Genomic DNA, 323,924 nt, shown 5'->3' with positions numbered 1-323,924 from the left:
CTATATTATTCGGTATTAGCCCCGGTTTCCCGGAGTTATCCCAATCTGCAGGGCAGGTTGCCCACGTGTTACTCACCCGTCCGCCGCTAACTTGACCAGAGCAAGCTCTGATCAAATCCGCTCGACTTGCATGTATTAGGCACGCCGCCAGCGTTCGTCCTGAGCCAGGATCAAACTCTCCAAAAAGAAAGCTGACTTGCTCATTTGTTTCTTATTGAAAATGCGGGGTGCATTTCAATAAGAAGATAAAACTTAAAACGTTGACGTTTTTATTGATTTTGTTCAGTTTTCAATGTTCAATTTAATGTAGCGCCGTTAATTTCAAAATGTAAAACAGCGACTTTTAAATAATAACAGGTTGACCACCTTTCGTCAAGCATTATTATTTATTTCTCAAAGCCGCGCTTTCTTTCTCTCTCAGCGACGCTAATTAATATAACATGATCAAAATATCTAAGTCAACCTTTTCTCACGAAAAACTTTTAGTTCTTTTTAATTTGATAATAACGGTGGAACACACCTTGTCCTTTCGTTTGCACTGAAACGACTTGAACAAACTGACGGTCAATTAAATATTCCATAAGCGTTACAAGATCCACCGCATAATGAACCACTTCCTCTTGATTAAGCAGGTCATTAATACTCCACCATTCTTTTTCCTTCATCAAGCTCAGCAAATGCTCCGCCCCTCGCTTTGTTCGGGAGTGAATTAAAAATTCACTTGCTAAAAACAAGAGCTCCAGCCTTTTTTGCAGCGGCTCGTCACTTGTTAGCAGCTCCTCATACAGCTTGTAAATCTCCGGTTCGATATGCCGCACTTGATTCCAAACGGTTAATTCAGGATAAAATCCATTTTCGATAACTGACAGTCTTGCCAGGTGGTGAAGAGAATGAAGAACATGATTATAAGCATCTAAATAATGAGCATCGTTAAAAAACGCTTTTCCATCCGTGTAGCGTTTTATCAATTTAGCAAATTCAATCGTTATTTTAATTTTCCGGCCATAAAGAGGAAAGTCACGCATTTCTGTTTTTAACTCCTGCACGTATTCATTGCGGTCGAATACAATACGCCCATGGTAAAGCCATTCAATCACTTTTCGATTGGATCCTAAAAGAAGCCATTCTTTTAGTTGGGCTTCAGTTACAACGTACATAGCTGCTGTTTCTTCATTTCTGTCTACGTAATGCTTAATAAAAACGGGCTCCTCTGCTTCTTTTACAATGATCAGCAAAATAGAATCAAAGTTTTCAGTGAAAGCACGGTTTTGTTCGTTTTTCTGTACAGCTAATACCCCCAGTGTATTTTGCTGGCTGGTTCGTTCCTGATATAAAGGGCGCAATAAATCCTCCACTCGCTATTCCTCCAAACATTTAACATTCGTTTTGTTATGTTTCGACAAAAAATGTCGAATTCCTCCCACAAGCGTGAACGGATTATATGATATAGTGTTTGTTGGGAGGATGAAACGATGGCTAAAAAATATTCGAGTAAAATTAATAAAATCCGCACCTTTGCGTTAAGCCTTATTTTCATTGGATTTGTCGTCATGTACGGAGGTATATTCTTTCGCGAGAATTTTCTCGTTATGACGATTTTTATGCTGCTTGGCCTTGTTTGCATTGTGGCCAGTACGGTAGTTTATTTTTGGATCGGCCTTCTTTCCACACGGGCAGTACAGGTTGTTTGTCCAAACTGCGGGAAGCCGACGAAGGTGCTTGGGCGCGTCGATATGTGCATGTACTGTAATGAGCCGCTTACACTGGACGCTTCATTAGAAGGAAAAGAGTTCGATGAAAAGTACAACCAGAAAAAAAGCATAGATTCCTAGACAAAAAAACCTCCATCCCAAAAAGGGCAATGGAGGTTTTTTAGTGCAAATCTTTATGATTACATTCTGTGCATGTGCCGTATACTTCCATGCGGTGGTGGCTGATTTTAAAACCGGTCACGTGCGATGCAAGCTGTTCGACTTCATCGAGTCCAGGGTAATGAAAGTCAACAATTTTGCCGCATGACTCACAGATAACGTGATAATGCTCTGTTGTGACAAAGTCAAACCGGCTGGACGTGTCGCCGTAGGTCAGCTCTTTAACAAGTCCGACTTCCCGGAAAACACGCAAGTTATTATAAACGGTTGCAACACTCATATTCGGAAATTTTCCTTCTAATGCTTTATAAATGTCATCAGCAGTCGGATGTGCCATTGACTCGACGAGAAATTCAAGAATCGCATGGCGCTGAGGTGTAATGCGCACGCCGGTTTGCTTCAGCGTTTCAAGTGCATCCTTCAGCTGAGTATGAGATTCGTGGACATGTGTGTGTGACAATGAAATCCACCTCTTTTCTTCCTGAAAAGGATTATTACTTTGTAATCTTTATAAACAGTGTACAGCCAAATGAGCATCATTGTCAATGGGAAAGAAGAAACCGGCCTCCATGAGACCAGCTCCTCTCAGTACCCTTTTTCTACGTCAATAACGTTTGCGTAGTCTCCCCCATCGATAAAGCATCGCAAATTATGCACGAATATGTCCATCGCCCGCGGCACATACTGCTTTGTTACACTTGAAATGTGCGGCGTGACGGTAATGTTCGGGTGACGCCAGAACGGATGCGCTTCAGGAAGAGGTTCAATAGCGAACACGTCCAGGTACGCATGGGCAATCTCCTCATCGTTTATAGCCGATAAAAGAACAGTCTCTGATACGAGGTCGCCGCGTCCTATATTGATGAAGGCAGCTGTCTGTTTCATTGCTTCAAAATGTTCAGGCTGAAGCAGATCGACTGTTTCTTTTGTACTTGGCAAAACAGACACGACAAAGTCCGCTTCACGAACGGCAGCTTCCAGTTCGTCGATCGTAAAAATCTGATCGAATTCTTCTGCGTGGTGCCCGCTTTTATTGACACCAATCGTGCTCATACGAAAGGCTTTCGACAGCCTGGCGATTTCCTGGCCGATTGCACCTGTTCCAAGAATCGCGACTTCCTTGCCGCAAAGCTCTCCAAGCGGGAGCTGCTTATTCCACGTCTCTGACTGCTCAAGCGTCCGAAGCTCGGCAAAGCGCTTCACGTGATTCAGCATGTAGCCAAGCGTAAACTCGGCCATTGGAATCTTATGTATACCGCGGGCATTGGTGACAAGGATATCCCGTTCCTTTATTGCTTGAAGAGGCATTTCTTCAATACCTGCTGATGCGACCATAATCCACTTTAACGAGTGGCACTGGCGGATGATTTCTTCTGTTAAATCGGTGCCGAACGTAACAAGAATTTCTGCTTCCTCAATTGAGAGCACATCTTCTATCCCTTTGTAAAAAGAAAATGTTTCATTCGGAAATGTCGCTTGAATGTCCGACTGCATATCGCGAGACGGACGAAATGTGAACACAATATTCATCTTGAAATCCTCCTTAGCCTAACGCTTTAACCGCTTCAAGTGTCTCCTGTACATGATCCTTTACTCGCACTTTTCTCCACTCACGCACAACGACGCCTTCTTTATCAATTAAAAAAGTAGACCGTTCAATGCCCATATATTCTTTGCCAAAGTTCTTTTTCAATGTCCAGACACCGTACAAATTGGCTGCCACCTGTTCTTCATCAGCGAGCAGTGTAAAAGGCAGATCATGTTTTTCGATGAATTTTTGATGGCGCGCGGCCGGGTCCGGGCTAACGCCAAGAACGACTGTATCCTGTTCCGCAAACGCACTGTACTGATCACGAAAATCGCACGCTTCCGTCGTACAGCCTGGCGTCATGTCTTTAGGATAAAAATAAAGAACAATGTTTTTCCCCTTCAACTCGTCAATACTAACCATTTGCCCATCCTGGTCAGGCAATGAAAAAGCAGGCGCTTTCTTTCCAATTAATTCTGTCATCGCAATAATCCCCCTTTTCTTTTAGCGTAGCGAATCGTATGAAATTTCGCAACTGTCGTGTGATGCGTTGATTCCTTTTCTGAAGAGGTCTACAATGAAACAGAAAACCAATCAGGAGGCTACCTATTATGAATTTTACAAAATCAAAGGCGCTCCATCAAGAGGCGCTTGAACATATCGTCGGCGGTGTAAACAGTCCCTCACGCTCGTTTAAAGCGGTCGGCGGCGGATCACCGGTCGCCATGGCTCGCGGAGAAGGGGCTTACTTTTGGGATATAGATGGCAACCAGTATATTGACTACCTGGCGGCTTACGGACCAATCATTACCGGACATGCCCACCCCCACATTACAAAAGCCATTACAAAAGCCGCTCAAAACGGAGTGCTGTTCGGCACACCGACAGAGCATGAGGTTGTCTTTGCGAAAAAGCTGAAGCAGGCGATGCCAGCGCTTGAAAAGGTGCGCTTCGTCAACAGTGGAACAGAAGCAGTTATGACCACTATCCGTGTGGCACGCGCTTATACGAAACGCGATAAAATTATTAAATTCGCCGGCTGCTATCACGGCCATTCCGATCTCGTTCTCGTCGCAGCTGGAAGCGGACCGGCCACGCTCGGCACGCCTGATTCAGCCGGAGTACCGAAAAGCACCGCTCAAGAAGTGATTACGGTTCCGTTTAACGAAACAGCGCCTTTAGTAGAAGCACTGGAAAAATGGGGAGATCAGGTTGCAGCGGTTATGATCGAGCCGATTGTTGGCAACTTTGGCATCGTTGAACCAAAACCCGGCTTTCTGGAGGAAGTAAAACGGCTGACGCATGAAGCGGGCGCGCTGCTTATCTTTGATGAGGTCATCTCCGCTTTCCGCTTCACTTACGGCGGCGCACAGGACCTTCTCGGGGTGACACCGGATTTGACCGCACTGGGCAAAATCATCGGCGGCGGCCTTCCGATCGGTGCTTATGGCGGACGCGTCGATATTATGGAAGAAGTGGCTCCGCTCGGTCCGGCTTATCAGGCAGGGACAATGGCCGGGAACCCCGCTTCTATGCTGTCAGGGATCGCCTGCCTGGAGGTCATTGAACAGGATGGTGTTTATGAACAGCTTGATAAGCTGGGAGCCATCCTTGAACAAGGGCTGCTTCAAGCGGCATCAAAGGCCGGCATCCAGATTACGATTAACCGGTTAAAGGGTGCCTTGACGATTTATTTCACAGACGAAACCGTTGTGAACTACGAACAGGCTGAAGCAACAGACGGCGCGCTTTTTGCCAAATTTTTCAAAGAAATGCTGCACCGGGGCATTAATCTTGCGCCTTCGAAATATGAAGCATGGTTTTTGACCACTGCTCATAAAGAGGAAGATATTCAAAAAACAATTGAAGCGGCAGAAGAAGCCTTTGCTGCTTTACGTTAAATGAAAGGAAACGCCTTCACGAAAAAGGCGTTTCTTTTTTACTTTTCTGTCACTTGCAATGCCCTCTGTTCCGTTGTATAGTACAGTTTGTTTCAATCGCATTAATTTGCGGTAAATACGAAGAAACCCTACTATTTTCAGAAAGGACTTACCTATCACATGAAGCTTGGTGCCCGCATTTTCAAAACGGGAATTGCCATCGTTTTAGCTCTTTATATTGCTCAGTGGTTTGAGCTGCCATCACCTGTTTTTGCTGGTATCGCCGCTGTTTTCGCGATACAGCCGAATATATACCGTTCTTACTTAACCGTTGTTGAACAAATCCAGGCAAACGTCATCGGGGCGGCGATCGCCATTCTGTTCGTACTCGTTTTCGGCAATCATATTATTATCGTCGGCCTCGCCGCCATCATCGCTATTATTGTTCTTTTAAAATTTAAGCTTGAGAAGTCAGTCAGCATCGCGCTTGTCACGATTATTGCCATTATGGAAGTGCAGAATGACCAGTTTGTGCAGTTTTCGATGATTCGAATGTTCAATATATCCATCGGTGTTTTGTCTTCTTTTCTCGTCAATCTTATTTTTCTCCCGCCTAAATACGAAACAAAGCTGTTTGCTTCCCTTAATCAGCTGAGTGAAGAAGTATTGAAATGGATTCGAATCACATCCAGAAATGCGTCGGAATCTCATTTACTGAAAAAGGACATCAGCCGTCAGCGCGAGAAATTAATTAAAATTGATAACATGTTCCTTCTTTACAAGGAAGACCGGACGCCGCTTAAGAAAAACCTGCGGGCCAAGCAGCGTAAAATCGTTCTGTACCGCAAGCTGATTTTAACCACACGCCGGAGCATGGAAATCCTGCAGCGGCTGAACCAGTATGAAAATGAACTTCATCACTTGAATCCTGAGCTGCTGCGAACGATGCAGGATCATCTTGATTGCCTCGTCAGCTATCACGAGCACTTGCTTCTGCGCTTTGTCGGCAAAGCCAAAACGACGGAAACATCTGAAGTGCTGTTTGAGCCGTGCATGAACCGGGATGATTTTATGCATATGTTTACGAATGAAATTTACAACGAAAATAACCGGGAGCTCACTTCTTCCATCCACCTCCTTCATATCGTGTCTTCCATTTTGGAATACGGCGAAAAGCTTGAGCATCTGGATCATTTAATGACGAGCTTTTACAAATATCATAAGGATGATGAAGCACCTGAATACGAGGAAGAATGAAAAAACGATGCCAAAGCATGGCATCGTTTTTTTTATTGATCGAGCTGCTGCACCTGGAATAATTTCCAGTAGGCGCCTTGCTTTTTCATTAGTTCATCATGCGGTCCGTCTTCCACTACTTCCCCGTGGTCGATCACAACGATGCGGTCGGCGTGGGTGATGGTTGATAGACGGTGGGCGACGATAAAGGTCGTCCGTGTTTTTGCCAGTGCTTCTATGGCTTCTTGAATTAAATGCTCACTTTCCAGATCAAGAGCTGATGTCGCTTCATCTAAAATCAAAATCGGCGGGTTTTTCAGGAACACACGGGCAATAGCAACGCGCTGCTTTTGGCCGCCGGACAGCTTCACGCCCCGCTCCCCAACCTTTGTCTCATAGCCGTTCGGCAGGTTCATAATAAAGTCATGAGCATTGGCTGCTTTCGCCGCCGCAATGACGTCCTCTTCCTTTGCATCCGGACGGCCCAGCAAAATGTTTTCCCGTACAGATTCGCTAAAAAGAATATTATCCTGAAGGACCATGCCGATTTTATCCCGCAGCGAGCGGACATCAAAATCACGTATATCGGTCCCGTCCAGCAGAATGCTTCCTTCTGACACATCATAAAAACGGGGAATTAAGCTGACGAGGGACGATTTCCCTCCGCCGCTCATGCCGACCAGTGCGACGGTTTCTCCTGCCTTCACATGCAAATCAACATTCTTCAGCACAAGCTCTTCCTCTGCATCATAGCGGAATCCGACATGCTCAAACACAATGTCCCCTTTAACATTCCGGCACTCAACCGCACCCGGCTTGTCTTGAATGTCATATTTTTCGTCAAGCAGCTCAAACACACGGTCCATCGAAGCGATCGCCTGCGTGAGCGTTGTAGAAGAATTGACGAGTCGGCGCAGCGGATTGTACAAACGGTCAATGTATGCAATAAATGCCGCCATCGTTCCAACCGTTAAATTTCCGTCAATGACTTGAATTCCCGCGTACCCGATGACGAGCAGCGGTGCGATATCGGTCATCGTGTTGACAACGGCAAATGCTTTAGCGTTCCATGCGGTTTGATCAAGCGCTTTTTGCAGAAAGTTCCGGTTGTGCGTTTGAAACCGCTCCTGCTCCACCGGTTCAATCGCAAAGCTTTTAATGACCGGCATTCCCTGTACACGCTCGTGCAAATGGCTCTGCACTTCTGCCAGCGCCTGTGAACGAACACGCGTCAGGTGGCGTAAATTCCCGAAAAAATATCTGACGCTGAGTGCGTAAAATGGAAATACAACAAGCGCGACAAGCGTCAGCTTCACATCCATCGTCATCATAATGGCTGCCGCAATAACAATCGTCGCGGCATCGAGCCAGACATTCATTAAGCCGGTAATGACAAAGTTTTTCGTTTGCTCGACGTCATTGATCACACGTGAAATAACCTCACCTGCGCGTGTGTTTGCATAATATTTAAAGCTCAGCTGCTGAATGTGGGCAAACAGCCGGTCCCGAATATCATATAAAATTTTGCTGCCGGTCCATTGCGCAAAGTATTGCCGGTAATATTCAACCGGATACCGGACAACGATAAACAAAATCAGCATCAATCCAATTAGCCAGTAAAGCTGTTCTTTTTTATCCGCTGCACTCATCGACCCGCCGATAATATCATCAATGACATATTTAATTAAAATCGGCAGCAGCAGCGGAATCCCGAATTTCAAAATGCCGATCAGCAGCGTTCCGGCAATTTGCCACTTATATGGCTTGACGAACTGCATATACCGTTTTATAACGCCCATTTATTCCCCTCCTTGCTTCACCACGAAAAAGAACTGTCCTACAGCATCAGGACAGTTCTCCTTCATTTGCATAGCTGTGAGTATTTTCCGTACCACCGTTCAATAAATCCGGGCGAAAATGGCCCTTTCTGCTGTTCAATTAAAAACAAAAGGTGATCCATATTCCGGCGCAGGATTTTATCAATCACTCCCGGATAATTCATTTCCCGGCTATGCTGCCTGTATTCATCTTCATCAAGCAAAATGTACGTCATATCCGGAAAAACCTTCACATCAAGATCATAGTCAATGTACTTGAGCGCCCCCTGGTCAAACACGAATGGCGAGCTAATATTGCAATAGTAATGAATGCCATCCGCACGAAGCATGCCAATAATATTAAACCATTTACGTGTATGAAAGTAACAAATCGCCGGCTCGCGTGTGACCCACGTCCGTCCGTCCGATTCCGTTACAATTGTCCGGTCGTTTCCGCCAATGACAATATTTTCAGTTGCTTTTACGACAACTGTTTCTTCCCACACCCGATGAATGTGGCCGTTATGCTTGTAGCTGTGAATCTGCACCGATTCACCTTCTGCAGGAATCTCCATCGTTGTCCCCTACTTTCTAGCGTCACATGCTTTTTTATTCCCATTTTGCATGGACGGTAAAACGTTCATCTACCATTATAACGATTAATCCCTTAAATGAAAACAAATGACGCCCTGGAAGTCCGGGGCGTCATTTGTTTTCATTTAATAAGGTTTTGAAGAAGCATTTTTCTTGCGTGCTTCCGACTGGGCGTTTTGTTTTTGCACTTCCTGTACATTTGTTTCTGCCGCATATTCCTCTGCATACGCTTTAGATGGGTTTGCCGTCATATTACGTGCATTCCGGCGCATTTGAGCCGACCCTGCTCCTGCATTTTGAGCGGAAGCGGCGTTTTGCTGTTTTACCTCCTGGACATTCGTCTCAGAAGCGAACTCTGTTTTGTACTGCCCCTGTGCTGCAGCTGCATTTTGCTTTTTCACGTGGTTGATGTCTGTACCGGCTGCGGTTTTATTGCGATTGTTGTTCATCTTCTCACCCCTGCGGTTAATTTTTTTCATTGTGGCCTGTTGCTCTCCACGATGATTATATTGACCGAAAACGGAGAAGATTATGCGTAAGGATTTAAACGAGTAAGGAGCGCCCGCCATCAACGATAATGGTTTGACCCCGAATCATAAAAGCACCTGGCGACGCTAAAAAAAGGACGGTCTGGACAATATCATCTATTTCGACAATCCGTCCGGCCGGTGTATTTTCCTTTGCATCTGCCAATATTTCATCCCGATTGGAGAAATGCTTTAGTGCATCTGTATCAATCGCGCCACCCGATACTGCGTTCACGACAATATTCTTCTGCGCAAGCTCAACGGATAAATAACGTGTCAGCGCTTCTACAGCTGCTTTCGACACGCCGACAGCTGTGTAATTTTTCAAATAGCGGATCGCTCCGAGCGAGCTGATGCTAATGATAGAACCGCCGCCTGTCTTTTCCATCCGCTTCGCTGCTTCCTGTGCACAAAACAGCAAGGCTTTGCTATTAATGTCCATCGTCCAGTCCCAGTGCTTTTCTTCAAGCTCCATAATCGGGCGCTGCACACCGGACGCGGCGTTGTTGATCAATACATCAAGCCGTCCGAATTCCTGATCAATCGTTTCAAACATCTGCTTGATTTTAGACGTGTCGCCCACATTTGCTTTAATGACGAGCGCACGGCGTCCAAGCGCTTCGATTTCTTTTGCCGTTTCCTCTGCGGCTGTTTTGCTTCGTGCGTAATTCACGACAATGTCATACCCCTGCTCAGCAAGCGCCAGGGCAATTGCTTTGCCAACGCCTCGGCTTGAGCCGGTTACTAATGCTGTTTTCATGCTTCCATTCCTTTCACGTGCTGCCAGATTTTTTGGTGAGAAACAGAGAAAGCGTACGTTTCCACGTCCTCTTTTGAAACAAATTTTGTCCGGTCTTTTGCTGATTTCAGCTCGATTGTTCCAATATATACATCAATTTCCCACGTTAAATGAGAAAAGACATGGATAATTTCAGTGGATTTCTCTGACTGGATTTGAGCTGTCATGCCGAATTCCGCCTGGATGAACGACTCCAGAGCAGCTCTCGGATTGACGCCGACTGGCAACTCCACATTCGGAAATTGCCACAGGTTCGCCAGCAAGCCTTTTTTAGGACGCTTCTCAATGAGGACCGTTCCATCCGGCGCCTGGAGAACAACGGCGCCCATCCGCACTTTTTTGTCCGATTTCTTTTTTGTTTTCACCGGCAGCTCCCGCTGAACGCCTTGCTCAAATGCTTCGCAATGGTTTTGAACCGGGCAGAGGAGGCACGCCGGTGATGTTGGCGTGCAAACCGTCGCACCAAGCTCCATCAGCGCCTGGTTAAAAGAAGACGGGTCTTTTTCGTACATGACATGCCGGACTGCCTGCTCAAACACTTTCCGGGAAGCTGGCTTGGCAATATCGTCCCAGAGCGCGAGCAGGCGTGACATGACTCGCATGACATTTCCGTCAACTGCCGGTTCAGGAAGTCCGTACGCAATACTTAAGACAGCGCCGCCTGTATACGGACCGACGCCTTTTAAGGATAAAAATTCATCTTTGTCAGCGGGCACGGTACCGCCATAGCTTTCGGCGACCTCTCTGACCGCTGACTGCAGGTTTCGGGCTCGTGAGTAGTAGCCGAGCCCCTCCCACGCCTTCATCACTGCTTCTTCATCCGCATATGCAAGCGATTCAACAGTGGGAAACTGTTCCATAAACCGGTGAAAAAACGGGATGACCGTATCGACGCGCGTTTGCTGAAGCATAATCTCCGACACCCATATTTTGTACGGGTCACGCTCGCGCCGCCACGGCAGATCTCGTTTCTCTGCTTCATACCATGTAACTAAATCCTGTTGAAATTTGTTGACATTCATTTTATTCAATGCGCTGTTTTCCGGCAAAATTCTTTTCCTCCGCTTTCTGCATGTTACAATAGACTCGAGAACGGGAATACTATTGTCGTTAGATCTTTTCGTAAAGGAGGCTGTCCATTTGGATACTGGCACTCATATTGTCATGGGCTTTGCACTCGGGGGACTTGCGACACTTGATCCCGTTGTGGCTGCAGATCCTGTAACAAAGTACGCGGTCATGACGGCCGCCGTCATCGGGTCGCAGGCGCCTGATATTGATACGATTTTAAAACTCCGCAACAATGCGGTTTATATCCGAAACCACCGGGGAGCGACCCATTCGATACCAGCTGTACTGCTTTGGCCGCTGCTGATCACCGGCGCCCTGTTTTTTGTTTTTCCGGATGCCAATATGCTTCATCTCTGGCTTTGGTCGCAAATCGCTGTATTTCTGCACGTATTTGTCGATATTTTCAATTCATACGGCACACAGGCACTTCGTCCGTTTTCATCCAGGTGGGTGGCACTCGGCGTGATTAACACGTTTGATTCATTTATTTTTACGATGCATGTGATCGGGCTTCTGCTTTGGTGGCTTGCCGGCTTTGATCCGGCAATGACCTTTATCATCATTTATTCGGTGCTGTTTCTTTATTACATTCTCCGCTTTCAGATGCAGGCGGCTATTCGCCATTCGGTCCGCCGTTTAATTCCGGATGCGGAAGAAATCATTATCGCACCGACAATCCGCTTTAACCAGTGGCGCATCGCCGTAAAAACACCGGATCACTTTTATGTGGCAAGAGGCTTTCGCCGCTCTGTAACAATTTTGGACAAGTACAAGCGCGTCCCTGTACCGGACTCAACCCTCTTTGAAGCTGCGAAAAAAGATAAAAATCTAGGCGCATTTCTTCACTTTTCGCCTGTATACCGGTGGGAAATGGCCGAATATGATGATTGTTATGAAGTAAAGTTTATTGACCTTCGCTACCGCAGCAAGGAATACTATCCATTCGTCGCTGTCGTTCAGCTTGATTTGGATTACAATATCATCGGGTCCTACACCGGCTGGATTTTCAGTGAAGAAAAACTGCGCAAAAAGCTGACATTTCTTCCGGGTGATTAATGTACGGTATCGCTTGAATCATCAAGCAGATGCTTGTATTTCGGATTGCGGGCGGCGAATTCGTGGATATTGGTGCCGTAGCTGTCAATCAGCTGCGTCACCATTTTTTCTGTAAAGTCCTTGCCTCGGTAATCATAGCCTGCTTTTGCGTAGGATGTTTCAAAATCCTCCCATAGAAGCTCTACCCACGTGCGTGCGCGTGCAACTGACAGGCGGCTGTTTTTTTCAAGCAGCCGCTCTGTTAATTTCTGAAACGTTTCTTCCATCTTATGACACTCCTTTATTTAATAATGAAATCGGAATCCCCTCTTCCGCTCCATCCCCGTTTAACCGGTACCCCCAGGCGAATACGCCATTTAAATATGCCACTTTAAAGTATTGCCCCGGGTCCGTTTTCAGCTCGTACATTCTCCCCGGCTTGTAATCATCCGGATTCAGCAAATACGCCTGCGCCATCGACACACGCCGCTCGTACACGGCAAACTCGTTGACGATGCCAAGCTGTTCAGCTTTGCGTGCTTTTTCCCGGAGCTGTGCAATTTCCTGCTTCAGCTCCCCTTCACTCATTTCACTGTACCGCTTTTCCTGCTCCATGTTTATCTCTCCTCTTCCTCTAACAGCCGGTTAATTGCCCGGTCAATGTCCGTTAAGTCGAATCCCTTCCGGTAAAGAGCCGTTTTCATCTTTTGCCGGTATTCACGCGCTTCGAGTGCCCGGTATCTGCGATGCGCTTTTTCGGCCTGGTGCATGAGTGCTTCTTGTTCCGCTTCTTCGTCCGGCTCAAGGGCGTTGGCCGCTTTTTTCATCACAGCCGCCGAATAGCCTTTAGTCAAAATAAGCTGTTCGGCTTTTTTTTGCTGGAGAAAAGCTGAATCTTTCTTGTATTTTTTCAGCGCTTTTTCAAAGAGGACACCTGCTTTTTCAACCTGCGCCTCTACGGTAAACTGCTCCATCAGTGAAGCCGCTGTATCATCGCGGATTCCCTTTTCCTTTAATTCACGCAAAATGACAGCCGGGCCTTTTTCTGTCGTTTGAATCTGCGTTTTAATATACGCATCCGCAAACTGCTCGTCATTTAAATACCCCATTGCCCCAAGCCGCTCCATGATTTCTTCGTGCGCCTCTTGATCGATCTCTTTCTTTTTCAAGTAATCACGCACTTCTTTTTCAGACCGCATCCGCATAGACAGAAAGTTGATGGCTGTGTTAACACCCCGCTGAACACCGTCGCGAAGCCCAATGCGGGCAATATCTTCTTCTGTAAGCGTCTGCCCCTTTTTTAAGTTAAACTCAATGAGCACCGCTTCGTCCGCGCTGAACGCATATTGTCCGTCAATATCTATATTATAACGGTCCACTCGTTTTTGCTGTATGGCTATTTTTGTAATCACACCCACTTGATCTCCTCCATGGCACATTCGATTTGTTTGTTTAGTGAGCAGAACAGGTACACTAGTAATATAAAAAACTGGGAGGTCGTCATGATGAAAGCTGTTATTGCAGGCGGAACCGGATTCGTTGGCAAGGAACTTACCGAAGAGCTGATCCGCCACGGATACGATGTTACTATTTTAACGCGAAACACGGAAAATAAGAAAGAAGAAGCACACGTTCGTTATGTGAAATGGCTGTCTGCCGGTGCCAAACCCGAGGCGGCGCTTGAAGGAAGCGACGTTTTCATTAATTTGGCGGGAGAATCGATTAACAGCGGCCGCTGGACGGAGGAGCGTAAAAAACGGATTTTAAGCAGCCGCATTGCTGCTACACAGGAAATCGTTCGAATCATGAAGGAACTGAAGCAAAAGCCAAAGGTACTTGTAAACGCGAGTGCAATCGGTATTTACCCGATTTCTGAAACAAAAGCATTTACAGAAGCCTCTCCGGCAGCTGGTCACGGATTTTTAAGCAATGTTGTCGATACGTGGGAAAAAGAAGCCATTGAGGCAGACAAAGCAGGAATTCGAACGGTGCTGGCCCGTTTTGGTGTGATCCTCGGTACTGAAGATGGAGCGCTGCCCAGAATGGCGCTTCCATACAAATACGGTGCCGGCGGGAAAATTGGCTCCGGGCGGCAATGGATGTCCTGGATTCACGTGGAGGATGTTGCCCGGGCGATTCGATTTGCAGCTGAACATGAATCCATTGAAGGACCGATGAACGTGACGGCGCCCAATCCTGTCCGCATGAACGATCTCGGCAAGACATTGGCCAAAGTGCTCGGGAAGCCGCACTGGCTCTTCGTACCGGAGCCGGCTCTAAAGCTTGCGCTTGGTGAAATGAGCACGGTTGTCCTGGACGGGCAAAAGGTGCTGCCGGAAAAACTCACGCAAAACGGCTTCCAGTTCAGCTTCCCGCTTATTCGCAGCGCGCTCGATCATTTGTACAAGGAATAAATAAAAAAGAAGCCGCTCAGTCCACAATCAGGCGGCTTCTGTATTCTTTTGGCGGGATGCCATACTGCTTTTTAAACGTCTTAACGAAATAGCTTTTATGCTCGTATCCAAGCAGGTCAGCAATCTCTTCCACTGTCCGTTCTGTTTGGTCAAGCAGCTCTTTGGCACGGTTCATTTTTTCTTTTGTTACGTAGGCAATAAATGTTTCACCGGTTTGCTGCTTGTACAGGCGGCTGAAATAACTGGCATTTAAATGCAGGTGGTCGGCCACTTCCTGCAAGCCGATTTTCTGGTCAATGTGAAGACGGACATATTTTTGAGCTTTGGTAATTTCACTGTGAAGAGGCGCATCCAAACGGCTTTTTACGCAGCAACGCAATTCTTCAAGAGCGGCTAAAAGCGCTTCTTTCAAAGCCAAAACTGTCGGTGCCTGCTTTACATCCGGGTCCACACGGGCAGTCTCTCCGTTTGTTCCATACAGCGACCGGACCTTCATCTCTAAATCCACTAACAGCTTTACTGCCCAGCTGCGCGCAATGTCAGGATGCGGCTGCTTATCAATAAGCCTGCAAAACGTGTTCTCGGTCCATTCACACAATGCTTCCTCGCTTTCTTGAAAAAGAGCATGTTCCGCTTTTTGATAGCCATGATCATACGAGGAAAACCAGTCTGTTTCTTGAAACGGGACATCCACCACTGCTGCACAAGCTCCTTTCGCCAAATAAAAGCGCTGTTCCATGTGACCCAAAAGCTTTGCCCGGCTGTCACTATACAGCACAGTATGAGGCCGCGCCCAGCTGTTTATAAAATCGACCGACTGATTTTTCGCTATTTCCAAAAAGTACGCTTCTTCATAAACATACAAACGGCTTTTTTTTGGCATTTCTTCCTGAAGAACCGGCACTTGCGCCCAGGAAGCCTTTTCATCTGTAAATACGAAAGCAAACCACCGGTCTTGTTCCTGTTCCTGTTGGAAATAAGCAATCGCCTCTTCCTGTAGAGACGAGGCAGAACGAAGCTGCTCTTCATCAAGACGTTCTTTCACCCGATTCAGCAGCTCTTCTACACTATCTATTTCCATCGTTTCCTTCAGCATATAATCGAGCGTGCCAAGCTTCAGCGCCTGCTGAGCAAAATGAAATTCATCGTGACACGACAAAATCACACTTTGCACTGGACGTCCGCTTTCCCGTAAATAACGAATCAGTTCAATCCCGTTCATTCTTGGCATGCCGATGTCTGTGATCACCAAGTCGACTTGATCCTCTAACAGCTGCTCAGCGGCTTTTAAGCTGTCCCGAAACACATGAGTCAGTGAAAAGCCGTGTTCTTCCCAATCAATCATTTTCTCCAAAAAAGACAATACCACTATATCATCATCTACAATTGCGATCCGATACATGATCGTCTCCTCCTTTTCTAGGCAAGTGCAGCGAGATGCGCGTACCTCGTCCGAGCTGGCTGTTGATCTCCATTTGAACCTGACCGCCGTAAATCAAGCGAAGGCGTTCGTGCACATTGGCCGTGCCAATGCCACTAAAAGAAGAAGCGCGGTTTATGTCAGATGGCTCTTTCACATGAGACCGGAGCTGTTCAAGTGCATCTTCATCCATTCCAGCTCCGTCGTCAGAAATGTGAATAGTGAAAAATCCGGGCGATTCTTCCATCACGAAAATACGAATGGTGCCGCTCCGCTCGTAAAAGCCGTGAATGATCGCATTTTCAATGAGCGGCTGCAGGAGAAAGCGAGGCACCTCCTCTGATAAAAGCGATTCCTCTGCGCAGTCTGTCTCGAGCAAAACGCTGCTCCCATGCCGGAAATTCATCAGCCGCACGTACTCCTTCACCACAGACAGCTCCTCTTTTAACGTCAAAAACGGATTGTTCCGGTTAATGGTCATCCGGAGAAGTGTCGACAGCGAGTGAATCAGCTGCGCACTTTCTTTGTCACCGTTCATGGCAATATGAAGGCGGATCGCATTGAGCACATTAAATAGGAAATGAGGGTTAATTTGAGCCTGCAGAAGATCCAGCTCGGCCTGTCGTTTTCCTTCTTCCTGATCTTTAATCGTTTCAATCATGTCTTCAATTTGGTCCAGCATGCCATCGAACGTCCCAGAAAGCTCCGCGATGTCATGATCGCCACGGATGCCGGTGCGGACATGAAGATCGCCTTCCTTTACCCGCCGCATGACGCCGCCAATGACAGCAACCGGCTTTGTTATTTCCCGCACCAGCACGAGCAGCCCGATTAAAAATAGCAATAAAAAGACGCCTTGAATAAAAAGCGCTGCCCGCGTAATGCTGTTGATGGACCCGACTGTTTCCCGGTATGGAACGAGTGTCACAAGCTGCCAGTCCGTCGCGGCAAATGGCGTCGCCACCAGAAGGTGATCGCGCCCTTCATACGTAACAATGCCTTTTTTCTCGACTTCGAATGGCAGCGGTTTCAAAATAGTTTCTTCCTGTTCACTTGAAAGCACAATACCATCCCGATTGACGAGAAATAACTGGCGTCCGTCTTTGGAAAATGGGCGAAACGACTCGTTAATGAATTCTTCTCGTACACTGATGACTGTGTAGCCGTATGTGCGCTGGTATTCTTTTAATGCCCGTGCGATCGTAATCACATACGGAGACGAGTCCTTATGAGAGGCAATGTAATTTTCATGCGTGCCAATCCAATCGATTTGTGAAGAGCCTTCCCGCATCAGCTCTTGAAGCAGCGGCATCTTGTAAAAGGAACGCGGGTTGTATTCATACTGCGGATAGCTTGTGTAAGCTAAATCGTCGTTCAGCAAAATGGTCACGTAAGCAGGCGTTAACAAATGAGATGACGCTTCTAAATATTGATCGATTTTCAAATGATGAAGAGCATTTTTCGAGTCAAAGCGCGGGTCGTTTTGATCCAGCTGACGGTATTCCTTCAGCAGCGAAACGATGCCTGCATCCAACTGGAACATATTCGAAACGTACATCATATCATCAAACGACTGCCGTACAAGCGAGGAAACGGTCAGCAGGACATCCTCTGACTGCTTGACTGCTCTTTCTTCAAGCATCCCTTTCAGCAAATAGCTTGATAAAAAAAACATCATCGCCCATGGCAGCAGCACGAACAAAACAACAGCTGTCACAAGACGCTGCCGCATCGATAAATTACGCAGCCTCTGGACTATTTTCATATCCACGCCCCCTTTAACGAGCGAAAGTAGAGAAGGGCAGTCCTTCTCTACTCATCTTACCGCATTATTGGTTGGCGTCAACGACTGCTTGAACGCGCTCTTCCATGTTCTGGACCGTTGTATCCAAATCTTGCTCTCCAAGCAAATACAGCTCGGCTTCCGCATTCATTTCATTTAACGCTTCGGTAATGTAGCCTTTTGGTATAAACGTTTCCACTTTTTCTGTAGAAGACAGCACGTGCTTCAAGGACTCCAGATGGACCGCTTCAGGCTTCGGCGTATTCGCAATTAAATCTTCAAGAACTGTATTCGTATCCGCTCCTGTCCAAGACGGCACCCAGACGCTTTGATCGACAATTCCTTCTGTTGTCATCCAGCGAATAAACTTGTATGCCTCTTCTTTATTCTCCGAAGATTCAGCAATACTGATCAAGTCGCCGCCATAGACGCCACGGATCGGATCGCTTTCGCTGTTTTTCGGCCACGGTGCCCAGGCAATTTCAAACTCCGGCGTAAATTCACCCCATTCGGTAATCATAAAGCTTGCTGTAGGCACCATGCTGACTTCCTGAGCAAAAAACTGCTGACGGTAGTTCAGCTTTTGAGAAAGCGATTCTGACAACGGCACAGATGATTTGTCCGTTTGCTCTAAATCATACCGGAGCTGCAGAGATTCACGCAGAAGGGGATTCGACGCATTCGACGAACCGTCTTCGTTTAGGATCATATTTCCGGATGACTGCCCGTGCATTTTCACCATATGGTAAAAGTCGGGCCATGTATGGAAGTACGATCCTTTATGGTCGTCTGTCGTCAGCTTTTTCGCATATTCGCGGTACTCCTCCCACGTCCAGTCTGTTGGAATTTCAAGACCTGCTTCATCCAGATGTGACTTATTCATCATCACCAGGTTCACAACGCTTTTCATCGGAAGACCGTAGTAGCTGCCGTCAATTTGAGGGAATGCGTTATTGTATTCTTCATCCATCTCGACCCCCTCTTCCTCCATAAAAGAATCCACGGGTGCCACAAGACCAGCGTCCACTCGTTTGGCCAGTTCACTGGAGTTATTAAACATGAGCACATCCATTTGTTCACCGGCGGATGCCAGCAAGTCCAGCTGCTTTAAATAATCGGCTGCCGTCATGTTGTCAACAAGTGGAATCGACTCCACATCAATGTCTGGATTCGCTTCTTCAAATTTGGCAATGGTTTCTTCCCATTTGCCCACATCTTCCTTTACCCAGTGATGGAACTTGAGCGTCACTTTGCCATCGCTGTCACCATTTGAGCCGGATGATTCCTGTGACTCACCGCCGCATGCCCCCAATAAAAGCGCTGCTGTTGCCATCCATGTTAAGCCGATTCGTTTTTTCATGTTTACTCCCCCTGTTTGTCCATTTTGATTTTTGTCCGTCACCCTTTGACGCCGCCAAGCTGAATGCCTTCAATAACATGCTTTTGTCCGATGACAAACACAATTAAAAGCGGGACAATTGCAGAAACGGAGGCTGCCATCATCAAGGAATAAATGCTGCCGTGTGCATCAGCAAAAGCAGCGACACCGAGCTGAATCGTATATAAATGCTCCGACCGGAGAAAAATCAGCGGGTTTTGGTAATCGTTCCATGTCCAGATAAAGCGCAGAATCGCATAGGTCGCAATCGCCGGACGCACAAGCGGAAGGGCGATGTGCCAGAAAATCCGGAAGTGGCCGGCGCCGTCTATTTTTGCGGACTCAAGCATTTCGTTGCTGATGCCCATGTAAAACTGGCGCAGCATGAATGTACCGAATACACTAAAGCTGTTTAATAAAATCAAGCCTGTATGTGTATCATAAAGACCGATCCACCGGTACAGCAAAAACTGCGTGACAAGAAGTGTCTGGGGTGGAATCATGTAGGTCGCCAGCACAATAAGAAACAGTGCTTCGCGCCCTTTAAACTGGATTTTCGCAAAGCCGTAAGCAGCCAGCGCCGAAATGGTCACTGATGTAATGGTTGTCAATACCGATACTTTAATCGAGTTCCAGTAGTAAAGAAAAAACGGCAGGTTTCCTGTCCACACCTCCTGATAGTTTGCTGCGGCATTCCATGTGGCCGGAATCCATTGAATTGGAAATGTTAATACCTCCTCCTCCACTTTAAATGAAGCAGATATCATCCAGGCGAATGGCAGCAAAAACACAATGCCAACCACCGCCATCAGAAGTGTGACGAGCGCTTTTCGACGATCGACTTTATTCAGAATCGCTTCCATCTGTTCGTTCCCCCTTCAATTAATAATTCACCCATTTTTTCTGTCCGACAAACTGAATAATGGTAATGAAGATGATAATGATAAACAGCACTAAAGCGATCGCAGACGCATAGCCTGTTTTTAATTCAAGGAATGCCTGCTGATACAAATAAACGACCGGAGTCAGCGTAGAGTTCGCCGGACCGCCATTTGTGAGCACAATAATTAAGTCGAACACTTTAAAGCTTGAAATCAATCCAGTGACAAGCAGAAGAAACGTAGTCGGCGACACGAGCGGAATCGTAATCCGGGAAAACTGGTACCAGGCGCTCGCTCCGTCCATTTCGGCTGCTTCGTACAGCTCCGGGGCGATGCTTTGCAGGCCGGCCAAATAAATGATTAAGTTAAAGCCGATTGACGTCCAAATCATAATGATCATCACCGATGGCAGTGAAAACGCAACATCGGCAATCCAGCCCGGCGGATCGGCTACCCCCATCGACATCAGCACCTGGTTAATCGGCCCTTTTGTCGGATGGAACAAGACTTGAAATACAACCGCGACAGCGACTGTACTCGAAATGAACGGCATAAAGTAAATGACCTTAAACCAATCTTTCGCGTACACATATTTGTTAATAATGACCGCCAATGTCAGCGATATAAATAAGCCGACTGGAATGGCAAGAAGAAGCAGAAAATTATTGCCGAGCGATTTTAAAAACACGGCGTTTGAAAACAGATCGGTAAAGTTTTTTAAGCCAACAAACTCCGCCGCTTTGAATCCGCTTACAAAATTCCAGTTTGTAAAGCTCAGGACGATAGAAGCAATGATGGGGAAAATGACCAAAATCGATGTACCAATAAACATAGGTGCGATAAACAAGTACCCTGTGACATTTTCTTTCCAGCCCCCGTTCAGCGACGACTTTTTCTTTCTTGTTTTCACAGCCTGCACCTGTGTGGATTTCGCTTCTGCCTGCATGTTTTCACCTCGTTTGTGAATTTGTATCCTCATTATAGCTTTCTGAATATTTCGCGAACAATGCACTTTTTTTACCGAGATGAAACAATTTTGACTTGTTGAAAAAATCCGCACACAAACCGACTGCCCCTTTTTATAATAAGAAGTAAGAAAAGAAAGGGAGGCACATCCTATGCAGCTCGACCGCATTAGCACATCCGTTTTTCAAGCAAGCGTGTACTTATGGAAGTTGGCGTATATTAACCTCATTTGGATCCTGCTGACCCTCAGCGGGCTCATTGTCTTCGGTCTTTATCCAGCAACCGTTGCGATGCTGACTGTGATCAGGCAGCTTTCTGAACAAGAGGACCTGCCGATCTTCCGCACATTTTGGACCGCCTATAAAAAAGAATGGACCGCAGCGAATAAGCTCGGGTTGTTTCTGACGATCGGTCTCGCCGTTCTTTATGCGGATTCCGTTTTTTTCGAAGCAAAGCAGCATGAAGCCATTGGGCTTTTCTATTATCCGGCCGTGATTGCTTTTTGGATGCTGTTGATGACCGGCTGCTATGCACTTGCTCTGCAGTCCATGTACAAGCAAACAACCATTCAGCTGCTGAAAAACGGATTTTTGATGGCCATCTCCATGCCGGTTTCCACGTTCATGCTCATTACCGGTACTGGTGCACTGCTTCTGGCCATCAGCTACTTGCCATGGCTCCTTGTTTTTTACGCAGTCAGTCTATGGGGCTGGCTCCTCCACTTTGCTGCGGGAATGGCGATTGCGAAAACAAAGAAAAAACAAACGGTCCTGCAACCATAAATAGAGGCTCGGACATAACATTGAGGGTAACCATTGAACCCGAACGATCTAGTAGCCAAGAAACTTAATTCTTCTTTTTTCTAGAAAAGCAAAAGCAGGGGCACCGGGCTGCCGGTAGTGGTTCTAGAGGTGCAGCGACTTTATAAAAATTCTAATACAGATAGTGGTGGAAGTGATCGGTAACCGACATCATCTGACCGATAAAAAGCCTTTTCCGGTCAGATCGGCGCGTTTATCAGCCACTTCTTTTATTTTTATCAGCCAAAATGGAAAAACGATTATTCAATTTGAGGATGCGCATTACATCAGAAATGAGTGGTTCTTTTTCTACATAACGAAAGATGAATGAATCTATCTGCACTGTATATCACAAGGGAAAGACCGCTTGCACAATAGATTTCAAAATTAAAAAAACCGGCTTTTAAAAAAAGACGGCTCTTTCACTTATATGGCTATTGTCCACCTCAAAAAGATGACCGCCAACTCTACACTGCCGGCTTTCCGGCTTCAATGAGCTGCTTGTTTCGCATAAGGAAATAGGCGAGGAGGAGGATCAAGATGCCTGTTCCAATCAGCATCCATTCGATTTTGATTACATCTGACAGCGGGCCGAATAAAAGCATTCCGAGCGGCATCATGGATGTAGAGATCATGCTCATGACACCAAACACCCGCCCTAAATAAGCCTCCTCCACTTTTTCCTGAAGCAGCACGGTTGCAGGCGTATTAAAAAAGGGAACCGCCACACCAAACAGCGCCATGAAAGCCAAGTAAACCCAAAAATCCGGCACGACGCCCAGCGCCAGCGTGCAAACGCCCATGATCATACTGCCGAGCCCCAATGTATTGTTCTTGTTCCGAAAGCCGCCCCAAAACGCAATGACAGCACCCCCTGCCATCATTCCGATCGAAAACGCCACTTCTACTGCAGCAAGCTGCCACTCACCTCCATTAAAGCTGCGCGCCACTTGAAGCGGAGTTAAAAAAGCCGCCGGTGCCATCAGCACGAAAAAGACCGCAAAAAACAAAAAGAATGGCTTTAAAAAGGAGTGGCGGTTTACATACCTTAGCCCTTCCTTAAAATCACTGAAGTAGCCGGCTTCTTGTGTTCCTGCTGCTTTTTCATGAACGGAAACCTTCAAAAAGGAAAGTGTGACAATGGCGATGGCTGCTGTCGCTACATCCACAAAAAAGATCCACTCAAGCGGCATCATCCCCAAAAGAGCGGCGCCCACCATTGGCGAAGCAAACATAATCATCGCCTGAATGCTTCCATTCACTCCATTTACTTTAGTGAGCTGGTCTTTCGGCACAATCTGCGGCAAAATAGCCCCCACTGCCGGCATTTGGATACCGGACCCGAATGCCCGGACAGCTGCTATTGCAAACAAAAGCCAAATAGAATCAAAGCCCATTAAAAACAGAACAGCCAGGATCAAAGTAGCCACAGCAATCAAGCCATCCGCTGCCATAATAAGCCGCTTGCGGTTATACCGGTCCGCCCAGACCCCAGCAACGGGCGACAAAAGAAACGTTGGAATAAAACCGCAAATGATATACAGCGTCATCATCAAGCCGGATTGTGTCGTTAAGGTGATGTGCCACATAATCGCATATTGAACTAAAGACGAGCCAAAAAGAGAAATCGTTTGGCTGCTTAAAAACAGGATGATGTTCCTCAGCCAGTTTTCAGGTAATGCGGCGTTATTTGTGGTCATGGTTTTTACCCCTATTTCAAACTTTTTTTAATATTTGTTTCATTGCTTATTCGATTGGCATATTACCTGTTTTTAATCATTCTAGCTGATGAAAACTATTTTCGCGTTTTCTATTCGCCTTTGCCTGTCATCCTTTTGATGTCCTCAATTCGTGATTGTAGGACAACTGGATTTCCACATTTCGGGAGACTCGTTATCTCATTTTTGTCAGTTCATCTAAAAAAGCAGGGCGTTTTCTATATTGCTCCTTTAGCTTCGAAACGAGGATATTCTTTTTTTCAATCCCCGCCACTTTTTGATAATGGCTTATTTTCCTGCAAATGTCTTTGTATCGATTCCGGTTTGCCGCGGGTTTCGAGAGTGCTTCGATGTACGTTCTATACGTCGTCTCCACTTCATCAGGGTACAGTTTATGCAAACGATCCGCGTACGCTTCAATCAAAGGCGGCTGCTTTTGAACTACAGCAAGCAGTTCTTGATCATCTTGCTCTGTTTCAATTAACGTCAAAAATAACTCTCTTTGACGCCAGTCTCTTCCTGGCCGCAGCTCTTCTTTTAACCGCTGATAAAATGAATCAAAATCTGCTCCGGCGAATTTTTTTAAGTCTTCATAATACAAGAAGTCGCCTCCCATAAAAAGATCCTTCGCCAATTGTTTTTGCTCTTTAGGAAGGCCTTGCTGTTGATACGCGGCATAACGGAACGTTTTCCAATCTTTCACTAATCCCGCACGACCGTGATCAAGGCGTTCGCCTTCTCGAGCCAGCTCGATCACTTTTTGATAGTCCCCTTTTTTCAAGCATTCTTCTATCAGCCGTTTTCGGAATGATGGATAATGGAGCTTTTCTTTCACGAATTGCTGCTCTTCTTCTTTTGTACCATGCGTTTCAATCAAATAAAGCTGCAGCTTTAACAAAGATTCCTTCTCATAGCGGGCAAAATCGTTGTCTTCAAGTAACAACAGCATCGAATTCGTTTTCTGGTGCAAAACTTCTCTCAACTGAGGATTTCCTGCAAAACAAGCACAGCTGTATAACAGATCCATTTTAAATTCAGCCCAGCCCTCAAACAAATCATGATCCGCGTAAGACAGTATATGATAAAACAACTTCTTGCTGTTTTCTGCTTCGCTTTTTTTCAATTCTTTTTCTGCGATTTCTCGGATACGATCAAGCGTGTAGGAAACAAGCCAGCCCACATCACCGTCAGAATCATCCACATAGTCAAAGGCCTCAACCGCTTCTTCCAGCAGCACAAAAGCAATGTCCAGCGCAACAAACGGATTTTCCACCATTCCCGCTTTATCTGCCACTTCACTTAATTCTTTTGCAAAACCACTCGCTTCACGATAAGAAACAAACCCCCTCTGCATATATTCTCTTTTAATCGTTCTGATCATGGACCGGCATGTCTCAAGCTCTTGCTCTTCTGTTCCTGCTGCATATCGCATAATCAGCCGCTTTTTCAGTGCGTTGTTATCGCTTGCTAATTGCGTGACAATCTCCACTAACTCTTCTTTTGACAGCTGAGCCAGCACCTCTGCCAGCGTTGCCTTTTTTTCTTTTTTCTTTGTTTTTTCAAAACCTGAACCGCTCTGACTAATCATGTTTCTTAAATAAAAATACGCTGCTACTTCATGCTTGCATACGGGCCCAAACTCGTATGGACAATCGCATTCTGATGAATAAATATCTCCGCTTTCATTTATTTCCACTGATACTTCATATTCTGAACGTCCGTCTATATACAGGACATATTCTCCGTCATCGTATTCATCAATGTCTGATACGGCCCCTTCTAAATAGTAGGCACGCCCTCTTTGCAAAATGATATCCTCAATACTGTTTTCAAAATTGCGAATATTCACACGCTACCTCCATAAATAATGATATGATTTATGTACGCGGTATTTACTAGTATTTTTTGTACAATCTTATATCATTCGCTTTGCTGCATATTTAACTTTATTATATAACCGATCGTTAAGGAAGAGAATTATTCGGCAACTTAGCATGGGGAGAATTTCATAAAAAAAGAGCCTATTCACGGCTCTATTAGTATTTTTAATATTTGGGATTGACATTTAACTGTTCAGATAAATGATGCTTCTTCCAAAAGTAATTATCTCTATTATTATGCACGGCCACCGATTTTGCGCTGTACGAAATTGCGATAGTGCTCTATCATAATTTCTGTTTTTTGTGCGTTGCTATGCGGATGAAGCGACACGTATTGTGCCAGCTTTTTCGTTGCTTGTTTTTGTGATACCTCCGGATCATCGTCTACTGTCTTTGCAATTTTCCAGAACGTTTTATAAGTCGTATAGTTTTCAAGTACATCTAAAGTAAAACCTTCTTCAATTGCTTGCCGCATTGTATACTGATGGAATGCTGCTGGCTTGCCATCTGCACCCATTGTACCGAATTTCTCTAATGTCTTCGGCTTTGGTGTCGCCGTAAACGCAAAGATGGAGATTATTTGGCAGCATTTTTTCTGTTTTCCGGGAATTTTAGCAGTAAAAAAAGCACCTACACAATAATTTGTGCGGATGCTTTTTCATTGCTTGGAGAATTCATGAACGGCCATAAAGCTGCTCTACCAGCTTTTTTTTCTGTATTCGTTCTCTTCTCTTAACTTTTTGTGCTCTTTTGATACGAATTGTTTTTAATTAATTGCACTACTTCTTCAAATTTCAACTCACCTGTCACAAAATTCACGGTCATATCTGAAGCTTGTTGTTCATTCATCACACAAATACGTCCATTGATAAATAAAAAATAAGTCATACATGCAAAAGCTGTTCTTTTGTTTGCATTATAAAAGACGTGATTTTTAGCTAACGATTCAAATAAGGCCGTTGATTTTTCAAAAATATCTTGATATAGGGACTCACCGAACATTGTTTGAAAGGGCCTTTCTATCGCACTGTCTAATAAAGCAGGCTCTTTAACACCTTTCATTTCGCCTTTGCTGTATTCTTCAATTAAAAGTCGATTCAGCTCAACCGCAATGCCAGAAGACAATTTTTTCATCGATCCACCAGATCTTTAAATGTTTCATGATACAGCCGCTTAATCACTGAAAATGATTCCATGTCCAATTTTTCCTGAACTTCAATTTCTTCTTCACGCTGTTCTTGTTTTTGATCTTTTTCCATTTTATCTTTCAAAAAGAACACCTTCCTTTGTTATTTTTTCACCCCTTCAAATATAGCCTGACCACACACTCAACCTGCGCCGTCTGCGGAAACATATCTACCGGCTGAATGGAGTCAATCCGGTAAACGGACCCGAGCTCCACTAGGTCCTTCGCGAGGGTGGACGGGTTACAGGAGACGTAGACGAAGGTTTTTGGCTTCACTTGCTTGATCGTCTGGATCAGTTTCCGGTCGAGTCCTGTGCGCGGCGGATCGGTCACAAGAACGTCCGGCGTCCATCCTTTTTCTTTCCAGGCAGGGAGCCATTTTTCGGCAGGGCCGACTTCGTATTTGGCATTCACGCCGTATTTTTCGGCGTTAGCGCGGGCATCCTTGATGGAGGAAGAAATGGTGTCCATGCCGCGCACTTCTGCGGCGTTTTTGCCGATCCATAGTCCGATTGTGCCAGAGCCGCAGTACGCATCGACTACGTTGTCCTCTGGCTTTACGTCGGCTGCTTTTTTCACTTCGTCGTACAGCTTTTTCGTTTGTAACGGATTCAGCTGGAAAAACGAGCGGGCAGATAGCTTGTATTCAAACTCGCCCAGCTTTTCAGAAATGGTGTCACTGCCCGCAATGGTTGTTGACACGTCACCCATCACTAAATGTGTATTGCCGGAATTGACGTTATGAACAACGGATTTCACTCGCTGCTTTTGCTTCATTAAGCTTTCAGCAAATTCCTTCGCCTTCGGAAAGCGCTTGTCGCCTGTGACGATCACCGCCTGCACGTCGCCTGTTTCAAAGCCGTAGCGCACAACGATGGTTTTAACGCCTTGCTTGTTTTTGGCGCTGTAAACGGGGATCGACAGCTGGTTCATGATTTTCTTCGATAGACGGATTGTTTCGTCAATGATCGAGTGCTGCACGATGCATTCGTTAATATCGACGACTTCATTCGAGTTCGGGCTGTATAATCCGGCGATCATCCGTCCCTTTTCCACCCCTGTTTGAAACTGTGCTTTGTTCCGGTAGCGCCACGGGTCATCCATACCGATTGTATCGTGGATTGGCAGCTTCTCGATGTTAAAGGATGTATAACGCTCAAGCGCCTGGACAATTAATCCTTTTTTCTCGGTGAGCTGTGCTTTGTAGTCAAGATGCTGAAGCTGGCAGCCGCCGCACTTTTCATAAATAGGACACGGCGGTGTCACGCGGTCCGGTGATGGCTTGCGTAATTTTTTGATAACCGCCTCTGTAAATTTTGGCATGACCTTTACAGCTTCTGCGGTGATTTCTTCTCCAGGAAGGGCACCAGGGACAAAAACAGCTTTTCGCTTAAAGTAGCCGACTCCTTCTCCATTTATGCCGATTCGCTTTATTGTTAACGGAAACGTCTGTCCCGTTTTCATTTCAATTCCATTTTTCATAATCGTCACCTCACGACTAACTGTACCATAGAACCCCGCCAATCAAAAGAAGCCGGGGCAGTTTATGCGCCGGCTAAATGGTCCAGTGATTTAAAGGTATAGCCTTTCTTTTTCAGGTCGCGGATGACATCCGGAAGCGCCTCGGCATTATCTTTTGACACACTATGGAGCATGATCACAGCACCCGGGTGAATTTGCTTCATAATTTCGTTATACGCATAATCCTTTCCTTTCGGCTGGTCCGCATACCAGTCCACATAGGCCAGTGACCACATGACGTGAGTGTAGCCGGCTTTCTCGGCTGTTTTCAATACATTTTCAGAAAAAATCCCGCGCGGCGGCCGGACGTATGGTGTTTTTTTCTGCGCTGTTAATTTCGCCACCTGGTCCTCTACAAGCTTCATTTCTTCAATCACTGTGCTGCCTGGAACACTTGTCAAATCATAATGGTGCCAGGAGTGATTACCGATGATATGCCCTTCCTTAACCATTCGTTTGACGAGCTCCGGTGCGCTTTCCAGATAGTGCCCCGTGATAAAAAAAGCAGCCGGTACTTTCTCTTTTTTCAGCGTATCGAGAATGGTGTTTGTATGGCCATTTTCATATCCGTTGTCAAACGTTAAGTACACCACTTTTTTCTTCGGGCTGCCCTTATAAAAGGAATTGTATTCCGCCAGCATCTGATCCAATTGACCGCCCGCTTCCGCCGGGCGTCCATCCGCTCCTTTTTGAAATCCCCAGTGAATCGCTTCAGACGACACCGCAATGACCGGCAGCATAAACAGAAAGACAACAAATAAAATAAACTGTTTCATTTCAGCACCACCTTTTGTACATAAGATGTGCTGTATAAAACCATTTTAAACGTGGGAAGTTATTTCAATACGACGGCTCTGATGATTGGCGTGATTTTCATCGATATTGGCGTGATTCAGGGAAATCACGCCGACTCCGAACGAAATCGCGCCGTCGTAAGGGAAAATCGCGCCCACGAAAAAAGAAACGGTCCGCAGAAGCAGACCGTTCGATTATTCTATGCCAATTTCCTATTTATTCTTTAAGAAAAAACAGGTTCTTTAAACTTCGCTAATTTTTCAAGTGAGGATTTATCGACTTCTTTATGAAGGCTGTTTCCATGTGAATCCATTGTCACAACAGCTGTAAACCCTTCAACACGCAAATGCCACATCGCTTCCGGAATGCCGAATTGCATCAAGTCTACACCTTCCACACCTTTAATACAGTCGGCGTAATATTGCGCGGCTCCGCCGATCGCATTTAAATACACGCCGCCATGCTCGCCAAGTGCCTGAAGCGTTTTCGGCCCCATGCCGCCTTTGCCGATCACCGCACGAATGCCAAACCGCTTCATAATATCGCCCTGGTACGGCTCTTCACGAATGGATGTTGTCGGACCGGCTGCCTTGACGTGCCACTGTCCATCTTCATCCTTCATCATCACAGGGCCGCAATGGTAAATCACCTGGCCGTTCAAGTCCACGGGTGCACTGTCCGCTGTGCTTAAATGCTTATGAATCGCATCACGACCGGTGTACATCATGCCGTTGATCTGTACAACATCGCCGACCTTCAGCTCACGAATCTGTTCTTCTGTAATCGGAGCCTCCAAAGTAACAACACGGCTTTCCGACTTTACTTCCTGTTCTTCCGACTGGGCCGTGTCGAATGACACCTCTTCCCCGTCCTGATAAAACCATTCGCTGATTTCGCCTGTTTCTGCATGAACGGCTACACCAAGCCGGCGGTACGCCCAGCAGTTATACGCAACCGACACGAAAAAGCTAGCCGGGAGACGGTTCATGACACCGACCTTGCAGCCGAGAAGCGTTGTTTCGCCGCCAAATCCCATTGTGCCGATGCCCAGCTCATTCGCATGCTCCATCACATACTCCTCGAGCTTGCGTAAATCTTCGTGCTCATTCACGTCATCCACGCCGCGGAACAGCTGCGCCTTTGCCAGATCATATCCAGATGAACGGTCGCCGCCGATGCCAACGCCGATAAAGCCGGCAGAACAGCCCTGGCCCTGCGCCTGATAAACGGAATGCATAATGCACTTGCGAATTCCGTCCAAATCACGGCCTGCTTTTCCAATGCCGTCCAGCTCACACGGAAGGCTGTATTGAATGTTTTTATTTTCACAGCCGCCGCCCTTTAAAATAAGACGCGCGTCGATATAATCCTCTTCCCACTGCTCAAATTTAATGACCGGCGTTCCTGGACCAAGATTGTTGCCGCTGTTCGAACCATCCAGTGAATCAACTGAGTTTGGGCGAAGCTTGCTGTCTTTTGTCGCCTGTTCGATCGCCGCGTAAATAGCTTTTTGAATATGCAGCTGGTTCGCGCCGACCGGTGTTTTGATTTTAAACGTTGGCATGCCTGTATCCTGGCAAATCGGCGAAATGTTTTCGTCTGCCATTTTAATATTCGTCGTAATTGTATCAAGGCTCATCGCGGACCGTGTACCGGCATTTTCGCGCTCCTTCGCCCGTTTCACTGCCCGCCGGACATCTTTCGGCAGGTTCGTGGATGTTTCGACGATCAACGTGTACATGCTTTTCTGGAATGTTTCCAAATTCATAGTGCAGGTTCCCCCTCAGGATTTTTTCATATGTATTTGAACAATTCTTATTATACGCCTGTGCCAAAACGTTTAAAAGAAAAAATCGCAAACGGTTTCAATGAACGAAATCCTGGCTAACGCCGGTATGCCAGCAGAAGCGCTGATAAAATTGGCTGTATCGCCGGTAAATTTTTTCCGGCGGTACGCGTATGGATATCAGCGATAAATGGCTTTTTTCAGCGATCACTTCTCCTTTTCCGATTGCTTCTGGCAAAAAAAACACCTTGAACAGCCACAATGGCGTTCAAGGTGTTTTGCTTATTCGCGTCCGCGAAATTGCTCGCATTTAAGCTCTATATCATCGATCATCTCGATCAAGCGGTCAATATCCTCTACTTCCGCTTCTTCCGGATCAATCGAATCCAGCACTTCCATAAAAATGTTCAGTCGCTCCTTTAAGTACACGACCTGCTTTTCTTTGTCCTGAATTGGTTTCAAATCCGCCATTCCCTTCTATGCTTATAACAAATAAAATCCAATGCCCATAATGAGGTATGCCGCAAGAAGTGTCAACCCTTCAAACCAGTTTGTTTCGCCATCATTTGAAATGCTGATGGCAAGAAAAACCGCGGTAATCATCGAGACAAGCTCAGGAATCGTAAAAACAAGAGGCATCGGTGTTGGAAACAGCAATGAAATCAATACAAGCACCGGTGCGACAAACATGGCTACTTGAAGTGTCGAGCCGATCGCAATTTCCACGGCAATGTCCATTTTATTTTTCATTGCCATCAGAATGGCTGAAGCATGCTCAGCGGCATTCCCGACAATCGCGACAATAATAACCCCGATAAACAATTCAGACCAGCCAAACTGCTCTCCAACTGCTTCAAACGTGTGAACGAGACTTTCCGCTACATAAGCCACTGCAGCCGTTGCCAGCAGCAAAATCAAAATGGCTTTTTTCTTGTTCCATTCCGGCACTTCATCATGATGCCCTTCATTTCCTTCAGATGCATACACACCGCGATGAGTGACAAGCTTAAAGAACAAGCCGGCTAAATAGATGGCAATCATCACAACGGAAATGCCGATACTTAAGTTCAGCGTTTTCGCTTCCGTCATATTCATTGAAAAAATTTCCGGAATCACAAACGCGACCACCACCGCAAAAATAAGCAGCGCTGAATTGTGGCGGGCATCGTGGACACTAAAGGTTTGACGCTTGAATTTCATTCCCCCCATAAAAAAGGAAAGACCGGCAACGAGCAATAAATTACCAAGTACGGAGCCCGTTAAAGACGCCAGCACAACGCCGATGAGACCTGCTTTTAGTGCAAAAATAGAAATAATAAGTTCGACTGCATTTCCAAACGTTGCGTTTAATAAACCGCCAATCCTTGGTCCAACAACGATCGCCAGACTTTCCGTTGCTCTGCCCATGTAGCTTGACAGCGCAATAACCGTCGCACTGCAAATCACAAACATAACCACGCTCGGCCAGTGCAAAAGTGACCCTGCAATCGTCAGCGGGACACCCGCTGCAATCATAATTGCGAACACTTTTCCCATAATCCCACTCTCCATTAAATCAAAGTAACGAGCATAAGTACTTAATCATCATACCCGCTCTTTACTTTATTTAACACATTTAGTGACATTATTTCAGTTCAAATGTTTCTTCTACTTCAATAGAAGGAATCACGGACTGTACCATCGAGCAGTTTTTGCGTGTTAATTCAATTGCTTTGCGAACTTTTTCCTCCTTTAAGCCGGCCCCTTTAATAATAAAATGAACCATAATTTTCTCCACGCGGTCTGCAGCTTCTGAATTGCGTACGACATCTGTTTGGATCGTGATGTCTTCAATGTCAATCCGCTGCTTGGCAAATATTTTACGGAGTACTCCCCCGCTGCAAACAGCAACGGACGAAACAAGAAGCTGATATGGCCGAAACCCGTACGCCTCATCTCCAGAAATATGCAGTTCGCCGTATGGCAAATCCGTTGTAAAGCCGCCATCCTTCATTTTAAATTCCATTTATGAACACTTCCTTTCATTGATACTCCCTATTGTATCGAATCCCCTTCATTCCGCCAATAAGTGCCCCTTGCATCTTTCTAAAATTATGGTATGATTACTTTACATTATAATAATTATAAACTAAAAATAAGTTCATTCTAATTGAAAAACCTTTTCAATAAAGGTTTTGTTAATGATAATCAACGTCAATGGCTTGATTTTAATTCTCAATTAGATAAGGAGGATCACTTTATGACTGCATTGACTGAGAATACACTGCCGCGTGAAGGCTTGCTTCAAAAAATCACACCGCACCTTGAATTAGCCGCCGCTCTTTTTAGCGGCCTGCTTATTCTGGCCGGCTGGCTGCTTGATCGAAATGGCGCAGAGACCGCTTCGGTTTTCGTTTATTTATCTGCTTTTTTGATCGGGGGCTTTGCTAAAGCAAAGGAAGGCATTGAAGCAACGATTAAAGAAAAAGAATTAAATGTCGAAATGCTGATGATCCTGGCTGCTGCCGGCTCAGCGGCCATCGGCTACTGGACAGAAGGCGCGATTTTAATTTTTATTTTCGCCGTCAGCGGGGCTCTTGAAACGTATACGATGAACAAAAGCCAGCGGGAAATTTCGGCGCTCATGGACATTCAGCCGGATACAGCCCTGCTCGTTCGCGACGGATCTGAAGAGCATGTACACGTTTCCGAACTAACACGCGGTGACATTATTATTGTTAAGCCCGGCGAACGCGTTCCCGCGGACGGTCTTATTTCAAAGGGCCATACGACAATTGATGAAGCAGCGATTACGGGTGAATCGATTCCTGTTTCCAAAGAAGCCGGTGCTGACGTATTTGCCGGGACGGTTAATATGACCGGGTCCGTGTATATCGAAGTAACAAAAAAAGCAGATGAAACACTTTTCCAAAAAATTATCGAACTTGTGCAATCTGCTCAAAGCGAGAAATCTCCTTCACAGCAGTTTATCGAACGGTTTGAAGGCAGCTATGTAAAAGTCGTGCTCGTTATTGTTTCTCTTATGATGTTTTTGCCGCATTTCCTTCTTGGCTGGAGCTGGACAGAAACCTTTTACCGCGCGATGGTACTGCTCGTTGTCGCGTCTCCATGCGCCCTTGTTGCTTCAATTATGCCCGCTACCCTTTCTGCCATTTCGAACGGTGCACGAAGCGGCATTCTCTTTAAAGGCGGTGCCCATCTTGAGAACTTGAGCCACATCAAAGCAATCGCCTTTGATAAAACAGGAACACTTACACGCGGAAAGCCTGAGGTCACGGATGTTGTGATTCGGGGAAACCTACGCAGACAGGAGATTCTTCAGGCGGCTGCTTCTATTGAAAGCCGCTCAAACCATCCGCTCGCCCATGCTGTTGTCCGGTATGCGCAGCAGGAAAACATTTTGTTCTCTCCACCGGATCAGCTTGAAGATGTAGCCGGCTGGGGAGTAAAAGGAACCATTGGCGACAACGTATGGAAAATCGGCAAGGCAGCGTTTGTTGGCAAGGAAGAAGCAGCGGCGTTTGCTAATGGAGCGGCAGCCCAATTTGCGGAGGATGGAAAAACGACTATCTACATCGCCGATCAGGAAGGTATTGCTGCTGTCATTGCCCTGAAGGACATTATTCGGGAAGAAACGAAACAAGCGCTGAAAACTTTGCAGGACGAAGGGATTTTCACGATTATGCTGACGGGCGACAGCGAAAAAACAGCCAGAGCGATTGCCTCAGAAACGGCTCTTGGCTCTTATATTGCGGAGTGCCTGCCTGAACAAAAGGTGGATCATGTAAAAGAACTGCTGGAGAAGTACGGCACCGTCGCGATGGTCGGCGACGGCATTAATGACGCTCCTGCCCTTGCCACAGCATCTGTCGGTATTGCGATGGGAGAAGGATCGGATGTAGCACTGGAAACCGCAGACGTGATCTTAATGAAAAATGATTTGCCGAAAATTGCCGAAGCCATTCAGCTTTCTCGGAAAATGCAGCGGATCGTTAAACAAAATATTATCTTCTCCATTTCCGTTATTGTGCTGCTTATCATCTCAAACTTCTTTCAGGTGCTCGACCTGCCATTTGGTGTCCTCGGCCACGAAGGAAGCACGATCCTTGTGATCCTGAACGGCTTGAGACTCCTTAAAACATAAAAAACCAGCTTGAGGAAAGCCCTCAAGCTGGTTTTTTAATGAACTCCGCGCTTTTGGTCATTGCGCAGTGCGTTTATTTCACCGCCGACTAAAATAATCATCGCGGATAAGTACAGCCAGATCATTAGGACGATCACGCCCCCGATGCTTCCGTAGGTGGCGGAGTAGTTCCCAAAGTTGTTGACATAGAAAGAGAAGCCAAGCGATACAATAATCCATCCGAGTGTCGCAAAAATAGCACCCGGCAGCACTGTTACGTACTTCACTTTTAAATTAGGAGCCAAATAGTAAAGGCCCATGAACACAAGGAACAGAACCACTGGCGGAAGCAGGAAGCGAATCCACGTCCAGATGATTAAAAACTGATCCCCCATGCCGAGGAATTCAAAGGCAAACTCGCCAATTTGCTGGCCGAACACTTGCAAAATAAGCATAACGGCAATGATGATGATAAACGCGAACGTCAGCAAAATCGACAAGCCGCGCGCAACGTAAAAGGCTCTTGTTTCTTTTACGTCATAAGCATAGTTCAGCCCTTTAATGACCGCGTTCATCGCGTTAGATGCAGACCAGATCGTACCGAGAAAACCAACGGACAGCAGCCCGCCATTTTCGTTAGACGTCACTTCCTGCAGTGTATCCTGCACCAGGCTGAGCGAATCAGACGGCGCAAAATCCTTCACGACGTTGAATACCTCATTCGGATCAATCGGCAAATAGCCGAGCAATGTCACCATAAAGATCATTAGTGGAAACAGCGCCAGCAAAAAAAAGTACGCCATTTGCGCGGCTACTCCCGGAACATCAGAAGCCTTAATCCGCCGCAGCAGGTGTTTAAAAAAAATACGCAAATCTGTTTTTTTATCTGTTTTTTCAGCCAAAAATCTTCTCCTCCATTATGACGTCGGCGTTTGTGTCTGTTCTGCCGAAGCCGCTGGATTTTGTCCCTGCGGCGCAAAAGTAGATTTTGTTTCGTCGACAAGATCCTTTACTTCCGGTGTCAGGTCTTTTAAGTTATCTACTTTTCCTTTAATAAACGAAACATCCTCATTGATTTTTTGAGCTGTTTCCGTTGCCCGGTCAATCAATTCACGTGAGGAGGCGGTCAGCTGATCCGGATCTTTTGCCAGCGCGATTAAATAGCTTGCCCAGGAAGACATCTCCTGACGCGTCCCGCGGTCTAAGAGCGCAATAACGCCTCCTACTGCTGCTCCTGCTGCTACACTTGCGAAAAATTTACTTTTACCCATTGAATTGTCATCCTTTCTTTATCTCGATACCGTATTCTATTCGGCTTTATGAGCCTTTTTTCCTTTGTAGATGTTGAAGCTTTTCCCTTAATAAAAATAATTAAAACGCATATTTATAAAAAAGATGTTTTATTTAACCCGTGCCTGGCGATGTTTGATCGTCTTCACGAGTGAGGAGGACTGGCTTTGGGACAAGAACAGCTTCTGGAAATGTTGAGAACGATCAGTTCGTTTATTTGGGGGCCGCCTCTTTTAATTTTGATTGCTGGAACCGGCATTTATTTTTCTGTTCTTATTGGGTTTCTTCAAATTCGACTGCTGCCCTACTCGTTAAAGCTCGCCTTCAGCAAAAAACAGGACCAGCATGCGGAAGGGGATATTTCCCATTTCCAAGCTCTTATGACTGCGCTTGCGGCAACAGTCGGCACTGGAAATATTGTCGGCGTGGCAACAGCGGTCCTGCTCGGCGGGCCGGGTGCCCTTTTTTGGATGTGGATCAGTGCCTTTTTTGGCATGGCGACAAAGTATGCGGAGGCTGTCCTTGCTGTTAAATACCGTGTACAGGACGCGGACGGTGAAATGTCGGGCGGGCCGATGTACTATTTAGAACGAGGATTAAATCAAAAGTGGCTCGGTGTATTGTTTGCTTTGTTTGGCGCTGGCGCGGCGTTCGGCATCGGAAACCTGGTTCAGGCCAATTCTGTAGCAGGTGTCGTGCATTCGACTTTTCATGTACCTGCCTGGTTAACAGGCCTTCTTTTAACGATTTTTACCGGTCTTGTTTTGCTGGGCGGCATTCAAAGCATTGGCCGTGCTGCGGCATTTTTCGTTCCGGTCATGGCCGCTTTTTATGTGATCGCCGGCTTAATCGTTATCGCAATGAACATAGCGGACGTCCCTGCCGCATTAGGGCTCGTTTTTACCGATGCGTTTACAGGGGAAGCAGCGGCTGGCGGTGCCATTGGCGCTGTCATTCGATACGGGGTTGCGCGCGGCGTGTTTTCCAACGAAGCGGGGCTTGGGTCGGCTTCTATTGCGGCGGCGGCAGCAAAAACCGATCTGCCTGCACGCCAGGCGCTCGTGTCGATGACGCAAGTATTCATTGATACGATCGTCATCTGCTCGATTACCGGTTTAACGATCATTTTAGCCGGCCAGTACGATTCCGGATTAAAAGGGAGTGAGCTGACAACGGCGGCATTCAGCGAATTTCTCGGATCAGCGGGCGCTTACATCGTGGCGATCGGGCTGGTGTTTTTCGCTTCCTCCACGATCATTGGCTGGTCCTATTACGGAGAAAAATGCTTTTCCTATTTGTTTAGCAAAAAAACCGTCCGCTATTACCGCATCGCGTTTGTTTTAACCGTGTTCCTAGGAGCCGTAACGAGCCTCGAAACCGTCTGGACATTCGCCGATATGATGAACGGCTTGATGGCTCTTCCGAATTTAATCGGTCTCATTGGCTTGTCGGGTGTGGTTCTAGCAGAAACAAAAATCATCTTAAAGAAAATAAAAGAAGAAAAGCGGATTGTCTGACTCCTTTCCTCGCTTTGTTGACAAGTGCGGCAAAACATGGAATGATGAGAAAAAATGAAAAAGGTGACATACTCGTGGATTTAAGTGTACAATCAGCAGAAAATATTCAGTATATGGTGAATCAAATTACCGCTAAGCTGCGCATGGTCAATACAGGCGCGATCAGCCCGGAGCATTTCAGCACCTCATCTTATGAGGATTTAAAGGACATTTACGAGCTAGTGATTCGCAAGCAGTCGTTCAGCCCGAACGAGATGCAGGCCATTGCAGAAGAGCTCGGCAACCTTCGTAAATAACAGAAAGCACCCGCATTCAGCGGGTGCTTTCGTTTTCTTCAGCCTGAGGATCTTCTTTTTCTTGAATGTCTTCCGCTGCCTGGTCGGCTTCGGTTTGAAACTGGTCAATGTACCCGCCCAGTTCATTGGAATGCTGGTCCAGCTGAGAAGCAATGTGCGAAATCGCGTCAACCGACTGGTTTGTTTCCTGTACACTTGCCGCAGCTTCTTCAATACCTGCCGCCGATTCCTGAGAAACTGCAGCAATATTCGCGATTGCCTGGTTTACCTTGACCGTGTGATCCATGACGACATAAAGAGAGTCTGAGATCGATGTAATATTCGTGCTGACCTGGCTGATCCGCTCTTTCATGTCACTGAATTTTTCCCCTGTGCCGGTGATCTGGCTGCTTCCCTGTGAAACGAGCTCATAGCCGCTTTCAAGCGTGCTCACCGCTTCTGTTGACTCCTGCTGAACGCTTGCGATAATGTCATTAATGCCCGTGATCGATTGTGCCACCTGTTCGGCAAGCTTGCGGACTTCATCTGCGACAATCGCAAATCCTCTGCCATGCTCACCTGCTCTCGCTGCTTCAATAGCAGCATTTAAAGCCAGCAGGTTCGTTTGTTCCGCCACTTGTTTAATAATGCTGACAAGCTCTGTAATGTCCTTCATCCGATCATCCAGCCCTTTTACTTTCTCAAGAGCATTGGTCATATTTTGATAAATGGTATTCATCTGGTCAACAGAATTTTTCATTTCTTTTTCGCCTTCGACCGTTAACGAAACCATATCGGCCGCGCCCTGCTTTACTTCTTCTCCGCTCATAGCGGCAATCGAAATATCCTCTACAAACTTCCCGAACATTTCTGTTAATGTAGCTGCTGAGCGAGCCTGCTCTTCAGCGCCAGCCGACATTTGCTGCATCATCGCGGCAACCTGAGCTGTTTCCTGCTGAACGCGTTCGGACTGGCTATGAAGAGAAGAGCTTTCTACTTCCACTTTTCCGGAGATTCCCTTCATGTTCCCCAGCATTTCATACAGCTGGCCGTTCAGTTCATTGGCTGCTGATACAAGCTGCCCGATTTCATCCTTTGATGTCGTGTTGAGCGGTTCCGCGTGAATACGGCCGGCAGCCATTTCCTTCATCCGGATGCCTACTTGCTTTAAAGGACGCGTAATCGATCTGGCACTGCCCATGGCCAGAAGCAGACCAACAATCAGTGACAAAATAGCCAACACAAGGCTGATAGCCATTGAACGCTGTCCGAGCGCAATCACACTTTCGCTTTCAGCTGTGATCTGCTGGGCGTTTTCAGCTGATATATCTTCATTGTCCAATAATTGAGGCAGCGTTTCAGAAAGCAGATTTTCCGTATTTTGATTCAAGATGGAAATCGAAACGAAACTGACCGCCGAATTCAATATAGCCAGTGCAATTAACACACCAAAGCTGATTAACAGTTTTTTACGCAAGCTTTTCATCGATGACACCCCTTTAAAAGTAAGAAAAATAGAATAGTTCATACATCCTATTATACTATTATCTGGCATCAAAAAACGATAGATTTTCATAAAAAAAAGACCACAAATTTGTGGCCTTTCTCATAATTTATTTTGCAAGCAGTGCCAGTGCTTCCCGGTTAAATGCTGGAATGTCCTCCGGCTGGCGGCTTGTGACAAGCTGGTCCTGGCAAACCACGACTTCTTTATCGTGTACGTTCGCGCCGGCGTATTCCAAATCGACTTGAATAGATTTAAAGCCTGTTGCGTCACGTCCTTCAAGAGACTTCGCTGTAATTAAAAGCTGTGGACCGTGACAGATGGCGAAAACAGGTTTTTTCGCATCCATAAATTCTTTCGTGAACTGTACGAAGCGGTCATCTGCACGAAGCTGATCCGGTGAAAATCCGCCTGGCAAAAGCAGTGCATCAAAGTCAGCCGACTTCACTTCGTCGATTCCTTTGTCAATTGAAATCGTTTCTTCGCCTTGTTTGCCCTTCACTGTTTTCCCTGCTTCTTTTTCAATGTTGACCAACTCGTGTCCTGCCTCTTGAAACGCTTTCGCAGGCTCTGTGTATTCTACATCCTCGAACATATCTGTAATTAACACGGCAATTTTTTTACTCATAATAATTATATTCCCCTTTCGTTTTTGCATCTTCCTTTTTGTTTACAGTAGGAAGTTTACCCGGGGATCCATTCTTTAAACAAAAAAACAGAAAAGGAGCGCCTCCCTTTCTGTTACTGTGTGGCAGAATTTGTGGACTGCTCGGTTTCCCCCTGAGGCAAAATCAAGATCTCCACACGGCGGTTTTGAGCGCGCCCCGATGGCGTATCATTTGAAGCAATCGGCTGATATTCTCCATATCCCTTCGCACTAAACAGCCGTGGATCGAGCTGGTCGTTTTTCAAAATTTCTTTCATAAAGTTAACCGCCCTCATCGCACTTAGCTCCCAGTTCGAATCGAATTGAGCCGTGCTGATCGGCACATTGTCTGTATGTCCGCTAATGATGATGCTTCTCGGTATATCCATAATCAGAAGTTTTGCGATATCCTGTGCACTCTGCAGCTGCGCCGGCTGAATGTCCGATTCACCTGAATTAAAAAGAACATTGTCCCGAATCCTCAAAAGCAGCCCTTCCCCATTTAACGTTGTTTCCACTTTGTCTTGAAGGTTATTTTCTTTAATATAAGCCGTCATTTTTTCCTGCATTTCCTGCAGTTCTTTTTGATCGGCTGCCTTTAAGTTTTCCTGCTCCTCCGATTCCGACATAGATGGATCAGAAACGGGACTCGGAAAGTCAAGAACGCCACTGCCGCCCTCAAGCTCATTGTTAAATGCAGAAGCAATCGCCTGAAATTTCTGGGCATCAATGGAGCTGCTCGCAAAAAGAACAATAAACAAGGCGAGCAAAAGGGTCAGCAAATCGGCATAGGGGATCAGCCAGGACTCATCAACGTGCTCCTCATGCTTTTTATGCCGCTTACGCTTGGACATCTCCTTGTCCTCCTCCGCTTTCATTTAACAGCTTTTTCTTTTCATCTGCCGGTAAATAAGACGCCAGCTTTTGCTCTAAAACTCGCGGGGCCTCACCTTCGAGGATCGACAAAATGCCTTCAATCATCATTTCCTTTACCTTTGCCTCCATCGCCGATTTACGCTTTAATTTATTGGCAAATGGGTGCCACAGCACGTACCCTGTGAAAATCCCGAGAAGGGTTGCCACAAAAGCGGCCGAAATCGCATGTCCAAGCGCATCCGTATCACTCATGTTGCCCAGGGCCGCAATCAAGCCAATAACAGCACCCAGCACTCCGAGTGTAGGTGCGTACGTCCCGGCCTGCGTAAAAATAGCGGCTCCAGATAAATGACGATCCTCCATCGCAGCAATTTCCTCACTTAACACGTCCCGTATATAATCGGCACTTTGCCCATCAACCGCAAGGCTCATCCCATTTTTCAAAAAGTCATCTTCAATATCGTTCATCTTTGTTTCCAGCGAAAGAAGGCCTTCCTTCCGAGCCAGCTCAGCCCAGCCAGTGAATAAGCCGATGACTTCCTGAGGGCTCATTCTTTTTTGGTCCTTAAACAAGATGCCGAATAATTTTGGGACTTTTTTCAAATCAGAGCCCGGAAAAGCGATGGTAACAGCGGCTACTGTCCCCACAATAATAATTAAAAATGCGGCCGGGTTGACCAATACAGCTGGACTGACACCTTTCGCCACCATTCCAACTCCAACTGCAACCAGCCCTAAAATAATACCAATCAGTGAGGATTTATCCATAATATGCTAACTCCTTATTTTTCTAGACTTTAATTTTTCATTCTATTAAGAATATATATTACACGTTTCGACAAAGAAAGAGAATGACAAAACTGTTACATCTTTCTTTTAGATGGGTAAAAATTAATAAAATCTTATCATTAGATTTACATCTATTTGATAAAATAATGAGTATTCAAACAAGAACGAGGTCTTTTAACCTATGATAAACTTAACGATTCTTTTTTTCATTCTTATCCCTTCCGTGATAACATTCCTATTTTTGTCAAAAAGAAAGATTGTTAGCCGCCTTGCTCACACGGACCACCTGACCGGCCTGCCAAATCGCCGGAAGCTTGAGCCGTTTATTCAAGACAGAACCATCCCTCTTCGGCTTCCAGTTGCCGTTGTGGTCATTGATATTGACAATTTCAACTGGGTGAATGAACGATACGGCTACGAAAGCGGAAATGCACTTATTGTCGAATTTGCACAGCGTCTCGCCTTTCTTGCTCCAAAAAACAGCCTGGTGGCCAGAATAGAAGGAAACAAGTTTGCCCTGGCCATTCCGGGCACATACAGCAGACAGGAAATTCAAACGATGCTGTCTGAACAGTTTTCTCCGCTGCAAAATCTGTTTCACGTATATGGGGAACCCGTCCATTTAACCTTTTCAGCCGGTGTGGCACTGGCACCTGTGGATGGCCTGGATTGCCACACCTTGCTTCTCCATGCCGAACGGGCTCTTCGCCACGTTAAGCACCACGGCAAAAATGATATCGTTTTGTACCATCCTTCTTTTCAGCAGCAGGATTTTGAGCGGCAGCTGGCGATGAGCTTTCAAAGCGCCCTTCAAAACGGTGAATTTTATTTATGCTACCAGCCGAAATTCAACCTAAGAACGAATTCAATTGATTCGGCTGAGGTGCTTGTTCGCTGGGATAGCCCCATTCACGGTGCTGTTTCACCTGCCGTTTTTATTCCGGCGGCTGAAAAAAACGGTTTTATTTTCGATTTAACAAAATGGATTTTAGAGGAGTCCTGCCGGCAGATGCATCACTGGGTGCAGACGGACCACCCAATTAAGCGGATCGCGGTTAATATTTCGGCCCCATTGTTTTTATCGGACCGTCTCCCTGAAATGATTAGCAAAATTCTAAAGGACTTTCACCTTCCTGCAAGCCATTTAGAATTGGAGATAACCGAAACCGCCATTATGGAGCATTTTGATGAAGCCTTTCAAATTATTGCATTGTTGAAAAAGAAAGGCATTGCGATTTCGCTTGATGATTTTGGAACCGGCGTTTCATCGCTGACATACGTCAAAAAACTGCCGATCGATACATTAAAGATTGATAAATCCTTTATTGACGGCGTTCATACTTCCTTTGAGGACAAGGCGCTTGTGGAAATGATTATCCAGCTCGCCAAGCTGTTCAAGCTGTCGGTTGTGGCAGAAGGAGTTGAAAAGCAAGAGCAGCTAAATGTGCTGAAAAAGCTCGGCTGTGATTCAATTCAAGGCTACCTCATCAGCCGTCCTGAACGTCCGGAAGCATTATCCCTGTATAAAGACCGGTCAAAATACGGGTCATGAATAGGAACCGGGACATAGTAATGCGGATCAAAAAAGAAAGCCGAACGCATGCAAATTTGCACGATTGTCCGGCTTTCTCTTCTATTAAAAATATTTTGTTCCAAATTCCTGCTTCTTAAGCCTGAAGCGCCATTGCAGGGCCGAAGAACTCGTATTTCACGTCTTGTGCGTCAAAGCCAAGCGCCGTTAAGTGCTGAACAACAGCCCGCATAAATGGCACTGGACCGCAAACGTAACAAATGCTGTTTGAATCGATTACTTCGTTTAAAAAGTCCTTGCTAATGTATCCCGTTACATCACAGACGTCAGAATCATTCTTTTTCTCTTCGTATGCTGTGAATACTTTTCCATCTGTCAGCTGGCTGACGAGAGATGCCGCCTCACTGCCGAATGCATGCGCTTCTTTGTTGCGTGCTGCTTGAATAAACACCGTTTTCCGGCTTGGCTCTTCAGCTGCAATCGTACCAAGCATCGCCATCATTGGCGTCACGCCAACACCGCCGCCGATCAACGCGACGGGACGGCTTCCTTTTTCCAGATAAAAGTCTCCTGCCGGTGCACTTACTTCTATTGTATCGCCTTCATTTAGTCCATCATGAAGGAAGTTGGATACTTTGCCCTTCGGATCGTGGTCCGCCTCTTTTTTAACCGAAATACGGAATGCATTGCTTCCCGGTGCCTGTGACAGGCTGTACTGGCGGTTCACTAAAAACTCTTCTCCCGGAATGGCTGTCCGGATGGTAATGTACTGGCCTGGCAGATAAGCCGGGGCCGGTGAGCCATCCTTTGCCTTTAAATAAAAGGATGTAATAACAGAGCTTTCCTCCACCTTTTTATCGATGTAAAATTCTTTGAAATCCTTCCAACCGTTCGGCTGCTGCTCTGCTGCGTCATACATTTCTTTTTCCACATCAATGAATACTTGAGCAATCACACCGTAAGCTTCTCCCCAAGCCGCAATGACTTCATCGGTCGCACCGTCACCGAGAACTCCCTTAATCGCTTTTAATAAATATTCGCCGACAATTGGATAATGCTCCGGCTTAATGGCCAGACTGCGGTGTTTGTGTGCAATTTGCTTTACCGCCGGAAGAAGCACTTCCAGCTGGTCAATGTGCTTCGCTGCCGCGTAGACCGTATTGGCCAGTGCAGTCTGCTGTCGCCCCTGTGACTGATTTGCATGGTTAAAAATATTCAGCAGTTCGGGATGCGCCTCGAACATCGTTTTATAAAAATACGTGGTAATGGCAACGCCGTGTGTTTCTAAAATAGGAGCAGTTGATTTAACAATATCAATCGTTTTTTGTGATAGCACAATAATTCCTCCCGAGTCTTTTTAAAGATGTATTTTCTATACATCTTATTTATACGGTATTGAAATCGTAAAAACAATATATAAAATGTATGTTTAAAAAAATGTTCACAATTGCACAACTTTCTTTTTACATGCCATAATAGGTATATAGGATAGGTGAGAAAAAATGAAACTGACACTTTACACTGATTATTCGCTTCGAGTGCTTGTTTTTCTTGGTGCAAAAGAAAAAGGCGAATTGTCCAATATTAAAGAAATTGCCGACGCATATAATATTTCAAAAAATCATTTAATGAAGGTGACCCATGAGCTTGGCAAGCTGGGATATATTGAAACGATCCGCGGCAGAAACGGCGGCATCCGTCTGGCAAAGGAACCAAAAGAAATTAACATTGGCGACGTCGTCCGCAAAACGGAGGATGACTTTCATCTTGTGGAATGCTTTATTGATCCCGGCCGCTGTGTAATTACACCAATTTGTGGCCTTCGCCATGCTTTCGCCGAAGCATTGCAGGCGTTTATGGCAGTGTTAGACCGTTACACGCTGAATGATTTTTTAGCTGATAAAGATATGCTGCGGATCTTTTTGGAAGCCGATGCGCCCAGCACGTAAGAAAGCGGTTTTTTTGATACACTTAGGGAATAGTACACGATAAAGGAGATTGCCAATGACTACTTTCGAGGAACAATTAAACAAATATGCACAGCTTGCGGTGACAACCGGGGTAAATGTGCAGACGGGACAAACACTCGTAGTGCGCGCATCCATCGATTCAGCCCAACTGGTTCGTCTGATTGTTGAAAAAGCGTATAAAGCCGGCGCTAAACACGTTTATGTGGACTGGAGCGATGACACGGTTTCTAAATTAAAGTATACCCTTGCCCCCGACGAAGCATTTCATGAATTTCCGGAATGGAACAAACAGATGATGGAATCTCTTGCAGAAAGCGGAGCGGCGTTTATGTCCATCGTTTCTTCCGGTCCCGACTTGTTAAAGGGCGTAGACGGGAAACGGATTGGCGCCTACCAAAAAGCAGCTGGTGCCGCGATGAAAAAGTACCGCGAATACATTCAGTCCGATAAAGTCAGCTGGACTGTCATTGCGGCCCCTTCTAAAGACTGGGCCGATAAAGTATACGGCAGCCTGCCTGAGGAGGACCGGATTCCGGCTCTTTGGGAAGCGATCTTTAAAGCAGTTCGGGCCGATCACGATGACCCGGTCCAATCGTGGAAAGAACATGACGCACGACTTTGCGAAAAAGTAGCGGTGCTGAACGAGCAGCATTTCAAAACGCTTCATTATACTGCACCGGGAACAGACTTAACGATCGACCTTCCGGATACACACTTGTGGGTTGGCGCTGGCAGCACGAATGAACAAGGTCACAGCTTTATGGCGAACATGCCGACGGAAGAAGTATTTACCGTTCCGGTTAAAACGGGTGTCAACGGATATGTGAAAGCCACAAAGCCGCTCAGTTACGCCGGAAATATCATTGACGGCTTTACCGTTACATTCGAAAATGGCCGGATCGTGGATGTTGCGGCTGAGCAAGGGGAAGACGTTTTAAAACAGCTGGTCGACACGGACGAAGGTTCGCATTATTTAGGCGAAGTCGCATTAGTCCCGCACGATTCACCGATTTCAAATGCCGGTATTCTTTTCTTTAACACACTGTTCGACGAAAATGCCTCAAATCACCTGGCCATTGGCAGCGCCTATGCGTTTTGCATTGAAGGCGGCAAAGCGATGTCTCAGGAGGAGCTTGAGAAAAACGGCTTGAACACGAGCATCACCCATGTCGACTTCATGATCGGCTCGGCTGATATGAACATTGACGGCATCAAAGCCGACGGCACCCGCGAGCCCCTGTTCCGAAACGGCAACTGGGCGTAAAACAAAGCCGGTCGACTGCATTTAGCAGTCGACCGGCTTTTTTGCTTTCATCATGTAATCCTTACTTCCTTTACGGCGCAATTATGAAGAACACGGCGCATTTCCATGCGAATTGCGCCGTAATGCTGATAATTGCGCCGTCATTTAATTAATTGCGCGTTAATCGGCCCAGTTGCGCCATCCTTAAACGTTAAAAGCTGAACTCATTCAACCGGTTATAATATTTAATCAAAAATTCATAAAATAACTTTTCTGACGGTGGCAGCGGGCGTGATTTGGTCATAATAATGCCGACGGTTCTTGTGACGCGCGGCACGCTCACGGGAATGCTGACGGTTCCGGCCGGCGTCTGGTCAATGAGCAGCGTTTCAGGCAGCAGGCTGATGCCAAGTCCCGCCTCCACCAGCCCTTTAATGGTGTAAATATCTTCACTTTCAAACGCCACCGCAGGCTCGAAGTTCACCTGCCTGCATGCTTCAATGACGAGTGCCCGCATATCGTATCCTGTCCGGAACAGCACAAACTGATCGTCCTTTAAATCCCGCAAATTAATCGACACCTGCTTCGATAGACGGTGATGCGTTGGAATAAGCGCCCTCATATGCTCGGAGAAAAAAACATGGGTACTGATATCCGCAGTCGGCTCAGGAACCGGCGAAACAAATGCAAGATCGATTTCACCTTTCCCGACTAAATCGCGCAGCTCGCGGTTCGATCCCTGCTTAAAGTCAAATCCGACGTCTGAATATTGCGTGCGGAAAGCTGAAATCACTCGAGGAAGTGTTTTTGTCGCAAGGGAGTTCGGAAAGCCGAGGCGGATTTTTCCGGCCTCCGGGTTCAAGTAATCATCGATTGCCTGGACCGCTTTATCCATTGCCTCCATCGCAATTATGGCATGCTCATAAAAAATACGCCCGGCGTGTGTCAGCCGCACACTTCTTCCTTCCCGAAGAAACAATTCAACGCCCAGTTCATCCTCCAGCTTCGCAATTTGCCGGCTGACGGCCGACTGGGCAACATGAAGTCGAAAAGCGGCTTCTGTAACGTGCTCCTGGCGCGCCACTTCCATAAAATATTTTACTTGTCTCAGCTCCATTACTAGACACACCTTTCGATTCATATCAATTTGAGATGAATAAATGATTAATAATATATTGATTGTATCATTTATCGTCTTTACAATAAATATTAACAGAGAAAGATGATTTGAACGCGGAGGTGCACAACATGAATCTATACGGTTACCCAGAAAAACAGGGCTTGTACGACCCGAAAAACGAACATGACGCTTGCGGTATCGGATTTATCGCGAATATTAAAGGACGCCCATCCCACAAAATCGTGCAGGATGGTATTCATATGCTTTGCCGCCTAGAACACCGTGGCGGTAATTTAAACGGAACAACAGGCGATGGTGCAGGAATTATGCTGCAAATCTGCGATGATTTTTTCCGTAAAGAATGTGAAGGCTTGAACATTACATTACCTGCACCGTATGAATATGCAGTCGGAATGTTCTTTTTGCCGAAAAATGAAAAAGAGCGTGAGCAAATTCAAGTAGAGACAGAATTAATTGTTCACGAAGAAGGCTTAAAGCTTCTTGGCTGGCGAGACGTTCCGGTGAACCCGGAAGCAGCGGGACCGGAAGCACTTGTGATCGCCCCTTATGTAATGCAGCTTTTTGTCGAAAAAAGCCGTAAGCACGAAACCGAAAAAGATTTCGAACGCGCACTGTATATAATGAGAAAACGCATCGAAAATGAAATCGGCCATAACCCGGATGTAAAGGGAACGTTTTACATTCCAAGCTTCTCAACACGGACGATTATTTACAAAGGGATGCTGACACCTGAGCAAATTGACCAGTATTACTTAGATCTGGCGAAAGAAGAGTATAAATCAGCTTACTCACTCGTTCATTCCCGTTTCAGTACAAATACATTCCCTAGCTGGGAACGGGCTCACCCGTACCGCTACTTGATCCATAATGGAGAAATCAACACAAACCGCGGAAACGTCAGCTGGATGCAGGCTCGCGAAAAAGCCGGCTACTCGAAATTATTCGGTGATCAGTATAAAGACTTGCTTCCAATTATTGATACAAACGGCAGTGACTCGGCCATGCTTGACAATGCGGTTGAATTTTTAACGCTATCCGGCCGTTCATTGCCGCATGCAGCGATGATGCTTATTCCGGAGCCGTGGGATCGTGATCCGCACATGGCAGACCCGAAAAAAGCCTTTTACGAGTATCACAGCTGCTTGATGGAGCCGTGGGACGGTCCGACATCGATTTCGTTCACAGACGGACGCAAAATCGGCACAATCCTTGACCGCAACGGACTGCGCCCTGCTCGTTATTACGTAACAGATGACGACCATATCATCTACTCATCCGAAGTCGGCACGATCGAAGTGGATGAAAAGCGTATTGTGAAAAAAGAAACGGTCAGCGCCGGTGAAATGCTTCTCGTTGATTTAGAAGAAGGGCGCATCGTCTCTGATGAAGAAATCAAGCAGGAAATCACGACAGCTGAGCCTTACCGTGAGTGGCTAGATCATAATTTAACCCACATTACGGACCTTGAAGAAGCAGCGGATGCTGAACAAGAATCATTTAAAGAACAAGATCTGCTTGGCCTTCATAAATCCTTTGGCTACACGTATGACGAATTAACAAAACAAATCGCACCGATGGCAACGGAAAAAATTGACCCAATCGGCGCGATGGGCTATGACTCACCGCTGGCGGTGCTGTCTGAACGTCCACAGCTTTTATACAATTACTTTAAACAGCTGTTCGCGCAGGTTACCAACCCGCCGATCGACGCTATTCGTGAAGATAACGTTGTTTCTATGATGACACTTCTTGGCAACGAAGGAAATATTTTGACCCCTTCTGCCGAAAACAGCCGTCGAATCCGGTTGGAAACACCGATTCTTGGCGAAAAAGAATGGAATAAAATTGCCTACAATAAAAAAGCGGCCTTTAAAACAGCCACACTTTCTCTTTTATTTAATACAAAAGAAAAAGTCGATTTAGCGGCAACGATGTCACAATTGTTCGAGAAAGCAGATGAAGCGATCCAAAGCGGCGCGTCCATTCTGATTTTATCCGACAGAGGCGTGTCGAACAAAAAAGCGGCCGTCCCTGCTCTTCTAGCGGTCAGCGGACTGCACCAGCATTTGATTAAAACAGGCCGCCGCACGAATGTGAGCCTTGTGCTTGATACAGCAGAAGCACGCGATGTGCATCAGTTCTGCTGCTTGATCGGCTACGGTGCAGATGCCATTTATCCATATCTTGCGATCGCTTCATTGCGCTCAATGGTTGAAGATGGCACGATTCAAAACATGACGACGGAAGAAGCCGAGAAAAACTACAACTATGCAGCAACGAGCGGCATCATTAAAGTCATGGCGAAAATGGGTATTTCAACGGTTCAAAGCTACCGCGGCGCTCAAATTTTCGAAGCGGTTGGTGTGGGCCATGACGTGATCGAAACGTACTTTACTGGTACAACAACAGCTCTTAGCGGCATTACGTTAGATGTCATCGCGCAAGAAACACTGGCCCGCCACCATGAAGCATTTGGCAAAGGCGAGTTCAGTGATCCGACGCTTGACTCAAGCGGTGAGTTTGTTTGGAGACGGACAGGCGAAAAGCACGCGTTCAATCCGAAAACGATTCACATGCTTCAGCACGCATCACGGACAAATGACTACGAATTGTACAAGCAATATTCATCGCTTGTGAATGAAGAAAATATTATGTTCCTTCGCGGATTGCTTGATCTTGACTTTTCTGCCCGCCCGTCGATTCCACTTGATGAGGTTGAACCGCTTGAAAGCATTTTTAAACGGTTTAAATCCGGTGCGATGTCGTACGGTTCGATCAGTAAAGAAGCGCATGAATCACTGGCTATCGCACTGAACCGTCTCGGCGGGAAAAGCAACAGCGGTGAAGGCGGCGAGGATTCTGACCGCTATACGCAGGATCCGAATGGCGATATGCGTTCAAGTGCCATCAAGCAGGTTGCATCCGGTCGTTTCGGCGTAACGAGCGAATACTTGAACACAGCAAAAGAAATTCAAATTAAAATGGCACAGGGAGCAAAGCCGGGTGAAGGCGGACACCTTCCAGGCAAAAAGGTGTATCCATGGATTGCTGAAACACGCGGTTCTACACCAGGTGTGGGCTTGATCTCCCCTCCTCCTCACCATGATATTTATTCAATTGAGGATTTGGCGCAGCTTATTTACGATTTGAAAAACGCCAACCATAAGGCGCGAATTAATGTGAAGCTCGTCGCTAAAACAGGCGTCGGCACGATTGCAGCCGGTGTGGCGAAAGGCCTTGCAGATGTCATCCTGGTCAGCGGCTATGAAGGCGGTACTGGTGCCTCACCAAAAACGAGTATTAAACATGCCGGTATTCCGTGGGAAATCGGACTGGCTGAAACACACCAGACGCTCCTAATGAATGGCTTACGCGAAAAAGTAACACTTGAAACAGACGGCAAGCTGATGAATGGGCGCGATGTTGTGATGGCTGCCCTGCTTGGCGCAGAAGAATTCGGATTTGCAACAGCACCGCTTGTCGTTCTAGGCTGTGTCATGATGCGTGTCTGCCATATGGATACGTGCCCGGTAGGGGTTGCGACTCAAAATCCAGCGCTTCGTGAAAAATTCACGGGCGACGCGGATCATGTCGTGAATTACTTGACATTCGTCGGCCGTGAAATCCGTGAATTAATGGCAGAGCTCGGCTTCCGGACAATCGATGAAATGATCGGTCAGAAGCAAGTGCTGAAGCCGCATGCGCGGAAAGATCAGCATCCAAAAGCAAAATACCTTGACCTGTTCCCTCTTCTTTACATGACGCCGCTTAAGCCGGGTCAAAAGCAGTTTAAAACGAAGGATCAGGATTATAAATTAGAGCGCACCATTGACCGCCGTCTTCTCTTAGATGCTGTGCGTCCTGCGCTTGAAAATAAAGAAGTGGTGGAAGGCGAATTTGATATCGTCAACACAGACCGTGCAGCGGGTACCATTACCGGTTCAGCTGTCACGCTGGCACACGGCGCAGAAGGTCTGCCGGACAACACCGTTCAGTTCACGTTTAACGGCTCCGCCGGACAAAGCTTTGGTGCATTCCTGCCAAAAGGATTGACGTTTACCGTAAACGGAGATGCGAATGACTATTTCGGCAAAGGCTTGTCAGGCGGACGCCTCGTTGTCCGTCCACACAGTGACGCCAACCTCGTTCCGCATGAGCATGCCATCTGCGGAAACGTAAACTTATACGGTGCCACAAACGGCCAGGCCTTTATTAACGGACGCGCCGGTACACGCTTTGCCGTCCGGAACAGCGGTGCTGACATCGTCGTTGAAGGCATTACGGATCACGGCTGTGAGTACATGACAGGTGGACGCGTCGTCATCCTCGGTCAAACAGGCCGTAACTTCGCTGCTGGTATGTCCGGTGGGATTGCCTACCTGTACGCGCCAGAACGGGAACGCGCAGAAAGCCGCGTAAACCGCGAAATGGTGCTGACTGAATCACTCGAAGGCGCTCAGGAAGAATCCGAACTTAAAGCGCTCATTAGAAGTCACGTTCAATGGACAGGCAGCCCGCTTGCCGCTTCCATTTTGGAAAACTGGGAAACAGAAAAACACAACTTTATCCGTGTGATTCCACATGAATTTAAAGAAATGATGAAGTCCATTTCTTACTATGAGCAGCAAGGAATGAAAACGACTGATGCGAAATATGCCGCATTCACAGAGAAAAAAATGCCAGTCGTTGAAAACGCGTAAGAAAGGAGAATGAATTGATGGGGAAAGCTACCGGTTTTATCGAATATGAGCGTAAAACAGCTCCAGGACGCAATCCGGCTGAACGGACTAAGGACTGGAAAGAATATACGACCAAACTTCCTGAAAAGGAATTACAAATTCAAGGGGCCCGCTGCATGGACTGCGGGACTCCCTTCTGCCACACTGGCCAGATGATTGGAGGCACAGTATCCGGCTGTCCTCTTTACAATCTGATTCCTGAATGGAATGACCTTGTGTACCGCGGACACTGGAAGGAAGCATTGGACCGTTTGATTAAAACGAACAACTTCCCTGAATTTACCGGCCGCGTCTGCCCTGCTCCTTGTGAAGGATCGTGTACAGTGGCCATTAATGATCCGGCTGTTGCGATTAAATCGATTGAAAAAGCCATTATCGATAAAGGCTTTGAAGAAGGCTGGATCGCACCGAATCCGCCAAAACGCCGCACAGGCAAGCGCGTTGCTGTTGTCGGCTCAGGACCAGCAGGTCTTGCAGCAGCAGATCAGTTAAACAAAGCAGGCCACCTTGTGACGGTATTTGAGCGTGACGACCGGATCGGCGGCTTGCTCATGTATGGCATCCCTTCCATGAAGCTTGAAAAAGAAACAGTCGAGCGCCGCGTCAATCTTTTAAAAGAAGAAGGCATTGAATTTGTTGTGAATACAACGATCGGCAAAGACATTACGAAAGAGCAGCTGAAGGAAGAATATGATGCTGTGATCTTAGCTGCCGGCGCACAAACTCATCGTGATATCGCGATTGAAGGACGCGAAGCAGAAGGTATTCACCTTGCCATGGACTATTTAACAAGAAGCATTAAAGGTCTGTTAAACAAGTCTAATGAAGGCGTTATTTCAGCAGAAGGCAAAAACGTCATCGTAATTGGCGGCGGCGACACCGGTGCTGACTGTGTGGCAACTGCCATCCGTCAGGGCGCCAAGAGTGTTGTTCAGTTCGGCAAGCACGAAGCTCAGCCGATGGCACGTAAAGGCAATAACCCGTGGCCTCAGTACCCGAACGTATTCGAGCTTGACTACGCATATGCGGAAGCAGCTGCTGTATACGGCGACGACCCTCGTGAATACTTGATTGCGACGACAAAATTCGTTGCGGACGAGCATGGAAAGCTGAAAGAGCTTCACACGGTTCGCATGGAAAAAACGTATCTTGAAGACGGAAGCTACACGATGGAAGAAATTGAAGGCAGCGAGCAGATCTGGCCTGTTGAGCTTGTTTGTGTGGCAATCGGCTTCAGCGGAACTGATATGCCGCTTGCTTCCCACATGGGTGTAGACACAACAGCGCGCAACACGGTTGTGGCGAAATACGGCAAATACAATACAAACGAAGAAGGCATCTTTGCTGCCGGCGACATGCGCCGCGGACAAAGCCTTGTTGTTTGGGCAATTCATGAAGGACGCGAAGCTGCACGTGAAGCCGACCGCTTTATGATGGGCGAAACAAAACTTCCATAATGAAACACAAAAAGCTGTTCCATGCATAGTCATGGAACAGCTTTTCATAGTGTTGAAAAGCAGAGGGTTCTCATCTCTTTCTTTCCAATCAGAACGTATGACAATCTTTGGTTTTACGATCTGCTTTCCTCCCCTCCGAACGCGCAGTCCTGCTCGATGCCACCCGAACTGTGTTTGCGAAAGCACAGTGGCTTTGAAAAAGAGATGGTGACTTGCTTTTCATTGACAAAGCCTTTTTTCAACAGCTTTTTGTTAGTTTCTTCTTAAAAAATGCAAAAAGGTTTCGGCTGTTTTGGTCATAAAGGGAGCGTCCGGAATAATTGCGTAAAAGTTGCGCTCGTAATACAGATTGCCGCCGCCGACGATTTTTAATTTCTCCAGCTCAAGCTCGTTGCGAATGGTCCACTCGGACAGCAGCGCAACGCCAAGCCCTGCTTCCACCGCTTCTTTAATGATCTGTGTGCTGCCGAACTCCAAAATTTTTGCCGGGCGTATGCCATTTTTTGCGACAAACCAGTCAAACGCTTCCCTTGTCCCGGACCCCTGCTCACGGACAATCCACGTCTCTTCATTCAAATGGACGCGCTTTTCCGTATGTTCCTTTTTTCCTTTAATCACATACATTTTATCCGATGCAATTTTTTCCGCAATCAACTTATCCGAGGCGACTGTCCCCTCTACTACACCAAGGTCAATTTCATTATGAATGACTTTTTCAGCGATTTCCTGCGTGTTGCCGATTGTAATATACGGGTCCACCGATGGGAACTTCTCGAGAAAGTCCGCGACAATATGCGGCAAAATGTATTCACCGAAGGAATAGCTGGCCCCGACCGCAAGCTTCCCTTTCACTTCACCGGCCAGATCTTCCACGGCCTGCTTCATTTTCTCATTCAGTGTAAAAATTTCTCCGCCGTAATACGCCACAAGGCTTCCGGCTTTTGTCAGTCGGATTTTTTTGCTGGTGCGGTCAATCAGCTTAATGCCAAGCTCTTCTTCAAACGACTTCACATATTGGCTCACGGCTGGCTGTGTGATAAACAGCTCCTCTGCCGCTCTGGAAAAATTCATATGCTTGACTACCGTTAAAAAAACTTTTAATTTTTGCTCCATATTCGCCCACCATCATACGTGATTGCTTTTTATTTTTATTTCAGCTTCTTTCATTTTAGCACGAACGCGCATGAAAAAGGGATTCTGTACTTAAAGAACACAAACAAAAAAGCATTCAGCGTCCTTCTATGACGGCTGAATGCTTTAATTGATTTGTTGGAATCAGCCATTCTCCAATAACGGCTGAAAATAAGTATTTGTGGTTCGTCCAGCTGTTCTCCAATAACGGCTGAACAAGGGTCATAAAGCTGTCTCCATACAGCTGTCTGCCCGTTTATTTTTTCATCAAGCTGTAGAGTACTGCTTTTTGGGCGTGCATCCGGTTTTCGGCTTGCTGGAAAACCACAGACGCGTCTCCGTCCATGACGCCCGCCGATACTTCTTCTCCCCGGTGTGCTGGGAGACAGTGCATAAACTTGCAGTCTGCCTGTGCGGCTGACAGAAGCTTTTCGTTCACTTGATATGGTGCAAAGGCGTTTAAACGAACAGCGGACTCTTCTTCCTGTCCCATACTCGTCCAGACATCCGTATAAATGAAATCAGCACCCTTCACTGCTTCAATCGGATCTTCTGTGAAGGTGACGACAGCACCTGTTTTCGCGGCAAGTTCTTTTGTTTTTTCGATAACGCTGCTGTCTGCTTCATATCCCTTCGGTGCCGCAAGAGCAAAATCCATGCCCATCATAACGGCCCCGATCATAAGAGAGTGTGCGACGTTGTTGCCGTCACCGACATACACCATTTTACTGCCTTTAAAGCTGCCTTTATGCTCGTAAACCGTTAATAGATCTGCAAGTGCCTGGCATGGATGATACAAGTCTGTCAGTCCATTAATAACTGGAACGGACGCCGCTTCCGCCAGCGTTTCAATCCGGTCGTGGCCGTGCGTACGAATCATGATCCCATCCAAGTAGCCCGATAACACCTTGCCGGTATCCTCGATTGTTTCACCGCGGCCGATTTGCAGCTGGTCTGAGCTTAAGAACATACCGTTTCCGCCAAGCTGCAAAATCGCTGCTTCAAACGAAACGCGGGTTCTAGTTGAATTTTTTTCGAAAATCATGCCAAGAATTTGTCCCTTTAAGGCGTCGGCATATTTTTCTTTTTGTTTTTTCATATCATCTGCAAGTACGACAAGCGCCTGCACTTCTTCAATACTGAAATCAAGAAGCTTCAGAAAATCTTTTCCTTTTAAATCAAGCTTCGTTGCTTGCTCCATCGTGATCATGAACGTCACCCCGTGTTTAATATACTTATATTTATACACTAAAGAGAATTAAAATACAACTATTTTTTATTGAATGATGAAAAAATCTTTCTGATATCGCTTTCCTTCGGTATACTTTTTCATATGGAAGGAATAGGTGATCGATAATGAAGCAATCAAAAAAGATGGCGGACACCGTCACCATCAAATCAGCGCAGGTGTTTCCGCCCGATACAAACTATTATGGCACTCTTTTTGGCGGAAAGTTAATGGCGCATATTGATGACGTAGCATCGATTTCGGCTACACGTTTTGCACGCAACCCGACGGTGACCGCTTCTACAGACTCCGTTGATTTCATCAGACCTATAAAAGTGGGCGATACTGTGACGCTGAAAGCCATGGTTACACATACAGGCCGGTCCAGTATGGAGGTGTTTGTCCGTGTTACATCTGAAAACCTGGTGACGGGCGAGGAGGAAGTCGCCGCGATCTCCTTTTTAACGTTTGTCGCGATCGACGAAAACGGACGGCCTGTTGAAGTGGGAAGTGTCGTACCGGAATCAGAAGAAGAAACATGGCTGTTTCAAACCGCTCCAGGCCGGGCCGCTTACCGGAAAACGAGAAAAGATCATAGTAAAGAACTAGCTGCTTTTTTTAAAAAAATATGACATTTGCCCTCCCCGCACTACGTAACAAAATTTAAGTTTTCATGACAAGCCGCTTTGCTCGAATGAGTATACCGGCTTTTTCTTATGTCATGACTGTAACAAACCGACAATCATCTATTTGTCCCATGTACATGCATTCTTTTTCTTCCTTATAATGAGCGCAGGCGAAAAAATGCCGTTTGGAGGAATGGAACTATGTTGGGACAAGCTGAAATTGGAATTGACCTGGGGACAGCAAATTTGCTCGTTTACAGTAAAGATAAAGGAATTATTTTAAACGAGCCTTCGGTTGTTGCCCTTGATATGGATACGAAAAAAGTACTGGCTGTCGGAAAAGACGCCAAAGAAATGATTGGCAAAACACCTGGCCGGATTGCAGCTGTGCGTCCAATGAAAGACGGCGTTATTGCCGACTTTGACGTGACTGCGGAAATGCTGAGGGAATTAATGAGAAAAGCAGGCAAAGCGGCCGGATTTACGATTCGGAAGCCTACTGTTGTCGTCTGCACTCCCTCCGGCGCTACGAGTGTGGAACGCCGCGCGATTCAAGATGCGATAAAATCAAGCGGTGCCAAAACAGTCCACTTAATTGAAGAGCCGGTTGCCGCTGCGATCGGCGCGGATCTTCCAGTTGAAGAACCGATCGCCAACTTAATTGTCGACATCGGCGGCGGCACAACTGAAGTCGCGATTATCTCTTACGGCGGCGTTGTTTCGTGCAACTCAATCCGCCTTGCCGGCGACAAGCTGGATGAAGACATTATTCAATACATCCGCAAAGAATATAACTTATTAATTGGCGAGCGCACAGCGGAAAATGTAAAAATCGAGATTGGCTACGCGCCGATTGAGCATGCAGAGCTTCATATGGATGTGCGCGGACGTGATCTGGTGACAGGCTTGCCGAAAACCGTCAACGTCAGCTCGTTTGAAATTCAACGGGCGCTCCGCGAATCGCTTTTCGCTATATTAGAAACAATCCGCGTCACACTAGAATCGTCTCCACCCGAGCTGAGCGGTGATATTGTAGACCGCGGCGTCGTCATCAGCGGCGGCGGTGCTCTTTTGAACGGAATTCAAGACTGGCTTGCACAGGAAATTATCGTTCCGGTCCACCTTGCCCCGAACCCGCTCGAATCCGTCGCAATCGGCACCGGCCGGTCACTGCACGTGCTGAAAAAACTGCAAAAAGTAACATCCTGACACACAAACAGGCTGCCCAATTCGGCAGCCTGTTTTTTATATTATTAAAAAGCCATTTAGTTAAGTGGTGTACGCAGGGTCCTGGTAAAAGAAATTCGGTGACTTGACTGTATTGTCATACGCGCGGTGAAAAATCGGCGTGGCAGCTGGAGAAACAGGTGGTATGAGCCACGTCCAGTCACCTGTCACCTTCCGGCCCGCTGCTTCTTCATTTTGCTCAAAGATCAGGTGCTGTTTGGCAGCGGTATGATGATCAACAATCGTAACGCCCGCTTTTTTAAATGAATGCAGCACGGCTACGTTTAATTCGACCAGCGCCCGGTCCTTCCACAGCGCCGATGAATGCTTTGTATCCATCCCCATTACGTTTGCCACTGCCGGAAGCTGATCGTACCGGTCCTCATCCGCTAAATTACGCGCACCGATTTCAGTCCCCATGTACCATCCATTAAACGGCGCCGATTTGTAGTCAATGCCGCCGATTTGAAGACGCATATCCGAAATGACCGGGACAGGATACCACTTTAGCTGCAACGATTTAAAGTCGGTAAAATCGGGATGATCGATCTGAACCTCCTTTCGGCAATGAGCCGGGACATCTTTCCATACAGGCCGTTTCTTTCCCAGCTGTACAACCCACGGAAGCAAATCAAAATGAGTCCCCTCCCCCTGCCAGCCCAGCGATTCACATTGTTTTGTAAAGTCCTTGGAATGAGGATCGCCGCCATTCTCATATCCCGCATAACGAAACAGCTGATGGTTCCAAAGGCGCAGCTCTTCCGTTTGCTCCCCCGCAGGACGAAAAACCGTGATGGCAGGACGAATTTTTCCTTCATTGAACGCAAAGTCCGTATGACGCTCCAGTGCTGAAAAAACCTCATCTTCTGTCCTGGCTTCCCGCTCGTCAAATACATGAAGCGTCTGCCAGAACAGGCGGCCGATACACCTGTTGCTGTTGCGCCAGGCCAGCTTCGCCCCGTATTCCAGCTCCTCAAATTCATGCGTATACGTCCCTGTTTGCTCAATTTCCTTTTGAATGCATTGCAGCCTGTCCTTCGCCTTCGTTCCATCTCTGCCTGTTTCTTTATAAAAATCAATAATAAACTCATTTGCGTTTTGAATTAATTCTTTCGTCATCGCCATCCCTCTCTTTAAGAAAAGTATATCAATATTCATCATGATTTTCCTTGAACATTTACGTACAATCCATTATAATTTAGATAGTTAGACAATTATCTAAATAAAGGAGGCATGCATATGTCGGCCACGCTCGTTTTTAAAGCACTCGCAGATCCTACCCGGCGAGCGATTATCGATCTATTGAAAGAACAAGACATGACAGCGGGAGACATCGCCGAACAATTCAATATGAAAAAGCCAAGTATTTCCCATCATCTCAGCACGCTTCAAACAGCCGAACTCGTTTTATCTGAACGAAACGGACAGCACATTATTTATTCATTAAATACAACGGTTTTTCAAGACATTATGATGTGGATGATGAATGTATCCGGAAAGGAGAATGAAAAATGAAAGCCTATCGTTATGCTGGACTCATTATTATTGCTGCTTTTGTTATAAGCTTTATTGCTATCCCTTACCTGCCTGATCAAATCGCCATTCACTGGGGACCTTCTGGTGAAGCGGACGATTATACGTCGAAATGGTTTGGCGCCTTTTTTGGTCCCCTTATGCTGATCTTCGTCGGAGGCTTGCTTGCGGCAGCCCCAAAAATGGATCCACGCAAGCAAAATTACCCGAAATTTGCCGGGAGCTATCATGTGATCATCAATGCAACCGTCACTCTTTTGTTTATCGTTCATCTTTTAATTCTGGCGAACGGGCTTGGATATGCGGTTAAGATGGATGTGGCGATTCCGATTTTGATCGGGCTTCTGTTTATCGTTATCGGGAATTATATGCCACGTGTCCGTCCAAGCTACATGGTCGGCTTCCGTACACCGTGGACATTAGCTGATGACCGTGTCTGGACGAAAACACACCGGACCGGCGGCCTGCTTTTTGTGATTGGCGGGCTGATCATTCTTTTAACTGCTTTTATGCCTGTATCGTTACGGATCACAGCTTTCATCATCGTCGTTCTGTTTATTACCGTTATTCCGCTTGTTCAGTCGTATCTTTTATACAAACGATAAAATGTTCTTGACTGAACGTACTTGAAACGATATGATAATTTTAATTATTCATGCAATTTCATACCTAATTCTTATCGAGAGAAGCCGAGGGTACTGGCCCTGTGACGCTTCAGCAACCAGCCGGATGGTCAGGTGCTAAATCCAGCAGACTAAACTAGTCTGGAAGATGAGAAGGAACGGACAACACATACATGTTGAAAAAGCCTTCTTGCCATCAGGAAGGCTTTTTTCATTTTAATTCAGAGAGGATTCTGCGCCATGACACTGCTTGATAAGCTGAAAACAGATGTGCTGACCGCCGATGGGGCGATGGGCACCCTTTTATATTCATACGGGATCGATTTTTGTTATGAGGAACTGAATACTGAAAAACCAGAAATTATTGAAAAAATTCACCACGATTACATTAAAGCCGGGGCAGATGTCATTCAAACGAATACATACGGAGCCAATACACTGAAGCTGTCCCGCTACGGCATCGAAAACCGGGTGCGCGAATTAAATGAAGCGGCGGTGCAAATTGCCAAAAAAGCGGCCGCACCCGGCGGACAATTTGTACTGGGAACCATTGGCGGCGTTCGCGGCATCCGTAAAAGCACGGCTACCAATGAAGAAATTCTGGCTTCTGTCAAAGAACAAGCTGAAAGTCTGCTTTCCGGTGATCCGGACGGGCTGCTGCTTGAAACGTACTACGATTTCGAAGAGCTGTCTGCTTCTGTTAAGCTGCTGCGCCAGATGAGCGATGTGCCCATCATTGCCCAAGTGTCGATGCATGAGCCTGGTGTGCTGCAAAACGGGCTTTCGTTAAATGACGCGCTGCAGCAGCTTGAAGGCATTGGCGCAAACGTCGTCGGTGTCAACTGCCGGCTTGGCCCTTATCATACGATCCAGGCGTTTGAAGACGTCAAGCTTCCAAACAAAGCCTTTTTGTCGGCTTATCCGAATGCAAGTCTTCTTGATGTAGAAGACGGCCGGATTGTGTATGAGTCAGAAGCAGATTACTTTGGCCGTGCCGCTGTCCTGCTCCGCAACGAAGGGGTTCGCTTAATCGGCGGCTGCTGCGGCACAACGCCGAAGCACATTGAAGCAGCGAAAAAACGGCTGGCCGGACTTCCCCCTTTGACCGAGAAAAAAGTGAAAACGAAAAAGCCGATTGTCATTCAGGAAGCGGCTCCTGCAACAGACCAGTCCATTTGTGAAAAAGCAAAAACAGAACGGACGGTCATTGTCGAACTGGATACACCAAAAACATTAATGACGGAGCGGTTTATCGAAGGCGCCAATGCGCTGTACAATACCGGCATTGATGCGGTCACGATGGCTGACAACTCACTTGCTTCTCCGCGGATCAGCAATATGGCGATGGGTGCGACGCTGAAAATGAACCATGACGTACGGTCACTCGTCCACATTACGTGCCGTGACCGCAACTTAATTGGCCTACAGTCACACTTAATGGGGCTTGACGCGCTTGGTCTTCATGACGTGCTGGCCATTACCGGCGATCCGACGAAGGTGGGCGATTTCCCTGGTGCAACGAGCGTGTATGACGTATCCAGCCTTGAATTGATTCAGCTGATCAAACAGTTAAATGAAGGCATTTCGTTCTCCGGCAAGCCGCTGAAAAAGAAAGCGAACTTCTCCGTGGCAGCTGCGTTCAATCCGAATGTGCGCGTGCTCGACCGGGCTGTCCAGCGGCTTGAGAAAAAAATCGAGCACGGGGCGGATTATTTTATTACACAGCCGGTGTTCACAAAAGAGAAAATCATTGATGTCTATGAAGCAACAAAACACTTGTCAACACCGATTTTCCTTGGCATTATGCCGCTTACGAATATGCGGAATGCCGAATTCCTGCACCATGAAGTTCCGGGCATTAAACTGTCTGATGAAACGCTGGAAAGAATGCGCGCGTGCGGCGAGGATAAAGAAGCCTCGGCGAAAGAAGGCGTGAAAATTGCCAAAGAATTAATTGATACGGCGGCCGGGCTATTTAAAGGCCTTTACATTATTACGCCGTTTTTGCGTTATGATATGTCTATAGAACTGATTCATTATATAAAAGAACTGGATGCACAGAAAGAAAGCGGGGCTTTGCATGACCACTCATCGAATTGAACAAGAATTAAAAAAACGAATCCTCCTCATTGATGGAGCGATGGGCACGATGCTTCAAAATGCTAATTTAACTCCGGATGATTTCGGCGGCGACGAATACGACGGCTGTAACGAAAACCTTGTCCTAACAAGACCGGACGTCATTGAACGTGTTCACCGCGAATATTTAGAAGCCGGCGCAGATATTATCGCCACCAATACATTTGGCGGCACACCTGTCGTGCTGGACGAATACGACCTCGGCGACAAAGCGTATGAAATCAACCTGCGCGCGGTGCAAATTGCCCGCAAAGCGGTAGACGAATATTCCACACCGGAATGGCCGCGCTTTGTGGCCGGTGCGATCGGGCCGACAACCAAAACGCTGTCGGTCACGGGCGGCATTACGTTTGATGCGCTGGTCGAGAACTTTGAATTGCAGGCAAAAGCGTTAATCGAAGGCGGATCTGATTTGATCTTGATGGAAACAAGTCAGGATATGCTGAATGTCAAAGCCGGTACACTCGGCATCCGCCGTGCGTTTGACGCAGCAGGCGTAGAGCTTCCGGTGATGATTTCCGGCACGATTGAGCCGATGGGCACGACGCTTGCCGGGCAAAACATCGAAGCCTTTTACATTTCCATCGAGCACATTAAGCCGCTTTCTGTCGGCTTAAACTGTGCAACAGGACCGGAATTCATGACAGACCACATCCGCTCCCTGTCGGACCTGGCGACAAGCTACGTGAGCTGCTATCCGAATGCCGGGCTTCCGGATGAAGAAGGCAACTATCACGAGTCACCGGACTCACTTGCGCAAAAATTGTCAGCTTTTGCGGACAAAGGCTGGCTGAATATCGTCGGCGGCTGCTGCGGGACGACACCCGAGCATATTCGGGTTATGCGCGAGGCTGTGAAAGAAAAAACACCGCGTACATCTCCTGAGCATCCGCACGGCCATGCGGTGTCAGGGATTGAGCCGCTCCTATATGATGATTCGATGCGCCCTCTTTTTATCGGGGAACGGACGAATGTCATCGGCTCACGCAAGTTTAAACGATTGATTGTTGAAGGGAAATTTGAAGAAGCGGCTGAAATCGCCCGCGCACAAGTAAAAGGCGGCGCGCACGTCATTGATATTTGCCTGGCGAACCCGGACCGTGAAGAGCTCGATGACATGACCGAATTCATGAAGGAAGTCGTGAAAAAAGTAAAGGTGCCGCTCGTCATTGACTCCACAGATGAAAAAGTCATTGAAGAAGCACTGAAGTTCTCACAAGGGAAAGCCATCATTAATTCAATTAACCTTGAAGATGGCGAGGAACGGTTTGAAGCGGTTATGCCGCTCGTGAAGCAGTATGGAGCCGCAGTTGTCGTCGGAACAATTGACGAAGTCGGCATGGCCGTCACAAGGGAACGCAAGCTGGAAATCGCGATTCGCTCACATGACCTGCTCGTGGAAAAATGGGGACTTGCGCCTGAGGACATTATTTTTGATCCGCTTGTGTTCCCTGTCGGCACCGGTGATGAACAGTACATCGGGTCAGCTGTTGAAACGATTGAAGGCATCCGCCTTATTAAAGAACATTTGCCAAAATGCTTAACCGTTCTCGGGGTCAGCAACGTGTCATTCGGCCTCCCTCCTGTTGGCCGTGAAGTATTAAACGCCGTCTACCTGTATCACTGTACGCAGGCAGGGCTTGACTATGCGATCGTCAACACGGAAAAATTAGAGCGCTACGCTTCGATTCCAAAAGAAGAAATCAAGCTGGCGGATGAACTGCTGTTTACAACAACTGATGAAACGTTAGCGGTATTTACTGATTTTTACCGGGACAAGAAAAAAGAGAAAAAAGAAGAGGATATTCCTAAAACGGTACCGGAGCGCTTAAGCTACTACGTTGTGGAAGGAACAAAAGAAGGGCTGCTTCCAGACCTCGAGGCAGCACGCAGCATATACGATGAACCGCTTGATATCATTAACGGCCCTCTCATGAAAGGCATGGCAGAGGTCGGGCGCCTGTTTAATGACAATCAGCTGATCGTGGCAGAAGTGTTACAAAGCGCGGAAGTGATGAAAGCCTCTGTTGCGTACCTTGAGCAGTTCATGGAGAAAAAAGAAGACGACAACGGAAAAGGCAAAGTCGTATTGGCGACCGTCAAAGGCGACGTGCATGACATCGGCAAAAACCTCGTTGATATTATTTTAAGCAACAACGGCTTTAAAGTGGTGGATGTCGGCATTAAAGTGACACCGCAGGCATTAATTGAAACGATTCGAAAAGAAAAGCCGGACATGGTCGGCTTATCCGGCCTGCTGGTGAAATCGGCACAGCAAATGGTCATTACCGCACAGGATTTCAAGTCTGCTGATATTGACGTGCCGATTTTAGTCGGCGGAGCTGCCCTGTCGCGCCGGTTTACCGAAACGAAAATTTCGCCGGAGTACACAGGTCCTGTTCTGTACGCAAAGGATGCGATGGACGGCCTTGATATCGCCAACCGCCTGCAAAATGCCGAACAGAAGGTGACGCTGCTGCAGGAGCTAGAAGAAAAGAAAGACAAACGGAAAGAAGTCGAAGCGTACCGGGACGAGCGTAAGGAGCAGGCCATTGCAGCGGCACCGAAGCCGGTTAAAACCGTGCGCGAGGACGTCCAGGTATATGAGCCTCGTGATACGCGCCGCCGTGTGCTGAAGGACTATTCGATCGCTCACTTAAAGCCGTATGTCAACATGCAGACGCTCATTGGCCATCATCTTGGCATGAAAGGCAACGTGAAAAAGCTAATCGAAGAAAAAAATGAAAAAGCGATTCAGCTGCACGAAACCGTCACCGGCTTTTTAAACAACAGCTCGTTTAAAACGGCAGCGGTGTATCAATTTTTCCCAGCCCAGTCACAGGGCGATGATGTCATTATTTACGATCCAGCAGATGCCAAAACGGAAATCGAACGGTTTACCTTCCCTCGCCAAACGAAAGAGCCGTTCCTTTGTCTCGCTGATTACGTGAAATCGGTCGAAAGCGGCCAAATGGATTATGTCGGATTTTTCGTTGTAACAGCGGGTGCCGGTGTTCGTGAAGCCGCTATGAAGCTGCGCGAGGATGGGAAATTCCTCGACAGCCATGCGATTCAAGCCACCGCTTTGGAGCTTGCTGAAGGCTTCGCGGAGCGGATTCACCAGGAAATGCGCGACCAGTGGGGCATTCCGGATCCTGTAGACTTCACAATGCGCGAACGGTTTGCAGCGAAGTACCAGGGCCAGCGCTTCTCATTCGGCTACCCTGCGTGTCCGAACCTTGAGGATCAGGAGAAATTATTCGGCTTGATTAAGCCTGAAGAAATCGGTGTTCAGTTAACAGAAGGCTTTATGATGGAGCCTGAAGCATCCGTTTCCGCCATCGTTTTCGCCCATCCGGACGCTCGCTATTTCAACGTCCATTAAAACAAGAAAAAACGCCCTCCATTACGGACGGCGTTTTTCTTTTTCAAAAAATAAGATAAGCGACGGCAGCAGCAGCCCCCTCACAAAAAACGTATCGATTAAAATCCCGACGGCGACGATAAAGCCGAAGACAAACAGTACTTCGATCGGCTGTGTCATAAGAACCGCAAACGTAGCAGCGAGAATAATACCGGCTGATGAAATAACACCACCCGTTTTCGCCACAGCAATTTCCACTGCTTTTTTCACCGGATGCTTTGCCCGCTCTTCCTGATAGCGCGACACGAGAATAATGTTATAGTCGATGCCGAGCGCCACAAGGAACACGAAGGAGTACAGCGGCACCCTTGTACTGATCCCCTCTATGCCGAACAGCGTCTCCGTTAAAAACAAGCCAAGGCCGAGTGCAGATAAAAAGGACAGCACGATCGTCCCCACCATATAAAGCGGCATCTTCCACGAGCGTGTCAGCGCAATGAGCATCACGAACAGAAGAACGACTTCAATGATCACGATCAAAAGTAAATCGCGCTCATTCAGCTCACGGTCATCAAGCTTCTCGGCTGTTTCACCGGCAAAATAAAGCGATCCGTCTGAACCAGCCTCATCCAGTAAATTTTCTTCATTCGTGCGCAGCTCCGCCAGTGTATCGAGTGACGCTTCCGAATAAGGACTCGTTTCGAACTCCACCATCAGCTCATGCGCATTCCCTTCCGCCGTTGAAGCAGCCGGCACAGCTGACAGAACCCCTTCCTGTCCTCTGATCGCTTCTGCTACAGCTGCAGGATCGCCTTCCCCTTCATAGACAACGGTCGTTGGCGACAGGTCGCCTGCAGAGAATTTTTCCTCAATAATGTTATAGCCGACAAGCGATGGCATATCGTCCGGGAACGATTTTAATGTATCGAATTCATATTTTAAATTGAGCACATTTAACGATGACACGATCAAAAAGACGAGGACAATGCCGCCGGATAGGGCTGGTTTTGTCGTAACAAACCGCGCCACACGGCTCCACAGTCCATTTTCCTTTTCCGTTTCTTCTCCGAGCTTCGGTACACGCGGCCAGAACGAACGGCGGCCGAACAGCGTGAACAGTGCCGGTACGAGTGTGATGGAAGCCAGCATAATGACCGCCATGACCGTCGCAAAAAGCGGGGCAAAGTTTTGATAGTCACGAATGGCGGCGAAAAACAGAACGAGCATCGCCGCAAGCACCGTGCCTCCGGAGAAAAAGACCGGCTCCCCTGTTTCCCGCATCGCATATTTCATCGCATCAAATTTGTTTTCATGATGCTTCAGCTCTTCGCGAAAACGCGCCAGGACAAAAAGCGAATAATCCGTCACTGCCGCAAAAAGCAGAATGGTCATAATCGACAGCGCCTGGCTGCTCATTTCAAGGCCGGCCATTCCATACAAGCCCAGAATACGATCGGTCACTGCATACACAAGACCGGAAGCAAGCAACGGAATAAATGCCAGCAGCGGCGAGCGGTAAATGACGATAAGCAGAACCAAAATCAAGCCGACTGTGGACAAAAGAAGCACCACATCTGCGCGCGAAAACAGCGCTGTTGTATCGGTTGCAATGCCGGCTGGTCCTGTTACGTATACATCACTTTCTGACTTTTCTTTGGAAATGTCTGAAATCGATTCGATCCGGGGTTCGAAATCCTCGCTGTCAAACCCTTCCTGAAACACAATCGGAATCGCAGCAGCCGATCCGTCCTCTGACAAAAATTCTGCCTGGGCAGGCGGCGGCAGCTGGGCAAACGGCGCAATACTTGTAATGCCGTCCACCTCTTTTTCAATCGTTGCTAACGCTTCAGTGATTTGCGCTGTGTCTACTTCTCCATCTTCTTCGTTAAACACAACAATCGCTGGAATGCCCCCTTCATTTGGGAAATAGTCTGCCGCTTTATCCGCAGCTTCTCTCGAAGGCGCATCTTCCGGCAGCGATTCAAAGGCATTGGCGCCGTACTCGCGTGCGGCAGGCGCTAACACACTTAATAAAATAATGACAATAAGCCAGGCAGCCAGCACCGTCCACATGCCTTTTTTTGTGGCGACCCAATCCGTTAACGGCCAGAGCGCTTTTTTCATCTTGGTTTCCTCCTAAGCTGGGTGTGATGTCTTCATTTAAATCTATTTCTGACACATATGTCAAATTAAAAGTGTAAAAAAGGAAGCGTCAATGTGCTCCGCTTCCTTCGTACCATAATGTAAATAAATAATCTGCCCAGTCGTGCGGCGGCATCTTCAGCGTATTCGGAGTGTTAATCAGCCCGAAAAACAAGCTCGCCAGCACAAATACCGGTATATCCGATCGAATGGTGCCCTGCTTTTGTGCTTGATCAAACAGCCGGTCCAGCTGCCCTCTTAAATGCTTCAACATGGAAAGAACTTCGTCCACGTTTTGCGCCGCTTTTTTTGACTGGGTCACGTCCACCTTGCGTGCATCTCCTAAAAAATAATGCAGGTCTGCTTCCTCCATATACACACGAAGAAGCTGCTGCAGCGCTTGAATCGGATTCGATTCATCAATACTCCCCGTCTTCACAATCGCCCGAACCATCGCTCGCTTCATGACAGATGCAGCGACTTCTTCCTTGTTCGCATAATATTGATAAATTGTGCTTCTTGCTCCCGGCAAATGGCTCGCCAGCAGCTTTAAATGAAAACTGCTGTAGCCATGCTGCACGATAAGCGATTCGGCTGTATCAAGAAGTTCATCTTCTGTAAACGCCCGTTTGCGCCCCATGGCGACCCGCCCCTTTTACTTGTTGTTTCCCACAAGTGTATCACGGAGAGGACCATGCCTTCCACAACGGGCTTTTTCTCACGTTGTAGAAGAAAACGATGTTCTTAAGCCCAAAGTTTTTCCAAAGCAAAAAAAGACCTGACTCAACAGGTCTTTTGGATTAGATCGCTTCCGATACGGCTTCCCCGGCGCCTTCTGTCATCCATGGCGCGGCATATGAAAGAGCGGCTGAATCGATTTGCTCCTGTGGTTCTCCGTCCGTTCCGATGGTCATTTTCGAGTGGATAAAATACCGCTCCTGTCTGATGGTCTCAGCGAATATACCCGCTATGTGCTCCTCATCGTATAAGACCGCTTTCACTGATGCGCCTTTGATCAGCTTTAAATGCGGGAACTGTTCGGCCTGACGATAAAGTGCCAGCAGCACCATGCGATTCATTTGTCCATCCTGCTTATATAACGGCTTCATTAATAGCTGATGCACCTTTTCTTCTTCCAGAAAAAGCAGTAATTCCCGCATCGCCGGCTTAATGTGCCGGTCGACGTTGTCTAAAAGCTGCAGTTCATATAAAAGCTGTGAAAATGAGCTTTCGTTTTGTTTTTGCTGAATAGACTGATGGAAATTCGTGCTCCTCTCCAAAACGATAACGTCCATGCCCTGTTTCGCTAAAAAAAGCCCCATTATCATCCCAGCCGGCCCGTCTCCTGCAATACATACATCCGTCTCCAATGTCACAGCACCGGCTTGTTGATCGTTGATTGCAGTGATGTCCATTTCCATCTTCCTTTCCACCTATTTTGTCCTTCTTGTGGTTCTGGTTAAAGAATAATCAAAAACAACGGCGCTGTCACAAAAAATGTTAGAAATGCTCACAATAATTCTGAAAATTCAGATTCATCAACCTCTCATACCCATCAACATTATGAACAAACTTCATTCTCCATTTTTCTTTCGACGACAGCTTGCATTTTTAATAAACACCTGTTATGATAAGGAAGAATTATTTTTGTTCGGAAAAAAGTTGTTAAGTGATACACTTTCCATCTCGAAGTATTGAGCAAGGATAGTAACACAATGTGTGCACAGCACACGAGGAGGAAACACACATGGAACAAGGTAAAGTAAAATGGTTTAACGCAGAAAAAGGTTTCGGTTTCATCGAGCGCGAATCTGGAGATGACGTATTCGTTCATTTCTCAGCTATTCAAGGCGAAGGCTACAAATCTTTAGACGAAGGTCAAGCAGTAACATTTGATGTTGAAGCTGGCCAACGTGGACCACAAGCAACTAACGTAGAAAAAGCGTAATTTCACTTTTTATACATGACAGGCTCTCTTTTGAGGGTCTGTTTTTTTTTCGCACTAAAAAAATAAAAACGGAAAGCCCCCTGCTTGTAATAAGCAGAGGGCTGCATCAACATGGATAGTTAAATGGTATATTGAGTATACCACACTATCTCTGCCGCCGTGTGTTTATTTTCAATTGATGGCTTATACGCCCATTTTACGGCGAGAATTGGTCACCTTTTTCGTTTGCTGGCTTTGCATCTTTTTAGTTGAAGTGTCAAAGCTGCCGTTTCCTTTACCGCCTGCGTTTTGTGCTTTTTTCTCTTCCAGCTTTTTCATCATCGCTTCCTGCAGCGACATTTTTTTCTTTTCAGTCATCGTTTTCCCCTCCAACATTCTTTTTTACAGTGTATCATTTTTTTCTTCGTTTCGCTTTACTCATTAAAGAAATACTCTGCTCCTTCTTCTATTAAGCAGTGAAACGGCATAAGATCCATTCTTTTACGTTTAAGAGCTGGTCTTTTTGTTCAAATAAGAAGGAAGGAGGAATTCTTTTATTATGTCAACCATCTTAGTCACGATTGCCCTTCTTTTTATCGCTGGAAATTTATATTATTTTTTCACGAATAAAACGTATAAAAAAAGTCAGTTCAGCACGGCCTTGTTTCTCAAGCTGTTTTTTGTATTGCTTGGCGTCGCACTTGGCTTTGCCATCCTTTACTATGCCCTTTCCCTCCATACGGTTATTCTTCGCGTAAGCTCATCCACGGGGGAGCCCGCTGACGAATCCTTCTTTAATCTTCTTTACTTCAGCGGCGTCACTCTGTTGTCCGTTGGCTATGGAGATCTAATCCCGGTCGGCGCTATTCGCTTTTTCGCTTTGATCGAAGCCAGTATCGGCGTACTGCTTCCAACTGCTTATTTTATGAAGGCAATGGATTCATCTAAAGACAAATAAAAACAGTCAGACTTATGAAAAGCACATCGTTTGTGCTTTTACATAAACCTGACCGTTTAAGCATCGTACTGGGATTAAGCAAACCGGTAATAAAGAAGCAAGAATGTTGCCAGCACAAAAAGGAAATTCAGAAAAACAAAGATAAACTGGTCCAGCTTCGTTTTGTGCAGCTTGATCGGCGGATTGTAAAAAGACACTCCCTCAATGATGAAAATAATTAAAATAACGTGAATCATGAAATGGCCGATAATTTCAGTAAAGCCGAACAACATCGATGTCATAATAAACAGCACCGTCACCACAAGCCCAACAACCCGGTTTAAAATACCGACAACGAGCAGGTAGCCGACGACAAATTCAATAAACGCTGCCATGACAATAAACAGTGCCGGTTCAAATCCGAATGTTGGCACATGATGATTCGCGACAATATCGAGTGTCATCGTTGGATACACCCATTTTTCCACCGCCACCCAGCAGAGAGACAGCCCGGTTCCCAAGTATAGAAGCGGAAAGCCGCTGTTTTCAAACCGTGTTTTGCCAATAAGCAGAACGGCAATAATCGCTAAATAAAAGCCATAGTCCAGCATATGAAACACGCCGTTATGAGCCGTCACATAGCCGAACAGCACGAGCATGATGGCTGCACCGGCTTTTGTCGCCAGGTGATGTGGGATACACAAAAGCGCGATTGTCACCCAGACGAAAATGGCCACCGCTGTGTTCGTTACGTGAAACTCCGGCGCAAAAAGCGTTCCGTTCACGACTTGAATCATAAGGGCAGCAGCCGTTCCGTATTTCAGCAAGTAGCGGGAATACGGACGGAAGCGGGACAGCTGTTCATCCCATTTTCGGATGAGCGGCCAGCTGGCGGTTTTCGGAAGAACAATTGCCAGTACACCGAGCAGCACCGCAATCACCGCAGTTAACGTTAAAAAGAACGGCGATAAAATGTGTTCAATCGTTTCTTTTTGCGGCGCTACATTTGTGAACCATTTCACATGAGCTTGTGCAAAAAAAGGCGTAGCAACTACAACGAGACCAATAAGCAAAGCAATTATTTTTTTCATGACTCTATTCTCCTTATGAATAACTTGTTTATGATGTTTATACGTTTATCATACAACAGAAAGTTAAAAAAGGAGAAAAGGATCATGACATTTTTGTGAATAAATTCACAATATATGACTTCCAATGTACAACGCCTGCAAAAAGAACAGCAGCCCCCAAAAGCGGCTTGAAATACCGGTTAATGCCCTGAGCGAGGAAGCGTCGCCTGCTTTTAAAGGAGATCGGACGCTCAAATAAAAGATGACCCAGCTGCTTCGGATCGATTCCACGAGCAGAATAGCCGAAATAAGATACATGTAGCCGTGCTGAACAGGCGCCTCTCCATAAACGTATACAGCGGCAGTTCCAGCTAAAAATGCGGCAATCCAAAAAAAGCCGAAGCCATTTCGAACCCAAAGCAGCAAGCTCACCGCAAGAAGCGACATCAAGACAATGTACATCCCTTCTATGAACCCGTTCGTTAGGGCCCAGTAGCTGAGAAAAGCAGCGCCTGACGCAGCCGGGTATCCGGCAAGTGCTGTGAAAATAGCTGTGAAGCGGTTCGAATAAGAAGAATACGCAACACCGCTCGTGTCGCGGAACAAATGTATATGATAAATGCCACCGCCTGAGATCAAGCTGGCCAGCACGTGTCCGACTTCATGCAGCAGCGTATTCAGAATCCGGAAGTACTTGCCGGCAACAGGAATACTAATGAGCAGCACTGCAGCGGCAATAAATAAAATAAATTGTGTGATCGACATGTTTTCCCTTTCTGTACAGTCGTTTTCTTTTCTTATGTGACTGTTGATAAATATAAATCCAGCGTCTCGCTCACTTCGCTCTTGACCATTTCAATAAAGTCGTGAACCTCATTTGTCGTATGTGCTTTATCCAGTGCACTGTAGTAAGCAAGGCGCTTTTCCGCTTTTATAATGATTGGCGGATATCCTGACTTCATTAATTCCAGGTTTAATAGCAACCTTGACGTGCGGCCATTTCCGTCAACAAATGGATGAATCCCAACAAAAATCACATGCAATTGAGCAGCCCGCTCAACCGGATGAAGCTGTTGCGCCTCCCCTTCATACCATGCCACAAGCTCTTCCATCTTTTCTTTTAACAGAACTGGTTCAGGCGGCGTGTGCTCCGCCCCGGAAATGAACACCTGCTGATCACGGTACACACCGGCATATTCATCATCAATTCCTTTTAATACGAGACGATGAATATTTTTTATTTGCCATTCAGAAAGCGGCTCGCCTTTCGTGACAATTTCTTCCACATATTGAATCGCCTCTCGGTGATTAATGACTTCAAGGTGCTCGCGCATCGTTTTGCCGCCTACTGTGATCCCTTCAAGAACGACCTTTGTTTCTTTAAGCGTCAGCGTATTTCCTTCAATGGCATTGGAATGAAACGTCCATTCAAGCAGAAGCTTTTCCTTTAAGCTTTTTAATGTAAAAGCAGGCAGTGGCCGTTTTTCATCCAGCTGTTTCTTTTTTTCGTCAAGATCTTGAAACATAACAGTTGCCTCCTTTTTTCTATTACTTATCTCTTTCTCACTATACGAAACGAACGACTGCCGGTCAATGCGGCTGCTTTTCACACACTGAAATGCCTGCATACGCAATCGTGTACCCAGGCATTTCAGCTGCTTTCTTATTGTTTTGCCAGACTGCTTATTACTTCTGCGGCAACAAGGTCATTTGCTTTTGGCGTCATGTGGATGCCTGTCTTCGTCTCAATCAATTCACTTTTAAGCAGAATCTCATCAGTTGAGCCACCGGCTTTGTCAGTTAGAATCTTGTTAACATCCACAAGCTTAATAGCATTTTCATTAGCAACTTGCCGGATAATGTCATTGTAACTATTAATCCAGTTGCGTAAGCCGCCTTTATCAGCGTAGCGAGGTGTAATGTCGCTTCCCAGACTCTTCTGAAGATCATAGTAGATATTCTCAACGACTGGTGTATTGGTCATTAGAACTAGCTTGACTCCTCTTAGTCGAAGCTGGTAGATCATATAAACAAGATTGTTTCTAAAGTCTTCCTTGCTTACTTGCGGCTGACCATTAGGCTTGACTAAGGCATCATTAATTCCGAACATGATTGTTGCATATTCTGGCTTAAGATCAAGAACGTCCTGCTTGAAACGATCAAGACCTTCAAACGTTTCGTCTCCGTTGAATCCTGCATTATAGTCTCCCTCTTCTAAGCCAGCTCCGTATACAGCCGCTACTTGATCTGTCCACTGCTCATCAAGGCGTTCTGGAAACTGACTTTCGAAGTATTTCCCCTGCGTATTGCTGTCCCCAAACGCAACAAACCCAGACTTTGCTTCCGCTCTCAACGATTGATGAAACCCGTCAATACGATAGATCATCAGAGCCAATTGACCACGAGTAATGTCGTCGTCTGTTCCAAACTTTCCAGCAGTGCCTTTGACGACTCCTGCTTCGTGTAGCATGCTTACAGCTTCTTCGTAGCGAGATGAGACGTCTTTGAAGGGAAGAGTGATCTCCTTAGACGAGTGGAGTTCGTCCTTGAATGCGTTGTATATCATAATCGCTGCTTCTCCACGAGTAATGTTTAGACCAGCTCCGAAGTATGTATCGCTTTTACCGTTGAGAACACCTCTAAACTTAAGCGTCGATACAGTTTTGACTGCACGAGTCGGAAGATCCCTAAAGCCAGCTTTAGGTGCATTCGGATACATGGTGTTGATAGCTGTGAAAGTGCCTAATATCATAGCGGTATCTACACGCTTAATGTCCTCATTGACACCAAAGTTTGTATCAGACAGCCCTTTGGCGATAGCATTCAGCTCAAGGAATCTCACAGCCTCTTGATAAACTGTTCCATTCGCATCGGTGAAACCGGATAGTTCCAATCTCGTGTCAGTTTTATCCTCTTCTATCGGATCGGTGTATACTGGAATCTCTGGAACGAAATCATCTGGAACTTCCTCTGCAAACGCTGTGAAAGACGATGAAAGCATTGCTCCTGCTAATAACGATGTCGCTAAAACTTTAAATGGCTGTTTCATGGTTGATAACTCCTCTTATGTAATTTCCTAGGTTTCAATTATATCAAATAAACTAAGAAGAATTTTGGTTTCTTGAAAATTTTAGAAATCGTTTGTTTTTGCATGCAAATTGACAAAAAGAAAAAGAGACGCCTTGTTAAGACATCTCTCCATCACCCTTTACCGGTTATCGACCGTCTCAGGATACAAATCGTGATTCATCATGCGGTACTCCGCCATTTTCTCATACTTCGTGCCAGGCTTCCCGTAGTTTGTGTACGGGTCAATGGAAATCCCGCCACGCGGCGTGAATTTGCCCCACACTTCAATGTAACGTGGGTCCATCAGCTCCACGAGGTCGTTTAAGATGATGTTCATGCAGTCCTCATGAAAATCGCCGTGGTTGCGGAAGCTGAACAGGTACAGCTTCAGTGCTTTGGATTCGACCATTTTCACATCGGGAATGTAGCTGATGTAGATCGTGGCAAAGTCGGGCTGGCCGGTCATTGGGCAGAGTGATGTGAATTCCGGACAGTTGAATTTCACGAAATAATCGCGGTTTTGATGCTTATTGTCAAACGTCTCTAAAACAGACGGATCGTAGTCAAAAACGTATTTCGTCCCTTGATTGCCGAGTAGTGTAATGTCCTGCAGTTCTTCTTCTTTTCGTCCTGCCAAAGCAGACTCCTCCTTTAAGAGCAATTTCATTCCCATTATACCAAAGACGCTATACAATAGAGCAAAGGAGTGAGCTCATTGCACAAGATTTCTTCATACGCGGAATTTTCAGACGTTATTTCCTCTCGTGCAGCTGTTTTGCTTTATACGTCGATGCCTAACTGTTCAGTTTGTCATGCCCTGCTGCCCCAGGTGGAGGCGCTGCTCGCTCATATGCCGGCTGTTCATGCCATTCATGCGGACACGGCCGACATTCCCGAGCTTGCCGGCCAGCTGACCATTTTCTCGGCGCCCGCTGTTCTTTTTTTCATTCACGGGAAAGTGATTTTCCGCATGGCGCGTTTTGTCCCGATAGAAGAGCTTCAAGAAAACATCACGCAGGCGTTAAAAATGATTTGACAAAAAATTATGAAATGCTTCACAATATAATAGAAGATGAAAAAAAGGAGCGATTATTGATGTCTTTACTTGGTGATATTTTAACGTTTAACGAAAACTTTGTTGAAACAAAGGAGTATGAGAAATTTACAACGACTAAATTTCCTGATAAGCGTATCGTTATTTTAACATGCATGGATACACGTCTTGTGGAGCTTGTAACAGAAGCGATGAACTTTAAAAACGGCGACGTAAAGATTGTCCGCAATGCCGGCGCCATCGTAAATCATCCATTCGGGTCCATTATGCGCAGCTTGCTTGTCGCTGTTTACCAGCTGCAGGCGGATGAAGTCATTATCGTCGGTCACCACGACTGCGGGATGAGCTCGCTTTCAAGTGAAGTAGTGATTGATGCCATGAAGGAACGCGGCATTAAACAGGAAGTGGTCGACACACTGCGTAATTCAGGCATTGAAGTCGATAAATGGCTGAGCGGCTTTAGCAGTGTGGAAGAAAGCGTTGAGCATAGCGTGAATATGGTGAAGTCTCACCCGCTAATGGTAAATTCCATTCCGGTTCACGGCCTTGTGATCAACCCATCTACCGGCAAGCTTGATTTAGTCGTCGATGGATACAAAAAAGAAGCGGCGCTGTAAGCCGCTTCTTTTCTTATTTAAAATCTCTTGCAGCAAGCGGATTTCCGCCGCCTAACGTACCGCGTGCCTTGGTCGCGTTATAAAGCACCGGGTTGGATGCTGCTGGGTTTCGTACTGTATGTTTTACAGATGGGTCTTTTTCGTAAGTCGCATCCGATACGCGATGCGCTACCTGCGCCTCTGCCTCAGTTCCGGCTCCAAGACCGGCAAAGCCTGCGGCAGCAAGGCCTGTTGCGATAAATGTTTTCAATGTCCTCTTGCGTTTCATAAAATAAACCCTCCAGGAAATAGAATACTTGCTGCTTTTTTTAGCAGCCTGCTATATACATTCCTGTTTTCAAACGAAATAAACGATTTGGCGCACATTTGTGAATATCTTCCTGTATACCTGGCGGTGTGTTTAACCGACTTTTATCGTTCCGATGCCACTTTTTTCAACGGTTCTGTTTGATCTTTCCCATTTCTTACGTACCAAATGTACTTTCCTGTGTAGCCGTAAATGATGGCCAGTGCGATGGAGACGAAGCTCATCCACATAAACGGTACGTAGGCAAAGGTAGAGACGCCGAGGATGCCGGCCATGAAAATACCGTTGTCCGACCACGGCACCATTCCCGATGTCAGCGTCCCACCCACTTCTGAATTTCGAGCCAGCACTCTGCGGTCGATTTGAAGCTTGTCGTAGCTTTCCGCCATAATTTTAGGTGTTAAAATTAATGATACATACATGGCACAGCCGAAGACATTGGCTAAAAAAGCAACAATAATAGTGGAAAGGGTTACATTTCCGGCTGACGTTAAGCGGCGCTCAAATGATGACACGATGACTTTTAAAATGCCGAGATGCTCCAGCAGCCCGCCAAAGCCGAGTCCTAAAATAATAACCGCCACTGAGCCCAGCATACCGTTGATGCCGCCCCTGTTCAGCAGCGTATCCATAAAGTCAATGCCTGTATCAATCACATATCCGTTGTAAGCGGTTTCTAAAGCGTCCACAAAATTCATTCCTTGAAACAAGGCTGCCCATACGGCGCCGAACAGAGCACCCGCTGCGATCGTTGGAAGCGATGGCTTTTTCAGTGCCAGCATGACCAGCACAAAAGCCGCCGGGACGAGCATCCAAAGTTGAATATCGAATTCTTGATGCAGCGCCGCTTTTAAAAATTCGACCTTCTCCATATCCGTATTCCGGCCGCTGTACAAAAAGCCGGCGCCCGTAAACAAAATGGCTGTAATGATAAAAGCAGGAACATCAAGGTACAGCATGGCCCGCACGTGATCCATCACTTTGACTTTAGCCATAGAAGCCGCCAGTATCGTGCTGTCAGACAAAGGCGACAGCTTATCGCCAAAATAAGCACCTGACAAAACAGCCCCTGCCACGAGCGGAAGCGGCATGTCCAGCCCTTCACCAATCGCCATCATGGCGATCCCAGCGGTGCCGACTGTTCCCCAGGACGTACCCGTTGCCAGAGACGTAATGGAACAAATAACGAGCGTCGCAAGCAGGAAAATGCTCGGGTGAATAATCTCCAGCCCGTAAAAAATGAGCGTTGGAACTACGCCGCCGGCAATCCACGTCCCAATCAGTGCACCGACTGCGATCAAAATCAACACGGCTTCCAGGCCGTTATTAATCCCCTTTGTAATAGCGCCCTGAAGCTCGTCATAGCGGTGCCCGAGCCGTTTGCCGAGCACCATAACCAAAAACCATGATATAAAAAGCGCCAGCTGAATAGGCAGTTCAAAAACAGCTGTGAACGAAAAGACAATGGCCAAAAACAGTCCGAGTACGATGGCAATTTCCCACATATACGGCAATCTAGTGCTTGTGCTTGTGTTCGTCATCTTCCTTCTCCCCTTATCCCCATTAGTCTGTTTATTTTTGATTCATTAAATGACTGCCTGCGATGCCGGGCTTTGTCATTTCGTATGGATTCAAAATCTGATCCAGCTGATCCTCTGTCAGGACGCCTTTTTCCAGGCACAGGTCCCGGATGGCTCGTCCATTGAGCACTGCTTCTCTTGCAATGCTGGATGTCAGCTCATAGCCTAAATGGGGATTGATCGCTGTGATCAGCCCGACGTTCTGGTCTACATATTCTTTTAAACGCACTTCGTTGGCTTCAATCCCATCCAAACAAAACTCGGTAAAGCTGCGGAAGCCATTGTTCATAATGCTGATTGATTGAACAAGATTAAACACAAGCACCGGCTCCATGACATTCAACTCCAGCTGTCCGGCTTCAGAGGCCAGGCAAATCGTATGGTCATTGCCGATGACTTGAAAAGCAATTTGGTTAATCATTTCCGCCATTACCGGATTCACCTTGCCTGGCATGATGGATGACCCCGGCTGCCGTGCCGGCAAAATAATTTCCCCAAGCCCTGCGCGTGGTCCCGATGCCATTAATCTAAGATCATTTGCGATTTTCGACATGTTCATCATGCACACTTTTAATGCGGCGGACACTTCTGTGTACGCATCTGTGTTTTGCGTCGCATCAACTAAATGCTCGGCACTGATTAACGGAAGTCCGCTGATGGCTGACAAGTGCTTAACGACATTTTCGATATACACAGGGTCTGCGTTCAATCCGGTACCGACAGCTGTTGCCCCCATGTTCACTTCATACAAATGCTGTCTCGCCTGTGCAATGCGCTTTATGTCGCGCTCGACCACCCGGCTGTATGCTTCGAATTCCTGGCCAAGCCGGATTGGCACCGCGTCCTGCAAATGCGTGCGGCCCATTTTAATGACGTGGTCAAACTGAACGGCTTTTTTCCGGAATACGTGAAGCATGTGCTCCATCGTCAGCAGCAGCTGTTCAAGCAAATTCAATGTGGACAGGTGAATGGCTGTTGGAAATACATCATTCGTCGACTGCGACATATTCACGTCGGTGTTCGGACTGAGAAAACGGTATTCTCCTTTATCATGACCGAGCAGCTCAAGCGCCCGATTGGCGATGACTTCATTCGTATTCATATTCATCGATGTCCCTGCGCCGCCTTGAATCGGATCAACGATAAACTGATCATGCCACTGGCCCTTCAGAATTTCATCCGCTGCCTGGCTGATCGCTTCGGCTTTGTCCTTTTCAAGCCGTCTCGTATCCATATTGGCGATGGCGGCTGCTTTTTTGATCATGGTCAATGCTTTGATCATTTCCACGTGAATGCTGTAGCCCGTTATCGGAAAGTTCTCAACCGCGCGCAATGTTTGAATGCCGTAATAGGCGTCCGCCGGAATTTGCTTTTCACCGAGAAAGTCTTTTTCCACTCTGTACTCGATCGTTTGGTTCACATTCATTCCTGCTTTCGTGAGTAGTAGTTAAAACGTTAAATCGTTCGCAATCGGCGTTTCCATCCACTTTTTTACTTCAGCTGGATCACTCGTTTTCCCGAGCGCCCACATGAGCTTCGGCATTAGCGCCTCGGTGTTCATATTCCCTGCCCGAATCATGCCGCTTACCTGCCGGCCGACTTCGTACAACTCCATGTCTTCTCCTTCTTCGAGGCATTGAGTCGTCATGACGATGGACAGCCCTTGATCCGTCAGTTCATTCATTTTTTCTGCTATATTCCGTCCTTGAGAAGGAATACCGCCGCTGCCGTATCCTTCGATCACGAGCCCTTTATACATTCGTCCTAAAGCATCGAACATCTCCGGCTGGATTCCCGGAAACAGCTTAATAAGCCCGATCTCCGTGCACAGTGTATCCGTCAGCTCAAATGGCTGTTCACTTGCTTTCGGGATATCTCCGTTATAGTCAACGCCGTTGTCTGACACGGACGCGATATATGGAAAGTTAATGCTTTCAAATGCATCATAGCTTTTAGTTCTCAGCTTGACGGCTCTCGTTCCTTGAATCACACGGCCGTCAAAAACAACAAACACGCCTTCAGCTGGTTCACAGGCAAACCGGATGGCGTTTGAAATATTCCGTTTCGCATCGGTTTTTTCAAATGTAATCGGGATTTGGGACCCTGTGATCACAATGGGCTTTTTTGCTCCCTGCAGCATGTAAGAAAGAGCAGCAGATGTATAAGACATCGTGTCTGTACCATGTGTGAGGACGAAACCATCGTACTGGTCATACTCCTCATACACCGCTCTGGCCATTAAAACCCAGTCTTCCGGCTGTATGTTGGTGCTGTCGAGGTTCAGCAGCTGGCGCGTATCCAGCTGGTAGTCAAGCCTGCTGCCCGGGAGATGATGAAGAAACTCATCTGTCCCTAAACCTGGTGCCAGACCGTTTTCCCCTTCAGCGGAGGCGATTGTTCCGCCTGTTGTCAGCAATAGTAACTTTTTCATTGACTGTCACACCCTTCACCTATTGTTTTCTAATCCATTCATTTTTATAACTGAAATGAAAGCGTATTCTTATTCTTATTTTGTTCTCGTTACGCGAACTTAATTGTATTATAGTAACGGATCATCCAGAAATCAAGAGGAAAAGTTCTCGTTACGCGTACTTTTTTCTAGTTAAAAATGATATAATACGGGTAAAGGAGCGAGAAACGCATGAATTTAAACAGATTAATGGCACTGCGGAAAGAAAAAAGCTGGTCTCTTCAATATGTCTCTGACCAGCTCGGCATGGCGAAAAGTACATATGCAGGATACGAATCAGGCTATCGTCGTCCTTCTCTTGAAGCGATTACCGCAATGGCTGATTTGTTTGAAACGTCCGTTGATTATATTCTCGGCCGTATACCTGATCCGTTGACCCATTCCCATCAATCGGGCCCCACTAACGAAGAGCCTATTGAGCTGAGCACTTTTCCTGATGTCACCCTTTCTATAGATGATATCAACCTTTCACAGGATGACCTGTGTCAATTCGTCGCTTTTATTAGAGCTCGCCGGGAAATGGAGCAGTCCTGCCTAAAAAAAGATTCAGCGCTGTCAAATTAAACAGCAAAAAAGGCAGACATGTTAAGAACACATCTGCCTTTTTCATTTATTCTGTTTTATACTTGGCGATTCCAGTGGCGGTGTTCAGCAAGCGCCGTCAAGAATGCATCCGCATACTCTTTTGAAGGAGACGCTTCGGACACGACCCCCTCGTCCGCTGCCAGATCCGCAATCAGATCCACGCCATTGCCCGTAGCGCCGACTGTTTTGAAATGCTCGTACGCTTCCGTTAAAAAGGCTTTCGCCTGTTTTTTCGCTTTCGGATCTGATGTTAACCCGTCTGCTGCATATACGCCGTCAAACAGAACGGAATCAGCTGTCAGGAACGTGTGATCCACTTCAAGCTCTGAGCCGTCGTCGCCTTTAATCGTTCCTTGCTTCGAGCTGACAATTTCCGGACGTGTTCCGGCTTTTTCAAATGCTTTATAAATATCCGTCATCTCTTTGCCTGAGAAGCCCTCGCCGGCAAGCACCGCGATTTTGCGTGTCGCAACCCCTTTTACCTTATTCTTCTCCTGGCTTAACGCATCAGAAGATTTCGTTACAGTTGATTCTTCTACGTCAGAAGGGGCTTGTACGCCAATTGCTTCGGCTACCGTTTTAGCAAGCGCTACATTGACATTAGCGAACATATTGACCACCTGCTGGCGGACCTCCTTGCTGTTCACCTTGCCAAGCTCAAAGCTGAACGCTTCGATGATATGCTCTTTTTCCACGTCCGTCATGCTGTTCCAAAACAGAGTTGCTTGAGAGAAGTGATCTTTGAAGCTGTCACTGCGGCGGGCCACTTTACGCCCTTCTACTTTCTCCTGGTAATGCACGTAGCCGCCTTCTTCTTCCGTTGACGTCGCCGGTGTATTTTGGGCAAGCGAGTTTTTATGGTAGCTCACCTGGCCAACGTTGACCGTTTGGCGTCCATAGCCGTCCCGCTGATTGTTAAAGAATGGACAAACCGGACGATTGATCGGCAGCTCATGGAAGTTCGGTCCGCCAAGACGGATGAGCTGTGTATCTGTATAAGAGAATAGACGCCCCTGCAGGAGCGGATCGTTCGTGAAATCAATACCTGGAACGACATGTCCCGGGTGGAATGCAACTTGCTCCGTTTCTGCAAATACGTTGTCTACATTGCGATTTAATGTCATTTTCCCAATGATTTTCACCGGTACTTCTTCCTCCGGCCACACCTTTGTCGGATCAAGGACGTCAAAGTCGAATTTAAATTCGTCTTCCTCGTCAATCATTTGCACGCCAAATTCAAACTCCGGATAATCGCCCATTTCAATTGATTCCCACAAATCGCGACGGTGGAAGTCCGGGTCTTTGCCGGCAATTTTTTGCGCTTCATCCCATACGAGCGATTTGATGCCGAGAACCGGCTTCCAGTGAAACTTCACAAACCGCGCTTTTCCCTGCTCATTCACAAAGCGGAATGTATGTACACCGAAGCCTTCCATCATCCGGTAGCTGCGTGGAATCGCACGGTCAGACAAATGCCACATAATCATGTGCGCAGATTCCTGGTTGTTCGCAATAAAGTCCCAAAACGTATCGTGCGCGCTGGCTGCCTGAGGCATTTCATTATGCGGCTCCGGCTTGACTGCATGAACTAAATCCGGGAATTTGATCGCATCCTGAATGAAAAAGACCGGAATGTTGTTTCCCACCAGGTCGTAGTTGCCTTCTTCTGTGTAAAACTTTGTGGAAAAACCACGCACATCGCGCACAGTGTCACCTGATCCGCGAGAACCGGCCACCGTTGAATACCGGACAAAAACCGGTGTTTTTTTGGATGGGTCTTGCAGGAAGCCTGCTTTTGTATACTCTTTCATTGATTCATATACTTCGAAATGACCATGGGCTGCATATCCACGCGCATGAACGACTCGTTCAGGAATACGTTCGTGGTCAAAATGAGTCATTTTTTCACGGAAATGAAAGTCTTCCATTAATGTCGGTCCACGATCACCTGCTTTTAAAGAATGCTCGTCCTCTGAAATACGAAGCCCCTGATTCGTTGTCATTTTTTCTCCTTGATCCTTCACGCGGAACGAATCAAGCTGTTTGTTTTTGCTGTTTTCATTAATTGCCACGGTGTAGCCCCCTCTTTTCGGATAAGGTGAAAACTCATTCTTACATTACCTACCACTTATCAAGAGAACTAAAACAATTAATTTAGAATCATTTTAACTTTCAGCCTAAGTTCACAGAAATTTCGGCTTTTTAAGCTGCTTTCATTTAAATATTCCCTAAATATCGAGGCAAATAGGGAATATTTTCTTTTATTCACATCGTTTTTCTCAATAAATTAATCATCACTTTAGCGGATGTGAGGCATTCTTCCAAATGATACGATAAACGGGAAATAAACGAATAGGCGGTGAATAATGGAAAAGCTACGTCAAGGTTTACTATGGATGTTATTTATGAGCTTTGCCCTCCTGACAGATCAAGAACAGATTGTTTCAGCTCACGCTTCGACTGGAACGGTCACGGGGAACCATGTAAATGTAAGAGATCAGCCCTCTCTTAACGCGTCAATACTCGGAAAGGTGCAATCAGGAGAACACGTACGCATTCTTTCTTCTCAGGACGGCTGGATTCAAATCAACTATGGAGATGGAACAGCCTGGGTAAGCGGGCAGTATGTTCAGTCAGAAGGTACACGGCAATCAGCCGGTTCTGATTCATATATCCGGATTCAAACAGAAGGAACCAACCTGCGCAGCGGTCCTTCCACTTCCGCTTCCATTATCGTGAAAGGCTCCATTGGTGAGCGTTACCCTGTTTCAGGACGCTCCGGTGACTGGATTAAAATTCGGTTGGCAAGTGGAAATGAAGCGTATGTAGCGGGCTGGGTGGTTTCCTCTAACGAAAAAGCCGCTTCTTCTCTTGAAGGAAAATTGATTGTTCTTGACCCTGGCCATGGCGGTATGGATGGCGGCACGTCTGGATCAGGCGGGACAAATGAGAAGGATGTGACGCTGCAAACTGCTTTAAAGCTGGCAGATGAATTAACAAAAAGCGGCGCTACCGTCAAGATGACCCGTACCGGTGATCAATTTGTTCCACTTCCGGCACGGACAGCAGATTCTGGTCAGCATAAGGCAGATGCTTTTATTAGCCTTCATTATGATGGAACGACCAATCAAAGCGCTTCAGGCTTTACGACCTATTATTACCATGACAGCCATAAAGGGCTTGCCCGCTCCGTTAATCAAGGACTAGAACGATCCTTGCCATCGTCGAATCGCGGGACACGGACAGGAGACTATTTTGTTCTTCGGGAAAACGAGAAGCCGGCCATTTTGCTGGAGCTTGGTTATTTAACCAATCCGAACGAAGAATCCTCTATCGTGTCAGCTTCTTACCAATCAAAAGCAGCCGCCGGTATTCGCGACGGCCTAGCATCTTATTTTACATATTAACAATAGCTTGGGACAAGAGGTTCTGGATAGAAGAAAAAGCCGAATGATTAGACATTCGGCTTTTTTTGAGCTCTTCATGATGGTAAATCGTTTTTTAGTGACTGCGCTTGTGCCAACACAGAGAGGGCGGCTTCTGCAGGACTTCGCGTTCGGAGGGGCGGGCGGTGAGCTAACTTTTGTCGCTTGGCAGGAAAGCGGAGCCGGCAGCCCGGAGCCCCTGTGTGTGCTTTTTCAAGAAAAAAGAAGAATCAAGGGACAACCTCATTTGTTATGTCCTAGCCTATTTCGTTAATAAATTAATTCCATGATCTCATTTGTGGTCACTTGTCCGAAATAATGCTTCATGTCCAGTGTTTCCAGCGCCTGGCGGATTGCTTCTTTTTCGTGTCTTGTTCCGACTAGAGCCTGTTCTACTTCCGTTACATCACCCGCTCCGAAAAAATCGCCGAAAATGCGCGCTTTTTTGATTTCTCCTTTTTTCACATCCAGGCGGACATCGATCAAGCCAACGGGAAAGCGGTGAGACCGTTCGACGTTAAACGCGGGGGATTTTCCGTAGTTCCAGTCCCAATTTTGATAATGCTCTGCTGAAATGCGGTGGATCGCTTCCCAATCTCCTTCGGTCAGCTTGTATTCCTCCACCTCTTCGGCATCATTAAAAATCGTTTTTAATATAAATTGCTTGAATTCCTCAATCGTCATATCTCCGTCCACTAAGTCGGAAATGTTCGCCACGCGGCTGCGAATCGACTTAATTCCTTTTGATTCGATTTTATCCTTGCGAACCTTTAGCGCTGAAACCACCTGGTCCATATCCGTGTTAAAAAGTAGCGTTCCATGCGTAAACATGCGACCTTTTGTTGAAAACTGCGCGTTGCCTGAAATTTTAAATCCATTGGCTGTTAAATCGTTTCGTCCGCTTAACTCCGCCCTTAGACCGAGCTTGTTCAGTGCGTGGACAACCGGCTCTGTAAACTTACGGAAATTGTGAAAGCTGTCGCCGTCATCTTTCGTAATGAAGCTGAAATTTAAATTGCCGTGATCATGGTACACTGCTCCGCCGCCCGAAAGCCGTCTCACAACATGAATGTTGTGATCCTCTACATAATCCACATTGATTTCTTCGATTGTATTTTGATTTTTCCCGATAATGATCGATGGCTCATTAATGTAGAAAAGCAAATAGGATTCCTCAATATCCAGGTGTTTCACTGCATATTCTTCAATAGCCAGATTGATCCGTGGATCGGTTATACCGCTGTTGTCAATAAAAAGCATGGAGCACCTCCGAGTGTTTGTAGATCAAATGTAGCACAGTGAGAGTGGTTCTCAAAGAAAAAAGCACCCTCAGCCGGGTGCTTTACTTTTGACCGAAATCCATACGCTGATACCGTCCGCGGATGACTTCGTAAATGCCGTATAAAATAAGACCTGCCGCAGCGAGCCCGAGCAAAATTTGGCCAAACGGCTGGGAGGCAAGCTCCGCTAATGCTCCATCGAGGCCTTTTGATTCATCCGGATTTGCGGTGATGGCCGTGCGGATAAAGAAAAAGCCCATCATGGCGAGAACGATCCCGCGTGCGATTAACCCGGCTTTTCCCGCATTTTTCGCAAGCTTCAATTCCTTTTCATTCATTTCGTGTGTTTTAAAGTATTTCATGAATTTTTCTTTCGCGCCTTTGTACAGTTCAATTATTCCATAAACAAGAATGATAAGCCCAATCAGTCCCACAATCCATTGGCCAAACGGCTGGGCAAGCAATTTCGCGGAGATGGTTTTCTCTGAACTGCCTCCTCCTCCCGCGCTCATCGCAAGATTAAAAGCCGTCACGGCCAAGCTTCCATAGATCACTGCGCTGACCGCATAAGCAATTCTTTTTAAAATGCCTTTCGCATCCGTGCCCTCATGCTCCACATCTAAAATGGTTTTCACAAGCTCCCACATGACATAGCCGATCAGGCCGATACCAATAAGCCAAAGCAGCACCTTCCCGAACGGTTCATGGGCAACAGTGGACAGCGCACCGCTTGTATCGGTCGTCCCGCCTCCTACTCCAGCAGCCGCCATTAAAGCATAAATACCGACAAGTGCATAAACAGCTCCCTTCGCCATATGACCGAGCCGCCCGAAACGCCGCACCCACGGTTTTGCGTCGTGCGCCTTTGATAATACTTCACCTTTTGTGCTCATTTTATATCCCTCCCCGTATTTACGTCTTTCTCCTACCTTTCCCGCTTATTCTTTTCTTTTAAACTGGTATTTTTTTGACCGTCTGGACGATTCTCCATGTATACTAGCGATGGGAGGTTGTTCATATGGATAAACGATTTCAAATTGCCCACCGGGAGGCCTGGATCGGCATAGGACTTGCGCTATTTAATTTTATCTGGTGGTTTGGCTTTGCCTATGGCATGGGCGGGCGCAAAGTGGAGGAATACACCTTTATATTCGGATTGCCCGACTGGTTTTTTTACAGCTGTGTCGTTGGATTTATTGTGATGGCTTGTCTTGTCTGGCTTGTTGTCATCTTGTTTTTTAAAGAGGTTTCGTTTGAAGAAGGTGATGAAAAGTGAATCTGTCTGTTTTAGTGCCGCTTTTGCTGTTTCTCGTTCTTATCTTTTTTATCGGCTATTACGCCAGCACAAAGCTGACGGGCTCCACTCACTTTTTGAATGATTATTTTTTAGGCGGACGTGAATTGGGCGGCTTCGTTTTAGCGATGACGATGGTTGCGACCTACGGCAGTGCGTCTAGTTTCCTTGGAGGGCCCGGCACCGCTTATACGATGGGCTTTGGCTGGATTCTGCTTGCGATGACGCAGGTGGTGACCGGCTATTTTGTCCTCATGATTCTCGGGAAAAAGTTCGCGATTGTGGCACGGCTGTATGAAGCGGTGACACTCGTCGACTTTTTGAAAAAACGGTATGAAAGTCCCGCAGTTGTGATCCTTTCTGCTGCAAGTATCATTGTCTTTTTGTTTTCTGCGATGACGGCTCAATGGATCGGCGGTGCCCGCTTAATTGAATCCATCACCGGCATCAGCTATCACACAGCCCTGTTTTTATTCGCTGTCTCAGTTCTTGTGTATGTCACCATTGGCGGTTTCCGGGCAGTTGCGCTGACTGATGCGGTGCAGGGCGGCGTTATGGTCGTTGGCACGCTCATCCTTCTTGTTGCTGTTGTTCAAGCAGGCGGCGGGATTCCAGCGATCGTTCAAAGCCTGATGGCTGAAAACCCAAACCTCGTGACACCTTATGGGGCAGACGGCAATTTATCAGCGGCTTACGTCTCTTCCTTTTGGATTCTCGTTGGTGTCGGCGTTGTCGGTCTTCCGCAAATTGCGGTTCGGGCGATGTCATATAAAAATGCGCAGTCGATGCACCGCGCGCTTATTATCGGAACGATTGTCACCGGCGTCATTATGCTGAATATGCATTTAATTGGCGTATTTGCCCGTCCGATCTTGCCGGGGATTGAAATTGGGGATAAGGTTATTCCGCTTATTACGTTAGAGGTTTTGCCTCCGTGGCTTGCCGGCATCGTTCTGGCTGCCCCGATGGCCGCGATTATGTCGACGGTCGATTCATTGCTGATTCTCGTCAGCTCCACCGTCGTTAAAGACGTGTATTTAAATTACGTTAAGCCGGATGCCTCCGAAAAAACGATCAAACAAATCAGCTTCGGCGTCACTGCTTTATTGGGGACGGTTGTCGCTTTGCTGGCTCTGCAGCCGCCTGATTTGCTTATATTCTTAAATTTATTTGCCTTTGGGGGATTGGAAGCCGCTTTTATATGGCCGATTGTCCTCGGGCTTTACTGGACCTATGGAAACAAGTGGGGGGCTCTTTTGTCGATGATCACCGGCATCATATCGTATATTGTTATTCATTTTTACAACAGTACCCACGGAAACCTGCTTGACGTTCATACCGTGACGATACCTGTTGTTCTGTCACTCCTTTCCTATATCGCGGGAAGCCTGCTGATCGAGCGGAAAAAGTACTATTTTATCCCCCAACAAAAATAAGCGCCCTTTCGAGGTGCTTATTTTTGTTGAATCGACACACAGCTGCCGCCGCTTCGTTTTGATTTGTACAATAACCGGTCTGCTTCTTTCATCAAGCGATCCGCCTTTGTGATCGTTGTATCCACCAGGCCAGCTGACAGGGAAATACCATTCACATCCGGATCGGCATAATCGGCACTACGCCGGATGATTTGTTCGGCATACGGAAGCGCCTCTTCTGCCGACCTGTTTAAAAACAATACGCCAAATTCGTCACCGCTGAACCGGAAGCCGTATGCCCCCTCTGGAATCGTTTCATCAATGAGTGAAGACGCCTTCATTAAAATGAAATCGCCTTTTTCATGACCGAATTCGTCATTCACCTGCTTGAACTTGTCCATATCCATCATTAAAAACGCATGTGTGCCTTCATTCATCCATTCAGACGTCATGATCCGCTTCCAATACGTGCGGTTAAAGAGCCCCGTCAGGACATCATGGATGAGAAGTCTTTCCATATCAATGGCGTAGGATAAAAAGGACGATAGTTTTATGAGCGTCTGAAGCGTTTTATCGTCGTATTCATTCAACGAGGTGTTGATCGAGCAAAGAGTTCCAAATACAGAGCCATCATTTAACGTGATGGGCACTCCTACATAGGAACCGATATTCAAGGAATGCGTCAGTTCGAGGTTTTTCGTCTGTTGATGTTCTTTGGCATTGCTGACCAGTACAGGGCGGCTGCTCGTGTACGCCATTTGGCAGTACGTGTCCTGCATTTGCACAATGCGGCCGTTTTCAACGAAAATATCACTTTTCACCAGCGTTTTCAGCAGCTTCATCCGCTCGTTGTCAATAAAGCTTATATAAAAGGTCTGGTCGCCGATCAAGTCGTTCGCGATTGATAGAATATCCGTAAAAACCCGAGAAAAATCCGCTTCTTCCATCCATTTTTCAATCATTATTATCACCATCCATTCATTCAGGAGGTTATTCACTACCTTTAGTATACCGATTACATACAAAAAAGTCAGCCGCGATTGGCTGACTCAGGATCTATTATTCAAATAAAGAAAGAACTTGATTTTTGTACAGGCTGCACGTTATGTTTTCGTCATTCCTTATCCTCCAATCGCAATGGGCTGAACCTCAATCGCTTCTTTTTCAAATGTTTCTTTAATTAAACGGGCAAATGCCAACGCATGCGCTCCATCTCCGTGAATACAAACCGTATCTGCCTGGATAGCAACATCTGTCCCATCCGTGGAACGAACCTTGTTTTCCTTCACCATCCGAGTCACCTGAGAGAGGGCTGTTTCTTCACATTTAATCAACGCACCTGGCAGGCTGCGCGGAGTCAGCATCCCCTTCGCTGTATATGTACGGTCTGCAAATACTTCACTCGCTGTAGGCAGCCCCGCTTTTTCACCTGCCTCAATAAGCTTGCTTCCGGCGAGCCCGTATAAAACGAGCGATGAATTGATATCCTTGACTGCCGAGGCAATGGCCCGGGCAAGCTGTTCATCGGCGGCTGCCATATTGTAAAGGGCGCCATGAGGCTTTACGTGGCAAAGACGGCCTCCTTGGATTTCAACAAAGGCATTTAGTGCACCGATTTGATAAACGACGATCGAATACACTTCTTCCGGAGACAGCACCATATTCCGGCGGCCAAAGCCCTGCAGATCCGGCAGCCCGGGATGAGCGCCAATGGAAACACGGTGCTCAAGAGCCTGTGATACGGTTTTTTTCATCACATCCGGATCTCCTGCATGAAAGCCGCACGCAATATTCGCCGATGTGATGTACGGCATGATGGCTGAGTCCTGCCCTATGCTGTATGCGCCAAAGCTTTCACCCATGTCGCAGTTGATGTCTATTTTCATTCTAACGTCTCCCTTGATGATTAATTTTGAATGAGACCGCTTTTTTGATCATTTGAATAAACGTCTCTTGATTCATATAAAGCTGCTCAGCCCGCTTCCATGTGATTTGCTTAAAGCGTATTTGTTCCCCTGGCTTTAATTGTGCGACAGCCGGTAAATCGACAGAAGCTGCCTGTGCGATACGCGGATAACCGCCTGTTGTTTGATGGTCAGCCATGAGCAGAATCGGATTTCCGTCCTGCGGAACTTGAATCGTTCCTCCGGCTACTGCCTCCGATAAAAGATCAGCTGGCTCATTGAGCTCAAGCAAAGGTCCGGAAAGACGGTAGCCCATCCGGTCAGATTGGGGCGAAACCCGAAAACTTTTTTGAAAAAAAGCCGCCCTGCTGTCAGGGGAAAATCGGTCGAATTCCGGTCCCGGCATAACCCGTATCCTTTTTTGATGCCATGCGTGCTGTGGCCGCACATGCCAGTTTACAGCTGAGCACGATCCGCCCTTTTTCTTTTTTAAATAAAGAAATAGCGGGTGGTGGGAATGGTCGGCTTGACTGAATTCCAGCACATCGCCCACCTGCAAGGCCCGACCTTTGTGTCCTCCTACTTTCCCTCGCAAATACGTACTTTTGCTGTCCATTACTTCCGGCACCTCATACCCACCGAAAACAGCTACGTAGGCGCGGCAGCCCGAGCGGCAAGCGGTAAAATGAAGGATGCTGCCTTTTTCTATAAAAAGGGGCCTCCATAAAGGAACTTGCTTTCCCTCAATCACAGGATTCAGGTCTCCGCCAGTTATTGCGATGATGGCATCCCGCTCAAACGCCAAGGAAGTCCCCATCATGGTCACCTCTATCGCTGCTTCCCCCTCTTTATTTCCTGCCAGTATATTGGCCAGTCGTAAGGAAAGGGGATCCATTGCTCCACTGACAATCACGCCATGCTTTTGAAAGCCATGCCTGCCTAAATCTTGTATACTTGCTAACAAACCGGAGCGAATCACTTTTACACTCATTGGACGCCCCCCTGGTATTGCTCATATTCTTTCACTGAAATGGGCACAAACTTTAAAATATCACCAGGGGCAAGGAGCGTCGGTTCTTCCTGTTCAGGCGTGAATAAACGAACCGGCGTACAGCCAATTACCTGCCATCCCCCGGGGGTAGACAGTGGATAAATACCCGTTTGGCCGCCGCCAATGCCAACACTGCCTGCCGGAATTTCTGTGCGCGGCGATGTTCGGCGCGGAGTATGAATACGTTTAGATAAGCCGCCCATATAAGCGAACCCCGGTGCAAACCCGATCATATAAACAGGATATTCGCCCGCTGTATGCAAGTCAATCACGTCCTGCTCCGCAAGACCGTTATGCTCCGCTACAAAAGCAAGATCAGGCCCGAATCTTCCCCCGTAACAAACAGGCACTTCAATCCGTCTCTCTTGCTCTTCTTCTATATTAAGCCCCGTCAGCAGACTTTTAATATATTCCCGCACAAACAAATAAGGAGAAGCTTCCCTGTCACTATACGTCTGATGCACCGCACTTAAATCATAAAAAAGAGTCACGCTCGCAAAAGCTGCCGTACATTCAATAAATCCCCGGAACGGCCTTTCCTCGATGCGCTTCGCCAGCGCTCTCGCTTGTTTATTTAACACCGGGCTGATTTCCGTGCCAAATCTGACCGTCACTGCCGTCTCACTTAACTGGTAAATGTCCGCATTCAAAGCTGGTTGCTGGGTACTCGTCATAAGATCCACCCCTTTTAACAAATAATTGATTTCGTCCAATTCACCTTTTTCTCAGTATACCAGAAAGAACGTACGTTTGAAGAGAGAGCATGAATTATCCAAAAAAATTCATTCTTTACACTTTCAACCACTATTCTTTTAGTGTATTATTACACTTATAGATCCAATGAGTTGATAGTCTACTAACGAACAAGGACGGAAGGTGACGAAATTGATAACAAACAAATGGTTTTTTTATTTCATGTATGGCGGCATCATTCCTTTTCTTCTGGCATTCACTGCCGCTGCTGCACTGATGGTTCATGATAGTATGCTAGTCGTTTTCTCAGCTGTTATGGTAGTGGGCGGCTTAACGACTGGTCTTTGGATCGGCGCCAAAACGATGCTGCCAGTCCACCTCCCTATTTACCCGCTCGTCATCACGCTTGGACTGTGGGCAGTATTCATGCTGATCACGAACGGCTTTTACGGAGATGAGGCCTGGTTTTGGTTTTGTTTAGTCCATTTTTCTTTTTTTCCTGCATACTTTTTTTCTTCTCTTTATGGAGTGGGCTATTTGTTTATTTTGCTTCCAGTTTTATATGAGCTGTTCTTTTTAGTCGGCTTTCTCATCCGGAAGCCAAAATCGCTCACTCCTTCAATCAAGCACACGGCCATCCTTGCTGTTTTCGTCCTGTTTTTCTCAGGCATCGGTCTGGCTGTGACATCGGAGCGGATGCAAACCGTCCTGCCATCTCATGGGTTTGATTATGAGGGGGGAAACTCGAGCACAGATTTAACACCTTACAATGTCACAAACCCAGACAATGTATTGCCCCGGCTTGAAGGCAAATCAGATTTCTTTATTGAAACAAGACAAAATATGCTGACGCTTGATGGAGCAGAGGCCGCATTTCCTGTTTATTCCGCTTTTGCCCAGGCCGTTTATAAAAATGCCGCACAAAACAGCAACTTTATCACTTTTACAAACACGATTTTTGCCTATGAACGCCTGATTAATAAGGAGATCGATATTTATTTCGGTGCTGAGCCTTCAAACGCGCAGCTGGAGATGGCGGAAAAAGCAGGAGTAGAGCTTGTGCTGACCCCGATCGGCAAAGAAGCGTTCGTGTTTTTCGTCAATGAAAACAACCCGGTTCAAGACCTCACCATTGACCAAATTCGGTCAGTCTACAGCGGTGACGTCACGAACTGGCGGGAGCTGGGCGGAAAAAACAAACCAATTCTGGCTTTTCAGCGCCCTGAAAACTCCGGAAGCCAAACGTGGCTGCAAAAAATAATGAAAGACCGCCCGATTATGACACCGGTAAAGGAAGAGGTCCCTGCAGGCATGGGCGGGATTTTAGAGGAAGTAGCCAGCTACCGGAATTACGACCAGTCCATTGGCTTTTCGTTCCGGTTTTTCGCTTCCGGGATGCAGGACTATGACGATCTCCGTTTCTTATCGATCAATGGCATCGAGCCCGTGCCAGAGACCATTACAAACGACAGCTACCCTTTCACCGCCACATTATATGCCATTTCTTTAAAAGAAAATAAAAAGCCGTCCCTTGCGCCTTTTCTCCAGTGGATGCAAGATGAGCAGGGACAGCAGCTGGTTGAAGATGTCGGCTATGTGAAATGGACGGAATAAGTTAGGAGCAAATCGCTTCCGAACCGGCACAAATGATCTTGTTTCGCCCGCTCTGTTTCGCTTCATAAAGAGCATCATCCGCTTTTTCCAGCAGTTGTTCTGAGTTGAATTGAGTCGAAGCCGCGAGTCCGGCAGAAAACGTAATCGGAATGTCGGTGTCATTAATACAGATCGGTTTCGCAGCGATGGACGCCCGAATACGGTCAATCGCTGCTGCTGCATTATCTAGTGAGCACTCTGGCAAAATGACAACAAATTCTTCGCCGCCGTAACGAGCAACAATGTCTATACTGCGCAAATTGTGCATTAAATGCCCACTCACCTCCTGGAGCACCTGATCGCCGACAAGGTGGCCATGTGTATCATTTACTTGTTTAAAATGATCAATATCAATAAAGGCGAGAACGAACGGACCGTCTCCTCGCTGCCCTGTTAAAAATTGGTGGAAGTAGCTCATAAACGCACGCCTGTTATACAGCTTTGTCAGCGGATCCTTGCGGGCAGATTCAATTAAATTTCGCTTTGAAATGTATTCGTGATGCAAGTCATGAATCATCCAGACAATCAGGAGGCTGAGCAGTATATTCATTGGAAGCGCAACTGGTGTAACAAGAGCAAAATATTCATGAAACGGGATGATTCCCGCAAAAGCAACAAATACCACGTTCACTAGATTCAGCACAATGACCGTTAGTACGATCCGCTTGAAGAGCGGCCACTTCCGAGCAAGCAATCGAATCAGCATTCCCGCTGCCGCGATAGTCATCACATTCAGCATTCCGGCAACCGCTGCTTCACTCAACCCGAATGTCAGGCGGGCAAGTCCAATCCCAAATCCAACGATAAAAATAAACAAGGCATTTTTAGCGAATAAGGCCGCGATAATTACTGGAATAAAGCGTAAGTCAAAGATCACATTATCATCTAAATGAATGCCGAACAGCATGGATGTCCATCCTGAAAACACAGCCAGCCCTAAAAGAAGCAAATCCTTTGACCGCTGTGGCGCGTTCATTAAAAACTGTTTATAGATAAGACCGCTTATATAAATAATGGCGATCAATACCGATGCATTCACAATAAATTCCTTTACATCCAACATATGCGATCCTCATTCCTGATCAAATTCTTTTCTTTGCTCAAAAGAAACGTCCCAAAGATTCTTTGAGACGGATATAAACACATTAAGCTGTTTTATCTAACGGAGCAGCAGCCTTTTCTTTTTCAAGCGGGGTATCAAGCTCTACATTCAGCTTTAATGAATACCCGCAGCAGGAAGAAGCGCCGCCTTCATAAAACATTCTGGCCCACTCCAGCTGATCAGAGGCGCGAAAGTCATGTAAAACAAGCCGTTTATTCATGAAAAACCCCTCCTTTCTACTCATATACCCCCTCTCCATATTTTTAGTACTATCTGCTCAAAAAAAGCGAGAACTCCGGAGAGTTCTCGCTTTTTCCTTATCCGTTCCTTATTTTTTGCTCCGGTTCCTCAAAAACATCCGTATACTGTATGGCTTTGTTGCTGTAGCTGTCTTTCATTTTAAACATAAGCGCAAATCCGATCAGCCACCAGCCTGCGAATATGACCCATTCGTACGGCCAGATGAGGGCAGCCGGCATGCCTGGAAGATACAACGAAATAAAGCCGAGACTAAGAATAATTGCCATCCATCCTACCACGCTGGACTTTCCTGCCCGGAACGGACGCGGCATATCCGGTTCTTTTTTCCGCAGCTGAACAAAAGCAATCGCGACAATAAAATAGGCAATCACAATCGCCAGACCGCCTGCATCCACAAGCCAGACGAGCATCGGACGGCCAAGCAGCGGACTGACTGTCGCAAGTAAACCGATAAACAAAATGGCATTCGTCGGCGTATTGTATTTCGGGTGAAGCTTGCCGAACCAGGCAGGAATCATTTTTTTCTCCGCCATGGCGTACAGTACGCGGCTTCCTCCAATGATAAAGGCATTCCAGCTTGTGATGATCCCGGCGACACCGCCTAAAATCAATACGCTGGCAAACAACTGGGAACCGAATACCGCAGCCATCGCATCTGCAGTGGGAAGCACCGACGACGCAAGAGCTTCCTTATCCAGTGCTACACCGACCGCATACACAATCGCCACATACCAGACAATCGCAAGACTAACTGAAAAAACGAGCAGCTTGCCGATCGACTTTGGCTTCACGTTCATTTCCTCTGCTGTCTGCGGGATCACATCAAAGCCGACAAACAAAAAGGGTGTCATCACCAAAACGGTAATAATGCCAGCTGTTCCGTTTACAAACAGCGGCTGCGCGTTAGCGATCTCGCCATTAATACCAGCGCCGAAAATAAGCATCAGGCCGATCAGTGCAATGACGATCGTCAAAACCATTTGCAGCATAGCTGCTGACTTAATGCCAAACAGGTTCGTTACCGTTACAAAAATAGAGCCCGCGACCCCGACCAGCACCCAGGACAGGTACACATCGTACTCCATAATAGAATACATGTAGCCGACTTTGTAATTTGGAAAAATATACTCAATCACCGTCGGAAGCGCAACCGCTTCAAACGCAACAACGGAAATATAGCCAAGAGCGAGCGCCCATGAAGCAGCAAACGCAGCTTTTGGACCCACTCCTCTTAAAACATAGGACAGCGCACCGCCCGCTGTCGGCATGGCCGATGCCAGTTCTGCGTAAGTAAGACCGACAAACATGACCATAATTCCGCCAATAATAAAAGCAATGATGGCTCCTGCTGTCCCGGCTTCCTGCACCCACGTGCCGGACAGCACAACCCATCCCCAGCCAATCATAGCTCCGAACGCCAGAAATAATATATCAACAGTAGAAAGTACTTTTTTCAAATTTTGATCCTGTTTCATTCTTTGCAGCCCCTTTTGTATTCAGAATAAAAATTTCAGAATAATCAGAAAATATTTCCAGTGTGACTGCTGCTCCAAAAACAGCAGCCACTCTCTTTTTAGTTTTTATTCCATTCCTTTAATTCAAGCCGGCGCACACCGTGAACAACGGCCGGGTCATTTTCCGCGAGCTCACGTGCTTCTTCAAATGAATCCGCCCGGTACACGACCAGACCGCCTGAACCGTCAGCAAACGGTCCTCTCGCAAACACTTTTTCTCCCAGCTTTTCCAAATAGTCAAGATGCTGTGGACGAACTTCCTTGTTTTTTTCCGGATCAATCATGTGCAGCAGTGCAGCGTAATAAGCCAATGTTATTCCTCCATTCCATTCTGAATACTCTGTCAGTATATCAGAAAAAGCAGAAATCGTCGGCAGCGGCCCGTCACGAAAGGCGTAAAGAAACATACTTTATTTCGATATATTCCTCAATCCCGTAATGACCGCCTTCCCGGCCCAGTCCACTTTCCTTCCAGCCGCCGAATGGTGCCTGGCTGACGGATGGAAGACCATCATTAATGCCGATAATTCCGTATTCGAGCGCTTCGCTGATCCGAATGGCATCCGCAATGTTTTGGGTATAAACGTAAGCGGCCAGTCCGTAAGGTGTGTTGTTTGCGCGTTTAATCACTTCTTCTGCAGAGGTAAATACGGCAACCGGCACGAGCGGTCCAAAGGTTTCTTCCTTCATGCAAAGCATTTCGTCAGTTGCGTCTGTTATGACGGTTGGCTCAAAAAAGGCCCCTCCCTGTCCGTTCTCTGCTCCGCCTGCCAATACGCTGCCGCCGCGTTTTTTTGCATCCGCAACGTGCGCTTTTACTTTTTCAATCGCCGCCTCGTTAATTAGCGGGCCGATGTCGGTCTCGGCATCCAGTCCATTTCCAACCTTCAGCTTTTTAACCGAAGCGGCCAGCTTTTCTGTAAACACTTCTGCGCATTCTTTATGGACGAAAACACGATTTGTGCAAATGCATGTTTGGCCGGCGTTGCGGTATTTAGATGCCAGCAGTCCGTCAACTGCTTGATCCAAATCCGCATCCGGCATCACGATAAATGGAGCGTGCCCGCCAAGCTCAAGCGACAGTTTTTTCACGGTATCGGCTGCTTTTCTCATCAGCATTTTCCCAACGGCCGTCGATCCTGTAAACGAAAGCTTTCTCACGCGGCTGTCTTCCATCCATGCGTCGCCTATTTCAGCCGGATCGCCTGTTACGACTTGCAGAACGTCCGCTGGAATGCCTGCTTGATGCGCCAATTCAACGAGCTTCACGGCAGTTAACGGCGTCAGCTCAGCTGGCTTCACGACTGCTGTACAGCCGGCTGCCAGCGCCGGTGCCACCTTGCGGGTAATCATAGCCGCTGGAAAGTTCCATGGCGTAATCGCAGCAATAACCCCGACCGGCTGCTTTTGGACGAAAATTCGCTTATTCGGGTCTGACGAAGGAATCGTCTGGCCGTAAAGCCGCTTTCCTTCTTCCGCATACCAGGAAATAAAGCTGTTTGCATACCGGACTTCGCCAAGCGCTTCTTTAAACGGTTTTCCTTGCTCCATCGTCATTAACCTGGCAATGTCCTCCTCTGACTCAACAATCAGCCCGTGCCATTTCATAAGGAGGGCACTGCGGTCCTCGGCTGTCCGGGCAGACCATTTTGGAAAAGCAGCAGCAGCGGCGTCAACCGCCTGGACCGCTTCCGCCTTTCCCTGCTTCGGCACCGAACCGACCGTATGTCCCGTTGCCGGATTAAATACGTGCATAATAGACGCTTCTGCTATGTTCATCTGGATTCCTCATTTCTGTAATGATTGTTCTACTGCATAAACCGACGCCTGTAAAATGTGAAGCATTTCCTGCATTTCATTATTGGTAATTACAAGCGGCGGCGAAAACACGAGAATATCCTGACCTTCCAGGACAACAGCGCGGCAGATCAAGCCCCGTTTTGCTGCTTCAGCCAGTACACGCGGTGCCAGCGGACCATCTGCGCTTTCCTGTGAATGAAATTCAATCGCCCCCATCAGCCCAAGCCCCCGCACAGCTCTTATAATCGGATTCGCTGCTTTGATTTCTTCAAAGCCGTTCAGCATGTCAACGCCTCGTTTTTCAGCATTGTCTGCCAGTTTTTCACGCTCAATGATGTCAATATTTTTCAAGGCAACCGCACATGCCATCGGATGACCGCTATACGTGTAGCCGTGAAGAAGTGTTCCTGTGGAGAGTTCGCCTAGCTCCTCATAAAGCGCTTGAGAAAAAACAACTCCCCCAAGCGGCGCGTAGCCGCTTGAAACGCCTTTTGCGAAGCACATCATATCCGGCACCACACCGTAGTGCTCGATCCCGAATAACTTCCCAGTGCGCCCGAAGCCGGTAATCACTTCGTCCGTAATGAATAAAATGCCGTATTCATCACAAATGCTGCGAATTTCTTTAAAATAGTTTTCAGGCGCTACATGCACACCGCCTGCCCCTTGTACAGGCTCTGCAATAAAAGCAGCGATTGTCTCCGGCCCCTCCTGCTCAATCCGGGCACGCAATGCATCAGGTGACATATGATCCACATAGCAGAAATCCGGCGCCAGCGAATTCGTGAAATCGCGGAATGGCTTCAGTCCCGTGGCGCTTGTCGCTCCCACATTCACACCGTGATATGATTTGGAACGGGAAATAATTTTCTGCCGCTGCGGCTGTCCTTTGACTACCCAGTAATGGCGAGCCAGCTTATAAGCCGTATCATTTGATTCTGATCCTCCCGAGGTGAAGAATACTGCATTTAAATCGCCTGGGGCAATTTCTGCAATTTTAGCCGCGAGACGGATCGCCGGTTCATTGCTGAAGGAGGCGAAGGAAGAACTAAAGGCAAGCTTGGCCATTTGTTCCTTTGCTACTTCCCCAAGCTCTTCACGGCCATGTCCGACATTCACATTCCATAAAGACGACATGCCATCGATCACCTTCGTTCCGCTTTCATCATATAGGTAAATCCCTTTTCCTTCTGTGAAAATAAAAGCCGGTCCTGATTGCTGCTGTTGTTTAATTGATGAAGTTGGATGAAAGAAATGTTTTTTGTCCAGTTCTTTCAATTCTGCTGCCGCTGTTTTTTCTTTAATCATGTGCTCGTCATCCCTTTCGGCTTCGTTTCTAGTATTCATTATTCCAAGAAACTTAATTTTCTGGTTGTTTTTTGTTAGATTTTTTAACAAACTTTTTATAAACCCTTTTAAATAGGGGTAATCCACTATAAAAGAAAGCGATTTCAAAAATATTTAAAAATTTATCATTATTATAATATATCTTTTTAAACACTCCAATCCTTCCTCGAACAGTTTATATTTTAAAAAAACAGATACTTTGTGGCTCTTCTTCTTTATCGTTGCAATTCCTGTGCCAACTTAAAAAGCCGTTTATTCAACTGCTTTTTTGTACAAGTAAGTCAAAATGAATTAAAAATAAAAAAATCTGATTCAAAATGAATTTTTAATTCATTTTGAATCAGATTGGAGTTGTTTTAACCTTCTTACGACCGTCGGCTGGCTTGTTCCGAGTTTTTTGGCCATTTCATAGGTAGAGCGGCCTTCTTTCACAGCGCGCAGCAGCCAATTTTGCTCAATTTCTAAAACCACTTCCTTTAATGTTTTGCCTTGATGATCAAATGATTCAATTCCCATCCACGGCTGCGGTTCGTCTGTTTGGCTGGAATCAAGCAGAAGCAGCTGCGGAGAAATTACCGGCTGATCCGACATAATTACGAGCCGCTCCATTACGTTCTCCAGCTCACGTACATTGCCGGGCCAGCTGTACGCCAGGCATTTAGCCAGCGTCTCCGGGTGCAGAGTGGTCTGTTTTCCATATTTGCTGTTGAATTGGTGAAGAAATCGTTCCGACAGCATCGGCAAGTCTTCTTTTCGTTCCCGCAACGGCGGGATTTCAACCGGTATCACATGAAGCCGGTAGTACAAGTCTTCCCGGAATGTTCCTTCCTGCACCTTTTTCTTTAAATCCTGATTGGTTGCCGCAATGAGACGAAAATTCACTTTCCTTGATGAGACAGCGCCGATTTTCGTAATCTCTTTTTCTTGAAGCACTTTTAACAGCTTCACCTGAATATCCAGTGAAAGCTCTCCAATCTCATCCAAAAACAGCGTACCGCCATCTGCCGATTCAATTAAGCCCATTCGCCCTTTTTGGCTGGCACCGGTAAACGAGCCTGCTTCATAGCCGAAGAGCTCGGATTCAGCCAGACTTGCCGGAATCGCCCCGCAGTTCACATCAATAAACGGCTGAAGGTGGCGGTCGCTTTCCCGGTGAATCGCTCTGGCAAAAAGCGTCTTCCCGACACCGGATTCTCCAAAAAGAATAACGGTTGCCTCACTATTTGCTACACGCTTTAGCGTTTCCTGCGCTTTTCTCATGATGGGGCTTTTTGTTTTCAGTTCATCCAGAGGCGTTTCCCGCTTCTTCAGCTTTTCGATTTCCGATTCATACCGCTCCACTTTGGACTGGAGCTTTTCATATTCCTCTTTTAGCTGCTGGATTTCCGTTAAATCATGGGACAGGCTGATGACCCTGACAATCTGTTGATCGCTGTTAAACACAGGAATGCCCTTTGCCATAACCGTTTTGCCAGATGCTGTTTTTTGCAGAAGCCTTACTTCTCCTTTTTCCTCCAGCACCTTCCGGGTAACAGAAGGAGAAAAAACATTCATTTTTTCCAGCTCGTAAACCGATTTGCCGATCATTTTTTCAGACGGCTCTCCGTAAAATTCCTCACTGTTTTTAATCGCCCGCAGCACAATTCCCTTGTCATCGGTTACAATAATGTTATCATTCGACGCATGAAGGATCGCTTCAAGCTCAAGCTCCATATGAGTGAAGTCTGTCATATACACCGCTCCGTTCGTTTTATCATATTGTATCAAAAGGCAGCGGCACCGACATAAAAGAAATGGATGGTATCAATTTGGACATTAAGCATTTGCAGTACTTTATTGAAGTATCAAACTTTAACAGCTTCTCAAAGGCAGCTGACCATTTATTTATCACACAGCCGACCATCAGCAAAATGATCAAAAACCTGGAAACAGAACTCGGCGTTGAACTGTTTGACCGTTCACGGAAAAAGCTTGTGTTAACCGATGCCGGAAACATTCTGCTCGAGCAGGCAAAGCTTGTCAACAAAGCATTTCAGCACCTCCAAACGGAGCTTGATAATTTGCTGGAATTAAAAACAGGCCACATCCGGATCGGCCTTCCACCCATTTTCGACGCCCACTTTTTTCTAAAGATTATCGGCTTGTTTCACGAAATGTACCCAGGCATTACATTTCAGCTAAAGGAAGAAGGCTCTAAATCGATAGAGGAAGCGGTCGCACAGCAGGAGCTTGATGCAGGAGTGATTGTTCTCCCCACGCAGGAAGACCTGTTTCACCATTTCGCTTTTATGGAGGAAGACTTAATGTTAATTTTGCCAACCTCTCACTCTCTTGCGGAAAAAGAACAAGTAGAGCTGGCGGACCTTGCCAGCGAATCATTTATATTATTTAATAAGGACTTTGCTTTAAACGACCGGATTATTTCCTCCTGCAGCAATGCCGGTTTTCAGCCAAAGGTGATCTCTGAAAGCTCTCAGTGGTCCTTTATCGAAGAAATGGTCGCCTCGAAGCTTGGCATCTCCCTCCTGCCGGAAAGCATCTGCCGGCATTTAAGTGAACATGTATGTGCCGTCCCGGTCACAAACCCTTCTATCAAGTGGCATTTGGCCATCATCTGGGGAAAAAACCAGTACTTATCGTACGCCGCAAAAGAATGGCTTCACTTCACAAAAGAACAATTTTCTCAAAAAAGCAGTCACGGCAACTAGTTTGCAGGTGAAAAAACGGGACCTGCTGACGGCTGGATTCGAAAGTTAATGAATGTACGATCAATAATCCAGCCGTTATCCATACGATCCAGCGATTACACGTATTCTGCAGATCACCCTCTTTCTATTCCTTCCATATATACATGGAAGCATTTACATAGACAAAAGCTATATATTAGATAAAAAAGAACCATTTTACTTCATGTCAAAACGGGCGTACACTGACAGCATGATTCCAATTTGGAAGGATTGAACTTACATGACTGCTGTAAAAGAAGCGATCAAAACACGCGAAAGCCGCATCGTTCATACTGATCAGGTGCTGTCCTGCGATTTAAATAATTATCAAACACTTTTCGGAGGCGTGCTGATGAAAAAAATCGACAGCGCTGCCTGCCTGTCCGCAAGACGCCACTCCCGAGTGAAGCAATGCGTCACCGCCTCAACCGATTCGATTGACTTTTTAGATTCCATTCGCGAAACCGATTCGGTTTGTGTCGAATCATTCGTCTCTTATACGGGGCGTACATCAATGGAAATCTTCTGCAAAGTCATTGCCGAAGACATCGGAACGGGGAACCGCCGAATCGCAGCGACTGCCTTTTTAACATTCGTTGCATTAGATGAAAATAAAAAACCGGTCGAGGTGCCGGGTGTTATACCCGAAACAGAAGAAGAGAAATTTTTGTACCAATCAGCGAAAGACCGGGCAGACATGCGAAAGCTCCGCAGAACGAAAAGCAAAGAGCTGGCTGAATACATGACATTAAAAAAACCGTGGGATCGATAAGGAGGAAATGGAATGATTGCGACATTCTCAAGCTTAGACGAATTGAAACAAGCGAAAAAAGCCATTGAACAACTGAAGCATACGTACCCTGACCTTTTCGACAAAGTGGTTCACGTAACAGGGTTAACACGTGCCCTTCAATTAAAATATCAATACATGGGCTGTTTGATTATGGAGGAGGACTCAGCAGACTGCCTGCCGAATATTCCATACAGCTCCGTGCTGCGCCTTTATAAAAAAGAAGTTCAGACGCTGAAAAATGATGAACACATTGACGCATTAAAGCAGCTCTTCATCTCTTTTAAAGAAACAGGCTATGCCAAAATCAGCCTGCTTGCGCTCGGGCGCACTCCTGAATCGCTTGTCGGTGCTTCAAGTATTAAATAATCCAAAAAGAATGCCTCTCGCAGGCGTTCTTTTTTTTACTAAAAAGTTGACGTTTTTTTAATAAAATGTACGATAGTAATGAAAGAGCTGTATCCATCTTAGAAACTCATCATTTTACATTCGTTATGAGGAGGAGAAATTATGAAAAGGCTATCAGGAAAAACAGCGGTTATAACAGGCGGGGCAAACGGCATTGGGAAGTATACGGCAGAGCTTTTTTTACAAGAAGGAGCAAATGTCGTCATTGTTGATCTTTTTGATGATGTGCTGGAAGAAGCGACCGGCGCACTCGAGCAATTTGGTTCCATTATTGCTGTTCAAGCAGATGTCTCAAAAGAAGAAGATGTGAAAACCTATGTAGAAAAAGCCGTCAGTAAGTTCGGGCGCATTGATATTTTCTTCAATAATGCCGGCATCGAAGGCAAAGTCGCTCCGATTGTGGATCAATCGGTGGAAGACTTCGATCACGTTCAGGCTGTGAATGTACGGGGAGTGTTTTTAGGATTAAAACACGTTCTCCCGGTCATGATGAAGCAGAAAAGCGGCAGCATCATTAATACATCATCGGTGGCCGGCTTTATCGGAAGCCCCGGTGTGGCGCCGTATGTTACATCCAAGCATGCAGTGATCGGTCTGACGAAAACGGCGGCGATCGAAGCAGCTCCCTCCAGCGTGCGGGTAAATTCGATTCACCCTTCACCTGTGAATACACGAATGATGCGCTCGCTTGAAGAAGGCATGAATCCCGGCCATGGCGAAGAAGTAAAAGAAGCGATGTCGAAAACAATTCCGCTTGGCCGCTATGGCGAATCCGACGATATCGCAAAGCTCGTTTTATTTCTCGCGTCAGATGACAGCACATTTATTACAGGCAGCCAGTACCGCATCGATGGCGGAATGGCTGCCCAATAACACGTTTAAAGCGGTCTCAGAAATGAGGCCGCTTTTTTGCTTTACACGCGTGGGAGCTCGTTTTTTTCTGCTAATTGATCGACGAGCTTTTCAGCGGTTCGGCGGTAAATGTTGCTCATGTGCACAAGCGCTGTAATGTGAAGAATGTGACTGAGTTCTTCTGTTTCTGCGCTCAGTCCGCTCATCCGCTCCTCGATGTCTTTTTTCCCATGTGCAACGTTATCAGCAGCCACCGTTAAAAAGTGGTCATAAAACGATTCCAGGTCAAGCTCGTCCATTTGCTCGTTAATACTTGCGAGTGTCGTTTTAATATCATTGATCGACAACGTTCCTTTCAGCTGGTAAATAAGGCTGATCAAAAGCAAATGTTCCTTCGAGTACTTTTTTTGTTTGATCGGAAACAATAATTTTCCTTTTGCGTAATTGTTGATCATTGTTTTGGTGAGCACTTTTTCTTCTTCGTTTCGAGTGGAACGTTCAAAGGTATGCTCGAACAATTGAATAACTTGATCCATATATAAGTCAATGTTTGGTATGCTATCCGGTGTCAGCTGGTTATCTAGATTCAATTCGTTTAAAACATCTGTCAGTTTTTTCACATAAGCACCTGCTTTTTACATAGTTATGTTCTTTTTATTATAGGTGAACAGCGCTTATATGTAAAACTTGACTATATAATATAATGGACTTATCATAATAAGTAGTTATAAAAACTACTTAACGACATGGAGGTATTTCATGCAGCACATTATCCGAGAACCAATCAACGCTTTTACTCATTTAGCCGGCGCTCTTTTGTCAGCCGCAGCGCTTGTGGCGATGATTATTAAAGCTCTTCATCATGATTCGGCAGCTGCCATTGTGGCCGTTTGCATTTTTGGCGCCAGTTTAATTCTGTTGTATTCTGCCTCTACCCTTTATCATTCCGTCGTCGCCCGCGACTCCGTTATCGCTTTTTTCAGACGTCTGGATCACTCGATGATTTTCGTTTTAATTGCGGGCTCTTACACCCCTTTTTGCTTGATCAGCTTAAATGGCCAAACCGGCTGGACCTTGTTTTTAGTCGTGGCTATCACGGCGCTGATCGGTATTTTGTTTAAAATGATCTGGTTTACTTGCCCGCGCTGGCTGTCAACAGCTCTGTACATTTTTATGGGCTGGATGGCTGTTTTTGTTTTCTCCCCTCTTGCCTCCAGCATGGAAACAGGAGGACTCGTTTTGCTTGTGGCAGGCGGTGTATTGTACACGCTGGGCGGCATTCTGTACGCGCTGAAGCCGGCCTGGATGCAAATAAAGCAATGGGGCTTCCACGAAATTTTCCACATTTTTATTTTGCTCGGCAGCCTGGCTCACTTTCTAAGCGTGTTTCTTTACGTGCTATAACAAAAAAACCACGGGATCTCCGTGGTTTTCGCCGTTCTTACTGGCCAAGCTGCTCGATGCTGTTCCGCAGCTCTTGAAGCTCCTGCACCGTTTGAAGAAGATCCGTATTTTCAAAAATGGCGGCTGGGTCCAAAACGCCGCTTTCCACTTTACTCATGGCTTCCTGAATCCCTTCTTCTAGCTGAGTGCTGTAATCCAGCAGTCTGCTGTGCACCCCTTCTGCAATGACCGGCGCGTCCATCTGCTGTACATCGTTAATTTGCTGCTGCATGTTTTCGAGCTGCGCTTCCACATCCGCCGCAAGAGACGGGTTCGATGCGGCATTTTCAAGGAGTGCCGGCACCTCACTGGCAAACTGCTGTGTTTCATTTAAAAATTCCGTCATATCTGTCGCATATGTTAACGTATTATTCGCTTCATCAACCAGACTGCATCCACTTAAAAGCAGAACAGACAACCCAAATGCTGCGGCCGCTTTTTTCATCATCATCTATTCCTCCTCTTAGCTCTCTTCTCTGCATACGAACGAGAATGAGGAATAGATTCATTTTTTTAACGGAGGACGATCATGCCGTCTTTGTTTAAATGCGCATGAATATGAGTGGCAGCTACTGCAAATGTGTGAACACGGCGGCCGATTTGAATGGTTGTTTCTTCATAAACCATATTCATTTTGATAAATCCGTCTGCCGGCACCTGAATGTTCGTTTTGGACCCTGCCTCCGATCCGACTTCATGAATCGTCACGTTGCGTCCTGCGACGATTTCACCGCCCCGGCATACACCTTTGATGAACACGTCATTGCCTGCTCTGGCACGGCAATGGTAAATCCCCTGTCCATTCACAACGAGGTCGCCGCTGGAATAAAGCGAGCTGTTAATCGCATACGGCACAGTTAATTGACAGCCTGGCGCTGCCGGAATGCGATACAGCTCGTACAATGCTCTCAGTTCCTCCACAATGTCTTCAATAGCTGCGATGTCATCGATTTGCTCTTTCGACAGAATAATAAATGTGTGGCGGAGCCGATGAGCGATTTCTTCCCATTCCGCTTCTAAAATGGACTTGTTTTCTTGTACCTTTAACACAAACCGGCTTAAAATATTGCGGAAATCGGTGTATTTGCGCTCTAGCAGCAGCCGGATCAGCTGATGAAGCTCTCCCTTTTCAATCGAATGCGCCTGCTCGTGCCGAACCATGAGCAGCTGTTTGATCGCGAGCATCATATGATCCAGGTAGTATAAAATTTCACTTGCCTTCGCAACGAGCTCATCAATGATAATGTTGGACTTCCCCGCACTGATCATAGAAGAAAAAACATTGTTTTCCATTGTAACCGACTGCCCGGCTTCAATGACCGCCTTTGACATCATTCCTTTTACATAAACCTTGCCGCCGGACTCGACCTTCATTGATTCCTGAATGTTTCCGTGAATGCGAATATCGCCATGAAAATAAATGTGGCCTGATTCAAGGTCTACATCCTTCCAGTGTACAAGCTCCTCCATTACATCCGCTTTTAAAAACATGCCCCGCCATTCCAGCTGCGGACGGCCGCCTTTCATGGCAATTAAATGTTTGTTCGCTTGAATGACATTTTTCCCGAGACGAATGGTCACATCCTTAATCGGCTTTGGCAGCACCGGCTTGCCGAATAAATCCTTTCCCGCTTTTCCAGCAACCGCCGGAATGACTTCGGCAATCAGCTCTCCCTCTTCCACATTGGCAAACGCATTCTTTTCCCTGTAATCTACTTTTTCTGCTTCATTCCATACCGTTTCATCCGGTTCATTGATCAACACGTGAACATCCCCATTTAATCCTTCTGTCGGGTATGTCCCTTTTGCGATAATATAGTCGGTTGAACCGGGATTTTGGCAGGCATCTACAATCGCATGCTTTAAAATGCCGTGTGTTACCTGCAGCTCCTCCAGCCGCCCAATCACTGCCTTCACCTCAAGATCAAACGATTGAAGAACCTCTTCTTCCGCTTCAATCTTAATGACCGAATCAGGCTCAATATCTTTTACTTTCCGGAAAATGCGGCGGCCCGGTTCGTAGGATAAGACAGCGAGCATATTTTGTTCAATCAGCTGAATGTCCATTTCAGATGAAATATGCTCATCTGTTACATGGATGGTGATATCATCTGTTGCCGTCACAGCAGTGCGCTCATGAATTTCCTTGCCATTCACCAGCAACCGCACGTTTTCGCCGGGCTCAATAATTGGATACCGCTGGCCTTCTGCATGAACGAAGATCCGTCCATTTTTAAGCTGAGCCCACGATCCTTCTTTTTCGGTTAAAGCGATTTCTTCCTTTGCCACATACGAAGCGGGAGACAGCTGATCTTCTGTTTCATTAAACACGTCCATCGAGTCGATTAATTGTTCAAAATCCACTTCCTGTTTTTGTGTATCTTCAGGTGCTGACTCTTTCATTTGGCTTTTCTTTATGACGATGACTTCAGCCGGCCGCTTCCGCAAACCGAATAAGCTTTTCGACGGTGAAGACAGCACGGTAATATTCACTTCTTCGATCGTAGCGCTCAGGAGTGAAAGGGCTGTGTTCACAGCTTCTTCTACCGTATCTCCTTTAATTTGAATGGATGGCTCCATTTCACTCCCCCCTTACGTACTTTTCTTCAAATGTGGAAATGGACAGCGGACGGTCGATATAAAAGCCCTGTATCACCGAACAGCCGTTATCCATCAAAAACTGCACCTGTTCCTTTGTCTCGACTCCTTCTGCCACAACACTATATCCGAGATTTTTAGCCAGCTGAATCATTGATTTTAAGATTGCTTCCGTTTGTTCATTGACACCAATCTCATCGATAAAATATTTATCTATTTTCATTTTATCCACAGGAAAATCTTTTAAATAAGAAAACGTAGAATACCCCGTTCCGAAATCATCAATCGAAATCTGAATGCCTTTGTCACGGCAGCTTGACAAGTTTTGGATCACAGCGAGCGAAGCAGTGAATTCCATCGCTTCTGTGATTTCCAGCTCGATATCCTCCGGCGGAATACTAAAGCGGTCTATTAAATCAAACAAATCGTCAAAAAAGCTTTCACTCGCTACTAAGCTCGGCGTACGTTAAAGGAAATATGGGGCTGAAATTGGTATGAGCTGATCCACTTTTTCATTTCAATAAACAACTCACAAAACATAAAGCTTGATAGCTTCAGCATTTGCCCGCTTTCTTCCGCTACTGCGATAAATTCACCCGGTTCAATAAAACCATATACAGGATGATTCCACCTCGACAGCACTTCTGCCCCGGTTATTTGATTGGTTTCCATATTCATTTGCGGCTGCAGCACAAAGGATAATCCCGCTTCTCTTAAATCACCCGAGAGGTCTTTTTCCAGCGTCAATTTCCGCTCGATCTTCTGGTGCATATCTGGATGGTAAAAAACCGTAGTCGTTTCACGGCGTTTTTTCGCCTCATACATTGCTGTGTCAGCCATACTCACCAGCTCTGTTGCATTTGTTCCATTCAATGGATACCAGCTGATCCCGATGCTTGCACTGATCGAAAAAGACGTGTGATCGTCCAGATGAAAAGGTTTGGCGAAGGCTGCTGTTAATTGCTCAAGCAGGGTATTTATCTCCTTTTTGCTGGAGTCACCTGTTAAGATCAGGAACTCATCTCCACCAAGCCTGCCAACCCAGCAGGAGCTATCCAACATTTGCTTTAACCGGCCGCCTACTCTAATGAGCAAGTCATCTCCCTTGTCGTGCCCATGCATATCATTAATTTGCTTGAAGCCGTTTAAGTCAATAAAAAGGACGGCGAACGTTTTTCCAGCGTCAATATGTTCATCGATTTTCCGAAATAGCTCTCTGCGATTGGGCAGCCCTGTTAAATCATCCCGATACGCATACAGCTGAAGCTTTTTTTCTGCTTCTTTCCGCTCGTTTATGTTGTGGAAGTAAACCGACAAACCACCCTCTTCGTTCGGGTACGCCACGACATCAAACCAAGTATCAAGCGGCTGATGATACGCTTCAAAACGGGAAATGACCCGTTTCTCCATCGCGGCATAATACTGCTCATAAAAAATTTCCTGTACTGCTTCTGGGAACACGTCCCATAAGTTATGCCCGATCAGGTGTTCACGCCGCTGCTCAAGCAGCGTTTCGGCCTCGGCGTTTACATAAACGAAGCGCCACTGGTCGTCAATCGAAAAAAAAGCATCCGTCATGCTTTCCAGTACAGCTCTGAGCTTGCCCTTCGCCCGTATTTCTGTTGTTTTATTTTGATGAATAATGATCGCGCCTTTTTCATTCAAATTGAACTGAACAGGTTCGATCAGCATTCGAAACCATCGGTCCTCTTTAGGTGAATGACACGGATAAAGCGTCATTTCCTGTTCAGATGCTCCTTCCAGCACGCGAACCAGCGACCGGAGAAGGTCTTGATCCTGGTCATTGTGAAGCACGGCTAAGTAGTTGCTTCCTATCGTCGAGCCCGTTTGGCCGTTTTCGTGCCCGAATGTTTCCCACGCCTTATTAACTGCCGTAATGGTTCCATGTTCATCGACAATGGCGATGTGATCATGGATCGCATCTATAACGGATTGAATACCTGAATGTATGTGCATTGTTCCATCACCTTTTCCATATCCTGCTTTATTCTTACTCTTATATTACTATCGAACGGAGAAAAAGAGAATGCTTTCATTTTTTGCAAACAGAAAAAAGCCGCCTCAACAAATTGAGACAGCTGCCGCTTTTTTCATTCCTCCATCTTGATCCAGCGAATGAGAGGGGTTACGCTTTTTATTTTTTGCGTTGCCTGCCGGGTTGCGGCGATGAGGAAGCAGGTGGACGGTCCGCCGGATTTGTTCATGTCGAGCTCACAGCTGCCTTTCCGACCCGTAAACTGCTGCAGCTCATGGGCGATGCCTTTTGACCCGACCGGCCAAACCGCCGCTACGCCTTCATGACCAATTAGCTGACGAAAAAGAGAAAGTGGTGCAATCTCATGTGAATGAGCAAGAACCTCTCCTCCCACCAGCGGCTTCCCGATCACGCCGTACTGCATATCACGTTGCTCAATCTGGTCTGTCTTCCGAACATGGCGGCCGATCATAAGGATGCCTGAAGCAGACTGATTTAAGTGAAAATTCGATTCACTGCTCCCGGTTATCTCAAGCTCGTATCCCGCTTCAAAAGCTGCTTTTTCTGTTCCTGCGTAAAGGGCCGGCCATGCCGCGTCGCCGGAGAAATTGTGAACAACGGCTGCAAAAGGCTCTCCCCCCGCAGCCATACATTCCATTATGGCGACCCGTGCAGAAAAATACCCGACCGTTTCATAAGAAGCCGCCACGTCATCCTGTTTCTTTTCTCCAACCGATCCGCTGTTATCCACGGCCAGAACGAGGCCATTCGTGACGATCGCATTACGCATGCGACTGTCCGTAACGCTTTGTAAAGATGGCGATCATCTTCGGCAGAAGCACAACTGCCGCGATTCCATTCAAGGCGGCCGCGATGACAATGCCCGGTACAGCACTCATGTAAAACGGTACGCCAAGAAACAAAATAAACGGTGCCGGTGCTACGACACCGTTAAGAAGAATAAAGGAAAGGAGCGCACTCCGTTTGAAGCCGTCCCGGTAAAGCCGGCCAAACAGCCACATGACGGCCGCCATTTCGATGGCTATGATCACGTGCAGTGGACCCATCGGAAAACCGCCGAGAAAAGCAGAGACAAGATGACCAAAAGCACCCGTTGCAGCACCTGCAGCGGGACCGAGTAAAACAGCCGCAATGAGAGCCGGAAACGAATCCAGCGCGACACTTGAGATGGGCGCTGGCACTTTGATCATACCGCCGACAACTGATAACGCGACGAACAGGGCGAGCCAGCTTATTTTTCTTGCATTCATTGCTGGTCTTCCTTGCGCTTGCCGCCTCGGAATACATTTGCGCTCCGCACATATTCCACATCCTTTACACCTTCACGGAAATTAATTACGCGCGCAATCGCAAAAAAGTAGTCAGATAAGCGGTTTAAATACTTTAACGTGACTGGGTGAACGTCTTCTCCTGTCCGAATCAGCGCGACAACAAGCCGCTCTGCCCGGCGCGCTACCGTACGGGCTAAATGAATATGTGCCGATCCTTTGGAACCACCCGGCAAAATAAACCGCTCCAGCTCCGGCGCTTCCTGAATGTAGGCATCAATCTTCGCTTCCATTTCATCGATCGATTCCTGCTGAAGCTTGAACCCGCGCTTGCCGTTAATCGTCGCAAGATCGCCGCCGCAATCAAACAATTCATGCTGAATCGTTTCCAAATCGGATAGGATGTCTTCGAATTTCGCCGGATCAAGCTCCGTGACGGCCATGCCAACGACGCAGTTTAATTCATCAACCGTTCCATATGCCTCCACCCGGACGTCATCTTTTCCAACCCGTCCACCGATAATGCTCGTATCGCCTTTGTCACCCGTTCTTGTGTATAATCTCATTTTTTCTCCTCCTTTAATGTTTCCGCAATTCCATACCAAATCGTGTCAACCCGGTCCGCTGCTTTTGCGGCATCCTGGAAGCACCAGCCCGCCGCATCACGGAACTGCCGGTCAAACGCATTCATCGGCACAATTCCCTTCATCATGTCCGTGCCAATTAACACCACCTGTGCGTCTGCCTGACCCCATTCCGTTAAGCTTTTTTGAAATAAAGCCCTTGCGTCAGCTGGTGATTCCGTTTGTTCGAGCAAGATGCGGACGTACCGTTCGATTCCTTCAAGCACGACCATCTTTTCTTTTAACGCCGGCACTTCTTTTTCGTCATAAAAGGAATGCCACTGGTGCGGCGTCCTTTCAAGCTCATAAAAAGCCGTTACCCATTTTTTTTTGCCGTTGAAGGCACCGCCTGTAACGAAATGCATCTTTCTCTCCTCCTCATTGATGACAAACGGCCAGAGAGTTCATATCCATGCCCGTTTTCCGATGACCATTCGGCAAATGGCTTTTCCTCTGGTGCCCATACGGATAATAAATGGCGAATGACCCCTCCATGTGCAACAATGGCGGCTCTCTGGATTCCTCTCTCTTGCATGGCGTCCAACACTTCAAGAAATCCCACTTCGATTCGTTTTGCAAAAGAAGAGTATGAATCACCGCCGGGCACTTTTGTTGAATAATCCTGAAGCCACTCCTGATATTCTGGCACATGCTGCAGCTCCGCATGGGTTTTCTGTTCCCATTCCCCAAAATGAAACTCACGGAACTTGTTTATGGACGTTTGAGGATGCGGCCATAAAACAGCCGCTGTTTGCCTGCATCTCGTTAAATCGCTTGTGACAATCCAGTCGTAGTCTGGAACCGATTGCGCTTGTAGCTTTCTAAGCCCCTCTTCGCTAACCGGAACATCTGTCCAGCCGCAAAACTGCCGGTTTAAATTCGCTTCAGTCAGCCCGTGACGAAAGAGACCGACAGCCACATGATCATCCATAAAAGCAGTTCCGCTCCTTCCTGTGCAGCACCGAGCAAATCGCCCGTCACGCCGCCGAATTCCTTTTGCATCCCTTGTCTGATGAAAACAAAATACATCCAAGAAGCGCCTGTCATCACCCAAAATAGGGGCTCCCACATGAAAAAGAAGGCCATAGCCACCAGAAAAATGCCGTATATATAAGGAAGAGAGCGTGCCTGGCCCTTTTGAAAAAAAGCGGCAAGTCCTTCTCGTTTAGTAGGCGGTGTAAACTGCAAAAACAAGCCGGTCAGCAGCTGGGCTAAAAAGGGAATGAGCACGAGAAATACCGCATACTGACTGCCCGCCAAAACCGTTTCGTAAACAAACACAAATTTAGCCGCCAGCAGCAGAACGAGTGCCAGCACGCCAAACGCGCCTGCTCTCGGATCACTTAAAATGGACAGCCGCTTTTCCTGGTCTCGGAAGGAAAAGTGAGCATCCGCCCAGTCCATCCAGCCATCCAAATGAAGACCACCTGTCAGTAAAACAGGCAGCAGCCAAACAAGAAAGGCAATGGAAAGAGCCGAAAACGGACTCCATTCGATCAGGCTCCAGAAAACAGCCGCGTACAGCAGCCCTTTCGCAAGACCAAGCAATGGAAACAGCTGCAGGACAGCCCTTAATTCTGCCCGCTCCATCGGCAATGTCCGGTGAAGGGGCACGACGGTGAAAAACTGAATGATAATGCCGGCGGCGTAAAGGTAATGCTTCATGACAGTCCATCCAAAATTGCTTTAAAACCCGGCCAGTCAAGGTGCTCATCTAAATGGACGGCAATGGCGTCATACGCTGCATCCCGGTTTGTATTTGCCGGCCCCTTTTCCGCCAGCCCTTTTGCGGCACGAAGCCGATTCAGCCACGCGGCCCGAAAACGATCGTTGTAAAACAAATGATGCAAATAAGTGCCTGAGATCCGTCCGTCCTTTGAACGGTAGCCCTCCTCATCATCTCCATTCGTTAAAAACGGCTCCCCGTCCACCTTCGTCTGACCGAAATGAATTTCATAGCCGGCAAGATCAATCCCCTCTGCCCTGCCAGACGTTCGAATGACCGTTTTTTGCTTGTCAAACGTTGTATCCGCCGGAATCAGCCCGAGCCCGTTTGTCACAAAGCCGGCCACACCGGTATCGCTCCCCTCCGGATCCAAAAGCGACCGGCCCATCAACTGATAACCGCCGCACAGACCGATTACTGTGCCGCCGTTTGTGGCATACGTGCTGATTTTTTCAGCCAGGCCGGTTTCGATTAAAAACTGCAAATCGGCACATGTGCTTTTGGTCCCTGGAATAATGATCGCATCCGGCTGTCCGAGCGCCTCTGCTGTCTGCACCCAGCGAACGTTCACATCTTCTTCAACTGCAAACGGTTCAATGTCGCTTCCGTTTGAGACGTAGGGAAGGCGGATCACGGCCAGATCAATGGCTGCATGGGGGCGGCGAATGTCCTGAATGGAAAGAGAATCTTCTCCTTCAAGTGCATGTCCCGGCATGTAAGGAAGAACCGCCAGAACCGGGATGCCTGTATAGTCTTCAAGCCACTTCTTCCCGTCTTCAAAGTGGGCGGGGTCCCCGTGAAATCGATTCACAATCAAGCCCTTCACTCTTTTGCGCTCCTCCTCTTCTAAAAGCGCAAGCGTGCCGACTACAGAGGCAAACAGACCGCCCCGGTCAATGTCTGCAACGAGAATGACCGGCACATCCGCAAGCTCCGCTGTCTTCATATTCACAACTTCCCGTTTTTTCAAATTCATTTCTACCGGACTGCCTGCGCCTTCAATGACAAGCACATTTCCATGCTTTTCCGCCTCAAGCAGGCCTGCCTGGATCGCCTCCACCGCCCGCTCGTAATAAGTGGTCCTGTAATCCATTCCTGATACGACATCAAGCCGCTCACCAAACAAAATGACTTCAGAAGAACCGTTTCCGGACGGCTTGAGCAGGAGCGGATTCATAAAAGCAGCTGCTTCCATACCCGAGGCCTCTGCCTGCAGACCCTGAGCACGGCCTATTTCCTTGCCGTCTGCGGTCACATATGAATTATTGGATACGTTTTGCGGCTTAAACGGCACCGGCTGATAGCCCTTTTTCAGCAGAAGACGGCACAAAGCAGTGGCCACAAAGCTTTTGCCTGCATCCGATGACGTTCCTTGAATCATCATTCCCCGCATTCCATCACGCCTTTCTTTACAACCGGTATTCCGTGCTCTACCAACATGGCCCTGTCGCTCGCCTGCACAAGCTGCTGATGAATATCCCCAAGGCTCTTCATATAATGAGCGGTTAATTCGCTTGCGGGCGCTTCAAATGACAGCTCGTTTGACACGATCACAACCGAATGTGCCTTTCCTGCCAGCGTCAAAATATCCTGCACAATCCGCTCCCCGGCATGATCCGCACGCTTGTCTTCGCGAAAATATTCTCCCGCTAAAAGCGTCGTCACACAATCGATTAACAGCGTATCCGCTTTTTCTACCTTTATCTCCCCTATATCCAGTGACTTTTCAACGGTCACCCACCGATGACCGGAAGTCGTTCGGCGCTTTTGGTGATGCCAGATGCGTTCGTCCATTTCTTCATCCGTTCTTTGACCGCAGGCCACATACAGCAGCCTGCCACCCTGTTTCTGGCTTTGCACCGCCCATTTTTCGGCTGTGCTGCTTTTTCCGCTCCGGACACCGCCTGAAAGAAACATAATCATGCGCTTTTCCACTTTTTGAGCAATGACAGAAGGATGTCATTGTCCGCTCTCTTTTTCACCGCTGCCCGAAGCCAGCGTCCGTCCAGCCCGTGAAAATTTTCTGTATGGCGAAGAACAATGCCTTTTTGAAGCAAATAATGAAGAAGGGGCTGCTGATGGCCGAGCGCTGGATCTTTAAACAAATAAAAATTCACAGCCGACGGAAGAACATCAAATTCCATTTCCGTCAGCTTGTTCATAACCCGTTCCCGCTCCTTCTCGATCCATTTTCGAGTTTCGGACGCATATTTATGATCCGCCGCGATATGCTGTGCCGTCTGAAGAGCAATCGCATTGACATTCCAGTGTGGACAGTACGGCTTCAGCTTTTCGATGATCGCCCCCGATGCCGCCAGATAGCCGATCCGCAGCCCGGCGACCGCATACATTTTTGTCATCGAATGCAGAACGGCTAAGTGAGGGAACGTCTGAATCTGCGCGGTTATAGTTGATTCGCCGGCAAAATCATAAAATGCTTCATCTATGACAATCATCGTATTAGAGGAAGCCGTTTTTTGAAGCAATTCAATGATTTCGGCTTCTGTGAAAACCTGGCCGGTCGGGTTGTTCGGGGAGCAAATAAACAAAACAGCCGCGTTTTCCGCTTCTTTGACAAGCTTCTCCACAGGCAGCTTCCAGTTCCACACATCGACTGGCACATGGTTGATTTCACAGCCATACGCCGTGCAGGCTTCTTCGTATTCTGAAAAAGCAGGCATGACGATGCACACTCTCTCCCCTGCGGCAGAGCGGGCAATAAAATGAATCAATTCCGCGGCGCCGTTGCCGAGCAGTATGTTCTCGGAGGAAAGAAGCAGCCGGCTCGCAATGGCTTCAGACGCCGCCTTGCCGGTTGGATCGGGATAGTCTTCTATTATTTTTATAAAAGAAGACCATAGCTCCTTCAGCCACTCAGGTGGACCGCCCGGATTCGTATTGACACTAAAATCAAGAATGGAATCCGGCTTTTCAAGGTCCGATGCCTCGTATAAATGAGCTGGATTCGCTCCATGTGAAGGCAAGTTCATAAACAATCACTCCTGCAAGGAACAGCAGTACGAAAAGGTACGTGGCTCGTTCCATTAATTTAGCAGCTTCTATAATATGCTGCGCCTGGCGCTCATTCACCGGGTCACCCATTCGGGCCCGGTCAGAGATGATTCCTTTGTATGTATTCAATCCACCAAGCTCGATTTTCAATAAGCCCGCTACCGCCGCTTCACACCAGCCGCTGTTAGGAGACGGGTGCTTTTTCGCATCACGCTTCACCATTTTCCAGGCAAACCGGCGATTCGCTGCTGACTGCCCAGAAGCCAAAATAAGCAGACAGGCGGTCAAACGGGCAGGAATCAAGTTCGCAGCATCATCAAAACGGGCCGATGCTTTGCCAAATTGACTGTACACTTCATTCCGGTAGCCGACCATCGAATCACATGTATTCACTGCCCGGTATAAAAGAGCCGCCGGTCCCCCGCCGAGCATTGCCCAAAAAAGAGGGGCGATCACACCATCCGATGTATTTTCAGCGACTGTTTCCACCGCACCACGTGTAATTTCACTTTCTTCCAGCCGGTCTGTGTCCCGTCCGACGATCCAGGAAAGCTTTTCACGCGCTTTCACCAGATCCCCCTCGATGAGCGGCTGATACACATCCTGTCCTGCTTCCTTTAAGCTTCTCGGAGCGATCGCAGCCCAAATCATCACAGTCTCGAGCGCAACGGCCAAAAAAGGATGAACACGAGCAGCCACCGATAAAAGCCCAATGGAACAAGCAGCTGTCACCAGGAGAACAACCATCAGCATCGCCAGCCCCTTTAAAAAGCGGAAGCCGCCTCGGTTCCAGCTTCTATCAAGCAAGGCGATCAGCCGGCCAAACCATTTAACCGGATGGGGCCAGCTTCTCGGGTCCCCAATCAAACGATCGAGGAGCAGAGCAGCGACAATAGCCACCGCGTGCCCCGTCATAGATTCTCTCTTCTTTTCGTTGTTTTCTGAAGAGACTCGGTCACCGCTTCATAAACAGCACGTCCAATCGCAATACCGAGCGGTGTGATAGAGCCGGCAAACTGCTGATACGCGCCGCGCTGCGTCGCTGCAATCAGCAGACTGTCCGTCGAGGTTCCTGTCGCCATTGTGCCGGTTTCACGATCCGTAACACCCGCATCTGCCAGTGCCTTTACCTTCGCCTCTGTTGCCGTCATCAGCCCTTGCACAAACGCTTCTTCTGACAGCTTTCCGTTTGCAAACACCCAAATATTAATCGTTCCAGGCGTGATCTGCTTCTTCCAGCTGCTCCGGGGCTGTGTTACATCAACTGCATTGCCGACACCCGCTGTCGCCACCGCAAAAACAGATACATCCTCCTGGCGCTCCATCCGCCAGGCGGCATCTTCCATTTTCACAGCCGTCATCATGCCGACCGTTTCATTTAGATCAAAGCCTTTTCCCGCAAAAAAAGCTGCTGCTTCTTCTTCAAAATGCTCCATGTTGTAGCTTTTATCCACGTGACGGTTGACGAATGCACTCCGCCAGCCCCATCCGGCTCCAATCACGCCGGACGACAATGCTTTAAGCGGAACCGGCGGCCGGATGGCGATATAGTCAGGCTGGTGCTCAAGCAGTCCTTCGTGAATATCAACCTCAGCAAGCGCCGGCATATTGGGGAGCAGGCTCATTTGCGGCTTTGGCACTTCCGGATGTGGCTGCTTTTGCACGTCTGTATCATAGACATCCTGAATATGCTGCTCCACCATAATATCAGCAGGCGTGCCGATGGTGTGGATCTGCCCGGCGTCCATGAGCAGCAGCCGGTCACAGTACAATGACGATAAATTCAAGTCATGAAAGATCGAAATAACCGTCAAGCCGTTCGCTGTCATGCTTTTAAGCAGATCGAGCAGTTCTTTTTGATACGATAAATCCAAATGATTGGTCGGTTCGTCAAGTAAGAGTATTTCCGGCTCCTGTGCGAGTGCCTGTGCCAGAAACACACGCTGCCGCTCGCCGCCGGACAGCGCAGAAAGCGGCTTTTCTGCAAACGAGGACGTCCCTGTTTGCTTCATTGCTTCCTGCACAGCCGTTTCATCCTCCTGTGTCCATGATTTAAAAAAGCCGGTTTGATGAGCATAGCGGCCGAGAGAAACGGTTTCTTTCACTGTATACGCAAACTGGCTGGATGTCATCTGCGGCAGAACGGCCACCACACGTGCCAATTCCTTTGGCGTGTAAGAGTCAACCATTTTACCTTTCACCGCCACCGTTCCCGATTCCGGCCTGGTTAAGCCACTGATCATATTGAGCAGTGTCGTTTTTCCGCTTCCATTCGGCCCTAGAATGCCAAACAATTCTCCCTTTTGAACAGAAAAGGATACGCCGCGGACAATAAGCCCGCTTCCGTATCCTCCTGAAAGCTCCGTTGCTTGCAGCATCACGCGACGCCTCCTTTTCGTTTTTTATTTAATAAAATAAGGGCGAATACCGGTGCACCGACAAGTGACGTAATCACACCAATCGGAAGCTCCGTCGGCGAAACAATCGTCCGCGCTGTTAAGTCCGCCAAAATTAAAAAGCCCGCTCCCGTAATCATCGACAATGGCAATAAATGACGGTGGTCCGGTCCGATTAACAGCCGGACAAAATGCGGAACTACCAGGCCGACAAAGCCAATCGTACCCGATACCGCGACGGCTGCGCCTGTTAAAACAGAGCCGGCGATTAAAACGAGCATTTTCTTTCGCTGAACGTTGACGCCGAGATGCTTCGCTTTTTCTTCGCCAAAAGACATCGCATTTAATTCCGGTGCCATATACATAAGCATCAGGGCACCCGTAATGAAAAAGGGCGTCATCAGCTGCACGTACGGCCAGCCGCGCATCGACACACTGCCGAGCAGCCAGTTGATAATCTGGCGAAGCTCTTCTCCGGTCAAGGCGATCATAAGCGAAATAAATGATCCGAGAAAGGAGCTGAAAATAATTCCTGTTAAAATAATCGTTTCCAGCTTCATCGACCGTTCAATCGTCTGCGCAAACAGCAGCACGCAAAAAATGGTCACAATTGCAGCTGCCACACTGACCGCCGGAAGCGTAAAGCCGCCGAGGAAAGGAATCGAAATGTGAAAAAATAAAACGAGCACAGCCCCGACCGATGCCCCTGACGACACCCCCAGTGTGTAAGGGTCCGCAAGCGGATTGCGAAGCAGCCCTTGAAAGGCCGCTCCCGCAATGGCCAGCGACGCCCCGATCAGCCCGGCAAGCACCACTCGTGGAAACCGGATTTTCCAGACGATATTGTCAATGGATGTGTCCAGATAAAGGTTTGTTCCTATTAAGTGATGGGACAAAATTAAAGCAATATCGCGAAACGGAACGTGGATCGTCCCGACAGCCGTCCCGATAAAAACAGACACTGCTAAAAACAGCAGAGCGAGCAGGTAGGCTGCTTTTTTATTCGGCAAAAACGTCCGGGTAGACCGCTTCCGCAATAGATTCAGCTCCTTCTACAAGACGGGGGCCGGTACGGCTTGTAATATCCGCATTCACTTCCATTACTTCTTTGTTTTTCACGGCATTCACATTTGCCCAGCCTTCACGCGTTAACACACCGTCCACCGCGTTTTCTACGTACGAGCCGTAGTTTAACAAAATCACATCCGGATTTTTTTCAATGACCGCTTCTTCTGTTACCTGTGGCCAGCCTTCTTGATCCGCCATCGTGTTTTCAACGTGAATCAGATCAAAAATTTCATTTAAAAACGTGCCATTCCCTGCTGTGTAAAGTGTTGGGTCCACTTCAAAGAAAACACTTTTTTCCGCATCTGCCGGGATAGAAGCAGCTTTTTCTTCCAGCTCCGCAAAGCCCGCTTTCATTTCTTCAACCTCAGCCGCTGCTTCCGCTGTTGTTCCTGTTGCTTCGCCAATTAACTCGAACGATTGATACATCTGGTCAATGCTGTCCGCGTTGTTGATTACAAGAACGTCAATTCCCGCATCGCGAAGCTGCTGGACGCCCGTTTCAGCTGCGCCGCCAGCCGAATCATGTGCAAGAACGAGATCCGGCTCCAGGCTGATAATTTTCTCAACATTAAATTCCATGCCGCCGACGCGCTCTTTTTCATTTACTTCTTCCGGGTACGTATCATTGTCCGAAACACCGACGACTTCTTCCCCAAGCCCTAGCTCAAAGGCAATTTCCGTGTTGCTCGGTGCCAGGGTTACAATCCGTTCCGGTGCTGCTTCAATTTCCACTTTTTCGTCATCTGCTCCTGTTACGGTAAGCGGAAAAGAACCCGTTTCTTCTGTTGCTTTCTGCTCTGTTGTTTCCGCCGGTGCTTCTGCTGTCTCGTCTGAGCCGCAGCCTGCCAATAGGGCCGCAGACACGCCCAGCGTCATCCATGTTTTGTTCATATGATCTTCCTCCTTTTTTCGGAACATAAAAAAACACCTCTACAGGAGTAAAGGCGCGTGAAAGAAGGGGAAATCCCATCTGTCACACCACCTATCCGCGCAGGTTTTTGGTGCATCGATCAGGCAGGTTTCCTGGCTCATGTTCATCACAGACGACGCCTTCCCATGCTTAAGCGCACAGTGGCACGTTTGACGTCTGCTCCCATTTACAGTGGCGGGACCGCGCTGGATTTTCACCAGCTTCCCTTTTAAGAAGCCGCATAACAGCGGCTTCACCTGAATCGTTCAATATGTATGTTTTCCGTCATCGCCATTATACATGAAAAAAAGAAGAAGTGGTTTATTTTTAGAAAATTCAGTTTAAAGAAGGGAAGAAGATGTTTATTGTATAGTAATGGTGGAACAGTAATCATAAGAAGGAGGCGATTCAAATGGACGGTTTAGTCGTCGTATTGCTTTTTGGCATTATCATCGTGATCGGCTTGATTCTTATTTATTTTATTCGCGGCTCATTCGACTCCACAGACCACAACCGTGTAGACAACATTCCAGACGATCACGACAGCTTCATCAATCCCCGTGATCCGTCACATGACAAAAAGCTATAACGAAAAAGCAGGTGCCCGGTGGGTGCCTGCTTTTTTGCTTTCCCGCGCCTAAGAGCAATGAATGATCGCCGGTAAAATAAAAATACCGCCGATATGTGTAGCCTAGCGCTGATATTTCTATCATATCGGCGGTCGGCCATTCATTATCAGCGGTATTTCGAATATATCGGCGTTAGACTGTTTATATCAGCGGTAGCTGACTACGTTTTTCACAAAGGCTTGAGGATGAATTCGAACGTCATGTTTGTTTCGCCTTGAATCCGGTGTTCGGCGTGTACAGGGGCTCCCCAGCTGTCGTCGCCGCCAACTCCCATCTGGCGTCCGGCCACTGTCACTACCGTGTAATGGACCGGCGGCAGCTCATAATGGTGAGCAGCGTTTTCGAGCTCAAAGGCGGTGTATGGAGAGATCGTACACGTTAACGGCTCATTTACATAATGAACAGCTATTCCTTTTTGACAGTCATTTGCGATCTTTACATATCGCACACCTGTGCGTGCACCAGATTCCTGCGGCACGAGATAAGGAGATACGTTATCGGCTGATTTGTTTTGGAAGCGGCCAAGACGGGCGCCTTTTTCCCGGTCTGCATAGTTTTCATCTGGTCCCATCGCATACCAGTCCAGCTGGTCGTATTCTGCTGGCACTTTGAAGGAAAGAGCGTATATCGGCATGTCCGAAAGCCCTTCTGCTCCTTGGTAATTGTTTGTCACATGGACGGACCCGTCACCGTAAACAGCGTAAGAAACACTGGCTTTTGCTTGTTCACTAATCGGCAGCCGGTACTCAAACCGGATGACAGCGTGATCTTCTGCTGCTTCAAGCTGCACATTTGTACATGTCCGGACAAAGCTTGACGTATACCAGCCGCTTGACGCAAAGGCGAACTGATTCCCTTTGTCATTGTCGGTCATAGCACGCCAGAATAAAGGATAGGGAGGCGCCGCGATCATTTCTTCACCCGCATACTGAAGGGAAACGAGCGTGCCGGATGCTTTTGAAAACAGCACGCTGAAATGGTCGCCATGAACGCCGATCGTGACGTCTCCTTCTACAACGGTCACGTTCCCCGCAGGTGTAGCTTTTTTCGGAGCTGTCTGGCTGATCAATTGGCCAAACGCTACTTCGTGACCGGCTTCCGCCCAGATCGTTTTTTCTTTCAAACGAAGAGATGCTTCAATAACATATTCCTTTTGTTCATCTTCCGTCGCCCATTTAACCGGCACATATTGTTCACTTAACGGATCAACCTGGATCGTAAGGGATTTTTCCTCAAGAACGACACCTTCCTCCGAAATGGTGCAAACGAGCTCATACGAATCCGTTCCTTTAAACAGCTGTTCATTTTTAATCCGGACACCCGTCTGATCCGGGAACAGCTTGATGTTCTGGTAAAGGAATTTCACTTCCTGCATTTTCGGTGACAGCTTCCGGTCGGCTGTGACAATGCCGTTTCCACAGAAATTATAATCCGTCGGACGGTCGTCAAAATCGCCGCCATACGCTAAAAACTCTTCGCCAAACCGGTTCTTTTTCAATAAAGACTGATCAATAAAATCCCAGATAAATCCACCCTGATACATCGGATACGTTTCCTCTAAATCCGTGTACTTGTACATCCCGCCAAGTGAATTGCCCATCGCATGAATGTATTCACAGCTAATATACGGCTTTTCAGGATCAGCTGACAAATAATCCTCGATGTCAGCCGGCTTTGCGTACATGCGGCTTTCCATGTCACTCGTTTCATCGAAGTCGCGGTCGTAAAAAACGCCTTCATAATGGACAAGACGCGACGAATCCTGCTCTTTAAAGTATTTAGAGGCGTTTAAAATAACGTCACCGGCGTGGGATTCGTTTCCACACGACCAGATTAAAATGGAAGGGTGGTTTTTATCACGCTCATACATCGATTTGGCCCGGTCAAGCACAATATCGTTCCACTCCGGTTTGCTGCCGGGAATGGTCCATTCCGTATCAACCTTGCCCATCTTCTGCCAGGATCCATGCGTTTCCAGGTTCATTTCATCGATAACATACAGGCCATATTCATCACACAGACGGTACCATTCCGTTTGGTTCGGATAGTGGGAGGTACGAACGGCATTAATGTTATTTTGCTTCATCGTTTGAATGTCCCAGATCATGTCTTCTTTCGTAATCACGCGGCCCGTCCGTGCGTTAAACTCATGCCGGTTGACCCCTTTAAACACAATTCGCTTGCCATTCAAGTGCATGATTTTGTTTTTCATTTCAAAGCGGCGGAATCCCACTCTTTCCGGAATGACTTCGATGATGCCGCCTTCTTCGTTTTTCACTTGAAGAAACAACCGGTACAAGTACGGCGACTCTGCACTCCATAGCTCCGGATCACTGACTGTAAGTGGAGAAGGGCCTTCTGCCACAACCCGGCCTTCTGCATCTTCAAGAAGGCAATACACGTCTCTTTCAGTTTGCGCCTCCACATGGAGCACCGCTTCGCTAAACGCATCGTTCAGCTCCGTGCGAATGTGTACGTCTTTCGCGTGCCCTTCTGGTGCTGTATACAAATAAACGTCCCGGAAAATGCCGGAAAAGCGCCAGAAATCCTGATCCTCCAGCCAACTTCCTGTGCTGCGCTGGTACACTTCAACCGCCAGTTTATTTTCCCCTTCTGTTACAAATGGCGTTAAATCAAAGTCCGCCGGTGTAAAGCTGTCTTCGCTGTAGCCGACAAACTGGCCGTTCAGCCATATGAAAAAAGCAGATTCTACACCTTGAAAGGAAATGTAAAGCGGCTGGTCCGTCATCTGCTCCGGAACCGAGAACGTCTTCACGTAGCTGCCAACCGGATTATGATCTTCTTGTATGTGCGGCGGGCGAACGGGAGAAATCCCATCCCACGGATACATCGTATTTACATATTGCGGTGCGCCGTAGCCCTGCAGCTGAATGTGACCCGGCACTTGAATCGTGTCCCAGCCGCTGCAATTTGCTTCCTGCTTCCAAAAAGAAGCCGGCCGGCTCTCGGCATTTGACGCGTAGTGAAATTTCCAGCTTCCATTTAAGGAATGGCGCCAGTTCATGTTTCCTCCCTGGCGCGCTTCCTCCATCGTTGCATAGTAGACATGGTCCGAATGAGCCGGCAGCCGGTTTACGTTAAAAACAGACAGGTCGCTCAGCCATGCTAAATCTGGTACAGTCATCATACATTCTCCTCTTACACATTATTTTACAGAGCCCATCATGCCTGCCACGAAGTGCTTCTGCATTAAAAAGAACACAATTGCGGTCGGCAGTGTGGCAATCACAATCGCCATCATAATCACGCCGTAATCCGGTGAGTAGCTGGAGCCGAGATTTGAAATCAATAGCGGAATCGTCATTTTTTCCGGTGACTGAAGGACAACGAGCGGCCACAGATAGTTGTTCCAGCTTGCCATGAACGTAATGATCGCGGCCGCTGCATACGTCGTTTTCATCGTCGGCACGTAAATGCGGAAAAACACGCCGATTTCACTTAAGCCATCAATCCGGCCGGCTTCCACCAGTTCTTTCGGAAACATTTTCGTGCTCTGACGGAAAAAGAAAATAAGAAACGCCGTTGTCACTGTCGGCAAAACAACCGATGTGAGCGTGTCAATGCCGATTGCCGGCATCGTTTGAGAGATCGAGCCGAACATACGGTAAAGCGGCACCATTAATGACGCAAAGGGAATCATCATCGACAGAAGAAGAATTGTAAAAACAACATCCTTCGCCTTGCTTTTGTAGATTTCAAAGCCATAGCCTGCAAGTGACGCGATCAACAGAGATAAAATGGTCGTCGAAATAGAGATTTTCGCAGAATTCATTAGGGCTGGAACTAAATCAATCGTCTGAAGCAGATTGGTTAAGTTTTCGCCGAAATGAGTGCCTGGAAGCAGTCTTCCCTTCGTTACGTCAACTGACTGATTGGTGGCACTTATGATCATCCATAAAATCGGGAACACAGAGATGAACGCAGCTGCTGTGAGAAAAATGTACATGAAAATTCGTTTTAGTTTAGTCATTTCGATCACCTGCTACTTTAAATTGAATAACGGAGAAAATTACAATGAGAATCACGATAAAGTAGGAAACGGTTGCTGCATAGCCAAAGTCCGGCGTGTATTTAAACGACAGATTGTAAATGTACTGAGAAATTGACGTAGTCGCATTTCCCGGTCCGCCTTTTGTAATGTTCATGACTTCATCAAACAGCTGCAGCGTTCCAATCGTGGATGTAATCGATGTAAACAAAATAATCGGCTTCAGCATCGGAATGGTAATTTTGAAAAACTGCTGGAAAGCAGATGCGCCATCCATTTTAGCTGCTTCATAAATCGACTGATCCACGTTTTGAAGAGCCGATAAGTAAAAGATCATATTATAGCCCGTCCAGCGCCATGTAATCGCCAGAATAATGGTTACCTTCGCCCAGAATGGATCTGCCAGCCAGTTGATGGCATCCGGAACGAGGGAAAATTTCAGGAGCATCGTGTTGACCAGTCCATCATTTGCGAACAAGTATTTGAAAATGACAGAATACGCGACGAGCGAGGTGACAGCCGGCAGGAACATGGCCGTCCGGTACAGTCCCTTCCATTTTAACGTCCGGTCATTCAGGAGCACCGATAAAAACAGGGCTAGAATAATCATGACCGGCACTTGAACGATTAAATAAATAAACGTATTTTTCACTGCGGTTAAAAACGTGCTGTCTGTCAAAAGACGCTTATAGTTATCAAGACCAACAAACTCCAGGTTCGTCCCGGTTCCAGACTGAAAGGATAAAATCAGTGCTTGAACCATTGGATAAAAGTAAAACGTACAAATCATAATGACGGCGATCATCACGAACGACCAGCCGATCAATGTACTTTTCATTTTGCTGTTCATTCCGAATTTCTTCGAGGAAGACGATCCGATTGTGGCCGTTTTTGTTTTGCTGCTCATTTTGTTCACTCCTCACTTCGTTGAAAAGAAAAAACATCCCCGAACGTTCGGACAGGGATGTTTTTTTGTCTTATTTCAGCTGTGCTTCTGCTTGCGCCTGTGCATCATTCAGCACGTCGTCAATGCTTTTGCCATTCAGATAGTTTTGCATTTCAACGATCATAATATCTTCAATGGCATATGTGTGCATCCCGTAATTTAATCCTTGAATCTCTTCTGTCCAGCCAGCGAAGTCTGAAATAATTTTTTGTCCGCCGAAGAACTCATCTGCTTTTTCATACGCTTCGCCGCCTGATGCCGGCTTGTATGTGCCGATCGCGCCGATTTCTGTCACAAGCTGCTGATACAGATCCGCATTCGAGCCGAATGTTTTTCCTAAGAAATCAGCTGCTGCTTCAGAGCTGTCGCCGTTTAATACGTACCATGAGCTGCCGCCAAGGTTGGATGCATTAACTGCACCTTCTACAGAAAGCTTCGGAATTGGCGCAACGGCCCATTTACCGGATTGTGATGCTTCCGCTTTAACAGACGGTGTAATCCAGTTTCCAGTCGGTACAGATGCTACATCGCCGCTGTTAAAGTTAGCGACAAACTGGCTCCAATCGGAATTCGGCTTCACGATGTCCGCATCCATCATTCCTTTGTATGCTTCAAACGCTTGCTTCAGCGCTTCGTTTCCAGCCAGCGCAGGTGTTACACCATCTTCTTCCATATACCATGCACCCGCTGTTTGAATCATCAAGCGGATCAAGCCAAGATCATTTGGATCAAGTGTGATCATATCTTTGCCTGTTGCTTCTTTTACTTTTTTCCCAATTTCAATGTATTCGTTCCAGTCAATGCCTTGTAAATCCTCAAGCGTATAGCCCGCTTCTTCCAAGTAGTCTGTCCGTACGTAAAGGCCGGTTACACCTGAATCGAATGGAAGACCGTACTGCTTGCCATCAAAGCTCGTTGGCGCAATTTTGTATTCAGCAAAATCGTCTACGTTAAACGAATCTGACATATCGTGGAATGCGTCTGGATACGCTTGCAAAAAGCTTTGTGCGCGATAATCTTCAATAAGAACAATAGAAGGAAGACCTTTTGACGTTCCCGAGCTAAGCCCTGTGTTCAGCTTTTGAACGATATCGGCCTGTGCATTTTCAACAATTTCAATTTCAACATCCGGATTTTCTTTTTCATACATTTCCTTGGCCATGTTCAACGCTGCAATGTTAAAGTTTGGATCCCATGCCCAAATGGTTACTTTGTTGCTGTCCTGTTCTGAACCGCCACCGCCGTCTGCCGAATCCGATCCGGAGCAGGCTGCCAGAAATAATACGCTGGCCATCAATAGCATCATCATCTTTTTCACTGTATATCCCCCTTTTTGTAAGCGCTTCATCTACATCTTTATCTTACCATCACGAAAAAAAAGACCGTTAGAACGATCTTTATGAAAGAATAGAACTATTTTCAGAACAATTTCATTTTTCTGTTTATCATTTGTATTATTTTTAGATTTTCGGATTATTGTTAGATGAAATAATTGGCAGAGTGATTCGAATGTGGGTTCCTTCTCCTGGATTGCTTGAAATATGCACGCCAAACTCGCTGCCGTACAGAAGCTTAATGCGTTCATGCACATTGCGGACACCGATTCCGCTGAAAAGCTGGCGGTTTCTGCGTGAATCCGGAAGCGCATGGCGGCTGTCGATCTGCATACCGTCCCCGTTATCAATAATTTCACAAACGAGCGTGTTTTCTTCTTTGAAAATAATAATATGAATAAACCCGTCTGTTTTCTGATTAAAGGCGTGAAAAAACGCATTTTCAATAAAAGGCTGGATAATAAGCTTCGGTACATGCAGCTCTTCACAGTCAGGCGCGATAAAATAACTGACCTGAATCCGTTCGCCGTAGCGCACCTGGTTGATAAACACATAGCTTTTTAAGTTGTCAATTTCCGCTTGAACGGTCATCGTTTCATGCACATTGCCGACTGCATTCTGCAGGAGAGAGATTAGCGCATTCACGGTATCTGCCGCTTTTTCCTTATTGCCCTGCTGGACCATAATCTTCACGGACGTGAGCGTGTTATACAAAAAATGCGGGTTGATTTGACGCTGCAGGGCAGCCAGTTCGGCATTCCGCTGCTTTTTCTGTGTTTGAATCAGCTCTTCTACATAGTTATGCAATTCATCGAGCATATCATTAAAGGCATACGCCAGCTGCTTCGTTTCAAAGCTTCCGGTTGCCGTCACATACTGATCAAAGTTGTTTTTTGACAACGCAGAAATTTCCCTCACAAGCTGAGACAGCGATTTGGTCATTCTTCTCGATATTAAAAACACAATCGACACCGCTGCCAAAACAATCAGAAAGCTGCTTGCCACGACTGTTTTTGTGTTAATTAAATTGTCCATCACAACCTCTTGGTCAATTAAATTCACCACGTACATATCGAGCGCCGGCAAATGCTCGGCCAGCATAATCTGGCGTGTGTCCTGCCACTCTATTTCTCTGAAATCGATGCCTTCCTCTTCAATCTCAGCGGCTTCGTTTAAAAGCTCTGGAGCAGCATCCCCGATCATATCTGCGCGATTGCTGGAAAGAACCGATCCATCTGCTTTCATAATCAATAGGTCATTTCCTTCACTTGTAAAGCTTGAATAAAACCGCTTGAATTCACTTTCCCGGATCGATAAATAAAAAGCCCCGTAAATACTGTCTGTTGTCCGTTCAATTAACGCTTTTGTCACCACAATCATCGGTGCCCCGTTTTCCGTATCAAGCTGGTATAAAAGCTTTCTCGGTTCCTCAAGCGTGTTTTTCGTCAGGTCCAGTGCGGCAATTTGCTCCTCATCGGCAACCCAATTCGCACGATCTGTTGAAAAGCTTCGTCCGTTCACCCCTGTCACCATCATGCTCAGCTCATAATCATCTACATTGAGATGGGCACGGTCCATTTGAACGTGCGTATTGTAGTACAGCTTGGCCATTTCCAGTGAAGTAGTGTCTCCCTGAGACAGATAATTTTTAATGGTCCCGCTTTGCTGCACCTCATTCGCAGCCGTTGCCACTGAATTGCTGAATGTTTCAAAATTAGACTTTACTTGATGAATGACTTTTGTATTTGTAATGCTGAACGTATCCATAAACAGCCGCTCCGACATTCGGATGGTGCTGTACGTGATCGTAACAGACACAGCAATAATACTCACGACCATCACAAGAAACATTTTGATAAATAATCCGTGATCGTTAAATTTTTCAATCATGCGCCCCATCGGTTTCCTCATTTCTCACAGAAAAAATTGCTTGCGGTAGCTGCTCGGCGACATGCCTTTTATTTTTTTAAACACCTTGCAGAAGTAGCTGTGATCCGCGTAGCCGACTTCTCCGCTGATGGCGGAAATTGAAATGTGCCGCTGCTGCAGCAGCTCCACTGCTTTTTCAATGCGAATTTTTGTCAAATAGCCGCTGAATCCTTCGCTGTTATGGTGGCCGAAATAAGTGGACAGATAGGAAGGATTAAAATGAAAATGATTAGCTACATCTGTCAGTGTCAACGGATCGCTGTAGTGCTGGTCGATATAGTCCATAATTTTTTTGATTCCCGGATCGGTCTGGTCCACAGGCTGGCGCGTCTTTTGAACTTCTTCCAAAAAGCCAGTCAGCTGCCCGACAGCTTCATCTGCCCGGTCAGCCCGGTCAATCGCCGCAAAGTACGCATACTTGTCTTTACTGAATTTTGCGCCTTTTTCGGTTGCAGCTTCTGCAAGGAGGGTCACGTTAAACACAACATTGCTTAAAAACCGCTTGAATTCCTGAATGTCATACAGGTAGTTTTGGGACAGATGGTCAACATGAAGCATGATTTCTGCAAACGCCTCATCCCATTGCCCGCGCTTGATCTTCTCTGCGCATACAGCCATGTCGAACGGCGGTGCATCTGATTGAATGACAGGAAGCATCTCCCGGTAAAAGAAAAATTGATCCGGAAAATAAAAGGTATACTGCTTTAAATACTCTTTTTCCTGGTCGAACACGTCCTTCACGTTTCTCGCTTCAAAAAATGGTTCACTAATTGAAACCGACAGCTCCGTTGAAGCACGCGCTATTTTTTGAGCAAGCTGTAAAAGCGGCTGCTGCTGCGTGACGTCCATATTAATGAAAAAACTGGCATATTCCCCTTGAAAGGAAAGCGGATAACAATCTGCATCTGGAAGACTTTGCTTCAGCTGCTTTTCGATGTCTTCTTTTACATACCGTCTTTTCTCTTCCTTCTGGTTCATTCTGACACTCATCACAAAAAAAGCGGCATGTGGAAAAAGACGTTTGACTTTTTCCTCCGGCATATCATCTCCAAAGCCGTCCATCCATTTTTTTAAATACGACGCTGCGGAAGCCTCCTCGCTTTGACCCTTTTTCACAAGCTGAAAGGAAGGGATTTTATCCGCCGCGTTTTGCAGCGCTTTCAACAGCAGCTCTCCTTCTAGCTTCGGCTTTAAAATATAATCGGTCACACCTTGCTGAAAGGTGGATCTCACGTAATCAAACTCACCAAAGCTGCTTAAAACAATGACTTGTATGTCCGGATGGGCGGTGCGGATCATTTTGGTCAGCTCTTCGCCATCCATCACCGGCATGACAATGTCTGTCATCACAATATGAGGGTGAACATCGTCAATTAAGGATAAGGCTTCCCGTCCGTTTGACGCTTCACCCACAATGGTGAATCCTTCTTTTTCCCATTGCATGTAGTGCTTGATTCCCTGCCGGATTAAAAGCTCATCATCGACAATCAGCACTCTGCATAATTCCCCTGTCATGGCTGGCACTCCTTTTTTTCTTTCTATTATATCGGGAAGTCGGGTTTCTTCGCCATCAGGTTTTTGAAACGGCCGCAAAGGGAAGAGTGAAACTAAAACAGCAGGGGGCTCATTATGAAGCATGTATTAGGCTTGTTCGACGGAGAAATTGATGTGATTAGAAAAATAGAGGATTTAAAAGTGGCCGGCTATAACCCGGCTAGCATGACTGCTCTAACGAAAGATGCGGATGTGTACTTGACCATCCAAAACCGGACGGAAGCAAACGTCGAAACGGCCGGACCGTCGATGAAGGAAAAGGTGAAGTCCATTTTCACACGGGAAAAGCCGGTGAAGGAGGCGTTGATCGATTTTGGCTTATCCGAGGAAGAGGCAGAAAAGTATCACGATGCGCTCTCAAAAGAAAAAGTGCTGCTCGTCACTGACGAACAGCCTCCCGATACTGTTTAAAAAAGAACTGGGCCGTTTCCCCTCGTTGACCGGGAAACGGTTTTTCGTTTAAGGAAGAAAGCGGCACAATTTCCTGAATCGAATTGGTCACAAATACCTCATCCGCTGCTTCTGCTTCAGCCGGAGTAAACAAGCCTTCGTTCACATGAAACCCTGCAGAACGGGCGAGCTCGATCACAAACAGGCGCGTGACTCCATTTAAAATACCAGTGTCAAGCGATGGCGTGTAGACCGTACGTCCCTTTACCCAAAACAGATTGGACACCACGCCTTCAGCGACAAACCCGTCTTCCGTTAAAAACAACCCTTCTGTTAAAGGATCCTCCCCCACTTCCCGCTTGCCGAAAATATTATTTAAGTAATGGTGTGATTTCAAACGAAAAGCGCCTTCCGGACGAGTGCGCCTCGTTTCGAGCCAGATCCCGCTTTTTTCACTTATTTTCCCTGCCGGCTGCAGCGGCTTTTGAAAGACGATGACATTCGGCTGCTTGTAGGGCGCCGTTTGAAGCCCGATTTCTCCCTCACCTGCAGATACGTTAAACCGGATGTAGCTGTTGGCCCAGCCATTGGCTTCATCCAGTCGAGCTACTATGTTCTCGACTTCCCTTCCCGTTACATGCAGGTCAATGTTCAGCTCGCGAAGGGCCGCATTCAGCCGGTTGACATGCTCCTCCAGCAAAAACACCTTACCCTCGTAGGTCCGAAATGTTTCGAATACACCGACACCATATAAAAAACCGTGGTCAAAGGGCGAAATCAGCACGTCGTTGTTGCGCTTTATTTCTCCATTTATAAAGGCGTACATGATGAGCCTCTGTTCAAATCGATAAAGTTTTGCAGCATTTCTTTCCCATATTCCGTCATGATGGACTCCGGATGAAACTGGACCGCTTCTACTGCAAGCTCCTTATGGCGAATAGCCATAATTTCTCCTTCTTCGGTCCAGGCCGACACCTCAAAGCAGTCCGGCAGTGTTTCTTTTTTCACGATCAGTGAATGATAGCGGGTTGCCTGGAATGGGCTCGGGATATGTTTAAAGATTGTTTTTCCATCATGAAAAACCGGCGACGTTTTTCCGTGCATTAACCGTTCCGCGCGAATGACGTCTCCGCCAAAGCTCTGCGCAATCGACTGCTGTCCGAGGCAGACACCGAAAATCGGAATACGGCCGGCCAGCTTTTCCACGGCTTCCAAGCTGATGCCGGCTTCGTTCGGCGTGCACGGTCCCGGGCTGATCATCACAAAGCCCGGGTTTAGTTGCTCAATCTCCGCAACGGAAATCTCATCGTTGCGCCGTACGACCAGCTCTTCTCCGAGTTCGCCCAAATATTGCACGAGATTATACGTAAATGAATCATAATTATCAATCATTAAAATCATGCTTGTTCCTCCGCGATTTCCATCGCCTTTAACATAGCGGCCGCTTTTTTCAGCGATTCCTTGTATTCATATTCGGGTCTGGAATCAATCACAATGCCCGCCCCGGCCTGCACGTAGCCATAGCCGCCACAGCTCAGCATCGTCCGGATGACAATATTCAGCTCCATATCGCCGTTGTAGCCAATCCATCCGATTGAGCCTGTGTATAGGCCGCGCCGCACCGGCTCAAGCTCTTCAATAATTTCCATCGTCCGGACTTTCGGCGCTCCGGTAATCGTGCCGCCTGGAAATACCGCATCAATCACATCGGCATTTGTTTTTCCATCCGCCAGCTCTCCGCGTACGTTCGACACAATGTGCATAACATGTGAATATTTCTCAATCACCATAAACTCATCCACATGAACCGTTCCATAGCGCGACACACGGCCAAGGTCGTTTCGTTCGAGGTCCACAAGCATCACATGCTCGGCCCGCTCTTTTTCATTATCAATCAACTCTTTCGCCAGCCGCTCGTCTTCGGCATCGTTTTTCCCCCTTGAACGAGTGCCGGCGATCGGCCGTGTTGACAGATTCAAGCCATCTTTTTTCACAAGCAGCTCCGGCGATCCGGATACGACCTGGAAGTCCGGCGTTTGAATGTACGCCATGTAAGGAGATGGATTCAGCTCTCGCAGAGTCGCATATACAGACAGAGGCGGCACAGCGAGCGGACGGGCGCGGCGAACGGACAGGTTCACTTGAAACACATCCCCTGCTGCGATGTATTCGCGAATGCTGTCTACTGCTTCCTTGAAGGATTCTTCCGGAAACGAGACATCGAGCTGATCTGCCGCATGGCCAGAATGCCACTGAACTGGATCAGCCGGTTTTTGCCATTCCTTCAGCCAGTCATCGAGCCCCTCTTCTCTATCCGCCAGCATCATTACATACAATTCATTTGTTTCATGATCAAACGCTGCCCACTTATTGAAAAACAAAAAGAAAACGTTCGGGAGCTGAATATCATCCACAGCCAATTCAGGCAGCTGCTCGATAAAGCGGACGTAATCGTAGCTGATCCAGCCGACCGCTCCTCCTTGAAAGTCCGGCAAGTCCGGCTGCTTTGATACATGCCGTTCGTTTATGATGGAAACAAGCGCGTGAATTGGATTTCCTTTCACCAACACTTCTTGACCATTTTCGTTGAACAGCAGCCCTTCCTCCGTTGAAACAGCAATGGCCGCAGGCTGGATGCCCGCGAAGCTGTACCGCCCTCCCCGGCCGCTTTCTAAAAAGGCATGGTGTGTTTCCTGTTTCGACAGTGCAGTATATTGGTGGAAAAATTGCTCTTTCGTATATGGGGTTTTTCGATAAAAAATGTTCACATGGTGCCACCTTTCGGATGTTGTCCATCCCATCATAATACGGCGGCCGCCCATTTGAAAATGGAAAAACGTTATTTCACAGCGATAAACCGGTTGACCTTTACAGGGTATTTCGAGGAAACAAGCTCTGTCCATCCGTTCAGAACTGCTTCCTTCGCAGAGGTCACGGACAGCTGCTGAAACAGGATGGTGGAAAACCCGGCCGCTTTCAGGCGCTCCCAATAGCCGGCAAGCGATTCTGCATACGGAAAGTCAACAGCAGATGGCAGTGATTCCGCTTCTGCAAAGTCGGCAACAAAGCGACCGTCTTTTTTCAGCGCATCGTAAGCCTTTGATGCCCACTGTGCGCCGTCTGCATAAGAATGAATCGAAAGCGGCGCCGCCACTGTATCAAATTCATCCTGCTGTACTTGATTAAAGGAGATAACCGGCCAAACAGAAGCACCGGCATCCGAACAGCGGGCCGTCAAGATATCGGAGCCGCCGATCACCATGACGCGCTCGCCCTGCTGCGGGTGAATCGTTGCGAATAAATTTCCCTGTTCAATCTTTAATGGTTTGTTTGTTTTTTCAATAATCGTCATCTCGACGCCTCCCTTTTAGAAAATAAAAAAGACCTTTCTTCACAAAATAAGAAGAAAGGCCTTTGGTAAAATCTTCTTATCTCTCAGCTGTCGCTGCAAGAATTAGCACCGTGCCTATAAATAGGTCGGTTGCCGGGTATCATCGGGCTTGTCCCTCCACCTGCTCTTGATAAGTTGTATGAAATTGTCCGTTTGTTGTTAAAGAGGATTATGCCACGTTTCATTTTCACTGTCAACCGTGTTACAATTTTTGAAAAAAGAAGATGGAGCTGACAATATGAAACTAGCATGCCTGCAAATAGATATTGCCTTTGGTGATCCTCAAGCGAATTACGAGAAAGCAGCAGTTTGGCTGGCAAAAGCAAGTGAGTCTGGCTGCGAGCTTGCGGTGCTGCCCGAGCTTTGGACAACCGGCTATGATTTAACGAGACTGGACGTTCTCGCCGACAAGGGCGCAGAACGGGCAAAGGACTTTTTGTCAGAGCAAGCCAAGAAACACCGCATGCACATCGTCGGCGGCTCAGTTGCCAATGATACCGGTGACGGAGTGAAAAACACGATGATCATTGTGGACAAGGACGGGCACATTGTTCATGAATACAGCAAGCTCCACTTGTTCCGCCTCATGAACGAAGAAAAATATTTGATTGACGGTGACACGGATGGATTGTTTGAGCTGGACGGTGAGATAATGGCCGGGTTTATTTGCTACGACATCCGCTTCCCTGAATGGTTTAGAAAGCACGTGCTGAACGGTGCCCGTGTTTTATTCGTGCCGGCGGAATGGCCGCTTGCCCGCCTCGACCACTGGCGGACGCTTCTCATCGCCCGGGCCATTGAAAACCAATCCTACGTTGTTGCCTGCAACCGGTCCGGCGCTGACCCGGATAACGTATTCGCCGGCCACTCGCTGATCATCGGGCCGTGGGGCGAGGTGATCGCAGAAGCAGGCGAAGCCGAAGAGCTGCTTGCCGGTGACATCGACTTTGATGCGATTGACGAGATTCGCCAGCGCATTCCTGTATTCGAAGACAGAAGACCGACTTTTTACTAAAAAGCGGCCGCGTATCGCCGGTATATTTTCTGCAGCGCCGATATATTCCTCATACCGCTGATAAAGTGGGGGCTAACGCCGGTATATTCAAATACCGGCGTTAGTCATGCACATATCAGCGCTAAGGAACAGATATCGGCTTTAGCGAAGAAATGACACAAGAAACAAGCGCCCCCGTAGAGGAGGCGCTTGTTTTTATCCCGTATGAGCCAGGAAGCTTTGCTGGCTGCAAGAGCTTACTGCACATGAGCGGTCTTTCGCTTTCAATTCCATTCGTACGGTGTTTCCTGGTACACATAATAATTCAGCCAGTTGGAATAAAGCAGATGGGCATGTGACCGCCAGCGGTTCGGCGGGCGCTTTGATGGATCGTTGTCTGGAAAATAATTTTCCGGCACTGAAATGTCCACGCCCTTCGCACAGTCACGTTCATATTCTTCTAAAAGAGTAGTCGCATCATATTCCAGGTGTCCGGTAATCATAATGTTCCGCGCGTCCTTTGACATCATGAGCAGCGGGCCCGCTTCCGGAGACGATGCCAGCAAAATTAAATCCTCATGGCTTTCGACCGCTTCCTTGCTCACATCCGTATAGCGTGAAACCGGCGAGTAAAATTCATCGTCAAAGCCGCGAAGGAGCTTAATCGTCGGATCCGTGATCGTATGCTTGAATACGCCGGAGCATTTTTTTGGCAGTTCATACTTGCCGATGCCGTAATGGTGGTACAGTGCCGCCTGTGCGCCCCAGCAAATGTGAAGCGTGGACGTTACATTTGTTTTCGCCCAGTTCATAATGTCCTGAAGCTCCGGCCAGTAATTCACTTGTTCAAAATCCATCAGCTCAATCGGCGCGCCTGTAATAATTAATCCATCGTAGCGGCGGCTTTTCGCTTCATCAAGCGTAATGTAAAATTGCTCAAGATGAGATTTACTTACATTTCTCGCTTCATACGTTGCTGTATATAAAAACGAAACATTCACCTGCAAGGGTGTGTTTCCAAGCAGCCTCAACAGATGAGCTTCCGTTTTTTCTTTTTCCGGCATCAGATTCAAGATTAAAATATTCAGCGGGCGGATATCCTGCATTCGGGCCCGGTTCGCGTCCATCACGAAAATATTTTCTTTTTCCAGCACTTCGCGTGCAGGCAGCTGATGCGGTATAGTAATCGGCATTTTCTTCCTCCCTTTCAAAACGGTATAGGTCTTTGTCAGATAATTATAGACACCTTTTCTGAAAAAAAACAACCGTTCCTAATCATTATTTTCCAATAACAATCTTCAGACCAAACTATTATAATATGCTTCGTTTAAGGATCAGATTGAACACGACTGATCGTGCCAAAATTAAATCCTCTACTCATTATTCCTATTTCAACTATGATATATTAGACGATACATCAGTCAGTAAAGGAGTTCGAATAAATGGCAAAAAGTGTAGTAATTGCTGAAAAACCGTCTGTTGCACGCGATATTGCAAATGTGTTGAAATGCACAAAAAAAGGCAACGGATTTTTAGAAGGAGACAACTATATCGTCACGTGGGCACTCGGTCACCTTGTCACGCTGGCCGATCCAGAGGCGTACGATCAAAAATACAAAACGTGGAACCTTGAAGATCTTCCGATGCTGCCAGAGCGCATGAAGCTCGTAGTCATGAAGCAAACCGGGAAGCAGTTCAATTCGGTAAAAAGCCAGCTGATCCGAAGCGACGTAAATGAAATTATCGTCGCGACGGATGCAGGGCGCGAGGGAGAGCTCGTTGCCAGATGGATTATTGAAAAAGCAAAAGTAAACAAGCCGATTAAGCGATTGTGGATTTCATCTGTTACGGATAAAGCGATTCGGGACGGCTTCGCCCATTTAAAGCCCGGCAAGGCATACGAAAATTTATATTCATCCGCCGTGGCGCGGTCAGAAGCAGACTGGTATATCGGCTTGAACGCCACGCGCGCTCTGACTACACGCTTTAACGCACAGCTGAATTGCGGCCGGGTGCAGACACCTACTGTCGCCATTATTGCGCAGCGCGAGGAAGAAATTAAACAGTTTAAAGCACAGACATATTACGGCATTGAAGCACAAACAGCCGATCATTTGAAGCTGACCTGGCAGGACACGAAAGGCAACAGCCGCAGCTTTGAAAAAGAAAAAATTTACAGCCTCGTGAAAAAGCTCGGACAGGATCATGCTGTTGTAACGGATATTGATAAGAAAAGAAAAAAATCATTTGCCCCTGGCTTGTATGATTTAACAGAACTTCAGCGTGATGCCAATAAAATGTTTGGGTATTCCGCGAAGGAAACGCTGAATATTATGCAAAAATTATACGAACAGCATAAAGTGTTAACGTACCCTCGTACCGATTCACGCTTTCTTTCTTCTGATATCGTCGAAACGCTTCCAGAGCGGCTGAAAGCGTGTGGAATGGGTGAGTATCGTTCACTGGCCAATAAAATTGCCATGAAGCCGATCAAGGCATCGAAATCGTTTGTTGACGACAGCAAAGTGTCAGACCATCACGCCATTATTCCAACTGAGGATTATGTGAATGTGTCCGCTTTTACAGACAAAGAACGAAAAATTTACGACCTGGTCATCAAACGCTTTTTAGCGGTGCTGCTTCCGGCATTTGAATATGAGCAATTAACGCTTCAGGCAAAGATCGGCCAGGAAAGCTTTGTGGCGAGAGGAAAAACCGTTTTATCAAACGGCTGGAAAGAAGCGTATGAAAACCGCTATGAAGACGATGAAGCTGAAAACGACGTAAAAGAACAGCTTTTGCCTCGCATTGAGAAGGGCGACCAATTAGAAATCAAGCTCATTACACAAACTTCTGGCCAAACAAAGCCCCCTGCACGCTTTAATGAGGCCACGCTGCTTTCGGCTATGGAAAACCCGACCAAGTATATGGACACGCGGAACAAGCAGCTTGCCGCAACGCTGAAATCAACAGGGGGCCTTGGCACAGTGGCCACACGTGCGGATATTATTGACAAGTTATTCAACTCGTTTTTAATTGAAAAGCGCGGCAAGGATATTCATATTACTTCAAAAGGCCGCCAGCTGCTGGATCTCGTGCCGGAGGAATTAAAATCGCCCCTCCTCACTGCTGAGTGGGAGCAAAAACTCGAAGCCATCGCCAGCGGCAAGCTGAAAAAAGACGTTTTTCTTTCTGAAATGAAAAACTACACGAAAAAAATCGTGGCGGAAATTAAATCAAGCGATAAAAAATACAAGCATGACAATATCTCCACGAAGTCGTGTCCGGACTGCGGCAAGCCGATGCTTGAAGTAAACGGGAAAAAAGGAAAAATGCTCGTCTGCCAGGACCGTGAGTGCGGCCACCGCAAAAACGTAGCGCGTGTCACCAACGCCCGGTGTCCTCAATGCAAAAAGAAAATGGAACTTCGCGGTGAAGGTGCCGGCCAGATCTTCACATGCAAATGCGGCTACCGGGAAAAGTTATCTTCCTTTGAAGCACGCCGTAAAAAGGAATCCGGCGGTAAAGTTGATAAACGGTCTGTTCAAAAGTATTTAAAGCAGCAGGAAAAGCAAGAAGAACCATTAAACAATGCACTGGCTGAAGCATTAAAAGGATTAAAGCTCGACAACTAATGCTTAGGTGGCTGGAATAACAAGGGTTAAACCGGAGAAAAGTCGAATGAACTGCGAAAAAATCGCACTCGTTCGGCTTTTCTTTTTTGCCCTGCATTACATAAAAAATATATTGAAATAATATCATGAAAAAGGACAGGCGTTAGTGCATATCCTTAATGGGGAAAAGAAAGAAAAAGGAGGCGATTTTTTTGAAACTGTTTTGGTTGAACCTGCTGGCTTTAATTGCCGTCGTGGCAGTGAATGCTCTGGCCAATATTGTTCCGTTTAACGGCCAGACGACCGGGGAGATTTCCGATAAGCTGAATGTGCTGTTTACACCGGCTGGCTATGTGTTTTCCATCTGGGGGCTGATTTATTTTTTGCTGGCGGTTTGGGTGCTGCGCGGCTTTAATAAAGGAACGACTATTCTTTACAAAGATACTCATGTCCCTTTTTTAGTCAGCTGCCTGCTCAACATCACCTGGATTGTGTTGTGGCATTATGAATTTTTCGCTTCAAGCGTGGCCGTCATTATCGGGCTGCTTCTGTCCCTGATTGTGCTGTACAAAAGAATTGAACGTCAGCGCTTTGAGTTTTGGGACCGGTTTCCTTTTTCTGTCTACCTCGGCTGGGTCAGTGTCGCGGTTATCGCCAACATCAGCTATACATTAACCCACTACAATTGGACTGGCTTCGGCATCTCCGCTTTTGCCTGGACTATTCTTCTTATCGTTGTAGCAGCTGTTTTAGCCATATCATTCCGCTTTTCACATCACGACCGGGTATATCCGCTCGTTTTTGTCTGGGCACTGATCGGCATCGCTGTGCGCAACTGGACTGGCGAACCGATCGTTTCCTACATGGCGGTCGCAGCTGCGGTTATTGTTCTGTTCTCTTCTTTTCTGAAAAGGTAGTATACTGAAGAAAAGGAGGTTTTTCCTATGATTGCCCAAAAAAGAGGCGACATTCCGTACTTGATTGGCCTTATTTTTTTCATCGCCGCCATCGTGTACTTTTTCGCATCCAACTGGCCCGGCTTTGATCGCCCGGTGAAAATTGCGCTGAGCCTGTCCATCCTGATTATATGCGGAGCCGCCTCCCTTCTGTACCGCCGAAGCCGCACGTTCAGCTATTTGAGCAACTGGTGGCTTTTCCTTTCTGTCGTTGCTTTTGCGGTTTCGGTCGGGCTTGTCGGCCAGATGTACAATTCTCATGCTGATTCATATGTTTTATTTCTAGTGACACTCGTTCCCGCTCTTTTTCTCGCTCTTTTCATGCGATATCGTCCGCTGTACTGGCTGTCATTCGGGCTGTTTGAGCTGACGTTTTGGCTAAAGCTTTATCCGACCGGTACTTTCCCAAATTATCGTGACGGCGATCAGCTTCTTATTTATATGGGAGCCATTGTCCTGCATGGACTCATCTATCTTTTTTGGCGCTGGCTTGATGAAGAAAAGCTTTCATTCGTTTCTCTCGTTATCATTCAGTCCTGTGCCGTGTTTTTACTGAACACGCATATGCTTTATGACGTACTGGCAAATGAAACAGATTTCACTATTGTTTTCCTTCTGCTTCACCTTGCGTATATCGCCTTTATTATTTTATTTTGGAAAGCATTTGTGGCTGCTCAAAAAAGCCACCCCTTTGAACTGGCTGTGCATTTATTGTTTTTCGGATTATATGCGGTGCCCAATGTATTCTATGCCACATTCCAAATCATTGGAGAGTTCATCTTTTATGCCGGCTTTCCAATGCTGCTGCTTCTGTTTGCATTCAGCATCCTCGGGCTGCGGAAAATTGCATCTTCAGGTGAAGGGCATGACGGGAAATGGAAACGGTATACAGTAGCGTTTTTCACCGGCGCCCTCGCGTTTATCGGCACGCTGATTGCTGTTTTTTCGCTCAGCTCGTTTGTCGGCATGATTCTTGGCTTCAGCGGTGATTTCACGACGAGCTTCCTCGTTTTGTCTATTCTCTGCATCGGAACGGGGCTCGCTGTAAAAAAAGAGTCCTGGCTTGTTGTCCGAATGACGCTGCAAATTACAGGGCTCGTCTACGCGTTTGCTTTTATCGTCTCGAAATGGGAGCAGGTATGGCCAGCCTTCGTGATGGCTGTACCGCTTATTGTCCTAACAGGTATTCTGTTTAAAAAGACAGAATCGATGCTGTATTATGTCGCTGCCAACGGTGCTCTTTTATATGGGATCATCCGGCTGCTGTATGAAAGCGATGTTCCCCTTTCCGTGAGTACGTGGGTATTATTTTCAGCGGCGGTCGGCAATGCGGTTGTGTTTTTATCGTTTAAACACCAGCCGGTCGGGCTTGCGGCATTCTGGCTTTCACTCCTGTTTATGCTGTATTCTTTGACAGAAAAAGGCTGGGATTCGCTCCTGCTGCATGCCGTTTTCCTTGCTTATATTTTCTGGCATCTTTTCAAGCCTGCTCTTGAAACGAGGCTTTACCGGATACCTGTATGGGCGGCATTTATCGGCTTTTTCGTCTGGAAATATTACGAATACGCCTGGCTGCTGCTTCATAAATCCCTTACGTTCTTTCTGATCAGCCTGTTGTTTTTTTCGATATGGTTTATCTGGGGAAGAAAGCATACGCAGCCGGTTTCCGTGAAAAAATGGAGCGTGCGTATTTTTGCAGCTGTCCTCATCCTTCAAACGGCCTTTATCCTTTTCACCGCCTGGCAGAAGGAGCAGCTGTTAAAAAACGGGGAAATCGCTGCACTGGAGCTGGCGCCTGTTGATCCAAGGTCGCTCATTCAAGGCGATTACGTTCAGCTGGGCTACGGCATTCAAGATGACTATGATGACCAATTTGATGAATCTGCTGATCCGCCAGAAGGAAAAATTGATGTTGTTCTGACCCCGTCGGCCAAAACGGTTGAATACAATGGAAAACAAATTCCTGTTTATCAGGCCGACCGCTTTGTTCCTTCAGGCGACGGAGAAGGAATTGTTATAAAAGGGAATGGCCGTTATGGAGACTTGACTCTCGGGATTGAGCACTTCTTTATCCCGGAAAATACAGGGGCTGAATGGGAAAATAAAACCCATGCGATCGTCCGCATCGCCGAAAATGGCGATGCCATACTTGAAACACTGCGCTAAAGCCGTCCGGGCATGCCCCGGGCGGTTTTTGTTATGAAATTGTAATACGAATTACATGAAACCGTAACTCACAAGCTTCTTTTTTCTGATATATTTACATCAACTTAACTAGATTGCACCGTTTAGCAGCGGCTAATCAGACCGGAGGGACTACATTGAAAAAAGGATTATTCACAATCTTCAGTATTTGTTTCATGCTGTTCGGCGGCCTATTGCCGGCACAGGAAACGGCGGCAGCGTATTCTGCCGATGCAACAATTAAAGAAGCAAAAGAACATATCGGCACGCCTTACAAATGGGGCGGCACAACACCAGCAGGTTTTGACTGCTCAGGCTTTATCCAGTATGCACACAAGGAAACGGGCTATTCCCTTCCCCGCACTGCAGCTGAAATGTATAAAAAAGGAACAGCTGTGTCAAAAGCGAACATGGAGCCGGGCGATCTGATGTTTTTCTCTACGTATAAAAAAGGTGCTTCACACGTCGGCATTTATCTCGGTAACAACCAATTTATTCACGCTTCATCATCAAAAGGCGTGACAATTGATAAAACATCCAATTCCTACTGGAGCAAGCGTTACATCGGCTCTAAAACATTAAACTAACCCAAGTGCCTTCGTCTGATTCGTTCAGCCGGGGGCATTTTTAGCGAAAAAAGACCCTCTGCAGCTGCAGAGGGCTTTTATTGCTGTTGAAAAACAAACATGTCAAGAGAAACCAGATGTTTTTTCGAGATTGCTCTCTTTTTTTCTTAGCAAGGAATAGGCTTTATTTCTAGAAAAGCACAAACAGGGGCTCCGGGCTGCCGGCTCCGCTTTCCTGCTGGGCGAACGCTGAACCAGCCCAAAAACCGTGGCTGTTTCACCCTGTCCGCTCGTCCAGCGGGAGCTTCGCCGGCCTCCCTGCGCCCGTTATGGTTCTAATAAAACCAGGAGACTAAAATGCTTTAAAACGGCTTGTTTTCAAAGACTAGCGAACGACTGATGAATAAAAGCTTCACTTTGCATATGAAGGGCAGAATAGTTTATTATTTCTCGACTATCTTGCTCTTTTTTGGGTTTTACCAGCGGCCTTTCCTCCCCACTAAGGGCGGCTGGCGCAGGACGAAGACTCCTTGGGGATCAAGCGGGTTAGGTGAGATCCACTTTTGACGCGGCAGCGGCAAAAGTTAGCTCACCGCCCGCCCCCAGGAACGCGCAGTTCTGCAGAAGCCGCCCGGACTGTGTTCGCGCAAGCACATTAGCTTCGAAAAAGGAATTTTCCAGCTGATTTCCATTTTTTCAACAACATGAAAGAAGACCCTCTGCAGCTGCAGAGGGCTTTTTTATTCAGCTGATCCTTCTTCTCTCGGTCTGGCTTTTTTCACTTCGATCGCATGAATGTGATGTCCGTCCGCATCGCGGATAATGAAGGCATAGCCGTCTCGCTCAATCGAATCGCCAAGCTTCACATCGATGTTTTCGGTGAGTGCCCAGCCGCCAAGCGTATCCACTTCGTCGTCAGACAGATCTGTGCCGAGCAAATCATTGACCTCAGAGATCAAAAGGCGGGCATTCAGCAAGTAATGCTTTTCACCAAGCTTTTGAACTTCCGGTTTTTCATCCGTGTCAAATTCATCACGAATCTCTCCGACAATTTCTTCTAAAATGTCTTCAACCGTCACCAGCCCGGATGTTCCGCCGTACTCATCCATTAACACCGCCATATGAATTCGCTCTTTTTGCATTTTCAACAGGAGGTCATGAATCGGTATCGTTTCAATCACACGGATAACCGGCTTGACGAACTCTTCAAGCGGACGGCTTCGGTCGCTGTCACCGTTTAAATAATACGACAGCAGCTCCTTCATGTTGACCATGCCGAGGATATTGTCTTTATCGCCATCATCCACCGGATAGCGCGTATATTTTTCGATCTCAAGGATTGAGGTGATTTCCTCCCACGTCAAATCCTTTGACAGTGTGATCATGTCCGTGCGAGGCACCATAATTTCCTTGGCCACACGCTCGTCAAATTCAAAAATGCGGTCCACATACTTATATTCAGACTGGTTGATTTCACCGCTTTTAAAGCTCTCTGACAAAATAATGCGCAGCTCTTCTTCCGAATGGGCCATTTCATGCTCGGATGCGGGCTTTAAGCCAAACAGACCGACAAGACCGCGGGCAGACCCGTTCAATATTTTAATAAACGGGTACATGATTTTATCAAAAATAATGATAAGCGGCGAAAACGTTAACGTGACCCATTCTGCTTTTTGAATCGCAACGGTTTTCGGTGCGAGCTCTCCAACAACGACGTGAAGAAACGTCACAACGGAAAAAGCGATCGCAAACGACAAAACCGTGGAAACCGATTCGCCCAGCTCAAACCGCTCAAACACAGGATGAAGAATTTTTTCGACAGTCGGTTCACCGAGCCAACCGAGTCCGAGTGCCGTGATCGTAATGCCTAACTGACAGGCAGACAAATATTCATCTAAGTTGGATGTGACCTTCTGCGCCGCAATTGCACGCTTATTGCCTTCTTCAACAAGCTGATTAATGCGCGACTGACGCACACGGATGATGGCAAACTCTGTCGCGACAAAAAAGCCGGTTAAAACAATTAATAAAGCAAATAACAACAAATTAACAGCTATCAAATTTCGGAAAAAACAGACAGGCTGTTTTTTCCTTCACCTCCCAGGGCAATAAGTAGATTATTTTCTATACCCATTTTCTCAGCAACTATTCAATCTATTTTTCGATTATCTGCATTCCTTCACAGGCAACCGCATAATGAACCGCATGCTTCAGCGTTGCAAAGCATTTCAAGTCTGTTAAGTTAATGCCTTTTTTCGTCATTTCCAGCCCAAGCTCGGGCGAGATACCGGCTACAATCGGCACAGCGCCGATCAATTGGACAGACTGCGTCACCTTTTCAAGCATGCTGACAATCAAATTATTCATCGCTTTAATACCGGTCACATCAAGAATAAGCATCGTCGCTTTATTCTCCACAATCGCTTGAAGTGCTTTTTCGGTGAAATCATCAGCACGCTCCTGATCAAACCGCCCCATGACCGGGGTGACGAGAATGCCGTCCAGCACTGGAATGACTGGCGACGACAGCTCACGGATCATTTTCCGGAGCTCAAGCGTCCGGTTTTCAACCATCGCTTCAAGCTGTGTGATCGTTTGCTGCTCCTGTGTCTGAATATGCTCCCGTACATTTTCGGCAGGCGTCATCGGCGACGGATACAGCTCGATTTCTTTATAGGATTCGTTTTCTGTCGATGAATATTCCGTGACCTTGTACCAGATCGTTTCTCCGAGAAGACCGCTGAACAGCCCTGCCCAGTGCCCGCCCAAAAATGTGCCGGCGCTTTTTTTGCCCTGCGCCTGAACGACCTTGCTTTCCCAGTCATTTCGAATCGACAAAACGGCACGGCGCTCGTTTAAGCAAAGCTTTTTAAACTCCGTAGCGCCCCACCCTGCTGCCGCATAAATATCCGGCAAAAACGACAAAATCAGCTCATTCTCCTGTCCGCTTTCTTTGTAAAAGGTGCTGACAATCTTGCCCGTCCGGTAGCCGGCCGTTTCCATTACGACACGCACCGATTCCGAGCCCGTTACTTCCTCAATGGTATCGATAAAGGTTTTCAGCGCCGTTTTCGTCCAAAACAGCACTACGTCTGCGCCTTCAAATTGAAAGGAGCCGCTTGACCGTTCCCATTGAAGCGTCGTGCCGCTCACTTTTATTTCCTGCTTTTCCTGCATCCATAATCCCTCCCGAATTTCCTCATGTTCCTATTCTACAATGAGTATCATCTGTTTAACAGTTTTGCCCCGTTTTTTTAAGAAAATGATATAATGATCAAAAACGAACAAGGAGTTTTTATTTACATGAGTATTTTATCAGTCAGCCGCCTGAGCCATGGCTTCGGCGACCGCGCGATTTTCAACGACGTTTCTTTCCGATTGCTGAAGGGTGAGCACATTGGGCTTATCGGGGCAAATGGTGAAGGAAAATCGACGTTTATGAACATTATTACCGGGCAGCTTCAGCCGGATGACGGAAAAGTGGAATGGTCGAAGAATGTCCGTGTCGGCTATTTAGATCAGCATGCTGTTTTAAAGCAGGGCGTGACGATTCGTGATGTTCTCCGCACAGCTTTTCAATATTTATTTGATATTGAAACAAATATGAATGAGCTGTTCGGCAAAATGGCCGATGTGACACCGGAGGAGCTTGAAAAGCTGCTTGAAGAAACCGGTACGATGCAGGATTTGTTAACGAACAATGACTTTTACATTATTGATGCCAAAATCGAAGAAACAGCTCGCGGGCTCGGCCTTGATGAAATCGGCCTTGACCGTGATGTTCACGACTTGAGCGGCGGGCAGCGGACAAAGGTATTGCTGGCCAAGCTGCTGCTTGAAAAACCGGATATTTTGCTCCTGGATGAGCCGACCAACTATTTAGACGAGCAGCACATTGTCTGGCTGAAGCGCTATTTGCAGGAATACGAGAACGCCTTTGTTCTTATTTCCCATGACATTCCATTCTTAAATGATGTGGTGAATTTAATTTACCATATGGAAAACCAGCAATTAACTCGTTACGCAAGCACGTATGATGAGTTCCTTCGCGTGCATGAAATGAAAAAACAGCAGCTTGAAGCCGCTTTTAAACGCCAGCAGCAGGAAATTGCCGGCTTAAAGGATTTCGTGGCCCGCAATAAAGCACGTGCTGCAACGAGCAACATGGCGATGTCCCGCCAGAAAAAGCTTGATAAAATGGACATTATTGAACTTGCGTCTGAACGGCCAAAGCCGGAATTCCGCTTTAAAGAGGGCCGTACACCGAGCAAGCTTATTTTTGAAGCGCGCGACCTCGTGATCGGATACGATGAGCCGTTGTCACGGCCGCTAAACCTGCAAATGGAGCGCGGACAGAAAATCGCCCTCACCGGCGCAAACGGAATCGGGAAAACGACCTTGCTGAAAAGCTTATTAGGTGAAATCCCGCCCGTTTCCGGTAAAGTGGAACGCGGCGAAAACCTGTTAATTGGCTACTTCCAGCAGGAGATTAAAACCGACTCGAAAAACACCTGTATTGAAGAAATGTGGACAGAATACCCTTCCTTTACACAATACGAAATTCGCGCTGCGCTGGCGAAATGCGGCTTGACGACCAAACATATTGAAAGCAAGGTGTCCGTCCTCAGCGGCGGTGAAAAAGCAAAGGTCCGCTTATGCAAACTGATCAACCAGGAATCCAACCTTCTCGTGCTGGATGAGCCGACGAACCATTTGGACATTGATGCAAAGGAAGAATTAAAGCGCGCATTAAAGGATTTCAAAGGAAGCGTTTTGCTCATTTCCCACGAACCAGAATTTTACCAAGATGTGGTGACTGGCATTTGGAACGGGGAATCCTGGACAACGAAAGTATTTTAATTAGTAGGTCTTTTTAATCATTTTCCGTTTTTCGACAATATCCGACATTTTTTGAACGCTGTTTTCGCTACACTGGTGAAAACATTTCAGGAGGATACACATTGAAGAAAAACGGATGGGTTTTTTTATTTTCTGCCGCTCTGTTAGCCGGATGCGGTGCCCAGGAGGCAGAAACAAACACGAATGAAGCAGCACCAGCAAAAGAAGAACAAGCGAGTGTTTCCGAGGAGATGACCTTTGTCTATCCGGCAACACTGGAAGAAGCGGTCGCCGCAGAAGGAAACTGGTGGGAAAAAGTTGAAGACGGTGAGCTGACGGACGAAGATAAAGACTCTATCGTTCAACAAATCGGAGAAATAGACGAAGCCGAGACAGACGAGGAATCGCGTCAGGCTGCTGTCAGCAAGCTGCTGTTTGACACCTTTCATCCCGAACTCCCGCCCATCAATGAATTCACACCCCAGGAAAAGCTGTCCCTTGATGAAATCGACAGCGCTTCTAACATAAAATTAAACGGACGTGAAGTAAAAGAGCATGTGAACGTCGCTATTTTACTGGACGCATCGGGGTCCATGAAAGCGGAAATCGACGGAAAAAGCAGAATGACCATTGCGAAAGAAGCCATTTCCCAATTCGCCGCTAATTTGCCGGAGCAGACAAATGTATCTCTTTCTGTTTACGGGCATAAAGGCACCGGTTCAGATACGGATAAAGGACTCTCGTGCGGTGCCATTGAAGAAGTCTATCCTTTAGGAACGTACGAGGAGTCTGCTTTTAATCAGTCTGTTGAAACCCCTCAAGCAAGCGGCTGGACACCTATTTCCGCAGCGCTTGTAAAAGCAGGGGACACGCTGACTGCTGCTTCAGCTGGAAAAGAAGCGACAAACGTAATTTACGTCGTATCAGATGGAAAAGAAACATGTGATGGCGACCCTGCTGAAACAGCCAAACAGCTTGCTGAATCTGATATTCAGGCGATCATTAATGTGATCGGCTTTTCAATTGAAGATGCGGACCAGGCCGCATTAAAAGCAGTCGCTGATGCGGCAGAAGGTGAATTCATCGAAGCCAAAAACGAGCAGGAGCTCAAAGCTGAATTTGAAAAATCAAATGACGCTATGACCGACTGGATTAATTGGCGCAATGCTCATACAAGTGATGCCATTAATCAGAAAAACAGCGATGTAACAGATTTAATTAATTTAAAAAACAAATTTGTGAACCGTATGATTGAGTATAAAAATACGTCTGTAAATCTCCTTATAGCGGCAAATAATGAATTCGATCTTGATCCTGATGTGTATGACGGTGTCCGCAATGATTTGGAGGAGTATTATGAAACGATCAAGGGTTTAGCTGAAGAAGATTACGAAGCAAAACGAAACAAAGTGGAAAACGACTATGACGACGTTCGAAATGAAATTGATACCCAATACGAATCAAACACAGGAGAATAACAAATGACTCACCGTTACGCACTGTCCTGGAGCGGCGGCAAAGACTGCATGATGGCACTGCACAAGCTGCAAAAGCAGCACGTAGACGTGGTCTGCCTGATCACAACAGCACCCATTGAAACCGGCCGCACATTCGGGCACGATGAAAAAATGGAGCTCATTGAATCACAAAGCCGGATGCTTGGCATTCCCGTCCACTTTATACGGTGCCGTTATGATCATTATACAGCTGACTTTATTGCTGACTTGCGGCTCCTGAACGAATCTTTTTCACTGGACGGCATTGCCTATGGGGATATTTATACAGACGCTCACTTTGAATGGGGAGAAACGACAGCCGCAGCCGCAGACCTGCAAGCCTTCTTTCCGTTGCGCGCCACCCCTTCAGCTGCCGCGAACATGCTGGAAGAATTTATCGATACCGGCTACAAAGCAACCGTTATCCGCGTGCGAAAGGATAAGCTCTCACTAGATTATCTTGGCAGAGAGCTCGATCCTTCTTTTGCAGCGGACATCGCCAGAACAGACTGCTGTCCAATGGGTGAAAACGGTGAATACCATACATTTGTTCACGATGGACCGCTGTTTCAAAGCCCCATTCCGCTTCAAAAGGGCAAGATACTGGAATCAGAAGCAACATACCGACTGGAACTAAATAATAGATGAAAAAAGGAGACGGCACTTGGCTGTCTCCTTTTTGTTATTTTGCTGGAATCGCTTTTCCTTTGAAAAATTCATATTTCTCAAGCTCGACACCGGTTTGACGGGCGATTTTCTTTAACTCTTTTTCCTGAAATTCGCTCGTGATTAATGTTATCACTGTGCCGTCTCCCCCGGCACGGCCGGTTCTGCCGGATCGGTGAGTATATTCTTTTGCGTTATGCGGTGCTTCAAAATGAAGAACATGTGTGAGTCCTTTCACGTCAAGCCCGCGCGCGGCCACATCCGTCGCGAATAACAGCGGTGCTTTTCCGCTCCGGAAATCACGGATGGCCTTTACCCGCTCTTCTTTACGAAGCTCGCTGTGCAAAACACCATTCTTGACGCCTTTGAACGAAAGCTTCTCAGACATGACATTCACATCGGTAATGTCTTTAATAAAAGCAAGCATACGCTCTGGCTCAAACGTCCGCATGACCTTTTCGATCATCTGCTGCTTTTCCTTCCATTCACACGTGAAATACAGGTGACGGACTGTTCCCCCCTGCGGCAGGCTGTCTTTTTTAATTTGAATGGTTTCCGGCTCATTCATCAGCTCTTTTGCTTTTTGCTCCGCTGCAGCCGGCAATGTAGCGGAAAACAGAGCAAGCTGACGGTCTTTTTGGGTCGCTTTAATAATGGCCTGCACCGGCTCATAAAGAGCTGTTGTGAACAGCTCATCGCCTTCATCAAGAACAATCAGCTTCACTTCATGCATTTTTAGTTTTTTCAGTTGAATAAGCTCAAGCAGCCGGCCTGGTGTGCCGCAAATAATATGCGGCGGCTTTTTCAAGCGGTCTGTCTGCCGTTTGATGTTGGCGCCACCGATCATGCCGGCTGATGTGATGACACCGCCGCCAAACGTCCGAATTTCCTCTTGAATCTGCATGATCAGCTCGCGTGAAGAGGCCATAACAAGCGCCTGAACCTGGTTGCGCTTCGGATCAATTTTTTGCAGCATCGGCAAAACGTATGCCAGTGTTTTCCCGGTTCCGGTCGGAGACTCCGCAATAACGTCACGTCCTTCGAGAAGCAATGGAATCGCCTTCTCCTGAACAGGCATCGCCTGTTTAAAGCCCGCTTTTTCCCATGATTCCTGTATAAATGGCTGGAGCAATGATAGAAAATCTGGTTGTGTTGACATAAAATCTCCTCTTATCGTTTTTGTCTATTATCCATTCTTTTCGAATGTTTAACAATGACAAAATAAGGTTACAGTACAGAAAACGATTTCTTAGGAGGGGTACAGTGAATCAAAAGCGAGATAAAGGCAAGATGGATAATCCGGAGCAAATCGAAACCGACAAAGAAAGCTTATACGATCAATTCGAAGAGGAACAAAATGTCGATGCGATTCCTTTAGAAGATTTGAAACTCGAACAGCGCGAGGAAAAAGATAAGCATGGAACGAAAAAAACTTCTTCCAGCGAAGAAAAATATCCCGACTAAAAAAACCGGACGACTGCGTATTTCAGCAGGCTCGTCCGGTTTTTCATGTTTCAGATGTTTCCTAAAATGGCGCAATCATTAAGAATAGGGCGCAATTCCGAGCGAATTGCGCCTTATATTCAATAATTGCGCTATAAATATAAAAATTGCGCTGTAAATTCAATGATTGCGCCATCTTCCCCGCCAGCTTACCTTGACACGTAAGGATTCCCCGCTACCCAAAAGCGCCACGGGTACTCTTTCGCTTCGCCGGTATTCGGAATGCCAATCCGCGGGCCTGTTTCTATTTTCTCCGGAGCAAAGCCGGGTGCGATATAAAGCGGCGGCTCATCAAAGCGGTTTCCGTAATCCGTCATTTGAATGCCGAGAGCCTTTGTCAGCTTTCCCGGTCCACTCGTTAATTGTCTTCCGGATACACCGCTGCGCCGCTCTTCCATTAACTCGATCCCTTCATGCGGCTCCACAGCTCGGATTAAAACAGCCTCCGGCACACCCACATCTCCGCTGACAACGTTAACGAGGCAATGAGTGTGCATCACGTACGTGTATACACGTCCAGCTTCTGCAAACATCACTTCTGTACGCTTTGTCCTTCTATTATTATAGCTATGTGCTGCTCGGTCGAGCGGCCCCCTGTATGCTTCTGTTTCCACAATAAAACCTGAAGCGGTGCCTTCCTCCGTTTCCTTCACAAGAAGACATCCAAGCAAATTGCGCGCCAGTGTCAAGGTAGGCAATTTGTAAAAGGCTTCGCTGACCGGCTTATAGCTGTTCGAATCGTTCGGTAATTCTCCGCCGGTCTGTTTCATTTAAAATATCCTCCTCTACTTTAGCCCGCACGTATTCACCAAATTTGCGGACTTTCTTTTGTATAGCCGGGGTCTGATCCCGTTCAATCATTTTCAATGCATCAAACACTGCAATCAGCACGGAGACACGGTCTCTTCCTGAATAGCAGATTTCATAAAATGTTTCGTATAGAAGTTCTTCAAAAGGACGCTGCGGAACAATTAACCGCTCGTCGTATACAACGTATTGTCCGTCCAGATAGCTTGCTTCCTTTAATGCCATGCCAATGTGGCGAATGCTGTCAATCGCTGTATTCGGATCATTTGCTCCCGGCGCCAGCGCACGGAGCGTAATTTCAGCCAGTTTTTGAATGGCGAACTCCACGTCCTGAGCAGGCGCCCGTTCATCTCCGACTTTAACAGAGGCATGAATAGCTTCAGCAGCAGCTTTTGTTCCGTACACTTTAGCCATCGGTGCTTTTTTGATGACAAACGATCCGATCGGTTCCAAAAGCTCGATCGTACACTGATGCTTCTCTGCCGCTTCTAGCAGCTTTTTCACTTCGTACAGCTGAATATATCCTTTTTTCTCAAAATGGAGCTGGGTCCATTCCTTTCCTTCAAGGTCAGGCCTTTCAGCTGTTCGTCTTCCCTGCTTACCCATTTTTTCAATCATTTCAACGGCTTCATCAGCAATTCGGTCGATCAGCTTCGTCACTTGTATGGAATTCGCCACGTGCTGCAGGAAGTGAGCAAAAAAGATTAAGCAGATGAGAGCAATGCACACACCCACTGCTGCAGATATAACCGGATCGTCATCATTTACTTCCCGAATAAACAGCAGGGAAAACATGGAATAAACAAACCCGCCCATAAATACGCCCAAAACGCGGAGTGTTACTTTATCATGAATAAAATTTTGCAGGATACGGGGTGAAAATTGACCTGAATAAGTCGTTAATACGACCATTAAGGTTGAAAACGTAATAGAGGTCATGGTGAGCAGTGAGCCTGCGATCGAGCCGAGGATAGTCTGCGTCAAGGACGTGCTCGTCAGCAAACGGTTCGGCACCACTTTCTTCACGGTTTCATAATGAGCGATATCAATCCAAACAATGAGAATGGCCAGCAGCAGCGCGCCAATGCTGTAAATGGCGGGTACAACCCAGATGTGTCGTGCGATGTTTAATTTCATCCGTTCTTTGATCATGGCTCCACTTCCTTTCCTTTCTTTTTCCGTTTTTGCTGTTTTACGAAACATTTTCTGTTACTTTCCGGCTCATTCAGGGTACAGTAAAACAAAGCACTTATTTTCAGGAGGTATGAGTATGGAATGGATTGGCTGGGCAAGTCTTGCAATTCTAATCATTGCGCTCGTTTTTCTTGCTGTTTCGGCTGTAAAAGCAGTTAAATCAATGAAGCCGAAAATCGATCACTTAAAAGCAGCACAGGAGCGTATTCAAACAGAAACCAATAAAATTAAAGGGGAAACAGATGAACTGAAGGTCCATCAGGAACACATTATGGCGGATGTGGATCATGCAAAACAGGCTGTTACCCTCACCGTAAATGAAACAAAACAAATACCGCAAAACGCCAAATTTTTAGCAAAAACAGCCCTGGAATCAAGAAAAAATAAAAAAACTGCGAAAGCTTGATGCAATGGGAATGAAAGGCTTTTCGGCACTCGGTCGGAGAGCCTTCTTTTTTTTACATTTTTTCTGGTTTCGTTATAATGGTTACCGTTACGTTAAAACAGAAAGGATGTCTCGATGGATTATTTGTTGTTAGTTTCAGTTGTCATTTACATGGCTGCTATGCTGTTCATTGGGTGGTTTGCGTATAAAAAAACCTCCAACTTAACAGACTATATGCTTGGCGGCCGCGGGTTGGGTCCTGCCGTTACGGCGCTTTCTGCCGGTGCTTCGGATATGAGCAGCTGGCTCCTAATGGGGTTGCCGGGTGCGATGTACTTAACCGGGATCAGTTCTTCCTGGATTGTATTCGGGCTGACACTCGGTGCATGGGCGAACTGGCTTTTTGTTGCGCCAAGATTGCGTACGTATACAGAGGTGGCGAACGACTCGATTACGATTCCCGGCTTTTTGGAAAATCGCTTTGATGACAAGTCCAAAATGCTGCGTCTCGTATCAGGGATCGTCATTTTAGTTTTCTTCACGTTTTATGTTTCTTCCGGTATGGTTTCCGGCGGTGTTTTATTTAATACAACATTTGGCCTTGATTACCGGACTGGCTTGTTTGTCGTTACAGGCATTGTTGTTGCTTACACACTCTTTGGCGGGTTTTTAGCTGTCAGCTGGACCGATTTTGTTCAAGGGATTATTATGGTCATCGCCTTGATTTTAGTTCCGATTGTGGCATTGATGGAAATTGGCGGACTTGATACAGCTGTGTCAGAAGTGCGTTCAATCGATCCGAACATGCTGAATATTTTTCAAGGACAAAGCTTAGTAGGCATCATTTCATTGTTCGCATGGGGACTCGGCTACTTCGGTCAGCCGCATATCATCGTCCGTTTCATGGCGATCACGTCTAGGAAAGATGTGAAAACAGCGCGCCGGATCGGCATGAGCTGGATGATTTTCTCAACAATTGGTGCGATGTTTACCGGCTTTCTCGGCATTGCGTATTACTCGATGAACGGGATGACGCTTGAAGATCCTGAAACAGTTTTTATTGCACTTGGTGATATTTTGTTTCACCCGATCATAACCGGCTTTATTTTATCAGCGATTTTAGCTGCTGTGATGAGTACCATTTCTTCTCAGCTGCTTGTCACATCAAGCTCGCTGACAGAAGACTTGTACAAAACGTTTTTCCGCAAGGACGCCTCGGATAAAGAGCTTGTCTTTTTAGGGCGCCTGTCAGTGTTGATCATTTCCGTTATCGGCCTGGCGCTTGCCTGGGAGCAAAACGATACAATTCTTGGACTGGTCAGCTACGCGTGGGCAGGCTTTGGCGCTGCATTCGGACCGGCTATTTTACTTAGCTTGTACTGGAAACGCATGACGAAATGGGGCGCACTAGCCGGAATGGTTGTCGGTGCTGTAACCGTCATTGTCTGGTCGAAGGTGCCGGCTCTTGCTGAATGGTACGAGCTCATTCCGGGATTTGCTTTCTCCCTTATTGCTGTGATCGTTGTAAGTCTTATGACGAAAACAGAAGGGATCACAGAAGAACGGTTCGACGAATTCACCGCGAAAATGAAAGAATAGCGCCCAGCCCTTTCTTTCGTGCGGTCAGTGAAATATAATAAACCTACATGACCTTAACAGAGAAAGGCTGGTATCACCTTGGAACAATCATCCAATTTTATTCGCACGATTATCAAGCAAGACTTAGAAACAGGCAAACGAGATCATGTTATTACTCGCTTCCCGCCTGAACCGAACGGTTATCTTCATATTGGACACGCTAAATCCATTGTCATCAACTTCGGCTTAGCGGACGATTTTGGCGGCAAAACGAATTTGCGCTTTGACGATACAAACCCATTAAAGGAAGATCAGGAATATGTCGATTCGATTAAGGAAGATGTGTCCTGGCTCGGATATGAGTGGGATGAACTTCACTATGCATCGAATTATTTTGACGAAATGTATGACCGGGCTGTTTTGTTAATTAACAAAGGGCTCGCATATGTCGATGATTTGTCCGCAGATGAAATCCGCGAATACCGTGGAACGCTAACAGAGCCGGGAAAAGAAAGTCCGCACCGTTCGCGTTCAGCTGAAGAAAACCTCGATTTGTTCGAGCGCATGAAAAAAGGCGAATTCGCTGACGGATCAAAGGTGCTTCGCGCAAAAATCGACATGGCGTCGCCAAACTTAAACTTGCGTGATCCGGTTTTATACCGTGTGTCTCACGCGACTCATCATAATACAGGGGATACGTGGTGCATTTACCCGATGTATGACTTTGCTCACCCGCTAGAAGACGCGATCGAAGGAGTGACCCATTCTCTTTGCACAACAGAGTTTGAAGACCACCGTCCGCTTTACGAATGGGTCGTCCGTGAGTGTGAGATGGACATGCAGCCGCAGCAGATTGAGTTCGGCCGCTTAAATATCACTAACACGGTAATGAGCAAGCGCAAGCTGAAGCAGCTTGTCGATGAACAGCACGTGGATGGCTGGGATGACCCGCGCCTTCCAACGATCTCAGGGATGCGCCGCCGGGGCTTTACAGCGGAAGCCATTCGTGAATTCGTCAAAGAAACAGGCGTTTCGAAAGGATCAGGCGTTGTCGATTCTGCGATGCTGGATCACTTTGTCCGTGAAGACCTGAAGCTGAAGGCGCCGCGGACAATGGGCGTTCTTCGTCCATTGAAGCTTGTCATTACGAACTATCCTGAAGGAGAAATGGAATGGCTGGATGCGGAGATCAATCCGGAAAATCCGGAGATGGGCACGCGTCAAATTCCGTTTTCCCGTGAAATTTATATTGAGCAGGAAGACTTTATGGAAGAGCCGCCAAAAAAATACTTCCGGCTTTTCCCTGGAAATGAAGTTCGTTTAAAGCACGCGTACTTCGTCAAGTGCGAGGATTTCATTAAAGACGAAGACGGCAACGTGGTTGAAATTCACTGTACGTATGATCCGCGGACAAAAAGCGGATCAGACTTTAATGAGCGCAAAGTAAAAGGAACCATTCACTGGGTTGACGCCACTCATGCGGTTCCAGCAGAATTCCGTTTATACGAGCCGCTTATTCTGGACAGTGAAGAAGAAGACGAAGAAAAAACATTCCTTGATTACGTGAATGAAAAATCACTCGAAACACTGAATGGCTTTATCGAGCCGAACTTACAGAACATTGACGCGCAGGAAAAGCTGCAGTTTTTCCGGCACGGCTACTTTAACGTCGATCCGAAGCACTCAAAGCCCGGCAAGCCGGTCTTTAACCGGATCGTGTCTTTAAAAAGCTCGTTCAGACTATAAAAAAAGAGAGCCTCTGCTACGGTAGCAGAGGCTCTTCCTTTTTTTATTTCTTTTTATTTTCTTTATCGTCTTTACCAAGCTCTTTTTTCAGTTCTTTTTTGATTTCCCGCTTGGCTTCACGCTTGATTTCTTTTTTCAAATCCTTTTTGTCTGCATCGGCTTCTGACGTTTTATGCTCAACTGTTTCTTCTACTTCCTGCTTCAGCTCTCCCATTAATTCCTGCTTAATCTCGTCCTTGAGCTCCTGCTTCACTTCCTGTACGAGCTCCTGCATGAGGGCTGATTTGCGGTCAGCTTCTGGGTCTGGCTCTTTGACGTCTTGTTCCGGGAGTGCCCAGACGGAGACTGATCCTGCGTTTACCGGGAACGTTGCGCAGCCATCTTCCCCAATTTCAATGATTTCTTCGCGTGAATTCAGCATGTCGACCCACTTCTCACCGGCCCGTTCTTCGCCGACGCACATGTGCTTTTCGCCGCCTTCTTCACTGTTATTAATGACAACCGCACAGCCGGAGCGCTCAATTTCCGCTGTTCCTTTTCTTATCCAACCAACAGTGTTTGGGTGGTCAAAATAATCCACCTGCTCCCCGTAAGCCTTGTGCAGACGGCTGTACAGGAGCGGATCAATCGCTTCTTTTTTCGGATCAACCGGCTCATCGCCGCCAATGCCGTAATAGTCACCGTAAAAAACGCACGGATAGCCATCTTTACGGAGCAGTGTCAGTGCATAGGCACTTTGTTTAAACCAATCGGCCAGGAAGGACTCGAGCGCTTCTCCCGGCTGCGTATCATGGTTATCCACAAACGTCACGGCATTTTGCGGATAATTGGCGACAACTGTTCCTTCAAATATTTTAGACAGGTCGTATTTTGCACCTTCCTGCGATGCACTGAATAAATTATATTTAAGCGGCACATCAAACAAATGAATGCGTCCGTTTGTTTCTTCAATCATATTCGCACACGGCTCAAGCTCCGACACCCAGAATTCGCCAACAAAAAAGAAGTCATCGCCCCGTTCTTCCACTACTTCTTTTGAGAACTCATCGACGAAGTTGTGATCGATGTGCTTGATGGCATCAAGGCGGTAGCCATCACAGTCAAGCGTTTCAGCCATCCATTTGCCCCATTTGATCACTTCTTCACGTACTTTCGGATGACGATAGTCAATATTGGCAAACATTAAGTAGTCGTAATTGCCAAATTCATCGTCTACGTTGTCATTCCAATTTTTATATTCACCTTCGATTCGGAAAATGCCGGTGCGGTCTTCTTTTGCATCAAAGTCCGTTCCGTTAAAGTGCTGGAACCGCCACTCGAAATCAGAATACTTTCCTTTTCTTCCGGGAAACGTAAACTTTGTCCACCCTTCAATTTCAAATGGTTCTTCCGATATCACTTTTTTCCGGTCGTTTTGATCCACTTCGACAACGGCGAACCGCTCTGTTTCATCCGCCCCCGCTTTATGGTTCATCACAACATCCACATATACATGAATGCCCGCATCATGACAGGCTTTGATGGCGTTTTCGAGTTCTTCCTTTGTTCCGTATTTCGTCGGCACTGTTCCTTTTTGATCGAACTCGCCCAGGTCAAATAAATCGTACACACCGTAGCCCGTGTCCTCCGCAGACTGTCCTTTTGTTACTGGAGGTACCCAAACGGCTCCGATCCCCGCGTCCTTTAATTCCTTTGCTCTTTCCTCAAGTCGTGCCCAATGCTTTTGGTCCGCAGGTAAATGCCATTCAAAAAATTGCATCATTGTACGATTTCGTTCCATCATCATCTCTCCTGTCATCTGCTTGTGAAACACAATATAATCTCTGTATACCCCATTTTCACAAAAAATGATCCATTGAACAAAAATAAATCGGCTGTCCAGTAAACTGGACGCCGATGATGAGTTAAGCGGTTTGAATCGCCATGGCGATTTCATCACAGCTCGGGAATTTCGGACAGTGGATGCAGTCTGTCCATACCTTTTGCGGCATTTCGGTTTTTTGAATCACTTCGAATCCGCACTTTTCAAAGAAAACAACCTGGTAGGTTAATGAAATCAGCTTTGGAATACCGATCAGCTTCGTTTCCTCTACAACCCGTTCAACGAGCATTTTTCCAATGCCGCGTCCCATTGCCGTGTCTTTTACACCAAGTGATCGGATTTCAGCGAGATCATGACCGAGGATCGCGAGGCTGGCAATGCCCAGTATTTCTCCCGCTTCTTCTGCCACAAAAATAGATTGCAGATTCAGGACAAGCGAGTCCTTCGTTCGCGGCAGCATCAGCCCTTCATTTGCATAATGATTCACGAGTTCAAATACTTGTTCCACGTCAGCCAGCACCGCTTTACGTACTTCGATCATGATTTCTCACCCTTTCCGTTCTTATATTATCTTTCTATCTTACTAATTTCCCACTGTATGTCAAGTGATTCTATACATTTTATTTGAATAATTATTCAAATACCCTTCACTTGTTCCCGAATCTCATTGTATAATGATAACATCTTACGAAACGCTGGGAGGATTTTCTTTGACTCAATTTCCAAAAGGATTTATGTCCTGCTCTGTGAACGCAGGGATTAAAGATGATACACTCGATTTCACGATTATTTTCTCCGAAACACGCGCCTCTGCCGCCGCAATGTTTACGAAAAACCAGTTTTGCGGTGCACCGATTGTGGTCGGAAAAGACCATGTAAAGGATGGATACCTGCAGGCCATTGCCGTCAACAGCAAAAACGCCAATGTCGCTACAGGCGAGCAAGGCTTAAAGGATGCTCAAACGATGACAGAAGCTGTAGCAGCTGAACTGGGCATAAGCGCAAGCGATGTACTGCCTTCCTCCACTGGAGTCATCGGCGTCCCGCTGCCGGTTGAAAAAATTACGGCTGCCGTACCGGGATTGAAGGCGCAGCTGTCTTCGCATGGTCTCGAGCAGTCCGCAAAGGCGATTATGACGACGGATACATACCCGAAATTCCGGTCTCGAAAGATCGGTGATGTCACGATCTCCGCTATGGCCAAGGGCTCCGGCATGATCGAGCCGAATATGGCGACGATGCTCAGCTACATTTTAACGGATGCCGCGATTGAACCCGCGGATTTGCAGAATATGCTGAAAAAAGCCGTTGATGTTTCCTTTAACAGCGTATCAGTTGATGGCGATACAAGCACGAGCGACACAGTGGCGATTCTGGCAAACGGCCTCGCCGGACAGGTGGACCTGAATGAGTTTGAAGCGGTGCTGACCGATTTATGTATAGAGCTCGCAAAAGAAATTGCACGCGACGGAGAAGGCGCGACGAAGCTTGTTGAAGTGCAGGTATCTGGAGCTGCCAATGATGCGGCTGCCAAAAAAATCGGCAAATCCATTATTAATTCACCGCTTGTGAAAACCGCCATTTTCGGCGAAGATCCGAACTGGGGGCGCATCATGTCTACAATTGGAAATGCGGAAGATGCGGTTGATACATCCGCCGTTTCGGTTTCCTTCGCCGATGTTTATGTATTTAAAAACGGAGCGCCGACAGAAGACAAGCGGGCTGAGCTTGAGGAATATTTGAAAACGAATGAAGTGCTAATTAAAATTTCGCTCGGTCACGGCACTGGACAAGCAACCGTATGGGGCTGCGATCTATCTTATGACTACGTGAAAATCAATGGTGAATACACGACCTAATCAACTAAATCCTGCGGCTAACGCCGATATTTATTTGTTAGCGCCGATAACCAGGGCGCGATCGCTGATACCTCCACATTCCGGCGATCGCGTCTTTGCTATCGGCGTTCTTTTTCATGTACCGGCGATACGTTTTTTTCTTGCCCCTCTGCATACAGTGTGCTATTATTATTCCTAACGAACGGTAGGAAGGCGATGAAAATGAAAGAAAAAATTAAGCAAGAAGCCGCTTCTCTTTTTGCTGAGCACGGCTACGCCGGTACTTCGCTTGCGCAGATCAGCGAACGGGTCGGCATTAAAAAGCCATCCTTGTATGCGCATTACAAAAGCAAGGATCATTTATTCGAGGTGTTGGCTGAAGAAGCATTTGAAGCGGAGCAGCAGCGGATTGCCACCACAGAGGATTTATATGAGCTGCTGTCGTCGATGCTGCATTTATATGAACAGGATGCACGGTTCCGGTTTTTAGTGACGAGCTCTTTTTTTTCGCCTGACTTTTTGAAAAAGGAGATTATGGCACAATATGATGTCCTTCTCCAGTCGCTTGAAGGGAAGATCTACGGCTTTGAGCGCATTCCGGATGATCAAAAAGAAGACGCTGCGGTCATGTATACGCTCATTTTCGACAGCATCGCAGTCGAGCTTTGCTATGGAACGAAAAAACGTTCCGAAAAGCGGCTGGATACAGCGTGGCGTGTATTTACACATTATTTTTTAAAGGAGCAGGAAAAGAAATGAACATAAAATGGCTTCTCGTGCTTGTCGCGGGATTTTTTGAAGTGGGATGGGCAGCGGGACTAAAGCATGCAGATTCCACTATTGAATGGGTATTAACGGTTCTTGCGATCGCTGTCAGCTTCGGGCTGCTCATTTATTGCTCCAGCCAGCTGCCGGCCACAACAGTTTATGCCGCCTTTGTCGGGCTTGGCACAGCAGGTACTGTCATGCTGGAAATGGCGGTATTTGGTGTTCCGTTCAGCTGGGCAAAAATATGGCTCGTGTGCCTTCTTCTGACAGGCATTATCGGGTTGAAGGTAGTCACCGTTGAAAAGGATGTGGTCTCATCATGACGTGGTTTCTATTAATCACAGCCGGTATCCTCGAGGTGGCCGGAGTGGCTGGAATGAATATGGTGAGCCGAAAAAAAAACGTCCTTTCCTGGATCGTGCTCATTGGCGGGTTTGGCCTGAGCTTTCTTTTCTTGTCGATTGCCATGGAATCCATTCCGATGGGAACCGCGTACGGCGTCTGGACCGGCATCGGCACCGTCGGAAGCGCCCTTCTCGGCATGATTGTTTATAATGAGCCCCGTGATGCAAAGCGTCTTCTCTTCATATCCATGATTGTTGTTTCAGTTATCGGCTTAAAAATCGTCTCATAACGATGAAAAAGAACTGCCGCGGCAGTTCTTTTTTACGTGAATTTCGTATTCAGCCAGCCGCAGAACAGAACGTAATCCTGCTTCACCCGCTCCTTGTAGGCGCAGGACATAAATATAAGCTGTGCCTCAAATGCATCATACTGATCACCAATGGCCTTGTAAATCTCTTCTTCGCTGTGGTAATCCAACAAAGAATGCTCAATGTCAATATCGGCTCTTGCATGAATCTTCGCTGCAATGCCGCCAAACACATCCAGCACTTTATCAAACTCTTTTTCATTTTCGATTTCCTCGGGCTTCACCCGCTTTTTAAACGGCGACCGTTCCCTTACATAAAAATGACGGCCTTCCATCGTCACAAAGCCTAAAAAGGGATCATCATGGTGATGCATCGCTTTTTGAGTAGTGATCACACGCTCGCCCTGATGGCTGTACTTCAGCCAGAACTCTTCATTATAGGGCATGAAATAAGCCGGAACCGGAGCACGGACTTCCTTCATTTCTAAAATGATATCGTCCAGCTCTTCTTCGCAATCATTCTTTCCTTCTATTAAAATATAATAGCGGTCAAGGCCGATCGAGGCTGTCCCCGAGCCATGCTTTCGAATGATATGCTTTATTTCATAAAATTCACTCTTTTTCCGGTCTGCTTCATCCAAGCTGTCGATGTAGTCCTGCCAGGCCGCTTCAATTTTTTCCTGTTCCTTTTGTGACACAGAAGTAAATTCTTCTGTAAGCTCGAACATCCGTGAACCGTCCTCTTTCACCGTCCACTTTTCAAGCAGCCTTGCGGAATCTCTTTTTTCGAGCTTTTTCAGCACTTTTCGAACCGGGCCTTTCGTGTTCTCTTCTGTATAAAAAAGCGTAACCGGGTCCTCTTTGCCTTTCACAAATTTTTTCAGCTGCTTGTAATACGCCTGAAGAAAGGCACGCATGCGCTCCTCCTGATCCTCAAGCCCATACTGCTCACAATAAAGAGCGATGCTAACCGTCATTCGAAGCAAATCATATACATACGATCCCATGTAGCCTTCATCAAAATCGTTCGCATCGTAGACGATTTCTCCTTCGCTGTTTTGAAAGGCACCGAAATTTTCGACGTGCATGTCGCCTTGAAGCCACGTCGGCTTATCCTCCGGTGTATGAAAGGAAAATGGAATCTTTGACACATCATAATAAAATAAATAGGTGCTCCCCCGGAAAAAACGGAATGGGCTTTCCGCCATTTGCCGGTATTTTTGTCTGCGTTTCTCATGATTCAGGCCCGTAATGCGTGAGTCAAATTCATTCAAGACGGTCTCTAATATAGTTGAGCGGAGCGCACGCCGCGTCTTCTGCACTTCCGCCATCCAGTTTTCAATCATCCAAAACCCCTCCCTCGTCCCTTTCATTTTACCACAACGAAAAAGAGCACGGTTCGTTAAAAACCGCGCTTAAAGAGGAAACCAGATTTTGGCTAAATAAATGACGATGGCGACGGTCACGCTGCTGAGAACGGTTGTGACGATCACTGCCTGAGAAGCAAATTCAGGATAGTTGTCGTATTCAAGCGCCAGCAGGGCACTATTTCGGGAGGTTGGAAAAGAGCTGGCGATAAACATTGCCTGTGCAAGCGTCCCATCCACATCAAGCAAAAAAATAACGAGCAGACCGATCACCGGCGAAACGATCAGCCTTGTCAGCACGGCCAAAAGGAGCGGCTTTGAAATAGACGTTATTTTCATATACGCACACTGGGCGCCAAGCGTTATCAACGCGACGGCTAAAAAGGCGTTCGAGGCATTCTCAATAGGCGACCAGATGGCCTGCGGTATTCCGATGCCAGCGGCTTTTAATCCAGCCGCCAGGATTAGCGCATGCAGCACTGGCAGCCGGAGCACTTTTTTCCACACATTCGCTCCATTCTCTGAAGCGGAAACCGAATTATAAAAGCCCCACGTATACGTGAGCAGGTTTTGAAAGATGGAAATGATAATTTGTACGGAAAGCCCGAGAGGATTTGCCGCAAACACAAGGCCGCTTACAGGAAGACCATAATTGCCAGAATTGCTCAGAACTGCACTGTTTTGAAAGCTCGACGACAACCTGCGGTCAAAGCCGGCCGCTTTTGAAATAATGATGCCTGCACCGATCAGCAGCCCGTTAAACAGCAGCAAATACACCATAACGATGCCCGCCGTGGAGCCTGATAAATTCGTTTCGTAAATATTCACAAAGCACACCATTGGCAGCAGAAAGTTGACCGTCAGCTGTGACAGCGTCGGCATATGAAGCGTATATTTCCGGTGTAAATATGCACCTGCTGCAATAAGCAGAAACATAGGGACAATAATTTGAATCATAACATTCATAAAAACAGCCATTATGTAACCGCCTCCAAATCAAAAAAAAAGAAAACGAAGCGCGGCGCTTCGTTTTCCCTGGGGATGTGACACACAACTGTTCACATCAGGGGATGGCATTACTGTATCATGATTTTCCCCGGACAAACAGATTGTTATCATATTATTCTTTTTATTCATTACGTTCACAGCGTGCTGGTTATTGCGAGCGCATGAACCGCTCTTTTACCCGCTTCATCCGGGCATGATATTTCAAAATATCAAGGCGGGCTTTTTCAGCCTCAGGCGCAATCGGACGCAGGTTTTCAATGTCCCAGTATTTAATAATAACATCAAGCACCTGGTCAAAGTATTCAAGCGGGCCATAATTGGCTTCCTTTGCAATGATCGCCATGCGGTCGTCGAAGTCCGGCATAACGGCTCCAGGCATTTGGAAATTTTTAATAACATGGCCAAGGTAATAGCAGTAATTCGGCTCCAGCTGCAGGTGAAACTTGATGACATCACGGTAAAACGCATAATGAAGCGTTTCATCCTTCGCAAGGCGGCGAAGCAGCCTTCCGAGGTCCGGATCATGCTTGTTCGCTTCCTTTGCCACGTTGTTGTAAAACACCATCGTCGCAAGCTCCTGCAAAGATGTGTACACCATCGTTTCAAACGGTGTATGGAAATCAGGCTCCCACCCGTTTTCGACTGTCATTTTATGAAGCTCATGCAGCCTCATCGGCTCGACGCTGCGCGTAATAAGCAAATACGTTTCCAGCAAGTTCGAATGTTGGTCTTCCTCTGCTGTCCATGTATGCACAAAATCTTGAATAATCGTCAGTGACCCTCTGAAGGTCTGGGCTAAATGGGATGTAAACCAGGGCAGGTTCACCTCTGTTAAAAGAGCGGTTTCAATCGCTACAACGATGTTCGGCGGCAGTGTTACCTGTGAAGGGTCCCACGGCACCCGGCGAAAATCCATTGCTTTATCCCACGGCAAAAACTCATGATAACCCCAGTCTATTTTAGCAGAACGTTTTTTATGTTCATCGTATAATTCTGTTAGTCTCGGCTCTAGTCGAAAATCAAGATCGTTAGTAAGCAAGGCTTATTCCCTCCTATTAGTAGCTCATCCTTATTGTACACGAAAACGAGAAAAACTGCCCGAATTTTCGGGCAGTTTTCACTTATTCGGGCATATTGACATACAAATCGTCAATAACCGGATCGTTTTGAATTAAGCCTGTTTCCTTCATCCAGTCCGCTGTTTCCTGCCATGGCTCTTCCTCCTGATAGCCGAAGCCCTGCTCCCCTTCCATAAGCGGCAGCAAAATCGCCATGCTTTCTTTTTCTACCTCTTCTTCAAGCGGGAAGTTTTCTGTTTCCTGATTGGCCATTAAAATGTCCAGCGCTTCATCTGGATTAGCCTTCATATCCGCAAAGCCTTTTTCAGCCGCGCGCCAGAAAGCCTGGATCAGCTCCGGGTTTTCTTCCCATGTTTTGTCACTCGTAACAGCAATGAGCTCATAAAACGACGGAACACCGTATTCCGTTAAATCAAAGTTTGCGGTTTGATAGCCTTCAAATTCAAGCAGCGGCACCTCGTGATTAATATAAGCGCCGACGACTGCATCGGCCCTCTTACTGATCAGCGTTGAATTCAGCTCAAACCCGACATCCACCAATTCGACCTTTGATGGGTCACCTCCATCTTCCTCGACCATTGTTTTGACAATCGATTCATTCAATGGAATGCCGGTGTAGCCAACGGTTTTGCCTTCTAAATCCTTTGGTGACTTGATATTGCTTTCAGCTAGAGACACAACACGGTTTAAAGGCTCTCTTACAATGGTGCCGACCGATTTCACTCCGACATTTTGCTCAGTGCGCGCAACGATAACGTCAGGCTGATACGTGATGGCCATTGTAACCTGATCCGATGCCGCCATGCCGATTGGATCGGTTGCATTGGCCGGGAATTGAATATCCAGATTGATGCCTTCTTCTTTAAAATACCCCTTTTCCTCTGCCACATACAAAAAGCTGTGAACGGCATTCGGGTACCAGTCGAGCATCAAGCTGACATCCTGCATCTCCTCACTGCCGCCTGCTTCCCCCGCTCCTTCTTCGTTTGTACTTGATCCGCACCCTGCAAGCAGCATCGCCGCGAGAATACCTGCTGTCCATTTTTTCATTTTAACTTCCTCCATTTCATTGATTTTGATTCCATTATTTTCACGATTAAAAATAAAGCAATGCCGACGACGGATAGAAGAACTATCGGCGCAAACACAGCCGCTCCATCAAACTGCGTCATCATCCGGCGGCTGAAGTACCCAAGTCCCGACTGGGCGCCGAGCCATTCGCCAATGGCCGCACCAATAACGCTGAGTGTGACCGCCACCTTTAAGCCGGAAAAGAAATGCGGTTTGGCCGATGGCACCTGCACTTTGAAAAAGATGTCTTTTTTCGTCCCGCCCATCGTCAGCATTAACTCCCGAAGCTCCCGGCTGCTTGACTTCAGTCCATCAAACGTGTTGACCGTAATGGGAAAAAACGTAATCAGCACCGTGACGACAACCTTGCTCCAAATGCCATAGCCGAAAAACATAATAAAAATTGGCGCAAGCGCAATAGTCGGGATCATTTGAGAAGAAATAACGAGCGGATAAAACGCGCGCTCTGCCGTTTCACTCATGACCATCCAGACAGCCAGACTGACGCCCAGCACAATGGAAATCGCCAGTCCGAGGAGGATAATAGCCAGCGTTGACGGCAAATGGTCCAGAACAAGCGTCTCTTTCAGCTCCCAAAACCGAACGGCTACACCGGACGGCGGCGGAAAGATAAACGGCAGGTTAATGATTCGAGAAACCAATTCCCATAGACCAAACAGAAAAAGAACAATGAGGGCAGCCGGTCCGTATTTTTTCATCATCGCACGGTCCCCCTGCCCCGAAGCTGGTCTATGAGCCGATCCTTCATCTCCAGGACAGCCGGATCGTTCATAGCCCGCAATGTCCTCGGCCGTTCAAGCGGCACAACAACCTCTTGAAGCGACTGTACCGGCGTGTCCTGAAACACAAAAATCCGGTCGGACAAAAACAGTGCTTCATTCACATCATGCGTAATGAACAAAATGGTTTTCTCCCGCTTTTCCCACTGATCGAGCAGCCATTCCTGCATCGACAGCCGGGTGATGGCATCCAGTGCACTAAAGGGCTCATCCAGCAGCAAAATATTCGATCCGGTTAAAATGGACCGTAAAAAAGAAACCCGCTGCCGCATGCCGCCGGACAGTTCAGACGGATATTTATGCTCGGTTCCGCTCAGCCCAAATTCCGTTAAAAGCGGGGTCATTTTCTCCACAGCTTCTTTTTTCTTCATCCCCGCCAGCTCAAGCGGCACGGCGGCATTTTGAAGGACGGTCCGCCACGGCATTAACAGATCCTGCTGCGGCATATAGCCCGTGCGTCCGTGCCGGCTTTGAACGGCTTCTCCGTTTAAGCGGATCGTTCCGGCTTCTTCCTGCTCAAGCCCGGTGATCAAGCGAAAAAGCGTGCTTTTCCCTGACCCGCTTGCCCCAATAATGGTGACAAATTCACGATCATGCACCGTGAGATGAAACTGATCCAAAATTGGCTTTTTTCCACTGTAGGAAAACGATACATCCCGGAACTCAAGCACAGCTTCACGCATCGCCCGGCCACATTTCCCCGTTGTAGGCCATATCCCAGAACAGATATTCAAACCGGGTTGTATTGAGGAAAATCTCTTCCAGACGTGCACGCTCTCTTTCTGATTTTCCTTCCGCCTGCTCATCCATTAAATCGATGCACCACTGGGCAAGCTGGCCGAACTCATCAGAGGAATACATCTTAATCCATTCCCCGTACAGCTCATGCTCCGCCGCACCTGGAATTTGGTTCAGCTCCTTGCCGATTTCCCAGTAGCTCCACGCACATGGCAGAACCGCTGCTACGACATCTGCAAGCGTGCCATTTTGAGCCGCATGCAGCATGTAATGCGTATAAGCAAGTGTGACCGGAGACGCCTGGGCTGCCTCAAGCTCTTCTCCCGTAATGCCAAAACGAGCGGCGTATTGCCGGTGCAGCGCCATTTCTTCGTTGAGCGTCCCATCTAAAAGCGCCGCGAATTTACCCATCGTGGCGAGGTCGTCTGCCTTCACGGCACCGAGCGCAAACACCTTTGCATATTGAATTAAATACAGATAATCCTGCACCATGTAAAACCGGAACTTGTCCGCTTGAAGCGTGCCATTTCCCATTCCTGTCACAAACGGATGCTGATGGTTTTGCCGCCAGATCGGCAGGCATTTCTCCCGCAGCTGTTCACTGAATTTCATAAGAAGTTTCTCCTTTTCTTGTATGCGTCCAGTTGTATATAAACGACGCAAGCACTTTTGTGTAGTTGATCAATTCATCGAGGTCGAGCTGCTCATTCACTGCATGGGCATGCTCCAGTTTTCCGGGACCGTAAAGTGCGGTCGGAATCCCTGCATCCGCCAGCCAGCCGCCGTCTGTCACGGATGGCGACACGTCCATAATAGGCAGATTCCCCAGAACAGAGCTGTGCGCCTGTTTTAATTCCCGAACCGCCGGATGCTGTGGATCCACTTCAAACGATGGAAAAATCTCGCCCCGGTCTTCGATCATCGACGTGCCGCCCCATTCAAACTGCGGCGGATTTTCCTGCATCCACAAATCGCCTTTTGCGATATTCCGGATATACTGCTCCACTTCCTCCGCCACACTTTCATACGTTTCATCCGGATAAAAATGAACGGTAATCCACAGGCGGCACTCATCGGCGATGAAGGCGGCGTGACGTCCGCCTTCAATTACAGCCGGGTTAATCGTTGTAGTGCCTGCCGGAAACCCCGGATAGCTTTTCATCACCGCCCAGTGGCGTTCAAGCTCCTGCAGACCTGCAATGATTTTGGTCATTTTTTCGATTGCGCTTGCACCCATCAGCTTGCCGCCCGCATGAATCATCCGCCGCCGCGTCGCATCATGAAACGTTTGATCACTTTTCAGCGTAATCCAGCCGGTTATCACGCCGCCCTGTCCTTGAATATGCAGATCACTCGTGTCTACAACGAGGGCAAAATCTGCTTTATAGCCTTTCTTGCAGCATTGAAGGGTGCCGGCTTCTCCAACCTCTTCGCCAATGACCGATTGAAGCATAAGCGTGCCGGGCAGTTTCATTCCTGCTTCATGAATAAGCTGAATCGCAAACAAAGCTCCGGCAAGCCCCCCCTTCATATCCGCTGCTCCGCGCCCAATGATAGCATTGTCCTTCACAAAGGGACTGAATGGATTCGTTTCCCATTGTTCATCCTCGCTTACTTCCGCAACATCCATGTGTCCATTCACAATCAAGCTGTTGAAGGCAGCTGGGTCCGTCCCTTTTAATGTCCCAACAACATTCGGGTCTCCCGGATACACATCCCATTGATCAATCGCAAACCCTTTGTCCCGTAAAAAACCGGCCACAAACTGCTGAGCTTCTTCCGTGTTCCGGGCAGGCGGCGCCGGTGTTTGAAAGGAAATAAGGGTCTTTAGCAGATCAAACAGCTCTTCCTTTCGTTTATCGATTTCATTATGTATGTGTTCGATTGTCTGCATCTAAACATCCCTTTCTATACAGCAAAAAAGCCGTTTCTTCGAAAGGAAGAAACGGCTGTAGTGACAGAATGAAGCCAAGCGTCAAAACACCTCTTCCTTACGCCGGTCCGAACCGGTTCAAGTTATAAGGGTTAAGGCAGCTCGCCTCTCTCAGCCCTATTACGGGCGCCCCCAGCGGTGATTCCTATTTAATTGATTTTTCTGCTAGTAATGAGTTTCACTTTATCACACGAAAGCATATCATTCAATAGAAAAAGCGATTTTCCCGATTTGTTCAGCTCTTTCCAGCCGCGTAAAAGCTTCCTGATACTCGGACAGTGAATAGGTCCGGTCCATGACTGGATGAATCTGGTGCTCTTCAATGAAATGAAGCATGTCCTTTAGCTCTTCCCCACTGCCCATCGTGGAGCCGAGCATATTAAACTGACCGTAAAAAAACGTGCGCAAGTTGATCGTGACGTCATCCCCGGCAGATGCACCGAACGTGACGATCGTTCCGCCTGTTCTCAGCTGCCCGAGTGACTGGTTAAAAGTGGCAGCGCCAACTGATTCAATGACAAGATCCATCTTCTCGCCGTTTAACGCTTCATTCCAATCGGCGGACGAATCAATCGCTTTGTTTGCACCAAGCTCTAAAGCCTTTTGGCGCTTTTCTTTAGAGCGGGACGTGACATACACGGCAGCGCCGGCTGCTTTTGCAAATTGAAGCAAAAACGTTGCTACACCGCTGCCGATTCCAGGGATGAGCACCTTCATACCCGGCTTCACCTTTCCTCTTGTGAATAACGCCCGGTACGCAGTCAATGCGGCAAGGGACAGGACGCCTGCTTCTTCCCAAGATAAGTGCTTTGGCTTCGGCAGCGCGTTTTCTGCCGGAACCGTAATTGATTTTGCAAACGTGCCATGGAACGGCAGCCCGACAATTTCAAACCCCTCCGGCGGTGCATCGCTTTGATCCGGCCAGCCCAGACCCGGATTAATGATCACTTCATCGCCTGCTTTGACCGCAGTGACCCCCTCGCCGACCGATTCCACTATTCCCGCCCCATCCGAGCCAATGATCAGCGGCGGCTCATTCTCCTTGTGACGCTTCAGCACAAACAAGTCACGGTGATTCAGCCCGGCTGCTTTTAAGCGGATGCGCACCTCTCCCTTACCTGGAAGCGGCTCTTCTATTTCCCGATATGAAACCCCTTCAAGACCGGCTGTACCTTCATGCACGATCGCCTTCATCCAAATTCCCCCTTTTGTAGTGAATATGATATGATTCTACCATACATATTAGCGGTGTTTGTCCCTGCCGCTTGCAAGCTGAACGGGGCAGATACTAGAAAGAGGATCAATTATGAAAGAAATCGCGATTGGCATTTTAGCCTCGTTGTTTTTTGCGGTAACGTTTATTTTAAACCGTTCGATGGAGCTGTCAGGAGGCAGCTGGATGTGGAGCGCATCCCTTCGTTTCTTTTTTATGCTTCCTTTCTTCGTGATCATCGTTGCCATGCGCGGCAAGCTTCGGCCATTGTTCAGTGAAATGAAGCAGCATCCGGTCGCCTGGGTCGTGTGGAGCTTTTTTGGCTTTGTGCTTTTTTACGCACCGATCACGTATGCAGCAGCATCCGGACCCGGCTGGCTTGTCGGTGGTACGTGGCAGCTCACGATTGTCGCAGGCGTTCTTTTGACGCCGCTGTTTATGGACAGGAAGAATGGCCGCATGGTCCGCCAAAAAATTCCGCTCGGCGCCCTTGCGATTTCCTGTGTGATTTTAGCCGGCGTGGCGCTGCTGCAAGCAGAAAAGTCCGATGGATTTACATGGAACGGCTTTTTAACGGGTGTTCTGCCTGTTCTGATCGCCGCTTTTGCGTACCCACTCGGCAACCGGAAAATGATGGCACTTTGCGGCGGACGCCTTGATACGTTTTCACGCATTCTCGGCATGATTATCGCAAGCCTGCCGTTTTGGATTCTGCTCAGCATCACTGGCTGGGCAACAGCCGGGCCTCCATCGTCCAGCCAGCTGCTGCAAACCTTTATTGTCGGCTTGTCTTCCGGTGTGATCGCCACAACGCTCTTTTTTATCGCCACAGACCGGTCACGCCATAACCCCGGACAGCTTGCTTCCGTCGAGGCCACACAGTCCGCACAGGTGCTGTTTACTGTAATCGGCGAAGTGATTTTATTTCAGGCAGCGTTTCCGGGAACCATTGCCTCTATTGGCATCGTGTTGATCATCATCGGCATGATCCTGCACAGCTGGTACACGAAAATAACAAAGGAACGTGCTGCGCGTGAACATGTGGCATAAGCGATTTCAACACGATCGTGAGCTTCTTTTCACACCGGAGCAAATGCTTGATGTGTTCTCCGGCTGGTTCATAAAATCGTTTTCTGCGGAGAAGCGGAACGAAACGAAGGGCACCTTCATCAAGGGACAAGCCACGTGATCCAATGTGTGTTCCAAAAGCCGGAATAAAGCCAGAAAAAGCCGAGCGATCATGAGACGATCGCTCGGCTTTTCTCTCTTCATGACGAAAACCGTATTTTTTCTTAAACCAAATGGACGGCGCAATTATGTAGAATAACGCGCAATTCACACATAATTGCGCGTTACTTTCGGTAATTGCGCCGTCAACCCGGGGAATTGCGCGCTCATTCATTTAATTGCGCCGTCATCCACATATGTGCTTGGTTTTTCCTCCCGATCAAATATCCAAAACAATCTTTCCGAACGAATCTCCGCTTTCCATATACTTCATCGCGGAAACAGCGTCTGCGAGCGAAAAGCGCTTATCGATGACCGGACGAATTTCATGTTCTTCAAAAAACATCAGCATGTCGGCAAACTCCTGTGGACTGCCCATTGTCGTTCCGCGTATATCAATATGCTTGAAGAACACTCGCGGCAGCACCAGTTCAGGCACCGTGCCCGCCGTCGCACCAAAATTCACGATCCGTCCGCCGGCATTCGCCACCTGAATCAAGTCTTTGAACGGTTCTCCACCGACGCCGTCAATAATCAAGTCTGCGCCGCCTATTTTACTCTTCAAGTCCTTTACCCAGCCGTCTGTCCGGTAATTGACTCCGCCTGACGCACCCATTTCAACCGCGCGCCTAATTTTTTCGTCGCTGCTCGAAGACACATATACGTTCGCGCCTTTTGCTACAGCGATTTGCAGCGCAAACAAAGCGACTCCGCTTCCAATGCCGGGAATAAACACCGTTTCTCCCTTTTTCAGTTCGCCACGCGTCATCAGCGCCCGGTAAGCGGTTAAAGCGGAAAGTGGAATTGATGCTGCTTCCTCCCATGTTAAATACGCCGGCTTTTTATACACATTTTCACACGAAATTTTCACGTATTCCGCATATGTACCGTCTGTCGGCATGCCGAGGATATGGAACTTGGGACTGTTGAAGCGAATATCCTCTCCCCATTGAAGCCCGGGATTGATGATGACTTCATCACCTGCACGAAGACTTTCCACTCCATCACCGACCGAGTCCACAATCCCTGCTCCATCTGCTCCAAGAACAGAAGGAAGCTTCATGCCTGGATACATCCCATGCGTCACAAATACGTCGCGCCGGTTCAATGCGGCGTTTTTCAGCTTGACAACAATCTCCCAGCCTCCTGCCGCTGGCTTTTCCACTTCTGTATAACTTGCTTTTTCCGGTCCGCCGGCTTCTTTTAATACGATGGCCTTCATTTATTTTCCCCCTTGCTGGCGTTTCTCCCACCTTTACCCGTCCATTTTAACAAGAAAACGATGCGCTGCATATGATAGAGCACTACCTATTTAAAAGGATGTGTTTCTGTATGTTAACCGATCAGCTGACCAAAGCAATAAATGGCGAATTTACCGCCATCCATTGTTACGAAAAACTGGCCGATCTGGCGCCGAGTGCGGACGTCAAAAAAAGAATTTTGGCCATACGGGAAGATGAGCTTCGTCACTTTGAAGCATTCTCTGCCCTTTATCACGCTTTAACCGGCTCTGCCCCTTCGCCCAAAATGAACGAAACCTGCCCGAGAACGTTTAAGCAGGGAGTTCTTTCTGCCTTTCGCGACGAGCAAGAAACGTCAGAATTTTATCGTCAGGTGGCGGAGTCCACTCACCTTCCTTACGTAAAGCGTGTCTTCAACCGGGCGGCCGCCGATGAACAGCGGCATGCTGTTTGGTTCTTGTCTTTTATTTAAACGGACCGCTTTTCCATAGACATTTTTAGACACATAATGCAGGGATGTTAAGCGAATTGCGCTGCTTGAAAACGATAACAAAAATAAAAATATTCAGAATTCAATACCAAATTAACGATCTCTTTTCTTAAAAGTAAACACTTTCATTCCCACATTTCATCCCCCGCTTATCGCTTGCTGCATCATGGTTCAGCGTACATTTACCAGAAAACGACATGCGAACGCGCACTCCCCAAAAGGAGATGAAAAACGCTTGCTGCCGCGCCTTGACATCCATTTTCAGCGTGTTAGTATGGAAACCGTCATGAAAAACACGAACAAAAAATACGAACACGAAGGAGAGCAACATGCTAAAAAACAAAACAGTCGCGTTTATTGGTGCGGGTTCCATGGCAGAAGCGATGATCGCGGGTATTGTCAATAACGGACAATTACACCCGGAGAACGTAATTGCCACGAACCACAGCAACCAGGAAAAACGGGCAGCGCTTCAAGCAAAATATGGAATAAGAACGATGCAAAACAGTGAACTGCCTTTTGATCAAATCGATTTCTTTATTTTAGCAATGAAGCCGAAAGATGCGGATGCCGCGCTTGAATCCTTGCAAAAGCATATTCAGCCCCATCAAGTCATTCTTTCTGTTTTGGCCGGCATTCCTACTTCCCATATTGAACGCTTTTTCGAAGAAGGCCAGCAGGTTATACGCGTAATGCCGAATACATCCGCTATTGCCGAAGAATCAGCGACCGCCATTTCTTCCGGCGCGTGGACTAATGAAGACAATATGAAGGATGCCGCATCCCTGCTTCGCTGCATTGGATCGGTTTACACGATTCAAGAGGAGCAGATGGATATCTTTACAGGGATCGCAGGAAGTGGACCGGCTTATTTCTATTATTTAATGGAATCCATTGAAAAAGCAGGAGCTGAAGGCGGCTTTGATGCCGAAACGGTTCGGGCAATTGCCGCACAGACGATGTATGGCGCGGCGAAAATGATCATGCGCCAGGAGGATACACCTGCAGAGCTTCGCAAAAAGATCACATCGCCAAACGGCACGACGTTCGCAGGATTAGAAGCACTTGAGCACTTTGGAGGCGGCGAAGCCATTTATCAGGCTGTTAAAGGCGCCGCTGCACGTTCAGAAGAAATCAGCAATCAATTCTCAAAAAAACCACAGCACGTTTAAAAGGAGCGATTAGGTGACAAACAAAACAAAAAAAAGAGTCGTTGTAAAAATTGGAAGTAATTCACTAACAAGCCAGCACGGTGAAATCAGCCGTCGCAAAATTGAAAAGCTGGTTGATGAAGTTGTTCATTTAAAAGATCAAAATTATGAAGTGGTCCTCGTTTCATCGGGTGCCGTTGCAGCAGGCTACCGGAAGCTCGGATTCCTGCAGCGTCCAGATACTCTCCCAGAAAAACAGGCAGCCGCTTCGATTGGACAAGGCCTTCTCATGGAGACGTATTCGAATCTGTTTTTATCACACGGCTACACAGCGTCGCAAATGCTCATAACGAGAGATGATTTTTCGGATGAAAACCGCTATCAAAATGTCCGGAACACAATGTCTGTTCTGCTTGACCGCGGCATTATTCCGATTGTGAATGAAAATGACACTGTAACAGTGAATCATTTGAAATTCGGTGACAACGATACGTTGTCCGCGAAAGTAGCCGGCCTGATCGGGGCCGATATGCTGGCGATTTTGTCAGATATCGACGGGCTGTATGATGCGGATCCGACAAAGGACCCCCATGCGAAGATGCTTGAGCAGGTGCATGAAATTACACCTGAAATCGAGGCAGCAGCGGGCGGACCGGCAAGCGATGTCGGCACAGGCGGAATGAAGTCGAAAATTGAAGCGGTAAAAATTGCGATGGCATCCGGCATCCCATCCTTTTTAGGAAAAGCGGATAAAGCCAATATTTTATTGGACGCCGTTCGTCAAAAAGCGAAGGGCACCTATTTTGAAGTGAACGAGGCTCAGACCAATCTCGACTACAAAGAGCAATGGATCGCTTTCCATTCAGGCGCACAGGGTGAAATTATTGTCGAAGCCGAACGGGGCCAGTTTATTTTGGAGCAAAGCGACAGCTTGCTTGTTTCCGACATTTACGCGGTGAACGGCACGTTTAAAGATGGACAGGTTGTGAGCATTAAAGATGTGAACAGCAATGAAATCGGTATGGGCATCATTAATTATTCTTCCAAGCAGCTGAATGACGAACAAGTACAGCAGGCAGACACGGCGATCGACCGGAAGCAATTCGTGTGCCTTCATTTAGAAACATCTTCACCTGTCACGGTTTAATTTTAAAAGGAGGACGATCTTATCTTAACGCAAACAACACATATGACGGAACAAGCTATCCAGGCGAAAAAAGCATCAAGAGTCCTTGCTGCTCTTTCAACAGAAGTGAAAAACGAGGCGCTGATTCACGTAGCCGATCAGCTGGAAGCGAAGTATGAAGCCATTTTAAAAGCAAATGAAGCCGATTTACAGAAAGGCCGGGAAAAAGGATATGACGACGCCTATATGGACCGTCTTTCTCTTTCAAAGAATCGCGTATTCAGCTTTGCCGGCGGCCTACGCAAGGTAGCCGGTCTCCCGGACCCAGTTGGTGAAGTATCATCGAGCTGGACGCTTGAGAACGGATTGGACGTAGAAGCAGTCCGTGTTCCGCTCGGCGTCATCGGCATGATTTACGAAGCGCGCCCGAATGTGACAGTGGATGCTGCAGGCCTTGCTTTAAAATCCGGCAACGCGGTTGTCTTGAAAGGCGGCTCCTCGGCCCTTTCTTCAAATAAAGCAATCGTGAACGTGATCCACGAAGCGCTGGATGAAACGGCTATTCCAAAAGAAGCCGTTCAATTTATTGAATCCACGGACCGCAGCGCTGTTAATGAGCTTCTGACGATGAAGGAGCACATTGATGTCATTATTCCGCGCGGCGGCGGCTCGCTCATTAAAACGGTCGTGGAAAACGCAACGGTTCCGGTGCTGGAAACAGGTGTCGGCAACTGCCACTTGTACATTGACGCAGAGGCTGACGTGGAAAAAGCACTCGCTATTTTAGTTAACGCCAAAACAGACCGTCCTGCTGTGTGCAACGCGTTAGAAACAGCCATCATCCACCAGGACTGGCTGAACGAGCATAAGGATGCGTTGATTGAAACGCTTCTAACGCATAACATTGCAGTTCATGGCGACGACACCGCTGTGAAGACGATTCCGCACGCGATTCCGGCGACGGAGGAAGATTGGGCAAATGAATATTTAAGCCTGGATCTTGCCGTTAAGGTTGTCAGCGGACTCGATGACGCGATTGACCATATTAATGAATATGGCACGAACCATTCAGAAGCCATCGTGACAGAAAACAAGCAGACAGCACGCACGTTTATGACGCAGGTTGATGCAGCGGCATTGTACCACAATGCATCGACACGGTTTACCGACGGAGAAGCACTCGGCTTCGGTGCCGAAATCGGCATTTCTACTCAGAAGCTGCACGCACGAGGTCCTGTTGGTCTGCCGTCCTTGACGACGATTAAATATATCATGAGCGGTGACGGACAGGTTCGTTAACTCGTTAAACATCTGAATGATAAAGTAACAGAAAAAGCCGATTTACACTTCAGGAGTGTAAATCGGCTTTTTCATTCGGAATTAAATCCCCGCTCTGTTACGTAACCATCCATTGCCCAGACGCCTCTTTCTTTTTGTTTGGCGACGGCTTCTTTTGCTTCAAACTCGTCCAGGTATCTCGTATTCGGCGGATATACGTAGGCCACCCGTGCAAACCCTTCTTCAAGAAGTGTTTCCTGCACGCTCACGCCGTCAACGTATACATACACTAAAATCCGATCATACTTATCCAGCCGTTGTCCGACGTCGAATTCAATCGTCACTTCTCCGTCTTCAAGCAATTCGGCTGTTCGCTCCTTCGCTTCTTCGCCGAGCGGCTGCTTGCCAAGCTGCGGATGGCGCGTCTCCGGTGTATCGATTAATAAAAAACGGGCACTAAACTCTTCCTTTTTTCCGTCCTGATCTGCATCAAAGGCGAATACAGCCGTATCGCCGTCAACCGGGCGGACAAGGTCAGCCGGGATCGGCTCCATCGTCCCTTTTGATTTTAATATGCTGCCTGATTCGTTCAACGGTTCTTCTGCTTTTTCTGTTTCCGGTGTACTGTTTTGTTCTTTTTCAATTGCTGTCAGCACATCCTCTGTTATCTCCAGCACGTCACCCACATCTTCCATCGTGCAGGCTGACAGGAATCCGCCTGCAAGTGCAAGCCAAATAAAAGCGATCCACTTTTTCACTGCTTTCTCTTCCTCTCTATTCTGTCAATCAAACAAAAAAACCTCTTGGCGGCAAGAGGTTTTTACTTCCGGGCTGCTGCTTCGTCCACATATTCCGCAATAACTGGAATCGAAAGCTCAAGGCTGCTCGTTGTTAAGCTGTTTTTCACGTACTCAAGCTTGCTGCCGTCACTCGCATACGGCTGAATATTCAACACGTTGTTAATATATAAAATGCCTTCGTTTGTAATCATTGGCTTAATAATATGTCCGTCCGTTTCGTCGTAGTGACGAATTTTCTCAAGACCGTTCACAAGCCCTTCATCAAATAAATCATTCATGGCGATTTCATACACCGCCGGCTCCATATGATCGCTCATCCGCTCATGAAGCTCATACATGACATCCGGTTTGTTTTCCAAATAATATTGCACGTAGTAAGCGAGAAGCACCTGTTCTTTTACTGGCAGTTTTTTCCCCATTCAAGCTCCTCCTTTTATCCTTCGTTTCTTTCCATTATAACGATATTTGGTTAAAACAGCTAATTTCAATTATGGTCGGCCTCTATTCATGGTATGATCAATCTATCTGGAACTATTCGTCTTGATTGGTTTATTTCCACATATATATAAAGGAGAATCGCTTATGACATTGAAAAAGGTGCTGATCGTGCTGATGATGTTTGCTCTCACTTTTCCCTTGTTTCCTGCGGATTCAGCCGCTTCGTCCTGCTATCAGAAAACATCTGTTAAAAAGACTTATGTGAATGTGTCCGTGGCGACGCTTTGGAAGGACACGAGTGCTAAACGCCAGATCGATCAGCCGATTTTAAAAAACCCTGTCAACATGAAAGCCTGGACAGCTAAAATGGCGACCGTGAAGGACCGTCTTTGGCTGACGGGCAAAGCCGAAACACAAGCTTTGTACGGCCAGGAGGTTACCGTCCTGAAAACAAGCGGCAGCTGGGCCCAGGTTGCGGTTAAAGACCAATCTACGCCGAAAAATAGCAAGGGCTACCCCGGCTGGCTTCCGAAATCACAGGTAACTACACAGCCCGCTGCCTACGAAAGCTGTGAAAAAGCCCGGGTAAAGGCTAACACAGCTGTTTTATATCATGATAAAAAAACATCCTTTATGGAGGTCAGCTTTAATACCGATCTTCCGGTTATTAAATCGGAAACCAACTGGGTACAGGTGATGACACCGGCAAACGGGGCGAAATGGATCAAAAAAAGTGACGTTCGTTTGGGGAATACAGCATCGATTCCGAAGCCGATCGGTACTGCGCTGCTGACGACCGGCAAGCAATTTCTCGGCTTGCCCTATTTATGGTCGGGCGTTTCCGCATACGGGTATGACTGCTCTGGCTTCACATCATCCATTTATAACTATCACGGCATCCGGATTCCGCGTGATGCATCCGAGCAAGCAAAAGCCGGAACAGCAATCTCTAAATCAGCTTTGAAGCCCGGGGACCTGCTCTTTTTCGCTTACAGCAACGGCAAAGGGCGTGTCCATCACGTCGCCATGTATGCTGGCGATGGCAAGATGATCCACTCGCCCAAAGCGGGCAAACGGGTGGAAATCATATCGATGAACACCGCTCCTTATAAACAGGAATATGCCGGAGCAAGACGCTATATTGATTAATGCTTAAAAGAATCGTTCCGGCAAGCTGTTCAGCGGACGACTATGAAAAAGATGTGAACACCACACCTTACACAGTATCAGTATAAGCAGAAAAAGCCGGCCGCTTTCAATGAAGGGCCGGTTTTTTTGAACACATTCAAATTAGTTCAAAGATATAGGACTATGGTATGCTTCTCGAAAATCGGCTGTTTCGTATGCTGAAAGGATGAACCATTATGACAACCATCTCTCCCCCTCAATACGCAGACCGATTTGCCATGCTCGATACTGCACAAAGTGCACACGTGTTTTATTGTTTTGAACAGGAAGAGGCTTATATCCAAAATGCCGTTGCGTTTATCCAGCAATCCATTCAACTGGGAGACCCTGTGCTGTTTATCGAAAACGACCGGCTCTGGCGGTTTATATCCTTGCGTCTTCATACGCTGCTGCCCGCGGAAAAGCTGCAGATGATTCTGCATCAAAATAACTTTGAATTTTTTTCTTTTATTTGCAACGTGCAGGACCCTTCTTCCCACCATTACATAAACGAAGCGCATCAATCGCAGATTTACCGCTACGCCAAGCGAATCTGGTCGCATGTTGAATGGAACAGCCAGTCAGACTTCCTATCCGACCTGGCTGCGTTTGAAGAAAAAGCAGACCGGCTTGTAAAAGAAAACAGTCTGCGCTGTGTCTGTGCCTATCAAACCGATCATTTATCCCCGCTGTTGAAAAAAGAGCTGTCCATCCACCACGATGCCTGCTTTTTTGATGATGGTACCATTCAAAAAAGCAAATGAAAAAAGTGCAGGGAATGTGGTCAAAAGACTCCTTCCCTGCACTAAAACGTTGCTACATCAACTCTAAAACCGCCACTGCCTCCACATGAACTGTTGCAGGAAGGTTTCTTAGCTGTTTTTGATATTTATTTTTCGGAAGACATATTCGAAACTTAAACACAAAAATCTATTTTCATGACTTTTTTATTTTTGTTCATTTATGGTGATGAAGTGATTTTTCTGTGGTCATGTGGTCAAAATGTGGTCATGTGGTCAGATTTATCACGGCGATTTAACCCCGGTCCCCCGGGGCTTTTTTGCCGTTTATGCACTTTCGCTATACGATTTGATTCTCGGATTGTATCCATGTTCAACCTCGATAAGCGCCCGCGCTTCTTCTGCAGACTCAAGTGAGGTAAATACGCCTGTGTAAATGCGGTTGTCCTCTGCGCCTTTACGCGCGTTATACGGCATCTTTTTAGCCGCCGCTTCTGCCGCTTCTGGTGTAGCAAACGTTCCAGTGACAACGCGGAAAATGCCTGGTGTACCGATCAGCCCTTTTTCTTTCAGCAGCTGCTCGATCTTGGCCAGTGTCTGTGGTCCGGCAATGCCATCGATAGCCAGGCCAGTCCGACGCTGCAGGATCATGACAGCATTGGTTGTTCCCTTTCCATAAACGCCGTCCACTCCATTTGTATCCAAGCCCAGCTTCGTGAGTTTCTGTTGGAGCGAAAGAACTTCCTCTTTTCCCATCGAAACAGCCGGCACTGCAGCTGCACTTGTTGCCGGCATTTTGTCCGTACCGTAGCCCCGATAATTGAATTGCAAGTGTGGCGCATCCCATCCCCAGCGATACCCTGCTTCAAAACCTAATTTTTCTGCGTGGATAATAGCTGAGATAAAAGGAATGCTGGCATACACTGAACGTGGCCATTGCGCCTTACCACCGATGATCGGCACGAAATCAAGCGCTTGTCCGACGAGGTGGTAGCTTTTCATCGATTTGGAAGCGCCACTTTTAATGTTTGCCCGCTGCTGGGCAACGGTCCGGATCGTCTCATAAATCAACACATCAATTTTTTTATCGATGCAGTACTGGTACCACTTCATTGCAGCTGCTTTTGTGTTAGGTGCCAGATCATCCAAGTTACCAAGGTTTCTTTTGTGATATGTTGGTGTCCAGCTCATTGTGCATCCTCCTCTCTTTTGAGCATAGCTGCCTGCTGACGAGCTCTACGCGTCACGTTATTATTTTTCCACCATGCCACGGTTGCCGCTGCCGCGGTAATGAAAGTCGAAACCGCAAATTCTACTTGAGCATCGTTAAATGGCAGGGGGCTATACCCGGCCGCCACTACCATCTGATTAATGAGCGCAACAAAAAGAACCACCGTCCGCACGATGGTCCCGTTATCGATATTTTTCATTGTTATTGTCCTCCCCCAGTTAATTGGCTCAAAGCAAAAAGAGCAATCGGCATCATAATTGTAACGACGATCCCGACTCCCCATTTGATCGTTGTGAGCATATCCGCAATCGCTTTTTGATTTTGCTTTGCGATTTGCCGTGCTTCCTTCGCAATATCATCTGTTACGTCCAAGCATTCATTTGTTTCTTTGATGTCCGCTTTTAGTTCGAGTACATCTTTTTTTAGCTCCAGTGAAGCATCTAGCTTCCCTTCCATCCGTGCCATCGTGATTTTCAAATCATGCACCTGGGCCTGCAAATTTACTTCCATCGTTTCACCGCCTAATAATTTTTTGTATAAAAAAATGCCGCCCGAGGACGACACTGAATTTTTTCTATTCTGCAGCTGTTTCTGTTGCTGGCAGTTGAAGAACTAATTTAAACGCATTTTTACTAACCAATGTATCCCCGATGGTTACTAGGGATGTTCGCGGATCATTGAACTGTTTAGCGATATCTGTCGCATTATAATTCGCCACATAATCTGTGATACTTTTACCATCAGCAAGCTGTATTTGGGTGTTAGGTTGTTGTGTTAATGGTTCTGCAGAAACAATGTGCTTAATGGCGTTTTTACTAATGACCATACTACCGAGCATTACGACTGTAACTCCTGGGGCATTTGCTTGTGCCGCAAGTTCTGCCGCATTGTATTCAAATTCCAAAGGAAATTGGTTTTCGTCTTGTAGTGTAATGATAATTTTCATTCTATTTTCCTCCTACCAGTTGTATTAATTTAAAGAATTAAGACTGTCTCTTAATCTATTTAAAACAGCTGCCGTTACGTCATCCCCTGCGTAGCGGATAGCCGGAATTGATGTGACCGGTCCCATGTCATTAATAGCAGCTCGCACTTCATTATAATAACTGGCATAAAAGATCGCATTGACATACGCTGTCGAAAACGGGTAGTTACTCAAGCCTTTGTATTCGCGGAATTGATTGATCTTGGAACCGAGCGCATTCCACTCCTGCGCTTTTAGGTTATATTCGCCGCCCTGCACCTTTGCATAGGTCCAGTTAAAGGCGGTTGGGATATTTGAAAGCGTCCGGCCGGGGACAGCAGATGACCAGGCCCCGTAGCTGCTACCTTGATAGCCCCGGACTCTAAACTGATAATCCGTGGACGGTTGCAGTCCGGTTACAAGAAAATCATTACCGCTCTGACTGTATGCGGCATAAAGCCAAGTGCTTGATCCGGACACCCGGTATTGCACTTCGTAATAGACTGCGTTTGTAGCATATGACCAATTTACCCGTATTGCGTTACTGGCAAAGTCCGAAAGCGACGTGATCGACGTGGAACCGACAACGATAGGCTCCGGGTCTGTCATGATGTAAAGCGTTTCCCAGTTCGACGTACCACCCGGACCCGATACTTGGACATCAATGTAATAAGGGGTGCTGTACGCTGGTGCGGTGAAGCTCCTTTCGTGAAACGTCGCAAGTGTACTGACCGAGTGAACATTGTCAGGGAATCCCGATATCCAGCTCACATCATAACGCACTTCATTCGCCTGCCCCATCCACGTCACTATGACATCAATGGTTTTCCCGTCCATCGAATCCTCACTGATCGACACATTATAAGGAGCCGGGCCCGTTCCGGCGAGTGTGCTAAACGAGTAATATCCGCTATCTGGAATACGCCGATCCCCGCCGCCGTAGGTCGCTTCTGCATAAAAGTTATACGTTGAACCCGGCAATAAATTATCAAATCGCTGTGCGCCTGTGCGGTACGTGCCCGGCGAACCTCCGGCACCCGACTTAAATCGAACGTCAAAACCCTGGCCAGTCTCGAGACAAAATAAATTGAGTTCTGTGTATGTCGATGCGGAATAATCTAAATCCTGAATAATGACGTCAATCCACGTTTCACCTACACCGTCTGTAAAGGGCGTTCTTAAATAAGCCATCTACATCAACCGAACCTTGCGACTGGTGCGTTGTCGCCATAAATGACTTCATCCGCTGTCGATAGATCGACCTTTGCAGCACGACCGCCGAAGTAAGGATCAAACCTGACGGTTTCGCAATTCATGTGCATAAATCCAAACGTCGTTAATTCCATCGAATCGGTTCCGAATGTGTCGATACCTGAATAGTTGTTGAAAATCAATGATTTGTTGCCGCTACTGCCCGGCGCACCAATATGGAGCGTCTGAGCAACTTCCGTAATACCTGATAATTGAATACGCTCCGCCAGCATTTTAATCGTTGTCGATGTCTGATTAATACGGGAAATCATCTCCACGCCGTTATAATCGGTCGAAGAAACTTTGGTGCTAATTTCTCCTGCATTTATTTGAACTTGGGTATTTAAGGTTCCCATGTTTTGATCAATCCGTTGCACCTCAACCTCCACACTATCTGCCAGTTGAGTGATCCGGCTGTTTGCTGTTAGAACGTCTCCATCAAGACGCCCTACTTCTGATGTGATCCGATCCGATTCGATCTGAATGCGTGAATATGCTTCAAGTATGCCATTTCCTAACCGTTCAACTTCTAACTCGATTAATTTATTTGTCTGCTCAATTCTCGAACGAAATTCTTTTGCATTCTTATCGATTTCCACTTTTGTTTCCGTAAGGATATCCGCAAAGGACTGCTTTACATTCGATAGGGTGACAACGAATTTTCCTTTTTGAAACGGATTGCCTTTTCTCTTCATCACACGAGTTTGAAATGGAAGACCCATGGATGGTTCGATGAGCCATATGCGGTCACCTAATCCGGGTACACCTTCATACCCCTGCTCCTGCAACTCTGCGACAGAAACATCAATTGAAATCTGAGGAATCCACCTGTCACCCAGCTCCTGTTCTGCGAATGCGAGCAAGCTTTCTTCCGTGACCATTTCTTCGTTGGTGACTGGATCGGCATAACGCGGCTTACCGTTAATGGCATAGAGCTCCCATGTGTCCGAACGGTACTCTTTTTCCAATCCGTTCGCTCCGGTTGCTTTAATCGCAGTAAACAAATCCGTCGTACTGACGGAACGACTAATATCCTTGATGTTATATTTCGACCGGAATTGAAAATCATCATCCTTGCCGATCTGCTTGGAAAAGACAAGGTGCTTGTCAGGCATGATTTGGACTTCACACTTTAATGTTTCGCACATAAGACGAATAAGCTGAATGGCATTGCTGTTACCAAACGCACCTAAAAATAACTGCGGAGGAATCTCCCCCTTCACTTCCCATGTCCATCCCGATCCGTCCAGGATAAAAGCCGCTTGCTCCTCTGCTGTTCGGGTGCCGCCCTGTATACCCTCCACGCGATGATGTATAAGATCGAAAAATACATGCGGTCCGGAAACGGATTTACTGAGACGTTTCTTTTTATAATCGGTCATGCGAAATTCCTGACCAGCCAAGTCTACAATCGACTCTTCTTCCAACAACTCATAACCAGGATTGTCCACAAAAAAAGAAGTAAACGAGAGCGTGAACACCCCATTTACTTCTTCTTCAATTTCAGCACCCTGTATATTGATTAACGGCTCTGATCGGCCGTCATTGTGTGTAACGGATATCAAACTGCATACCCCCTTTACTGTACATGATATTTTTTGTGCGCCTGGTGCTTACGTTTATCGAACGGCAACTCTTCTCCATGAAAAGTTATAATCATTTCTTCCAAATTTCTGTTCTTAGTTAATTCAATAATCTTTTTTTGATTTTCCAGGGAAACTTTCTGAAACTGGTTACTCATTTGTTTTCCCTCCTTTTAAAACAAAAAAGAGCTACTGTAGTAGCTCTTAAGAGATAAATAATTCAAATTGATCCTCGATATTTAGTAGTTTCAATATTTCTTTCAACGACACTTCAGTTTCAGTCGGATTAGATAGCCCGAATTTATAAATAACATCTAAAATCGCCATACTTTTAGGAATAACTTCTGGGTAATGATACTTTACCCATTTGTTGAATTCAATTTCTTCTGGAAGGATATTCGAGTAAATATTTCTAAAATCCAATACTCTTTTTACATAAAGAGTCATCACAAGAAATATACTCTCTTCATCTTTTGCATCAGTTCCAATTGTCCTCATTTGGATTCTATCGGATTCATCTAGATAAGCTGACAGATCATATCCGAAAGAAATTAATCGGTTATTGAGAATCGGATCGTAAATCATGTCATTTAACATTTTATTTTTTCGGCTATTTGAGTTTAAAGATTGATCTTTAAACGAAACCAATTTATAACCTTCAGAACAAAGAACAAGATGTTCTAATTCATGAGCCATGTGTATTGATTCACTGACTGGTATTTGAGGATGCGTCGAGATGATAAAATAATAATCATCGTCAATATTACCGTAAGACATTTTTGAATTAAGTCTATTAGTTGAGAAAAATAGAATTGGTTTAGATATTTTTTGACGTTCTTTATGATAAAAATTTCTAAACTTGGCGTCGCTTGAATATAAAATTTGCAACGCAAAAGATTCATCATAATAGTTCCATCCCTGACTTTGAAAATGCGCCCAAATACCGGTTTTATCGCAACAATTTTTGTACTTTCCCCCACTCATGCATGGACAGGTATTATTTCTACCAATCTTACTCATTATATTTCCTCCCCAGTATATCTGTTTGAAATAATTTGATATAATAGGGTTAACTTAGTACCCATTATATCAAGAACCCACAGGGTGCCAGCCCTAAATGTGGGTTCTTTTTCTTCATCTTAAATCTCTTGTATAAAAATAGCAATTTGTTAAATGTACAAGACTAGCTATTCACTAGTCTTGTACATTTAATACTCGTTTCATTTACTCAACAGTAGGAACCTACTTATTGCTCTGATAACCACTGCAATAAGAACTCTTCCGTTGCTTTGGCTGGGAAAAGCCATTTTCGACCAACTTGATACTTAGGAAACCGTGGGTCGAAAAAGAATTGTTCTCTTATAAAATTCTTGCTCATGCAGGTCTGTCGACAAAGTTCATCCCAATCCCAAAATGTACGGTGATGTTCTAATTCATTTAATCGCTTTCTTAGTTCTTCACGATAGATTCTTTCAACTTCAAGTTCGTCGAGTTCGATTTTCAACATAACGAGCACCCTTTTTTACGGACAATATAACAAAAAGAGCACACTTATGGAAATAGTTATTTGTGTAACAGGATGTAGTGAATCAACAGTTTGGTCAACTAATTTCCGAATCGTCTTTTGACTTTAGCCATTCTTCGATCTTGTCGAGATCAAAAAGTACAATGCGTGGTGCTGGACGGCGGTGGGGAATCTGCTTTTGCTTCAATAATGTAAAAATAGTTGTACGAGAGATTGGCACTCCCTGTTCTTTTAAATGAGCTACCAGAGCATCAATGCCCCGAATCATATTCATTGTCACTATCAATACCCCCTTTTATTATATTATCCATAAAAATAGGTGTACTGATAGACATAGTTATTGAAATAACAAAACGTAGTTATTTAACAGTTTTGTCCTACTTTTCACCATATTAATCTTTTCTTTCCTAACTTTATTCCTTTCACCTTTTTCTTTTGGACTTTATTCCCTTCTAAGTTTTCGGTAAATTCGGTAGTTATTAATAAGTAAACCATCCCAAAAATTATACCTACTCCAACAGAATCATCGACTCTATAAATCATATTAGGTGTTGTAAGTGACATTATAATGGCAGCAACGATGTAAGAAAAAACAGGCGCACTTAAATTTGCTTTTGGATATTGTAATATTTTTAAAGTTGGGAAAGCGAAAAACCCTATAAAAAATATAAAACCTACTAAGCCTAAGTTAAGGATAATCCAAAACCAAAAACTATCAACTACTACAGTGCTTCCAAAGTAAGTCGCTGCTAAACCTTTTCCGAATAGTAAAGTTAATATATTCTCTGAATTTTGTTCAATAATCCGTTGATACTGAGATACTCGAATGCTTAAACTGGTATCCAATTGCAGATTGCCGTTATTATTAAATAAAATTAATATTCTGTTAGTATAGTAGGATTCAAACATTTTGTTTACACCTTGATTATTTATAAGTTTCACTAATAAATAAATAAAAGAAAAAACAGCAAAGAAAGAAAACACTAAATTAAATACACGTTTAAATAAGAATGCTCGTTTGATTATTAAAAATAACATTGCTGCTAGTAGTGATACGACTACTGCTACAATTTGCACCCTATCTTGTTGAACAACAATAGCACCAACTAAAAGCACCATCGCTATAAACGCTGACATCTTAGTTTTTTTGGAGTCTTTAGCAGTTATGAGCCAAATACTTAAATAACAAAAGGCTCCGGCAAGGAATGTTTCTGCATTTCTAAATATTGCGTACTCACCCTTCGATATAAAAATGCCAATATAAGTTAATATTACTATAGTTGAGGTCGCCATACTAAGAAATATAACAAGCCTAATTGTATCTTCTTTTTTACAATAAACTATCCATAATACAAATATAAAGAACGAGTAAAGCAATGTCCGGGCTAACTTTAACGCGAGTCCAAAGTCATTATATACAGAAAACATTAGATAAATACCCAACAACATAGTCAATGATAAAAATATATTAAAAATGATTGGTTTCTTTAAGTACAAACTAAATATTTTCAGGTACTTTTTAGTTACAAACAAGTAAAAAACGTTGAATAGAATAACGAAGTCTGTCACAGACACGTTAATAGATCCAATATTTACACCTATGCTGGAAATTTGAGGCGTAAAACATACTAATATTGTTACCGTCAAAACAAACATATCTCTAAATTTCAAATATAGGAGGACACTTACAGTAAATATAATTAATCCAATCGCTATCATGGAAAATATATCTGTACCCAATAAAGATAAGGCACCTACTGATCCACCTATCATCAAGGCTAATAGTAAATGCCTCCAATTGACACTGAACAAACACAACACCTCATGAATTCAAATTTTACTTAAGTTTATAATAACTAACTGTAAAATTCTACATGAGAATGGTAAATATATTTATCTTTTTCACTTTAATTTCCCTTGTCAATCTATAAAACTGTCGTCAATCCAACGACTGCCCATTTCCTAGTTACTCCATCTGCCAACATCTGAACCATATACATTTTCGAGTCCTCTCCCGCTGATTTGTAGTGAATGATTGTTCCTGCTGGGAAACTAGAAGGTGATGGCAACGACGTATATTCCGGCATTGTCCAAGCATCCCCGAACACGTCCTTCCACACAGCAGCAGTTGCTCCATCCGCTGATCTTTCTGCCGTACAAACATAAACTTTATTCCGGTCTGTTGCAAACCCGACCTGCCCCCTTGCAGGTGATTGCGGAAACTGTGCCAAACTACGTGCAATAATAGGCTGTATCGGCGCTTCCCACCCTACTTCAGTACCGGATTGGTTTGGTGCAATAATTCGATCTGCTGTCGACAAAACACGTTTGGTTGCCTTGTCGTGATAAATATCGCGTTTTTCAAACCATTTAAACGAATTTGGATAAACTGCCTTATAATAGTTTTTCTCTGAAACGTTAACAGCGCGGAACAAAATCGGTGTTAATAAATCCGCCATTGAGGTATGCCCTTTTTCTGTCGGGTGAATAGTATCAGCGTAATAGCCTTGAGCGTTGCCCTCTGTATATCCACCCCAATACGCATCCACATCTACAAAAGCGCAGTCGTATTCTTTCGCTAAATTCTTCAAAACCGCCTTTTGTGCTTCATATCTGCCTCCGTCCGTAGAAGTCGATGAATTTCCGCCTGTTGCGAGCAACAAAACAGATGCTCCTGGCTGCGCTGCTTCAATTGCAATACGCACCTTCTCTTCGTAAGTGGCAAGAGGTGTGTTTTGTGTGTAATCATTAGCGCCCAGCGCCATAACGAACAGATCAGGCGTAATCATAGTGACATTATCCACGATTTCTGCGTCGGTATAATCCGCAATTTTCGTTCCGCCATGAACAAGGTTAACGAATCGCGGTGTTTTTGCATGCTCCTCTAAATAAATGATGGAACCGTGCAGATATACTTTCCCTTTTGGTATGATTTGCGTATTGGCATCGGCTGAATTTGCCGGCACTGAATATTCAGCGCTAATTAGCCCGTCCTTAGCTGCTCCATTGCACGAAATAGTTCCGACTACAGCCCCACCGATTTTTACATCAAATTCCCCACCGTCTGGCGCTGTCGAGTAAACAATTCGGCACTTTACTGCTACATCAAACCGTCCGAAATAATCGATAATTTTACAAGGAGTTGATTCTGCTGTACCTACTACGCGATACAAAGCAATTCCGCGATCCTCTTTAGTCCAAGTCGCATCAACATAATTGTAAAACAATGTCGTGGCATAATTAGGTTTTCCGAAGAACCACGTTGCCGTTTGCTCCACTTGCGTCAAATATCCTCTTCCGGACGGTGCACCTGTTCCAGCGGAGATCGAATCTCCCCACCAAACAATTGTGGGGTATTTTATGGATAAAAATTTACGTAATGCATTTTCAATATTGTATAAATAATCCGCGTTCTGTTTCGCAGTTTCGGCCAACTGTTGAGTAACTTGGTCAATAGCAGCTGGATTGTATCGATCCGTTGTGATCCAACTTGTACCGTTATAACGATCAATCCGGGCTTCTCCTGTGATCCGGACTGTATCGCCATTTACCGGATTCGGGTACGCGGTATCACGAGCGGCTACCGTGCTAACTTCCGGCAACCAGTTAATTTGATTATCCTCTTTCACCTGGTTCAATTCATCAATGGCATTTGATGTATTCGTTTGCCGTTCGTCTTCCTGTTGTTCTCGAACAGACTCTTGAAATTGCCGGGTATCCTCTTCAGCATTTAAGTCTGCATTTGTTTCATTCAGCATCTGCACACTCTCTGCCACCTCGACAAACAATTCTTGCAAAAGCGGCATGCCTTGGCTCTTCTCAAAAGCAGGCCCTAAAGATTCGCCAATATACAATTTCATTTTTCGAGTCGAAAGACGATCTTCACCTTCAAAAAACGAAATGCTTATTTCAGCAATTCCATCTGTTTGCATTTCTTCTGTTCCTAATTCATACGTAACGACGTTATCAACTGCAGTTAATGAGCGAGTAATAACCACCTTGTCGCTTCTTTTGAAATTAGCAACGATGTTTGTGACTGCTGATAAATCCGCATCGATGCCTTTATCTTTTATGATAAAATCAATCACATTTGTGTCGAATTGAGTAAAGTAAGGAAATGCAACTGTCGTATTACGACGCAAATCAATAATGATTTCTTGTTTATTAATTGGATCCATAAAGCATGCCCTCCCTTTAAAGGTAATAGAATGTTAAATCGAAAGAGACCGTGAAAGCAGAAGCTCCCTCGATCTCAAAGTCATTCCATCCAGGTGCAAACCGGATGAGATTTTTATTGGTTTGGCCAAAAATGCTTTGACCGTTTTTGAGTGATCGGATCCCATCCAGCACAATTTCATCAGCATCTGTCGCGGTACCGGTCCAGCTCCATTCATCACCTGTGGTAAGGTTGCGAATAACTGGGTTATTTAATTCTCCACGTAAGATGATGCGCTGCTCCATGTGTTTGGCGGGATCGTTCATAATATCCGAATCGTTAAAAACAGAAAAAGAGGGCTGATCGAACGAATACTGAATAACAGGATCTCCCTTATTTACTTTTCCGGCACCAACACTATAGTAATGCTCCATTGCAGGCATATTGAGCGTGGTGCCTGGCGACTTTGCATAAGCCGATGAAGATGAAAAATCGATTGTGAAGTTTCCTACAACAGCAATCTGTTCAAGTGTGTAAGAAGAATCAGCCTTAACCAACCAACACTTATTAGGAGCAGACATTTTCGTAACAAAAAAGGCTTCCCGGCTGTCAAACAACTGGAAAACCTCATCTCTCTTCTTATCAAATGTCTCATCAGCAATAAGGATAAATTCACCACGAATAGAACGGCCTTCATACGTTGTCTCCACATCAATATATCCGTCCATCCCATCGATTTCTTCACGTATATGCTTTGGCGCAGGAGAACTCGGTTCGAATCTTTTTGTAATAACCCCAATCTCCATCAAATCGTAGCGTCTGCCGTCCAATCGTTGGACAATTAAATTGTTTATCATTTTGGCCACAAACCTTTCGCGGTGAGTGTATTGTTATAATTATTACGCTGACGTTCTGAAACATGCTGTTCTACAAGGCGACCAACAGTCTCGCTCTCCATTTCGACTGTTGTATAGTTTTCAAGCCGAATGACAATATTCTTCAAAGCTTCTGCAAAAGAGTTTCCTCCGGATGCCTTTTCGTCAAAATTAAAGTTAAAAGAACCACTATCAACGACAGGCTTGAACCAGTCTGCCATTTCGCTTGCGGTGTTTGCAGCGTAACGCTCCATACCGACGATCCCGTCAATGACACCCTGTACTATGTTTTCCCCTATCATATCCTTCATCCAGCGTGATGGGGATTTGATCACCAATGATTTGGTGATCGCCTTTTTGATTGTTTCTGCCAGGCCGGCTGATACGGTTCCTAGTTGCTGATCCATCGATGTCATCCCGTCCATCAGCCCCTGGACAGCATTCTTTCCAATGTTCACTAGCTGAGCGCCTACAGGATTAAAGCCGTCTACTACCACTGTTTTCAAGCCCGCTACCTGCTCTTCAAATGTTTCTGTAAGTGCCTGTAATTCTTTTTCGGCATCCGTATGCAGTTGTGCGATCTCAGCGACTGTCTTTTTGTGCAGGTCTTCATTCTCCTGCACAGCACGATTACGCGCAGTCGCTTCTATGTCTTTCCACAAGCCTTGGAATTTCTCTAGCTCTGTGTCTGTCATATCTGTTAATGCCTTGATTTCATTCAAGGCGGTCGGACCTAATTCCTGCAATTCTTCGATGAGAACCTGGTCCAGTCCTCGTTGTGCCAGATGATCCAAATTGCTGTCGAAATTGTTTAATACATAAAGCCGATCATGCATCCGCTTTATTAAATCTTTCGGATCGATCTTCGTTTCATCCGACGGCAGCGTTGCTTCGTCGAACAGCCCTCCCACCAGCTGAGATGTACGATCATCTACAGCTTGCTTATATGCTGCATTTAATGCCTTTTCTTCATCAATAACTCTTTGATTTACCTCTTTTACTTTTGCAAGATAATCATCTTTCATCGCCATAAGCTCATCATTCAGCACTTTCTTGGCAGCATTGAGCTTTTTCTCTGCTTCCAGTGCTTCTGCAGATCCCTTCTTGAAGTACCGCATGGACTCACGCCATACTTCAATCTCATCCATAAGAGAAAGCTGGCCAGCTTCTTTCTTACGTGCTACATAATCATCAAACTGCTTTAATCTCTCCTGTGCATTAGCAGACTGAAGCTCTGTGATCTTAGCGGCCGAAGCTTTTTCAGCAGCCACTTCTTTTTTATCGTAATCTTCGCGGATCTTCCAAACAGCTTCTTTCTCTTTTTGAGTCAGATATCGCTTTTCTTTGGCCGCTTTATCTTTGATTGCTTTAATTTTCGCTTCCCGCTCTTTTTCAAGAGCCGTCAGTTGCTTCGTCAGAGCCTTTTCTTCCTGAACCACCGCGTACCGCGTGTCTTTGCCAAACTTGTTGTCCAGATAGTCAATATCTTTTGCGACCTGTGACCGGTTGTCCGGCTTCGGTATAGTAACCGGCGCCTTATACACTGTTTCCGTTTTTTTAGGAGCAACTGCAGTCATTCCGTAAATAATTTTCTGCCCGATTCGGATCAAATCCGGATTTTTGATCTTATTCAATTTCACTAGATCATTAACAGTCGTTTTAAACTGCTTGGCAATGCCTGTGAGCGTGTCTCCTGCTTTGACAACATAAGACATGACCGCCGTACTTGCACTGCCAAAACGGATTGTTTCTGCCGGATTTCCGACACCTGTCGCATACATCGGAACGCCCATGCTTTCCAGGATGCGTTTTGTATTATCGGCCGGGTAAACTTTTGTTCCTTCCGGCAGATCCGCAAGGACGTTTCGACCTTCAAACATGCCGACCTTTCCGGATGGAAGCTGCACGATTTCTTTAAACAAAGAGCCCTTTTGATCATTGACCACGGCTGGACCGCCCGGATGATACGATGTGCCTTTCTCATACCAGCGGTTTGCATCCCAAAACTTGAGTGCTTTTTCTACCGATCCATACCGATTCATCGCGTAACGATACGTGAGGACGACCTGATCAACCGGATTATTATAATCAAGGTTAGGATACATCCGCTTATAATCCTGACGAGTGCCGTTCAGGAATTGGCCATAGCCCCATGCCGTACTTGTCGGATTATCCGCACTTGGCTTCCATGAACTTTCACGGCCAATTAACTCGGTTAACAAAGCCGCTTGACCAGCGGGCACTCCCTTGCCGATTGCCGCGCTTAAATGATTCTTAAATGCGGGAAACGTTCGGGAAGAACTGGCTTCCGCTCGAGTCTTCCATAGGTTCTTGTATGCCGAATTGTTTGCTAAATCAACATTTCCGACCGGCATTCCTACTTCGCCGGCTGCCATCTGCTTCAAAACAGCAAGCGGATCGATATAGCGGCCGTTCTCTTTAATTTTAAGATCCAAGTGAGGACCTGAGCTTCGTCCAGTCGAACCAATCTGACCAATAACCTGCCCTGCCTGAATCTTCTGCCCTACTTTTACCGGCGGCGCAGACATCATATGGATATAGGAGTATTCACGATTTCCTGACTTCACCCGGACCCCATTCCCGGCTTCTGGATGACCTACAAGAATCTGCGACACAACACCGCTCGTCAAAGATTTGATGGCCCATCCTAAGATAGAATCCGCACCCTTACGAGCCAAATCAATTCCGTTATGTCCACTTGCATGCCAGCCATCATTAATTCCTACGCCTGGCGAAAATGGCGTGGAGACGCGGAAATTATTAAGGTAGTACGATGCTACTCCTGCATCGCCACCACCGGTCATGGCCATGAATGCATTGATTTTTTCTGTCACAAAATCAAGCGCTTTGTCTTTCACCATTTTCAAGGCACCTGCACCAAAGTCACCGATTGCCCCATCCGTTTCAGGAAAGAAAGCTCCTGCAGCGCTATATACCTTGGACATAAGCTTGCCTGGATCACCAATATACTGCATGGCATCTTGTGCAAAGGTTTTTAGATTGCTGCCAATCTCTTTTGCCTTATCAACGCCTGCGCCCACAAGCTCTTTACCTTTTTCTATGCCAGCATTCAGCCAATTTCCAACTCCTGAATTATAGCGAGGTGCCGCCATCGATTTGAGAAATTTCTCTGTTGCGCCACCCGGCATAACCCAAGTCCCTTTTGGCGCATCGGGAACAAATGTCCTTTTTGCCGGGGATAGATACATATTGCCATCCGGTGTCCCGAACAACTCAGGCTTTCCATCACCACCACTAGGAGAATCCCCAACGATCATTGGTCCACCTGGATGACCACCACTACCGGTACCACCAGAATACGATGCAATGTCCACACGCTTATACTTTGTATTAATCCCTATGAGGCTTAATACCGTTTCAAGTCCAGAAATAGCGGCATTGAGTCCTTTTTCAAGTCCTTTTTCGAGCTTTCCGGCAATTTCTTTCACGCCTTTTTCGACACCGCTTGCCATTGCCTTGATCCCATCACCAATACGGCCTGGGAGTTTTTTTGCCCCTTCGACAATGTCATCCCAAAGCCCCGATAATGTTTTCTTGATAGTCGTGAAAATGGCCGTTGTCCTGCTTTTAAGCTCATCCCAAGCATTAATCACGCTGTCTTTAATATTTACTGCGATAGCTGAAATAGAGGACTTGATACTTTCCCAGAGGGATTTCAAGAATGATTTAATGCCTTCAAAAACGGAAGACGTTGTGCTTTTAATGACACTCCATGCCGCTTTCAAAACAGCAACAATGACGTTTAGTGCTCCTTGAATGACTGATTTTATAATGTTCCATGCGGCATTCAAGATATTTTTAACGGCATCCCACGCTGCCTGCCAGTCACCCTTCAATACGGCTACAAAAAGTTTAATCACGTTGGTGATAATGTTCAGCGCATTTTGGATCACCGTCATAATGACTGGGAACACAGCTTGAACAATTTGAAGGATCAATTTAATGGCCGGTACCAATACGGTTGTAATCACCGTCATAACCATTTTCAACAGACCCACAATAATAGGGATAACCATCTGGATGATTTGCAGAGCTGCTGGAAGCACGGCTTGAATCACTTGCAGGATGAGCGGCAACACTGTTTGGACAAGTTCAAGCACAACACCGATGACTACTTTTAACAATGAAACTACAACAGGAAGAACCGCTTGGACTACCTGCAATACAATCGGGAAAATCGCCTGAACAATTCCTAATAGCGCCGGCAATACCGTCGTCACGATCTGTAAAATGACCGGAATAAGTGCAGTAATCAATTGAACGACGACTGGAAGCACGGCCTGCGCTACTTGTAACAGAACAGGGAAAATCGTTTGTACAGCATTTAACCATAGCGGGAAGATCTGCATGGCCAGTTGTAAAATAGCCGGGATCAGTACTGTGACAACTTGAGTGGCTACTTCAGCAAATACACCACCAAGCTCAGATAAAGCCATTCCGAGTGTAGCTGCCAAATCAGCAAATGCAGGCTTGAGCTGATTAAAGCTATCACCGATCACCTGAATAGTTTTAGCAAACTCTGGTGCCAGCTCCTGCGCCATTTGAGTAAAGCTTTGGACAAAGATATCCAATATCGGTTGAATCGCTGCTACAGCCGTAGAAAAAACGGTCTGAATCCCTTGCCAAGCATTACTGAGGGCGGTTCGCACTTCGTCATTTGATTTGGATAAACGGTACAACAAGCCAATTAAACCGACTATTGCGGAGACAACCATTCCTATTGGACCGGTTACACCTAAGAGAGATAAACCAATCAAGGTCACGCTTGGCGCCAAAATGGAGGCGATACCACCCAAACTGGAGAATCCTGCTTTCAACTGATCAATAAATCCGCTGACGACGCCCTGTGCCCTTCCATTCAGACCCTCGCTTAGTTTGTCTCCAATCTTTACGCCAACTTCTTTCAACTTATCTCCTGCGGTTCCTGCCAGATCACCAAGTTTTTGCAAGCCAACGAGAGCCCCGTCCCACATTGCAGCAAGGATAGGCTGTAAGAAAGCCACTGCAGAAGCTGTTCCGCTTTTGATACTGGACCACATATTGTCCACTGCGTTCATAAACGTCTCCGAGTGTTTATACGCGGCGATGAGGCCAACTACCAATCCAGCAATAAGGGCGATAACTATGCCGATCGGATTCATACTCATGACAACATTTAATCCAAGCTGTGCTTTCGTCCAAAGTTGAGTTAACAAAATTGCTCTGTTTAGAGGATTTAAAAACCATTGAATGACCATGACGGTTTTTAATGCCACAAAGGCCGCAGCTAACCCATAAATAACTGGAATAAACCCTTCCCAATTTGTAAATACCTTAACTACATCTGTTAATTTCACAAGAAATCCGGTCACTAGAACCGCGATCTCCCAAAGTTCCGTACCAATCGGCGCAAACAATCCTGTAAGACTTTTTAGAAGATCCCAAAGGTTAGAAAGTAGTTCAAGAAAGACCGGTGTATTTTGGTTCGAATATTCCAAGAATGTTTTGAATCCTTCTGTTTGACCCAAAGCGCTAGTCCATTCGGAAAACCGCTTCGTCATACCGAGAAGACCGGCTTCCATTTGTTCCCCCTGGTCATCGAACGTTACAAACAGGTTCAAAATACCCCGAAGCAAATAGCCAATGGATTGCCCGACGCTCTCCAATGCTGGCCCTGCACGGCTGGTAAGGAAGCCGAAGAACGCTTCAATATCTTTTGACTGCAGGTTTCTATTCATGCTGTTGAGCAAGTTATTAACTGCTGCCGCTGATTCATCGATCACGGGGCTGAACATATTTAACAAGTTCCGCAGAAATTCAAGGCTCTTCACAAATCCATCGATTACGGGTGTTTCGAACTGCTGACGGAATTCTTCAAAATAATCCTTGAAACCCTGCAGGGCTTCTACACCACGCAGTTGCTCGCCTGTTAACGATTCTTGTATCGCTTTTAACTCAAGCAATGCTTTCGCTCGATCTTCTGCATTAGCGGCATTATCGACCTTTTCTTGAGCCTTGGCCAGTTCCTCTGTCGCTTCAAAAATACTCGTAATCGTCGGAATGGCTACGGCTGCATATCCAATGACACCGGAAGTTGCTGCACCTAACGAAGATACCAAGCCCATTACAGCGGTTGTGGTGCTGGCTAACGCCGGAACAGCAGCTGGCGCCAAAGATACGAGAGCCATTTTTAGCGCTCGACCCACTATCGTCACATCCATAACTCCTTGACGAAGCTTTTCCATCCCTGACTCAGCTTCGAATCCTAAATTAGAAAGAGCATCTGATGTGTCATCCAGTTCACTACGAAACCTTTTTAAAGCTGTGCCATCACCCAGTCCTTCTAGTTGGCGATCAACATCCTTTATTGACCCTTCAAGAAGATTCATTTCAATAATTCCTTCTGCAGCCAGCTGATGCAATTCACGCTTTGCCTCTTCCGCAGCGTCTTCAACTCTTTTCAAACTTTGTTCCCCAACCTGGCCAGTCTCCAGCAGCTCTTTCTGTACGTCTCCCAGTTCTTTGTTCAAGCCTTTCAGCTTATCGCCTTTTCCTGCTTTCTCCAGTTGCTTTTCAACGCGCTTGATGTTGGATTCCAGGTCATTGAATTTCCGATTAGAAGTATTAACGGATTTCTCGGTGGTCTGGGCGATGCTTTGGATCGTTTTACGCACGTCACGAACGGTCTGCTTAATGCTTTGCGCTTGTGCCGTAAAGACCGCACGCAATTCACGAATATTTCCTGCCATGTCTTCATCCTCCTTTCTGTTGTTTTTTGAACTTCTCCATCAATTTAAAATCCCACTCTAATTTTTCTGGTGGAGCACCCAATGGAGAAGCACCTGCTTTATCCTGATTTTTAGGACGAAGCATACGCTCAAACTGACTGCGTGCTTTCTTTTGTTCAGCTGATTCTTCTCCGAAAGAGGGACGCGCAAACATTAGCATATTATAGTGAATCCACGTTTTGTTCCGCTCTGCTTCCGATTTCGCTTTGGCCTCTTCTTTCTCCATCATCATGTAACCAAGCAGCTCAAGTACTGGTGTTTTCAACACCTCTTTACGCCCACCCAGCCGCTTAGACAGGCGGAATATTACGGCTTCACTGATGCCGACACTGTCTCTGTCGCTTTCTTCACCTTTTTCATGAATGCCATCTTGACTTTTGTCGCGGCCAAAGACTTTTTTGCGCGGTTAAATAATCGTTCAAGGTCATTTTCCTCGACGACTGCATCAAAAATATCGAATACATCTCCTGCTTTCTGTGATTTCAATAGTTTCAAATCGATTCCGCTTAGTGCTGATAACAAAGCAAAAGCTTTCCCCGGCATATGAACAGCCAGTGTTTCAAAAGAACCGATCGCATTCTGAATAAATTTCGCGTCAATACTTTTTTCGATGTCTTCTCCTTCTGCGCCGGCATTGTCAAACAGCTCACTGAACATAGCTTTTAGTGCTTCGTCCTGCTGCACTTCCGTAAAAATTTCTTTGACCGATTTCATCACATCTTCAAACTGGAATAAGTTGATCTCTTCGATTTCATGCTGAATCTTTTTTACTTGTCCATCTTCTTCTTTAATCTTCAGTGTCACTTGAGTAGTCATGTATAAATCCTCCTTGTGTTAAATACATTCTCAAAATAAAAAGAGGGCGCTTGGCCCTCTTGCGTTATGGTCCTACTGGAGCGTTTGGATCGGTTGCGCCAACGTAGAAGAAGTTGCCCGGCTCATTGGCATTCATGCCGTCACGCGGGAACATGGACAGCGCAATAGATACATTGCCCTGTTCATTTGCGTTGGACCGTGTAAATTCGCCGTTTGAAGCCATTTTATAAATGACAATATCCATAGACTTGTCCGTTCCAAGCGCACGAGGATGAATGGTAACCTTCTTTGCCTTCGAACGGATGGACATGCCCATTTTCGCATCCATCAATCCAACTGGATCACCCGAGGTTGCATCATTAATAATTTCTGTTGCCGCAAGTGCTTCTGCTAAAATTTCGATTTTCTGTTCAGCTGCTACAATATTTACTGCACCTGACCACCCTACAAGCCGCTGATCAAATACAGACTCACCGAAATCAGCAATCACGATATCCGCAAATTGCGGTGTCAACGTCAGATCACCCCCGGCTGCCTGAAACTCCGCTGCGCCATCAAATGTAATGGCTTCTGCCCCTTCACCGATGATAATGTCAGATAAACCGAATGGAATTTTTAATGGATCCATTTATATTTCCTCCTTTAGTGTTACATCAAAATTAACCGACCACTCCATGACGCCATTTTCGACGCCAATCCGGAGTGGCTCCGTTGCTGCTGTAATTAAAAAAACGTGATAGCGGCGTATGCCGATCACGTTTCCTTCTTCATCTGTATCTTCAATGGCCACAGGAATATGTTCTTTTCTATGCAGAGCTTTAAAAACTCCCTGCGCAGCCCTTTCTGCATAACCCCAGTCGCTAGACCGGACGTATACCATGTAAGAGGGACGTCGGGTACCGCTCTCGTATTGATCTGGTGGATAGCCCGACTCTGAATAAACAGTACCCGTATCGTCCGCTGCCTGGCGATAATCCATTGACCAGGTGAGCTTTGGAAAAAGCGGGGCTAAAACGTCCTTTAAATAAGCTTGTATCATATGTTTTCACCTGTAATCCGGCGTAGAATACGTTCGTTTGTTTCGTCATATTCCTGGGCAGTGGCTTTGACGGCATTATCCAAGTATTTTCGTCCTGGTTTGTAGCCGCGCCATTTCGGTTTTAATAGCGTTCGGCGACCGCGTCCATTTAGATAATACCGTTCGAATTTAGCACCATTATCGTATTTGTTGTGAGTGCCCATACGATAGGGCTCTTCGTGCCGGCGTAAAGCGTATTTCATATTCGAGCCGACAACCGTTTCAATTTGTCCGTCCTTGTTGCTGGTTGATGAATGGATCGATGCTTCCAAATCCCCTTCATCATGATGAACCAGCGATTTGGTGGCTGCTTCAACGAACAGACCGTATTTTTGGTACTCTTCTTCTGCAATGGCATCGACCTTTTCTTCAATGCCCTCTAGGAGGCCGTCCAAATCGTTTAATCCATCCCAGTTGATGCGTATAAAATCATCTTTTGCCATATCCATCACCTCGGCGGCGCTTTGCCGGTATAAACGGTGCGAAAATACACTTTAGTTCCACTGAAATTCAGTGTTTCATCTATTTCACCGATGCGCCCTTTCACTTCCTGGCCAAAACGATCCGTCCATTTTATTTCCTGCCCTCGCTGCACGAATGTCTCAGGTGGCACATCGATGGCCAGGTGGCTTTCAAATGTTTCTCCATCAGAGGTTGTGATCATTTTGACCTCCGGCTGCACACGCGCTTTTGATTTGCGCGGCTCCCGTACTTTCGGGCGTCCGTAGTCATCTACAAGCGGCTGTTCAACATACTCCGGGCCTCCAGTGATCGGATCGTAAATCGAAATGGTGTCATTCATCGGCGGTTTTGGCATTTATACCACTCTCCCGACACCTGCTTGTGGCTCTTCCGGATGAAGTGCTTCCTGAGCGCGAACGATCAGCTTTTTTACTTCCGGAGAGATTTCATTTTCTCCATCGAATGAAAACGACATGCCTTTCAAACCGAGAGATTTGACGTTATGGCGCTTGAACTTGGAGAATTCCTCCGCTTCACCTTCAATCAGATAAAGCGCCTGCAAACCGACCATTTTGGGGGTCATCAGGGATTCATCATAATGGCTGGTGAGCATATCTTCAGCGGTAAACACGATCTTCTGCCGAACAGATTCTTCTAGCTCCGTGTATGGCTCCGTGTAGGCGCGGTTCTCAAGGTAGGTATTAACTGCTGTGAAATCCATAGGATCACCCGCTTTTATTCAGTTTTTTCAGCAAGAGCAGCAATGAGCTCCGCTTTATTCATTGCAGAGTACCCTTCAATGCCTTTTTCTTTCGCCTCTTCTTTTAATTCAGCGACTGTTTTCTCCGCTTTTTGTTCTGTTTCAGTTAGCTCTGCCTTCTCTTTTCCTACCAGCCGCTTGCCCTGCTCCTCTGACAATTCAATTTCAGTACCTGGCGCAACGACTTTCCCTTGATGAGTTAAGTAAGCTTTCGCAATATATTTCGGCATAATTAATACCCTCCTTTAATGATTTTAATAGGTGTTCTGATTACGCAACTTCCAAAATAACAATGGCTTTCGGACGTTTGAACGCAGGGAAAGCTGATTCTCCCACAATCACTTCTTCGCCAGGCGGATTTTGATGAATGATTGGATTAGCAAATTTACCCGTCGCATAACCCTTTTCAGCAGATGGACCGATCATTGTGTTGCCAAGATTATCACCCAGCAATACGACTTTGTTATCCTCAAGCAACTGGATTTCTTTATCAATGATGACCTTTTGTCCATCAACCATTTCCGCTGCTTCCATCACAATTACGTCGTCATTGATGACATATGTCGGCAATTTTAATGCGCGGAAAACGTTCTGCAGATCCGCAGGGGTTAAAATACGACCGCCATTTGATTGCCCATAAACTTGTGTGCGGATCTGTTCGTTCTGTAACAGGTAAGCTTCTGTTACAGAAGTCATGTGCATTTCAATCGGCGTCCGACGCTGATTTGTTTTCTTAAATTGCTCATTGGCAGCCTGCAGATCTGTAAGCGGTAGAGAAGCTGGATCGGACCACGGAACACTTACATCAAGACGGTTCGCTTCTGGCATTTCATACTGGAACTCAATAGAAACGTCATTTCTAGGATCACTGTAATTAACTCCGCCAGTGTAAAGCGTTTGAGCGCGCAGCCATTCCTTTGTATCGTCAACACCTGCAATCAGGTCGTCTGTATCTGTGTACACGCCATCGATGACCGCTTGGCGCTCTTCCGGTGTACGCGGCTTTTCGAATGAGAATAAGTCTTTCTCATCCAAACGATAGGAGTGCTGCAGCTTGGCCAATTCTCCATATGCTTTCTCAATCGCTTTGCGATCACGAAGCGGGGCGGACGCATTCCATCCTGTGATAGACGCCGCTTTTGCATAAGCACCATTAATAACGTTGTATGCAAAATTAATGTCCTGGACTGTTTGCTCCGGCATGAATTTTTGAAGCAAGTATTGTCGCTGCGGTGGCACGCTTTCAACGTACCCGGTCAGCGTTTCTTTTTGAAATTCTTCTAAGTGAATAACCATTGTTTTTCCTCCTTCATGTCCTCAAAAGATTAAAGATCGAATACGATGCGGCCTTTGACCGCTTCTTTAAAGTTGGTTGTCACACCTGTGCATTTGCCTTCAAGCGGATGACCGGCAACGAGTGCTCCTACAATCGGGTTAGATCCCGCGATGACTTTTACATCATTGGCAGTTAAGCAGGCTGCTTCCATAGTGGCTGGTGTTGGCGTAGCCCCGTCTACTACTGGCTTGAATAGTCCAGTTGCCGTATCTTTAAATACTGCAGTACCGGCTTTTACGTATTGTCCAGCTGTAAAAGCAGTTGCATCCAACGTGACACCGCCTGTTTTCCACTGCATGCCTACCGTGTTGCGCAAAAATTCTTTTTGGCCAGAGACTTGTTCAATTCGTGGCTTCAAATTCATGAATTACCCCTCCTTCTTTTTATGACGCTCAAGCGCCTTTAAGCGACCAGCTTCGCGCGGATCGACCTTCGGTGGCTTTTTATTTCCTTTTTGCTGACGAGGACCTGAATTGTAGATAGAAGTGGCTTTCTTTTTAGGCTGCTTCTCTTCCTCATCGTCTGCTTCATCTTGCGGTCCGAAGTATTCCGGAAACTCTTCTTCGAGCTCTTCAAATAGCTCTTCCAAATTCTCCGCGTTTCCATCCTCATCAAGCTCTATGGCATCAACCTTCATTAAGCGCGCGGCCAGCTTAGGATTGTAACCATTATCGATAGCAAACTCTTTCACAAGAGCCGTTTTTTCTCTGCGTTCCGCACGCAGGAGGCGTTTGTCCGTTTCAGCATCACGATTAGAATCCTTTTTGTCTGGATCTTCCTCGCTGGTACTTTTCTTGCCTGCCTTTTCTTTGAGCTGGCGAAGCTCTTCCGGATCGATGCCTTCGAATTTTTTCATTCGCTTGCTGACAATCCCTTTTGTTTTGGTGGTAAATTGCTTTTTAAACTTTGGATTTTTCAGCAATTCTTCCAGGTCCGGTGTGTCGTCGTCAGGGTCCTCTTCTGGATCAGCATCCAAATCTTCATCTGGATCACCGTCCGGATCCTCATCGTCTGCAAAGAACTGCAAATCCAATTTCAATAATTTCTCTTCTTTAGCGGCAGAAGGCGCCGTCTTATTGGTATTCAACAGCGTTAGCAAGCTAATGAACCACACTTTCAATTTTGTAAACATATAAACTCTCCTCTCATCTCTGCTTTTTTACATAAAAAAAGCAGGCAAAAAGTATTTGGCTGCACTCAGTTTTTATTTTACGACCTTGCTGGTTGGTCAAATTCACTCTCTTACCGCCTTTAAATATTCAACCTGCACTTTCTGCCACCCTTTACCGTTACTCCGCTTCATTCGGCGGAAAGCACCGACTGTTTTTGGAGCTTGATCGCCAAGTACCGCTTTCATGCGCTCATAATACTTTGTTTCTTCTCTTGCTTTTCGGCGGATCTCCTGCTCTTTCGCATACGCTTTTCGTTGAGCGGGCGTCCGATTATCCTTGCCCGGATCAAAGGCGGCCGTCAGGGCTTTTGCTTCTGCCAGTTCTGCGTCAGACAAGAAATCCATCACGACTGGTCTGATGGTTCCCCGGCAATTCGGATGATAAGGAGGCAATGGCACCTCATTCTTCGTTTTAAATCCAGGTATGCTCCCGCTGATCACAACAATCATGTTGCGATATTTCGCGCACACAGGACACGTAACAGCATTTTCAAAGATTCGCACTGTTGTGACCCCTGCTTCTTTATAGCGGTTCTCTGCTCCAGTTACCTGTGCCTGACGCGTTTTCACACGGGCAACAAGACTGGCATACACGTCGAGCGGAAGCCGCTTGCCGTCACGAGTAATGAAGGATGTAAGTCCGCCTTGTGCAAATGCTTTAGCGACCCGCTTGGCTGTTACACGATTATGATTGCCCTGGATAATTCCAGAAGCGATCTCCAGCCGCACGACATCAATCGTGTCATTTATCGTTGTAATGGCAGATTCACGCGCAGTTCGAAAAGCTGCTTTCAAATCAGCTAATGTGTCACTGATCAGATTGTTCAATGCATTCAAATGGATCCGATTTGCGATAACCGGTTTCAGCTTGGCAGCTGCAGCGATTGTTGCAGTGATCGGACTGGCAGGTGCAGAAGTCAGGAGTTCTTGCAGAGCGGCTTGCGCTTCGCTTAATCCTGCCGTGTATGCCGATGTTAGTTCTTCTGGCAAGGTTTGCTCTGTCACTGCCTGCAATTCGTCCAGAGCGGCAATAATGGAAGCAATGAGCGCCATCTTCTGCTTATCGTTTAAGAGGTCTTCTGTGCTTTCAACCTGCTGAAACACAGAAAAAAGAACCTCTGAAAAAGCTTTTAATAGCTGTTCAAGGTTCATTCTTCGTCACTCACTATATCGCCGGCTTCATTCCGGTTATCATTCAAATTCAATGCGGTCTGCCGCCCCAGCAACAGAGATGTGCTGTCATCTGACTGCTTTGCTTCCTCAATACGGGCAACTTCTTCCTCGATCCATTCTTCGGATGCATCCGGATTCGTGCGGCGTACTGTCGTTTCGAGCGACTGGCTGCCAGCAACGAGAGCATCTTTATTTTGAGAAATTAATTCCTCCCGGCTGATCGGAATCATTTCACGGATTTCTATTTGAGGCTCCTCGATCATAACTTTCTTATCTTCATGATTCATCAGCCATAAACAGTTTTCGATCAGCTCTTTCAGGAAATCGATGTACTCGCCCTGCAGCTGCTCTGATTTGATGATCGAAAGAATGAGGTCATACCATTTGGCTTTACCTGACTGGGCGCCTGTACCGCCGCTCTCCATATAGAAATCTACTGCTTTTTCAGAGGTTTTTGTTTCCATAAACATAAGCTTCATTAAGTCTTTGACCCACTGCATACTCCCAATCTTTGATATATCCAGCTGAATCAATTCCATTGCTCTGCCGTTTTTATCGTAGGTGACAATTCCCATATCGCGGTGATCGATCGGCGCACCCTTACCACGCCGTGCTTCTGCTGCCTTTTGCAGTGCTTGATACACCTCCATGCTAACAACTGTTTTTGGCTCACCATTTTTGGTGAAAACAATGGATCCTTTTGTAATCGTCCAGTTTACCTCATCCTGCTTGCTGAACTGACCTTTCAAACTGCTTTTTCCTTCCGGCTCCATAAAAGTTGGTTCATTTGCCCAATACACAATAAACGGAGTAGTCCGGCCTTTGTAGATTTTTTTCACCTCATCGACTTTCAGCAGCTCCCGGGCTCTTTCTTCTTCAACTTGGGTCAGCTCATTGCCGTCCAGTTCAAAAAGCATGTGAGTGGTCTCCAACCGATAGTCTCGCTTGATTCCAGTTTTTACTTGTTTTTTCTCAACTTCCACCCGCTCTCGGTACACGTGCAAAAACTTACCTTCCACTTCATCAAAAGTACGTTCATAGGCTAGATCCACACCCATTTCATCTTCATGCGGGTAATATAGATCCCTCATTTTAAAATCGATAAGGGGTCCACGATCATCAAAAGACGGCACTCCAACTAGGGCGCCGTCAATCTGATGCTGTACGATATTCTGCCAGTGCTTGTATTTAAGCCGGCTGTTTTTTGCAATTTGATCAAGGGTTTCTTGCGGCAGATTCGTAATTTTGTCATTATTTTCGTCGCCATCAGGACCCTCAATCACATCATCTGCTGCACCAGTGGTTTCATTCTGCTCTTCTGTAGCGGTAAGGGAAGTCTTAATTTTACCGATCGAGCGGCTAACGAACATAGCTGGGATTTCCGGAATCAGCTTCGCTATATTCGCGATAATATAAGGCGCTTGAACACTACCCTTTTTATCGTAATCAGTATCAAACTTTAACGGATCATAGACTTCCTGGTTATCCAGCATCTGCTTGGCTCTCGGAAATAAATCCAAATGCTCGCCATCATAGAGCTTCCGATATTCAAACACGTCTCCATGCTTGTCACGGATAGTTTGCTCACTCCACTGTTTCCATTCAATCACATTATCACCATCCTCTCGCACTGCTTACACCAGCTCTTGGCGCAAACAGAATTGTGTTTACAAAGTACCGATCCGCGTCTAAGTGATGATCGTTTTTCTTAATGGGCTTATCTTCGCCTCGTTCTGCCGCTTTTTCATCCCATACATAAGAAGCGTACTCCCGGAACGTTTCTTTGCAGCTTTCTCCGTACTTGATCATGCCTTCTGTCAAAGCAGTGGACACATTGCGAATGCCATCAACCACACTATTTATTGCATCAATAACATAATGGCCCTTTTGTTCAAGCAACGTTATGAAGGAAGCGGCCGATGGATCAACTATTGTTCCATCCAGATCGATCCCTTTAATAAAGTCCTCGAAGTCTTTCAGATACTCTGGATCTGACTTCTGCCTGCTGCTTTCACGACCATCATAATGGTATTCCTTCACTTTATACCAAACGCCGTCAGAAAGGCCCCACAGCCCAAATGCCATCGGGTTCTTTGTTCCATAGTCAATACTGACGTAATACTCGCGGTAGGAGCGCCCGGTCACTTCTGCCTGGTGCTTATCCGGATCGAACATGTCGTAAATGACACCTTCGGCAAGCACCCATAAGCCCAGTATGTACCGCTTATAGAACACTCCAGCGTACATGCGGTAATAACGCTCTTTTGTTTCCTCATCAAGCGAAAGATTGTCATCCATGATGAAGTGAATATGCAGCATCTTTTTTTCTTTCTTTTTATCCAGCCATTTCTCTTTGAACCAGTGATACGGTCCCGCCGGGTTACAGTTAAACCAAAACTTTGCTCCTTTTACGGAACAGCGAGCGGTTGCCTGGGAAACAAAGGATTCAGGCATAAGCGCTACTTCATCAAAAAACATGCCGGCTAACGTGATACCTTGGATAAGATCCTGGGAAGACTCATCCCTGCCGCCGAACACATAAAAATGATTGGTTTTCCCCTTAAAGGTAATGGTCAGCATATTATCTGCCCGATGATCTTTTACTTTATATCCTCGCGATCGTAACATGCGGCTGAGCGGCTTAATAACGTTACGCCGAAAAGAGCCGATCGTTTTTCCGGCCATCCCTAAATTTTCGTCCTCAAATTGGTCCATCGCCCACATAACGTAGGAAAGAGACATCACAACGGTTTTACCCGCCCGTACAGAACCATCACAGATAATACCATCCTTATCCTTATGAGGGGATGCATCACGCCACCAGGTCAGCACCTTTTTTTGTTTAATAGAAAACGGCTTAAACTTAAATGGAGCCTTTTTCTTTTTGCGTTTCGGGTCAGCTGGGATAAGGAAATTCAGTTCTCTCTGCAGCTGCTCATTCTTCCTCTGCGTCGCTGTCCTCATCCATCCACACCTCTTCCGTTACAGCATCCAGAGCGGCTTCAAAACCGTCATCTTCATAATCTTCTTCATCGTCTTCCCCTCGGATTTTTGCGATTTCCGCATGTTTCTTCGCAATTTCTGCTTTTGCTTTGGCTTTTTCGAGAAGCAATAACTCATTGTCACCGAAAAGCCCTGTATACTTCTCAAGTTTTTCTATTGCCTTCATTCTGTCTGCAAGCTTCACGCTAACGCCATCTTTTCCTTGTTTGACTTCTGTAACGATCGTCCCGTCAATTGCATCGCTGTTCTTAAAAAACATTTCATTGTAGGAGTGTATTCGAGGAATGACTTCTTTTACGCTTCCATCTTCTTCAAGAATGGTGTCGTATTTTCCGGTGTGTATGTCCTTTCTATGGAAAGTCACATAATCGGTGATGTCCGCAAAAGCGATTTTAGCGTACTGATCCAAGACATCTCTCGCACTAATAAACAACTCTTCCTGCAAGTCTGCTTTCAATTCACGGATATACTCTGAAACCTTAACATTCCTTAACAGACGACTCCCTTGAACATGAGCTGTGTCTTTTGAATATCCTGCTTTGATTGCGGCGATCGTTGCATTAAAGCTTTTAACGTAATGCATGCAAAAAAGCCTTTGCTGTTCAGTGATTTCGCTCACTTCCACTTCATCAGCAATTGGCTTTCTTTTATTTAGAGCACGTTCCTTTTTGGCTCCCTTATTATTCGGAGTACTCCGTATTTTTTTAGGGAGTACTCCGTTCAATTTGTCGTTCCATTTATCTTTGGATTTCCACCCGCTGATTGTCTTTTCCGGAACGCCTAACTGCTCAGCAAGAGCACGATTCGTTATTTCTCCAATGTGCAGCTTCCATATCTCGAAAGCCTCATCCCGTTTTGGATCTCTTTGTCTGGCCATGTCACATCACCGCCGCCTCCTTTGAATTTGAGTTGTTTTGGAGCAAAGAAAAAAGCACCCCGTAGGATGCTTTTTATTATCTGAAGCCAAGTTTCTTTGCAATGTATTCTTTCCCTGCTTCTTCTTGCATAGCTTGCCAGTTTGAAAAACGACTTTGATCTTTTACGTATTGATCCCATACATTCTTATCAATCTTCTCAAAGTCTTCTTGATTTAAAATTTCAAAAGGGCTTTCTGAAATAAACGTTTTAATATCAGGAACATTTGTGTACTTTCTCATAAAGCTTTCGTTAAACAACACTTCAAAGGAAACTTCTTCTGTTGCCTCTAAATCTTTAGCACCTTTTTGCATTTGCTCCAAACGTTTTCCTAACTTGTCAAATCCATTAGTTTTCATATCAATCCCTCCTGTCTTTTATTTCGACAAAAGGAGATAATTTCCTGCAACAATAAAAACGCCTATTAAGGCGCTTTTCAAAACTGGTTATTAAAATAAATGAAAACGGACTGCATCATTACTCCTAGCTCTTCGTTAAAGATTAATGCAGAACCGACAAGTAAAGCGTTGGTTGCAAGCCTCCCAATAAATTTGCACAAAATGAAATAGATAATGAGAGCTATTATTGCAGCAGGAGCAAAGTGCAATACAGTGCTCATTCCAGCCTCTTTAATACTTTCTATAGTATTCGTAATGGCTAGGTTTACTTGTTCCATAAATACCACCTCCTTACCAATTATTATATCGGTAGTGGTGGGGTTTTCCTACAAAAAACGCTACCTTGGTAGCAACGTAAATTGTCTTCTCATATATACGTCATCTGTACGACAAAAAAGTGAATAATAATGTTGGAAAAATCATATGCTAATACATGAATAAATTTTTGGGGGTTGATTTCATGGAGTTATTTCCATTATTCAAAGATACAATAATTTTCATTAGTGCTGTTCTTGCCATTTTGACTTCTTTGATTTCAATTTATAAATTTATTGAATCCCTATTTAAAAACGAAAAAGTAAGTCGTTTTAAAAAAAAGCTACTCTGTAAAATAAATATTATATTCAAATGCGAGCCATTTTCCTCATATCAATTAAGCCGAAACACTATAGCACCAACGCTTAATTACAGAGTGATATAAAGATTACACTCACGACACAAGAAAAAGGCTGCCATTTTTACGATTTTCAATTTTCTTTTCCGCCCGTTCAAGATACGTCTGGACCGATGATTTAGTGATCCCAAGCAATTCAGCTGTATACTCAAACGTAATCCCTTCGACTTTCACTAGCATAAAAACATCTTTCTCACGCTTTGTTAATGTGCATAGCGCATCCTCGATGATTTCTTTTTCCAGTGAAGACAACTCGCGTGCAATTGATTTATAAACAGGCGCAACCGGCAGGATATCTAAAACAGCTGGATCCAAAGTATAAGCCCCTGTCCGATCAGCCCCACGCATCGCACCAGGATTCCGGCCGGACACCATCCACTGAATCGCAAACTCGACTTCGCTGATCATGCTGTTAATGAGTGACTTATCTTGAATGTCCTGCTCCAACAACTCCGGTTTGGCTTCAATGGCTTCCTTCATCTTTTTTAGTTCCCTCAACGATTGCTTGTATTCGTAAATGAGTGTCCGCATGTACAGTCCTCCTTTTATTTGTAGGCGCCGCCCTTGCCGCGTCTTAACGTTTGCATGTTGGTGTTCATCAAATACTTCATATCCCGCTCAGTGAGCTTCTCTGACTGTCTGACGGGCTGTTTCTTCTTGTGTCTTTTCTTTGGCTTCGCCGGCTTGGGCACATTATTCACCTTGCACCACACGACCAGCTGCTCTTTCATCGTTTTCATGGGATCACTCCTCGGTTGCAAGAATAGGGGTAAAATTGTAGATTGGTTGCAATGACAGGCGCTGCTAAAACAACAAAAAAGGACACCAAACAGCGCACGAATTTTCGTGTCTGTTCAGTGTCCTTCAGATGGCTGAGAGAACTATCATTATTCAATTACAACATTAAAGTTACAATACATACCGTAGTCATCATGACGAAGTAATAAATCTTTATCTACACTTAAAAAGAAATTGTACTTTTTTGAAAGCTCGAGGAACGTTTTATTTTCTACTCTAAAGCAAAGATACATTAGATACACCATTTCATAAGGAGAAAGTTGGGACTTTATAATCTCAACATACTTAAATTTCTCATCATCGATTAAAGATTTTTCATCATCTAGAAACAATAGTAAAGTACAAATGTTTTTAAAATAATGAGATGTGGTTTCCGAAAAGTCTTTTGCTGTCTCACTCACGGCTTGTTCTATGTTGGCTAAACGTTCAAACTGATTATGGCTTGGCTGCTGACTTATTCTCTTAAGCTGAGTATTCATGTAGTCCCTTAATCTTTTAAATAGAGCGCGACCATCATAGACTCTTCCAGCTTCTACATAATGAATTGAATTAACAATTTCATTATGCAGCGACAACATATTAAAAAATGTGCTCTCAAATTGTTGTTTTAGCATTGTTTTATGAGAGGACTCATGAACTTTTCTTGTTTCTTCTAACTCGGTTCGTGTTAATGCTAATTCAGTTCTTTGCAAAAATAACTCCTGACTTTGTATTCTTATCGCGTGAATTACAAAGAAAATGCTTGCCAATGATAAAAAACCGATAGTGGACCCTCCAAAAAAATCACCTACCGCACCCAGTTCACTCAAACTTGTAATTGAGGCAGGTTTTCCCGAAGATAAAAATATACCTATAGGCATCACAATAGCAGCAAGAATAGATCCATAGCCTGCGCGTAACCACCCTTTTTTAACGTCCTTATCTTTTAACTCTTTTTCTTTCTCTATCAAAACTCTTCCCCCTCTTCTCGCCTCATCCGCTTCACTTTCCCCTGGTGCGTGACGATCTTATATTCCCCATGCGGAGGTAACTCCCTGATCTTGACCTTCCCGTCACAGATCACCACAACGCACGCCGGTCCTATTTCCATTATATCCAATTCCAGCTTCATTGTGGAAGGATCAATTACGATATCTTTCATAGTCGAGAAGCCCCCAGTCTGTTAAAATAATAGTGTCGATATTTTTTAACGGGCCGGGGAGCTTCCCTGGCTTTTGTTATGCATAGCCCCAACGTTTCTTTGCCATTTCCAATCGTTCCAGCGTCAAATCCGTGTACTTGGCCAGAATGTGCTCATCTGACACACCCTTGTCCACGAATCGCTTATACTGCGCTTTGCTCAGGCTGCCGTTCGAATTGACGGTACGTTTCAATCGGTAAGGCTCCGCCGACTGCTGTGCTTTCTTCAAATACGCCGGCCGCTTGGCATCAAACTTCTTGCAATACTCCGCCATTTCTTCTTTGGTCCACTGCTGTTCAATTACTGCGCCTCTGTATGCCATTTTCGAAACATCCCCTCTACTAAGCTATTTCCGTATGGACTGAAACTGTCTGCCCAGGGCTCGCTCGTTTTCATCAGGTCAGCTTGGCCGCGGTTACGATCCACCGTAAAGAGAAAATCCCACTGGACACCGCCACTATTAAAATGCATGTCCCCGACTGCGAATGCTTTTACCCGAAGCTCCTCTTTGCTCATTTCACGGACACCCGACCGGACCGCATCTTTTGTGTACCTGGCTGTTTTTTCGTATTCTTCCCGCCGTCGATCTTCCCGGGCGTTTTCAGCGATGAGCTCAAGTAATCCGCCATCGCTCAGCTGGTAATAAGCTTTTTTATAAGCAGCACCAGTCTTGCTGTTAAATTCATGTTCGACGCGTTCGAGTGATGGCGCCTCCAAATGTGTTCGCGCGTACTTTTCAGCAAATACGACAATGCGCTTATGTGTTTTGTTCAACGACGTGAGGTTATCTAGTTTTGTTCTCACACTTTCCACTCTCTTCTTCTATAGTCGTGAAAGCTGTTTAAAGCGTCCTCACGCCCTTTTAGTCTCCCGGCCTCATATGCCTTTTTGATACGAAAATGAGCATCAAATGAGCAAACTGTGAGCATGAGAGCGGCGCTTGCAAATGCGCTGATTAAAATAATCGCTAGATTCATTGAGCTTCCTCCTCATAAATATTCAACGACCAGCTCCGGTGAAAAGCGGAAAATACCGTCCAAACTAACCCGCATTTTGATCGGCTCACCATTGTCCCTGGCTTCTGTCAGCATTCGAGTGGCTTTTTCCCAGTCGCATTGATCTGAACTTTTCTTCAGTGCATATCGCTGATAATGCCAGATGGCAAAAACGTATTCTCCCCACTGTTCGGTGATCTGCTCCATTTCTTTTGTTTTTTTCCGATAGCCTACCTCCCACATTTCAAGCGGGCTTCGGATGTGATCCGGAATGAGTGCCGATACATAACAGAAGCGCTCCACATCGTTCCCCATCCATTGTTTTTCGATTACGCGGGCCTTTTTAACATTAAATGGCTGTCCGTCCTTATTGATAGGCTCCACTTCGAAAATCGTCAGTTGCTGCATACTGTTCACCTGCCTGCATTAATTCTGTAAACCATGCTTCATCTTTCGTTAAAAGTGCCAGGTCCACCATTAAGTCGCGCATACACGCTCGATCTTCCTCCGGCAGCGTGATCTCCAGTGGCTCGACATCACCTATTTCACAGATGGCTTGCGTATGAGCCAGCCGAAGCAGAATGCCTTCCACCGTTCTTGCTACCCGAGTGATATAAACCGTTTGACAGTCCCTTGAGAAGAAATCAATGTACGCAAGAAAATACTGATTTGATTTACGAGCCAACACCCAGTCACCTTCACGCATGACAGACCCTCCTTTAAAATAGTGTCATCTGTTCGAATGCCGTTTCTTTTTCGGGTGAATCGAAAATAAACGCTTCTTCTTGTTGATCTGACAGTGTTTCTGCTTTTTCGATTACTGGCTCTGAATCTACTAACTCGAAATTTTCAAACCAGTGGGCTTTTAAGCAGCCGTTTAACACCTTGAGTTCAGGATCGCTGTAGTAATAAACATGGCTGAGACCGTTTCTGGCCACGACGTAAAATGTTTTGCCAATCTTTTCTTTGCATATTTCCCAGTGATACATCAGACGTGCTCGATATACTTGACGAAGCTCGATCCCGGTATCTTTTACCGGGGGATATGGTGGCCATTCTTCGCGCTCAGGCTCTTGTTCTCCTTCCGGCAATACCTTGAATTTCTCTTTGGAAAAACAACCTGTATGGGCACCCTTCCGCGGGAATTTGGAAGCGTAGAAACTATCGCTACCCGCCGGGAAGAGAAAGAATATTTCGCCTGCTGGCAAGATATCTGGATCAATACATGTGCCTCGAAGCATTCCGCTTAACCTCCTTTCTCAACAATAGGGACGAACTATTGATTAAAATAAAATAAGCAAAATATGAAAATTGGACTTAGGAAAACAAATAAAGTAACTTTTAATTTATAAGTCATTGTGAACCTCCTGTTCAAGAGTTTGATTCAACTGCTGATTAACGCTTGCACTTATCATCAAGGTCAAGGTGCATTTCAGCACGGACCAGGTTGCCGGCCTTCTCGTGCTTGGTTACGTGATTGATTAACTATCTTCAAATACTCAATTGCAACTTCGCCTGAATATCCTTTCAAATTGACAACCTTTCTTCCTAAAAGCTCGTACTCTCCAGTGGTGACTGTATAGGTGGTTTTGTCATTTCCAATTGCAAAAGAAACAGTGTCACCCTTATTTATCATCGTTTCCGCCTCCACCCCGCTTTTGTGTACTCCATAACCACGAGCTCCTGTCCGATCGCCTGTTCAAGCAGCTTCCTGCGCAGCGAGAAATCCCTCGAGGCAGGTCCGCCTTTCACATCCACAATTTCTGTCCGGCCGTCTTTCCAATACACTTTAAAATCAGCTGTGTATTTCGCCCCTGCCTTCTCTTTTGATCCCTTTCCGGAACAAAGAGTGCAATTGATTGCGCGCTTCGTTTTCTCGCTGATACGGCGTCCAGAACCTTCACAGCGTCGGCATGTAACGGTGTAAGCCGGGATGATGTCAAACGCCGGCTGCACGTCCACTTTTTCGACGTTCGGATCAGCAAGGAGCAGCTTGTAATAATCTGCTTCCGCTTTGCTGTCAAACACCTTTCCAAATGCGAATGTTTTCTTCGCGTTCCAGTTACGCTGACTTCTCGCTTTCCGCATGATTCAGCACCTCATCCATCGTGACTTGATTCCGTTCAAATTCAGCCCGTGCTGCTTCCTCAGCGGCTTTTCTTTTGCAAACAGGACCCATGAAAGCATCCATGCTCTTTTGTGTCTTGAGCGGGCGGTTACAGCGTTCACAGAGTTTCATCCAACCCTTCCTTTCTCTACAAATCCAAACTTAATTGTCCCGTTGATTTTTCCTCTTCCAGCTCATCAATTCTTTTACGAAGTCGGTCATTTTCCATGCGCAATTCAGTTGTCATAAATGCGGAGGACCTTGCGTTTTGCACACAACGTTCGTGTACGATATGATCTCTCCACATTGTCCCCTCGTCTTCCCAGACCATTTCTTCACAAAAGATGCAGTCCTCCGGAAAAATAACTCCACTGGCCATGATCAATCATCCGTTTCACTGTAGATACTGAGCTCCAGGTCCATATCCGGATTTTCTACTTCCAACTGATCTGCAATGCGCTCTTCTGCCTCCGAAACTGGCATTTGCTCGCCTTGATAATGGATTGTGCCTTCTTCACAGCCGGCAAGTGCCGCAGCCCCTAATGAAATGCACCCTGCTAAAATGAATTTTTTCATGATTGTTTTTCCTCCTGTTTGTAGTGACGATCCAAATACTCTACGAATTGAACGGCTAAGGCGGCCACCTGTACGGCTTCCGCCCGCATGTTGTCGTAGCCACCTTTATCTTTTTCTTTCGTCCGGTTGACTAGCACGGTTTCGTTGATGGCTTGAGCCAGCTCCCCGACTTCTTCTGACAGCAGGGTGTGCCACTCCGAGAGTGAATGCTGCTGCTCACCCCATAGCTCATGCTGTCGATCTCGCTCTTTCATGACACTGACAAAAGCAGCAAGCTGTGCATCATGACGTTGCTTTTCCATCCGTCTACTCTCCTTCAAATAAACTCAATTGCTCGACCGTTTCGACTGGCTGTTTGGCTTTTTTGAGTCGTTCTAAAACCGGCCCGTGTCTCGGAAAAAGTTGTTCGAGCAATGAGTTGTAGTACACCATTGTGATCGTTGTCCCCCAACTGGCACGCTCGTATCTTCTGGCCACTTGTGACGGGTCTAAATCATCAAGCTCCAATGCAGTCAGAATGTAATCTACATGTGTCTGCGAAAGACCGATGAGCCCGTTCACGTTGTCCACGAAGACCGACTCTTTCAATGATTGGAACAGCAGCTCCGGAACTGCGCTGTACTTTTGCACGGCTATTCCTTTCCGGATTCAAGCAAATCGGGATTTTCGTGAATATTGCCGATGACTTCATAGCAGTATCCACTATCAACTTCCGATAAAAGTGAGATTTCGTTACGGTTATAAACGTTTTTATTAAGCCAAGAATCATACAATTGTTTACATTTGAATCCAAATCCATAAAAAATGACTACGTAAATGCTGTCATATCGTTTGTAAATGTCACCATCATAAATTTCCGTACCGTTTTTATCTTTTAATCCGGTGTATTGACCAACCGTCTTCGGGTCGACAACGTGTGCAGAAGGCACTTCTCCGTGCTTGTAATTTTTTTCTATGATTGCTGTTGATTCCGGGAGTACATTGGATATGCCGCCATAAGCCCATTCAGCATCAAAAATGCCTAACCCTCGAAATTTGATCTCACGCATCATCCATAACCTCTTTCACCATGACAGCCGTGACCTTTTCAACCTTTGTCATACTGTTGGCTTTATACTGAGCAATCAGCTTTTCACGTTCTTTGAAAGAAGGCTTTTTCAGACCGGTGTGAGCATTCGCTGCCACAGCCATTTCGTACGTTTGTGGTGTGTAATGCATCAATACCATTCTCCTTTCGAGTTGTAATGCCACCACTCGCCATCGGCATAGTACACTTCAACTGCCTGCTCCTGCGCATTCCATTTGAGTTTTTCCACTTTATCCAGCGTCCGCTTTGCCCGTTCTGTTTCGCCCATCATCGATAAATGACGTTTATGGACCTTCACGAAAATTTTGCGTTGCGTGTCTGTTAGATTTTCATAACCTTGAATTGGTGTCATGCAGTCTTTTTCTCCTTCCGCTTTCCCAGCGCGAATTTATATATCTGATGACCTTCCATCAGTTGAATTACGTCTGTGTCGCCGCATGCCTTGATCAGTTCGATCACCGGCATTTCAACGCCGTGTTTGTCGTGGTGATCTAGAAGCAGCTGACTGACTTCAAATTTGTTCACGCCGCATCACCGCCCATTCCTTCTTCTGCTGCAAGTCTGCGTTCTGCTTCCTGCAGGCGCTTTTTAAACGCATCGTCCTTTTCCTGCTTTTGTTTCAGTGTCAGCGGTTTGTGACCGGGATGCGGCTGGAACATATACATGCCCGACCCGCTGTACTGTACCTGACGAACGCTGCTGCTTCGTAAAAGAATTGAACCTTGGTTAGACATTGTTTAATCCCGCCAATCTATGATTTAATTTCCGCCGGTCACCCTCGATCACGACCGTAAAGTCTTGGCACATTTCGTAAATTCGCGAACCAAGTGCTTCATCCACTTCGTCCAGCTGGTCCACATCCAGTTCGGATGAAACGAGTATTGGTAAGTGGTTTAGGTACCGGTAGTTGATGACGGCATACATCTGTTCAATCTGCCATTCTGTGGCGCGAGGCTTTCGATTTGCTCCCCTGCCTACTGGTTTGAACAGATCGTCTATAAACAGCACGTCTGCTTTTTTCATGCGGTCCAGCTTCGGTGCGATTTGCTCAAAATCTTCTTTCAGGTCATTAAAGCCTTCCACGTAAGGAAAATAGTGAACAGATACGCCTTTTTTGACGATTAGATTATTCGATATGGCCATCATCAGGTGTGTTTTCCCACTGCCCGGCTGTCCAAGAAGCGCCATGCTGTTGGCACGATCTTTCCGGATTTGTTCAAACTGTTTGTAATAATCGATTGCGCACTCTTTCATGTCAGCGACGATCTCTGCCTTGTCTTGAGTAAAAAAGTTTTGGAAGCCCAGCCGCTTAAATTCGTCCGTAATGTCACTGGACTTCATCAGCCGGTTTATCCGCACGGTTTTTACACATTCGCACTGTATAGAGTATTTTCGCTGCCAGTTTCGCGCTTCTTCGGGACCACATACTTTCATGGCCAAGAAATCAGATTCAAGTACCATGAATTTCGGGTCTGGCACAAGCTTTCCTGTTTCTGGATTTTCCGTCCAGTCAGCGTCCCGGTGGTCACGATGTACCCGATAATTGATCATCAGCTGATCTTGGCATTTCGAGCAGTTAACCTTTTTTTCTGCCGAGCCATCCGGTTTTTCCGCCGGTGAGGGAGTCCCTCTTTGGTGGAGCTCCGCCATGATGTCCGCTAGTTTTTTTGCCATCGTCTGGTATCCTCCGTTTCGCTAGGTTTTTAGCAGCCTCTTTTGCTTCTAAGGCTTGGTGGTGGTCAAGAATATAATCCTTGCAGTATTTAAAGCTCGTGATTTTCCCATTCGGTTTTCTCACGCTGTATTCAGCGAAGCATTGCTCAAGAAATTCGATAGTTCGGGAGACCGACCCTCCGTGGACGACTATCTGGGCGATTTCTTGATAATCCTCAATGGTTGGAAAACTTGGCTTACCTTGTTGTGCTGTTTTTAAATCTGCAAATCGTTCAGCAATTAAATCGACTGGGTCAGATTCTTTAGTAGTAGTATCTTTTTTGTTTATCTTTGTAATATCTTTATTAGATTGGACATTTTTGTCCGTTCCATTGGACATTTTTGTCCACTCTGGATCGGACATTTTTGTCTTTTCATCATCAGATTGGACATTTTTGTCCGTTCTCGTTTGGTACTTTTTCGAGTTTCTAACAGATAAAATTAAGCCATACGGAGCACGTGTAATTTTGATATAATCGTTCTCTTCAAGGACATCTAACCATCGTCTGACGGTTTTCTCGTTGACACCGAAATTCACTGCTAAATCCTCTTTCAGTTTCAATGGCTTGTTCCCTAACACGATGCCCCAGTTCACCCCGTCCCTTTCGACTTCTTTGGTTGTTGAACTGACGCACCAGAGGAATAGCCACAATGCTGAACCGATCTTTTTATAATGTTCTGGCTCCAACAAACCGGAGTACATTGGAAACGGGTAACTGTCTGGCATCGAATCACCACCTACGTTATTCTTTCTTCACCAATATGCCGACCTTCTTCTCGATCCGCACAAGCTTCAGATGCGGGTGAGAGGACTTAAAGTAGCCCTTCACCCATCGGATATATTCATCGTTCGATTTCGACATCTGCCGGATAAAGTCCGGGATGGCCATTTTGTGTTCCATTAGTTAAACGGCAGATCATCATCAGAAATTTGAATGACGTCCAGGTCCATGTCATTCACGGATGGTTTCTGCGGCATTTTTTCGGCCTTATCTGTTTCAATAAGTTGAGGCTCATCCTTTGGATCGGACGGCACATCGATGATGTCGGGCTGGTCCTCTTCCACTTCTTCGACATCTTTTAAGGTCTGTTCTTTTTCATCCTCAATCACGGCTGTCTGCATATCGATGGAGAGGATGCCCCACTTGCCAAGCATGTTTCGAAGAACGGTTTTCATGGCCATCGCATCGTAATCTGATTTCCAGACGTTGTTTTTGGCTTTTTTATCTTTCATTTTGTTGTGCTTGATGCGATGCTCTTCAACTTCATCCGCTGTCCAGTACACTGTTTTTTCAAAGCCATTGATGAGTTTGAAATAACCGCAGTAGCCGACGACTTTATCACTTACAGCTGCGTCCAAATCAATGTCAATTTCCTCCGTCAGCCGATTCCACTTGACCAGCTCCCCTTCTCGTACCGGAATGACGTTGATCGCTTTGTATTGACCGGTGCGCAAAGCCAACTGAATGTATCCTTTATAGCCGAGTTGGAACTGGGCCGCCTTATGGCCTTTTTTGCTATCGTAGAAAGCGACGATCCACGCATAGCCAAGGTTTTTATCAATTGGCAGATCCAGTGCAGCTGCTACCATCGCGCTTGAAACAATCGACATCGGCTCTGCTGTCTGAAGCTGTGGATCTCCGTTGTAAAGATTCAAAAGGGATGACATAAACTGCGGCGCTTTCTTTTCCAGCACTTGCTCAAACTTCTTTCTCATTGTTGGTGTACTGAGTAGCGATTTCAGGCCAAGGTTTTGGGCTGATACTTGCTGAGCTGGTGCCTCCTGCTGTTTGTTGGCTAACTGGTTTTTCAGTCCGGCATTTGTGGCCATTAGCTCGATACCTCTTTCGTATTGAATTTTCGGAAGCTTGTCTGCTTGAGCACCTGCTTATATACTTCAGGAAACTTTTCCTGTAATGTTTTTGAATCCACTCGATTCTGCGTTTGATTCTTCCATGAGACTTCAAAAGAGCCCACACGACCGATTTCAGCGTTTTTCAGTTCTTCTTTCAGCTGGTTCTCGATCTCCGCTTTGGACGCTTTCAGCAACTTCTCATTGGCTTTCACTTGCTCATAATCTGAAAGGAGTTCTTCGTATTTCGATGGCAGCATGATTTCCTTGCCGGCTTCTGCACGATCGTATTTTTCTTTCAAATACTTTTCCGCCGCACTGGAACCGTCTAATGCCGGTGGGATTCCTTTTAATACGTGGTGCTCCCAGAAATGCCTCTCTGCGTTAAAGATCATCTGAATGAGTTCTTCATCCCGTTCGATTTCTTTCCAGATAAACTTGTTCCCACCGACCAACACGGCCGCATATCCTTTTTCCTTGCCGGTAACGCCAAGATAATGTTGAATCTGCACCAGGTACGTATCCGGGATCTCGTCCGCCTCCCACTCTTTTGCAAGATAGGCACTCGCCGTTTTGCATTCCAGCAGGGCGGATTCCCCGACCACCATACGGTCCACGTTGGCTTTAATAAACGGATAGTCTGGGTGGCTGTACATGAAATTCGATCGCCGCACTTTTTTGTCCGTTCGTTTTTCAAATTCTTTTGCGACCACATTCTCCATTTCGTTGCCCCAATAGATCGCTTCATTATCCAGTTCTTGCGGTGTTACCTGACCAGTCTTTTCAAGCCATAATTCAAAGGCTGTCCGGTATTTATTCAAGCCAAGGATCGTGCCAGCATCACTGCCGCCGATCCCTTTATTTCGTTCTTGCAACCAGTCATGCCGTGACATGTTCAATGTTGAAATGGCGCCCATGTTCTTTGCCAAAATGTTCACTCCCTTGATTGATTTGTGATTGTGCAGTAAAATACGAGTAACATAATTTTTTTAAGCGACTGACTCCTGCTGTGAACAGGGGTCTTTTTCATGCTTCCAAACAAACAATGCAGTAATCCGATCCAGCAGTTTTCTTTCTCATCTGACACTCTTCACACCAGTCATCCACTTCAACAAAAGATTCATCGTTCGAGGGGTTGTCCATTAGCGGATAACCAGTGCGCATGATTTGAACAATTTCAGGATGTTCCACGCTGTTCATCTCCTTATCCTAATTTCCTTACTGGGTCCATCGGGATATCCCGAATCTTACCCGTCAATCGATGCTGCAACGTGTACATATCATTTACTTTTTTGCAGATCAGCCAGTTGGCCGGATTCAGATTGTACGACGCGATAACCGCCTTTTCAGCGCGTGTCGGCTTCTTTCCTTGTTTCATAGGTTCACCTTCTTCCTGATGGATGATGTCCCATCGATAGCAGCCGGAACAGGTGCAGGGGGAGAAACTTGATCCGATTGCTATCGACAAGCACCGGAGTGCCCATCTTCTATTTTTGTGTTATACTATTGATAGAATAATTAGCTGTTGATTCGACATCCGTTTTGGTAGAACGGGTGTTATTTTTTTGCTTTCTTTTCGCTGTTCACTTCCGCTGAAGCTTTTCCCCAGTAGTAGCCTAACGCCAATGCAACTAAGATAAATCCTCCAATTTTAAAGATGAAAAACGCTTCTTCTGTTAAGATCACTACGCTTCACCACTTTCGCTTTTATACCAGCGGCTCTTAAATCTCTGACAATAACGGTGTATGGCCGGCGTCGCTTGCGTGGCTTGTCTTTCAGCCTCTTCATGCTTGACCACTTATGATTTGCTCTTTATTTACGTATCCTCGTGAGATCAATTTGTTGTAGTGTCTTTGCCAGACCCCTGAATAACTGATTTCTGATTCTTCGCATACGACTGCTAAAAAGTGTTCTATTCCTGTAACTACATCCGCCAATTGAACAAGGGTTTCTTCTAAATCTTGTTGATCAAATGACTGTAGAAAAGATAAGTGATTTGCTACGCAACACCTTTCAACAAACTCTTTGGCTTCATCCAGCTCTTCGATCAATTTGCTTTTCACACTGGAACGATGTAGATCTACCCTCTGACCCTCAAGCCTTATGGGCCCCGTCCTTGTATACTCATGCCGTATCGCCATCGCTAACCACGGATCATCTTTTTTTCCGACAATGCTTCTTGATATGTCCGGCGGGATTTTCGCCCGCCCTGTTTCGTAAGCTGAAATTGTTTCGCGCGAGACATTTTCCTCGATTGATAACTGCAGCTGAGTTTGTTTACCGCGTGCTTCTTTTAAAGCGCGGCCAATATTACCTTTTTCCAATGAATACTCCTCCTTCAATTGCCAAAATAATGGTGAATGAATAGTAAAATAAGTTTAGATAGCATTCCGAAATGAGCGATTATGGTCTTTCGCCCAAGTCGATTGTGTTCTTACCCAGGCCATGAGCTCTTCATAAATGAAGTAAGGCTTTCCTTTTTCAACCGTTCGCATGACCGGGAAGTCCGGACGGTTGAGCAATTCATCCATTTTAAAATCACTTTTAATGCGAAGAATTTCTTTCGCTTCTTGCTTGGTTAAAATTTCAGGATGCCGTTGCGATTCTTGAATTTCTTGAACTGCTTCTTGGATGCTGTTCTTGATAACCAGCTGCATGGCAGCCACCTGATCATCGGTTAATGTAAGATTGATTTGCATTAGATCACCGCCTTTCGCGGAACCCAGTGTTCGACGTAGCGTATAGCTGACTGCAATTCCTTTTGTTTTACATCCTTATAGGAAGAAACACCGAAACGATCTTTTATCTCACGATGTAATTCTTTAAACAACCGCGGCCGTGCAGCTGGATCGGATTCAAGCTCGTACACCTTAATCGCAATTCCTTTTTGCAAGCGTCGTTGTTCACCTGATGTAAGTGTGATTTGTTCATCGATCTTTGCTTCAAGTTCAGTGATCTTTACCTGGTGCGTATTCACGACTTCTTGAATTTGATCCTGACGTTCAGCTGTTTCGATCGTGAGCTTCATGGATTGGATTAGGGATGTCCGTTCATCAAGTACCTGCACTTTGTTTCGGAGTTGTTCTTCCATTTGATTGAAAGCAGCAATGAACTTTTCTTTATAAACCGCAGCGGCCTTTCCTGTGTAACCCATGATTAAAAATGCAAGGCCATCACGCTTAATTAAATATTTCGGATATTTCCGGTTCCGATCATCCATATAATCAACCTGCGCAAAATTGCGCTGATTAAATTCATCACTGCAATCAAGGTTCCGAATGTCTCGCATTACATCTTTGTGTTGTTTTTCAAAAACTTCCGCGACTGTCAGGCTGTCTGTTAGGGCGTTTCCGTTTTGAATAAAGACAAGTTGATTCAATTCGATTCCTCCTTAGCTGACTTCTTTAGGCTTCTGTTTACTTGTAGTTAACTCGCTGTCTAAAAAAATAGAATCCGGCTTTTTTTTAAATACACTGGCAATCTTCACAGCAAGTTCATATGTTAAGCGCCGTTTTCCATTTTCTATCATCCAATAATACTCTTTTGAAATGTTTACTTTGTCAGCCACTTGTTGGCAAGATAAACCTCTCGAATTTCTTTCTTTTTTCAACCTTTCAAGTTCCATTCTTATCACCGCCCCTCAAGTTAACTTGTTGTTAATTTCATTATAATTAACTCTTTGTTAACTTTCAAGTGTTTTGCTAAAAAAATTTCTATTTAGTTAACTTATGTGATTCATCTTCAAAATTAACATATTGTTAACGTATAATTTTAGATATAAAAGAGGTGATCCTTTTGTTAGGTGAAAGATTGAAAAGCCTACGTAAAGAAAGAAAGCTTACACAAGAGGAATTGGGAAAACGGGTGAATGTTACGAAAGTTTCTATATCAGGTTACGAGAACGGCAAGCGTAGCCCGGATACAGAAACTCTTCAAAAACTCGCAGACTTTTTCGATGTTTCTACGGATTACCTATTAGGACGGTCAGAACATAAAACTACCGTAGAAATCGAAAAATCCGAACCCACTGACTCTTTGTCTATCATTAACAAAATGGTGGAAGACTTTGGATTTGAAGACTTTGGCTTCTTCGATATTGAAGAATGGAAAAACCTTTCGTCAGAGGATATTGATGAAATCAGAAGACATTTTGAGTGGATCGCTCAAAAAGCAAAAGAACGAAACAATGACGATTCTTTTAGTTAACTGATGCCTGGAGGAATACTTCATGAGAGATTATCACACAACAACACTTGAAGACTGGGTAACAAACTTTTACAAAAGGCTTCACATCATGCACCCCAAACAAATAAAAGAAGATGAGATCGCGCAGAAGCTGTACATTTTTATTCATAGAAAGCCGCTCCCTTCTTCCTTTCAAGTGATCGGCCGTTATCAAGGCATAACAGTTGATTCGCGAGCGTCAATTCAAGAACAAAAGGAAATGTTTTTTCATGAGCTATGCCATATCCTGCGTCATGCCGGACGCCAAGGAAGAATGCCAGCAGCGTTCCGGGATTTGCAGGAATGGGATGCGCGCAATTTTGTTCGGTATGCTGCCATCCCTCATCACCATTTGAGATACATTAATTTTGACCAAGTGAACCTAAGCGAACACATTGCTGACCTATTTGATGTCAGCGTTCAGTTAGCCAGTGAAAGAATTCAGCAGATCGAAACAAGAGCAAGATTACTAGCAAAATGACAACGCGCTGCGGCGTGTATTATTTTTATCTATCGACTGGTACAATTTGCGTAAAATGTTTGCTACCTACAATAAAGGAGTGAATTTCATGTTCTTCAAAAAGAGCTCTGATGAGAAATCTGCAAAAGAAATAGAAAAAAGCGAAAAACGTTATCAAAAAGAGAAGAAAAAGCGAGAGCGTGCAGATCGTCGAGATGAAAAATTAAGCAAATTAGAAACAAAGTTAAATAGCTTACAAGAAAAACAAGAGCAAAATCAAATGGAAAACTTGAATATAATTGGTGTGAAAATTCAACACATCAGCGGTTACCCCAAAATCAAGGCAGGAAAAGATGTACGCATACTTCCTGGCAATGAAACCGGTAAGCTTCGCATCGATTCCATCCTTTTCCGAGTGAAAGGAGTAGACTGGGGTGAAAAAACCAAGCGAAGTGGTGGTAAAGCTGCTGTTGGCACTATAGTTGGTACTGTTCTTGCCCCGGGTGTTGGTACCGTAGCTGGTGCTGCTATTGGCGGTCGCCGGCGGGACGATTCTATTTTGACTATGCAAATAGAAGACGATTTAAATATCACTTACACCGCTTACTTCCGCTGCAATAATGAAGAATATCAACAAATATTAAAAATGTTTTCTAATTCTATTTAAAAGGATGAATACAAATGAAAATTATCAAAATAATTATTGCCGCCATAGCTTTATTCTTCGCATTGATCCTATGCGTAATCACGCCATGGGCCTTAGTAGGAGTTTTGGTTGTATTAGTTGGGCTCTTCGCTTGGAGAAGACCTGTTACCGCTGTTAAAAAGCCATTTCTTTTTGTATTGTTAGGTCCTATTATTTCCTTCATTTTAGCCATGATCTTTTTCCAACCTGCTTCAGAAACAATGCAACAAGTACAGGAAGCCAAAAATGAAAAGATTGAAGAGCGTGATGCTGAATCAGAAAAGAAAGCTGCTGCCCTTGAGGAAAAAGAAAAAGAGCTGGCAGAAAAAGAGCAGGAATTAGCTGATAAAGAGGCTGCTGCTTTAGAGACGGAAAAGGAAATAGTTAAAGAAGAAGCTTCTGTTGCTGAAGAAACGAGCAAATTGGTCTCCGCTAAAGTCCTCTCAGTTACAGACGGCGACACAATCAAAGTGGATCTGAACGGCAAAGAAGAATCTGTCCGTCTTATCTTAGTCGATACGCCGGAAACGAAGCACCCGCAGCTTGGTAAGCAGCCCCTCGGTGATGAAGCTTCTGCTTTTACGACGGAACAGCTTTCTGGTAAGGAAATTCAGATTGAGCCCGGTGTTGAAGAACGCGATCGTTATGGGCGCCTTCTCGCTTACATTTATGTTGGCGACAAAATGTTCAACAAGACATTGATTGAAAAAGGTCTTGCTCGTGTTGCTGTTTATCCACCGAATACAGAGTATCTGGACGAGCTTGAAACTGCGCAGGCAACTGCCAAAGAACAAGGAATTGGTATTTGGGAAGTTGAGAATTACGCAACTGAAGACGGCTACGACGCAGCTGCTTATGAACCCGAGCCAGAGCCGGAACCTGTAGTTGTTGCTGAACCTGAACCGGAGCCAGCTCCTGAGCCTGAACCAGTGGTCGAGGAACCTGTTGCACAAGTGGAATCTTTTCAAAACTGCACAGCTTTAAGAGCGGTCTATCCGGATGGCGTACCTGCTGGACACCCCGCTTATGCTTCCAAGCATGATCGAGACGGCGATGACTATGCTTGCGAGAATTAACGGAGCAGACGAAGAACAAATGGATAAAGTCCTGGCTGATATGGGGTTGTGAGGATTAAATGCGATGCGTAGAAGAAGTTTCTTTCTTAACTCAAAAGTAAAATGAGAATAATGAATGATTTAACGAATGATAGAATAAAAGTTTCAGAACAAAGGCTCTCAGAAATCACGACAATCTAGACATAAAAATAATAATCACAATGACGAGGTGGCATTATGGAATTTTTCGACACTCTTCAAGATCATTCAGGTGTAAAGCTCTCTATACTGGAACAATATACAATTCCTTGGATGAGAAAAATCATCCTGAACCCGTATGGCTCAAAAAAATGTTTAGTTATTGATGGATTTTCTGGTACAGGAAGATACGAGGAAAATGGCTCCCCTGGTTCACCGTTAATATTGATAAAAAATGCAATGGATTTTTATGATCAAGCTTTGGATAAAGGATGGGATGCTCCGAAAATCTTTATTTATTTGAATGAGTACGATTCTGATAATTTTTCAAAGCTAAAACAAAATGTTTCCTCTTTAGGCTTCGATACACCTGATGGAGAACACTTTGTTTGTGAAGAATACTCTTCTATTCTGATTAAATTAATAAATGCCACCTTCGAGGATTTCATGACTGATCTTTTAGCTGATATTGAAAATGGATCTAGCCTTATTCCGAGTTTTTGTTTTGTAGATCCCTTTGGCTTCAGCACTACTCCTTTCACATTATTCAAAACATTTTTAAGAAATAGAAATTCTGAGTTGATGTTGAACTTCATTTATGAGGAAACGAATAGATTTATAAGACATCCAAATCCTAAAATACAACGTCAGATCAGTGATAATCTAGGACTTATTAATTTGGAAGCATTGATTAAAAGCATAGATGGTAAAAGCCCCCTCGAGCGGAAACAAGTGATCGTTGAAACATATACAAAAAATATTTTAGAAGAAACAAATGCTTTTTATGTGCGTAACTTTGAATTAAAAAAGAACGGACGTACAAAAATGATTTTGTTTCACATGACTCAAAATATTAACGGTCTATCATTAATAAAAGAAGTAATGTGGAAACATGATGGAACTGGTACGTACCTATATGATGACAGAAAGCAGCTTGCACAATTAGATTTTGAAGAAATTTTAAAACACGATAAGCAAAATCATATAAAAATTCTATCAGAGCAAATTGCTGAGCGTTTCACTGGTGAAAAAAATGTCACGATGGAAACGATTAAAAACTTCACTATTATCAAGTCAATCTATCCACTTCCGAATTTTTTGAAGCCTGCTTTAAAATTACTTGAAGCAGAATCAATTATTGAAAACTTCCGTGGACGCGGTAAAAAAAATTCCTATCCTGAAAGTTGTTCCATGGACTTCAAGTAAGAACTAACGTTCTTTTTTACTGGTAAAACAAGAATCCTTGGAGTATACTCATGTTATAGGAGGGGATAAAGATGGCTGGAAATAGTAGTATAGAATGGACCGAAGCCACTTGGAACCCAGTAACAGGTTGTACTAAAGTGTCAGAAGGTTGTAAACATTGTTATGCAGAACGTATGGCAAAGAGACTTACTGCAATGGGAAATCCCAGATATGAGAATGGATTTAACGTTACATTGCATCCGGATTTAATCGATACACCTAGGAAATGGACAAAACCTCGAAAGATTTTCGTGAATTCTATGTCCGACCTTTTTCATAAAGATGTACCGTTGAACTTTATTCAGCAAGTATTCCAAACGATGAATGAAACACCGCAACACTCTTATCAAGTACTAACTAAACGACCTGAGCGAGCCGCTGAACTCTCACCTTACTTGAATTTCACGCCAAATATTTGGATGGGTACAAGTATTGAAAACCAACGTGTAATCGAGCGGATGGAATACTTAAAGCAAGTACCTGCTGAAATTCGTTTTCTATCTTGCGAACCATTACTCGGACCATTAGATCTTGAGCTTTCGAAAATCCATTGGGTAATTGTTGGTGGTGAATCAGGCCCCGGTGCTCGACCTATGGAAGCTGATTGGGTACGTTCAATACGGGATCAATGCCAGGAACAACTTGTAGCTTTTTTCTTTAAGCAATGGGGTGGTGTCCAAAAGCATCGATTTGGCAGGGAATTAGATGAACAAACATATGATGAATATCCCGAACTAACAATGGTATAACTCTCTTACCGTAAGAAGTTTTAATTTCTCACCAACCTGTCCCTTTTTGAGACAGGTTTTTTTTTATATAATCAATCAGAACATATATTCCGAGAAAGGGTGTTTGTACATGCAATCAGAATTTGAAAGAAAAAGAGATGAGAAGTTTTTACGGCAGGCCCGAAAAGAACCATGGAAGCATGAGTTGGTAAGAATCCCGATTATTTCAAAGATGTATGAAATTGATGGAGAGATGCATTACGAAATCGAAGGGGAAAACATTCCGCGGAAATGGTCCGATTACAAGATGGATGATTTTCAGTGAGGAGTTTTACCAAAGGATCGTGTTTTCCTACTTTTTTGTTACCAACGAAATTATATTTTCTCGAACCATAATATATCAAAGGGGGGAAATATATCATGAGCTATTTGAAAAAGGTCGATGCGAAAAATAAGCAAGGATATGCATGGAAATGTACTTCTGAAGGGCCCCGCGATCCGATCACGGGTAAACGTCGCCAGGTAACGCGTCGGGCTCTTACTAAGAAAGAAGCGCAGGCTAAAGTGGACGAAGCCATTGAGGAGATGATTAAGCAAGATAAGCGTGGCGTCGGATCAGATATGCAGGATATGACCGTAAGGCAATTGCTTATCCAATGGTTTGATTTGGTTATGAAGCACCGCTTAAAGGAAACGACTTTAAAGAGCTACATCAATACTATGCAACGAAGAGTCATTCCTGTCATGGGAGATGTACGAGTCGCTGCACTTAACACTATTTTTCTGCAAAACTTCATTAATAATTTAAACAGTGAGGATTTGTCCCCTCGCTATATTGAGTATATTTCTACTGTTTTATATGGGGCCTTTGAAGCTGCAAGAAAATGGGGTGTCATTGAAGTGAATCCATTGAACGACGTGGAAAGGCCGCGCCCGCGGCAAGTATCCTTTCCCACTTGGACCCGAGAAGAAGCACAACATTTTTTGAATACAGCCCTGCTTTCGAATTTACGTATGTACACGGTGGTAAGTACGGCATTTAAAACCGGTGTCCGCCGCGGTGAAGTATTAGCACTGAAGTGGTCTGATGTGGATTTCGAAAATGCGGAAATTAATATTGAAAGATCATTGGTTTATGATAAAGAGGGTTTTCGATTCAGTAAGCCAAAGACGAAGAGTTCTGTACGTAAGATAAAAGTGGGCGACTCTCTTCTTACTGATCTGAAAAGATGGAAAGGTCAGCAAAACGAATTGAAAATGATACACCGAAAAATTTTCGTTGATCATGACCTGGTGTTTACGACAGAGACAGGAAAGCCAATTTATCCGAGGACCATGACGCACATGTTCAATCAGATTATAAAAGAAGCTGGTGTGCCTAAAATTCGTTTTCACGATCTGCGGCATACACATGCCACCTTATGTTTAGAATCTGGCATGTCCTTAAAAGATGTGCAAGATCGACTTGGCCATGGAAATATTCAAACGACCGGAAATGTTTACGCTCATGTCACAAATAACATGAAAGAAAAATCAACTCAGCTCTTCGAGGATTACATCTCTAAAATTTAATAAAATGCAGGGAATGTGGTCAAAATGTGGTCAAATGACCCCTTCCCTGCTTCAAAACGTTGCTACATCAACTCTAAAACCGCCACTGCCTCTACATGAACTGTCTGCGGGAACATATCAACCGGCTGCACCTCTCGAGTTCGGTAGCCTCCGTCCTCTAATATCCGCAAATCACGGGCAAGCGTCCCCGGGTTGCATGATACATACACGACTTTTTTCGGCTTCATTTTTAAAATAGTCGCGAGCAGTGCTTCATCGCAGCCTTTGCGCGGCGGATCGACGACGATGACGTCCGGCTTAATGCCCTGCTTGTACCAGTTTGGAATCACTTCTTCTGCCTTGCCCGCTTCAAAATACGCATTGGTGATGCCGTTCAGCTCGGCGTTCTGCCGGGCGTCTTCAATTGCCTGCGGAACAATTTCCACACCGTATACTTGCTTGGCCTTTTGCGCCAGAAACAAGGAAATAGTGCCAATGCCACAGTACGCATCAATAACCGTTTCTTCCCCTGTCAGCCCGGCATATTGAAGCGCCTTGTTGTAAAGCACCTCGGTCTGGACCGGATTCACCTGATAAAACGACCGGGCGGAGATGGCGAATTTCACGCCGCCAATGGTGTCATAAATGACGTCTTCTCCATACAGTGTTTTCGTGGTAGGTCCGAAGATGACGTTTGTTTTGTCCGGATTCACATTTTGCACAATGGAGGTGATGCCCGGCACTGCTGCGCGTATGCCGTCGATGATCTCTTTTGCGTTTGGCAGCTCGCTCGTGCGTGTAATGAGCACAGCCATTTTTTCACCGGTCTGGTAGCCGATCCGTGCCATCACGTGGCGCAGAACACCTTTATGGCGCTGCTCGTCATACGGCATGACGCCATTTGCGGCACACACATCCTTTACACGCTGAATGATCGCGTCGCTTTCTTCATGCTGAATCAAGCACTCGGTCATGTCGATAATGTCGTGCGACCGCTTTTTATAAAAGCCGGCAACGATCCGGCCGCCTGACAGACCGACCGGCACCTGGGCTTTATTCCGGTAGCGCCACGGCTCGTCCATGCCGAGCACCGGATGCACAGGCACATCCGGAAGCTTGGCAATCCGGTCGATTACGCCGCGCACCTGGTTGTATTTCATGTCCATTTGTCCGTTGTATGATAAATGCTGAACCTGGCAGCCGCCGCATTCATCGTAAACAGGACAAGGCGGATCGACCCGCTCCGGCGACGCTTGTTCCAGCTTTTTCAGCTGCGCAAAGCCGTAGCCCTTGTTTAGTTTTGTTACTTCTACTTCTCCTGCTTCATCCGGCAGCATGCCTTCAATAAATAATGGGTAGCCGTCTACTTTCGCGACACCCTTTCCTTCGTGGGTTAAATCGGCGGCTGTCACATGAACGACCTGCCCTCTTTGAACCGGAGCTTGAATCTTTGCCACAATTACATCTCCCTTTTCTATTCGAAAAATTCATCCCGCTCAGCGGAAATCCATTGTTCCATTTGTTTTTCTTTCACAAGACGATTGACTAAAATATCGTGCCAAACGTAATTCTCCAACAAGTAAAAGTGCACCGGATCATCGGTGTGAAAAGCGATATCCCGCTGCTCCACCGAAGGACCGTACAGCATTTCCCGGCCATCGACCGATAAAATAAACCATTTTTTCTCGCCGATTCCTTCGACAAAGCTCGTTTCCCGGTGAAGATCCAGTCCTTGTATCGGTTCCTCCACCTGAAAAACAATACCTTTCATCTTACAACGATGCGCGGCTTCTTTCAAGAGCGGCTCCAGCATTTCATACATACCGCTCCACAAAGAAACAATTACCTTTCGTTCGGCTTTTTCCAGAAGCGTTTCGCAATACGCCAGAATCGCATCCTTCCCTTGAACAGAGACGACCCGATTATCCGGCGCTGGCTGAACCGCCTCTACCTGCTTCAATGATTCATGGATCGTGGAAAAGGTCGCCTTCCACTTTGATTGAATTGACGCTAAAAAAACGTCGACCGGCAGCGGGGAGTAAAAAGTGGCTTCATTCATTTCTTCCTGAATGGCGATCCCCTGCTCCGCCAGACGCTTGAGCACATCATACACGCGCGCTCTCGGAATGCCTGATTCCTTGCTGATTTGATAAGCTGTTGATTTCCCGAGCTTTACAAGCGCCACATAAGCTTTGGATTCATATTGATTAAAGCCGATTGACTGCATTTGTTCAATAAGAGCTTCCATCCCATCCTCCATACTCTTTTTCTTTCCATCATAGCATGTTTACATTTAAAACTATATTAGTTACTATTTAAGTAGTAACTAATATAAGGATGACGATTAATGTGGATGAAATGACGATTCTTACTTTGTTTTTCTTCGGGTTTTTAGCCGCGTTTATTGACGCTGTCGTGGGCGGCGGCGGATTGATTTCGATCCCGGCGCTTTTGGCCACAGGGCTGCCGCCAGCCGCAGCGGTGGCCACCAATAAATTAGCCAGCACGATGGGCGCACTCACAAGCACGATCGCTTTTATTCGTGCAGGAAAAGTAGATTTCCGCCTGACCGGCAAGCTGTTTCCTCTCGCACTCATTGGTTCATTCATTGGCGCCACAACAGTCCAGTTCATTTCTTCGGATGTGCTGAAGCCGCTGATTCTCTTTTTGCTGATCCTTGTCGCCCTCTTCACTGTTTTCAAGAAAAACTGGGGGACGGTGTCAACGTATAGAAAAATGGAGACAAAAAAAGCGGTGCTGTTTGTAGCGGCGATTTTCATCATCGGCTTTTATGACGGCTTTCTCGGCGCCGGTACCGGCTCGTTTATGCTGTTTGCTTTTTTGTTAATCGGCTTTGATTTTATGCAGTCGGCCGGCAATGCCAAGCTGCTGAATTTCGGCAGCAACATTGCCGCCCTGCTTCTTTTTTTATACATGGACATGGTTTATGTGCCATACGGTCTTGTGATGGGCAGCGCCATGATTCTCGGAGCGTTAGCCGGTTCGCGGTTTGCGATCCGAAAGGGCACTTCATATGTGAGAGCTCTGTTTATCCTCGTCACCGTTTCGCTGATCGGGAAAAACATTTATGATTTTCTTTTCCCTCATTAACTGCTCATTTGCCACACACCAAAATAGGCTCTCCCGCAAGCCATATGGTAAAATGAAGAAGTAAGCGACTACTATTTCGGGAGGTTTTTTTATGAAAGCTGCACGATGGTACGAAGCGAAGGATATCCGGGTGGAAACGATTGACGAGCCGGTCATCGCGCCTGGAAAAGTGAAAATCAAAGTAGAATGGACTGGTATTTGCGGCAGTGATTTGCATGAATATGCGGCAGGCCCAATTTTTGTACCGGTCGATGAGCCCCACTATGTAAGCAAGGACAAAGCACCGATTGTAATGGGCCACGAATTCTCCGGTCAGGTAGCAGAGGTTGGCGAAGGCGTGACTAAGGTTCAAGTCGGTGATCCGGTTGTGGTTGAACCGATTTTGTCATGCGGTGAATGCCCGGCCTGTAAAAAAGGAAAATACAATTTATGCGAGCATCTAGGCTTCCACGGCTTATCAGGCGGTGGCGGCGGATTTGCGGAATATACAATGGTGGACGAGCATATGGTACATAAGATGCCTGAAGGACTGTCTTATGAGCAGGGGGCCCTCGTGGAGCCGGCAGCGGTTGCCCTTCATGCCGTCCGGCTGAGCAAGTTAAAAGCAGGCGACAAAGCGGCCGTTTTTGGCGCTGGACCGATTGGCCTTCTCGTAATCGAAGCGCTCCGGGCAGCCGGTGCTTCTGAGATCTATGCGGTGGAGCTGTCCGCTGAGCGGGCGGCAAAAGCGAAGGAGCTCGGTGCGCGGGAAGTGATCAACCCGAAAGAAGAAAATGTGGTCGAGCGGCTGCGTGAGTTAACAGATGGCGGTGTGGATGTGGCGTTTGAAGTAACCGGTGTGCCGGCTGTGCTTCAGCAAACGATCGATTCCACTTCTTTTGAAGGAGAAACGGTCATCGTTTCCATCTGGGAGTCTGAAGCATCTATTCAGCCGAACAACATCGTGCTGCAGGAACGGACCGTGAAAGGCATTATCGCCTACCGCGACATTTTCCCGGCCGTGATGGAGTTAATGCAACAGGGCTATTTCAAAGCGGACAAGCTCGTCACCAAACGGATTGCGCTTGATGACGTTGTAACAGAAGGCTTCGAAGCACTCATGAAAGAAAAAAACCAGGTGAAGATTTTAGTGAAATCTCAGTCTGAATAAGGACACTCTTTTTGAGTGTTCTTTTTTTGTTTAAAAAAGCACGCAAGTGGAATAGTACAGTATATATTAAGGAGTGATGATATTGAGTACAGTAAAAGAGCAGGTTTTATCCATTTTAAAAGAAAGCCATGTCGGAACGATGGCGACCATTAACGACAACAAGCCTCGTTCACGCTACATGACGTTTTTCAATGACGATTTAACATTGTATACAGTAACAAGCAAGGATACGCACAAAACTGAGGACATTGAGCAAAACCCATATACACATATTTTGCTCGGCTATGAAGGAGAAGGCGTCGGCGACACATACGTAGAAATCGAAGGAAAAGTAAGTGAGCACGACGATGAAAGCATGCGGGAAAAAGTATGGAATGACCATCTAGAGCCATGGTTTGACGGTCCTGAAGATCCGAAGCTGCTCATTTTGAAAATCGATCCGGATCAAATCCGTTTAATGAACAAAAAAGGACAGCCCCCGCAAACACTGGAGCTGTAATAAGATGAAAAGCCGACCGTTTACGGTTGGCTTTTTTTATGTGAACATATTCATTGGAGCGATCGCTAACGCTGATATATTGGCCGTAACGCCGGAATCCACCCTACTAACGCCGATATCTCGATAATACCGGCGTTAGCCTGCCTCATATCGGCGTTAAACAAAATATACCGGCGATAGCTCTCTCTTACTGATTGATAAACGGTTCATCCCGGTACTCAGGACATATGCTCAACTCGTTGCAAGCTAGCTTCCCGGTTTATCATCCGGATGATGAATGCCCGTCTGCCACAACATCTTCATACGTTCCGATCGCGTCAATTTTCCCATTACGCAGCCGAATCACTAGGTCTGCCCGTCGAATGGTATTCAGTCTGTGGGCAATTACAAAGCTCGTCCGCCCTTCCATCAGCCGGCCGAGTGCTTCCTGAATATGAAGCTCCGTAATCGTATCAATGCTGCTTGTCGCTTCATCTAATATAAGCATCGCCGGGTCTGCCAAAATGGCTCTAGCAATCGCGAGAAGCTGCCGCTGGCCCTGGCTGATGCCGGAACCATCCTGGCTCAGCTTTGACTGATAGCCATCCGGCATCCGCATAATAAACGAGTGCGCATTGGCGCTTCTTGCGGCCTCCACGACTTCTTCATCGGTGGCATCCAGCCGGCCGTAGCGGATGTTTTCCATGACCGTATCTTCAAAAAGAACCGTGTCCTGCAGAACAAAGCCCATTTGCCCGCGCAGGACGTCCCCTGCAATGTCCCCGCTGTTCACACCGTCAAACAAAATGGCGCCGCTGTCCGGCTCGTAAAAGCGGGCAAGCAGATTCATGATGGTCGTTTTGCCTGATCCAGTCGGTCCAATCAACGCGATGGTTTGTCCCGGTTCTGCACGAAAGGAAACATTGGAGAGTGTTTCTTCCTCTTTTTTATAAGAAAACGTGACGTGATCAAACACAACCTGTCCCGATAATAAATGGCTCTTTCCCTTCTTGCCGTCTACCGCTTCCTCAGTATCCATAATGTCAAACACCCGCTCTGCGCCGGCGACAGCTGAAAGCATCGTATTGTACTGATTGGCGAGATCGTTGAGCGGACGTGTAAACTGACGAGCGTATTCGGTGAAAATCACAATCGTTCCGACCGATGCCTGGCCGTTCAATGCCAGAACCCCGCCGGCCAGTGCGATCACTGCAAACCCTGCATTATTCAGCAGGTTCATCAGCTTCGGAATAAAGCCGGAATAGGCCTGGGCTAAATAACCTGCTTCACGCAGCCGCTCGTTTTTCTCCATAAATTCCCCAATCATTTCATCCTCACGTGAGAACATTTTCACAATATGCCGGCTGGAAATGGCTTCTTCGATAAACCCATTTAAATCGCCTAAATGGCGCTGCTGCTCTTTAAACTTCGGACCGGTCCGGTTGGTAATCCATTTCATACCGACGAACATAAGCGGAATAATCAGCAGCGTCACAACGGTTAAAACCGGACTTAAATACAGCATAACGACAATAGACCCGATCAGTGTCAGCAAGCCGGATGTCACCTGAATAATCGAGCTGTTCAGCGTACTGCTGATGTTATCGATATCATTTGTTACCCGGCTCATCAGGTCACCGTGGCGGCGCTTATCAAAAAAGGAAATCGGCAGCCTGTGGAAATGACGAAACAAATCATCCCGCAATTCGTACACCGTTTTCTGCGCCACATCCGCCATCCAATAGTTTTGCAAAAAAGAAACGAGCGAATAGCCGGCGTATACGAAAGCAAGTCCAATTAAAAGCCCGATCAGCCCCTGCTCGTCCCCTGTCGCAATATACTCGTCAATCGCCACACCGATTAAAAAAGGACCCGCCAGCGCCAGAATCGAGCTGAGCGCGACCATGGCCATGGTCAGAAACAGTTTCCCTTTTCGCTTCATCAAATGGCGGCCAATCCGCTTCAGCGTAGTCGCCATATGGTTAATTTTCGGCTTTGTCTCTGTGTCACTGCCCGGATGCTTCATATGCTCCGCTCCTTCTGCCCTGTGATTCCATCAGCTTTTGATACAAGCGATTTTGCCTTGCCAGCTTTTCATGTGTACCGGCTGCAGCAACTTTTCCTTCCTCCATCATAAAAATGCAGTCTGCCTGCTCCGCCGTCGAAATTTTTTGTGTGACGATCAGGATGGTGCATTGTTCTGCCGTGACTGCTTGTATAAGGGCTGCTTCTGTTTTCACATCAAGCGCACTTGTACTGTCGTCCAACAGTAAAATATCAGGCTTTCGAATCAGTGCCCGCGCAATGGAAATCCGCTGCTTCTGCCCGCCTGAGAGCGTCACGCCTTTTTGGCCGATCACCGTGTTGTAGCCGTCCGGTAAACCCGCAATCGTATCGTGAATCTGAGCTTTCCGAGCCGCTTCCATCACTTCTTCTTCTGTTGCGCCCTTTTTGCCCCAGCGAATGTTTTCAATGATGGAGCCGGTAAATAAATGCGATTCCTGCGGGACAAAGCCAATCTGACTGCGCAGAAAATGGATGTCCATTTCACTCATATCCTGGCCGCCAATCGTTATGCGGCCATCGTTCGGTTCATACAGCCGTGGAATCAATGAAAGAAGAGCGGTTTTGCCCGATCCCGTTTCTCCTAGAATCGCGGCCATACTGCCCCGCTCCACACTCATGGAAAGAGAGTGAAGCACTGGAACATTCCCGCCCGGATACGTAAAGGTGACATCCTCGAATACAATCTCCCCTTCAGGCGGATATGTTTTCGACACCTTTTTCAGCTGTTCCGGTTCAACCGCCAGCACTTCATTAATACGCACAGCCGACGCTTTCCCTCGTGCAAAGGCAATCGTAATAAAGGTGAAAATCGACAGCGAAATAATGATCCGCGCGGCATAGTTGATAATCGCCACAATTTCACCGGTTGTCGCCGTGCCGTTTTGCATTTCCGCAAAGCCAAACCATAAAATAAAAATAAGGCCGCCATTCATTACCAGCAATAAAATCGGGACAATGCTTTCAAACGTCCGGATCACACTGATGGTTTGATTCATCAGCGCTTTTCCTGCCTTTTCAAAACGGGAGGTTTCATGACCGCTGCGGACAAAGGCCTTAATGAGCCGGATGCCCGTTAAGTTTTCCCGCATCACGCTGTTGACCTGATCCAGCTTCAGCTGCACACGACGAAACATGCCTGCGCCTTTTCTCATCATAAACAGCATAAAAAACGTCATGATCGGCACCGTAATGACCAAAATGAGCGACAGCTTAACGTGCACAAACAGCGCCATCGCAGTACCGAAGATAATCATGAGCGGAGCGCGGAGCATAATCCTGAGGCTCATAAAAACGGCGTTTTGCAGCTGCGTAACGTCATTCGTCATGCGCGTAATAAGCGTGGATGTATCAAAGTGCCCGTACTGGCCAAATGAAAAGGACTGCACCTTTTCAATTAACGCCCTCCGGATGTCGAAGCCGTAATTTTGGCCAATCCGTGCAGCGATAAACGAGTTGGTAATGCCCGCTGCGAATGAAAAAAGCGACAAGCCAATCATGATGCTTCCCCAATATAAGATGGCATCCATACTGCCCGCCACAATGCCATCATCGATCATTTTTGCCATTAAAATTGGCAGTGCAAGCTCGACCGCAAGCTCCAGCAGCATCAGCCCCCAGGCGAGTGCCATTTGAACGCGGTACGGCATTAACAACGACCACACACGATTCATTCCCATTCCTTCTTCCCCTTCTTGTTGCTACTAGTGTAGCAAACCTGAAAAAAAAGCGCCTGTTTAAAGAGCCATTCTTATCCAAATTAACTGTTTTTTAAAGAGTACCCGTGGTTGAAAAACAGCTTATACATGAAAAGCAGCACGTTACCATTTCGGCTCGACTACGATCTTGTTTATCATCCGCTCCATCTCCACACATTGAATGCCGCTAATTCGATCGATACAGATCATCACACATGTTTTCGTTTTTTCTAAGCGGTACAGATCACAGAAGCAAGCGGTCACATCGCCGCATACATCGAGCGGCTTCAATAAAGAAAGCGTGACGGTTCTTTTTTCTTTGTTGATTGCTTCTATCCGAAAGCATTTCGTCGTGAATGGACAGCCATTTGACGTTCCGGAAGCTTCAAAATAGTCACTTCCTATTTGAATCATCACCGGAATGGTGTCTGCATCCAGCAGCTTTGCCAGCAGCGAGCTGCATATATCCGTTTTCAGCCCTTTTAACTGGTCCTGCTGCTCCTTTAAAACCGCCAAAAAGAACAGCATTCCATTTTTACGGCGCATCCTCATCCTCCTCCAAAAAAGTGATTCATTCATAGCGTATTTTAAGACTGGGGAAAAGGTGAAAAGCCCATTTCTTTTTTAATCCGTTCTCACACAATTTCTTTCCACCGCATCTACTAATAGAGGATGTTATGTAAAGAAAGGGGAATTCTTTTGACGCTTATCGGCATGCTCCATCACCGAAAAAATCCTGAGACGGTCATTAAGTCTTATGCTTATGCCATTGTGGCAAAAGCTGAAGGAGCGGATTTTATTTATTTTTCTCCGGGCGGCGTGAATCTCGCTGTGAAGAGAATTGAAGGCTACGCGTATGAAAATGGGGCGTGGATTGAAAAAACAGTCCCCTTCCCGGATGTGATCTACAATGCCGGCAGCCCGGAAAAGCTGGCAAAGGCGAAGAGCGTCATTCAAAAGCTGAAAGAAACAATTCCTTTTACCACTCACTCCATCGGAAACAAATGGAATGTGGCCGAACGGCTAAAGGAAGGAAAAGAGTTCGCCAGCTACTTGATTCCAACAAAAACAATCAAAGGACCGGACGACATTCATCATTTCATGAATGCGTTTTGTGACGTCATTATTAAGCCGATTGACGGGCGGAAAGGACAGGGAATCTACTTTGTTCAAAAAAGTGACAGCCTTTATACAGTAAACAAGGATTCAAAAAATACAACGTACACGCCTGAACAGCTATCTCATTTCTTTGAGCCGCTTTTGAAGTCGGGCACTTTTATTATTCAGCCCTACATATGCAGCAAAACCAGGGCTGGCCGTGCTTACGACTTCAGGCTTCACGTGCAGAAGAATGGGGAAGGAAAATGGGTGATCACCACGATTTATCCCCGCGTCGCACCAGAGGGCACCATTATTACGAATATTAATAATGGCGGTTACACGAACTACCTTGATCCATTCCTGGCGCAAGAGTTCAGCAAAGAAGATGCGTTTAATGTGAAGCGGATGCTGGAGCATTTTTCTTTATCTCTCGCCCGCCATTTAGATGAACTGCAAATGCGTGAGTACCAGGAAGTGATTGATGAAATCGGCGTGGATGTCGGATTAGACCCGGATCATAAAATTTGGATTTATGAAGTGAACTGGCGCCCCGGCTGCCCGCCTGCTTTTTATTTGGAGCTCGATGTCGTGAAAAACACGATCCGTTATGCGATCTATACCGCTCACCACCAGGAGAAAATACGGGCAGACATTCAAAAGCTGAAGAAAAAAGAGCTGGATACAAAAAAGATTCCGGTCATCGCCATTACAGGAAGCGCCGGGAAAACAACGACAAAAGCCTTTGTTTCCTCCATTCTTCAAACGAGGTGGAACGTGTTTGAATCCAAGGATTATTGGAACACGACCGAGCATACGAAAAAACACGCAGACGAAATCGATTCTGCCCATGAAGCTGTTGTCCTCGAGTACGGAATGGCGTACCCCGGTGTGATTACGGAGCACTGCGGCATTATCCAGCCAAACATGAGCATCGTCACCAATATCGGCATGGCGCACATCGGCAATTTCGACGGCGATGTTAAAAAAATTGCCCAGGCAAAATCAGAATTAATTCATGGTATGAAGCAGGACGGTGTGCTGTTTTTAAATGCTGACGATGACAATTCCGCTTATTTGGAAACAGATGAGTTTCAAGGGAAAATCATCACAACCGGCATTGAAAAAGAAGCGGACTATCAAGCGTATGACGTCTCATATGCCGAAAGCGGGATGATCTTTAAAATGATTCTTCATCAAGAAGAACATACCTTTTTTATTCCGATTTTCGGTGAGCACCACGTGTACAATGCACTGCATGCCATCGCAGTTGCGGATTATTTAGGCTTTGCGCCGCTTGAAATCAAATCAGGGCTCCTGTTTCGAAAGCCTCCACGCCGCATGACGATATACCGGCTGCGTTCCTCCATGACGATGATTGATGATACCGTTCATTCTCATCCTCAGGCTGTTATGGCAGCGATTGACGTGCTGAAGAATATCGCCCCGGCGAGAACCATTGCCGTGCTGGGTCAAATGCGGGAGCTTGGTGAGCTGCGGGACGAACAATACCGAAAAATGGGTGAATACCTTGCCGCACAAAAAATTGACCGGATCATCACGTACGGCTACCGGGCAGATGCCATCGGGATCGGAGCGATCGACGCTTCATTCCCGGAAGACGCTTTTAAACACTTTTTGGATAAGAACGAGATGCATGAATACTTGCAGAAAATTCTAAAGGAAGGAGACACCATTCTTGTGAAGGGCGCCAGCAAAACAAATATGTTTGATACGGTTCGTTTTTTAGACACCACATATAGATAACATACTTTAGCGCTGATATATGTCATGGATCGCTGATATCAAGTGGTCTAACGCCGGTATCATGAGATATCAGCGTTAGCCGATGAATATCGGCGCTATTTTTATTTTACCGGCGCTGAACCTGATATTGACGGCGAAATTAAATCATCGTGAAGCTAAATCAAAAAGCCCAACGACTGCCGCTTTTCAGCAGAATCGTTCGGCTTTTTGTTGTTCAACTTCTCTCATCTCCGTTTTATTCATCTACTTTCAAATAAAACTGTATTTCTTTGGCGGCTGCTTTAGCCTGTGCCTTCGCTTCCTCCATCGTCTTTCCTCTCGCAATGACGTACGCATACCGGTGTCCCATCGACAGCGGCGGAATCAGAAGAGTTCCTTTTTTCGGCTTTACGTATACGTCCACTACCCCCGGGCTTTTCAGCGCTCTTTTCTTTCCTGTTACTCGCTCGAGTACGCCCTTTTGTCCGACGATGACATGCTGCGTAAACACAAAGTGATTCGTTTTTTTCTCAAGTGTCGGGACCTCTCCTGTCATCATCTTCAGCGTTTCCTCGACCAGACTGTAGCCGAAAGCGGCCTGAATCATTTTATTCATGGCACCGCCTGAAATACGAGGGTTTACTTCAATCAGCTTCCACCCGTTTTTCGTATGTCTTACTTCGAGGTGAAAGGCACCATTCTCTATGTGCAAGGAGGTAATGATGGATTGAATCATTTCCCGAATGGCCTCTTCAATCTCGTCCGGCACCTCAGCCAGCACGCCGTAGCCTGTCACAATAAACCGTTTTCCCTTTGTGATTTCTTGCTCAATGACCGCCGCAATCATCACATTTCCATGATGAACCAGCACTTCAACTAAATACTGATCCCCTTCCACGTATTCCTCGACAATCAGCGTGTCTTCCGGGTATTTGTCGAGCAGCTTTTCTGCATTTTTCTTTAGTTCATCCTCGTTCCCTGCCCAAATCACGTCCTTGGAGCCTGTCGACTTCGGGCACTTCACCATAACTGGATACGTTAACCGTTCAGGGAAAGCAGCGGATGAAAGTGATTTGTCCTGATCCACAAGAAAAAACACGGGCGTAAAAGGATGATCTGAAAAAAACTGTCTCGTTTCCTCTTTGTTTTCCATAACAAAAATCGCATCGGTTACAAAGCAATTTCGGCAAAATTCATCAGCTAATACGGATGCTGTATGAACGTGCTGATCGACAAAGCTCGCGATCGCAACGATGTCATGCCCTTTATGCTGAAGCGATTTTATGTGGTTTCTTAATTCTGATACATCGTTTAGATTCATTAATAAAAGCTGATGAACGTCCGGGTATTCCTCCCGCTGTTCTAACTGCCGTTCCCGATCGGTCAACACAACTGTAAAGTAGCCTAGTGCTTCTGCGGCCCTCACCGCTTCTCTGCTGGATCCCGATTTATTAACCCCGATAAATATAATCGTTTTCACGCACCGCATCCTCCTATTTAAAAACGACATTCCCGTTTCTCTATAGGGTATGACCGACATTGGATTTGGCATGGTCTTTCGCCCTTCAGTTGTGCTGAAAAAAGGATATTTTTCATAATAAAAAAAGCACTCCCTCAAAAAGGGAGAGTGCTCACGTTGTTGAAAACAGAAGGTGTCAATGAAAAGCAAGTGACACTTTCTGTTTTTCAAAGCCCCTGTGCTTGCGCTAACATAGTCCGGGCGGCTTCTGCAGGACTTCGCGTTCGGAGGGGCGGGCGGTGAGCTAACTTTTGTCGCTACGCTCCAAAAGTGGATCTCACCTGACCCGCTTGATCCCTCCCGAGTCTTCGTCCTGCGCCAACCGCCCTTTGTGGGGAGGAAAATCAGAGTGTAAAACCAAAAAAGGGAATCGTTCTGATTGGAAAGAAAGAGACGAGCCCCCTCTGCTTTTCACCATGTAGGAAAAGCAGGCTTCCTTCTTGATGCCAAACGTTTTCAAGAATAGCCGTCAGTCATTCACTCCGTTCCTTTAAAACCACTACGGGCGGAGGGATGCCGGCGTAGACTTCCGCGAAACTGGCGGGCAGGTGAGATCCGGCTTTGGCGCACCAGCGACAAAGACTAGCTCACCGCCTGCTTCGCAGAAAAGCGGAGCCGGCAGCCCGGAGCCCCTGAATGTTCTTTTCTAGAAAAATAGCCTGTTTTTTGCTAAGAAAAAAGATACCAATCTAGAAAAAACATCTGGTTTCTCTTGACCATTTTGTTTTTCAACACGATGAGCACTCCCCCAAAAAGGGAGAGTGCTTCTTCTTTCTTACTGGCTTTTTAAGACACGCCGGGCCGTTAAATAATGCTGCTCGTACCAGTCGACAAACAGTACTCGTGAGACCACGCCCGAGGAGGTTTTCATGATGATCCGGTGATCGCCTGCGTAAATGGCCGCCATGGCGGGTTTGCTTGATCCTGTTGTACCGTTAAAAAAGACAATGTCGCCTTTTTTCAGCTGACTTTTTGGAATAAATGTCCCTTTTTTCATCTGCTCCTGAAGAGATCCACCCAGCTGAATGCCATTTCGTTTAAACGCCTGCTGAACAAACCCTGCATTCGTCACAGAGGCGGCTTGCGTGCTTTTCATAAGGCTGTATGAGGAAGCCACTACCTTATCCCCTGCTGTAGCTGGACTTCCGGACATTAACGATGGCAGCACGCGTCTCGCGCCGGTATAGTTGTCGCGGTAATAAGCCTTTCCATTCAAATCAGAGACGATAATGTTTTGTTTGGCGTCGGCCATATGAATGATTTGATTGTTGCCTATGTACATCCCTACATGATCGGCTGGTTCACGGTCACGGCGGTTGCTGTCAAAGAAAACAAGATCTCCTTTTTGAAGGTTGGCTTTGGAAACAGCTGTCCCCTGCTGCATCATGTAATTTTCATTATAAGTCGCAAGATCCACACCGTGCTTCTCAAAAATAAAGTTTAAAAAGGTCGCACAAGAAAATTGATATGGGGCCGTTTTTTTATAAACAGCCGTGCTGTATGTTGCCTTTCCCATTATTCCCTTTGCTGTCTTGATTAGTTCATTCGCTTTTGCTTCGACCGCTGCTTGATTGTTTTGTGACACTGTGGCTGCGTGTACTTGTGGCTGCTCGAAACTCGTTACGGCTACGCTTGACAAAGCAACCATTGAAGCGAGAGCGGTTGTCATTATTTGTTTTTTCATACATCCTCCTGCGTGTTTTTTTATTCCGACGAACACCGTCTATTTTAGCACCCAAAAGAATGGGAAACCCTTAGTAGTTGTTGCCGGGTTTCCCATTCTTTTCATCTATATGCATTTCCTTCAATTCCATACAACGAACTGCCTGGTGCTAAAGCATTTTTAATTCCTGTGCCAGGGCAATCATGGAACGGCTTTTCATCGGCCCCTTAATAAGAAGCAGCGTTTGATCATCTACCGTTTTCTTCAACACATCCATTACCCCTTCTACTGTCGGAAATGAATAAATGTGCCCCTTAAAGTCATCCCGCTTCGCCTGCAGCCCGATTTCCTTTGCTTTTTCGCCTATTGTGATTAGCGTATGAAAAGAACGTTCCGCGACCATGCTTCCGGCTTTCTGGTGATACTCTTTTTCATAGTCACCGAGCCGGTTTATATCTCCGAGAAGGACAATGGTTTTCTTTTCTTTTCCAAGCTCATCGACCACCTTCAGTGCCGCTTCAATGGAGGTCGGGTTGATCGTCCACGTATCGTCGATGATGGTACTGCCGTTCATTCCAGGGGATACTTCAAGATGCCGCTCCATATTTTGAAAGCCGGCCAACCTTTTGATCGCCGCTTCTATCTCCATGCCCATTAAGTGAACGGCTGCAACCGCCGCAAGGGCGTTGTACACTTGATGCTCGCCGTATCCGGGCACCTGTGCCGCATACGTCCTTCCGTTGTGCAGCAGATCAAACGCCATGCCTTCTTTTGCGTAGCGGATGTGGGATGCCTGATAGTCTGACGGGCTCGTAACACCGAATGAAAGCAGCGTCCCTTTAAAGGAATGGAGCGGCAGTTTTTTGCTGTTTTCATCATCAGCATTGATGAGGAGTGTCCCGTTTTCTGACACCCCTTCAAGCATTTCACCTTTTGCTTCAATATACCCTTCTAATGTCTTACAGCCGTCAAGATGGTGAGCACCAATCATCGTAATCATTCCAATAGTCGGCTGATACACGAGGCATTGATGCTTAATATTCCCTGTATTCCCTAGTCCTGTTTCAAAAACAGCCATATCGGTCTGACGATTAATACCCAGCAAGTAGTGAAAAGAACGTCTCGGTTCATTTTTGCTGCTTTCCGACGCTTGAACGTTATACGTTTCACTCAAGAGATGCTTCATCATTTCTTTTACGGTTGTTTTCCCGCACGTTCCTGTAATCGCCGCAACTGGTATCGTGAAAAGAGACCGGTAATAATCGATAAAGGTCCAGTAAGACTGAAGCACACTTTTCACGCGAATCACGGTTGTTTTATTGAACAAATGCTCAATCTCTGACACCGGCTTGTCAGTGACGATTACACACGGCGTCATAGGTTCCACCTGCTCCCAATCCATCGGCTCTTTTTTGTTTAAAAAAATAAGCGTATGGGCTGTCTCCAGCGTATGGCGGTTGTACACAATCGCCTGTTTCACATATCCGTCTTCCGTTCCGCTCCACAACTCTCCTTCTAGCACCTCACGAATATCTTTTACCAGGATCGGTTCCATTACGTTCCTCCTTTTTCTTATAGGATATGAAAAAATAAATACATTGATTGTACTTGCATCTAGTACTTTACTGCCCATTCACCCACACGGCTGCGAGGGAATTGCATATTCTAACAGTAAAGTAGACAAGGAGGTGATCATTTGAAGGATGCCATTGGAAAGCTTGATCAATACCAGCTGCTGAAGAAGGACCCGTTCGTTCGACACCATATCCCCGATACAGCTCCATACACGAAAGAACACCTCATTGATTTTGCCCACCGTTATCCGGTTGTTTTTATTAAGCATGATACGTCCGGGCAAGGAAGAGGCGTGTACAGACTTGCCCGGGAAAACGACGGTCTTTATTCGTTAAAAGGATTTTCGCTTCAAGGCAAAGAAGTAGACGAACGAATGAATCTGGATGACGTTCACAAAACGGTGCAGCCGTTTTACCGGTTAGGCCGGTTGCAGCCGTACATTATTCAAGAAGGCATTACGAGCGTTTCCGTGCGCGGCCAGCACATCAATATTCGCGTTCACGTCCAGCATGTCAATGGCTCACCCGTCGTGGGCGGGATATACGGATCGATCGCATATGAGGAAAATGGGATAACGAACATTTGCCGCGGGGCGTTTGCGATGCCGATGCGGCTTTTGTTTTTTATTTTTCTGAAAGTGAAAAAAGAGGAGCAACAGGCTATTTTAAACCAGTTAACGGATCTTTCACTGGCGGCATCGTCAATTATTGCGAAAAACTATCCTTGCCGAGAGTGCGGGGTTGATATTGGATTGGACAAAAACCAAAAGCCATTTATTTTTGAAATTAATACAACGCCCGGCATGGATGATTTCGCCCGGATTGACCGGCAGATGTGGAAGCAAATTATTGAAAACCGAAAGAAAATGAACGGTTCTGTGAAGTAATCCCAACAGAGGAGTGAAAGAAGTGAAAGAAGCGTTCGGAAAGCTTGAACAGTATCACCTTTTGAAAAAAGATCCGCTCGTTCGTCAGCATCTGCCCCATACGACGAATTATTCAAAGGAGCAGCTTGATTGCTTTGCACAGGCGCATCCCGTCGTGTTCATTAAACATAATACATCCGGGCAAGGAAGAGGTGTTTATCGGCTGGCCAGAGAAGAGGGTGCTTTTTATTCTTTAAAAGGCTATTCCCTTCAAGGAGAAAAGATCGATCAATCGATGACTTTAGCGGACGTTCACAAAACCTTGCAGCCTTTTGAACGATTCGGCCGGACGAGACCTTATATTATTCAAGAAGGCATAAATAGCGTTACGACGGACGGGCAGCATGTGAATATTCGCGTTCATGTACAGCGCATGGATGGCCAGGCCATTGTGGGCGGCATGTACGGATCAACCGCTCACGAAGAAAATGGCATTACTAATATGCGCCGGGGCGCGGATGCTATGCCGATGCAGCGGCTGCTGTCACGGTATTTAAATGTGAAGCCAGACGAGCAGCAGAGTATTTTAAAGCAATTATCAGCCGTTTCCATTTCAGCCGCGAACTTAATCGCTCATCAGTATGACTGCCGGGAATGCGGCGTTGATCTTGGTCTGGACAAAGAGTTGAAACCCTTTATTTTTGAAGTGAACATTACACCCGGTATTGGCGGATTTAACAAGATGGATAAGCGTGTATGGAAGCAAATTATCGAAAATCGAAAAAAAATGAGTACTTCCTTATAAAAGAAGCCTGCCAGCATGGATAGCATGCCGGCAGGCTTTTTTCCCTTATGAAGCATGTTCAGACACTGTATTGTTTTTCTGCACAAAGTAATACACAATCAAGCCGACGAGCACATACACGGCACACGCTGCATAAAGCACTTTAAAGCCAAGCCCCGCAGCAACAGCACCCATCACAAACGAACCGAAGCCAATGCCCAGGTCAAAGAGCGATAAAAATGTCGCCGTGGCGAGTGCTTTTTTCTCCGGACGCGCTTTGGAAATCGCAATGGTTTGAAAACCAGGAAACAGCGTCCCCCAGCCGAGACCGATCACACCAGCCGCAATGAAAAACAGCCCTGCTCCACCTGCCTGACTTAACAGGAGCAGACCTGCCGCGAACAGCACGATTGAAGGATACACAACTGCATTCGCTCCGTAACGGTCGAACCACCGGCCGGTAAAAGGACGCGACAGCACAATAACGACCGCATACACAACAAAAAAGAAGCCGGATGCTGCCCCGATATGAAGCTCTTCCGCGTAAACCGACACAAACGACAGGATCGCTGAGTACACAATCGCAAAGAACGTACCAGTCAGGGCAATCGGAAGCGCCGTTTTTTCCACTAATTGAGCTGGAGCTAGGTTCAGCTTAAACTTGTTCGTCCCTTCTCCTCTTTCAGGTCTATCTTTTTTCAGTACAAAACTGATTAACAAGGCAATGAACGCCACCGCTGTACACACCGCAAAGCCGGTCTGGATCGTCCATCTGTTCATAATCGCCAGTCCAGCAAACGGCCCAATCGCCATCGCCAGATTCATAGACATCACATAATAGCCCATACCTTCTCCTCGTCTTGAATGAGGAATAATATCCGCCACAACAGCCCCCGCCGCTGTTGTCGCCATCCCGAAGCCAATGCCGTGGAAAAAACGAAGAACGAGCAGCGACGTTAATCCATCTGTGAAGGGATATAAACTAGACGCGGTCAGAAAAACAACGAGCGAAGCGACAAGCACATTCTTTTTCCCAAAATGCTCTACCCACTGGCCGGAAATAAAGCGAATCAAAATCGCTGAAATTAAAAACACCGTTGTCGCAAGGCCCGCTTCTGCCTCACTTCCATTCAGCTCATGCAGCACGTAAACGGGCAGCGTCACCAGTAAAAAATAAAAGGTCATAAACAAGAAAAAATTCGTGACCGCAATACCAATAAAATCTTTTGTCCATAAAGCCGGTTTATTCATTCAAATCCCCTTTCAATTGGCCAAGCCATCCAGCTAGAAGATGCCGAATCATCTCCTGCTGCTCCTGCGGCATGCTTGTAAGCAGCCGGTCATTCATATCAAGCACAGCTTTTTCCCATTCCGGATAAAGCTGCTCCGCTTTCTCCGTTAAGTGAATGACCTTCACGCGTTTATCTGCCCCTGCTTCCTGTTTCACGAAGCCCTGCTTCAACAGCCGCTGAATGGTCCGCGTCATCGGCGGCGCCTCCACGGCCAAATAGGCACAAAGAGCGGATTGCGGCATGCTTCCTTTTGTTTTCAGCACAAACAACACTGCCCACTGGGCACTGTAAAGACCAAATGGCTGCAGCGTATCATTCACCTTCTTCGTTAATTCACGCGATAGCTGATGAATGGTGTGAAATAATTGATGAGTTGACATGGTGACCTCCAATTAGTTACTCAGGTAATTATTATAGCATATACTTCGGAACACGAAATAGTGTTTTTGGAAATTCTTGATTTCTGACAGGTTTCTTCCTAAATTCAAAACATAGACGAACACCCTTTGCCAGTGTGGACAAAGGGTGTCAATGAAAAGCAGGTGACGTTTTCTCTTTTTCAAAGCTAATGTGCTTGCACGAACATGGTTTGGGCGGCTTCTGCAGGACTTCGCGTTCGAAGGGGCGGGCGGTGAGCTAACTTTTTTCGCTACGCTCCAAAAGTGGATCTCACCTGACCCGCTTGGTCCCTCCCGAGTCTCCGCCCTGCGCCAGCCGCCCTTAGTGGGGAGGACAAGCAGTTGATAAGATCTGAAAAGAACTTTTCTGAATGTGCAACAGCAAACCCCTCTCTATTATTCGTGTAAAAAAAGAAAAAGCGCTTCTTATATACCCACTCGTTAGTCACTGAATACAATCCGTTTTCAAGCTTTTTATCCTCTTTGTTCAGTAGAATCACAACGGGCGCAGGGAGGCCGGCGGAGACTCCCACTGGACGAGCGGACAGGCTGAAACAGCCATGGTTTTCGGGCTGGTTCAGCGTTCGCCCAGTAGGAAAGCGGAGCCGGCAGCCCGGAGCCCCTGTGTGTGCTTTTCCAAGAAAAAAGAAGAGTCAAGGCTTTCAGCTACTAGAAGGAAGCCTGTTTATCATACGGACTTAGAACTGGTCCTAGAGACTTGTCGACTTCCCTTCACTTCTACTGAAAAAAATAGTAGCACAAACCATGGCCTTGGTTTGTGCTACTAATGTTAGTATGTTTTGTTAGTAGATTCGATCCTGTGGACGAAGCTTGTCAAGCGGCGCAAATACCTCGATATGACGGTATAGGTTCTCGAAATCGGCCGGGATTTCGCCGCCCAGCTCCCCGTCCAGATTTATGAGCATTGGATCTTCTGACTGCACTTTGATTCGTCTGGCTTTCGTGTAAATGACGTGCGGATCATGAATATGCTCCCCGCGAAGGGCAAGGCCGGCAATACGGATAAACTCCGCCAGGTTCGTTTTCTTTAAAATAATCAATGAAAACAATCCGTCATTGACCGATGAATCCGGCGCCAGCTTTTCAAAGCCGCCAACGGAATTTGTTAAACCGATTAAGAACAGCAGAGACTCTCCTTCAAATACGTGGTCATCGTATTCGATTTTCACGTTCGTCGGCTTGATTGACGGCAGCATTTCAATCCCTTTTAAGTAATATGCCAGCTGGCCAAGCATCGTTTTCAGCTTGCTCGGCACTTCATAGGTCAGCTCAGTCAGCCGCCCGCCGCCTGCAATATTAATAAAATAACGGTCATCCATCCTGCCGACATCCACTGGAATCGTGTCGCCGGCTGTAATGATGTCAACAGCGCCTTGAATATCACGCGGAATATGAAGCGCACGGGCAAAGTCATTCGTCGTCCCCATTGGAATCACACCGAATTTCGGACGATGCGCCTGACCGGCAAGCCCGTTCATGACTTCGTTCAGTGTACCATCGCCGCCCGCTGCCACTACCACATCGAAGCCACGCTCCGCTGCGATCCGTGCGGCATTTGTTGCGTCTCCTTCACCAGTGGTTGCATGGGCGGACGTTTCATATCCGGCTTTTTCCAGCTTTTCGAGCGCTTCCGGCAAATGCTTGCGGAACAATTCGCGTCCGGATGTTGGATTGTAAATAATTCGAGCTCGTTTTGTCATGTTTACCCCAGTCTTTCTGCTATTAATATAATCGTTCCGTTATCGTCGTTTTTAAGCTGCTGTATACTTCCTGCCAGAGTGATTCATCCGTCCGGTACGATTCGGTCAGCTTTTCCATCATTTCACGGCTTTTTGCTTCAAATTCCTCATGATCACGCGGCGGCAGCGATGAACGGTAATTCGTCACCATTTCCTGTACGGCTGGCGCACGCGGCCCCCACACAGCTTTTTCTGCTCCCTCTTCATCAATAAAAATAAAAATAGGAATTGCCCGTGACGTGCCGTTTGTTAAATATTGATCCATCAATTGAAGGTTTTTGTCGCGGTGAAGCAAGCGGACCTCCATATCAGCCGCCTTCGCCATTGAAAGCAGGATCGGCACGTTCATCATCGCATCTCCGCACCAGTCCTCTGTCAGCACGATGACACGCCAATTTGCTTCCCTCAGCTTATTGATGAGCGAAGCCTCGTCGCCGGACAGGTGGAAATTCTTCAGCACATGAAGAAGATTTTCTTTATGATCCGACATATCTTGTATATATTCCTCAGGTGTCAGTCCTTGTTCAAACCATTCCTGCAGATTCATTTTTTTGTTCCTCCGTTACGGATTTTCAAAACATCCTACTCTCCATTATGCACAAAAACCACTCATTTGACAAAACCGGTTGATTTAACGGGAGGACAATTTTATAATGAGAGAATAAGGATTAATAATTATGTATAAATATAAATAAAAATACAAAGGAGTTTTAACATGAAAGCATCAGTAATCGGCGCTTCCGGATACGGCGGCATTGAACTTATACGACTTTTATCCAATCATCCTGAATTCGATTTGCATGCTGTGTATTCATCAAGCAAAGACGGCGTGCCTGTCACAGAAGAATATCCTCATCTGGCGGACATCTGCCCGCTTCCGCTCACTAAAATCGATACAGAAGCCATTAAACAGGAATCAGATGTTGTCTTTTTAGCGGTTCCATCGGGTGCAGCAGCCAAGCTTGCGCCTCAGCTTGCCGGCGGACATGCTAAAGTCGTCGATTTATCGGGCGACTTGCGCTTAAAGGAAACAGAGGACTATAAAACGTGGTACAAAAAAGACCCTGCTCCAAAAGAATTCATCGCAGACGCCGTATACGGCTTAACGGAATGGAACCGGGAACAGGTGAAAACAGCAACCGTACTTTCAAATCCGGGCTGCTATCCAACGGCCGCTCTTCTTGGCCTTGCACCGGCAGTGAAAAACAACTTGATTGACGTGAAAAATATTATTATTGATGCAAAATCCGGCGTATCCGGTGCAGGCCGCGGCTTGTCTCCACTCGTCCATTTTGCCGAAATGAATGATAACTTCCGCATTTATAAAGTGAATGAGCACCAGCATATTCCGGAAATCGAGCAGCAGCTTACCTGGTGGAATGAGAATACCGCACCGATCACATTCTCAACGCATCTTTTGCCTGTATCGCGCGGCATTATGGCAACGATGTATGCCCCTCTCACAAAAGAAATGACAACGGAAGAGGCTCATGCTTTGTATACGGAAACGTATCAAAATGACCCATTTGTCCGTGTTCGTCCAGTGAAGCAATTCCCTGGAATCAAAGAAGTCGCCGGCTCGAATTACTGTGACATCGCCGTAGACGTCGACAAACGGACCAACCGCCTGGTGATTGTATCCGTCATTGACAACCTGGTAAAAGGCGCGGCAGGACAAGCGATTCAAAACGCAAATATTATGTTTGGATTTGAGGAAACAGCGGGGCTAAAAGGCTTCCCGATGTATCCATAAGGAGTGATTTCAGTGAAAACAGTTGTAGTGAAATGCGGCGGAAGTGTCCTAAAAGAATTGTCGCAAAGCTTTTTTGACAGCATGAAGGCACTTATTGACGATGACTATCAGATCGTTTTTGTTCATGGAGGCGGTCCGGAGATTAACGCGATGCTTGAGCAGATGAATGTCGAAAGCGAATTTAAAAACGGCCTGCGTGTGACATCGGAAGAAGTGCTTCAAGCAGCAGAGCTTGTCCTTTCCGGCAGCATGAACCGCAAGCTTGTCCGCCTTCTTGAGCAGCAGGGGATTCCAGCCATTGGCTTACAGTCAAGCGACCAGGGTGTGCTCCAGGCTGATTTTATTGATCAGGAAGAGCTCGGCTTTGTCGGAGACGTAACCGATGTGAACAAACAAGTGCTTGAGCTGTTTTTGCAGGCAGAGCTTCTTCCGGTTCTAACGCCCATTGCAAAAGGACCGAATGGAACGGTGCTGAATGTAAACGCAGACCATGCGGCAGGTGCTGTTGCCTATGCACTCGCAGCAGACCATTTGCTTATGGTGACAGATGTTCCGGGTGTGCTAAAGGACGGCGCACTCCTCCCATCGTTAACAGCAGATGAAACACAGGCACTGATTGAATCGGGCGTGATCAGCGGCGGCATGATTCCAAAAGTAAACACTGCACTAAAGGCGCTGCAAAGCTGCGGACACGTTCATATCGTTTCAGGCAAAAAACCGTTTTATGAAAACGGGACATGGCATGGCACTCAGTTTAACAAGGAGGAATCTTCATGAGTCATTTATTCCCTACATATGCAAGATGGGACGTAACGCCGGTGAAAGCAAAAGGCGCTTACCTGACCGCAAAAGACGGAAAAGAATACCTTGATTTCACATCTGGAATCAGCGTGTGCAACCTGGGGCATGCACCGGACAACGTGCAGAAGGCAGTGGAGAAACAGCTGAATCAGTTTTGGCACACGTCAAACTTATTTCAAATTGAGCTGCAGGAAGACGTCGCCAAGCAGCTGACCGATGCATCTGGCCTTGATCTTGTCTTTTTTGGCAACAGCGGCGCAGAAGCAAATGAAGCGGCCATTAAGCTGGCGCGCAAATCAACCGGACGCACAAAAATCATCACGTTTGTTGACTCCTTTCACGGCCGGACGTTCGCGACGATGGCGGCGACCGGACAGGAAAAGATTAAAACCGGCTTTGGTCCAATGCTCGAATCGTTTGAATATGTGACAATGAATGATCTTGATTCGTTAAAAGCAGCACTTGATGACAATACAGCCGCCATTATGTTTGAAGTCATTCAAGGCGAGGGCGGCATAAACGAAGGCAGCGCTGATTTCTTGAAAGCGGCGGAGCAGCTCGCGCACGAAAACAGCTCACTCGTAATCATCGATGAAATCCAAACCGGCATCGGCCGTACCGGCAAGGCATTTGCTTACTTGCATATCGGTCTGGATCCGGATATTGTTTCCTTTGCCAAAGGCGTCGCAAGTGGTTTTCCACTCGGCGGCATTATTGGCAAAGCATCTCTTGCCGATGTATTTTCTGCAGGGTCACACGGGTCGACATTTGGCGGCAACCCTGTTGCGCTTGCAGCCGCAAAAGAAACACTCGCTACTATTTTTGATGAATCCTTTTTAGCGGATGTGACGAAAAAAGGCGAAAAGCTTCGTTCTCTATTAGAGAAAGGATTGGCTGACGCCGCTATTTTCAATAAGCTGAAAGGCAAAGGCTTAATGGTCGGTATTGAGCTGGACGAAGAAGCCGGTCCATTTATCGCTAAGGCACGGGAGCAGCAGCTGCTTATTTTAACCGCTGGCACGCATGTGATCCGCCTGCTTCCACCTTTGAATGTGACAGATGAGGAAATCGAAAAAGCGGCCACAGTCATCGTAGAAATGTTAACAGCATAACTCGCTAACGCCGGTATTTTCGTTTTAACGTCGGTATTAGCGGTGCTAACGCCGGTATCTATTTATATCGGCGTTAGCATATCCTTAATCGGCGTTATTCTCTTTTTTCCGGCGCACATGAAAAGCAGGCGATCCCCTAGTGGGCCGCCTGCTTTTTTTATAACACTTGTTTTAAGTACTGTTGTCTGCTTGCCACTGATTGAATAAATCCGGCTGCTTCCTCCACAATCTGTTCCGCATCGTAATCCATTGTCGCCACGTGATACGAATTGTTCAGTGTAACAAGCTGCTTCTGGCTTGATGAAATAGACTGGTAAATAAACGTTGTATTTTCCGGCGGCACGACGTGATCCACAGCCGATTTAATGCAAAGCGCCGGCACCTGGATGCGGTTCAGCACATGCGGGATTTCCTTCATCAGCTGCTGAAGCTCGCGGATGGATGCGACAGGTGCTTCCTCGTATGTGATTTCATGCACGTCCTGCTTGTTGATATCCGGATGGCCTTCCGGTATAAACCGGGGTGCCGGATCATGCTGCAAGTGATCCAGCGACGGCAAAGTGAGTGCCGCATTGATCGTCACAATGCCCTCAATATGCTGGTTAGCAGCAGCAAACTTCAATGTCAGCGTGCCGCCCATCGACTGGCCCATTAAGAAAATACGCTTGCCGCGTTTTTTCAAAAAGCGGTACGCACGCGAATAGCTTTCAAACCAGTCCTCATGGGTGCATTTTTCCATATCAAGCTGGTGAGTGCCGTGTCCTTTCAAACGCGGTGCGATAACCGAAAAGCCTTTTGCATTCAAGGCTTCTGCCACATCACGAACGCTTTGCGGCGTGCCAATAAATCCATGGGACAGCACAATCCCGATCTCATTGCCCTCTAAATAAAATGATTCTGCCCCCGGCATTACCGCAAAATGTTCACGCATAAGAAAAACCTCCATTTTAATTCCGATTATTTTTATAAGATATGTATACTTTAACGTAAGTTATCCGACACGTCAAGTTGGAATTAAAAAAAGCTGCCTTCATAAAGAAGACAGCTTCATGCTGTTGAAAAAAAAGAAATGGCTGACAAACACACCGATCTGACCGGAAAAGGCTTTTTATCGGTCAGATGATGACAGTTACCGGTCACTTCCAACTCTATCTGCAACAGGATACTTTTATTCAACTTATCTAGCTCACTGCTTTTCTAGAAAAAGAACCTCTTCCTTGCTATGAAATCTTAAAAAACATTAAGAGTCTCTTTCCGCAATTTTCTTTCAACACGACGAAAGCTGCCTTCGTAAAGAAGACAGCTTCGTTTCGTTTAGCGTTTTTGAATTTCTTCAGCTAATAGCTTGTTGATTGCCTGTGGATTTGCCTGGCCTTTTGATGCTTTCATAATTTGACCGACCAGGAAGCCGATTGCTTTTTTCTTGCCTTCTTTAAAGTCTGCGATTGATTGCGGGTTTGCATCGAGCGCGTCATTTACGAACTTCAGCAGAGCCGATTCATCAGAAATTTGCACGAGGCCTTTTTCTTTCACAATCGCTTCTGCATCTCCGCCGTTTTCAATGATTTCTTTAAAAACGGTTTTAGCGATTTTAGACGAAATCGTTCCTTCCTCAAGCAGCTTGATCATACCAGCCAGGTTGGCAGGTGTCAGCTTCGTTTCAGCCAATTCCTTGCTCTCTGCGTTCAAGTAGGCCGGCACTTCGCCCATTAGCCAGTTGGATGCTTGTTTGGCTGCGGCTCCTGCTTCAACCGTCGCCTCGAAGAAGTCCGCAATTTCCTTGGACATGGTCAGCACTTTTGCATCATGCGCTGGCAGGCCAAGCTCTTCCATGTAGCGCTTTTTGCGTGCATCCGGCAGCTCCGGAATCGATGAGCGAACACGTTCCTTCCATTCGTCATCGATGTAAACAGGAAGAAGATCCGGCTCCGGGAAGTACCGGTAGTCATCCGATCCTTCTTTGACCCGCATTAAAATCGTTTTGCCTGTGGATTCGTCGAAGCGGCGTGTTTCCTGCTCGACCTTTCCACCTGAAGACACGACTTCTGCCTGGCGTTTTTCTTCATATTCAAGCCCTTTACGGACGAAATTGAAGGAGTTTAAGTTTTTCAATTCGGTTCTTGTCCCGAACTCCTCTTGTCCAAATGGACGAATGGAAATGTTCGCATCACAGCGAAGCGATCCTTCTTCCATTTTACAATCGGATACTTCTGTGTATTGAATGATCGCTTTCAGTTTTTCCAAAAATGCATAGGCTTCTTCCGGTGAGCGGATATCCGGCTCCGAAACAATTTCCACAAGCGGCGTTCCCTGGCGATTGTAATCGCAAAGAGAGTGCTTGCCTGCATGCGTCAGCTTGCCGGCATCTTCTTCTAAATGAAGGCGCGTAATGCCGATCCGCTTTGTTTCGCCGTTTACTTCAATTTCTACCCAGCCGTGCTCACCGATTGGCTTATCATTTTGCGAAACCTGATACGCTTTCGGATTATCCGGATAAAAATAATTTTTCCGGTCCCATATCGATTCTTCCGCAATATCGCAGTTGATCGCCATGGCTGCTTTCATCGCATATTCAACCGCTTTTTCATTCATAACCGGCAGCACACCCGGATAGCCGAGGTCGATGACGGTCGTATTTGTATTGGGCTCCGCGCCGAAATGGGCCGGGGCCGATGAAAAGATTTTTGAGTTTGTTTTTAATTCAACGTGGACTTCAAGTCCGATGACTGTTTCAAATTGCATAGTGGTCCCCTCCTTTACAGCTCCGGTTTTTCTTTATGAAAATCAGTTGCCTGCTCATACGCATGGGCAACGCGGTACACGGTTTTTTCATCAAAATGATGTCCGATGATCTGCAAGCCAAGCGGCAAGCCGTTCTCTGCAAATCCACATGGAACAGAGATGCCTGGTACACCCGCCAGGTTAACCGGAATCGTTAAAATATCGTTTGCATACATCGTTAATGGATCATCAATAATTTCGCCGATTTTAAACGCTGGCGTTGGGGTTGTCGGACCGATGATGACGTCATAGTTTTCCAGTACGTCCTCGAAGTCCTTTTTGATCAGCGTACGGACCTGCTGCGCTTTTTTATAATACGCATCATAGTAGCCGGAGCTGAGCGCGAATGTGCCAAGCATAATCCGGCGCTTGACTTCATCACCGAAGCCTTCAGCACGTGTTTTTTTGTATAAATCAATCAAGTTCTCAGCACCTTCTGCACGGTAGCCATAGCGGATGCCGTCAAAGCGGGCCAGGTTTGATGATGCTTCTGATGAAGCCAGCAGGTAATACGTTGCAACACCATATTTCGAGTGCGGCAGCGATACTTCCTCCCATGTAGCCCCGAGTCCTTCAAGCACCTTTAACGCAGCAAGAACGGACTGCTTCACTTCTTCTGTAACGCCTTCTCCAAGGTATTCCTTTGGCACCGCAATACGCAGGCCTTTAATATCGCCTGTTAAGCTCGCCGCAAAGTGTTCACCTGGAACATTGGCGGACGTTGTATCTTGCGGATCCACCCCAACAATCGCTTCCAATAAATGCGCATTGTCTTCTACGTTGCGCGTAATCGGTCCAATTTGATCAAGTGAGGAGGCAAATGCGATTAAGCCAAACCGGGATACACGTCCGTATGTAGGCTTCATGCCGACAACACCGCAGAATGAAGCAGGCTGGCGAATCGAGCCGCCTGTATCTGAACCAAGGGAAAACGGCACTTCGCCCGCTGCTACAGAAGCAGCTGAACCGCCTGAAGAGCCGCCTGGCACGTGATCAAGGTTCCACGGGTTGCGTGTTTTCTGAAAGCTGGAGTTTTCTGTAGACGACCCCATCGCAAATTCATCCATGTTTAATTTCCCAATGGTAATTGTGCCGGCCTCGCGAAGCTTGTTGACAACCGTTGCGTCATAAATCGGATCAAAGTTGTGAAGAATCTGGCTCGCCGCTGTTGTGCGGATGCCCTTCGTCACGATGTTGTCCTTTACCCCGATCGGAATGCCGGAAAGGATGCTTGCTTTGCCGGAGCTTTGCGCTACTTCTGCTTTTTTGCGCGCATTTTCTTCATCTAATGTAATAAACGCTTTTACGTCGCCATCAACGGCAGCGATACGTTTAAATGATTCATCAACAAGATCCGGAACCGATACTTCTTTTTTCTCGATCATCGATTGAATCTCTTTTAATTTATGGTCAAATATGGACACAGTTTCTCCTCCTTACTCAATAATAGACGGTACGCGTATTTGGCCATCCTGCTGGTCCGGTGCGTTTTTCAATACGTCTTCCCGGTCAAGGCCTGGCGCTGATTCATCCTTGCGCAATACGTTCTTCATATTTAAAACGTGTGACGTCGGCAGCACGTTTGATGTGTCAAGCTCATTCAGCTGCTCAGCGAATGTAATGATCGCATCAAGCTGCTCGGTAAATGTATGCACTTCTTCGTCTGTAACAGCAAGGCGCGCCAAATGGGCTACATGCCGTACCTGATCTTCTGAAATTCGCGTCAATGGAATCCACCTCCGTAAAAAATGTGTACGCTAATAATTGCACAAAGTTTATTTTACCATGATTTCTGTCTTCGTGAACAAAAAGAAGAACCGCCTTCGAAATGAAGGCGGCCTTTCATCTATTATACATCCCCCAATGTAAGATAGATCCCTTTGTTCGTATACAATCAGCTTGTTTGAAACTGCTCTTCCTCGGTTGACCCTTTCAGTGCAGTCGTTGAAGACTGGCCTCCTGTTACGGTCATCGACACGGCATCAAAGTAGCCGGTTCCTACTTCGCGCTGGTGGCGCGTCGCGGTGTACCCGTCTTTTTCCGAATCAAATTCTGCTTGCTGCAGCTCCGAGTACGCACCCATGCCGCGTGTTTTGTAGCCATTGGCAAGCTGGAACATGCTGTGATTCAAGGCATGGAAGCCAGCAAGCGTTACAAACTGGAACTTGTAGCCCATTTTGCCGATCTCCACCTGGAACTTTTCAATCGTTTCGTCGTCAAGCTTTGCCTTCCAGTTAAACGACGGTGAGCAGTTGTACGCAAGCAGCTTGCCCGGGAATTTTTCATGAATCGCATCAGCGAAGCGCTGCGCCTGTTCAAGGTTCGGCTCAGACGTTTCACACCAGATCATATCCGCGTACGGCGCATAGGCCAAACCGCGGGCAATCGCTTGCTCAATCCCTGCATTCGTTCGGTAAAAGCCTTCCGATGTGCGTTCTCCTGTCAGGAACTCTTTATCTGCCGGATCGATGTCACTCGTAATTAAGTCCGCCGCATCGGCATCGGTACGAGCGATTAAAACGGTCGGCACTCCCATAACATCTGCCGCCAGACGGGCCGCGATCAGGTTTTTCACCGCTACCTGTGTTGGAAGCAATACTTTTCCACCCAGGTGACCGCATTTTTTCTCTGAAGAAAGCTGATCTTCAAAGTGAACGCCGGATGCGCCCGATTCAATCATGCTTTTCATCAGTTCAAATACGTTAAGCTGTCCGCCAAATCCCGCTTCGGCATCAGCGACAATTGGCGCGAAATAATCGATGGATTCATCCTGTTCCATATGGGCAATTTGGTCCGCCCGCTGAAGTGCCTGATTAATGCGTTTCACAACACTCGGCACGCTGTTTGCCGGGTACAAGCTTTGATCCGGGTACATGTGACCGGACAGATTGGCATCTGCCGCTACTTGCCAGCCGCTCAAATAAATCGCTTTCAATCCTGCCTTTACTTGTTGCACAGCTTGATTGCCCGTCAGTGCGCCAAGCGCATTCACGAAAGGTTCCTCGTTTACCAGACTCCATAGTTTGTCAGCGCCGCGTTTGGCCAGTGTATGCTCGATATCGATAGACCCGCGCAGTTTGATGACTTCTTCTGCAGAGTACGGACGCTGAATTCCCTGCCATCTTGATTCCTTCTCCCATGATTGCTGAAGCTGATCCACCCGTTGCTGTTTCGTGTTTCCCATTTTAAAACATCCCCCTTGTTATAAAACAGATTGTCTTTTACAATTTGTATTGTATAACAGATTGTTTTGTTTGCCAACCATTTTTTTTAAAAAGAATAAAAAACAGCTAGTCCATCACAATGAGGACAGCTATTGAATCCGAACAATCTAGCAGCTGAAGGCTTTGATTCTTCTTTTTTCTTGGAAAAGCACAATCAGGGGCTCCGGGCTGCCGGCTTCGCTTTCCTGCTGGGCGATCGCTGAACCAGCCCGAAAACCATGGCTGTTTCAGCCTGTCCGCTCGTCCAGTGGGAGTCTTCGCCGGCCTCCCTCCGCCCGTTGTGGTCCTAATGAAACAGGGAGGATAAAAAGTTTGAAAACGGCTTGTTTTCAACGACTAACGAGTGGCTTGTATGAGAAGCACCTTTTCTTTTTTATACGAATAATAGATAGTGGTTTGTTGGTCTCCCCTTCAAAAAGCCCTTTTTTAGGATTTTACCAGTTGCTTTCCCTCCTCACTAAGGACGGAGACTCGGGAGGGATCAGCGGGTTAGGTGAGATCCACTTTTGGAGCGTAGCGACAAAAGTTAGCTCACCGCCCGCCCCTCCGAACGCGAAGTCCTGCAGAAGCCGCCCAAACCGTGTTTGCGCAAGCACAGCAGCGTTGAAAAAGAAAAGTAGTCACCTGCTTTTCATTGACACATTCTTTTTTCAACAGCATAAAAAGACAGAAGAATGGCTCTTCTGTCTTCGTCGTTTTTATTATAAAAGCAGCAGCAGGCTAATCGCCATGACCGCCATGCCGGAGACAACTCCGTAAATCGCCAGGTGGGTCTGGTCATATTTCTGTGCAGCCGGCAGCAATTCATCGAGTGAAATAAACACCATGATTCCCGCAACACCGGCGAAAATCATGCCAAACATCGTATCGGTTAAATACGGCATTAAAATGAGCCAGGCAACAAGTGCGCCGACCGGCTCCGATAAGCCTGACAAAAATGACCACTTAAACGCTTTTTTTCGGTCGCCCGTTGCGAAGTAAAGCGGTACCGCGACCGCGATGCCCTCTGGAATATTGTGAATAGCCACCGCAATCGCAATGGCAATTCCAAGGCTTGGGTCCTGGAGAGCCGAAGCAAATGTCGCGATACCCTCTGGAAAGTTATGAATCGCAATGGCAATGGCCGTAAAGACCCCCATTTTTTTCAGACGTGCATATTCGTCGCGTTCCGGTTCTTCGTGAAATTCTTCTACTGTTTTTGTTTCATGCGGATTCCCTGAAGATGGGATAAATTTATCAATAATCGCGATGACAACAATACCCGCAAAAAATCCAATGACGGTCAGCCAGTACCCTGTTTTGTCTCCATGCTCTAAAACAAGGGCATCCTTTGCTTTTACGAAAATTTCGATCATCGATACGTAAATCATGACGCCTGCTGAAAACCCGAGCGCCCAGGCAAGAAATTTTGTATTCGTCCGTGATGTGAAAAACGCCAGCGCACTTCCAATTCCTGTCGCTAAACCGGCTAACAATGTTAACCCGAATGCCAATAGCACATTCCCGTCCATCTGAGCCCTCCTCTGTACTTTTTTATTAGTGTATGCTAAAAGTTGCTCTTATGCAACAATTTTTGTTTAAGCTAATAAAAAGAAAAGAACTGCGGGCTAGTCAGTTCTCTGATGGCGCAAATACGTGGAACAAGGCGCAATTCACGTGGAATTGCGCCTTGTCTCTCATTATTTTGCCATGAAGAAGGAACTCTCTTCTCAGTCGGCTTGTTATACCGGTTGTTTTTGACGGCGCAGCTTTTTAGCCGCTTCCACCATATTTTTCAAGGAAGCAACCGTTTCTTCTTCTCCGCGTGTTTTCAGGCCGCAATCCGGGTTCACCCAAAATTGTTCCGTTGAAATAACGGCCAGGCTGTCATTCAAAATCGTATCGATTTCTTCTATGTCGGGCACGCGCGGACTGTGAATATCGTACACACCAAGACCAATGCCCAGCTCATATGGATGTTGCTTTAATGAATCGATCAGCTCGCCATGGCTTCTCGACGTTTCAATGGAGATAACATCCGCGTCAAGGGCACGAATCGGCTCGATGAAATCATTAAACTCGCAATAGCACATATGCGTATGAATCTGTGTTTCGTTTTTCACACCGGATGTGGCGAGCTTGAACGCATTGACTCCCCATGCCAGGTAATCGTTCCACTGTTCCTTTCGAAGCGGCAGCCCTTCGCGTAATGCCGGTTCATCTACTTGAATAATGGCAATGCCCGCTTGTTCCAGCGCCTGGACTTCTTCTTTTAGGGCTAAAGCAATTTGATTGGCTACCTGCTCCCGCGATAAGTCGTCACGCACAAAGGACCAATTTAAAATAGTCACCGGGCCTGTAAGCATTCCTTTTACATATTTAGAGGTCAGCGCTTGTGCTTCTGCTACTTCCTTCAGTGTCATCGGTGCTGTCCATTCCACATCTCCGTAAATAATCGGCGGTTTTACACAGCGTGATCCGTATGAAACCACCCATGCCTTTTCCGTAAATGCAAAGCCGGTCAGCTTTTCACCGAAATATTCCACCATGTCCGTCCGCTCAAATTCGCCGTGAACAAAAACATCCAGCCCGATCTCCTCTTGTATGCGAATCCAGCGTGCTGTTTCCTTCCTCACAAATTCAGCATATTCTTCGTTTGTCATCTTGCTTTGACGCCACGCTTTTCGTGTGCGCTTCACCTCAGCTGACTGCGGAAAACTTCCGATTGTCGTCGTTGGAAAATCCGGTAATTGCAGTGCTTGTTTCTGCACGGATTGACGCTCTTTAAACGGCATTGGACGGGAAAAATGCTCTTCCTTTACTTCTGAAACAAGCTTTTTCACACGCTCATTTTTCCTTACTTCATGCTGCTTCAGTGCTTCAATGGCTTCCATGCTTTCTGAGACACTCTTATTTCCGGACCATTGTCCTTCACGAGCGTACGCACACAACTGTGTCAGCTCCACAATCTTCTCATCCGCAAAAGCCAGGGCATTCTTCAACACTGGCTCAAGCTGTGTTTCAGACTGAGTCGTTACGGGAACATGCTGCAGGCTGCAGGAAGACTGAATCCATACTTCCTGCGCATCACTTAATGATAAAACCGCCTTGATGGCTTCTGCTTTTTCTGCCAGATCCGCCCGCCAGACATCGCGCCCATTCACAATGCCAATCCCGAGCACTTTGTCCTGTGGAAAGCCGTCTGTACGGAGAGACTCCATATTTTCTTCTGCTCCATGGACGAAATCAAGCCCAATTCCAGCCACCGGCAGCTTAGATAATTCTCCGTAGGCGGATAACGCTTGAAAATACGTTTGCAGCATCAGCCTGGCTTCTGGTGCCTCTTGCGCCAGCTGCTTGTAAATCTCCTGTATCAGCTTCACATCCTCTGCGTCCAGTGACTGTGCAAATGCCGGCTCCTCCAGCTGAATCCACTCTGCCCCGGCATCGGCCAGCTGCTGAATGACAGCTGCATAAAGGGAAATCAGCTGTAGCACAAACGCAGCCTTTGATGTTTTATCGTATCCTTTTGTTAGTTGAACAAACGTATAGGGACCGATCAAGGTTGGCTTTGTGATGATGCCCAGCTCATTTTTCGCTTCTTCAAAGTGGGTCAGAAGATAATTTTCCGTTAATTGCAGCGTCTTCCCATCATATTCAGGCACAATGTAGTGATAATTCGTGTTGAACCATTTTGTCATTTCAGAAGCAACAGCATCCGCCGTTCCCCGCGCCATCGCATAATACGTGGATACATCCACGCGGCCTCCCTGCCAGCCATAGCGGTCAGGCACCATTCCGAACATCGTCGATACATCAAGCATCCGGTCGTATAAAGTAAAATCGCCTGTTGTCACGAGATCCATTCCAAGCGACTGCTGGTGTTTCACTTGCTTCAAGCGAAGCTCCTTCATCTTCAGCGCAAAATCAGCTTCTGAAAGATCTTTCTTCCAAAACGCTTCTACATACCGTTTCCACTCTCTGTTTTCTCCGATATACGGATATCCAATTGCTGTACTCACTGCTTTCATTTTTCCGCCTCCTTTATTTTTCAACACAAAAAAGCCATCTTCACGAATGGAAGATGGCTTATACAATCAAGTTAAAGACACGCTAAAAAAAGCATGCAGCGATACTGCTCATAACTCGTTTGACGTACATTGAATGGTCACCACCTATTTCCACGTAGGTATTTGGTGTGTACTTAGAAGTTGGCAGGTCTCCTGGCTTCTCATCAATGTTCCTCACGCCTTCCCGTCTATTGACAGTGGCTTCTGTGATTCACTCCGAGTTACAGTTGCGGGACAGCGACGGACTCACACCGTTCTTCCCTTTTAAGCCAGGCCTCAGCCTGGCACCAATTCTTACACGATATTGAATTGCGATAACTATATCATACTCCTAAAAACAAGTACACACCTTTTGGAATAATCTATCTCTTTCACTTTTCCTTTTTTACTCATAAATATGCACATACGGTTCTTCCGCATTGGCTTCTTTTACTATAAGCGCTTCGGTGCCGCTCGTTGATGTAATGCTTACTTCTACTGGAATGTAAGCCGGAAAATGCTCCATGACGAGACCCGTCACATACTGCGTGAAGCCAATCGCTTCCGCTTTCCCGTAAAATTGAATCGGGATTTCGATCTTCAATCCTGTCAGCTCTTCACCGCTGTAAAGTCCACGGCCAATCACACCGTTGAAATTATCGAAGTACGTTTCAATGTCCTGCTTGAAGTTCGCAAAGTAGGTGGAATCCTCACGATGGTTTTCTTCCGCTGTACTCGACGGGAACAGCACATACTCTTCATCGATGGCTTTCCAGTCTGAGATTTCTCCATCTCCTGCATCAAGATGTGTGTATGCAATAAAATTGCCTGCTGTGACCGAGTTTTGTGGAGCCTGCTGGAATAAAGCGATCGTTACAGGAATATTTTTCGTTTTGTCCATGGACCTCAGGCGGGAGGCGACCTGAGCGGCCATCTTTTTCCCTTCTTCTTCGATCTTTTCGTCCGGGATCGTAAATTCGTACTGCGCTCCATATGCTTCCTTCTGGTAATAATGCACAGAATTAAGCGCCAGCCCGATGACCACTCCATCAAGCTGAAGAGAATTATCTTCTTTTTTCGTTAAATAATCCTGCTCCATAATATGCGCTAAATAAATGGGCGCGCGCTCATTTCGTTCGTCTACTGATCCTTCGCCTGAATCAACAGGGTTTAGCCCGAGGTTTTCCTCTGCCGTCAATTCCTGTTCCTTCAGCTGGGCGTCCGTGTATTTCCGGCTTAGCCATGAACGGACAACACCCTCCTCCAGCACCTGTCCTTCTTGAAAGAAAAAGCTTTCCGGAGAAAAGTTTTCCTGCGCGATTCTCATCAAGCCGGTTTCAAATTCCACGATATCATGGCGCGTGTTTAGATTGGACACTACCAGGCCGCGAGCTTTTCCCGGTTCAAACGGGACAATAGTGCGGTAAAAATTTTCCGATATTTGATAGGTCGGTATAACAGCTGTTGTTTCGTCCCCATTCTCCTGTGTTACCTCATCATCGTTCTGCAGCGCCGGCGCACACCCGCTTGCAAGCAACATGGCAGACACCGCCGCCAGAACCCATTTCTTTTTCAAAAAAAGCCACCTCTTATTTTGTAAGTTCATTCATAAGCCGCTGTTCGTCCCACACGTCAATGCCGAGCTTTTCTGCTTTTTCAAGCTTTGAGCCGGCTTCTTCTCCTGCAATGACCAGATCGGTTTTTTTGCTGACGCTGCCTGTTACATTGCCGCCGAGCGCTTCAATGCGTTCCTTTGCTTCATTGCGCGTCAGCTGTGTCAGCTTTCCGGTTAACACAATGGTTTTCGCCGCAAACGGTGAATCTCCCTCTGCCACAACAGGCTGAACAGGTCCGTCATACGACATATTTACCCCCGCTGCCTTCAGCTTTCCGATTAATTCTGCCACTTCTTCCTGGTCAAAATAAAGCACAACCGCTGCCGCCATTTTTCCACCAATTTCATGAATGGCCGTTAATTCCTCTTCTGTTGCATCCTTCAGGCGGTCAATCGTGCCAAATTCCATCGCAAGTGTTTTAGCTGCTTTTGCTCCAACATGTCGAATGCCAAGACCAAACAGAAGGCGCTCAAGCGAGTTTTGCCTGGAGGCGTCAATTGCCGCCAGCAAATTGTCCGCTGATTTATCGCCCATCCGCTCAAGCTTGATCAAATCATCCTTTTGAAGGGTGTATAAATCCGCTACATCTGTAATGAGCTTTTCACGATACAGCTGCGCGACGACTTTTTCACCGAGGCCGTCAATATTCATCGCATTACGCGACACAAAATGCGTCATGCCTTCACGAATTTGCGCCGGGCACTGCGGGTTGATACAGCGAAGCGCCACTTCCTCTTCAAGCCGGACCAGCTCGCTTTCGCATTCAGGACAGTGGTCGGGCATGCGGAATTCTTCCTCCTCACCCGTGCGGCGGTCGGTCAGCACACTGACAACCTCAGGAATAATATCCCCGGCTTTTTTCACCACCACCATGTCGCCGATCCGAATATCCTTCTCACGGATCAGATCTTCGTTGTGAAGCGATGCCCGTCCGACGGTTGTCCCTGCGACACGAACCGGCTGGAGCACAGCAGTCGGCGTGACCACACCGGTTCGCCCCACACTTAATATAATGTCTGTTAATTTCGTGACGACTTCTTCTGCCGGAAATTTAAACGCCGTTGCCCAACGCGGACTTTTCGCCGTAAAGCCGAGCTCATCCTGATGATCCAGTGAGTCAACTTTAATGACAATGCCATCAATTTCATACGGAAGCTTCGTTCGTTTTTCCGACTGCTCCTTCACATACGCGATGACGTCTTCAATGGTCTGGCAAACGCGCCGTTCCCTGTTTGTTTTAAAGCCGAGCGAATCGAGCAGATCAAGACCGCTGCTGTGGGTTTCCTGACCAAGCGGGCCCGGATTCGCAATGCCGTATAAAAAGATATCCAGATTGCGCGACGCGGCAATACGCGGGTCGAGCTGCCGGAGAGATCCGGCTGCAGCATTGCGCGGATTCGCAAAAGGCTCTTCTCCTTTTTCATCGCGAATGGCATTCAGCGCAATAAACGACTGCTTCGGCATAAACGCTTCACCGCGCACTTCCATCGTCAGCGGCTTTTTCAGCCGGAGCGGAATAGAGTGAATCGTTTTTAAATTAGCCGTTATGTCCTCGCCCGTCGTTCCATCACCGCGCGTTGCTCCCTGTACAAATAAGCCGTCTTCGTACTTCAGTGATACGGCAAGGCCATCAATCTTCAGCTCACAGACGTATGAATACGAGGAATGACCGACCAGCTGCTCAATGCGGCGGTCAAAATCCAGTAAATCTGCTTCGTTAAATGCATTGCCCAGACTGAGCATCGGCGTGTCGTGGCGTACCTTTTGAAACGCATCCAAAACGGCGCCGCCGACACGCTGCGTAGGCGAGTCCGGCGTTTGCAGCTCCGGAAATTTCGCCTCGATTTCATTCAGCTCCTGCAGCAAACGGTCATATTCAGCATCCGGCACTGTCGGCTGGTCCATGACATAATACTCGTAGCTGTATTTATTCAGAATGTCATGCAGTTCTTTTACGCGCTGCTCCGCTTTCATTCCATCCATTTCTGCATCCTCCATTCAATCCGCTTATCCTTTTTCAATCGGCGCAAATTGCGCGAGAAGCCGCTTAATGCCTGTTGGACTTGGAAACGCAATATCAAGCTCGGTGCTGTCGCCGCTTCCCTTCACCGCCACAACGGTTCCCGTTCCCCATTTTTTGTGGGAGGCTTTATCGCCAACACGCCAGTTCAGCTGCTCCGCCGCATTGCTTGGCGGACGTGTAACAGCCGGCCGTGCTTTTTGGCCGAATGGCATTTGTTTTCTCGGCTGCCGCTTCGGATTTTCAGCTTCCAGCAGTTCTTCCGGAATTTCACTGATAAACCTTGAGACCGGGTTCATGTTCGTCCGGCCATAAAGCGTCCGCATTTCCGCGTTTGTGATGTACAGCTCGTTTTCTGCGCGTGTAATGCCAACGTACGCGAGGCGGCGTTCTTCTTCCATTTCTTCCTCATCCATTAGGGACCGGCTGTGCGGGAAGACGCCTTCCTCCATGCCGATTAAGAAAACGACGGGGAATTCAAGCCCTTTAGCGGAATGAAGCGTCATTAACACGACCGATTCTGTCGGATCCTCTTCTTTGCCGAGCTGATCGATATCCGCCACCAGTGCCAGGTCTGTTAAAAAGGCAACCAGCGTTTTGTCCTCGCTGTTGTCTTCAAACGATTTCGTAACAGACAAAAACTCTTCAATATTCTCAATTCGTGTTTGTGCTTCAATCGTTTTCTCCGCTGCCAGCATGTCGACATAGCCGGTCCGGTCAATCACCTGCTCCACAAGCTCTGAAACGGACAAGTACTCCTGCTGCTGCGTGTAAATGTGAATAATGTCGCGGAAGTCCGCTGCTGCATTGGCGGCTTTCCCGCTTAATCCGATAAAGTCCACCTCGGCCAGCGCCTTGTACATGGAAATGTCATGCTCCTGCGCATATCGGGCAATTTTATCAAGCGATGTGGAGCCAAGCCCTCGCTTCGGCACGTTAATGACCCTCGTTAAGCTAATGTCGTCATCCGGATTCGCAATTAAGCGCAAGTAAGCAAGCAAGTCTTTAATTTCTTTCCGGTCATAGAACTTTATGCCGCCGACAATCGTATAGTCAATGTTTGATTTCATCAACGTTTCCTCAATTAAACGGGACTGTGCATTCGTGCGGTACAGCACCGCGAAGTCCGACTGCTTTCGACCGGCTGCTGCGATTTCTTTTATTTTGCCTGCTACAAATTCTGCTTCCGTCCGCTCACTGTCCGCCCGGAAATACGCGATTTTTTTCCCATCGCTGTTTTCCGTCCAGAGCTTTTTCGGCTTCCGGTTTGAATTGTTTTCGATTACTTCATTGGCTGCCTGCAAGATGCGCTTGGTCGAGCGGTAATTCTGCTCTAAAAAGATCGCTTTCGCATGCGGATAATCTTTTTCAAACGATAAAATATTGGCGATGTCCGCTCCGCGCCAGCGATAAATAGACTGATCGCTGTCCCCGACCACACAAAGGTTTTGAAACCGGCTCGCCAGCTGCTTGACAAGTGTATACTGCGATTTATTCGTGTCCTGATACTCGTCCACATGAATATACTGAAACTTGCGCTGGTAAAACTCCAGCACTTCCGGCACCCGCTCAAACAAGCGGATCGTCAGCATAATTAAATCGTCAAAATCGAGCGCATTGTTTTTCTTCAGGCGCTTTTCATATTCAGTGTACACATCGGATGTAACCTTATCCATATAGCCGCCCTGCTGACGTGCAAAAGCGGCCGCGTCCACAAGGATATTTTTCGATGAACTGATCGCTCCAAGCAGTGCTCGGGGATCAAACTTCTTCGGGTCAATGTTCTGATCCTTTAAAATACTTTTTAGCACTGACAGCTGATCTGCTGTATCTAAAATCGTAAAGTTCCGGCTGTAGCCGATCCGGTCGATGTCACGGCGCAAAATACGCACACACATCGAGTGGAATGTGGACATCCAGATTTCTTCGGACGCTCCTCCAAGCAGAGCGCCAATCCGGTCTTTCATTTCACGCGCCGCTTTATTCGTAAACGTCAGCGCCAGTATATTGTACGGATTCACTTCTTTTTCAACAATTAAATACGCAATCCGGTGTGTCAGGACGCGCGTTTTACCGGAGCCAGCCCCTGCCATAATCAGAAGAGGTCCTTCCGTCGTTTTAACAGCTTCCTGCTGTTCAGGATTCAATCCTTTTAATAGTCGATCTGTTAAAAATTGCATACTGCCACCACCATTCGGAACATTTGTTCTTTATTATACACTATTTTTAACCGCTGTGACGGTTTTTAATGCTTCTTCAGGCGAATCATATACCGCATTTCCGACAACGACAACGTCAGCATGCTGCCCGATCTCCTTCGCCTGCTCAGCCGTTCGGATGCCGCCTCCGTAAAAATACGTCGTACGTGTTTCCGCTAACAGATCGCCTGCTTTTTTAACCGCTTTGATATCACCATACGTACCGCTGTATTCTAAATAAAAAACCGGAAGCTTCCATAAATGACCGGCGAGGCGGGCGTAAGCCGTAATGTCCTCTGTATCCGGTTTTTCTGTTGCACCTGTCAGCTTGGCCGCTTTACATTCCGGATTCGCAATACAGTAGCCTTCCACCACCAATTCATCCGGATTCATCAGTTCCCCATATTCCTTCATTGCTGCCGCATGAAGACCGGTAATCCATTCCGCTCTTTTTGTATTTAAAACGGTCGGAATAAAATACAAATCAAAGCCCGGTGTCACCATCTCGAGTGACGAGATTTCCAGCACACAAGGAAGTGGATAGCGCCGCACACGAACCATTAATTCTAAAACGTTATCCAGCGTCACCCCATCTGAACCGCCAACGATAATGGCATCCGTCCCAGACTCACATACACGTTCAAGCAATTGATCATCTATTTCTTTGTTCGGATCTAATTTAAACACATGCCGCCATTCACGCACATCATACATACAGGCCGCCTCCAATCATTCAATTACAACTTCGTATTATATCACGAAACGAAGGCCGCTTCATTTGTTCAACAGCATGAAAAAAAACAGCCCTCGCATTGAGGCTGTTTTTGGTCATTCCTTATTATGAACACGCTTCAGCACAAACTCGTACCCGTCGTTGCCGTAATTCAAGCAGCGTTTCACACGGGAAATCGTCGCAGTGGATGCACCCGTTTCGGTTTCAATTTTATGATACGTTTTTCCTTCTTGCAGCATTCGGGCTACTTCCAAACGCTGGGCCAGTGACTGGATTTCATTTACTGTGCACAAATCGTCAAAAAACCGGTAACACTCTTCCATATCCTTTAACGAAAGGACGGCTTGAAAAAGCTGGTCCAGCTCTTTCCCCCGCAACTTCTCTATTTGCATAATCAGCTTCCATTCCCTTCACGGTCAGTTTCTATTTCAACTGCTTTGTTCAGTCCTCTTGAAGCAGGCACAATATGAATCCACGTCGTTCCCTGTACAAGAGCTGCTCCACTTTCTGTATAAGGCACAATGCGTCCATCCTGGTTACGCCACTTCACAAGATTCCGCACACCTTTTTGAATAAGAAACGCATCGCCGCCGGACGTCAGGTCAATATCCAACCGTCCTTTTGCATCAACAACGCGGTGGTCTGCTTCAATCACAAAAATAGTATCCGCCTTAACGTCAGCTCCGCCAATCGATCGATTGTACGAATCTCCATCATACTGATAAACAGATTCAAACAAATCATTTGAAGAAGGACGAATCCGCACCTCTTCTGCTGGTTCTCCACTTAAGGACTGCTCCTCTTCTTCAGATAAAAAAGACAGCCGAGAAGGCACAGTATCCATGTTATACCCTTTTTGCTCAGCTACCCGCAGTGCTTCGTCCATATCGATGTAGGAATTATGAGGTGCTGTCCGGGAAGCATCGCGTTTAAAAACATTCCCATCATGCTGAATGCCATTTATCTGATCCACTTCACCTGACAGAAGCAGCTCCTGAGCCTCCGGACTGTAGCCATGTGCTAAAAACAGCGCATTGTAGCCGTCTGCAAGCTCAATAAAGTAATCCCGCGCACTGCGAACCGGACCGATTTCGGCCGGGTATTCACTTTGATAAAGCGCCAAAAAGCGGGTAATCCCGCCTTCTGCCAACACTTCATACACAATATCCGCTTCATCAAGGGCCGTTTGCGGTCGCGCAGAAGGGTGATTGCTGACCACAACGGCTATTGCCCGGTTTGATGTATCAGATGACTCTATTCCTGTTAAAGGATTGATTTCATTTCTTTTTGATTGTTCATTGGCAGGCTCAGCACTTGAACAACCGCTGATGAATACAGCCGCTGCCGCCATTGCCATCCATTTTTTTCTCATATCGACACTCCGAAAAATAGTTTTACTTTACTATTTTAACGCATTATCGTCGGAAAGAGTACCGTTTTCTTCATAACGTCGTACATCCCCTGTGAGGTAATCCGAATATAAGGCAAATGAGTCGACGTCAGAAACAGAAGAGAATAGATCGGATCTTCGTACGGGTAACCGCGTTCTGACAGGAGTTCTCGCAGCTTCATTTCCTGCTCAATGACCGTTTCAAACGGCTGGTCGGACATAATACCGGAAACCGTTAACGGAATTTCATGAATGATTTTTCCGTTTTCCGTCAGTACAATGCCGCCGCCTAATTCCTTTACCCGGTTAAAGGCACGCTTCATTTCTTCCTTGGATGAACCAATCAGCACAATGTCTTCTGTGCTGGAGAAGGAAGAAGCAAACCCCTGTACATTTCTTGCAAATCCTTTAATCGTCGTATTAATCCGCCATTTCCCTTCGTAGTCCAGCAGCACGAGATAATTTTGATCCTCTTCCATATAAAAGTGCTCCCCGGCTACATCCTTTACGACCGTGCAAGGCTTTGTGATGACGTTATTGACCATTTCAATTCCAAACGGCATCGAAAACTGCAGATCATCCTCTTCAAGCTCCCAGTTGATGTGCATTTTCGTATGCCCAAATCGCTCCCAGACAACAGGTGGGAATGCGGCAGCCCCGTTTTCTTTTTCTTTTTTGACCCATACACCATTTGCGAGGACAGATTCAGGTGTCGGATGATATTCATCCGATAAAATATTGACACTGGCAACTCGGCCAGGCGCAATCATCCCATGCATGTGCTCCATCCGGTAATAGCGTGCTGCGTTATATGAAGCCATATGATACGCGTCCATCGGCGGCACACCCTGCTCAATCGCAATACGGATCAGCTTATCTGTCAGCCCGTCCGCACAAAAAGCGGGAGATGGACCGTCGGTTGTCAGCATCATCATCTCGTACTGATCGAGATCCATTTCGTTCATTTCCTTCAGCAGCTTTTCAAGGTCCGGCCGGATGGAAGAGTGGCGGAGTGTCACCATCATGCCGTTCATGAGCCGCTTCCGTACGTCCTCACCTGTCATCGATTCATGATCACTGTCTGCTCCAAACAGCGTCATTTTCGTAATGGTTTTTTCTGAGGCTCCAGGAAAGTGGCCTTCAATCCGCTTGTTCGCGGCTTTTGTTTCCTGCATCCAGTACAGCATCATGTCGTCTCCGTCCATCAGCTTCGGCCAGCCGGTCAATTCGCCTCCCTGGATCACACTTTCATGCTCCAGCCATGAGCTGACGTTGCCATTTGCGAACACGTCTCCTTCATTGTCAATTTCGGTTTGGGCATCATAGCGGCACCACCAGTACATCGAAACAGGCTGCTTGTTCAGTTCATCAATCAAAGAAAACGCTTTCTTTTTCTCAAGTGCCAGCAGCATCATTAAGTTGTCATTGACCAGTGTCGTCGTTCCGCGCTTTGCGGCATATTCTGCAAATGTTTGCGGGTTGTAAATAAGGAATGGGTGCACATGCGGTTCAATATAGCCCGGCACGATCGTTTTCCCTGTGCAGTCTACTATTTCATCCGCCCGGTCCGGCATCTCTTCGCCAACGTACACAATCCGGTCTTCGTATACCCAAATGTTTCCCGTCATCCATCGTTTCATAGCAGAATGCAGGTAGCGGGCATTTTTCAGGACGAGCGTCGGTGCTTTTTTACGGTCGATCACCGCGACCTGTTCTCTTATTTTTTTATTTTTCCATTTATGTGTTAAATCAGACATACCAATCGTTCCTCTCAAAAATGACATCGCTTTCAACCTTGCGATTATGTTCATCGTAACATAGATCGCACGGTAAAGCATTAAAGAACCAACTGATTTGTGAAAAAAGTTCGAACTTTTGGCAAGAAACTTGCATAAGTCTGATTTTCGGGGTTTTTTCCAAATAAGCCCCTTTACCCGGATAAATGAGAAAGCATTAAAGCTTCAGCCGATTTTCCATTATTTTTGGATGCACCTTGTAGGATTTCGGCCTTGATTTTTGTAAGATGACGTACTGCTCCTGGGCAAGCCTTTCAAGAATTTGATTGACTTTATATCGTGAATAGCCGGAGACATCCATTAAATCCGTGACGGCAATATCTTCATTGGCCGCAAAGACTGTCAGACAATCATGTAATGTAAAAGCGTTCTTCCTTCCTGATTGCTTTGCGCTTGATTAATGATGAGCCGATAGAGTAAATTGTTTGACAGATTGTTCAAGGTCTTTCGATAATGTAGCGAGTGACTGCGCACTTTCAATGATTTCTTCCATGGATGCATTTAATTGGCGGGAGGCTCCAGCCGTTTCCACTACACCTGCGGAGGACTCCTCAGTAACTGAAGCAATTTCCTGGCTGGATGAGCTGATTTTATCGCTTCCTTCGCTGATCGAATCAAGGCGTAAGGAGATGGTTTGAATACTTCCTGACATTTCGTTAACAAACTGAATAATATCTGCAAATGTTTTCGTCGTATACTGCATGGCCTGGCTGCCTTTTTGTACTTCATGAAACCCATTATTAAGTGAAGTGACAACATCGGCGGTTCCACTTTGTACCCCCTTAATAATGCCGGTAATTTCTTTAACGGATTCATCTACTTCCACAGCGAGTTTCCGCACCTCATCTGCAACAACCGCAAAACCTCGGCCATGCTCTCCTGCACGTGCTGCTTCGATGGCCGCATTTAAAGCCAGCAGGTTTGTTTGAGCTGAAATGGTTTGTATCACATTGGCCAAATGAGAGATTTCAAGGGTTCTTTTTTCAAGCCCTTGTACTTTTTCAACAGAATCGGATACGAGGAAGGTAATATGCTGCATCTGTCCGGCGGTTTGTTCCATTTGAATCCGGCCTTCCTCCGAAATACGCAGGACACTGTTTGATGTTTCAGCAAGCCGTATGCCGCTTTTATGGGTATCTGCTATTTTATGATTCAGGGATTCGATGAGCTTACTGATGGAGGATGCAGCATCTGCTTGCTGTTCTGATCCTTGAGCCAGTTCATCCATTGAACTCGCAATTTGCTCGCTCCCGCCCTTTACTTCAACTGCTGTTGAATTTAATATACTGCTTTGTGTACCCACTTGCTGTGAGACGGTAAGGAGCTCTGAAACAATCGATCGTAAATTATCGGCCATTTTGTTCACTGCATAAGTAAGCTGTCCTATATCGTCTTTGCCGTCATAATCGATCGGTTCAACATTTAATTTGCCTTGAGCAATACTTGTGCTGACATGTACGACTTTTTTTAGATTGTATTCCACAACACGACTGATCCATTTAGACAAAATGACGCTCACGAGAGAGGCAGTGATGACAGATAAAATGAGCAGAACAAGGGATTGTCTTGCTGCTTCTTTTGCTTCTTGAACAGAAGCTGCATAATCATTTTCTAAATTTTGTTGAAGACTGTCAATATGATCGATTGTCTGAGACCGCAAATAAGCCGACAGCTGTTTTGAAGAAAACGTTTCTTCTTCATTGCCCTGTTGAACGGAAGGAATAATCAGATCGAGAAAAATACGATTCATTTCACTGTCATTCGCTTCTACCTGGTCCAATAGGCTGAGCGCTGAGGCGTTTGCGGTTGCTCTTGCTTGTTCTGTTAGCATAATTAACTGTTCGCTCTGTTCCTTATACTGATCAATAGCTGTTTGATCCTCCAGTAAAATATAGTCGCTTATCCGAATATCCTTTTGCCGAAATAAGGAAGCCATTTCACTGAGAGCCAGAGCGCTGTTCCCTTTTTGATCGAGCTCGTCCAGTGTATTCGTCAAATCATTTAAAAGAAAGGATGTTATAGCGGTTGCAGTTATAAACAATAAAATAACGATTGCAAGAACGGACCCGTATTTTTGGCTGATGCGTTTGTTTTTAAATAGCGAAGGGAATTTCTTTGTTCGTCCTTTTACCTCTTTTTTCTTACGGGGCAAGCGTGTTTTTTTCCTCGACATGTTTTCACCATCCATAAAAGAACTGATTTCAATCATTGAACAAGTAAAATGATAAACGTAAGCATAACAAAGGACCGCCCCGAAGACAGTGGAAACGGACGTTGGGGTGGTCCTTTGCTATTTTAAACTTTATTGAGCTGCTTGCTGAATAACATCCGGGGCTTCTGTATGGTACACCATTTTCCAGGATTCCAGAATGTTTTCCTGTGTTACATTTAAGGAAGGTACTGCTACATATGGCGGTGTTTCTTTTCCTAGCAATGCGTGGCCTGCTAAAATCGCTTCAGCAATTCCCTGGTCATATGGAAGCTGTGCGCCAAGTCCTTTTACAATTCCACCCTGTGCAATATCAAGCGCAACGTTTGTTCCAAGGTCAATAGTTGTGATAACAAGATCTTCTCTTCCAGCCGTACGGGCAGCGGAAAGTACTCCTTCAGCCGGTACATCCCAGACAGCGAAGATCCCATCTAAATCAGGGTTTTTTGTCAGCATGGCCGATGCGATTTTCTCACCTGTATTTGGATCTGTAATACCGCTGCGTGCAATAATTTCAATGTTTGGATATTTCTCTTGCATTGTTTTTTCGAAAGCTTCTGTACGCTGGCGTGTTACAAAGAAATCCGCGTCATGAAACACAACACCGATTTTCCCTTTTTCTTCAAGCTGAGCAGCCATAATTTCCGCTGCTTCTACACCGTTGCCATAGTTATCAGCAGAAACAACACTTACATAATCTTTCCCTGCTACTAATCCTTGTGGTGCGTTATCCATGAAGACTAATTTTACACCTGCAGCTGCTGCTTTTTTATACGCTTCGGCTGTTGAAACAGGATCCACTGGAATACTTACGATAATATCCGGATCTTTTGCTAATACCGTTTCAATGTCAGACACTTGCTTTTCAGCTTTAAATTGACCGTCCGTCACGGCAATCACTTCGATTCCCATCCGTTTAAACGCGGCCTCTAAACCGTCAATTTGTGCTTTAGACCAGTCATTGCCCGCATAGTGCATAACGATTGCGGCTTTATAGTTTCCTTCTTTCACTTTTTCGATGTCTTCTTCTGATAGGTTAAGTGTTTTAGCTGAAATCGCTTCTTCCCCGTTCGGCCCCTTACTTAAAATCGTCGTGCCGCTTGGAATATCTTCACTAATGGTTAAAGCGCCTGTATCTGGAAGCTCTGCTGCTTCTTGTTCCGTTTCTCCCTCACCTGAACCTGCATTTTGATTTCCACAGCCTGCAAGAGCAAGAAAAGCACCTAAAAGTACTGTGATGAATAATAAAAACGTTTTTTTCATTTTAACTCCCCCATCAAATTATTGTAATCGCTTTCTATTTTATCCAAAAGAGCAGCTATGGCCAGCCACAGCATGACTCTTTAGATTAAAACCATTTTAATCAAGCTTTGCTAATTCTGCTTTCAAATATTCAATAGATGTCCTCGCATACCAATTAGGCTCAGCCTGGCATGTATGGAAGCCAAATTCCTTTTATTACTTGAAAATCACGCCCACCACATCTCGCCGACAGGCTCCTTAAACATGACCTCTTTTAATAATGAAATGGCTTTGCCTAAACCTTCATCAACGGAAGCAAGCATGTCCTCATGCTCAATCGAAACAACATAATCGTAGCCAACCGCCCGCAGCGTGCTCGTGATATCTTTCCACATTTTTTCATTCTGTCCGTATCCGACAGAACGGAATGTCCACGCACGGTTTAACACGTCGCTGTAGTGTTTTGTATCCAAAACGCCATTTACATCAATATTGGCCTGATCTAAATACGTATCTTTCGCATGGAAGTGATAAATGGCATTTTCTTTTCCGAGCTTTTTAATCGCTTCTACCGGATTAATGCCCTGCCAGAGAAGATGACTCGGGTCAAAATTCGCACCAATTGCTTCTCCCGCATGCTCTCTCAGCTTCAGTAAAGTGTCCGGGTTATACACAACGAAACCAGGATGCATTTCGAGTGCAATTTGATTGATCCCATGCTTTTGAGCAAATTTCACTTCTTCTTTCCAATATGGAATAACGACTTCATTCCATTGCCAGTCGAGCATTTCTGCATATTCCGGCGGCCAGGAACACGTTACCCAGTTTGGAAATTTAGCATCTGCATGGTCTCCTGGACAGCCGGAAAAACCATTTACAACCGGGATTTCCAGACGTTCAGCAAGCTTCACGGTTTTCTGCCAGACGGCATGAGATTCTGCCGCGAATTTTTTGTCAGGATGGAGCGGGTTGCCGTGACAGCTTAACCCGCTTATTGTCATTCCCCGACTCTCTACAGCTTTTTTAAATGCCTTTATTTTTTCTGGACTGCCTAAAAGCTCATCTGGATCACAGTGGCTGTTCCCCGGATAATTACCGGTTCCAAGCTCCACTGCTTCAACGCCCATTTCATTTAGCTTATCGAGCATCGCCTCAAAAGGCAGCTGTTGATATAAAACGGTAAATACACCTAGCTTCACAATGAAACCTCCTGAACCGATTCGACTTTCACCCATTTTTGCTGTTCATGACTTTCCAAAATGGCATCGGTAATGCACATGGAGATGTGGCCATCTTCAAATGTGGCAAATTGTGTTTCATCACGGTTTGGATCCTTGCCGTCCCGGATAAAGCTGTAAAAATTAATCATCATATTTTTCATTGCGTCCGGCCATCCTTCATTATGCCCGCCTGGATGGTGAATGGCTGATTTTACTTCTTGGGCAAATAATGCAGGATCAGCCAGCATCAGTTCATTTGGCTTGTCACGATGACCAATCCATAGCTTTTCCGGTTCTTCTTGGTTCCACTGAGCAGATTGTTTGCTTCCATTCACTTCGAAACTCAACTTGTTTTTTCTGCCTGCACTTACTTGTGAGACCGTGAAAACACCTTTTGATCCATCTTCAAAGTGGACAAGAACAGACGCATAGTCTTCTGTATTAATAGGAACATCTTCATATTCAATTTCTTTTGATGCTTGTCCGCCAAATGTTTCTGGTGTTGACGACGGTTTTTTTCTAACCGGAATGACTGTCGCCAAGTCCGCAAACACTTCGACGATTTTTTTGCCTGTTACATATTGAACCGTATCACACCAGTGCGATCCAATATCCGCAACTGCACGTGATTTCCCGCCAACTTCTGGAGCTAAGCGCCAGTTGAAATCTGTTTCATATAACATCCAGTCCTGCAAGTAGCTGCCATGCACCAGATTGATTTTGCCGAGTTCTTCTTTTTTAATCATGGAAGCCAGCTGCTTTACAATCGGGAATTGGCGATAATTAAAGTTTACACCGTGAACAACGTTATGTTCTTTTGCAAGAGCAAGAAGTTCCGCTGATTCTGTGCTGGACATCGCCAGCGGTTTTTCGGATATAACATGTTTTCCTGCCAGAATAATATCTTTATTGATTGAAAAGTGAAGCTGGTTTGGCGTGCAATTATGAACCACTTCAATTTCATCATCCTTCAGCATATCTCGGTAATCACCGTACGCTTTTGGAATACCAAGCTCAGCCGCTTTTCGTTCTGCCGACTCCTGTCCATGTTCCGCGAGTGCAACAACGTCGACAAAACCGAGTCTTCTGATCGCTTCAATATGAGTGGGACCAATAAAGCCGGTGCCAATCACGCCTACTTTTACTCTCTTCATCCGTGTCCCTCCTATTCCACAATTATCGTTTGATTGCTTTTCTACCGAACGCAACAGCCAAAATGATAATTAATCCTTTAATCATCATTTGCTGGCTGACATCAAGCCCCATGATGATCAATCCATTGTTAATGGTTCCAATCATTAAGGAACCGATAACTGTTCCAATTACAGTCCCTACGCCGCCAAAAAGGCTCGTCCCGCCGAGAATAACCGCAGCAATAACCGAAAGCTCGTCACCCTGACCGAATGTGAAGCGGCCTGCGTGCATACGGCCCGCGTAAAGCAAGCCCGCAAAACCGGCCATAAAACCGGAACCAAGAAAAACAAGAAGCTTAATACGCTGTGTATTAACACCTGAGAATCGTGCAGCACTTTCATTCCCGCCTGTTGCGAGTGTCTGTCTTCCGAATGATGTTTTACGTAATAACAGATGGGCAATAACAGTTGCCACAATCGTCCAGATTAACAAGATCGGAATTGGACCGATATCCCCTGATCCAAAAACGAAGTTAAACGTTGCATCCACAATCGGTACCGGTGCTGTATCGGTAATCCACATCGCCAGACCACCGACAGTTCCTAACGTGGCAAGTGTCACCAGGAAGGATGGGATCCCTAACTTTGTTAATAGTAATCCGTTAACTAAACCCACAAGAAGACCTGTTCCAAGACCAACAGCTACGCCGCCGATCATTCCATATCCCGCCTGCAGTGCAAGCGCTGCTGTTAAGGAAGATAGCGCCGCAATGGAACCGACAGAAAGGTCAATTTCTCCTGTACTGATAACAAATGTCATCGCAAGACCCATTAAAGAAATCATCGCTGTTTGACGAATGATATTAAGCAAGTTGTCCGTTGAAACAAACCCCTGGTCATGTAAAGTAACCGAGAAATAAATGATTACGCCGATAAAAGCAAAATAAACAATATAGTTGCGCCAATCAAACGTTTTCTTGCGTGAAACTGTATGGCTTCCTACTGAAACTGTTCCATCTAGATTAGAATCCTTGGATTGCATGTTGTAATTCCTCCTCTGTGTCAATCTCACGTCTCTGCATTTCTTTGATTATTCGTCCTTCATGCATGACTAGTATACGGTCACTCAATGCAAGAAGCTCAGGAAGCTCAGAAGAAATGACCAGAATGGCTTTTCCACTGTCTGCGAGTTCTCGTACGACATCCACAATTTCTGTTTTTGCACCAATATCAACACCAATGGTCGGTTCATCAAGCATAAGGACAGCCGGGTCATTCGCCAGCCACTTCGCCAAAACGATCTTTTGCTGATTTCCCCCAGACAATAGATTGGTTGTTTTATAAATATCATCTGTTTTGATGTTTAATTTATTCACAAAATCATTTGCCACTTTATCGGCTTTTTTATTATCAATGAATATACCTTTTTTCATTTTTGATAAAATTGGAAGAATGACATTATCTTTTACACTATGTTCTAGGACAAGACCCTGCACACGCCGGTCTTCCGGAATAAGAGCTAATCCTGCTTTTATCGCATCCGTTGCCGTTTTAATCGTGACAGGCTGGCCATTTACAATAATATCGCCACTGTCTTTTGGACCTGTTCCAAAGATAGCGCTTACCGTTTCAGTCCGGCCGCTTCCCATTAATCCCGCGATGCCAACAATCTCACCCGGATACAGATTAAAATTCACATCCTGCACTTTTGATCCAATTGATAAATTCTTTACTTCCAGTACGGGTGCAACGTCTGTCGCATACGCCCGTTCCTTCCATTCAAACGCTTTATCCATACTCGATCCGACAATGTACTGAATAACCATATCGAGATCGATTTGTTTGCAATCTTCAGTAGCGACATGTTTTCCGTCGCGTAAAATGGTAACGCGGTCACAAATTTCAAGAATCTCATCCATGCGATGTGAAATATAAATAATCGCGTAGCCTTTCGATTTCAATTGATTAATAAAGGAAAAGAGTATTTTTGTTTCTTTCTTTGTTAAAGAAGCGGTTGGCTCGTCCATGACGAGAATTTTTGTTTCCTGTGATAATGCTTTGGCGATTTCGGTCATTTGCCAGTACCCTACACCGAGGTTGCCGACAAGCTCGTCCGGGTCAATATCGACCTCAAGCTCTTGAAGCAGCTTTCTCGTTTTTTCAACACATTCTTTATCGTTCAATAATCCGAATGACGTTTTATCTTCTCTCGTGAGAAAAATATTTTGTGCGACTGTTAACGTAGGAATCAAGCTGAATTCCTGAAAAATCATGGAGATATAATTTTTTCTTGCATCATCTGTATTTTTAATTTCGACGAGCTGGTCATCAATGTAAATTTCGCCTTGATCGGCTGAATAAACACCGGTTAAAATTTTCATCAATGTTGATTTTCCGGCTCCATTTCCGCCCATAAGTGCATGAACTTCACCTTTTTCAACAGAGAAATCGACTGAATCCAGTACCGTAATCCCATTAAATGCTTTTGAGATGTTTTTCATTGAAAGCATTGGCTTTTCCAATCTCATTCACCTTCTTTATAACAGAGGCTGCGGCTGCAGCCTCCATCTATTTTTTCAAATTGCTTATTTTGATAGATTCGCCATTTCACCTTGTTTTGAAAGATTCACCCATTCGCTTTTTTCGGCTGATTCCAGAATCGCATCTGAAATGACTGCGATTTGGTAGCCGTCTTCAAAGTCAGGCGAAACCTTTGTATCTTCCGCGATGGATTTCATAAAGTCATATGTTTCAATAATTTTTGTTTCACCATAGCCTATTCCGAGCGCAGGGATTGGCCATAAGCCTTCTCCGTATGGATGGGCCGGGCCTGTGTATACCGTTCTAAAGCCGCGGCTGTCGCCTGGATCATCTGAGAAGCACACTTGAAGTTCGTCACGGCGTTCATAGTTAAAGACGAGAGACCCTTTTTCACCGTGAATTTCAAATGTTAAGAAGTTGTTGCGTCCCCAGGCGTTACGCGTTGCTTCAATGCTTCCAACTGCACCGTTTTCAAATTTAACGAGTGTCATGAATTCATCATCCACATCAACAGCTGCTTTTGGTACATCAACATTTGCTTTGACTGTTCCGAGCTTATCAACACCGCCGATTTGAATCGGACGCTCGCCAATCCACGTTTTCGCGACCGCATTTACATCAGAAATTTCCCCAACAAGGTAGCGTGCAAAGTCAATGACATGTGTACCAATATCTCCTAATGCGCCAGAACCGGCACGGTCTTTTTGAAAGCGCCATGATAGTGGAGAATTTGGATCAGCCGACCAGTCCTGCAAATACGTACCGCGGAAATTCAAAATCTTTCCCAGTTTGCCTTCTTCAATGTATTTTTTCGCCAGCGCAACAGCTGGTGTTCTGCGATAATTGAACGCAACCATATGCTTTACGCCTGCTTCCCTTACTGCATCAAGCATTGTTTTCGCTTCTGCTGCATCACGCGCAAGCGGCTTTTCAGAAATAATATGCTTTCCAGCTTTTGCGGCTGCGATCGCAATTTCCGCATGAGAATCATTTGGCGTCACGATGTCGATAATATCGATTTCCGGATCTTCTACTACTTTTCTCCAGTCAGACGAATAGTTTTCGAATCCAAGGCGGGCAGCCGCATCTTTCGCAAGCTCATCTGTGACGTCTACTACAGTGTGACGATGCGGAATAACCGGTGCCGGCCAAAAAAACATCGGCATACCTGCATAAGCAAGTGCATGCGCTTTCCCCATAAATCCTCCGCCAATCATACCTACATTAAGTTTTTTCATTTTATAGTCCTCCATTAATTGTGTAATTTATTATTGAATTGCCATTTGAACTCATTATTTTTCAAATGACGATAAGAAGCTGCGGCTTATTTCCGCCCCTTGTTTTGGCACATCGTAACTGTCAAGCTCAACCGTAATCCAGTCATCGTAACCGGCTTCATTTAGCAGTCGGATCATTTCATCAAATTTCTGATTTCCTTTTCCTAACGGAAGAAACTCACCATCCGCATAATCTTTAAAGTGAATATATTTAATCCGGTCCGCATATTTGCGCACAACCTCTACCGGATCGCCGCCGCCAGCTTCAATGTGAGCCGTATCAGGGCATAAACCGATTGTGGTAAGCGGCATCAGCTTATCTAATTGATCCGGCGCCTCAACATTCGTTCCAAGATGCGGGTGATAGGTCGGGATCAATCTATGTTTTTCTGCAATCTCTTTTACTTGATTAAGTGCCTTACCCAAATCTTCGTAATCGCTTTCTAGAATCCCTGTTGAGCGGACAGCTCCTCCGCCAATTACAAGGTGGCGGGCGCCAAGTTCAGCAGCAAAGGCAGCGACTTCCTCAATTTTCGCTAATTCCTCTTGTAAAACATCTGGATAAATAAAGTTTCCACCTGTGTATACGCCGATCAATGTTAGCTTGTACTTTTCCAGTAATGACGTAAATTCATCTTTATTGCTTTTATATTGCATGAGGTTTCCATCGAAAAGTTCAAAGCCATCATATCCGGCCTCCGAAATTTCTTTGAGTGCTTCTTCAGTTGAGCCGTTCGCCAAGTAGTAAAGATCTTTTATCGAAGTGACTCCGGCAGGATGACCGACGACCCCGCCCCACGTATTTGTTTGGTATCCAAGTTTCATTTGTTTCTCCCCCGTTTTGAAGTAGTGTTCAAAAGTACAACATCGATTGCGAATGTGGCTCCACCACCTCCTTAAAGTGGACTGCTCGAGATTATTATAAAAAACCTCACCGTAAACGTTTACATCATCTGTAAACTTTAAAGGAAGCATACCTGCCCTCCCCTCTGCTGATGCTCTTGTAAGCAACAACCGCAGCAAGCTGCTTCTTCATCTGGTCCGTAAACGTTTACATTCACTTCATAAAAAATTTGTTTTAACTGCTCCATTTACCGCACGAATTCCGAAGCACAAGCCTGTTTTCTAAAATATATTGTGTTTTTTCCATTTTTTGATTTGTCATCAAGCCGATCAGCAGTTGCATTGCTTTGGTGCCTATGTCAAATGTGGGCTGCGAGATCGTCGACAGTGCCGGTTTGAAAATGGACGAAAACTTGATATCGTCAAATCCGATAATCGATATGTCCTGTGGAACCGCTAATCCTTTTTGTTCAATCGCATTGACGGCGCCAAAGGCCATCTCATCATTTGCCGCAAACACGGCTGTTGGAGTGTGACTGTACGCTAACAGCTTGTTCATCATATTCAAGCCGCTTTTATACGAAAAATTGCCTTCCTGCACTAAATCAGGTTCAACCTTCAGACTATACTGCGCCATTGCCTGATAAAACCCTTTTAGCCTGTCTCTGCCTAGTACACTATTCATAGGACCTGAAATAAAGCCTATTCTCTTGTGGCCAAGATTAATCAAATACTCAGTTGCTTTACGGGCACCGCTGACATTGTCAATTGAAACCGTTGGAACATTAACGCCCTCCAAGTATTCACATGCCAGAACGACCGGGTACTCGGAAGCTATTTCCTCCACAATATTCGCTTCAATTCCTGCAGTCAGTAAAATCATTCCTGCAGCTTTTTTCTGGCGAAGGATGCTTAAATATCCCTTTTCACGTTCCGCATTATTGTCTGCATCTCCGAGTAATACCTGATAGCCATTTTCAAGAGCGACAGACTCTATTCCTCTTAGCACATCAGAAAAGAAAGTATTCGTAATGTCCGGGACAACCACCAGAATCGTTGTTGTTTCGGCCATTCTTAGCTGGCGGGCTGCAGCATTAGGTTGATAGTTTAAATCTTCTATGACTTCTAATACTCTTTTGATGGTCTTTTCCGCCACCGTTTCCGGCTTGCTTAACACCCTCGATACAGTAGCAATTGACACATTTGCCTGTTTGGCTACCTCTTTAATTCCTGACATTGTTTGATTCTCTTTTCTGTTTTTGTTTCTGACTATTTAGCTATAGACAGATTGTAATCGCATTCAAATCTAGTGTCTAACCGGTTTTAAACATGATTTTCTTCCATTCAACAAGGCTTTATTTAAGTTTCAGACTTTAAAAAGGTCCTTTGAAACAAAAAAATAACAATTTTAAAAAAATAAAAAACTCAGCAAATGCTGCTGAGTTTTTTACGCTTTATATCGCTGCAATTCATCGATTTTATGCTTTGAAATTCTAGCCGTTTTGTCATAGTCTTTAAAGTAGGCTTTATACATTTGTCCAGCCCCTTCAATTTTGGTTAAAAGCCCTACATTGATGACATAAGATCGATGAGATACGATGAACCTTGAGTCAAGTGCATCATCCAGACTGGTTAACGCTTCATTTGTTTCAAATATGCCGTTCTTAGTATGAATGACGGATTTACGGTCTATTCTTTCGATAAAAATAATGTCATCAAGCGGAATAAAAATGGTATTTTTCTGCTGTTTAATAATTAAATTCTTTTTAATTGATTGCTCTTTCTGCGTTCGTCCATGACTAGCTTGTATTGCCCTCTCTAAAGCACTGTATAAACGATTTCGTTCAATAGGCTTTAAAATATAGTCAACCGCTCTTACACTAAATGCTTCAATCGCATAATCATCATGCCCCGTAATGAAAATAACTTGAAGGGACGGAAAAAGCTCTTTACATGCTTTCACTGCTTCCATCCCATCCATTAAAGGCATGCCAATATCCACCAAAGCGACATCTGGCTTTTCTTTCGTCACATATTGGATTAGCTCTTCACCGTTTGTGGCTTCCCCAACAATTTGATAATCAGGCAAACTGCCGATAAAGTGCCGCAATAGTTTTCTTGAGGGAGCATCATCTTCAGCGATTAACACTTTCATTCATTATCCCCCTTTCCTTACACATTTTCTTGATCAACAGCTTCTTGTATGACCGTTGGCGCCTCCTCGTTATAAACTAGTTTCCAGGCATCGAGGATATTTTCTTTCGTTACTCTTAAAGCTGGGACAGCCACATAAGGAGGTGCATGTTTTCCAATTAATGCATATCCGGCGAGAATCGCTTCAGCGACTCCCTGCTGGTACGGAAGCTGCGCACCCAATCCCTTGATCAAACCGCCCCGGGCAATTTCTGCTGCCACATTGAGGCCCAAATCTATTGTCGTAATGACTAAATCATTTCTTTCTGCTGTACGAGCTGCTTTTAAAGCACCTTCAGCTGGCACATCCCAAACAACAAAAATACCATTCAAATCCTGATGCTTAGCAAGCATAGCTGCTGCTGCTTTTTGACCTTCATTTGGACTCTCAATTCCCATGCGATCAACAATTTGAATATTTGGATAATATTCTTTTATCGTTTTTTCAAATGCTTCGGTTCTTTGTTTAGTTGCAAAAAAATCAGATTCAAGATAAATAATACCAACATTACCCTGACCGCTTAATTGCTCGGCCATTACATGAGCTGATTCAATGCCATTTCCATAGTTATCGGAAGAGACAACACTAACATAATCTCTTTCATGCTTCAGGTTCTTTGGTATATTGTCCATGAACACCAGTTTTATATTCTCCTCGGCTGCTTTTTTATAGATGTTTGCCATTCGTGCTGGATTTACAGGGATACTCGCAAGAATATCCGGCTTTTGTGTTAAAATGGCTTCAATATCAGCCACTTGCTTTTCCCAGTTAAACTGGGCATCTGTTACGGCTACAACCTCGATTCCCATTTTTTCAAACGTGGCTTTCACTCCTTCCACTTGAGACTTTGACCAATCACTTTCACTGTAATGCATAGCAATAGCTGCTTTATATTTCTTTTTCTTAATTTCTTTCAACTCTTCTAAAGACAGTTGGAGTGTTTTTGCAGAGATAGCCTCTTCCCCATAAGGTCCTGTGCTTAAAATGGTATGGTCTGGGATATTTTGATAAATGGTTTTATTTAACGTTTCTTGCACGACTGTTAAAAATTCTTTTATATTTATCGGTTTTGTCACATAGCTGTCAAACCCCTTGGCCAGTGCACATTGAATGTCTTGTGGCATCGCATTGGCACTCACAGCAATAACGGCAATATCCTTCGTTTCCTTATTCTTTTTTAACATATCAAACACTTCGTATCCATTAATATCGGGAAGGTTAATGTCCAGCAAAATTAAATCAATATTCTCCTTTGCCCGTTCCAGCCCTTCTTTCCCAGTACGGGCCGGCAAAAGCGTAAAGGAAGGCTGTGATTTTAGAATGTTGCTGACTAAATCAAAATTGGCCTTGTTATCCTCAATATAGAGCAAACGGTAGTTGTCTATTTTATTCTCATTTTCTGTATGAGAATCCACCTCTTCCCCCCATCGCACGGCGGCCTTTAAATTAGTTGGAACCGGCAGGCTAAAAGAAAAATCACTGCCTTTTCCTATCTTGCTTGTGATATTAATTTCCCCTCCCATCAAGTGCACAAGCTGTTTGACGAGAGACAAACCAATGCCTGTCCCTCCTTCCTTTGAATCTCCAATTCGATAAAACGGTACAAATATTTTGTGATATTCATCTTTTGAAAGCCCTATACCTGTATCCACAATATGAACAACCTGTTCGCTTCCCTCTTGGTAACAGCGTATACTTACTTCTCCATCATCTATGTTGTATTTAATGGCATTGTCGAGAAGGTTAAGGAGTATTTGTTTAAGGCGAACTGGATCGGCAAAAACTAAGGTGTTTTGCAAGGGTGTTAATTTATGATCTATCCGTATACCCTTCTTCTTCGCCAGCGGCTGGACAATATTAATACATTCGTTAATAACAGTGAGAAGATTAACCTCATCTATCGTAACTTTCAAATTGCCTGTTTCGATTCTGGATAAATCCAGTACTTCATTTACTAGTTCTAATAAATGCCTTCCTCCATTTAAAATTTCCTGAACAAAATCGTACTGCGTCTCGGTTAGCCCCTCCTCCAATTCCAAAAGCTGTGCAAAGCCAAGAATGCCATTTAGTGGGGTGCGGAGCTCATGACTCATTTTAGACAGAAAGTCCGATTTTGCTACATTTGCTTTTTCAGCTTCTTCTTTTGCCTGGATAATCGTCCTTTCCATCTTATTTCTCTCCGTCACATCTTCGAAATCCCATATATATCCACAAATTTCATTCTCTTCAATAAGGGCCGAACAATTGCAGCGCAACAGAATATGTTGATTAATTTTAATTTCTTTTGTTGGCCTTTTGAGATTCCCATGTCTTTCAGTTTCTATTTTTTCGTCAAATAGATGGTGTAATTGTGCAGCATATTGTCCGATATATAAATCAATCCCGCCTTCTAGGCTAAACATTTCATAAAACTTCTTATTCATGAGCCTGATCTTTTTATTCCGGTCTGTCATAACGATCCCTCTATCCAGCTGATCAATCAAATTGCGCTGAAAAACGTAGGAATGCATTAATTTTTTTTCTTGTTTTTTTTGAAGAGTCATTTCGGAAATTGTTATAAGAGATGCACGTTCATACTTACCCGGTATTGTAAGAGGACTTGAATTAACAGAGAGCCATTTTGCTCCAATATTTTCCCCTTTCACTCCTAGTACTACATTTTTAACTCGACGTCCGTGTTGTAAAGTAATGAGACCGATCAGCTCTGAAATAGAAATGGGTGAGCCATTTTCTTTTATATACTCCCAACCTAATTTCTTCATCGAACCTTCAGTAAAGTCAACTGTTTTAATCCCTAGCATTTTATTAGCGCTTTCATTAAGTGCAGTGATTTGTCCTTCTTCTTCTATCAGTACCGCTTCGGTCATTGTTTCAAGAATCGTCCGGTACAAATTTTCTTTTTGGCGGATGTCTTCTTCCATCTTTTTTCTTTTCGTAATATCAATACAAGTTCCGACGACTTCCACAACGTTTCCTTCTGAAAACAGGGGTCTCAAATAAGTTATATACTGAATTTCTTTGTACTCGCCCTCGTATTGGACAAAGTGGCCCTTCCAGGCTTTTTCATAATGTGCATTCAGTGAATTTGCCATGTTTGTATTGTCTGGATATAATTCATATAATGTTTTTCCAATGAGTCCATTTTTCAGAAAATCCATTTTATAAAGGAGTTCACCTTCTGAAAATATATGGATAAATTCATTATTCTGATGTATAAACTTAAAAATCATGCCTGTATCCTGAAAGCCTGCTTCTGAAACATATCCAGAACTTTTCATTGGTTTCTCTCCTCACTTTCTTTTTAGTTTACGACAAAACAGGGGGAAGAAAAAGAGACTGTCGAGACTTTCTCGACAGTCTGACAGGCTTTTCTCCATAGAGAGACAGCCTGTTTCATTGTGTTATAGAATAATATAGTCAATGGACTATGTAAGATGATTAAGACAAGCCGGCTTTTGCAATCGCACGACTTCCAATGTCGTTCCGGAAAAAGAAATGCTCTGTATCGACGTGCTGCATTTTTTCATATGCGGCTTTTTGTGCTTCAGTCGGGCTTGAACCGTTTCCTGTCACGAGCAGAACACGGCCGCCGTTTGCCCGAATAATGTTTTCGTCAGCATACGTGCCGGCATGCACAACGGAACCGGCATCGATCGCATCGAGCCCTTTTAGTTCATGGCCTTTTTCGTATGCTTCCGGGTAGCCTTTCGCAGCCAGCACGATACCCAAAACGGATTCGTCTTTCCATGTCAGCTCCGGGTCTTTCCCGTCAAGAACATCAAGCATCACCTGCACGAGGTCGTTTTCCAAACGCGGAAGCACGACCTGTGTTTCCGGATCGCCGAAGCGGGCATTAAATTCAATCGTTTTCGGTCCTTCTTCTGTCAGCATAAGGCCGGCGAAAATGATGCCTGTAAACGAACGGCCTTCTGCCACCATGCCCTTTGCAATCGGACGGATAATCTCTTCTACGGATTGATCGTTGATCGCCTGTGAAATGTGCGGAACGGGTGAATACGCCCCCATGCCGCCTGTGTTCGGCCCTTCATCGTTATCAAACGCCCGCTTGTGATCCTGTGCGGCTTCCATCGGATAGACGTTTTCTCCATGAACAAACGCCATAAGGGAGAACTCTTCGCCTTGAAGAAACTGCTCGACTACCACACGCGCGGATGCATCGCCAAACTTTTTATCAAGCATCATATCATCAAGCGACGCCAGTGCTTCCTCCATTGTCATCGCAACGGTCACACCTTTGCCGGCCGCAAGCCCGTCTGCTTTTAATACGATCGGCGCGCCTTCTTTTTCGATATATGCTTTGGCCGCGTCATAGTCTTCAAATGACTGGTAGCGGGCTGTTGGAATGTCATACTTCTCCATCATCATTTTCGAAAAAGATTTGCTGCCTTCTAAAATCGCCGCGTTTTGCTTTGGACCAAACACCTTTAGGCCTTCCTGCTCCAGGTGGTCGGTAATCCCAGCCGAAAGCGGGTTCTCCGGACCGATGATGACTAAGCCTACGTGCTGCTCCTTAGCAAAAGCCGCCAGGTCCGCGAAATTCATTTCATCGATGTTCACAATGCTTGCATCCTGCGCAATGCCGGCGTTGCCCGGTGCACAAAAAACCGTTTCAACAAGCGGGCTTTCCGCTACTTTTTTGCAAATAGCGTGTTCGCGTCCGCCGCGTCCTACAACGAGTACGTTCATGAATAAAAGCCCCCTTTTAATGTTTGAAATGGCGGATGCCTGTCAAGACCATCGCAATGCCATATTCGTCCGCTTTTTTGATCGAATCTTCATCTTTAATCGAGCCGCCTGGCTGAATGATCGCTGTGATGCCTGCTTTTGCCGCTGCTTCGACCGTATCATCCATCGGGAAAAACGCATCTGACGCAAGCGCTGCGCCTTTTGCTTTTTCGCCTGCTTGCTCAAGCGCAATTTTCGCTGCGCCGACACGGTTCATCTGTCCGGCACCGACACCAAGCGTCATTTTATCATCTGTGACAACGATCGCGTTTGACTTCACATGCTTCACGACGTTCCAGCCAAGCTTCATCGCTGTCCACTCTTCTTCTGTCGGCTCACGCTTTGTTGCAACACGAACGTCAGCATCGGCAAGAGAAAGCTCATCGAGGTCTTGGGAAAGCAAGCCGCCTTCCACAGATGTCAGCACCTTTTCTCCTTTTTTGCCGTTTGCAAAATCAAGCGTCAATAAACGAATGTTTTTCTTTTTAGACAACACATCAATCGCTTCCTGGTCAAATGAAGGAGCGACAATAATTTCAAGGAAAATTTCATGAAGCTTTTCAGCGAGCTCCTTTGAAACCGGACGATTCAGTGCCACAATGCCGCCGAAAATAGACGTCGGATCGGCTTCATACGCACGCGCATACGCTTCTTCAATCGTCGAACCGGCTCCAACACCGCACGGATTCATATGCTTTACGGCTACTGCTGCCGGCTCACTGAATTCTTTTACGATTTGAAGTGCTGCATCGGTGTCGCGAATGTTGTTGTAAGAAAGCTCTTTTCCGTGAAGCTGCTTTGCCTGTGCAACGGAGAAGGTAGATCCAAGCGGCTGCGCATAAAAAGCGGCTTTCTGATGCGGATTTTCACCATAGCGAAGCGATTGCTTCAGCTCATAGGTCACCGTTAATTTTTCAGGGTTTTCTTCGCCTGTCAGCTCCGTCATAAAGCCGGCAATCATCGCGTCATACGCTGCTGTATGGCGGAACACTTTTGCCGCAAGCTTACGGCGTGTTTCAAGCGTCGTTTTGCCCTCACCCTTTAATTCCGACAGAACCTGGCCATAGTCACTTGAATCCACGATTACCGTTACGTATTCATGGTTTTTAGCGGAAGCACGGAGCATCGCCGGCCCGCCGATATCGATGTTTTCAATCGCATCGTCAGTTGTGACATCCGGCTTGGCAATCGTCTGCTGAAACGGGTACAGATTCACACAAACGATATCAATCGGCTGAATGTTGTGCTCATCAAGCTGTTTTTGATGATCCGGCTCGCCGTGCTTGGCAAGCAGTCCGCCGTGAATATATGGATTGAGCGTTTTGACGCGTCCTTCCAAAATTTCCGGGAACCCGGTTACATCCGTTACGCCTTGAACGGGTACACCTGCTTCTGCGAGCATTTTTTTCGTGCCGCCTGTTGAAACAATTTCATAGCCAAGCGCCGCAATTTCTCTGGCAAATTCAGTGACGCCGCTTTTATCTGATACGCTGATTAATGCGCGTTTCGTCATCGTGTTTGTTCCTCCCTGTGTTCAGTCAAAAGTTTGGTAATCACGTTCGGGTAAAGACTATGCTCAATTTTCTGGATCGCTTTTTGCACATCATCACGTGTCATGCCGGAATCGATTCGTACACATTCCTGGTCAATAATCGGACCGGTGTCCATGCCTTCATCCACAAAATGGACCGTGACACCGGACACCTTCACTCCAGCATCAAATGCTTGTCCGATCGCATCTTTTCCCGGGAATGCCGGAAGAAGAGACGGGTGAATGTTTACGATCCGGTTCCGGTACGCGGCCAATAAAACAGGGCCGATCAAGCGCATATAACCGGCGAGAAAAATAAATTCGACACCTGATGTCTGTAGCTGCTCGACAATTTCCGCTTCAAATGCCTGCTTGGATTCGTACTGCTTCGGCTGAAAGGAAAACGCTGGAATGCCGAGTGCTTCCGCCCGCTTCATGACATACGCATCCGGTTTATCGCAGACGAGCAAGGCGATTTCAGCAGGGACGCTCCCTGCTGCCACCGCCTCGGCAATTGCCTGCACGTTGCTTCCGCTGCCGGATGCAAACAAGGCAATTTTCGTCATTGAACTGTAACTCCTTCGCCGTTTACGACACGTCCGATTGTGTACGCTGTTTCGCCGGCTTCCTCTAATGCTGCTTTTACCTTAGCTTCTTCTTCCTGCGGTACGATGAGCACAAATCCGATGCCCATATTGAAAATATTGTACATTTCCTGGCGGTCCAGCTCTCCATACGCTTCAAGCACGTTAAAAATGTCCGGAACCGGCCACGAGCCTGCTTCAATGGCAGCACCCAGTCCGTCAGGCAGAGCACGCGGAATGTTTTCGACAAAGCCGCCGCCTGTAATGTGCGCCATGCCATTGACCGTTGCTTTTTTCAAAACAGATAAAACCGGCTTCACGTAAATACGCGTCGGCTCGATTAACGCTTCGCCAAGCGGCACAGAAAGTCCATCCACCTTTGCATCTACTGCAAGGTTATGCTTTTCAAAGAAAATTTTACGTACGAGTGAGTAGCCGTTGCTGTGAATCCCGCTTGATGAAAGACCGATTAACACGTCGCCTTCTTTTACGTCATCACCCGTGATCACCGCGCTTTTTTCAACAGCGCCAACGGTAAAGCCAGCCATATCATACTCTTCTTCTTCATAAAGGCCGGGCATTTCAGCTGTTTCGCCGCCAATAAGGGCACAGCCTGCTTGTTCACAGCCGTCTGCTACTCCTTTAACGATTTGCTCGATTTTCTCCGGCACTGCTTTGCCGCATGCGATGTAATCAAGGAAAAACAACGGCTCTGCTCCCTGAACCACAACATCATTCACACACATCGCAACACAATCAACGCCGATGGTATCGTGCTTATCCATCATAAACGCCAGCTTCAGCTTTGTGCCCACGCCGTCTGTTCCCGAGACAAGAACCGGCTCTTTTAATTGCAGCGAAGAGAGGTCAAACATGCCGCCAAAGCTGCCAAGCACTCCCATTACACCGGCACGCTTTGTCCGTTCCACATGCTTCTTCATTCGTTCTACTGCTTCGTATCCTGCTTCGATATTGACACCGGCTGCTTCATACGATTTTGCCATTTTAGTTCCTCCTCAACGTTAGCACATGATTTCTTTGTCATGCGGATGCTGTGTATCCGGGAATATTTCCGTCGGATATTCTCCTGTAAAACAAGCCATGCACTGACCGCATTCGCCAAGAGCACCCTGGCGGTGTTGAATGGCATCGATGGTCCCGTCCACACTTAAATACGTAAGCGAGTCCGCTCCGATCAATTCACGCAATTCCTCGTTTGTATGATGAGCCGCAATCAATTCGCCTTTTTCAGACGTATCAATGCCGTAAAAGCACGGATGCTTGATTGCCGGCGAACTGATGACAACATGCACTTCCTTCGCGCCTGCTTCCTTCAGCATCGTTACGATCCGTCTGCTCGTCGTGCCGCGGACGATCGAGTCATCGACCATGACGACTTTTTTGCCTTCGACCACGCCTCGGACAGGAGAAAGCTTCATCTTAACCCCCTGCTCCCGAAGAGACTGGGATGGCTGAATGAAGGTACGTCCAACATAACGGTTTTTAATCAAGCCGAGCTCATATGGAATGCCTGTTGCTTCCGCAAAGCCGATCGCTGCCGAAATACTTGAATCCGGCACACCTGTCACAACGTCTGCTTCCAACACCGCTTGTTCCACTTCTTTGGCCAGCTGCTTGCCAAGACGCTTGCGGGCGCTATGAACGTTAATGCCATGAATGTCGCTGTCGGGACGCGAGAAGTACACATACTCCATCGTGCACATCGCATCGCTGACACCAGCCGCAAACTGCTCGGAATGAAGACCGCTGTCATTAATCGTAATCAACTCACCCGGCTCCACATCGCGCAGAAATTCTGCACCGATAATGTCAAAGGCACACGTTTCAGATGCAACCACATACGCATTGCCAAGTTTGCCGATTGACAGTGGACGAAGCCCCTGCGGATCAAGTGCCACATGCATTTCATTTTCAGTCATAACCAAAAAGGCATAGGCTCCTTTGACCATCGACAGTGCCGTTTTTAACCGGTCCTTCATCGTTCCGTAGCTGCTGCGGCGAATTAAATGCGCCAGCACTTCTGTATCGGATGTTGTCTGAAAAATACTTCCCTGCGCTTCAAGCTCGCGCTTCAAAGAAGTGGCATTCACCAAGTTGCCGTTATGCGCAAGCGCCAGGCTTCCCGTTTGAAAGTGAAACAGAAGCGGCTGTACGTTTTGGTAGCCGCCGCCCCCTGCTGTTTGGTACCGAACATGTCCAATTGCTGCTGAACCTGTCAATCCGTTGACAATATCCTGGTTGAAAATTTCCGTGACAAGCCCTTCGCCTTTATGACCGCGGAGGCGCTCGCCGTCACTCATGACGACGCCCGCTCCTTCTTGTCCGCGGTGCTGCAGGCTTTGCAGGCCGTAGTAGGTGATTTGTGACGCATTTTCGTGGCCGAAAACCCCGAAAACACCACACTCTTCATTTAAGCCTCTGAGTTCAGCAAGCATGGAATAGCTCCTTTCCAGGCATCCTCCAGTTCACTGACTGGTGCCTGTACCACTTCTTCTCCGTTAATTAGAATCGATACTTCTGCGTCGGCTGTAACATGACCGATTTGTTTTGCGTCCGTCACGGCTGCTTCAAATGCTGCTTTGTTTTCTTCTTTGACTGTCACGACAAAACGGGACTGTGTTTCTGCAAAAAGAGCGGCCGTTGCTTCGCCATCCAATGAAACGCTGGCGCCAAGACCTGTTCCAAATAGCTTCTCCACAAGTGCTACCGCAAATCCACCTTCTGAAATATCGTGAGCTGACTGCACAAGGCCGCTCTGGATCGCTTTTAAAAGTGCATCCTGACGATTTTTTTCCACTGATAAATCAATGGCAGGTGATTTGCCAAAAATCTCGCCGCCATTCATCATTTTTTGCAATTCGCTGCCGCCAAATTCGTTCGCCGCATCGCCCATCACATACACCAGGTCGCCTGCTTGCTTCGCTGACTGTGTGGTAATATGGTTCACATCTTCGATTAAGCCAACCATGCCGATAATTGGTGTCGGGTAAATCGCTGTGCCGTTTGTTTCGTTATATAATGAGACGTTTCCGCCGATAACCGGCGATTGAAGCGCAAGGCAGGCTTCACTGATTCCGTCTGCAGACTGCTCAAGCTGCCAGAATACACCCGGGTTTTCAGGGCTTCCGTAGTTTAAACCGTCTGTGATCGCAAGCGGACGCGCACCGGATGCAACGATATTACGGGCTGCTTCGGCTACGGCAATTTTCCCGCCTGTTTTTGGATCAAGGTAAATATAGCGGGCATTACAGTCTGTTGTCATCGCAAGTGCTTTGTTCGTTCCGCGCAGGCGGATCACCGCTGCGTCAGAGCCCGGCGCCACGACTGTATTTGTGCGAACCTGGTAATCGTACTGGTCATATACCCATTCCTTGCTCGCCACAGTCGGCTGCTTTAACAGGTTCACAAGCGTTTCTTTGAAGTCCGTTACGGCCGGCACTTCTGCTTCCATCGCCTGGAATTCACGGTAATAATCCGGCTCAGCAGACGGCTTATGGTAAACCGGTGCATCTTCCGCTAACGCATCAACCGGCACTTCTGCCGCTACTTCTCCTTTATGAAGAAGGCGAAGCATTTTATCATCGGTTACAACACCGACAGATGCTGCTTCAAGACCGTACTTTGAGAAAAGGTCTTCAATTTCTTTTTCGCGCCCTTTTTCCACGACGATCAGCATGCGTTCCTGTGATTCAGACAGCATCATTTCGTACGGTGTCATGCCTGTTTCACGCTGCGGGATTAAATCAAGGTTCATTTCCATACCAGAACCAGATTTAGACGCCATTTCAGCAGAGGAGCTTGTCAGACCCGCTGCCCCCATGTCCTGAATACCGACAAGCGCGTCGTTATGAATAAGCTCAAGGCACGCTTCAAGAAGCAGTTTTTCCATAAACGGATCGCCTACTTGAACAGCCGGACGTTTTTCTTCTGAGCTCTCGCTTAGCTCTTCCGATGCAAATGTCGCACCGTGAATGCCATCGCGTCCTGTTTTTGCCCCAACGTACATAACGGTGTTGCCCACGCCTTTTGCCTGGCCTTTTTGAATGTCCTGATGGTCGATCAAGCCGACACACATCGCATTAACAAGCGGATTGCCGTCATAAGAAGGATCAAATCCGATTTCGCCGCCGACAGTCGGAATGCCGATGCAGTTTCCGTAGCCTGCAATGCCTGCCACTACTTCTTCAAATAAATATTTCACACGGGATGTTTCCAGCTCACCGAAACGAAGAGAGTTTAAAATCGCGACTGGACGTGCGCCCATTGAAAAAACGTCACGGATGATGCCTCCGACTCCTGTTGCTGCACCCTGATAAGGCTCGATTGCAGATGGATGGTTATGGCTCTCAATTTTAAAGACGACTGCTTGATTGTCTCCAATATCCACGATGCCGGCGCCCTCACCCGGTCCCTGAAGAACGTGATCGCCTTTTGTCGGGAAACGGCTTAAAACAGGCTTTGAGTTTTTATAGCTGCAATGCTCTGACCACATAACAGAGAAAAGACCTGTTTCTGCCCAGTTTGGCAGGCGGCCGAGAATGCTTTCCACCTTGCCGAATTCTTCGTCTGTCAGACCCATTGAGCTGTATAGTTTTTCATCTTTAATTTGCTGCGGATTCGGTTCAAGCGTTAACGACATGAGAGTCCCTCCAGTGCTTTACAATTGATTGAAAAAGTTTAAGTCCGTCTGCGCTGCCAAGAAGATCGTCCACGGCCCGCTCCGGATGCGGCATCATGCCAAGTACATTGCCGCGCTCGTTTGTAATGCCCGCGATATCAGACAGGCTTCCATTTACGTCGCTTGCATATGTGAACGCAATTTGATTGTTTTCCTTCAGCTTCGCAAGCGTTGCATCGTCACAGTAGTAGTTTCCTTCACCATGCGCAACGGGAATGCTGATTTTTTCGCCCTTTTCATATAAAGACGTAAACATCGTGTCATTGTTTTCAACGGATAATTCAACCGTCCGGCAAATGAATTTCAAGTTTTTATTCCGAAGCATCGCGCCTGGAAGAAGACCTGATTCAAGCAAAATTTGAAATCCGTTGCACACGCCTAGAACCGGCTTGCCTGCTTCTGCTGCCCTTTTCACCGCTGCCATGACGCTTGACATGTGGGCAATGGCACCCGAACGCAGGTAATCGCCGTATGAGAAGCCGCCCGGCAGCAAAATGCCGTCATATTGGTCCAAATTGTCCGCGTCATGCCAGACAAGGTCAACCTGCTCACCTAATTCGTCTTTGACCGCATGATACATATCTACATCACAGTTAGATCCTGGGAATACGATGACTGCAAATTTCACTGGTTCGCACTCTCCTCGATTTCATATCTGTAATCTTCAATAACCGGGTTGGACAAAAGCTTTTCGCACACTTCTTTCACGGTGCCTTCTACGTCTGTTACGGAATCATCGAATTGAAGCTCCATGTATTTGCCGATCCGCACATCTTCCACACCCTGGTAGCCAAGGCTTGATAAAGACTGCTGAACTGCTTTTCCTTGCGGGTCTAATACACTTTCACGAAGCGTTACGTAAACTTTTACTTTATACATTATAGAGTTCCTCCAAGTCGATTGTAGATTTCGGTATAGGCTTCTGTCAGTCCGCCAAGATCGCGGCGGAACAGGTCTTTGTCTAATTTGCGGTTTGTGCCTTTTTCCCATAGGCGGCACGTATCCGGCGAAATTTCATCTGCCAGCAAAATGCTGCCATCCTTTTGGCGGCCAAATTCGATTTTAAAGTCCACTAAGTCCACGCCCATATCATCAAACAGCGGAATCAGCACTTCATTGACACGCAATGCTTCTTTTTTCAACATTTGCACTTCTTCAGGTGCGGCCACATCAAGCAAACGAATGTGGTCGTCTGTCAAGAGCGGATCGCCAAGCTCATCGTCCTTGTAGTAAAATTCAACGATCGGCTCCTTGAACCGTATGCCTTCTTCAAAGCCGAGCCGCTTCGCGATGCTGCCGGCGGCAACATTGCGGACAACGACTTCAAGTGGAATGATTTCGACATGTTTGACAAGCTGCTCATGTTCGGAAAGCTGCTTTACAAAATGAGAGTCAATGCCTTTTTCAGCAAGCTTTTCAAACAAAAGCCCTGTGATTAAGTTGTTTAAACGGCCTTTGCCATCAATCTCGGCTTTTTTCTCACCATTGAAGGCCGTTGCCGAGTTTTTATATTCAATCCAGACGATGTCATCCTGGTCTGTCGCATAAATGCGCTTTGCTTTTCCTTCATACAGCTGCTTGCCTTTTTGCATGTTGTAATCCTCCCTGATTCCGGCTGTTTATTCGCTTAATCCGATGCGGTCAAAAATCGTATCGACGTGTTTAATATGATAGTTGTAATCAAAGCAGTCCGCGATTTCTTCCGGTGATAGCTTGGATGTGATCGTTTCATCTGCTTCAACGAGTGAACGGAACTGCACTTGCTTATCCCACGCTTCCATCGCACGCGGCTGAACTGTGTCGTACGCTGCTTCACGCGCCATGCCTTTATCGATCAAGGCAAGAAGAATGCGCTGGGAGTAAATAAGGCCGAGCGTGCGGTCCATGTTGCGCTTCATGTTGTCAGGGAATACCGTCAAGTTTTTCACAATATTGCCGAAACGGTTTAGCATGTAATTTAAAGCGATCGTCGCATCCGGCAAAATCACGCGCTCAGCGGATGAATGCGAAATGTCACGCTCGTGCCAAAGGGCAACATTTTCGTACGCCGTTACCATGTGGCCGCGGATGACACGCGCAAGACCCACCATGTTTTCAGAGCCGATCGGGTTGCGTTTGTGCGGCATAGCAGATGAGCCCTTTTGTCCTTTGGCAAATGCTTCTTCCACTTCACGAGTTTCAGACTTTTGCAAACCTCGTACTTCTGTTGCGAACTTTTCAATTGACGCCGCCACAAGCGCCAGTGTTGCCATGTAATGAGCGTGGCGGTCGCGCTGGAGCGTTTGAGTGGAAACAGGTGCCGGCTTTGTACCAAGCTTTTCGCATACATACTTTTCAACGAATGGATCAATGTTTGCGTACGTGCCTACTGCGCCGGAAATCTTTCCGTATTGTACACTGTCTGCCGCGTCGTTAAAGCGCTCCAGGTTTCGTTTCATTTCTTCGTACCAAAGCGCCATTTTCAAGCCGAATGTTGTCGGTTCTGCATGAACACCGTGTGTCCGGCCCATCATGACGGTGTGCTTGTGTTCGATCGCTTTAACGCGAAGAATCTCAATGAAGTTTTCGATGTCTTTGCGTAAAATGTCATTTGCTTGCTTCAGCAAATATGAAAGAGCGGTGTCAACAACATCTGTAGACGTTAATCCGTAATGCACCCATTTGCGCTCGTCGCCAAGTGTCTCGGAAACAGCACGTGTAAAGGCAACAACATCATGGCGTGTTTCAAGTTCAATTTCATTAATGCGGTTAATGTCGAAGCTTGCATTCGCGCGCAGCTTTTCAACATCTTCTTTCGGGATATCGCCAAGCTCAGACCAGGCTTCACAAGCGAGAATTTCTACTTCAAGCCATGCTTTGAATTTGTTTTCTTCTGTCCAGATGCTGCCCATTTCAGGTCGTGTATAACGTTCGATCATTTGTTGTCATCCTCCGATAATCTTTCGTTTAGTTTGTCCAAATCCCGCTGTCTTCAATTTCTTGAAGTGTTTCTTCTATGTTATCTGTCAAAATCGTCACATGGCCCATTTTGCGCTGATGCTTGGCTTCTTCTTTTCCATACAAGTGAATCGACCATTCCGGCTTTTCGGAAATAGCTTGAATGACGCCTTCCACATGCTGGCCGAGAACATTGACCATCACGGCCGGCTTTAGGAGCCCGGTGCTCTTCAGCGGCCAGTTGCACACGGCCCGGATGTGCTGGCCGAATTGTGAGATGCCGCACGCTTCAATCGTATAATGTCCAGAATTGTGAGGGCGAGGCGCTAATTCGTTAATGAAAATACCGCCATCCTCTGTCACAAACATTTCAACCGCCAGTGTCCCGACTAAGGAAAGGGACGACGCGATCTGGTCAGCTGCTTTTTTGGCTGCCTGCTCGGTTTCCGGTAAAATGCGTGCCGGCACAATCGATTCGTGTAGAATATTGTTGATGTGAATGTTTTCCGCTGGCGGGAAATAAGTGGTCTCGCCTTCCGGATTGCGTGTGACAATGACCGATATTTCCTTTTCAAACGAAAGCCATTGCTCAAGTACACAGTCTCCGTGCTGAAGCAGTGCGGCTGCTTCGCTTGCCTGCTCTGCTTCCTTCAGTACAAACTGGCCTTTGCCGTCATAGCCTCCGGTCGCTGTTTTCAGTACCGCTGGCAAGCCAATTTCGCTGATGCCGGCTTTTAGCTCTTCCTCTGTCCGGATCACTTTGTACGGCGCGACCTTTACGCCCGCTTTCGTGAGAGCTTCTTTTTCAAACACACGGTTTTGCGTAATACGGATCAATTCCGCCCCTTGTGGAATGTTCGCTTTAGTCATCAGCTCTTTTAAGCCATCATAATCGATGTTTTCAAACTCATAGGTGATCACATCACTTACGTCAGCCAGCTGCTTCAGTGCTGCTTGATCATTATATGGCGCTTGAATGACGATATCTGCTGTTTGCGCACATGGCGCTCCTTCTGAAGGCTCCAGGACAGCGATGCGAAAGCCGGCTTCTTTTGCAGCCAGTGCCATCATTCTGCCAAGCTGCCCGCCGCCAATGATGCCAATGGTTTTTCCCGGTTCAACGATTGTTCTAGCCAAGCTGATCACTGCTTTCTAAAACGGTTTTTTCTGTCTCCTTGCGACGCTTATCCAATCGCTCCGCAACACCTGCATCGGCAATCGACAAAATTTGCGCTGCCAGCAGTCCGGCATTCGTTGCACCCGCCTTGCCGATGGCGGTTGTTGCTACTGGAACCCCGCCTGGCATCTGAACGATGGAAAGCAGAGAATCAAGCCCGTTCAGCGCTTTAGACTGGACCGGAATGCCAATGACCGGTAGCGTCGTTTTCGCCGCCGTCATGCCTGGCAGATGTGCTGCGCCGCCCGCTCCGGCAATAATGACCTTCAAGCCGCGTTCACGTGCCGTTTCAGCGTATTCGAACATTAAATCCGGTGTCCGGTGTGCTGAAACCACCTTTTTTTCATATGGTATGGCAAGCTCGTCAAGCACGTCGCACGCATGCTTCATCGTCTCCCAATCAGATGTGCTGCCCATAATAACGCCCACTTCAATCGTCATATTGATCCTCCAGTGTGAGATTTTTTTACATAAAAAAACGGACAGACCGCTTCCCTGTTGTCAGGAGAAAGCGATTCGTCCGCAGTCGATCCAGATTCCGAATGCTTTCCCCATAGTCGGCTGTTTACGGCAGCCGGTAGAAACTCGCGAGCCATATTCCCGCTATTATATGAGGTGCTTTATTGTCATCTACATATTAACAACCGGCAGAAGGGGTTGTCAATAAAAAATCGAACGATATTATTAACTTATATTTTAATGTTCGTATTTAAGTCATTATTTTTCCTTCAAACACGATTTCACGTCCGATTGGGACATGAATCGTCTCTCCGTTTTCCGTCTGCTCTTCGAAAAGAGGTTTTTCTATGCGTCGGACCGGCACGTATCCTTCACTTTCCATGCGTGCCAAACAATCGCTAATCGTTTCATTTTCTTCCACTTGAAAGTTTTTCTTTTTACTCATCGCATCAATTTTCCTTTTCTCACTTGTTTCACCCAGAAACCACCGTGTATCGACTTCGGTTCATACGCAATGATAAACGCCTTTTCGTCGAGCTCCTTAATGCGGCTGTACAGCTTCATTTCGTATTTTCGCGGCGTCAAAATCTGCATAGCCATCCGTTCTCCTTCGAGTCCGTTCGCTGCCCAGTTGGTCACTCCGTAGCCCTCTGCGCGAAGGGTTCTTGGCAAATCCTTATCGTATTCCTTTGTGATGACATTAACGGTAATATACCCAAGCGCCATCTTTTCTTCAATTTTCATGCCAACGACGACCCCGATGCCATATCCGACTGCATAAGCAATCAAATTTTGAATTTCATTTAAATTATCCAGCACAAGACCGAGCCCGACAACGTAAATGACTACTTCAATCGTGCTGACAAGGGCAGCGGTATACCGATAGCCTTTTAGTGTCAATATCATGCGAATCGTAAAAAAGGATACATATACGACATTAATAAGCAAAATAATGATCACCATTAAGAAGGCATTGTCCAACATATTCTTCACTCCTCTTTGACGGCAGTTTACCATATTAACAGACATTAAAAAAGCCTCAGCTGAATGTCAGCTGAGGCGGGTTGTTTCTTATTTAATAGTAATAACGTTTTCGTCTCCATTTTTCACAGTTCCTGGCTTTTCAACCGTTACCGATTGTCCTTCAGCGAGGTTTGTGAAAATGATTGGTGTGATCGTTGACGTCGCATTGTTCGCGATATAATCCAAATCTACCTTCAAAAGTGTTTGGCCAGCTTTCACGCTGTCGCCTTCTGCAACGAATGCCTCGAAGCCTTCACCATTCAGCTTAACGGTGTCAATACCGAAGTGAATCAAGATCTCACGGCCATCGTCTGCTGTAATACCGATCGCATGCTTCGTCGGGAATACGTTAATGATCTTCCCGTTTACTGGCGAAACCACCGTGCCGTCGTTCGGCTTGATCGCAAAGCCGTCACCCATCATTTTTCCGGAGAAAACAGGGTCCGGTACTTCTGTGATTGGCAATAGTTCACCTGAAATCGGTGCAACAAACTTGCTTTCCACATCGTTACGAATCGCAGCCGGCGCTGCATTTTCCACTTCTTTTTGTACTTCCTGATCCGGTTTTACGGCAACCGGACGAGGTGATTTGCCTTTCATAATGTCCGCCATTTGGTGGCGAAGATTATCTGATTTCGGTCCGAAGATCGCCTGAATGTTGTTGCCGACTTCAAGTACACCTGCTGCACCAAGCTGCTTCAAGCGTTTTTTATCAACGTTGCCAATGTCGTTTACCGAAACGCGAAGGCGTGTAATACAAGCATCCAGGTTGGCAATGTTTTCTTGGCCACCCATTGCTTCTAAGATTTCATATGGAAGCTCTCCCGCAACAACTGCTGGTGAGTCGCCATCTTCATCGTCTTCAGGCTCACGTCCCGGCGTCGCAAGGTTAAATTTACGAATCGCAAAGCGGAAACCGAAGTAGTAAATAACCGCAAACACAAGACCGACTGGAATCACGAGCCAGGCATTTGTCTGTGGATTCAATAGACCGAATAACGTGTAGTCAATCAAACCGCCCGAGAAGGTCATTCCGATTTTTACATCAAGAAGACTCATCGTCATAAAGGAAAGACCTGCAAAAAGGGCATGTACCCCGAACAAAACAGGTGCGACGAACAAGAATGAGAATTCAAGCGGCTCTGTAATCCCTGTTAAAAAGGTTGTCAAAGCAGCAGAACCCATGATACCTGCAACAACTTTTTTACGCTCCGGACGCGCTTCATGATAAATCGCAAGTGCTGCTGCCGGAAGACCGAACATCATAAACGGATATTTACCTGTCATAAACGTACCTGCTGTTAACTCCTGTACACCATCTTTAATTTGCGCCATAAAGATCGCCTGGTCACCGCGGACAAGCTCGCCTGCCGCGTTTGTGTACTGGCCAAACTCAAACCAGAACGGCGAATAGAAAATATGATGCAACCCGAATGGAATCAAGCTTCGTTCAATAACCCCAAAGATAAATGCCGACACGGCAAGGTTGCCGCCTAGCAATAAATGAGAAAAAGCATCTAAACCGCTTTGAATTGGCGGCCAAACAAAAATCAAAACAAGTCCAAGGATAACGGCTGATGCAGCTGTCGCAATTGGCACGAATCGTTTTCCTGCAAAGAAGCCGAGATAAGACGGTAATTCAATGTTAAAGAATTTGTTGTACATGTAAGCCGCAATGGCCCCCATGATAATCCCGCCGAACACACCCGTTTGAAGGGATGGGATGCCGAGAATCAATGCATGGGCAGGATCTCCGCCCTCTAGAACCGCAATTTTCTCAAGACCAAGCGCTGTTCCCATTGTTGCATTCATGATCAAATACCCAACAAGCGCGGCGAGTCCCGCAACGCCGTCTCCTCCAGAAAGACCAATCGCAACCCCAATGGCAAATAATATTGGCAAGTTTCCGAAGATAATATCGCCGGAATTTTCCATGACTGATGCAACCATTACAACCCAGTCAGCTGTTAAAAAAGGTGCCAAATCCGTCAGCGTTGGGTTTTGCAGTGCATTACCAAACGCAAGCAATAGCCCAGCAGCCGGCAAAATCGCAACCGGAAGCATAAGTGCTTTACCGATTTTTTGCAGCACGCCGAAAAGCTTTTTAAACATGTGTAGTTCCTCCCCTGTTTTCATTAGTATGCGCATCTCAAAGATGAATCAGACAGACAGAAACGAAAAAAGGCATGAGAAAAGAAGACATCAAGAAAAAAGAAGGTATCACAACCCCTATTTTCTCTGTATCTCCTTTACTCATGCCTGATCGTATCAGTAACACGTAAAGAACGAATTAATATTATTTCATTTTTGTCTGAATCCGCTGTAAATGCATGGTTAAGTAAACCGCTTCTGCATCATACACTGGATTTCGTAATGTCTGCTGCATCACTTTGATCAGCTTCCATGATAAATTATAGCATACTGGATATTCCGTTTTCAATAGGTTTGCGATTTTTTCTGGTTCGTCGACTTTTTCGCCCCGCACAACCCGTTCAATCGTATACCGGATATGGCGGACAAGCCGCATATAGTCTATGCTTTCCTTGTCCAGCTCAACATCAAGCTGAGTTTCGATCATTTGAATAAGCGTCGCAATCAGCTCTGAGTGGCGGCTTAAGTCCCGGACGTCTTTATTCGCAATCGCACTGTGAATGTGCAGCGCAATAAAGCCGGTTTCCCCCTCCGGCAGGCTGATGGTCAGCTTGCTGTTGATCAGCTTCGTGACATCTGCTGCTACCTCGTACTCAAACGGATAGAGCGCTTTCGTTTCCAATAAAAACGGATTGCGGATGCCCATTCCTCTCATCATCCGGTTCACCGCGAACAGCAAATGATCCGTTAAGCCTACGTGAATATGCTCGTTCAGTGTTTCTCCGACTCGCTCCCGAATGAGTTCCACCGCTGCGATAATCACTTTTAACGTTTCATCATCCAAATGCGGCAGCAATTTTTTATATTGCTCCTGCTCGCTCCGGTCTGTCAGCACAAACAGCTTCTCCACCGAGCTTCTCACAATGCTGTCTCCCTGCTGGCGGCCGAAGCCGATTCCTCTGCCAATGAGGACAACCTCAGTATCGTCATTGGCTGATGCAATGAGCACATTATTGTTTAAGGCTTTTTTCACAAAAAATTTCTCCATGGCACATCCCCATTGTTTCTTTTTTTACAGTATAGCACGAGCCCGAACGAAAAAAACACCTCCCTGTTTGAAGAGAGGTGCTTTCCGACTGATTTATTTAAGGAAAATAAAGTAAAGAACAAAGACGACAAACAGGAAATACATAATCGGATGAATTTCTTTTGAGCGTCCTTTAACGATCATCGTAATCGGATAAAAGATAAAGCCCATCGCGATCCCGGTTGCGATACTGTAAGAAAGCGGCATCGCAATGATTGTTAAAAAGGCCGGTACGGCAATCTCGAATCTTGTCCAGTCAATTTTGCCAAGCGCCGATACCATCAGCACACCAACAATAATAATCGCAGGCGCGGTTACATGTGACGTAATAACAGACAAAAGCGGGAAGAAAAACAGCGACAGCAGGAAGAGAACACCTGTCACAACCGCCGCAAGTCCTGTACGCGCTCCTGCAGCAACACCAGCAGATGATTCAATGTAGGAAGTTGTCGTTGAAGTACCTAAAACGGCACCTGCTACGGTCGCACATGAATCGGCAAACAGTGCTTTTCCTGCACGCGGAAGCTTGTTGTCCTTCATTAAGCCCGCCTGGTTAGCCACGCCTACAAGCGTTCCAGCTGTATCGAAAAAGTCAACGAACAAAAAGGTAAGCACAATAACAAGCATCTGCAGCGTAAACACTTCACCAGGTGTCTGGAAAATGTTTTCGATCGCCACACCGAACGTCGGTGCGACACTCGGAACGCCTGAGACGATTTTCTCCGGAAGCTCAACAAGTCCGAAAATCATGCCGACAACAGCCGTGAGGAGCATTCCGTAAAAAATACCGCCATTGATGCCTTTTACCATCATAATGACCGTAATAATTAAGCCGAAAATCGTCAAAAGTGTCGGTCCTGACGTTAAGTCACCCAAACCAACAAGCACGGCGTCATCATTGACGATAATGCCGGCATTTTGAAAGCCAACAAACGTAATAAACAAGCCAATACCAGCGCCAACGGCATATTTCAGTTCAGCCGGTATTGCATTAATAATCGTTTCGCGCAAGCCCGTCAGCGTCAGCACAATAAAGATCAGCCCTGAAAACAGTACGCCCGTCAGTGCAGTTTGCCACGGAATGCCATACGTTAAAATAACCGTATACGCAAAAAATGCGTTCAGCCCCATGCCCGGCGCGAGGGCAATCGGATACTTGGCCAGCAGCCCCATAATAATCGATCCGATCGCAGCCGCTAGTGCGGTTGCGGTAAAGACTGCCCCGTAATCCATGCGCATCGCATCCGGAAGGTCCGGTACCGATTGCAAGGATAACGTAAGCGGATTGACGACCAGGATGTACGCCATCGATAAAAACGTCGTTAAGCCGCCAATGAATTCCCGGCGATACGTCGTTTGGAGTTCATCCATTCGGAAAAACTTTTTCATTCTTTTTTCTCCCTTCGATCTTATATTCGAACGAAAAATACCCGGAGCATGGGATGCTCCGGGTACGACTAACAAAAGAATACAGAAAGAGACTACGTCTTTCCATTCATTCGTAGTCGGACCATTTACGGCAGTCCGGTAGAAACTGTCAAGCCTTATTCTCGACGATATACGATGCATGTAAAAGTTATAAAGTACTCTTTCATTTTACTCATATACTATTCGCTCGTCAATACAAAACACGAACGAATTTTTTTATTGAAAGCGTTTTGTTCGTTATTCCCACTCGATCGTTGCTGGCGGCTTGCTCGTAATGTCATACACGACGCGGTTGATGTGAGCCACTTCGTTGACGATACGAGTAGAGATGACTTCAAGCACTTCCCACGGAATCCGTGCCCAGTCTGATGTCATGCCGTCGATGGACGTAACAGCACGAATGCCGATTGTGTAATCGTACGTGCGCGCATCTCCCATCACGCCGACGCTGCGGATATCAGGAAGAACGGTGAAATACTGCCACACTTCACGCTCCAAGCCGTTTTTCGCAATTTCTTCACGCAAGATCGCATCAGACTCACGCACGATTTCCAATTTTTCTTCTGAAATCGCTCCTAGTACCCGAATGCCAAGACCCGGTCCTGGGAATGGCTGACGCCAAACGATGTGTTCTGGGATGCCAAGCTCTGCGCCAAGTGCACGCACTTCATCCTTAAACAACGTGCTGAGCGGCTCAATCAGCTTAAACTGCATGTCTTCCGGAAGGCCGCCGACATTGTGGTGCGACTTGATTGTTTGCGCTGTAGCTGTTCCGCTTTCGATAATATCGGTGTAAAGCGTTCCCTGTGCGAGGAACTCGATGCCTTCAAGCTTCGATGCTTCATCATCAAATACATAAATAAATTCGTTGCCGATGATTTTGCGTTTTTGTTCCGGATCTGATACACCCGCAAGCTTATCCATGAACCGTTTTTGTGCGTCTACTTTAATGATATTAATGTTAAAGCCGTTCGCAAACGTGTCCATTACCTGTTCTGCTTCGCCTTTACGGAGAAGACCGTGATCAACGAAAATACACGTTAATTGATCACCGATCGCTTTGTGGATCAGTACAGCGACAACCGATGAATCAACGCCGCCTGACATCGCACAAAGAACTTTTTTATCGCCAACCAGCTGGCGGATTTTCTCCACTTCGATGTCAATATAATTTTCCATAGACCATTCGCCCGCGCACTCACATACACCGAACACAAAGTTTTTCAAAATGTCGTTTCCGTAAACGGAATGCTTCACTTCCGGATGGAATTGAACAGCGTACAGGTTTTCTTCTTTATTGCTCATTGAAGCGATCGGGCATGAAGGGCTGACCGCATCGACCGTAAAACCGGCTGGCGCTTCTGTTACTAGATCACTGTGGCTCATCCAGACAACCTGCTCATTCGGAAGGTCCGCAAACAAAGCAGAGTCGTTTTTGACGTTGATGGCAGCTTTTCCGTATTCACGGTGAGAAGCTTTTGAAACCGTTCCGCCAAAGTGCTTTGTCATCAGCTGCATGCCGTAGCAAATACCGAAAATCGGCACATCCAGATCAAAGATACGCTCATCGCAATGGAAAGCATCGTCTGCATATACACTGTTTGGACCGCCGGAGAAAATAATTCCCTTTGGATTAATCTCTTTAATTTCTTCCAGTGTAATCGTATGCGGATGAAGCTCACTGTAAACGCCAAATTCGCGGATGCGTCTCGTAATAAGCTGATTGTACTGGCTGCCAAAGTCGAGTACAAGAATCATTTCCTGGTGCTGCAATTCTGATTTACCTGTCATTGTTTTACTCTCTTCCCTTCAATTCCGTATTATCGGAAACAGTCATCTATTTTTTGTTCGGATTCACACATTTTGACCTCATTTTATATGCTTCATCGGGGCGGGTCAAGGCGTTGTTGTTTTTATTGAAAATTCAGATTTAAAAAAGCTCCCCGGCAAAAGCCGGAAAGCGTTATTTTTTCCAAAAATCATCAAAAACGGTAATAGGCAGGTTTCGCTTGTGTCTTGTTTTCAAATAATGACCTTCGATTTTCTCCGCTGCCTCCGCCGGAATTTCCTTGCCTTCAAGGTAATCATCAATCTGTTCATACGTTACACCAAGGGCTGTTTCGTCCGGAATCAGCGGCTTGTCATCCTCAAGATCGGCTGTCGGCACCTTCATGTACAAATGCTCAGGTGCGCCGAGCAATTTAAGCATGGACCGCCCCTGCCGTTTATTCAAGCGGAAAAGCGGGACGATATCTGCTGCACCGTCTCCAAACTTCGTATAAAAGCCGGTTACTGCTTCAGCAGAGTGGTCCGTTCCAATCACGACCGCTTGTTTCGCCGCCGCAATCGCAAACTGCACCTTCATCCGTTCACGCGCTTTATCGTTGCCTTTCACAAAATCGGTGATTTCAATGCCGATGTCTTCCAGCGCTTTTTCACTGGCATCTACCGCCTCTTTAATGTTCACGGTCAGCCGTTCGTCCGCCTGAATGAACTCCAGTGCGTCCTGCGCATCGTGCTCGTCCTTTTGTACGCCGTATGGCAAACGCACCGCATAAAAGGTATAGTCACTGCCTGTTTCTGCGCGAAGCTCTTCCACCGCTAATTGAGCGAGCCGGCCGGCAAGGGACGAGTCCTGACCCCCGGAAATGCCTAGTACGAACCCTTTTAAAAAGGAATGGTGGCGGAGGTAGTCTTTCAGAAAATCAATACTCCGGCGAATTTCTTCCTGCGGATCAATTTCCGGCTTTACCTGCATTTCTTCAATAATCACTTTTTGCAGTTCACGCATTGGCTAAAAAATCCCCTTTCATCCTGCCTTTTTTAGTATCATACCACTTCTGTATGTGAAAAAACTAACAAAAACAGTTCTTTTCCACCCTTCTTCCACTCACCCTGTTTCCGAAAGAAGCAGCTGTTCAAAATCCTGCACATTTATCGGCTTGCTGAACAGATAGCCCTGCATTTCATCACATCCGATTTTGTTTAAAAAGGCTTTTTGACTTTCTGTTTCAACTCCTTCAGCGAGCACCTTGACGTTTAACTCTTTTCCCATTGTCACGATTAGCTGGACGATGGTTTTGTCTTTTTCTCCTTTTTCCAGCGAGGAGATAAAGGACCGGTCGATTTTTAAGCGGTCGATTTGAAATTGACTTAAATACTGCAAGGATGAATACCCTGTTCCAAAGTCATCTAATGCAAGCTGAAAGCCCATCTTTTTCAGAAAGGACATTTTAGCTCTGTTTTTTCCGCCTGATTCCATAGCGACGCTTTCGGTAATTTCCAATTCGATTTGACGGGGGTCCGCACCTGTTTCTTTTAAAATAGAAGAAATCAGCTCAATAAAATGATCCTGCTGAAATTGCAGCGGAGAAATGTTCACAGCTAATCGCAGTGACGTAAACCCTCTCTTCTGCCAGGCCACAGACTGTCTGCACACTTCTCTGAATACTTTTTCGCCAATGGGTAGAATAAGCCCGGTTTCTTCAGCAAGCGAAATAAACTCCCCGGGGGAAATGATGCCGAGATCCTTTCTGTCCCATCTTAGCAACGCTTCCGCTCCTTCAACACGGCCCGTCTGAAGAGAAATCTGAGGCTGAAAGTACAACAGAAATTCATCTTCCTCGATTCCTTTTTTCAGTGCGCTTTCCAAATGAAAAATCGGTTTCATTTTCATTGACCGGTTGTACACTTTATATTGATTTCGTCCAGATGCTTTTACCTGGTACATGGCGGAGTCTGCCTTCATTAAAAGCTCATCCATGCTGTTGCCATGATCAGGGAAAAGGGAAATGCCAATGCTTGGTGTCACCGTGAGATCGAATTCGTTCAGGCGATACGTCTGACGCAATGAATTCAAAATCAACCGCGCTTTTTCTTCTGCCTTTTCACTTGTCGTGTTTTCAATAAGCAAGGCATATTCGTCCCCGCCAATTCTGGAAACAACTTCATTCTTCCCTGCTAAAGCCACCAGTCTGCTGCCAACCTCTTTTAATAACTGATCTCCGTATGAGTGCCCTAAGCTGTCATTAATGTTTTTAAAACGGTCTAAGTCCAAAAGAAGAAAGGCGGTTTTATCATGGTTTTTTCCTGGACGGCTAATAGCCTGAGACAGCCGCTTCTCCATAAAGCGCCGATTGGGCAGACCGGTAATCGCATCGTGAAAAGCAAGGTGCTCCATCGAATTCACAGCTTCCACCAGCTTATCGGTTCGCTCCTTTACTTTTTCTTCAAGCGCCTCGTTTAATCCATTCAGCTGCTGCATCAGCTTTTCATTTTCCAACAGCGTGACCACTTGCCTTAGCAAAACAAGCAGCACACAAAAAAACAATCCGATGGCGATTGGATTTACGTCATACAGCAAAATGACAGCATACAGGGCTAAAAGAATGACACTTAAATGAGGGAGACTCAGCTTAAAAAGAAGACTTCCTGTTTGTTTCGGCTGCTGGACAATAAACTGCTCCTGTTCGCCCGGATTATGGTACACACCGGACAGACCGAGCAGCAAAATAGAAAAAAGCCATAACGGTTCGTTAATACTGCCCACTGAATAGTTGTTCATTACATGCAGATACGTATAAATCGTATCCGCAATTATTTGAATGACCAGCCCTGAGATAAGAAGAACTCTAACCTGTTTGGAAAAAATACTGCTTGACGCTGCGAAAAAGCTCAGCGTACCAACGAGCATTCCCAAATCCAATACCGGATAAAGTAACTCTGGGCTTAACAAGATGTTTTCTTTCCCTTGCTCCACCAGCGGGTTGATCAAAAAAATCCAGCTGAATGTAAAAGCAGCCGACATGACAATTAAAAGATCCAGCAAGGAGCGAATCGTCAGTAAATAATTTTTTATCTTATACATAACGACGAGCAGCGCAATGAAATAAAAGCCATTTTGAGCCACCCAGAATGACGAAGGAAGTGAGCGCAGGACCCCATCCGTTTGAAGCACAAACTCGTTTATACTCCAAATGAGCGTGCCCACCAGATATGATAAAACACCTAGAGCTAGAAATAACCAAAAGCTTTTTCCTTCTCCGGTATGTTTAAAGAAAGCAAAACCAAGCCATAAAATGGATATGAGGCAAGCGATAACCTGGAAGGTCACGCCTCCCCAGTCAATTAAATAATGATAGGGCTGAAAGGCAAGATTCCATACGACGTTAGCGATGATAAAAAGACCGATAAAAGAATATGAAAACCTGCTATAAGGAAGATAAGCCATTCGGTTCCCCCGTTCTCCATTTCAATTAAGAAGAGATATTGATCTTTTTATCACTTTTTTGCGCTAACAACCATGGGTAATTTTCTTTATTTTGTATGATTTTTTGAGGAAAGATAATGGTAGGAGTCACATAGTCACCTTTGTAATATACTTTTTCGCCTGCTTGTTCCATGGGAATTTTGTAAACAATACGCAACGCCTTGTAAAAATTACGTTCAAGCAGGGCGACACAGTAATTCACACGATAGTACTCTGAATAATGGACAAATAAAGAGAGAAGCCGGGCTAAATTGGCACCGCGATGCTCTTTTAAAATAGCTGTTTTGTCGATTTCAACAACTGATTGGGGATCCTCGTTCATCATATGAAGCTGGTGAAATGGAAAAACGGCATTGATATCATTTGACGGATGAAGAGAGTACGGTTTAAATTCAATTGTGCCTATTTTTCTATCTGCATTATCTACAATTAAAAATCGATCCGCGTCCCTGTGTTCATTTTCTAACCCGTACCCTTTCTCAATCCAGCATTGCATCCAAATGTGATTAAACTGATTAAGCAGTGCCAACGAATCTACTTTTACATACACCGGCAAATCCTCCATATTCAATTATATTTTCAGCTACGCCTTATTATAATCTGAAAATTAGAATAACGGTACTGCAGAAATTTTTTCTTTTCACAAATCTCTTTACTGTCTATAGTTTCATTCACAAAAGAGTCTTCCCACGCTTAAATGAGAAGACTCTTTTTTATCCTGATAAACGAGATCATCTGCCTAAAATATCCTTAAACGCTGAATCAAGCGTTTGAAAGGTAAAGACAAATCCTTCTTGCTCCAAACGTTTTGGTATCACCCACCGGCTTTTTAACACGAGCTCGGTTTCCGTTTTAATCACTGTGGCGCCCATTTCCAGAAGCGGCTTCGGGGCAGGCAGGCCGAATGGCACGTTCATTCTTTTCCGGAGCGTTTCCATTAATTCACGGTTGCGGACCGGATTCGGTGCTGAACAATTAAACACACCCGTTAAATCCGTTCGTTCGTTAAGAAACAAAACCAGTTGAAATAAATCCTCCACATGAATCCAGCTGAACATCTGGCTGCCCTTTCCTTGATGGCCCCCAAGTCCAAATTTCGCCAAGTTACGGTAAGGCGTCATGACACCGCCATCCTTGCCAAGCACAATCGCGATTCGCAGCGCAATCTGTCTTGTATTCGGCAGAGCAAAGGAAAAAAACGCGTGCTCCCAGTTTTTGGCGACATCGACGGAAAACCCTGTTCCAATTTCCCCGTTTTCTTCTGTCATCGGCCGGTCCTCGGCATGGCGGTAAATCGTCGCTGTACTGGAATTCATCCAGACCTTCGGCGGGTTTTTGCATGCTAAAGCTGCATTGCCCAGCTTTTTGGTCGTTTCAATGCGGGAATTCATAATTGCCCTTTTATTCTCTTCATTATAACGGCAATTCACTGATTTTCCTGCCAAATTAATAAGAAGATCAGCTTCTTCCAGTGCCTCAATCATCCCTGCCTGATCGTCCCACTGGATATAGCCAGGCTGTCTGGAAATCATTTTTACCTCACACCCAAGTTTTTTGAAGTTTCGTTGAAAATAATCACCAATGAACCCTGTTCCTCCGGCCAAAACGACTTTCTTCATAATAAAAAACCTCCGTTTTCTGGCTCATTTGCTTTTCTCTTCCTTATAGAAGTATATCAAAAAGAAAGAAAATATCATATTTTACCAGATAAACACTTCCCTAAAAGATTACATTCCTTTTTCAATTTGATTAAAAAACGAGGCAGACCGGTTATTTTAAATCGGGGCAGGTATAGAAAAGGTATCAATACCGAAGAACATCTTAGAGGAGGAATCAGGATGAAAGGTTTACTTTTAAAAGCGGCGGCCCCTTTTCTAGCGGCCAGTCTTGCTTTCTCATTTCAAGCACAAGCGTCATCACCGACAAACGCGGAGCTGCAGGCATTGGAAAAACGGGTAACGGCGATCAATGAGAGAGCGGATAAAGTGATCGAATCCGCCAAAAACGGCTCTGCTTCCAAACAGCGCCAGTATGTAAAACAGCTGGACTCGCTTTTGTACCAGTCCCGTACAGCCTCTCAGCAAACCGATCAGCTTGCAGAACGGCTGGGCGGTGATACGCTGGAAACAGTCAATTTGGAAAACAGGCTGAACACAACAGCTGCTCAAATTCTTGAAACGCAAAAAGCTGTTCAAACGCCTTCTCATGAAAACCCGGACAATTATACACCTCAGCCCGGCGAACCGCTTGACGATCATTAAGACAGTGAATGAACGCAGCCATTGAGCGCTTCCTCAATGGCTGCTGCAGCGGGTCGAGCAACGCTTTTCTTACTCCGCCGCTAAAGTTATTTCCGGGAAAAGCCATGCAATGAGCACGGCTAATTTTTCAGGACTGTCCACTTGCTTCCCTTTTATAATTGAAAACATTCGTCTGTCCGGTTTCATTTTTTGAAAAAGAGAGCCGGCTGTGCACTCGCCAGCTGAACATGCCTTCGTTATATAAACGAAAAGGGTTCGTTTGTCAGACGCTCTCATGATTAGTTTCTCGGTTAAGATCAGCTCATCCTGTCCCCATTCGATCACACGGCTGGAATGGCGTATCGCACGATTGATGCTGCTTTTCGGACTCATCACAGACATCAGCTCTTCTCTAGAGCAAACGCCGGTTTTAGAATGGCTTTTCATATATGAAACAATTTGCTCTTCCATTTTTCCACCCCTCATAAAAAATCAGGATTTGATCAGGTTAACACAGACCAGCATGATAATGGAAATGCCGATCATACAAGCCACCCATAGCCAGGCGAGGCCCATATTCCCTGAATCCATGGCCATGTAAATGGCAATAGGCGCTGTTTGTGTTCTGCCAGGAATATTGCCGGCAAACATAAAGGTGGCGCCGAATTCACCAAGAGCCCGGGCAAAGCTTAAAATGCCGCCCGAGACGATGGCTTTCAAGGCAAGAGGAATGGACACGTATAAAAACACCTTCCATTCACCCGCACCATCCACGCGCGCCGCCTGTTCAATGTCATGATCAATCGCTTCAAAGCCGGTTTTGGCGGATTGATACATAAGCGGAAACGCGACAATGATAGCGGCGGTCACCGCAGCCCACCAGGTGAAGATAATCGGCTGCTGGAAGATCCATTCAATCGCCTTTCCCGCAGGACTGCTTCGCCCGAACAGCACAATCAGTAAAAAGCCGACAACCGTTGGAGGCAGGACAAGCGGCAAAAGAAAAAGGGTTTCAACAACAGCTTTTCCTTTAAAGCGGGCATTTGCCATCATCCTGCCAAGGCCAATGCCGACTAGTAGCACAACAGCGCTTGAAACAGCCGCAATTTCAATAGACAGGCGAATGGGAGACCAAAAATCAGCTTCCACGATTCGTCAGCCCTTTAAATCCATACTTTTCGAAAATCTTGATCGATTCTTCCTCTTGAACATAGCTGTAAAACTGCTGGGCTGCTTCTATGTGCGCCGAGTTTTTTACGATTCCAGCCGGGTAAATAATGGGCGTATGCATCGTTTCGTCAGCGGCAGCAGCCACCTTTACTTTATCGGAAACGAGTGCATCTGTTTTATACACGATTCCCGCATCCACATTTCCTGTTTCCACATATGTAAGCACCTGCCGAACGTCCTTTGCATATACAACCTTTGATTCAACGTCTTCCCACACACCGATTCCTTCCAGCGTTTCCTGCGCATACTTTCCGGCCGGAACTGCTGATGGCGTCCCGATGGAGATACGCTCTGCTTTTACAATATCGTCGAACAAGCTGATCTCCTGCTCCGTATCGAGCGGGACAACGAGCGCTAACTCATTTGCAAGGAGATTGGTCCAGGCGTCTTCGTCAATTAATCCTTCCTCCTTTACTTGAGCGAATTTGTCCTCTGCAGCGGAAAAGAAAAGATCTGCTGGCGCTCCCTGAGACATTTGCTGGGCAAGCGCGCCCGAAGAGCCAAAATTAAAGGTGATGCTGATGCCTGGATTTTTTTGTTCAAACGAAGCCGCAATTTCCTGCAGCGACTCCTGCAAGCTGGCCGCAGCGGAAATAGTCAATTCGACAGTATCCTCCTGCTTTCTTTGCACACCTTGTTCATCTGCTGAACAGCCTGAAAGAACGAATAGTGCCAGCAGACCGATCAATAGTACGTACCGTTTTTTCAAAAGACATTCCCTCCTTGCCACCTATACATAAGTATAATCATTATTTGCATAAGTGGACAGGGTCGGTTCCAGTTAAAAATTCATCCGCGACTGGCCGCCGTCTACATTCACACTCGTTCCAACCATCCACGAGGCTTTTTCCGATGCCAGAAAAGCGACGACATTCGCCACTTCCTCCGCCGTGCCGAAGCGCCCGGCTGGAATTTCATTTTGCACAAACTGCTGGATCGCTTCAGGATTCTCTTCTAAACGCTTTTTCCAGTTTCCCGTTTCGTGCAAAATACTTCCTGGCGCGACACTATTCACGCGTATCCCGTCAGCGATTACTTCATCCGCCAGCGATTTCGTAAAGCTGATCAACGCCGCTTTCGCATTATTGTACGTCACCTTGCCTCCACTTTCCCGGCCAAACACGGATGTAATGTTCACAATGGCACCGCCGCCACTTCGCTTCATCTGTTCAACGGCCAGCTTGCTTACATGAACAGCTGAAAAATAATTCAGCTCCATCGCCTCGTAAAACAGATCCATTTCTGTTGCCATCGCTTTTCCGCCGTTGCTGCCTCCTGCATTGTTAACGAGGATATCAATTGCTCCCTTTTCCTCTATGAAGGATTGCATAAACGCTTCCCTCTCATCAGCACGTGCCAGATCTACTTCAAAAATGGAAATGGCCCCGCCAAGTTCCTCTTTCGTTGCTTTCAGCGCCTGCACTCCGCGTGCAGCGATTGACACGTCCGCCCCTTCCGAAACAAACACACCCGCAATCGCTTTTCCAATTCCTTTTGAACCGCCTGTTATGAGAACTTTTTTCCCTTCTAGTTTTAAATCCATTGCCATTCTGCCACCTTTCCCTTTATCTTCTTGAGATCAATCTATCATTTTTCCTTCTTTTTCGCTTATTAAAAATGATATTCTTCGATGATTTTTTTTGTAATGAGCTCATAGCCTTTACTGTTTGGATGAAGCTCATCACTAAAATAATCGGTGCTTTTTTCCTTCAGCAGCCCATCGGTTGCGATAAATTTGACGTTTGGATACTGGCTGACGATTTTCCGGCTCAGCTCATTCCATTCCGTAATGACCCCCTCGATCTCTTTGGAATCCGGGTACGGGTTGTACAGCCCAAGAAACAGTACAGGTGCTTGCGGGTTTTCCTCTTGAATAATGGATAAGATGTGATGGAGATTATTCCGGTAATCTTCTTCGCCCCGAGTAATCCGGTCTTCATACAATGGATTGAGATCTCCTCCGTTGCTTTTAATTAAATCATTCGTTCCAATAAAAATGGTGAAATACTCCGCATTGGCTAACGTCTTCTTCACGTCGGTCTCTCTCAATTGCTGAAGCAGCCCATCCGTTTGCTGGCCGGGAATCCCGTAGTTGTAGACCTTCAGCGGTACATCATTTTCCTTATTCAGCACCTCTTCAAGATTTTCAGCATAGCCATGCCCCGTCTTGTCCCCGACACCATACGTCAGCGAATCGCCAAGTGCCACCATCTCCTTGCCGGCTGACGAAACACCCGCTTCTTTCTTTTCATGATTCAGCCAAAAAAACAATGAGACCGCCACAAGGGCTGCCACGATCAGTGCTTTTCCTTTTCCTTGTTTCATCAAAACCTACCTCCTAAACCGTAAATTGTTCCCTATCTGATCACGAATAAACCGATTAAAACAAGACGGTTCAACGCATAGGAAAAGGGACGCCCTGAAAAGGACGCCCCTTTGCCATCAAATGCCCGGTGTGAAAGTTTGACAGTCGGTTTCTTCATTTTTCGAAGCCTGCTTGCCTTTGTGGCTCACAACATAAATTGAATCCGCCTTGCACTTGTTGCCTTTATCCCAGTACTTGCAGTTGTCCACTTCACAAAGAACATCTTTCGCCATTTCACACACCTCCTGCTCTTATCATGAACCA

The 323,924-nt window shown here is 46.3% G+C and carries 318 protein-coding genes, 1 rRNA gene, 3 pseudogenes and 7 riboswitches; of the genes and pseudogenes, 77 read left to right on the top strand and 245 right to left on the bottom strand.

The window, feature by feature from the left end; translation table 11 throughout:
- Nucleotides 1-186, bottom strand: a 16S ribosomal RNA gene (locus BW952_RS11125); the annotation flags it as partial.
- 296 nt (nucleotides 187-482) lie between these two features.
- Nucleotides 483-1,355, bottom strand: a complete 873-nt coding sequence (locus tag BW952_RS11120) for a nucleotidyltransferase-like protein (RefSeq protein ID WP_045852483.1) — start codon at nucleotides 1,353-1,355, stop codon at nucleotides 483-485.
- Between the two features lie 117 nt (nucleotides 1,356-1,472).
- Between BW952_RS11120 and BW952_RS11115 the strand changes: the two genes are divergently transcribed.
- On the top strand, nucleotides 1,473-1,832 hold the full coding sequence (locus tag BW952_RS11115) for a YgzB family protein (RefSeq protein WP_045852482.1): 360 nt from the start codon (nucleotides 1,473-1,475) through the stop codon (nucleotides 1,830-1,832).
- A 40-nt stretch (nucleotides 1,833-1,872) separates the two neighbouring features.
- Here BW952_RS11115 and perR read toward each other — a convergent pair whose 3' ends face one another.
- From perR to bcp, 3 genes are all read right to left on the bottom strand, one after another.
- On the bottom strand, nucleotides 1,873-2,331 hold the full coding sequence (gene perR, locus BW952_RS11110; protein WP_045852481.1) for a peroxide-responsive transcriptional repressor PerR: 459 nt from the start codon (nucleotides 2,329-2,331) through the stop codon (nucleotides 1,873-1,875).
- 125 nt (nucleotides 2,332-2,456) lie between these two features.
- Nucleotides 2,457-3,401 carry a D-2-hydroxyacid dehydrogenase gene (locus BW952_RS11105; RefSeq protein WP_045852480.1) on the bottom strand — a complete coding sequence of 315 codons (945 nt, stop codon included), beginning with the start codon at nucleotides 3,399-3,401 and terminating at the stop codon, nucleotides 2,457-2,459.
- 13 nt (nucleotides 3,402-3,414) lie between these two features.
- A complete protein-coding gene (gene bcp, locus BW952_RS11100; protein WP_045852479.1) occupies nucleotides 3,415-3,882 on the bottom strand; it encodes a thioredoxin-dependent thiol peroxidase in 468 nt (155 codons plus the stop codon).
- Between the two features lie 128 nt (nucleotides 3,883-4,010).
- On the opposite strand from bcp, the gene BW952_RS11095 reads away from it, so the two are divergent.
- Nucleotides 4,011-5,300, top strand: a complete 1,290-nt coding sequence (locus tag BW952_RS11095; protein WP_045852478.1) for a glutamate-1-semialdehyde 2,1-aminomutase — start codon at nucleotides 4,011-4,013, stop codon at nucleotides 5,298-5,300.
- Nucleotides 5,301-5,459: 159 nt separating this feature from the next.
- Nucleotides 5,460-6,536 carry an FUSC family protein gene (locus BW952_RS11090; RefSeq protein WP_045852477.1) on the top strand — a complete coding sequence of 359 codons (1,077 nt, stop codon included), beginning with the start codon at nucleotides 5,460-5,462 and terminating at the stop codon, nucleotides 6,534-6,536.
- Between the two features lie 32 nt (nucleotides 6,537-6,568).
- Here the strand turns inward: BW952_RS11090 and BW952_RS11085 are convergent, their stop codons facing one another.
- The 5 genes from BW952_RS11085 to mutY all read right to left on the bottom strand — a co-directional run bounded on the left by BW952_RS11085 (nucleotide 6,569) and on the right by mutY (nucleotide 11,301).
- Entirely contained in the window at nucleotides 6,569-8,314 is a 1,746-nt protein-coding gene (locus BW952_RS11085; RefSeq protein ID WP_045852476.1) for an ABC transporter ATP-binding protein, read from the bottom strand.
- A gap of 62 nt (nucleotides 8,315-8,376) precedes the next feature.
- Nucleotides 8,377-8,907, bottom strand: coding sequence for a nucleoside tri-diphosphate phosphatase (gene ntdP / locus BW952_RS11080; protein WP_045852475.1), 531 nt, complete (start codon nucleotides 8,905-8,907; stop codon nucleotides 8,377-8,379).
- A gap of 144 nt (nucleotides 8,908-9,051) precedes the next feature.
- Nucleotides 9,052-9,375 carry a gamma-type small acid-soluble spore protein gene (locus BW952_RS11075; protein WP_045851387.1) on the bottom strand — a complete coding sequence of 108 codons (324 nt, stop codon included), beginning with the start codon at nucleotides 9,373-9,375 and terminating at the stop codon, nucleotides 9,052-9,054.
- A gap of 94 nt (nucleotides 9,376-9,469) precedes the next feature.
- Nucleotides 9,470-10,213: an enoyl-[acyl-carrier-protein] reductase FabL gene (gene fabL / locus BW952_RS11070; RefSeq protein WP_045851386.1), complete on the bottom strand. Its 744-nt coding sequence runs from the start codon at nucleotides 10,211-10,213 to the stop codon at nucleotides 9,470-9,472.
- Complete coding sequence (gene mutY, locus BW952_RS11065) at nucleotides 10,210-11,301, bottom strand: A/G-specific adenine glycosylase (protein WP_414735815.1); 1,092 nt, start codon at nucleotides 11,299-11,301, stop codon at nucleotides 10,210-10,212. The genes fabL and mutY overlap by 4 nt, the downstream gene beginning before the upstream one ends.
- Nucleotides 11,302-11,392: 91 nt before the next feature.
- Between mutY and BW952_RS11060 the strand changes: the two genes are divergently transcribed.
- The gene (locus tag BW952_RS11060; protein ID WP_045851385.1) at nucleotides 11,393-12,379 is read left to right on the top strand and encodes a metal-dependent hydrolase; all 987 of its coding nucleotides are present in this window, start codon (nucleotides 11,393-11,395) and stop codon (nucleotides 12,377-12,379) included.
- Here the strand turns inward: BW952_RS11060 and BW952_RS11055 are convergent.
- Genes BW952_RS11055 through recX form a run of 3 tightly spaced genes read right to left on the bottom strand, consistent with a single transcriptional unit; the run spans nucleotide 12,376 to nucleotide 13,776 of the window.
- Nucleotides 12,376-12,645: a YfhJ family protein gene (locus BW952_RS11055; protein ID WP_045851384.1), complete on the bottom strand. Its 270-nt coding sequence runs from the start codon at nucleotides 12,643-12,645 to the stop codon at nucleotides 12,376-12,378. The two genes, BW952_RS11060 and BW952_RS11055, sit on opposite strands and share 4 nt — an antisense overlap.
- Nucleotide 12,646: 1 nt before the next feature.
- The gene (locus BW952_RS11050; RefSeq protein ID WP_045851383.1) at nucleotides 12,647-12,973 is read right to left on the bottom strand and encodes a YfhH family protein; all 327 of its coding nucleotides are present in this window, start codon (nucleotides 12,971-12,973) and stop codon (nucleotides 12,647-12,649) included.
- A gap of 2 nt (nucleotides 12,974-12,975) precedes the next feature.
- Nucleotides 12,976-13,776, bottom strand: coding sequence for a recombination regulator RecX (recX, locus tag BW952_RS11045; RefSeq protein WP_045851382.1), 801 nt, complete (start codon nucleotides 13,774-13,776; stop codon nucleotides 12,976-12,978).
- 87 nt (nucleotides 13,777-13,863) lie between these two features.
- Between recX and BW952_RS11040 the strand changes: the two genes are divergently transcribed.
- A complete protein-coding gene (locus tag BW952_RS11040) occupies nucleotides 13,864-14,772 on the top strand; it encodes a TIGR01777 family oxidoreductase (RefSeq protein WP_045851381.1) in 909 nt (302 codons plus the stop codon).
- A 16-nt stretch (nucleotides 14,773-14,788) separates the two neighbouring features.
- Here the strand turns inward: BW952_RS11040 and BW952_RS11035 are convergent, their stop codons facing one another.
- The 5 genes from BW952_RS11035 to BW952_RS11015 all read right to left on the bottom strand — a co-directional run bounded on the left by BW952_RS11035 (nucleotide 14,789) and on the right by BW952_RS11015 (nucleotide 21,180).
- Nucleotides 14,789-16,174, bottom strand: coding sequence for a response regulator transcription factor (locus BW952_RS11035; protein ID WP_052698481.1), 1,386 nt, complete (start codon nucleotides 16,172-16,174; stop codon nucleotides 14,789-14,791).
- Nucleotides 16,149-17,957: a sensor histidine kinase gene (locus BW952_RS11030; RefSeq protein ID WP_045851380.1), complete on the bottom strand. Its 1,809-nt coding sequence runs from the start codon at nucleotides 17,955-17,957 to the stop codon at nucleotides 16,149-16,151. The genes BW952_RS11035 and BW952_RS11030 overlap by 26 nt, the downstream gene beginning before the upstream one ends.
- Before the next feature lie 64 nt (nucleotides 17,958-18,021).
- Complete coding sequence (locus BW952_RS11025; RefSeq protein ID WP_045851379.1) at nucleotides 18,022-19,335, bottom strand: ABC transporter substrate-binding protein; 1,314 nt, start codon at nucleotides 19,333-19,335, stop codon at nucleotides 18,022-18,024.
- 38 nt (nucleotides 19,336-19,373) lie between these two features.
- The gene (locus BW952_RS11020) at nucleotides 19,374-20,216 is read right to left on the bottom strand and encodes a carbohydrate ABC transporter permease (RefSeq protein ID WP_045851378.1); all 843 of its coding nucleotides are present in this window, start codon (nucleotides 20,214-20,216) and stop codon (nucleotides 19,374-19,376) included.
- 19 nt (nucleotides 20,217-20,235) lie between these two features.
- Nucleotides 20,236-21,180: a carbohydrate ABC transporter permease gene (locus BW952_RS11015; RefSeq protein WP_052698480.1), complete on the bottom strand. Its 945-nt coding sequence runs from the start codon at nucleotides 21,178-21,180 to the stop codon at nucleotides 20,236-20,238.
- A gap of 172 nt (nucleotides 21,181-21,352) precedes the next feature.
- Here BW952_RS11015 and BW952_RS11010 point away from each other — a divergent pair, with 172 nt between their 5' ends.
- Entirely contained in the window at nucleotides 21,353-21,982 is a 630-nt protein-coding gene (locus BW952_RS11010) for a YesL family protein (protein WP_052698479.1), read from the top strand.
- A gap of 485 nt (nucleotides 21,983-22,467) precedes the next feature.
- Here BW952_RS11010 and BW952_RS11000 read toward each other — a convergent pair whose 3' ends face one another.
- From BW952_RS11000 to BW952_RS10955, 11 genes and pseudogenes are all read right to left on the bottom strand, one after another.
- A complete protein-coding gene (locus BW952_RS11000) occupies nucleotides 22,468-23,700 on the bottom strand; it encodes an MFS transporter (RefSeq protein WP_045851376.1) in 1,233 nt (410 codons plus the stop codon).
- Nucleotides 23,701-23,893: 193 nt separating this feature from the next.
- The gene (locus BW952_RS10995) at nucleotides 23,894-25,567 is read right to left on the bottom strand and encodes an SWIM zinc finger family protein (RefSeq protein WP_045851375.1); all 1,674 of its coding nucleotides are present in this window, start codon (nucleotides 25,565-25,567) and stop codon (nucleotides 23,894-23,896) included.
- 269 nt (nucleotides 25,568-25,836) lie between these two features.
- Nucleotides 25,837-26,175, bottom strand: a pseudogene (locus tag BW952_RS10990) (type I restriction endonuclease subunit R); the annotation flags it as partial.
- Between the two features lie 155 nt (nucleotides 26,176-26,330).
- Entirely contained in the window at nucleotides 26,331-26,732 is a 402-nt protein-coding gene (locus tag BW952_RS10985) for a type II toxin-antitoxin system death-on-curing family toxin (RefSeq protein ID WP_045851373.1), read from the bottom strand.
- Entirely contained in the window at nucleotides 26,729-26,869 is a 141-nt protein-coding gene (locus tag BW952_RS19450) for a hypothetical protein (RefSeq protein WP_156149426.1), read from the bottom strand. Before BW952_RS19450 ends, BW952_RS10985 begins: the two co-directional genes overlap by 4 nt.
- Before the next feature lie 26 nt (nucleotides 26,870-26,895).
- Complete coding sequence (gene rlmD / locus BW952_RS10980) at nucleotides 26,896-28,266, bottom strand: 23S rRNA (uracil(1939)-C(5))-methyltransferase RlmD (RefSeq protein ID WP_045851372.1); 1,371 nt, start codon at nucleotides 28,264-28,266, stop codon at nucleotides 26,896-26,898.
- A 62-nt stretch (nucleotides 28,267-28,328) separates the two neighbouring features.
- A complete protein-coding gene (gene pdaA / locus BW952_RS10975; RefSeq protein WP_045851371.1) occupies nucleotides 28,329-29,081 on the bottom strand; it encodes a delta-lactam-biosynthetic de-N-acetylase in 753 nt (250 codons plus the stop codon).
- A 242-nt stretch (nucleotides 29,082-29,323) separates the two neighbouring features.
- On the bottom strand, nucleotides 29,324-30,868 hold the full coding sequence (locus BW952_RS10970; protein WP_045851370.1) for a fumarate hydratase: 1,545 nt from the start codon (nucleotides 30,866-30,868) through the stop codon (nucleotides 29,324-29,326).
- A gap of 300 nt (nucleotides 30,869-31,168) precedes the next feature.
- The gene (locus BW952_RS10965) at nucleotides 31,169-31,348 is read right to left on the bottom strand and encodes an SE1561 family protein (protein WP_231581427.1); all 180 of its coding nucleotides are present in this window, start codon (nucleotides 31,346-31,348) and stop codon (nucleotides 31,169-31,171) included.
- A gap of 21 nt (nucleotides 31,349-31,369) precedes the next feature.
- Entirely contained in the window at nucleotides 31,370-32,422 is a 1,053-nt protein-coding gene (gene cax, locus BW952_RS10960; RefSeq protein ID WP_045851368.1) for a calcium/proton exchanger, read from the bottom strand.
- An 88-nt stretch (nucleotides 32,423-32,510) separates the two neighbouring features.
- Nucleotides 32,511-32,891: an OsmC family protein gene (locus BW952_RS10955; protein ID WP_045851367.1), complete on the bottom strand. Its 381-nt coding sequence runs from the start codon at nucleotides 32,889-32,891 to the stop codon at nucleotides 32,511-32,513.
- Between the two features lie 234 nt (nucleotides 32,892-33,125).
- On the opposite strand from BW952_RS10955, the gene BW952_RS10950 reads away from it, so the two are divergent.
- Nucleotides 33,126-35,030, top strand: coding sequence for a heavy metal translocating P-type ATPase (locus BW952_RS10950; RefSeq protein ID WP_045851366.1), 1,905 nt, complete (start codon nucleotides 33,126-33,128; stop codon nucleotides 35,028-35,030).
- A gap of 35 nt (nucleotides 35,031-35,065) precedes the next feature.
- Here BW952_RS10950 and BW952_RS10945 read toward each other — a convergent pair whose 3' ends face one another.
- A complete protein-coding gene (locus tag BW952_RS10945; RefSeq protein WP_082084633.1) occupies nucleotides 35,066-35,911 on the bottom strand; it encodes a YihY/virulence factor BrkB family protein in 846 nt (281 codons plus the stop codon).
- A gap of 15 nt (nucleotides 35,912-35,926) precedes the next feature.
- Nucleotides 35,927-36,280 carry a hypothetical protein gene (locus BW952_RS10940; protein ID WP_045851365.1) on the bottom strand — a complete coding sequence of 118 codons (354 nt, stop codon included), beginning with the start codon at nucleotides 36,278-36,280 and terminating at the stop codon, nucleotides 35,927-35,929.
- Nucleotides 36,281-36,490: 210 nt separating this feature from the next.
- On the opposite strand from BW952_RS10940, the gene BW952_RS10935 reads away from it, so the two are divergent.
- Together BW952_RS10935 and BW952_RS10930 are read left to right on the top strand one after the other, a co-directional pair.
- The gene (locus BW952_RS10935) at nucleotides 36,491-37,816 is read left to right on the top strand and encodes an alanine/glycine:cation symporter family protein (RefSeq protein ID WP_045851394.1); all 1,326 of its coding nucleotides are present in this window, start codon (nucleotides 36,491-36,493) and stop codon (nucleotides 37,814-37,816) included.
- Between the two features lie 74 nt (nucleotides 37,817-37,890).
- Complete coding sequence (locus BW952_RS10930) at nucleotides 37,891-38,112, top strand: DUF1128 domain-containing protein (RefSeq protein WP_045851393.1); 222 nt, start codon at nucleotides 37,891-37,893, stop codon at nucleotides 38,110-38,112.
- 16 nt (nucleotides 38,113-38,128) lie between these two features.
- Here the strand turns inward: BW952_RS10930 and BW952_RS10925 are convergent, their stop codons facing one another.
- The 4 genes from BW952_RS10925 to motA form a co-directional block, all read right to left on the bottom strand.
- Entirely contained in the window at nucleotides 38,129-39,577 is a 1,449-nt protein-coding gene (locus BW952_RS10925; protein WP_052698478.1) for a methyl-accepting chemotaxis protein, read from the bottom strand.
- Between the two features lie 127 nt (nucleotides 39,578-39,704).
- A complete protein-coding gene (locus BW952_RS10920; protein WP_045851364.1) occupies nucleotides 39,705-40,223 on the bottom strand; it encodes a type 1 glutamine amidotransferase domain-containing protein in 519 nt (172 codons plus the stop codon).
- Nucleotides 40,224-40,336: 113 nt separating this feature from the next.
- Nucleotides 40,337-41,095 carry a flagellar motor protein MotB gene (motB, locus tag BW952_RS10915; RefSeq protein ID WP_045851363.1) on the bottom strand — a complete coding sequence of 253 codons (759 nt, stop codon included), beginning with the start codon at nucleotides 41,093-41,095 and terminating at the stop codon, nucleotides 40,337-40,339.
- Nucleotides 41,082-41,885: a flagellar motor stator protein MotA gene (motA, locus tag BW952_RS10910; protein ID WP_045851362.1), complete on the bottom strand. Its 804-nt coding sequence runs from the start codon at nucleotides 41,883-41,885 to the stop codon at nucleotides 41,082-41,084. The genes motB and motA overlap by 14 nt, the downstream gene beginning before the upstream one ends.
- A gap of 262 nt (nucleotides 41,886-42,147) precedes the next feature.
- Here motA and BW952_RS10905 point away from each other — a divergent pair, with 262 nt between their 5' ends.
- Nucleotides 42,148-43,458, top strand: a complete 1,311-nt coding sequence (locus BW952_RS10905) for a putative bifunctional diguanylate cyclase/phosphodiesterase (protein ID WP_169714099.1) — start codon at nucleotides 42,148-42,150, stop codon at nucleotides 43,456-43,458.
- Nucleotides 43,459-43,573: 115 nt separating this feature from the next.
- On the opposite strand, the gene hmpA is transcribed toward BW952_RS10905, so the two are convergent.
- Nucleotides 43,574-44,773, bottom strand: coding sequence for an NO-inducible flavohemoprotein (gene hmpA, locus BW952_RS10900; RefSeq protein WP_045851360.1), 1,200 nt, complete (start codon nucleotides 44,771-44,773; stop codon nucleotides 43,574-43,576).
- A 166-nt stretch (nucleotides 44,774-44,939) separates the two neighbouring features.
- Here hmpA and BW952_RS10895 point away from each other — a divergent pair, with 166 nt between their 5' ends.
- Complete coding sequence (locus BW952_RS10895) at nucleotides 44,940-45,386, top strand: RrF2 family transcriptional regulator (RefSeq protein ID WP_045851359.1); 447 nt, start codon at nucleotides 44,940-44,942, stop codon at nucleotides 45,384-45,386.
- Nucleotides 45,387-45,441: 55 nt separating this feature from the next.
- Nucleotides 45,442-46,671 carry an aminopeptidase gene (locus BW952_RS10890; RefSeq protein ID WP_045851358.1) on the top strand — a complete coding sequence of 410 codons (1,230 nt, stop codon included), beginning with the start codon at nucleotides 45,442-45,444 and terminating at the stop codon, nucleotides 46,669-46,671.
- A 190-nt stretch (nucleotides 46,672-46,861) separates the two neighbouring features.
- Here the strand turns inward: BW952_RS10890 and gltC are convergent, their stop codons facing one another.
- A complete protein-coding gene (gltC, locus tag BW952_RS10885; RefSeq protein ID WP_045851357.1) occupies nucleotides 46,862-47,767 on the bottom strand; it encodes a glutamate biosynthesis transcriptional regulator GltC in 906 nt (301 codons plus the stop codon).
- A gap of 131 nt (nucleotides 47,768-47,898) precedes the next feature.
- Here gltC and gltB point away from each other — a divergent pair, with 131 nt between their 5' ends.
- Nucleotides 47,899-52,491, top strand: coding sequence for a glutamate synthase large subunit (gene gltB / locus BW952_RS10880; protein WP_045851356.1), 4,593 nt, complete (start codon nucleotides 47,899-47,901; stop codon nucleotides 52,489-52,491).
- A gap of 17 nt (nucleotides 52,492-52,508) precedes the next feature.
- Entirely contained in the window at nucleotides 52,509-53,987 is a 1,479-nt protein-coding gene (locus tag BW952_RS10875) for a glutamate synthase subunit beta (RefSeq protein WP_045851355.1), read from the top strand.
- A gap of 252 nt (nucleotides 53,988-54,239) precedes the next feature.
- Here BW952_RS10875 and BW952_RS10870 read toward each other — a convergent pair whose 3' ends face one another.
- The 3 genes from BW952_RS10870 to argF all read right to left on the bottom strand — a co-directional run bounded on the left by BW952_RS10870 (nucleotide 54,240) and on the right by argF (nucleotide 56,328).
- Nucleotides 54,240-55,100: a LysR family transcriptional regulator gene (locus BW952_RS10870; protein ID WP_045851354.1), complete on the bottom strand. Its 861-nt coding sequence runs from the start codon at nucleotides 55,098-55,100 to the stop codon at nucleotides 54,240-54,242.
- A gap of 115 nt (nucleotides 55,101-55,215) precedes the next feature.
- On the bottom strand, nucleotides 55,216-55,344 hold the full coding sequence (locus BW952_RS19810; RefSeq protein WP_269430740.1) for a hypothetical protein: 129 nt from the start codon (nucleotides 55,342-55,344) through the stop codon (nucleotides 55,216-55,218).
- A 30-nt stretch (nucleotides 55,345-55,374) separates the two neighbouring features.
- The gene (gene argF, locus BW952_RS10865) at nucleotides 55,375-56,328 is read right to left on the bottom strand and encodes an ornithine carbamoyltransferase (RefSeq protein WP_045851353.1); all 954 of its coding nucleotides are present in this window, start codon (nucleotides 56,326-56,328) and stop codon (nucleotides 55,375-55,377) included.
- Nucleotides 56,329-56,474: 146 nt separating this feature from the next.
- Between argF and BW952_RS10860 the strand changes: the two genes are divergently transcribed.
- Together BW952_RS10860 and mreBH are read left to right on the top strand one after the other, a co-directional pair.
- The gene (locus tag BW952_RS10860; protein WP_045851352.1) at nucleotides 56,475-56,978 is read left to right on the top strand and encodes an acyl-CoA thioesterase; all 504 of its coding nucleotides are present in this window, start codon (nucleotides 56,475-56,477) and stop codon (nucleotides 56,976-56,978) included.
- 195 nt (nucleotides 56,979-57,173) lie between these two features.
- Nucleotides 57,174-58,181, top strand: a complete 1,008-nt coding sequence (mreBH, locus tag BW952_RS10855; protein ID WP_045851351.1) for a rod-share determining protein MreBH — start codon at nucleotides 57,174-57,176, stop codon at nucleotides 58,179-58,181.
- 60 nt (nucleotides 58,182-58,241) lie between these two features.
- Here the strand turns inward: mreBH and BW952_RS10850 are convergent, their stop codons facing one another.
- The gene (locus BW952_RS10850; protein WP_094031968.1) at nucleotides 58,242-59,318 is read right to left on the bottom strand and encodes a nitric oxide synthase oxygenase; all 1,077 of its coding nucleotides are present in this window, start codon (nucleotides 59,316-59,318) and stop codon (nucleotides 58,242-58,244) included.
- 120 nt (nucleotides 59,319-59,438) lie between these two features.
- On the opposite strand from BW952_RS10850, the gene BW952_RS10845 reads away from it, so the two are divergent.
- The 4 genes from BW952_RS10845 to metH all read left to right on the top strand — a co-directional run bounded on the left by BW952_RS10845 (nucleotide 59,439) and on the right by metH (nucleotide 65,879).
- Nucleotides 59,439-59,714, top strand: coding sequence for an autorepressor SdpR family transcription factor (locus tag BW952_RS10845; RefSeq protein ID WP_094031967.1), 276 nt, complete (start codon nucleotides 59,439-59,441; stop codon nucleotides 59,712-59,714).
- Nucleotides 59,711-60,337 carry an SdpI family protein gene (locus BW952_RS10840; RefSeq protein WP_045851348.1) on the top strand — a complete coding sequence of 209 codons (627 nt, stop codon included), beginning with the start codon at nucleotides 59,711-59,713 and terminating at the stop codon, nucleotides 60,335-60,337. The genes BW952_RS10845 and BW952_RS10840 overlap by 4 nt, the downstream gene beginning before the upstream one ends.
- Before the next feature lie 68 nt (nucleotides 60,338-60,405).
- Nucleotides 60,406-60,510: riboswitch (SAM riboswitch) on the top strand.
- A gap of 85 nt (nucleotides 60,511-60,595) precedes the next feature.
- Nucleotides 60,596-62,455, top strand: coding sequence for a bifunctional homocysteine S-methyltransferase/methylenetetrahydrofolate reductase (locus tag BW952_RS10835; RefSeq protein WP_045851347.1), 1,860 nt, complete (start codon nucleotides 60,596-60,598; stop codon nucleotides 62,453-62,455).
- Nucleotides 62,436-65,879 (top strand): methionine synthase, encoded by a 3,444-nt coding sequence (gene metH / locus BW952_RS10830; RefSeq protein WP_045851346.1) that lies wholly within the window; start codon nucleotides 62,436-62,438, stop codon nucleotides 65,877-65,879. The genes BW952_RS10835 and metH overlap by 20 nt, the downstream gene beginning before the upstream one ends.
- A 21-nt stretch (nucleotides 65,880-65,900) precedes the next feature.
- Here metH and BW952_RS10825 read toward each other — a convergent pair whose 3' ends face one another.
- From BW952_RS10825 to BW952_RS10815, 3 genes are all read right to left on the bottom strand, one after another.
- Nucleotides 65,901-67,982, bottom strand: a complete 2,082-nt coding sequence (locus BW952_RS10825; RefSeq protein ID WP_045851345.1) for an MMPL family transporter — start codon at nucleotides 67,980-67,982, stop codon at nucleotides 65,901-65,903.
- 88 nt (nucleotides 67,983-68,070) lie between these two features.
- On the bottom strand, nucleotides 68,071-68,640 hold the full coding sequence (locus BW952_RS10820; RefSeq protein ID WP_045851344.1) for a TetR/AcrR family transcriptional regulator: 570 nt from the start codon (nucleotides 68,638-68,640) through the stop codon (nucleotides 68,071-68,073).
- A gap of 160 nt (nucleotides 68,641-68,800) precedes the next feature.
- Nucleotides 68,801-69,421 carry an FAD-dependent monooxygenase gene (locus BW952_RS10815; protein WP_045851343.1) on the bottom strand — a complete coding sequence of 207 codons (621 nt, stop codon included), beginning with the start codon at nucleotides 69,419-69,421 and terminating at the stop codon, nucleotides 68,801-68,803.
- Nucleotides 69,422-69,747: 326 nt separating this feature from the next.
- On the opposite strand from BW952_RS10815, the gene BW952_RS10810 reads away from it, so the two are divergent.
- The gene (locus tag BW952_RS10810) at nucleotides 69,748-69,948 is read left to right on the top strand and encodes a cold-shock protein (protein ID WP_045851342.1); all 201 of its coding nucleotides are present in this window, start codon (nucleotides 69,748-69,750) and stop codon (nucleotides 69,946-69,948) included.
- Between the two features lie 183 nt (nucleotides 69,949-70,131).
- On the opposite strand, the gene BW952_RS19445 is transcribed toward BW952_RS10810, so the two are convergent.
- The gene (locus tag BW952_RS19445) at nucleotides 70,132-70,305 is read right to left on the bottom strand and encodes a hypothetical protein (RefSeq protein WP_169714098.1); all 174 of its coding nucleotides are present in this window, start codon (nucleotides 70,303-70,305) and stop codon (nucleotides 70,132-70,134) included.
- Nucleotides 70,306-70,486: 181 nt separating this feature from the next.
- Between BW952_RS19445 and BW952_RS10805 the strand changes: the two genes are divergently transcribed.
- Nucleotides 70,487-70,885: a potassium channel family protein gene (locus tag BW952_RS10805; RefSeq protein WP_045851341.1), complete on the top strand. Its 399-nt coding sequence runs from the start codon at nucleotides 70,487-70,489 to the stop codon at nucleotides 70,883-70,885.
- A 74-nt stretch (nucleotides 70,886-70,959) separates the two neighbouring features.
- Here the strand turns inward: BW952_RS10805 and BW952_RS10800 are convergent, their stop codons facing one another.
- The 5 genes from BW952_RS10800 to queF form a co-directional block, all read right to left on the bottom strand.
- Nucleotides 70,960-71,955: a hypothetical protein gene (locus BW952_RS10800; RefSeq protein WP_045851340.1), complete on the bottom strand. Its 996-nt coding sequence runs from the start codon at nucleotides 71,953-71,955 to the stop codon at nucleotides 70,960-70,962.
- 105 nt (nucleotides 71,956-72,060) lie between these two features.
- Entirely contained in the window at nucleotides 72,061-72,699 is a 639-nt protein-coding gene (locus BW952_RS10795; RefSeq protein ID WP_052698477.1) for a M50 family metallopeptidase, read from the bottom strand.
- Nucleotides 72,700-72,731: 32 nt separating this feature from the next.
- The gene (locus tag BW952_RS10790; protein ID WP_045851339.1) at nucleotides 72,732-73,460 is read right to left on the bottom strand and encodes a Fic family protein; all 729 of its coding nucleotides are present in this window, start codon (nucleotides 73,458-73,460) and stop codon (nucleotides 72,732-72,734) included.
- Between the two features lie 137 nt (nucleotides 73,461-73,597).
- A complete protein-coding gene (locus BW952_RS10785; RefSeq protein WP_052698476.1) occupies nucleotides 73,598-74,983 on the bottom strand; it encodes a GDSL-type esterase/lipase family protein in 1,386 nt (461 codons plus the stop codon).
- A 159-nt stretch (nucleotides 74,984-75,142) separates the two neighbouring features.
- Nucleotides 75,143-75,640, bottom strand: a complete 498-nt coding sequence (gene queF / locus BW952_RS10780) for a preQ(1) synthase (RefSeq protein WP_045851338.1) — start codon at nucleotides 75,638-75,640, stop codon at nucleotides 75,143-75,145.
- Nucleotides 75,641-75,718: 78 nt separating this feature from the next.
- On the opposite strand from queF, the gene BW952_RS10775 reads away from it, so the two are divergent.
- Nucleotides 75,719-76,039, top strand: a complete 321-nt coding sequence (locus BW952_RS10775) for a thioredoxin family protein (protein ID WP_052698475.1) — start codon at nucleotides 75,719-75,721, stop codon at nucleotides 76,037-76,039.
- Between the two features lie 59 nt (nucleotides 76,040-76,098).
- Nucleotides 76,099-76,674, top strand: a complete 576-nt coding sequence (locus BW952_RS10770) for a beta-class carbonic anhydrase (protein ID WP_045851389.1) — start codon at nucleotides 76,099-76,101, stop codon at nucleotides 76,672-76,674.
- A 13-nt stretch (nucleotides 76,675-76,687) separates the two neighbouring features.
- On the opposite strand, the gene BW952_RS10765 is transcribed toward BW952_RS10770, so the two are convergent.
- The 4 genes from BW952_RS10765 to BW952_RS10750 form a co-directional block, all read right to left on the bottom strand.
- Nucleotides 76,688-76,942 carry a hypothetical protein gene (locus tag BW952_RS10765; RefSeq protein WP_045851336.1) on the bottom strand — a complete coding sequence of 85 codons (255 nt, stop codon included), beginning with the start codon at nucleotides 76,940-76,942 and terminating at the stop codon, nucleotides 76,688-76,690.
- A gap of 143 nt (nucleotides 76,943-77,085) precedes the next feature.
- A complete protein-coding gene (nhaC, locus tag BW952_RS10760) occupies nucleotides 77,086-78,522 on the bottom strand; it encodes a Na+/H+ antiporter NhaC (protein WP_045851335.1) in 1,437 nt (478 codons plus the stop codon).
- A gap of 31 nt (nucleotides 78,523-78,553) precedes the next feature.
- Nucleotides 78,554-79,987, bottom strand: a complete 1,434-nt coding sequence (aspA, locus tag BW952_RS10755) for an aspartate ammonia-lyase (protein ID WP_045851334.1) — start codon at nucleotides 79,985-79,987, stop codon at nucleotides 78,554-78,556.
- Between the two features lie 21 nt (nucleotides 79,988-80,008).
- A complete protein-coding gene (locus BW952_RS10750) occupies nucleotides 80,009-80,992 on the bottom strand; it encodes an asparaginase (protein WP_045851333.1) in 984 nt (327 codons plus the stop codon).
- Between the two features lie 210 nt (nucleotides 80,993-81,202).
- On the opposite strand from BW952_RS10750, the gene BW952_RS10745 reads away from it, so the two are divergent.
- Nucleotides 81,203-81,595 (top strand): helix-turn-helix domain-containing protein, encoded by a 393-nt coding sequence (locus BW952_RS10745; protein ID WP_045851332.1) that lies wholly within the window; start codon nucleotides 81,203-81,205, stop codon nucleotides 81,593-81,595.
- Between the two features lie 56 nt (nucleotides 81,596-81,651).
- Here BW952_RS10745 and BW952_RS10740 read toward each other — a convergent pair whose 3' ends face one another.
- Complete coding sequence (locus tag BW952_RS10740) at nucleotides 81,652-83,688, bottom strand: catalase (protein ID WP_045851331.1); 2,037 nt, start codon at nucleotides 83,686-83,688, stop codon at nucleotides 81,652-81,654.
- 294 nt (nucleotides 83,689-83,982) lie between these two features.
- Between BW952_RS10740 and BW952_RS10735 the strand changes: the two genes are divergently transcribed.
- Complete coding sequence (locus BW952_RS10735) at nucleotides 83,983-85,023, top strand: N-acetylmuramoyl-L-alanine amidase family protein (RefSeq protein WP_052698474.1); 1,041 nt, start codon at nucleotides 83,983-83,985, stop codon at nucleotides 85,021-85,023.
- A 288-nt stretch (nucleotides 85,024-85,311) separates the two neighbouring features.
- Here BW952_RS10735 and lplA read toward each other — a convergent pair whose 3' ends face one another.
- Both lplA and BW952_RS10720 read right to left on the bottom strand, forming a co-directional pair.
- The gene (gene lplA, locus BW952_RS10725) at nucleotides 85,312-86,301 is read right to left on the bottom strand and encodes a lipoate--protein ligase (RefSeq protein ID WP_045852160.1); all 990 of its coding nucleotides are present in this window, start codon (nucleotides 86,299-86,301) and stop codon (nucleotides 85,312-85,314) included.
- Between the two features lie 82 nt (nucleotides 86,302-86,383).
- Nucleotides 86,384-87,214, bottom strand: a complete 831-nt coding sequence (locus BW952_RS10720; RefSeq protein WP_045852159.1) for a DUF1206 domain-containing protein — start codon at nucleotides 87,212-87,214, stop codon at nucleotides 86,384-86,386.
- 125 nt (nucleotides 87,215-87,339) lie between these two features.
- Here BW952_RS10720 and BW952_RS10715 point away from each other — a divergent pair, with 125 nt between their 5' ends.
- Both BW952_RS10715 and panF read left to right on the top strand, forming a co-directional pair.
- On the top strand, nucleotides 87,340-87,597 hold the full coding sequence (locus BW952_RS10715; protein ID WP_045852158.1) for a YhdT family protein: 258 nt from the start codon (nucleotides 87,340-87,342) through the stop codon (nucleotides 87,595-87,597).
- Nucleotides 87,594-89,051, top strand: a complete 1,458-nt coding sequence (gene panF, locus BW952_RS10710; protein WP_045852157.1) for a sodium/pantothenate symporter — start codon at nucleotides 87,594-87,596, stop codon at nucleotides 89,049-89,051. The genes BW952_RS10715 and panF overlap by 4 nt, the downstream gene beginning before the upstream one ends.
- Before the next feature lie 17 nt (nucleotides 89,052-89,068).
- Here the strand turns inward: panF and BW952_RS10705 are convergent, their stop codons facing one another.
- From BW952_RS10705 to pxpB, 4 genes are all read right to left on the bottom strand, one after another.
- Nucleotides 89,069-89,992, bottom strand: a complete 924-nt coding sequence (locus BW952_RS10705; protein WP_045852156.1) for a sensor domain-containing diguanylate cyclase — start codon at nucleotides 89,990-89,992, stop codon at nucleotides 89,069-89,071.
- A 159-nt stretch (nucleotides 89,993-90,151) separates the two neighbouring features.
- Complete coding sequence (locus tag BW952_RS10700) at nucleotides 90,152-90,916, bottom strand: LamB/YcsF family protein (RefSeq protein ID WP_045852155.1); 765 nt, start codon at nucleotides 90,914-90,916, stop codon at nucleotides 90,152-90,154.
- 1 nt (nucleotide 90,917) lies between these two features.
- The gene (locus tag BW952_RS10695; protein ID WP_045852154.1) at nucleotides 90,918-91,925 is read right to left on the bottom strand and encodes a 5-oxoprolinase subunit C family protein; all 1,008 of its coding nucleotides are present in this window, start codon (nucleotides 91,923-91,925) and stop codon (nucleotides 90,918-90,920) included.
- The gene (gene pxpB / locus BW952_RS10690) at nucleotides 91,922-92,659 is read right to left on the bottom strand and encodes a 5-oxoprolinase subunit PxpB (RefSeq protein WP_045852153.1); all 738 of its coding nucleotides are present in this window, start codon (nucleotides 92,657-92,659) and stop codon (nucleotides 91,922-91,924) included. Before pxpB ends, BW952_RS10695 begins: the two co-directional genes overlap by 4 nt.
- Before the next feature lie 202 nt (nucleotides 92,660-92,861).
- On the opposite strand from pxpB, the gene BW952_RS10685 reads away from it, so the two are divergent.
- Complete coding sequence (locus BW952_RS10685; protein WP_139325440.1) at nucleotides 92,862-94,292, top strand: PstS family phosphate ABC transporter substrate-binding protein; 1,431 nt, start codon at nucleotides 92,862-92,864, stop codon at nucleotides 94,290-94,292.
- A gap of 1 nt (nucleotide 94,293) precedes the next feature.
- On the opposite strand, the gene BW952_RS10680 is transcribed toward BW952_RS10685, so the two are convergent.
- From BW952_RS10680 to BW952_RS10655, 7 genes are all read right to left on the bottom strand, one after another.
- On the bottom strand, nucleotides 94,294-95,394 hold the full coding sequence (locus BW952_RS10680) for a diguanylate cyclase (RefSeq protein WP_045852152.1): 1,101 nt from the start codon (nucleotides 95,392-95,394) through the stop codon (nucleotides 94,294-94,296).
- Between the two features lie 82 nt (nucleotides 95,395-95,476).
- Nucleotides 95,477-95,653, bottom strand: coding sequence for a hypothetical protein (locus tag BW952_RS19440; protein WP_156149434.1), 177 nt, complete (start codon nucleotides 95,651-95,653; stop codon nucleotides 95,477-95,479).
- A gap of 97 nt (nucleotides 95,654-95,750) precedes the next feature.
- A complete protein-coding gene (locus BW952_RS10675) occupies nucleotides 95,751-97,169 on the bottom strand; it encodes an APC family permease (protein ID WP_045852151.1) in 1,419 nt (472 codons plus the stop codon).
- 98 nt (nucleotides 97,170-97,267) lie between these two features.
- Nucleotides 97,268-97,519, bottom strand: a complete 252-nt coding sequence (locus BW952_RS10670; protein ID WP_045852167.1) for a YciI family protein — start codon at nucleotides 97,517-97,519, stop codon at nucleotides 97,268-97,270.
- A 73-nt stretch (nucleotides 97,520-97,592) separates the two neighbouring features.
- Nucleotides 97,593-98,987 carry an NAD-dependent succinate-semialdehyde dehydrogenase gene (locus BW952_RS10665; RefSeq protein ID WP_045852150.1) on the bottom strand — a complete coding sequence of 465 codons (1,395 nt, stop codon included), beginning with the start codon at nucleotides 98,985-98,987 and terminating at the stop codon, nucleotides 97,593-97,595.
- 9 nt (nucleotides 98,988-98,996) lie between these two features.
- Nucleotides 98,997-100,316 (bottom strand): aminotransferase family protein, encoded by a 1,320-nt coding sequence (locus BW952_RS10660; RefSeq protein ID WP_045852149.1) that lies wholly within the window; start codon nucleotides 100,314-100,316, stop codon nucleotides 98,997-98,999.
- Between the two features lie 369 nt (nucleotides 100,317-100,685).
- On the bottom strand, nucleotides 100,686-102,086 hold the full coding sequence (locus BW952_RS10655; protein ID WP_045852148.1) for a sigma-54 interaction domain-containing protein: 1,401 nt from the start codon (nucleotides 102,084-102,086) through the stop codon (nucleotides 100,686-100,688).
- A gap of 77 nt (nucleotides 102,087-102,163) precedes the next feature.
- Here BW952_RS10655 and cidR point away from each other — a divergent pair, with 77 nt between their 5' ends.
- From cidR to BW952_RS10635, 4 genes are all read left to right on the top strand, one after another.
- Nucleotides 102,164-103,063 carry a cidABC operon transcriptional activator CidR gene (gene cidR / locus BW952_RS10650; RefSeq protein WP_045852147.1) on the top strand — a complete coding sequence of 300 codons (900 nt, stop codon included), beginning with the start codon at nucleotides 102,164-102,166 and terminating at the stop codon, nucleotides 103,061-103,063.
- A gap of 259 nt (nucleotides 103,064-103,322) precedes the next feature.
- Nucleotides 103,323-103,853, top strand: coding sequence for an acyl-CoA thioesterase (locus tag BW952_RS10645; RefSeq protein WP_045852146.1), 531 nt, complete (start codon nucleotides 103,323-103,325; stop codon nucleotides 103,851-103,853).
- A 12-nt stretch (nucleotides 103,854-103,865) separates the two neighbouring features.
- Nucleotides 103,866-104,240 carry a hypothetical protein gene (locus BW952_RS10640; protein WP_045852145.1) on the top strand — a complete coding sequence of 125 codons (375 nt, stop codon included), beginning with the start codon at nucleotides 103,866-103,868 and terminating at the stop codon, nucleotides 104,238-104,240.
- Nucleotides 104,241-104,381: 141 nt separating this feature from the next.
- Entirely contained in the window at nucleotides 104,382-105,152 is a 771-nt protein-coding gene (locus BW952_RS10635) for an SDR family NAD(P)-dependent oxidoreductase (protein WP_045852144.1), read from the top strand.
- 41 nt (nucleotides 105,153-105,193) lie between these two features.
- Here the strand turns inward: BW952_RS10635 and BW952_RS10630 are convergent, their stop codons facing one another.
- Nucleotides 105,194-105,751: a DUF1836 domain-containing protein gene (locus tag BW952_RS10630; protein ID WP_045852143.1), complete on the bottom strand. Its 558-nt coding sequence runs from the start codon at nucleotides 105,749-105,751 to the stop codon at nucleotides 105,194-105,196.
- A 139-nt stretch (nucleotides 105,752-105,890) separates the two neighbouring features.
- On the opposite strand from BW952_RS10630, the gene trhA reads away from it, so the two are divergent.
- Nucleotides 105,891-106,535, top strand: coding sequence for a PAQR family membrane homeostasis protein TrhA (trhA, locus tag BW952_RS10625; protein ID WP_045852142.1), 645 nt, complete (start codon nucleotides 105,891-105,893; stop codon nucleotides 106,533-106,535).
- Between the two features lie 37 nt (nucleotides 106,536-106,572).
- On the opposite strand, the gene BW952_RS10620 is transcribed toward trhA, so the two are convergent.
- From BW952_RS10620 to BW952_RS10540, 16 genes and pseudogenes are all read right to left on the bottom strand, one after another.
- The gene (locus tag BW952_RS10620) at nucleotides 106,573-107,022 is read right to left on the bottom strand and encodes a DUF6376 family protein (RefSeq protein WP_052698528.1); all 450 of its coding nucleotides are present in this window, start codon (nucleotides 107,020-107,022) and stop codon (nucleotides 106,573-106,575) included.
- A 65-nt stretch (nucleotides 107,023-107,087) separates the two neighbouring features.
- Nucleotides 107,088-109,154: a flagellar assembly protein A gene (locus BW952_RS10615; protein WP_045852141.1), complete on the bottom strand. Its 2,067-nt coding sequence runs from the start codon at nucleotides 109,152-109,154 to the stop codon at nucleotides 107,088-107,090.
- A gap of 1 nt (nucleotide 109,155) precedes the next feature.
- Nucleotides 109,156-111,149, bottom strand: a pseudogene (locus tag BW952_RS10605) (sensor domain-containing protein).
- Nucleotides 111,150-111,283: 134 nt separating this feature from the next.
- Nucleotides 111,284-111,958: a hypothetical protein gene (locus tag BW952_RS10600; RefSeq protein WP_045852138.1), complete on the bottom strand. Its 675-nt coding sequence runs from the start codon at nucleotides 111,956-111,958 to the stop codon at nucleotides 111,284-111,286.
- Entirely contained in the window at nucleotides 111,951-112,439 is a 489-nt protein-coding gene (locus BW952_RS10595) for an ECF transporter S component (RefSeq protein WP_045852137.1), read from the bottom strand. Before BW952_RS10595 ends, BW952_RS10600 begins: the two co-directional genes overlap by 8 nt.
- A complete protein-coding gene (locus BW952_RS10590) occupies nucleotides 112,436-113,023 on the bottom strand; it encodes a cob(I)yrinic acid a,c-diamide adenosyltransferase (protein WP_045852136.1) in 588 nt (195 codons plus the stop codon). Before BW952_RS10590 ends, BW952_RS10595 begins: the two co-directional genes overlap by 4 nt.
- Nucleotides 113,020-113,445, bottom strand: a complete 426-nt coding sequence (locus BW952_RS10585) for a bifunctional adenosylcobinamide kinase/adenosylcobinamide-phosphate guanylyltransferase (RefSeq protein WP_045852135.1) — start codon at nucleotides 113,443-113,445, stop codon at nucleotides 113,020-113,022. Before BW952_RS10585 ends, BW952_RS10590 begins: the two co-directional genes overlap by 4 nt.
- Nucleotides 113,397-114,011 (bottom strand): histidine phosphatase family protein, encoded by a 615-nt coding sequence (locus BW952_RS10580; protein WP_045852134.1) that lies wholly within the window; start codon nucleotides 114,009-114,011, stop codon nucleotides 113,397-113,399. The genes BW952_RS10585 and BW952_RS10580 overlap by 49 nt, the downstream gene beginning before the upstream one ends.
- Nucleotides 113,969-114,745 (bottom strand): adenosylcobinamide-GDP ribazoletransferase, encoded by a 777-nt coding sequence (gene cobS, locus BW952_RS10575; RefSeq protein WP_045852133.1) that lies wholly within the window; start codon nucleotides 114,743-114,745, stop codon nucleotides 113,969-113,971. Before cobS ends, BW952_RS10580 begins: the two co-directional genes overlap by 43 nt.
- Nucleotides 114,742-116,199 carry a cobyric acid synthase gene (locus BW952_RS10570; protein ID WP_045852132.1) on the bottom strand — a complete coding sequence of 486 codons (1,458 nt, stop codon included), beginning with the start codon at nucleotides 116,197-116,199 and terminating at the stop codon, nucleotides 114,742-114,744. The genes cobS and BW952_RS10570 overlap by 4 nt, the downstream gene beginning before the upstream one ends.
- A complete protein-coding gene (locus tag BW952_RS10565) occupies nucleotides 116,187-116,729 on the bottom strand; it encodes a bifunctional adenosylcobinamide kinase/adenosylcobinamide-phosphate guanylyltransferase (RefSeq protein ID WP_045852131.1) in 543 nt (180 codons plus the stop codon). The genes BW952_RS10570 and BW952_RS10565 overlap by 13 nt, the downstream gene beginning before the upstream one ends.
- Nucleotides 116,726-117,796 carry a threonine-phosphate decarboxylase CobD gene (cobD, locus tag BW952_RS10560; protein ID WP_045852130.1) on the bottom strand — a complete coding sequence of 357 codons (1,071 nt, stop codon included), beginning with the start codon at nucleotides 117,794-117,796 and terminating at the stop codon, nucleotides 116,726-116,728. Before cobD ends, BW952_RS10565 begins: the two co-directional genes overlap by 4 nt.
- Complete coding sequence (gene cbiB, locus BW952_RS10555; RefSeq protein ID WP_045852129.1) at nucleotides 117,738-118,733, bottom strand: adenosylcobinamide-phosphate synthase CbiB; 996 nt, start codon at nucleotides 118,731-118,733, stop codon at nucleotides 117,738-117,740. The genes cobD and cbiB overlap by 59 nt, the downstream gene beginning before the upstream one ends.
- On the bottom strand, nucleotides 118,730-120,196 hold the full coding sequence (locus tag BW952_RS10550) for an adenosylcobinamide amidohydrolase (RefSeq protein WP_045852128.1): 1,467 nt from the start codon (nucleotides 120,194-120,196) through the stop codon (nucleotides 118,730-118,732). The genes cbiB and BW952_RS10550 overlap by 4 nt, the downstream gene beginning before the upstream one ends.
- Nucleotides 120,196-121,251 (bottom strand): FecCD family ABC transporter permease, encoded by a 1,056-nt coding sequence (locus BW952_RS10545; protein WP_045852127.1) that lies wholly within the window; start codon nucleotides 121,249-121,251, stop codon nucleotides 120,196-120,198. The genes BW952_RS10550 and BW952_RS10545 overlap by 1 nt, the downstream gene beginning before the upstream one ends.
- Nucleotides 121,214-122,173 (bottom strand): ABC transporter substrate-binding protein, encoded by a 960-nt coding sequence (locus tag BW952_RS10540; RefSeq protein ID WP_045852165.1) that lies wholly within the window; start codon nucleotides 122,171-122,173, stop codon nucleotides 121,214-121,216. Before BW952_RS10540 ends, BW952_RS10545 begins: the two co-directional genes overlap by 38 nt.
- Before the next feature lie 105 nt (nucleotides 122,174-122,278).
- Nucleotides 122,279-122,468, bottom strand: a riboswitch (cobalamin riboswitch).
- A gap of 136 nt (nucleotides 122,469-122,604) precedes the next feature.
- Here BW952_RS10540 and BW952_RS19435 point away from each other — a divergent pair.
- On the top strand, nucleotides 122,605-122,781 hold the full coding sequence (locus BW952_RS19435) for a hypothetical protein (protein ID WP_156149433.1): 177 nt from the start codon (nucleotides 122,605-122,607) through the stop codon (nucleotides 122,779-122,781).
- 209 nt (nucleotides 122,782-122,990) lie between these two features.
- Here the strand turns inward: BW952_RS19435 and lacZ are convergent, their stop codons facing one another.
- The 6 genes from lacZ to BW952_RS10510 form a co-directional block, all read right to left on the bottom strand.
- A complete protein-coding gene (gene lacZ, locus BW952_RS10535; RefSeq protein WP_045852164.1) occupies nucleotides 122,991-125,966 on the bottom strand; it encodes a beta-galactosidase, LacZ type in 2,976 nt (991 codons plus the stop codon).
- Nucleotides 125,967-125,987: 21 nt separating this feature from the next.
- Nucleotides 125,988-126,812, bottom strand: a complete 825-nt coding sequence (locus BW952_RS10530) for a carbohydrate ABC transporter permease (protein ID WP_045852125.1) — start codon at nucleotides 126,810-126,812, stop codon at nucleotides 125,988-125,990.
- Nucleotides 126,805-127,680: a carbohydrate ABC transporter permease gene (locus BW952_RS10525; RefSeq protein ID WP_231581488.1), complete on the bottom strand. Its 876-nt coding sequence runs from the start codon at nucleotides 127,678-127,680 to the stop codon at nucleotides 126,805-126,807. Before BW952_RS10525 ends, BW952_RS10530 begins: the two co-directional genes overlap by 8 nt.
- A 127-nt stretch (nucleotides 127,681-127,807) precedes the next feature.
- Nucleotides 127,808-129,094 (bottom strand): ABC transporter substrate-binding protein, encoded by a 1,287-nt coding sequence (locus tag BW952_RS10520; protein ID WP_045852123.1) that lies wholly within the window; start codon nucleotides 129,092-129,094, stop codon nucleotides 127,808-127,810.
- A 142-nt stretch (nucleotides 129,095-129,236) separates the two neighbouring features.
- Nucleotides 129,237-131,009 (bottom strand): sensor histidine kinase, encoded by a 1,773-nt coding sequence (locus tag BW952_RS10515; protein ID WP_045852122.1) that lies wholly within the window; start codon nucleotides 131,007-131,009, stop codon nucleotides 129,237-129,239.
- Between the two features lie 15 nt (nucleotides 131,010-131,024).
- Nucleotides 131,025-132,554: a response regulator transcription factor gene (locus BW952_RS10510; RefSeq protein WP_045852121.1), complete on the bottom strand. Its 1,530-nt coding sequence runs from the start codon at nucleotides 132,552-132,554 to the stop codon at nucleotides 131,025-131,027.
- Between the two features lie 114 nt (nucleotides 132,555-132,668).
- Here BW952_RS10510 and BW952_RS10505 point away from each other — a divergent pair, with 114 nt between their 5' ends.
- A complete protein-coding gene (locus BW952_RS10505; protein ID WP_045852120.1) occupies nucleotides 132,669-133,004 on the top strand; it encodes a YflT domain-containing protein in 336 nt (111 codons plus the stop codon).
- Here the strand turns inward: BW952_RS10505 and pabC are convergent.
- From pabC to BW952_RS10485, 4 genes are read right to left on the bottom strand one after another with little or no spacing between them, the layout of a single operon-like run.
- Nucleotides 132,973-133,809: an aminodeoxychorismate lyase gene (gene pabC, locus BW952_RS10500; RefSeq protein ID WP_045852119.1), complete on the bottom strand. Its 837-nt coding sequence runs from the start codon at nucleotides 133,807-133,809 to the stop codon at nucleotides 132,973-132,975. The genes BW952_RS10505 and pabC overlap by 32 nt on opposite strands.
- On the bottom strand, nucleotides 133,794-134,384 hold the full coding sequence (gene pabA, locus BW952_RS10495) for an aminodeoxychorismate/anthranilate synthase component II (protein ID WP_045852118.1): 591 nt from the start codon (nucleotides 134,382-134,384) through the stop codon (nucleotides 133,794-133,796). The genes pabC and pabA overlap by 16 nt, the downstream gene beginning before the upstream one ends.
- Entirely contained in the window at nucleotides 134,381-135,784 is a 1,404-nt protein-coding gene (locus BW952_RS10490; RefSeq protein ID WP_045852163.1) for an anthranilate synthase component I family protein, read from the bottom strand. Before BW952_RS10490 ends, pabA begins: the two co-directional genes overlap by 4 nt.
- 38 nt (nucleotides 135,785-135,822) lie before the next feature.
- Nucleotides 135,823-136,335: a class I SAM-dependent methyltransferase gene (locus tag BW952_RS10485; RefSeq protein WP_045852117.1), complete on the bottom strand. Its 513-nt coding sequence runs from the start codon at nucleotides 136,333-136,335 to the stop codon at nucleotides 135,823-135,825.
- Nucleotides 136,336-136,408: 73 nt separating this feature from the next.
- A riboswitch (SAM riboswitch) is annotated at nucleotides 136,409-136,511 on the bottom strand.
- A gap of 101 nt (nucleotides 136,512-136,612) precedes the next feature.
- Between BW952_RS10485 and BW952_RS10480 the strand changes: the two genes are divergently transcribed.
- The gene (locus BW952_RS10480) at nucleotides 136,613-137,389 is read left to right on the top strand and encodes a carbon-nitrogen family hydrolase (RefSeq protein ID WP_045852162.1); all 777 of its coding nucleotides are present in this window, start codon (nucleotides 136,613-136,615) and stop codon (nucleotides 137,387-137,389) included.
- A 263-nt stretch (nucleotides 137,390-137,652) separates the two neighbouring features.
- Here BW952_RS10480 and metA read toward each other — a convergent pair whose 3' ends face one another.
- Nucleotides 137,653-138,561 (bottom strand): homoserine O-acetyltransferase MetA, encoded by a 909-nt coding sequence (gene metA, locus BW952_RS10475; protein ID WP_045852116.1) that lies wholly within the window; start codon nucleotides 138,559-138,561, stop codon nucleotides 137,653-137,655.
- Between the two features lie 249 nt (nucleotides 138,562-138,810).
- Here metA and BW952_RS10470 point away from each other — a divergent pair, with 249 nt between their 5' ends.
- From BW952_RS10470 to BW952_RS10455, 4 genes are all read left to right on the top strand, one after another.
- Complete coding sequence (locus BW952_RS10470; RefSeq protein WP_045852115.1) at nucleotides 138,811-141,003, top strand: DNA topoisomerase III; 2,193 nt, start codon at nucleotides 138,811-138,813, stop codon at nucleotides 141,001-141,003.
- 191 nt (nucleotides 141,004-141,194) lie between these two features.
- The gene (locus BW952_RS10465; protein WP_094031966.1) at nucleotides 141,195-141,899 is read left to right on the top strand and encodes a tryptophan-rich sensory protein; all 705 of its coding nucleotides are present in this window, start codon (nucleotides 141,195-141,197) and stop codon (nucleotides 141,897-141,899) included.
- Nucleotides 141,900-141,926: 27 nt separating this feature from the next.
- A complete protein-coding gene (locus tag BW952_RS10460; protein WP_045852113.1) occupies nucleotides 141,927-144,104 on the top strand; it encodes a GDYXXLXY domain-containing protein in 2,178 nt (725 codons plus the stop codon).
- A gap of 155 nt (nucleotides 144,105-144,259) precedes the next feature.
- On the top strand, nucleotides 144,260-144,709 hold the full coding sequence (locus tag BW952_RS10455; RefSeq protein ID WP_414735832.1) for a C40 family peptidase: 450 nt from the start codon (nucleotides 144,260-144,262) through the stop codon (nucleotides 144,707-144,709).
- Nucleotides 144,710-145,428: 719 nt separating this feature from the next.
- Here BW952_RS10455 and BW952_RS10450 read toward each other — a convergent pair.
- Together BW952_RS10450 and BW952_RS10445 are read right to left on the bottom strand one after the other, a co-directional pair.
- Nucleotides 145,429-146,748: a hemolysin family protein gene (locus BW952_RS10450; protein ID WP_045851917.1), complete on the bottom strand. Its 1,320-nt coding sequence runs from the start codon at nucleotides 146,746-146,748 to the stop codon at nucleotides 145,429-145,431.
- A 94-nt stretch (nucleotides 146,749-146,842) separates the two neighbouring features.
- Complete coding sequence (locus BW952_RS10445; RefSeq protein WP_045851916.1) at nucleotides 146,843-147,865, bottom strand: STAS domain-containing protein; 1,023 nt, start codon at nucleotides 147,863-147,865, stop codon at nucleotides 146,843-146,845.
- 126 nt (nucleotides 147,866-147,991) lie between these two features.
- Here BW952_RS10445 and BW952_RS10440 point away from each other — a divergent pair, with 126 nt between their 5' ends.
- The 3 genes from BW952_RS10440 to BW952_RS10430 all read left to right on the top strand — a co-directional run bounded on the left by BW952_RS10440 (nucleotide 147,992) and on the right by BW952_RS10430 (nucleotide 151,671).
- Nucleotides 147,992-149,548 carry an ABC-F family ATP-binding cassette domain-containing protein gene (locus BW952_RS10440; protein ID WP_045851924.1) on the top strand — a complete coding sequence of 519 codons (1,557 nt, stop codon included), beginning with the start codon at nucleotides 147,992-147,994 and terminating at the stop codon, nucleotides 149,546-149,548.
- Between the two features lie 101 nt (nucleotides 149,549-149,649).
- On the top strand, nucleotides 149,650-151,005 hold the full coding sequence (locus BW952_RS10435; RefSeq protein WP_052698509.1) for a VWA domain-containing protein: 1,356 nt from the start codon (nucleotides 149,650-149,652) through the stop codon (nucleotides 151,003-151,005).
- Nucleotides 151,006-151,008: 3 nt separating this feature from the next.
- Nucleotides 151,009-151,671, top strand: coding sequence for a Dph6-related ATP pyrophosphatase (locus BW952_RS10430; RefSeq protein WP_045851915.1), 663 nt, complete (start codon nucleotides 151,009-151,011; stop codon nucleotides 151,669-151,671).
- A gap of 34 nt (nucleotides 151,672-151,705) precedes the next feature.
- Here BW952_RS10430 and BW952_RS10425 read toward each other — a convergent pair whose 3' ends face one another.
- Nucleotides 151,706-152,848 (bottom strand): DEAD/DEAH box helicase, encoded by a 1,143-nt coding sequence (locus tag BW952_RS10425; RefSeq protein ID WP_045851914.1) that lies wholly within the window; start codon nucleotides 152,846-152,848, stop codon nucleotides 151,706-151,708.
- 104 nt (nucleotides 152,849-152,952) lie between these two features.
- Between BW952_RS10425 and BW952_RS10420 the strand changes: the two genes are divergently transcribed.
- Entirely contained in the window at nucleotides 152,953-153,153 is a 201-nt protein-coding gene (locus tag BW952_RS10420; RefSeq protein ID WP_045851913.1) for a hypothetical protein, read from the top strand.
- 188 nt (nucleotides 153,154-153,341) lie between these two features.
- Here the strand turns inward: BW952_RS10420 and BW952_RS10415 are convergent, their stop codons facing one another.
- The gene (locus tag BW952_RS10415; RefSeq protein ID WP_045851912.1) at nucleotides 153,342-153,962 is read right to left on the bottom strand and encodes a DNA-3-methyladenine glycosylase; all 621 of its coding nucleotides are present in this window, start codon (nucleotides 153,960-153,962) and stop codon (nucleotides 153,342-153,344) included.
- Nucleotides 153,916-155,151, bottom strand: a complete 1,236-nt coding sequence (locus BW952_RS10410) for a DUF2254 domain-containing protein (protein ID WP_169714097.1) — start codon at nucleotides 155,149-155,151, stop codon at nucleotides 153,916-153,918. Before BW952_RS10410 ends, BW952_RS10415 begins: the two co-directional genes overlap by 47 nt.
- 118 nt (nucleotides 155,152-155,269) lie before the next feature.
- Between BW952_RS10410 and BW952_RS10405 the strand changes: the two genes are divergently transcribed.
- The 3 genes from BW952_RS10405 (at nucleotide 155,270) to BW952_RS10395 (ending at nucleotide 158,902) form a co-directional block, all read left to right on the top strand.
- On the top strand, nucleotides 155,270-155,599 hold the full coding sequence (locus BW952_RS10405; RefSeq protein ID WP_045851911.1) for a DUF948 domain-containing protein: 330 nt from the start codon (nucleotides 155,270-155,272) through the stop codon (nucleotides 155,597-155,599).
- A 114-nt stretch (nucleotides 155,600-155,713) separates the two neighbouring features.
- Nucleotides 155,714-157,177, top strand: coding sequence for a sodium/proline symporter PutP (gene putP / locus BW952_RS10400; protein ID WP_045851910.1), 1,464 nt, complete (start codon nucleotides 155,714-155,716; stop codon nucleotides 157,175-157,177).
- Between the two features lie 78 nt (nucleotides 157,178-157,255).
- Nucleotides 157,256-158,902, top strand: coding sequence for a glutamine--tRNA ligase/YqeY domain fusion protein (locus BW952_RS10395; RefSeq protein ID WP_045851909.1), 1,647 nt, complete (start codon nucleotides 157,256-157,258; stop codon nucleotides 158,900-158,902).
- A gap of 310 nt (nucleotides 158,903-159,212) precedes the next feature.
- On the opposite strand, the pseudogene BW952_RS10390 reads toward BW952_RS10395, so the two are convergent.
- Together BW952_RS10390 and BW952_RS10385 are read right to left on the bottom strand one after the other, a co-directional pair.
- Nucleotides 159,213-160,682 (bottom strand): annotated as a pseudogene (locus BW952_RS10390) (alpha-amylase); the annotation flags it as partial.
- A gap of 124 nt (nucleotides 160,683-160,806) precedes the next feature.
- Nucleotides 160,807-161,265: an N-acetyltransferase gene (locus tag BW952_RS10385; protein ID WP_045851908.1), complete on the bottom strand. Its 459-nt coding sequence runs from the start codon at nucleotides 161,263-161,265 to the stop codon at nucleotides 160,807-160,809.
- Nucleotides 161,266-161,434: 169 nt separating this feature from the next.
- Between BW952_RS10385 and argJ the strand changes: the two genes are divergently transcribed.
- The 4 genes from argJ (at nucleotide 161,435) to BW952_RS10365 (ending at nucleotide 163,964) form a co-directional block, all read left to right on the top strand.
- Nucleotides 161,435-162,583 (top strand): bifunctional glutamate N-acetyltransferase/amino-acid acetyltransferase ArgJ, encoded by a 1,149-nt coding sequence (argJ, locus tag BW952_RS10380; RefSeq protein ID WP_094031965.1) that lies wholly within the window; start codon nucleotides 161,435-161,437, stop codon nucleotides 162,581-162,583.
- Nucleotides 162,584-162,784: 201 nt separating this feature from the next.
- On the top strand, nucleotides 162,785-163,321 hold the full coding sequence (locus tag BW952_RS10375; RefSeq protein WP_045851906.1) for a TetR/AcrR family transcriptional regulator: 537 nt from the start codon (nucleotides 162,785-162,787) through the stop codon (nucleotides 163,319-163,321).
- Nucleotides 163,318-163,653, top strand: a complete 336-nt coding sequence (locus BW952_RS10370) for a DMT family transporter (protein ID WP_045851905.1) — start codon at nucleotides 163,318-163,320, stop codon at nucleotides 163,651-163,653. The genes BW952_RS10375 and BW952_RS10370 overlap by 4 nt, the downstream gene beginning before the upstream one ends.
- The gene (locus tag BW952_RS10365; protein WP_045851904.1) at nucleotides 163,650-163,964 is read left to right on the top strand and encodes a DMT family transporter; all 315 of its coding nucleotides are present in this window, start codon (nucleotides 163,650-163,652) and stop codon (nucleotides 163,962-163,964) included. Before BW952_RS10370 ends, BW952_RS10365 begins: the two co-directional genes overlap by 4 nt.
- A 32-nt stretch (nucleotides 163,965-163,996) precedes the next feature.
- Here BW952_RS10365 and BW952_RS10360 read toward each other — a convergent pair whose 3' ends face one another.
- The 9 genes from BW952_RS10360 to BW952_RS10320 all read right to left on the bottom strand — a co-directional run bounded on the left by BW952_RS10360 (nucleotide 163,997) and on the right by BW952_RS10320 (nucleotide 173,172).
- Nucleotides 163,997-165,328, bottom strand: coding sequence for a DUF2252 domain-containing protein (locus BW952_RS10360; protein WP_045851903.1), 1,332 nt, complete (start codon nucleotides 165,326-165,328; stop codon nucleotides 163,997-163,999).
- A gap of 69 nt (nucleotides 165,329-165,397) precedes the next feature.
- Nucleotides 165,398-166,327, bottom strand: a complete 930-nt coding sequence (locus BW952_RS10355) for an AEC family transporter (protein WP_045851902.1) — start codon at nucleotides 166,325-166,327, stop codon at nucleotides 165,398-165,400.
- Nucleotides 166,328-166,505: 178 nt separating this feature from the next.
- A complete protein-coding gene (locus BW952_RS10350; RefSeq protein ID WP_045851901.1) occupies nucleotides 166,506-167,396 on the bottom strand; it encodes an acyl-ACP desaturase in 891 nt (296 codons plus the stop codon).
- 82 nt (nucleotides 167,397-167,478) lie between these two features.
- Nucleotides 167,479-168,486, bottom strand: a complete 1,008-nt coding sequence (locus tag BW952_RS10345) for an ABC transporter substrate-binding protein (RefSeq protein ID WP_045851900.1) — start codon at nucleotides 168,484-168,486, stop codon at nucleotides 167,479-167,481.
- A complete protein-coding gene (locus BW952_RS10340; RefSeq protein WP_045851920.1) occupies nucleotides 168,483-169,226 on the bottom strand; it encodes an ABC transporter permease in 744 nt (247 codons plus the stop codon). Before BW952_RS10340 ends, BW952_RS10345 begins: the two co-directional genes overlap by 4 nt.
- Nucleotides 169,226-169,990: an ABC transporter ATP-binding protein gene (locus BW952_RS10335; RefSeq protein ID WP_045851899.1), complete on the bottom strand. Its 765-nt coding sequence runs from the start codon at nucleotides 169,988-169,990 to the stop codon at nucleotides 169,226-169,228. The genes BW952_RS10340 and BW952_RS10335 overlap by 1 nt, the downstream gene beginning before the upstream one ends.
- Nucleotides 169,983-170,657, bottom strand: coding sequence for a thiaminase II (tenA, locus tag BW952_RS10330; RefSeq protein WP_045851898.1), 675 nt, complete (start codon nucleotides 170,655-170,657; stop codon nucleotides 169,983-169,985). The genes BW952_RS10335 and tenA overlap by 8 nt, the downstream gene beginning before the upstream one ends.
- Nucleotides 170,644-171,939: an acetylornithine deacetylase gene (locus tag BW952_RS10325; RefSeq protein ID WP_045851897.1), complete on the bottom strand. Its 1,296-nt coding sequence runs from the start codon at nucleotides 171,937-171,939 to the stop codon at nucleotides 170,644-170,646. The genes tenA and BW952_RS10325 overlap by 14 nt, the downstream gene beginning before the upstream one ends.
- A 77-nt stretch (nucleotides 171,940-172,016) precedes the next feature.
- Nucleotides 172,017-172,122, bottom strand: a riboswitch (TPP riboswitch).
- A 57-nt stretch (nucleotides 172,123-172,179) separates the two neighbouring features.
- Nucleotides 172,180-173,172, bottom strand: a complete 993-nt coding sequence (locus tag BW952_RS10320) for a zinc-binding dehydrogenase (protein ID WP_045851896.1) — start codon at nucleotides 173,170-173,172, stop codon at nucleotides 172,180-172,182.
- 112 nt (nucleotides 173,173-173,284) lie between these two features.
- Here BW952_RS10320 and BW952_RS10315 point away from each other — a divergent pair, with 112 nt between their 5' ends.
- Entirely contained in the window at nucleotides 173,285-174,241 is a 957-nt protein-coding gene (locus BW952_RS10315) for a DMT family transporter (protein ID WP_045851895.1), read from the top strand.
- Nucleotides 174,242-174,638: 397 nt separating this feature from the next.
- Here BW952_RS10315 and BW952_RS10310 read toward each other — a convergent pair whose 3' ends face one another.
- Nucleotides 174,639-175,640 carry a zinc-binding dehydrogenase gene (locus BW952_RS10310; RefSeq protein WP_045851894.1) on the bottom strand — a complete coding sequence of 334 codons (1,002 nt, stop codon included), beginning with the start codon at nucleotides 175,638-175,640 and terminating at the stop codon, nucleotides 174,639-174,641.
- Nucleotides 175,641-175,750: 110 nt separating this feature from the next.
- Between BW952_RS10310 and BW952_RS10305 the strand changes: the two genes are divergently transcribed.
- The 4 genes from BW952_RS10305 (at nucleotide 175,751) to BW952_RS10290 (ending at nucleotide 179,725) form a co-directional block, all read left to right on the top strand.
- Complete coding sequence (locus BW952_RS10305; protein WP_231581468.1) at nucleotides 175,751-176,131, top strand: ferritin-like domain-containing protein; 381 nt, start codon at nucleotides 175,751-175,753, stop codon at nucleotides 176,129-176,131.
- Nucleotides 176,132-176,478: 347 nt separating this feature from the next.
- Entirely contained in the window at nucleotides 176,479-177,321 is an 843-nt protein-coding gene (gene proC, locus BW952_RS10300; RefSeq protein ID WP_045851892.1) for a pyrroline-5-carboxylate reductase, read from the top strand.
- 13 nt (nucleotides 177,322-177,334) lie between these two features.
- Nucleotides 177,335-178,447 carry a glutamate 5-kinase gene (gene proB, locus BW952_RS10295; protein WP_045851891.1) on the top strand — a complete coding sequence of 371 codons (1,113 nt, stop codon included), beginning with the start codon at nucleotides 177,335-177,337 and terminating at the stop codon, nucleotides 178,445-178,447.
- 42 nt (nucleotides 178,448-178,489) lie between these two features.
- A complete protein-coding gene (locus BW952_RS10290; RefSeq protein ID WP_045851890.1) occupies nucleotides 178,490-179,725 on the top strand; it encodes a glutamate-5-semialdehyde dehydrogenase in 1,236 nt (411 codons plus the stop codon).
- Nucleotides 179,726-179,796: 71 nt separating this feature from the next.
- On the opposite strand, the gene BW952_RS10285 is transcribed toward BW952_RS10290, so the two are convergent.
- Together BW952_RS10285 and BW952_RS10280 are read right to left on the bottom strand one after the other, a co-directional pair.
- A complete protein-coding gene (locus BW952_RS10285; RefSeq protein ID WP_052698507.1) occupies nucleotides 179,797-180,462 on the bottom strand; it encodes a thermonuclease family protein in 666 nt (221 codons plus the stop codon).
- Between the two features lie 62 nt (nucleotides 180,463-180,524).
- Nucleotides 180,525-180,923, bottom strand: coding sequence for a hypothetical protein (locus tag BW952_RS10280; RefSeq protein WP_045851889.1), 399 nt, complete (start codon nucleotides 180,921-180,923; stop codon nucleotides 180,525-180,527).
- 163 nt (nucleotides 180,924-181,086) lie between these two features.
- Here BW952_RS10280 and BW952_RS10275 point away from each other — a divergent pair, with 163 nt between their 5' ends.
- A complete protein-coding gene (locus BW952_RS10275; RefSeq protein WP_045851888.1) occupies nucleotides 181,087-182,091 on the top strand; it encodes a C40 family peptidase in 1,005 nt (334 codons plus the stop codon).
- 215 nt (nucleotides 182,092-182,306) lie between these two features.
- Nucleotides 182,307-182,873 (top strand): MEDS domain-containing protein, encoded by a 567-nt coding sequence (locus BW952_RS10270; RefSeq protein WP_052698506.1) that lies wholly within the window; start codon nucleotides 182,307-182,309, stop codon nucleotides 182,871-182,873.
- Nucleotides 182,874-183,176: 303 nt separating this feature from the next.
- Here the strand turns inward: BW952_RS10270 and BW952_RS19675 are convergent, their stop codons facing one another.
- The 65 genes from BW952_RS19675 to BW952_RS09985 form a co-directional block, all read right to left on the bottom strand.
- Nucleotides 183,177-184,040 carry a peptidoglycan-binding protein gene (locus tag BW952_RS19675; RefSeq protein WP_052698411.1) on the bottom strand — a complete coding sequence of 288 codons (864 nt, stop codon included), beginning with the start codon at nucleotides 184,038-184,040 and terminating at the stop codon, nucleotides 183,177-183,179.
- Nucleotides 184,037-184,279: a phage holin gene (locus BW952_RS10260; RefSeq protein ID WP_045850500.1), complete on the bottom strand. Its 243-nt coding sequence runs from the start codon at nucleotides 184,277-184,279 to the stop codon at nucleotides 184,037-184,039. The genes BW952_RS19675 and BW952_RS10260 overlap by 4 nt, the downstream gene beginning before the upstream one ends.
- A 2-nt stretch (nucleotides 184,280-184,281) precedes the next feature.
- A complete protein-coding gene (locus BW952_RS10255; protein ID WP_139325438.1) occupies nucleotides 184,282-184,590 on the bottom strand; it encodes a hypothetical protein in 309 nt (102 codons plus the stop codon).
- 64 nt (nucleotides 184,591-184,654) lie between these two features.
- Entirely contained in the window at nucleotides 184,655-185,026 is a 372-nt protein-coding gene (locus BW952_RS10250; protein WP_045850502.1) for a hypothetical protein, read from the bottom strand.
- A gap of 24 nt (nucleotides 185,027-185,050) precedes the next feature.
- Nucleotides 185,051-186,235, bottom strand: a complete 1,185-nt coding sequence (locus BW952_RS10245; protein WP_045850503.1) for a fibronectin type III domain-containing protein — start codon at nucleotides 186,233-186,235, stop codon at nucleotides 185,051-185,053.
- Nucleotides 186,236-186,240: 5 nt separating this feature from the next.
- Nucleotides 186,241-187,860, bottom strand: a complete 1,620-nt coding sequence (locus BW952_RS10240) for a phage tail protein (protein WP_045850504.1) — start codon at nucleotides 187,858-187,860, stop codon at nucleotides 186,241-186,243.
- Nucleotides 187,861-187,874: 14 nt separating this feature from the next.
- Nucleotides 187,875-188,036 (bottom strand): hypothetical protein, encoded by a 162-nt coding sequence (locus BW952_RS19430; protein ID WP_156149411.1) that lies wholly within the window; start codon nucleotides 188,034-188,036, stop codon nucleotides 187,875-187,877.
- Between the two features lie 46 nt (nucleotides 188,037-188,082).
- Complete coding sequence (locus BW952_RS10235) at nucleotides 188,083-188,898, bottom strand: YecA family protein (protein ID WP_045850505.1); 816 nt, start codon at nucleotides 188,896-188,898, stop codon at nucleotides 188,083-188,085.
- Between the two features lie 226 nt (nucleotides 188,899-189,124).
- Nucleotides 189,125-189,385, bottom strand: coding sequence for a group-specific protein (locus BW952_RS10230; RefSeq protein ID WP_045850506.1), 261 nt, complete (start codon nucleotides 189,383-189,385; stop codon nucleotides 189,125-189,127).
- Nucleotides 189,386-189,479: 94 nt separating this feature from the next.
- The gene (locus BW952_RS10225; protein ID WP_052698412.1) at nucleotides 189,480-189,683 is read right to left on the bottom strand and encodes a helix-turn-helix transcriptional regulator; all 204 of its coding nucleotides are present in this window, start codon (nucleotides 189,681-189,683) and stop codon (nucleotides 189,480-189,482) included.
- Between the two features lie 104 nt (nucleotides 189,684-189,787).
- Nucleotides 189,788-191,215: a hypothetical protein gene (locus BW952_RS10220; RefSeq protein WP_076496280.1), complete on the bottom strand. Its 1,428-nt coding sequence runs from the start codon at nucleotides 191,213-191,215 to the stop codon at nucleotides 189,788-189,790.
- 113 nt (nucleotides 191,216-191,328) lie between these two features.
- Nucleotides 191,329-193,581 carry an SGNH/GDSL hydrolase family protein gene (locus BW952_RS10215; protein WP_045850508.1) on the bottom strand — a complete coding sequence of 751 codons (2,253 nt, stop codon included), beginning with the start codon at nucleotides 193,579-193,581 and terminating at the stop codon, nucleotides 191,329-191,331.
- A 16-nt stretch (nucleotides 193,582-193,597) separates the two neighbouring features.
- Complete coding sequence (locus tag BW952_RS10210; RefSeq protein ID WP_045850509.1) at nucleotides 193,598-194,416, bottom strand: phage tail domain-containing protein; 819 nt, start codon at nucleotides 194,414-194,416, stop codon at nucleotides 193,598-193,600.
- Nucleotides 194,413-201,204 (bottom strand): aggregation-promoting factor C-terminal-like domain-containing protein, encoded by a 6,792-nt coding sequence (locus BW952_RS10205; protein WP_045850510.1) that lies wholly within the window; start codon nucleotides 201,202-201,204, stop codon nucleotides 194,413-194,415. The genes BW952_RS10210 and BW952_RS10205 overlap by 4 nt, the downstream gene beginning before the upstream one ends.
- A 4-nt stretch (nucleotides 201,205-201,208) precedes the next feature.
- Entirely contained in the window at nucleotides 201,209-201,475 is a 267-nt protein-coding gene (locus BW952_RS10200; protein WP_139325437.1) for a hypothetical protein, read from the bottom strand.
- 74 nt (nucleotides 201,476-201,549) lie between these two features.
- Entirely contained in the window at nucleotides 201,550-202,059 is a 510-nt protein-coding gene (locus BW952_RS10195; RefSeq protein ID WP_045850512.1) for a hypothetical protein, read from the bottom strand.
- A gap of 64 nt (nucleotides 202,060-202,123) precedes the next feature.
- Nucleotides 202,124-202,687: a hypothetical protein gene (locus BW952_RS10190; RefSeq protein WP_045850513.1), complete on the bottom strand. Its 564-nt coding sequence runs from the start codon at nucleotides 202,685-202,687 to the stop codon at nucleotides 202,124-202,126.
- Nucleotides 202,688-203,098, bottom strand: coding sequence for a phage tail terminator protein (locus BW952_RS10185; protein ID WP_045850514.1), 411 nt, complete (start codon nucleotides 203,096-203,098; stop codon nucleotides 202,688-202,690).
- Complete coding sequence (locus tag BW952_RS10180; protein WP_045850515.1) at nucleotides 203,095-203,580, bottom strand: HK97 gp10 family phage protein; 486 nt, start codon at nucleotides 203,578-203,580, stop codon at nucleotides 203,095-203,097. Before BW952_RS10180 ends, BW952_RS10185 begins: the two co-directional genes overlap by 4 nt.
- Nucleotides 203,581-203,585: 5 nt before the next feature.
- On the bottom strand, nucleotides 203,586-203,954 hold the full coding sequence (locus BW952_RS10175) for a hypothetical protein (RefSeq protein WP_045850516.1): 369 nt from the start codon (nucleotides 203,952-203,954) through the stop codon (nucleotides 203,586-203,588).
- Complete coding sequence (locus BW952_RS10170) at nucleotides 203,955-204,320, bottom strand: hypothetical protein (RefSeq protein ID WP_045850517.1); 366 nt, start codon at nucleotides 204,318-204,320, stop codon at nucleotides 203,955-203,957.
- Nucleotides 204,321-204,334: 14 nt separating this feature from the next.
- Entirely contained in the window at nucleotides 204,335-204,589 is a 255-nt protein-coding gene (locus BW952_RS10165; RefSeq protein WP_045850518.1) for a DUF7210 family protein, read from the bottom strand.
- 40 nt (nucleotides 204,590-204,629) lie between these two features.
- Nucleotides 204,630-205,655, bottom strand: a complete 1,026-nt coding sequence (locus BW952_RS10160) for a major capsid protein (protein WP_045850519.1) — start codon at nucleotides 205,653-205,655, stop codon at nucleotides 204,630-204,632.
- 29 nt (nucleotides 205,656-205,684) lie between these two features.
- A complete protein-coding gene (locus BW952_RS10155) occupies nucleotides 205,685-206,059 on the bottom strand; it encodes a hypothetical protein (RefSeq protein WP_045850520.1) in 375 nt (124 codons plus the stop codon).
- Between the two features lie 3 nt (nucleotides 206,060-206,062).
- Nucleotides 206,063-206,827, bottom strand: a complete 765-nt coding sequence (locus BW952_RS10150) for a hypothetical protein (RefSeq protein WP_045850521.1) — start codon at nucleotides 206,825-206,827, stop codon at nucleotides 206,063-206,065.
- A 102-nt stretch (nucleotides 206,828-206,929) separates the two neighbouring features.
- Entirely contained in the window at nucleotides 206,930-208,018 is a 1,089-nt protein-coding gene (locus BW952_RS10145; protein WP_045850522.1) for a phage minor capsid protein, read from the bottom strand.
- Entirely contained in the window at nucleotides 208,015-209,649 is a 1,635-nt protein-coding gene (locus BW952_RS10140; RefSeq protein WP_045850523.1) for a hypothetical protein, read from the bottom strand. Before BW952_RS10140 ends, BW952_RS10145 begins: the two co-directional genes overlap by 4 nt.
- A gap of 4 nt (nucleotides 209,650-209,653) precedes the next feature.
- A complete protein-coding gene (locus BW952_RS10135; RefSeq protein WP_082084582.1) occupies nucleotides 209,654-211,003 on the bottom strand; it encodes a PBSX family phage terminase large subunit in 1,350 nt (449 codons plus the stop codon).
- Complete coding sequence (locus BW952_RS10130; RefSeq protein WP_045850524.1) at nucleotides 210,975-211,919, bottom strand: terminase small subunit; 945 nt, start codon at nucleotides 211,917-211,919, stop codon at nucleotides 210,975-210,977. Before BW952_RS10130 ends, BW952_RS10135 begins: the two co-directional genes overlap by 29 nt.
- A gap of 76 nt (nucleotides 211,920-211,995) precedes the next feature.
- Nucleotides 211,996-212,316 (bottom strand): hypothetical protein, encoded by a 321-nt coding sequence (locus BW952_RS10125; protein ID WP_045850525.1) that lies wholly within the window; start codon nucleotides 212,314-212,316, stop codon nucleotides 211,996-211,998.
- A 77-nt stretch (nucleotides 212,317-212,393) separates the two neighbouring features.
- A complete protein-coding gene (locus tag BW952_RS10120) occupies nucleotides 212,394-212,633 on the bottom strand; it encodes a hypothetical protein (protein ID WP_045850526.1) in 240 nt (79 codons plus the stop codon).
- Between the two features lie 431 nt (nucleotides 212,634-213,064).
- Entirely contained in the window at nucleotides 213,065-213,559 is a 495-nt protein-coding gene (locus BW952_RS10110; RefSeq protein WP_045850528.1) for a sigma factor-like helix-turn-helix DNA-binding protein, read from the bottom strand.
- A gap of 14 nt (nucleotides 213,560-213,573) precedes the next feature.
- Nucleotides 213,574-213,768 (bottom strand): hypothetical protein, encoded by a 195-nt coding sequence (locus tag BW952_RS10105; RefSeq protein ID WP_045850529.1) that lies wholly within the window; start codon nucleotides 213,766-213,768, stop codon nucleotides 213,574-213,576.
- 147 nt (nucleotides 213,769-213,915) lie between these two features.
- On the bottom strand, nucleotides 213,916-214,776 hold the full coding sequence (locus tag BW952_RS10100; RefSeq protein ID WP_045850530.1) for a putative phage abortive infection protein: 861 nt from the start codon (nucleotides 214,774-214,776) through the stop codon (nucleotides 213,916-213,918).
- Entirely contained in the window at nucleotides 214,773-214,967 is a 195-nt protein-coding gene (locus tag BW952_RS10095) for an XtrA/YqaO family protein (protein WP_045850531.1), read from the bottom strand. Before BW952_RS10095 ends, BW952_RS10100 begins: the two co-directional genes overlap by 4 nt.
- A 76-nt stretch (nucleotides 214,968-215,043) precedes the next feature.
- Nucleotides 215,044-215,328 carry a hypothetical protein gene (locus BW952_RS10090; RefSeq protein ID WP_045850532.1) on the bottom strand — a complete coding sequence of 95 codons (285 nt, stop codon included), beginning with the start codon at nucleotides 215,326-215,328 and terminating at the stop codon, nucleotides 215,044-215,046.
- Nucleotides 215,307-215,810, bottom strand: coding sequence for a hypothetical protein (locus BW952_RS10085; RefSeq protein ID WP_045850533.1), 504 nt, complete (start codon nucleotides 215,808-215,810; stop codon nucleotides 215,307-215,309). The genes BW952_RS10090 and BW952_RS10085 overlap by 22 nt, the downstream gene beginning before the upstream one ends.
- Nucleotides 215,807-215,983 carry a hypothetical protein gene (locus BW952_RS19425; protein ID WP_156149412.1) on the bottom strand — a complete coding sequence of 59 codons (177 nt, stop codon included), beginning with the start codon at nucleotides 215,981-215,983 and terminating at the stop codon, nucleotides 215,807-215,809. The genes BW952_RS10085 and BW952_RS19425 overlap by 4 nt, the downstream gene beginning before the upstream one ends.
- A gap of 12 nt (nucleotides 215,984-215,995) precedes the next feature.
- Nucleotides 215,996-216,409 (bottom strand): hypothetical protein, encoded by a 414-nt coding sequence (locus BW952_RS10080; RefSeq protein WP_052698413.1) that lies wholly within the window; start codon nucleotides 216,407-216,409, stop codon nucleotides 215,996-215,998.
- Nucleotides 216,369-216,707: a hypothetical protein gene (locus tag BW952_RS10075; RefSeq protein WP_045850534.1), complete on the bottom strand. Its 339-nt coding sequence runs from the start codon at nucleotides 216,705-216,707 to the stop codon at nucleotides 216,369-216,371. Before BW952_RS10075 ends, BW952_RS10080 begins: the two co-directional genes overlap by 41 nt.
- A 13-nt stretch (nucleotides 216,708-216,720) precedes the next feature.
- Nucleotides 216,721-217,242, bottom strand: a complete 522-nt coding sequence (locus BW952_RS10070; RefSeq protein WP_045850535.1) for a hypothetical protein — start codon at nucleotides 217,240-217,242, stop codon at nucleotides 216,721-216,723.
- Nucleotides 217,243-217,433: 191 nt separating this feature from the next.
- Nucleotides 217,434-217,637: a hypothetical protein gene (locus BW952_RS10065; protein WP_045850536.1), complete on the bottom strand. Its 204-nt coding sequence runs from the start codon at nucleotides 217,635-217,637 to the stop codon at nucleotides 217,434-217,436.
- Entirely contained in the window at nucleotides 217,634-218,089 is a 456-nt protein-coding gene (locus tag BW952_RS10060; protein WP_052698414.1) for a DUF1064 domain-containing protein, read from the bottom strand. The genes BW952_RS10065 and BW952_RS10060 overlap by 4 nt, the downstream gene beginning before the upstream one ends.
- Nucleotides 218,064-218,240 carry a DUF6011 domain-containing protein gene (locus BW952_RS19420; protein WP_169714096.1) on the bottom strand — a complete coding sequence of 59 codons (177 nt, stop codon included), beginning with the start codon at nucleotides 218,238-218,240 and terminating at the stop codon, nucleotides 218,064-218,066. Before BW952_RS19420 ends, BW952_RS10060 begins: the two co-directional genes overlap by 26 nt.
- A 16-nt stretch (nucleotides 218,241-218,256) precedes the next feature.
- Nucleotides 218,257-218,487 (bottom strand): hypothetical protein, encoded by a 231-nt coding sequence (locus BW952_RS10055; RefSeq protein ID WP_045850537.1) that lies wholly within the window; start codon nucleotides 218,485-218,487, stop codon nucleotides 218,257-218,259.
- A 2-nt stretch (nucleotides 218,488-218,489) separates the two neighbouring features.
- A complete protein-coding gene (locus tag BW952_RS10050) occupies nucleotides 218,490-218,684 on the bottom strand; it encodes a hypothetical protein (RefSeq protein ID WP_045850538.1) in 195 nt (64 codons plus the stop codon).
- Nucleotides 218,681-218,986: a nucleoside triphosphate pyrophosphohydrolase family protein gene (locus tag BW952_RS10045; protein ID WP_045850539.1), complete on the bottom strand. Its 306-nt coding sequence runs from the start codon at nucleotides 218,984-218,986 to the stop codon at nucleotides 218,681-218,683. Before BW952_RS10045 ends, BW952_RS10050 begins: the two co-directional genes overlap by 4 nt.
- A gap of 4 nt (nucleotides 218,987-218,990) precedes the next feature.
- Entirely contained in the window at nucleotides 218,991-219,314 is a 324-nt protein-coding gene (locus BW952_RS10040; RefSeq protein WP_045850540.1) for a hypothetical protein, read from the bottom strand.
- 2 nt (nucleotides 219,315-219,316) lie between these two features.
- Nucleotides 219,317-219,736 (bottom strand): YopX family protein, encoded by a 420-nt coding sequence (locus BW952_RS10035; protein ID WP_231581365.1) that lies wholly within the window; start codon nucleotides 219,734-219,736, stop codon nucleotides 219,317-219,319.
- Complete coding sequence (locus BW952_RS19415) at nucleotides 219,726-219,902, bottom strand: hypothetical protein (RefSeq protein WP_156149413.1); 177 nt, start codon at nucleotides 219,900-219,902, stop codon at nucleotides 219,726-219,728. The genes BW952_RS10035 and BW952_RS19415 overlap by 11 nt, the downstream gene beginning before the upstream one ends.
- Nucleotides 219,902-220,123: a hypothetical protein gene (locus tag BW952_RS10030; protein WP_045850542.1), complete on the bottom strand. Its 222-nt coding sequence runs from the start codon at nucleotides 220,121-220,123 to the stop codon at nucleotides 219,902-219,904. The genes BW952_RS19415 and BW952_RS10030 overlap by 1 nt, the downstream gene beginning before the upstream one ends.
- Nucleotides 220,120-220,296, bottom strand: a complete 177-nt coding sequence (locus BW952_RS19410) for a hypothetical protein (RefSeq protein WP_156149414.1) — start codon at nucleotides 220,294-220,296, stop codon at nucleotides 220,120-220,122. The genes BW952_RS10030 and BW952_RS19410 overlap by 4 nt, the downstream gene beginning before the upstream one ends.
- The gene (locus BW952_RS10025) at nucleotides 220,293-220,505 is read right to left on the bottom strand and encodes a hypothetical protein (protein WP_045850543.1); all 213 of its coding nucleotides are present in this window, start codon (nucleotides 220,503-220,505) and stop codon (nucleotides 220,293-220,295) included. The genes BW952_RS19410 and BW952_RS10025 overlap by 4 nt, the downstream gene beginning before the upstream one ends.
- Complete coding sequence (locus tag BW952_RS10020) at nucleotides 220,498-221,421, bottom strand: ATP-binding protein (RefSeq protein WP_045850544.1); 924 nt, start codon at nucleotides 221,419-221,421, stop codon at nucleotides 220,498-220,500. Before BW952_RS10020 ends, BW952_RS10025 begins: the two co-directional genes overlap by 8 nt.
- Nucleotides 221,348-222,211, bottom strand: coding sequence for a hypothetical protein (locus BW952_RS10015; RefSeq protein ID WP_045850545.1), 864 nt, complete (start codon nucleotides 222,209-222,211; stop codon nucleotides 221,348-221,350). The genes BW952_RS10020 and BW952_RS10015 overlap by 74 nt, the downstream gene beginning before the upstream one ends.
- A 16-nt stretch (nucleotides 222,212-222,227) precedes the next feature.
- Complete coding sequence (locus tag BW952_RS19405) at nucleotides 222,228-222,386, bottom strand: hypothetical protein (RefSeq protein WP_156149415.1); 159 nt, start codon at nucleotides 222,384-222,386, stop codon at nucleotides 222,228-222,230.
- Nucleotides 222,386-223,315: a recombinase RecT gene (locus BW952_RS10010; RefSeq protein WP_045850546.1), complete on the bottom strand. Its 930-nt coding sequence runs from the start codon at nucleotides 223,313-223,315 to the stop codon at nucleotides 222,386-222,388. Before BW952_RS10010 ends, BW952_RS19405 begins: the two co-directional genes overlap by 1 nt.
- Nucleotides 223,315-224,253 carry a YqaJ viral recombinase family nuclease gene (locus BW952_RS10005; RefSeq protein ID WP_045850563.1) on the bottom strand — a complete coding sequence of 313 codons (939 nt, stop codon included), beginning with the start codon at nucleotides 224,251-224,253 and terminating at the stop codon, nucleotides 223,315-223,317. Before BW952_RS10005 ends, BW952_RS10010 begins: the two co-directional genes overlap by 1 nt.
- Before the next feature lie 109 nt (nucleotides 224,254-224,362).
- Nucleotides 224,363-224,527, bottom strand: coding sequence for a hypothetical protein (locus BW952_RS19400; protein ID WP_156149416.1), 165 nt, complete (start codon nucleotides 224,525-224,527; stop codon nucleotides 224,363-224,365).
- Between the two features lie 13 nt (nucleotides 224,528-224,540).
- Nucleotides 224,541-224,714 (bottom strand): DUF6906 family protein, encoded by a 174-nt coding sequence (locus tag BW952_RS19395; RefSeq protein ID WP_169714095.1) that lies wholly within the window; start codon nucleotides 224,712-224,714, stop codon nucleotides 224,541-224,543.
- 179 nt (nucleotides 224,715-224,893) lie between these two features.
- Nucleotides 224,894-225,022: a hypothetical protein gene (locus BW952_RS19800; RefSeq protein ID WP_269430728.1), complete on the bottom strand. Its 129-nt coding sequence runs from the start codon at nucleotides 225,020-225,022 to the stop codon at nucleotides 224,894-224,896.
- 99 nt (nucleotides 225,023-225,121) lie between these two features.
- Nucleotides 225,122-225,661, bottom strand: a complete 540-nt coding sequence (locus BW952_RS10000) for a helix-turn-helix domain-containing protein (protein ID WP_045850547.1) — start codon at nucleotides 225,659-225,661, stop codon at nucleotides 225,122-225,124.
- A gap of 54 nt (nucleotides 225,662-225,715) precedes the next feature.
- Nucleotides 225,716-226,036 (bottom strand): hypothetical protein, encoded by a 321-nt coding sequence (locus BW952_RS09995; protein WP_045850548.1) that lies wholly within the window; start codon nucleotides 226,034-226,036, stop codon nucleotides 225,716-225,718.
- A complete protein-coding gene (locus BW952_RS09990; RefSeq protein ID WP_045850549.1) occupies nucleotides 226,036-226,716 on the bottom strand; it encodes a Rha family transcriptional regulator in 681 nt (226 codons plus the stop codon). Before BW952_RS09990 ends, BW952_RS09995 begins: the two co-directional genes overlap by 1 nt.
- A 12-nt stretch (nucleotides 226,717-226,728) precedes the next feature.
- Nucleotides 226,729-226,962 carry a helix-turn-helix transcriptional regulator gene (locus BW952_RS09985; RefSeq protein ID WP_045850550.1) on the bottom strand — a complete coding sequence of 78 codons (234 nt, stop codon included), beginning with the start codon at nucleotides 226,960-226,962 and terminating at the stop codon, nucleotides 226,729-226,731.
- A 170-nt stretch (nucleotides 226,963-227,132) separates the two neighbouring features.
- Here BW952_RS09985 and BW952_RS09980 point away from each other — a divergent pair, with 170 nt between their 5' ends.
- From BW952_RS09980 to BW952_RS09945, 8 genes are all read left to right on the top strand, one after another.
- The gene (locus BW952_RS09980) at nucleotides 227,133-227,543 is read left to right on the top strand and encodes a helix-turn-helix domain-containing protein (protein ID WP_045850551.1); all 411 of its coding nucleotides are present in this window, start codon (nucleotides 227,133-227,135) and stop codon (nucleotides 227,541-227,543) included.
- A 22-nt stretch (nucleotides 227,544-227,565) separates the two neighbouring features.
- Entirely contained in the window at nucleotides 227,566-228,042 is a 477-nt protein-coding gene (locus tag BW952_RS09975; RefSeq protein WP_045850552.1) for an ImmA/IrrE family metallo-endopeptidase, read from the top strand.
- 88 nt (nucleotides 228,043-228,130) lie between these two features.
- Complete coding sequence (locus BW952_RS09970) at nucleotides 228,131-228,688, top strand: glycine zipper family protein (protein ID WP_045850553.1); 558 nt, start codon at nucleotides 228,131-228,133, stop codon at nucleotides 228,686-228,688.
- A gap of 14 nt (nucleotides 228,689-228,702) precedes the next feature.
- Nucleotides 228,703-229,782, top strand: coding sequence for a thermonuclease family protein (locus tag BW952_RS19565; protein WP_052698417.1), 1,080 nt, complete (start codon nucleotides 228,703-228,705; stop codon nucleotides 229,780-229,782).
- Nucleotides 229,783-229,998: 216 nt separating this feature from the next.
- Entirely contained in the window at nucleotides 229,999-231,165 is a 1,167-nt protein-coding gene (gene tcmP / locus BW952_RS09960; protein WP_045850554.1) for a three-Cys-motif partner protein TcmP, read from the top strand.
- A gap of 71 nt (nucleotides 231,166-231,236) precedes the next feature.
- Entirely contained in the window at nucleotides 231,237-231,953 is a 717-nt protein-coding gene (locus BW952_RS09955; protein WP_045850555.1) for a DUF5131 family protein, read from the top strand.
- A 109-nt stretch (nucleotides 231,954-232,062) separates the two neighbouring features.
- Nucleotides 232,063-232,257 carry a hypothetical protein gene (locus BW952_RS09950; RefSeq protein WP_045850556.1) on the top strand — a complete coding sequence of 65 codons (195 nt, stop codon included), beginning with the start codon at nucleotides 232,063-232,065 and terminating at the stop codon, nucleotides 232,255-232,257.
- A 95-nt stretch (nucleotides 232,258-232,352) separates the two neighbouring features.
- Nucleotides 232,353-233,504 (top strand): tyrosine-type recombinase/integrase, encoded by a 1,152-nt coding sequence (locus BW952_RS09945; protein WP_045850557.1) that lies wholly within the window; start codon nucleotides 232,353-232,355, stop codon nucleotides 233,502-233,504.
- Nucleotides 233,505-233,566: 62 nt separating this feature from the next.
- On the opposite strand, the gene rlmD (BW952_RS09940) is transcribed toward BW952_RS09945, so the two are convergent.
- Together rlmD (BW952_RS09940) and BW952_RS09935 are read right to left on the bottom strand one after the other, a co-directional pair.
- A complete protein-coding gene (gene rlmD, locus BW952_RS09940; RefSeq protein WP_076496276.1) occupies nucleotides 233,567-234,940 on the bottom strand; it encodes a 23S rRNA (uracil(1939)-C(5))-methyltransferase RlmD in 1,374 nt (457 codons plus the stop codon).
- Between the two features lie 17 nt (nucleotides 234,941-234,957).
- The gene (locus tag BW952_RS09935; protein ID WP_045850078.1) at nucleotides 234,958-235,731 is read right to left on the bottom strand and encodes a TrmB family transcriptional regulator; all 774 of its coding nucleotides are present in this window, start codon (nucleotides 235,729-235,731) and stop codon (nucleotides 234,958-234,960) included.
- Nucleotides 235,732-235,841: 110 nt separating this feature from the next.
- On the opposite strand from BW952_RS09935, the gene BW952_RS09930 reads away from it, so the two are divergent.
- From BW952_RS09930 to BW952_RS09920, 3 genes are all read left to right on the top strand, one after another.
- Complete coding sequence (locus tag BW952_RS09930) at nucleotides 235,842-236,594, top strand: TSUP family transporter (RefSeq protein ID WP_414735788.1); 753 nt, start codon at nucleotides 235,842-235,844, stop codon at nucleotides 236,592-236,594.
- A 91-nt stretch (nucleotides 236,595-236,685) separates the two neighbouring features.
- On the top strand, nucleotides 236,686-237,744 hold the full coding sequence (locus BW952_RS09925; RefSeq protein WP_045850080.1) for a 2,3-butanediol dehydrogenase: 1,059 nt from the start codon (nucleotides 236,686-236,688) through the stop codon (nucleotides 237,742-237,744).
- Nucleotides 237,745-237,820: 76 nt separating this feature from the next.
- Complete coding sequence (locus tag BW952_RS09920; RefSeq protein WP_045850081.1) at nucleotides 237,821-238,243, top strand: pyridoxamine 5'-phosphate oxidase family protein; 423 nt, start codon at nucleotides 237,821-237,823, stop codon at nucleotides 238,241-238,243.
- 262 nt (nucleotides 238,244-238,505) lie between these two features.
- Here BW952_RS09920 and BW952_RS09915 read toward each other — a convergent pair whose 3' ends face one another.
- The 3 genes from BW952_RS09915 to BW952_RS09905 all read right to left on the bottom strand — a co-directional run bounded on the left by BW952_RS09915 (nucleotide 238,506) and on the right by BW952_RS09905 (nucleotide 242,529).
- On the bottom strand, nucleotides 238,506-240,248 hold the full coding sequence (locus BW952_RS09915; RefSeq protein WP_045850082.1) for an ABC transporter ATP-binding protein: 1,743 nt from the start codon (nucleotides 240,246-240,248) through the stop codon (nucleotides 238,506-238,508).
- Nucleotides 240,229-241,959, bottom strand: coding sequence for an ABC transporter ATP-binding protein (locus tag BW952_RS09910; RefSeq protein WP_045850085.1), 1,731 nt, complete (start codon nucleotides 241,957-241,959; stop codon nucleotides 240,229-240,231). The genes BW952_RS09915 and BW952_RS09910 overlap by 20 nt, the downstream gene beginning before the upstream one ends.
- A gap of 147 nt (nucleotides 241,960-242,106) precedes the next feature.
- Nucleotides 242,107-242,529: a hypothetical protein gene (locus tag BW952_RS09905; RefSeq protein WP_045850083.1), complete on the bottom strand. Its 423-nt coding sequence runs from the start codon at nucleotides 242,527-242,529 to the stop codon at nucleotides 242,107-242,109.
- Between the two features lie 153 nt (nucleotides 242,530-242,682).
- On the opposite strand from BW952_RS09905, the gene BW952_RS09900 reads away from it, so the two are divergent.
- Nucleotides 242,683-244,848: a YheC/YheD family protein gene (locus tag BW952_RS09900; RefSeq protein WP_076496275.1), complete on the top strand. Its 2,166-nt coding sequence runs from the start codon at nucleotides 242,683-242,685 to the stop codon at nucleotides 244,846-244,848.
- 235 nt (nucleotides 244,849-245,083) lie between these two features.
- Here the strand turns inward: BW952_RS09900 and BW952_RS09895 are convergent, their stop codons facing one another.
- From BW952_RS09895 to BW952_RS09885, 3 genes are all read right to left on the bottom strand, one after another.
- Nucleotides 245,084-246,316: an ATP-grasp domain-containing protein gene (locus BW952_RS09895; RefSeq protein ID WP_045850084.1), complete on the bottom strand. Its 1,233-nt coding sequence runs from the start codon at nucleotides 246,314-246,316 to the stop codon at nucleotides 245,084-245,086.
- 805 nt (nucleotides 246,317-247,121) lie between these two features.
- The gene (locus tag BW952_RS09890; protein WP_052698569.1) at nucleotides 247,122-248,030 is read right to left on the bottom strand and encodes a C40 family peptidase; all 909 of its coding nucleotides are present in this window, start codon (nucleotides 248,028-248,030) and stop codon (nucleotides 247,122-247,124) included.
- Nucleotides 248,031-248,178: 148 nt separating this feature from the next.
- Nucleotides 248,179-249,564 (bottom strand): UDP-N-acetylmuramoyl-tripeptide--D-alanyl-D-alanine ligase, encoded by a 1,386-nt coding sequence (locus BW952_RS09885; protein ID WP_045852627.1) that lies wholly within the window; start codon nucleotides 249,562-249,564, stop codon nucleotides 248,179-248,181.
- Between the two features lie 141 nt (nucleotides 249,565-249,705).
- On the opposite strand from BW952_RS09885, the gene BW952_RS09880 reads away from it, so the two are divergent.
- Both BW952_RS09880 and BW952_RS09875 read left to right on the top strand, forming a co-directional pair.
- Nucleotides 249,706-250,470: a YheC/YheD family protein gene (locus BW952_RS09880; RefSeq protein ID WP_045852628.1), complete on the top strand. Its 765-nt coding sequence runs from the start codon at nucleotides 249,706-249,708 to the stop codon at nucleotides 250,468-250,470.
- Nucleotides 250,471-250,492: 22 nt separating this feature from the next.
- Nucleotides 250,493-251,254: a YheC/YheD family protein gene (locus BW952_RS09875; protein ID WP_045852629.1), complete on the top strand. Its 762-nt coding sequence runs from the start codon at nucleotides 250,493-250,495 to the stop codon at nucleotides 251,252-251,254.
- 45 nt (nucleotides 251,255-251,299) lie between these two features.
- On the opposite strand, the gene BW952_RS09870 is transcribed toward BW952_RS09875, so the two are convergent.
- The 4 genes from BW952_RS09870 to BW952_RS09850 form a co-directional block, all read right to left on the bottom strand.
- On the bottom strand, nucleotides 251,300-252,484 hold the full coding sequence (locus BW952_RS09870; protein ID WP_045852630.1) for an MFS transporter: 1,185 nt from the start codon (nucleotides 252,482-252,484) through the stop codon (nucleotides 251,300-251,302).
- The gene (locus BW952_RS09865; RefSeq protein WP_045852631.1) at nucleotides 252,477-252,905 is read right to left on the bottom strand and encodes a MarR family winged helix-turn-helix transcriptional regulator; all 429 of its coding nucleotides are present in this window, start codon (nucleotides 252,903-252,905) and stop codon (nucleotides 252,477-252,479) included. The genes BW952_RS09870 and BW952_RS09865 overlap by 8 nt, the downstream gene beginning before the upstream one ends.
- 821 nt (nucleotides 252,906-253,726) lie before the next feature.
- Nucleotides 253,727-254,644: a diacylglycerol kinase gene (locus tag BW952_RS09855; RefSeq protein ID WP_045852603.1), complete on the bottom strand. Its 918-nt coding sequence runs from the start codon at nucleotides 254,642-254,644 to the stop codon at nucleotides 253,727-253,729.
- A gap of 22 nt (nucleotides 254,645-254,666) precedes the next feature.
- Nucleotides 254,667-255,230 carry a thioredoxin family protein gene (locus BW952_RS09850; protein WP_045852604.1) on the bottom strand — a complete coding sequence of 188 codons (564 nt, stop codon included), beginning with the start codon at nucleotides 255,228-255,230 and terminating at the stop codon, nucleotides 254,667-254,669.
- A 168-nt stretch (nucleotides 255,231-255,398) separates the two neighbouring features.
- Here BW952_RS09850 and argC point away from each other — a divergent pair, with 168 nt between their 5' ends.
- From argC to BW952_RS09835, 3 genes are read left to right on the top strand one after another with little or no spacing between them, the layout of a single operon-like run.
- Nucleotides 255,399-256,436, top strand: coding sequence for an N-acetyl-gamma-glutamyl-phosphate reductase (gene argC, locus BW952_RS09845; RefSeq protein WP_045852605.1), 1,038 nt, complete (start codon nucleotides 255,399-255,401; stop codon nucleotides 256,434-256,436).
- A gap of 12 nt (nucleotides 256,437-256,448) precedes the next feature.
- Nucleotides 256,449-257,213: an acetylglutamate kinase gene (gene argB, locus BW952_RS09840; RefSeq protein WP_045852606.1), complete on the top strand. Its 765-nt coding sequence runs from the start codon at nucleotides 256,449-256,451 to the stop codon at nucleotides 257,211-257,213.
- Nucleotides 257,210-258,349, top strand: a complete 1,140-nt coding sequence (locus tag BW952_RS09835) for an acetylornithine transaminase (protein WP_045852607.1) — start codon at nucleotides 257,210-257,212, stop codon at nucleotides 258,347-258,349. Before argB ends, BW952_RS09835 begins: the two co-directional genes overlap by 4 nt.
- 157 nt (nucleotides 258,350-258,506) lie before the next feature.
- On the opposite strand, the gene BW952_RS09830 is transcribed toward BW952_RS09835, so the two are convergent.
- The 47 genes from BW952_RS09830 to BW952_RS09600 form a co-directional block, all read right to left on the bottom strand.
- A complete protein-coding gene (locus tag BW952_RS09830; protein ID WP_045852608.1) occupies nucleotides 258,507-259,280 on the bottom strand; it encodes an alpha/beta hydrolase in 774 nt (257 codons plus the stop codon).
- Nucleotides 259,281-259,663: 383 nt separating this feature from the next.
- Nucleotides 259,664-261,091, bottom strand: coding sequence for an Asp-tRNA(Asn)/Glu-tRNA(Gln) amidotransferase subunit GatB (gatB, locus tag BW952_RS09825; protein ID WP_045852609.1), 1,428 nt, complete (start codon nucleotides 261,089-261,091; stop codon nucleotides 259,664-259,666).
- 14 nt (nucleotides 261,092-261,105) lie between these two features.
- A complete protein-coding gene (gene gatA, locus BW952_RS09820; protein ID WP_045852610.1) occupies nucleotides 261,106-262,554 on the bottom strand; it encodes an Asp-tRNA(Asn)/Glu-tRNA(Gln) amidotransferase subunit GatA in 1,449 nt (482 codons plus the stop codon).
- 12 nt (nucleotides 262,555-262,566) lie between these two features.
- Nucleotides 262,567-262,857 (bottom strand): Asp-tRNA(Asn)/Glu-tRNA(Gln) amidotransferase subunit GatC, encoded by a 291-nt coding sequence (gene gatC / locus BW952_RS09815; protein ID WP_045852611.1) that lies wholly within the window; start codon nucleotides 262,855-262,857, stop codon nucleotides 262,567-262,569.
- A 167-nt stretch (nucleotides 262,858-263,024) separates the two neighbouring features.
- Complete coding sequence (gene aceA, locus BW952_RS09810; RefSeq protein ID WP_045852612.1) at nucleotides 263,025-264,314, bottom strand: isocitrate lyase; 1,290 nt, start codon at nucleotides 264,312-264,314, stop codon at nucleotides 263,025-263,027.
- Nucleotides 264,315-265,055: 741 nt separating this feature from the next.
- Nucleotides 265,056-265,865, bottom strand: a complete 810-nt coding sequence (gene zupT, locus BW952_RS09805; protein WP_045849168.1) for a zinc transporter ZupT — start codon at nucleotides 265,863-265,865, stop codon at nucleotides 265,056-265,058.
- A gap of 210 nt (nucleotides 265,866-266,075) precedes the next feature.
- A complete protein-coding gene (gene metE / locus BW952_RS09800) occupies nucleotides 266,076-268,364 on the bottom strand; it encodes a 5-methyltetrahydropteroyltriglutamate--homocysteine S-methyltransferase (protein ID WP_045849167.1) in 2,289 nt (762 codons plus the stop codon).
- 165 nt (nucleotides 268,365-268,529) lie between these two features.
- A riboswitch (cobalamin riboswitch) is annotated at nucleotides 268,530-268,710 on the bottom strand.
- 78 nt (nucleotides 268,711-268,788) lie between these two features.
- A complete protein-coding gene (locus BW952_RS09795; protein ID WP_231581253.1) occupies nucleotides 268,789-269,958 on the bottom strand; it encodes a CamS family sex pheromone protein in 1,170 nt (389 codons plus the stop codon).
- Nucleotides 269,959-269,971: 13 nt separating this feature from the next.
- Complete coding sequence (gene ligA, locus BW952_RS09790) at nucleotides 269,972-271,981, bottom strand: NAD-dependent DNA ligase LigA (RefSeq protein WP_045849165.1); 2,010 nt, start codon at nucleotides 271,979-271,981, stop codon at nucleotides 269,972-269,974.
- Between the two features lie 24 nt (nucleotides 271,982-272,005).
- A complete protein-coding gene (gene pcrA, locus BW952_RS09785; protein WP_045849164.1) occupies nucleotides 272,006-274,198 on the bottom strand; it encodes a DNA helicase PcrA in 2,193 nt (730 codons plus the stop codon).
- A gap of 33 nt (nucleotides 274,199-274,231) precedes the next feature.
- Nucleotides 274,232-274,930, bottom strand: coding sequence for a heptaprenylglyceryl phosphate synthase (gene pcrB / locus BW952_RS09780; RefSeq protein WP_045849163.1), 699 nt, complete (start codon nucleotides 274,928-274,930; stop codon nucleotides 274,232-274,234).
- Between the two features lie 114 nt (nucleotides 274,931-275,044).
- A complete protein-coding gene (locus BW952_RS09775) occupies nucleotides 275,045-275,341 on the bottom strand; it encodes a YerC/YecD family TrpR-related protein (RefSeq protein WP_045849162.1) in 297 nt (98 codons plus the stop codon).
- A 2-nt stretch (nucleotides 275,342-275,343) separates the two neighbouring features.
- Complete coding sequence (locus BW952_RS09770) at nucleotides 275,344-276,321, bottom strand: DUF3048 domain-containing protein (RefSeq protein WP_045849161.1); 978 nt, start codon at nucleotides 276,319-276,321, stop codon at nucleotides 275,344-275,346.
- Nucleotides 276,322-276,356: 35 nt separating this feature from the next.
- Nucleotides 276,357-278,096 (bottom strand): adenine deaminase C-terminal domain-containing protein, encoded by a 1,740-nt coding sequence (locus tag BW952_RS09765; RefSeq protein ID WP_045849160.1) that lies wholly within the window; start codon nucleotides 278,094-278,096, stop codon nucleotides 276,357-276,359.
- A gap of 436 nt (nucleotides 278,097-278,532) precedes the next feature.
- Complete coding sequence (locus tag BW952_RS09760; RefSeq protein ID WP_045849159.1) at nucleotides 278,533-280,308, bottom strand: methyl-accepting chemotaxis protein; 1,776 nt, start codon at nucleotides 280,306-280,308, stop codon at nucleotides 278,533-278,535.
- 129 nt (nucleotides 280,309-280,437) lie between these two features.
- Nucleotides 280,438-281,607, bottom strand: coding sequence for a substrate-binding domain-containing protein (locus BW952_RS09755; RefSeq protein WP_045849158.1), 1,170 nt, complete (start codon nucleotides 281,605-281,607; stop codon nucleotides 280,438-280,440).
- Between the two features lie 206 nt (nucleotides 281,608-281,813).
- Nucleotides 281,814-282,785, bottom strand: a complete 972-nt coding sequence (locus tag BW952_RS09750) for a sugar phosphate isomerase/epimerase family protein (RefSeq protein WP_045849157.1) — start codon at nucleotides 282,783-282,785, stop codon at nucleotides 281,814-281,816.
- On the bottom strand, nucleotides 282,782-283,960 hold the full coding sequence (locus tag BW952_RS09745; protein ID WP_045849156.1) for a Gfo/Idh/MocA family protein: 1,179 nt from the start codon (nucleotides 283,958-283,960) through the stop codon (nucleotides 282,782-282,784). Before BW952_RS09745 ends, BW952_RS09750 begins: the two co-directional genes overlap by 4 nt.
- A gap of 22 nt (nucleotides 283,961-283,982) precedes the next feature.
- The gene (locus tag BW952_RS09740) at nucleotides 283,983-284,981 is read right to left on the bottom strand and encodes an ABC transporter permease (protein WP_045849155.1); all 999 of its coding nucleotides are present in this window, start codon (nucleotides 284,979-284,981) and stop codon (nucleotides 283,983-283,985) included.
- Nucleotides 284,962-286,467 carry a sugar ABC transporter ATP-binding protein gene (locus BW952_RS09735; RefSeq protein ID WP_045849154.1) on the bottom strand — a complete coding sequence of 502 codons (1,506 nt, stop codon included), beginning with the start codon at nucleotides 286,465-286,467 and terminating at the stop codon, nucleotides 284,962-284,964. The genes BW952_RS09740 and BW952_RS09735 overlap by 20 nt, the downstream gene beginning before the upstream one ends.
- A gap of 57 nt (nucleotides 286,468-286,524) precedes the next feature.
- Nucleotides 286,525-287,718, bottom strand: a complete 1,194-nt coding sequence (locus tag BW952_RS09730) for a levoglucosan dehydrogenase (RefSeq protein WP_045849153.1) — start codon at nucleotides 287,716-287,718, stop codon at nucleotides 286,525-286,527.
- Between the two features lie 54 nt (nucleotides 287,719-287,772).
- Entirely contained in the window at nucleotides 287,773-288,732 is a 960-nt protein-coding gene (locus tag BW952_RS09725) for a sugar phosphate isomerase/epimerase family protein (protein ID WP_231581252.1), read from the bottom strand.
- A 103-nt stretch (nucleotides 288,733-288,835) separates the two neighbouring features.
- Nucleotides 288,836-289,837: a LacI family DNA-binding transcriptional regulator gene (locus BW952_RS09720; RefSeq protein WP_045849151.1), complete on the bottom strand. Its 1,002-nt coding sequence runs from the start codon at nucleotides 289,835-289,837 to the stop codon at nucleotides 288,836-288,838.
- A gap of 210 nt (nucleotides 289,838-290,047) precedes the next feature.
- Complete coding sequence (locus BW952_RS09715) at nucleotides 290,048-290,755, bottom strand: LytR/AlgR family response regulator transcription factor (RefSeq protein WP_045849150.1); 708 nt, start codon at nucleotides 290,753-290,755, stop codon at nucleotides 290,048-290,050.
- Nucleotides 290,756-290,772: 17 nt separating this feature from the next.
- A complete protein-coding gene (locus tag BW952_RS09710) occupies nucleotides 290,773-294,072 on the bottom strand; it encodes a substrate-binding domain-containing protein (protein ID WP_052698323.1) in 3,300 nt (1,099 codons plus the stop codon).
- Nucleotides 294,073-294,232: 160 nt separating this feature from the next.
- Nucleotides 294,233-295,501: a phosphoribosylamine--glycine ligase gene (purD, locus tag BW952_RS09705; RefSeq protein ID WP_045849149.1), complete on the bottom strand. Its 1,269-nt coding sequence runs from the start codon at nucleotides 295,499-295,501 to the stop codon at nucleotides 294,233-294,235.
- 16 nt (nucleotides 295,502-295,517) lie between these two features.
- Nucleotides 295,518-297,053, bottom strand: a complete 1,536-nt coding sequence (purH, locus tag BW952_RS09700; protein ID WP_045849148.1) for a bifunctional phosphoribosylaminoimidazolecarboxamide formyltransferase/IMP cyclohydrolase — start codon at nucleotides 297,051-297,053, stop codon at nucleotides 295,518-295,520.
- Entirely contained in the window at nucleotides 297,050-297,637 is a 588-nt protein-coding gene (gene purN / locus BW952_RS09695; protein ID WP_045849147.1) for a phosphoribosylglycinamide formyltransferase, read from the bottom strand. The genes purH and purN overlap by 4 nt, the downstream gene beginning before the upstream one ends.
- Nucleotides 297,634-298,659 carry a phosphoribosylformylglycinamidine cyclo-ligase gene (gene purM / locus BW952_RS09690; protein WP_045849146.1) on the bottom strand — a complete coding sequence of 342 codons (1,026 nt, stop codon included), beginning with the start codon at nucleotides 298,657-298,659 and terminating at the stop codon, nucleotides 297,634-297,636. Before purM ends, purN begins: the two co-directional genes overlap by 4 nt.
- 18 nt (nucleotides 298,660-298,677) lie before the next feature.
- The gene (gene purF, locus BW952_RS09685; protein WP_045849145.1) at nucleotides 298,678-300,111 is read right to left on the bottom strand and encodes an amidophosphoribosyltransferase; all 1,434 of its coding nucleotides are present in this window, start codon (nucleotides 300,109-300,111) and stop codon (nucleotides 298,678-298,680) included.
- On the bottom strand, nucleotides 300,087-302,315 hold the full coding sequence (purL, locus tag BW952_RS09680; protein ID WP_045849144.1) for a phosphoribosylformylglycinamidine synthase subunit PurL: 2,229 nt from the start codon (nucleotides 302,313-302,315) through the stop codon (nucleotides 300,087-300,089). Before purL ends, purF begins: the two co-directional genes overlap by 25 nt.
- The gene (purQ, locus tag BW952_RS09675; RefSeq protein WP_045849143.1) at nucleotides 302,299-302,982 is read right to left on the bottom strand and encodes a phosphoribosylformylglycinamidine synthase subunit PurQ; all 684 of its coding nucleotides are present in this window, start codon (nucleotides 302,980-302,982) and stop codon (nucleotides 302,299-302,301) included. The genes purL and purQ overlap by 17 nt, the downstream gene beginning before the upstream one ends.
- Nucleotides 302,979-303,233, bottom strand: a complete 255-nt coding sequence (gene purS / locus BW952_RS09670) for a phosphoribosylformylglycinamidine synthase subunit PurS (RefSeq protein ID WP_045849142.1) — start codon at nucleotides 303,231-303,233, stop codon at nucleotides 302,979-302,981. Before purS ends, purQ begins: the two co-directional genes overlap by 4 nt.
- Nucleotides 303,233-303,946: a phosphoribosylaminoimidazolesuccinocarboxamide synthase gene (purC, locus tag BW952_RS09665; protein WP_045849141.1), complete on the bottom strand. Its 714-nt coding sequence runs from the start codon at nucleotides 303,944-303,946 to the stop codon at nucleotides 303,233-303,235. Before purC ends, purS begins: the two co-directional genes overlap by 1 nt.
- Nucleotides 303,947-303,973: 27 nt before the next feature.
- On the bottom strand, nucleotides 303,974-305,272 hold the full coding sequence (gene purB / locus BW952_RS09660; protein ID WP_045849140.1) for an adenylosuccinate lyase: 1,299 nt from the start codon (nucleotides 305,270-305,272) through the stop codon (nucleotides 303,974-303,976).
- A gap of 28 nt (nucleotides 305,273-305,300) precedes the next feature.
- Nucleotides 305,301-306,428, bottom strand: a complete 1,128-nt coding sequence (gene purK / locus BW952_RS09655) for a 5-(carboxyamino)imidazole ribonucleotide synthase (protein WP_045849139.1) — start codon at nucleotides 306,426-306,428, stop codon at nucleotides 305,301-305,303.
- Entirely contained in the window at nucleotides 306,421-306,909 is a 489-nt protein-coding gene (gene purE / locus BW952_RS09650; protein WP_045849138.1) for a 5-(carboxyamino)imidazole ribonucleotide mutase, read from the bottom strand. The genes purK and purE overlap by 8 nt, the downstream gene beginning before the upstream one ends.
- Nucleotides 306,910-307,002: 93 nt before the next feature.
- Nucleotides 307,003-307,102, bottom strand: a riboswitch (purine riboswitch).
- Between the two features lie 75 nt (nucleotides 307,103-307,177).
- On the bottom strand, nucleotides 307,178-307,381 hold the full coding sequence (locus BW952_RS09645) for an NETI motif-containing protein (protein WP_414735770.1): 204 nt from the start codon (nucleotides 307,379-307,381) through the stop codon (nucleotides 307,178-307,180).
- A complete protein-coding gene (locus tag BW952_RS09640) occupies nucleotides 307,369-307,911 on the bottom strand; it encodes a DUF2179 domain-containing protein (RefSeq protein WP_045849136.1) in 543 nt (180 codons plus the stop codon). The genes BW952_RS09645 and BW952_RS09640 overlap by 13 nt, the downstream gene beginning before the upstream one ends.
- 87 nt (nucleotides 307,912-307,998) lie before the next feature.
- Nucleotides 307,999-310,062, bottom strand: coding sequence for a glucose-specific PTS transporter subunit IIBC (ptsG, locus tag BW952_RS09635; RefSeq protein ID WP_045849135.1), 2,064 nt, complete (start codon nucleotides 310,060-310,062; stop codon nucleotides 307,999-308,001).
- A 184-nt stretch (nucleotides 310,063-310,246) separates the two neighbouring features.
- Nucleotides 310,247-311,089, bottom strand: a complete 843-nt coding sequence (glcT, locus tag BW952_RS09630; RefSeq protein ID WP_045849134.1) for a glucose PTS transporter transcription antiterminator GlcT — start codon at nucleotides 311,087-311,089, stop codon at nucleotides 310,247-310,249.
- Nucleotides 311,090-311,182: 93 nt separating this feature from the next.
- A complete protein-coding gene (locus tag BW952_RS09625; protein WP_045849133.1) occupies nucleotides 311,183-312,517 on the bottom strand; it encodes an NCS2 family permease in 1,335 nt (444 codons plus the stop codon).
- 93 nt (nucleotides 312,518-312,610) lie between these two features.
- A riboswitch (purine riboswitch) is annotated at nucleotides 312,611-312,711 on the bottom strand.
- Nucleotides 312,712-312,793: 82 nt separating this feature from the next.
- On the bottom strand, nucleotides 312,794-314,347 hold the full coding sequence (guaA, locus tag BW952_RS09620) for a glutamine-hydrolyzing GMP synthase (protein ID WP_045849132.1): 1,554 nt from the start codon (nucleotides 314,345-314,347) through the stop codon (nucleotides 312,794-312,796).
- A gap of 172 nt (nucleotides 314,348-314,519) precedes the next feature.
- Entirely contained in the window at nucleotides 314,520-315,347 is an 828-nt protein-coding gene (gene nadE, locus BW952_RS09615; protein WP_045849131.1) for an ammonia-dependent NAD(+) synthetase, read from the bottom strand.
- A 99-nt stretch (nucleotides 315,348-315,446) separates the two neighbouring features.
- Entirely contained in the window at nucleotides 315,447-317,786 is a 2,340-nt protein-coding gene (locus tag BW952_RS09610; protein WP_045849130.1) for a putative bifunctional diguanylate cyclase/phosphodiesterase, read from the bottom strand.
- Between the two features lie 25 nt (nucleotides 317,787-317,811).
- Nucleotides 317,812-318,375 carry a hypothetical protein gene (locus tag BW952_RS09605; RefSeq protein ID WP_052698322.1) on the bottom strand — a complete coding sequence of 188 codons (564 nt, stop codon included), beginning with the start codon at nucleotides 318,373-318,375 and terminating at the stop codon, nucleotides 317,812-317,814.
- A 181-nt stretch (nucleotides 318,376-318,556) separates the two neighbouring features.
- Complete coding sequence (locus tag BW952_RS09600; protein ID WP_045849129.1) at nucleotides 318,557-319,447, bottom strand: TIGR01777 family oxidoreductase; 891 nt, start codon at nucleotides 319,445-319,447, stop codon at nucleotides 318,557-318,559.
- Nucleotides 319,448-319,663: 216 nt separating this feature from the next.
- On the opposite strand from BW952_RS09600, the gene BW952_RS09595 reads away from it, so the two are divergent.
- Nucleotides 319,664-320,086, top strand: coding sequence for a hypothetical protein (locus tag BW952_RS09595; protein WP_045849128.1), 423 nt, complete (start codon nucleotides 319,664-319,666; stop codon nucleotides 320,084-320,086).
- A 69-nt stretch (nucleotides 320,087-320,155) separates the two neighbouring features.
- Here BW952_RS09595 and BW952_RS09590 read toward each other — a convergent pair whose 3' ends face one another.
- The 6 genes from BW952_RS09590 to BW952_RS09565 all read right to left on the bottom strand — a co-directional run bounded on the left by BW952_RS09590 (nucleotide 320,156) and on the right by BW952_RS09565 (nucleotide 323,893).
- On the bottom strand, nucleotides 320,156-320,536 hold the full coding sequence (locus BW952_RS09590; RefSeq protein ID WP_045849127.1) for a hypothetical protein: 381 nt from the start codon (nucleotides 320,534-320,536) through the stop codon (nucleotides 320,156-320,158).
- A 21-nt stretch (nucleotides 320,537-320,557) separates the two neighbouring features.
- Nucleotides 320,558-321,214 carry a molybdate ABC transporter permease subunit gene (gene modB / locus BW952_RS09585; protein ID WP_045849126.1) on the bottom strand — a complete coding sequence of 219 codons (657 nt, stop codon included), beginning with the start codon at nucleotides 321,212-321,214 and terminating at the stop codon, nucleotides 320,558-320,560.
- Complete coding sequence (modA, locus tag BW952_RS09580) at nucleotides 321,204-322,004, bottom strand: molybdate ABC transporter substrate-binding protein (protein ID WP_045849125.1); 801 nt, start codon at nucleotides 322,002-322,004, stop codon at nucleotides 321,204-321,206. The genes modB and modA overlap by 11 nt, the downstream gene beginning before the upstream one ends.
- 72 nt (nucleotides 322,005-322,076) lie before the next feature.
- On the bottom strand, nucleotides 322,077-322,838 hold the full coding sequence (locus BW952_RS09575; RefSeq protein ID WP_045849124.1) for an SDR family NAD(P)-dependent oxidoreductase: 762 nt from the start codon (nucleotides 322,836-322,838) through the stop codon (nucleotides 322,077-322,079).
- Nucleotides 322,839-322,906: 68 nt separating this feature from the next.
- Nucleotides 322,907-323,620, bottom strand: a complete 714-nt coding sequence (locus BW952_RS09570) for a DUF459 domain-containing protein (RefSeq protein WP_045849123.1) — start codon at nucleotides 323,618-323,620, stop codon at nucleotides 322,907-322,909.
- A 117-nt stretch (nucleotides 323,621-323,737) separates the two neighbouring features.
- Complete coding sequence (locus BW952_RS09565; RefSeq protein ID WP_076496270.1) at nucleotides 323,738-323,893, bottom strand: DUF1540 domain-containing protein; 156 nt, start codon at nucleotides 323,891-323,893, stop codon at nucleotides 323,738-323,740.
- Nucleotides 323,894-323,924: the final 31 nt, after the last annotated feature.

The sequence above is a fragment of the Domibacillus enclensis genome (assembly GCF_900156125.1).
Classification (GTDB): Bacteria; Bacillota; Bacilli; order Bacillales; family Domibacillaceae; genus Domibacillus; species Domibacillus enclensis.
The sequence above is the reverse complement of the archived record's forward strand: the minus strand, read 5'-3'. Positions and strand labels throughout refer to the sequence as shown.

Coding starts and splice junctions, on each gene's coding strand:
- BW952_RS10660 (WP_045852149.1), bottom strand. CDS start 100,316: ATGATTAAAGAAAAAACAGCGGCAGCAGAATTGAAAGAACTGGACAAA.
- BW952_RS10955 (WP_045851367.1), bottom strand. CDS start 32,891: ATGGAATTTAAAATGAAGGATGGCGGCTTTACAACGGATTTGCCATAC.
- BW952_RS10985 (WP_045851373.1), bottom strand. CDS start 26,732: ATGAAAAAATTGTCTTCTGGCATTGCGGTTGAGCTGAATCGACTTTTA.
- guaA (WP_045849132.1), bottom strand. CDS start 314,347: ATGACAGGTAAATCAGAATTGCAGCACCAGGAAATGATTCTTGTACTC.
- gatB (WP_045852609.1), bottom strand. CDS start 261,091: ATGCAATTTGAAACAGTCATCGGACTTGAAGTCCACGTTGAATTAAAA.
- argC (WP_045852605.1), top strand. CDS start 255,399: ATGAAAGCATCAGTAATCGGCGCTTCCGGATACGGCGGCATTGAACTT.
- BW952_RS10230 (WP_045850506.1), bottom strand. CDS start 189,385: ATGTTGAAAATCGAACTCGACGAACTTGAAGTTGAAAGAATCTATCGT.
- BW952_RS10070 (WP_045850535.1), bottom strand. CDS start 217,242: ATGCTTCGAGGCACATGTATTGATCCAGATATCTTGCCAGCAGGCGAA.
- BW952_RS10675 (WP_045852151.1), bottom strand. CDS start 97,169: ATGAAACAGGATCAAAATTTGAAAAAAGTACTTTCTACTGTTGATATA.
- BW952_RS10415 (WP_045851912.1), bottom strand. CDS start 153,962: ATGAAACAGACCGGCGGAGAATTACCGAACGATTCGAACAGCTATAAG.
- BW952_RS10665 (WP_045852150.1), bottom strand. CDS start 98,987: ATGAACATAGCAGAAGCGTCTATTATGCACGTATTTAATCCGGCAACG.
- BW952_RS19395 (WP_169714095.1), bottom strand. CDS start 224,714: ATGAAACAAGGAAAGAAGCCGACACGCGCTGAAAAGGCGGTTATCGCG.
- BW952_RS09895 (WP_045850084.1), bottom strand. CDS start 246,316: ATGCGGTGCGTGAAAACGATTATATTTATCGGGGTTAATAAATCGGGA.
- BW952_RS10585 (WP_045852135.1), bottom strand. CDS start 113,445: ATGCATTTCGTTACAGGCGGTGCCTTCAACGGCAAAAAAAAATGGGTA.
- bcp (WP_045852479.1), bottom strand. CDS start 3,882: ATGACAGAATTAATTGGAAAGAAAGCGCCTGCTTTTTCATTGCCTGAC.
- BW952_RS09850 (WP_045852604.1), bottom strand. CDS start 255,230: ATGAATCTGCAGGAATGGTTTGAACAAGGACTGACACCTGAGGAATAT.
- BW952_RS10405 (WP_045851911.1), top strand. CDS start 155,270: ATGGAATGGATTGGCTGGGCAAGTCTTGCAATTCTAATCATTGCGCTC.
- BW952_RS10815 (WP_045851343.1), bottom strand. CDS start 69,421: ATGGAAATGGACATCACTGCAATCAACGATCAACAAGCCGGTGCTGTG.
- BW952_RS19425 (WP_156149412.1), bottom strand. CDS start 215,983: ATGAATCTAGCGATTATTTTAATCAGCGCATTTGCAAGCGCCGCTCTC.
- purB (WP_045849140.1), bottom strand. CDS start 305,272: ATGATCGAACGTTATACACGACCTGAAATGGGCAGCATCTGGACAGAA.
- BW952_RS11035 (WP_052698481.1), bottom strand. CDS start 16,174: ATGTATCGGATCGCAATTGTAGATGATGATATAGTGGTATTGTCTTTT.
- BW952_RS10275 (WP_045851888.1), top strand. CDS start 181,087: ATGACATTGAAAAAGGTGCTGATCGTGCTGATGATGTTTGCTCTCACT.
- BW952_RS11055 (WP_045851384.1), bottom strand. CDS start 12,645: ATGGAAGAAACGTTTCAGAAATTAACAGAGCGGCTGCTTGAAAAAAAC.
- BW952_RS11040 (WP_045851381.1), top strand. CDS start 13,864: ATGAAAGCTGTTATTGCAGGCGGAACCGGATTCGTTGGCAAGGAACTT.
- BW952_RS10075 (WP_045850534.1), bottom strand. CDS start 216,707: ATGCGTGAAGGTGACTGGGTGTTGGCTCGTAAATCAAATCAGTATTTT.
- BW952_RS11020 (WP_045851378.1), bottom strand. CDS start 20,216: ATGGAAGCGATTCTGAATAAAGTCGATCGTCGAAAAGCGCTCGTCACA.
- BW952_RS09710 (WP_052698323.1), bottom strand. CDS start 294,072: ATGAAAAGTTCTGGATATGTTTCAGAAGCAGGCTTTCAGGATACAGGC.
- BW952_RS09760 (WP_045849159.1), bottom strand. CDS start 280,308: ATGTCGAGGAAAAAAACACGCTTGCCCCGTAAGAAAAAAGAGGTAAAA.
- BW952_RS10810 (WP_045851342.1), top strand. CDS start 69,748: ATGGAACAAGGTAAAGTAAAATGGTTTAACGCAGAAAAAGGTTTCGGT.
- BW952_RS09950 (WP_045850556.1), top strand. CDS start 232,063: ATGCAATCAGAATTTGAAAGAAAAAGAGATGAGAAGTTTTTACGGCAG.
- pxpB (WP_045852153.1), bottom strand. CDS start 92,659: ATGACGAGTACCCAGCAACCAGCTTTGAATGCGGACATTTACCAGTTA.
- BW952_RS10120 (WP_045850526.1), bottom strand. CDS start 212,633: ATGGAACAAGTAAACCTAGCCATTACGAATACTATAGAAAGTATTAAA.
- BW952_RS09595 (WP_045849128.1), top strand. CDS start 319,664: ATGAAAGGTTTACTTTTAAAAGCGGCGGCCCCTTTTCTAGCGGCCAGT.
- BW952_RS09575 (WP_045849124.1), bottom strand. CDS start 322,838: ATGGATTTAAAACTAGAAGGGAAAAAAGTTCTCATAACAGGCGGTTCA.
- BW952_RS10260 (WP_045850500.1), bottom strand. CDS start 184,279: ATGAAAAATATCGATAACGGGACCATCGTGCGGACGGTGGTTCTTTTT.
- BW952_RS09935 (WP_045850078.1), bottom strand. CDS start 235,731: ATGGAAGCTCTTATTGAACAAATGCAGTCAATCGGCTTTAATCAATAT.
- BW952_RS09920 (WP_045850081.1), top strand. CDS start 237,821: ATGATATTGAGTACAGTAAAAGAGCAGGTTTTATCCATTTTAAAAGAA.
- pabC (WP_045852119.1), bottom strand. CDS start 133,809: ATGTACGCCTTTATAAATGGAGAAATAAAGCGCAACAACGACGTGCTG.
- BW952_RS10310 (WP_045851894.1), bottom strand. CDS start 175,640: ATGAAGGCCATCGTATTAAAAGAAGCCGGCGGACCGGAAAAAGCAAGT.
- BW952_RS10795 (WP_052698477.1), bottom strand. CDS start 72,699: ATGTCGATCACACAATTTATTTTATTTATTGCCGCTGCAGTGCTGCTC.
- BW952_RS09720 (WP_045849151.1), bottom strand. CDS start 289,837: ATGTCAGGAATTAAAGAGGTAGCCAAACAGGCAAATGTGTCAATTGCT.
- motA (WP_045851362.1), bottom strand. CDS start 41,885: ATGGATAAATCCTCACTGATTGGTATTATTTTAGGGCTGGTTGCAGTT.
- BW952_RS10015 (WP_045850545.1), bottom strand. CDS start 222,211: ATGCCAGACAGTTACCCGTTTCCAATGTACTCCGGTTTGTTGGAGCCA.
- BW952_RS11015 (WP_052698480.1), bottom strand. CDS start 21,180: ATGCAGGCAGAAGCGAAATCCACACAGGTGCAGGCTGTGAAAACAAGA.
- BW952_RS11115 (WP_045852482.1), top strand. CDS start 1,473: ATGGCTAAAAAATATTCGAGTAAAATTAATAAAATCCGCACCTTTGCG.
- BW952_RS09770 (WP_045849161.1), bottom strand. CDS start 276,321: ATGAGAAAAAAATGGATGGCAATGGCGGCAGCGGCTGTATTCATCAGC.
- BW952_RS10895 (WP_045851359.1), top strand. CDS start 44,940: ATGAAACTGACACTTTACACTGATTATTCGCTTCGAGTGCTTGTTTTT.
- BW952_RS10800 (WP_045851340.1), bottom strand. CDS start 71,955: ATGAAAAAAATAATTGCTTTGCTTATTGGTCTCGTTGTAGTTGCTACG.
- BW952_RS10200 (WP_139325437.1), bottom strand. CDS start 201,475: ATGATGATGGAGAAAGAAGAGGCCAAAGCGAAATCGGAAGCAGAGCGG.
- cobD (WP_045852130.1), bottom strand. CDS start 117,796: ATGAACTTGCCTTCACATGGAGCGAATCCAGCTCATTTATACGAGGCA.
- BW952_RS09775 (WP_045849162.1), bottom strand. CDS start 275,341: ATGCAAATAGAGAAGTTGCGGGGGAAAGAGCTGGACCAGCTTTTTCAA.
- tenA (WP_045851898.1), bottom strand. CDS start 170,657: ATGAAATTCAGTGAACAGCTGCGGGAGAAATGCCTGCCGATCTGGCGG.
- BW952_RS10255 (WP_139325438.1), bottom strand. CDS start 184,590: ATGGAAGTAAATTTGCAGGCCCAGGTGCATGATTTGAAAATCACGATG.
- BW952_RS19440 (WP_156149434.1), bottom strand. CDS start 95,653: ATGAATAAACGGCTTGTTTTACATGACTTTCGCGCCTCTGATCAGCTG.
- rlmD (WP_045851372.1), bottom strand. CDS start 28,266: ATGAAAAATGGAATTGAAATGAAAACGGGACAGACGTTTCCGTTAACA.
- BW952_RS10565 (WP_045852131.1), bottom strand. CDS start 116,729: ATGATTATGTTTCTTTCAGGCGGTGTCCGGAGCGGAAAAAGCAGCACA.
- BW952_RS19405 (WP_156149415.1), bottom strand. CDS start 222,386: ATGGAACACAAAATGGCCATCCCGGACTTTATCCGGCAGATGTCGAAA.
- fabL (WP_045851386.1), bottom strand. CDS start 10,213: ATGAAAACAGCATTAGTAACCGGCTCAAGCCGAGGCGTTGGCAAAGCA.
- purN (WP_045849147.1), bottom strand. CDS start 297,637: ATGACGAAAATTGCCTTGTTTGCATCCGGCAGCGGAAGCAACGTGCAG.
- mreBH (WP_045851351.1), top strand. CDS start 57,174: ATGTTGGGACAAGCTGAAATTGGAATTGACCTGGGGACAGCAAATTTG.
- BW952_RS09905 (WP_045850083.1), bottom strand. CDS start 242,529: ATGCGCCGTAAAAATGGAATGCTGTTCTTTTTGGCGGTTTTAAAGGAG.
- proC (WP_045851892.1), top strand. CDS start 176,479: ATGCTAAAAAACAAAACAGTCGCGTTTATTGGTGCGGGTTCCATGGCA.
- BW952_RS19420 (WP_169714096.1), bottom strand. CDS start 218,240: ATGAAACTCTGTGAACGCTGTAACCGCCCGCTCAAGACACAAAAGAGC.
- BW952_RS10385 (WP_045851908.1), bottom strand. CDS start 161,265: ATGATCGAAGTACGTAAAGCGGTGCTGGCTGACGTGGAACAAGTATTT.
- BW952_RS10715 (WP_045852158.1), top strand. CDS start 87,340: ATGGATAAACGATTTCAAATTGCCCACCGGGAGGCCTGGATCGGCATA.
- BW952_RS10150 (WP_045850521.1), bottom strand. CDS start 206,827: ATGTTTACAAAATTGAAAGTGTGGTTCATTAGCTTGCTAACGCTGTTG.
- BW952_RS10065 (WP_045850536.1), bottom strand. CDS start 217,637: ATGATAAATAAGGGTGACACTGTTTCTTTTGCAATTGGAAATGACAAA.
- BW952_RS10765 (WP_045851336.1), bottom strand. CDS start 76,942: ATGAAACGCAAGAGGACATTGAAAACATTTATCGCAACAGGCCTTGCT.
- BW952_RS09715 (WP_045849150.1), bottom strand. CDS start 290,755: ATGAAAGTGTTAATCGCTGAAGATGATGCTCCCTCAAGAAAACTATTG.
- BW952_RS10025 (WP_045850543.1), bottom strand. CDS start 220,505: ATGTCTAACCAAGGTTCAATTCTTTTACGAAGCAGCAGCGTTCGTCAG.
- BW952_RS10320 (WP_045851896.1), bottom strand. CDS start 173,172: ATGAAGGCGATCGTGCATGAAGGTACAGCCGGTCTTGAAGGGGTTTCA.
- BW952_RS10345 (WP_045851900.1), bottom strand. CDS start 168,486: ATGAAAAAATGGACAGCAGGTATTCTCGCGGCGATGCTGCTTGCAGGG.
- pcrA (WP_045849164.1), bottom strand. CDS start 274,198: ATGCAATTTTTAACAGATCGACTATTAAAAGGATTGAATCCTGAACAG.
- BW952_RS09755 (WP_045849158.1), bottom strand. CDS start 281,607: ATGAAAAAAACGTTTTTATTATTCATCACAGTACTTTTAGGTGCTTTT.
- motB (WP_045851363.1), bottom strand. CDS start 41,095: ATGTCCAAGCGTAAGCGGCATAAAAAGCATGAGGAGCACGTTGATGAG.
- BW952_RS09890 (WP_052698569.1), bottom strand. CDS start 248,030: ATGAAAAAACAAATAATGACAACCGCTCTCGCTTCAATGGTTGCTTTG.
- putP (WP_045851910.1), top strand. CDS start 155,714: ATGGATTATTTGTTGTTAGTTTCAGTTGTCATTTACATGGCTGCTATG.
- BW952_RS09625 (WP_045849133.1), bottom strand. CDS start 312,517: ATGAAAAAGTTTTTCCGAATGGATGAACTCCAAACGACGTATCGCCGG.
- BW952_RS10335 (WP_045851899.1), bottom strand. CDS start 169,990: ATGCGTGAAGCTGTGCTTGAGTTCCGGGATGTATCGTTTTCCTACAGT.
- BW952_RS10680 (WP_045852152.1), bottom strand. CDS start 95,394: ATGTTGGATGTAAAGGAATTTATTGTGAATGCATCGGTATTGATCGCC.
- BW952_RS10805 (WP_045851341.1), top strand. CDS start 70,487: ATGTCAACCATCTTAGTCACGATTGCCCTTCTTTTTATCGCTGGAAAT.
- BW952_RS10020 (WP_045850544.1), bottom strand. CDS start 221,421: ATGGCGGAGCTCCACCAAAGAGGGACTCCCTCACCGGCGGAAAAACCG.
- BW952_RS10250 (WP_045850502.1), bottom strand. CDS start 185,026: ATGAAAATTATCATTACACTACAAGACGAAAACCAATTTCCTTTGGAA.
- BW952_RS10785 (WP_052698476.1), bottom strand. CDS start 74,983: ATGAAACAGCCATTTAAAGTTTTAGCGACATCGTTATTAGCAGGAGCA.
- BW952_RS19415 (WP_156149413.1), bottom strand. CDS start 219,902: ATGCATTACACACCACAAACGTACGAAATGGCTGTGGCAGCGAATGCT.
- BW952_RS10745 (WP_045851332.1), top strand. CDS start 81,203: ATGAATTTAAACAGATTAATGGCACTGCGGAAAGAAAAAAGCTGGTCT.
- BW952_RS09930 (WP_414735788.1), top strand. CDS start 235,842: ATGACGATTCTTACTTTGTTTTTCTTCGGGTTTTTAGCCGCGTTTATT.
- BW952_RS10735 (WP_052698474.1), top strand. CDS start 83,983: ATGGAAAAGCTACGTCAAGGTTTACTATGGATGTTATTTATGAGCTTT.
- BW952_RS10515 (WP_045852122.1), bottom strand. CDS start 131,009: ATGGGGCGCATGATTGAAAAATTTAACGATCACGGATTATTTATCAAA.
- BW952_RS09565 (WP_076496270.1), bottom strand. CDS start 323,893: ATGGCGAAAGATGTTCTTTGTGAAGTGGACAACTGCAAGTACTGGGAT.
- BW952_RS10095 (WP_045850531.1), bottom strand. CDS start 214,967: ATGAAAGATATCGTAATTGATCCTTCCACAATGAAGCTGGAATTGGAT.
- BW952_RS10635 (WP_045852144.1), top strand. CDS start 104,382: ATGAAAAGGCTATCAGGAAAAACAGCGGTTATAACAGGCGGGGCAAAC.
- BW952_RS09995 (WP_045850548.1), bottom strand. CDS start 226,036: ATGCAAATCAATCTTACATTAACCGATGATCAGGTGGCTGCCATGCAG.
- BW952_RS10950 (WP_045851366.1), top strand. CDS start 33,126: ATGACTGCATTGACTGAGAATACACTGCCGCGTGAAGGCTTGCTTCAA.
- BW952_RS10790 (WP_045851339.1), bottom strand. CDS start 73,460: ATGTTTCAAGATCTTGACGAAAAAAAGAAACAGCTGGATGAAAAACGG.
- BW952_RS10540 (WP_045852165.1), bottom strand. CDS start 122,173: ATGAACAAAACATGGATGACGCTGGGCGTGTCTGCGGCCCTATTGGCA.
- BW952_RS10270 (WP_052698506.1), top strand. CDS start 182,307: ATGACAACCATCTCTCCCCCTCAATACGCAGACCGATTTGCCATGCTC.
- purC (WP_045849141.1), bottom strand. CDS start 303,946: ATGCAAAAAGGCAAGCAGCTGTATGAAGGAAAAGCAAAGCGCATTTAT.
- BW952_RS10940 (WP_045851365.1), bottom strand. CDS start 36,280: ATGGGTAAAAGTAAATTTTTCGCAAGTGTAGCAGCAGGAGCAGCAGTA.
- BW952_RS10340 (WP_045851920.1), bottom strand. CDS start 169,226: ATGAAAAAATACGGACCGGCTGCCCTCATTGTTCTTTTTCTGTTTGGT.
- gltC (WP_045851357.1), bottom strand. CDS start 47,767: ATGGAGCTGAGACAAGTAAAATATTTTATGGAAGTGGCGCGCCAGGAG.
- metH (WP_045851346.1), top strand. CDS start 62,436: ATGACCACTCATCGAATTGAACAAGAATTAAAAAAACGAATCCTCCTC.
- BW952_RS09910 (WP_045850085.1), bottom strand. CDS start 241,959: ATGAATCGTGTGTGGTCGTTGTTAATGCCGTACCGCGTTCAAATGGCA.
- BW952_RS10155 (WP_045850520.1), bottom strand. CDS start 206,059: ATGAATTTGAAGCCACGAATTGAACAAGTCTCTGGCCAAAAAGAATTT.
- BW952_RS09975 (WP_045850552.1), top strand. CDS start 227,566: ATGAGAGATTATCACACAACAACACTTGAAGACTGGGTAACAAACTTT.
- BW952_RS10315 (WP_045851895.1), top strand. CDS start 173,285: ATGAAAGAAATCGCGATTGGCATTTTAGCCTCGTTGTTTTTTGCGGTA.
- BW952_RS10030 (WP_045850542.1), bottom strand. CDS start 220,123: ATGACACCAATTCAAGGTTATGAAAATCTAACAGACACGCAACGCAAA.
- BW952_RS10440 (WP_045851924.1), top strand. CDS start 147,992: ATGAGTATTTTATCAGTCAGCCGCCTGAGCCATGGCTTCGGCGACCGC.
- BW952_RS09865 (WP_045852631.1), bottom strand. CDS start 252,905: ATGTCAACTCATCAATTATTTCACACCATTCATCAGCTATCGCGTGAA.
- BW952_RS10180 (WP_045850515.1), bottom strand. CDS start 203,580: ATGGCAAAAGATGATTTTATACGCATCAACTGGGATGGATTAAACGAT.
- BW952_RS10110 (WP_045850528.1), bottom strand. CDS start 213,559: ATGCGGACACTCATTTACGAATACAAGCAATCGTTGAGGGAACTAAAA.
- BW952_RS10925 (WP_052698478.1), bottom strand. CDS start 39,577: ATGAAAAGCTTGCGTAAAAAACTGTTAATCAGCTTTGGTGTGTTAATT.
- nhaC (WP_045851335.1), bottom strand. CDS start 78,522: ATGACGAACACAAGCACAAGCACTAGATTGCCGTATATGTGGGAAATT.
- ptsG (WP_045849135.1), bottom strand. CDS start 310,062: ATGTTTAAAAAGCTTTTCGGCGTGCTGCAAAAAATCGGTAAAGCACTT.
- BW952_RS10080 (WP_052698413.1), bottom strand. CDS start 216,409: ATGCAGCAACTGACGATTTTCGAAGTGGAGCCTATCAATAAGGACGGA.
- BW952_RS19675 (WP_052698411.1), bottom strand. CDS start 184,040: ATGAGCTGGACACCAACATATCACAAAAGAAACCTTGGTAACTTGGAT.
- glcT (WP_045849134.1), bottom strand. CDS start 311,089: ATGGAGAAATTTTTTGTGAAAAAAGCCTTAAACAATAATGTGCTCATT.
- BW952_RS10370 (WP_045851905.1), top strand. CDS start 163,318: ATGAACATAAAATGGCTTCTCGTGCTTGTCGCGGGATTTTTTGAAGTG.
- BW952_RS10750 (WP_045851333.1), bottom strand. CDS start 80,992: ATGAAAAAGTTACTATTGCTGACAACAGGCGGAACAATCGCCTCCGCT.
- BW952_RS19445 (WP_169714098.1), bottom strand. CDS start 70,305: ATGACTGAAAAGAAAAAAATGTCGCTGCAGGAAGCGATGATGAAAAAG.
- BW952_RS10890 (WP_045851358.1), top strand. CDS start 45,442: ATGACTACTTTCGAGGAACAATTAAACAAATATGCACAGCTTGCGGTG.
- BW952_RS10470 (WP_045852115.1), top strand. CDS start 138,811: ATGGCAAAAAGTGTAGTAATTGCTGAAAAACCGTCTGTTGCACGCGAT.
- BW952_RS11025 (WP_045851379.1), bottom strand. CDS start 19,335: ATGAAAAAACGAATCGGCTTAACATGGATGGCAACAGCAGCGCTTTTA.
- BW952_RS10860 (WP_045851352.1), top strand. CDS start 56,475: ATGAAGCAATCAAAAAAGATGGCGGACACCGTCACCATCAAATCAGCG.
- BW952_RS09915 (WP_045850082.1), bottom strand. CDS start 240,248: ATGAAGCATCCGGGCAGTGACACAGAGACAAAGCCGAAAATTAACCAT.
- gltB (WP_045851356.1), top strand. CDS start 47,899: ATGAATCTATACGGTTACCCAGAAAAACAGGGCTTGTACGACCCGAAA.
- BW952_RS10145 (WP_045850522.1), bottom strand. CDS start 208,018: ATGAACCTTGAACAGCTATTAAAAGCTTTTTCAGAGGTTCTTTTTTCT.
- BW952_RS09945 (WP_045850557.1), top strand. CDS start 232,353: ATGAGCTATTTGAAAAAGGTCGATGCGAAAAATAAGCAAGGATATGCA.
- BW952_RS10105 (WP_045850529.1), bottom strand. CDS start 213,768: ATGAAAACGATGAAAGAGCAGCTGGTCGTGTGGTGCAAGGTGAATAAT.
- BW952_RS10480 (WP_045852162.1), top strand. CDS start 136,613: ATGAAACTAGCATGCCTGCAAATAGATATTGCCTTTGGTGATCCTCAA.
- BW952_RS09725 (WP_231581252.1), bottom strand. CDS start 288,732: ATGCTTCCTTTAAAGTTTACAGATGATGTAAACGTTTACGGTGAGGTT.
- BW952_RS10215 (WP_045850508.1), bottom strand. CDS start 193,581: ATGGATCCAATTAATAAACAAGAAATCATTATTGATTTGCGTCGTAAT.
- metA (WP_045852116.1), bottom strand. CDS start 138,561: ATGCCGATTACTATACCGCATCAGCTGCCTGCACGCGAAGTGCTGGAA.
- BW952_RS10190 (WP_045850513.1), bottom strand. CDS start 202,687: ATGGATCCATTAAAAATTCCATTCGGTTTATCTGACATTATCATCGGT.
- trhA (WP_045852142.1), top strand. CDS start 105,891: ATGCAGCACATTATCCGAGAACCAATCAACGCTTTTACTCATTTAGCC.
- BW952_RS10615 (WP_045852141.1), bottom strand. CDS start 109,154: ATGGAGCCATCCATTCAAATTAAAGGAGATACGGTAGAAGAAGCTGTG.
- BW952_RS11090 (WP_045852477.1), top strand. CDS start 5,460: ATGAAGCTTGGTGCCCGCATTTTCAAAACGGGAATTGCCATCGTTTTA.
- purL (WP_045849144.1), bottom strand. CDS start 302,315: ATGTCGTTAACGCTTGAACCGAATCCGCAGCAAATTAAAGATGAAAAA.
- tcmP (WP_045850554.1), top strand. CDS start 229,999: ATGGAATTTTTCGACACTCTTCAAGATCATTCAGGTGTAAAGCTCTCT.
- BW952_RS10840 (WP_045851348.1), top strand. CDS start 59,711: ATGAAAGCCTATCGTTATGCTGGACTCATTATTATTGCTGCTTTTGTT.
- BW952_RS10360 (WP_045851903.1), bottom strand. CDS start 165,328: ATGATTGAAAACTGGATGGCGGAAGTGCAGAAGACGCGGCGTGCGCTC.
- BW952_RS11085 (WP_045852476.1), bottom strand. CDS start 8,314: ATGGGCGTTATAAAACGGTATATGCAGTTCGTCAAGCCATATAAGTGG.
- BW952_RS10060 (WP_052698414.1), bottom strand. CDS start 218,089: ATGCGGAAAGCGAGAAGTCAGCGTAACTGGAACGCGAAGAAAACATTC.
- BW952_RS09955 (WP_045850555.1), top strand. CDS start 231,237: ATGGCTGGAAATAGTAGTATAGAATGGACCGAAGCCACTTGGAACCCA.
- BW952_RS10530 (WP_045852125.1), bottom strand. CDS start 126,812: ATGACTAAACTAAAACGAATTTTCATGTACATTTTTCTCACAGCAGCT.
- BW952_RS09830 (WP_045852608.1), bottom strand. CDS start 259,280: ATGCGTGAACATTTTGCGGTAATGCCGGGGGCAGAATCATTTTATTTA.
- BW952_RS10620 (WP_052698528.1), bottom strand. CDS start 107,022: ATGATGAAAAAAGCGGCCGCAGCATTTGGGTTGTCTGTTCTGCTTTTA.
- BW952_RS19430 (WP_156149411.1), bottom strand. CDS start 188,036: ATGAGTAACCAGTTTCAGAAAGTTTCCCTGGAAAATCAAAAAAAGATT.
- BW952_RS09985 (WP_045850550.1), bottom strand. CDS start 226,962: ATGGAACTTGAAAGGTTGAAAAAAGAAAGAAATTCGAGAGGTTTATCT.
- BW952_RS10640 (WP_045852145.1), top strand. CDS start 103,866: ATGATTGCGACATTCTCAAGCTTAGACGAATTGAAACAAGCGAAAAAA.
- BW952_RS09870 (WP_045852630.1), bottom strand. CDS start 252,484: ATGAATAAACCGGCTTTATGGACAAAAGATTTTATTGGTATTGCGGTC.
- BW952_RS09885 (WP_045852627.1), bottom strand. CDS start 249,564: ATGGAACCGATCCTGGTAAAAGATATTCGTGAGGTGCTAGAAGGAGAG.
- BW952_RS10375 (WP_045851906.1), top strand. CDS start 162,785: ATGAAAGAAAAAATTAAGCAAGAAGCCGCTTCTCTTTTTGCTGAGCAC.
- BW952_RS10525 (WP_231581488.1), bottom strand. CDS start 127,680: ATGAACAGCAAAATGAAAAGTACATTGATCGGCTGGTCGTTCGTGATG.
- cbiB (WP_045852129.1), bottom strand. CDS start 118,733: ATGACGGGGCACGCGGTGGCTATTGTCGCTGCTCTGCTCCTCGATCGT.
- metE (WP_045849167.1), bottom strand. CDS start 268,364: ATGAAAGCAGTGAGTACAGCAATTGGATATCCGTATATCGGAGAAAAC.
- pabA (WP_045852118.1), bottom strand. CDS start 134,384: ATGATTTTAATGATTGATAATTATGATTCATTTACGTATAATCTCGTG.
- BW952_RS10590 (WP_045852136.1), bottom strand. CDS start 113,023: ATGAGATTATACACAAGAACGGGTGACAAAGGCGATACGAGCATTATC.
- BW952_RS09730 (WP_045849153.1), bottom strand. CDS start 287,718: ATGAAAAAACTTAATGTAGGTATGATTGGCGGAGGATTTATGGGGAAA.
- BW952_RS10845 (WP_094031967.1), top strand. CDS start 59,439: ATGTCGGCCACGCTCGTTTTTAAAGCACTCGCAGATCCTACCCGGCGA.
- BW952_RS10170 (WP_045850517.1), bottom strand. CDS start 204,320: ATGGATTTCACAGCAGTTAATACCTACCTTGAGAACCGCGCCTACACG.
- purM (WP_045849146.1), bottom strand. CDS start 298,659: ATGGCAAAATCGTATGAAGCAGCCGGTGTCAATATCGAAGCAGGATAC.
- BW952_RS10835 (WP_045851347.1), top strand. CDS start 60,596: ATGACACTGCTTGATAAGCTGAAAACAGATGTGCTGACCGCCGATGGG.
- BW952_RS19435 (WP_156149433.1), top strand. CDS start 122,605: ATGGACGGTTTAGTCGTCGTATTGCTTTTTGGCATTATCATCGTGATC.
- BW952_RS11105 (WP_045852480.1), bottom strand. CDS start 3,401: ATGAATATTGTGTTCACATTTCGTCCGTCTCGCGATATGCAGTCGGAC.
- BW952_RS10570 (WP_045852132.1), bottom strand. CDS start 116,199: ATGCGGGGAATGATGATTCAAGGAACGTCATCGGATGCAGGCAAAAGC.
- BW952_RS09640 (WP_045849136.1), bottom strand. CDS start 307,911: ATGTTGGACAATGCCTTCTTAATGGTGATCATTATTTTGCTTATTAAT.
- purD (WP_045849149.1), bottom strand. CDS start 295,501: ATGAACGTACTCGTTGTAGGACGCGGCGGACGCGAACACGCTATTTGC.
- BW952_RS10655 (WP_045852148.1), bottom strand. CDS start 102,086: ATGACAGACTTCACTCATATGGAGCTTGAGCTTGAAGCGATCCTTCAT.
- purF (WP_045849145.1), bottom strand. CDS start 300,111: ATGCTTGCTGAACTCAGAGGCTTAAATGAAGAGTGTGGTGTTTTCGGG.
- purS (WP_045849142.1), bottom strand. CDS start 303,233: ATGTATAAAGTAAAAGTTTACGTAACGCTTCGTGAAAGTGTATTAGAC.
- BW952_RS10460 (WP_045852113.1), top strand. CDS start 141,927: ATGATTGCCCAAAAAAGAGGCGACATTCCGTACTTGATTGGCCTTATT.
- lplA (WP_045852160.1), bottom strand. CDS start 86,301: ATGCTTTTTATTGACAACAGCGGTATAACCGATCCACGGATCAATCTG.
- BW952_RS10055 (WP_045850537.1), bottom strand. CDS start 218,487: ATGGCCAGTGGAGTTATTTTTCCGGAGGACTGCATCTTTTGTGAAGAA.
- BW952_RS10290 (WP_045851890.1), top strand. CDS start 178,490: ATGACGGAACAAGCTATCCAGGCGAAAAAAGCATCAAGAGTCCTTGCT.
- argF (WP_045851353.1), bottom strand. CDS start 56,328: ATGATCACGATGGAGCAAGCAACGAAGCTTGATTTAAAAGGAAAAGAT.
- BW952_RS10365 (WP_045851904.1), top strand. CDS start 163,650: ATGACGTGGTTTCTATTAATCACAGCCGGTATCCTCGAGGTGGCCGGA.
- pcrB (WP_045849163.1), bottom strand. CDS start 274,930: ATGTATGATGTGCGTGAATGGCGGCATGTGTTTAAATTAGATCCGAAC.
- BW952_RS10125 (WP_045850525.1), bottom strand. CDS start 212,316: ATGAAAACTAATGGATTTGACAAGTTAGGAAAACGTTTGGAGCAAATG.
- pdaA (WP_045851371.1), bottom strand. CDS start 29,081: ATGAAACAGTTTATTTTATTTGTTGTCTTTCTGTTTATGCTGCCGGTC.
- BW952_RS10005 (WP_045850563.1), bottom strand. CDS start 224,253: ATGGGCGCCATTTCAACATTGAACATGTCACGGCATGACTGGTTGCAA.
- BW952_RS09735 (WP_045849154.1), bottom strand. CDS start 286,467: ATGAGATTGGAAAAGCCAATGCTTTCAATGAAAAACATCTCAAAAGCA.
- BW952_RS10850 (WP_094031968.1), bottom strand. CDS start 59,318: ATGACGAAAGAATTAATTCAAAACGCAAATGAGTTTATTATTGATTTT.
- BW952_RS10825 (WP_045851345.1), bottom strand. CDS start 67,982: ATGAAAAAAGCGCTCTGGCCGTTAACGGATTGGGTCGCCACAAAAAAA.
- BW952_RS09745 (WP_045849156.1), bottom strand. CDS start 283,960: ATGAAGAGAGTAAAAGTAGGCGTGATTGGCACCGGCTTTATTGGTCCC.
- BW952_RS10920 (WP_045851364.1), bottom strand. CDS start 40,223: ATGAGTAAAAAAATTGCCGTGTTAATTACAGATATGTTCGAGGATGTA.
- BW952_RS10355 (WP_045851902.1), bottom strand. CDS start 166,327: ATGGCTGTTTTTATGAATGTTATGATTCAAATTATTGTCCCTATGTTT.
- aceA (WP_045852612.1), bottom strand. CDS start 264,314: ATGGGAAACACGAAACAGCAACGGGTGGATCAGCTTCAGCAATCATGG.
- BW952_RS19810 (WP_269430740.1), bottom strand. CDS start 55,344: ATGACCCTTGTTCAGCCGTTATTGGAGAACAGCTGGACGAACCACAAA.
- BW952_RS11050 (WP_045851383.1), bottom strand. CDS start 12,973: ATGGAGCAGGAAAAGCGGTACAGTGAAATGAGTGAAGGGGAGCTGAAG.
- BW952_RS10410 (WP_169714097.1), bottom strand. CDS start 155,151: ATGATCAAAGAACGGATGAAATTAAACATCGCACGACACATCTGGGTT.
- BW952_RS09610 (WP_045849130.1), bottom strand. CDS start 317,786: ATGGCTTATCTTCCTTATAGCAGGTTTTCATATTCTTTTATCGGTCTT.
- BW952_RS10695 (WP_045852154.1), bottom strand. CDS start 91,925: ATGAGTGTAAAAGTGATTCGCTCCGGTTTGTTAGCAAGTATACAAGAT.
- BW952_RS11010 (WP_052698479.1), top strand. CDS start 21,353: ATGCAGCTCGACCGCATTAGCACATCCGTTTTTCAAGCAAGCGTGTAC.
- BW952_RS10135 (WP_082084582.1), bottom strand. CDS start 211,003: ATGAGGACAGCGACGCAGAGGAAGAATGAGCAGCTGCAGAGAGAACTG.
- BW952_RS10645 (WP_045852146.1), top strand. CDS start 103,323: ATGACTGCTGTAAAAGAAGCGATCAAAACACGCGAAAGCCGCATCGTT.
- BW952_RS10210 (WP_045850509.1), bottom strand. CDS start 194,416: ATGATAAACAATTTAATTGTCCAACGATTGGACGGCAGACGCTACGAT.
- BW952_RS10490 (WP_045852163.1), bottom strand. CDS start 135,784: ATGGGATGGACAACATCCGAAAGGTGGCACCATGTGAACATTTTTTAT.
- BW952_RS10010 (WP_045850546.1), bottom strand. CDS start 223,315: ATGGCCACAAATGCCGGACTGAAAAACCAGTTAGCCAACAAACAGCAG.
- purE (WP_045849138.1), bottom strand. CDS start 306,909: ATGACGATTGAAGTGGGCGTTATTATGGGCAGCACATCTGATTGGGAG.
- BW952_RS10600 (WP_045852138.1), bottom strand. CDS start 111,958: ATGCGTAATGCGATCGTCACGAATGGCCTCGTTCTGGCCGTGGATAAC.
- BW952_RS10165 (WP_045850518.1), bottom strand. CDS start 204,589: ATGCCGAAATATATTGCGAAAGCTTACTTAACTCATCAAGGGAAAGTC.
- BW952_RS10050 (WP_045850538.1), bottom strand. CDS start 218,684: ATGAAAAAATTCATTTTAGCAGGGTGCATTTCATTAGGGGCTGCGGCA.
- ligA (WP_045849165.1), bottom strand. CDS start 271,981: ATGGATGGAATGAAAGCGGAGCAGCGCGTAAAAGAACTGCATGACATT.
- BW952_RS10770 (WP_045851389.1), top strand. CDS start 76,099: ATGTCTTTACTTGGTGATATTTTAACGTTTAACGAAAACTTTGTTGAA.
- BW952_RS10595 (WP_045852137.1), bottom strand. CDS start 112,439: ATGAATGCAAGAAAAATAAGCTGGCTCGCCCTGTTCGTCGCGTTATCA.
- BW952_RS10245 (WP_045850503.1), bottom strand. CDS start 186,235: ATGGCTTATTTAAGAACGCCCTTTACAGACGGTGTAGGTGAAACGTGG.
- ntdP (WP_045852475.1), bottom strand. CDS start 8,907: ATGGAGATTCCTGCAGAAGGTGAATCGGTGCAGATTCACAGCTACAAG.
- BW952_RS10280 (WP_045851889.1), bottom strand. CDS start 180,923: ATGGGGAAAAAACTGCCAGTAAAAGAACAGGTGCTTCTCGCTTACTAC.
- BW952_RS09855 (WP_045852603.1), bottom strand. CDS start 254,644: ATGACAAAACGAGCTCGAATTATTTACAATCCAACATCCGGACGCGAA.
- BW952_RS10970 (WP_045851370.1), bottom strand. CDS start 30,868: ATGAATTTGGAAACATTCCAGAAAAGCATGTACACGTTGATCGTCGAA.
- BW952_RS10305 (WP_231581468.1), top strand. CDS start 175,751: ATGTTAACCGATCAGCTGACCAAAGCAATAAATGGCGAATTTACCGCC.
- BW952_RS19565 (WP_052698417.1), top strand. CDS start 228,703: ATGAAAATTATCAAAATAATTATTGCCGCCATAGCTTTATTCTTCGCA.
- BW952_RS10205 (WP_045850510.1), bottom strand. CDS start 201,204: ATGGCAGGAAATATTCGTGAATTGCGTGCGGTCTTTACGGCACAAGCG.
- BW952_RS10935 (WP_045851394.1), top strand. CDS start 36,491: ATGTTGAGAACGATCAGTTCGTTTATTTGGGGGCCGCCTCTTTTAATT.
- BW952_RS09765 (WP_045849160.1), bottom strand. CDS start 278,096: ATGTCTGATTTAACACATAAATGGAAAAATAAAAAAATAAGAGAACAG.
- BW952_RS10160 (WP_045850519.1), bottom strand. CDS start 205,655: ATGGTTATTCACTTAGAAGAATTTCAAAAAGAAACGCTGACCGGGTAC.
- cobS (WP_045852133.1), bottom strand. CDS start 114,745: ATGAAGCATTACCTTTACGCCGCCGGCATTATCATTCAGTTTTTCACC.
- BW952_RS11075 (WP_045851387.1), bottom strand. CDS start 9,375: ATGAACAACAATCGCAATAAAACCGCAGCCGGTACAGACATCAACCAC.
- nadE (WP_045849131.1), bottom strand. CDS start 315,347: ATGCGTGAACTGCAAAAAGTGATTATTGAAGAAATGCAGGTAAAGCCG.
- BW952_RS09740 (WP_045849155.1), bottom strand. CDS start 284,981: ATGCAATCCAAGGATTCTAATCTAGATGGAACAGTTTCAGTAGGAAGC.
- BW952_RS09570 (WP_045849123.1), bottom strand. CDS start 323,620: ATGAAACAAGGAAAAGGAAAAGCACTGATCGTGGCAGCCCTTGTGGCG.
- BW952_RS10130 (WP_045850524.1), bottom strand. CDS start 211,919: ATGGCCAGACAAAGAGATCCAAAACGGGATGAGGCTTTCGAGATATGG.
- BW952_RS10505 (WP_045852120.1), top strand. CDS start 132,669: ATGAAGCATGTATTAGGCTTGTTCGACGGAGAAATTGATGTGATTAGA.
- BW952_RS09835 (WP_045852607.1), top strand. CDS start 257,210: ATGAGTCATTTATTCCCTACATATGCAAGATGGGACGTAACGCCGGTG.
- BW952_RS10550 (WP_045852128.1), bottom strand. CDS start 120,196: ATGCTGCAAGCAACGGAGCTTTCAGGAGGATACGGAAGCGGGCTTATT.
- BW952_RS10090 (WP_045850532.1), bottom strand. CDS start 215,328: ATGGCATACAGAGGCGCAGTAATTGAACAGCAGTGGACCAAAGAAGAA.
- BW952_RS10175 (WP_045850516.1), bottom strand. CDS start 203,954: ATGCCAAAACCGCCGATGAATGACACCATTTCGATTTACGATCCGATC.
- purH (WP_045849148.1), bottom strand. CDS start 297,053: ATGACGAAACGCGCATTAATCAGCGTATCAGATAAAAGCGGCGTCACT.
- BW952_RS10045 (WP_045850539.1), bottom strand. CDS start 218,986: ATGGAAAAGCAACGTCATGATGCACAGCTTGCTGCTTTTGTCAGTGTC.
- BW952_RS09925 (WP_045850080.1), top strand. CDS start 236,686: ATGAAAGCTGCACGATGGTACGAAGCGAAGGATATCCGGGTGGAAACG.
- cax (WP_045851368.1), bottom strand. CDS start 32,422: ATGGGAAAAGTGTTCGCAATTATGATTGCAGCGGGTGTCCCGCTGACG.
- BW952_RS10485 (WP_045852117.1), bottom strand. CDS start 136,335: ATGACGATTATTGAAAAAACAAACAAACCATTAAAGATTGAACAGGGA.
- BW952_RS11095 (WP_045852478.1), top strand. CDS start 4,011: ATGAATTTTACAAAATCAAAGGCGCTCCATCAAGAGGCGCTTGAACAT.
- aspA (WP_045851334.1), bottom strand. CDS start 79,987: ATGAATGTGAACCAAACGATCGAGTACAGAGTGGAAAAAGACTTTCTC.
- BW952_RS10820 (WP_045851344.1), bottom strand. CDS start 68,640: ATGGGGCGCAAACGGGCGTTTACAGAAGATGAACTTCTTGATACAGCC.
- BW952_RS10445 (WP_045851916.1), bottom strand. CDS start 147,865: ATGCAGGAAAAGCAGGAAATAAAAGTGAGCGGCACGACGCTTCAATGG.
- BW952_RS09590 (WP_045849127.1), bottom strand. CDS start 320,536: ATGGAAGAGCAAATTGTTTCATATATGAAAAGCCATTCTAAAACCGGC.
- BW952_RS09970 (WP_045850553.1), top strand. CDS start 228,131: ATGTTCTTCAAAAAGAGCTCTGATGAGAAATCTGCAAAAGAAATAGAA.
- lacZ (WP_045852164.1), bottom strand. CDS start 125,966: ATGACTGTACCAGATTTAGCATGGCTGAGCGACCTGTCTGTTTTTAAC.
- BW952_RS10195 (WP_045850512.1), bottom strand. CDS start 202,059: ATGACTACTCAAGTGACACTGAAGATTAAAGAAGAAGATGGACAAGTA.
- BW952_RS10185 (WP_045850514.1), bottom strand. CDS start 203,098: ATGATACAAGCTTATTTAAAGGACGTTTTAGCCCCGCTTTTTCCAAAG.
- BW952_RS10705 (WP_045852156.1), bottom strand. CDS start 89,992: ATGATTGAAAAATGGATGGAAGAAGCGGATTTTTCTCGGGTTTTTACG.
- BW952_RS10870 (WP_045851354.1), bottom strand. CDS start 55,100: ATGGAGCAAAAATTAAAAGTTTTTTTAACGGTAGTCAAGCATATGAAT.
- BW952_RS10425 (WP_045851914.1), bottom strand. CDS start 152,848: ATGTCAACACAACCAGATTTTCTATCATTGCTCCAGCCATTTATACAG.
- BW952_RS10235 (WP_045850505.1), bottom strand. CDS start 188,898: ATGAGTAAGATTGGTAGAAATAATACCTGTCCATGCATGAGTGGGGGA.
- BW952_RS11030 (WP_045851380.1), bottom strand. CDS start 17,957: ATGAAAATAGTCCAGAGGCTGCGTAATTTATCGATGCGGCAGCGTCTT.
- BW952_RS11000 (WP_045851376.1), bottom strand. CDS start 23,700: ATGACCACAAATAACGCCGCATTACCTGAAAACTGGCTGAGGAACATC.
- BW952_RS10700 (WP_045852155.1), bottom strand. CDS start 90,916: ATGAAAATAGACATCAACTGCGACATGGGTGAAAGCTTTGGCGCATAC.
- BW952_RS10580 (WP_045852134.1), bottom strand. CDS start 114,011: ATGGATGATCATGTGGCTGTCGGTCTCTTTCGTCACGGGCTGACTGAA.
- BW952_RS10430 (WP_045851915.1), top strand. CDS start 151,009: ATGACTCACCGTTACGCACTGTCCTGGAGCGGCGGCAAAGACTGCATG.
- BW952_RS10510 (WP_045852121.1), bottom strand. CDS start 132,554: ATGACAGGGGAATTATGCAGAGTGCTGATTGTCGATGATGAGCTTTTA.
- BW952_RS10875 (WP_045851355.1), top strand. CDS start 52,509: ATGGGGAAAGCTACCGGTTTTATCGAATATGAGCGTAAAACAGCTCCA.
- BW952_RS10325 (WP_045851897.1), bottom strand. CDS start 171,939: ATGCAGACAATCGAACACATACATAATGAAATCGATAAACGAAAGGAA.
- BW952_RS10035 (WP_231581365.1), bottom strand. CDS start 219,736: ATGATGCGTGAGATCAAATTTCGAGGGTTAGGCATTTTTGATGCTGAA.
- BW952_RS10720 (WP_045852159.1), bottom strand. CDS start 87,214: ATGAGCACAAAAGGTGAAGTATTATCAAAGGCGCACGACGCAAAACCG.
- zupT (WP_045849168.1), bottom strand. CDS start 265,865: ATGGACGGGAATGTGCTATTGGCATTCGGGTTAACATTGTTAGCCGGT.